Genomic DNA, 367,956 nt, shown 5'->3' with positions numbered 1-367,956 from the left:
AGCGCCGCATCGGATTCGCGGCGCCGCAGACTCGCACACGCCAGATGAATCGTCACCAACGACGACGAACACGCGGTATCCAACATGACGGCCGGACCGTGCACACCGAGGAAATACGACAACCGGCCGGCCGCGAAATTGGCGGCATTGCCGAAGGGAACGTAGGGATCGATCTCGGCAGGCTGGATATTGCCGATCATGTCGAGGGCGTAGTCGCTGGTGGTCATGCCGACGAAAATCCCGGTCTGGGTGCCGCGGATCGCCTCTTTGGTGATCCCGGCGTGCTCCAACGCCTCCCAGGCCACCTCCATCAACAACCGCTGCTGAGGATCCATCGCATCGGCCTCACGCGGCGAGATACCGAAAAACTCCGCATCGAACTCAGCGGGCTGCCACGACGACAAGAACCCACCCTCACGAGAACAAATCGTCCCCGCCACGGAATGATCCGAGGAATAAAACGCATCGGCATCCCAGCGATCCGCCGGAACCCGAACAATTCCCGAACCCTCGGCACACAACAACCGCCAATAACCGGCGGGGTCATCCACCCCACCGGGCAGCCGGCAACCTATGCCGACCACCGCGATCGGCTCGGTGTCACCGGCCTCGGCCACCGCCAACCGCGCCGTCAGATCATCGATCTTGCGCAGCGCCTCGGCAACAATCGCCCGGCGATCCGGCCCCCCAGCCGGTGCAGCGTTCATCTCGCTCAACTCAACCTCCCCGAAAGCCGCGCGAGCAGCTCGTCATCTGTCACACAGACCGAGCGGAAGTATCCAGTCGGTCGAATCCGTCCCGCTGGTAGATCTCCACGCAGCTGGAGCGGCGGATCTTGCCGCTGGTCGTGATCGGGATGGCGCCCTGCGGAACCAGAACCAGATCGCCGATCGCCAAGCCGTGCGCCTTCGACAGCGCGGCCGCGACCTTCCGCCTCACCTCGTTCAGCCTGTCGGCGACCTCCTCGTCCGATCCCCCCTTGTTCTTGAACTCGGCGATCGTAACAAGCTGCTCCGACCTACTGTTCGATATGGACACCGCCGCGACGCGTCCGCCGGTGATCTCCTGCACGGTGGCCTCGATGTCGTCCGGGTAGTGGTTCTTGCCGTCGACGATCAGCAGGTCCTTGATCCGGCCGACGATGTAGAGCTCGCCGCTGGAGATGACGCCGAGGTCCCCGGTCTTGAGCCACGGACCCTGCGGCGTGCCGGGCGACGGGTCGACCAGTTTGCCGCCGAAGGTGCCCTCGGTCGCCTGCTGGTTGTGCCAGTAGCCGGCCGCCAGGTTGGGGCCGTACGCCCAGATCTCGCCGACCTTGCCCTCCGGGTTCTCGGTCTGGGTGTCGGGATCCACGATGCGAACCGTGCAGGCCCGCGGCACACCGCAGCTGACCAGCTCCACGCCGCCCTCGGGCCCGCTCAGCTCGGCGATGCCGTCAGCCAGCTTGGTGTAGTCGAAGCGCGGGGTCGGCGGCGGGCTGCCCGGGGTGTTCGAGGTCAGGTAGACGGTGGCCTCGGCCAGCCCGTAACCGGGCCGCAGCGCCGCCGGGTTGAGGTTGAACTTGGCGAACCGGTCGACGAGCCGGCGCAGCGTCGCCGCGTGCACCCGCTCGGCGCCGAACGCGAAGGTGTGGACGCGGCCCAGGTCGAGGCCTGCCATGTCCTCATCGGAGGTACGCCGGACGGCCAACTCGTAGGCGAAGTTGGGTCCACCGGTGTAGGCGTTGGGGTAGCTGGCCACCAGCTGCATCCAGCGGGCCGGCTTGGCCAGGAACGCCATCGGGCTGAAGATCACCGCTTGGTGGCCGCCGACCAGCGGGAAGATGATGCCGCACATCAGGCCCAGGTCGTGGTAGAAGGGCAGCCATGCCACCAGGGTGGTGTCGGCCGGCACCGCCTTGCCGCGGTCCTCGAAGGTGTCGGCGATCATCTGCCGCATGTTCTCGATGGCGTTGTGGTGCCCGACCATGACGCCGGCGGGTGTCCGGGTCGAGCCGGAGGTGTACTGCAGGAACGCGGTCTTGGTGTGCGCGGTGGTGGTGGGCGCCACCGGCGGCTCGGAGTCGAGGTCCAGCGCGTCGACCTCGATCACCACCGGCGGTTTTCCACCCAGGTCACGGATCGAGTTGGCGATGTCGCCGACCGCGGCCGACGTGGTCAGGATCGCCGCCGGGGCGCAGTCCCGCAGCGCGGCCGAAACCCGCTCGTCATGCGCGCCGAACATCGGCACCGGTAGCGGCACGGCGATCATCCCCGCCTCCAGCGCGCCGTAGAAGCCGATGATGTATTCCATGCTCTGCGGGGCCAACAGCGCTACCCGGTCGCCCGGCGAAGCGCAGGTCGCCAGTTCCGCGGCCACCACCTGCGCCCGGTCACGCAGCTGCGACCAGGTCACCGTCTCGCGGTACCCCTCCGGGTCGACGTCGAAGTCGATGAAGGTGTACGCGGGCGCATCCGGCTTCGCCCGGGCCCGGTCGGCCAGCAGGCTCGGGATGTGCGATTGAGTAACCGGCATAACGATGCTTTTCTCCTTGTGCTGTCAGGTCCGCGGACCTCACCTGCTCAGTAGTTCGGCCCCGTCCAGAGTCGTCACGTGTGGCGTCCGAACTGACGGTTTCGCTGCGCGGCGATCCTGCACAGCGGAGGTATGCAATTGGATTAGCGACATTTGGGATGCTTCCCTGGGGATCGGCTCCGGTGGGCAACGCTGCCCGGCCCGCTCAGCTGAGCGCGTCAGCCTCACCTGGGGCCGGTTGCTCGCCGTGCCGGTCGAAGCTGGGGGCGGGTACGTCCGGTCGCCGAGATCGCGCGGCCCATGCGGCCGGAACGGGTGGTTCGACCATCGACACGGGTACCCCTTCTGGATGCTTGGAACCTACGCAAAAACTCCTTGGACCCCGACATCCCAGGCGTTTCCCTCCCGCGGAGGCTACCACGTAGGCACTGTTGACAAGGAATTTATCGGTCCCGTACAGCGCGAACGAAGCAGACCCGGCATGTTAGCGCAGAAATCGCTAACAGCACCAGCGGTCACACCGGTACCAACAGCAAACTCACAGACAAGCCGGGGTGCGGACGCCCCCGCCCGTCACCGTCGGCAGTAGGCCGCCAGCTTCGCCTCGATGTCGCCGACCAGTTCCGGCAGGTGGTCGTTGAGGTAGAAGTGGTGACCCGGCGCGGTGAACGTCCGGGCACTGAACTCCGCGGTGGTGCGCTCGGCCCACGGGGCCACCTTCTCGGCGGTCGCGACGTCGTCTTCGTCGCCGTGGAACGCGACTATGGGGCACGACACCCGGGCCTCCGGAGGGCAGTCGTAGTTGGCGATCGCCTTCAACCCGCGCAGCGTCGGGAGGATCTTCGCGGCGAACTCCTCGTTCTCCAGGAACTCCGGATTGACCCCGGTCATCTGGCTGACCGCCTCGAGCAGGCCGCGATCGGAGTCGCCGATGTTGTCGTAGCCCGCCCGCCCCGGCGCGCCCGCCGCTGAGACGAACAACGCCGCGATCGTGTTGCCGTTCGCTTCGAATCGGCGGGCCACCTCGAAGGCCAGCAGGGCACCCATGCTGTGACCGAAGAAGGCGCCGCACCCGTCGGCCGGCGGGGCCAGCTTCTCGCAGACGCGATCGGCGAGGTCCTCGATGCTGGTGAAGGCGCCGAGGTCATGGTTGCCGCCCTTGCCGGGGTACTGCACCCCGATGCGTTTGACGTCGGTGGTGAACGCTTTGGAGAAAGGAACGTAGTACTGCGGCGATCCGCCGGCGTGCGGGAAGATGTAGAGCTTCGGGGTAGCGTCGGTCACCCGGGACACCCTAACCGGCACAACTCGGCGCGGCGGATCCGGATGCAGGGCTATCCGATCGCGGCGTCCGCCTCGTCGAACGGCGCCCCGAGCAGCGGGACCGCATCGATCCCCCGCTCGCGGCCACGCGCTACGGCGCGGCGGATCAGCGCGGCCACCCCGACGAAGCCGGCATGGTCCAGCGCCACGAACGGGGTCAACAGCCGGTTGTGCACGAACCCGAACGCCAACCCGGTCGCCGGATCGGCCCAGCCCATCGAGCCGCCCAGCCCGACATGGCCGAAGCCGGGCATCACCTGGCCGAACGGAATCGCGTGATAGCCCAGGTGGAAGGCCAGCGGAACGCCGACCGTGCGGTCCAGTTCGATGATGCGCCGACCGGTCAGGCCGTCCACCAGCCGACGCGACAGGAAACGGGTCCCGTCGATCTCCCCACCGTTGGCCAGCGCACCGTAGAGGCGTGCCAATCCGCGAGCGGTGGCCACGCCGTTGAGCGACGCCGCCTCGGTGTCGAGGAACGGGACGTCGCCGCGCACGGTGCCCATCACCCCGGGGAAATAGAACGCGCCGAATCCCCCGTACGGCAGGATGGCGGCAGCCTTGGGCGCCACGAAGTCGACAACCGGGTTCCGCCGGCCGCGCTGCGGCATGATGATCTCCGCCGCGACGGTCGGGTCGACGGCCGGCGGCCGGCCCAGATGCAGCCCGTCGGTGTTCAGCGGCGCGGCCAGCTCGGTGCGGAACAGCTCACGCATACCGGTGCCGGTGACCGCCCGGGCCAGCCCGGACACCAGCCAGCCGTAAGTCAGCGCGTGATACGCGGGCTTCCCGAACTCACGCCCCGGCGCCGCGGCCGCCATCCGGGCTTCCATCGTCACGTGGTCGAGCATGTCCGCCCTGCTGGCGCCCTGCAGATGGGTCAGGCCGACCCGATGGCCCAGCAGCTGCCGGACGGTGATCCCGGCCTTGCCGTTGGCGCCGAACTCCGGCCAGTACTGCGCGACCGGCACGTCGTAGTCGATCAGGCCCCGATCGACCAGCCGGTGAATGACCGTCGACGCCGCACCCTTGGTCGCCGAGAAGACCATGGCGCCGGTGTCGGCCGACCACGGCACCCGGCCCGCGCGGTCCGACCATCCGGTCCACACGTCCACCACGGGCCGGCCGTCCAGGTACACCGCCAGGGCGCCGCCGCCGTAACGGCGACCGGGGAACATCGCGGCGAAAGCCCGTACGGCACAGGCGAAATTCGGGTCGGCCGCGCCGTGCACGTTCGCCGGAAGCGCCGTGCGACGAGCGTGGGGATGCTGCGTCATGGCTGGGAATCTACCTCGCAATCGATGCGCATAAGTGGTGTTACCGCGCGAGTCGGGGCCCGAGCCGGCTAATGCCAGATGGCCTCGATGATCCGCTGGGCCGCCAGTGCGGGGGTCAGATCGCCGCTGAGCACCTGCCGTTCGGCCTCGGTGCGCACCTCGCGCACCGCCGGATCCGACAGCGCTCGTTCCAGCACCGCGTCGGCCACCAGCTGCCGGGTCCAGTCCACCTGCTGGGCGCGGCGCCGGGCCTCGAACTCGCCGGCGTCGATCAACGTCTGCCGGTGTCGCTCGATGGTGTCCCAGAATTCCGCCAGCCCGCTACCCTCGACGGCGCTCATCGTCAGAACCGGCGGACGCCAGAGGGTTTCACGAGGGTAGATGAGCCGGATCGCGGCCGACAGCTCTCGGGCGGCCAGCCGCGCGTCGGCGAGGTGCTCGCCGTCGGCCTTGTTGACCACCACCAGGTCAGCCAGCTCCAGCACGCCCTTTTTGATGCCCTGCAGCTGATCACCGGTGCGGGCCAGCGTCAAGAACACGAAGGTGTCGACCATGCCCGCCACCGTCACCTCGGACTGGCCGACGCCGACGGTCTCGATCAGGATCACGTCGAAGCCGGCGGCCTCCAGCAGCACCACGGTCTCGCGGGTGGCCTTGGCGACTCCACCCAGGGTCCCCGACGTCGGCGACGGCCGGATGTAGGCGTCCGGATGTGCCGCCAGCCGCTGCATCCGGGTCTTGTCACCGAGGATGGAGCCGCCGGTGCGTGTCGACGACGGGTCGACGGCCAGCACCGCCACCCGCATGCCGCGCTCGATGAGGTGCATCCCGAGCGCCTCGATGGTGGTCGACTTGCCCACTCCGGGAACACCGGTGATCCCTACCCGCCGAGCCGTCGAGCGGGCGTCCGCCTGGTGCCCGGGCGACAGCGCCAGCAGCAATTCCTGGGCTTGCCCACGGTGATCGGCACGGGTGGACTCGACCAGCGTGATGGCCCGGGGCAGCACCGAGCGATCACCGGCGCGCACCGCCGCCGCCAGTTCGGCGACGCTGTCACCCACGTTGTCAGCCATCTAGTTCGGGTCTGCGGCCGGTCCGCCCGGTTCGCCGAGCTGGTAGCCACGCTGCGACGCGAGCGTCTGCAACAGGCCCGCGGCGGCGTCGGCGATCACCGTACCCGGCGGGAAGATCGCGGTCGCCCCGGCGGCATAGAGCTCGTCGAAGTCGCCGGGCGGAATCACCCCGCCCACCACGATCATGATGTCCGGCCGACCCGCCTCGGCCAGCGCGTCGCGCAGCGCCGGCACCAGCGTCAGGTGCCCGGCGGCCAGCGATGACACCCCGACCACGTGCACGTCGTTGTCGGCGGCCTGCCGCGCCACCTCATCGGGGGTGGAGAACAGTGCGCCGACGTCGACATCGAATCCGATGTCGGCGAACGCGGTGGCGATCACCTTCTGGCCCCGGTCATGCCCGTCTTGGCCCATCTTGGCGATCAGGATGCGGGGCCGACGGCCGTCGGCTTCGGCGAACTTCTCCACCAGGGCGGTTGCGCTAGCGATATCGCTGCCTTTCCCGACTTCGTCACGGTAGACGCCTGCGATGGTACGGATCTCGGCCTGATGGCGCCCGTAAACCTTCTCCAGCGCATCGGAGATCTCGCCGAGGGTGGCCTTGGCCCGGGCGGCGTCGATGGCCAGCGCCAGCAGGTTGTTGCCCAGCCCGTCCGCCCCGGCCGCGCCGTGCGCGCCGGCCGCTCGGGTCAACTCGTCCAGCGCCGCCTGGCAGGCGGCTTCGTCGCGCTCGGCGCGCAGCTGCTCCAGTTTGGCCAGCTGTTCGGCGCGCACCCGGCTGTTCTCGACCTTGAGCACCTCGATCTCGGTGTCCTCGGTGACCTGGTACTTGTTGACGCCGATCAGCGGCTGACGCCCGGAGTCGATGCGCGCCTGGGTACGGGCGGCGGCCTCCTCGATGCGCAGCTTCGGGATGCCGTCGCTGATGGCCTGCGCCATGCCACCGTGCGCCGCCACCTCCTCGATGTGGGCGCGGGCCCGCTGCGCCAACTGGTGGGTGAGCCACTCCACGTAGTAGGAGCCGCCCCACGGGTCGATCGGCCGGGTGGTGCCCGATTCCTGCTGCAGCAGCAACTGGGTGTTGCGGGCGATGCGAGCGGAGAAGTCGGTGGGCAGGGCCAGCGCCTCGTCGAGGGCATTGGTGTGCAGCGACTGGGTGTGGCCCTGGGTGGCGGCCATCGCCTCGATGCAGGTGCGGGCGACATTGTTGTAGACGTCCTGGGCGGTCAGCGACCACCCCGAGGTCTGCGAATGGGTGCGCAGCGACAGCGATTTCGGATTCTTAGGGTTGAACTGGGCGACCAGCTCGCTCCACAGCAGCCGGCCGGCGCGCAGCTTGGCGACCTCCATGAAGAAGTTCATCCCGATGCCCCAGAAGAACGACAGCCGGGGCGCGAACTTGTCGATGTCCAAGCCGGCGTCCAGGCCCGCCCTGATGTAGTCCACGCCATCGGCCAGTGTGTAGGCCAGCTCCAGATCCGCTGTGGCACCGGCCTCTTGGATGTGGTAACCCGAGATCGAGATCGAGTTGAACTTGGGCATCTTGGTGCTGGTGTAGGCGAAGATGTCGGAGATGATCCGCATCGACGGCTTCGGCGGGTAGATGTAGGTGTTGCGGACCATGAACTCTTTGAGGATGTCGTTCTGGATGGTGCCGGCCAGCTTCTCCGGCGGCACCCCCTGCTCCTCCGCGGCGACCACGTACAGCGCCAGGATCGGCAGCACCGCACCATTCATCGTCATCGACACGCTGACCGCGCTCAGGTCGATCCCGTCGAACAGTTGCCGCATGTCGAGAATGGAATCGATTGCGACACCGGCCATCCCGACGTCGCCCTGCACGCGGGGGTGGTCCGAGTCGTAGCCGCGGTGGGTGGCCAGGTCGAACGCGACCGACAGGCCCTTCTGCCCGGCCGCGAGATTGCGCCGGTAGAAGGCGTTGGAGTCCGCAGCGGTGGAGAACCCGGCGTACTGGCGGATCGTCCACGGCTGGTTGACGTACATCGTCGGGTAGGGCCCGCGCACATACGGCGCTTCGCCGGGAAAGCTGTCCAGCGGGTAGCCGTCGGCGAGCGCGGCGGCCCGGTCGGCGGCGGTGTAGACCGGCTTGACCGCGATGCCTTCCGGGGTGTGCCACTCCAGCTGCTCGGGGGTGTAACCGTGCGCGGCAGCGGCGGCCGCGACGTGCTCGGCCACCGCGTCCGCAGAGACTTCAGCCACCGGTGTGCTGTCCTGATCCCCGTGCAGCGCGATGTCGGCGAAGCTGCCGAGAGTGCTGTGTGAGGTGCTGGCGGTCATGGCTCTCAAGCCCCCAATCGGGTAAGCAGGTCCGACAACGCCTGCACCGCATCGATTTTCATGGTCAGGTAGTCATCCGGCTTCGGGTCGGTCTCCGCGTTGGCCGCCAGTGCCTTCGCCGGTCCTGCCAGGTAGACCCGGTCGATCCCCGCGCTGCGGGCCGCTGCGATGACCCCGGCGGCTTCGGTGCCGTACCGGGTGTCGCTGCCGCACACCACCGCCACGGGCGGCGACCCGGCCGGCAAGCCCGCGCGCTCCACGGCGGGTGCCACCCCGTCGGGGTCCACCGTGCCGGGATTGACCACCTCGATACCTCCGGAGGCCAGCAGGTTGGCGGCAAACGTCGTCCGGACGTTGTGCTCGGCCATCGGGCCCAGCGGCAACAGCAGCACCTGCGGCCGGGCTCCGGTGCGGGCCAGGTGGGCATCGGAGCGGTCGCGCAGCGCCTCGAACGGCGCGGCGTAGCGGCGCAATCCGGTCGGGGTGGCCCCGGTCGCGGTCGGCGGCAACGCCGGTTCAGCCAGGTTGGGATACTCGTTGACCCCGGTGATCGCGCTGCGCCGGTGCGCGATGTCCTCGGCCCGGGCCGCTGCGGCCTCGGCGATCCGCTCGGCGATGTGCTCCCGGGCGGCGTCGAAACCCCCGAGTGCTTCGATCTCCTGGAACTGCCGCCACGCCTGTTGCGCCAACTGCTCGGTGAGATCCTCGACGAACCACGAGCCGCCGGCCGGGTCGAGCACCTGGCCCAGGTGCGACTCCTCGAGCAGCAGCAACTGGGTGTTGCGTGCGATGCGCCGGGAGAAGCTGGCCGAGGCACCGGGCTGGCCGCCGTTGATGGCGCTGTCGAACGGCCACACCAGGACGGTGTCCGCCCCGCCCACGCCCGCCCCGAATGCGGCCAGCGTGGTGCGCAGCATGTTCACCCACGGGTCGCGTTGGGTCATCATCGCCAACGACGTCTCGGCGTGAACGACGGCGGCGCCCGACTCCGGCGCCCCGGCCACTTCGGCCACCCGCGCCCACAGCCGGCGCGCCGCCCGGACCTTGGCGATCGTCATGAACTGGTCGTCGTCGGCGGCGAGCCGGAAACCGATCTGCCCGGCGGCGTCGGCGATCGGCAGTCCGGCGTCGGTGAGCGCCCGCAGATAGGCGACGGCGGCCGCCAGGCCGGCGGCCAATTCGCCGGCCGCACTGGCGCCCAGGTTGTGCAGTGCCGGACCGTTGACGTCGATCGCGCGGACCCCGCGGTGGGCGGCGGTGCGCGCCGCCACGGCGACCACCTCGTCGATCGTCGGGGCCGGCACCCCGGTCAGAGCGGCGATCAGCGGGTCGGCGCCCAGATCCAGCGACAGGTTGGCACGGTTATCCGGGTCGAGACCGTCGACCAGCGCAAGCATCGCGTCCGCTGCGCCGGTGTAGTCGCCGGCTCCGGCTCCGTCCAGGAGCACCGGGACCAGTTCCAGGTAGACGTCGGCGAAGACCTGCCGCAGTTCATCGGCGGGCACGCCGTTCTCGCCGACCCGCACCGCCAGGGCGCTGACGCCCTCGGTCAGGGCGCCCAGCACCACGCCGTTGACGTCGGCCCCCGACGCCGGCCCGTTGCCGGGGAAGTACTCGACGACCTTCCAGCCGCTGTTGACGTCGCGCAGTGCGTCAGCACCCCGCACGTAGGGCCATTGGCCAGGCAGCGGCTGCTCGGGCAGCGCATCGAAGGCGGTGTAGAGCGCCCGGATCGCGAAGCCGCCCGGCCCGTCGACGGGGGTGTCCAACAGCCGCTCGGGCTCGCCGCCGGTCTCGGAGTCGATATCGGCCGGTTCGCGGCGCGAGCTCTTGGCCAGCACCGCGGCCACCGCGGCACGCCAGCGGTCCCGGGCCTGCTCCATGCCGGCGGGTTCTGCGGACACGTCGATTGACACCGGCGACTCCTGTTATTACTCGTGAGTAACTGATGGATCGCTACTCGACACGTGTTCACCAGGCTAAATGATCGCGCTCGGCGGGCGCGGCGGAGGTGCGCCGGACGCCAAAACCGCCTTGGTGCGCCGCAATTCGTTAACCATCGGCCCGTACCCTGATGGCCGTGAAGACCGCTGCGACCGGAATCCCGCAGGCGCTGCGCAACGCATGGCCGGCGGCGGTGGCCATCGCCCGTCAGGTGGCCGTGTGGCGATTGGCGTTGACCACGGCGGTGATCGTGACCCTGGTCGCGGTGGCACTGCTGGTCCCGGTGCCGACCGCGGTGCAGTTGCGGGACTGGGCGCAGACGCTCGGCCCGTGGTTTCCACTGGCGTTTCTGGCCGCACACACCGTGGTCACGGTGCTTCCGTTCCCCCGTACCGCGTTCACCCTCGCCGCCGGCCTGCTGTTCGGGCCCTGGCTGGGCATTGTCCTGGCGGTGTCGGCCAGCGCGCTGAGCGCCGTAACGGTGCTGGTCCTGATGCGGGTGTTCGGTTGGCAGCTGAGCCGGGTGGTGCGTCATCCGCGGATGCACTCGCTGGACGCCCGGCTGCGTGAGCGCGGCTGGCCGGCGGTGGTGTCGCTGCGGTTGATTCCGGCGATCCCGTTCTCGGTGATCAACTATGCCGCCGGCGCGTCGGCGGTGCGGTTGCTGCCTTATACGGTGGCCACCCTGGTCGGGCTACTGCCGGGCACCGCCGCGGTGGTGGTGCTGGGTGACGCGCTCACCGGCGATGTGAGCCCACAGCTGTTCGCGGTGTCGGCATGCACCGCCGCGGTCGGGGTGGCACTGCTGGTCTACGAGGTGCGCAGCCACCGCCGCCACCCGGGTACCGGGGATACCAGCGCCGCCGCCGGGGCCGCCGAGCCGGCGGTGACCTGCTGAGCATGTCCGTCCTCGCCGAAGCCGCCAGTCGACTGCTGCGGTCGAGGCGGCTGACGCGGGCTCCGATCTGGCTGTACCGGGCACGACTCGGCGGCCTGCTGGGAGGGCGCCTGCTGATGCTCGAGCACCTCGGACGCAACACCGGTGCCCGGCGCCACGTCGTGCTGGAGGTTCTCGAAGTCCGGGGCCACCCTGCCGACAGCTACGTCGTTGCCTCCGGTTTCGGGGATCGGGCCCAGTGGTTCCGCAACATCACCGCCGACCCGCGGGTCCGGGTCTACGCCGGCAGCCGGCCGCCCGCTGCGGCCACCGCGCGGGTACTGGATCAGGGCGAGGCGGACCGGGTGCTGGGTGACTACATCCGGCGCCACCCGCGCACCTGGGAGCGGTTCAGCGCGGTGCTCGAACGGACGTTGGGCACGCCGGTCACCGCGACCGACACCGCGCTGCCGATCGTCGAACTGCGGCTGGACCGATGACCCGGCGCACGATGCCCTGGCAAACGACACGAAGGCCTCCCCAATCCGGCAACAATTCGGTGTAAAACAGCCTGCGCAGATCGAGAAAATGCGTAAAGCCCCGTTAACGTTGATGTCAGTGCCGGCACGGCACGAATTCGAGCGGTGCTCGACGGATCGAAGGGACCGGATCAATGCCTGATCAGAACGCCGCGGTGCGCAAATATTTGACCGAAATGATCGGCACGTTTGTTTTCATGTTCGCGGTGATCGGCATCGTGTTGGGCGGATCCGAATGCGTCGTCGCCGCCACCGCGCTGGGCATCGGCGCTGTGCTGATGGTGATGGTGTACGCCAGCGGGCATATTTCGGGAGGCCACCTGAACCCGGCGGTGTCGATCGCCGCCTATTTGCGGGGGGCACTGCCCTTGGGCGATCTCGGGCCCTACATCGTCGCCCAGTTGGTCGGCGCGCTCGCCGCATTCGGAGTGGGTTTCGGACTGTGGCACGACAAATACTCCACCGGCACCCTGGATCTGAGCGGTGCCGTCTGGCCGGCATTCCTGGCCGAATTGGTATTCACATTCGCGCTCTGCTACGTAGTGTTGCACACGGCAACCAGCAAAGACAGTGCCGGCAACAGCTTCTACGGTCTGGCGATCGGGTTCATCGTCACCGTCGGTGTGGTGGCGGTCGGCGCCATCTCCGGTGCCGCGTTCAACCCGGCCATCACCTTCGGGCTGATGCTGTCGGGCGTCTTCGCCTGGAAGTTCCTCTGGGTCTACCTGCTGGCCCAGGTGCTCGGCGCGGTCGTGGCCGCCTACGCCTACAAGGCCACCAGCCTCGACGAACACACCGCCACCCGCCACGAACACAGCGGCGGCCGCCGGGGTTGACGGCTCGTCACGGCTCCAGGGCCCGTACGCCGCTTCCCGCGGTATGCGGGCCCTGCCCCGTCATGACGGCGAACACGGCCAGCAGCAGCACCGCCGGCACGATGTTGGCCGCGCGGTTGCGGACCCGCAGCTGGATGCCGAGCGCCCCGGCGAAATACGCGGTCAGCATTGCGGTGGTCGCCCGGGCGACACCCGGGAAGCGGAATACCGACCCCAGGCCCAGCGCGGCGGCGGCCTTGGCCACCGGGACCGCCCAGCGGACCCGGGGCGGGATCCGCATGGCGTCCATGTTCCTGGCCACGTAGGGCACCGGAATCGCCGACGCCACCGCGTCGGCGGCCAGAAACGCCGCCAGCGCCGCGTAGGTCGGCCGCCGGGTCAGCGCGCTCACGCCATGCCGGTGTCGAGCTGCGGCGGCAGGATCGCTCCCTCGACCGGCTTGCGCGCATCGGCCTCGGCCTTGGCGACCGCCTGTGCGATCGCCGGGTCGGTCTGGGTGGTGAACCAGTCGGCGACCTCGTCGCTGTCGTCCTCCGGCCGGGTCGGGGTGTCGTCGACCGGCGACGGCTGGTAACGGAAGACGCCGTCCTCGCCCGGTGCTCCCAGCAGCTTGGTGAAGCCCTGCAGCGCGCTGCCGAAGTCGCTGGGCACCACCCACACCTTGTTGGCCTCGCCGCGCGCCATCTCCGGCAGTACCTGCAGATACTGGTAGGCCAGCAGCTCGGGGGTGGGCCGGCCGGCCTTGATCGCCGCGAACGTCTTCTCGATGGCCTTGGCCTGGCCCTGCGCCTGCAGGTAGGCCGCAGCCCGCTCGCCCTGGGCCCGCAGCATCCGGGACTGACGCTCACCCTCGGCAGCCAGGATCGAGGCCTGTTTGGCGCCCTCGGCGGTGAGGATCTCGGCCTGCTTCTCCCCCTCGGCCTGCTTGATCGCGGCCTCGCGCTGGCCCTCGGCGGTGAGGATCATCGCCCGCTTCTCGCGGTCGGCCTTCATCTGCTTCTCCATCGACGCCTGGATCGACGGCGGCGGGTCGATGCTGCGCAGCTCCACCCGGGCCACCCGCAGCCCCCAGCGGCCGGTCGCCTCGTCGAGGACACCGCGCAGCTGGCTGTTGATCACCTCACGCGAGGTCAGCGTCTGTTCCAGCGTCATCCCGCCGACCACGTTGCGCAGCGTGGTGGTGGTCAGCTGCTCCACACCGACGATGTAGTTGCTGATCTCGTACACCGCGGCCTTGGGATTGGTGACCTGGAAGTAGACCACGGTGTCGATGTTCAGCGTCAGGTTGTCCTCGGTGATCACCGGCTGCGGGGGGAACGACACCACCCGTTCGCGCAGGTCGATGCGCGCGCGCACCCGGTCGATGAACGGCACCAGCAGGGTCAACTGGCCGCTGACCGTGCGGCTGTAGCGACCCAGCCGTTCGATCACCGCCGCCTCCGCCTGCGGGATCAGTGCCACCGATTTGGCGACCACGATCGCCGCGAACACCACCAGGACAGCCAGCAACACCAGGCCGGTCGTAGCGCCTTCCATGAGCACTCCCTTTCTCTACAAGACCTTGCTGACCACCGCGGTGGCCCCGTCGATGTGCATCACGGTGACCTGCTCTCCCGGCTCGAAGACGTCGTCGTCGGCCAGTGGGCGCGCCGTCCACACCTCGCCGCCGAGTTTCACCCGGCCGCCATGCTGCTCGACCCGGTCGAGCACCAGCGCGGTCTTGCCCTGCAGGGCCACCACACCGGTCTCAGCGCCGGCCCCCGACCACAGCCGCCGCCGCAGTGCCGGCCGCACCAGGATCAGCAGCAGCACCGACACCACCAGGAAAACCGCGCCGTCCGACCACAGCGGCCAGCCGGTCAGCCAACTCGCCCCCGCCGCCGACAGCGCACCGCCGGACAACATCAACAGGAACATGTCGCCCGTGAGCGCCTCGGCGCCGGCGAGCCCGAGAGCGAAGACCAACCAGATCAGGGCAGTCGACATGCCGCCAGGATAGCTTGAGAATCACCGAAACCCGTGCGGACCGGGACGGGCAGCGCGGACAACTACACTGCCTTGCATCATGTGGTGCCCCAGTGTCTCCTTATCGGTGTGGGCCAACGCCTGGCTTGCCGGCCAGGCGGCGCCCGACGATCTGTTGGACGCACTATCGGCTTGGGCGCCAGTGCAATCGGTGGCCGCTTATGACGCGATCAGCATCGGCGAGGCCGGGTGGGCCTGGTCGGGCGGGCACGACGGAGGGTCGGCCTCGTTGCTGCAGCTGGTGCGCGGTGCGGCCGCCCCGGCCGCCGGGCCGGCCGCCGGGTCGGCCATCCAGCCGGTGCTTCCGGTTCCCGGCGACGTACGCGGGCTGCCGGCCGGAACCGTGTTCGCCCGCGAGGCGGTGGCCGCCGGCGAGGCGGTGCTGATCGGGAGCGCGGATTCCTCGGGTGCGATCGGACTGGTGCCGCTCTACCTCGAGGATCCCGATTCCCCCGGCGAACCCGTCACCGAACTGTCCTGGACCGCCTACCCGCTGACCGGGATGCCGGTCGCCGAGCACCACGACCTCGGCGACGCCGAGTATGCGTTGCGCTCGGCGGTCCGAACGGCCGCCGAGGCATTGGGGTCGACCAGTTCACGCTGGGCCGACTACGGCGTCGAAGACCCCCGACTCCAGGTCGAACAGATGCTGGAAGCCGCGGCGCTGCACCGTGTTCCAGATCACGCGCCGCCGCGCGCGGTGCGGGTGCTGCAAAGCGCCGCCCACGTCGAGGCGATTGTCGCCGTCAGCGCCGATCTGCTCACCGCCACCGCGCACTCCTCGAGCGCGGTGCAGAGCGCGGTCGATGCCGTCCGCCCGCTGGCTGCGGTGGTGCGCTCGGCGCGCAACGCCGCGGTGACCGCGATCCTGCGCTCGGCCTGGCGGTAGATCTGCGGCGGTGACCCGTCAGCGCACCGCGGGCGCCACGGCCACCGCGCAGTGCGCTGCCCCGCATGGTGCCCCGTCGACACCGAACCCGCAGCCCAGCCCGGCCGGGCCGGCAAGCCGCTGGGGTGGGCCGCCGTTGCGCAGTTCGTCGATGAGCCCGCGCACCAGCCGCGCCAACCGCCGGTCCGCGTTCGGGGTGGCTGCGCGGGCGTAGGCGATTCCGGCCGCCTGCGCCTGCTCGGCCACCTCGGTGTCGAGATCCCAGAGCACCTCGATGTTGTCGCTGAGAAATCCGATGGGGCACACGATCACCGCGCGGATCCCCGATTCGGCGAGCCCAGCGACATGTGCCTCGACGTCGGGCTCCAGCCAGGGCACCTGCGGCGGCCCGGAGCGCGACTGCCACACCTGGTCATAGTGGGGGTATCCCGCCGCGGCCGCCACCAGGCGGGTCGCGTGCGCGACCTGGCGGCTGTAGAGCCGCCGCCCGTAGCGGTCGTCTGCGGCCACCGGTATCGAGTGCGCGGTGAACACCAGCCGGGCGCTGTCTCGCAGGTCGGCCGGCAGCGTGTCGGCGGCTGCGGCGATCGCCTCGGCGAACATCGCCACGAACAGCGGATGGTCGAAGTACTGGCGCAGTTTGATCAGTTCCGGGGCACCGCGACCGACGGCGGCCCGTGCCCGGGCGATGTCTTGCGAATACTGCTCGCAGCCCGAGTACCCGCCCCACGCCGAGGTGGCGAACACCGCCGCGCGGCGCACCCCGTCATCGGCCATCGCCGCGACCGTGTCCTCGACGAAGGGCTCCCAGTTTCGATTGCCGAAATAGACTGGCAGTTCCGGCAATTCGGCGCGCAGTGCGTCGGCCAGCGCTCGGTTGATCGCGTTGATCGGCGATACCCCGCCGAAATGCCGGTAGTGCTGCGCGACCGCGTCGAGCCGGGCCGGCGGCACGCCGCGTCCCCGGGTGACGTTCGCCAGGAACGGCCGGACCTGCTCGGGTCCCTCGGGCCCGCCGAAGGAGAGGAGTAAGACGGCGCCTATATCCACCCGGCGTCCTATTTAGAGCAACTGGGTGTGGGCGCCGCCGTCGGCGTAGATGACGGTGCCGGTGGTGGCGGGCAGCCAGTCCGACAACAGTGCGCAGACGGTCTTGGCCACCGGTGCGGGATCCTTCATGTCCCAGCCGACCGGGGCACGCTGATCCCAGCCCTCCTCCAGCAGCCGGATCTGCTCGCCGGCGCCCTCGCCGAGCGCACCGCCCACGATGGCGCTCATCGCCAGGGTGCGGATCGGCCCGGCCGCAACCAGATTCGACCGCACGCCGGCCGGGCCGGCCTCCCGCGCGACGAAGCGGTTCACCGACTCCAGCGCGCTCTTGGCCACCGTCATCCAGTTGTAGGCCGGCATCGCCCGGGTCGGGTCGAAGTCCATGCCCACGATCGACCCGCCGGGGTTCATGATCGGCAGCGTCGCCTTGGCCAGGGAGGCATAGGAATACGCCGAGATGTGAATGCCCTTGGCGACGTCCTCGTAGGGGGCGTCGAAGAACGGGTTGACGCCCATGCCGGTCTGCGGCATGAACCCGATCGAGTGCACCACGCCGTCGAGCTTGTTGCCCTCCCCGATCACCTCGGTGACCCGGTCGGCCAGCGTGTCCAGGTGCTCCTGGTTCTGCACGTCGAGTTCCAATAACGGCGCCGGCTCCGGAAGCCGATCGATGATGCGCTGGATCAGCCGCAGCCGGTCGAAGCCGGTGCACACCAGCTGCGCGCCGGCCTCCTGGGCTTCCTTGGCGATGTGGAACGCGATCGAGGAGTCGGTGATGATCCCGGTGACCAGGATCCGCTTGCCTTCGAGAATGCCTGCCATGTCAGTCCTTTTCGTTCGGGGGCGTCAGTGGCCCATGCCCATGCCGCCGTCGACGGGGATCACCGCGCCGGCGATGTAGCCGGCGTCCTCGGACGCCAGGAAGCTGACCGCCCCGGCGACCTCCTCGGCGGTTCCGACGCGCTTGGCGGGGATGAACTCCAGTGCACCGGCCTGAATCCGCTCGTCGAGCGCGCGGGTCATCTCGGTGTCGATGTAGCCGGGGGCGACGACGTTGGCGGTGACGCCCGCCTTGGACAGCTCCCGCGAGATCGAGCGGGCCATGCCGATCAGACCGGCCTTGGCCGCGGCGTAGTTGGCCTGGTTGCCGATGCCCCACATGCCCGACACCGAGCCGATGTAGATGATCCGGCCGAAACGCTTGCGCTGCATGCTGCGCGACGCCCGCTGGGTCACCCGGAAGGCGCCGGTGAGGTTGGCGTCGATGACCTCTTCGAATCGCTCCTCGGTCATCCGCATCAGGAACGCGTCCTTGGAGATGCCGGCGTTGGCCACCAGCACCTCCACCGGGCCCTGGTGCTCCTCGACCTCTTTGAACGCCCGGTCGACGGCCTCGTTGTCGGTGACATCGCAAACCACCCCGAACAGTCCTTCCGGCGCCCCGGAGCCGCGGTGGGTCACCGCCACCTGGTGGCCGTCGGCGGCCAGCCGCTGCGCGATCGCCAATCCGATACCCCGGTTACCGCCGGTGACCAGGACCGAACGGGAGACGAACGGGGGCTTTGCTGCGGACGTTTCGCTGTCAGTCACCGGCATAACCTATCGAATCAACCCGCTGACGCTGCGCTGAGGGCGCGCTGCCCTCGCACTTTCGCGCCCAGGGCGCAGCGTCAACGATGGACGGCTCAGGCGGGCAGCCGCCGGTTCAGCAGCAGCGCCGCCAGCCCGGCCAGCGCCAGGATGAACGAGCCCAGCCGCAGCCAGCCGGTGCTGGCATCGCCGCGGATGGTTTCGAAACCGATCTGGTCCTGCAGGGTCGCGTAGACCTCTTTGAGCTGGGCCAGGCTTGAGGCGGTGTAGGCGCTGCCGCCGGACAGGTCGGCGATCTTCTTCAGCGAGTCGTCGTCGACGGGCACCGGCTGACGCTGCTCGTTGATCTCGACATAGCCGTAAGCGGTGCCGAACGAGATGGTCGAGACCGGGACTCCCTGGTCCTTGGCGGTGCGCGCCGCGGTGAACGACCCCTTGGGGTTGTCCGGGTTGGACGGCACGGTCTCCTTGCCGTCGGACAGCAGCACGATGCGGGCCGGCGGCGGGGTGTCGCCGCCGCCGATGACCGCGCCCACGGTGGCGATCGCCTGCAGCGCCGTGAAGATGCCCTCCCCGGTCGCGGTCCGGTCGGCCAGCTGCAGCTTGTCGATCGCCGCCTTGGTGGCCTCCCGGTTGGTGGTGGGCGAGGTCAGCACGGTCGCCGTGCCTGCGTAGGCGATCAAGCCCAGGTTGATGCCGGCGGTGAGCTCGTCGGCGAACTGCTTGCCGGCCTCCTGCGCGGCGACCAGCCGGCTGGGTTCGACGTCGGTGGCACGCATCGACTGGGACACGTCGATCACCAGCATCACCACTGCGCGATTACGCGGGATCCGCACATCGTGGGTGGGGCCGGCCATCGCGATGGTGAACAGCAGCAGCGAGCTCACCAGCAGGACCGCCGACAGGTGCCGCCAACGGGTCGGCGACTTGGGGGCCACGCTCTCCAGCAACTCCATGTTGGCGAACCGCAGGATCCGCCGCTGCCGCGCGACCTGCATCAGGATGTAGAGCGCGACCAAGCCCATGACGACGAACAGGAACAGGAAGAACCACGGGTGAGCGAAGCCGGACAGGGTCATCGGCCCGAGTAGCGGCAATGTCATAGCAGACCTGTCTGTTGCATGCGGGTCGAGATCACGGCGCGCCCGCCAGCGCGCCGCGCCGGCGAGACTCGACGAATCGGACGATGTCGGCGATCCAGTCGCGGTCGGTGCGCAGGGACAACAACGGCGCACCACAGCTGCGCAACGCATGCGCGACGTCGGCGCGGTGGGCGGTGGCGGCCCGGGCGAAGTCATCGCGCAGCTTGGCGTCGATGGTGAACTCGCGGGTGACGCCCGATTCGGTGTCCTGCAGCACCACGTCGCCGACGTCGGGCAGTTCGACGTCACGCGGGTCGAGCACCTCGATACCGAGCACCTCGTGGCGGGCGGCGATCGCCCGCAGTGGCCGCATCCAGTTGATCGGGCCCAGGAAGTCGCTGATGATGACCGCCATGCCGCGCCGGCGTTCCGGCCGGCGCAACGCGTCGATGGCCGCGCCCAGATCACCGCGCACCCCGGCCGGTGCCCGCGGGACGGTGGCGATGGTGCGCAGCAGCGTCTGCTCGTGGTTGCGCCCGGAGCGCGCCGGCACCCGCAGTACCTGATCGCCGTTGGCCACCAAAGCTCCCAGCCGGTTGCCGCCGCCGCTGTTGAGGTAGACGATGGCCGCGGCCGCCGCCACCGCCAGGTCACGCTTCTCGCAGGTGGCGGTGCCGAAATCCATGCTGGCCGACATGTCGACCACCAGCCAGGTCTCCAGCTCCCGGTCGGCGATCATCTGGCGGACGTGCGGATGGGTGGTTCGCGCCGTGACCGACCAGTCCATCCGGCGCACGTCGTCGCCGGGCTGGTAGGGCCGCGATTCGCCCGGCTCGGAGCCCGGGCCGGGGATCAACCCGAGGTGGTCGCCGTGCAGCACTCCGTCGAGCTTGCGTTTGACGGTCAGCTCGAGCGTTCGCAGCGCGGCCGCCAACTTGGGGTCGCGGATCCCGCCGCGCAGCATCGACGGCGGTGCGGTGCTGGTTGCCGGGTCTGGCGTCTCCCGCCCGGTGTCCGGGTCGCTCACCGACCGCTGGCCACAGCCGCCGCGGTCGGGGCACCCGGCGAGGCCTGGTGCGGCTGCTGCGGAACGGCGTTCACCTGCGGCAGCGGCACCGTCTGCAGCACCCGGTTGATGACGATCTCCGAAGTGATCTCGTCGGCCAGCGCGTCGTAGGACAGCACCAACCGGTGACGCAGCACGTCGGGGATCACCTCGATGACGTCCTGCGGGATCACGTAGTCGCGGCCGCGCACCAGGGCCAGCGCCCGGGAGGCGGAGATGATGCCCAGCGAGGCGCGCGGCGAGGCACCGAAGGACAGCCAGTTCTTCACATCCGGCATGCCGAACTGCTCGGGCACCCGCGTCGCGGTGATCACACGCACCACGTAGTCGACCAGTGCGTGGTGCACGAAGTTGTTGGCCGCCAGGCCCTGCAACCGCAGCAGGTCGCCGGTGCCCAGGATCTGCTTGGGCTCGGGCGGGGTGACACCCATCCGGTAGATGATCTCGCGCTCCTCTTCCGGCGAGGGGTAGCCGACGTTGATCTTGAACAGGAAGCGGTCGCGCTGCGCCTCGGGCAGCGGGTAGACGCCCTCGTGCTCGATCGGGTTCTGGGTGGCCATCACCAGGAACGGGTTGGGCAGGGCGAAGGTCTTGCCGCCGATGGACACCTTGCGCTCCTGCATGACCTCCAGCAGCGCCGACTGCACCTTGGCCGGGGCCCGGTTGATCTCGTCGGCCAGCAGGAAGTTGACCATCACCGGCCCGAGCTCGGTGTCGAACTCCTCGCGGCCCTGCCGGTAGATGCGGGTGCCGATGATGTCGGTCGGCACCAGGTCCGGGGTGAACTGGATGCGGGCGAACGCCCCGCCGACCACTTTGGCGAAGGTCTCCACGGCCAGCGTCTTGGCGACGCCGGGAACGCCCTCGAGCAGTACGTGGCCTTTGGCCAGCAGTCCGACCAGGATCCGCTCGACGAGTTGGTCCTGCCCGACGATGACCCGCTTGACCTCGAAGATGGCGCGCTCCAGCGCGTGCACATCGGCGGCGAGCCCGCTACCGCCGACTGCGCCTCCCTCGGCACCAGCCGAACTCGGGAAACCGCTGGCGCCCGCGGGCGTCCCATCCGATGACGTCATCGAGAAATCCTCCACAAAGGTCGGTCAGACACAACTGCTGGCACGGCCCGCGGGCCGAGGGGCAGCGTCGTGCCCGCGTTTCACTATTCCAGGGATAGCAGCATCCGTCGACGTAAGGCCTTCAACGGGTGTGTCAGTACTCGATTATCCGGGTCAGGTACGGCGTCATCCCGGCGGTTCGCACCGGGCTGACGACGACCTTGCCGGCGCTGCCGGAGGCCTCCAGCATCTTCCCGCCGCCCAGGAAGATGGCGACGTGCTGACCACCACCGGGGCCCCAGAACATCAGGTCGCCGCGGCGGGCCTGGCTGGGTGAAATGTGCCGGCCGGCGCTGTACTGGTCGCCGGAGAACCGTGGGATCAGGACCCCGACACCGGCGAAGGCGTAGCGCATCAATCCGGAGCAGTCGAAGCCGACCGTTCCCGCCCCGGAGTCGATCCCCTTACTGGGCCCGGTCAACGAGCCGCCGCCCCAGGAGTACGGCACCCCCCGCTGGGAGCCGGCGCGGCGGATGACGTACTCGATGGCCTGCTGGCCCCGCACCCGCTGGCCGGGCGCGACGTTGCCGGCGGCCTCGTCTCCGACGTTGAAGCCGAGACCGGACAGGAACTTCTTGCCCAGGTCCATCGTCGTCTGGGTGGCCTGGGCGGTGGCCGCCAAGGACGCGTTGGCGATCGCCAGCGGGTCACCCGGCGCTCCGGCGCTGATCGTCGCCGGCAGGGTCGGGTCCCACCCCGGTTCGGCCTCGGCCGGCCCGGCCAGACTCAACATCACCGGGATCGCCATGAGCAGCGCCCCGGTGATGCGGGCTAGACGTGTTGCAATCTGTCGCATTCGCTCCGCCGTCAGTATTCGATGTATCGGACTACAAAGGGCGTCATGCCGCTTTTCCGTACCGGCGACACCTTCACGGGTTGACCCACGTCGGGGGCTTCCAACATCAGGCCGTTGCCGAGGTAGAGCGTCACGTGCTGGCTGCCGCCCGGGCCGTAGAAGATGACGTCGCCGCGGCGTGCCAGCGCCGTCGGGATCTGGCGGCCCATCTTGTACTGCGAGCCCGAGTAGTGCGGCAGCTTGATGCCGACCCCGGCGAACGCGTACAGGATCAGTCCGGAACAGTCGAATCCCACGGTGCCCGAACCGGATCCGATGCCGCGACTGGGCCCCGCGGCGTTGCCACCGCCCCAGGAGTAGGGCACCCCGCGCTGCGACATCGCGCGCCGGATCACATATTCCGAGGCCTGCCTGCCGTACACCCGCGGGATCTGGCCGTTGTTGATGCCGGAGGAATCGGGCTTGGCCAGCCCGATCGACTGCAGGAACTGGCGACCGAGGTTCGAGGTCACCTGCGCCGAAGTCTGGGAGATCCCGAGCACCTGGTTGATGACGGCGATCGGGTCGCCGGGGACGTTGGCGCTGGGAATCATCGGCAGCGTCGGGTCCCATGGGCCGTCCCACTGGTCGGCGCGCTTGGCGGCCGCGGGAGCACCGGGGCCGGCTGGGTTGCCCCACCGGTCACCGGCCGGCGCGCCGGTCGCCGGGGCGGCGTCGGACTGTTGCGGGCGGGCCGCGGCGAGCCGGGCCTGCGCCTGGTCGCGCGCTGCGGCCAGGCGGGTGATCTCACCCTGCTGCTCGCCGAACTTGCGGTGGGCGTCGGTGAGCGCGTTGACCGCGGCGTCCTGGCTGGATTGCGCGTCGGCAACGGCCTGGTCGGCCTTCTGCTTGGCCAGCCGGGCGGCCGACTCCTTGTTGAGTTGCTCGATGCGCGACCGCTTCAGGGTGTCCAGCGCCTGCTGGGAACTGAGCGCCAGGGTCTGGCCGGCGGCGGCGGTGGCGATCATCTCCGACGGGTCACGCGCGGTCAGGTAGCTCTCCGAGGGCCCGTTGACGTAGGTCGACGCGGCGAAGGTGTTGAACCGCTGCTGGGCGGCGACGATCGCGGCGTCGGCATCGGCGATAGCCTGCCGGCCGGCGTCGACCTCGTGTTGAGCGGAGGTTGCGTCCTCGCGCGCGGTCTGCAGGTCCACCAGCGCCTTGTTGACGCCTTCCTTCTGTTGCTGGATCTGGGCGCCCAGATCCTGCAACTGCTGGTTGGCGTCGGCGACCGCGGCGATCAACGCGGCGATGCCGTCCGGGTCTGATACCGGTTGAGCCGTCGCCAGACCCGGGGTGCCCAGCAGCATCGCGGCGCTCAGGGCCGACGCTGCAACAGTGCGGCTGAGCCGGGCGGCCGGCGCGAGGACAGAGCCAGCCGAGTCTGCAGCGCCACAGCGGATGCGTCTCATTCGGCTTGGATCTCCTCGGACTCTCAGCAGGCGGCGCCGCGCTTCGGCCGGTGGCAAAGCACTGTTACAACAGCTGCGCCTTTTGAACCATACGTCACATCAGTCACTGGAGAAACGTTCGTAACAAACTACGTTATTGTAATTAAGCCGGTTGTGACCGAATGGTGACCTAGCTATTTGCCGCAGATGCAATGAGGACCGGGCAATCGCCCGATATTCGCAGGCAAAGCTGCTATTCGGCGCCCTCGCCGCTCTGGAGGGCTCGTTTGCTGCGGCGCTGCAGAAAGCGGGTGCCGACGGCCGCGGCCGCCACCCCGATCAGCAATGCCACCGTCAGGCCCGTCCACGGCAGATCGGGGGTGGTCAATTCATGAAGAAAGTTCTGCGCGGAGGTCACCGGGTCGCCGGTTTTGGCGTGGTCCTCGGCGGCCTCCAATTTGGAGCGGTGAAACTGGCCGCTGTAGCTGCCGACATAGGTGGTACTGACCACCAGCACGGTGGCGTCCGGGTAGTCGTAGCCCACCACCGTGGCGACGTCGCGCAGCGCGGTGTCCATCCCTGGGTTGCGGGCGACTTCGACGATCTTGAGGTCGATGCCGTTGCCGGCCGCGTCGGCCACCACCTCACGCAGCGCCGGCACATCGGCGGCCGAGGCGCTGACCCCGTCGGCCGCAACGTCGATCTTGACCAGCTCCATGCACTCGTCCGGCGGGGTGGCCGGGTCCAGCCCGACGGTGATGCAGAGCTCACCGGGGATGTAGGCCGGCAGATGCGGGGTGGTCACGGGAGATGACGGTAGCAAGTGCGGGCCTACGAAGGCAGCTGCCCACACGTAAGCGAACCCGGGCCCAACACCGCGCCCACGCTATCGCCGCCGAGCGAGGCCAGCCAGCAGGCCACCGCCCGACTGAGTGCGGATTCACGCCCTCCAGGTGAGGCGAACCTTACTTTATACAGGACAATCGTACTGTTAGGGTTTATGACGCTCGTCGGCGCGGACCCGTCGGCGCAGGAGAATTCGATACTCGGGGAGTTGAAGTGACCAGCAAAGATTCGCTGAATTCGTTCGGAGCCCGCGACACCCTCTCGGTGGGTGATGAGGAGTATCAGATCTATCGCCTCGACGCCGTCGCCGGCACCGAGAAACTGCCCTACAGCCTCAAGGTGCTCGCGGAGAACCTGCTGCGCACCGAAGACGGCGCCAACATCACCAAAGACCACATCAACGCGATCGCCAACTGGGACCCCGAGGCCGAGCCCAGCGTCGAGATCCAGTTCACCCCGGCGCGGGTGGTCATGCAGGACTTCACCGGTGTGCCGTGCATCGTCGATCTGGCCACCATGCGCGAGGCCGTCGCCGCCCTGGGCGGTGACCCGGAGAAGGTCAACCCGCTGGCGCCGGCCGAGCTGGTGATCGACCACTCGGTGATCCTGGATGTCTTCGGCCGCGCCGACGCCTTCGAGCGCAACGTGGAGTTGGAGTACCAGCGCAACGGCGAGCGCTACCAATTCCTGCGCTGGGGTCAGGGCGCCTTCGACGACTTCAAGGTGGTGCCGCCGGGCACCGGCATCGTCCACCAGGTCAACATCGAGTACCTGGCCCGCACCGTGATGGTGCGCGACGGAATCGCCTATCCGGACACCTGTGTGGGCACCGACAGCCACACCACCATGGTCAACGGCCTCGGGGTGCTCGGCTGGGGCGTCGGCGGCATCGAGGCGGAGGCCGCCATGCTGGGCCAGCCGGTGTCGATGCTGATCCCCCGGGTGGTCGGGTTCAAGCTGACCGGTGAGATCAAGCCGGGGGTGACCGCCACCGACGTGGTGCTGACCGTCACCGACATGCTGCGCCGGCACGGTGTGGTGGGCAAGTTCGTCGAGTTCTACGGCAAGGGTGTCGCGGAGGTCCCGCTGGCCAACCGCGCCACCCTGGGCAACATGAGCCCCGAATTCGGTTCCACCGCAGCGATTTTCCCGATCGACGCCGAGACGATCAACTACCTGCGGCTGACCGGCCGCAGCGAGCAGCAACTGGCACTGGTGGAGGCCTACGCCAAAACGCAGGGCATGTGGCACGATCCGGCCCGCGAGCCGGCGTACTCGGAGTACATCGAGCTGGACCTGGGCACCGTCGTCCCGTCGATCGCCGGCCCGAAGCGTCCGCAGGACCGCATCGAACTCTCCGACGCGAAAACCGCGTTCCGCAAGGACATTCACAACTACGTGGGTGAGGACAGCGACGCCCCACACAGTCAGCTCGACGAGGCCGTGGCGCAAACCTTCCCCGCATCGGACCCCGCGGTGCTGTCGTTCGCCGAGGATGACGCCGAGGAGCCCTCGGCAGCCCACAACTGCGACGGCCGGCCCAGCAAGCCGGTCAAGGTGTCCTCGGCCGAGCGCGGCCGCTTCACCCTGGACCACGGCGCCGTCGTCGTCGCCGGCATCACCTCGTGCACCAACACCTCCAACCCGGAGGTCATGCTGGGTGCGGCGCTGCTGGCCAAGAAGGCGGTCGAGAAGGGCCTGACGTCCAAGCCGTGGGTCAAGACCAACATGGCGCCGGGCTCGCAGGTGGTGACCGACTACTACAACAAAGCCGGCCTGTGGCCGTACCTGGAGAAGCTGGGCTTCTACTTGGGCGGCTACGGCTGCACCACCTGCATCGGCAACACCGGGCCGCTGCCCGAGGAGATCTCGAAGGCCATCAACGACAACGACCTGTCGGTGACGGCGGTGCTGTCGGGTAACCGCAACTTCGAGGGCCGCATCCAGCCGGACGTGAAGATGAACTACCTGGCCTCGCCGCCGCTGGTGATCGCCTACGCCATCGCCGGCACCATGGACTTCGACTTCGCGACCCAGCCGCTGGGGCGCGACTCCGAGGGCAACGACGTCTTCTTGACGGACATCTGGCCTACCACCGCCGAGATCCAGGAGACCATCGCCTCCTCGATCGACCGCGACATGTTCACCAAGTCCTACGCCGATGTCTTCAAAGGCGACGAGCGCTGGCGCTCGCTGCCGACGCCGGAGGGCAACACCTTCGCCTGGGACGAGAAGTCGACCTACGTGCGCAAGGCGCCCTACTTCGATGGGATGCCCGCCGAGCCGGCACCGGTAGCCGACATCACCGGCGCCCGAGTGCTTGCGCTGCTGGGAGATTCGGTCACCACCGACCACATCAGCCCGGCCGGCGCGATCAAGAAGGGCACCCCGGCCGCGCAGTACCTCGAGGCCAACGGGGTCAGCCCGCGCGACTACAACTCGCTGGGTTCGCGCCGCGGCAACCACGAGGTAATGATCCGCGGCACGTTCGCCAACATCCGGCTGCGCAACCAGCTCCTTGACGATGTCTCCGGCGGTTACACCCGTGACTTCACCCAGTCCGATGAAAACGGGGAAAGCCCGCAGGCCTTCATCTTCGACGCCGCGCAGAACTATGCGGCGCAGAACATTCCACTGGTCGTGCTGGGCGGCAAGGAGTACGGCTCCGGGTCGTCGCGGGACTGGGCCGCCAAGGGCACCGTGCTGTTGGGGGTGCGCGCGGTGATCACCGAGTCGTTCGAGCGCATCCACCGGTCCAACCTGATCGGCATGGGCGTGATCCCGCTGCAGTTCCCCGCCGGCGAGTCCGCGGCGTCGCTGAAGCTGGATGGCACCGAGGTGTTCGACATCACCGGCATCGAGGAGCTCAACAAGGGCAAGACGCCGAAGACGGTGCACGTCAAGGCCACCAAAGCCGATGGCAGTGCCGTGGAGTTCGACGCGGTGGTGCGCATCGACACCCCCGGGGAGGCCGACTATTACCGCAACGGCGGCATCCTGCAGTACGTGCTGCGCAACATGTTGAAGTCGAAGTAGGCCAAGTAGTCCAAGTAGGCGGCGAACACCTGATGCCCAGGGTCAGCGAGGATCACCTGGCGGCCCGGCGCCGCCAGATCCTCGACGGCGCGCGGCGGTGCTTCGCCGCCTACGGCTACGACGGAGCCACGGTGCGCCGCCTGGAGCAGACGGTCGGGTTGTCGCGGGGAGCGATCTTTCATCACTTCCGCGACAAGGACACGCTGTTCTTCGAGCTGGCCCAAGAAGACGCTGAGCGAATGGCCGACGTCGCCTCACGGGAGGGCCTGATCGGCGTGATGCGGGACATGCTGGCCGCCCCCGAGCAGTACGACTGGCTGGCCACCCGACTCGAGATCGCGCGCAAACTGCGCCATGACCCGGAGTTCAGCCGCGGCTGGGCGGAGCGTTCGGCCGAGTTGTCTGCTGCCACAACGGATCGGCTGAATCGGCAGAAGCAGGCCGGCCGGCTGCGCGACGACGTGCCCAGCGACGTGCTGCACACGTATCTGGATCTGGTGCTCGACGGCCTGGTGGCACGGCTGGCCTCCGGCGAGGATCCGCAGCGGTTGTCGGCGGTCCTCGACCTGGTGGAGGCTTCGGTGCGGCAGCGCTGATTCGTGTCGCTAGCGCGATCGGGTGCGGTGATTGGGCCCACCGCGGCTGCGCATCGCGGCACCCGACTCCCGCAACATGCTGTGCACGGAGCCGTACGATCGCCCGGTGGACGCCGCCAGGGTGCGGATGCTGGCCCCGCCCTCGTAGGCGTTGCGCAACTCGACCAGCTGTCGGTCCCGCAGCTTGTCCGGCTTCGTCGTCGCCACGTCCCCTCACCATCCCCTCGCTGAGTCAACGGCTTCAGCGTAAGAAGGCGTCGGCGAAACCGGGCGGCTTTGGTGGGATTGCCGTCAGGCCAGCTCGATGAGATCTCGGTACTCCGCCGACCAGTGGTCCTCGGTGCCGTCGGGCAACAACACCACCCGCTGCGGGTCGAGCGCCTCGGCCGCTCCCGGGTCGTGGGTGACCAGCACGACGGCCCCGGCGTAGCTGCGCAATGCGTCGAGCACCTGTTCGCGGGAGGCGGGATCGAGGTTGTTGGTCGGTTCGTCGAGCAGCAGCACGTTGGCGGTGGAGGCCACCAGCCCGGCCAGCGCCAGTCGGGTCTTCTCACCGCCGGACAGCGTGCCGGCCGGCTGATCGAGCTGCGCGCCGGTGAACATGAACGCCCCCAGCAGGCCACGCAGGTCCTGCTCGGGGGTGTCCGGCGCCGCGTGGCGGATGTTCTCCCACACTGTCGCCGCGTTGTCGATGGTGTCGTGCTCCTGGGCGAAATAGCCGATCTTGCAGCCGTGTCCGGGCTCGAGTCGACCCGCGTCGAGGGTTTCCACGCCGGCCAGCACCCGCAGCAGGGTGGTCTTCCCGGCGCCGTTGAGGCCCAGCACGACCACCCGCGATCCCCGGTCGATCGCCAGGTCCACGCCGGAGAACACCTCCAGCGAGCCGTACATCTTGGTCAGCCCGTTGGCCATCAGCGGGGTTTTTCCGCATGCCGCCGGCGTCGGAAACTTGATCCGGGCCACCTTGTCGGCGACGCGTTCCTCGTCCAGTGCCGCCAGCATCCGGTCGGCTCGCCGCAGCATGTTCTGCGCCGCAACGGCTTTGGTGGCTTTGGCACCCAGTTTGGCAGCCTGGGTGCGCAGTGCGGCGACCTTACGTTCGGCGTTGGCCCGTTCCCTGCGGCGCCGCTGCTCATCGGTGGCCCGGGCGTCGAGGTACTTCTGCCAGCCCATGTTGTAGACGTCGGCCTCGCCGCGCACCGCGTCGAGGAACCACACCCGGTTGACCACGTCGGCCAGCAGATCCACGTCGTGACTGATCAGCACCAGTCCCCCGCTGTGGCCCTTCAAGAAGTCGCGCAGCCAGCCGATCGAATCGGCGTCGAGGTGGTTGGTCGGTTCGTCGAGCAGCAACGTGGTGTTATTCGACCCGCCCGCTCCGTCTTCTGAGGCGGCGAACAGGATGCGGGCCAACTCCACTCGGCGGCGCTGGCCGCCCGACAGCGTGCGCAGCGGCTGGGTCAGTACCCGCTCCGGCAGGCCCAGGCTGGTGCAGATCCGGCCCGCTTCGCTCTCGGCAGCGTAGCCGCCCAGCGCAGCGAATCGCTCCTCGAGTTGGCCGTAACGGCGGATGGCGCGGTCGCGCTCGGCGTCGTCGACGACTTCGGCCATCAACACCTGCTGCTTCTCCAGGTCGGCCAGCATGGTGTCGAGACCGCGGGCCGACAGCACGCGGTCGCGGGCCAGGACGTCGAGATTGCCTTCGCGCGGATCCTGCGGCAGGTACCCGACCTCGCCGGTGCGGGTGATGGTGCCCGCATAGGGCTCGCCTTCACCGGCGAGGATGCGCAGCGTGGTGGTCTTGCCGGCGCCGTTGCGGCCGACCAGCCCGATCCGGTCGCCGGGCTGCACCCGCAGCACCGAGTCCACCGAGTCGAGCAGCGTGCGCGCTCCGGCGCGGACCTCCAGGCCCGTTGCGGTGATCACGCGCGCGTACTCCTGTCGTGGTGCTACGTATCGTCGGTACCGACTATTTGTCGTCGGTGAAGGCCGGTGGGCGCTTCTCGGCGCGCGCAGCGACGGCTTCCTCGAAGTTGCTGGTCAGCAGGCGCACGTAGAGCTGTCCGAGCCCCTCGGCCTGCATGTGCCCCTCCAGACTACCGGCGTCGAGTCCGCTCCATAGCGTCCGCTTGGTCAGTTCGGTGCCCGGCCGGGAGAATCCGGCGATCCGTTCGGCCATGTCGTAGCAGGTGTCCAGCAGCGCCGACTGCTCCACCACCGCGGAGACCAAGCCGATTCGCTCCGCCTCGGCGGCATCGACGTCACGGCCGGTGAGCATGATCTCGAACGCCCGCGACGCCCCGATCGCCCGCGGCAGCAGGTAGCTCAGCCCCAGTTCGCTGGCCGTGAGGCCGTTGTTGATGCCGGCCGCCCGGAAGTAGGCGCCGGTCGCGGCGACCCTGATGTCGGCCGCCAGGGCCAAACAGAGCCCGCCGCCGATGGCCGCGCCGTTGACCGCCGCGATCACCGGCTGGTGCAGGCGCCGAAACCCCAGGATGATGTCGTCGAGCAGTTCCATCGACCGCAGCCCGAACGTCGGCCGGGTCAGGCCGGCCACGTGCGGCACCGAACCGGCGGACTTGTGGTCGGCGCCCGAGGAGAACCCCCGGCCCGCGCCGGTCAGCACCACCACCCGCACCGCGTTGTCGTAGCTGATCTGCTCCAGCACTTCGCGCAGCGGCACCATGACGTCGAACGCCATCGAGTTCATCCGCTCCGGGCGGTTCAGCGTGATCAGGGCGACCTGCGGGCGCGGGCGGTCGACCAGGACGAATTCCGAGCCGTTCTCAGCTGTAGCCACGGGTGCACGCTATCGCGTGCCGCGCCTCAGACCTGGTCGGGCTTGCCCTGCTCAGCCTGTGCGGCCAGCGCGGCCTCCACATCGAGATCCTTGACCTGCTGAACCAGGTGCTCGAGTGCCGCCGGGGGCAACGCGCCGGCCTGGTTGAACACCAGCGTGCCCTTCTTGAAGGCCATCAGGGTGGGGATGGACCGGATCTGGGCGGCCGCGGCCAGTTGCTGTTCGGCCTCGGTGTCGACCTTGGCGAACACCACGTCGGGGTGGTTCTCCGAGGCGGACTCGAACGTCGGCGCGAAGGCCTTACACGGCCCACACCACGAGGCCCAGAAATCGACCAGCACGATGTCGTTGTCGGCGATGGTTTCTTCGAATTTCGCTGCGGTCAAGTCTTGAGTTCCCATGATCGGGCCAACGCCCGGGCTCCGCGCGGTGTTCCCGGCACCGCCGGCAGATTTGGCACCGCTTACACAGCGGGCTCACAGCACAGAGCTAGCTGCACACTAGCTCGACCATTGACGGTGGTAGCACGTGTCCGACGGCACACCCGCCGTCGACGTCGACGATCGGAGAAACATTGATGCCCGCTCGCCCCAGCACTTCCGCACCGGCGCTTCGCACGCTCACCGGCGCCGCCGCGCTCTTCGCCGCCGCGCTGGTCCTCCCCTCCCCGGCCCACGCCCAGGGCGACCGCGTCATCGGCCCGGTCACTTCGGTGGCGGGTAACACCTTCGAGGTGGGTCAGCCGGCCGGCACCGCCAAGGTCACCTGGACAGACAACACCCGGGTCTTCGAGTCGGTGCCCGCGCAGCTCGGCGAGATCACCGCGGGCACCTGCATCAAGGCCGGCGCCGCACCCGACAGCAGCCCCGCCGACAGCGGTGCGATCACCGCGAAGTTCGTGTCGATCAGCACCGCGGTCGACGGCAAGTGCCCGCAGCGGCCCGCCGCGGCGGCCGACGCCCCGGCGCCCCCGAAGCCGCACCGTGGCGTCCGCGGTGCCGTCGAGTCCGTCGCGGGCAACACGCTGACGGTCGCCGGCCCGGAGGGTCCGGTCACGGTCACCGTCACCGACGACACCACCGTCCGGCGGAAGGTGGCGGTCAGCGCGCCGTCGATCAGCACCGGAAAGTGTGTCGCTGCTCGCGGCGACAAGGACGCCGAGGGCGTGCTGCAGGCGACCAAGGTCACCGTGTGGAACAGCAACGGTGGTGACTGCCCGCAGCCGGGAGCGTAACGGCCGACGCGGCGATCGCCGATCGCCCTGACGGTGAGCGGCGGCTCCGACCCGCCGCAGCAGGGGCGGGCTGCCCGGATTTTCTTCGGGCAGCCCGCCCCCAACCAATCTCTAACCACCTCGGGAGCAGTGCCGAAGGTCATCACCGGCACTATGGGGAGAACGTCAACCGGCTATTGAAGACGACATCCCCCGAGAGGTGAGGCAATGATGGTCCCGGGTGTAGCCACCGTCGTCGGTGGCATCACCGGTGGCGCGGTGCAGGTGCTGCGAGCCGGCGTGAACAGTGCCGCCGAAAGCACCTCCTGGTTACGCGACAGCGCCACCGACACCATGCAGACGATCCTCGGCCCGGTGGTCGAGACGGTCAGCCAGACCGCCGGGCGGTTCCTGGGCGACTCCGGCAACGGCACGGCGCTACCGGTGCGCTGGCGCAGCGGGCGCCGCGTGCACCTGGACCTGGAACGGCTGCTGCCGTTCTCGCGCTGGTATGAGCACGCCGACTCCGTCGAGCAGCCGGTCCGCAACATTCCCGGCGTGGCCAGCGCCCACATCGAGAGTGCCCTGGGCCGGTTGGTGGTCGACCTGGCGCCGGGCGCCGACAGCGACCGGGTGCTGCGCGCGGTCTGCGACACGGTGACCGCGATAACCAAGGAGCTGGGCCGCCCACGTCCGCAATCGGCACCGCGCACCGCGCCGTTCGCCGATCCGGGAAACCCGCTGGCGCTGCTGGTGCCGCTGACCGCAGCCGCGATGGACGTGGTGGCCATCGGCGCCGCGGTGACCGGCTGGGTGGGCAAACTACCGGTCGCACCGCTGGCGGCCCGCGGCGCCGCCGCCGTCGTCAGCAACCAGCCGCGCATCGTGTCGATGCTGGAATCACGGCTCGGTCGGGTCGGCACCGACCTCGCGCTGGCCGCCTCCACCGCGGTGACCAATGGGCTCACCCAGGCGGTAGGCACCCCGCTGGTGGACCTGGCCCAGCGCGGCCTGCAGATCTCCGAGGCCGCCGCACACCGCCGCCGCTGGGAAGATCGGGAACGGCAGCTGGCGTCACCGCGACGACCGCAGGCCGCGGTGGTTCCGATCATCTCCTCGGCCGGGGCCGGCTCGCACACCGCCCGGCACCACTCGGCGGCCACCGCGGCCGGGGAGGCCTCACACGTGGTGGTCGACGGCGCCATCGACTCGGCCATCGACACCGCCAAGGGATCGATGTCCGGGCCGGTGGAGGAGTACGCCGACCAGGCCGCCAACGCGTCGCTGATCGCCGCCGCGGGCGCGCTGCTGGCCGGCGGGGGCGCAAACGAAGCCGCCGGCGCGGTGCTGGCCGGGGTCCCCAAGGGGGCATACCTGGGCCGGCAGGCGTTCGGCGCGGTGCTCGGGCGTGGCCTGGCCGACGCCGGGCAGCTGGTGTTGGATCCGGGCGCGCTGCGCCGGCTGGACCGGGTGAAGGTGATCGTCATCGACGGGGCGGCACTGCGCGGGGACGCCCGCGCGGTGCTGCACGCCCGCGGCGACCTGCCCGGCTGGGACGAGGACCGCGTCTACGAGGTCGCCGACGCCCTGCTCCACGGCGAGCAGGCCCCCGACCCGGACCCCGACGAGCTGCCGGCCACCGGCGCCCGACTGCGCTGGGTCCGCGCGCAGCCGTCGGCGGCTCCGGTGCAGGGGCTGGAGCGTGCCGATCTGGTCGTCGACGGCGAGACCGTCGGCCGGGTCAAGGTCGGCTGGGAGGTCGACCCGTTCGCGGTGCCACTGTTGCAGACCGCGCACCGCACCGGGGCGCGGGTGGTACTGCGCCATGTGGCCGGCACCCAGGATCTGACCGGCAGCGTCGCAGCCAGTCATCCCCCCGGCACCCCGCTGTTGAAGCTGGTCCGTGAGCTGCGCGCCGACCGCGGGCCGGTCCTGCTGATCAGCGCGCTGCACCGCGACTTCGCCTCCACCGACACGCTGGCCGCGCTGGCCATCGCCGATGTCGGGGTGGCGCTCGACGACCCGCAGGCGGCCACCCCGTGGAGCGCCGACATCATCACCGGCACCGACCTGGCCGCCGCGGTGCGGATCCTGTCGGCGCTGCCGGTGGCCAAACGCGCCAGCGAATCGGCGGTGCGGCTCGCCCAGGGCGGCAGCACCCTGGCCGGGCTGCTGCTGGTCGCCGGCAACCCGCGCGGCGCAGCCGGTCCGTTGGCGCTGCGGCGCTGGCTCAACCCGGTCAACGCCGCCGGGGCGGCCGCTCTGGTCACCGGCACCCTGTCGGCACGCAAGGTGCTGCGCCAGCCCGACCCCACCCCGCAGCCGTTGACCGCCTGGCATGCGCTGGACCCCGAGATCGTCTACTCACGGCTGACCGGTTCGGCGCGGCCGCTGGCCGTCGAGATCGGTCCACCGACCTGGCGCCGCACCCTGGAAGACGTCGCCGATCACCCGGTGCTGGCACCGCTGCGCGGCCCGGCCAACCGGGTGGGCAAACTGCTGGCCGCCACTCGCGAAGAGCTCGCCGACCCGCTCACCCCGATCCTGGCGGTCGGCGCGGCGGCGTCGGCGATCTTCGGCAGCAACATCGATGCCCTACTGGTCGCCGGCGTGATGGCCGCCAACGCCCTGGTCGGCGGGGCGCAACGGCTACGCGCCGAAGCGGCGGTCGCCGAACTCTTCGCCGAACAGGACACGCTGGCCCGCCGCGTGGTGCTGCCGCCGGTCGCAACGACGCAGCGCCGCCTGGATGCGGCCCGCAATGGCCGGCGCACGGTCACACTGACCGCGAAATCACTTCGCCCGGGCGACGTCATCGACCTGGCCGCCCCCGATGTGGTGCCTGCTGATGCGCGGTTGCTGACCGCAGAGGACCTCGAGGTCGACGAGTCGCTGCTCACCGGTGAGTCGCTGCCGGTGGACAAGCAGGTCGATCCGGTCGCCGTCGGCGACCCCGAACGGGCCAGCATGCTGTTCGAAGGCTCCGCGATCGTCGCCGGGCACGCTCGGGCGATCGTGGTCGCCACCGGGGCGGGCACCGCTGCGCGCCGGGCGCTTTCGGCGATCGCCGACGTCGACACCGCGGCCGGGGTGCAGGCCCGGCTGCGCGAGCTGACCGCCAAGGTGCTGCCGCTGACGCTGGCCGGCGGCGCCGCGGTGACCGGCTTGGCGCTGCTGCACCGCGCGTCGCTGCGCCAGGCGTTCGCCGACGGGGTGGCGATCGCGGTGGCCGCCGTTCCGGAGGGCCTACCGCTGGTGGCGACCCTGGCCCAGCTGGCCGCCGCCCAGCGGCTGTCCAAACACGGGGTGCTGGTGCGCACCCCGCGCGCCGTGGAGGCGCTGGGCCGCATCGACACCGTGTGTTTCGACAAAACCGGCACACTGACCGAGAACCGCCTCAAGGTGGTGTGCTCCGTGCCGCCGACGACGGCCGGAGCCGACGACACCGGCAGCCTGGACACCCGGACGCTGCGGGCCGCAGCGCGGGCGTGCACCCAGCCGCGCGACGGCCAGGGCCACGCCCACGCCACCGACGAGGCCATCCTCACCGCGGCGGCTGCCGTAGCCGATGAGGCTGATTCGGCGTGGACGGTGCTGGCCGAGGTGCCGTTCGAGTCCAGCCGCGGCTACGCCGCCACCATCGGGCGAACCGATACCGCACCCCCGATCCTGCTGCTCAAGGGCGCGCCGGAGGTCGTCTTGCCGCGCTGTGAGTTCGCCGACCCCGACGGCGACTACGAACGGGCCGAGGAGCTGGTTTCCGGCCTGGCCGAGCAGGGATTGCGCGTGCTCGCGGTGGCTCAACAACGCTGGGAGCTGCCGACCGCCGAGGAGTCCGACACCGACGCCGACGCCGTCGACGCCGCCGCGCACGATTTGGAGCTGCTCGGCTTCGTCGGGCTGGCCGACACAGTGCGGCCCTCGGCGCGGCCGCTGATCGAGGCGCTGGTCGAGGCCAACCACAAGGTGGTGCTGATCACCGGTGACCATCCGGTCACCGCACGGGCGATTGCCCGGCAGCTGGGCCTGCCGCCGGACGCCCCCGAGGTCACCGGGGCCGAGTTGGCGGTGCTCGACGAGGAGGGGTTCACCAACCTGGCCGCCGGCGCGCAGGTCTTCGCCCGGGTCACCCCCGAGCAGAAGGTGCAGATCGTCGCCGCGCTGCAGCGCAGCGGGCAGGTCACGGCGATGGTCGGCGACGGCGCCAACGACGCCGCGGCGATCCGGATGGCCGACGTGGGGGTCGGCGTCAGCGGCCGCGGCTCGTCGGCGGCGCGGGGCGCGGCCGACATCGTGCTCACCGAAGACGATTTGGGGGTGCTGCTCGACGCCCTGGTCGAGGGCCGCGGCATGTGGACCGGGGTGCGCGATGCGGTCGGCGTCTTGGTCGGCGGCAACGTCGGCGAGGTGCTGTTCACGATCATCGGGACCGCGCTGGGATCCGGGCGAGCGCCGGTGGGCACCCGGCAGCTGCTGCTGGTCAACCTGCTCACCGACATGTTCCCCGCGCTGGCGGTGGCCGTCACCCCGCAGTACCCGCAACCCGACGACACCGATGCCGAATCCGACCGGGCGGAGGAGGAAGCCGAACGCGCCCACCAGCGGGCGATCCTGTCCGCGCCGGCGCCGTCGCTGGACACCTCGCTGATGCGCCACATCATCACCCGCGGCGTGATCACGGCCGCCGGCGCGACCGGCGCCTGGGCGATCGGGCGGTGGACGCCGGGCACCGAACGACGCACCGCGACAATGGGGTTGACCGCACTGGTGGGGACGCAGCTGGTGCAGACGCTGTTGACACGGCGGCACAGTCCGCTGGTGGTGGCGACCGCACTGGGCAGCGCGGTGGTGCTGGTCGGTATCGTCCAGACCCCGGTCGTCAGCCAGTTCTTCGGATGCACACCGCTGGGGCCGGTGGCCTGGGCCGGAGTGGGCGCCGCCACCGGCGCGGCCACCGCCCTTTCGGTGCTGGCGCCCTCGCTGGTGGCGAGCACGATCGGGGTCGCAGACGTCGATCCCGGTTAGCGCGGGTCATCCCGAGCGCCAGGCCGACGGATATGCCGAGGAGCGCGGCGTGCCCGTCAGCCCAGCACCTTGCCGTAGGTCTGCCGGCCCATCAGGTAGGTCGCCTCGACCGCCACGTCACGCAGCTCGGCCGGCGGGATGCCCCGGGGGTTCTGCGACAGCACCACCATGTCGGCGTACTTGCCTTGCTCCAGGCTGCCGATCTCGGTGTCCAGCCGCAGCTGCCAGGCGGCATTCAACGTCTGCGCGCGGATCGCCGCGTCGACACCGATGCGCTGCTCGGGGGCCAGCACCCGGCCGCTGCCCTTGGCGATCCGGTTCACCGCGGTGGCGATGTTGCCGATCGGGTCGGGCGGAGTGACGGTGCCGTCGTTGTGGAACGACAGCCGCAGGCCGGCGTCCAGCGCGGACCGGGCCGACATCCAGTGCGCGCCGTGATCGGGCCCGAACAGCTTGTCCACCAGCACATCTCCCCAGAAGTAGATGTGCTCGATGAACATGCTGGGGGTGACACCCAGCTGCGCGGCCCGGGCGAACTGATCCGGGCGCATCGCGCCGACGTGTTCGATGCGGGGACGCAGCGCCGGGGAGACCCGCGCCTGCTCGAAGGCGTCCAGCACGACGTCGATGGCGGCATCGCCCTGCACGTGGCAGGAGACCTGCCAGCGCTGATCGATGAAGGACGTCGCCAGTTGCTGGATCTGTTCCGGGGTGTAGTTCATGCCGCCGCGGTGGTCGCGGCCCAGACCCATCCCGGCCGTGGTGGCGTTGGTCAGGTATGGGAACGTGGTGAAGATGTTGCCCTGCCACGGTGATCCGTCGGCCCAGATCTTCATGCCGATCTTGTCGAACAGCACGTCGGCACCGGCCCGCTTGCCCCGCATGTTGTCCGCGTCGTCGGCAAGCTCGGGCGTGCCGATCTCGTAGGCGCGGACCCGGATCGCGCAGTCGGGCTGCTGGGCGAGCTTGCCGAACACCTCGGACTGGCTACGCGCATCGTAGGAGTGCTCGGTGGCGGTCGCGATGCCCGCGCGGGCCAGCTGCGCGTAAGCCCAGCGCAGGTTGTCGCCGGCGTTGGCCATGATCGCCCCGGAGAACGGCGCCGTCAGCGCCATCAGCGCCGCCGCCTCGCGCACCTCGCCGGTCAGCTGCCCGTCGGGTCCGCGCAGGTACTGGGCGCCTGGTGGGTTCGGGGTGGTCTTGGTGATGCCGGCGGCGGCGAACGCGGCGGTGTTGCCGTAGCCGGCGTGACCGCTGTTGGTGATGATCACCACGGGGTTCTGCGGTGCCAGTCGGTCCAGCTCGGTTCGGGTGAACGACTGCAGTCCGGTCTGCAGCAGCGGGTCGACACCGTTGAGCAGGATCGGCTGGCCCTTCGGTGTGTCCGCGACGGCCTCGGTGAGCTTCTGGAACACTCCGCCGGCGGTGGAGACCGTGAACGGGCGCACATCGATGGCCGGAGGAGCCAGCGTGGTGCCCATCTCGAACGGGTGGCCATGCGGTTCCACGAACGCCGGCAGCAACGCCCGCCCGCGCAGGTCGACGACGGTGGTCTCCGACCCCCGCAACCGCAGCACCTCTTCGGCAGAGCCGACCATGGTGATCCGGGCGCCGGTGACCGCGAGCGCTTCGGCCTCGGGGGCGCCCGGCGCCACCCGCACCACCGGGCCGCCGATGAAGATGGTGTCGGCCCCGGGGCCCCGCGATCCGCAGCCTGCCAGCCCGCCGACCGCCGTACCGGCCGCCGCGGCCGCCATGCCGACCATGAACCGTCGCCTGCTCGTCGTCACCCTGTCCGCTCTTCCCAGTCGCAGTCGACCGCCGCCAAAGGCCTTACGCGGTTCACGCGACGAGTATGGCAGCGACCGTCACAGTGCTGTCGTCCAGCCACCCGGGGCCACTCCGCCCCGATCACGTGAGAGCGTCGTGATCGCCGCGTACCCAGGCGGCATGTCGGTCGGCGGAGAACCTTATCGCGGCCGCGCCGTCGGCGTCGATGACGTTGTCCAACAGCCCGTATATCCGGTCGAACCGCAGTCCGGCCAGGGTGCCGGCCATCCGCTGCACGACCGCGGCCGACAGCGGGATCCGGTTGGGATAGCTTCGCAGGAAGGCCACGGTACGCCGGTCCGGGTTCGGGAAGACGGTGTCGCCGACCAGCAGCACGCCCCGCCCGTCGGCGCCGTTGTCCCAGCAGGCCACCGCGCTGCCGGGAAAGTGCCCGCCCACCTGCACCACCGTCAGCCCCGCCACCGGCTGCAGACGGTCCGACCAGTAGCGGATCACCGGGTCGGGCCGCATCACCCATTGCGCATCAGCGGCGTTGACGTACACCGGCACCCCACCGAGTCGGTGGCTCCACTGCACCTGCGCGCCGAACATGTGCGGGTGGCTCGCGACGATCCCGGCGACCGGGCCGCGCTCGGTCACCGCGGCCACCGCGGCATCGTCGAGGAAACCCGACGGATCCCACAGCACGTTCCCGCCCGCGGTGCACACCAGCTTGCCGAGTTGGCCGATGCCCAGCGGCGGGGTACTGCCGATCCCGATCAGGCCGGGTTCCAGGACGGCGACGGTGGATCGAACCCCCTCGCCGGCCAGTTCATCCAGCGTCGCCCACCGCTGACCGTCGGCCGGCACCCATTGCCGCTCGTCCGCGCAGATCGCGCAGACGTCCGGCGTGGCGTCGTGCTCGACGCCGCATGTCCTGCACAACCAGAACATGCAGCGGCTCCGCTCAGACCGTGAAGCCGACGGCGCGCATCATCTCGCGGCCCTCGTCGGTGATCTTGTCCGGACCCCAGGCCGGCTCCCAGACCCAGGACAGGTCCAGCTTCTTGACCAGGCCCGCGCCCACGGTCGCGTTCTCGACCTGCTCGGCGATCATGTCCTGCAGCGGGCAGGCCGGTGAGGTGAGCGTCATGGTCACGACGGCGGCGGCGCCCTCCTCGTCGTGGCGGATCGCCAGGTCGTAGACCAAGCCGAGGTCCATGACATTGATGCCGATCTCGGGGTCGATGACGTCGTGCATGGACTCCTCGACCTCGGCGAGCAACTCGTCCGGTCCGGTTTCGCTCATTACTTCATCTCCTGGGTTGTGAGACTGACTCATGCCAGCGTGTTTTCTTCCGTCTTGGCGAGTGCCTGCGCCAACGCGTCTTTGAAGGCCATCCAACCCAGCAGCGCGCATTTGACCCGCGCCGGGTACTTGGCCACCCCGGCGAACGCGATCCCGTCGCCGAGCACCTCTTCGTCCCCTTCGACGGTCCCCCGCGACGACACCATCTCGTGGAATGCGTCGAATGTGGCCAGGGCCTGCGCCACCGTCAATCCGATCACCTGGGTGGCCAGCACCGACGTCGCCGCCTGCGAGATCGAACATCCCTGCCCGTCGTAGGAGACGTCGGCAATCTGCTCACCGTCATCGGAAACCGCCACGCGCAAGGTCAATTCGTCGCCGCACGTCGGGTTGACGTGGTGGACCTGCGCTCCGTAGGGCTCCCGCAGCCCGCGATGCTGCGGATGCTTGTAGTGATCAAGGATCACTTCCTGGTAGAACTGCTCGAGGCGCATGTCTCACGCTCTCCCGAAGAACGTCACGGCGCGCTGAATCCCCGCCAGCAGACGCTCGACCTCGTCGTGGGTGTTGTACACGGCGAACGACGCACGGGCGGTGGCCGCCACATTGAACTTGCGGTGCAACGGCATCGCGCAGTGGTGGCCCACCCGCACCGCGACACCGTCGTCGTCGAGTACCTGGCCGACGTCGTGGGCGTGCACACCGTCGACCACGAAGGAGACCGGCGAACCGCGGTCGGTCATCGTCGTCGGCCCGACGATGCGCACCCCGTCGATACCGGCGAGGCCCTCGAGGGCGGCGGCCACCAACTCGCGCTCGTGGGCTTCCACGACGTCCATCCCGATGGCGTCCAGGTACCGCGCGGCGGCGGCCAGCCCGACCACCTGCGAGGTCATCGGCGTGCCGGCCTCGAAACGTTGCGGCGGCGGCGCATAGGTGCTCGACGACATGGTCACGGTCTCGATCATCGATCCGCCGGTGATAAACGGCGGCAGCGCCGCCAACAGCTCACGCCGGCCGTAGAGCACACCGATCCCGTTGGGGCCCAGCATCTTGTGTCCGGAGAAGGCGGCGAAATCGACGTCCAGCCCGTGCAGGTCGACCGGCTGGTGCGGCACCGACTGGCAGGCGTCCAACACGGTGAAGGCGCCCACCGCACGAGCTCGCGACACCAGTTCGGCGACCGGCGCCAGCGCGCCGGTCACGTTCGAGTGATGGGTGAAGGCAACGACTTTGACCCGCTCGTCGAGGTCCAGCGAATCCAGGTCGATGCGGCCGTCGCCGGTGACCTCATACCAGCGCAGCGTCGCCCCGGTGCGCCGCGCCAGTTCCTGCCACGGAATCAGGTTGGCGTGATGCTCCAGTTCGGTGGTGACAATGACGTCGCCCGGGCCGACCGCGGCTTCGAACCGGTCGTCGCCGAGCGCATAGGACACCAGGTTCAGCGACTCGGTGGCGTTCTTGGTGAGCACCAGCTCGTCCGGATCGGCGCCGACGAAGCGCGCGATGGCCGACCGGCCGTCCTCGTAGGCGTCGGTGGCCTCCTCCATGAGCTGGTGCGCCCCGCGGTGCACCGCGCCGTTGGAGTGCAGCAGAAACTCCCGCTCGGCATCGAGCACCTGCAGCGGGCGCTGCGAGGTCGCCCCGGAATCGAGGTAGGCCAGCCGGCTTCCGCCACGCATGACGCGGCTCAGGATCGGGAAATCCGCCCGAATCGCATCCAGGTCCGGCGCCGCCGGACGACTGGGCGACAACGTCGTGTCGGAAACCGTCATCAGGCCCCCGCCGCTCCCGCCGCTGCCGCATCGGAGAAGCGTTCGTAGCCCTTCTCCTCCAGCTCGTCGGCCAGCTCCGGACCGCCCGACTCCACGATGCGCCCACCCGAGAAGACGTGCACGAACTGGGGCTGGATGTAGCGCAGGATCCGGGTGTAGTGGGTGATCAGCAGAATGCCGCCGTTCTCGGTCTCCTGATAACGCTGCACCCCTTCGCTGACCACCCGCAGCGCGTCGACGTCGAGGCCGGAGTCGGTCTCGTCGAGGATCGCGATCTTGGGCTTGAGCAGGCTCAGCTGCAGGATCTCGTGACGCTTCTTCTCCCCGCCGGAGAAGCCCTCGTTGACGTTGCGCTCGGCGAAGCCGGAGTCGATACCCAATTCGGTGAAGGCCGCGCGCTGCTCCTTGATCCAGGCGCGCAACTTCGGGGCCTCGCCGCGTACCGCGGTCACCGCGGTGCGCAGGAAGTTCGACATCGACACCCCGGGCACCTCGACCGGATACTGCATGGCCAAGAAGAGACCCGCTCGCGCACGTTCATCGATGGCCATCTCCAGGACGTCCTGGCCGTCGAGGGTGATCGACCCGGATGTCACGGTGTACTTGGGGTGTCCGGCGATCGCGTACGACAGGGTCGACTTGCCCGAGCCGTTCGGGCCCATCAGGGCGTGTGTCTCACCGGAGTTCACCGTCAGGTCGACTCCGTGCAGGATCGGGATCGCCGCCGCACCGTCCTCGCCGGCGCCGCCCGGCGACACGCTCACGTGCAGGTCCTTGATCTCCAGTGTGCTCATTGCTGTTCGGTGTCCTTAAGTCTTGGTGGTCAGTTGTTCTCGGTGACGGCGAGTTCGCGCTCGACGGCCTCGGTGAGGCGTTCCTGGACGAACGGCACCGGGATCTTGGCGATGATCTCGCCGAAGAAACCGCGCACGATCAGGCGCCGGGCCTGATCCTCGGGGATGCCGCGTGCTTGCAGATAGAACAACTGCAGGTCGTCGAAGCGCCCGGTCGCGCTGGCGTGGCCGGCCTGCACGATCTCCCCGGTCTCGATCTCCAGGTTCGGAATCGAATCCGCCCGGGCGCCGTCGGCCAGCACCAGGTTCCGGTTCACCTCGAAGGTGTCGGTGTCGACGCCCGTCGCGCGAATCAGCACGTCGCCGACCCAGACGGTGTGGGCGTCGGGCAGGCCCGAACCGGGGTCGCCCTGCAGCGCGCCCTTGTAGAGCACGTTCGAGCGGCAGTTGGGCTGGCTGTGGTCGACCAGCAGGCGCGATTCGAGGTGCTGGCCGTCGTCGGCGAAGTACAGGCCGAGCAGCTCGGCGTCACCGCCCGGCCCGTCGAACCGCACTCGCCCGGTCAGGCGCACCAGCTCGCCGCCCAGCAGCACCGCGCTGTGGCGCAGCACCGCGTCCTTGCCCAGCGCCGCGTGATGCATGGCCACGTGGACCAGATCCGGGGCCGCCTCGGCGAGCCACACCACGGTCAGCTTCGCGGCGTCGCCGACAACGAACTCGACGTTGTCGGCGTAGGTTCCGCTGCCCCGTACGTCGATCACGACCGTCGCCTGCGACAGTTCCTCGGCGCGCAGTTGCAGATGGCCGTAAGCCGTGGTGCCCTCGCCGGGACCGGTGACGGTGATCGTGATCGGCTCCTCGACGACGGCCTCCTTGGGCACGGTGACCACCGTCGCCTGCTGGAATGACGAGAAGGCTTGGGCTGCAACACGATCAGCGGGAATGCCCGCGGCACCCAGCCGGTCATCGCCACGTGCGACGGTCTCGACCCGCACCGCCGCGTCCGCGGTGACGTCGATGACGGCCGACGCGTCGGCCACCGCCGAACCGTCGTGCAGGCCGCGCAGCCGGCGCAGCGGGGTGAACCGCCAGATCTCGTCGCGGCCGTGCGGCACCTCGAAGGCGTCGACGTCGAACGAGGTGAACTGCTCCCCCTTGTTGATGCCTTCGGCTGCCTCGGTCAGGTTGGTCGGCGAAGCGGACCCCAGATCAGTCGAAGCCACTAGCCCACCGAGCCTTCCATCTGCAGCTGAATCAGCTTGTTGAGTTCCAGCGCGTATTCCATCGGCAGTTCCTTGGCGATCGGCTCGACGAAGCCGCGCACCACCATCGCCATCGCCTCGTCCTCGCTCAGGCCGCGGCTCATCAGGTAGAACAACTGGTTCTCACTGACCTTCGACACGGTGGCCTCGTGGCCCACGGTGACGTCGTCCTCACGGATGTCGACGTAGGGGTAGGTGTCACTGCGGCTGACGTCGTCGACCAGCAGCGCGTCGCACTTCACGCTCGACTTCGCCCCCTGGGCGCCCTTGTGGATCTCCACCAGGCCCCGGTAGGAGGATCGGCCGCCGCCGCGCGCCACCGACTTCGACACGATGTTGGACGACGTGTTGGGTGCCAGGTGCAGCATCTTGGCGCCGGTGTCCTGGTGCTGGTCCTCACCGGCGAACGCCACCGAGAGCACCTCGCCCTTGGCGTGCTCACCGGTCATCCACACCGCCGGGTACTTCATGGTGACCTTGGAGCCGATGTTGCCGTCGACCCACTCCATGGTGGCGCCCTCTTCGGCCCGCGCCCGCTTGGTGACCAGGTTGTAGACGTTGACCGACCAGTTCTGGATGGTGGTGTAGCGGCAACGGCCGCGCGGCTTGACGATGATCTCCACCACCGCCGAGTGCAGCGAGTCGCTGGAGTACACCGGGGCGGTGCAGCCCTCGATGTAGTGCACGTAGGCGTCCTCGTCGACGATGATCAGGGTGCGCTCGAACTGGCCCATGTTCTCGGTGTTGATCCGGAAGTAGGCCTGCAGCGGAATGTCCACGTGCACACCCGGCGGCACATAGATGAACGAACCGCCGCTCCACACCGCGGTGTTCAGCGCCGAGAACTTGTTGTCACCGGCTGGGATCACGGTGGCGAAGTACTCCCGGAACAGCTCCTCGTGCTCCTTCAACGCGGTGTCGGTGTCGAGGAAGATCACACCCTGCTCTTCCAGGTCCTCGCGGATCTTGTGGTAGACCACCTCGGATTCGTACTGGGCGGCCACCCCGCCGATGTAGCGCTGCTTCTCGGCCTCCGGGATACCCAGGCGGTCGTAGGTGTTGCGGATGTCCTCGGGCAGGTCATCCCAGGTCTGGGCCTGCTTCTCGGTGGACCGGACGAAGTACTTGATGTTGTCGAAGTCGATCCCGGACAGATCCGAGCCCCAGTTGGGCATCGGCTTCTTCATGAACGTCCGGTAGGCCCGCAACCGGGCTTCGAGCATCCACTCCGGCTCGTTCTTCTTCGCCGAGATGTCGCGCACCACGTCCTCGGACAGGCCACGCTGGGCCGCGGCGCCCGCGGCATCGGTGTCGGCCCAACCGTATTCGTACCGGCCCAGCGACGCGATCGTCTCTTCCTGGGTGGGCTCCGCTGCTGCGGTGGCCTCCGGTGTGAGTGTCATGGTGACGCCCCTTCAGTGCTCGTGATGGCTTCGGCGCAGGCTGGGCGCCGAAGGTCGATCGGTGCTGCTATTGCTTTTTTGCCGCGGTACCGGACCGGCCGGCTTTGGTGGTCTTGCCGGCCCTGCCGGACGTGGTGCTCTTGATGGTCAGGGGTACGTGGGTGGTGCAGACGTACCCGCCGTCGGCGATGGTCGCCAACCGCTGGACGTGGGTGCCCAGCACCTCGGCCATCGCCTGCCGCTCGGCGCGGCACAGCTCCGGGAACTCTTTGGCGACATTGGCCACCGGGCAGTGATGCTGCAGGATCTGCACCCCCGGGACACCGCCGTCCACCCGCGCGGTGCTGGCGACGTAGCCGGCCTCGGTCAGCGCCGCGGCGATGCGTTCGGCGGTCGCCTCGAGATCCCCGTCGGTGTCGGGGTCGCCGACGGCGGCCACGGCGGCGACCTCGGACAGGATGCTGTCGATGCGCTGCCGGGCGAAGGCCACCACCGCGTCTTCGCCGCCGATCTCGCGCAGCTGGCGCATCGCCGCCACCGCGAGGTCGTCGTAGCGGTGCCCGAGCTTGCCCCGGCCGGCCTCGGTGAGCTGGTACCGCTTGGCCGGCCGGCCGCGCCCCACCTGCTGCCAGGACGCCGCCGCGTGCGCCTCGGCGTCGCCCATCTCGATCAGCGCGTCGAGGTGGCGACGCACCCCGGCGGCCGACAGGCCCAGCTGGGCGCCGATGTCACCGGCGGTGATCGAACCGGACTCCATCAGCAGGCGCACCACCGCCTGGCGGGTGCGACCCTCGGGTGAATCATGGCTGCCGGCGAGGTCGGCGGCCGGTTGAGGCGCAGCCGAAACCGCACCGCCGGGACGCTGCCCGGCGGTTTGGGGTGCGGCCTTGGCCTCAGCCTTGAATTTCACAACACCAGTGTGACGCAATTCGGGTGCGGGGTCCAGAAAGGGTTACCTCAGTTCGGCACGAATCGGCCGTAACGCTGGTCACAGTGCGCTCCTGCCGGTCGGCCGAGGATATCGGAGACGGGCCGTTACGCTGCTGGGATGGCAGCCCGCCGGCACTCGCTGAGCAGCTCGATCGCCCATCTGCACGGCGACGAGCGCACGATCAGCGCCCCCCTCAACGACGCCGAACTCGTCGCACTGCGGCGCACCCGGCTGTTCGGGGCCACCGGCACGGTGTTGATGGCCATCGGCGCCCTCGGGGCCGGCGCCCGACCGGTGGTCCAGGATCCGACTTTCGGGGTGCGACTGCTCAACCTGCCGTCTCGGCTGCAGACGGTGGCGCTGACCATGACCACCACCGGGGCAGTGATGATGGCCCTGGCCTGGCTGATGCTGGGCCGCTTCGCGCTGTCTTCGGGCGGACCGGGCCGCCGGATGTCACGCAGCCAGCTCGACCGCACGCTGCTGCTGTGGATGCTGCCGTTGCTGGTCGCCCCGCCGATGTACAGCAAGGACGTCTACTCCTACCTGGCGCAGAGCCAGATCTCCCGACTGGGGCTGGACCCCTACCGGGTGGGCCCGGCGCCGGCCCTGGGGCTGGACCACGTGTTCACCTTGTCGGTGCCCAGCCTGTGGCGAGAGACGCCGGCCCCCTACGGGCCGCTCTTCTTGTGGATCGGCCGCGGGATATCGGCGCTGACCGGGGAGAACATCGTCACCGCGGTGTTGTGTCATCGGGTGGTGGTGCTGGTCGGCGTGGGGATGATCGTGTGGGCCGTGCCGCGGCTGGCGGCACGGTGCGGGGTGGCCGAGGTCAGCGCCCTGTGGCTGGGTGCGGCCAACCCGCTGCTGTTGATGCACCTGGTCGCCGGTATCCACAACGAGGCGCTGATGCTCGGCCTGATGCTGACCGGCACGGAGTTCGCGCTGCGCGGGATCACCGCGGCCAAACCTCTGCTGCCGAGCCGGTGGCGCCGCCCGCAGGACTGGGCTCCACTGGCCGAACTGCTCACCGGAGCGGTCCTGATCGCGATGTCGTCGCAGGTCAAACTGCCGTCGCTGCTGGCGCTCGGATTCGTGGCGATGGCCCTGGGCTGGCGCTGGGGCGGCGACCTGCGGGCATTCCTGCTCGCCGGCCTCGGCACCAGCGTCCTGGCGGCGGCCGTGATGGGCCTGATCGGCTGGGCCAGCGGTCTGGGCTTCGGTTGGGTCTACACGCTGGGCACCGCCAACGTGGTCCGCAGCTGGATGTCGCCGCCGACGCTGATCGCCCTCGGCACCGGCCAGGTGGGAACCCTGCTGGGTTTGGGCGATCACACCACCGCCGTGCTGTCGCTGACCCGTGGCATCGGCGTGCTGATCATCGGGGTGATGGTCATCTGGCTGCTGCTGGTGGTCTTCCAGGGCCGGCTGCATCCGGTCGGTGGGCTCGGCGTCGCACTCGGCATCACGGTGCTGCTGTTCCCGGTGGTGCAGCCCTGGTATCTGCTGTGGGCGATCATCCCGCTGGCCGCCTGGGCGACCCGGCCGAGCTTCCGGATCGCGGTGATCGCGGTGACCCTGGTGGTCGGGATCTTCGGCCCGACCGCGAACGGTGACCGGTTCGCCCTGTTCCAGATCGTGGACGCCACGCTGGCCAGCGCCGTGGTGGTGCTGGCGTTGTTCTTGCTGACCTACCGGCACCTGCCATGGCGGGAATTACCCGCCGCGGCCGCCCAACCCGACCGTGAGGCGCAACCGGGAGCCACCCCGCGGCCCGCCCCCGTCGCCGACGCTTACGCTGATTCTCCGTGAGCTCAGCTGTGGCAGTGCGGTTGCGCGGGGTGCGTAAGCGTTACGGGGCCGGTCCGACGGCGACCGAGGCGGTCGCCGGCCTTGATCTGGAGGTCCACACCGCCGAAGTGTTCGCGCTGCTGGGCCCTAACGGCGCCGGCAAGACCACGACGGTCGAGATGTGCGAGGGCTTCGTGCGCCCGGATGCCGGCACCATCGAGGTGCTCGGGCTCGACCCGATCGCCGACAACGACCGGCTGCGGGAACGCATCGGGGTGATGCTGCAGGGCGGCGGCGGCTACCCCGCGGCGCGCGCCGGCGAGATGCTCAAGCTGGTGGCGTCGTACTCGGCGAACCCGCTGGACCCGCAGTGGCTGCTGGAGACCCTGGGCCTCACCGACGCGGCCCGGACCACCTACCGCAGGCTCTCGGGCGGACAGCAACAGCGGCTCGCGCTGGCCTGCGCCCTGGTCGGTCGCCCGGAGCTGGTGTTTCTCGACGAACCGACCGCCGGCATGGACGCCCACGCGCGGCTGCTGGTGTGGGAACTGATCGACGCGCTGCGCCGCGACGGCGTGACGGTGGTGCTGACCACGCACCACCTGCGGGAGGCCGAGGAACTGGCCGACCGGCTGCTGATCATCGACCACGGCAAGGTGGTCGCCGCCGGCACCCCTTCGGAACTGACCCGCAGCGGCGCCCAGGGGCAGGTGCGGTTCACCGCACCGCCCCGACTGGACTTGTCGTTGCTGCTCACCGCGTTGCCCGAAGGCTATCGGGCCAGCGAGCCGCAACCCGGCGAGTACCTCGTCGAAGGCGCCGTCGACCCGCAGGTACTTGCGACCGTGACCGCATGGTGCGCCCGCCTCGACGTGCTGGCCACCCAGCTGCGGGTGGAGCAGCGCAGCCTGGAGGACGTGTTCTTGGACCTGACCGGACGGGAGCTACGCCCATGAGTCACGCCGGCGACGATGCAGAGCGAAGAATGAGCGATGCTGAGGAGTGGCGCCAATGAGCACTGCGCAGGTCTTCGCGCCCGGCACCTTTACCCCCGACCCGCGCCCGGCCGGCGTGCCGGCGATGCTGGCCGCGCAGTACCGATTAGAGCTGACCCTGCTGCTGCGCAATGGCGAACAGCTGCTGTTGACGATGTTCATCCCGATCACGTTGCTGATCGGGCTGACGGTGCTGCCGCTGGGCCCGTTCGGCGAGGGTCATGCCGAGCGCGTCACCACCGTGCTGCCGGTGATCATGTCGCTGGCCGTGATCGCCACCGCCTTCACCGGCCAGGCGATCGCGGTGGCATTCGACCGCCGTTACGGCGCGCTGAAACGCCTGGGCGCCACCGCACTGCCGGTATGGGGAATCATCACCGGCAAGTCGCTGTCGGTGGCGACCGTGGTGCTGTTGCAGTCGGTGCTGCTCGGGTTGATCGGCATCGCCCTGGGCTGGCGGCCGACACCGCTCGGGCTGGCACTGGGCGCGGTCGTCATCGCACTGGGCACGGCGTGCTTCGCGGCGTTGGGGCTGCTGCTCGGCGGCAGCCTGCGAGCCGAGATCGTCCTGGCCGTGGCCAACCTGATGTGGTTCGTGTTCGGCGGGTTCGCGGCGCTGACGGTGGAAACCGAGCTGGTGCCCGGCGCGGTCCGCTGGCTGGCCCGGCTGACGCCTTCGGGGGCGCTCACCGAGGCGCTGGCGCAGGCCCTGGCGGTCTCCCTCGACTGGTTCGGCGTCGCGGTGGTGGCGGCGTGGGGGCTGCTGGCCGGCCTCGGCGCGGTGCGCTGGTTCCGGTTCAGCTGACCTACTACGGCATGTAGTTACCGATCCTCTACGATCAGCCCCGTGGGACGCTTCCTGATGCGCCTGGTGGATCTGCTGCCCGATCCCAGTCTGCGCACCCAGCGGTTGCTGGCCGCCGCCGTCGTCTTCACCCAGGGCTTCATCTCGGTCAGCGGAGCGATCGTCCGCGTCACCGCGTCCGGACTGGGCTGCCCCACCTGGCCGCAGTGCTTCCCGGGCAGCTACGTCCCGGTCGCGGTCTCGGAGGTGCCGCGAATCCATCAGGCCATCGAGTTCGGCAACCGGATGGTGACCTTCGCGGTGGTCATCACCTCAGCGCTGGCGGTGCTGGCGGTGATCCGGGCGCGGCGGCGCCGGGAGGTGCTGGTCTACGCCTGGCTGATGCCGGCCTCCACGGTGCTGCAGGCGCTCATCGGCGGCATCACGGTGCGCACCGGGCTGGCCTGGTGGACGGTGGCGGTGCACCTGCTGGTCTCGATGCTGATGGTCTGGCTGGCGGTGCTGCTGTACGTCAAGGTCGGTGAGCCCGACGGCCAGAACGTCGTGGTACGCCACCGGGTTCCCGTCCCGTTGCGGCGGCTGACCGCGCTGTGCGCCGTCATGCTGGCCGCCGTACTGGTCACCGGGACCCTGGTGACCGCCGCCGGACCGCACGCCGGCGACAAGAGCACCACCCGCACCGTCGCTCGGCTCAAGGTCGAGGTGGTAACGCTGGCCCACCTGCACGAGTCGCTGCTGATCGGCTTCCTCGGGCTACTGGTGGGGCTGGCATTCGGGCTGGCCGCGGTACAAGCGGCCAAACCGGTGACCAACCGGCTCGCCTGGTTGACCGCGCTGACCCTGGCGCAGGGGGTGATCGGGGTCGTCCAATACTTCACCGGGGTGCCCGCGGTGCTGGTCACCATCCACGTGGCGGGCGCCGTGCTGGTCACCGGAGCGACCGCGGCGCTATGGGCGTCGCTGCGCGAGCGGGCCCAACCCGAGCCGCTCTAGCGCCGAGGTGACCTCCCGCGCGAATCGTCGCTGCGCGCGATCACATTCGTCGGCGCCGAGTTCACCCCAGCCCAGGTCCGGCGCAACCAGATCCAGGCCGACCAGCCGCGCGTCGGCGCCCGCCCCGGTCACCTCGGCGCGCGCGTAAAGCAACTCCTCGATGCGGATACTCAAGCGTTCGGCGGCAGCGCGCAGCGCGGCGCGGCCGACGTCCCACAACTCGAAGTCCGGGTCGGTACCCGCGGCGCCGAACGCGTGCGAGCGGCCGGCGCCGAAGAACACCAGTGCCGTGCGCTCGGTGGCCGCTCCGGGCGCCGTCGGCACCCCGTCACACTGCAAGTCGGCCAGGTAGCGGGGATCGGCGTTCCAGGCCACCACCTCCGGGGGGTTCAACAGGTTGCGCACCCGCTTGGACCACGCCGTGAATTCGGCGCGCCGGTCCGGTTCCCCGCCCGCCGACCGCAGGATCACCAGGTCGGCCTCGAGGGTTTCCGGATCATCCCAGGGCAGTCGGCGGGCGTGCAGGCCGCGGTGGCGCAGCGCGCGCACCAGGCCGGCGTCATCACCGGCGCCAGAATCGTCGTCGTCGCGCCGCGAATCGCCCGCCAACACGATGCGCGGGTGGAAGATATCGGGCCGGGCCAGCTTCATGCAGACTCCACAGTCGGAGATGATAGTCACCATGCACGCTGTGGAAATCGCCGCGACCGGCGGCCCTGAGGTCTTGGAACTGGTCGACAGGCCGCAACCGTCCCCCGCCGCCGGGGAGGTGGTGATCCGGTCCGAGGCCATCGGGGTCAACTACATCGACACCTATTTCCGCTCCGGGATCTACCCGGCGGAGTTGCCGTTCGTGCTCGGCACCGAAGCCGCCGGCGTCGTGGCCGAGACCGGCGCGGGTGTGACGACGCTGAGCGCGGGTGACCGCGTGGTGACGGCGGCCGCGACCGGTGGCTACGCCCAGTACTGCACGGCGCCGGCAGCGTTGACCGCGCCCATCCCGGCCGGCGTCGACTCCGACGTGGCGGCGGCCGTGCTGCTCAAGGGCCTGACGGCGCATTACCTCATCAAATCGGTCTATCCGGTCCAGCCCGGCGACACCGTGTTGCTGCACGCCGGCGCCGGCGGAGTCGGGCTGATCCTGACCCGGTGGGCCACAGCGCTGGGCGCCCGGGTCATCACCACCGTGTCGACCCCGGCGAAAGCCGACTTGTCCCGAGCGGCCGGCGCCGCCGAGGTCCTCGACTACCCCGGCTCGGACGACACGGCCGCCGCCGCCTTCGGCGCCCGCATCCGGGAGTTGACCGATGGCGCCGGGGTCGCGGCGGTGTACGACGGCGTGGGTGCGACGACCTTCGACGCCAGCCTGGCCAGCCTCGCCGTCCGGGGCACGCTGGCACTGTTCGGCGCGGCCAGCGGACCGGTTGCACCGGTGGATCCGCAACGGCTCAACGCCGCCGGCTCGGTGTACCTGACCCGGCCGAACCTCGTCCACTTCACCCGCAGCGAGCAGGAATTCTCCTGGCGCGCAGGAGAATTGTTCGACGCGATCACGGGAGGAGCGATCGAGGCGGCGGTCAGCCGGCGCTACCCGCTGGCCGAGGCCGCCGACGCGCACCGGGATCTGCAGGGCCGCAAGACCACCGGTTCGATCGTGTTGATCCCCTAAAGACGAGCCGCCGGCCCACAGGCTCAGCCGGCCCGCCAACTCTCCGGCAGCAACGGCAGCCGCGGCCCGTCGGCGAATTCGGCGCCGCCCAACCGCGCCAGGCCCGCGGCACGGGCGGTGCCCTCGCGCACCGCGCCGGCGCGGCCCAGCTCACCGGCGCCGTGATCGGACGCCGCGTCCGACCCCCAGTCCGGCTCCACACCGACGGTCAGCGTCATCGCGGCGTCTTCGTGGCCCGCCCTGGTCTTGCGCCGGCGGCGCCGGGCCGACCGCCGGGAATCCGCGGCCGCCCCGGCTGCTGCGGCGTCGGGGGTGGGCGCCTTCTTCTTGGCGCCCGTCGCGGCCCCGGCCCGGGCGCCGAGCCCCGACCCGAAATCGATTCCCGGGCCGCCGCCGATCAGGTAGGGAAACGCAAACGAGCCGGCCGGCGCCGGAGCCGGCGGCGGCGGCGCCATGGCAGCCGGGGCAGCGCCGGCGGCGGCCGGGGCCGGCGGTGGTGGTGCGGACGGCGGCGGCGCGACCGGCATGGTCGGGCCGACCGCGGTCGCCTCGACGGTGAGCACCGGGGACACCGGCGGGGCGGGGACGCCGGCCGTCGGCGCCGCTGCGCCCAACCCGGCCAGGCCGGCCAGCCCGCCCAGGGATCCGGCCGGCGCCACCACCGCGCCGGCGGCGACCCCCACCAGCGCTGGGGACTGGCTGATCGCGGTGGCCAATTGGGCGATGTGGGTCGGCCAGTCGAACAGGACCAGCACCGCGAGATATTGCAGCGCCGGGATGATCCGGGTCGGGTCCTGCGCCATGTACGTGAAGTCCCCGTACAGTTCCAGGGTCCGCGCGAGGTACCAGATCGGTTGGGCGGCATTGGAATAGTAGTCGTAGGCATAACCGTTGAGGGTGCCGGCGGCCGGGTCCCAGTTGATCCCGAGGTTCTGCAGGAAATGGGAGACGGCGGTGCTGAAGGCGTTGGAGATCATCGGATCATGGGCGGCGACACCGTCTTGGATGCCCAGACTCTTCAGGATCGGCTCGAGGACGTCGAGCAGCCCCTGCAACGGGTTCTGCGACGCGGGCTCGGAGGTGGCAGCGGCTCGTTGAATCTGCGGCGCCATACCGGTGTGCGGCGCGGCGGCCACCGCCGCACCCGCCACCGCCTCATAGGTCGCCATCGTGCCGGCGGCCTGCACCCACATCCGGAGGTAGTCGGCTTCGTTGACCGCGATCGGAATGGTGTTGATGCCGAAGAAGTTGGTGGCCACCAGCACGGCGTGCGCCGCGTGATTGGCGGCCAGTTCCGGCAGTGTCGGCATCGCCGCCAACGCAGCGCTGTAGGCCGCCGCCGCGGTCTGGCACTGCGCGGCGGCCACCGCACTGTGCGCGGCCGCTTGGCTCAGCCAGGCCAGGTACGGCCCGTGGGCGCCTAGATAGGACTCCGCGCCGGTCCCCTGCCACACCCCGGCTTCGACGGTGGCCAGCACGGCGGTCAGCTCTTCGGCAACGGCCGTGTACTCGGCGCTCAAGGACGACCAGGCCCCCGCCGCCGCCAACAGCGGCCCCGCGCCCGGCCCGGCGCTCAGCAACGCCGAATGCACCTCCGGCGGTGACGCCATCCATACCCCTGGCACAACCATCGAGTTTACCCGATGGGAACTTTGTTTTTCGGGTACCCAAACTTTATCGGTCGGTGTCGGCTCCGCCCCAGCTATCGGGCAGCATCGGCTGCTGCGGCCCGCCGCCGAACGCATCGTTGAGCCGGGCCATCCCCGCGGCGGACCGGCCGTTGGCCGCATTGCCGGCGACACCGAGCGTTCCGGTGCCCCGGTCGGCGGCCGCCGGGTCGTCGTCGGGCAACTGCCACTCCGGGTCGACACCGACGCCCATGGTCATGAACTGATCGGCGTGGCGGCGTTTGGCGACGCGCCGTCGGCGCCGGGCTTGGGCGCTCCGGCGATCGGCCTCCCGTGCCGCCGCGGCCGCCGCGGCGCTGTCGGGTTCGGCGGCCTTGCGGGCGGCGCGGGCGGCGGTGGCCATTCCCGAGCCCGATCCGATGCCGGGTCCGCCGATCAGGTAGGGCGGAACTAATGTCGCGCCGGCCGCCGGCGGCGGCCCGGCCACTGCCGGCGCGGGGCCGGCGGGGCCGGCTGCCGGCGCCGGTGGGGCCGGGGCCGAGGCGGTGACGGTTCCGGGCACCCCCGGTGCGGGCGGGCCGGTCCCCATCGCGGGCAACGCATGACTGCCGGGGCCAGCCGGCAGCGCCGGGATCGGCGCCGCGGACTGCGGCAGGCCGGCCAATCCGGCCAGCCCGGCGAAACCACCCACGGCACCGACCGGGGCGACCACCACGGCGAGCGCCGCGGCGAACAACTGCGGCGACTGCCCCACCCAGGAGGCGATCTCGGCAAGGTGTGTCGGCCAGTCGAATTCGACGAGCTGGACCAGATACTGAAAGGCCAGCGCCGGATTCTGTTGGAAATTCACCCCGAGCTGCTGGAAATCCTCGAACAGCTCAAGCGCCCGGACCAACCAGAACAGCGGCTGGTTGGGATCGACGTACTGGTCGTAGGGGATTCCGTTGACCATGGCGTGGGCGGGGTCCCAGTTGAGCTGTCCGTTGCTGGCCGTCTGCAGCAGCTGGGCGATCAGCTGATCCAGTGGATCGTTGACGGTGGGGTCGGTGCCCTCCTCGTCGCCGTCGGCGTGGGCGTGGGCCTTGAGAATCGGGGGCGCCGGCGACGTGTGCGGAGTCGAGGCCACCGCCGCGCCGCTGACCGCCTGATAGACCGACATCGTCGTCGCGGCTTGCACCCACATCCGTACGTAGTCTGCCTCGTTGAGTGCAATCGGGATGGTGTTGAGCCCGAAGAAGTTCGTCGCCACCAGCACCCCGTGGGTGAGGTGATTGGCCGCCAGTTCCGGCAGCGTCGGCATGGCCGACAGCGCGCTGAGGTAGGCCCCGGCGGCGGTCTCGTAGTGGGCCGCGGTCGCCGCGCTGTCCGCCGCGGCCTGCCGGAGCCAGGACAGGTAGGGGGCATGGGCCAGCACGTAGGAGTCCGCGCCGGACCCCTGCCACGCCCCGGCCTGGGCCGCCCCGAGCAACCCCATGAGTTCCTCGGCGGCTTCGGCGTACTGGGCGCCCAACGCCGACCAGGCCGCGGCCGAAGCCAGCAGTGGGCCCAGTCCCGCTCCGGTACCCAACAGCGCCGAGTGCACCTCCGGCGGAGATGCCATCCAGACCCGCACCGGCGCGGTCACCGCCGGACGCCCACCGACTTATTGAATATGATTTTCATTAGCGATAATTGAATACCCGTTGCCGCCGCCGGCGCAAGGCACTCCACCCTCGCGTTACCTGGGGGCAAGCTGGGAGATCGGCGTGCCGGCCGGCGGCCGCCGACAACTCAGAACAGCGTGGGCAGGCCGATGGCCGAGTCCACCGCCAGGGCGCAGAACACCACCGCCAGGTAGTTGTTCGACTGCAGGAACAGCCGCAGCGGCTTGACCGGCTCGCCGCGACGCACCCCGGCGTAGAGCTGGTGGGCCATGGCCAGGAACCAGACCCCGGCCAGAAACGCGACCGAGGCGTACAGCCACCCGGCGGCCGGCACCAGCGCCAGCGTGGCGATGACGGTGGCCCAGGTGTAGACCACGATGCGGTGAGTGACGACACGCTCGCTGGCGACCACCGGCAGCATCGGCACCCCGGCCGCCGCATAGTCGTCCTTGTAGCGCATGGCCAGCGCCCAGGTGTGCGGCGGCGTCCAGAAGAAGATCACGGCGAACATCACCAGTGCCTGCCAGCCGACGGTGCCGGTCACCGCCGACCAGCCGATCACCACCGGCATGCAACCGGCCGCACCGCCCCACACCACGTTCTGGGAGGTGTGCCGCTTGAGCAGCATCGAATAGACCAGCACGTAGAAGGCGATGGTAGCCACTGCCAGCAGCCCCGACATCAGGTTGGTGAACCGCCACAGCCAGACGAAGGAGATGGCGCCGAGCACCAGGCCGAAGACCAGCGCGTTTCGGGTCGGCACCGCGTCACGGGCCAGCGGCCGGCGGGCGGTGCGCTTCATCACCTTGTCGATGTCGGCATCGACCACGCAGTTCAGTGCGTGGGCGCCCGCGGCGGCCAGCATCCCGCCGATGAGCGTGTTGAAGATCAGCAGCGGATTCACCGTGCCGCGGTCCGCCAGCAGCATCGCCGGGATGGTCGTGACCAGCAGCAATTCGATGATCCGCGGCTTGGTCAGCGACAGGTACGCCAGCAGGGTGCTACGCACGGCGCGTATTCGGCGCGGCGCAACGCGCTCCCGAATACTCACGTGATGACTCCTCAGATGGCAGCAGCGACGCCGGCGTCTACTACGGACGATGGTAGACCGCTCTGTCGGGTCGACCGAATCCCAGGGTCGATTCATGGGTAATCCACCCGCTGACGCCGACCTGCAACACTGCCCGTACCCGCATTAGGGTGAGAACCAACCAGGCTTGTCGACAATGAGGACGTTCGTGACCACTGCTGCAGAGATCTCCGCCCTGACCCGCCCGCACCACCCCGCCGACTGGGCCGAGATCGACTCGGTCGCGGTCGACACCGCCCGGGTGCTGGCCGCCGATGCGGTCCAGAAGTGCGGGAGCGGCCATCCCGGCACGGCGATGAGCCTGGCACCGCTGGCCTACACGCTGTTCCAGCGGGTGATGCGCCACGACCCCGCCGACACCCACTGGCTGGGCCGGGACCGGTTCGTGCTGTCCTGCGGGCACTCCAGCCTGACGCTGTACATCCAGCTCTACCTGGGCGGCTTCGGGCTGGAGCTGGCCGACCTCGAGGCGCTGCGCACCTGGGGCTCCAAGACGCCCGGGCACCCGGAGTTCCGCCACACCACCGGCGTGGAGATCACCACCGGGCCGCTGGGCCAGGGCCTGGCTTCGGCGGTCGGGATGGCGATGGCCGCCCGCTACGAGCGCGGCCTGTTCGACCCCGACGCCGCCCCGGGCGAGAGCCCGTTCGACCACTACGTCTACGTGATCGCCTCCGACGGCGACATCCAGGAAGGCGTCACCAGCGAGGCGTCCTCGCTGGCCGGCGTGCAGCAGCTGGGCAACCTGATCGTGTTCTACGACCACAACAAGATCTCCATCGAGGACGACACCGCGATCGCCATGTGCGAGGACACCACGGCCCGCTACCGGGCCTACGGCTGGCACGTGCAGGAGGTCGAGGGCGGCGAGAACGTCACCGGCATCGAGGAGGCGATCGCCAACGCGAAGGCCGTCACCGACCGGCCGTCGTTCATCTCGCTGCGCACGATCATCGGCTATCCGGCCCCGGACAAGATGAACACCGGCGCCGCCCACGGCGCAGCGCTGGGCGACGACGAGGTCGCGGCCACCAAGAAGTTGCTCGGGTTCGATCCGGACAAATCCTTCGACGTCCGCGAGGACGTGATCACCCACACCCGGGGGCTGGTGGCCCGCGGCAAGGCGGCGCACGCCGACTGGCAGGCCCAGTTCGAGGCATGGGCGGCCCGCGAGCCGGAACGCAAGGCGCTGCTGGACCGGTTGCTCGCCGACGAGCTGCCGGACGGCTGGGACGCCGACCTGCCCTACTGGGAGCCGGGATCCAAGGCGGTGGCCACCCGCGCCGCATCCGGCAAGGTGCTCTCCGCGGTGGGCCCGAAACTTCCCGAATTATGGGGCGGCTCAGCCGATCTGGCCGGCAGCAACAACACCACCATGGACGGCGTCAAGTCGTTCGGCCCGGCGTCGATCTCGACCAAGGACTTCACCGCGGACCCGTACGGACGCACCCTGCATTTCGGGATCCGCGAGCACGCGATGGGCTCGATCCTGTCGGGCATCGTGCTGCACGGCCCGACCCGCGCCTACGGCGGCACCTTCCTGCAGTTCTCCGACTACATGCGGCCCGCGGTGCGACTGGCGGCGCTGATGGACATCGATCCGATCTACGTGTGGACCCACGACTCGATCGGTCTCGGCGAGGACGGGCCCACCCACCAGCCGATCGAGCACCTGTCGGCACTGCGCGCCATCCCCCAGCTGTCGGTGGTGCGCCCGGCCGACGCCAATGAAACCGCCTACGCCTGGCGCACCGTGCTGGCCCGCGGCGCCGACAGCGGCCCGGTCGGGCTGATCCTGACCCGCCAGGGGGTGCCGATCCTGGAGGGCACCGACGCCGACGGCGTCGCACGCGGCGGATATGTGCTCGGCGGGGCCGGCGCCGAGCAACCCGACGTGCTACTGATCGCCACCGGTTCAGAGGTGCAACTCGCGGTGGAAGCACAGAAACTCTTGGCGGACAAGGACATCAATGCACGGGTGGTGTCGATGACCTGCCTGGAGTGGTTCGAGTCCCAACCGGCCGAGTATCGCGACGCGGTGCTGCCACCCGCGGTGTCGGCGCGGGTCGCTGTCGAGGCCGGCGTCGCGCAGTGCTGGCATAAGCTGGTGGGCGACACCGGGGAGATCGTCTCGCTCGAGCATTACGGCGAATCCGCGGACTACCAGACCTTGTTCCGCGAGTTCGGATTCACCGCAGAGGCCGTCGTCGCCGCCGCCGAACGCGCCTTGGAGAGATGACGCAAACTGTGGCCGCATGACGGCCGATGGAGAAGGAGCGCAACATGACTCAGAACGAACGGCTTGCCGCGCTGAGCGCCGCCGGCGTATCGGTGTGGCTCGATGACCTGTCCCGCGACCGGCTGACATCGGGCAACCTGGCCGAACTCGTCGCCACCCGCAGCGTCGTCGGGGTGACGACCAACCCGACCATCTTCCAGAAGGCGCTGGAGAAGGGCCACGCCTACGACAAGCAACTGGCGGAGCTGGCCGCTCGCGGCGCGGATGTGGACGCGGTGATCCGCACCGTCACCACCGACGACGTCCGCAACGCCTGCGATGTGTTGACCAAGGCGTGGAAGGCCTCCGACGGGGTCGACGGTCGGGTGTCGATCGAGGTCGACCCGCGGCTGGCCCACGACACCGACAAGACCATCGCCCAGGCCGTCGAACTGTGGAAGATCGTCGACCGGCCGAACCTGTTCATCAAGATTCCGGCAACCAAGGCCGGATTGCCGGCCATCACCGCGGTGCTGGCCGAAGGGATCTCGGTCAACGTCACGCTGATCTTCTCCGTCGAGCGGCACCGCGAGGTGATGGACGCCTACCTGGCCGGCCTGGAGGCGGCCAAGGCCGCCGGGCATGACCTGGCCAAGATCCACTCGGTGGCCTCCTTCTTCGTCTCCCGGGTCGACACCGAGATCGACGCCCGCCTGGAGAAGCTCGGCTCGGCCGAAGCGCTGGCGCTGCGCGGCAAGGCCGGCGTCGCCAACGCCCGATTGGCCTACGCCGCCTACGAAGAGGTCTTCGGCGGCGAGCGCTTCGCCGCGCTGGCCGACCACGGCGCCCGGGTACAGCGGCCGCTGTGGGCGTCGACCGGGGTCAAGAACCCCGACTACCCCGACACCCTCTATGTCACCGAGTTGGTGGCCCCGCACACCGTCAACACCATGCCCGAGCCGACCCTGGACGCGGTGGCCGACCACGCCGACATCACCGGCGACGCCATCGCCGGCACCGCGCCGGCGTCCCAACAGGTCTTCGATCACCTCGCAGCGGCGGGCATCGACCTCGCGGACGTGTTCGTGGTGCTGGAATCCGAAGGCGTGGACAAGTTCGAGGCGTCGTGGGGGGAATTGCTGGACGCCACTGCATCGCAGCTCGACGCCGCCAAGTGACCTGATGGTGAGCGCCGGGACAGCGCGACATACCTCGGGGGGCTGGCGAAATCCCCTGCGGGACAAGCGAGACAAGCGCTTGCCCCGCATCGCTGGCCCGTGCGGGGTGGTGATCTTCGGTGTCACCGGCGACCTGGCCCGCCGCAAGCTCATGCCGGCCATCTACGACCTGGCCAACCGGGGCCTGCTCCCGCCCACCTTCGCACTGGTCGGTTTCGCGCGCCGGGAATGGGCCGACGAGGATTTCGCCGACGTGGTCTACCAGGCCGTCAAGCAGCACGCCCGGACCCCGTTCCGGCAGGTGGTTTGGGACCGGCTGGCCGAGGGATTCCGGTTCGTGCAAGGCACTTTCGACGATGACGCGGCATTCGCCCAGCTGGCCGAGACGCTGGACAAGCTCGATGCCGAACGCGGCACCGGCGGCAATCACGCCTTCTACCTGTCGATCCCGCCCGATGCGTTCCCGGTGGTGTGCGAGAAACTGCACGCCACCGGGCTGGCACGTCCGCGAGACGGCCGCTGGAGCCGGGTGGTGATCGAGAAGCCGTTCGGTCACGACCTGGACAGCGCCCGCGAACTCAACAGCGTGGTCAACCGCGTCTTCCCGGAGGAGTCGGTGTTTCGCATCGACCACTATCTGGGCAAGGAGACGGTCCAGAACATTCTGGCGCTGCGGTTCGCCAACCAGCTTTTCGACCCGATCTGGAATGCGCACTACGTCGACCATGTGCAGATCACCATGGCCGAGGACATCGGCTTGGGCGGGCGGGCCGGCTACTACGACGGCATCGGCGCGGCCCGCGACGTCATCCAGAATCACCTGCTGCAGTTGCTGGCCCTGACCGCCATGGAGGAGCCGGTCAGCTTCTCCCCCGCCGAACTGCAAGCCGAGAAGATCAAGGTGCTCTCCGCCACCCGGCTGGCACAGCCATTGGACGAGACCACCTCTCGCGGCCAGTACGCCGCCGGGTGGCAGGGTGGCGAACACGTCGTCGGTCTGCTCGACGAGGAGGGCTTCGCCCACGACTCGCGGACCGAGACCTATGCGGCGATCACCCTGGAGGTCGATACCCGGCGCTGGGCCGGCGTGCCCTTCTACCTGCGCAGCGGAAAACGACTGGGGCGCCGCGTCACCGAGATCGCACTGGTGTTCAAACAGGCGCCGCACCTGCCCTTCGACGCCACCATGACCGATGAGCTGGGCAAGAACGCGCTGGTGATCCGGGTGCAGCCCGATGAGGGGATCACGCTGCGGTTCGGTTCCAAGGTGCCCGGCCATCTGATGGAGGTCCGCGACGTCAACATGGACTTCTCCTACGGCTCGGCGTTCTCCGAGGACTCGCCGGAAGCTTACGAACGCCTGATCCTGGACGTGCTGCTCGGTGAGCCGTCACTGTTCCCGGTCAACGCCGAAGTCGAATTGTCTTGGGAAATCCTCGATCCGGTGCTGGAGAACTGGGCGGAGCACGGCAAGCCCGAGCCCTACGCGGCCGGTACCTGGGGCCCGCGGTCGTCGTTCGAGATGCTGGCGCGCTCGGGCCGGGAATGGCGGCGGCCGTGATCGTCGAAATGCCCGAGACGTCCACCAACGCGATCAACAAGAAGCTCGACGAGCTGCGCGAGCAGGTCGGGGCGGCGACGACGGGCCGGGTGTTGAGCCTGATCATCGCCCTGGAAAGCCCCGCGAACGACATGCTGCTCGAAGACTCCATCGCCGCGGCCAACATCGCCAGCCAGGAACATCCCAGCCGGGTGATCGTGGTGTTGGCGGGTGAGCCCGACGACAGTCCGCCCCGCCTGGACGCCCAGCTGCGGATGTTCGGCGATGCCGGCGCCGGCGAGGTGGTCGTGCTGCGGTTGTCCGGCCCGCTCGCCGGGCACGCCGATGCGGTTGTGGTGCCGTTTCTGCTGCCCGACATTCCGGTGGTCGCGTGGTGGCCCGAGGTGGCGCCGGCGGCGCCGGCCGAGGATCCGCTGGGAGCGTTGGCATTACGCCGGATCACCGACGCCACCAACAGCCCCGACCCGCTGACGGCGATCAAGGGCCGGCGGCACGGCTACACCGCCGGTGACACCGACCTGTCGTGGAGTCGCATCACCTACTGGCGGGCGCTGTTGGCTTCCGCGCTGGATCAGCCGCCCTACGAGCCGGTCCGCTCGGCCCTGGTGTCCGGGCTGTCCACCGAGCCGGCCCTCGACATCCTGGCCGGCTGGTTGGCCAGCCGCATCGACGGCCCGGTGCGCCGCGCCGTCGGTGAGCTGAAGATCGAGTTGGTGCGCGACAGCGAGACCGTGGCGCTGAGCCGGCCGCAGCACGGCGTGATCGCCACCTTGAGCCGCACGGCCAGACCCGACGCGCTGGTTCCGCTGCCCCGCCGGGTGACGGCCGAGTGCCTGGCCGAAGACCTCCGCCGACTGGACTCCGACGCTGTGTATGGTGCCGCTCTGGCCGGCCTCGAAGAAGTGGAGTATCTGTGACCGTAGCGATCTACCCGAACGCCGACGAGCTCATCGCCGCGGCCGGTGACCGGCTTGCCGACGCCATCGAGGCGGCGCTCGCCGCTCGGGGCCGCGCTCTCATCGTGCTGACCGGTGGCGGCAGCGGCATCGCGCTGCTGCGGCGCCTCGGCGATCACGCCGGCCGGATCGACTGGGGAGGCGTGCACCTGTTCTTCGGCGACGACCGGTTCGTCCCGGCGGCCGACGCCGAACGCAACGACAAGCAGGCCCGCGAGGCGCTGTTGGGCCGCATCGACATTCCCGCCGCCAACATCCATGCCATGCCCGCCAGCGACGGGGATTGCGGCGATGACCTCGATGCCGCCGCGCTGGCGTACCAGGAGGTGTTGGCCGCCAACGCCGAGCCGGGCCAACCCGCCCCTGATTTCGACGTGCATCTGCTGGGGATGGGTGCCGAAGGGCACGTCAACTCGCTGTTTCCCGACACCCCCGCGGTACGCGAGACGAGCCGTCTGGTGGTCGGAGTGCCCGACTCGCCCAAGCCGCCGCCGCGGCGCATCACGCTGACGCTGCCCGCGGTGTGTCGCTCGCGCCAGGTGTGGCTGGTGGTGTCCGGGGCGGCCAAGGCCGAGGCGGTGGCGGCTGCGGTCGGCGGCGCCGAACCGGTCGCGATTCCGGCGGCCGGCGCGGTCGGTCGGGAAGAGACGGTCTGGCTACTGGACGCGGCAGCGGCCTCGCAGTTGCCCGGGCAATCCGGCTAGCCGCCCTCGGCCGTGCGCCGCGGCACGTCATAATTGGCGCCATGGCAGACAGAAGCTCGGGTACCGGTTCGGAACGCAAGCGGCTCAAGACGCTGGCGCAGGCGGCGCTGAACGCCGACGTGACGGTCGGGCAGCTCGAGGATGTGCTGGGCGGCCTGGGCAACACGATGAACGAGCTGAACAGCTCGCTGGAAGGCCTCAACGCCACGGTCGAACGCCTCGGCGACGGCCTGGACCATCTGGAGCAGACCATGTCCGGCCTCGACGACCTGTCCCGCCGGCTGGCGGCCCTCATCGAGCCGGTCGAGGCCATCGTCAGTCGGATCGACTACATCGTCGAGGTCGGCGAGACGGCGATGTCGCCGTTGGCCGCCACGGAGAACGTGGTGCGCGGCGTGTTCAACGCGCTGCGCAACCGGACGGTGCGCTGAGCGGCCGGCGTGATGTCGCCGGCCACGCTCAGGCGTACTTGATCAGCAGGCCCACTGCGATGATCGACACCAGCCAGATGGCGATGACGAAGTAGGTCAGCCGGTCCAGGTTCTTCTCGACCACCGTCGAGCCCGACAGGCTGGACTGCACCCCGCCACCGAACAGGGTGGACAGGCCGCCGCCCTTGGCGCGGTGCAGCAGCACCAGCAGCATCACCAGCAGACTGGTGATCACCAAGAGGATCTTAAGCGTCAAGATCATGGCGCTACCCTACCGTGCCGCCGAGGCGCGTTCCGGCGCGGCTAGACAAGGGGCCCGCCGGCCGCCAGCGCCGCCAGGGTGGCGAACTGCTCGCCGTCCAGCGACGCCCCGCCGACCAGGCCGCCGTCGACGTCGGGCTGGCCGATCAGCTCACCGACGTTCTTGGCGTTGACCGAGCCGCCGTAGAGCACCCGGACCGCCTCGGCGATCTTCGGCGAGGCGAGCTTGCCCAGTTCGGCACGGATCGCCGCGCACACCTCCTGCGCGTCGGCGGCACCGGCGACCCGGCCGGTGCCGATCGCCCACACCGGTTCGTAGGCGATGACGCTCGCACCGATCTGTTCGGCGCTCAGCCCGGCCAGCGAACCCCGCAACTGGTCCACGCAGTACTCGACGTGGTTGCCGGCTTCCCGGATCTCGAGGTGTTCGCCGACGCAGATGATCGGGGTGAGTCCGTGCTTGAGCGCGGCGGCCGCCTTGGCTGCCACCAGCGCGTCGTCCTCGCCGTGGTAGCTGCGCCGCTCGGAGTGGCCGACGACGACGTAGCTGCAGCCCAGCTTGGCCAGGAACGCCCCGCTGATCTCGCCGGTGTAGGCACCGGAGTCGTGCTGTGAGAGGTCTTGGGCGCCGAAGGTCAGCCGAAGCTTGTCCCCGTCGACCAGGGTCTGCACGCTACGCAGGTCGGTGAACGGCGGCAGCACCGTGACGTCGACCTTGTCGTAGTACTTGTCCGGCAGCGAGAACGCCACCTTCTGCACCAGTGCGATCGCCTCGAAGTGGTTGAGGTTCATCTTCCAGTTGCCGGCGATCAGCGGTTTGCGGCTCATTGCGCCCCTCCGGTTTCCAGGACCTGCAGGCCTGGCAGTGGTTTTCCCTCAAGGTATTCCAGCGACGCCCCACCTCCGGTGGAGATGTGCGAAAAACCGTCCTCGTTCAGGCCGAGCGTGCGCACCGCCGCGGCGGAGTCCCCGCCGCCGACCACGCTGAACGCGCCCTTGCCGGTGGCCGTCGCGATCGCCTCGGCCACGCCCTTGGTGCCTGCGGCGAACGCCGGGAACTCGAACACGCCCATCGGCCCGTTCCAGAAGATGGTCTTGGCGTTGGCCAGCAGGGCGGCGAAGCGCTGCACCGAGCCGGGGCCGACGTCCAGACCCATCTTGCCCTCCGGAATCGCATCGGCGGCAACGGTTTCCGGGGTGGCGTCAGCGTCGAACTTGTCGGCGACCACGATGTCAACGGGCAGTCGCAGCACATCGGCGTAGTCGTCGAGCAGTTGCCGGCAGGTGTCGACCATGTCGGCCTCCAGCAGCGAGGTCCCGACCTGGAGGCCTTGGGCGGCCAGGAAGGTGAAACACATCCCGCCGCCGATCACGATGGAATCGGCCTTGGTCGCCAGCGACTTGATGACACCGAGCTTGTCGGAGACCTTCGAGCCGCCCAGCACCACGGCGTAGGGGCGCTCGCTCGACTCGGTCAGTTGCTGCAACACCTGGATCTCCGCGGCGACCAGCGTCCCGGCATACGACGGCAGCAGGGTGGCGACGTCGTAGACCGAGGCCTGCTTGCGGTGCACCACACCGAAGCCGTCGGAGACGAACGCTCCCGGCGAGCCGTCCGGCGCGGCGACCAGTTCGGCGAGCGCCCGCGCCAGCGCCAGGCGTTCGCCGTCGTCCTTGCTGGTCTCGCGTGAGTCGAACCGGATGTTCTCCAGCAGCAGCACGTCACCGTCGGTGAGGCCTTCGGCGCGGGCCAGCGCGTCGGTGCCGATCACGTCACCGGCCAGTTGAACGTGCCGGCCCAACTGCTCGCCCAGCGCGGCGGCCACCGGGGCCAGCGACAGGTTGGGATCCGGCCCGTTCTTGGGCCGGCCCAGGTGCGCGGTCACCACGACCTTGGCTCCGGCGTCGACGAGGGCGCGCAGCGTGGGCACCGATGCGATGATCCGGCCCGGGTCGGTGATCTTGCCCTCATCGAGCGGGACGTTCAGGTCGGAGCGCACCAGCACGCCCCGCCCCGAAACCCCCTCGGCGATCAGTTCAGAAACTGCCTTGACCGAAGACACAGCCACGATCGCTCTTACAGCGACTTGCCGACGAGCGCGATCAGGTCCACCAGCCGGTTGGAGTAGCCCCACTCGTTGTCGTACCAGGACACCACCTTGGCCTGGTTGTCGATCACCTTGGTCAACCCGGCGTCGTACAGCGACGAGTGCGGGTCGGTGACGATGTCACTGGAGACGATCGGCGCGTCATAGTACTTCAGGATGCCCTTCATCGGGCCCTCCGCGGCGGCCTTCATCGCGGCGTTGATGTCCTCGATCGAGGCGGACTTGCCCAGCTCGGCGGTGAGGTCGGTGACCGAGCCGGTGGGGATCGGCACCCGCAGCGCGTACCCGTCCAGCTTGCCCTTCAGCTCGGGCAGCACCAGGCCGATCGCCTTGGCGGCGCCGGTGGAGGTGGGCACGATGTTGACCGCGGCCGCGCGAGCGCGACGCAGATCGCTGTGCGGGCCGTCCTGCAGGTTCTGGTCCTGGGTGTAGGCGTGGATGGTGGTCATCAGGCCCTTGACGATGCCGAACTCGTCGTTGAGGACCTTGGCCAGCGGGCCCAGGCAGTTCGTGGTGCACGACGCGTTGGAGATGATGTTCTGGCTGCCGTCGTACTTGTCGTCGTTGACGCCGAGCACGATGGTGATGTCCTCGTCGCTGGCCGGGGCGGAGATGATCACCTTCTTGGCGCCGGCGTCCAGGTGGCCCTGCGCCTTGTCGCGTTTGGTGAAGATGCCGGTGGACTCGACGACGACGTCGACACCCAGGTCACCCCAGGGCAGCGCCGCCGGGCCCTCCTTGACCTCCAGGGCCTTGATCTTGGTGTCGCCGACGACGATGGTGTCGTCGCCCTCGAGGCTGACGTCGTGGGGCAACCGGCCCAGAATGGAGTCGAATTTCAGCAGGTGGGCCAGGCTGGCATTGTCGGTCAGGTCGTTGACCGCGACGATCTCGATGTCGGTATTGGCGCCCTGGGCTTTCTGCGCGTCCAATGCCCTGAAGAAGTTGCGCCCGATGCGGCCGAAGCCGTTCACGCCTACCCGGACCGTCACTGGTCTCTCCTCGTGTCGCCTAGTTTGCTGGTGTATTCGCCGCCAGCCTAGTGCGTGACCGCACCTACAGGTCATCGGGTACGGCGACGACGGCGGTGAGCTTACTGCCCGGTGATGCGGACCGGGAACTCGTCGCCGGGCTCGGGCCAGGGTTGCCGGCTGAGCATGTCGGCCACCGCTACGTAGCCCGCTTCGATCAGCCCGGTCTTGGCGTCGACGATGCGGTAGGCCTGTTCTTTGCGGTGAATGGGTTGCCCTTCCAGCATGATCACCCTCAGGTCGCCTTCGGCGAAGTGGCAGCGGCGCTGCACCGCGGCCAGCAACTGCTCGTTGTGCAGGTGGCCTTCGCCGAAGTTCCACCCGATCAGCGGGCCGGCGATGATCTCGCCGTCCCGGATGCTGTAGTCGGCTTGGCTCGCCACTGCCCCCAGGGCCCGCGGCAGCAGGCCGTTGAGTGCCCGGCCGTGCAGATGCATGGCCCGAAAGGCCCCTGGAACCTTGTCGGCCACCAGTTCGGCGGTGGGGCGGTCGTAGAGCTTGGCGAGCTGATTGATGACCAGCGCCGAACTCTTGACCGTGCGCGCCTCGAGGGTGTCTTCGGCGCCGTCGCGGAAACACCACAGGCTCGAGGCCCAGTTTCCGGCGTAGTAGCGCATCCCGGGCAGGAACGAGATCTGTTGGGGAAACATGTTTCCCGCGATCGGCATGACCACCAGGCCGGCGACCAGAATGACCCCCAGCAGTGGTGAACTCAGGTCGTACACCCGAATTTCGGTGTGCTGGCCGAAGAGATAGAACAGCGAGAAGATAAAGAACACGTTCCATTCCAACGGAACTCCCATCGGGAGGTTGGAGATGATGTTGAGGTGGAAGATCACCATGAAAGCGATCAGGGCCCACCGCCAGGGCTGATCACCGGCGACCAGCACCAGCAGCGCCGGCACGATGAATTCGGCGGTGGTGCCGCCGACGTGCGCCATCAGTTGCGGTATCCGGGTGGGCCGCAGGTCGTTGAGGTGATCGCGGTAGAGCAGGTGTTTGAACCGGGTGAACATCGTCGGCCGCAACAGGGCGTTGTTGCTCATCATCACGGCCACCACGTACGGGAAGTGCTGGTTGAGCTTGGATGTCGCTGCGCCCCACCACAATCCGAGGAGGATGAGCTTGAACGCGGCCATCTGGTCGACGTAGGGAAAGAAGAACACCAGCAACGTCAGCCCGTAGTGCTCGGCGCGGGCCGCCAGGAAGATGGTCTTGTCCCGCAAGCCGAGCAGCACCAGTGCGGCGATGATCGGGACCACCCGGATGGGATCGATCAGGCCGATCTCGCCGGGGCCGCCGGTGCTGGTGTCCGGGACGCCCGGCGCGAGCAACACCCAGCAGCCGGAGACCAACACCGCGGCGTACAGCGCGACGTCGAGGAGGGTCCGGGTATCGCCGCCGGTGAGCGGGACCCGGCCCGGCCAGGGCGGCAGTCGAATCGTGTTAGGCCGCAGCCAGTATAGGAATCCGCCGATCGGCGGCCAGAATCGTCCGGTCAGCGGGCCGGAGCCGCAGCCCAGTCCCAGGATCTCGAACAGCAAGGTGAAGACGACGACCTTCTGGTAGACGATCGGCTGCGTCCACCACTGCGCCACGTCGCTCAGCCCGCCCAGGCCCGGAGTCAGCGCGACGACCGCCGCGGCGCCGCCGGCGTAGGCCGCGATCTTGAACAGATACAGCAGGTAGACCGCCGACGGGGTGCCGAACCCGTGCTCGGCCCAGTGCCGGCTGCAGATCTGCGCCCGGGTAGCCCACGGGGCGGTGCGCCAGCCCGCTGGGTCCACGTCGGGAACCGACGGTTTGATGAACCCCATCTTGGCCTCACTCCCCTGGCTTGTGCATGTTCAGTTATAGCGATACCCGTCATGCCGCGACGCGGTTTTGGGCTGGCGTGACCAGTTGGGGCTCCCATGTCCGGATACAGCCACAATCTTCCGGGCTATTAAGTGTGGGATCTGACTTCGTAATATTTTTCTAGCGGCGGGCCACAGTTCACCAAGCAGGTGGTTGCCGCTGCCTCATCGCTGCCCGCAGACGTCCCGGTCTTCGCCGGTTACTACACCGAAGCCGGCGCATTGACCATCCTCGGACCAGCCGCCGATCTTCGACATCCGGTTTACAGCGCGCATAACAACTACGCCCTGTGGGGCCCGCCGACCGGCCGCGTGGACACCGTGCTCTGCGTTGGCGACTTCCCGCGCCGTTACCTACTCGACTTCTGGTCCCAGGTCACACCATTGGCGCCTGTCGTCGCCGACGATGGCAAACACACCTGGGAAACCGATCGTACGATTTATCTGTGCCAGCAGCCGCGCGGCACCTGGGCGCAAATGTGGCCATCTCTTAGTCACTTCCACCGACAGCGACCGCCGAACCGTCCGAGGACGACGTCGGCTAGGCGTCTTCGAGCAACTCCGGGGTGACCGCGGACTCGGTGTCGGGGATACCGTCCTGCTTGGCCTTGCGGTCGGCCATCGACAACAACCGCCGAATCCGGCCGGCCACCGCATCTTTGGTCATCGGCGGGTCGGCGAGCCGGCCCAATTCCTCCAGCGAGGCCTGCCGGTGCTCGACGCGCAGCCTGCCGGCCGAGGCCAGGTGCTCGGGAACCGTGTCACCCAGAATGTCCAGAGCGCGTTCCACCCGGGCCGCGGCGGCCACCGCTGCGCGCGCCGAACGACGCAGGTTGGCGTCGTCGAAGTTGGCCAGCCGGTTGGCCGTCGCACGCACCTCACGGCGAATCCGGCGTTCCTCCCAGATCAGCCGGGTGTCCTGGGCGCCCATCCTGGTGAGCAATGCGCCGATAGCCTCGCCGTCGCGCACCACCACCCGGTCGGCACCGCGCACCTCGCGGGCCTTCGCGCTGACCCCGAGCCGCCGTGCCGCGCCGACCAGCGCCAGCGCCGCCTCCGGTCCGGGGCAACCGACCTCCAGCGCCGAGGATCGGCCCGGCTCGGTCAATGATCCGTGCGCCAAAAACGCTCCCCGCCAAGCTGCTTCGGCGTCGGCGACGGTGCCGCCGACGACCTGGGCGGGAAGACCGCGCACCGGGCGGCCACGCAGGTCCAACAATCCGGTCTGACGGGCCAGCGCCTCCCCGTCCTTGGTGACCCGCAGCACGTAGCGGGTGTTCTTGCGCATCCCACTGGCCGTCAGGACATGCACGATCGCACTGTAGCCGTACAGGTCGAAGATGTCCTTGCGCAACCGGCGCGCGATCACGCCGAGATCCACCTCGGCTTCGACCACGACCCGGCCGGCCACGATGTGCAGCCCACCGGCGAAGCGCAGCAACGCCGCGACCTCGGCGCGACGCGCTGTGACCGAACTAACCACGAGACGGCTCAGCTCGTCCTTGACCTCCGCCGTCATCGCCACGACTTGTCACCTCCCGGCCCGAGCCCGCTCGGTCCACTCACGCCGGATCGCCGGCCCCCGCCCTCGACGGGCGCTGTGGCCGGTGTCGGGATCCTCCGCGACGACGCGCCGGCCTCTCGAACCCCGTCCAGCGCTGCCGCCAGCTTTCCTGGGTCATGTAAAGGTGTACCAGGTCTGGCCACGTCGACGAACTGAACCTCGGCTTCGAACAAGGTCGCAGCGCGACGCAATTGTTCACGCTCGCGTTCGCTGGGCACCCGGCCGGCGTCGATGATGATGTGGTCGACGGTGAAACCCGGGGCGTGTTGGGCCAAGACGTGCAGGTGCCGCTCCACCGAGAATCCGGCGGTCTCCCCCGGTTCGGCGACCAGGTTGAGCACCAGCGCACGGCGGGCTTTGGTGCCCTGAAGCGCCGACGCCAGCCCGGGGACCAGTAGGTGCGGGATCACGCTGGTGAACCACGATCCCGGGCCCAGCACAACCAGGTCCGCCGACATGATGGCGTCGACGGCTTGCCGGGTCGCCGGCGGGTTGCCCGGCAGCAGCCGCACCCGGCGTACCTTGCCCGGGGTGGTCGCGATCGCCACCTGGCCGCGGATCAGCCGGGACAGCCGCGGGTCGGCGTCGAGGCCGGACACATCGGCTTCGATCTGCAGCGCGATCGGGCACATCGGCAGCACCCGTCCCTTGACGCCGAGCATCCGCCCGAGCTCATCGAGAGCCGCCACCGGGTCGGCCAGCACCTCATTGAGGCCGGCCAACAGCAGATTGCCGATCGGGTGGCCCGCCAGCGCACCGGTGCCACCGAACCGGTGCTGCAGGATGGTCGCCCACAACCGCCCGGCGGGGCTGTCGGATGCCAGCGCCGCCAGTGCCATTCGGAGATCTCCCGGCGGCACCACATCCAGTTCGCCGCGTAACCGCCCCGACGAGCCGCCGTCGTCGGCCACGGTGACCACCGCGGTGACGTGCGGGCTCAGCCGACGGGCGGCCGACAGCGTTGCGTAGAGGCCGTGCCCGCCGCCGAGCGCAACGATGCCCGGGTTGGCGCTGGCGGGCTCAATGCTCATCGGCGCCGCTCTCCCCCGCAAGCGGGAGGTGCCCCCACCTCATCGCTCCGCAAGCTCCGTCCCCCGCAAGCGGGTGGGGGTACCCCCAGCCGCCCCGCGGCGAGGGGGCGTGCCCCCACTGCATCGTCGCCGGCGCGGCTCATTCGCGACCCAGATCCCGGTGCAGCACGCGCACCGATAATTCGTCCTTGTCGGCTTCGGCATTCCGGGTGTCCAGCAGCAGCGCCAGCGCCTCGGCGATGGCCACACTGCGATGCTTGCCGCCGGTGCACCCGATGGCCACGGTCATGTATCGCTTTCCCTCTCGTCGGTAGCCGCCCACCACCAGTGACAGCAGCCGATGGTAGGCCTCGAGGAACTCGTCCGCACCCGGCTGGCTCAGCACGTAGTCACGCACCGCCGGGTGCTGTCCGGTGTGCGGGCGCAGTTCGTCGACCCAGTGCGGGTTAGGTAGAAACCGCACGTCCATCACCATGTCGGCGTCCATCGGCAGACCGTACTTGTAGCCGAAGGACTCGACCGTAACCGATGTCGGAGCACTGACGGCGTCCCCGCCGAACATCTCCTCGATGCTCTCCCGCAACTCGCGCACGCTGAGCACCGAGGTGTCGATCACCAGGTCGGCGACCGCGCGCACCGGCGCCAGCATGACCCGCTCGGCGGTGATGCCCTCGGTGAGCGTCTGCTGGCCCTGGAGCGGATGACTGCGGCGGTTGTGCTCGTAACGGCGGATCAACACGTCGTCGCCGGCCTCCATGAACAGCACCCGCGGGTTGATGCCGCGAGTCGCCAGCTCGGTGCGCACCGAGTCGAGGTCGCCGGTGAACCCGGCCGAACGCACGTCCATTACCACCGCCAGCTGGGTGATCCGGGAGCCCGCCGCCAATCCCAGGTCCACCATCCGGGCGATCAGCTCCGGCGGCAGGTTGTCGGCGACGTACCAGCCCAGGTCCTCGAGCACCTTGGCCGCGGTCCCGCGCCCCGCTCCGGACAGCCCGGTGACCAGCACCACGTCGATGCCGGCACCGTCTCCGGGGCCGCCGACGTCGCGCTCCCGCACGCCCTTCGGTAAATCCCTGTTCATCCCGACATCCGTTGCTGTTCATCGGCGCCCGTTGCACCGTCGGCCCCCAGTGCCTCGAGTACGGCCGCCGCGGTCGCCGCGCCGATTCCCGGGATCGAGGTGAGCTCCTCGACGGTAGCCCGTTTCAGCCGTGCCACCGAGCCGAAATGTGAGATCAGCACCTTGCGCCGATGCTCCCCGAGGCCGGGCACCGCGTCCAGCACCGACGCCGTCATCCGCTTGGAGCGTTTGCTGCGGTGGTAGGCGATGGCGAACCGGTGCGCTTCGTCGCGAATCCGCTGCAACAGATACAGGCCCTCGCTCTGCCTCGCCAAGATGACCGGGTCGGGCTCGGAGGGCACCCACACCTCCTCCAACCGCTTGGCCAGGCCGATCGTGGCGACGTCGGTGATGCCGAGCTCGGCGAGGACCGCGGCCGCGGCATTGACCTGTGCAGCGCCCCCGTCCACCACATACAGGTTCGGCGGGTAGGCGAATTTACGTGACTTGCCTTCCGGGGCAATAACTTCGGCATCCAGGTGGCGGCGGAACCGGCGGCGGGTCACCTCGGCGATCGACGCCACGTCGTCGGAGCGGCCTTCGCCGGCCGCCTCCCGGATAGCGAAGTGGCGGTAGTCCGACTTGCGGGGCAGGCCGTCCTCGAAGACCACCAGCGAGCCGACCACGTCGGTGCCCTGCACATGGCTGATGTCGACGCATTCGATCCGCAGCGGAGCGTCGGCGAGTCCCAATGCCTCCTGAATGTTCTGCAGTGCGGCGGATCTGGCGGTGAAGTCTCCGGCTCTCTTCAACTTGTGTTGCTGCAGTGCGTCTTTCGCGTTCCGCTCCACGGTCTCGGCCAGTGCGCGCTTGTCGCCGCGTAACGGCACCCGCAGCGACACCCGCGAACCCCGCAGCTCCGACAGCCAGCTGGTCAACTCGTCACCGTTGGCCGGCAGACAGGGCACCAGCACCTCGCGGGGCACCGGGTTGATCGGCTCGTCGGCCGAGCCCTCCAGGGCCGCCTGGTCGCCGTAGAACTGGGTGACGAACTGCTCGACGAGACGTTCCAGCGAGTTCTCGGAATCTCCGGGGTCGCCGGGCTTTTCGACGATCCAGCCGCGCTGGCCGCGAACCCGCCCGCCGCGCACGTGGAAGACCTGGACCGCCGCCTCCAGATCGTCGTCGGCGAACGCCACCACGTCGGCGTCGGTGCCGTCGCCGAGCACCACAGCCTGCTTCTCCAGCGCCCGTTTGAGCGCGGCGACATCGTCCCGCAACCGCGCGGCCCGCTCGAAGTCGAGCTCGTCGGAGGCCGCCAGCATCTGCTGCTCGAGGCTGCGGACCAGTCGGTCGGTCTTGCCTGCCAGGAAGTCGCAGAAGTCGTCCACGATCCGCCGGTGCTCATCGGCGCTGACCCGCCCGACACACGGGGCTGCGCACTTGCCGATGTAGCCCAGCAAGCAGGGCCGTCCGATCTGTTGGTGTCGCTTGAAAACCCCGGCCGAGCAGGTGCGCGCCGGAAACACCCGCAGCAACAGGTCCAGGGTTTCGCGGATCGCCCAGGCGTGCGAATAGGGCCCGAAGTAACGGACACCCTTGCGGCGCGGTCCGCGATAGACCATCAGCCGCGGGTATTCCTCGTTGAGGGTGACGGCCAACACCGGATAGGTCTTGTCGTCGCGGTAGCGGACATTGAACCGCGGGTCGAACTCCTTGATCCAATTGTACTCAAGTTGCAGCGCCTCGACCTCGGTGTTGACCACCGTCCACGCCACCTTCGCGGCGGTGGTCACCATCTGGCGGGTGCGCGGGTGCAGACCGGCGACGTCGGCGAAGTAGGACGTCAGCCGCGACCGCAGGCTTTTCGCCTTGCCCACGTAGATGACCCGGCCGTGCGGGTCGACAAACCGGTAGACACCGGGCTCGACGGGAATGGAGCCGGGCGCCGGGCGATAGGTCGCGGGGTCTGGCACGTAATCAGGCTAGCGTGCGACTTCCCCCGGCGAGCAGACGCAGAATCGCACGCGATGGGGCTCAAGAGTGCGACTCTATGTCTGCTCGCGGGAGGCCGGCCGGTAGCGCGCCACCAGCTCCCGCAGCGCGCGCATGGCCGCCACCGCGGCCTCCTTGTCGGCGGACTGGATGGCCACCAGCGGAATGTACTCGTCGTCGGGCAACTCCAGCCGGGCCCAGCGCTTGCCCGGCGGGAAAGACACGCCGAGCACTTGCGACCACGGGATCAACCGGTCGCCGAGCCCGTTGCGCACCGACACCCCGGATTCGCCCGCCCGCACCCGGGCCCGGGTCCACACCAGCAGCGAGCCGGCCACGATGATGCCCAGCACCACCACGGCCACCCGGTCGTAGGTGCGAAAGATGACGCCAGACGAGCGGACCGTCAGCAGAAAGCTCACCACCACGTGGATCGCGACGATCAGGATCGCCGCACTCCACAAGCCGATGCGCATCAGCCGCGGACGCACCTCCAGATCCCACTGCTGGGATCCCGACCGGGCCATCACGGCGCGGCGCGCAGGTCGCGCAGGGTCAGGGCCGTGCTCAGCGCGGCGGCGGCCGCCTGGGCCCCCTTGTCCTCGCTCGAATCGGGCAGCCCGGCGCGGTCCAGCGCCTGCTCCTCATCGTTGACCGTGAGCACGCCGTTGGCCACCGGTACCGCCGCATCCAGGGACACCCGGGTCAGCCCCTGGGTCACCGCGTCGCACACGTAGTCGAAATGCGGTGTCCCGCCGCGGATCACCACGCCCAGCGCGATGACCGCGTCGTGGTTGCGAGCCACCTCCTGAGCCACCACCGGGATCTCGATGGCCCCGAGCACCCGCACCACCGTCGGTTCGGCGATGCCGGCGTCGGCGGCCACCTTGCGGGCGCCGGCCAGCAGGGAGTCACAGATCCGGGCGTGCCAGGTGCTGGCCACGATCGCCAAGCGCACCCCCGAGGCGTCCAGTGCCGGCATGTCCGGCACACCCAGCCCGCTCATCGGCGCCGCTCTCCCCTGCCCGCGCGGCTCACAGCGCCCCGCCGAACTCGCCCGGCAGGTGCGCGGAATCGTCGAACTCCTCCAGCCCGGTCAGATCGTGGCCCATCCGGTCCCGCTTGGTCATCAGATAACGGATGTTCTCGGCGTTGGCCCGCACCGGCAGCGGCACCCGTTCGATGATGTGCAACCCGTAGCCGTCCAGCCCGACCCGCTTGGCCGGGTTGTTGGTGAGCAGCCGCATCGAGCGGACGCCGAGGTCCACCAGGATCTGCGCCCCGATGCCGTAGTCGCGCGCATCGGCCGGCAGCCCCAGTTTGAGGTTGGCGTCGACGGTGTCGTCGCCGGCGTCCTGCAACTGGTATGCCTGCAGCTTGTGCAGCAGCCCGATGCCGCGGCCCTCGTGCCCGCGCATGTAGAGCACCACCCCGCGGCCCTCGTGCGCCACCATCGCCAGCGCGGCGTCGAGCTGCGGGCCGCAATCGCAGCGCCGCGAACCGAACACGTCACCGGTCAGGCACTCCGAGTGCACCCGGACCAGCACGTCGTCGCCGTCGTTGTGCGCGCCGGCGATCTCGCCGCGAACCAGCGCAACATGCTCGACGTCCTCGTAGATGCTGGTGTAGCCGACTGCCCGGAACTCGCCGTGCCGGGTCGGGATGCGGGCCTCGGCGACGCGCTCGATGTGCTTCTCGTGCTTGCGCCGCCACTCGATCATGTCGGCGATGGAGATCAGCGCCAGACCGTGCTCGTCGGCGAAGATCCGCAGCTCGTCGGTCTGGGCCATTGCGCCCTCGTCTTTTTGGCTGACGATCTCGCAGATCGCACCCGCCGGCTGCAGGCCGGCCATCCGGGCCAGATCGACCGCGGCCTCAGTATGGCCCGGCCGGCGCAGCACGCCACCGTCCTTGGCCCGCAACGGCACCACGTGCCCGGGCCGGGTGAACTCGTCGGCGGCACTGTCGGGATCGGCCAGCAGCCGCATCGTCGTGGCCCGGTCGGAGGCCGAAATCCCGGTCCCGACATTGTTTTTCGCGTCAACAGTGACGGTGTAGGCGGTGCCGTGCTTGTCCTGGTTCACCGCGTACATCGGCAACAGGCCCAGCCGATCGCAGATGGCGCCGTCCAGCGGCACGCACAGATACCCGGAGGTGTAGCGCACCATGAAGGCGACCAATTCGGGGGTGGCCTTCTCGGCGGCGAAGATCAGGTCGCCTTCGTTCTCTCGGTCCTCGTCGTCGATGACGACGACGGCTTTACCTGCCGCGATGTCGGCAACCGCCCGCTCGACGGTGTCCAACTTCGTCATCTATGCCACCTTGCGTTCGCCGTCAGGGGCCGCCCGATCGGCGTGACCCGCCCATCCAGTATGAACCACTCCCGGGCCCGGGTTTGCCGCCTGACTCACCGAGCGGGATTTGTCACCAGCCGTTCGACATATTTGGCGATGACGTCTACCTCGAGATTGACCAGCGTGCCGACCGGCGCACGGCCGAGCGTGGTCAGTTGCAGTGTGGTCGGGATCAACGACACCTCGAAGAAGTCGTCCGGGTCACATCCGAGCCCGGCGACGGTCAGCGAGATGCCGTCGACGGTGATCGAGCCCTTCTCCACCACATAGCGCGCCAGCGGTCCCGGCAGCGCGATCCGCACCACTTCCCAGTGCTGTGCGGGTCTGCGATCCAGCACCCGTCCGGTGCCGTCGACGTGTCCCTGGACGATGTGCCCGCCCAGGCGGCTGCCGAGCGCGGCCGCGCGCTCCAGGTTCACCGGCCCGCCGACCTGCACAGATCCCAGACTGGACCGGTCCAGCGTCTCGCGCATCACATCGGCGGAGAACCGGCCGCCCGGTAGCACCTCCACCACCGTCAGGCACACCCCGTTGACGGCGATCGAATCACCGTGCCGGGCGTCGGAGACGACGGTCGGCCCGTGGATGACCAGGCGCGCGGCGTCGGTCAGCTCGTCACGGCTGACCAGCTCGCCCAGTTCCTCCACGATTCCGGTGAACATCACAACAGGCTATGCGCCCGCTGGACGGCCTCGGCTGAGCGGCCTCTATACGATGTCACCCATGCGCAGACTTGTGATCGCCCTGGCCACCGCCACCACCGCCGCCGCGCTGTTCGCCGGCTGCTCCAGTAAGGATGCCGGCGGTCCGCTGCCGGACGCGACGACCCTGGTCAAGGAGTCGGCCACCACCACCGCCGAGCTCAAGAGCGCCCACCTGGCCCTCTCGGTGACCGGCCAGATCAAGAACCTGCCGGTCAAGACGCTCGAGGGCGATCTGACCAACGAACCGACCACGGCGGCCAAGGGCAATGCGACGATCACGATGCTGGGATCGGACGTCGACGCCAAGTTCGTCGTAATCGACGGCGACCTGTATGCGGCGATCACCGGCGACGACTACGACAACTACGGCGCCGCCGACAAGATCTACGACGTGGCAGCGATCCTGAGCCCGGACAAGGGGCTGGCCAACATGCTGGCCAAGCTGAAGGACCCGAAGGCGCAGGGCCGCGACACCATCAACGGCCGGCAGGCGGTCCGGGTCACCGGCGATGCGCCCGCCGACGCCGTGAACTCCCTGGCTCCGCAGCTCAAGGCCACCGCTTCCACGCCGGCCACGGTCTGGATCTCCGAGGAGGGTGACCACCAGCTGGTCCAGGCCCAACTCGACCCCAGTGCTGGCAACTCGATCCAGATGACGCTGTCGAACTGGAACGACCCGGTCACGGTTGAGAAGCCGGCGGGAGCGTGATGCGGGTCAACCGCAGACTCGCAATCAGCGCAGGTAGCCTCGCGGTCCTGCTCGGTGCCCTCGACACCTATGTCGTGGTCACCATCATGCGCGACATCATGGCTCCGCAGCCTGCCGGTGTCGGGATCCCGATCAACAAGATCCAGCAGATCACCCCGATCATCACCTGCTACCTGCTGGGTTATATCGCCGCGATGCCACTGCTCGGCCGGGCCTCCGACCGGTTCGGCCGCAAGATGCTGCTGCAGGCCAGTCTGGCGGCATTCGCCGTCGGGTCCGTGATGACCGCACTCGCGATGGACCTGCAGATGCTGGTGATCGGTCGCACCGTGCAGGGCATCGCGGCCGGGGCGCTACTGCCGGTGACGTTCGCGCTCGGTGCCGACCTGTGGTCGGAACGCAGGCGGTCGGCGGTGCTGGGCTGGATCGCCGGCGCCCAGGAACTCGGCAGCGTGCTGGGTCCGCTCTACGGCATCTTCATCGTCTGGCTGCTGACGAGCTGGCGCGATGTGTTCTGGATCAACGTGCCGCTGACCCTGCTGTCGATGGCATTGATCCACTTCAGCCTGCCGTCGCAGTCCATGGACGGCCCCCGGGAGCGGGTTGATGTGGTCGGCGGGCTGCTGCTGGCGGTGATCCTGGGAATGCTGACGATCGGGCTGTACAACCCCGACCCCAACGGCAAGCAGGCCCTTCCCGACCACGGTGCGGTGTACCTGGGAGTCGCCGCGGCCGCGCTGGTGGCCTTCGTGGTCTGGGAGATCAAGTCGTCGACCAAACTGATCGACCCCGAAGGCGCCCGCTTCGGCCCGTTCTTGGCCGCCCTGGGCGCCTCGCTCTGCGCCGGCGCCGCCTTGATGGTCACCCTGGTCGACGTCGAACTGTTCGGCCAGGGCGTCCTCGGAAAGAGCCAGAACGAGGCGGCGATGCTGCTGCTGTGGTTCCTGATGGCGCTGCCCATCGGCGCCGTGGCCGGCGGTGCGATAGCAACCGTCGTGGGCGATCGTCTGGTGACGTTCGTCGGGCTGCTGATCGCCGCGGTGGGCTACCGGCTCATCTCGAAGTGGCCGGTGGACCTGATGGCCTACCACCACGAGGTGTTCGGGCTGAGCCTGCCGGCGGCCTACACCGATCAGCTGATCGCCGGGCTGGGGCTGGGCCTGGTGATCGGCCCACTGACCTCGGCGGTGATGCGGGTGGTACCGCCGCGGGAGCACGGCATCGCCGCGGCCGGTGTGGTGGTGGCCCGGATGACGGGGATGCTGATCGGCCTCGCCGCCCTGAGCGCTTGGGGACTGTACCGGTTCAACCAGATCCTCGCCGGCCTACCCCGGTCGACGGGCGGCAGCCTTGCCGAGAAATTGCAGGACACGGCGGAGAACTCGCGGCTGGCGTTCGCCGGGATGTACGGCGAGGTCTTCGGGATCACCGCCATCATCTGTGTGGTGGGCGCGGTGCTCGGTCTGTTCATCGGCAGCAACAAGAATTCTGTCGAGGACCCCGACGCGGACTCCTCCGCGAGTGTGCGCGTCCCCGAGCGCCACGCCGGCTAGCAGCACCGGGTCAGTGCGGGATCAGTGACAACAGCAGGTCCGGGCCGATCGGCTCGACGGTGTCGAATCGCCAACGCAACGCTCGGGCGATGCTGGACACCCCGACATCGTCGACGGCGGTGATCGGCCCGCCGAGCAGGATCGGCGCCACATAGGCCAGGATCCGGTCGATCGCTCCCGCGCGCAGGAATGCGCCGGCCACCGTGGGACCGCCCTCTAAGAGCACGTCGGTGCGATCCGACAGCGCCCGCAGCACTTCGGCGGGATCGTGGGTGCGGATCACCATGGTGCGCGAGTCGTCGTTGAGCACCTGGGCGTCCGCCGAGATCTCGCGCTCCCCCACCACCACGCGCAGCGGCTGCCGGTCGGCCAGGGTGCCGTCGGGCAGCCGGGCGGTCAGCGTCGGATCGTCGACGAGCACCGTCCCGGTGCCCACCACGATGGCGTCCGCGGCCGCGCGGCGGCGGTGCAGGTCGGCCCGCGCCGCCTCGCTGGTGATCCATTGACTCGAACCGTCGGCAGCCGCGCTGCGGCCGTCGATGCTGGTGGCGTATTTCCAGGTCACGTGCGGCAAGCCGGTGCGCTGCTTGTGCAACCACTCCCGCAGCGGCCCGGCGGTCACCGCAGCCGCCTGCACCCCGGAGAGCACCTCGACTCCGGCCGCCGCCAGCCGCTCCGGCCCGCCCGCCGCCTCGGGGTTGGGGTCCTCGACGGCATAGACCACCCGTGCCACACCGGCGGCCAGCACCGCCTCCGCACACGGCGGGGTCCGGCCGTGGTGGTTGCAGGGCGCCAGGGTGACCACCACGGTGCCGCCGGCGGCCAGTTCGCCGGCGCGGCGCAACGCCACCACCTCGGCGTGCGCCTCACCGGTCGGCCGGGTCCCGCCGACGCCGACCACCCGGCCGTCACGGTCGAGCACCACCGCACCCACCGGCGGATTGGGATAGGTGTTGCCCTTCACCTGCTGCGACTGCTCGATCGCGAGCAGCATGGCCGCATCGAGGCCGGCGGCGTCCGTCGCGGCCGGGGCTGCATTCATGCCTCGGCTCCTTGCTCGCTCGTCCCTCGCTCGCCGTCGCCTTCGGAGCTCATGCGCGCAGGTGCGGCGACACGGCGAGGGCCTGGCGGCGCAATGACTCGACCGCGGCGCCCGGGTCCTCGGCGCTGTAGACGGCCGAACCCGCCACGAAGCAGTCGACGCCGGCCTCGGCGGCCTGTTCGACGGTGTCGGCGTTGATGCCGCCGTCGATCTCCACCAGGATGCTCAGCTCTCCGGCGTCGACCAGTTTGCGTACCGCGCGCACCTTGCTCAACACCTCGGGGATGAAGGACTGCCCGCCGAATCCCGGTTCCACCGACATCACCAGCAGCGTGTCGAAGTCCCGCAGGATCTCCAGGTAGGGCTCCAGCGGCGTGCCCGGTTTGATGCTCAGGCCCGCTCGGGCGCCGGCGGCCCGGATGTCTCGCGCGACCGCGACCGGGTTGTCGGTGGCCTCGGCGTGGAACGTGACGTTGTAGGCCCCCGCTTCGGCGTACGGCGGCGCCCACCGGCCCGGGTCCTCGATCATCAGATGGCAGTCCATCGGGATGTCGGTGGCCGCCAACAGGCTTTCCACCACCGGCAGCCCGATCGTCAGATTGGGCACGAAGTGGGCGTCCATCACGTCGACGTGCAGCCAATCGGCGCCCTTGACGGCGTCGGCCTCCTCGGCGAGCCGGGCGAAGTCCGCCGACAGGATCGACGGCGCAATCATGGGTCGTGACACGACGATCAGCCTACTTGTAGCGCCGCGGCGAACATGGCGTCGGTGCCGTGCCGGTGCGGCCACAGTTGTACGTACGGACCGTCCCCGAGCTGGTCGGTCGACGCGAACAGCGGCCGGGTGTCCAGTGCCGTCACCGGGTGCCGCCGCAGCGCGTCGGCCACCACCCCGACCGTTTCGGCCAGGTGCGGCGAGCAGGTCGCATACAGCACCACGCCGCCGGGCCGGGTCAGCGCGATCGCCGCCGCCAGCAGTTCGCGCTGCAGTTTGGCCAGCATGGGGACGTCGGCGGGCTGGCGGCGCCAGCGTGCTTCGGGCCGGCGTCGCAAGGCGCCCAGACCGGTGCACGGCGCATCGACCAGTACCCGGTCGAAGCCGGGCGGCAGCCCGGAGTCGCGGCCGTCGGCGGTCAGCACCTGCACATCCAGGCCGCGGGTGTTCTCGGCGACCAGTGCGGCACGCGCCGGCGCCTGTTCCACCGCGATCACCTGCGCGCCCGTCGCGACTGCCAGCGCGGCCAGCAGCGCGGTCTTTCCGCCGGGTCCGGCACACAGGTCCAGCCACCGTCCGGTGTCGTCGTCCACCGGAGCCAACGTCAGCGCCCGCGCCACCAGCTGACTGCCTTCGTCTTGCACCAGGGCCGCACCGGCCTGCACCGGCTCGAGCCGGCCCGGGTCACCGCCGGGCAGGTAGACCGCATACGGCGAATACCGGCCGACGGTGCCGCCCACGGCGGCGGCCAGCTCGTCGGCGGTCAGGGTGCCAGGCCGGGCGGCCAGATGGACCTGGGGGCGCTCGTCGTCAGCGGCCAGTACCGCGTCGAGCTCGCCGGCCTCGGCACCGAGCGCGTCGGCGAAGGCCTGCGCGATCCAGCGCGGATGCGCGTGGACGAACGCCGCGTGTCCGATCGGATCGGCGGCCGCGTCCGGGGCCAGCTCCGCAGTCCAGGACTGCTCATCGCGGCCGCTGATGGTGCGCAACACGCCGTTGACGAAACCTGCACGCGCGGAATCGAATTCGATGGCCGCCTGTTCGACGGTGGTGGACACCGCGGCATGGGCGTCGACTCGGGTGCGCAGCAACTGGTAGCTGCCCAGCCGCAGCAGGTCCAGCAGCACCGGGTTGATCGCCTCCGGTGAGCGCTGCGCGGCCGCCCCGATGATCGTGTCGAGCAGCCCGCGCACCCGGCAGGTGCCATAAGTCAGCTCAGTGGCGAAAGCGGCGTCGCGGCCGGTGATCCCGCGTTCGCGCAGCAGCGCCGGCAGCATCAGGTTCGCGTAGGCGTCGCGCTCTGAGACCGCCCGCAACACGTCGAAGGCGGCGCGCCGCGCCGGATCCAGCGGTTTGCGCTCGCGTTTGCGCGGGCCGCCTTGCGGCCGCTGCGGGCGGCGGGGCGGGCGGGTCATGACGCCCGCACCCCGGAATCGAGCCGGGCGCCGCGCGCCCAGTCGGCGGCGTCCATGAATTTCTTTCCGGGCGGCTGGATCTGCCCCAATCGCACCGGTGTCGATCCGGTGCCGACCCAGACGCTTCGCCGGTCGACGTGAATGTCCCCGGGCGCCAGGGGCGTCGGCGCTTCTTCGGTGATGCTGATCGGTCCGAGCTTGATCCGCAGCTCGTCGATCGCCGTCCAGGCGCCCGGATTCGGCGTGACCGAGCGGATGCGACGGTCGATCACCGCGGCGGGCAACTCCCAGCGCACCCGGGCGTCCTCGACGCTGATCTTCGAGGCATAGCTCACCCCGTCGGATGACTGCGGGACCGCGGTCAGTGCACCGTCGGCGATGCCGTCGAGGGTGGCCGCCAGTAGTTCGGCGCCCGAGACCGCCAGTCGGCCCAGCAGGTCGCCGGCGGTGTCGCCCGCGCGGATCGTCTCGGTGGCGACACCGTAGACCGGGCCGGAGTCCAGGTCCGGTTCGATCCGGAAGGTGGTGGCACCGGTCACTTCGTCGCCGGCGGCGATGGCCGCCTGCACCGGGCTCGCACCCCGCCAGGCCGGAAGCAACGAGAAGTGCAGGTTGATCCAGCCGTGCACCGGTACCGCCAGCAGTCCGTCGCGCAGCAGCGCCCCGTAGGCGACCACCGGGCAGCATTCGGGTGCCAGTTCGCTCAACTCGGCAACGAACTCCGGTGCGTTCGGCTTGGCGGGCCGCAGCACCGGGATGTCGTGGTCGAGGGCCAGGCGCGCCACCGATGACGGCTGCGGGCGCCCCCGCCGCCCCGATACCGCGTCGGGCCGGGTCAGCACCGCGGCCACCTCGTGGCGCGGGGAGTCGATCAGCCGCTGCAACGACGGCAACGCGGTGTCCGGAGTGCCGGCGAAGACGATGCGCACCGGGACAGTTTAGGGAAGCGACGGGTCGCGGCGGCGGCTACCGCGCGGCGCTGTCCCCGTACGGCGGCTGGATCGCGGCCCGCCATTGCTCGTGGGCTTCGCGCACACACTGATCGAACGGCCTCGACGTGTCGACGCAGTGCGCGGTGTCCCACCCGAAGTCGTCGGCGCCCAGCGCCCCGGCGATCTGGGGTGTCGCATCGGAATTGCCTGCCGCCCTGGTCCTGACGCGCTCGGCTGCGACCTCGATCGGCACCACACACCGGATCTCGGCGACCGCCGCATGCGTGTCGGCGGCCAGCCGCTGCGCTTCGGCGCGGATCTCGGCGTCGCGCCAGGTGCCGTCGAGGACGACCGACACCCCCTCGCCCAGGTGGTGGCCCGCCCGCTGCAGTACCGCGTGGTAGACGGCTGCGACGTTGGCCGGCGTGTAGAGCCCGGCGCCGAGACTGCCGGCCTCGCCGCTGAGCTGCCCGGAGCTGCGCAGTTCCCGGCGCACGTCGTCGGTGGAGACCACTACCGCCCCGACCCGCTCCGCGAGCCCACCGGCCAGGGTCGACTTCCCGGTACCTGGGCCGCCGCCGACGAGCACCAGCCGCACGGCGCCGTCCTCCAGGTGCCGCAAGGCGATGTCCAAGTGGTCGGCGGCGGCCGCTGCGGATCCTTGTTTGCCCTGCGCCAGCCGCACACAGTCGACCTTGGCACGCACCACGGCGCGGTAGGCGATGTAGAAGTCCCGCAGCGACTGCGCCGCGGTATCGCCCGACCATGCGGCGTAGCGGTCCAGGAAGTAATCGCCGAGATCCTTGCGGCCGAGGAACTCCAGATCCATGGCCAGGAAGGCGGCGTCGTCGATGCGGTCGAGGTAGCGAAGTTCGTCGCTGAACTCCAGGCAGTCGAGCAGCACCGGCCGGCCGTCCACCCAGAAGATGTCGTCGGCGAGCAGGTCGGCGTGGCCGTCGACGATGCAGCCCTGCTCGACGCGCCCGGTGAGCAGATCCGCCCGGCCGGCAAGGTATTCGGCGCCGAGGCCCTGCACTCGCCGCACGATCTCGGATGGCACCGCGGTGCCGGCGTGCTGGTGCAGTGTCGGAAAGTTGTCGTGCCAGCGTTGCCGGACCGCGTCGGGCTCGCCCTGCCGGCTGATCTCGCGGCTGCGCTCGGCCCGGTCGTGGAAATCGGCCAGCAGGCCCGCGATGCGGTCAAGCACGTGTTCGACGGGCTCGGCGGCTTTGACCATCGAGGTCAGCCGTTCGTCGTCGTGATAGCGCCGCATCACGATGACCGGTTCGGCCGCTGCGCCGGCGGGCCCCTGAAAGTGGGCCACCCCGAGATAGCTGTCGGGCGCAAGGCGGCTGTTGAGCTGGACTTCTCGCCGACAGGCCTGCTCGCGCTGCGCCACGGTGCGGAAATCGAGGAAGTCGGTCTGTAGTGGCTTCTTGGCCTTGTACGCCCGATCGCCCACCAGCACGACCACGCCGGAATGCGTTTCGTGCGCCTGAACGTAGGGCGCCGCCGTCTCCCCGGGTATCGCAGACTCCATGGCTTCCAGTGTCCGCGATCAGTGCGCCCGAGGGCGGACGACGATCACCGGAATCCCCGCCGCCTGGGCCACCGTGGAACTGACCGACCCCAACAGTTGACTGGTGAACCCACCACGGCCGCGACTGCCGACCACCACCAGTTGAGCCTGCTCGGCCGCGTGGACCAACCAGCGTGCGGGCTGGTCATGGACCACCTCGCGGTGAACGGTCACATCCGGATACTGCTCCTGGTAGCCCGCAAGCCGTTCGGCGAGGATCTCGTGGGCCTGCTCTTCGTAGTCGCTGCGGTCGATGTTCAGCAGGGGCATGACCCCGACATCGCTCCAGGCGTGCAACGCCACCAGCGGCACTCCCCGGCGGGACGCTTCGTCGAACGCCAGCGCCGCCGCGGTCTCCGACGCCGGCGATCCGTCGATCCCGACCACCACGGGCGCGTCCTTGCCGACGGCACGATCGGTGCGGATGACCGCGACCGGTCCGTGGGCGTGGCGAATCAGGCTGGTGCTCACCGAGCCCAGCAGCAGGCGGCCGATCGCGCCCAGGCCCGTGCTGCCGACGACGGTCATCCAACTGCCCTTGGTGGCACCGATCAACGTGGCGATGACCTGGGAGTAGGCGGCCTCCGTGTGCACCGTGGGTGGCGCGGTCCCGCCGGATTCGACCACTTTGCGCGCCCGTTCGAGGACCCCGCGGGCGGCGTCGGCCTGCCAGTTGGGCATGCCGTCGGACCGTGGGTCCGGCGGCCAGCCGGTCTCCAGCGGGGTCACCACGTGCAGCAGGGTGAGCGGCAGGTTGCGCATGGCCGCCTCGTGCGTCGCCCAGGCGACCGCCGCGTCGGATTCGGCCGATCCGTCGACACCCACCACTATCCCGCGGGTCGTCTCCGCTTGTGACATCGTGCGGCCCTCCAGCCATCGTCGCCCGCCCCGACTCCGAAGTTACGGCAGGCCGGGCGGGTTCGCAGGAGTCGTAGGACCTCACCCCGGGGCCGTCGGCCTGCTATGCAGGTAGGACGGCGGCCCGCAGAGTACCTACGCCCCTTTCGCCGGAGTCCGGTTCGCGGGATCATGGGTGATCAGGTGGAGATCGGAGGACAAAGTGTCTGCCGTGTCGGTCGAGACCGAAACGATCCGGGATGCGGTGCGCACGGCATGCCGTGCCCCGTCGCAGCACAACATCCAGCCGTGGCGCTGGAGGTTCGACGGCGATGAACTCCGATTGTTCGTCGACCCGGGCCGGATCCTCCCGTCGGATCGATCCGGCCGCCAGGCGGTCATCGGGTGCGGTGCGGCGCTGGATCATCTTCGGGCCGCCATGGCCGCGCTCGGTCTGCGCACCCATGTCCAGCGGTTTCCCAATCCCAACAACCCCGATCATCTGGCGTCGATCCGCTTCGCCCGAATGGGTTACGTCACCGACGGACACCACCGCCGGGCAGACGCGATCCGGGTCCGGCGCAGCGATCGATTGGCGCTGGCCGCACCGTCGAACTGGGACCTGTTCGAACCTGTACTGCGCAACCACATCGGCCACATGCGGGTGCATCTCGATGTGCTGTCCGAGGACGCCCGGCCCCGGCTTGCGCAGGCGTCGCAGTTGGCCGAATCGTTGCGGCTCTACGACTCCGCTTACCATGCCGAACTGAGTCGCTGGACGGTGCCGTTCGAGGAGTCCGCCGGTATCCCCTACAGTTCGCTGGCCTCGCTCACCGAAGGTGACCGGGTGGGCATCGGGCGCGCGTTTCCGGCCGGCCACCGGCAGGAACGGCGAATTCACCTCCCCGAGGACCAGGCGACGGTCGTGGTGCTGTCCACCGACAGCGACACCCGCGACGACGCCCTGGCCACCGGCGAAGCGCTCTCGGCCATCCTGCTGGAGTGCACGATGGCCGGACTGGCCACCTGCCCGCTGACACACCTGACCGAGCTACACGTCTCCCGGGAGATCGTCGAGACGCTGGTGGGGGGCGACGCCATCCCTCAGGTGCTGATCCGAATCGGGCACGCTCCCGCCACCGAAGAATCACCTCCGCGCACCCGCCGGCGCCCGCTCGACGAGGTTCTGGAAGTGCACGGGGGATAACGCCTGTCACCGGCAGACCGGTGGCGCATCAGGGCCGGACCGTCGTCCGGGGGCGTCAGCCGATGTGCAGCGGGTCGATCTGCACGCGCACCGGACGGTGTGACCCGCGTGCGCTGAGCACACCGATGCCGTGGCGCAGTGCCGCGGCCACCGCCAGGCCGTGATCGCGGTCCACCCGGACCAGCATCCGGATCACCGCCGGCTCGTCACCGATGCCGGCCGGGCGCCGCACCCCGGGCGGCAGCGGTACCGGGCCCAGCAACTCGGCGCCGTCGGGTAACCGCGCCACTTCCAGCAGCGCCGTCACCGACTCCACATCACCGTCGACGGCGGCGATATGCACCGCGGGCGGCAGCCCGACCTCGGCACGGGCGCTCAGTTCGGCCTCGGCATGGCCGACCGGATCCCACCGGATCAGGGCCTGCACCGTCGGGATCGACGACTCGGCCACCACCGTCACCACCCCGCCGGCGTCACGCTCGCGCACCAGCGCCGCCGCGGCCATCCAGCGGCGCAGCGTGTCCTCGGCGGCGCGCAGATCCTGGCGGCCCAGCAGCGCCCAACTGTCCAGCAGCAGTCCCGCGCCGTAGCCGTTCGGGGTGCGCGGTTCGGCGCCGGGCGTGGCGATCACCAACGCCGGACCGTCATCGGTGCGGTCGACGATGGTGTCCCCGGCGGAGGTGACGACCGGGGTGCCCGGAAAGGCGCGGCCGAGTTCCTCGGCCGTCCGCCGCGCGCCGATCACCACCGCGCGCACGGAATCCGATCCGCAGCGCCCACACCGCAGCGCCGGATCCACCCGGCCGCACCACCGGCACACCGCCGCACCGCCGCGCTCCGACAGCGACAACGGCCCGGTGCAGTGCCGGCACCGGGCGATGGCGCGACAGCGTCCGCACGCCAGCGACGGCACGTACCCGCGCCTGGGTACCTGCACCAGTACCGGCGCGCCGGCGGCCAGGGCACTGCGCGCGCTCTGCAGGGCAACCGCGGGCAATCGGGCGGTGCGCGCCGCGGCGTCGCGCTCCTGCGCGTACCCGCTGTCGTCGAGGGCCACCACTCGCGGTGCGGCGGCCCGCACCACCGTCCGCGAGGCCACCACGTCGTGCGCCCAGCCGGTACGCACCAGTGCCTGGGCTTCGGCGGTGCGCGCATACCCGCCGATCAGTGCGGCACAGCCCGACAGGTGCGCCCGCAGCATCGCCACCTCGCGCGCGTGCGGATAGGGCGCCCGCGGCTCGGCCAGGCTGTCGTCGCCGTCATCCCAGACCAGGACCAGTCCCAGGTCGGCGATCGGGGCGAACACCGCGCTGCGGGTGCCGATCACCAACCGGGCGCCGCCGCGCAGCACCGAAAGCCAGCGCCGGTACCGGGTGGCCGGCCCCAGCCCCGCCGACAGGGCGGCGACCGCCGACTCGCCCATCCGGGCCGTCGCGGCGCTCCACAGTGCGTCGACGTCACGCTGATCGGGCACGATCGCCACGGCCGTGCGCCCGGCACGGATGGCGGCGACGGCGGCCTCGGCGAACCGATCGGTCCACGAGTCGCCGGGCAGCACCTGCCAGACCGCGCGGGCGGCCCGGCCCTCCTCGAGCGCCGCCAGGAACGCGCCGCCGGCCGGGTATCGCTGCCAGCCGGCCGGATTCACCGGTTCGAGCAGCGGCGCCACCGGTGGCCCCATCGGTTCGCGTTCCACCCGAGCATGGCGCGGCGGTATCGCCAGGCGCAGCACGTCGGCCCGGCTACCGGCGTAACGGGCGGCCACCGCTTCCACCAGCCGGCGAACCTCCGCTGTGAGCACCGGTTCGGCCGAGATCACCCGCTCCAGCCGGCCCAGCCGGCCGGTGTGGTCGGTGTCGGCGCGACGCTCCCAGACGAAGGCGTCGACCAGCCGGCCGTGGAAGCGCACCCGCACCCGGGTGCCGGGCAGCGCATGTTCGGCCTGCTCCGGTGTCACCAGGTAGTCGAACTCACGGTCCAGATGCGGCACCGTCAGCATCGGCAGCACCCGGGCGACCGGTTCGCCGGGTTCGCCGGGTTCGCTCTCGAGGCGCTCGACGCTCACCACGCAGGTGTAGCAGACGACGCCGACCCCGGCAGCCGCCGGATCACAGGCCACCCGCCCTGTGGATCGGCGGACGCCCGGCCGCCCGCACCGAATTACCTTGCTGCGGTATGGCCGAGCAGCGCGGCGCCCACGCCGAGACGGCGCAGGCCCGCGAGGTCTCACTCATGATCCGGCAGCAGATCGCCGCGCACACCGATGACGTGCTGTCCACCGCGGTGCGCGGCGCGGCCGATCACGCCCGGCGGGGTCGTCGGCGCCTCGACGCGATCGGCTCCGAGATCCGCGATGCGCTGGGCGATCAGCGGGCGCCGGGATGGGACACCCCGACCGGTGTCCGCCAGTTCCAGCTTTTCTTGGCCGCCAAGGTCCGAGACATCGGCCGGGTTGTCGCCGATGTGGTGGCCGACGATCGGGCGCGGACGGCGCTGCTGCGGTCCCTGGGGCCGGGCTACGACCTCCCGGCCCGAGTGCGCGACCGGTTGAACCGGCAGGTGCTCGCCGATGACATTCGCCGGGTGGAGCAGGCCACCGAGGCGATCAGCGCCGCGGAGATGATCCGCTACGACAATGCGCTGCGGGTCCGCGACGGGCTGCGGTCCAATTCCGGCTCCGGCGCCGGACCGGTGCTGTTGCTCAGTTATGACCCGGCGGCGTTCGCCGGCCGGGGCCGGGCCGCCATCGCAATCGGCGATCCCGACACCGCCGACAACACCACGGTGCTGGTGCCCGGGGCGCACAGCAGCGTCCGTGACGGCTATCTGTCGGCTCCCGACGGGCTGAACGTCTACTGCGAGGCCGCCCGCGCCGATCCGGCCCGATCGAACTCCGTCATCATCTGGATGGGCTATCGCGCCCCGGATAGCCTGTTGGATCCATCAGTGGCACAACCAGATTCGGCGCGATCGGGCGGCAGCCTGCTGGCCGCCGACATCGACGCCCTGCGAGCCGCCCACCGCGGCACCGGCCACCTCACCGTGGTCGGGCATTCGTACGGCTCGACCACGGTGGCCGACGCCGCAGCCGGCTTCGGGATGCGGGCCGACGACGTGGTGCTCGTCGGCTCGCCGGGAACCGACCTGGCACGCAGCGCCAAGGACTTTCATCTGCCGCCGGACGGGCACGTGTACGTGGGCGCGGCATCGGCGGATCCGATCACCGGATTCGCCGGTGAGCCACAACTGCCGATACCGGGAACGACGATCGGGCTCGGCCCCGACCCGGCCGACGACGGCTACGGCTCGACCCGGTTCAAAGCCGAGACCCCTTGGCCGTCCGCACCGATGGCCGGCCACAGCCGCTATTTCAAGCCGGGCACCGAGTCGCTGTTCAGCATCGGCGACATCGTGTCCGGTCACGGCGACGCGCTGGCCGGCGACCGCATGACCGCACCGCACCGCCGTCGGCTTCCCGCGTTCGACCCGGAACTACTGCGCCCCGGTAGCGGCGGGCACCGGCACTGACCGATCTGGCCCGTCGGCGGGTCTCAGTCGGCGGCGGGCTGCCCGCCGCCGGAGCGGCCGAAGAAGAAGCCGGCCGTGATGAGCAGTTGCGCAGCCGCATAAGTCCACCAGATCGGCACCGCCAGCATCTCGTTGCCCAGTACGAACTTGCCGGCCCCGATCATGGCGTCCGACACCGCGAAGAACAGCGCACCGAATGCGGTCCACCGGGTGGGCAGCTTCGCCAGCAGGGCCGCGCACACCATGGCGCCGAGCACCAAGACGTAGACCGTCACCGGGACGGTCATCCCCTCGCGGGACAGGCCGGGCCAGAACCACACCAACAGGGCCAGGCAACTGGCACCGACCAGACCCGCTCCGATCAGCCGGCCGGGAGAGACGACCGCCAGCGGAAGTAGTGCTCCCAGAAAGCACAAGTGCGCCAACAGGAATGCTGTCAGGCCGGCGACGAACGACGGCCCCCACCACGGGATCGCCAACAGCCAGTCACCGGCGGCCGACAGGATCAGCGCGGGAATCAGCCAGCGCGCCTCGCGCAGGATGGGGTGCGCGGCCGCGGCCACGGCCAGCAACACCGCCATCGCCGTCTTGAACGCCGGCTGACCGATCCAGTGCCCGGTCAGCGCGTCCCCCGGCGGTGATCGCAGGGCCAGCACGGTCAGAAAGATCCCGTAACTCACCGCGGCCCAACCGGCCGCGGCCCAGGCGGTGGGGACCACTCGTGTTGCGTACGGTGTTCCCATGCCGCTCGTCGACGATGACTCCGCTATCGACCCCATAGTGCTGAAGGTACTGGACGCCGTCCCCTACCGGTTGACCCTTTCCGAAGGCGTGGAGGCGGCGCGCCGCAACATGCGCGACCTGCCTCGCCGGCCGGTGTACCCGGAGTTGCCCGCCGAGGACCGGGTCATCGACGGTCCGGGCGGCGACCTGCCGGTGCGGATCTACCGGCCGTCGAGCACCGGCGCCGGCCCGGTGGTGGTGTTCTTCCACGGCGGCGGGTTCGTCGCCGGTGACCTCGACACCCACGACGGCACCGCCCGCCAGCATGCGGTCGACGCCGACGCGGTGGTGGTTTCTGTCGATTACCGGCTGGCGCCGGAGCACCCGTTCCCGGCCGCCGTCGAGGACGCGATGGCGGCCACCGAATGGGTGGCCGCGCATGCCGAAGAGCTGGGCGTAGACCCGGCCCGGCTGGCGGTGGCCGGCGATTCGGCCGGCGGAAACCTGGCCGCGGTGGTGTCGCAACTGGCCCGCGACGCGGACGGACCGCAGATCGCCTTTCAGCTGCTGTGGTATCCGGCGACCACCTACGACACCTCGTTGCCGTCATTCACCGAGAACGCCTCCGCGCCGATCATCGACCGCGATGCCCTGGCGGCGGTCACCCTGGCCTACGCCGCGGGGGTCGACCTGAGTGACCCGCCGCCGATGCTGGCGCCGGCCCGCGCCGCGGATCTGGCGGGTCTGCCGCCGGCATACATCGCGGTGGCCGGCCACGACCCGCTGCGCGACGACGGCATCCGCTACGGCGAACTGCTGGCGGCCGCCGGCGTGCCGGTGCAGGTGCACAATGCGAAGACGCAGGTGCACGGCTACCTGGGCTACGCCGGGGTGATCCCGTCGGCCACCGAGGCCACCGAGCTGGGGTTGGCGGCCCTGAAAGCCGCACTGCACGCGCCACGTTCCTGACCGGCGCGGCTGCGCGGCGCGCTACGGTCGAGCGATATCAGCGACGAGGAGCCACCGTGACCGAGAAACCCGACCATGAGGTCCTGATCGTCGGCGCCGGGTTCTCCGGCATCGGCGCGGCGATCGGCCTCGACCGCGCCGGCATGGCCGACTATCGCATCATCGAGGACGGCGACGGGGTCGGCGGAACCTGGCATTGGAACACCTATCCCGGTATCGCCGTGGATATCCCGTCGTTCTCGTATCAGTTCTCCTTCGAGCAGAGCACCGAGTGGTCGCGTACCTACGCCCCGGGCCGAGAGCTGAAGAACTATGCCGAGCACTGCGTCGACAAGTACGGGCTGCGTTCCCGGATCCAGTTCGGGACCAAGGTGCTCGCGGCGGAGTTCGACGACGAACGTGACGTGTGGCGGGTGCGACTGGAACGGCGCGGTGAGCCCGCCGGTTGGGTCACGGCGCGCTTTCTGATCAACGCCAGCGGCGTGTTGACCACACCGCAGCTGCCCGACATCGACGGTGTCGAGACGTTCGCCGGCGTGGCCATCCACACGGCGCGCTGGGATCATTCCCAAGACCTGACCGGCAAACGCGTCGCGGTGATCGGCACCGGGGCGTCGGCCGTGCAGGTGATCCCGGAGATCGCGCCGATCGCGTCGTCCCTCACCGTTTTTCAGCGCACCCCGATCTGGTGCTTCCCGAAGCTGGATCTGCCGCTGGCCGCCCCCGCCCGCTGGGCGATGCGACTTCCCGGCGGCATGGCGGCGCAACGGCTGGCCAGTCAGGCCTTCGTGGAGGCGACCTTCCCGATCGCGGCGCAGTACTTCACGGTTTTTCCGATGGCCAAACACATGGCGTCCGCGGGCCGGGCCTACTTGCGCCGGCAGGTGCACGACCCGGTGGTGCGCGAACAGCTCACGCCCCGCTACGCGGTCGGATGCAAGCGCCCCGGCTTCCACAACACCTACCTGTCGACGTTCAACCGCGACAACGTCCGGCTGGTTGTCGACCCCATCGAGCGGATCACTCCCACCGGGGTGGTCACCGCGGGCGCCGCGCCCCATGAGGTCGACGTGTTGATCCTGGCCACCGGGTTCAAGGTGATGGACAGCGACAACATCCCCACCTTCGCGGTCACCGGGGCCGGCGGCCAGTCGCTGAGCCGGTTCTGGGATGAACACCGGCTGCAGGCCTACGAGGGGGTCAGCATCCCCGGATTCCCCAATCTCTTCAGCGTTTTCGGTCCGTACGGCTACGTCGGGTCATCGTATTTCGCGCTCGTCGAGGCCCAGACCCATCACATCGTGCGGTGCCTGAAACGCGCCCGGCGCCGTGCCGCCACCCGGGTGGAGATCTCCGAGGCGGCCAACGCCCGCTACTTCGACGAAATGATGAGCAAACGCCACCGACAGGTGTTCTGGCAGGACAGCTGCCAGCAGGCCAACAGCTACTATTTCGACCGCAACGGCGACGTCCCGCTGCGGCCCACCACCACGGTGGAGGCCTACTGGCGCAGCCGGCGCTTCGATCTCGACGACTACCGGTTCAGCGCCTGACTTTTGTGCGCAGAGAAACCGGGCTAGATGGCGCGCTTGAGGTCGTCGACCTTGTCGAGCTGCTCCCACGGCAGTTCGATGTCGGTACGGCCGAAGTGGCCGTAGGCGGCGGTCGGCGCGTAGATCGGCCGCAGCAGGTCCAGGTCGCGCACGATCGCACCCGGGCGCAGGTCGAAGACCTCGGGCACGATCTTCTCGATCTTGACCGGATCGACGGTGGCGGTGCCGAAGGTCTCGATGAACAAACCGACCGGGGCGGCCTTACCGATGGCGTAGGCAACCTGAACTTCGACGCGCTGCGCCAGACCGGCGGCGACGATGTTCTTGGCCACCCAGCGCATCGCGTAGGCGGCCGAACGGTCGACCTTTGACGGGTCCTTGCCGGAGAAGGCGCCGCCGCCGTGGCGGGCCCAGCCGCCGTAGGTGTCGACGATGATCTTGCGGCCGGTCAGGCCGGCGTCACCCATCGGCCCGCCGACGACGAACTTGCCGGTCGGGTTGATCAGAATGCGGGTGGACGAGGAATCCAGGGTCTCGTGGGCGAGCTCGGCAAGCACGGTGGCGATGACGTGCTCACGGAGATCGGGGTCCAGCGTCTTGACCAGGTCGATCCCGTCGGCGTGCTGGGTGGAGATCACCACGGTGTCCAGCCGGGTCGGGACGTCGTCCTCGTACTCGATGGTGACCTGGGTCTTGCCGTCCGGGCGCAGGTAGTCCAGCGTGCCGTTCTTGCGGACCTCGGTCAGCCGCCGCGACAGCCGGTGGGCCAGCGCGATCGGGAGCGGCATCAACTCGGGGGTGTCGGCGATCGCGTAGCCGAACATCAGGCCCTGGTCGCCGGCGCCCTGGGAGTCCAGCGGGTCGGCCGCGCCTTCGACCCGCGCCTCGTGCGCGGTGTCGACGCCCTGGGCGATGTCGGGTGACTGCGCCCCGATGCCGATGTTGACACCGCAGCTGGCGCCGTCGAAGCCCTTGTCCGACGAGTCGTAGCCGATGTCGAGGACGCGCTCGCGCACGGTGTTGGTGATGTTGGCGAACGCCTCACGGGCGGCGGTCGTCACCTCACCGACGACGTGCACCTGACCGGTGGTGACCAGGGTCTCCACCGCGACCCGGGAGCGGGGATCATCGGCGAGCAGTGCGTCGAGCACCGAGTCGCTGATGGCGTCACAGATCTTGTCGGGATGTCCCTCGGTCACCGACTCACTGGTGAACAGCCGACCCTTTTCGCTCACAATGTCACCCTCCGGGTATCGATCCACAAGTTGGCTCGGGCAAATATAGCTATGCGCTCCTGGGGACGGCCTGACAGTCCGGTGCCCGCCCCCAGGTCGCGGGCCGGGTAGTGCCTGTGCTCCCCCGCGACCGGGAGATGCTCGACGACACGCCCCACGACGAGACACCTGAACGACTCGGCCCTGTGGCTGCCCACCTTACCGTCCTGGTTGCGGGCGGCGGCAGTCCGGGTGGCCTGCGAAGGTCACGGTCCCGGCGGCGGCGCAGTCTCGAGGCGCACCGCCCAGCCGACCAGCGACCGCAGATAGCGCAGCACCAACTCGTCCGGGTACGCATCGGGGTCGGTGAGGTGCAGCAGCGCCAGTTCCTCCAATGCGGACAACAACAGTCGCGCCGTCGGCCCGTCGGCGTCGACCGGGTGGCCGGTGAGCCCGGACAACCGCTCTGCCGCGATACCCCGGGCATAGCGGCGGCCCAGCTCGGTGCGGGCCTGCAATTGCGGCGGTGCTCCGGCGGGCGGGCTCAGGATGATGCGCCAGCTGGTCGGCGCCGCGTGGAGGTAAGCCAGAATGCCGCGGCCGACCGCATCCGAGCCGTCGTCGGGCGGGCCGTCCACGCTGCGCATGCCGGCGAAGGCGATCTCCGATTCGCGGTCGAGCAGCGCCGACATCAACCCGGCCAGGTCGCCGAAGTTCTGGTACACCACCGTGCGGGTGACCTCGGCGGCTCGGGCCACCCGTTCGATGGTCACCGCGGCGAAACCCTCGGCGGCGACGATGTCGCGGGCCCGGTCGAGCAACTGGGCCCGGCGGGCCTGCCCCGACATCCGCCGCCTCGGCGACACCGGCTGCGCATTCATCGATGTTCCGGCAGTTCGAGCAGCAACGCCACCGCGCGGGCCGCGCTTTGGGCAGCGCTTTCCATCGTCGCCGACCAATCGGTGCGGGTCCAGTCGCCGGCGAGCACCAGGCTCGGCACCGAGGTGCGCTGATCCGGGCGCAGCCCGGTGGTGCCCACGACCTGCGAGAAGGTGGCCTTCGGCATCTTGACCACCTGCGCGGCCACCACGTTCGCCTCGGCCGCGGCCGGATAGTAGCGGCGCAGCAGATCCAGCTGTTCGGCCACGATCTGGTCGCTGGAACGGTGGATCTGTTCGTAGGCGCCGCTGGTGGTCAGGCAGTACAGCCATGCGCCGTCCGGGACGCGGCCGTGCATCCGCTGCCGGTCGAACACCTCGTCGATGATGCCGGTGCCGCCGATCACCGCCTCCATCGCCGCTTCGGTGCCCAGCGGGCGGTCCAGGTAGAGGTTGGTGCTCACGATCGGCGTGTGATGCAACTTGTCGGCCGCGGCATAGATCTCGGCGTGCTCGGGCAGGTCGTCGAGCAGGCCGCCGATCTGGGAGTTGGGCACCGCGCACACCACCGCATCTGCTGGTATCTCGCTACCGTCGGCGAGCTCCACCGCGCGAACAGCGTTGTCTTGCATTACGATTCGCTTGGCAACCGTACGATAGCGCACGTCGACGCCGAGTCGGTCGAAGACCGCGAGCGCACCGGCGATGTAGAGCGTGTCGAGGTCGGTGGTCGGGTAGCCGATCGTCACCGGAGTGCGGTGCCGCACGCCCAGCCGGATTCCGGTGGCCAGCACGTCGGCGAAGACCTTGGCCGAGCCGCGTTCCACCGGCTCGGCGGCGATGCCCAGGGCAAGCCAGTCCCACACCGCCTGCCGCGCTGTGGCGGGCATCCCCACCCGCCGCAACCACTGGTCGGTGGAGAGATCGGGCAGATCGGCGGGCTGGCACAGCGCCTGCTGCGTCAGCCGTGCCGTCGCCACTGCCGTACGCACGCGATCGAGCAGGCTGGCCTCCGGGTGCACACCGAACAGCGTCCGCAGCGCACCGAGCCCGCGGGTCGGCATGCCGGTGGTGGCGCCGCCCGGCCAGCGCAGTGTGCCGCCGGTCGGGAACTCCACCATCGACCGGGTGCCGACGCTGGTCAGGTAGCGGAACAGGTTTTGGAAGCCGCTCGCGATGACGTGCTGGCCGTTGTCCGGAACATCGGCTATCCCGTCCACCTTCATCGCGTGGGTGCGCCCGCCGAGCTGCCCGCGCCGCTCCAGCAGGGTCACCTTCTTGCCCGCCTCGGCCAGCCAGACCGCCGAGGCCAGCCCCGCCAGGCCGCCTCCGATCACCACATACCGTCGATCGTCCATGTCCGGCCCCTTCCCGGTAACTTACGAACCGTAAGTTACCGGGGCGGCGAGCACCCGGTCAACGGCATCCCCGCCGACGGCGACGCTAGGCACGGCCGTCCAGGAACGCCACCACCGCATCCACGATCCGGCTGGCCATCAGGGTCTTGGATCCGGGATCCAGGGCGGACTCGGTCCCGTCGGCGGCCAGCAGCCAGCCGTCGTTGTGGTCTACCTCGAAGGCCCTGCCCTCCCCGACGGCGTTGACCACCAGCAGATCGCATCCCTTGCGCTGCAGCTTCGCCCGGGCGTGGAACAGCACGTCGCCGTTCTCATCTCCGGTTTCGGCGGCGAAGCCGACGATGGCCCGCATGTTGGGCAACTGCCCGTCGGCCCGGGCGCGAACCGCGCCGGCCAGCACGTCGTCGTTGCGGACCAGTTCGATGGTCGGGTCCCCCCGGTTGTCCGGGCCCTTCTTGATCTTCGCCTGCGCCGTCCGGGCGGGGCGGAAGTCGGCCACCGCGGCGGCCATCACCAGCACCTGCGCCTCGGGGGCGTGCTTGGTCACCGCGTCCTGCAGTTGCTGGGCGGAACTGACGCGCACCACATGCACCCCGGCCGGGTCGATCAGTCCGGCGGCGTGGGCGGCGATCAGGGTGACCTCGGCGCCACGCTGGGCGGCCACCCGGGCCACCGCGTAGCCCTGCTTGCCCGAACTGCGGTTGCCGATGAACCGGACCGGGTCGACCGGCTCGCGGGTACCTCCGGCGGTCACCAGCACCTTGCGCCCCGCCAGGTCGTAGGGCAGCGCGTCGGCCCGCTCCAACAACAGCGAGGCGATGGTGTTGATCTCCTCGGCCTCGGGCAGCCGCCCGGGTCCGGTGTCGGCGCCGGTCAGCCGGCCCGACGCGGGTTCGAGCACCACCGCGCCGCGTTCGCGCAGGGTGGCCACATTGGCCACGGTCGCCGGATGCTGCCACATCTCGGTGTGCATCGCCGGGGCGAACAGCACCGGGCAGCGGGCGGTGAGCAAGGTGGCGGTCAGCAGGTCGTCGGCGCGGCCGGCGACCGCGCGGGCCAACAGGTCCGCGGTGGCCGGCGCCACCACCACCAGGTCGGCCTGTTGGCCGATGGCAACGTGCGGAACCTGCGGAACGTCATCGAAGACGCCGGTGTACACCGGCCGGCCGCTCAGCGCCTCGAAGGTGGCGGCCCCGACGAACCGCAGTGCGGACTCGGTCGGTACGACCCGGACCGAGTGGCCGGCCTCGGCCAGCTGCCGGACCACCGTGCACGCCTTGTAGGCGGCGATCCCACCGGAGACACCGACGACGATTCGCTTGTGCTCCACGGCTACCGACCCGTCCCGTCTCGGCCTCTGTTACTCGCCTTCGGTGTATTCGAGCAGGTCGCCGTGGATCTCGCGCATCGCGATCGACAGCGGCTTCTCCTGCAGGCCGGGCTCGACCAGCGGCCCGACGTACTCGAGGATGCCCTCGCCGAGTTGGTTGTAGTAGTCGTTGATCTGCCGCGCGCGCTTGGCCGCGTAGATCACCAGGGCGTACTTGCTCGACGCCCGCTGCAGCAGTTCGTCGATGGGCGGGTTGGTGATGCCCAGCGGCGTGTCGTAGCCACCGATCAGCGCCGGGTCGAATTCGGCGTCGGTGGCCGCCGAAAGGGTGGCCGCGTCGGCCTGCGAGGTACTCACGTAAGACAATCTCCTGGCGATTTAGGGGCTTGGGGTGAAGCTGTTGGCGATATCCGGGCCGATCACACCGCGCCCGGTGCGGTATCCACCAGCAAGGATACCAATTCTGAGCAGGCGGTTTCCAATCGAGCGTTGACCACGACCGTGTCGAAGTCTGCTTGCGCGGCCAACTCGGTGCGCGCGGTGGCCAGCCGACGTTCCATGACCTCCGCGGATTCGGTACCGCGCCCGACCAGTCTGGACTGCAGCGTGTCCCAATCCGGCGGCGCCAGAAACACCGTGACGGCCTCCGGCAGGGCCTTCTTGATGGCTCGGGCCCCAGCCAGGTCGACTTCGATCAGCACCGGCCGGCCGGCTCGGGTCGCCTCGGCCACCGGAGCCGCCGGGGTTCCGGATCGCTGCAGGCCACCGTGGATATCGGCCCACTCCAGCAGCGCGTCGGTCTCGATCAGCCGCTCGAACTCCCCCGGCGTCACGAACCGGTAGTCGACCCCGTCGACCTCCCCGGGACGCGGCGCCCGGGTGGTAGCCGACACGCTGAAATACAGGTCCGGTACCCGTTCCCGCAGGCACCGGACCAAGCTCGACTTACCGACCGCCGATGGGCCGGACAGCACCACCACGCGTCCCGCGTGTCGGCTGTCCGGCCCTCCACCGGCATTCACCGACGGGTCAGGAGAAGTCGAACTTCTCCAGCAGCGCCTTGCGCTGCCGGTCGCCCAGGCCGCGCAGCCGGCGGGTGGGGGCGATCTCCAGCTCGGTCATGATCTCCTGCGCCTTGACCTTGCCGACCTTCGGCAACGCCTCCAGCAGCGCGGAAACCTTCATCTTGCCCAGGACCTCGTCGCTCTCGGCGTCCTTGAGCACCTGCTTGAGATTGGTGCCGCCACGCTTGAGCCGGTCCTTGAGCTCCGCTCGGGCCCGACGTGCGGCCGCCGCCTTCTCCAACGCGGCGGCGCGCTGCTCGTCGGTCAACTGGGGAAGGGCCACGATTCCTCCGTCTCGTCATCATCGACAACGTCGATGTTTTCCATGTCCCGGCCGGGTACTCCCGCCAGAGACGACGACCGTACCCACGCCGTCTGACGAAATCTAACCCCACCCCCCGTTTCCGGCCACAAATGCCCAGCTTGTGGGGCCACGACGTCGCGGTTGGGCCCTGCTCGGCCGGCCCTCCGCGGACCGGTCCCGGCCCTCGGCAGACCGGCCCGCTCCCGTCCGGAAAACCCACTGTGACCTGGTGTTATCGGCTGGTTCATCGGCTCGTTCCGGTGGTGCGGCCGGCTGCGGCGGTGCCGCTCGGGGGGCGACTGGAAGCCGGCGGTATTGAATTCGCACCTCACGGCGTGTCGGGCGTGTCGAAACCGCTCGCCGAGTCGGGGACGGCGCGTTTCCGGTACGACGTCATCCGCCGCTGCCGAGAGCCCGCCCCGGACCATTACCCGGCGCCCAGATAGCCGACGGCGTCGCGCATCCGTTCGGCTGCGGCCCGCAGCGCCGCGACCTCGGGACCGGCCCGCAGCACCTCGCGGGAGACCGCCGGTAGCAGCGTTCCCGGGGCGGCGCCGCCCAGCCCGGCCAGCTCGTCGGGGCGCCCACCTTGTGCCCCGATGCCCGGTATCAGCACCGGGCCGCCGAGGGCACTCAGGTCGGGCACCTCGCGCAGCGTGGCGCCGACGACCACCCCGATCGAGCCGAGCCGCGGTCCGGCCCCTCCGGCCCGATTCGCCTCAGCGGCCGCATCGACGATCGACTGCGCCACCGTGCGGTCGCCGGCCCGGGCGCGCTGCACCGCGGCCCCCTCCGGATTGGAGGTGGCGGCCAGCACGAACACGCCGCGCCGGTATGCGGTGGCGGTTTCCAGCAGCGGCTGCAGGGAGCCGAAACCCAGGTACGGCGAGGCGGTGACCGCGTCGGCGGCCAACGGTGACTCCCCGGCCCAGGCCGCGGCGTAGGCAGCCATCGTCGAACCGATGTCGCCCCGTTTGGCGTCGGCCAGTACCAGCACACCGGCCTCACGAAGGGCCGCGATGGTGCGCTCCAGCACGGCGTAACCGGCCGAGCCGTAGGCCTCGAAGAACGCCACCTGCGGCTTGACGACGGCGAACCCGGCGAACGCCGCGACGCAGGCCTCGCTGAATGCCGCCAGCCCGTCCGGCGTCGCCGGCAGACCCCAGGCGGTCAGCAGTTCGGGGTGCGGGTCGATACCCAGGCACAGCGGCCCGCGAGCCGCCGTGGCCTCGGCCAGCCGAGTGCCAAACGCCGCGGACCCCGGAACCACTAGTGCCCGCCGAGCGTGCTGTGCAACTCCTGCAGCGAGCGCACCCCGATGTCACCGCGGATCCCGGCCTCGATGCCCTGCACCGCCGCGGCGGCGCCCTGCACGGTGGTCACGCACGGGATGTTCACCCCCACCGCGGCCGCGCGGATCTCGTAGCCGTCCACGCGCGGACCGGAATTGCCGTAGGGGGTGTTGATCACCAGGTCGACCTCACCGGCCCGGATCGCGTCCACCGCCGTCAGAACCGGACGATCGGGGCTCGGCTCCTCGAAATTCTTGCGCACCACGTCGCACGGAATACCGTTGCGGCGCAGCATCTCCGCGGTGCCCTCGGTCGCCAGCACCCGGAAGCCCAGGTCGGCCAGCCGTTTGACCGGAAAGACCAGTGAACGCTTGTCGTGGTTGGCCACCGAGACGAAAACCGTGCCGTCGGCGGGCAGCGAACCGTAGGCGGCGGTCTGGCTCTTGGCGAACGCGGTGCCGAAGTCCCGGTCGATGCCCATCACCTCACCGGTGGACTTCATCTCGGGGCCCAGCAGCGAATCGATGCCCGAGCCGTCGGCGCGGCGGAAGCGGTGGAAGGGCAACACCGCCTCCTTGACCGCGATCGGGGCGTGCGGCCCGACGCTGGCACCGTCGCCGGAGGCCGCCAACAGCCCCTCGGTCCGCAGGCCGGCGATGGTGGCGCCCAGCATGACCCGCGCGCAGGCCTTCGCCAGCGGCACCGCGGTGGCCTTGGACACGAACGGCACCGTCCGACTGGCCCGTGGGTTGGCCTCCAGCACATAGAGCACATCGTCTTTGAGGGCGAACTGCACGTTGAGCAGTCCCACCACGCCGACGCCGTGGGCGATGGCCTCGGTGGCGCGGCGCACCTTCTCGATGTCGCTGCGGCCCAGCGTCACCGGTGGCAGCGCGCACGCCGAGTCGCCGGAGTGGATGCCCGCCTCCTCGATGTGCTCCATGATCCCGCCGATGTAGACCTCGGTGCCGTCGCACAGCGCGTCGACATCGATCTCGATGGCGTCCTCCAGGAAGCGGTCGACCAGCACCGGATGCTCCGGGGAGAGCAGCGCTGCCCGGGTGATGTAGCCGCGCAACGTCTCTTCGTCGTAGACGATCTCCATGCCGCGGCCGCCCAGCACGTAGGACGGCCGCACCAGCACCGGGTAGCCGATGTCGGCGGCGATCCGGCGGGCCTGGTCGAAGGTGGTCGCGGTGCCGTAGCGCGGGGCGGGCAGCCCGGCGGAGGTCAGCACGTCGCCGAAGGCGCCGCGGTCCTCGGCCAGGTCGATGGCCTCCGGGGTGGTTCCCACGATGGGCACGCCGGCGTCGGCGAGTCGCTGCGCCAGCCGCAACGGTGTCTGACCGCCCAGCTGAACGATGACACCCACCACACCGGGACCGCCCAGACCGGACTGCTGTTCGGCGTAGTAGACCTCGAGCACGTCCTCGAAGGTCAGCGGTTCGAAGTAGAGCCGGTCGGCGGTGTCGTAGTCGGTGGAGACGGTCTCGGGGTTGCAGTTGACCATCACGGTCTCGAATCCGGCCTGGCTCAGCGTGATCGCCGCGTGCACGCAGCTGTAGTCGAACTCGATGCCCTGACCGATCCGGTTCGGCCCGGAGCCTAAGATGAGCACCTTGGGTTTGGTGTCTTGGACGGCCACCTCGGTCTCGGCGGCCGGGTCGAGCTCGAAAGTGCTGTAGTGGTACGGCGTTTTGGATTCGAACTCCGCCGCGCAGGTGTCGACGGTCTTGAACACCGGGTGGATCCCCAACCGGGATCGCAGCAGCCGCACGCCGTCCTCGCCGGCCAGTTCCGGCCGCAACGCGGCGATCTGATGGTCCGACAGGCCGCTGTACTTGCAGCGGCGCAGCAGGTCGGCGTCGAGCACCGGGGTGTCGATCACCTCGGCGCGCAACTCCACCAGGCCGTTGATCTGCTCGACGAACCAGGGGTCCACCCCGGAGGCCTCGGCAACCTGCTCGACGCTCGCGCCCAGTCGCAACGCCAGCTCGATGTCGTAGAGCCGGCCCTCGGTGGGCACCCGCAACCGGTCGAGGGCGGCGCCGGCTGTGTCGTCCTGGGGATCCGGTTGGGTCCAGAACCCGGAACGATCGGTCTCCAGCGAGCGCATCACCTTGCCGAGAGATTCGATGAAGTTGCGGCCCAACGACATCGCCTCGCCCACCGACTTCATCGTGGTGGTCAGGCGGGGGTCGGCGCCGGGGAACTTCTCGAACGCGAACCGCGGCGCCTTGACCACGACGTAGTCCAGCGCCGGCTCGAAACAGGCCGGGGTCTCCTTGGTGATGTCGTTGACGATCTCGTCGAGGGTGTAGCCGATGGCCAACTTGGCGGCGATCTTGGCGATCGGGAAACCGGTGGCCTTCGACGCCAGCGCCGACGACCGCGATACCCGCGGGTTCATCTCGATCACGATGAGCCGGCCGTCTTGCGGGTTGACCGCGAACTGGATGTTGCAGCCGCCGGTGTCCACGCCGACCTCGCGCAGGATCGCGATGCCCAGGTCACGCATGGCCTGGTATTCCCGGTCGGTCAGGGTCATCGCCGGGGCGACGGTCACCGAGTCGCCGGTGTGCACCCCCATCGGGTCCACGTTCTCGATCGAGCACACCACGACGACGTTGTCGTTGCCGTCGCGCATCAGCTCGAGCTCGAATTCCTTCCAGCCGTAGATGGATTCCTCGATCAGCACGTTGGCCGTCGGCGAGGCGGCCAGGCCGTCGCCGGCCATCCGGGCGACCTCGTCGAGGCTTTCGGCCAGACCGGAGCCCAGGCCGCCCATGGTGAAGGAGGGCCGGACCACGACCGGCAGGCCGAGTTCGGCGACGGTCTCCTCCACCTCGGCCATGGTGTAGCAGACCCGGGAGCGGGCCGACTCGCCGCCGACCCGGGCGACGATGTCCTTGAACTGCTGACGGTCCTCACCGCGCTGGATGGCCTCGAAGTCGGCGCCGATCAACTCGACGCCGTAGCGTTCCAGCACCCCGTGCTCGTGCAGCGCCACGGCGGTGTTCAGCGCGGTCTGGCCGCCCAGCGTGGCCAACAGGGCGTCGATCTTGTTGCCGCGCTCGGCCTGCTGGGCGAGCACCTTCTCGACGAACTCCCAGGTGATGGGCTCGACGTAGGTGTGGTCGGCGTACTCGGGGTCGGTCATGATCGTGGCCGGGTTGGAGTTGACCAGGCTCACCTGCAGGCCCTCGGCCTTGAGCACCCGGCACGCCTGGGTGCCGGAGTAGTCGAACTCACAGGCCTGGCCGATCACGATCGGCCCGGATCCGATCACCAGCACGTGGTTGATGTCTTCCCGGCGCGGCATTACTTGGTCTCCATCAGGTCGACGAACTGGTCGAACAGGTCTCCCGCGTCGTGCGGTCCGGCCGCGGCCTCGGGATGGTATTGCACCGAGAAGGCCCGGCCGTCGGCGAGTTTCACACCCTCGACCACCCCGTCGTTGGCGCAGGTGTGGCTGACCACCGCCGGTCCGAAGTCGGTGTCGAAGACCGCCCCGGCTTCTCCCTCGAGGGCGAAGCCGTGATTCTGCGCGGTCACCGCGACCCGCCCGGTGGCGTGGTCGATCACCGGGATGTTGATGCCGCGGTGCCCGAACTTCATCTTGTAGGTGTTCAGGCCCAGGGCCCGGCCCAGGATCTGGTTACCGAAACAGATCCCGAACAGCGGGATTCCGGCGCCGATCACCTCGCGGGTCAGCGCCACCAACCGGTCCGCGGTCGCCGGGTCCCCGGGCCCGTTGGACAAGAACACTCCGTCGGGCTTGAGCTCGGCGAGCGCGGCGAAGTCCACCGACGACGGCAGCACATGGCAGCGGATGCCGCGCCGGGTGAAGTTGCGCGGTGTATTGATCTTGATGCCGAGATCCAGCGCGGCCACCGTGAACCGGTGCGCCCCGGCGGGCTCCACAACATACGCGGTATCGGTGCTGACCTGTCCGGCAAGGTCGGCGCCGAGCATCGAGGGCTGCTCACGGACCCGGCTCACCAACTCCTCGGGTGCGGCCAGGGCATCGCCGGAGAACACCCCGGCCTTCATCGCGCCGTGGTTGCGCAGATGCCGCACCACGGTGCGGGTGTCCACGCCGGCCACCCCGACGGTGCCCTGACTCACCAGTTCCTCGTCGAGGGTTCCGGAGGCCCGCCAGTTCGAGGCGCGCGGCGAGGGGTCGCGAACCACGTAGCCGGCCACCCAGATCTTCTCGTCGCGGCTCTCACTGTCCTCGCGATTCCAGCCGGTGTTGCCGATCTGCGGGGCGGTGGCCACCAGGATCTGCCGGTGGTAGCTGGGGTCGGTCAAGGTCTCCTGGTAGCCGGACATGGCGGTGGAGAACACCGCCTCGCCCAGGCTCTGCCCCACGGCCCCGAACGGCCGTCCGGTGAAGATCCGGCCGTCTTCCAAAACCAGCACCGCGCGCGGGTTCATGTGTTGTCGCCTTCCAGCCAGCGGGTGTGTTCGGAACGGTCATCAGCGCGGAAGCCGGTGTCGATCTCGGTGCCCGACGGCAGCCGCCAGCGAATCGCCAGCACCCCGTCGTGGGCTCGGGTCGGGATGGCGCGGCCGGCGATACCGCGTTCGGTGCGGACCGCCAGGATGGCATCCTGCGGAATCCAGATCGGCCGGGCGCCGCTGCGCTGCACCATGATTCCCTCCGGGTAGCGGGTCAGCACCGCCTTGGTGCGATAACCCAGGTCGCCGGTCACCACCCGGTCGTTCCACTTCGGCGCGAGCGTGCAGCCCAGGTAGTGACCGCGGGTGGCTGCCACGATCGGCGGGCCCACCATGTCGGGCACCGCCGGCAGCGTGCCGATCAGGGTCTCCTGCAGCTGCCCGCGCCGGCGCCAGCCGCGCATCATCAACCGGATCAACCATCCGATCACCAGCACCAGCACGACCGCGAAGATCAGCGACGCGACCATCGTGGGCGTGTTCATGCCGGGCTCTTCCCGTCCCGGGCGGTCACCCGGCCGCGCAGCAGCGTCGCGGTGACGGCGGCCGGCAGCGTCATGGCCTCATACGGGGTGTTGGCCGACCGGCTGGCCAGCCGGTCGCCGGCTACCACCCAGCTCGCTTCGGGGTCGACCACGGTCAGATTGGCCGGTTCGCCCACCTCCAGCGGCCGGCCCTGGTCGGGCAGCCCGACGATCTGCGCGGGCCGTTCGCTCATCACCCGGGCCACGTCGCGCCAGCTGAGCAGCCCGGGCGCCACCATGGTCGCCACCACCACCGACAGCGCTGTCTCCAGCCCGAGCATGCCGGGCCGGGCGACGGCGAACTCGCAGGCCTTCTCGTGTTCGGCGTGCGGAGCATGGTCGGTGGCCACACAGTCGATGACGCCGTCGGCCAGTGCCCGGCGCAGCGCGGCGGCATCGGCGGCCTCCCGTAGCGGCGGGTTGACCCGGTTCCTGCCGTCGTAGTCGGCCAGCCGGCTGTCATCGAGCATCAGGTGATGCGGGGTGACTTCGGCGGTCACCGAGATGCCTTGCGCCTTGGCCCATTTGAGCAGTTCCACGGTTCCGGCGGTGGAGGCGTGACAGATGTGCAGGCGGGCGCCGGCGTCGCGGGCCAGCAGGGCGTCCCGAGCGACGATCGACTCCTCGGCCACGCGCGGCCAACCGGCCAGTCCCAGCCGGGCGGCGTTGGGCCCCTCGTGGGCGACCGAGCCGACGGTCAGCCGGGGCTCCTCGGCGTGCTGGGCGATCAGCACCCCCAGGCCGGTGGCGTACTCCAGTGCGCGACGCATCACCAGCGGGTCGGCCACGCAGACCCCGTCGTCGGAGAACATCCGAACACCTGCGGTGCCCGCGGCCATCATGCCCATTTCGGTCAGTTGCGTCCCGCCCAATCCGACGGTGACCGCGCCGACCGGGTGCACGTCGACCAGGCCGACCTGCTGGCCGCGCTGCCAGACGTGGTCGGTGACCACCGGGGAGTCGGCGACCGGATCGGTGTTGGCCATCGCGAACACCGCGGTGTAGCCGCCGAGTGCCGCAGCGGCCGACCCGGTTTCGATGTCCTCGGTGTATTCGCGACCCGGTTCGCGTAGGTGGGTGTGCAGGTCCACGAAGCCGGGCAGCAGCACCTGACCGGGTGCGTCGAGGACGTCGCATCCGGCCGGGGCGCCGAGGCCCGCACCGATCTCGGCGATCTGGCCGTCTTGCACCAGCACGTCGACCCGGTCGCCCTCGCCGTAACACCGCACCCCGCGGATCAGCACGCTCACGGCGCTTCGTCCTCTCCGGCCGGCCCGGCGGCGGCGTTGCCCACCAGCAGGTGGAACAGCACCGCCATCCGCACGTGTACCCCGTTGGAAACCTGTTGCAGCACCGCCGATTGCGACGAGTCCGCGACCGATGAGGCGATCTCCATCCCGCGCAGCATCGGCCCGGGGTGCAACACCACCGCGTCCTCGGCCAGCACGGCCCGGCGCTTCTCGCTCAATCCGTAGCGCACCGAGTATTCGCGCGCCGATGGGAAGAACCCCCCGGTCATCCGCTCGGCCTGCACCCGCAGCATCAGCACCGCGTCGGCGGCCGGCAGCTCGGCGTCCAAGTCGTGGCTCACCGCCACCGGCCAGTCGGCCACCCCGACCGGCAACAACGTCGGCGGGGCCACCAGCACCACCTCGGCGCCCAGCGTCGCCAGCAGTCGCACGTTGGAGCGGGCCACCCGGCTGTGCACGACGTCGCCGACGATCACCACGCGGCGGCCCTCGATCGCCCCGAGCCGCTGCCGCAGCGTCAGCGCATCCAGCAACGCCTGGGTCGGGTGCTCATGGGTGCCGTCGCCGGCGTTGATCACCCGCGGACCGCCTCCCTCGTCGCCTGCGGTCCACTCGGCGAGCAACTGCGCAGCACCGGACGCCGGATGCCGGATGACCAGGGCGTCGGCACCGGCGGCACGCAAGGTCAGCGCGGTGTCGCGCAGCGACTCCCCTTTGCCCACCGACGATCCCGATGCGGACACGTTGACCACGTCGGCGCTCATCCACTTGCCGGCCACCTCGAACGAGACCCGGGTTCGGGTGGAGTTCTCGTAGAACATGGTGATCACGGTGCGTCCGCGCAGCGTGGGCAGCTTCTTGACCTCGCGGCCGACCAGAGCTTGGGCGAACCGGTCGGCGTCGTCGAGGATCGCGGTGGCCTCGTCGCGGCCCAGATCGCCGGCCGCCAGCAGGTGCCGGGCGGTCATCGAGTGATCACCACCGCGTCACGGCCGTCGTGTTCGGCCAGCAGCACGTGCACGCTCTCACCGCGGGAGGTCGGCACGTTCTTGCCGACGTAGTCGGCGCGCACCGGCAACTCGCGGTGGCCCCGGTCGACCAGCACCGCCAGTTGCACGACCCGGGGCCGGCCCACATCGCGCAGCGCATCGAGGGCGGCCCGCACCGACCGGCCGGCGTAGAGCACGTCGTCGACCAGGATCACGCAGGCATCGTCGATGCCGCCGGCCGGGATCGTGGTGGATTCCAGCGGACGCGGCGGCTGGCGCATCAGGTCGTCGCGGTACAGCGTGATGTCCAGGGCGCCGTGCCCGACCTCGACCCCGCAGAATTCGCTGATCTTGGCGGCCAGGCGATCGGCCAGGGTGACTCCGCGGGTCGGAATACCCAGCAGCACCACCCGGGGCGCATCGGGGTCATCGGCGCCACGGACCTCGTCCAAGGCGGTTTTCTCGATGATCTGATGCGCGATACGAGAGATCGTGCGACCCACATCCGCCGAGGACATCAATTCCCGGTCGGTGCTGGAATTACCGGCAGCGCCCATGCGAAACCGCTGGACCTCCTTCTCCGCCTCGCGGGACGGATCGTTAAAGGATGTCTGAACTGCCGGGTAGCCTAACACCCCGCCCGGCGTGGCCGTGCCGGCTGGGGCGGGCCGCCGCTCGCCGCTTAGCCTGGGCGGGTGAATCTGGACCTCAACCGGGCGCCGCTGGCCGAGGCCTGCGACACCGGCCTGCTGGCCGGCGCAGTGACGGTCGTCTGGCAGCGCGGCAAGTTGCTGCAGGTCAACGAGATCGGCTACCGCGACGTCGGGGCGCGGCTGCCGATGACCCGCGACACGGTGTTCCGGATCGCCTCGATGACCAAACCCGTCACCGTGGCCGCCGCCATGAGCCTGGTCGACGAGGGGCGGCTGCGGCTGAACGATCCGATCGCGCACTGGCTGCCGGAGTTCGCCGCGCCCAGCGTGCTGGTGGACCCCGCCGGGCCGTTGGATCGCACTGCCCCGGCCCGGCGGGCGCTCACCGTCGAAGACTTGATGACGCACCGCTGCGGCATCGGCTACGGATTCTCGACGCTCGGGCCGATCGCGCGGGAGTATCAGCGGTTGCCGTTCGGGCGCGGTCCGGATGCCTGGCTGACCGCGCTGGCCGCCTTACCGCTGGTGGATCAGCCCGGTGAGCGGATGACCTACGGCCACGGCACCGACGTGCTGGGCGTGCTGCTCGCCCGCGTCGAGGGCAGGCCGCTGCCGCAGCTGCTCGACGAACGGATTCTCGGGCCGCTGGGGATGGTCGACACCGGGTTCTGCATCTCCCCCGCGGTTCGCGCGCGCAGCGCCACCATGTATCGCATCGACGGCGACACGCTGCGCGACGACGCGATGGGGCCGATGCCGATCACCATGCCGGCCTTTCCCAACGCCGGCGGCGGGCTGATGTCGACTGCCGACGACTATCTGGCTTTCGCGCGAATGCTGCTGGCCGACGGCATGTCCGACGGCACCCGGGTGCTCTCGGCCGAATCGGTGCGGGCGATGCGCACCGACCGGCTGACCGACGCCCAGAAGCACCATCCGTTCCTGGGGGCCCCGTTCTGGGTCGGCCGCGGATTCGGCCTCAACCTGTCGGTGGTGACCGACCCGGCGCGCTCCCAGCCGATCTTCGGCCCCGGGGGCGCGGGCACGTTCAGCTGGCCGGGCGCCTACGGCACCTGGTGGCAGGCCGATCCGGCCGCGGATCTCATCCTGCTGTACCTCATCCAGAACGCGCCGACGCTGTCCACCGAGGCGGCCGCCGCCGTCGCCGGCAACACCGCGGTCGGCAAACTGCGGGTGGCCCAACCGAAGTTCGTCCGCCAGACCTATCGCGCCCTGGGGATATAGGTCGCGATCAGATCATCGCGATCGGGGAGATCTTCACCCCGGCCTCCAGCGCGCCGGACAGTTCACGCGCCACGTCGTAGTCGAAAACGACGTGCCCGCAGATGATGTCGACGTCGCGTTTGATCCGTTGCAGCGGGTTGTCCACGAAGTGCACGCTGGCGCCGGAGGCTTCGAGCAGATCGGCGATCACGGCGCGGGATTCGTGCACGATGTGGGCTGCCGCGGCGCGTGCTTCCGCCCGCGCGGCGCGGCCGATCCGTTCCCCGCTGCTGACCGCGGCTTGGATACCGGCCACCGTGTCGTCACGCAGCCCTCGCAGCGCGCGCAACCGTACCCGCGCGTCACCCAGGCGGATCTGTGCGGCGGGCTGGTTCTTCTGCGCCACACCGGAATAGGCCAACACCCGTTCGCCGAGGCGCTGGGCGTAGAGGTCGGCGACCCGTTCGGCCGAACCCAGCGCGGGCATCGCCGCCACCATCGCCAGCGCCGGCACCATCGGCCACCGGTATGCCGGGGCGTCGTGCAGCGCAGCACCCGGCGCGGTGCCCGAATAGATGTCGACGACCTTGACCAGCCGGTGCTGCGGCACCCAGACGTCGTTGACCACGACGTCGTTGGAACCGGTGGCCCGCATACCGGCGGTGTGCCAGACGTCCTCGACGCTGATGTCGGAGGCCGGTAGCAGCACCAGCGCCGGATAAGGCGCGTCGTCAGGGCCGCAGATAGCCCCGACCAGGATCCAGTCGGCGTCGGCCACCCCGGTCGCCCAGGACCATCGGCCGCGGAGCCGGATGCCGTCGCCGTCGGGAACCCCGCGACCGGTCGGGGCCAGCGGCGCCGGACACAGCACCGGCCCGGACGCGAACACCTCGTCCTGAGCCTGCTCACCGAAGAGCGCGAGCATCCAGTTGTGCAGGGTGTAGAACCCCAGTGTCCAGGCACTGGATGCGCAGCCGTGCGCCATGGCCCGGATCGGCTCGAGGATCTCCGGGAACTCCGCCTGCTGACCGCCGTAGCATGCCGGCAACAGCAGGCCGGCCAGTCCGGACTGGCGGTACTCCTCGACGGTGGCCGCCGGAAGTCGGCGCAGCTCTTCGGCTTCCGCCGCGCGGACGGCCAACCGATCGATGAATTCCGCGGTGACCGGCGGTGTCGTCATCCCGGGAACGTACCATACCTTTTGGTATGGACGCTCAGTGCCGCAGCATCACGTCCAGGAACTGTTCGCGCCGGCCTACCGCCCGCGGGCTCGGCCGCGAGCCGGCCAGGTGCAGGAATCCGATGCCCGCGGCGAATGTCGCATTGGCGCGCATGTCGGCCTCGTCGGGGCCGAAACCGTCGTCGAGAAACACCTGGCGGACCGCCTTGAGAACCCGCCGATCCGAGCTGCGCACCGCATCGGCGACGCTCTCCTCCGAGCGCGCCCACTCGCGCATCGCGCGTTCCAGCATCCAGTGCCGTGGCCCGACCAGCGCGGTCATCATGCGCGAGAGCCGTTCCCGCGGCGGCAACGCCGACAGCGCGTCGAAATCGCCGCGGTCCTCGTCACGCACGGCGGCCCAGGTGTCGACCAGGGCCTGCCGATAGCTCTTCATGTCGGCGAAGTGCCAGTAGAAGCTGCCCTTGGTGACCCCCAGCCGCCGGCAGAGCCGGTCGATGGTCAACGCTTTCAGCCCGTCCTCGGCCAGGATGCGGAAGCCGGCCTGCACCCAGTCCTGTACGGACAGGCGCGCGCTGGTAGAGGCTGTGGAGGCATTGGCCATGCCGAGTCAGGGTACTGATCCCGGCGCGCGCCGCATACCGTTTCCACCGTTGTCGACTACCTAGCCGCCCGGGTGCACCCCCGCTTGCTGCAATGCGCGACGCGCATAGGCGCGAACGTCGGCGTCGCTGTCCTTGACAGCGATACCCAACGCATCGCGGGCGGCGCCGTCCGAGGCGGCCCAGCGTGCCAATCCCAGCACCGCGGCCTTGCGCACGTCGAGGTGCGGGTCCTCGAGAGCGAACGTCAGCCGGGGCACCGCCTCGGCGGCCGAAGCGCCTGCCAGCGCCCGCGCCGCGCCGACCCGCACCTGCCACGCCGACTCGGCCAGGGCCGGTATCACCACAGCGATGTCCTCGTCGCCGCAACCGATCTCACCGAGCGCTGCCAAGGCGGCGGCGCGCACCAGCGGGTCGGGATCCCCGATCAGCGCTCGCACCGTCGCGGCCCCGGCGCGCAGCGTCGCGCAGGCCCCTGCGACCGCGATGCGCACCTCGCGGTTGGTGTCGGTGACGGCGGTGGCCACCGACGCCTCGTCGTCGACCGAGACCAGCGCGCGCACCGCCTCGATCCGCACCCGATGATCGGGGTCGGCCAGCGCGGCGCGGTAGTGCGCCGGGTCGCCGACGCGCCGACTGGACAGCACGTACACCGCGCAGGCGCGAACCACCGGATCCGGTGAGTCCAGTTGTGCCGCGGCCGCCGACGGCTCCCTCACCACCTCCACCAGTTCCCGCGCTCCGTCGGCGGCGGTCCGGCGCACCGCGGCGTCGTCGTCGGCCAGCGCCTCGAACAACGCGGATTCATACCCGTCGGGGATGTGCTCGGTCAGCGCGGCGACTGCGGTGCGCCGCACCGCCGGATCGGCGTCGCCAAGAAAACCGACGAGGTCCGACAGGGCCGGCTCGTCCAAGGTGACGACGGCCGCGATCCGCGGCGACGGCGAATGCGACGCGCCCGGCGGCGCGACCCGGGACTGTGCGGTCGCAGGCGCCTGTCCGCCCAGCAGCGGCGGCTGCGACACCGGGTACACCGACTGGTCGGCCGGCGGCAGGCCGTCGAGTTCGGGCACCGCGACGAAATACGGCGCGACGGGGCGTTTGAGGAATTCCATCTCCCCGTCGGAGCCCTTGCGCACGTTGAGGTGATACCCCCACCGGTTGTCGTCCCGGCCGGGCAGATCGGCACGCTCATGGTAGAGACCCCAGCGCGATTCGGTACGGGTCAGTGACGAGCGGGCCGCCAGTTCGGCACAGTCCCGGATGAAGGACACCTCGACCGCCCGCATCAACTCGTGCGGGCTGCGCGCGCCCATCTCGGCGATCTCACCGCGCATCCGCTCGAAGGTCTGCACCGCCAGCGACAGCTTGGCGGCCGTCTTGGGCGGTGCGACGTAGTCGTTGACGAACCGGCGCAGCTTGTATTCCACCTGCGGTTGCGGCGGGCCGTCGGGGTGGCGCAGCGGACGGTAGATCAGCTCGTGGGCAGCGGCGAGCTGGTCGGCCGGCAGCGCCTGCGGGGCCGCGACACCGGCCAGGGTGGACGCCGCGTGCGCGCCGGCCAGATCACCGAAGACGAAGGCGCCGATCATGTAGTTGTGCGGCACGCAGGCCAGGTCACCCGCCGCGTAGAGGCCCGCCACGGTGGTGCGGGCGTGCTCGTCGACCCACACCCCCGACGCCGAATGCCCGGAGCACAAGCCGATCTCGGAGATGTGCATCTCCACGTCGTGAGTGCGGTAGTCGTGGCCGCGGTTGGCGTGAAAGGTGCCCCGGGTGGGCCGTTCGGTGGTGTGCAGGATGTCCTCGAGCGCCGACAGCGTCTCGTCGGGCAGGTGCGACACCTTGAGGTAGATCGGCCCACGGGCGGAGTCGATCTCCGATTTGACCTCGGCCATCATCTGTCCGGACCAGTAGTCGGAGTCGACGAAGCGCTCCCCCAGCGCGTTCACCTGGTAGCCGCCGAACGGGTTGGCCACATAGGCGCAGGCCGGCCCGTTGTAGTCCTTGATCAACGGGTTGACCTGGAAGCATTCGATGCCGGACAGCTCGGCGCCGGCGTGATACGCCATGGAGTAGCCGTCACCGGCGTTGGTCGGGTTCTCGTAGGTGCCATACAGGTACCCCGAGGCGGGCAGCCCGAGGCGCCCGCACGGCCCGGTGGCCAAGATCACCGCCTTGGCGCCCACCGCGACGAATTCGCCGGTGCGGGTGTGCAATGCGGCCGCGCCGACCGCGCGGCCGTCCCGGGTGAGCACACGTACCGGCATCAGCCGGTTCTCGATGCGGATCTTCTCGCGCATGGAGCGTTGGCGCAGCACGCGGTAGAGCGCCTTCTTGACGTCCTTGCCCTCGGGCATCGGCAACACATAGGACCCGGAGCGGTGGACTCGGCGCACCGCATACTCGCCGTGCTCGTCTTTTTCGAACTTCACCCCGTAGCGCTCCAGCCGCTGCACCATCGCGAAGCCGCGGGTGGCGGTCTGATACACGGTGCGCTGGTTGATGATCCCGTCGTTGGCACGGGTGATCTCGGCGACGTAGTCCTCGGGTTCGGCCTTGCCGGGAATGACGGCGTTGTTGACCCCGTCCATGCCCATCGCCAAGGCGCCGGAGTGCCGCACGTGCGCCTTTTCCAGCAGCAGCACCCGGGCACCGTGCTCGGCGGCGGTGAGCGCGGCCATGGTGCCCGCGGTGCCGCCGCCGATCACCAGCACGTCGCAGTCCAACCGCAGCGGCTGGGAGGCATCCGGTATCTCGATCATGAATAGTCCAATGCGGAAAGGAGTTCGGCGCGCAGCGCGGGCTCGGGCCGTGCGCTGCGCGGCTCGGGGACATCGACCAGGGCCCGCAGTGGCTGCCCGGCGCGGCCCAAGACCGCCACCCGGTCGCCGAGCGCCAGCGCCTCGTCGACGTCGTGGGTGACGAACACGATCGTGGTCGGGTGGGTACGCCAGGTCTCGATCAGCAGCGCCTGCATCGCGGCGCGGGTCGCACTGTCCAGGGCGCCGAACGGCTCGTCCATCAACACCGCGCGGGGGGCTCCGGCCAGTCCCCGGGCCAACTGAACGCGTTGCCGCATCCCGCCGGAGAGGCTCTTGGGCAGGTAGTCGCCGAACCCGGTCAGGCCCAGCTCGGTGATCCACCGGTCGGCTTGTGCCCGGCGCCCACTGCGCGGCACACCGCGCAGCCGCAGCGCCAGCTCGATGTTGGACCGCACCGACCGCCACGGCAGCAGCGCGTTGTCCTGGAACACCATCGCCCTATCCCCCGAGGTGGTGGCCACCGCGGCGCCGTCGGCCAGCACTCGGCCGCGATCGGGTGTCAACAGCCCGGCCAGGCCGCGCAGCACCGTCGACTTGCCGCATCCGGACGGTCCGGTCAGCACCAGGACCTCGCCGGGACGCACCGCCAGGCTCAGCTCGTCGATCACCGGGGGGCCGGTGTAGGACAGCCGGATTCGCTCCAGAGTGAGGCTCATGCCGGCGGTCATCGCGCGTCCTCCTCGCTGCGCGGCAGCCAGCGGGTCAGCCGGCGCCCGAGCACCTCCACCGCCGCCGATGTGGCGAATCCCAGCACACCGATGGTGATGATTCCGACGAACACCTCGGGGTAGGCCAGCACCGTGTAGGCCTGCCAGGTGCGGTAGCCGATGCCGAGGCGCCCGGAGATCATCTCCGCGGAGATCACGCAGATCCACGACACGCCCATCCCGACCGACAGGCCACCGAAAACTCCGGGCAGGATCCCGGGAAACACCACCTGGCTCAATACATCCCACCGGCCGCCGCCCAGCGTGCGAACGGAGTCCTCCCACAGTGTCGGCAGCGCGCGCACCGCATGCCGGGTGCTGACCAGGATCGGGAAATAGGCGGCCAGGAATGTGATGAACACGATGCCCTGTTCGTCGGCCGGGAACAGCAGAATCGCCACTGGCACGACGGCTATCGCGGGGATGGGCCGGATCAGCTCGGTGATCGGCCCCAGCACGTCCGCGGCGACCCGAGAGCGGCCCAGCAGGATGCCGGTGGCCACCCCGGCGACGGCGGCCAGGCCGAACCCGGTCAGAATCCGGATCAGTGACTGGGCCAGGTCCAGCCAGTACGCCTCGGTGCCCAGCCGGCGCACCAGGGTGGCGAAGACCTCGTCGACGGTGGGCAGGGTGTCGAATCGCAGCCACCAGCGCACGTCGGCCGCGGTCAGCAGCTGCCACAGCCCGACCGCGGCAGCGACCGACGCCAGGCGCAGCAGCCAGGACCGACGCACCGAGCGGTGCCGGCGCGGCGCTGCATCGATCGCTGCCGACACCGCCGGTCCACCGGTGATGACCGCGGTCATGCCGCGGCCGCCAGCGCCTGCTGGTAGTCCACCACGGTGCTGCCCGGATGCGCGGCCACATAGCGCCGCGCGCCCGCGACGGTGTCGAAGGCCAGGTGGTGCCCGCCGTCACGGACCCACGCCGACTTGTCGGCGAACCACCGGGTGCCCAGTTCGGCGTCATGCACATACGCCGCACGGACACGATCGCCGCGCGCAGCCGCAGCCCGCACCGCCTGCAACAGCTGGTCGGCATCGGCCACACCCACCGTCGTCTCCGAACCCTGCAGCCAGAGTTCGCCACCGGCCGTCGCGGGCTTGTCCAGCACGGCGACCGCCTTGTCGTAGTCCAGCTTGCGCTCGGCGAACACCGCCCGCAGCGGCCCGTCGTCGACGAACCGGTCGATGTCGAAGCCGTCCAGGCCGGCGAAGTCACCGACCGACCTCAGGTAGGGCACATCGCTTTTCAGCGCCTCGACCAACGCCGGTTTGACGGTGGTATCGAACGATGTGCCACCCGGCCCGTTGTAGAGGTACACGACCTCCTGCGGCAGCCCGCTACTCTCGGCAACGATCCTGGCCGCCTCCAGCGGCTTGCGGTTCAGGAAGTCGGTGGCGTCCAGCTGCGCTTGCAGAAACGCGTCGAGCACCTCCGGATGCGATCGCGCGTAGCCGCGACGCACCACCACCCCGTGCAGGGTCGGGTGGTTGAGTTCGGCGCCGTCGTAGAGCAGTCTCGCCCGGTCCTGATAGACCAGCAGGCCGGGCCAGGCCACGAACTGCGACAGGCCCTGCACTTGCCCGGACTCCAGGGCCGAGGCACCGACCTGTGGCTGCTGGTTGAGCACCTCGACTTGCGCCCCGGTACCGGCCAGCGCGCGCAGCAGGGTGCCGTGGCCCGCCGAGCCGACACTGGCCGACACTCTGGCCCCGGCCAGGTCTGCGAGGGTGTCGGCGCGCGAATCGGGAGCCACCACCACCATGTTCAGCGCACCGGCCGGGTGGTAGCCGGTTACCGAGACGATCGCGGTGCGCGCCTGCTCGCTTTCCCGGGTTCGGACGCCGTTGACCAGCATCGGATAGTCGCCCATCGAGCCGATGTCGATCTTCTCGGCGAGCATCTGTGCGGTGATCGGCGCCCCGGTGTCGTAGTCCTGCCAGTCGACCCGGTAGCGGGTGCCGGTCCGGGCGGTGATGTCGCCGAGCCGGCGTTCCAGATAGCCACGGGCGCGCAGCAGCGTTCCGGCGGTAGCGGTGTTGATGGTCTTGGACTGGTAGCCCACGACCACGTCGACGGAATCACCCGCCGTCACGGAATCCAGCGAGCACCCGGCGAATACCAGGCTGCACGCCAGCAGGGTCAGGGTTGTCTTCATGAAACACCTTGGCGGTCACTAGGTTCAGCGAAGCAGATAGGGCATGTTGACGGTGACCGCACCGGTCGGGCAGCGCGCCGCACACGGCCCGCAATACCAGCACTCGTCGACGTGCATGAAGGCCTTACCGTTGTCCGGGTTGATCGCCAGCGAATCCAGCGGGCAGATGTCGACGCACAGCGTGCACCCGGTGATGCACAGCGATTCGTCGATGGTCACCGGGACGTCGGAACGGCTGTTGACCAGCGTCATGGATTGCTCCTTGTCAGACTTCCGCGCATGGTGACCCGGTCACCGCGCATCCGGATGTATTCGAGGTCGACCGGCCTGCCGTCCTCAAAGCTGGTGAGCCGCTCCAGCATCAGCAGGGCCGCACCGTCGGCCAGCTGCAGAATGGCCGCCGAGTGCGGATCCGCCGGAATGGCCTCAAGCGCCAGCGTGGCATCGCCGAGTCGCTGCCCGCTGATCTGCTCGATCAGCGGGAACAGGTCGCTGTCCTCCAGCGGATGGGCCAGCACGGCGTCGCCGATATCGGCTGGCAGATAAGTCTGATCCAGGCTCAGCGGCACGTCACCGAGGTATCGCAGCCGTTCAATGAACACCAGCGGTGCGCCGGCGTCGAGCAACAATCGTCGGGCGATCGACGGCGGGGCACCGACAACCGTCGCCACCCGCACGTCGTTGCGCACCCGGCCGTGGCCGTCGAAGGTCTCCTGCAGACCGAGCAGGAGGTCCAGCCGGTGGTCGTATTTGTGCTGCGCCACCCGGGTGCCGGTTCGCGGTCCCCGGCTGATCAGTCCCTCGGCCTTCAGTGCGCCCAGAGCCTCGCGAATGATGTTGCGGGAAACCACGAATTCGTCGGCCAGTTCCGTCTCGCCGGGCAGCCCGTCGGCGTAGCCGCCGGCGTGGATCTGGTGGCGCAGTACGTCGGCGACCTGTCGCGCCCGGTCCGCGCGGCGGATCGGTTGTAGCGCGATACGGGCTTCGGCCATGCAGACACGCTAAGGGTCCACCGGCGCCGGATGACAGCGCCGCGAACCTCTGCTGACCAGCGGTTTGGTCCATTGCGCCACCCGGCGGCGCCCGGCTGCCAGCGGAAACCGGTCGCAGGGGCGCCATTGCGCCGCAGCGGCACCGACGGCCCGGGAAACAATCGCGGTGAGGGAAACCGGCCGCTAACCTCATCGGTTGTGGAGTTGCTCATCGCCACCAACCCCGATCCGGATTCCCGACTGCCCTATCTGATCCGGCTGCCGCTGGGCGGCGGGCTGATATTCGCGACGTCGGATGTGTGGCCGCGCACCAAAGGGCTGTACTGCCACCGACTCGACATCGCCGATTGGCCCGATCACCCGGTGATCGTCGACCGGGTCGCACTGCGCAGTTGCAGCCGCCGCGGCGCCGCCATCGACGTGGTCGCCGACCGGTCCCGGGAGAACCGGTCACAACTTGTCCACACCATGGCCCGTGGCCGGCAGATGGTGTTCTGGCAGAGTCCCAAGACGCGTAAGCAGTCGCGTCCGGGAGTGCGTACCCCCGCCGCCCGCGCCGCCGGCATTGCGGACCTGGCGATCGTCGTCGACGCTCATGAGCGCTACCCCTACACGTTCGCCGACAAACCGGTGACCGCCACTCGCGGCGCTTTGGCGTGCGGCGACTACGGCATCTTCTCCGGACAGCGACTGGCTGCCGCGGTGGAACGGAAATCGCTGTCGGACTTGGCGTCCAGCCTTGTCAAGGGCTCACTGAAATACCAGCTCACCGAGCTCTCCGCCTTGCCGAGAGCGGCCGTCGTCATCGAGGACCGCTACTCGGAGATCTTCACACTCACCTTCGCCAGCCCGGCCAAGGTCGCCGATGCCCTGGCCGAACTACAGGTCGCCTTCCCCACCGTGCCGATGGTGTTCTGCCAGACGCGGAAATTGGCGCAGGAATACACCTACCGCTACCTGGCTGCCGCGCATGCCTGGCTCGGCGATGACGCTGATGCGGCGGCGGTGTTCGAGCCGCCCTCCCAGCCGGACAATGCCGAACTGCGTGCGTGGGCCAAGGAGAACGGCTTCCCGGTGTCGAGCCGGGGCCGGGTCGCCGGTGAGATCCTGCGCGCCTGGCACGAGGCGCACCGCCGGTAACCGGGTACCGAGCGTGCGCAGAAACGGATTTCAGGACGCTGTGTCGGCCGGGGATGCATTGCTCGCTCGCGGCGGATTTGCCATGCGCGCCAGGGCCTCCTGGGTGAACACCGCCAGCCCCAGGTCGGGGTTGTAGCCGTGGATCTCCTTGACGTCCAGTTCGGCCAGGAAGTACAGGATCTCCTTGGAGACCACCTGTCCGGGGACCAGCACCGGGAACCCCGGCGGATACGGCACGACAAACGTGGTCGACACCAGGGTCTTGCCGTCGGCGACCCGGCGGCCGGCGTCACCGAGCAGGACGTGCTCGCGATCGGACTCCTCGTAGCCGCCGTAGAACGCCGCCCTCATATCACCGAATCCGCTTGCACCGTCGGGCCGGAACGCGTGGTCGAACTCGCTGAAGTCCGGAAGCGGCGGCAGATCCTCGGTGACCTCCGCCACCTTGCGCTGTAGCAGCGCCCGGTCGTCGATGCTGGCTGCGTCCCAAGCGTGGTCCAGTTCGCCGGCGACCCGGCGTAACGCGTCGAGCAGGTAGTGCACGGACGACCAGGTGACCCCGATGGTGAAGATCAGCAGCACGGAGTTGATCGACGTCTTGTTGATCTGGATGCCGAAACGCTCCATCAAGATCTTCTCGCGGAAGTCGTAGCCGGTCATTCCGGTCTTGCCGATGTACAGCGTGACGCGGGTCGGGTCCAGCACGAACTCGTCGGATCGCCAGGCCTCGTTCCACTCCGCCAGCGCACCCTGGCGAACCTGGCGATAGGAGCTGACCGTCGATTCGCGGAACCGGGCGGGCACCAGGTCGTCTTCGTCGAGAATGCGGAACCACTTGCTGATCGACCGGTCCTTGCGGACCCGGTGGCGAAACACCAGCGCCATGTCGTAGACCCGCCGCACCATGTGGAAGCCTTCGATGTCGACCTGTCGGCGAGCCAGGTCCAACGATGCCAACAACTGCTGGTTCGGCGAGGTGGAGGTGTGGGTCAGAAACGCCTCGGTGAACGATTCGCGGGCTTGGGCGTTGAAGTCCTGGTCCCGGACGTGGATCATCGAGGCCTGCCGCAGCGCCGACAGCGACTTGTGGGTGGAGTGGGTTGCATAGACCCGTACCCGCACCGAAGGTGCCGGCAGCAGCCGATGCTCGCTCCACCGGGAGCGCTCGACTCCGGCCATCGAGGCACGCCACGCCTCGTATTCCTCGGCGTAGTCGGGTGAGCGGAGCATGGCCTCCAGGGATTCGGCGGCGACCATCGCGGTGCGCTGCCGGGCCCACGGTACGGCGGTGGCGAAGGCGTACCAGGCCTCGTCCCACAGAAAGCAGATATCCGGCTTGATCGCCAGGATCTCCTCCATCACGCGCTGCGGGTTGTAGACCACACCGTCGAAGGTGCAGTTGGTCAGTGAGATCATCCGAACCCGGTGGAGTTGCCCGGCGGCCTCCAGGTCCAGCAACGCGCGCTTGATGGTCTGCAGCGACACCGCACCGTAGATCGCGAACGGCGCCAGCGGATAGGCGTCCAGATACATCGGGTACGCACCGGCCAGCACCAGGCTGTAGTGATGCGACTTGTGGCAGTTGCGGTCGATCAGCACGATGTCGCCCGGCCGGGTCAGTGCCTGCCCGACGATCTTGTTGGCCGTCGAGGTCCCGTTGGTGACGAAATAGGTGTTGTCGGCGTTCCAGGTCTTTGCGGCCTTGTCCATCGCGATCCGGATGGTGCCGTGCGGGTCGAGCAGCGAATCCAGCCCGCCGGATGTCGATGAGGTCTCGGCCATGAAGATGTTGCGGCCGTAGAACTCTCCCATGTCCTGCAGCGAACGGGAGTTGAAGATACTGGCGCCGCGAGCCACCGGAAGCGCGTGGAACTGGCCGACCGGCTCGGCCGCATAGGCCCGCAGTGCATCGAAATACGGTGTGGAGTAGCGCTTCCGGATGCCGGCGAGCACGGTGCTGTGCAGGTCGGTGACATCGTTGAGCCGGTAGAAGGTCCGGTCGTAGATGTCCGGCTCCTCCTCGGTGTCAGCGGCGATCGACTCATCGGTGAGCAGGTACAGGTCGATGTGCGGCCGCAGCAGCCGCATCCATTCGCCGCATTCGACGGCGTCGCGGCCGGAGTCGACTACTCCGGCGTCGTCGCTGACGCCCAGCAGCGTGGTCATCAGCGGCACCCGGTCATGTGACCGCAGCGGCAGATCATGCCGCACGATCGCGGCCTGGATCTCGCCGTTGAGCGCGACCGCGGTGACGGCGTCCTCGACGCTGGAGACCACCAGCAGCTCGATCTGCACCTCGTCGTCGGCCTTTCGCAGCGCGCGGAGACTTTCAGCCAGACTCTCGGGAGCCTCCTGCGGCGAGTCGTCGGCCAGCAGCACGGTGTAGAACTGCTGCTGGCGGGCCTGAGCAACCAATTCCTGGTCGGAGAGCGGCGAGCCCAGATCGAACAACGCCGCGCGGTCGCCGTAGTCCGACAACAACCGCACCACCAGCGAGACCTGCTCGCTGAGCGACACCGTCGCCATCGCCTCGAGGTAACCGAGGAACGTCGCCAGCCGCGCCGCACCCGGAAACAGCCAGTACCGCTCGAACGCACCGAGGCGGTGCATCAAGCGCTTCGCATGCGCGACGTGGTGAGTGCTGTCCAGGCCGGCGCGGTCAACTGCGGCCAGTTCCCGACAGGCGTCGTCGAGCAGATTCCAGGTGTCCACTCGGGAATACGACGGGTTCGCCACCGCCGCCAGCGCCGAGACCCGTAACCGTCGATTTCCCCTGTCGCCGCGTGAGTTCATAGGGCCAGTGTGCCGGTTCGGCGCCCCTGCGGGGCGCTTTCGCCGCCTCCGGTGCGCGGCTCGCAAGGGTCGAAGGCCCTACGATCCGGAAGCCAAAGGCCATGTCAGAACGGCGCCGTGGTGAGTAGCGTCGGAATGGTGGGTGATATAGCCAACATCGACGCCTACACCGCCGCGCTGGCCGGTGCGCAGACCGCCGACGAAGCCTGCGAACGACTTTCGGCCGCGGGCTGCGTCGCCGCGACGCAGGGCGAGTCGGTCGTCATCGGTGACGGCGAGGCGACGGCCAGCCCGTTCGAGGGCGTCAACAAGATCGGCGATGCGTTCTTCCTGTGGTGCCTGCACGATCGCGACGGCGAGATCGTCCGGTGCGTAGCGCGCGGGCCACAGGGCAGTTGCCCGCCGCGGCACTGAGACCGCTCACTCCCCGGAGTCGGCCTCAGGCTCGGTGGCGGCAGGCGTGGGAGGCACAGCCGCTTCCCGGACGGCTTGCGACGCCGCCCGCAGCTGCGGTGTCACCAGCATCACCTGCCCCAACACGCCGTTGACGAAGCCGGGCGAGTCATCGGTGGACAGCTCCTTGGCCAGTTTCACCGCCTCGTCGACGGCCACCGGCTCCGGGACGTCCTCGGCGTGCAGCAACTCCCAGATCGCCACCCGCAGGATCGCCCGGTCGACGGCCGGCAGCCGCTCCAACTTCCAGCCCTGCAGGTGCGAGGTGATCAGGTCGTCGATATGCGCGCTGTGGGCCGACACGCCCTGCGCCACGGTGACCGTGTAGGGGTGCAGCGCTGCCACGTCGGGCTGCTCGCTGGCCAGCGCCGTCCGCAGCTCGGCGCCCTGCGCGGGAGTCAGCCCGCGGGCTTCGGACTCGAACAGTAGATCCACCGCGCGTTTGCGCGCCTGATGCCGTCCCTTGACGGACCTCGCAGGTCGCGGCGACTTGGCCTCCCCACCGGCGGGCATGGTCAGGAGTTGACCCGTCCCAGGTAGCTGCCGTCGCGGGTGTCGACCTTCAGCTTGTCTCCGGTGTTGATGAACAGCGGAACGTTGATCTGGGCGCCGGTCTCCATGGTGGCCGGCTTGGTCCCGGCACTGGAGCGGTCGCCCTGCAGACCCGGCTCGGTGTGGGTGACCTCCAACTCGACGCTGACCGGCAACTCCAGGTACAGCGGCACCCCGTTGTGGAAGGCGATCTGCACCGGCATGCTCTCCAGCAGGTAGTTCGCCGAGTCGCCGACCATCGCCTCGGGCAGCGGGTGCTGCTCGTAGTCGGCGCTGTCCATGAACACGAAGTCGGCGCCGTCGCGGTACAGGTAGGTGGCGTCGCGGCGGTCGACGGTGGCGGTCTCCACCTTCACCCCGGCGTTGTAGGTCTTGTCGACCACCTTGCCCGATACCACGTTCTTGAGCTTGGTGCGCACGAAGGCCGGCCCCTTGCCCGGCTTGACGTGCTGGAATTCGACGATCTGCCAGAGCTGGCCGTCGATCACCAGCACCAGTCCGTTCTTGAAGTCGGCGGTTGAGGCCACGTTTCCTACGTCTCCTAGAGGGTGGTCAGTTCCTTGGGGAACCGAGTCAGCAATTCCGGGTGCGTCCCCGCGGATGCGGGTGAGTCACCGCCGACCACGAGCGTGTCCTCGATGCGGACGCCGCCACGATCAGCCAGATAGACGCCGGGTTCCACGGTCACCACAGCACCGGCAAGCAGTGTACCGTCGGCCGTCGCGTTGATCCCCGGCGCTTCATGAATCCGCAGTCCGACCCCGTGGCCCAGGCCGTGCCCGAAGGTCTTGCCGTACCCGGCCTCGGCGATCACCGCACGCGCGGCCGCGTCGACGTCGCGCAGCGCCGCGCCCGGTCGCAGCGCCTCCCGGCCGGCCCGCTGGGCTTCGGCAACCACCTGGTAGATCTCCTGCTGCCAGTCGGCCGCCTGCCCCAGCACGAAGGTGCGGGTCATGTCGGAGTGGTAGCCGGCCACCAGCGCGCCGAAGTCGATCTTGACGAAATCCCCGGCGGCCAACACGGCATCGGTGGGGCGATGATGCGGGACCGCCGAGTTGGCCCCGGTGGCCACGATCGTCTCGAAGGACGCGGCGTCGGCGCCGTGGTCGAGCATCAGGGCTTCCAGTTGGCGTCGGACCTCGCGTTCGGTGCGTCCGGGCCGCAGGCCGCCCCGGTCCACCAGGTCACTCAACGCGGCGTCGGCGGCCTCGCAGGCCAGCCGCAGCAGCGCCACCTCGCCGGCGTCCTTGACCTCCCGCAGCGCCTCCACCGCGCCCGAGGCGCGGACCAGTTCAGCGCCTTCGCTCAGCGCCCCCGACAGCGTCTCGAACCCGTCCACGGTCACCACGTGTCCCTCGAAGCCGAGTCGGCGGGTGCCGCACGCCACGGCCTGCGCCACCAGGTAGCTCGCTCCGGCCCGCTCGATCGCCACCTGCAGGTCGGGAGCCTGGCGGGCGGCCTGGGATCGGTACCGGCCGTCGGTGGCCAACATCGGCGCTCGTTCATCCGCGTAGACCAGCAGTGCGCCGGCCGAACCGGTGAATCCGGACAGATACCGCACATTGACCAGGTCCGTGACCAGCATCGCGTCCAGTCCGGCCGCGCCGATTGCGGCGCTCAGTCGCGCCTGACGGGAGGAATGTGTCACGCGGTGTGACGGTACTCGCTACGCTGTGCCCCCATGAGCAAGTGGTTTCTTCGCGGGTTGGTCTTCGCAGCGCTGATGGTCGTCATCCGCATGATCCAGGGGGTGTTGATCAACGCCTTCGAATCGCAGGCCGGCCTGATCAGCCTGATCCTGATGATCTTGTTCGCGATCGCCGTGGCGGTGTGGGGCTATTCCGATGGCCGCGCGGACGCCCGCGCTAACCCAGACCCGGACCGGCGCGACGACCTCGCCATGACGTGGCTGGGTGCCGGGCTGGTCGCCGGGCTGGTGAGCGGCCTGGTGTCGTGGATCATCGGGCTGGTCGACAAGGCGCTCTACGTCAGCTCGCTCTTCAACGAGCTGACCAGTTTCGCGGCCTTCACCGCGCTGCTGGTGTTCGTCACGGCGGTGGCCGCCGTCACCCTGGGACGCCGTCGCGTCGACAAGGAGTACGAGAAGGCGCCCCACCGCCACCACGGCCTGGCCGCCGAGGGCGAGGCCGCCCCGACGGACGTGTTCGCCACCGTCGGTGCCCCCGCGGTGGCCGCCGAGCAGACCGGCGCCGTTCAGACCGAGGCCGCACCCCAGGCCGGCACCGCCGCATCGCAGGCCGACGACCCCGTCACCCAGACCGACGCTCCCGCCACCCAGGACGATGCCGGCGCGACGTTGGGCGGTCCCGCCGCGGGTTTCACCACCGAGGAGATCCCGGCCGACACCGAGGCGACCACCGAATTCCCGGCGGTCGACGAGCGCGGCCCGTCATCTCAGCCCGACGACTCGGCCAAATAGCGCAGCGCCAGCAGGTAGCCGCGCACACCGAATCCGACGATCACACCGCTGGCCACCGGACTCAAGTAGGAATGGCGCCGAAAGTCTTCGCGGGCATGCACATTGGAGATGTGCAGTTCGATCATCGGCGCCCGCAGTTCGGCACAGGCATCGCGTAGCGCCACCGAGGTGTGCGTCAGACCACCGGCGTTGAGGATCACCGGCTCGGCGGCGTCGGCGGCGGCGTGAATCCAGCCCAGCAATTCGGCTTCGCTGTCGCTCTGGCGCACCACGGCCTGCACACCCAGCGCGTCGGCCTCCCGCTCGATCAGCGCCTGCAGATCCTCATAGCTGGTGTCGCCGTAGACATCCGGCTCGCGCCGGCCCAGCCGCCCCAGGTTGGGACCGTTGATGACGTTGATCCGGTTCACTGTCGCTCCAATCGGAAACGCCGACCCACCTCGTCGTAGGCGGCGGCCAGCAACATCGGGTCGGGCCCTTCCAGCCGGCCCGGCTTGGCCAGGCCGTCGAGCACCACGAACCGCAACACGCCGGCCCGGTTCTTCTTGTCCCCCATCATGTATTCCAGCAGCGCCGGCAGGGCGCTCTCGTAGTAGCTGACCGGCAGGCCCAGTGACTGCAGGATCGAGCGGTGCCGATCGGCGGTCTCGTCGTCGAGGCGTCCGGTGACGCGGGCCAGCTCCGCGGCGAAGACCAGTCCCACCGACACCGCGTCGCCGTGGCGCCACTGGTAGTGCTCCAGCGCCTCGATCGCGTGCGCGAGGGTGTGGCCGTAGTTGAGGATCTCGCGCAGACCCGATTCCCGCTCGTCGGCGGCGACGACTTCGGCCTTGACGATGATCGCGCGGCGGATCAGCTCGCCCAGCACGTCCCCGGCCGGGTCCATCGCGGCCTTCGGATCGGCTTCGATGAGGTCCAGGATCACCGGATCGGCGATGAAACCGGCCTTGACGATCTCGGGCATGCCGGCGACGATCTCGCGCTGCGGCAGCGTCTCCAGGGTGGCCAGATCGACCACGACGGCCGCCGGCTGGTGGAATGCGCCGACGAGGTTCTTGCCGGCCTCGGTGTTGATGCCGGTCTTGCCGCCGACCGCGGCGTCCACCATCGCCAGCAGCGTGGTCGGCACATGCACGATCGAGACGCCGCGCAGCCAGCTGGCCGCCGCGAAGCCGGCCACGTCGGTGGCGGCGCCGCCGCCCAGACTCACCAGGGCGTCTCTGCGGTCGAGCCCGATCCGTCCCAGCACGTCCCAGATGAAGCCCAGCACCTGCAGCGACTTACCGTCCTCGGCGTCCGGGATCTCGATGCGATGCGCCTCAATACCCTTGTCGGACAGGTAAGTTCGGATTCCCTCCGCGGTCTGCTCCAACGTCGGCTGGTGCAGGATCGCAACCTTGTTGCGGCCGGCGAGCAGATCGGCGAGATCACCGAGCAGGCCTTTGCCGATCACCACCGGATACGGCGGGTCGGTGGCCACCGTCACGGTGATCGGCTCGGGAATCTGGGTCACTTACGTCCTCCGGTCTGTCGTGCGGCCAGCGTGGCCGGGGTGGGCGGTGAGCCGGCGGGCGCCGGCGGCGACTGTGCCCGGCCGGCCCGGTTGGCCGTGCGGTCCGGCTCGGTCGCCTCCAGCCGGGACACGATATAGCGCACCACCGCGCCCGGATTCCGCCGGTTGGTGTTGACCCGGATCGTCGCGACGCGCCGGTAGAGCGGCGCCCGCTGGGCCATCAACTCGCGGAACTTCTCCGCCCGGCCCGGCCCGGCCAGCAGCGGCCGTACCGTGCTGCCGCCGGTGCGCCGCACCCCCTCGGCGGCGCTGATCTCGAGGAACACCACGGTATGTCCGGCCAGCGCCTCGCGTACCCCGGGGCTGGTGACGGCTCCCCCGCCCAACGACAGCACCCCGTCGTGCTCGGCCAGCGCCGCACGCACGACGTCCTCCTCGATGCGGCGGAACTCCTGTTCGCCGTCGGTGGCGAAGATGTCGGCGATGCTCCGCCCGGCGCGGGCCTCGATGGCGGCGTCGGTGTCGAGCATCTCGACGCCGAGTGCCTTGGCCAGGCGCCGTCCGATGGTGGATTTGCCCGCACCGGGCAACCCCACCAGAACCGCTCTGGGCGTCATGGCTACCCCGATGCCCGGGCCTGGCCGCCCACCGGCCCGCGTTCGGTCACCGAACGCCGGTATGCCTCGATGTTGCGTCGGGTTTCGGTCAGCGAGTCCCCGCCGAATTTGGTCAGTGCCGCACGAGCCACCACCAGCGCCACCATCGCCTCGGCCACCACCCCCGCGGCCGGGACGGCGCACACGTCGGAGCGCTGATGGATCGCGACCGCCTCGTCGCCGGTGGCCAGGTCGACGGTGGCCAGTGCCCGCGGGACGGTGGAGATCGGCTTCATCGCCGCACGCACCCGCAGCGGCTGGCCGTTGGTCATGCCGCCCTCCAGCCCGCCGGCACGGTTGGTGGAGCGCACCACACCGTCGGGGCCCGGGTGCATCTCGTCGTGGGCGGCGCTGCCGCGCCGCCGGGCGGTGGTGAAACCGTCGCCGATCTCGACGCCCTTGATGGCTTGGATGCCCATGATCGCCGCGGCCAGTTGGCCGTCCAGGCGGTCGTCGCCACTGATGAAGGACCCCAGCCCGATCGGCAGGCCCGACACCACCACTTCCACCACGCCGCCCAGCGTGTCGCCGTCGGCCTTGGCCGCCTCGATCTCGGCGATCATGGAGTCCTGCGCCTGCTCGCCGTAGGCACGGACCGGGCTGGCGTCGATGGCGGCCAGGTCCTCGGGCTGCGGCACCGGTCCGTCGTAGGGATCCGAGGCGCCGATCGAGATCACATGGGAGACCACCTGCACGCCCAGCGCCTGGTCGAGAAAAGCACGGGCGAAGGCTCCCGCCGCGACCCGGGCGGCCGTCTCGCGCGCGCTGGCCCGCTCCAGCACCGGCCGGGCGTCGTCGAAACCGTACTTGAGCATGCCGGCGTAGTCGGCGTGGCCGGGTCGGGGGCGGGTCAGCGGCGCGTTGCGGGCTCCGCCCTCACTTTCGAGCACGGCGGCGTCCACCGGATCGGTGGACATCACCGTCTCCCACTTGGGCCACTCGGTGTTGCCGATCTCAACCGCGATCGGCCCGCCCAGGGTGACACCGTGCCGTACCCCGGACAGCACCGTGACCGCGTCGGCCTCGAACTTCATCCGAGCGCCACGGCCATAGCCGAGGCGGCGGCGGGCCAGCTGGGTCGAGATGTCAGCCGAGGTGACAGTCACTCCCGCGACCATGCCCTCGACCACGGCGACCAGCGCGCGACCGTGCGATTCCCCGGCGGTTATCCAACGCAACACGTGTCCCATCTTCCCATGCCGGTCCTGGGTGCCCGGGCTTGGCGGATTCTACGGTTCGACACACAGCCGGCTCAACGGCGCGACGGCCGGGACATCACCCGGCCGGTCACCCCGGAAGGAGGTCAGGAACCGTTCTTGAGGATCAGGTAGGTGACCGCGTCGGGCCCGTTGCTGGGCGAAGTCACCGCGTTGAGCTGGCTGCCCACGTTGCCCACCACACCGTCGAGGATCCGGTCGAAGTCCTCGGCGGAATTCTCCGGGTCGATCAGCACCAGCGGAGATTCGCCGGGCGCGACCGCCGAGCTCGGGTCCAGCAGATACCCGCCGAACGCGTCGGCGTTGGCGGCGGACGTCTGCGCGAACAGGTCCAGCCACTGCACGGTGGCGTCGGTTCCCTCGGCGCTGGACAGCGCGACAGCCGGAACCTGCACGTCAGGCAGGGATGGTGATGCCATATTGGTGGCCGCCACGGTGCCGCCGACAATGACCGCGGCAGCGGCCACGCCCCCGATTACAGCTCGCTTCACGGTCACCACCCCCTTGGTCAGAACAGATCAGCGTTAATCCCGGTCAGCAGAGTTCAGAACTCCGATATTACCTAATAGTGGGCTGAGGGGCAAACGTTTCCTGTCAAGGCTAACCACGGCGTTAATTTGTGTTCGCTCATTCCCGCGACGCCGGCCACCTCCGCAAATCACCCCGCCACCGCCTCCTCAGACCATTCCCAGACCCACCGCCACCGCGCTGGCCAGGCACATCGACGGCCCGTGCGGAACGGTCGGCCCCCGCCGCGCACACGCGGCGATCACCCCCCACAACCCGGTCAGCAACGGCGCGGACAACGCCGCCAGCAACCAGACCTCGGCACCGAAGCAACCGGTCAATGCGCCGAGTCCCGCGGCGAGTTTGACGTCGCCGGCGCCCAGCCCGGCCGGGGAGATCAGATGCACGGCCAGATAGACCACGGCCAGCGCCGACGCCCCGGCCAGCGCCGCGGATCCCCGCCCGGCCCCGGCCGCCACCGCCGGCACCAGCACCGCCGCCGGCAGCGTCAGCCAGTTCGGCAGCCGGCGCTGTGCGATGTCATAGCTGCTCAGCAGTGCCAGCCACACCAGCACCACCACCGCCGCCGCCTGCTCCACCCCTGCCATGGCGCCATGCTCAGCCCGGGTCGGCGATCACGCAAGTCATCGCCGCACGGGGTGCGGGCCGGCCGGTGAAGAGTTCGACCTGGGTGAACGCCTGGTGCAGCAACATCTGCAGGCCGCTGATCACCGTTCCGCCCGCCGCGGCGACCGCTGCCGCCAGCGGTGTCGGCCACGGGTCATAGATCGCGTCCAGCAGCACCGGCACCCCGGCCAACACCGGCGCGTAGCGGGCTGCGACCTCGGCCGGGAGGGTGCTGACCGTCACCGACGCGGCGGCGGCCGCCTCGGTGAGCCCGGCCTCGCCGAGTGCGCAATACCGTGCCGGCACACCGGCTTCGGTCGCCAGCGCCACCAGCCGTGCGGCGTTGTCGGGGTTGCGGGCGGCCACCGTGATACCGCTGACCCCGAGGTCGGTCAACGCCACCACCGCGGCCGGGGCGGTACCGCCCGACCCCAGCACGATCGCGTCCCCGGAAACCCGCCCGGCCGATCCCAGCGCCCCACTGACCCCGTCGACATCGGTGTTGTCGGCCAGCCAGCCGGTCGGGGTGCGAACCAGGGTGTTGGCCGAGCCGATCCGCTCGGCGCGCGGGGTGCGCTCGTCGGCGAAGGCCAGCGCGGCGAATTTGCCCGGCATGGTCACCGACACGCCGACCCACTCCGGCCCGAGTCCCGACACCAGCGCCGGCAACCGCTCGGCGTCGCACTCGATGCGGTCATAGGTCCATCCCCGCAGCCCCAGCGCCCGGTAGGCCGCCAGATGCAGTTGCGGTGAGCGGGAGTGCGCGATCGGCGACCCCAGCACGGCCGCCTTGCGTGGCCGCGGGTCAGCGGGAACTGTCGAGGACACCGTTGCCCAGAGCCATCTCGATGTTGTTCAAGTGCTGCTGATAGTTGTGGGTGAACACCGTGGTGCCGTCCTTGTCGATCGTGACGAAGTACAGCCAGTCGCCCGGTTCGGGGTGCTCGGCGGCTTGCAGGGCCTCCATTCCCGGTGAACAGATCGGGGTGGCCGGCAGTCCCTCGGAGGCGTAGGTGTTCCACGGCGTCGGCTTGGCTCGGTCGGCGTCGGTGGTGGCCACCTCCTGGCGATCCAGCGGATAGTTGACCGTCGAGTCGAACTCCAGGCGCTGGGGCTCGCTGAGGCGGTTGTCGATGACCCGGGCCACCTTGGCGAAGTCGTGCGGCAGGGCTTCGCGCTGCACCAGCGAGGCCACGATCAACAGTTCGTAGGGCGTCATACCCAGCTGCTCGGCAATGGCGGGCAGTCCGGTCTTGGTCAACTCCGCGGCGCTCTGGCCGATCACCTTCGACAACACCACCGGCGCCGGCGCGGTCGGGTCGACGTTCCAGGTGCCCGCAGTGATCAGCCCCTCGATGCGGCGGTGGTCGCGGCCCATCCTGGTGACCGGCCCGAAGGCCCAGTCCGGCACCGACAACGCCTCCGGCGTCTCCGTCGCCGCGGCCCGCCGCAGCTCCTGCGCCGTCAGACAGTGGCGATCGCCGTTGAGATCCAGGCAGCTGGCCTGGGCCATGAGCGTGAACACCCCCGGTGTCACGGCATTGGTCTTCATGTCGGTGGTGTCGTCGAGCTGGCGGCCTTCCGGGATCACCAGCTTGCCCACCCGGCTGGCCGGGTCGGTGAGCTGCTGTACCGCGGTGGCAGCCGGGATCTCGGCCCGCAACCGGTAGAAGCCCGGCTGGATCGCCGCGATGGCGGAGTTGCCCTGCGCGGCATCGAGGAACGTTGCGACGTTGGCGATCACACCGGCGCCCAGCATGGTTTCGGCGATAGCGGTGGTGAAGTCGCCCTCGTGCACCTCGATCAACACCTGCTGGCCGCCCTCGCCGGTGTAGTCGACGACGGGGCCACGCGAGTGCCACAGCTTGGATCCGAGGAACACCCCGGCGATGAGCAGCAGGGTGACCGCCGCGACGCCCATCGCGCCGACCAGCCGCCGGCGCCGGTTACGCCGCCGCCGCCGCCGGTCGTCGCGGGCCCGCTCGGTCCGGCTCATCCGGCGCCGCGGCGGTCCGACGGCCGCCGGTTCGGCTTTCGCGGCGGATCTGCCGTCAGCCGCCCCGGGTTGCTCACCCACCGTTGTCCTCCGTCGCCGGGGACACCATGCCCGAAGTCCGGCGCTGGTCGAGCCAGCTCTGCAGGATGGTCACCGCTGCGGCCTGATCGATCACCGAGCGCTGACGCTTGGACCGTACGCCGGCCGCCTGCAGGGCGCGGGCCGCGCTGACGGTGCTCAGGCGTTCGTCGGCCAGCCGCACCGGGACCCGCCGATCCCGCTTTGCCAGCACCCGGGCCAGTTCATCGGCGACCGCGATGGCGTCCGCGGCGGCCGATCCCGTCCGGTCGGCCAGGGTCCGGGGTAACCCGACGACCACTTCGACCACGTCGAATTCGTCGACCAGGCCGGCCAGCCGGCGCAGGTGCGACCCAGAGGTATGCCGGCGGACGGTCTCCACCGGGGTCGCCAGCAGGCCGTCGGGGTCACTGCACGACACCCCGATGCGCACGCTGCCCACATCCACCCCGAGCCGTCGTCCGCGGCCAGGGTCATCCGGCCCGCCGGGCCGGTCCGGGGTGCGATGGTGGGGGAAGGTCACGCCGGCGCGCTCCGGGCGACCGCCGAGCGGACCGCCACCAGGGCGGCGTCGATGCCGGCCGAGTCCTTGCCGGAGCCCTGCGCCAGGTCGGCTTTGCCGCCGCCGCGGCCGGCCACCGCGGCCGCCAGGTCCTTCACCAGATCATCGGCGCGCAACCCGAGTTCCTGCGCGGCGCTGTTGGTGGCGACCACATACGGCACGCCGGCCGACGAGTCCGGGGCCGGGTCGGCGATCAACACCACCACCGCGGGCTCCTCGCCGAGTTTGCCGCGGATGTCGCCGGCCAGCGAACGCAGATCGCCACCTCCGATGCCACCGGACATTCGCTGCGCCACCAGGCGCACGTTACCGACTCGCTCAGCACCGCTAGCGGCATTTGACGCAGCCGCGCGCGCACTGGCCAGCCGGGCGCGCTCGAGTTCCTTCTCGGCGGCCCGCAGCCGCTCCACCAGGTTTGCTACCCGGGCCGGTACCTCCTCGGACGGCACCTTGAGCGACGACGCCAGGCCGGCCATCAGCGCCCGCTCCTTGGCCAGGTGACGGAACGAGTCCAGCCCGACGTAGGCCTCCACCCGGCGCACCCCGGATCCGACCGACGATTCGCCGAGCAGGGTCACCGGGCCGATCTGCGCCGAGTTGTGCACGTGGGTGCCACCGCACAACTCCAGCGAGAACGGCCCGCCGATCTCGACGACGCGCACCCGGTCGGGGTACTTCTCGCCGAACATCGCCATGGCGCCCATCGCCTTGGCCTTCTCGAGGTCTTCGTTGAAGGTGTGCACCTCGAAATCGGCCTGCACCGCCTCGTTGGTCACCTCTTCGACCTCGCGGCGCTGCTCCTCGCTCAGCGGGCCCTGCCAGTTGAAGTCGAACCGCAGATAGCCCGGCCGGTTCAGCGAGCCGGCCTGAACGGCGTTGGGGCCCAGCACCTGCCGCAGCGCGGCATGCACCATGTGGGTGCCGGAGTGGCCCTGGGTGGCGCCCTTGCGCCAGGCCGGATCCACTGCGGCGGTGACGGTGTCACCTTCCACGAATTCGCCGGACTCCACATTGACCCGGTGCACGAACAGCGTTTGGGCGATCTTCTGCACGTCGGTGACGGCGGCTTTGGCCGCCCCGCCGCTGATCGTGCCGACATCGGCGATCTGCCCGCCGGACTCGGCGTACAGCGGCGTGCGGTCCAGCACCAACTCGACCCGGTCCGGCACCTCGTCGCGGCCACCGCGGGCAACCACCGGCACCCGCTTGCCATCCACGAAGATCCCGAGAATCGTTGCCTCCGAGCTCAACTCCTCGAAGCCGGTGAACTCGGTCGGTCCGGCGTCGACCAGCTCGCGATAGGCACTGAGGTCGGCGTGGGCGTGCTTGCGGGCCGCAGCGTCGGCCTTGGCGCGGGCCCGCTGCTGGGCCATCAGCTCCCGGAAACCGATCTCATCGACGGTCAGACCGGCCTCGGCCGCCATCTCCAGGGTCAGCTCTATCGGGAAACCGTAGGTGTCGTGCAGGGTGAAGGCGTCGGTGCCCGACAGCACGGTGGTCCCGGAGGTCTTGGTGGCCTGTGCGGCGTCGTCGAACAGCCGTGACCCCGACGCCAGGGTGCGGTTGAACGCGGTCTCCTCGGCGACGGCGATACGGCTGATCCGGTCGAAGTCGGTGACCAGCTCGGGGTAGGACGGTCCCATCGCGTCGCGAACGGTCACCATCAGATCCCCCACGATGGGGTCGTCGATACCGAGCAGCTTGGCGGCTCGCACCACCCGGCGCAGCAGCCGGCGCAGCACATAGCCGCGGCCGTCGTTGCCCGGGCTGACCCCGTCGCCGATCAGGATCGCCGCGGTGCGGGAGTGGTCGGCGATGACCCGGTAGCGCACGTCGTCTTCGGGTGTGCCGCCGCTTCCGTAGGGTCGGGGCGCCCGGGCCTCCACCGTGTCGATGACCGGGCGGACCAAGTCGGTCTCATAGACGTTGTGCACGCCCTGCAGCAGAAACGCGACCCGCTCGACGCCCATGCCGGTGTCGATGTTCTTGCGCGGCAACGGCCCCAAGATCTCGAAATCCTCCTTGCCGGTGCCCTCGCCGCGCTCGTTCTGCATGAACACGAGATTCCAGATCTCGATGTAGCGGTCCTCGTTGGCGATGGGGCCGCCGTCCACACCGAACTCGGGGCCACGGTCGAAGTAGATCTCCGATGACGGGCCGCACGGCCCGGGGATGCCCATCGACCAATAGTTGTCGGCCATCCCGCGGCGCTGGATGCGCTCGGCCGGCAACCCGGCGATCTCCTGCCACAGCGCCATGGCCTCGTCGTCGTCGAAGTACACGGTGGCCCAGATCCGTTCCGGGTCCAGGCCGTAGCCGCCCTGCTCGACACTGTTGGTCAGCAGCGTCCAGGCCAGTTCGATCGCGCCGCGCTTGAAATAGTCGCCGAACGAGAAGTTGCCGGCCATCTGAAAGAAGGTGTTGTGCCGGGTGGTGATGCCCACCTCGTCGATGTCCGGGGTGCGGATGCACTTCTGGATGCTGGTGGCCGTGGCATAGGGCGGGGTCCGCTGGCCCAGGAAGTACGGCACGAACTGCACCATGCCGGCGTTGATGAACAGCAGGTTGGGGTCATCGAGGATGACCGAAGCACTGGGCACCTCGGTGTGGCCCGCCTTCACGAAGTGATCGAGGAAGCGTTTCCTGATCTCGTGTGTCTGCACTCTAAAGTCGCTTTCCCGCCGTTGTCGCACCTATTGGACGGCCCTACAGTACCGGTCTGCCGATCACCGTCTCGACGCCCAAGAGGGTGCGGGTTCAGGCGCTGTTGAGGAAACTCAGCCGCACCGACCGTCGCGGGTTGTCCCGGTTGAGGTCGACCAGCACCACCGACTGCCAGACGCCGAGCAGTGGTTCGCCGGCGGCCACCGGCACCGTGATCGAGGGCGCGACGATCGCCGGCATGACGTGGTCGGCGCCGTGCCCCGGCGACCCGTGCGCGTGCCGGTAGCGGTCGTCGCGCGGCAGCAGGCGCTCCAGGGTGTCGACGAGGTCGGCGTCGGAGCCGGCCCCGGTCTCGATGATCGCCACTCCGGCCGTCGCGTGCGGCACGAACACGTTGCACAACCCGTCGCCGTGCCCGGCACAGAACGACCGCACCGCCTCGGTGAGGTCGACGGTGCGGCGCCGGGAGGTGTCGACGTCGAGCACTTCGGTGTTCATGGCCTCCAGCGTAGGAGCCCGCCGTGGTGCGGGCCGATCGTCAGCCGCCGTTGATCAACGCCACCCGGGCCAGGGTGTTGCGCGCCATCTTCACGTGCGCGGCGTCGACCAGCACCCCCTCGACCCCGACCGCACCCAGTCCCCTGGCCTCGGCCTCGCGGTAGGCGGCCAGGTTTCGTTCGGCCAACGCGATCTCGTCGGCGGTCGGCGCGAAAACGGCGTTGGCCACCGGAATCTGATCGGGGTGGATCGCCCACTTGCCGGTGTAGCCGTACAGCGAGGAGCGGCGGGCCTCGGTTTCGTAACCGGTCAGATCGGCGTAGTCGGGGTAGGGCGAGTCGATCGCGTCGATACCGGCGATACGCGCGGCGACCAGCACCTTGTTGCGGGCGTAGTGCCAGAAATCGCCGGGGTACGCACCGAGCGGGACGAAGTTGGTGTCCACCCGGGCGCCCTGGGACAGCGAGAAGTCGCCGACCCCGAAGATCAGCGCGTCGATCCGTGGGCTGGCCGTGGCGATCTCCTCGGCGTTGGCCAGCCCCTCCACCTCCTCGATGAGCACTTCGAGGCGAATCCTGCGCTCCAGGTGAAGTTTGGCCTCCAGCTGGGTGAGCAGCAGATCCACCCACCACACGTCGCGGGCGGTACAGGCTTTGGGCACGACGATGGTGTCGAGGTTGTGCCCGGCGGCGGTGACGACCTCGATGATGTCGTCGTGACACCACTGCGTGTCCAGCCCGTTGATCCGGATGGCGCGCGCGGTGCGTCCCCAGTCCAGTTCGTTGAGTGCGGTGATCACCTTGGCGCGGGCGGCCACTTTGTGGGCGGGTGCGGTGGCGTCCTCCAGGTCCAGGAACACCAGGTCGGCGTCGGAGGCGGCAGCTTTGGCGAACATGTTGTCGTTGGCGGCGGGCACGGCCAGCTCGGAACGGCGCAACAACATGGGGTTTCTCCTTCGGTCAGAGCACGCCGCGGGCGCGCAGATCGTCGATGTCGGACGGGGTCAGCTTCAGCAGGTCGCGGTACACCTCGGCGTTGTGCTCGCCCAATCGCGGGCCGAGATGCTCGACGCGGCCTTGGGCGTCGGAGAACCGCGGCACCGGGGCTTGGACGGTCATGGCGCCGAGTTCGTGGTCTCCGACCCGCACGAAGACCTCGCGGTGGGCCAGCTGTTCGTCGGCGACCAGGTCGGTGATGTCGTAAACCGCTGCGGCCGCGACCTGTTCGGCATCGAAGACGGCCATCGCCTCGTCCAGGGTCTTGGTCGCCACCCAGTCGGCTACCACCCGGTCTACTTCGGCGGCGCGGGCCAGCCGGCGCTGCGGGTCGGAGAAGTCGGCGTCGTCGACCAGATCGGCGCGCCCGATCGCCCGGAACACCCGCAGCGCCAGCGCCGGTGAGCTGCCCGACATGGCCAGCCAGCGGCCGTCGGCGGTGCGGTAGGTGTTGCGGGGCGCGGAGATGTCCCAGCGGTTGCCGGCCCTCGTGGGCACCAGCCCGAGCTGGTCGTAGCCGAGCAGGGTTTGCTCCAGCAGCCGGGTCAGCGGGTCGATGAGGTTGACGTCGATCAGCTGCCCCGGTGCGCCGTGCACGTCACGGTGATACAGCGCCATCATCACCGCGTAGGCGGCATTCAGTGAGGCGACTCCGTCGGCCAGCATGAACGGTGGCAGCGTGGGCGGCCCGTCGGCCTCGCCGGTGATGTTGGCGAACCCGCTCATCGCCTCCCCGAGGGTGCCGAAGCCGGGCCGGTCACGTTTCGGGCCGGACAGGCCGTAGCCGGTGATGTGCAGCATCACGATGCGGTCGTTGACCGTGCGCAGCGCCTCGTGGTCCAGTCCCCAGCCGTGCAGCGTGGCCGGCCGGGTGTTGACAATCACCACGTCGGCATGCGCCGTCAGCCTGCGGACCAACTCCTGGCCCTCGGGCACCCGCAGGTTTGCGGTGATCGACCGCTTGTTGCGCGACACCGACTTCCACATCAGTCCGACGCCGTCGCGCTGGTGGCCCCAGCCGCGGATCGGGTCGCCGGAGCCGGGTTGTTCGACTTTGATCACGTCGGCGCCGAACTCGCCGAGATAGGTTGCCACCAGCGGCGCCGCGGCCAGGGTGGCCAGGTCGAGCACCCGGATCCCGTGCAGCATCATGCCGCGGTCAGGCCCGGCCGGGCCAGACCCAGGTGCTCGCGCAGCGTGCGGCTGGAGTATTCGGTGCGGAACAGCCCGCGTCGCTGCAACTCCGGGACCACCATCCGGACCACGTCTTCATAGGCCCCCGGTGAATGTGTTGCCGCCAAGACGAATCCGTCGCAGGCGCCGCCGTGGAACCATTCCTCCATCTGGTCGGCGACCTGAGTTCCGGTGCCCACGAAGCGCGGCCCCTGCAGCAGGGTGGCGCGGTGGCCGGCCAGGTCACGCAGCGTGATGTCGTCGCCGAGGTGGGCGCGCAGGTTCTGCACCAGCCCGCGGATACCCGAGGCCGAGGCGATCAGGTCGTCGGTGATCGGATCGTCCAGGCTGTGCTGGGCGAAGTCGTAGTTCATCAGCTCGGAGAGCAGCGTCAGCGAGGCCATCGGGTCCACCAGCTCGTTGAGGAAGACCTGCTCGCGGTGCTTGGCGTGGTCCTCGGACTCGCCCACCACCGCGTAGGCCATCGGGCACAGCTTCACCGAGGCCGGGTCGCGTCCGGCGTCGGCGATGCGCTGCTTCTGATCGGCGTAGTGGCTGCGGGCCACCTCGATGCCCGGATCACCGGTGAAGATCAGATCCGCCCAGCGGGAGGCGAATTCGCGGCCCCTCCCGGACGAGCCGGCCTGGATGATGACGGGGCGGCCCTGCGGGGTGCGCGGCACGGTCAGCGGCCCGCGCACCGAGAAGTACTCGCCCTCGTGCCGCAGCTCATGGACCTTGTCCGGGTCGGCGTAGAAACCGCGGGCGCGGTCTGCCACGATCGCATCGTCCTCCCAGGTGTCCCACAGCCCGGCCACTACGTCGAGGAATTCGTCGGCGCGGTCGTAGCGCTCGTCGTGGCTGAGATGGCTTGTCAGGCCGTGGTTCTGCGCTTCGCCGTCGTTGACGGAGGTGACCACGTTCCAGGCCGCGCGCCCCGCCGACAGGTGATCGAGGGTGGCGAAGGTGCGTGCGACGTGAAACGGCGCGTAGTAGGTGGTGGAGTAGGTCGCGCCCAGTCCGATCCGCGAGGTGGCCTGCGCCAGCACGCCGAGCACAGTCGACAGATCCAGTTTCACCGGCCGCGCCCCGTAGCGCACCGCGTCGGCGACCGCTCCGCCATAGATGGCCGGCATGGCCAGTCGGTCGTCGAAGAACATCAGGTCGAAGCAGCCCTCCTCGAGCTGCCGGCCGATCTTGGCGTAGTAGGAGGCGTCGAGATAGCCGTGTTCGGTGGCGGGGTGGCGCCACGAGCCGGCGTACACCGAGGCGTTGCCGGCTTGCATGAAGGCGACGAGCGCCATCTGGTCGGTTCGGGAGGTCATGATTGATATCTACCATCTGATATATCAGATATCAACGTTTAGATTTTGTGATGTGTACCATTCCTGTCGTGACGGCCAACAACGTCGACATCGGCGGCACCGTGCGCGAGCGGGCCGCCCGTGAGCTGCGCAACCGCATCCTCACCGGCGAGCTGGCCCCCGGTACCCGGCTTGACCTCGACGCCATCACCGCGGAGTTCGCCACCAGCCGCACCCCGGTCCGCGAGGCACTGCTCGAGCTGTCCTACGAGGGACTGGTGCAGGTCGCTCCCCGCAGCGGCGTCACCGTGATCGGGATCCGCCCCGAGGACGTGCTGGACAGCTTCACCATCCTGGGCGTGTTGACCGGCCAGGCCGCCGCGTGGGCCGCCGAGCGGCTCACCCCCGACGACGTCGCGCAGCTGCGGACATTGGCCGCCGACGTCGAGGCGCTGCGCGGCTCGGACCGCATCGGCGACGCGAACTGGCAGTTCCACCAGGAGATTCACCGGGCCGCCCACTCGCCGCAACTGCTGATCCAGATCCGGCATGCCGCGCGGGTGGTGCCGACGAACTTCCTCACGGTGTTCCCCGAGCACGAGCACCATTCACTCGAGGATCACCAGAAGCTGGTCGCCGCACTGGCCGCGCGCGATGCCGAGGCGGCTCGCGCCATCGCCGAGCGGCACGTTCTGGACGCCGGGCGCTCGCTGGCCGACTGGCTCGGCCAGACCGGCGCCGCACGCTGACGCTGCACGTTTGCCGGCCATACTGCGTGGCGAGCTGGCATCCGTCGCCGCACCGACTCGGACTTTCACGACGCTTCGCCGGTGTGTCGCGTCGGGGGATTCCGGCTCAGCGCGGCGGGCTCAGCCCCGGCGGCGAATGATCGCCCGCAACTTCTGCAGCCGCCCGCCGATATCCCGTTCGGCACCCCGGCCGGTGGGCTGGTAGTAGTCGACGCCAACCAGATCGTCAGGCGGATACTGTTGTGGCACAACACCGTCCGGGTGGTCATGAGCGTAGCGGTAGCCGACCGCGTTGCCCAGCGCCTGCGCCCCCGAATAGTGACCGTCGCGCAGGTGCGCCGGGACCGCCCCGGCCTTACCGGCCCTGATGTCGGCCATCGCCGCACCCAGCGCGGTGGTCACCGCGTTGGACTTCGGTGCGGTCGCCAGGTGCACGCACGCATGCGCCAAGGTGAGCTGGGCCTCGGGCATGCCGATCAGCTGCACGGTCTGCGCGGCGGCCACCGCGGTAGGCAGCGCGGTCGGGTCGGCCATCCCGATGTCCTCGCTGGCGAGGATCATCAGCCGCCGGGCGATGAAACGCGGATCCTCCCCCGCGGTCAGCATCCGGGCCAGATAGTGCAGCGCGGCATCGACGTCGGAGCCACGCACGCTCTTGATGAACGCGCTGATCACGTCGTAGTGCTGGTCGCCGTCGCGGTCGTAGCGCACCGCGGCCTGGTCCAGGGAGGCCGCCACGGTTTCGACGGTGACCGCCTCGCCCGCCGACACCCCTTCAGCGGCGACCTCCAACGCGGTCAGGGCACGGCGGGCATCCCCGGCCGCCAACCGGACCAGCAGGTCGACGGCGTCGGGCGCCACCTCGACCCGCCCGACCAGCCCGCGCTCGTCGGCGATGGCACGGCCCACCACGGCGGCGATGTCCTCGGAGCCCAGTGGGCGCAGTTGCAGGATCAGCGACCGGCTCAGCAGTGGGGCGACCACCGAGAACGACGGGTTCTCGGTGGTGGCGGCCACCAGCAGCACCACCCGGTTCTCCACCGCGGCCAGCAGCGCGTCCTGCTGGGTCTTGGAGAACCGGTGCACCTCATCGATGAACAGCACGGTCTGCTCGCCGTAGGCCGCCGCGCGCCGGGCGGTGTCGATGACGGCGCGCACCTCTTTGACTCCGGCACTCAGCGCCGACAGCGCCTCGAAGCGGCGGCCCGTCGCGCCGGAGATCAGCGAGGCCAGCGTGGTCTTCCCGGTGCCGGGCGGGCCGTAGAGGATGACCGAGGCCGCCCCGGAGCCGTCGACCAACCGGCGCAGCGGGGAGCCGGGGCCCAGCAGGTGGTCCTGGCCGACCACCTCATCCAGCGATGCCGGGCGCATCCGTACCGCCAACGGCACCGGCGTGGTGGCGTCGGGTTCTGCTGACGCCGCGCCGGGTACGTCGAAGAGGCCGTCGGACACGCCTTCAGGCATACCATTTCCGGCCGACCGCCGTCGGGTCAGCGGTGCACGATCACCCCGCGGATGTTCTTGCCGTCGCGCAGATCCTGATAGCCCTGGTTGACCTGCTCCAGGGTGTAGCGGCGGGTGACCAGCTCGTCGAGCTTGAGCTTGCCGGCGTCGTAGAGCCGCAGCAGCCGCACGATGTCGTACTGCGGGTTGGCCCCGCCGAACAGGGTGCCCTTGATGGTCTTGCCGAACAGCGCCAGCTGCGAGCCCGAGACGTGCACGTCGAGGTCCTCCAGCTTGGCCAGCGCGGCGATCACCACGGTGCCGCCTTTGCCGATGGTGTTGAACGCCGCGGTCGTGACGGCTTCGTCCAGGTCGCCGACGGTGATCAGTGCCTGGTCGGCCATCTGCCCCCAGGTCAGCTCGGCGACCGTGACCATCGCCTCCTCGGCGGTGGCGAAGGCGTGGGTGGCCCCCAGCTTGAGCGCGGTCTCACGCTTGAACTCCACCGGGTCGACCGCGACGACGTATTTGGCGCCGGCGTGCGCGGCGCCCTGCACCGCGTTGATACCGACCCCGCCGACGCCGTAGACCACCACGGTGTCTCCGGCGCGCACCCCGCCGTCGTAATTGGCGCTCGCCCAGCCGGTGGGCACCCCGCAGCCGACCAGCACCGCGGTCTGAAGCGGCAGCCAGTCGTCGACCTTGACCACCGAGTGCTGCGAGACCGTCGCCCGCTCGGCGAAGGTTCCCAGCATGCAGAAGCCCCCGTAATCCGTTCCGCCCGAATGGAACCGGAAGCTGCCGTCGGGCATGCAGCCCTCCAGGATGGTCGCCCCCATGTCGCACAGGTTCTGCCGGCCGGTCGAGCAGTACCGGCAGGTGCCGCAACTGGGGATGAAGCAGCAGACCACGTGATCGCCGGGCGCGACCTTGGTGACCCCGGGCCCGACGTCCTCGATGATCCCGGAGCCCTCGTGCCCGCCGACGATCGGGAATCTGGCCGGCCAGTCGCCGTCGGCCAGGTGCAGATCCGAATGGCACAGCCCGGCGGCGGTGAACTTGATCAGCACCTCGCCGGGCCCCGGCCCGTCGAGATCGAGTTCCATGATCTCGAACGGCTGATGCGGTGCATGTGCGACGGCGGCAATCGTCTTCATGACGCCATCCAACCGGCTCAGTCGGCCGCGTTGGTCCGATTCAGGGGGATTGCGTCACGAAGTCGATCAGCTCTTCGACGCGGCCGATCAGCTCCGGCTCCAGGTCGGTCCAGTCCCGAACCCGGCCGCGGATCCGTTGCCAGGCCGCGGCGATGTCGGCCTGCCCGGCGTGCGGCCAGCCCAACGCGGCGCAGATGCCGCGTTTCCACTCGATGTTGCGCGGGATCGTCGGCCACGCCGACAAGCCGAGCCGTCCGGGTTTCACCGCCTGCCAGATGTCGACGTAGGGGTGCCCGACGATCAGGGTGTGCGCACCGGCCGGCCCGCGGCGTACCGCCTCAGCGATGCGGGTCTCCTTCGAGCCGGTCACCAGGTGGTCGACGAGCACCCCGAGCCGGCGACCCGGGCCGGGCTGGAACTCGGCCACGATGCCGGCCAGGTCGTCGATGCCGCCGAGGTATTCGACGACGACACCCTCGATGCGCAGATCGTCGCCCCAGACCTGTTCGACGAGTTCGGCGTCGTGGCGGCCCTCGACGTAGATCCGGCTGGCCAGTGCCACCTTGGCGCGGGCTCCGGGTACCGGCACCGAGCCCGATGCGGTGCGGGGGGCGGGCCTTTGGGCCGCGACCGGTCGCGGCTCGGTCAGGATGACCGGCTTGCCGTCGATCAGATAGCCCGGGCCGAGCGGGAACCCGCGGGTGCGGCCGTGCCGGTCCTCGAGCTCGATGCGCCCGTATTCGATGCGGACCACGGCGCCGACGTAACCGGTCTGGGCGTCTTCGACCACCATGCCGCGTTGCACCGGCACCTCGCTGGAACGGATCCTGCGGGCGCTGTGCGGGTTGTCGGCGAGGACGTCGCTTCCATAACGGTCGGCCACCCGAGGCAGCCTAGAGCCGCCGCGCCGCCGCGGGGGTGAACCGGTGGCGCGATTCCAGCGATTTTTTCGGCAGGGGTTCGCACCCGGCGCCGCACGGCGCCGGTAATCACTTCTGTCACTCTGACACCAATAGCCTCAGAAACAACATTAGCCGCTCAAACTATTCTTAATTTCTAAGAGATCTCTCGCAACATACGTATCAATAACAACACCGTTAACTCTGGACACTTTAATTGACTACTGCATCGACCAATAACAGCAATCCCATTTACATCTTTAGCTGTCCAAAATGTGCAATTTCATCATTTGTCGCGTTATGCTCGTAAACCTCACTGATAGACACCTATCACGGAGGTTGTGATATGCACCGGAACACGGCACGGCGTGTCGTGCAGTTCGGCGGGCGGCGCCTCGCGTGGGCCGCGTCCGGGCTGATCACCGGGGGGATCATGGGCGGACTGATGGCGTCGGCCGGGGTCGCCCGCGCCGACAGCAACATGCTGATGGGATGGGACGCCGTCGCCCAATGCGAATCGGGCGGCAACTGGGCCGCCGACACCGGCAACGGTTTCTACGGCGGGCTGCAGTTCAAACCGTCGACGTGGCGCGCATTCGGTGGTGTCGGGCTGCCGTCGAAGGCGTCGCGGGAAGAACAGATCGCCGTCGCCAACCGGGTCCTCAACGAACAGGGCCCCTACGCCTGGCCCAAATGCGGCCCCGGCAAGGTGTTCCCGTCGTCGGTGCAGGGCTGGGTGCCGCCGGCGGTGCGCCAGTTGCTCAAGCCGTTCTGGTGAGCCCGGCTACCTCGGCGCCAACACCGCCTGGGTCTGAGTGACCCGGGCGACCGGCTTCCCGTTGTCGTCGGTCAGGTCGGTCTGCACCACGATCGTGGTCCGTCCGACGTGCAGCGGAAGGCTGGTCGCGGTGACGATGCCCTCGCGAACCGCGCGAAAGAAATTGGTTTTCGATTCGATGGTCGACGTGCTGGCGCCCTGAGGCAGGTTGGCGACCGCGCACACCGCGCCGGCGGTGTCGGCGAACGCCATCAGCGCTCCCCCGTGCAGGATGCCCGCGGTGGTGCAGCGTTCCTCGGCCCACGCCATGGTGGCGGTCACCCGTTGCGGTGTCAGATCGGTGATGTCGATGTGGAGGGCCGACGCGAACGGCATGCTGGAGACCACCAGCCGGGCGAACTCAACCGAATCCATACCCGACAGCCTTGCCGACACCGTTACCGATGTCGACCTGCCTCAGCGCGGCTGGGGCGCCGCGTCCATCCCGGATTCCTTGCGCTGCGCCGCGGTGATCGGCGCCGGGGCGTCGGTCAGCGGGTCGATGCCGCCACCGGACTTCGGGAACGCGATCACCTCACGAATCGAGTCGACTCCGGCCAGCAACGCCACCACCCGGTCCCAGCCGAACGCCAGCCCGCCGTGCGGCGGCGCACCGAAACTGAAGGCGTCCAACAGAAATCCGAACTTCTCGGTGACCTCGGCTTCGCCCAGCCCCATCACCTTGAATACCTGCTGCTGAACGTCGCGGCGGTGGATACGGATCGAGCCGCCACCGATCTCGTTGCCGTTGCACACCACGTCGTAGGCGTCGGCCAGCACCGCCCCGGGATCGGATTCCACGCTGTCGGCGTGTTCGGGCTTGGGCGAGGTGAACGCATGGTGCACCGCGGTCCAGGCCCCCGAGCCCACCGCGACGTCGCCGGCCGCGGTGGCGTCGTCGGCGGGCTCGAACAGCGGCGGGTCCACCACCCAGGTGAACGCCCAGGCATCCGGGTCGATCAGCTCGAGCCGGCGCGCGATCTCGCCGCGGGCCGCTCCCAGCAGCGCGCGGGACGGTTTGGCAAGCCCTGCCGCGAAGAAGATGCAATCGCCCGGCGCGGCGCCGACGTGGCCGGCCAGTCCGGCGCGTTCGGTGTCGGTGAGATTCTTGGCCACCGGCCCGGACAGTTCGCCGTCCTCGCCGACCAACACATAGGCCAGCCCCTTGGCCCCGCGCTGCTTGGCCCACTCCTGCCAGCCGTCCAGCGTGCGCCGTGGCTGCGACGCCCCGCCCGGCATCACCACCGCACCCACATACGGTGCCTGGAACACCCGGAAGGTGGTGTCTTTGAAGAACTCGCCGCACTCCACCAACTCCAGACCGAACCGCAGGTCGGGCTTGTCGGAGCCGAACCGGCACATCGCGTCGGCGTAGGTCATCCGCGGCAGCGGGATCGGCAGGTCATAGCCGATCAACGCCCACAGCGCCTTGAGCACCTGTTCGGCGATGCCGATCACGTCCTCGGCGTCGACGAAGCTCATCTCCAGGTCCAGCTGGGTGAACTCCGGCTGCCGGTCGGCGCGGAAGTCCTCGTCGCGGTAGCAGCGGGCGATCTGGTAGTAACGCTCCATCCCGGCGACCATCAACAGCTGCTTGAACAACTGCGGGCTCTGCGGCAGCGCATAGAACGAGCCGGGCTGCAGCCGCGCCGGCACCAGGAAGTCACGCGCGCCCTCCGGGGTGGAACGGGTCAGCGTGGGAGTCTCGATCTCGACGAAGCCGTGGTCGGCCAACACCGTTCGAGCCGCAGCGTTGACCGCCGAACGCAGCCGCAGCGCCGCCCCGGGACCGTTCTCACGGCGCAGATCCAGGTAGCGGTGCCGCAGGCGTGCCTCTTCGCCGGCCGACTCGTCGAGCTGGAACGGCAGCGGCGCGGCCTCGTTGAGCACGGTCAGCGCCGTCGCATTGACCTCGATGGCCCCGGTGGGCAGATCCGGGTTCTCGTTGCCCTCGGGGCGGACCTCGACGATCCCGGTGACCGCGACACAGAACTCGGCGCGCAGGCGATGCGCCTGCTCCAGCGTCTCAGGATCACGGGGGTCACGGAACACCACCTGCGCCACCCCGGAGGCGTCACGCAGGTCGATGAAGATGACGCCGCCGTGGTCGCGTCGGCGTGCCACCCAGCCGGCAAGGGTGACACTGCGCCCGGCGTCGGTGGCCCGCAAAGAGCCGGCGTCGTGGCTGCGCAGCACTAAATACCCCCTGGATCGAGGACGGTCAGGTAACGGTTCGACGGTGGCCAAGTCTAGAGGCATCGCGGTGTCCTGCCCCGCGCCGCCCGGTGCTTTAAGCTGGCTCACTGTGACCAACGGGACCGATGACGTCGACTTCGACTACGACTACGAGGACGACGAGGAAGTCGCCACCCCCAAGCAGTCCAACAGCCTCAAATGGGGGTTGGCCGCCGTGGTGGTGCTGGCCGTGGTCGCCCTGGTGTTGGTCGCGGTGGTGCTGTTGGGCGGGGACCCGGGCAAGGGCTCGATGGCTGACGGCGGGAGCTCCAGCCGCAACGCGGCCGCCTCGGGCATCGCCAGCGCGGACGATACCGGGCCGGTGGCGATCATCATGAGCGACCCCAGCTGCACCGCGTGGGGGTCGATCAGCAGCAACCTGTCCAACACGCTGTCGCTGCTGGGACACGGCAAATGGAATGAGCGCGATCAGTCGATTCCGGCCACGGCGTGGAACGACGAACAGAAGAAGGAGTATCTGGCCGCCGGGCAGGTGGTGCGCAACGCCGCCGCGCAGACCGTCGGGCTGGTGAAGCTCACCCCGCACCGGGTGATGCGCGAGCTCTACGAGCAGTTCATCGCCTATGCCCGCGCGTTCGTCGAGCACATTCCCACCTACACCCAACGCGACGCTGCGCTGGCCGGTACCGCGCACAGCGCGGCCTCGGCACTGGCGGCGATCTGCGCGGCCGCCAACAACGGATCGGCTGCGACCCGCGCGCCGCTCGTCGAAGCGCAGTCCGCGCCCACCAAGACCGCCCCGCCGGGGAACCCCACCAACCCGCAGCGCTACCTGACCGGACCCAACCCGGTATGCGCCGATTGGAAAGCCGCACTGGACAAGTTCGGCGCCGACACCGCCGAATGGACGGAGATCGACCCGAGCGTCCCGGGGACCTACTGGAATCCCCAGCAGAAGGCGATCAACCTGGCGGTCGGCCCGGTGATGATCAGCCTGGCCAACAAGATGCAGCAGCTGGGGCGCCGCAGCAACAACCCCACCCTGCAGGATTTCGCGGAGCTGTCCGCGCAGTACCGTCGGGCGTTCGTGCTGGCGCTGCCGACTTACGACCCGTCGGACAACTACCTGGCCAACGCGGCGACGTTCATCTCCACCACCGTGCTGGGCGGCTGCGCATCGATATCGGTGGCCGGGCGGTAACCCGTCCCGGCCGCTGAACCGACCTCACTGACGGCCCTCAAACGCCAAGAACCGGTGCAGCCTGCAGGCTGCACCGGTTCTCGGTTGTGTGCTGGCTTGGGTCAGGCCCAGCTGGAGCCCACCGAGGCGTCGGTGTTGGCCATGTTGTTGCCGGCGGTCTGCACCTTCTGACCGTGGCTGTTGGCCTGCTCGTAGATCACCGCGAAGTTGCGGCCCAACTGCGCCACGAACTCCTGGCAGGCCACCGAACCCGAGCCACCCCAGAAGTCCCCGGCGGCCATCACGTCGTGCACGATCGCCTGGTGCTCGGCCTCCAACGAGGCGGCCTGGGCACGGATCAACGCGCCGTGGGCGTTCACATCGCCGAACTGGTAATTGATCGACATAGTTGCTCTCCTCGGTCCTTCTAGCTCGACAGGATCTGCTGGGAAGCAGCTTCTTGCTGCTCGTAGTGGTTGGCGTCGCGGATCAACCCGTCGCGCACCCCGTGCAGCATGTTCACGATGTTGCGAAACGCCGTCTGCATCTGACCCATGGTGTCCAGGGAGCGCATCGACGCCGCCCCACTCCAGCCCGCACCGGCGATGTTCTGCGACGACGCCCACATCCGGCGGGCCTCGTCCTCAACGGTCTGCGCGTGGACGTCGAAACGCCCCGCCATCGCCCGCATCGCATCCGGGTCGGTCATAAAACGTGTTGCCATGAAAATCTTCTCCTTCTTGCTCGGAATTCGTTGTGGTGCCGGGCGGCCGGCCCGGCGGACACGTGGTGTTCGAGGCCCCTTCCGTTACCCGCCGGCCGGCGAACGGGGCATAACTTTGGGGGCCTTGGCGGCGACTGCGCCGAGTCCGCGCCCGGCCATCGCGCCCATCATCGCGTGGCCGAGCGGCCCGCCGGGCAGGCCGGACGATCCCGCCATGGTCTGAATGGGAGCGCTGACCGTGGTGGACGGCAGCACCGGTGCGGCACGAACCATGCCGTCTGCGGCCATCGACCAGGCTTGCGGCACCTTCAGCGCGCCCATCGAGGCGGCCTGGCCGAGCTTGGCGGAGATGGCGTTGGTCGCCGTGCTGAAGTGGCCGGCCAGCACGCCGACCGCGCCCTGCAGCTTGTCGTTGACGAAGTCGCCGATCTGGGTCATCAGGGTGCCGGTGCCGGCCGCGCCGGCGGTCTGTCCGGCCAGTGCGCCCGTGCCGCCCATCGCGCCCATCCGGGCCATCTGCATCAGCAGCATGGGCAGGATCCTCGCCGCCATCATGGCGGGCATGCTCATCGTGTTGATGGGCGACATGATCGAGCTGATCTGGGTGGCCATCAGCGTCTCGTCGAGGCCCGTGGTCGGGATGCCCATCGAGTCCATGATCCCGCCGATCGTCGACAGGTTGTACCCCGGGTTGACGGGCGGGGTCCCGCCGTCACCGGGAATGGGCGCTCCGGTGGAGGTGTCCGCAGCCGAACCCGGCTGCGTGGCCTGGGCCGAGTTCGGCGGGGCCGACTGAACCTGCATCATGTTGTTGTTGGCCTGAGCCGACATGTTGTAGGTGTCCATCGCGACGCCGTCCTGCGCCCACATCGCTTCGTACTGGGCTTCGGTCGCCGCGATCGCCGGGGTGTTCTGCCCGAAGAAGTTGGTCGAGATCAACGCCATCAGCATGGCCCGGTTCGCCGCGATCACCGGCGGTGGCACCGAGGCGGACCTGGCCGCTTCGAACAGTGCGGCGGCCTGACTGGCCAAGGCCGCGTTCTGGGTGGCGTTGGCCGACGCCTGCTGCAGCCAGGCCACATACGGCGCAACCGACGACGACGCCGCGGCCGACCCCATGCCCGTCCAGGTCGAGGTCAGGTTGGCGACCACCGAATTCGTCGCCGTCGCAGACGTCGCCAGCTCGGCGGCCAGATTGGCCCAAGCCGTCGACGCCTCCAGCAGAGGCGCCGAACCCGGCCCGGTATATATCAAGCCGGAGTTGATCTCCGGCGGGAACACGCTGAAGCTCATTGACGCGCCTCGACTCAGCCGGCCGACGTGGCGTTGGCGGCCTCGGTGAGGGCGTAGGCGTTGGAGTTCCCGCTGAGGGTGGCCACGATCTGCTGGTGAACAGCGGCAGCCTGGGCGCTGACCTGCTGGAACAGCTGGGCGTGCGTGGCGAATTGGGCAGCAGTCATCGCCGAGACCATGTCGGCGGCAGGCGGCACCACACCGGTGGTGGGAGCGGCCGCGGCGGCCATGCCCGCGGTCATAGAGTCACCGATTCCCGACAGGCTGCCCGCAGCCGCCGTCAGAACCTCCGGCTGAGCGGTTACGAATGACATCTTTCCTCCTGGAACCTGAAGCGATGTGGTGTTACGCGATCGAAGTCTGGGTCAGTAGTTGACGCACGTCACTCTAGCCGACGTCGTCTAATAACGATCTGATAAAGCTGTGGCTGCCGATGCCAGCGAGAGCCCCGGCCATGTGCCATACCAGGGGGTAACAACACCAGCTGAAGCGTTCACCGGGCAGACGACCTCTCCATAGATCTGACGGCATAAAGCATGTGGCAGCCGTTGCGGGTGTGGTTCCCACCGCAGCCGGAAGCAGAACGTAACACCGGCACCACCACCCCGTACAGCACCGCGACAAACATTCAGTAAAGGTTTGGGAACTGGTCAGACAAGATCGGCTTTGGTTAACGAACCACCTGGATTCGCCACGGTAACCGGGCTCAAGCCGACCGCCCGCCTGTGCGGGTATGCAAAGCTAAGGAAGCTCACAAGGCGGCCGGCCGGTGACCAGGAAACCTACGGAAATTCCACGGAGCGTGCGATGACCTTCAACGAAGGTATGCAGATAGATACCAGCACCACCTCATCTGGCGGCGGCGGCCGTGGGATCGCCATCGGCGGTGGTGTCGCCGGGCTGGTGATCATGGTGGTGGCGCTGCTGCTCGGGGCGGATCCCGGCGACGTGCTCAGCCAGCAGCCGGTGGATCGCGGGCAGTACACCGCGCCGGGGTTCGACCTCAGCAAGTGCCGCACCGGTGAGGACGCCAACAGATACGTGCAGTGCCGGGTGGTGGCGACCGCCAACTCGGTCGACGCGGTGTGGTCGGAGCTGCTACCCGGTTACAGCCGTCCGCAGGTGCAGTTGTTCAGCGGCCAGACCACCACCGCCTGCGGATCGGCCACCAGCGCCGTCGGGCCGTTCTATTGCCCGGGCGACCAGACCGCCTACTTCGACACCGACTTCTTCCAGGTGCTCGTCGACCAGTTCGGCTCCAGCAGCGGGCCGCTGGCGCAGGAGTACGTGGTGGCCCACGAGTTCGGCCACCACGTGCAGAACCTGCGCGGAGTGCTCGGCCGGGCCCAGCATGGTGCGCAGGGCGCAACCGGCGCCGGGGTGCGCACCGAGCTGCAGGCCGACTGCTACGCCGGGGTGTGGGCGCACTACGCGGCGGTGACCAAACAGAAGAGCACCGGGGTTCCGTTCCTCAAGCCGCTGACCGACGACGACATCCGCGACGCGCTGTCCGCGGCGTCGTCGGTCGGTGACGACCGCATCCAGGAGGCCGCCACCGGCCGCGTCAACCCGGAGTCCTGGACGCACGGCGCCTCGGCGCAGCGACAGCACTGGTTCACCGTCGGTTACCAGACCGGCGACCCCAACCAGTGCGACACCTTCGCCGCAGCCGACCTGGGGTAGCGGTAAGCCGCCCCGGGTCAACCGAGCAGGCTGCGCAACTCGGCGCGGCCCGCCTCATCGAGGGGCAACAGCGGGCGCCGCGGCGCACCGGCGGGCACCCCGAGCAGTTCCAGCCCGGCCTTGACCGTGGTCGCCAGTCCCCCCGCCACGATGAAGGTCAGCAGCGGCTTCAGATCGTCGTAGAGCGCCTGCGCGGTGTCGAGGTCGCCCGCGGTGACCGCGCTATAGAGGTCCAGACACGGCTTCGCCCGCAGGTTGGGAGCCGCCGTGCACCAGCCGGCCGCTCCGGCGCGTAGGGCGTCGAGCACCAGCGGGTTGCTGCCGTTGAAGAACGGCAGCCGCTCGTCGGAGAGCTCGGCGATACGCAGCATCCGGGTCAGGTCGCCGGTGGACTCCTTGACCATGGTGACGTGCTCGATGTCCTCGAACATCCGCACCAGCAGCTCGGGGCTCATGTCCACTCCCGAGGTGGCCGGGTTGTTGTAGGCGACGATGTCGACGTCGACCGCGTCGGACACCGCCGCGTAGTGCGTGGTGATCTCCCGCTCGGAGAGCTTCCAGTAGGACACCGGCGCGACCATCACCGCGTCGGCACCGGCCTGCGCGGCGTAGCGGGCGCGGCGCACCGTCGTCGCGGTCGTCAGGTCCGAGACCCCGACCAGCACCGGCAACCGCCCGGCCACCGCCGCGACGGAGGCGTCGACGCATGCGTCGAACTCACCTTCGGTGAGGTAGGCGAGTTCACCGGTGCTGCCCAATGGAGCGATGGCATGCACACCGGCGTCGACGAGGCGTTCGATGACGGCAGTCAACACCGCGGTGTCGATACCGCCGTCGGTAAAGGGGGTGATCGGATAGCCGATGATGCCGTGCAACGGTGGCGCCACGAAGTGCTCCTTTGGTTATCGGGTGATCGCGTCAGGGTGGGCGGCCAGCGCCCGTCGGGCGTAGTAGGCGAAGTTGGCGGCGCTGCGGTTGGGCAGCAGGGTCCAGTCGTGGGCTTCGCGGGCCAGTTCCTCCGGCAGTTCTTTGATGGTGCCGGCGGCCATGGCGGCCAGCTGCAGTGCGGCGGCGCGTTCGATCAGCACCGCCAACGAGCACGCTTCCTCGACGCTGGCGCCGGCCACGATCTGACCGTGGTGCGCCAGCAGGATCGCCTTCTTGTCGCCCAGGGCTTGCGAGATGATCTCCCCCTCCTCGTTGCCGACCGGAACCCCGGGCCAGCTCGGCAGGAATGCGCAGTCGTCGTAGAGCGGGGTGGTGTCCATGTGTGAGACGACCAGCGGGGTCTCCAGCATTGACAGGGCGGCCACATGGAACGGGTGAGTGTGCACGATGCACTGCACATCGGGGCGCGCCCGGTAGATCCAGCTGTGGAATCGGTTGGCGGGGTTCGCCATTCCCTCGCCCTCGATGACGTTGAGATCTTCGTCGACGAGCAGCAGGTTGTCTTGCGTGATCTCGTCGAAGCCCAGGCCGAGCCGCTGGGTGTAGTAGGTGCCGGACGCCTCCGCACGGGCGGTGATCTGCCCGGCCAGCCCCGAGTCGTGGCCGCGGTCGGACAGCGCCCGGCAGGTCAGCGCCAGCTTCTGGCGGAGCGACCAGCTGTCCTGCTCGAAATTCTCCGCGAAGCGCCGTTCTGCCTGCTGAATCAGGTCGGACTTGGAGTCGTCGAACGTGCTGGCCATGACCGCTCCCCGGTAGACAACAGATGACACGACTGTAGTCGATAGGACACCTAGTGTCATACGTTGTGCCATCATGTCCGCATGACCGCACTGGTGCGCAATGTCCGCAGGCAGCAAGGGCTCACCCTCGAGGCGCTCGCCGAACGGACCGGGCTCACCAAGAGCTACCTGTCCAAGATCGAACGCAGCCGCAGTACGCCGTCGATCGCGACCGCCATCAAGGTGGCCCGGGCGCTGGATGTCGATGTGGCGCAACTGTTCGCCGAACGCGGCGACGAGGACCGGATCGCCGTCGACCGCGCAGCCGAGCGCAGCACCGATCGGCAACGCTATCGGGCGATGGCCTCACACATGCTGGGAAAAACGATGTCTCCGTTCGTGTTACGGCCCGCTGGACGCAGTGCCCGGCCCGCCCACCCGCTGCACTCGCACCATGGCGGCCAGGAGTTCGTGTTCGTCCACGCCGGGACCGTCGAACTGGTGTACGGCGATGAGAGCTGGACCCTGGCGGCAGGCGACAGCGCCTACTTCGACGCCTCGGTCAGTCACCGCATCCGCGCGGTGGGCGCCGAGCCCGCCGAGGTCATCGTCGTGGCCACCGACGGGGCCGGCGCCCGGTGAGCACCGAACTGCTGTTCTCCTACGGCACACTGCGGCTACCCGAGGTGCAGCGCAGCACTTTCGGGCGCGAACTCGACGGCCGGCCCGACGCCATCGTCGGCTACGACCTGGACTACGTGACGATCACCGACCCCGAGGTGGTGGCGCTCAGCGGCAGCGACCGCCACCCGATCCTGCGCCCGTCGACGGCGCCGGCGGCAGCTGTCAGCGGCACAGTATTCGCCATCAGCACCGACGAACTGGCCGCCGCCGACGACTACGAAGTCGACGCGTACCGACGGATCTCGATGCCGCTGCGCTCCGGCGCGCAGGCCTGGGTCTATGTGTTCGCCGGCTGAGCCGGCGGGATCTAACGACCAGGCCTCACCAGGGGCGAGTCGAGCAGGTCACGCCGCTGCCGCCCTGCTGGGAGACGACCACGTCGCCGTCGACGGCGATCTCGCAGCGGAACTCGGGGTTGATCCGCAATCCCCCGCTGGCGGTGACCAGCGCCCACTGGCCCGGGTCGGCCAGCGTGGCGGTGTAGACCAGCGGTTGACCTCCGCCGATCGGCACCCGGACGGTCTCCAGGTACTCCGATGAGTTGGCGTTGTAGGCCGCCATGCTCGGCGGGTCGGTCTTGATGTAGGAGATGTTGCCGGTCAGGTCGCTGGTGGCGGTGATGGTGTAGGTGACCTCGTGACCCCCCGTGGTGCTCTTCTTCGGGGTCTCGCCCGCCGGCTTCGGGGTGTCGTCCGCCGGCTTCGGGCTCTCCTCCGACGGTTCGGCCGCATTCTGCGTCGGGGCCGGCGATTCCGCCGAAGAATCCGTCGAGGGCGCCGGCTCCGCCAGTGACGTCGCCGGGCCGGCCAGCACTCCGGCCGACGCCGCGAGCAGCGTCGCACCGAGCACGGCTGTCACATTCCGCATGGTCGTCATACCGCGCCACGGTACCGGAGAGTCACCGCCGGCCCGTCGGTCGCGGATCGCGCGAGACCCGCCAGTTCGCCCTCACGCAGGCGTTTCGCCGGATTCTCCGGCGTTGCTGCGATCTCGCGACAGCCGACCCAGCACCTCGGCGACCACGTCGTCGAACGCCACCTCGAGCTGCTCCCCGGTGGCCAGATTCTTGACGCCGACCGTGCCGGCTTCCAGGTCGCGGTCGCCGGCCACCAGCGCCACGACGGCACCGGAACGATCCGCGGCGCGCATCGCGCCCTTGAGCCCGCGGTTGCCGTAGGCCAGATCCGCCCGCACCCCGGCGGCGCGCAGCCGGCCGGCCAGTACCGCCAGCCGAAGTTTGGCCGCCTCGGACAGTCCCACCCCGAACACATCGCATCGGCTGGTCGCGCCCACCGCCTTGCCTTCGGCGGCCAGCGCCAGCAGGGTGCGGTCCACCCCGAGCCCGAAACCGATCCCGGACAGATCCTGCCCGCCGAGTTGGCGCATCAGTCCGTCGTAGCGGCCGCCGCCGCCGATCCCCGATTGCGCGCCGAGCCCGCCGTGCACGAACTCGAAGGTGGTCTTGGTGTAATAGTCCAACCCGCGCACCATGCGTGGGTTGATCTCGTAGGCGACGCCGAGGGCGTTCAGGTGCGCCAGCACGGTGTCGAAATGCGCTCTGGCCCCGGCGGAGAGGTGGTCGAGCATCAGCGGGGCGTCCGCGGTCATCTCTTTGACCTCCGGGCGCTTGTCGTCGAGCACCCGCAGCGGGTTGATCTCGGCGCGCCGGCGGGTCTCTTCATCCAAGTCGAGGCCGAACAGGAACTGCTGCAACAACTCTCGGTAAGCCGGCCGGCAGGTGTCGTCGCCTAGCGAGGTGATCTCGAGCCGGAAACCGTCCAAGCCCAGCGAGCGGAAACCGGCGTCGGCGACCGCGATCACCTCGGCGTCCAGCGCGGGGTCGTCCACCCCGATGGCTTCCACCCCGACCTGCTGTAGCTGCCGGTACCGGCCGGCCTGTGGACGCTCGTAGCGGAAGAAGGGCCCCGAGTAGCACAGCTTGACCGGCAGTTGACCGCGGTCCAGGCCGTGCTCGATCACCGCGCGCACCACCCCGGCGGTGCCCTCGGGCCGCAGCGTCACCGAACGGTCGCCGCGATCGGCGAAGGTGTACATCTCCTTGGAGACCACATCGGTGGACTCCCCCACCCCACGGGCGAACAGCGCGGTGTCCTCGAAGATCGGCAACTCGATGTCGCCGTAGCCGGCACGGCGGGCCGCCGCCAACAGTCCGTCGCGCACCGCGACGAAGGAGGCCGAAGTCGGCGGTACACCGGGAACATAGTCGGGCACCCCTTTGGGTGCGGCGAACGTGCTCACGCACTCAGCCCTTTCAACGTGCTCACGCACTCAGCCCTTCTAGGAACGGGTTGAACCGGCGTTCGGCGCCGATGGTGGTCTTGGGTCCGTGGCCGGGCAGCACCACGGTGGAATCGTCGAGGCGCAACAGTTTGTCGACGATCGAGTTCATCAGGTCGCGACCGCTGCCACCGGGCAGGTCGGTGCGGCCGACCGAATTCTGGAACAGGGTGTCCCCGCTGAACACCACCTCGGCGGCGTCACCGTCGACCCGGAAGACCACCGAACCGCGGGTATGCCCGGGAGTGAAATCGACGGTGACCGTGGTGTCGCCCAGGCCGATCTTGTCCCCGTCGCGATCCAGCTCGACCAGCTGTTTGGGTTCGGAGAACATCACCTTGCTCAAGACGCCGAACAGTGCCTGGCCCGGCAGCGTGCCGAGAGACCGCAGTGGGTCGGTGAGCATGAAGCGGTCCTCGGGGTGGATGTAGGTCGGGCAGCCGTAGGTGTCGGAGACCTTCTGCGCCGACCAGATGTGGTCGATGTGGCCGTGGGTGAGCAGCACCGCCGACGGCGTCAGCCGATTCTCGTCGAGGATGTGGCGCAGCCGGGCCATCGCGCGCTGACCGGGGTCGACGACGATCGCATCGGCGCCCTGCCGCTGCGCCAGGACGTAGCAGTTGCATGCCAACATCCCGGCGGGGAATCCGGTGACCAACACGTGGACCAGTTTCCCATTGCGTGCCGTTGCGGCGCGGACGTGGGCGGTGCTGGCAGACTTTGGCAGACTGTAGAGCCGACTCACCAGCGAGCCAGGAGGTATTCCGGCGGTGTCCACGAACGAAGAACGACGCGCTCAAGCCAAGCGCAAGCTGGACGAACAGGTGCAGCAGCGCGCCGAGGCGGCAACCAAGCAGCGCCGGATACTGATGATCGCCGGCGGCGTGGTTGCCGTGGCGCTGCTGGCCGGCGTGGTGTTCGTGGTGCTGCGCGACGACGGCGACAGCGGCAACGTTAACGCCGCCCCGACGTCGGAGGTCTCGGACGCTCCGGCGCCCTCGCCCGGCGAGCCCGGTCAGCTGCCGAAGTTCACCGCATCACCCACCCTGGGCGCCGACTGCCAGTACCCCAAGGCGCGCCCGGCCAGCAAGCCGGTCGAGCCGCCGCGCTCCGGCAAGGTCCCGACCGAGCCGGCCGAGGTCAGCGTGTCGATGATGACCGACCAGGGCCCCATCGGGTTGATGCTCGACAACGCCCAATCCCCCTGCACGGTCAACAGCTTCATCAGCCTGGGCGCCAAGGACTTCTTCGCCGGCACCCAGTGCCACCGGTTGACCACCTCTCCGATGCTCAGTGTGCTGCAGTGCGGCGACCCGGCCGGCGACGGCACCGGAGGGCCCGGCTATGAGTTCGCCAACGAATACCCCACCGACCAGTACGCGCCGAACGACCCAGCAGCCCAGCAGCCGGTGACCTACCCGCGCGGCACCCTGGCGATGGCCAACGCCGGGCCCGGCACCAACGGCAGCCAGTTCTTCCTGGTCTACCAGGATTCGATGCTGCCGCCGCAGTACACGGTGTTCGGCAAGATCCAGGACGACGGGCTGGCCACTCTCGACAAGATCGCCGAGGCCGGTGTCGCGCCGGGCGGCCGCAGCACCGATGACGGCCCGCCGGCCACGAAGGTGACCATCAAGTCCGTGCGCGCCGACTAGGCCGCCGAGGTCACCCGGTAGACGTCGTAGACGCCCTCGACGTTGCGCACCACGTTGAGCAGGTACCCGAGATGCTTCGGGTCGCCCATCTCGAAGGTGAACCGGCTGATCGCCACCCGATCCCGCGACGTGGTGACCGAGGCCGACAAGATGTTGACCTTCTCATCAGCGAGCACCTTGGTCACATCCGACAACAACCGGTGCCGGTCGAGCGCCTCGACCTGGATGGCCACCAGGAACACCGACGACGGCGACGGCGCCCACTTGACCTCGATGATCCGCTCGGCCTGCTGGCGCAGCGCGTCGGCGTTGGTGCAGTCGGTGCGATGCACCGACACCCCGCCGCCGCGGGTCACGAAGCCCATGATCTCGTCGCCGGGCACCGGGGTGCAGCACTTGGCCAGCTTGGTCAGCACCCCGGTGGCGCCGGGAACCGCCACACCGACGTCGTCGGTGTGCCGCTCGCGGCGCGGGATCGTGAGCGGAGTGGAGCGCTCGGCCAAGTCCTCCTCCGCTTGGTCCACCCCACCGAGTTGGGCCACCAGCCGCTGCACCACGTGGTGCGCCGAGATGTGGTTCTCCCCGACCGCGGTGTACAGCGCGGACACGTCGCTGTAGTGCAGTTCGCGGGCCACCGCGACCATCGACTCACCGCTGATCAGCCGCTGCAGCGGCAGCCCCATCCGGCGCACCTCGCGGGCGATCGCGTCCTTGCCCGATTCCAGCGCCTCCTCGCGGCGCTCCTTGGCGAACCATTGCCGGATCTTGGCCTTGGCCCGCGGCGACACCACGAACTGCTGCCAGTCCCGCGACGGGCCGGCGTTCTGGGCCTTGGAGGTGAAAACCTCGACCACTTCGCCGTTCTCCAGCTTGCGCTCCAGCGCCACCAGCCGGCCGTTGACCCGGGCGCCGATGCAACGGTGGCCCACCTCGGTGTGCACGGCGTAGGCGAAGTCCACCGGGGTGGAGCCGTTGGGCAGCGTGATCACGTCGCCCTTGGGCGTGAAGACGAAGATCTCCTTGACGGCCAGGTCGTAGCGCAACGACTCGAGGAATTCGCCGGGGTCGGCGGCTTCCCGCTGCCAGTCCAGCAGCTGGCGCATCCAAGCCATGTCGTCGATCTCGGCGGCGGCGTTCGGATGCGGAACAACGTTGCGGCCCTTGGCCTCCTTGTAGCGCCAGTGCGCGGCGATGCCGTATTCGGCGGTGCGGTGCATCTCCCGGGTACGGATCTGGATCTCCAGCGGCTTGCCCTCCGGGCCGATCACCGTGGTGTGCAGCGACTGGTAGACCCCGTAGCGGGGCTGGGCGATGTAGTCCTTGAACCGCCCGGCCATCGGCTGCCACAGCGAGTGCACCACTCCGACCGCGGCGTAGCAGTCCCGGATCTCGTCGCACAGGATCCGCAGGCCCACCAGGTCGTAGATGTCGTCGAAGTCGCGGCCCCGCACGATCATCTTCTGATAGATCGACCAGTAGTGCTTGGGCCGGCCTTCGACGGTCGCGGTGATCTTCGACTTGGCCAGCGTGTTGATGATCTCGGTGCGCACCTTGGCCAGGTAGGTGTCGCGGGACGGCGCCCGGTCGGCCACCAGCCGGACGATCTCCTCGTACTTCTTCGGGTGCAGGATCGCAAACGACAGATCCTCGAGCTCCCATTTGACCGTGGCCATACCCAGCCGGTGTGCCAGTGGCGCAATGACTTCCAGTGTTTCACGGGCTTTGCGTGCCTGCTTCTCCGGCGGCAGGAAGCGGATGGTTCGCATGTTGTGCAGCCGATCGGCGACCTTGATCACCAGCACCCGCGGGTCGCGCGCCATCGCGATGATCATCTTGCGGATCGTCTCGGCTTCGGCGGCGGTGCCCAGCACCACCTTGTCGAGCTTGGTCACCCCGTCGACCAGGTGGGAGACCTCGTCGCCGAACTCCCCGGCAAGCGCAGTCAGCGTGTAGCCGGTGTCCTCGACGGTGTCGTGCAACAGCGCGGCCACCAGCGTGGTGGTGTCCATCCCCAGCTCCGCCAGGATGGTGGCCACGGCCAGCGGGTGGGTGATGTAGGGGTCTCCGGAGTGCCGCAACTGGGTGGCGTGCCGTTGTTCGGCGACCTCGTAGGCGCGTTGCAGCAACGCCAGGTTCGCCTTCGGGTAGAACTGCCGGTGCACTGCGACCAGTGGTTCCAGCACCTGGCTGAGCGCGCCGCGCTGGGCGGTGATCCGGCGGGCGATCCGGGCCCGGACCCGTCGGGAGGCGCTGGTGGGCACCTTGAGCAGATCGGTGCGTTCAGTGGGCGAGTCCTGGGCGGGCGCCTCCGAGACCACCACCGGCCGGGCGCCGCCGTCGCGCCGGTCCTGGGCCGCCCCTTCTTCGAAGCCCGCTGCCGAGCCTTGTTCCGAGCCCACTCCCTTCACCTCCGACCACGAGACTATCGGCTAAACCCGATACAGGCTGGTTAGCTGCAGCGGCGCCACCGCGGCGCGCCCGCCCATGTCGGCCAACTCCAGCACCACCGCGACCGCAACGACCTCGGCTCCGGCGCGGCGCAACAACCGCTGCGCGGCCGCCAGGGTACCGCCGGTGGCGAGAACATCGTCGACGATGACCACCCGGCGGCCGGTCAGATCGATCCCGTCGGCCGGAATCTCCAGCACGGCCTGGCCGTACTCGAGTTGATAGGCCTCCGACAGTACCGGCGGCGGCAGCTTGCCGCCCTTGCGCACCGCCAGCGCACCCACCTCGAGTCGGTCGGCGATGGCCCCGGCCAGCAGAAACCCCCGGGCGTCGATGCCGGCGACCAACTCTGCCCCGGCTGCGGTTCGCGCCAGCGCCTCGGTGACCGCGGCCAGCCCAGCGGCGTCGGCGAACACCGGGGTCAGGTCTTTGAACGCGATTCCGGGACTGGGGAAATCGCCCACCTCGCGGGTCAACGACGCGATGATCCCGGCGACATCATCGGCCGGCCGTTCGGCGGGGTTCACTGTTGCAGCGCCCAGCGGTCCATGTTCCAGCCCGCACCCCAACGGGTCGGGTTGGCGGCGACGCCATAGGTCTTCTTCGATGACAGCAGGGTGCGCTGCTGCCGGTAGAGCGGCAGCGTCGGCATGTCCGCCCACAGCACCGGTGCGCTCTCGGCCAGCAGCCGGACCAGGTCCGCCGGATCGGCGGTCACCGCCAGCGCGGAGATGATGCCGTCGATCTGGTCGTTGTGGTAGCCCGACAGGTTGTTGCCGTTGCCGCTGAACAGCTCGTAGGCATCCATCACCGACGATCCGGTCGAGCCGCTACCGGTGGACCCGCCGGTGCTGGCCAGCAGCACGTCGATCTGGCCTTCCCGCAGGGAGTGCGGCCCGATGCGGTCGGATGCCATCTCGGTGACCGTGATGCCGGCCGGTGCGCACGAGCCGCTGATGGCCCCGACCACCGCGGCCAGTCGGGTGTTCGGGCCGCGGTAGCCGATCCGCACGGTCAGCGGTTTGCCGCCCAGGGTGTCCCGGGCTGCATTGGCATCGGCCTGCGCGAACTGTTGGGCCTCGGGCACGTTCTCGGCCTGGTCGAACGCGTCGTCCATGGCCGTGTTCAGCCGCGAGTTGACCATCGGCACCCCGGCGTCGCGGGCGATGACGTCCCGCGGGGTGCACAGCGCCACCGCCCGGCGCGCCGGGATCTCCGACAGTGGGCCGGATGGAGCGAAGATCAGCTGCTCGATACCACCCGACGGGCTGTCGCTGCTCTGGTAGTCGTCGGGGGTGATCACCGACCCGGCGGACCCGGTCGCCACGTCGACGACCTCCACCACGCGTTTGTTGACGCGGTCGGCGATATCGGCGCCCTGCGGCCACACCGTGACCCGTCTGGTGACCGGCGTGGCACCCCACCAGAGGTCGTTGGCGACCAGCACGACGGCGCCGCCCTCGAGCACCGAGTCGATCCGGTAGGGCCCCGACGACGGGAAGTGCCGCAGATCGGCCTTGTCGTCGAGCTGCCAGGTGGTGTTCCAGGCCTGGGCGATCCTGGCCACGACCTCCTCGGCCGGCGGCTCATCACCCAGGAACGCCTCGGTGATGTTCAAGCCGAGCAGGTCGTTGAGGATGTGCGACGGCATCATCGACGTCGCGGTGAACAGTTCCTCGTAGTCGACGATGTTGCGGTCGCCGAAGAACGACACCCGGGCCTTCTTGGCCCCGGGCTGGCATTCGATGTGCTCGATATCGAGGTAGCCGGCGCGGCTGGCGGCGTCGAAGCCCGGGAACCGCCCGGATTGCGCTGCCCAGGCGAGGACCAGGTCATCGCAGGTGATCGGCTTGCCGTCGGAGTAGACCGCCGCCTCGGCGATCTGGTAATCCAGCACCAGCGGGGCGCGGCCCACCACCGAGATGCTGCCGAAGTCGTGGTCGGCGACGATCTGCCCGTCCGGGCCGTGGTAGCCGAAGCCGGTCAGGGTCCGGGAGAACGCCTGCGGCCCCGCCGAGGCGGCGCCGGCCACCGAGGTGGTGTTGTAGGTGATCAGCCCGCCGTCGACGGCGTAGTCGATCTGATCGACGGTGGCGCTGGTGCAGGCCGACACCGACCAGACGCCCAGCGCGGTGGCGGCCGCCACCACCCACGCCGCCGCGTGCCGCCAGCGGGCCGCCATCGGCGCTACCGTCCGGTGCCGGGCTTGCCGGTCGGACGCTGGGTGCGCCGGCTGGTGGGACGGACCGGCTTGGCGCCCGGCGCCGGGGCCGCCGGCGTCGCCGCGGTGCCGACGTCCGCGTTCTCGGCCGTCTCCCCCTCATCGAGATCGGCGGCGTCGTCGGCCGCGTCGTCGGCCGGCGCGGCTTTCGAACCCGATGTGGCCTTGCGCCGCCGCATCACCCGGCGGTTGTGGTTCTGCACCAGTTCGGTGCGTTCTCGCAGCGTGACCAGTAGCGGCGTGGCCAGGTAGATCGACGAATAGGTGCCGACGATGACGCCGACCAGCTGCACCAGCGCCAGGTCCTGGAGCGTTCCGACCCCCAGCAACCACACCGCGACCACCATCAGCGAGATGATCGGCAGCGCAGAGATCAGGCTGGTGTTGATCGACCGCATGAAGGTCTGGTTGACCGCCAGGTTGGCCTCTTCGGCGAAGGTGCGCCGGGTTTTGTGTTCGAAGCCGTGGGTGTTCTCCTCGACCTTGTCGAACACGATGACGGTGTCATAGATGGAGAACCCGAGGATGGTCAGCAGGCCGATCACGGTGGCTGGGGTGACCTCGAACCCGACCAGCGAATACACCCCGGCGGTGACGACGATGTCGAACACCATCGAGATCATCGCCGCCAGCGTCATGAACCACTCGTAGCGAACGGTGATGTAGAGCGACGCCAGCAGCAGGAACACCACCAGCGCGATCACGGCCTTCTGGGTGATCTGTCCGCCCCAGGTCTCCGACACCGCCGAGTCGCTGATCGCCAGTTTGCTCGGTTGCCCGTCGGGGCCGACGGGCTGGAACGCGTCAAACAGTGCGTCGCGCAGCTTGTCGGTCTCCTCGATGGTCAGCGTCTCGGCGCGGATCTGCACGGTCGCCGAGCTGCCGTTGCCGACCACGACCACCGATTCGGGACTGCTGCCGACGGTGTCGCGGAACACCTGCTCGACCTGGGTGATCGAGGTGTCGCCGCGGGGGAACGACACCTTGGTGCCGCCGGCGAAGTCGATGCCGAAGGTGAAGCCACGGATCAGGATGCTCAAGATGGCGATCGCGACCATCGCACCGCTGATCGCGTACCACATCCGCCGCTTACCGATGACCTCGAACGCGCCGGTGCCGGTGTAGAGCCGCGACAGGAAGCCGTGTTGCGGCGGCCGCGGCGCGCCGGTGGTCTTGCGCGCCGTCTCTTCCACGGCGGTGCCGGTCTCGGTGAGTTCGACCGCGCCTGACTCGTTCTTCTTCGCGGACTTCGTCGCGCGCTTCGCGCCGCTGCTGGTGCTCGGTTTGGCCATCTGGCTATCCCTGTCCCGTCGACTGGGCGGTCACCCGCGCGCCCGTTTTGGCTGCCGGCTTGCCACCCGATCTCGCCACCGCCCGCCGCTCACGTGCGACCTGCTGCACCGCGCCGAGACCGTTGTAGCTCGGTTTGGCCAGCGTCGGCGACTTGGACGCCAGATAGACCAGCGGCCAGGTCACCAGGAACACCACCACCAGGTCGAGGATGGTGGTCAGCCCCAGCGTGAACGCGAAGCCCTTCACCTGGCCGACCGCCAGGAAGTACAGCACCGCCGCGGCCAGGAAGGTCACCGCGTTACCGGACACGATCGTCTTGCGGGCCCGGGTCCATCCGCGCGGCACCGCGGAGCGGAAGGATCGGCCTTCCCGGATCTCGTCCTTGATGCGTTCGAAGAACACCACGAACGAGTCGGCGGTGGTGCCGATACCGATGATCAGACCCGCGATACCGGCCAGGTCGAGCGTGTAGTTGATGTATCTGCCCAACAGCACCAGGATCGCGTAGACCATGGCGCCGGCGACCACCAGCGACAGCGCGGTGAGCACCCCGAGCACCCGGTAATAGAGCAGTGAATACACCAGCACCAGCAGCAGGCCGATCGCGCCGGCGATCAGGCCGGCCCGCAGCGACGTCATTCCCAGTGTGGCCGAGACGGTTTCGGCTTCGGAGGACTCGAACGACAGCGGCAATGACCCGTACTTCAGCACGTTGGCCAACTGGCGCGCCTCGTCCTGGGTGAATCCCGGTGAGCCGCCGGTGATCTGGGTTCGGCCGCCGGGAATCGCCTCTTGGATCTGCGGCGCGCTGACCACCTGCGAGTCCAAGGTGAACGCGGTCTGGGTGCCGATGTGGGCCGCGGTGTAGTCGGCCCAGACGTCGGCTGCGCCGCTCTTGAACTGCACCTGCACGATGTTGGAGCCGCTGCGCTGGTCCATGCCCGAGCTGGCGTCGGCGATCTGGTCGCCGCTGATGATCGACGGCGCTAGCAGGTATGCCGTCTGATGGTCCTGTGAGCAGGTCACCAGCGGCAGATCCGGGTCGTCATTGCCGGCCAGGATGTCTTCCTTGTCGCACCGGCTGGCCTGGATCTGCAGAGCCAGCGCCTGGACCACCTTGTTGTCGCTCTGCCGCAACCGCTTCTCGGCGGCGATGCGGGCCGCCAGGCCCTGAGGCTGGCCGGCCTGGCCGGGCTGGCCCGGGATACCCGGCATGCCGGGCAGACCGGGCAGGCCCGGCAGTTGGGCGCCCGGGATCGGCGGCTCGGCCGGTGTGCCCGGTTCGGTGGGCTCCGGGGTCTCGGAGGCGCCCGGCGTGGTGGTCTCGGTGGCGTTCTCCGGTTCAGGGCTCTCCGAGGTGGTGCCCGGCGTGGGAGCCGGTTCCTGCGGGTAGGGCCGCGGCTGAGCCGGCGGGAACAGCGGCTGCTGCGGCAGCGAGCCGCCGTTGCCGCCCAGGGCACCGCCGCCTGCCCCGGCGTCGCCCGGCAAGCCCTGCCCGCCCGAGGGGAGCTGGCCACCGGTGGCCGGCATCCCGGGCAGGCCGGGGCTGCCGCCCGGGAGACCGGGCAGTCCGCCCGGCACACCGGGCACTCCGCCCGGAACACCGGGGACCCCGCCCGGGACACCGGGGAGTCCCGGCGGCAAACCGGGCTGCCGGGGTCCGCCGGGAAGTCCTGGCATCTGACCGCCGCCGGCCTGTTTGGCTTCCTCCACCGACACCCCGCTGATCACCGGTCTGATGTAGAGCCGGGCCGTCTGCCCGAGGGTGCGCGCTTCATTGCCGTCGCTGCCGGGCACGGTGATGACCAGGTTGCTGCCGTCGATGATGACCTCGGAACCGGACACGCCCAGACCGTTCACCCGCGCGCTGATGATCTGCTGCGCCTGGTTGAGCGCGTCACGGGTCGGGGCCGAGCCATCCGGGGTGCGGGCGGTGAGCGTCACGCGGGTGCCGCCCTGCAGGTCAATGCCGAGTTTCGGCTCGGCCAGCTTGTCTCCGGTCAGGAATACCAGCAGGTAGACACCGATGAGCATTGCCAGGAACACCGCCAGACTGCGGGCAGGGCGCACCGGCGCCGAAGGCGATGCCACGTTGCTTCAGTCTCCTTCGCTCATTGCACGATGCGCACTCGCGATCGTCGGGGCTGGTCCGCGCTCGGTCCATTGCCGACGGTCAGTTCGACTGCACCCGCAAAAGGGTACGTGCCCGGCTGTCGGGCTCGCTCGTTGGGCGGGCGTTGGGCGCGTCGGCCGCTGCCGCGACGGCGGCGACCCGCTGCGCCCGGCTCCGCCGCGCCTGCGATCGCCGTCAGGCGTCTTCGGTGGCCTGTTCGACCGCCGCTTCGGCGGCGAAGTCCTCCGGCTCGATCTTGTCGCGGATCGCCAGCTTCATCCAGGTGGTCACCACACCGGGCGCGATCTCCAGATCGACGTCGTCATCGGTGATACCGGTAATCGTGGCCGCCAGCCCGGAGGTGGTGTGGACCCGGTCTCCGACCCGCAATGACTCGTGCAGGTCGATGGTGGCCTGCATCGCGCGCTTCTGCCGCCGCGAGGCGAAGAACATAAACGCGCCCATGACGATGAGCAGCGGCAGGAAGGCAACCATGCTATTCATGACGACAACCGATCTTTCGAGTTGGGGTATTGGTCTTGCGCGCCGGTTCACGTGTGACGGGCCGCGGTGATGACAACAGTCTGCCATTGTGTCGGACGACTCCGAGTCGGTACCGCGGTCGGACCCTTAGGCTGTGTGAGCAATCGGGGGTCAGGATTCTCCAGAAAGGTCGGGCGATGAGGAATTTCGCGTGTGGTCTGGCTACCGCCGTGGCGCTGGCGGCAGCCCCCCTGGCGGTAGGTGCGATCGCGCTGCCCGCCGTCGGATCGGCGGCACCGCTGGACTGCCCGGGCGGTCAGTACTGGGAGCCGAGCACCAACACCTGCATGCCCCTCGGCCAGGGCCCCACGCCGCTCGACTGCACGGAAGGCCAGTACTGGGAACCGAGCACCAACACCTGCATGCCCCTCGGCCAGGGCCCCACGCCGCTGGACTGCCCGCCCGGCGAATGGTGGAACCCGTTCGGCAACGCCTGCCGGCCGCTGGGCCAAGTCTGACCTGTCGCAACCACCGCTGAGGAGACCGCTCATGTCTGTGTCGACACTGCAGCAGAGCCGTCACCTGGCCACTGAGATCCCCGGCCCCGGTTCGGTGCGGCTGGCAAGCCGCCGCGCGGCGGCCGTCGCCCGCGGCGTGGCCAGCACGCTGCCGGTGTACGCGGCCCGCGCCGGCGGGGGCATCGTGGAGGACGTCGACGGCAACCGGCTGATCGATCTGGGCTCGGGCATCGCGGTGACCACCGTCGGCAACGCCGCACCGCGCGTCGTCGACGGAGTGCGCGAGCAGGCCGGCGAGTTCACCCACACCTGCTTCATGGTCACGCCCTACGAGGGATATGTGGCCGTCGCCGAAGCGCTGAACCGGCTCACCCCGGGCACCTATGAGAAGCGTTCGCTGCTGCTCAACTCCGGCGCCGAAGCCCTGGAAAACGCCGTCAAGATCGCTCGCGCCTACACCCGCAAGTCGGCGGTGGTGGCGTTCGACCACGGCTACCACGGCCGCACCAATCTGACGATGGCGCTGACGGCCAAGTCGATGCCCTACAAGAGCGGGTTCGGGCCGTTCGCCCCCGACATCTACCGCGCACCGACGTCCTACCCCTACCGTGACGCCCTGCTCGACAAGGAGTTGGGCAGCGACGGCGGGCGGGCCGCGGAGCGCACCGTCGCTGTCCTGGAGAACCAGATCGGCGCCCACAACCTGGCCGCGCTGGTCATCGAACCGATCCAGGGCGAGGGCGGATTCATCGTTCCGGCACCGGGTTTCCTGCCCACGCTGCTGTCTTGGTGCCGCGACAACGACGTGGTGTTCATCGCCGACGAGGTGCAGACCGGATTCGCGCGCACCGGGGCGATGTTCGCCTGCGAACACGAACCCATCGAGCCCGACCTGATCTGCACCGCCAAGGGCATCGGCGGCGGATTGCCGCTGGCGGCGGTCACCGGTCGTGCCGAGATCATGGACGCTCCCCACGTCAGCGGCCTGGGCGGCACGTTCGGCGGGAACCCGCTGGCGTGCGCGGCGGCGCTGGGGGCGTTGGCCACCGTGGAGGCCGACGATCTGCTGGGGCGGGCCCGCCAGATCGAGCGGCTGATGTTCGAGCGACTGGGCCGGCTGCAGGCCGACGATGCTCGCATCGGCGATGTTCGCGGCCGCGGCGCCATGATCGCCGTCGAGTTGGTGCGACCCGAGGGCACCGAACCGGACGCCGCGTTGACCAAGGCGCTGGCGTCGGCGTGCCACCGGGCCGGCGTGATCGTGTTGACCTGCGGCACGTTCGGCAATGTGTTGCGGCTGCTACCGCCGCTGACCATCAGCGACGAACTGCTGGCCGAGGGGTTGGACGTGCTGGCCGGCGAGCTGGGCAAGCTGTAACCGGGCCGTTCAGTCGGTCTCGAACAGTCCCCGTTCCCCGTAACCGGGCGGTATCCCCAGCCCGGCGGCTCCGGCCGGCGGCACCATGCCCAGATGTGTCCAGGCTGCCGGCGTCGCGACGCGGCCCCGGGGCGTGCGCGCGACCATCCCGGCGCGCACCAGAAACGGTTCGCAGACCTCCTCCACGGTGGCCGCTTCCTCCCCCACCGCCACCGCCAGGGTGGAGACCCCGACCGGGCCGCCGCCGAAACTGCGGGTCAACGCCGACAGCACCGCCCGGTCGAGCCGGTCCAGGCCCAGCTCGTCGACGTCGTAGACGGCCAGCGCGGCCTTGGCCACGTCACGGGTGATCACCCCGTCGGCGCGCACCTCGGCGTAATCGCGGACCCGGCGCAGCAGCCGGTTGGCGATCCGCGGGGTGCCCCGGGAGCGCCGGGCGACCTCGGCCGCGGCATCGGACCCCAGTTCGATGCCCAGGATCGTCGCCGACCGGGCCAGCACCAGCTGCAGCTCGGCGGGCTCATAGAAATCCATGTGCGCGGTGAACCCGAACCGGTCGCGCAGCGGGCCGGTCAACGCACCGGAGCGGGTGGTCGCCCCGACCAGCGTGAACGGCGCGACTTCCAGCGGTATCGACGTCGCCCCGGGACCTTTGCCCACCACGACGTCGACCCGGAAGTCCTCCATGGCCAGATAGAGCATCTCCTCGGCGGGCCGGGCGATGCGGTGGATCTCGTCGATGAACAACACATCGTGCTCGACCAGATTCGACAGCATCGCGGCCAGGTCGCCGGCACGTTCCAGCGCGGGACCCGACGTCACCCGCAATGAGCTGCCCAGTTCACTGGCGATGATCATCGCCAGCGACGTCTTGCCCAGCCCGGGCGGACCCGACAGCAGGATGTGATCCGGTGTGCCACCGCGGTTCTTGGCGCCCTCGATCACCAGCTGCAACTGCTCGCGCACCCGGGGCTGGCCGATGAATTCCGCCAGGCTGCGCGGACGCAGGCCGGCCTCGACATCGCCCTCGCCGACCGTCAACGCCGGCGACACCTCGCGGTCATCGGCCGTGCCGGGTTCGCTCACTTGGTCTTCCCCAGCCGGCTCAGCGCGGTGCGCAGCGCATCCGACGTGCTGGCGTCCGGGGCCTCAGCCAGCACCTTGTCGATGGCCTCCTCGGCCTGCTTGGCCGCAAACCCCAGGCCGACAAGTGCTTCCACCACCGGTGCGCGCACCGCATGGCCGTTGAACACGGCCCCGTCGGGTGCTGCCACCGGTCCGATCTTGTCGCGCAGTTCCAGCACCAGGCGCTCGGCCCCACGTTTGCCGATCCCGGGTACCCGGGTCAGCGCGGTGACGTCGCCATCGGCCAGCACCCGGCGCAGCGCGGTTGCGTCGTAGACCGCCAGGGCGGCCAGTGCGATCTTGGGCCCGATCCCCGAAACCCCGATCAACGTCAGAAACAGGTCCCGCGCATCGGCGTCGGGGAACCCGTACAGCGTCATCGAGTCCTCGCGCACGATCATCGCGGTGATCAACCGGGATTCGCTGCCGCGGCGCAGCATCGACAGCGTCGCCGGGGTGGCCATCACCTTGTAGCCGACCCCGGCCGCCTCGATCACCACATGGTCGAGTGCGATGTCGATGACTTCACCGCGCACCGAGGCGATCATGCCCGGGCCGCCTTGAGCTTGGCGGCGTAGCGGCGTCGCTGCTCGGCGGCCAGCGCCTCGGCCGCCGCCATCCGCGCGATCATCGGGGCCCGCCAGCAGTGGCAGATCGCCAGCGCCAGCGCGTCCGCCGCGTCGGCGGGTGTGGGCTTCTGCTGCAAGCCGAGGATCCTGGTGACCATCGCCGTCACCTGCGCCTTGTCGGCCGAGCCGTTTCCGGTCACCGCGGCCTTGACCTCGCTGGGCGTGTGGAAATGCACGTCGATGCCACGGCGGGCGGCCGCCAGCGCGATCACCCCGCCGGCCTGGGCGGTGCCCATCACCGTGGAGACGTTCTGCTGGGAGAACACCCGCTCGACGGCGACGACATCGGGACAGTGGGTGTCCAGCCAGTGCTCGGCGGTGTCACTGATCGTCATCAGCCGCTGGGGCAGCGGCTGATCGGCCGGGGTGCGCACCACGTCGACGTCCAGAGCGACGACCTGGCGTCCGCTGCCGCCTTCGACCACCGACAATCCGCAGCGGGTCAACCCGGGGTCGACACCCATCACCCGCACCGCCAACTCCCTACCGTTGTGAACATCTGTTCGAACAGTAGCGGTTGGGGGCGACAGTCCCGGGCAGGACACGCGGGGGCGGCAGCGGATCCTGTTGCCGTCACACCACCCGCAAGCCCGCCGGGACGGCGGCCGGGTCGCGCCAGAACGCGTCGTTGACGAACCGGTTGAACAGGTCCGGGGGCAGGATGGTCTCGCGAGGCTGGGCCCTGACTTCACTGTGCACGGTGTGCAGCCCCGGCGTTCCGGCCCGTTCGTCGAAGTCGGTGACGTCGAAGTCGATGTGGTCGAAGCTGTGCTCGAACATCGGCTCACCGATGAAGTCGTAGATGGCTCGCATGGTGCGGGCGGGCTCGGAGGTCAGCGTCTCGTACTGCACCACCAGCAGCCGGTCGCGCTGTGCGCCGAAACAGGCCTGTTTGAGCATGTCGTAGGCCGCGCCGACCATGCCGTCTTGTCCCACCACGCCGTTGGCGCGGGTGTAGACGGTGCCGCCGGGGTTGAAGCCGAAGATCGACGACGGCGTGAACACGTTGCGCTGGATCAGCCGTTCGATGCTGTCGACCACCCACGGCAACTCCCGCACGCAGGCGATCACCTTGGCGTCTGGGAACAGCCGCGAGACCGCCGCCATCCAGCCGCACCACCCCCGGTTGGTATCGAAGACCACGTCGGCTGGGCAGTCGGCGTAGAAACTGTCGAACAGCCCGTGCAGGATCCGCTCCCGCTTGGCGTCGTCGATGAACACCGAGAACTCGTTGCGGGCGCTCATCTCGCCGAGCAGGGCGCCGAACAATCCGGCCAGCGGGCCCGACATCCCGGCCTCGAATCGCGGGTTCTGCCGCAGCAGCGCAGCCAGCAGCGTCGAGCCCGACCGGGGTAATCCCGAGATGAAATGAATCGCCGACACCGGCCGCTACTCGGACTCGAGGGCGGCCAGGACCTCGTCGGACAGCTCGACGTTGGTCCAGACGTTCTGTACGTCGTCACTGTCTTCGAGCGCCTCGACCAGCTTGAACACCTTGCGGGCGCCGTCGACGTCGACGGGGACGCTGACCGACGGCTGGAAACTGGCCTCGGCCGCGTCGTAGTCGATGCCGGCGTCGACCAGCGCGGTGCGCACCGCCACCAGATCGCCCGGCTCGGAGATCACCTCGAAGCTCTCCCCCAGGTCGTTGACATCCTCGGCGCCGGCATCCAGCACCGCCACCAGCACGTCGTCCTCGGTCAGGCCGTTCTTCTCCAGCGTGACGGTGCCCTTGCGGCTGAACAGGTAGGCGACCGAACCCGGGTCGGCCATCTGGCCGCCGTTGCGGGTCATCGCCACGCGCACCTCGCTGGCGGCGCGGTTGCGGTTGTCGGTCAGGCACTCGATGAGCACCGCCACCCCGTTGGGTCCGTAGCCCTCGTAGGTGATGGTCTGGTAGTCCGCGCCGCCGGCTTCCTCACCGGCGCCGCGCTTGCGCGCCCGCTCGATGTTGTCGTTGGGCACCGAGTTCTTCTTGGCCTTCTGGATGGCGTCATACAACGTGGGGTTGCCGGATGGGTCACCGCCACCGACTCGTGCCGCGACCTCGATGTTCTTGATCAACCGGGCGAAGTTCTTGCCGCGGCGGGCGTCGATGACGGCCTTCTTGTGCTTGGTGGTGGCCCACTTGGAATGGCCGCTCATAGCCGTCCTACCTAACTGTGGCTGGAGAAAAGTCAGCCCGACAAGTCTACGGCCACGGCGTCGGCGCTCGGCACGAGCACCTTGCCGGGCGGAGCCCGCGGATTATTATGAGCTGGGTCACAATACCGTGGAGGTCTCGATGTCCGATGCCCGCTCCACACGCCCAGGCCGGGTCTCCGGCATAGCAACGACGGTCGGGGTGCTGGTCGCCGCCGGGATGGCCACGCTGGCCGGTGCGCCCGATGCCGGCGCCGACGATTTCGACATCGGCGCCTGGTTCGACCCGGACGTGATGTCGACGGCGGCCGAGACGGCCTTCCGGCAACTGGTCGTCGACCCGATCCACGACGGGATCGAGGACTGGATCCACAGCGACCTCGGCCAGCAGATCGACACCGCCATCAACCAGCTCTCGGGGCTGTACCTGATCGGCGATGGTGCCCCGGGAACGGCGGAGAACCCCGACGGCGGCGTGGGCGGGCTGTGGTTCGGCGACGGCGGCGACGGCTGGGACGCCACCGGTGCCGGTCAGGCCGGCGGGGACGGCGGGGCGGCGTTGAGCCTCTTCGGCATCGGCGGCGACGGGGGCGACGCCGTCGACGGCGACACGCTCAGCGGCCTGCCCGCTCTCGGCGGGGCCGGCGGCAACGGCGGTCTGCTCGGCAGCCACGGCGCGGTCGGCGCGTTCGGCACTTTGGCGAGCGGTCCGCCGGTCGTGACCACCGGCGGACTCGACAGCATCGACACCTGGATCACCGACGGCGATGGCCGGGTGGTGGTGTTGCACGGCCTCGCCGAGGTGTACAAGGTCGCGCCGTTCGCGCCGTCGGCCATCGGCTTCGGCGACGACGACGCGCAGTTCCTGGCCGACAACGGCTTCAATGTGGTGCGGCTGGGCGTGATCTGGGCCGGTGTGGAACCGCAGCCGGGCGTGTTCGACCGGTCCTACCTGGACTCCATCGACGAGACCGTGCAGACGCTGGCGCGCCACGGCATCCATGTCGTCCTCGACATGCACCAGGACGGCTACAGCAGTGTGTTCGGCGGCGAGGGCGCACCGGAGTGGGCCACCCAGACCGGCGGGCTGCCCAACCCGAGCCTGGGCTTCCCGTACGACTACTTTTTCAATCCGGCGCAGTACCACGCCTGGGATGCGCTGTGGTCCAACACAGCAGCCCCCGACGGTATGGGGCTGGCCAACCATTACGCGCAGATGTGGGAGTACGTCGCCGATTACTTCCACGGCAATCCGAATGTGGCCGGCTACGAGATCATGAACGAACCCTGGGGCGGCAGCTTCGGGGTGGGCAGCTACTTCGGGACCGGGATCCTGACACCGTTCTACAACCAGGTCGACGCCGCGATCCGGGCGGTCGACCCGAGCACCCCGGTGTACTTCGAACCGGATCTGCTCACCACCAATGGGCTGCCGCTGACGCTGGGCACCGTCGACGACCCGAACAGCGTGCTGTCGTTCCACGACTACGCGGACAGCTTCCTGCCCGGCCTGGGCCTCGGCGCCCAGAGTGCGAGTAACGCGGTGACATATGGGACTTCGCACAACATCCCGGTGCTGCTGAGCGAATTCGGGGCGACCAACGACTACTCGAACATCAGCGACACGCTGCGCATCGCCGACCAGAACCGCATCGGCTGGACCGAGTGGGAGTACAGCGACAAGGGCGATATCACCACCACCGGCGGCGGCAACGGCTGGCTGGTCGCTGACCCCGCCCGGCCGCCGACCGGCGACAATCTCGACACCGAGAAACTAGCAGCGCTGGCCACGCCCTACCCGCAGGCGATCTCGGGCACCCCGAGCTCCTGGTCGTTCGACTCGGCCACCGGGACCTTCCAGTTGAGCTACTCCACCGAGCGGGCCGACGGTCTGGGCAGCTTCGGCGACGGGTCGCAGACCACCATCTCGACGCCCGCGGTCGAATATCCGAACGGCTATCAGGTGAGTGTCACCGGCGGGCAGGTGGTTTCGGCGCCCAAGGCCGCGGTGTTGACCATCGCATCAGACCCCGGCGCCGACACCGTCAGCGTCACGGTGCGCCCCGCCGGCTGAGGGCCGATCAGGTTCGCCCGGTGACGATGTCGACGAACAGCCGGTGGATTCGGCGGTCGCCGGTCACCTCCGGGTGAAACGAGGTGGCCAGCACGCCGCCCTGCCGCACCGCGACCGGATGCCCGGCGACTTCGGCCAGCACCTGCACCCCGGGCCCGACCCGCTCCACCCAGGGTGCCCGGATGAACACCGCATGCACCGGCTCGGCCAGTCCGGCGAAGGTCACGTCGCCCTCAAAGGAGTCGACCTGTCGCCCGAACGCGTTGCGCCGCACCGTCATATCGATTCCTGCCAACGGGATGGCGGCACGGCCCTCGGCGCCGGCGTCGACGATCTCACCCGCCAACAGGATCATTCCCGCGCAGGATCCGTAGGCCGGCATCCCGTCGGCCAGCCGGGCCCGCAGCACATCGACCAGTTCCAGCTCGCGCAGCAGATGACTCATGGTGGTCGACTCGCCGCCGGGAAGCAGCAGCGCGTCGACGGCATCGAGTTCCGCACGGCGGCGCACCGGCACCGGCTCGGCGCCGACGGCAGCCAGTGCGGCGAGGTGTTCGCGCACGTCGCCCTGTAGTGCGAGCACGCCGATGCGCGGCCCGCTCACTGACCGGCCGGCTGGTACCCGGCCGGGTATCGGGTCAGCCCCTCCTGCATGACGGCCGCCACCATGTCCCCGGCCTGGTTGTAGATCTTGCCCTGGGTCAGCGCCCGGCCGGCGCCCGCCGACGGGGACGACTGGTCATAGAGCAGCCATTCGTCGGCCCGGAAGGGGCGCATGAACCACATCGCGTGGTCCAGCGACGCCACCTGCAGGTGGTCGCGGTCGCCCGCGTGGATCGACCAGGCGGAGCCCAGCAGGGTCAGGTCGCTCATGTAGGCCAGCGCGCAGATATGCAGTACCTGATCGTCGGGCAGTCGATCGCGGTGGCGGAACCAGACCTGCTGTTCGGCGACCTTGCCCGGAATGTGCGGCAACAGCTCACGCGGCACCCGGCGCAGCTCCCACTCGGCGAACGCCTTGAAACCCTCGTCATCGAACGCCTTCATGGCGGCGATGTCGGGCAGATCCTGCGGCACCGGCGCGTCGGGCATGGCATCCTGGTGCTCGATGCCGCGTTGCTCGCCCTGAAACGACGCCGACATGTTGAAGATCGTCTCACCGTGCTGCACCGCATTGACCCGCCGCGTACAGAACGAACCGCCGTCACGCACGCGTTCGACCAGAAAAACCGTGGGCGCCTTGGCATCTCCGGGCCGCAGGAAATAGCCGTGCAGGGAATGGACCCGGAACTTCGGGTTCACGGTGCGCACCGCCGACACCAGCGCCTGCCCGGCAACATGCCCGCCGAAGGTGCGCTGGTTGTCGGCCGAGAACGGACTGAACACGCTTCCGCGGTAGATGTTGACCTCGAGTTGCTCGAGATCGAGGATCTCTTCGATCGCCACGGAGAATGTCTACCAGCCGCGTTCGGCAAGCCGGTGCGGTTGCGCGATGTCCTCCACGTTGATACCGACCATCGCCTCGCCCAGTCCCCGCGAAACCCGCGCCAGCACGCCCGGGTCGTCATGGAAGGTGGTGGCCTTGACGATGGCCGCCGCACGCGCCGCCGGGTCACCGGACTTGAAGATGCCGGAGCCGACGAACACTCCCTCCGCGCCGAGTTGCATCATCATCGCCGCATCGGCCGGGGTGGCGATGCCACCGGCGGTGAACAGCGTCACCGGCAGCTTGCCGGCCTTGGCGACTTCGGCGACCAGTTCGTAAGGCGCCTGCAGTTCCTTTGCCGCGACGAACAATTCGTCTTGCGCCAGCGACGTGAGCCGGCGGATCTCGCCGCCGATGGCACGCATGTGGGTGGTGGCGTTGGAGACATCCCCGGTTCCGGCCTCGCCCTTGGAGCGGATCATGGCCGCGCCCTCGGTGATCCGGCGCAGCGCCTCACCGAGGTTGGTCGCCCCGCACACGAACGGAACGGTGAACTGCCACTTGTCGATGTGGTGGCTGTAGTCGGCCGGGGTGAGTACCTCCGACTCGTCGATGTAGTCGACCCCGAGGCTTTGCAGGATCTGCGCTTCGACGAAGTGCCCGATACGCACCTTGGCCATCACCGGGATGGTGACCGCGGCGATGATGCTCTCGATCATGTCGGGGTCGCTCATTCGCGACACCCCGCCCTGAGCGCGGATGTCGGCAGGCACCCGCTCCAGCGCCATCACCGCGACGGCGCCGGCCCCCTCGGCGATCCGGGCTTGTTCGGCGGTGACGACGTCCATGATGACGCCGCCCTTGAGCATCTCGGCCATGCCGCGCTTGACCCGCGCAGTACCCGTCTGCCCGCCGGGTGCCGAACCGTTCTGCGCCGCGCTGTCCACTGAATGCTTCTCCTTGCTGGCCACTGATACCCGCTCAGTGTAGTGGGCCGACGCCACCGGTTTTCCCGCTCGTTACCCCGGCGCGGTAAACACCGGCCCGGCCGGGCACGGATCGGCGACCAGCGCGGGGAGCACGAACACCTGCACATACCGGCGGACCTGTGCGGCGTCGCCGGCGCCGGGAACGATGCCCAGCAGCAACCCGAGCGCGACCGACAACACGAAACGAGCGGCGTCGCCGGGGCGCAGGCCGGCACGCAGTTTGTCGCCGGCCTGCTGAAATCCCATCTCGAACTGCCCGGCCAGCACCTCGCTCAGGGTTGCCGACCGGGCGATCATCGCGGCGACGTTGCCCTCGTCGGTGTGCTCGGAGATCACCCGCAGCAGCGGGTCCTGGCCGACTTCGGTGGCCACGATCACCAGTGATTCGGTCACCAGCTCGCCGGGGTCGGTGGTGGTCTCCAGCCGGGCGGCGATGGCGGCCATTCTGCGTCCGGCGACCCGCACCACCAGCGCGTCCAACAGCTGGTCTCGGCTGCCGAAATGTCGATAGATCACCGCGCGGGTGTAGCCGGCGTCCCGCGCGATGACCTGCATCGTCGACGCGCGGTAGCCCCGGCGCGCGAACGACCGTTCCGCGGCGTCGAGCAGCAACTCCCGAGCGTGCTCGGGAGGGTTGCCACCACCGGGTGGCCTGCCTCGGCCGCGGATTGTCTTCGCCGACATATATGGACATCTCCATTCAAATGTCTATTATCGAAGCACCTGATGAAGGGATCGTCGCATGACCGCAACACTTACCGGTGTACCCGAACAGCGCGACTGGCCGGCAGTCTTCGGCTCGTGGCGGCTGTTGGCCAACCCGGGCAGGAACGGCGGCTCCGCCTTCGACTTGATCGTGGGCCTGGCGGCTCCGATCCTGGCGCGCAGCTACCACCAGCTGCGGGCACATCCCAATGGCCGGAAGCTGTTCGCCGAGAAGCCCGATCTGTTGGCGCTGCTGGGCGACGACGACTACCTGGCCTCGCTGCCGGCGGGATCGCTCGGCCACGCCTACCGGTCGTTTCTGCGCACCAACCGGCTCGATGCCGGCGTGTTCGACGTGGACACCGTGATCCGGCCGATCGCCGAGCGCCGCGGCTGGGATGACGATTTCTTCTACATGATGCGGCGCGGCACCGCCCTGCACGACATGTTCCACACCCTCGGTGGTTACGGTCCGGACATGGGCGGCGAGTTCGGCAATCTCGGCTTCCACTGCGGTCAGATGGAACCCTCCGGTGCGCTCAAAGCGCTCAGCCTCGGGCTGTTGGGCACCCTCATCCCCGCCTCCCCGCGCCGCAAGCTGCGCTACTTCCGCGAGGCGGTCCGCCGCGGGCAACGCGCCGACAACCTGATGGCCGCCCCCTACGAAGAGCTGCTGGACAAGCCGATCGCCGAGGTGCGCGAACTGCTGGGAATCGAGCCGACCGCCCGCGCGCATCGCGACGGGCACCTGTTCATCGGGTGGATGCCGCCGGGAATGACGCCGCCCACCCGCTGGGACTACGACGCGGGCCTCACGGCGTGAGCCGGCGCTGCGTCACATAGTCAACACCATCCGGTAGCGGGCGCGGCCCTGTTCCATAGCGGCGTATGCCTCCGCGGCCTGGGCCAGCGGCCGCTCCTCGATGCGGGCCCGCACCCCGGACAGCACCGCGAAGGCCATGGTCTCCTCGACGTCGCGGGCGGTGCCCGACGGGTGACCGGACACGCTGAGCCCCGGCCCGATCAACTGGAGCGGGGCGATCGGCAGCGGATCGGCGGAGACCCCGATGATGACCAGTTCCCCGCGAGACGCCAGGCCGCCCAGCGTATCGGCCATCGCCTGCGAATTGGCGGCGGTGGCCAGCACCACCGACACCCCGCCGAGGGCCTGCAACGCGGCCGCGACGTCGCCGGCGGTCGAGTCGATGTAGTGGTGGGCGCCCAGTGCGCGGGCATCCTCGCCCTTCCCGGCGCCGCGAGCGACCGCGATGGTCTCGAATCCCATCGCGGCGGCGAACTGCACGCCCAGGTGGCCCAGCCCGCCGACGCCGAGCACCGCGACGCGATCGCCCGGCAGCGCCCGGGTGGAGCGCAGCGCGTTGTAGGTGGTCACCCCCGCACATCCCATCGGCGCCGCCTCCACGAAGGACAGCGCGTCGGGGATCCGGGCCAGCGCGTTGGCCGGGACGGTCACCGATTCGCCGTAGCCGCCCGGGTAATGCAGGCTCGGCACCTGCCCGTTGTCGCAGTGGATGAAATCACCCCTGCGGCAGGGGATGCAGTGATTGCAGTGACCGCCGAACCATCCCACCGCCACCCGATCGCCGACGGCCCAGCCCGTCACGGCCGATCCGAGCTCGGCGATCCGGCCGGCGATCTCGTGCCCGGGGGTCAACGGCCAGCTGACGCCGGGAAACCCGCCACCGACGATGCCCTGGTCGGTGCCGCAGACACCGCAGGCGGCGACGTCGATCCTGACCTGATCGGCTCCCGGCGCGGCGGTGTCGACGTCGACCAGGCTCAGCGGTGCACCGGCGGACGGTACGTGAACAGCACGGTGGGTCGGCATTGGATGATCCTATTGCCGCTACCGGTGGCATTCCATGGCGCGAGCGGTCAGGAGATGCGGCGCAGTACCGGTTGGGCATCCGCCGAGTCGGCCAGCCGGGCCGCCTCGGTGAGCCGATCGCCGAGTTGGCGCGGGTAGACCTGCTCGCCGCCGGCGGTCAGCTCGGCGATGGCGGCCGCATCGCACCAGCGGTGACCGTGCAGGTAACGCTGTTCCAGTCCGGTGCGACCGGCGCCGGACGGTTCGAACCGGCCGGTGCGATAGGCGAAGAAGAACTCCTGGCTGTCGATCCGGTCGCCGTTGAACTGGAAGGCCGCGTCGCGGCGCCAGATCGGTCCGACCAGCTCGGCGGGATCGACCTTCAGTCCGGTCTCCTCGGCGAGTTCGCGCGCCGCCGCCTCGGCCAGCGGCTCATCGGGCAACACCTGGCCGCCGACGGTGAACCACCAGCGCGGCGCCGGATTGTCGGCGTCGTCGGGCAGGGCCGGGTCGCGGCCGCGCAACAGCAGCACCGAGCCCGCGTCGTCGAGCAGCACCACCCGCGCCGAGACCCGCGGGCCCAGTACGCCGTGCTCACCGTGGGCGACCATACTGGCCCGTTCGACGATCTCGAAATACGTTGGCATCGGCGCGGTTCCGCCCAGATGCAACGCCCGCACCAGCGGCCGCTCACGCAGCGCCACGGTGTCGCGGACCGCGTCGTTGTGGAACCGGCGAGCCAGCAGCACCCGAGCTTCGGCGTCGGCCAACTCGGCGATCATCGCCGGCGGCAACGACGCGGTGTCGATCATCGCCAATTCGGCCGACAACGCGTTCTCGGCCGTCTCACGGGCCTCGCGTGGCGCTCGCTCGGCGGCATCGGCCACGGCGGCCAGCCGCCGCCCGGTCAGCGCCTCGCCGTAGGCCTCGAACGCGACGGCCCGGGCCACCACGGCGCGGCGCGCCAGGGCCGCGTCGAGTGCCTGCCAGGACAGGTCGCAGCGCACGTGCAGCCGGTTGAGCCGGCTGGCGGTCTGGTAGGCCCAGCCCACCGTGGCGGCCAGCACCGCGACGGCGACCAGCACCAGCACGGCGACCAGGATCGTCGGGCCCATCAGTCGCCCACCGAGACCTTGCGGCCGACGCCGGCGACCGTCTCATAGACCCGGATGATCTGGTCGGCCACCACCGACCAGTCGAAGCGCCGTACCGCCTCGCTGCCCGCCGCCACATACGACGCCCGCAGCGCATCGTCGTCGAGTACCTCGATCAGGGCGGCGGCCAGCGCCGCGTGGTCATCGACCGGCACCAGCCGGCCCGCCTGTCCGTCGCGCAGCACCCGGCGGAAAGCGTCCAGGTCGCTGGCGACCACCGCCGCGCCGGCGGCCATCGCCTCGGCCAGCACGATGCCGAAGCTCTCCCCGCCGGTGTTCGGCGCGCAGTACACGTCGGCGCCGCGCAGCGCCGACGCCTTCTCGGCGTCGTCGACCTGCCCCAGGAACCGCAGATGTCCGGCCAATGCGCCTGCGTCGCTGCGCAGTTCGGCCTCGTCCCCGCGGCCGACGATCAGCAGCTCGACGTCGGGGAATTTCTCGACCAGCCCAGGCAGCGCCGCCAGTAACACCGCCATCCCCTTGCGGGGTTCGTCGTAGCGGCCGAGAAACAACACCGTACGGCCGGCGCGGGGATAGCCGGGCAATGGCTGCGCGGTGGCGAACGCGGCCACGTCGACGCCGTTCGGGATCTCGACCGCGTCGGATCCGAGCGCCTCCATCTGCCAGCGCCGGGCCAGGTCCGAGACCGCGATGCGGCCGATGATCTTCTCGTGCATCGGCCGCAGCAGGCCCTGGGCCACACTCAACGTCAGCGACTTGGTCGTGGAGGTGTGGAAGGTGGCCACGATCGGACCCTCGGCGACGTTCAACGCCAGCATCGACAGGCTGGGGGCATTCGGCTCGTGCAGGTGCAACACGTCGAAATCACCCCGCATCAGCCACTTCTTGACCTTGCGGTGGGCGGCCGGGCTGAACTGCAGCCGGGCCACCGAGCCGTTGTAGGGGATCCCGACGGCCTTGCCGGCGGAGACGACGTAATCGGGCAGCTGCATGTGCGGTGAGGCCGGCGCCAGCACACTGACCTCGTGCCCGCGGCCGCGCAGCACTTCGGCCAACTGCAGCACGTGGGCCTGTACCCCGCCCGGCACATCGAACGAGTAGGGACAGACCATGCCGATCCGCATCAGCTCTCCCCCAGATGCGCCCGTCGCGATTCGGGCAGATCCACCACCCACTGCGGCTGCATCATGTGCCAGTCCTGCGGGTACGCGGCGATGCCTTCGGCGAAGGTGTCGGCCAGCGCCTGGGTGATCACCCCGACATCATCGCTGCCGCACTCCAGCGGCGGATGAATCCGGATCCCCCAGCCCGCACCGTCGAACCTGCAGTGCGCCGGCAGCAGGGCCGCACCGGTGGCAAGTGCGAGTTTGGCCGGGCCGGCCGGCATCCGGGTGGTCTCACCGAAGAACTCGACCGCCACCCCGTTGCGGGTCAGGTCACGATCGGCCATCAGGCAGACCAGCCCGTTGGCACCCAGGCGCTCGGTCAGTACGTCGAACGGCGGACGTTCCCCGCCGGACAGTGGCAGCACCTCGAACCCCAGGCTCTCCCGGAAGTCGAGGAAGCGCCGGTAGAGCGACTCGGGTTTGAGGCGCTCGGCCACCGTGGTGAAACCGCCGTGGGTCTGGGCGAGCCAGACCCCGGCCATGTCCCAGTTGCCGCTGTGCGGCAACGCCAGCACCGCGCCGCGCCCGGCCCGCAATGCGGCCTCGAGGTGCTGCTCGCCCTGCACCGAATCATGCAGCCGGCGGGCCAGCTCGGCGTGGTCCATGGCGGGCAGCCGGAACGCCTCGCGCCAGTACCGGGCGTATGACGCCAGCGACGCCCGCATCAGCCCCGACGGCACCTCGGCCGGCGCCACCCCCAGCACCCGGGCCAGGTTCTTGCGCAGCTGCTCGGGTCCCCCGCCGCGGGCCGCAAACAAGGCGCCGACGTCGAATGCGTTGCGGGCGACGAATTCCGGCAATGCGCGCACCATCATCCAGCCGGCGGCGAACCCGGCATCGGTGGCCCAGGCGTCCAGTTGGCTCAGCCCGGGAACTCGCAGACCGCTCGGGATGAACGTCACGGTTCGGCGGTTCCCTGGCCGTCAGCTTCGGGCAGGGGCTCCACCGCCCCCGGTGAGGTGCGCACGGTGTGCAGTCGCTGCGCGCAGGTGATCAGACTGGCCACCGCCAGCAGCCACATCGCCACATGCAGCGCCCAGGGCAGCGGGTACACCGGCAGATCGGACAGCCCGGCGCCCACCAGCACGATGATCAGCCGTTCCGGGCGTTCGATGTAACCGCCGTCGCCGCGCAGGCCGCTGGCTTCGGCACGCGCCTTGATGTAGGAGATGACCTGCGAGGTCACCAGGCAGATCAATGTGGCGACCACCAACGGGGGGCTGTCGAGGCCGAAAGCCGCCCACCACAGCAGCCCGCAGAACACCGCACCGTCACTGATCCGGTCGCAGGTGGCGTCGAGGACCGCGCCGAACGCACTGCCGCCGCCGCGCAGCCGGGCCATCGCCCCGTCGATCATGTCGAAATGCACGAACAGCCAGACCACCAGCGTGCCGGCGAACAACTGCCCGGTCGGGAACAGTGTCAGCGCCGCCAGCACCGCACCGGCGGTTCCCATGATCGTGACGACGTCGGCGGTGAGCCCGGCCCGCAGGAAGGCCCGTGCCACCGGCGTGGTGATACCGGCGAACCTCGCCCGGGACAGGAACGGCAGCCTGCTCATGGCTGTTGGGCCCACTCGTCGGCGAGCAGCCGGCGAGTGTCACGCAGCAACTGCGGGATCACTTTGGAGCCACCGACGATGGTGATGAAGTTCGCGTCGCCGCCCCAGCGGGGCACCACGTGCACATGCAGATGCTCGGCCAGCGAGCCGCCGGCCGACTCGCCCAGGTTCAGGCCGACGTTGAACCCGTGCGGACGCGACACCGCCTTGATCACCCGGATGGCCTTCTGGATGAACGTCATCAACTCGGCGCCCTCGGGTTCGGTGAGGTCTTCGAACTCCGAGAACCGCCGGTAGGGCACCACCATCAGGTGGCCCGGGTTGTATGGGTAGAGGTTGAGCACCGCGTAGACGTTCTCGCCGCGCGCCACCACCAGCCCGTCCTCGTCGGACATCGTCGGGATGTCGGTGAACGGCCTGGTGGACCGCGCCGACCCGGCCCGGTCACGCTTGATCGGCGCCTCGGCCAGATAGGTCATCCGGTAGGGCGTCCACAGTCGCTCCAACCGGTCGGGATCACCGGCACCGGTGTCTACGATCCCCTGGTCGCCGGTCATGTCGCGTCGCCCGCCTTCAAGCCCGCCTTGACCGTCTCCGCGGTCGGCGCGGTGTTGTCCCGCGCGGCGATCCAGCCGGCGATCGCCGCGACCGCGTCATCGCGGGGCACGCCGTTGATCTGGGTGCGGTCGCCGAACCGGAAGCTGACCGCACCGGCGTCGACGTCGCGGTCGCCGGCCAGCAACATGAACGGCACGTGCGTGTTGGTGTGGTTGACGATCTTCTTGGGCATCCGGTCGTCGCTGGCGTCGACCTCGACCCGTATCCCGTGGCTGCGCAGCTGTGCGGCGATCTCATCCAGGTATTCCACGTGCTGGTCGGCCACCGGGATGCCGACCACCTGCACCGGCGCCAGCCAGGCCGGGAAGGCTCCGGCGTAGTGCTCGGTCAGCACACCGAAGAACCGCTCGATCGAGCCGAACAGGGCCCGGTGGATCAGCACCGGACGCTGCCGGGTGCCGTCGGCCGCGGTGTACTCCAACTCGAACCGGTCGGGCATGTTGAAGTCGAGCTGAATGGTCGACATCTGCCAGCTGCGGCCGAGGGCGTCTTTGACCTGCACCGAGATCTTCGGGCCGTAGAACGCCGCGCCGCCCGGGTCGGGCACCAGCGTCAGTCCGGACGCCTCGGCGACCTCGCGCAGCGTCTCGGTCGCACCCTCCCACACCTCGTCGGAGCCGACGTACTTCTCCGGGTCCTTGGTGGACAGCTCCAGGTAGTAGTCGTCCAGGCCGTAGTCGGCGAGCAGGTCCAGTACGAAGCGCAGCAGCGAGGCCAACTCCTCGCGCATGCTGTCCCGGGTGCAGTAGATGTGCGCGTCGTCCTGGGTCATGCCGCGCACCCGGGTCAGCCCGTGCACCACACCGGAACGTTCGTAGCGGTACACGCTGCCGAACTCGAAGAGCCGCAACGGAAGTTCCCGGTAGGAGCGCCCCCGTGACCGGAAGATCAGGTGGTGCATCGGGCAGTTCATCGGCTTGAGGTAGTAGTCCTGGCCGGGTTTGCGAACGGTGCCGTCCTCGGCGAACTCCGCGTCGATGTGCATCGGCGGGTACATGCCCTCGGAGTACCACTGCAGGTGACCGGAGGTTTCGTACAGCGCCGACTTGGTGATGTGCGGGGTGTTGACGAACTGGTAGCCGGCCTCGATGTGCTTGCGTCGCGAGTAGTCCTCCAGCTCGCGGCGGATGATCCCGCCCCTGGGATGGAAAACCGGTAGGCCCGAACCGATTTCGTCGGGAAAACTGAACAGGTCCAGCTCCACGCCGAGTTTGCGGTGATCGCGTCGCTGGGCCTCCTCGATCAACTCGAGGTGACGCTCCAATGCCTCCCGGGATTCCCACGCGGTGCCGTAGACGCGCTGCAGGCTGGCGTTGTTCTGGTCGCCGCGCCAGTAGGCGGCCGAGCAGCGGGTGAGTTTGAACGCGGGGATGAAGCGGGTGGTCGGGATGTGCGGGCCGCGGCACAGGTCGCCCCAAACCCGTTCGCGGGTGCGGGGGTTGAGGTTGTCGTAGGCGGTGAGCTCGTCGCCACCGATCTCCATGATTTCGGCCATGTTGTCGGTCGACACCGACTTGTCGTCCACCAATTCCAGTTTGTAGGGCTCGGCGGCCAGTTCGGCGCGGGCGGCCTCCTGGGACTCATAGACCCGCCGGGCGAACAACTGACCGTCCTTGATGATCGCCCGCATCCGCTTCTCGAGCTTCTCCAGGTCCTCGGGGGTGAAGGCCTCGGGCACGTCGAAGTCGTAGTAGAAGCCGTCGGTGATCGGCGGGCCGATGCCGAGCTTGGCAGCCGGGAACAAGTCCTGCACGGCCTGGGCCAGCACGTGCGCGCACGAGTGCCGGATGACGCTGCGGCCGTCTTCGGTGTCGGCCGCCACCGGGATCGCCTCGGCGTCGGTGTCGGGGATCCAGCTCAGGTCGCGCAGTTTGCCGTCGGCGTCGCGCACCACCACGATCGCATCCGGCGCCCCCCGGCTGGGCAGGCCCGCCGCCCGCACCGCGTCGGCGGCGGTGGTGCCGGCAGGAACCCGGATCGGGGCGGGCGCGCTCATGAGGCGGTCTCCAAGGGGATGCGAGGTGGTCGAAACGTCCGCGACCATGCTATCGGGGCTGTGGTGGCCGACCGCTCGGGAGTATGCCGCGCTCACGGCTGGCCGGGCTTGAGCACCACGAACAACGCTTCGCCGTCGGCCAGCACCGTATCGCCGTCGCGCAGCGCGGTCCCGACGAAGATCTTCCGGCCCTCCGTCCGGCTAATCCACGCCTCGACCTGCAACTCCTTGTCGATCGGGACGATGTTGCGGTAGTTGATGTGCAGATAGGCGGTGCGCTGGTAGGGCCCGCCGGTCAGCAGCCACGACGCGGTTCCCAGCACCGAGTCGAACAGCAGACCGATGGCGCCGCCGTGCGCGGCACCGTTGCGTCCCAGGTGGAAGCGGCCGAATCGGGCCCAGCCGCGCAGTCGGCCGTCCTCGGTCCTGCCGAGTTTCATCGGCACCGCCAGCAGGTTGCCGCGCATCGGCAGATCCAGCCGGCGCCCCGACGGCGACGACCATTCGTCGCTGTCGAACGGCGCCAACAGGTCGCAGACGTCCTGCAGCGCGTCCGCGGCCCGGCTGAACACCTCGTCGGGGGCGTCGGCGGCTCGGGCGTGGTCCTGCAGCGCACGCATCGTCTCGAGGAACCGGCCGTAGTCCGGCCCGCCCTTCTGGGTCGGTTCGGGCGGGTTGAAACCGCCGCCGGCATGTGTGGCTGTCACGCGTCTATTTAACGTTGACGCTGCGTCCAGGGCGCATCCCACTCGCACTTTTGCGCCCTGGACGCAGACTCAACCGCTAACGCTGACCGGCCGTGGCGCGGCCGCGAACTGGACGGTGGCGGCGTCAGGTCACACGGCGGACATGCACGGCCTGGGCCAGCCGTGCCAGTACCACCGCGGAGACCAGCAGACCGAAGTCCCGCAGCGCGACGTCGTAATAGCCGGACAAGGTGAGCAGGTCGACGATGATGCCGGCGAGCCACGCGGCCACCACCCAGGCGCCGATCCGCGGCGCGACCGCGACCAGGACACCGGCGACGATCTCGATGACGCCGATCAGATACATGGCTTGGTCGCCGTTGCCTGGCAGGATGTCATTGATCCAGCCGGCAAGGTACTTGTCCCAGTGGCTCGGGCCCGCGCCTCCGGGGACGTGCGTCAGCAGATTGAAGAACTTGTCCAGACCGAACAGGATCGGGGCCACCGTGAACAACGATCGCAGCAGAAAGTACGCCTCGAACAACGGATCCTTCAACCGCTCCGAAAGGGCAGGTGAGCCCAGATTGGTGGTACTCATGAACATCCTCCTCGCTTCTAAATATTAACATTTTGTACGTTAGAACTACTTGAATCTAACGTCAAGAATTTTCCCTGATAGAAATCTGCTGCCGATGGCCAACCTGGACCGCAACATGACCGGGATCGGTGCGCTCGCCGATCCGGTTCGTCGCGAGCTGTATCGATTCGTCGCCTCTCAAGCCGCCCCGGTCAGCCGTGACGAGGCTGCCGCTGCTACCGGGATTGCCCGCCATCAGGCAAAGTTCCATCTGGACCGGCTGGAAGCGGACGGCCTGCTGGTGAGCGACTACGCCCGGTTGACCGGTCGCTCAGGTCCCGGCGCCGGCCGCCCGTCGAAGCGCTACCGGCGCTCCCCGAGCGAGATCGCAGTGAGCCTGCCGCCGCGGGAATATGAACTGGCGGGCCGGTTGATGGCCGATGCGATCGCCGAATCCGCCCGTACCGGCACACCGGCAATCCAGGCGCTCGACCGACTGGCCCGCGATTACGGCCGTGAACTCGGTAAGGCTGCCACAGCGGAGCGGCCACCGACCGACGCCGCGGCCGCCCTCGAGTTGGCCACCGATGTGCTCACCGAACACGGCTACGAGCCGCGTGACGACGGCGGCGGCGAAGTGTATTTGGCCAACTGCCCGTTTCACGGACTGGCCCAGTCCCAGACAGAACTGGCCTGCACCATGAATCTCGCGTTGATCAGCGGCGTCACCGATGCGCTGATGCCGTACTGCCCGCGGGCCCGTCTGGCGCCCGATCCGTCTCGGTGCTGCGTGGTGCTGACCGCCGGTGGGCGTCCCGCCCCCGGTTAGCCCCAGCGGGCCAACAGGCGTTGCGCCCCGGCGCACAGCTCATCGACGACCACCGCCACCGGACGGCTCTCGCTGAGCAGTCCCACGCCCTGACCGGCGTCGACCGGAGCGATCCGCTGGTCTTCGGCGGCGATACCGGCCGCCAGTTCCGCGGCCGCACCCTCATCACCGGCCAGCGTTGCCTCCCGGCCCGCCCAGCGGCCGGTGAACGCGTTGCGCAGCACCCTGGACGGGAATTGCGCCGGCCAGTCCAACCGCTGGCCGACGTCGAACACCCGGGTGATCACGGTGTCGGTGCCGGCCGCCGCCATCAAGGCGCGCCGGGCCGCGTCGCCGGTCAGCGCCTCAGGACAGGCCGACAGGCAGGTTCCCAGCCAGGCCCCGGCGGCTCCGGCGGCCAGCACCGCGGCCAGGCTGCGCGGCGAGGCGATCCCCCCGGCCGCCAACACCGGTACCGTCACGGCGTCCAGGACGACGTCCAGCAGCGGCAGCGTGGCGAGCCTGATCTCCCCGTGTCCACCGCCCTCGGCGCCGCGGGCCACCAGGACGTCCAGCCCGGCATCTTGGGCGCGCCGGGCGGTCTCGGCGTCGTAGACCTGGGTGGCGGTGCGGATTCCGGCCGCGTGGGCGCGCTCAACCCAGCGCAGGTCGGTGCCGAAGCTGACCGAGAGCAGCGCGGGGCGGGCGGCCAGCGCGGCATCGAGCAGGTCCGGTTGGTCGCGGATCACCCAGTCCACCAAGCCGATCCCGAACCTCGCCGGCCCGGCCCGGGCCAGCTCGGTGGCCAGTGACGCCGCGGTGGCGGTGCTGCCCATCCCGATCATGCCCAGCCCGCCGGCGGCGCTGACCGCAGCGGCCAGCCGTCCGCCGGCCACCCCTCCCATCGGCGCGTTGACGATGGGCACCCGCAGCCCCGCCCCTAGCGACCAGGGTGTGCCGAGCGGCGGCGCGGACACGCTCAGTGCGAGGCGCTCTTGGCGACGGTCAGCAGCACCACCGAGTCCTCGGGCGCCTCCAGCGCGTGGCGGGTGCGGGGCAGCACCACGAACTCCCCGGCCGAGCCCTCCCAGGCGTCGTCACCGGCGGTCAGCCGCACCCGGCCGCGCAGCACCTGCAGGGTGGACTCCCCCGGGCTGTCGTGTTCGGCCAGCGCCTCACCGGCCCGCAGTGCCACCAGCGTCTGACGCAGGTGGTGCACCGAGCCGCCGTAGACGGTGTGAGCCGAGCGCCCGCTGTGGTGCTGCCGGGCTTCGGCCAGCTTCTCGTCGGCCAACGTGGTCAGCGAAGTCGATTCCATCGGTAATCCTTACTGCTAGGCGGGTGGACAGGTGTTCGGTTCAAACAGTTCAGCGGGCCAGCAACAGGATGCCGAGCGGCACCAGCGCGGCGACCTTGATCAACTCCAGGACGATGTAGGCGTAGTGCGCGCGGGAGCGGGGCGCATCCAGCCCGGCAAGCACCTGATCGGCGCGACGGCTCAGCCCCGGCCGCACCATCAGCAGCTGAGCGACCAGCATCGTCACCGCGACCGCGAACGTCACCACGACGGGACCGGTCGGCCGCTCGGAGACGAATGACGCCGCGATGGCGGCCGCCAGGATGAGCTCCACTGAATTGAGGGCCCGAAAGACCAAGCGGCCGATACCCAGACAGACCGGGATCGTCGCGTTGGGGGCCCGGAACTTCAGCGGCGCCTCCATGAACGAGATCGCCATCACCATGCCCAGCCAGAGAAATGTCGCGGCGATCGCAACGGCGGCGGCAATGCTCACCCGGTGGGCCCTTCCACTCGCACCGGAGCCGCGGGCGACGGCTCGACCAGGGCCCCGTTCGGGGCCGGCTCGCGCTCATCGAGTTCCATCGACTTCAAGTGCGCCACACACAGATCCGGCTGAGCGAACGAGTCGAGACGATCAACGGTCACCGGTGCGTCCCAGGCTTCCAGCGCGCCTTGCATCAGGCCCAGATGGATCGGACAGACCACGTCGGTGGAGGTCTCGGCGAGTTCCAGGAACGGGCAGTGCCGCAACCCGAGCTGCGTCTCACCGGCATCGTCGGGTTCGAGCTGCTCGGGCTGGAAACCCAACTCGTCGAGCATGTCGACGAGCTGGTCGGTCGACTCGTCGGCGCCGACGGGATCGGCCGGGCGGTTCAGCGGCCGCAACCGCTGTCCCCACGCCCGGCCGGCCGCCAGGGCTTTGCCGCTGGGGTCGGAGTCGGCGGCCAGGCCGATGGTGAGGATCTCTGCCAGCAGCCGGAATCGGCGGGTGCCACCACGGTCCATCTGCCGGATCGCCCGGAACATCAGCGCCGGACGGCCCCGGCCCTTGTGGTCGGGCTCGGTGTGCTCGACGCGGCCTTCCTCCACCAGGGTGTCCAGATGGAAACGCACGGTGTTGGGATGCACCCCCAACTCGTCGGCGATCTGGACGATGCTCAGCGGCTCGTCCGCGGCCTGCACCAGCCGAAGCACGTCGAGGCGACGTCCTCCAGGCGGCCCAGGCGGTTTGGCGATGTCGCTCACTCCCCCTGGGGAGGGAAGCTGGCCACTAGCGGGGTGTCGATGCCGAGCGGTCCGATCTTGGCGGCGCCACCGGGCGAGCCGAGCGCCTCGTCCCGGCCGGGCAGGGCCTCGGTGAAGAACTCCGCGTTGTCGGCCAGGTGCGGCTGCAACTCTTCCGGAAGGTCATCCTCGTAGTAGATGGCCTCGACCGGGCAAACCGGTTCGCAGGCACCACAATCCACGCATTCGTCAGGATGGATGTAGAGGGCTCGCCCGCCTTCGTAGATGCAGTCGACGGGGCACTCCTCCACGCAGGCCCGGTCCATCACGTCAACGCACGGCTTCCCGATCACATATGCCATGGGCGTAGAGTTTACACAAGGGATTTTGTAGAAACTAGAAGGGAGACCCAAATGTCGGAGGCCGAACTCGACGCCCGGGTGCTACCCAGATCCGAGAAGCACAAGACCATCTTCGCGACGTTCGCCGAGCTGCCGGCCGGCGAGTCGTTTGTGCTGCTCAACGACCACGAGCCGGAGCCCTTACGCCTCGAGTTCGAACGCGAACACCCCGGCAGCTACGGCTGGGAGTACCTGGAAAAAGGCGCCGAACGCGGCGCGCTGTGGCGGACCCGGATCTCCCGGCTCTCCTCGACCGCGGTGCCCTGGATCCTGACCGACACCACGACCACCGGCGACGGGGCCGAAGCCGACCCGGCCGGGGTGGTCTGGAAGCTGGAGGTGGCCAGCCGCGAGATCGACGCCGACGTCACCAGCCTGTCGGCCGGCCAGGACACCGGCATGCACGTCGGCCCGGAGATCGACGCCTTGATTCACGTGTTGTCCGGCAGCGGAGCGCTCACCACCGAGTTGGGCACGATCGAGCTGGCCGCCGGAGCCCTTCTGTGGATGCCCAAACGGTCCCGCCGCCGATTCGTCGCCGGCCCGGAAGGATTGCGCTACTTGACGATTCACCAGAAGCGGCAGTTCTTGAACCTGATGGCGGCAGGCTGAGCCGCCGTTGCTGGACCGCCGCGGTGCAGGTCGGGTAGAAACGACTGATGGCTGACAGGTACCGCGACTTCCCCACGCTTCGACTCGAGACCGGTGACAACGGTGTGCTGCAGCTGGTGCTGGACGCACCGGGGCTCAACTCGGTGGGCCCGCAGATGCACCAGGATCTGGCCGACGTGTGGCCGGTCATCGACCGCGACGACGCGGTGCGCGCGGTGCTGGTCCGCGGCGAGGGCAAAGCATTCTCCGCCGGCGGCAGCTTCGAGCTGATCGAGAAGACCATCGGCGACTACCCCGGGCGGATGCAGGTGCTGCGCGAGGCCCGCGACCTGGTGCTGAACATGGTCAACTTCTCCAAGCCGGTGATCTCGGCGATCAGCGGCCCCGCCGTCGGCGCCGGGCTGGTGGTGGCGCTGTTGTCGGACATCTCGGTGGCCGGGCGCACCGCCCGGCTGATCGACGGCCACACCAAGCTCGGGGTGGCCGCCGGCGATCACGCCGCGATCTGCTGGCCGCTGCTGGTCGGCATGGCCAAGGCCAAGTACTACCTGTTGACCTGCGAGACGCTGCACGGCGAGGAGGCCGAACGCATCGGGTTGGTCTCCAAGTGCGTCGACGACGACGAGGTGCTGGCCACCGCGACCCGCATCGCCGACGATCTGGCGCACGGCGCCCAGGACGCGCTGCGCTTCACCAAGCACAGCCTCAACTACTGGTACCGGCAGTTCGCGCCGGCCTTCGAGACCGCGCTGGGATTGGAGTTCCTCGGGTTCTCCGGCCCGGATGTGCACGAGGGGCTGGCCGCCATCCGGGAGAAGCGCAAGCCCCGGTTCAGCTAGGCAGGCGCCGCCCCGCCGGCCTGCGCCTTGGCCCAGCGGTAGTCGGCCTTGCCCGACGGCGAACGCTGCACCCGCTCGCAGAACACCACGTCCTTGGGCAGCTTGTAGCGCGCGATGTGGCGGGCCGCCTCGGCGACGATGTCGTCGACCTCGGCGTCGGCTCCCGCCGCCAGCTGCACCACGGCGACGACCTCGTGGCCCCACCGTTGACTGGGCCGCCCCACCACCACGACGTCGTAGACGGCGGGGTGCCGGGACACGGCGGCTTCGACCTCCTCGACGAAGATCTTCTCGCCACCGGAGTTGATCGTCACCGAGTCACGGCCGAGCAACTCGATGCCGCCGTCGGCATGCCAGCGTGCCCGGTCACCGGGGACCGACTGCCGGATGCCTTCGATGATCGGGAAGGTGCGCGCGCTCTTCTCCGGGTCGCCCAGATACCCCAGCGGCACATAGCCCTGCTGCGCCAGCCAGCCGATCTCGTCGTCGCCGGGCGTCAGAATGCGTGTCATGTCCTCGCTGACCACGACCGCGCCCGGGTTCGGGGTGAACCGGCCGGTGGAGGCCTGCCCGCGGCTGGTGGTCTGGCCCATCTGCGCGCCGGTCTCCGACGATCCGCCGGCATCCAGGATCGACAGCTGCGGCAGCAGCTCCAAGATCCGTTGCTTGATCGGAACGGTCAGCGGTGCGCCACCGCTGGCCAGCACCAACAGTCCGGACAGTGCGTCGGCCAGCTCGGGGCCACCGGCTTCCAGCGCGTCGGCAAGCGGCCGCGCGAAGGCATCACCGACGATCGACAGCGAGATGACCCGCTCTCTTGCGACCACCTCCCAGGTCGCCACCGGGTCGAACCGGTCGGTGGTCGCCGCCATGACGAACGGCCGGCCGCCGAGCAGCGTGATGAACGCCGCCCATTGGGCGGCGCCGTGCATCAGCGGCGCCACCGTCATCGAGCCGGGGCCTCCGGCCCGGGTGCGGTCGACGATCTCGGCCAGGCTGGTGGGCACGGTGCCGGTGCCGAACTCCCGGCCGCCCATCGCGTTGATGAAGATGTCGTGCTGTCGCCACAACACCCCCTTGGGCATGCCGGTGGTGCCACCGGTGTAGAGCAGGTAGAGGTCGTCCGGGGACAGCGCCAGGCCCAACGGCTCGGCGGAGGTGGCGGCCAGCAACTCCTCGTAGCGCACCGCGCCGGGCAGCGGCGCATTGCCGGAATCGTCGTCGACATGGATGAGCGTCAGCTGCGGCAGCCGGTCACGGGCCCGCGCCAGTGCGTCGGCCAGCGTCGGGGCGTACCGGGCGTGGTACATGACCGCCTCGGTGGCGGCGTCGGTCAGCACGTAGACCAGTTCGTCGGCCACGTAGCGGTAGTTGACGTTGAACGGCGCGACCCGGGCGTTGTAGGCCCCGAGCATGCCCTCCAGGTATTCGTTGCCGTTGGCCAGGTACAGCGCCAGATGACTCTGCCCGGATTCGTGGGCGGTCAGTTCGGGGCGCTCGCGGCGCACTCCCAGGCCGCGCTCGTGCAGTGCCCGTGCCAGCCGGCGCGCCCGGTCCTCGATCTGCGCGTAGGTCAGCCTCCGGTCGCCGAACACCACGCAGTCGCGATCCGGGACGGCCGCCGCCACCGCCGAGAAAACCTGGGCGAGATTGAATTCCACTGCCGCTCCTTGATCGACCACCGGCCTGCGCGGTGGATAACGCTACTAGGTGACTCATATTCGGCCGGTGACGGTCTCCGGCGGGCGCATCGCGACAACGTCAGGCATGCTTGCCGCATGTCGGTGGACGCCCTGCTGCAGTCGATCCCGCCCGTGCTGGTCTACCTGCTCGTCGGCGGGGTGATCGGCCTCGAGAGCCTGGGTATCCCGTTGCCGGGCGAAGTCATGTTGGTCGGCGCCGCGCTGCTGTCCTCACGCCCCGAGTTGGCGATCGACCCCGCCGGTGTCGCGGCGGCGGCGATAACCGGCGCGGTGATCGGCGACTCGATCGGATATTCGATCGGTCGGCGCTTCGGCATGCCACTCTTCGATCGACTGGGCCGGCGGTTTCCGAACCATTTCGGTCCCGGTCACATCGCCTACGCCGAACATCTGTTCGCCCGCTGGGGCACCAGCGCGGTGTTCTTCGGGCGGTTCGTCGCGCTGCTGCGCATCCTGGCCGGGCCACTGGCCGGGGCGTTGAAGATGCGCTATTCGCACTTCCTCGTCGCCAATGTGACCGGTGCTATCTGCTGGGCCGGCGGCACCACCGCCCTCGTCTACTACGCGGGGGTGGCCGCCGAACACTGGTTGTCCCGGTTCTCCTGGGTCGCGCTGCTGCTCGCGGTGCTCGCCGGTGTCATCGGCACTCTCGCGCTGCGGGGACGCATCGGCGCTCACATCGCCGAACTCGAAGCGCAGCATCGCCTCCAGTCCGGTCCCGTTCAAGAACGCGCCGAATAGGGGCCGGATAGGGGTTGTCCTCGCGCCGTCGCCGGAGCATGGTGGAAGGGACCGGCGGCGCTGCCGGGGCGTCGCCCCGATCCACTCGGAGGCCGATATGTTCGCGCGCGCAACCACCATCCACGCCCATCCGTCGTTCCTCGACGAGGGCATCACCCATGTCCGCGGTGTGGTGATGCCGACCCTGGCCGACATGGACGGCTGCGCGGGGATGTCGATGCTCGTCGACCGCGACGCCGGCCGGTGCATCGTGACCTCGTCATGGCTCGATGAGGACACCCTGCGGGGCAGCGAGGCCGGCGCCCAGCAGCTGTGCGACCGCGCCACCGAGATCTTCCACGCCACCGCCGAGATCACCCGCTGGGAGATCGCCGCGGTACGCCGGGATCACCGGTCCCGGCGCCACGCCGGTGTGCGGGTCACCTGGCTGCGGACCGACCCGGCCGGCTGCGAGCGGTTGATCGACACCTACAAGCTGGCGCTGATCCCGCAGCTGGCCGACCTCGGCGGGTTCTGCAGCACCACCCTGCTGGTGGACCGCTCGTCGGGACGGGCGGTGTCGTCGATCAGCTTCGAGGACCGCGCGGCGATGGTGGCCACCCGTGCCGGCGAACAGGCGATCTGGGCCCGGGCCGTCAACGATGTCGGCGCCGACGTGCTCGAGGTCGCCGAGTTCGACCTGGCGATCGCGCATCTGAACGCACCCGAGATGGTCTAGCCGCAATAGGCGAAGCCGCAGGTGGGGTGCGCTTCGGCGAGCACCAGGTGTTGCAACGGCTTACGCGAGGCGAGGCGGCAGGGGTGAGCGCGCGTTAACCTTTGGTCGCGGCGGCTTGCCGCCTTTGCCAGGAGGTAGCACCCATGCGCTGTATCAGCGTGGCCGTGGTTGTCACGGTTGCCGCCATGTTCGGTTGCGTGCCCGTGGCTGTGGCGGCCCCGAAGGATTACTGCGCCGAGCTCAAAGGCGGCAACACCGGCCGCACATGTGAGATCCAGCTCTCCGAGCCCGGGTACAGCGTCGACATCAGCATCCCGCTGAACTACCCGGACCAGAAACCGATTGCCGAGTACGTCGCCCAGACCCGCGACACGTTCCTCAACTCGGCCAAGTCCGGTGCGCCTCGCAGCGCACCGTACGAGTTGAGCATCAAGCCGACGGAATACACCTCGTCGATCCCCCCGCGCGGCACGCAAGCGGTGGTGTTGACAGTGAACCAAAACGTCGGCGGGGCGCAGCCACAGACGACGTACAAGGCGTTCAACTGGGACCAGACCTACCGCAAGGCGATCACCTATGCGGCTGCACCGGACGACAAAGAACATGCGCCGCTGTGGCAGGTGGACGATCCGCTGCGGACCGTCGCGCCGATCGTCGAGGCCGAACTGCAGCAGCAGCTGGCGCCGCCGCCCGCACCACCAGAACAGCCAACGACGACCACAACCAGCACGGCGCCAGCACCGTTACCGTTCGCGCAGACCGCGCTGTACGACCCCGCCAACTATCAGAATTTCGCGGTGATCAACGACGGGGTGATCTTCTTCTTCGACCAGGGCGTGTTGCTGCCCGCCTCGGCCGGGGCGTTGCACGTGCTGGTGCCCCGGTCTGCGATCGACCCGATGATCGCCTGACAACTCCCCGCCCCGCCGCTTGCGGGCGGTTTCGTGTGGTCCCGGCTGGGATCGAACCAGCGACCTTCCGCGTGTGAGGCGGACGCTCTCCCCCTGAGCTACGAGACCGGATGAACGAGGTCGAAGACTAGCACGCCGGGCGTCCACCGCCTCAACGCGCAGCCTGATCGGCGCCCGACTCGCCGATCTGACAGGGCAAGTTGTGTTGTCTCACATCGGTGGACTAATGTTCTGCTTCGCGACGGGCGACGATCTCGCTCGTGGCACGCGGATGTAGCGCAGTTGGTAGCGCATCACCTTGCCAAGGTGAGGGTCGCGGGTTCGAATCCCGTCATCCGCTCGAGGGTGTCAAGTGGCATCAACCCTTGCGGTGGAGTGGCCGAGTGGTGAGGCAACGGCCTGCAAAGCCGTGCACACGGGTTCGATTCCCGTCTCCACCTCCGTTCCTTGGCTCTAAGCGCGGTTAGCTCAGCGGGAGAGCGCTTCCCTGACACGGAAGAGGTCGCTGGTTCAATCCCAGTACCGCGCACCAGATTTCATGCAGGTCATTGCTCGCATCCGGTGCACCGATCCGGCCGGCCGTTGTCGGCGCCGCATGCAATGGTGGCCACATGATTCGCCTCATCACCGTTGTCGCTGCGGCAACCATCACGCTCTGCGTTGCGGCCCCGGGCGCCGCCGGTGCCGATCCCGGCCCGACCCCGGCACCGCCCGACCCCGGTGGCGGCTTCGCCTCCGGTTGGGCGCAATGCGGCGACCGGTTGGTGCCTGCGGATCCGCGGGTCGACATGTCAAACCCGTTGGGTGGGCTGATCTACCGGGAGATGCTGCGGCACGCGTGCGGGAACGATGGCGCCGCAAGCACCCCTTGACCGCACTTCCCGACCCGGCCGGCCCACATCGGGGCTGGTGCGGTGCCACCGTTGCGGAGAACCGACCCGAATCGTGGGCCGGTCCGCACCGATGAGCAGCTAGGCAGCAGAATCGATGGCAACGCATACGCCGGTGGAAAGGTAGCGAGAGAGAATGAGCCCCACGAATCGACCCGTCGTCGCCCTGTCGGCAGCCGCCCTGCTGTCTGCCGGGGTGCTGGCGGCATGTTCGGGTCCCGCCGAATCGGAGAGCGGGCCGATGTCGTCGAGCACCACCGCGACCGGGACGGCCGCAGCGAAACCGGGACGCACCGGCGACACCCTCACGCTGACGCGGGCCGACGGCAGCACCATCGCGGTCACCCTGGAACGCATCATCACCCCCGCGACCGTCGCCCCGGGCAAGGGCGATCCGGCGGTCACCTACATCGCGACCCAACTCAAGATCGCCAACCAGGGGTCGGCGACGATGAACGGCAACGCCAACACCAACGTCTGGGTGCTCGGTTCCGACGATCACAGCTACGAACCTGATCTGAACAACGTCAGCGAATGCGCGAACTTCGACTCCGGCATGTTCCATATCTCGCCCGGCGATTCGGCGACCGGTTGCGTGGTGTTCGCGCTGCCGCACGGCGTCAGTCCGGCGAAGGTGAAGTACGCGCCGTCCTCGGGGTTCGCCGACGACTTCGGGGAGTGGCTGGCCTCCTGAGCCACCCCTTGGCGTCAACCAATAGTTGACGGCCCGCCGTCGTCAACCTACAGTTGACGGCATGGTCGATCCGACTCGCATCGTTCCGTCAGCCCGCCTCGACGACCTCATCAACGCCATCACCGGGGTGCACGAAAACCCCCTGGAGCGGTTGACCGACGCCATGCTGGCAGCCGAGCATCTCGGCGAGGTCGCCGACCACCTGATCGGGCATTTCGTCGACCAGGCACGCCGCTCCGGCGCTTCGTGGACCGAGATCGGCAACTGTATGGGCGTCACCAAGCAGGCGGCGCAAAAGCGGTTCGTCCCCCGCGCCGACGTCACCGCCCTCGACGCCGAGCAGGGCTTCGCCCGCTTCACGCCGCGGGCACGCAACGCGGTGGTGGCCGCCCAGAACGCCGCCCACTACGCCCGCCACGCCGAGATCACCCCGGACCATCTGATCCTGGGCGTTCTGAACGATCCCGACGCGCTGGCCACCGCCTTGCTCACCGCACAGCACATCGACCCCGCTGCCGTCGCGGCCACCGTGGCCCTCCCCGCCGGCGACACCGAACCCCCCGCGTTGATCCCCTTCAGCGGCACCGCACGCAAAGCCCTGGAGCTCACCTTCCGCACCGCACTTCGCCTCGGCCACAACTACATCGGCACCGAACACCTGCTGCTGGCCCTGCTCGATATCGAAGACGGCGCCGGACCGCTGCATCGCGCCGGGGTGGACCCGGAACGGATCGAGACCGACCTGGCGCACGCCCTGGGCGCGATCACCGCAAACCCGGCGGCCGGCGATGGCGCCGCCCCGAACTGATCACTGCCTAGATCCGGCTGGCCAAGCTGCTGCACCCGCACCCGCGATATGCCATCATGCCCACAAGCAACCGAAGAAGGACATGATGCATCGCTGGATTCTGGCCGCCGTCACCTCCGTAGTCACCACGTTGGCCCTGCTGGTGCCGGCAGCCGGTAACGCGACGCCCACCATGACCCCGGAGGCGCCGATCGGCCGGCTCGGCGACACGCTGCGTATCCAGTACCAGGACGAGGCCTTCGGCAAGATCGTCGCGGATGTGACCCTGCACGACGTGGTGCCGAGCGAGATCCCGCCGGGCTGGGGCCAGAACGGGTCGCCGCGGTGGCGCGCCCAGGGCGGTCCGTGGCGGGCGAACCTCACGGTCCACCCGATCTCGGTGCCCAACCCCTACATCATGGCGGCCTCGGTCACCTTCAGCGGTGTCACCCCCGGCGGCGACGCCTACGTGTCCAAGCACACCGACGACCCCACCACCCTGGATGCGGTGCTGACCAACGCGCCGCAGGGCTCCACCGTCAACGGCGGGGTCTACTGGGATGTCTACCGCGGCTTGGTCACCCACGTGGTGATGCTGTCCCGCAACACCGGTCTGCGCCTGGCGCAGTGGAATCTGTGAGTCAGCCGGCGCTCAACGCCAGCAGCCGGGACGTGGCCCGCAGGTACTTCTTGCGGTAGCCCCCCGCCAGCATCTCGGCACTGAAGATGCCGTCCAGCTTCGCCCCGGAGGCCACCACCGGGATATCGGCGTCGTAGAGCCGGTCGGCCAGCGCCACCAGCCGCAGCGCCACGTTCTGATCCTCGATGGGATGCGCACCGGTGAGGAAAACACCTTTGACACCCTCGATCAGCGTCAGATACCGCGAGGGGTGCATGGTGGCCAGGTGCGCGCACAGCGCGTCGAAGTCGTCGAGGGTCGAACCCGGCAGCGCGGCGGCGCGCTGCGCGACCTGCTGCGCCGACGGCGGTTCGGGCGCCGGCGGCAGGTCCCGATGGCGGTAGTCCGGGCCGTCGACCCGCACCGAGGTGAAAATACTTGCCAATGCGCTGATCTCACGCAGAAAATCCTGAACGGCGAAGCGTCCCTCGCCGAGTTGCTCGGGCAGCGTGTTGGACGTGGCGGCAACCGACACCCCGCGCGCCACCAACTCCGACAGCAGCCGCGAGACCAAGGTGGTGTTGCCCGGGTCGTCCAGTTCGAACTCGTCGATGCAGACCATCGTGTAGCCGCCGAGCAACTCGATGCACTCGGTGAAACCGAACACACCGGCGAGTTGGGTGAGTTCCATGAACGTCGCGAACGCCGTTTGATGCGGCTGCGCCGCCTCGGTGCTCTCGGCGATCTGGCGGTAGACCGAGGCCAGCAGGTGGGTTTTGCCGACCCCGAATCCGCCGTCGAGGTACAGCCCCACACCCGGCAGCACCTCCCGCTTGCCGAGCAGCCTGCGCCGCCCGGCCCGTCGCTGCAGCGCCTGCGTGCAGAACGCACTGCAGGCCGCCACGGCCGCCGCCTGGGTCGGTTCGGCCGGATCGGGCCGGTAGCTGGCGAAGCTGGCCTCGGCGAACGTCGGCGGCGGCGTGAGCTGCGCGATCAACCGCTCCGGTGAGACGGCCGGATGCCGGTCCACCAGGCGATCGCTCGACGCGACGTCGGGATTGGGCACGCAGGAACTGTAGCCACATGATGCAATCGTGGCCATGTCCGACCTCAGCGCAGACCCCGGTTTCACCCGGCTGGACTCGACGCAACCCGTCGACGACGCCGAACTGGCCCGGCTGTACGCCTACCCCGAAACCGACGGCCCGCGGATCTGCCTGCGGGCCAATTTCATCGGCAGCATCGACGGTGGCGCAACGATGGACGGCAGGTCCGGCGGGCTGGGCAGCCCGGGCGATCGGGCCCTGTTCATGTTGCTGCGAGCGCTCGCCGACGTCGTGCTGGTCGGCGCCGGCACCGTCCGGGTCGAGAACTACGGCGGAGCCCGCCTCAACGTCACCGAGCGACTGCGCCGCCGCGACCGCGGGCAGTCCGAAGTGCCGGGCCTGGCGATCGTCAGCCGGTCCGGACAACTGGATCGGGACTCGCGGGTCTTCACCGACACCGAACTACCACCGCTGGTGCTGACCAGCGCGTCGGCGGCCGAGCCCACCCGGCGGCGGCTGGACGGCCGCGCGGAGGTGCTGAACTGCTCGGACGGCGACCCCGATCGCGTCGACGAGGCCGCGGTCCTGGCCGCGCTGGCCGCCCGCGGGCACTATCGGGTGCTCACCGAGGGCGGCCCGACCCTGCTGGGTTCGTTCGTCGAACGCGATCTGCTCGACGAGCTGTGTCTGACCGTCGCCCCGTATCTCGTCGGGGGTTTGGCCCGCCGGATCGCCATCGGCCCCGGCGAAGTGGCGACCCCGATGCGCTGTGCGCATCTGCTGGCCGACGAATCCGGCTACCTCTACGGCCGCTACGTCAAAAGCGCGCGCCTATAAGCTGGCCGGCATGCGTCGGCACTCCAGGATCGCGATCGCACTCGCGACGGCCACCCTGCTAACCGGTTGCGCACCCGGCCTGGCCGCCAACCCGCGCTTCGCCACCGACTCCGGCGCCGGCCCGCAGGGACAGCCCGAGCCCACCTCCGACAAGGCCGGACCACCTCCCATCGAGGTGCCCAAGAACGATCTGCCCTGGCATGACTGCACCGCGCGGCTGTTCAGTGACGCCGCGGTGCCCGCCACGCCCGGGGTGCGGTTGGAATGCGGCAGCTACGACGCCGACGTCGACCCGCTCGGCGGCAGCTCCTCGGCGATCAGCATCGGCGTGGTGCGGGCCCGGTCGGTGCAGACCCCGGCCGATGCGGGACCGGTCGTCTTCACCACCGGCTGGGACCTGCCGTCGTCGCTGCAGCTACCGGTCTGGCTGGCACGAGGCGGCGCCGACGTGCTCAACGGCCACCCGATCGTCGCGGTGGACCGGCGCGGCACCGGGATGTCGAGCCCGGTGGACTGCCGCGAGCGCAGCCAGCGAGAAGAGATGTGGAACTTGGCCCAGTTCACCCCCGGCGATGACCAGGTGGCCAATCTGGGCACCATCGCAACGGAGGCGACCACCGACTGCACCGATTCCATCTCGCCGGGCGAGTCCTCCTACGACAACACCCACGCCGCCACCGACCTGGAACGGCTGCGCAGCCTCTGGGACGTGCCGGCGCTGGCGCTGGTGGGTATCGGCAACGGCGCCCAGGTCGCTCTGGCTTACGCCGGCTCCCATCCCGGCAAGGTGGCCCGGCTGGCACTGGATTCGCCCATCCCGCTGGGTGTGGCCGCCGAGGCCGCGGCCGAGCAACGGGTCAAGGGACAGCAGGCGGCCTTCGACGCGTTCGCCACGCAGTGCGTCGCGGTCAACTGTGCCCTGGCCCCGGACCCGAAGGGCGCCGTGGACGCGATGCTGGATGCCGCCCGGTCCGGGCACGGCCCCGGCGACGCCTCGGTGGCGGCGGTGACCCACGCCATCGTCACCGCGCTGGGCTATCCCACCGGTGATCGCGTCAACACCACCAACGAGTTGGCCCGGGCGCTGGCGACGGCGCATGCCGGCGACGTCAACCTGCTGAACAACCTGATCAACCGGGCTCAGGGCACTGTCGGCGGCGACGGCCACTTCATCAACTCCTGCGCCGACGCGCTCAACCGGCCCACCCCGGACCGGGTCCGGGAGCTGGTGGTGGCCTGGGGCAAGGAGTACCCGCAGTTCGGCGCCGTCGGCGCCCTCGACATGGCGCAGTGCCTGAGCTGGCCCACCAGCACCACCCCCGAGCAGCCCAAGGAACTCAAGATCGATGTGCTGCTGCTGGGCGTGCAGAACGACCCGATCGTCGGCGAGGACGGCGTGGCGGCCACCGCCGCAGCCGTCATCAACGCCGGCGCGGCCAGCAAGCGGGTGATGTGGCAGGGCATCGGGCACGGGGCCACGGTGTATTCGTCGTGCACCGTGGCGCCGCTGATCGGCTACCTCGACACCGGCGAGCTGCCCGAGACCGACGTCTACTGTCCGGCCTGACCCCGCTTCGGTGTACGGTGCGCTGGTGACGGCAGCCGACTCCCTTACGAACCGGGCGCGCACCGCCCTGCTGGCAGCGTTTCGGCCACCCACCACGGCGCCGAGCACTGCGACGGTTCTGCGGTCGGTGCTGTGGCCGGTGGCCATCATGTCGCTCATTCACCGCGCGATAGTGCTGCCGCTCAATGGCAACATCACCGACGACTTCAAGCCGGTGTACCGGGCGGTGTTGAACTTTCGGCACGGCCTGGACATCTACAACGAGCACTTCGACTACGTCGACCCGCACTACCTCTACTCGCCCGGCGGCACGCTGCTGATGTCACCGTTCGGGTATCTGCCGGAGACCCTGTCGCGGTACACGTTCATCACCGCCAACACCGTCGCCATCCTGGTCGCCGCCTACCTGCTGCTGCGGATGTTCGGTTTCGGGCTGACCTCGGTGGCCGCGCCGGCCCTGCTGGCGGCGATGTTCCTCACCGAGAGTGTTTCCAGCACACTGGTGTTCACCAACATCAACGGCGTGATCCTGCTGGCCGAGGTGCTGTTCTTCCGCTGGCTGCTCGACGGCAGACCCAGCCGGCAGTGCTGGGCCGGTGTCGCGATCGGGCTGACCCTGGTGGTCAAGCCGGTGCTGGCGCCGTTGCTGCTGCTGCCGCTGCTGAGCAGGCAGTGGCGGCCGTTCATCGGCGCCGTCGCGGTGCCGGTGGCGTTCAACATGGTCGCGTTCCCGCTGTCCAGCGATCCCACCAGCTACTTCACCCAGACGGTGCCCTACATCATGGGCACCCGCGACTACTTCAACTCCTCGATCCTGGGCAACGGCGTGTTCTTCGGCCTGCCACCGGCGCTGATCCTGTTCATGCGCGTGTTGTTCACCGTGCTCGCAGCCGTCAGCCTGTGGCTGCTGTACCGCTACTACCGCAACCGCGACCCGCGGTTCTGGATGCTGACCTCGTCCGGTGTGCTGCTGACCGCGTCGTTCCTGGTGCTGTCCTTGGGTCAGGGCTACTACTCGATCGTGCTGTTCCCGTTCCTGATGACGGTGGTGCTGCCGAACTCGGTGCTGCGCAACTGGCCGGCGTGGCTGGGGGTCTACGGGTTCATGACGCTGGACAAGTGGCTGATTTTCCGATGGATGAACGTCGGGCGCCCGCTGGACTACCTCAAGATCACCTACGGCTGGTCGCTGCTGTTGATCGTGGTGTGCGCGGTGCTGTGCTACCGCTACCTCGACGCCCGCGAACAGGACCGCCTGGACGACGGGATCGATCCGGCATGGCTGGCGAACGGACACAAGCGGGCTAACGTGGAGGCATGAGTTCTCCCAAGGTGTCCCTCACCGACGACGAGTGGCGAGCCAAGCTGTCCCCCGAAGAGTTCGCGGTGCTGCGTCGCGCCGGCACCGAACCGCCGAACACCGGCGAATACACCGACACCACCGTCGAAGGTGTCTACGAGTGCCGGGCGTGCGGTGCCGAATTGTTCCGCAGCACAGAGAAATTCCACTCGCACTGCGGCTGGCCGTCGTTCTTCGACCCGGCCGACTCCGAGGCGGTGATCCTGCGCTCGGACGACTCACTGGGCATGCGTCGCACCGAGGTGTTGTGCGCGTCCTGCCACAGCCACCTGGGACATGTGTTCGAAGGAGAGGGCTACCCCACCCCGACCGACCAGCGGTACTGCATTAACAGCATCTGCCTCCGGCTGGTCCCGGGCCCCTGAGCGCCGAGGCTGTTGTTACCGCGAGGCCCTCTCGCACTTTTGCGCGCTAACGACAGGCCCGACGAGTGCTAAAGCTGGTCCACCCGGGTGGCGTGGACTTCCCAGAACGGGGCATGCACCAACTGTCCGTCCAGCAACGGTTCAATGACCGCGAGCCGCTGCGCGATCTGCCGGATCCGGGGCGGCGCAGCCGGATTCTGCTCGGCCTGAGCGGCGAACCGCGCCGCGCTGACATTGACCAGATAGCTGGTCGGCCCCAGGTAGCTGATCCGCCACCCCCCGGCCGGCAGCCCGGATCGCAGCTCGTCGACCGACATCGCCGGCGGCATGAAGAACCCGTTGATGTTGTAGTCGGCGGCCGCGATCAGGTAGAGCCGGGCCCCGGGTCTGGTCGCCCGGTGCAGCGCCCGCAGGTAGTCGTGCTGGGCCGGGCCGCCGAACGTGTTGTAGAAGGCGGTGTCGACCACGGTGTCGAAGCAGTCGGTGAAACCCTCGAGGGTCTTGGCGTCGCCGACCCGGAAGTCGACCGAGACGTCCGCCGCCCGGGCATTGGCGCGGGCCCGCTCGATCGCCGTCTCCGACACGTCGATTCCCGTCGCCGCGAAGCCGTGTTCGGCGAAGTGGATGGCATGGTGTCCCGGGCCGGTGCCCGGGTCGAGCACCGCACCGTTGATCGCGCCCAGCGCCACCAGTCGCCGCACCACCGGCTGGGCGCCACCGATGTCCCACGGGGTGGCGGCGGGCAATCCCGCTGCGGCGCGGTAGATCTCCTCGAAACGTTCGGCGTCGTCGGCTCCCGACGGGCCGGATGCGCCGGTCACGGCAGGGCGGCCACCAACTGCTCGACGTCGACCCGGGGACCGGTGAAGAACGGGGTCTCCTCGCGGGCGTGCAGCCGGGCCTCGGTGTTGCGCAGGTCGCGCATCAGGTCGACGATCAGGTCGAGTTCGGGCGCCTCGAACGCCAGGATCCACTCGTAGTCGCCGAGCGCGAAGGCCGGCACGGTGTTGGCGCGAACATCCTTGTAGGGCCGGGCGGCCATCCCGTGTTCTGCCAGCATCCGGCGGCGGTCCTCCTCGGGCAGCACATACCACTCGTGCGAACGCACGAACGGGTAGACGCAGATGTAGGCGCCGGCCGGCTCACCGGCGATGAACGCCGGGACATGGCTCTTGTTGAACTCGGCGGGCCGGTGCAGGCCCACGTTGCTCCACACCGGCGTGCAGGCCCGGCCCAGCGCGGTGCGCCGGAAGCCGGCGTAGGCGGCCTGCAGGTCCTCCACCCGCTCGGCGTGTGACCAGATCATGAAGTCGGCATCGGCGCGCAGGCCGGCCACGTCGTAGACACCGCGGATGACCACGCCGCGCTCTTCCTGCTGCTTCAAGAAGGTGGCGGCCTGATCGGCGACCTCGTCGCGGCTGACGGGGCCCTCGTCGAGGGCTCCGGAACGAACCGAGAACACCGAGAACATCACGTAGCGAAGGGTGGAGTTCAGCTTGTCGTAATCGAGGTGCGCCATGCTCCACATGCTGCCACGACACGCCGCCGCTAGGGGGCCGGGGTGGCGCTGATCACTGCCGCCACGGCGCGGTCGGCCGCCGCGATGCACGCCGGAACACCGATGCCGTCGAGATAGTTGCCCGCGACCGCCACCGTCGGCGGCAGCCCGGCGCGCAGTTCGCCGACCAGGGCGGCGTGCCCGGCCCGGTACTGCGGCATCGCCGCAGGCCAGCGCTGCACTCGGACCTCCACCGGATCTACCGCGGCCCCGAACAGGGTCTCCAGATCCTGCACGGCCCACTCCACCAGTTCAGCCTCGCCGGCATGGGTGCGGGCGTCGCCGAACCGGCCGAACGACAACCGCAGCAACTCGACCTTGCCGCCATAGCCCCAGTTCCCCCACTTGCGCGAGGTCAGCGTCAGCGCCTTCGAGTGCAGCGTCTCCCCGGTCGCGACCAGCACCCCGGAATTGTCCGGGAACGCCGCACCGGCGGGCACCGCCAGCGCCACCACCACCGACGACGCACTGACGATGCCGCTGGCCGCAGCCGCGGTGCGCGGCGCGAATCCGGTCGCCAGCCGGGCCAGCGCGTGGGCCGGCACCGCCATCACCACCCGGTCGGCACGGTGGAAACCGCCGGCGGCATCCCGCAACAGCCAGCCGCCGTCCGCCGGGTCGATCTGCGTCACCGCCGCCTGCACCCAGCGCAGCCCGCTGCGGCGCACCAGCGTGTCGATCAGCACCTGGTAGCCGCCGGCGATGGCGCCGAACACCGGCGTGCCGGTTGCCCTCGGCATCGCCCGTGCCACCGCCGCGGTCAGGCTGGGGGCCCCGGCGTCCAGCGCGGCGGCCAGGCCGGGCACCGCCGAGCGCAACCCGACCGTCGCCGCCGACCCGGCATACACCCCGCCGATCAGCGGATCCACCGAGGCAGCCACCACCTGCTCGCCGAACCGGTCGCCGACCAGGGCGCCCAGGGCCGGGTCGCTGCCGGGCTCGAAGGTCAGCGGCCGGTTGGGTTCGCCGGCGATGCGGGCGATGGTCTCCTCGTCGACCAGACCGGCCATCGACCCCGGCGACGACGGGATTCCGCTGAGCGTGCCCGGCGGCAGCGGATGCAACCGCCGGCGGTTGTAGAGCAGCGGCCGGACCCCGGTGGTGGTGCGCTCCCGGTCTGCCAGGCCCAGCTCGGACAGCAGCGCGGGCACCTCGGGCCGGCGAGCGATGAACGCTTCGGCGCCCACGTCCACGCCGATACCGCCCAGGGTCTCGGTGCGCAGCACCCCGCCGAGCCGATCGGACGGGTCGAAGACGGTGATGGTGGGTGCGCCACCGAGCGTCGCGCGCAGCCGGTAGGCGGCGGCCAGACCGGAGATCCCGCCTCCGACGACGCAGTACGACGACGTCACAACGAGTGGACCAGCGCCACCAGGTCGGTGAGCACGCCGGGATCCGACTCCGGCAGCACGCCGTGCCCGAGGTTGAACACGTGCCCGGACGCGCCGGCGGCCACCGCGGCACGACCGTCCGCGACGACGGCGCGGGCCGCGCGTTCGGTCGCCGGCCAGCCCGCCAGCACCACCGCCGGGTCCAGGTTGCCCTGCAGGGCGATGCCGGTGCCGACCCGGGTGGCGGCATCCGTGAGCCGGGTCCGCCAGTCGACTCCCACCACGGTGGCGCCGGCTTCGGCCATGGCGCCCAACAGCTCGGCGGTCTGCACCCCGAAGTGCGTCATCGGCACGCCAGCGTCGGCCAGCGCGGCGAACACCCGGGCGCTGTGCGGCAACACGAAGCTGCGGTAGTCGGCCAGGCTCAAGGTGCCCGCCCAGGAGTCGAACAGCTGAATGGCGTCCACGCCGTGGTCGAGCTGCACGGTCAGGAACGCGATGGTCAGATCGGTGAGCCGGGTCATCAGCTGATGCCAGGTGTCCGGTTCGGCCAGCATCATCGTCTTGGTCCGGGCGTGGGTCCGGCTGGGCCCGCCCTCGACCAGGTAGGACGCCAGCGTGAACGGCGCACCGGCGAAACCGATCAGTGGCACGTCGCCCAGCGCGTCCACCAGCAGCGACACCGCCTCGGCGACGGCCGTCACGCCCTGCGGTTCCAGCGGCCGCAGGGCAGCGACGTCAGCCGCGCTGCGCAGCGGCTCGGCGATCACCGGCCCTACGTCGGGCACGATGTCCAAGTCCACCCCCGCCCCGCGCAGCGGCACCACGATGTCGGAGAACAGGATCGCGGCGTCCACGCCGTGGCGGCGCACCGGCTGCAGCGTGATCTCGCAGACCAGCTCGGGGTCGAAGCAGGCCTCCAGCATGCGGTGCTGGGCGCGTAGCACTCGGTATTCGGGCAGCGACCGGCCGGCCTGCCGCATGAACCAGACCGGCACCCGGCCGGGTTGCCGGCCGGCAGCGGCGGCCAGGTAGGGCGAATCGGGCAGTTCTCGACGGGCACTCATCGGCCTCAATGCTGCCACGACCGGTTACGGCGCGAGAACGGCCCGTGAGTCATGCGGCGGTCCGGGCTTCCCCTCGCCTCGCCGAACCGGGGGTCGACTCCGTCGAGCCTCGCTGAACCGCGCGGTTCATACGGCGGTTCCAGCTTCGGCTCTCCTCCGTCGAGCCTCGCTGAACCGCGCGGTTCATACGGCGGTTCCAGCTTCGGCTCGACTCCGTCGAGCCTCGCTGAACCGCGCGGTTCGGCGCGCCTTTCTGCGCCGACCGGCGTCGGGGGTTAGCGTGAGATTCGGCGACCCGCGTCGCGGCGGTGCACAGCAGAGCACCCGGGGGCCGGCCGCTGGCGGCGCGAGGCACAGCGATCAGTTAAGGAGCGGCACCCGTGACATCAGCCGAGCCTGCCCCGTTCCGCGAAGCGGTGGCAACCATGCACGCCGCGACCGTCCGGTCCGAGATCGAGCTCGGCCCGATCCGGCCACCCCAGCGGCTGGCGCCCTACAGCTATGCGCTGGGCGCCGAGGTCAAACACGCCGAATCCGATTCCGTCCCGCAGGACTCCGACGGCGATGCGTTCGGCCGGCTGATCCTGCTCTACGACCCGGACGGCACCGACGCCTGGGACGGCACCATGCGACTGGTGGCCTTCATCCAGGCCGACCTGGACCCGCAGGAGGCGATCGACCCGCTGCTGCCCGAGGTCGCCTGGAGTTGGCTGGTCGAAGCGCTGGGCTCGCGCACCGAACACATGACCGCGCTGGGCGGGACCGTCACCGCCACCACATCGGTGCGCTACGGCGACATCTCCGGCCCGCCCCGCGGACACCAACTGGAGCTGCGAGCGTCCTGGACCGCCACCAGTCCCGAGCTGGGGGCGCACGTCCAGGCATTCTGCGAGGTCCTCGAACATGCTGCGGGCCTGCCGCCGGTCGGGATCACCGACCTGAGCTCGCGAACCCGCGTCTGAGATGACCGAACAGACAACCGAGCCGGCCACCGAAGAGCCCGAACCGACGCCGCTGCCCCATCCCGCCGACGGGGTACCGGAGGTGTCGGTCACCGCCCGGCAGATCGGGGCCGCCGCCGAGAAGCTGGCCCGCGGCCACGGCCCGTTCGCGGTGGACGCCGAGCGGGCGTCGGGCTTCCGTTACTCCAACCGCGCCTACCTGATCCAGATCCGGCGCGCCGGTGCCGGCACCGTGCTGATCGACCCGGTCGGGGCGGGCTCGGATCCGGCGGCCCTGGTGCGCCCGGTTGCCGAGGTGCTCGACGACGACGAGTGGATTCTGCACGCCGCCGACCAGGACCTGGCCTGCCTGGCCGAGGTCGGGATGTGGCCCAAGGCGCTCTATGACACCGAACTGGCCGGGCGGCTGGCCGGCTTCGACCGGGTCAACCTGGCGGCGATGGTGCAGCGACTGTTGGGGCTGGGCCTGGCCAAGGGCCACGGCGCCGCCGACTGGTCGAAGCGTCCGCTGCCCGCCGAGTGGCTCAACTACGCGGCGCTGGACGTCGAGGTCCTCATCGAATTACGCGGCGCCATCGCCGACGTGCTGTCCGGCCAGGGGAAAACCAATTGGGCCGCACAGGAATTCAATCATCTGCGGAGCACCGACTTCACCACCTCGACGCGCCGGGACCGCTGGCGGCGCACCTCGGGTATCCACAAGGTGCGCGACCGGCGCGGACTGGCCGCCGTTCGTGAACTGTGGACGGTGCGCGACCGGATCGCGGCGCGCCGCGACATCGCACCCGGCCGCATCCTGCCCGACGCGGCGATTATCGCCGCGGCCGTAGCCGATCCCGGCACCGTCGAGGAGTTGCTCGCGCTGCCGGTGTTCGGCGGACCCAAGCAGCGCCGCAGCGCGGCGACCTGGCTGGCCGCGCTGGCCGCCGCACGCGACAATCCGGAACCGGTGGACTCCGCCGAACCCCCGAGCGGACCACCGCCGCCCTCGCGCTGGTCGCGGCGTAAACCGGAGGCGGCCGCGCGCCTGGAGGCGGCCCGTGCCGCGCTCGGGCAACTGTCCGAGCAGGTGGTGGTGCCGACCGAGAACCTGCTCTCCCCCGACCTGCTGCGCCGGCTGTGCTGGGACTGGAATGCGGCGACACCGGATCCCGCGGCCGCGATCGAGGAGTTCCTCAACGCCGGCGACGCCCGGCCCTGGCAGCGGCAGTTGACGGTGCCGCTGCTCGCCCGAGCCCTCGGCGCTACGGTCGCCGGCGGCTAGCGCAGCCGGCCTGCTGCGCCCGCCGGCACGGCCGAGGTGTTGCTAGACTGCGGGATGCGGCAGCCGTATTCGTCGATCGGCCAGCGCTTCTCACGTCACGGCCACCATGGACGCGAACCTTCGAGGACTTCCCATGGTCGATTTTCCTTGGAGCACCTCGTGTCACCAGTTGTTCGCCGGGTCAGCTACGTCATCGGCTACGAGATCATCGCCATCGTGCTCACCGCCCTGGGTCTTGTCGTTCTGGGATTCGGCGGCGGCAGTTCCGGTGCCATGGCCGTGACGGCATCGACCGTCGCGGTGCTGTGGAACTACCTCTGGAACACCGTGTTCGAGGCGTGGGAGCGCCGGCAGCGCTCCCGGGCCCGCACGCTGCGGCGCCGGGTGGCACACGCCATCGGCTTCGAAGGCGGACTGATGGTGTTCTTGTTGCCGATAGTCGCCTGGATCCTGCACGTGTCGCTGCTGCAGGCGTTCGCTCTGGAGGCCGGCCTGCTGGTGTTCTTCCTGGTCTACACGTTCGTGTTCACGTGGGTGTTCGACAAGGCGTGGCCGCCCATCGGGGCGCGCCCTAATCCAGCCGCTCACTGACCTCTTCGACGCAGTTGGTGCTGCTCATCGCCGCCACCCAACCGGTGATCTGGCGGGCCACGTCCTGGGCGGTCAGGCCCACCTCGGCCAGCAGCTCACCGCGGGAGGCGTGGTCGTAGAAACGTTGCGGCAGGCCGACGTCGCGGCAGGGCACGTCGATCTCGGCGCGCCGCAGCGCCGCCGACACCGCCGAGCCGACACCACCGGCGACACCGTTGTCCTCGCAGGTGACCACCAGCTTGTGGGCGCCGGCCATCTCGGTGATCATCGCGGGTACCGGCAGCACCCAGCGGGGGTCGACCACCGTCACGCCGATGCCCTGGTTGTGCAGCCGGTCGGCCACCGCCAGCGCCATGGGCGCGAACGCGCCGACCGCGACCAACAGCACGTCGGCGGGCAGCCCGTCGGCCGGCAGTGCCAGCAGATCCACCCCGGACCGTCGCTCGATCGCCGGGATATCTTCGCCCACATCGCCTTTCGGAAACCGGACCGCGCTGGGCCCGTCGTGGATGTCCAGCGCCTCGCCGAGTTCCTCGCGCAGCCGGACTCCGTCGCGGGGTGCGGCCACCCGCATACCCGGAACGATGCCCAGGATCGACAGGTCCCACATGCCGTTGTGGCTGGCGCCGTCGGGACCGGTGATCCCGGCTCGGTCGAGCACCACGGTGACCGGCAGCTTGTGCAGCGCGACATCCATCATCAGCTGGTCGAAGCCGCGATTGAGGAAGGTCGAATAGACCGCCACCACCGGGTGCAGGCCCCCCATCGCCAGCCCGGCCGCCGAGGTGAGCGCGTGCTGTTCGGCGATCCCGACGTCGAACATCCGATCGGGAAAACGCTGCCCGAACGGCGCCAGCCCGGTGGGGCCGGGCATGGCGGCGGTGATCGCGACGACGTCGCGGCGTTTGGCGCCGTACTCGATGAGCGCGTCGGAGAACACCGCCGTCCAGCCGCGGCCGGCGGTCTCGGTCGCAGACCCGGTCAGCGGATCGATCACGCCGCAGGCGTGCATCTGCTCGGCCTCGTCGTCCTCGGCCGGCCGGTAGCCCTTGCCCTTGCGGGTCACCACGTGCACGATCACCGGCGCGCCGAAGCCGCGCGCGCGGCGCAGCGCGGACTCCACCGCGGCCTCGTCGTGGCCGTCGATCGGGCCCAGGTATTTCAGCCCCAGGTCGGTGAAGAGCGCCTGCGGGGCCAGCGCGTCCTTGAGGCCCGCCTTGAAGCTGTGGATCACCTGGTAGCCGATCTCGCCGACGACCGGCATCCCGCGCACCGCGGCGCGGCCGCGCTCGAGCAGCCGCTCGTAGGCGGGCTGCAGCCGCAACGCGGCCAGGTGCTCGGCGAAACCGCCGATCGTGGGCGCGTAGCTGCGGCCGTTGTCGTTGACCACGATCACCACCGGCCGGTTACCGGCGGCGATGTTGTTCAACGCCTCCCAGCACATGCCGCCGGTCAGGGCGCCGTCGCCGACGACGGCCACCACATGCCGGTTCCGGTGGCCGGTCAGCTCGAAGGCCTTGGCCAGTCCGTCGGCGTACGACAGCGCCGCACTGGCGTGGCTGGACTCCACCCAGTCGTGCTCGCTCTCGGCGCGCGACGGGTATCCCGACAGCCCGCCCTTGCGGCGCAGGCTGTGAAAGTCGGGGCCGCGACCGGTGAGCATCTTGTGCACGTAGGCCTGATGACCGGTGTCGAAGATGATCGGGTCGTGCGGGGAGTCGAAGACCCGGTGCAGCGCCAGCGTCAGCTCCACCACACCCAGATTGGGGCCCAGGTGTCCCCCGGTCGCGGCGACCTTGTGGATCAGGAACTCCCGGATCTCCGCCGCCAAAGCGGTCAACTGCGGCTGCGAAAGGTGCTGCAGATCGGCGGGGCCGCGGATCCCTTCAAGCATCCGGCTAGTCTACGCATGGCGACGGGCACCCACCGTATGGTCGTCCTATGCAGGCTGACGAGATCGCTGAGGAATTCCCGGTGGTGGCCATCGACTCCGACGCGCTGGACGCGGCCCGGTTACTGGCCGAGCACCGGTTGCCCGGCATCGTCGTCGTCGACGCGGCCGGCAAGCCGTACGCGGTGCTGCCGGCCTCCCAGGTGGTGCGTTTCATCGTGCCGGGCTACGTCCAGGACGACCCGTCGCTGGCCGGGGTGCTCAGCGCGAGCGTGGCCGATCGTGCCGCCGAGAAACTGCGCGGCAAGACGGTGCGCGACGTGCTGCCCGAGCACCTGCCCGAACTGCCGACCGCCGGTTCCGCGCACACCCTTATCGAAGTCGCCTCCACCATGGCCCGGCTGCGCAGCCCGCTGATCGCCGTCGTCAAGGACGGTAAACTGCTCGGCGTGATCACCGCCTCGCGACTGCTAGCGGCAGCGCTCAAAACCTGATCGGCGCGGCTGATAACGTATCCATTTTCATGCGGTGTGCCGGGAAGCCTGGTCGGCGTCAATGATTCCGTATCCGGGGGGTGCATTGTGGGGGTTGCGGCCGACTGCTTCGCATTCGGACCGGTCGCACGTCGCGAGCTGGTGATCGCCGCGAGGCTCCCCCGATGATCTACTTCGCGGTCGCCGTCTTCGTGATCGCCTACGGGTTCATCGCCGCCGACCGGATCAACAAGACCGTGGTGGCGCTGACCGGGGCGGCCGCGGTGGTCATCCTGCCCGTCATCTCCTCCGACGACATCTTCTACTCTCGCAAAACCGGTATCGACTGGGACGTCATCTTCCTGCTGCTGGGCATGATGATCATCGTCAGCGTGCTGCGCCAGACCGGCGTGTTCGAGTACGTCGCGATCTGGTCGGCCAAGCGGGCCAAGGGTTCCCCGCTGCGCATCATGATCCTGCTGGTGCTGGTGACCGCTGTTGCGTCAGCACTGCTGGACAACGTCACCACGGTGCTGCTGATCGCCCCGGTCACCCTGTTGGTCTGCGACCGGCTGGAGATCAACGCCGCGCCGTTTCTGATGGCCGAGGTGTTCGCGTCCAACATCGGCGGTGCCGCCACGCTGGTCGGCGATCCTCCCAACATCATCATCGCCAGCCGAGCGGGCTTGTCGTTCAACGCCTTTCTGGTGCACATGGCGCCGATCGTCGTCATCGTCCTGGTCGCGTTCATCGCGCTGCTGCCGAGGCTGTTTCCGGGATCGTTCGCTGTCGACCCCGACCGGGTCGACGACGTGATGGCGCTCGAGGAGCACGAGGCGATCCAAGACCGCCGCCTGCTGATCAAGTGCGGCCTGGTGCTGGCCGGGGTGTTCGCCGGGTTCATCGGACACTCCGCGCTGAACCTGGAGCCGTCCGTGGTGGCGCTGCTCGGCGCCGGGGTGCTGATCGTGATCTCGAAGATGGAGCGCTCGGACTACCTGTCCGGCGTCGAGTGGGAGACGCTGCTGTTCTTCGCCGGGTTGTTCGTGATGGTGGGCGCCCTGGTGGACACCGGGGCGATCGCTGCCCTGGCCAACGGCGCCACCGAACTCACCGGCGGCAACGCGTTGCTGACCACGATGGGAATCCTCGGGGTATCAGCACCGGTGTCCGGCATCATCGACAACATCCCGTACGTGGCCACCATGACACCGATCGTGGCCGAGCTGAGCACCACACTGCCCAACGACCTGCACCCCGACGCCCTGTGGTGGGCGCTGGCGCTCGGCGCCGACTTCGGCGGCAACCTGACCGCGGTCGGGGCCAGCGCCAATGTGGTGATGCTCGGAATCGCCCGTCGCGCCGGGCATCCCATCACGTTCTGGGAGTTCACCCGCAAGGGCATCGTGGTCACCGTGGTCTCGGTGGCGTTGGCGGCGCCGTATCTGTGGTTGCGCTACTTCGTGTTCGGCTGATTTTTTTGCGCGGGTCTAATTGTGCGTCAGCAGCGCCACGCACTCCACGTGGTGGGTGAGCGGGAACGCGTCGAACACCCGGATCTGCTCAACGGCATAGCCGTGCTCGCGGTACAAGCCGATATCGCGGGCGAACGCCGCCACCTCGCAACCGATGTGCACCAGCCGCGGCACCGCCGCGGCCGCCAGCGCCTCGATCACCTCGCGGCCGGCGCCGGCGCGCGGCGGGTCCAGCACCGCGACGTCAGCAGCCCGCGGCTGTGCGGCCAACACCCGGCGCACCGAGCCGGTGCGCACCGACACCTGCGGCAGATCGGCCAGGGCGGCCCGGGCGGCGGCCGTCGCGGCCCGTGAGGTGTCGACGCTGACCACCTCGCCGGAGGTCCCCACCCCCTCGGCCAGTGCCGCAGCGAAGACCCCGGCCCCGCCGTAGAGGTCCCAGGCGGTCATGCCCGCTTCCGGCGCCGCCCAGTCGCAGATCAGCGCACTGTAGAGCGCGGCCGCCCGCCGATGCGCCTGCCAGAACGCCGTCACCGGAATCCGCCAACGCCGGCGGCCGACCCACTGGGTGGCGTGATAGTCGCCCTCGAGGACGTGCGGGCGGTGGTTGCGGCCGGTGCTCACCACATGCCGGACGCCGTCGTCATCGGTCACCACGTGCAGCTGATCGCCCGGTTGCCAGGTCTGCTCGGCCAGCCCCTTGGTCATCCCGGCGGGCAATTGGCCGCACCGCAGATCGGTGACCAGCTCGTCGCTGTGATATCGGTGGAATCCGGCCCGCCCGTCGGCGCCGACCGCCAGCCGGACCCGGCTGCGCCAGCCGGTCGGGCCGTCCTCACCGAGCGGTTCGGCCTCGCCGTGCCAGTCATGCCCGCCGAGCCGGCCCAATTGGTTCGCGACCACCTCCCCTTTGAGCGCCCGCGCCGCGGCAGGCTCGGCGAACGCCAGGTCGCAGCAGCCGGCGCCGCCGACGCCGGCGATCGGACACAGCGAGGCGATCCGACCGTCCGCCGCGTCGAGCACCTCCACGCATTCGGCGTGCCAGTATGAGCCGCGCTCGGCGGTGATCTGGGCCCGCACCCGTTCGCCGGGCAACGCGTAGCGCACGAACACCACCCGACCGTCATGGCGGGCCACACAACTGCCCCCGTTGGCCGGTGGACCCACGTCCAAGATCAGTTCGGTCACTCCGTGAAGCCTCTCCGGGTGTCACCGGGGGCGTGATGCGGTGCCAGCTCCCTGCGCCGCTCCGAGGAGTTCAGCTGCCAGGGCACCGAGGTCACCATCACCTGCGGCATGAACAGCAGCCTGGTCTTGAGCCGCAACGCGCTCTGGTTGTGCAGCACCTGCTCCCACCAGTGGCCCACCACGTATTCCGGGATGTAGACCGTCACCACGGTGCGCGGCGACTCCTTGCTGAGCCGTCTGACGTACTCGAGCACCGGCCGGGTGACCTCCCGATACGGCGACGCGATCACTTTGAGCGGCACGGTGATATCACTGGCCTCCCATTCGCGGACCAGAGCCCGGGTCTCGGTGTCGTCGACGTTGACGGTGATCGCCTCCAGGGTGTCCGGGCGGGTGGCCCGCGCGTAGGCCAGCGCGCGGCGGGTCGGCAGGTGCAGCTTGGAGACCAGGACCAGGGCGTGGTTGCGACTGGGCAACACCGCCTGGTCTTCGAGGGCGGCGGACTGCGCGGCCAGCTCCTGGCTGACCGCGTCGTAGTGGCGGCGGATCAGTTTCATCATGGCGAACAACACCGACATCACGACGATCGCGATCCAGGCTCCGGCCAGGAACTTGGTGGCGACCACCACGAGCAGCACCGTCCCGGTCGCGACGAACCCGATGGTGTTGACCACCCGGGAACGCATCATCGTGGCGCGGGCCGCATGGTCGGTTTCGCTGCGCAGCAATCGGTTCCAGTGCCGGACCATGCCGATCTGACTCAAGGTGAAGGAGACGAACACCCCGACGATGTAGAGCTGGATCAGTGCGGTCACCTCGGCCCCGAACGCCACGATGAAGGCGATGGCCACCACCGCCAGGAACACGATGCCGTTGGAGAAGGCCAGCCGGTCGCCGCGGGTGTGCAGCTGACGCGGCAGGTACCGGTCCTGGGCCAGGATCGATCCGAGCACCGGGAAGCCGTTGAATGCGGTGTTGGCGGCCAGCGCCAGGATCAGCGCGGTCACGCCGGCGATGATCCACAGACCGGGGGGAAAGCCGCGGAAAACGGTCTCGGCCAACTGCGCCAGCAGCGTTTTCTGGTCGTAGTCCGCCGGCGCTCCGATCAGCTGTTCGTGCGGGCGCGCCGCGATTTTCACGCCGGTCTGGCGGGCCAGCACGATGATGCCCATCATCAGCGTCACCGCGATCACGCCCAGCATCAGCAAGGTGGTGGCCGCGTTGCGCGACTTCGGCTTGCGAAACGCCGGCACGCCGTTGCTGATCGCCTCCACCCCGGTCAGTGCCGCACACCCCGACGAGAACGACTTCGCGACCAGGAACACCAGGGCCAGCCCCACCAGCTCGCCCTGGGTGGAGTCGATCTTGAACGCGGCCGAGTCGGCCTGAAGCTGGTGGCCCAGCACGAAGATCTGGAACAGTCCCCAGCCCAGCATCGCGAAGATCCCGATCATGAACGCATAGGTGGGGAAAGCGAACGCGGTGCCCGATTCGCGGATGCCGCGCAGGTTGGCCGCGGCGACCACCACGACGGTCCCCACCGCGAACGCCACCTTGTGGTCGGCGATGTAAGGTATCGCCGAACCGATGTTGGCAACCCCCGACGAGATCGAAACCGCAACGGTCAGAACATAATCCACCATGAGCGCACTTGCGACGGTCAGGCCGGCCGTGCCGCCCAGGTTGGTGGTGACCACCTCGTAGTCGCCGCCGCCGGAGGGGTAGGCGTGCACGTTCTGCCGGTAGGAGGCCACCACGGTGATGAACACGAACGCCACCGCCAAGCCGACCCACGGCGTCATCCGGTAGGCCGCGATACCCGCCACCGACAACACCAGGAAGACCTCTTCGGGCCCGTAGGCCACCGAAGACAGCGCGTCGGAGGCGAACACCGGCAGCGCGACGCGCTTGGGCAACAGCGTGTGACTGAGCCGATCGCTGCGGAACGGCCGGCCCAGCAGAAGCCGGCGAGCAGCGGTGGAAATCTTCGACACGAGAGCCAAGGGTAAGCCAGGCCGGCGCTGGCGGTAGCGTTCACCGGATACGGGCACGACTGCAGTCGAGAACCAGTCGAAACCAGCCGAAAGGATCGTGCACGTGCGGGTAGTTGTGATGGGGTGCGGCCGGGTGGGCGCCTCGGTTGCCGACGGACTGTCCCGGATCGGCCATGAGGTCGCCATCATCGACCGCGACACCGCCGCATTCAACCGGCTCAGCCCGGAATTCAACGGCGAACGGGTGCTGGGCATGGGTTTCGACCGCGACGTGCTGCTGCGCGCCGGCATCGAGGAGGCCGGCGCGTTCGCCGCGGTCTCCTCGGGTGACAACTCCAACATCATCGCCGCCCGGCTGGCCCGCGAGACGTTCGGCGTGGCGCGGGTGGTCGCCCGGATCTACGACGCTAAGCGGGCCGCCGTCTACGAGCGTCTCGGGATTCCGACCATCGCCACCGTGCCCTGGACCACCGACCGGCTGCTCGACGCGCTGACCCGGGAGAGCGAGACGACCAAATGGCGTGACCCGACCGGCACCGTCGCGGTGGCCGAGGTGGTGCTGCACGAGGACTGGATCGGCCGCCCGGTCACCGACCTCGAGGCGGCCGTCAGCGCTCGGGTGGCGTTCCTGATCCGGTTCGGCACCGGCATCCTGCCCGAACCCAAGACCGTCATCCAGGCCAGCGACCAGGTGTACATCGTCGCGGTGTCGGGCCGTGTCGCCGAGGCGATGGCGATCGCCGCGCTGCCGCCGAGCGAGGACCTGGACCCGTGAAGGTCGCGGTGGCCGGAGCCGGTGCCGTCGGCCGGTCGATCGCCCGGGAACTGCTCGAAAGCGAGCACCAGGTGACGCTGATCGAGCGCAATCCCGAGCACATCGACGTCGACGAGATCGCCGAGGCGCAGTGGCATCTCGGTGACGCCTGCGAGTTGAGTCTGCTGGAATCGGTGCACCTGGAGGACTTCGACGTCGTCATCGCGGCCACCGGCGACGACAAGGTCAATGTGGTGCTGTCGCTGCTGGCCAAAACCGAATTCGCCGTGCCCCGGGTGGTGGCCCGGGTCAACGATCCCCGCAACGAATGGCTGTTCACCGACGCCTGGGGCGTGGACGTGGCGGTGTCGACGCCGCGGATGCTGGCCTCGCTGGTCGAAGAGGCCGTCGCGGTCGGTGATCTGGTGCGGCTCATGGAGTTCCGCAAGAGCGACAGCAACCTGCTGGAGATCACGCTGCCCGACGACACGCCGTGGGGCGGAAAACCGGTGCGCAAGCTGACGCTGCCCCGCGACGCCGCACTGGTGACGATCCTGCGCGGCACCCGGGTGATCGTGCCGCAGGACGACGAGCCGCTGGAGGGCGGCGACGAGTTGCTGTTCGTCGCGTCCACCGGCGTCGAGGACGCACTGCGCGGGCTGCTGCTACCGCCGCACTGACCGGGGTTCGCGGTCGTCAGCTGCGTCCGGGCCGGGCTGGTCGTCCAGTACCCGCTGCACGTATTTGACCGCCAGGTAGGTCATCACCGCCGCCAGCGCGGTCAGCGGCCAGCCCATGGCGATGCGGGCCACCCCCAGCCACCCGGTCTGGCCGGCGTCGTAGAGCAGCCGCTGCACCACGAACCGGGAACCGAACACCAGCACCCAGATCAGCGTCGCGACGTCGTAGGCGTAGACCGCCGCCCGCACCCCGCGCCAGGCCCGGCCCTGCCCGCTGGCCCAGCTCCAGATGTAACCGACCGCCGGGCGGCGGATCAGGATGGATCCGGCGAAGACCAGTGCCCATCCCAGCGACGTCCAGATGCCGAGCACGAAATACCCTTTGGAGTCGCCCATCAGGTAGGCGATCAGGGCGCAGACCGCCACCCCGAAGAACCCCGACACCGCCGGCTGGGTGGATTCCCGGCGGATGAGCCGCCAGGCCAGCACCGCCGCGGCCACCCCCAGCGCCGCCATCACGGCGGCGCGCAACCCGAAGACGCTGGAGGTCGGCACGAACACCACGATCGGCAGCGACGAGTAGATCAGTCCGGCCACGCCGCCGATCTGGTCCAGCAGCCGCTGCGGCCCCTGGGGGCCGAAGTCATCGGTCATCGTCACACCGGCCTGACGGTCTCCGGCCGTCACTGCTGGATTTCGTAGTGGGGGTTGTAAATTGCTTTGCAGCCGCTGTCGAGTTTTCCGAGCCGGCCGTGTACCCGCAGGGTGCGGCCCGAGTCGATTCCGGGAATGCGGCGCTGCCCCAGCCATACCAGCGTCACGGTGTCGGTGCCGTCGAACAGCTCGGCGCGGACCCCGCCCACGCAGCCCTTGGCGTTGGCTTCCACGCTGCGCAGCACCCCGACCATGGTGACCTCTTGACCGCGTTCGCAGTCGATGGCGCGCTGCGCGCCGGTGTTGAGCGCCTCGTCGGACAATTCCTCGACATCGCGCAGCTCGGGGTCTTCCGTCAGTCTCCGAGTCAGCCGGCGCAGGTAGCCTTTGGGCGCAGCCATTGCACTCTCCCTCAGTTGTGTGCGCACGCTAGGGTAGACCTGTTGATTACCTAATGCCACAACGACCGGCCTACGGGGTGGCGGGCAGCACCCGGCACCATCTAGGGGTGGCATTCGATTTGCGCGGCGTGACGGCAGTCCTGCTGCCGGGGACCGGATCCGACGACGACTACATTCACCGGGTGTTTTCGCGCGCGTTGCGGCAGGTGGGCGCCGAATTGGTGGCCCACCGGCCACAGCCCGACGGTCTCGTCGAGGGCTACCTGGCCGCATTGGACGCCGCGGCATCACGCGGTGTTCCGATCATCGCCGGCGGCGTGTCGATCGGCGCGGCGGTGGCGACCGCGTGGGCGCTGCGGCATCCTCGCCGGGCGCGCGGGGTGCTGGCCGCGCTGCCGGCGTGGACCGGCGCCCCCGATGACGCACCGGCCGCCCACGCCGCCCGCCTCAGCGCCGACGAGCTGCGCCGTGACGGCCTGCCGGCCGTGGTGGCCCGCATGCGGGCGTCCAGCCCCGGCTGGCTCGGCGACGAGCTGACCCGCTCCTGGACCGCCCAGTGGCCGCTGCTGCCCGACGCGCTGGAGCAGGCGGCGGCCTACACGGCACCGACCCTCGCCGAGCTGGCGACGCTGCCGGTGCCGTTGGGCGTGACCGCGGCCGTCGACGACCCGGTTCATCCGTTGCGGACGGCCACCGAGTGGGTCTCGGCCGCGCCACGGGCCGCGCTGCGCACGGTGACGCTGGCACAGATCGGTGCTGACCCGGCCGCCCTGGGCGACGCGTGCCTGACGGCACTGATCACCGCGGCGGGCTGACCTACAGCCAGCTAACCGCCGGTGATAGTGCGCAACTGCTGCATCGCGGACCCCTCCGCGCTGCGGCGAGCGGTCGGCGCGGGCGGCGGCACATCCCCGCCGGGGCCGGGCTGGACTCCCCCGGGCTGCTGACCACCACCGGGCGCCGCGCCCCTGGCGGCCGCGGCGGCACGCAACTGCTCGGCCATCGGCTCGGGCAGCTGCACCGGCAACGGGGTACGCACCGGCAGCGGAGTGTCGCCGCGCCGGACCACGGTGTCGGCCAGGGCATCTCGCGCCTGCTGGGAGAGCGCCTCCATCGACTCGTGTGGGCCGTTGACCACGCACCGCACCATCCAGCGGTAGCCGTCGACTCCGATGAACCGGACCGCACCGGTCGCCGATCCGACCACCTCCCGGCCGAACGGGCCGTCGATGACGCTGACGCTCGCGGAGTCCCGCCGCAGCGCCTCGGCAAGCTCGGCGGCGACCTCACGCCACAGCCCCGCCGACTTGGGCGCGGCGTAGGCGGCGATGTTGAACCGGCCGTTGGGCGTCACCAGCCAGACCGCGCTGGGCACACCCGCCTCACTGAGCTCGACCTGGACCTGAGCGCCCGCGGGCATCGGCACCAACACCGAACCCAGGTCGAGGCGGGCCGTCGCCGCGGCCGCCGGGTCGTCGAAATCCTCGATGTCGAACGGGCCCTCGAGCTCCTCGCCCGCGTCCCCGTCGAAGTCCGCCACGTCCCCGGGTGCCGGCTCGGCGCGCGTCGGCTCGTCGGCGCCCGCCTTGCTCTTGCCCCTACCGAATGCCATCACAGCCGCCCATCTTCATCACTTCTGCCGTCACGAGCCCGTCACAAGCCGTCACAAACTCGCGTGCCCGCCCGACGAGCCGTGGCCGTCGCCGCCCCGGGTGGTTCCGGCCAGGCCGGCCTCGTCGAACGAAGTCACCTCGACCAGTTCTGGCAACTCGACCCGCTGCACCACCAGCTGGGCGATCCGGTCCCCCCGGTGGATCTCGATCGGGGTCGCCGGGTCCAGGTTGATCAACGCCACCTTAACCTCACCGCGGTAACCCGCGTCGATCGTTCCCGGACTGTTGACGATCGAAAGACCCACCCTCGCAGCCAGACCCGAACGCGGATGCACCAGGCCGACCATGCCGAACGGAATCGCCACCGCGATACCGGTCGGCACCAGCGCACGCCGGCCCGGGGCCAACTCGACATCGACCGCGCTGTACAGGTCGACGCCGGCGTCACCGTCATGGGCACGGCTCGGCAACGGGAGATCAGGATCCAGGCGAACAACCGCGAGACTGGGCGACACGAGGCGCAAGACTACTCTTAACCGGATGTCGGGATCGCGTGTGAACCACCGGGCGTCACAAACCGTGCGGTACCGCGAGCAACTGTGGGTGCCCTGGTGGTGGTGGCCGCTGGGGTTCGTGGGCAACGGGCTGATGGCCTACGAGGTACGGCTGGGGCTGCGCAGCCTGCCGGGCTGGCTGCCGTTCGCGGTGTTCTTCGCGATCACCGTGGCCGCCCTGCTGTGGTTGGGCCGCATCCAGGTCCGCGTCATCGAAACCGGCGGCGAGGTCCAACTCTGGGTGGGCGAGGCGCACCTGCCGGCCGGCGTGATCGCCCGTTCCGCGGAGGTCCCGCAGTCGGCCAAGTCGGCGGCGCTAGGCCGCCAACTCGATCCGGCGGCCTACGTCGTGCATCGCGGCTGGGTGGGGCCGATGGTGCTGGTCGTGCTCGACGATCCGGACGACCCGACGCCGTACTGGCTGGTCAGTTGCCGTCATCCACAGCGGGTGCTGGCGGCCTTGCAGGGTTGAGGGTCGGTCCGGATCAGGCCGCGCAGTCGGTGCAGATCATCACACCGTTCTTCTCGCTGGCCAGCCGGCTGCGGTGCTGAACCAGAAAACAGCTTGAGCAGGTGAACTCGTCGGCCTGCTTGGGCACGACGCGCACCGACAACTCTTCGCCGGACAGGTCGGCTCCGGGCAGTTCGAAGGACTCGGCCGATTCCGATTCATCGACGTCGACCACGGCGGATTGCGCCTCGTTCCGCCGCGCTTTGAGCTCCTCGAGCGAGTCCTCAGAAACGTCGTCGGTCTCGGTGCGCCGCGGGGCGTCGTAGTCGGTAGCCATCGTCTTCTCCCCTCAGTCCCCTCGGTAACCCTGCGCGAGCTTTGTACCAGCGTCGAACGCATCCACCAAATGATTCGTGCCCGGATCACGCCAAGATCATGTGTGATTTACGTCACATCACCTTGCTGACCACGCTCATCTCGGTCGTCCGCGCCCTCTAGAGTGCGTACGTGGTCACGCAAATCACTTCCGGTACCGAGTTCGACAAGCATGGCCTGCCGTTCCGGCGACGCAACTACCGGCCCGCCGCCTACGCCCTGGCCGTCCTGGCACTGATGACCGCGGTGGCGTGGGCGGTGGCGCTGACCCGACCGGCCGACATCCACGAGGTCGCGGTGTGCAACGCACCGCCGGCGCCCACCGAACCCGACCAGCCGCGACTGGGCACCCAGGTGCCCCGCGCCGCGATGATCACCACCACCCCGGCCAAACTGGCCGACATCAAAGCCCGCGTCCTCAACGCCAGCGGCCGCGCCGGACAGGCCGCCGACGTCGCCGACGCGCTGCGCGACGACGGCTTCGCCCAGCCGACCGCCGCCAACGACCCGGTCTATGCCAACGGCCGGCTGGACTGCAACGGCCAGATCCGCTTCGGCGAGGCGGGACAGGCCGCCGCTGCGGCGCTGTGGCTGGTGGCGCCGTGCACCGAGTTATTCCGCGACGACCGCCTCGACGACTCCGTCGACCTGGCCGTGGGCAGCGATTTCGTGAGCCTGACCCACAGCGACGACATCGAGGCGGCGCTGGCCGGCCTGCGTCCCGACGCCACCGGGCTCCCCGACCCGGCCCTGCTGACCAAGATCCATTCCGGTACCTGCTGACGACCCGCCGAGGAGATCCATGACCGGCACAGACCCGACCGATTCCCCGCCCGCTGCCGCGACCGGCGACCGGCACCCGCAACGACGGGGCTTCGGCGTCGACGTCGGCGGCAGCGGCATCAAGGGCGGCGTCGTCGACCTCGACACCGGTGCGCTGATCGGCGAACGGTACAAACTGCCGACACCGAGCCCGGCGACCCCGGCCGCGGTCGCCGAGACCGTCGCCGAGGTGGTCCGGAAACTCGGCTGGACCGGTCCCCTGGGGGTCACCTACCCCGGTGTGGTGATCGACGGCGTGGTGCGCACCGCCGCCAATGTCGACAAGTCCTGGATCGGGGTGAACGCCCAGGCCGCGATCCAGGCCGCACTCAACGGCCAGCCGGTCGTCATCCTCAACGACGCCGACGCCGCCGGGCTGGCTGAAGAGCGGTTCGGGGCGGGCAAGGACAACACCGGCGTCGTCGTGTTGCTCACCTTCGGCACCGGGATCGGCTCGGCGGTCATCCACAACGGAAAGCTGCTGCCCAACACCGAACTCGGGCACATCGATGTCGACGGCAAGGAAGCCGAGCACCGGGCCGCCGCGTCGGTCAAGGAGCGCAAGAACTGGAGCATGCGGAAGTGGTCCAAACAGGTGACCAAGGTGTTGGTGGCGATCGAGGACGCGCTGTGCCCGGACCTGATCATCGCCGGCGGCGGCATCAGCCGCAAAGCCGACGAATGGGTGCCACTGCTGCGCAACCGGACTCCGGTGGTCGCCGCGACATTGCAGAACACCGCGGGGATCGTCGGGGCCGCGATGGCGTCCGCGGCCGACGTGACCCGCTGAATAGCGCCCGCTCAGCGATTGTTGCCGCGTGCTGTCGTTACAATGGTCCGCGGCGGCCGCCTAACCGATAGCGGCGACTATCCCAGTTGATCACCCAACTGATATAGAGCCGACATCTGATATACCCGACACTTTCGGTGGCGCACGGCCCTGCGACCCGAAAGTCAGTCCGACCGAAGGGGTGGACGTGGCAGCGAGCAAGGCAAAGCCGGCGACCGAGGAGCCCAAGAAGCGCAGTGCCACCAAGGCACCCGCCAAGGCCGCCGCCAAGTCGACTGCGAAGGCCCCCGCCAGGACCGCCGCCAAGCGGACCCCGGCGAAGGCCACCAAGGCCGCCCCGGCCAAGAAGGCCACCAAGAGCACGGCGCGGGCAGCGACCAAGAGTGCCGCCAAGACCGCCGACGACGGCGACACCAAGCCCAAGACCCGGTCGGCCCGGGGCCCGGCGAAGAAGGCTGCCGCCAGGGGCGCCAAGGGCGCAGCCAAGAACACCGAGGTCGACCTCGCGACCGAGGAACTGGACACCGATACCGAACTGGACACCGAGCCCGGTGACGAGGACATCGATGACACGGACCTGAGCCTGGAAGACCTGGACGAGGACGCCGAGGAGTCCGGCGACGGCGAAGCCGCGCCGGCTGCCGGCGCGGCGACCGCGGAGGCCGGCGAGGAGGCCGCCGCCGCCGACGACGACGACGAGATCGCCGAGCCCTCCGAGAAGGACAAGGCCTCAGGTGATTTCGTCTGGGACGAAGAGGAGTCCGAGGCACTGCGCCAGGCCCGCAAGGATGCCGAGCTCACCGCTTCGGCCGACTCGGTGCGCGCCTACCTCAAGCAGATCGGCAAGGTGGCGCTGCTCAACGCCGAAGAGGAGGTGGAGCTGGCCAAACGGATCGAGGCCGGCCTGTTCGCCACCCAGAAGATGGCCGAGCACGCCGAGAAGGGCGAGAAGCTGGCGGTCGCCTACCGGCGTGACATGGCGTGGATCTGCCGGGACGGCGACCGGGCCAAGAACCACCTGCTCGAGGCCAACCTGCGGTTGGTGGTCTCGCTGGCCAAGCGTTACACCGGCCGTGGGATGGCGTTTCTGGACCTGATCCAGGAGGGCAACCTCGGTCTGATCCGCGCCGTGGAGAAGTTCGACTACACCAAGGGCTACAAGTTCTCCACCTACGCCACCTGGTGGATCCGCCAGGCCATCACCCGCGCCATGGCCGACCAGGCGCGCACCATCCGCATCCCGGTCCACATGGTCGAGGTGATCAACAAGCTCGGCCGCATCCAGCGTGAGCTGCTGCAGGATCTGGGCCGCGAACCCACGCCCGAGGAACTCGCCCGGGAGATGGACATCACCCCGGAGAAGGTGCTGGAGATCCAGCAGTACGCCCGGGAACCGATCTCGCTGGACCAGACCATCGGCGACGAGGGCGACTCCCAACTCGGCGACTTCATCGAGGACTCCGAGGCTGTGGTGGCCGTGGATGCCGTCTCGTTCACCCTCCTGCAGGATCAGCTGCAGTCGGTGCTCGAGACGCTCTCGGAGCGTGAGGCCGGCGTGGTTCGGCTACGGTTCGGGCTGACCGACGGCCAGCCGCGCACCCTGGATGAGATCGGCCAGGTCTACGGCGTCACCCGCGAGCGGATCCGTCAGATCGAGTCGAAGACGATGTCGAAGCTGCGGCACCCGAGCCGCTCCCAGGTCCTGCGCGACTACCTCGACTAACCGGCTGTGGCAAAACCCCCACCGGCGGCACTGCTGGCCGCCCTCACCGCGTTGCGCAGCGGCCTGCAGCGACTGCGCCAGGCGACGGTGCCCGCCGGGGTCGCCGTCATGGAACTCGGCTTCGGGGCATGGCTGGCCCAGGCGATGCACGTCGCGGTGCGGCTGGGAATCCCCGATGTGCTCCGAACCGGCCCGCTGACCGCCGACGAGACCGCCCGGCGGGTCGGTACCGACCCCGCTGCCACCTACCGGCTGATGCGTGCGCTGGCCAGTCAGTCGGTGCTCAAACTGCGCCGGGACGGCCGCTTCGCGCTGACCCGCATCGGGCGCGCCCTGGTCTCCGATGATCCGGCCAGCGTGGCGCCGATGATCGCGTTCATCGGCGACCCCGCGCACCGGGAACACTGGTCGCACCTGGAGCACTCGGTGCGCACCGGCGAGACCGCGGTCGACAAGGTGCGCGGGATGTCGTTCTTCTCCTACCTGGACACCGACTCCGAACTGGCGCAGGTCTTCAATGACGCGATGACCGGGGCGTCCGCCGTGGCGATCGAAAGCGCGGTTCCGGCATATGATTTCAGCGCCAGCAAGCTGATCGTCGACGTGGGCGGCGGTCACGGTGCGCTATTGGCCGCGGTGCTGCGCGCCGCGCCCGGTGCCCGCGGCGTGCTGTTCGACCAGCCCGCGGTGGTGGCCGGCGCTGACGCCACCCTGGCGGCCGCAGGAGTGACGTCGCGCTGCGAGGTCTCCGGTGGATCGTTCTTCGAATCGGTGCCCGACGGCGGTGACACCTATCTGCTCAAGGCGATCATCCACGACTGGGACGACGAGCGTTCGTGCGCGATTCTGCGCAATGTCCGCAGCGCCATCGCCCCGGGCGGCACCCTGCTGCTGCTGGAGATGGTGTTGCCCGAGGGCGCGCCCGCCCATCTGGGCCTGCTGCTCGACCTGGAGATGCTGACGGCCGCAGGCGGTCGGGAACGCACCCGGCGCGAATACGCCGAGTTGCTGTCCCGGGCGGGATTCCGGTTGCAGCGGGTGGTTCCCACTGCCGCCCCGATGTCGATCATCGTGGCCGTCCCGGTTTGATGCCCGGTCGCCGATCCCGCCGGTAGTATCGCGGACCATGCCGACCGATGGCGACGCCCAGACCTTCGCCGCGCTGCTCAATCGCGCGGAGCGCCACGGTCACCGCGTTCCGGCCGAGGCCCGCTTGGATCCGGCGGTGATCTCCGCGCTGAACGCCGTGGCCGCCGCTTGGCCGCGGGTGCCCGCCGCGCTGATCAACAAGGCTCAAACCACGTTCGCCCGTAGCGAACTCACCCGGGCGTCGGCGGCCAAGCCCACCACCCCTTTCCAGCTCAACCCGCCGGCCCGAACGCACCGTCCGGGCCGGGCCGATACGCCCTGACACCGATCACCGCGTCGACGGGCAACGGCCCGTACAGGTGCGGGAACAACATCGCCTCGGGATCCCCGGGCACGCCCGGCTCCCAGCGCACCGGCGACGCCACCTTTGCCGGGTCCACCTGCAGCAACACCAGATCGGTGCGCCCCCGGTAGAGCCGGTTGGCGGGCAGGTGCACCTGCTGCGGGGTCGACAGGTGCACGAAGCCCACACCGTCCAGTGACTCCGGTCGCAGCGCACCGGCCGCCTGCGCCGCCGCCCAATCCCGGGCGCCGCACAGATGTACCAGAATGTCGGCGTGTTCCATCGCCCCCGATCCTGCCCCAATGCCCGCGCAGGGTGAGACACGACACAGCCGAAGCGGGGAACAACGCCGAACGCCCGAGCGTCTGACACACTTGACAGACCCGCGAGAACGGAGGAGCCCATGAACGCGACTCTGACCAGCCCCGAACTCACTCGGGCTGATCGATGCGACCGGTGCGGTGCCGCCGCCCGAGTGCGAGCCACGCTGCCCTCCGGAGCCGAGCTGCTGTTCTGCCAGCACCACGCCAACGAGCACGAGGCCAAGCTGGTCGAGTTGGCCGCCGTGCTGCAAGTCAGCGCCCCCGCCGAGGACTAACCGACGCAGCCCCGCATCCGCGCGCAACACGCCCGACGGAGGGAATTGGGCGGTAGCACCATTCGTCAGGAATGCTGGGCTGGTCATGGCTGACCAGATCCCCAAACCTTCCCGGCATCACCTGCTGCGCATCGCACGCCGCACCCTGGCGAAGAGCTGGGACGATTCGATCTTCGCCGAGTCGGCGCAGGCCGGTTTCTGGTCGGTGCTGTCGCTGCCACCGCTGCTGCTCGGCATGCTGGGCAGCCTGTCGTATGTGGCGCCGTGGTTCGGCCCGGACACGCTGGCGACCATCCAGGACCGGCTGATCGGGATGGCCAGCAGTTTCTTTTCGCAGAACGTGGTGGCCGAGATCATCGAACCCACGGTGCGCGACATCGTCACCAACGCGCGCGGTGAGGTGGTCTCGCTGGGTTTCGTGATTTCGTTGTGGGCCGGCTCCTCGGCGATCTCGGCCTTCGTCGACTCGGTGGTCGAGGCGCACGATCAGACCCCGCTACGGCATCCGGTGCGGCAGCGGTTCTTCGCGCTGGGCCTGTATGTGGCGATGCTGGTGATCGCGGTCGCCGGGGCGCCGTTCGCCGCGCTGGGCCCGCACGCGATCGCCGAGCACCTGCCCGCGCGGTGGACCGATCTGCTGCGGTTCGGCTACTACCCCATGCTGGTGCTGGGACTGCTGGTGGCGGTGACGGTGCTCTATCGGGTCTCGCTGCCCAAACCGCTGCCGTCACACCGCCTGGTGATCGGGGCGTTGCTGGCCACCACGGTGTTCGTCGTGGCCACCTTGGGATTGCGGGTCTACCTGCGCTACATCACCAGCACCGGCTACACCTACGGTGCGCTGGCGACGCCGATCGCGTTCCTGCTGTTCGCGTTTTTGCTCGGTTTCGCCATCATGCTGGGCGCCGAGCTGAACGCCGCCATTCAGGAGGAATGGCCGGCGGAGGCAACCCATCTGCGTCAACTGCGCATCTGGCTGGTGTCCCGGTCGGGCCGAGGCGACCCCGGCGACAAGCCGGTGAAGGAGCCGGTCAGGTCTTCTTGAGGGTGGCGTAGATCCGCTTGCAGTCCGGGCAGACCGGCGAGCCCGGCTTCGCCGACTTGGTCACCGGGAAAACCTCTCCGCACAGCGCCACCACGTGGGTGCCCATGACCGCGCTCTCGGCGATCTTGTCCTTCTTGACGTAGTGGAAGTGCTTGGGGGTGTCGTCACCGGTCCCGTCATCGACGCGTTCCTCGGCGTCGGTGCGCTCGAGCGTGTCGGTCTGTATGCCCATCGCCCCATTGTGCCCGGAACTCAACGGATGTGAAAACCCCTCGTGCTTTGAGGCGGGTGGGTGTGCGACAGTGGAGTGATGAAGCACGGCCCCGAGCTGGGTTTCGACGACGACGGTCGGCCGGTGCTCATCACCGCGGCCGCCCCGTCCTTCGAACAGCAGCACCGTGAGCGGGTACGCAAGTACCTGACGCTCATGGCGTTCCGGGTTCCGGCACTCATCCTGGCCGCGGTCGCCTACGGCATCTGGCACAACGGCTGGATCTCCCTGGCGATCCTGGTGGGCTCGATACCGCTGCCGTGGATGGCGGTGCTGATCGCCAACGACCGTCCGCCCCGCCGCGCCGATGAGCCGCGGCGCTACGACGCCGCCCCCACGCGCACGCCGCTGTTCCCCACCGCGCCGCACCGCGAGCTGGAACATCCGCGATCGCCGGGGGCCGGATCGGCCGGCCGCGAGCCGGGGTTCGAGGCGGGGCAGGCGGGCGACGACGCGGCCGGCGAACCGCCGCAAGGTACCGGTTCTTAGCACATTCTCAAAGTCATCGGCGTATTCCCGCACGTCAAGTGGTGTGGAAAAGCGATCGGGCGGGAACTCTGCACCCGTGTCGGACGTTGACACGTGTGACAGCTGAAGCCGATCAACGGGAGGCCGTAATGGCAAAGGCAGATGCCACCATCAGTCGGATCGACGGCGATCTGGATTCGCAGAGTCCAGCCGCAGATCTGGTGCGGGTGTACCTCAACGGTATCGGCAAGACCGCACTGCTCAACGCCGCCGACGAGGTGGAACTCGCCAAACGCATCGAGGCCGGGCTGTACGCGAAGCACCTGCTGGAGACCCGCAAGCGCTTCGGCGAGAAGCGCAAACGCGAGCTGGCCACCGTGGTCCGCGACGGCGAGGCCGCCCGTCGGCATCTGCTGGAGGCCAACCTGCGTCTGGTGGTCTCGCTGGCCAAGCGTTACACCGGACGTGGCATGCCGTTGCTGGACCTGATCCAGGAAGGCAACCTGGGGCTGATCCGCGCGATGGAGAAGTTCGACTACGCCAAGGGATTCAAGTTCTCCACCTACGCGACCTGGTGGATCCGCCAGGCCATCACCCGCGGTATGGCCGACCAGAGCCGCACCATCCGGCTTCCGGTGCACCTGGTCGAGCAGGTCAACAAGCTGGCCAGGATCAAGCGCGAGATGCACCAGCAGCTCGGCCGTGAGGCCACCGACGAGGAGCTCGCCGCCGAATCCGGCATCCCGGCGGAGAAGATCAACGACCTGCTGGAGCACAGCCGCGACCCGGTGAGCCTGGACATGCCGGTGGGCTCCGACGAGGAGGCGCCGCTGGGCGACTTCATCGAGGACTCCGAGGCGATGTCGGCGGAGAACGCGGTGATCTCCGAACTGCTGCACACCGACATCCGCAGTGTGCTGGCGACCCTGGACGAACGTGAGCACCAGGTGATCCGACTGCGGTTCGGCCTCGATGATGGACAGCCCCGCACCCTGGATCAGATCGGCAAGTTGTTCGGCCTGTCCCGCGAGCGGGTCCGCCAGATCGAGCGTGAGGTGATGACCAAGCTGCGGCACGGCGAACGCGCCGATCGATTGCGTTCATACGCCAGCTGACACCACCTCTGCGCCGGGCCACCGCACACCGTTGCGGTGGCCCGGCGCAGCCGCGTAGCCCTCGGGCCGGTCAGCTATCGATGGCGCTGACCAGGCGGCGGACCGCCAAGTAGACTCACGGCGACGGGAAGGTGCCACATGAATGAGTTGGTTGATACCACCGAGATGTACCTCAGGACGATCTATGACCTTGAGGAAGAGGGTGTCACCCCGCTGCGTGCTCGGATCGCCGAGCGGCTGGAGCAAAGTGGCCCGACCGTCAGCCAGACGGTGTCCCGGATGGAACGCGACGGCCTGCTGCGGGTGGCCGGTGACCGTCACCTCGAACTCACCGAGAAGGGCCGTGCCCTGGCGGTCTCGGTGATGCGCAAGCACCGGCTGGCCGAGCGACTGCTGGTCGACATCATCGGGCTGCCGCTGGAGGAGGTGCACGCCGAGGCCTGCCGTTGGGAGCACGTGATGAGCGAGGACGTCGAGCGCCGTCTGGTCAAGGTGCTCGAGAACCCGACGACCTCACCGTTCGGCAACCCGATCCCCGGTCTGCTGGACCTCGGTTTCGGCTCGGAGGGCGGGGCGCGGGAGACCGACCTGGTGCGGTTGACCGAGCTGCCGGCCGGCTCGCCGGTGGCCGTGGTGGTGCGCCAGCTCACCGAACATGTGCAGGGTGACATCGACTTGATCACCCGGCTGAAGGAAGCCGGTGTGGTGCCGAATGCCCGGGTGACCGTCGAGGCCGACGTGGAGGACGGCGTGACGATCGTCATGCCCGGTCACACCGATGTCAGCCTGCCGTATGCGATGGCGCACGCTGTCAAGGTCCAGAAGGTCTGACCGGGCGGGCTCATGCGGCGGTCCCAGCGTCGCTTCTCCTCCGTCGAACCTCGCTGAACCGCCGGGATCAGCCGGCCCGTCGACCGAAACCCTGCCGCTGCGGCAGCACCACCCCGAGCCGGCCGGCCAGCCGGTAACCGGTGTCGGCCAGCCCGCGGATCCGGTCCGGCCGCAAGCCCGACTGCAGCGCCGTGTCGAGCAGACCCGCCATCCGATGGTCCGGCGTGCAGCGCAATGCGGCCTCCAGCGATACCCCGGCCAGCGGTCCGTCACCGCGCGCATAGGCGCTGAACGCCAGCAGCACCAGCGCGTCGGCCCGCCACGGCTCGGGCAGCGTGCGGGCCAGTATCGACCACAGTGTCTCCGCGTCGGCGGCGTGCTCGCTGATCGCCAATGCGCACAGCGTGTCCCGGACCAGCACGTCGGTCAGCGAGCAACCCAGCCGGGCCAGCTCCGGTTCGCTCGGCTCTCGGCCGGCGGCCAGCGCGGCGACCGCCTCCAGCATCTGCTCGACGTCACGGCGGGCCCGGCCACGCCCGTCGGCTTGGTCCGCGGCCGCCCGGTCTGCCGCATCATCGTCGATCAGCACTGCCACCGCGGCACTGCGCTTCGCGTCGTCGGGGGTGATCACCGCCTGCAGATCCGCCCGACGCCGGTAGAGCCGCCGGCCCTCCAACACCGCGGCAGCGGCCAGCGGAGAGGCCGCCGGGTCATCGACCGGGCCGCCCGCGCCGCAGCCGTCGACGCAGTGCCAGCGCCCGCCGTGCGCCACCCGGTCCACGACGTGCGCGGCGAGCAGCGCGATGTCGTTGCGCGACAACTCCTGCGCCAGGGTGTCGACCAGTCGGCGGTGCTCGTCGTTGCAGATCGGGCAGCACGCGCCTGCCGCGTCGACGATCACCACGATGGCCCCGGCCGGGGCGGCGGCCGCCGCGACATCGGCGAGGTGGCCGACGGTGTCGCCGGTGTTCTCGGACAGGTCGACCCGCAGCACCGAGCCCAACTCGCCGCCGTCGACCGACACCAGGATCAAGGATTTCTCCGGCACGAAGCCGAGGATGGCCGGCAGCGCCGCGATCAGCGCTGCGGGACGATTCAGGGTGAATTCGGGTTGCTTGGTCGTCATGGCAGCAACGTTGACGACACCCACCGTCATCGGGGCGCGCCCACTCGGCGTCGACGGCCGCATTGTGGATGAACCGGCAACTGTGAGCCGACTGCCGCTGGGGGTGTGCGCAGCCGCCGAGGCGGGAATTCCTCGTTTAGCGAACTCCGATCCCGTCGGGGAATGGGGCCGGGGCGACGGTGCGTTTTCCATGACATCCGCGCATCGTTTTCCGGTGCGGCCCGACGTGGGGGAAAATGAACAGCGCGATCCGCATCGAGATCCGCACGACGAGGAGGCGAAGGCAATGGCCGAGCATCCGGACACCGGCTCCGACCGGGACCGGCACTACCAGGCCCAGCAGGGCGGCATGTACGAGTTGGAGGTTCCGGCACCGCAGCTGACCTCGCCGGACGGCGCGGGCCCGGTCCTGATCCACGCGTTGGAGGGTTTCTCCGACGCCGGCCATGCGATCCGGCTGGCAACCGGCCACCTCAAGACCGCCCTCGACAGTGAACTGGTGGCGTCGTTTGCCATCGACGACCTGCTCGACTACCGGTCCCGCCGGCCGGTGATGACGTTCAAGACCGACCACTTCACCCACTACGCCGAACCCGAGCTGAGCCTGTACGCGTTGCGTGACAGCGCGGGGACGCCGTTTCTGCTGCTGGCCGGCATGGAACCGGACCTCAAGTGGGAGCGGTTCATCACCGCGGTCCGGTTGCTGGCCGAGCGACTCGGCGTGCGGCGGACCATCGGGCTGGGCACCATCCCGATGGCGGTCCCGCACACCCGCCCGGTGACGCTGACGGCGCACTCCAACAAGCGTGAGCTGATCGCCGACTTCACTCCGTGGATCACCGAGGTGCAGGTCCCGGGCAGTGCGTCCAACCTGTTGGAGTACCGGATGTCCCAGCACGGCCACGAGGTGGTCGGGTTCACCGTGCACGTGCCGCACTATGTGTCACAGACCGACTACCCGGAGGCCGCCGAGGCACTGCTGAGGCAGGCGGCCCAGACCGGCTCGTTGCAGCTGCCGCTGTCCGAACTCAGTCGGTCCGCGGCCGACATCCGGGCCAAGATCGACGAGCAGGTCGAGGCGAGCACCGAGGTGGCACAAGTGGTGACCGCACTGGAACGCCAGTACGACGCCTTCATCGCCGCCCAGGAGAACCGCTCACTGCTGGCCCGCGACGAGGATCTGCCCAGCGCCGACGAACTCGGCGCCGAGTTCGAACGGTTCCTGGCCCAGGAGGCCAGGAAGGACCGCGGCGACGACGGCGCCCCCTGACAGGGGGCCTATCCCGTTCGCCGCAGTGCGGCGGTGAGATGGTTCTGCGCCGGCTGGCCGACAGCTCCCATGGCCAGGGTGTAGGACAATTCGTCGCCTGTGAGTCGGTAGTGGCGGCTCAGCGCCGTCACCTCCTTGGCGGTGGGAGCCAGCCCGATCGTCGGTGCCGTCATCTCGAGTTCGATCCCGTTCGCGCTCACGGTGTAGCTGCCAACTTCGATCTCGGTGATCCCGCTCGGGTGCGCCAGCACCCACTCGATCCGGCCCGGCTGCGGCACCCGGAGATAGCCGGTTTCAGCGTGCAGCGGCAGCCCGTCGACCGCTGACCTGGTCTTCTGACCGTAGACCAGAAACGGTTTGCCGACCTGGGAGAAGACCACCTCTTCGAGATAGTCGAACGAGGCGATGGTGGGATACACGCCGCGGCCCCGGCCGGACCAGGTGCCCAGCAGCGGTGCCAGCTCCACAAGGTTCGGGTGCAGCTCGGGTGCCATGTGGCCAGCGTAGTGCGCACTGCGGCGCCGCGAGCCTCAACCGGTGGTGGGCACCTCGCGGTGCTCGCGCAGCGCTTCGATCTCCCGCTCGAAGTCAGCCGCCGACGAAAACGAGCGGTACACCGAGGCGAAGCGCAGGTAGGCCACTTCATCGAGTTCGCGCAGCGGACCCAGAATCGCCAGTCCCACCTCGTGACTGGGGATCTCCGGCGAACCCGCCGCCCGCACCGCGTCCTCTACCTGCTGGGCCAGCAGATTCAGTGCGTCGTCGTCCACCTGGCGGCCCTGACATGCCCGGCGCACCCCGCTGATCACCTTCTCGCGACTGAACGGCTCGGTCACACCGCTGCGTTTGACCACGGCCAGCACCGCGGTCTCTACGGTGGAGAAGCGCCGCCCGCATTCCGGGCAGGACCGACGGCGGCGGATGGCCTGGCCTTCGTCGGTTTCGCGGGAATCCACCACCCGGGAGTCTGGATGGCGACAAAACGGGCAATGCATGGCCGCTCCTTCGCCGTGCCGAGAGCCGGGCACCTGCAAGCGTTGAGGCGACTCCGGCCACTGGGACAACTGTGAGCGTACCTGCGCGACTACCGGGCGGCGCGCCGTGCTGGCCGCCGGCCGCGACCGGGCAGACATCGACGGCCGCTCAGCCGATCGGCGCGATCAGCGTCTGGCCGGCATCCAGCGCCGCCGACTCGAGGCTGTTGAGCTCGCGGATCCGGTCGACGACCTGACTGGTCGGCGCGTCGGGCGCGACCCGGACCGCCAGGTGCTGCAGGGTCTCGCCGCTCTGCACCCGCACCACACCCAGCTCGCCGGGGACCGCGGACCCGCCTTCGGCCATCGTCGCGCCGAACTGGGCGATGAGGCCGAGCCACACCGTGATTCCCGCAGCGATCAGGGCGAGCACCACGGTCGTCGCAGGCGTGATCGGTTTGGTGGGCCGGGGACGGTGCGCTGCACGCGACATCAGCACACCGGTGCCGCTATGCGACAGCGGCGCGCCGTCCGGCCGCGACCGCACCACCCGCGCGGGGCGGGTGTGAACCGCGTGCGCCCGCCCTGACGTGACGGGGCGGCGCCGCGGCCCGACCGGTGCGCGCTCGGCCGGGTCGAACGTCGGAGCGAACGTGTCGATGAGCATCATGTGCGGTTCTCCCTCACTCGGCGTCGGCGACCCTGTTCGCTCGACTGTTCGAATCCTAATCGATTGTATGTTCGATATCCGAACATGTGATCGATTCGTTGTCGAAAACATTAGCGAAGCAGTCCGACAGGTGGCCGGCCGTTCGAACGTGCGCCCGACACACCTCGAACACATGTTTGATTAATGTCGGGAAGACGACTAGATTCGCCCCTATGAGCGACAGCAGCAAGACCGCGCCAGCGCCCGACTCAACGCTTACCGCCCGCCAGCGCACCATTCTGAACGTCATCCGCGCCTCGGTGAGCGAGCGGGGCTACCCGCCGAGCATCCGCGAGATCGGCGACGCCGTCGGCCTGACCTCGACGTCCTCGGTGGCCCACCAGTTGCGCACGCTCGAGCGCAAGGGCTATCTGCGCCGTGATCCCAATCGGCCCCGCGCCGTCGACATCCGCGGCCCCGAGGAGTCGGCCGGCTCCCACGCAGCGCCGCGGAGCGATGTCGCCGGGTCGGATGCGCTGCCCGAGCCCACGTTCGTTCCGGTGCTCGGCCGGATCGCGGCCGGTGGTCCGATCCTGGCCGAGGAGGCGGTCGAGGACGTCTTCCCGCTCCCCCGCGAGTTGGTGGGCGAAGGCGAGCTGTTCCTGCTCAAGGTGGTCGGTGAGTCGATGGTGGACGCCGCGATCTGCGACGGCGACTGGGTGGTGGTACGCCAGCAGAACGTCGCCGACAACGGCGACATCGTGGCCGCGATGATCGACGGCGAGGCCACCGTCAAGACCTTCAAACGCACCGGCGGTCAGGTCTGGCTGATGCCGCACAACCCGGTTTTCGACCCGATCCCCGGCAACGACGCAGTGGTGCTGGGCAAGGTCGTCACCGTCATCCGCAAGGTCTGACAGGGCGATTCGCCGGCTAGCGGGTGTCGCCGATGCCGGCCAGGGCGAAGAACTCCCGGCGCGAACATGCATCGGTTCGCAGCGCGCCCGACAGGGTCGAGGTGACGGTCGTGGACCCGCTGGCCCGCACACCGCGCAACGTCATGCAGGTGTGCTCGGCGCGGATCACCACCCCGACGGCACGCGGCTGCAGATGCTCGGTGAGCCAGTCGGCCACCTGCTTGGTGAGCCGTTCCTGCACCTGCGGCCGGCACGCGACGTAGTCGACCACCCGGGCCAGCTTGGACAGGCCCAGGATCCGGTCACCGGGCAGGTAGCCGACACAGGCGGTGCCGGTGAACGGCAACAGATGGTGCTCGCAGACCGACCGGAACGGGATGTCGCGGACCAGCACCAGCTCGTCGTAGCCCTCCTCGTTCGGGAAGGTGGTGGCTTCGAAGGGCGTCGGGGTGAACATCTCGGCGTAGGCCCGCGCCATCCGGCGTGGCGTGTCCCGAAGCGCGTCACCGGCGGTCGAGATGCCCAGCGCGTGCAGCAGTGCCGCGGCGGCCCGCTCGGCGGCCTCGAGGTCGGGCACCGGCCGATCGACGGCTCGCAGGTCGGCGTAGACGGCTACCGACATCTCGATCCCCCTATCGACAGTCATCGTTGCGTTCAGATTGGCGGCGTCCGACCCTATTTGTCAATTATTTTTGGTGTTACATTGGGTCGATGAGCTCCTCTCACCGCGGCGGCCCGGATCCGCTGACCGGGTTGAGCAGTCTGGACGACCCGGTACGGCAGCGCCTGTATCACTACGTCGCGTCGTGCGACGAACCGGTGGCCCGCGAGCAGGCCGCCACCGCCGCCGGGATCAGCCGCACCCTGGCCGCCTATCACCTCGACAAACTGGCCGAAGCGGGGATCCTGTCGGTGAGCTACGCGCGGCCCGCCGGCCGCTCCGGGCCCGGCGCCGGGCGCCCTGCCAAGCGCTACGCGCGCACCCGGGACGAGCTGTCGGTGAGCGTGCCGCCCCGCAACTACCGGCTGCTGGCCGACCTGCTGGTCACCGCCATGGCCGATGACCACGCCGGGACGGTGCGCCCGGCGATCTCGGCGGCGGCACGCCGGGCCGGCCGGGCCGGGGCGGCCGAACACGGCGTCTTCGAGGCCCTCCGGGAGTTCGGCTACGAGCCGGTGGTCAACGACGCCGACGACATCGAACTGCGCAACTGCCCGTTCGAACTACTGGCACGCCGCTACACCGAAGCGGTGTGCGGTCTGAACCTGCAACTGATCGAGGGCATGCTGGAAGGCGCCGGCGAACCGCCGCGGCGGGCCAAGCTGACCCCGTCCGAGCGGCGGTGCTGTGTCACCGTCCGAGCACCGGGGCGCGGGTACCGGTGAGCCTGCTGGAGGCGCTGGGACTGAGCGCCCCTGTCATGCAGGCCGGAATGGGCGGCGGGGTGGCAGGCGCGGAGCTGGCGGCCGCGGTGTCGGCGGCCGGCGGCCTGGGCACCGTCGGGCTGAGCGATCCGCGCAGCTTCGCTATCGAGCTGCGCCGCGCCGTGGAACTGGCCGGTGGGCGCCCGGTGGCCGCCAATCTGCTGGTGCCGTTCGTCCGCCGGGCCCACATCGACGCCTGCATCGCGGCCGGCGCCGCCCTGGTGGTGTTTCACGACGGCGCTCCCGCCCGCTGGATCGCCGCGCTGCGGACCGCGCGAATCCCGGTGCTGTGCACCGCCGGTGACGTCGCCCAGACCCGCCGGGCACTGGCTGCCGGCGCTGACGGTCTGGTGGCGCAGGGCGTCGAGGCCGGCGGCCACCTGGTGGCCGACCGACCGCTCACCGTGACGTTGGCCGAGGTGCTCGACGCCGCGGACGGCGCCCCGGTGCTGGCCGCCGGCGGGGTCGCCGACGCCGACGACGTCCGCGCCCTGCTGGCCGCCGGGGCCGCCGGGGCGGTGGCCGGAACCCGCTTTCTGCTCACCGAGGAGTCGCGCGCCCATACCGGCTACAAACAGAAGGTGCTGAACGCGCAGCGCACCATCCGCACGATGCTGTTCGGGCTGGGCTGGCCGCTGGCCCACCGGGTCGTTCCGAATGCCCTCACCGAACGCTGGTGTGCGCGAGACGAACTCGGCCCGCCCGCGGTGCGGGCATTCAACCGGATCGGAGCGCCACTGGGACGGCTGATCCCGGTGGGCGCGCTGGGGACGGTCCTGGCCGCGCAGCGGAGGGCCGTGCCGCTCTACACCCCGGGGTTGCCCTTGGCCGGCATGGACCCGGCCGTCGTCGACCGGTCCGCGCTCTACGCCGGCGAGACCAGCCGCCGAATCCATGACATCGTTCCGGCAGCCGAAGCACTGGCACGGCTGACGCCGTAGGGAATCACCAAGGGAGGTCGCCATGTTCGGCCCGTGTCCACCTTTCGATGCCGAGTCGGCGGTCCGTAAGGTCCAAGCCGCCGAAGACGCCTGGAACAGCCGGGACCCCGAACGGGTGACGCAGGCCTACACCGACGACTCGGTATGGCGTAACCGCGACGAGTTTCTCACCGGGCGTGCCGAGATCGTCGCGTTCCTACGGCGCAAGTGGGCCCGTGAACGCGACTACGCCCTGCGCAAGGAGCTGTGGTGCCACCACGGCAACCGGATCGCGGTGCGCTACCAGTACGAGAGCCGTGACGCGACCGGCCAGTGGTGGCGCAGTTACGGCAACGAACTGTGGGAGTTCGCCGACGACGGCCGGATGAGCCGCCGCGAGTCCAGCATCGACGACATCGCCATCAGCGAAGATCAACGACGGATCTTCGGGCCCCGCACCGACGGTGAACGGCACACACCACTGCCGCTGCGGTGATCAGCCGGCCTTGGTGAACCCGTTGAGCCGGGCCGCCTCCTCGGTGGCGAACCAGATCTCGGCGAGGGTGTCGTCATACAGCGCGTTCTGCGGCGTGTAGTAGAGCCCCGAGCCGATGTTCGCCTTGATCGGGTAGCCGTCCGGTTGCTGGTAGGGGTCGTCCAGCGGCAGGTGCATCACCGGGTGCGCCGACTCCCCGGCACCGAAGCTGCGCTGACCCGAGCCGAAGCCACGCGGTTGCGCCGCGGAGCCGAACGCGCCCGACTCCGTGCCCGACGCCGCGTGTCCCACCGCGTGCCGTCCGGTTCCCAGGTCGTCCTCGGTCACCACCCGGGTCGGCGCGGTGTCGGCGTCGTCATCGTCGTCGAGCTCGGCTTCGTCGTGCAGGCCGGCGTCGCCTTCGCTGTAGCGCAGCCAGGGCGCCTCCGGCAGCGGCTGACCGGGCACCTCGGCCTCGGGTGTCGCACCGAACGACGACGAGCTGCCGTAGCGGCTCGGCAGCCGGACGGTGCCCTCGTGGTCCGGCTGTTCGTGGTGCGCCCACTGCTCTTCATCGTCGTCGTAGTCGTCGCTGACCGGCGCGGGCACCGCGACCGGCGGCCGTGCGGGCGTCGGAGCCGGCCGGCGCCGCTGCCACCACATCGCCGCGCCCGCCAGCGCCCCCAGCACCGCCAGCACCGCGACCGGGATCAGCACCCACAACCAGTTCCAGTGCGTCTCCGTGCCGGTGCGGGGGGTGGCCACCGTGCTGCCGTCCGGCAGGTTCATCCCGGGGATCTGCAGGCCCGACAGCGCTGGCGCCAGATCGGCCGGTTCGGTGCTGAAGGCGTTGTTCGCCTGGTTCCACGACACGGTCCCGCCGGTGAACTTCTGCGAGACCAGGTCCCCGTCGACGGTCTGGTCGCCCACCGGGGCGCCGAGCTGTCCTGAGGCGCCGTCGAGCTTGTCCCAGGCGGCCTTCATCGCGCTGCGAACCACGAAGGCGCCGTTGTCGGGGCTGAAGAAGATCACCGGGTCGTCGTCGGCGGCGAACGATGCGAACTTGCTGCCGGCGATGGCACCGTCGGCCGTGCCGGTGATCGGGAAGCCCAGATCGCTGCCGGCCGGACCGCCCAGCGACTCGTATTTGGCCAGGACGTCGCCTTCCAGCGCGTCGGCCCCGGTGGCCGGCGAGAAGTAGATCTTGCCCCGATCGAAATCCTGGCCCGCGCCGTCGCTGCCGATCACGTACTGGTCGCCCTGCTTGGCCCCGAGCGAACCCGATGCGCCGCCGGCGGCGCGCCACGCGTGGTCGATGGCCGCGGTCGGGTCGAGCTGAACCTGCAGATCGGCCAGCTGGGCCGCCAACTCCGGGGGCACCGTGGTGAACGTTCTGGCCGCGCCGTCGAAGGACAGTGCGCCGGCGCTGAACCTCTGGGACACCACCGCGCCGTCGTAGTTCTCGTCGTCGACCGGCACCCCGAGCGCGCCGGTGGAGCTGCCCAGCTTGTCCCAGGCGGCGTTCATCGGGCCACGCACCACGTGGGCGCCGTGCTCGGCCGTCCAGTAGATGACCGGGTTGTCGGCGCCGGACAAGATGGCCACCCGGCTGTCGGGCACCAGGCCCGGCACCTCATCGCTGCTGGGGAAACCAAGGCCGCCGGTCGCCGCCCCACCCATCGACTCGTACTTCTCGAGGATCGCGCCATACAGCGCTTTGGCCCCGGTCTCCGGCGTGAAGAAGACCGTGCCCCCGGCGAAGTCCTGCGCGAACCCGGCACCGGCCGGGTGCACGTCACCCTTGGGCGGGCCCAGCGGCGAACCGTCACCCCCGGCCGCCTGCCATGCCGCCGTGATGGCGTCGTGAGCTTCGCTGTCGGGCGTTGCCGCCGCGGTCTGCATCGACAACAGCACGGTGACCGTCGCCGCGAGGCAGAGCGCCATGCGCACCGCCGTCTTGCCGAACCGATCTCTCCGACTAGTCACCAGCCCTCCCAGGCACCGCAATCGACGCAATTGTTTCCGGCATAAACCTTCCCGCAATCGACCCGTATTGCGAAGCAAAGTCATCGATATTGCGGAAACAGATACCCACCCGATGCCGAAAAGTTGCCAACCCGCACGGTGACGACGAGGCTCTGATCGCGACTGAACACGCAGGTCAGGGCCTCGCCAGCCGGAATCAAACGCCCAGACTCCGACCGATGATCTCCTTCATGATCTCGGTGGTGCCGCCGTAGATGGTCTGCACCCGCGCGTCCAGGTAGGCCCGGGCGATCGGGTATTCGCGCATGTAGCCGTAGCCGCCGTGCAGTTGCAGGCACCGGTCGATCAGGTGCACCTGCTTCTCGGTGCTGTACCACTTGGCCATCGCGGCCTGTTCCACCGTCAGCTCCTTGTCCAGGTGCAGGCGGATGAACTCGTCGACCATCATCCGCACCACGGTGGACTCGGTGGCCAGCTCGGCGAGCAGGAACCGGCTGTTCTGGAAGCTGCCGATCGGCTTACCGAACGCCTTGCGCTCCTTGGTGTAGGTGATCGTCTGCTCCAACGTGGCCTCCATCGCCGCGGCGGCCATGATCGCGATCGAGATCCGCTCCTGCGGCAGGTTCTGCATCAGGTAGATGAAGCCCATCCCCTCCTGACCCAGCAGGTTCTCCACCGGCACGTGCACGTCGGTGAACGACAGCTCGGCGGTGTCCTGGGCGTCCAGTCCGATCTTGTCCAGGTGGCGTCCGCGCTCGAAGCCCGCCATGCCGCGTTCCACCACCAATAAACTGAACCCTTGAGCCCCTTTTTCAGCGTCGGTCTGGGCGACCACGATCACCAGGTCGGAGTGGATGCCGTTGGTGATGAAGGTCTTGGAGCCGTTGAGCACGTAGTGGTCGCCCTGGCGGACCGCGCGGGTCTTGATGCCCTGCAGGTCACTGCCGGTGCCCGGCTCGGTCATCGCGATAGCGGTGATCAGTTCGCCGGTGCAGAACTTGGGCAGCCAGCGCTGCTTCTGCTCCTCGTTGCACAGCTCCAGCAGGTAGGGGGCGCAGACGTCGTTGTGCAGGCTGAAGCCGATGCCGCTGTACCGGCCGGCGGTGGTCTCCTCGGTGATGATGGTGTTGTAACGGAAGTCCGGGTTGCCGCCGCCGCCGTACTCCTCCGGCACCGCCATGCCCAGAAAGCCCTGCTTGCCGGCCTCGAGCCACACCGAGCGGTCGACGATCTTGGCCTTCTCCCACTCCTCGTGGTGCGGCGCGACGTGGCGGTCCAGAAACGCCCGGTAGGACTCCCGGAACAGCTCGTGCTCGGGCTCGAACAGGGTTCGCTGGTACTTGACTGCGGCGCTCATCGCCTGACCTCCGGGATCGACGGAAACTTTCCGACGACAATAGACCAACCGGATGGTTGGGCGAAGTCGTGGCCCGGTCCTTGCCGAAGGCCGCTACCTCGCCGCTCGCCGGGCGGTGCCCCGCTGCCGGCGCCGGGCGGCGGCCTGCGGAGCCTGCTGGTGGGCGGCGCCGTCGCTGCGACGGCGCCGCCGGGGAGCTCCCGGGCGGCCGGTCCGGGCAGCGGCGGCCTTGGCGCGAGCCGGCGGCGCGGTTGTCGGCGGCGGGAGCACCCGCAGCGGCGCGATCTCCCCCACCAGCGCGCGCACCGGCGCGGAGTCGGCCGCCACCTGTTGCGGGGCAACCGTGATACCGGCCCTGCGCAGTAACACCTGGGTCTCGCGGCGCTGCTCGGGCAGCACCACCGTGACGACGTCACCGGCGCTGCCGGCCCGCGCCGTGCGGCCGGAACGGTGCAGGTAGGCCTTGTGCTCGGCGGGCGGGTCGACATGCACCACCAGTTCGACCTCGTCGACGTGAACGCCGCGCGCGGCGATGTCAGTGGCCACCAGGACGCGGACATCGCCACCGGTGAAGGCGGCGAGATTGCGTTCGCGGGCCGGCTGGGACAGATTGCCGTGCAGGTCGACCGAGGGAACGCCGGACTCGGTCAGCTGCCGGGCCAGCTTGCGGGCCTGATGCTTGGTGCGCAAGAACAGGATTCGCCGCCCGGTGCCCGACGCCAGCAGCTGCACCAAGTCCTTCTTGTCCTGTGCTCCGGCGACATGGAAGACATGGTGGGTCATCGCCGGCGGCGGCGCGTCGAGTTCGTCGACCGAGTGCGAGACCGGATTGCGCAGGAAGCGCCGCACCAGCTTGTCCACGCCGTTGTCGAGCGTCGCCGAGAACAACAGTCGCTGACCGGTTTCGGCGGTGGCGGCCAGGATGCGGGTTACCCCGGGCAGAAAGCCCAGGTCCGCCATGTGGTCGGCCTCATCGAGCACGCTGATCCGCACCGCGTCCAGCGTGATCAGCCGCTGCGTCATCAGGTCCTCGAGCCGGCCCGGGCAGGCCACCACGATGTCGACACCCGCGTTGAGGGCGGCCACCTGCCGGTTCTGCGATACGCCGCCGAACACGGTGGTGACCTTCAGCCCGGCGGCGGCCGCCAGCGGTTCCAACGTCGCGGCGATCTGGGTGGCCAGTTCCCGGGTGGGCGCCAGCACCAGGCCGCTCGGCCGTGCGCGATGACGCTTCTCGCCGGTCAGCCTCGCCACCAGCGGCAGCGAGAACGCCAATGTCTTACCGCTGCCGGTCTTGCCGCGACCGAGCACGTCACGGCCGGCCAGGCTGTCGGGCAGGGTTGCGACCTGAATGGGGAACGGCTCGGTGATGCCGCGGTCGGCGAGCACCCCGGCAAGAGCGGTGGACACGCCGAGTTCGGCGAATGAATCGATGGTCATGACATGCCTTTCCGGCATCGGCCGTGACGCAGGGGCACCACGACGGCACCGATCTGTCTGCAACACGGGGGTTGGCGAGATTGCCCGTTGGCAATAGCGATCGCCGCGAGAAGAGCTTCGCACGCCAGCTGATTCGGCACTGTCGGCCGCGAAGGCGGTGAGTAGGCGTTCCACGACGCGTGGACAGCAGCCTATCGCACCGGTGACCCGATGCTAAATCGCGGCGAACTCGGCCAGGCTGGCCGCCAGCGCCGCCGGCACCCGCGCCCGGATGCGGGTGCCGCCCTCGCCGTGCTCGGCTTGGGTGACCCGGCCCTGTTCATGTACCCGAGCCACCAAATCGCCACGTTCGTAAGGGATGACCACATCCACCGCGGTGTCCACCGGCGCCACCAGCTGCCCCATCCGGCGGCGCAGCGCCTCGATACCGTCGCCGGTGTGCGCGGAGACGAACACCGCGTCCGGCAGCGCTCGACGCAACTGGGCCAGTGCCAGGTCCCCGGCGGCGTCGATCTTGTTGACCACCAACAGTTCCGGAGCCGGCTTGGCGTCCCGCTCGGCGACCACCTCGGAGATCACCTGACGCACCGCGCTGATCTGGGCCAGCGGCGCGGGATCGGCGCCGTCGACCACATGCAGCAACAGGTCGGCGTCGGCGACCTCCTCCAGCGTGGACCGGAACGCCTCCACCAACTGGGTGGGCAGATGCCGTACGAATCCGACGGTGTCGGTGAGCACGAACGGCCTGTCGTCCTCGAAATACCCACGGCGCGTAGTGGGTTCCAGCGTGGCGAACAGCGCGTCCTGCACCAGCACCCCGGCGCCGGTCAGCGCGTTGAGCAGACTGGACTTGCCGGCGTTGGTGTAGCCCACGATCGCAACGGAGGGAACGGCACTGTGCAGGCGCCTGCTGCGCTGGGTGTCGCGCACCTGCTTCATCGCCTTGATCTCGCGGCGTAACTTGGCCATTCGCTCCCGGATCCGTCGCCGGTCGGTCTCGATCTTGGTCTCACCGGGGCCGCGCAGCCCCACCCCGCCGCCGCTGCCGCCGGCCCGGCCGCCGGCCTGCCGCGACATCGACTCGCCCCAGCCGCGCAGCCGGGGCAGCATGTACTGCATCTGCGCCAGCGCCACCTGCGCTTTACCCTCGGCGCTGGTGGCGTGCTGGGCGAAGATGTCCAGGATCAGCGCGGTGCGGTCGATCACCTTGACCTTGACCGCTTTCTCCAGCGCGGTCAGCTGTGCCGGGGACAGCTCACCGTCACAGATGACGGTGTCGGCGCCGGTGGCCAACACCACCTCACGTAGCTCGACGGCCTTGCCGGAGCCGATGTAGGTCGACGGGTCGGGCCGGTCGCGGCGCTGGATCAGTGCCTCGAGCACCTGCGAGCCGGCGGTCTCGGCCAGCGCCGCCAACTCCACCATGCTGGCGTCGGCCTCGGCGGCACTGCCCTCGGTCCACACCCCGACCAGCACCACCCGTTCGAGGCGCAGTTGGCGGTATTCGACCTCGGAGACGTCGGCGAGTTCGGTGGACAGCCCCACGACCCGGCGCAGCGCCGAGCGGTCGTCGAGGGCAAGTTCACCGGTGCTGGGAAGCTCGGGATGACTCACTGCGCCGACCACCAGCCCGCCGCGATGTCGCCGCGGGCCACCAGCTCCGATGGGCCTCGCAGATAGCTGGTGGCCTCGGTGACGGTGACGCGGACCTGCCCGCCCGGGATGTCGACCCGCAGCGTGCCGGTCGACGCGCCGGCGTCGGCGAGCGCGGCCACCGCCGCGGCCACCGTGCCGGTGCCGCACGAGCGAGTCTCACCGACCCCACGCTCGTGCACGCGCATCGACACCGCGCCGTCACGCGCGGCGGTCAGCACTTCGACGTTCACCCCGTTCGGGAACTGCCCGCGGTCGAAACTGACCGGTGCGGCCACGTCCAGGGCGGCCAGCCCGGCGACCGACAGTGCCGGATCCACGCACGCCAGATGCGGATTGCCGACGTCGACGGCCAGCCCGGCGAATCGCCGGCCGCCGACCACCGCCTCGCCCGGGCCCAGCGTATTGGCCTTGCCCATGTCGACGGTGACCTCGGCGCGCACGTCGTCGGTGTGATGCACGGCGATCGGCCGCGGCCCGGCCAGCGAACCGACGACGAACTCGTCGCGGGTTTCCAGGCCGGCCGCCCGCAGGTAGTGGGCGAAGACCCGGACTCCGTTGCCGCACATCTCGGCCACCGAGCCGTCGGCGTTGCGGTAGTCCATGAACCAGTCGCCGGCCGACACCCCCTCGGGCAACTTGTCGAGCACGCCTGCGGCGGCCGCGGCCCCGGCCGTGGTCACGCGCAACACTCCGTCGGCGCCCAGGCCGCGGCGGCGGTCGCACAACGCGCTCACCGCGGCGGCCGTCAGGTCCAGTTCCACCCCCAGGTCCGGCAACACGACGAAGTCGTTCTGGGTGCCGTGGCCCTTGGCGAAAAGCATGTGCTCAGGATACGTGCCGCCACGCGGCCAGTGCCGCGTCGAGCAGTCCGCCGGCGGCGCTGTCCAACCATTCGATGCGGTGGTCGCGACGGAACCAGGACCGCTGCCGGCGCACGTAGCGGCGGGTGCCGATGAAGGTCGGCTCGCGGGCGCCGGAACCGTCGCCGCCCGCGTCGAGGTCCGCGATCACCTGGGCATAGCCCAGCGCCCGGGCGGCGGTGACCCCGTCGCGCAACCCGGCCCCCAGCAGCCCCACCACCTCCGCGACCAGGCCGCGGGCGAACATCGTCTCGGTCCGGGCGGCCAGCCGTTCGTCGAGAAGTGCGGTGTCGCAGTCCAATCCGATGATCGCGGTGTCCCAGCGGGGGGCGCCGATGGTGGGCGCGGAGGCGGCGAACGGCCGGCCGGTCAGCTCCACGACTTCCAGCGCCCGCACGATGCGCCTGCCGTCGGTGGGCAGGATCGCCGCTGCCGCCGCCGGGTCGGCGACGGCCAGCTCGGCATGCAGCACCGCCACGCCGAGGTCGGCCAGCCGCTGCTCGTAGCGGGCCCGCACCGCCGGATCGGTGGCCGGAAAGGACCAGTCGTCGAGCAGCGCCTGCAGGTAGAGCATCGATCCCCCGACGATGATCGGCACCGCGCCGCGGTTCATGATCGCCTCGACGTCCGCGGCGGCGTCCTGCTGGTAGCGGGCGACCGTCGCGGTCTCGGTGACGTCGAGGACGTCGAGCCGGTGGTGCGGGATGCCGCGTCGCTCCCCCGGCGACAGCTTGGCGGTGCCGATGTCCATGCCGCGGTAGAGCTGCATGGCGTCGGCGTTGACAACTTCAGCTGATCCCCCCGACTTTCCCAGGCCATCGGCCAAATCCAGCGCGAGCTGCGACTTGCCGGTACCGGTCGGCCCGACGACCGCGATCGGCCTCACGGCTCCCAGACCCCGACGAAGTAGCCCACCCCGTAGGGGGCGTCGCGATAGAGCTGGGTGGCGGTACGCGGCCGGCGCCCGACCAGGCCGGCCAGCGCCGCGAACGCCGCCCGACCCACGACCTGCGGTGGCAACGCCGTCAGGGCGGCGACGTCGCCGCCGGCCAGCGCGTCGTCGAGGGCACGCTGGATCTCGACGTCGGCGGGGTGATGTCCGCCCGGGGCCGCCGCGGTCAAGGTGTTGGCCCCGTCGGCCAGCACCAGCACCCCGATCGGCTCCGGTGACTGCTCGATCTCGGCACGCAGCCGTCGGCCGGCGGTCAGCGCGGTCGCGGGTTCGGCGACGGCGTGCACCACCACGTCGGCGTCCGGCCGCAGCTGCCCGCGCACCCAGCCGGCGACCAGGGCACATAACGGCAGGTCGGCCCGCCGCTCGGCGCCCGGCGACAGGCGCACGGTGACGTCGGCGCCGAATCCCGCGAAACCGCCGGCACTGTCGGGCCCGAATACTCCCTCGGCTCCGGCGCCCAGGGCCACCCAGCGCGGCGGCAGCACCTCGGCGGCGGCCAGCGCCGCGGCCCGCAGTTCGGTGGCCTCGGGGGCACTACCGGCCAGTTCGGGCACCGAAACCGGCGCCGACGGCATGATCGCGATCGGTCCCAGCACGAGACCCCGGCTAGCTCGTCGGTGACGCCACCGGTGATTCCCGGTCTGCGCCTCCGGCATCAGCGACGATGGTGGCGGCCTCGCCCCGGGCCAAGGCCGCCGTCGCGATGATGATCAGCACCACCCCGATGATCACCGCGGCGTCCTCGACCCCGCCGGCCTGAATGTGCTCGTTGAGCAGCAGCACGCCCAGCGCACTGGCCACCAGGGGTTTGGCCACGATCATCGTCGGCATCGATGCCGTCAAGGCGCCGGCCCGGAACGCCGATTGCTGGAAGATCATCCCGGCCAACGTCGCGGCCAGCCAGGGCACCACCACGGGCGACTCCAGCGCGTCTTCCAGACCCTCGGCTTTGATCAGCTCCACGAGCACTTTCGTCAGCAACGCGAACACCGCCAGCGAGGTACCGGCCACCACGGCCAGCAGCACCGCGGCGGCCGGCCGGCCCCGGAGTCGGCGGGCAGCCACCACGCAGGCCAGCAACAACGTGACCACCACCACCGACACCGTGATCCAGGTCCGCGCCGGCGCATGCTGCTTGCCCTCGGTCGGGTCGCCGACGATCACCACCACCGCCAGCGCCGCGGCCAGCAGCACCGCCCACATCCACTCCCAATTGGTGACCCGGCGATGGGTCAACCAGGCGTACATCGGTAATGCGAACAACAGCGCGGTCACCTGCAGACCGGTCACCAGGATCACCGAACCCACCGCCAACGCCAACGCCTGCAGCGCGTAGTTGGCCACCGCCGCGGCCCCGCCGCCCCACCAGCGCGCGTCGCGCAGCGACAACCAGAACAGCTGTAGGTGCCCGACCTGCTGGTCGGTGATCTCCTGGGCGGACCGCTGGCGGATCACATCGCCGATCGCGGACGCCAGCGCGGCGCACAGCGCGAGCAGCGCCGCGATGACATTTCCTGTCGACATGGCCCCTCCCTCAACCGCGCAAGAATACCCGCCGGCCGCGGATCCGCCCGGTCGCCGCCGAGTTGCCGGTACAGCACGGCGGTTAACTGCTTGAATACTCTTGGATACGTCTAGGTAGATCGAAGGCGCCGCGGTGCGCGGCAGACGCGCGGGTTGACCGCGAAGGGTTAGGTGACGACAGCGATGACCATCGACAGCGGTTCATCCGCCCCCATCCCCCGCCCGGGTCCGCGACCGGGGCCCCGACCCGGCCCGAAGCCCGGGGTCCGGCCCGCCCCGGCCGTCGCCGGGCCTCCCAGCGCTGATCCGCATCGCTTCGGGCGGGTCGACGACGACGGCACGGTGTGGCTGGTCACCGCGGCCGGCGAGCGACAGATCGGCTCGTGGCAGGCCGGTGACCCCGAGGCCGCGTTCGCGCACTTCGGCCGGCGCTTCGATGATCTGAGCACCGAGGTCACCCTGCTCGAGGAACGACTGGCCTCCGGGAGCGGCGACGCGCGCAAGATCAAGGCCTCGGCAGCGGCGCTGGCCGAGTCGTTGCCCACCGCGAATGTGCTCGGCGATGTCGATGCGCTGGCGGCCCGGGTCACCGCGGTCCGCGAGCGCGCCGATGCCGTCGCCGCGGCGAACCGGGCGCAGCGCGACGAGCAGCGGGCCGCGGCGACCGCCCGCAAAGAGGCACTTGCCGCCGAGGCCGAGGAGCTGGCCGCGAACTCCACGCAGTGGAAGGCCGCCGGCGACCGGCTGCGGACCATCCTCGAGGAGTGGCGCACGATCACCGGCCTGGACCGTAAGACCGATGACGCCCTGTGGAAGCGTTATGCCGCGGCCCGGGACGGCTTCAACCGGCGGCGCGGTTCGCACTTCGCCGACCTGGATCGCGGGCGGGCGGGGGCGCGCGAGGACAAGGAACGGTTGTGCAAGCGGGCCGAGGAGCTGGCCGGCTCGACCGACTGGGCGGCGACCAGTGCCACATTCCGGGAACTGCTCACCACCTGGAAGGCGGCCGGGCGGGCGTCCAAGGACGCCGACGAGGCGTTGTGGCAGCGGTTCAAGGCCGCCCAGGACACCTTCTTCAGCGCTCGCAACGCCGCCAACGCCGAACGCGACGCCGAACTGGTGGCCAATGCCACCGCGAAGGAGGCGCTGCTGGCCGACGCCGAGCGGATCGACCCGGCCAGCCAGAATGCGGCGCGCACCGCGCTGCGCTCGATCGTGAACAAGTGGGACGAGATCGGCAAGGTCCCCCGGGAGCGCTCCGCCGAACTGGAGCGGCGCCTGCGTGCCGTGGAGAAGAAGCTCCGCGACGCCGGCGCGGCCGCCGACGCCTCCGGCGTGGATCCGGAAGCGCAGGCCCGCGCCGCCCAGTTCCGTACCCGCGCTGAGCAATTCGAACGCCAAGCACAGAAGGCACAGGCGGCCGGCCGTGACAAGGACGCCGCGGAGGCCAGCGCCAACGCCGAACAGTGGCGGCAATGGGCCCAGGCCGCAGAGCAGGCGCTCACCCGGCGCTGACCGGGCGATGTTTGGCGGCCGGGCAGGCCGGGTTAACCCCTTTGGTGACAACGACCATCTCACCTGGGGGGAAGTATGGCCAGCAATATCACCGCCGCTCTCGACGTCAAGCGGCCGATCCGGACGGTTTACAACCAATGGACCCAGTTCGAGTCGTTCCCGCAGTTCATGGAGGGTGTCGAGCGCATCGAACAGCGCGACGACACCCACCTGCACTGGACGATCAAGGTGGGGCCCGCGACGCGTGAGTTCGACGCCACCATCACCGAGCAACACCCCGAGGAACGGGTGGCCTGGCGCTCCGACACCGGTCCCCGTCACGGCGGCGTGGTCACGTTCCACAAGATCGATGAGGACACCACCCGGGTGACCACCCAGATGGACATCGACCCCGACGGCGTCGTGGAGAACGTCGCCGACAAACTCAACATCCTCGACCACCGGGTCCACTCGGATCTGCAGCGGTTCAAGGACTTCATCGAGAACCAACCCGCGGAGACCGGCGCGTGGCGCGGAGACGTGCCGCGACGCTGACCGGCCCCGCCGCGCGGGTGTTCCGCTGGGGGGCCGCCGCGCGGCGCCGTCGGGTGTTCCATCCGTCCGGCGTCCTGGCGACCGGCTTCCTGGACCGCCTCGCACCGGCCGACGAGGGTCTGCCGCTGGCGTCCTCAGCCGTGGTCGCTCGCATCTCCAAGGCGGCGGGCACTCCGGGCACCGCACCCGACGCCGTCGGATTGGCCCTGCGGGTGCCCTCTCCGCAACACGGTCAGGACTGCTGGGACATCCTCTTGGTGTCGGCGGGTTCGGGGGTGTTGGGCCGCATGCTGGGGTTGCGCCCCGTGCTGTCATGGACGGCGGTGACCATGACCACGCTCATGCCGCTGGGCTATCGGGACGGCACGTGGTGGCTGCGCGCCCGATTGGTCACCCCGGTCCACGGCTACGGATTGGCGCTGCGCAGCATGCGACGCGAGATCGAGCGGGGCCGGGTCTGCTTCGAACTCGACCAGGCCCTCGGCACGGGGGGCTTTCGGCCACTGGCCGATCTGGTGCTCACCGCCCCGGGCCGGTGCCGCGGGGCGGCGGGCGCCGATGTGTCATTCGACCCGATCGTGAACACCGCGCCGGGGGTGGTGCTGCGGCCCCGGTGGCTGGCGGAACTACGCGCCCAGGCCTATCGGGGAAGCCGCGACGGCAGGGGGGCTCCGGCGGTCACTGCCCGGGCGGGCGGTCCTCCGGACGATTGATGTCGTCCAACACACTTCGGGGCGGGCGCTGCGCGGTGCGTCGGCGGCGCTCCTCCTCGGCGGCCAGTTGCACCGCGGTGCGCGCCCACACCAGTCGAGCCCAGTGAAACGTCAGCACGATCACCGTGACCCAGGACAGGATGAGCCCGAAGCCGGGACCCGGATGGCCCTGCATCACCGTCTGCCGCGACCATACGGCCAGCAGCCCGGCCACGCTGGCCACCGCCGAGCCAGCCAGCGCCACCCAGGCCACCGTCCAGCGCCGGGTCAGCAACGCCAGCATCGAGAACCCGGCCCCGAACACCAGCGCCAGCCACATGAACAGCTGCGACGGCAGCGTCACGAGCGCTTCGCCGGAACCGTTGGACGCGAACAACACATCCCAGCCCCGCACGGTTCCGGTGTGCGGCAGCAGAAACGACGCCAACAGCACGAACACCGCGATCGCGACGACCAGTCCCCTACCGCCGGGGTCGATTTCGCTGGCAACGCGCCGCTCGGCGGCCTCGATGTCGGCCCGGTAGGCCTCGAAGTCGTCCGGGCTCGGGCTGGGACCGCTCATCGCGCCGCCCCCGGCATCTTCGGCATGCCCAGACCGACACCGGGCGGGGGGCCGGCCGCGATGTCACCCGCTCGGGTGCGGCGGTGACTGTGCAGCGGAGCGTCAGCCAGCAAATGATGTGGCGCGGCGCCGGTCACCGTCGTGGTCACCACGTCACCGGGACGCACATCGGCTCCGCCCGGCACGAAGTGCACCAACCGGCCGTCGCGGGCCCGACCGCTCATCCGCGCCGTCTGGGCGTCCTTGCGGCCCTCCCCGACCGCGACCAGCACCTCCACGGTGCGCCCGACCTGTGCCCGGTTCTCGGCCAGTGAGATCTCCTCCTGGAGGTCCACCAAGCGGTCGTAGCGTTGCTGGACAACCTCTTTGGGCAGCTGCTCCGGTAGTTCCGCGGCCGGTGTCCCGGGACGCTTGGAGTATTGGAAGGTGAATGCGGCGGCGAATCGGGCGGCCCGTACCACCTCGAGGGTGTCGTCGAAATCCCGTTCGGTCTCGCCCGGGAACCCGACGATCAGGTCGGTGGTGATCGCCGCGTCCGGGATGGCGGCTCGCACCCGGTCGAGAATCCCCAGATAGCGCTCGGCGCGGTAGGAGCGGCGCATCGCCCGCAGCACCACATCGGAGCCGGATTGCAGCGGCATGTGCAGCGTGGGACACACGTTGCGGGTCTGCGCCATCGCCTCGATGACGTCGTCGGTGAACTCGGCCGGGTGCGGAGAGGTGAACCGGACCCGCTCCAGTCCGTCGATGTCCCCGCAGGCCCGCAGCAGCGATGCGAACGCCCCTCGGTCGCGCGGCAGTTCCGGGTCGGCGAACGAGACGCCGTAGGCGTTGACGTTCTGGCCCAGCAGCGTCACCTCGAGAACGCCCTGATCGGCAAGCGCCCGCACTTCGGCGAGGATGTCATCGGGGCTGCGGTCGACTTCGCGGCCCCGCAGCGACGGCACGATGCAGAACGTGCAGCTGTTGTTGCAGCCGACGGAGATGGAAACCCAGGCCGCGTAGGCCGATTCCCGCGCGGCCGGCAGCGACGACGGGAATTCCCGCAGCGACTCGACGATCTCGACCTGCGCCTGACGGTTGTGGCGGGCCCGTTCCAGCAGCACCGGCAGCGAGCCCAGGTTGTGGGTGCCGAACACCACGTCCACCCACGGCGCCCGGCTCAGCACGCCGTCCTTGTCCTTCTGGGCCAGGCAGCCGCCGACGGCGATCTGCATGTCGGGGTTGTTGCGCTTGTTCGGCGCCAGGTGGCTCAGGTTGCCGTAGAGCTTGTTGTCGGCGTTCTCCCGCACCGCGCAGGTGTTGAAGACCACCAGGTCGGCGTCGGTGCCGGCGGCGGCGCGGCGGTAACCGGCCTGTTCGAGCATGCCGGCGATGCGTTCGGAGTCGTGAACATTCATCTGGCAGCCGTAGGTGCGTACCTCATAGGTGCGTAGCTGTTCGGAAATCACCGGCGAACTCACCCGGACTATGCTACGGCTGTCGGCGTCGGCCGGACCGATCGGATCGACCCACGGCTGGGGATACAACCGCGAACACCGCATCGGTAGGGTCGGGTGCCATGACCAGCGGCGGGCCGGATCCCGTGCCGATGATCGCCATCCGGGACGTCAACAAGTACTTCGGCGACCTGCATGTGCTCTGCGACATCAACCTCGACGTCGCGCGCGGCGACGTGGTGGCGATCCTCGGTCCGTCGGGCTCGGGCAAGTCCACCCTGTGCCGCACCATCAACCGACTTGAGACCATCGACTCGGGCACCATCACCGTCGACGGCGAGCCGTTGCCGGCCGAGGGCGCGCCACTGGCCCGGCTGCGGGCGCAGGTCGGGATGGTGTTCCAGTCGTTCAACCTGTTTCCGCACAAGACCGTCCTCGACAACGTCACACTGGCACCGATGAAGGTGCACAAGACCCCGCGGGCGCAGGCGCAGCGGCGGGCGATGGCACTGCTGGAACGGGTCGGGGTGGCCGATCAGGCCCGCAAACACCCCGCTCAACTGTCCGGCGGGCAGCAGCAGCGGGTGGCGATCGCCCGTTCCCTGGCGATGGACCCGAAGGTGATGCTGTTCGACGAGCCGACCAGTGCGCTCGACCCGGAGATGATCAGCGAGGTGCTGGCGGTGATGAGTTCACTGGCCGACGACGGGATGACCATGGTGGTGGTGACCCACGAGATGGGCTTCGCTCGCCGCGCCGCCGATCGGGTGGTCTTCATGGCCGACGGGACGATCGTCGAGGACGCCCCGCCGGCGGAGTTCTTCGGCAAGCCGAAGTCCGCGCGCGCCAAAGACTTTCTCGCCCGGGTCCTCGACCACTGATGCGGGTTCGGCGGCTGTTGCACCGGCTGGCGCGGCTTTGTGCCGTGACGGCAGCGGGGTCCGCCGTGGCTGCGCTCGCCGCGGCGTGCACGCCCCACGACAGCGGCAAGATCACCATCGGTGTCAAGTTCGACCAGCCCGGGTTGAGTGTCAAAAGACCCGACGGCACACTCGGCGGGTTCGACGTCGACGTGGCCCGCTACGTCGCCGGGCGGTTGGGCTACCCGGCTGAGCGCATCGCCTGGCTCGAAGCGCCGTCCGGGCAACGCGAGATGCTGCTGCGCAACGGTCAGGTGGACTATGTGGTGGCCACCTATTCGATCACCGATTCGCGGCTGGAGAAGGTCGACTTCGCCGGGCCCTACCTGCTGGCCGGGCAGTCGCTGTTGGTGCGGGCCGACAACACCGACATCACCGGCACAGCGTCGCTGCAACGCCACAAGAAGCTGTGTTCGGTGTCGGGATCCACTCCCGCCCAACGCATCAAGGACCGCTATCCCGGGGTGCAGCTGCAGCGCTACGACACCTACTCGGCGTGCGTGGAAGCCCTGCGCAACGGCGCCATCGACGCGGTGACCACCGATGACGTGATCCTGGCCGGCTATGCCGCCCAGAGCCCCGGTGCTTTCAAGCTGGTCGGCGAACGATTCTCGCAGGAGGAGTACGGGATCGGGGTGCGCAAGGGCAACGACGGTCTGCGGCACCGCATCAACGACGCCATCGAACAGATGGAGCGCGACGGCTCGTGGCGGGCGGCGTTCGTCGACAACTTCGGCGCCGCCGGGTTCGCGGTGCCCGATCCCCCGCCGGTCGCGCGATGATGTTCGCCGAGTACCGGGGCCAGATCGTCGAGGCGTTCACCGTCACCGTCGAGTTGGCAGTGCTGTCGGGCGGGCTGGCGTTGCTGCTGGGCACCGGGCTGGCGGCGATGCGGCTGGCTCCGGTTCCGGCGCTGCGGTGGCTGGGTGCGGCCTATGTACACCTGGTGCGCAACACCCCGTTGACCCTGCTGTTGCTGCTGTGCTCGTTCGGCCTGGCCCAGACGCTGGGAGTGACGCTCACCGATGCGCATTCGCCGACGTCGATCGACGACAGCAATTTTCGGCTGGCGGTGCTCGGGTTGGGCGTGTACACGGCGTCGTTCGTGTGTGAGGCGTTACGTTCGGGCGTCAACACGGTCGGGATCGGCCAGGCCGAGGCCGCCCGGTCACTGGGGCTCAGCTTCGGCCAGAATCTACGGATCATCTTGTTGCCTCAGGCTTTTCGGGCGGTGATCATCCCGCTGGGATCGGTGTTGATCGCGTTGACGAAGAACACCACGCTGGCCTCGGCGATCGGGGTCGCCGAGGCGGCGCTGCTGATGAAGACGATGACCGAGAACACCGCGGCGCTGATGGCGGTGGGTGGGATCTTCGCGGCCGGTTTCGTCGTGCTCACCCTGCCGCTGGGGCTGCTGTTCGGGTATCTGGGCCGCCGTTGGGCGGTGTCGCGATGAGGTCGGCGGCGGGCGCAACCGTGCTGTTCGACGCACCCGGGCCGCGGGCCCGCGTCCGCCACCACGCCATATCGGTGGCGACCGTGCTGATCGTGGCATTGCTGGGCTGGCTGGTGTATTCGCGGCTGTCGGCCAAGGGCCAGTTGGCCGCGGAGAAGTGGACACCGTTTTTGACCGCCGACCTGTGGCGGACCTACGTGTTGCCCGGGGTGACCGGCACGCTGACCGCGGCCGCGTGGGCCATCGGGCTGGCCTTGGTGCTGGGTGTCGGCCTCGGTGTCGGCCGACTGTCGAGCATCCGGCCGGTCCGCTGGTGCTGCGGGGTGCTGGTGGAGTTCTTCCGGGCGATCCCGGTGCTGATCATGATGATCTTCGCTTACTTCATCTACGGCGTGCTCAATGCGTTTCCGCCGCAGCAGATCGCGCTGGCCGGGGTGGTGACCGGCCTGACGCTGTACAACGGCGCCGTCATCGCCGAGATCGTGCGGGCCGGGGTGCACGCCCTGCCCCGCGGGCAGTCCGAGGCGGCCGCCGCTTTGGGGCTGAGCTGGGGCCGCTCGATGCGGCTGGTGCTGCTGCCGCAGGCCGTCACCGCGATGCTGCCGGTGCTGGTCTCGCAGCTGGTGGTGGCGCTGAAGGACACCGCGATCGGCTACCAGATCACGTTCGTGGAGATGGTCCGCCAGGGCACGGTGGTCGGGTCCCAATACAGCAATTACCTGCCCGCCCTGCTGGTGATCGCGGCGTTGATGATCAGCGGAAACCTGGCGCTGTCGGCGGGTGCCACCGCGCTGGAGCGCCGGCTGCGCCGCTCCCGCCGGTCGCCGTTGGAGGCGGCCACGATCGAACCGGAGGGTACTCCCGGAGCCCAGGTCGTATAGCCCCTGCACCGGCCCGGTCCGGCGTCTAGAGTCAGTGCCAACAGCCAGCGACAGGAGACCCTCATGGCCATCACGCCCAAGGATGCGTTCAACGCTGCCCGCGACATCGCCGCCCACGCCGTGGAGAAGGCGTCCGACATCGTCGAGGACGCCGGCGACATCATCCGCGGCGACGTCTCCGGCGGTGTCAACGCGATCGTCCAGGACTCGATGGAAATCGCCACGCACGCCGTTGAGCGCACCAAGGAGGTCTTCACCGGCAGCGACGAGGTCGACGCCGAAGAGGTCTGAGCCTCAAATCCGGCGCCGCTCCCGTTCGGCGACCAGCTCGGTACTGACCACGTCATAGGCCATTGACGGGTTGTAGCCGCGCCTGGCCAGCATCGCCACCAGCCGGCGGGTGACCCGCAGATCATCCACGCCGAGGGTTTCCCGCCGCAGTTTGCCCTGCACCAGCTGTTCGGCCCGGTCCCGCTCGGCGCCGGCGTCGATGCCGGCCAGCGCTTCGGCGATGACGTCTTCGGCGACGCCCTTGGTGCGCAGCTCAGCGGCAAGCACCTTGCGTCCCTTGCCCGCGTGTTCGCGTCGGGATCGCACCCACTGTTCGGCGAAGTCGGTGTCGTCGATCAATCCGGCGGTGGCCAGCCGGTCGAGCACCCGGTCACTGACGTCGTCGGGGTAACCGCGTTTGGCCAGCTGGCCGGCGAGCTCGGCACGGGTTCGGGCCCGCGCGGTGAGCAGGCGAAGGCACAGTGACTTCGCCTGCTCCTCGCGCTTGGGTTCGGCAGGCTCAGAAGTCGACGGGAGCGGGCAGGACGTCATCAGCCAAACCATCGGTCAGCACGGCACCGATACCGAGCTTCTCTTTGATCTTCTTCTCGATCTCGTTGGCCACGTCGACGTTCTCCAGCAGGTAGTTACGGGCGTTCTCCTTACCCTGCCCGAGTTGTTCGCCGTCGTAGGTGAACCAGGAGCCGGACTTGCGGATGAAGCCCTGATCCACCCCCATGTCGATCAGTGAGCCCTCGCGGCTGATGCCCCGGCCGTACAGGATGTCGAACTCGGCCTGTTTGAACGGCGGGCTGACCTTGTTCTTGACTACCTTGACCCGGGTGCGGTTGCCGACCGCGTCGGTGCCGTCCTTGAGCGTCTCAATCCGCCGGACATCCAGGCGCACTGAGGCGTAGAATTTCAAAGCCTTTCCGCCCGTGGTCGTTTCGGGTGAATTGTGCACCATCACTCCGTCGACGAAGTAGTTGTGGTTGCCTTCCACCTCGATGTCGAAGCGGTGCATCGACCGAGTCGGCGGCTTGACATGGACATCGAGCACCCGAGCCGGCACCAAATGCTGGGTAGGTTCGGTGAACTGCGGAGTCACGGCGCCTTGATCGCGGAACCGCGGCAACAGCTTGTACTCCATCGACGGTGCCATGTAGGGCGCCACCAATTCCTGGAACTTGGCCGCGGCGGCTGTGGAGAACACCAACACTGCCTTGCCCGCCGATCCCGACAGCCGCAGCCGCACTTCCAGGCCGTGAGTGTCGCGCAGGTAGTCGCACAGCCGGGTCCGAGTGCCTTCCGACATCGCCTCCACACAGATTTCGATCCGCCCACTACCACCGGCGGTACGTTCCTGTAATCCCTTGGAACGCAGCGCGAAGGAGCCATCATCCATGTACCAGATGGCCAATGCCAACGGGGTGAGTGCCTTGAGGTAGTCCTCGGAGAAGAACTTCTTACCGTCTCCGAGATACACCGCGCGCTGCAGTTCGCCCAGTTCGGGAAGCGGAGTGAAATCGACGAAGTGCGAACCCGCAGCGTTCTCCCGCTTCGAGTGACCGATGTTGCCCATCAGCGCGGTTTTCCACTGCAGGTACTCCACCTGCTTGGCGCCGTGCCCCAACCGGAACCGGACGCCGTTGCGGTCACGCCGATTGGGTGAGAGGTTTCCGTCACCCATCAGTGAGCCGAGGACGACCTGGAATTGCTGGTCGCTGAGCAGGTGCGGTTCGGCGGCCAGGACCCGGTCGCCGGCGATCAGTTCGCCGGCCTCGGTCCAGCCGCCCGGGGTCCGAATCAGGTGGTTGGGCGTCGCGGCGAACTGCGATTTGCCGTTGCCACCGGACTTCTCGACGGTGAACTGCAGGAACTTCTCGGCAGGCCCGTTGTCGAACCAGTTCACGACCTTGCGCGGCACCAACTGGTCGGCGATGGGGTCGTAGGACAACACCTCGACGTCCATCTTGTTGTTGACGATCTTGCCGATCTTCTCGGTACTGCCGTCGGCAAGGGTCACCCGGGTGGCATAGTTCATGCACCCGAACATCACACCGATCTTCTCCCGCAACTGGTTGATGAAGATCGCGGTGGTTCCCGAATTGTTCAGCGCGCCGGTCATCTTCCGCAGCGCCTGGCTCATCAGCCGGGCTTGCAGGCCGACGTGGCTGTCCCCCATCTCGCCCTCGATCTCGGCGCGCGGGACCAGAGCGGCCACCGAGTCGATGACCAGGATGTCCAGCGCGCCGGAGCGGATCAGCGTGTCGGCGATCTCCAGCGCTTGCTCCCCGGTGTCGGGCTGGGACACCAGCAGTGAGTCGGTGTCCACACCGAGCTTCTTGGCGTAGTCGGGGTCCAGCGCGTGCTCGGCGTCGATGAACGCCGCGATCCCGCCGGCGGCCTGGGCGTTGGCGACCGCGTGCAGCGCCACGGTGGTCTTACCGGAGGACTCCGGGCCGTAGATCTCGACGACCCGGCCCCGGGGCAGGCCGCCGATGCCCAGCGCCACGTCCAGGGCGATCGATCCGGTCGGGATGACCGAGATCGGCTGACGCACCTCGTCGCCGAGGCGCATCACCGAGCCTTTGCCGTAATTCTTGTCGATCTGGGCCATCGCCAGTTCGAGTGCTTTTTCGCGGTCGGGGGCTTGCGCCATGATGCCTCTCCTGTGGTTCGGTGTTCGGTTGACCGGTGCTCGGTCGGTTGGCCGTGACGCTAGCGACAGGGTCCGACAACCCGGCGAACTCTCTCCACAGTAGGCGAACGGATGTTCGAATCAAGTGCGACACGCGGCGTGTCGGCGGGTCGGACTTTTCGACCGCAGCCAAGCCGCGTTCAGGCCACCCGCATCACGTGCGCCGAGGCCCCGATGGCGGTGTCCTCGTCGCCCATCATGGTGCGCAGGAACTCCTCCTGCTCACGGCGCCCGCGGGCCGCAGCGCGGTCCTGGCCGCCGGGCAGCGCCAACGCCGCAGCGCTGCGCAGCAGGTTCACCGGCATCCGCACCAGCGGATACCACGGCAGCACGAACGCCGGCAGGCCCAGCTTGCGCATCGTGCGCGGCCCCAGAAAGCTGCCGGTCACCGACAGGTGCGCCGACCGCGCGATGCGACGCCGCACGCCGGTCAGCGCGGAATAGTGCCACTCCAGCGGATCGTCGGCCATCGGCCCGGCCAGCTGCTTGGTCGACTCGTCGGGCTCAGACAGCGCACCCAGGGTCTGATAGAGGATGCGCACGCCGTCACGGAAGCTGGCCGGCAGCCAGTCCTCGCGGATTCCCATCAGCCAACCGACGTAGCGGGTCATATGCGCGATGTCCTCGAGCTCGCCCGGCGACAGCACGATTCCCAGCCCGATCCCGGCGGCGGGCGGCGCGATCAGCGCCCCCACCAGGGTGGCGGCCATGTCGGTCTGGTTGACCGGCAATCCCCATTCATCGCCGCGCCAGTCCGGCAGCGCGGCCACGTGCCGGCGCACGTACTCGTGGATGAGGCGGACCCGGATGGTGGCCTGATAACCGGCGCCGAGCGGCTCCAGTCCCCCTTCGCCGGTGACGTCCATCGCCCACTGCAGTGTCTCGGCGAACCGCTTGTTCGAACCCTTCTCCAGCACCCCGGTGCGCAACAGCGTCTTGTTGAACGAGGAGAACTGGTAGCCGCCCAGGAACGACACGTCACGTGCGATGTAAGTGCCGTCGGCCCCACCGCGCCGCATCGCCCGCTGACCCCGGCGCACCCGGTCCATGTCGACCCAGTCCGGGATCGGTTCGAACTCGCCGAAGAACTCGCGCAGCGGCGCCGGTGCGTCCGGCACGGCGGCCAGCCCGTGGCCGAGGATCCGCTCGAAGAGCGGCCGCGCCTCCTTGACACCGGCCATCCACTCCACCAGCCGCTGCATCGGCTCATCGCCGACGGTCAGATCCTCGCCGATCTGGCGCCACCGCTGCGGCGATGGCTTGGGGATCGCCAACACCCCGGCCAGCATCCGGATGGTGGCCGGAATCGCGCCGGGCGCGTCCGGATGGCGGGACGGGATGGCCAGTGCGGGCGAGTTCATTCGATGGGCCTCCTAACACCGCTTCTATTTTGGATAACAGCCGTGTTCCAAATCTAGGCCGCAGGTAGGGTGATGTCAATGAAACGCCCGGGAGTGGTGCGCGACTACGGCGGCATCAGCGCGGTCGACCGCCGCGCCGAACGCCGGGGCAAATTGCTGTCCGCCGGCCGCCGGATCTGGGGTGAATCGGGGCTCGGCGAGGTCACCGTCCGCGGTGTCTGCACGGCCGCGGGGCTGATCCCACGCTATTTCTACGAGCAGTTCGCCAACCGCGACGCGCTGCTGTTCGCCGTCTCCGATGACGTGCGCGACCAGCTGCTCGAGGCCATGGTCACCGCCGGTGTCGGCGACCCCGGGACGCTGACCGACAAACTGCGGTCGGCGCTGACCGCCTTCCTCGAGCTGATCGCCGTCGACCCCTACATCCACCGCATCGCCACCTGCGACCTGTCTGCCGTCCCCGGCCTCAGCGAGCACCGGGCGCGCATCCTCGACATGATCACCGACGCGGTCGTCGAGCGGGCCCCCGGTGTCATCGAGGGCGAGCTTCCGCCGCCCGCCGCCTTACGCCGCGGCGCCCTGTTCATCGTCGGCGGCGTCAACCAGATCATCGAAGCCTGGCTCGACGATCCCACCGAGTCCCCGGCCGAGCTGGCAACCACCTGCTCGGACCTCGCCGTCGCCCTGGTCCGCAGCATCGTGGATGCGTACGACCACTCTCACCACTGATCGCGCGGCACGTCGAAGTCCGCGCACAACGCGCGCCACACGTCGCGCGGTTCCACCCCGTCCTCGATGGCCTGGGCGGCGGTGCGCCCGCCCACCGCGGCCAGCACATGATCGGTCAGCACGGTGGCGCCGTAGGCCGCACCGAAGCGGTGCGTGACCCGCTCGTGGAATTCGGTCAGGCGCACGCGCTCCAACCTACTCAGCCACTAGACAGTGCCTCGTGACACACCCACACCGGGTCGGCCACCTCGGCGGCCCCGTCGGCGGCCCGTCGCGCGGCGGCACGGTAGCCCGGCGACGCCAGCACCGCACTCACCGCCTCGGTCAGCGCCGCCGGGCTCAGCGGACGGATCAGCCGTCCACTGCCCTGGCGCACAACCCGATTGGCGATCTCCCATTGGTCGCCACCGCCGGGAACCACCACCAGCGGCAGCCCGGCCAGCAGGGACTTGGCGACCATGCCGTGCCCGCCGCCGCAGATGACCAGGTCGGCGCGGGTCAGCAGTTCGTCCTGGCGTCCCAGGCCGGCGACGGCCCATTCCGGCAGCGTCAACTCGGGGCCGTTGAGCCGCGATACCGCCACCCGGGCACCCGCCGGCAACCCGACGCCGGGCACCAGGTGCTCCAGCGCAAGCTCGGCCAACCCGGCGGCCCCGGTCGACGCCGTGGACGGCGCCACCACCACCAACGGGCCGGCGCCCGGCGGCACGCCCAGCAGCTCGTCGGTGGGCTCGAAGTGCAGCGGCCCGACCACGACCGCCTCGGTGGGCCAGTCGGGCCTGGGCACCTCCAGGGCCGGCAGCGTGGCGATCAGGCGCCGCAGCGGCCCGGGGTCGCGCTCCGGAAGCCCGATGCCCGCCCGGGCCTCGGCGCGCTGCCGCAGCCCGGTTCGCACCGACCGCGCGGTCAGCGACCGCATCACCGTGTCGCGCAGCCGGCCCCGCAACCCGGTGCCGGGTGCCAGGCCGCTGCCGATCGGCGGCAGTCCCTTCGACGGCAGGTACAGCGGGTGCGGGCTCAGTTCGACCCACGGGATGCCGAGCAGTTCGGCGGCCATGCCGCCGCAGGCGGTGATGACGTCGGAGACCACCAGGTGCGGCGTCAGCTCCCGGAGCTGGTCGAGATTCTGCCGCGCCATGCGGGCCGCCCGCCGATGCAGTTTCTCGCCGTCGTCCGCGTCGTCGTCGACGACGGTGGCATCGAGGCCGATCAGCTCGGCGGCGTCCACCCCGGCGGCGCGCGCGGTGTCCAGCCACTGCACTCCGGTCAGCAGCGTCGGCGCATCCCCGGCCGCGACGAAGCGCCGGCACAACGCCATCGCCGGAAACGCATGACCGGGATCAGGCCCGGCGACCACCACGATGCGCATCGGCCTACCGTGCCACAGCCCCGCGGGCCTAGGCTGACAGGCATGACCGAACCGAGTGTTCACGACAGCGCCGTCGACAACATCCGAATCGTGGAGACGTTCCTCGACGCCCTCGCCGACGACGATCTCGACACGGCAGCCGACGCCCTGGCCGAGGACGTGGTGTACCACAACGTCGGGTTGCCGACCATCTACGGCCGCAGCGCCACCGTCGGGGTGTTCCGCCGGATGTCCGGTCGTGCGGGCTTCGACGTGAAGGTGCACCGCATCGCCGCCGACGGCTCGGCGGTGCTCACCGAGCGCACCGATGTGCTGACCTTCGGCCCGCTACGGCTGCAATTCTGGGTATGCGGGGTCTTCGAGGTGCACAACGGGCGTATCACGTTGTGGCGCGACTACTTTGACTTCCTGAATATGTTCAAGGCGACGTTGCGTGCGGTGGCGGCAACCGTCTTCCCGGCACTGCGACCGACGTTGTAGATCGCATTGGACACCCGCCGACGCCCCAATCCGATCCAATACCTCCGCTACTGCATCGGGCGGCCTCTGCCGCCGTCCATGCAGGACTGGGTGCGCAACGACCTGGCCGGGCCCGGGGCAACCGTTCGGATAATCATGCGCGCCGTCGTGCCGACGACGTTGATCCTGATCCCGTTCTGGTTTCTGCCGACCGACTTCATGACGCATCTGTCCATGACGTTTCCGATCTGGTTCATGGCGATCCTGTTCTCGCACGCGCTCAACAAGGTGTGGCGCAAGCACATGCTGCGGATGCACGGTCTCGACCCGGAGCTGGCCGACGCACAAAAGCGCCGGCGCGATGCCCACCTGCACCGGACCTACATCGAACGCTACGGACCTCGGCCCGAATCAGCCGATCAGCGAACCGACGACATCTAGGGCCGGGGCAGCTGGGCGAGCTCGTCGAACGCGGCCGCCCAACCCAACATCTTCTCGGTCGCCCCGGTCAGCTCCTCGCGGTAACGCTGCTGGGACATCGGTGAGTTCATCGGGTCGCCGGCGGACGTCGATGACCCGTCATTGGCTGCGGCCACCAGTTGTGCGGCAGCGGTGACCATTTCGTTGTACTGGCGGACCCCGGCACTCAACTGGGCGGTGAACGCGTTGATGGTCGGCACCAGGTACTGCCCCGACTGCGCATTGTGTTGCACGGTGCGCTCCATCGACACCACCTGGCCGGCGGTGGCGGCCATCGTCGACGCCGCACCGTTGACCGCGGCGGTCAGTTCGGCGATCTCCTCGGCGGGCAGCAACCGGCCGCGCTCCAGCACGCCCAGCAGCGACACCATGCCGCGCTCGGAGGCGCCCAGCGCGTACATCGCCGGTCGCGCCGCCGAACCGGGCGGCGGCAGGCGGCGCGCGGTGACGGTCCGCGCGGCCGGCAGCGGGACCGAACGCAACCAACGGAACCGCAGCAGCAGCAGCGTGGCCGGCGCGGCCGCTCCGGCGGCGACCAGCCCGGTGATCAGCAGCACCCACACCGGTGTGGCCCACGACGCCAGCACCGCGGTCACCAGCAACCAGAATCCGCATGCCGCGCCGAAGAACAGGCCCAGGCGCAGCGCCCACCGGCGCTTGCGCAGCAGTCTGGCCCGAGGGTCGGCGATCGCACCGAGCTTGTCGGCCAGTACGTCGGCGGCCTCGCTGGCGCGGTCGACGGCCCGCTGCAGCAGCGCGCGCCGGGAGCGACCTCCGACTGACATGGCCATCTACTATCGGCCCAGCGGATTCTCGGGGTTGGGATCGGCGCCCGATTGCGGCGCCGCCGGTGTGACCGGCGATGTGGCGCCACCGGCCGGCAGCGACTCGCCGCGCATCGAGGCGCGGATCTGCTCCAACCGGGAGTGGCCGGCCATCTGCACGCCGGCCTGTTCCACTTCGAGCATCCGGCCCTGCACCGACCCCTTCGCCAGTTCCGCTTCGCCGAGTGCGTTGGCGTAGCGCCGTTCGATCTTGTCGCGCACCTCGTCGAGGCTGGGAGTGGTTCCCGGAGCGGCGATCTCGCTCATCGACCGCAGCGAGGCACTGACCTGCTCCTGCATCTTGGCCTGTTCGAGCTGGCTGAGCAGCTTGGTGCGCTCGGCGATCTTCTGCTGCAGCATCATCGCGTTCTGCTCGACGGCCTTCTTGGCCTGACCGGCAGCGGTCAGCGCCTGATCGTGCAGCGCCTTGAGATCTTCCACGCTCTGCTCAGCAGTGACCAGCTGCGCCGCGAACGCCTCAGCGGCATTGTTGTACTCGGTGGCCTTGGCGCTGTCCCCGGCCGCGGTCGCCTGGTCGGCCAGGGTCAGCGCCTGGCGCACATTGACCTGGAGCTTCTCGATGTCGGCCAGCTGCCGGTTCAGCCGCATCTCCAGCTGACGTTGGTTGCCGATCACCTGCGCGGCCTGCTGGGTGAGAGCCTGATGCTGACGCTGCGCCTCTTCGATGGCCTGCTGGATCTGCACCTTCGGGTCGGCGTGTTCGTCGATCTTCGCGTTGAACAGCGCCATCACGTACTTCCACGCCTTGACGAACGGGTTGGCCATCAGTTCGCTCCGTCTGGTTGTTTTCGATGTTGTCACTCTGCCGCTTACCGCTGACAACTTATCGGTTCGCCGGTCGGCGGGTGCGGCTTCAGACTGCCTTTGGCCCGGTCGCGCCGGGCCGGCCCGTCATGCCGAGGCCATCGCCCGTGGCGGCGGGATCACGACCTTGGTCCCGGCGTCGATACGGGTGACCCCGAGGTTACGGACGGCCCGTTCGGCGTGCTCGTCCCGCTCGGCGCGCGCCAACCGGCTGCCGGCATCGAAGAGCACGTCCGACAGCGGGACCTCCAACGCCGCGCAGATCGCATTGAGCAACTCGCTGGACGCCTCCTTGCGGCCCCGCTCGACCTCCGAGAGATAGCCCAGGCTGACCCGCGCCGAGTCGGACACTTCACGCAGTGTGCGACCCTGCGTAGTCCGGGCCTGGCGCAACACCTCGCCGACCGATTCCCGCAGCAATGCCGTCATCGTGCACTCCCCCTTAGGGCCAACCTGGAAAAACCGACAGTCACCAAGGTCAACGCGCACGACGCCCGTCAGGGTTCCCGGTTGGCCGGATCAACTCCGGCGCGAAGGTCGGCGATCGCCGACCTCACATAATCCACGCCGGTCACCACCGTCAGTACCACGGCGGCGGCCATCACCGCCCAGGCCGTCACCAGCCAGGGACCCGTCAGCGGCAGGATGAGCAGCCCGATACCGATCGCCTGCACCAGGGTCTTGAGTTTCCCGCCGCGGCTGGCCGGGATCACGCCGCGATGCAGCACCGCGAAGCGCAGCACGGTGATTCCGATCTCTCGGACCAGCACCAGCACCGTCACCCACCACCACAGGTCGCCGAGCATCGACAGGCCGATCAACGCGGCGCCGATCAGGGCCTTGTCGGCGATGGGGTCGGCCAGGGTGCCGAAATCGGTCACCAGCCCGTAGTTGCGGGCCAGGGCACCGTCGAGCCGGTCGGTGATGATGGCCACCGCGAAGATGACGAACGCCGCGATGCGGGTCTTGGCATCGTGGCCGTCTGCGGCGAACAATGCCAGCAGAAAGACCGGCACCAACAGCAACCGCATGACGGTTACCGCGTTGGCGAGATTGACCACCGGGACGTGCGTCACCGCCGGGCCGGTTTGAGGTTGCCGCGACACGGCAGACAGAATATCCGTTACCCGGCCCAGAGTGAGAAACCGATACTGTGCATCTGTGCACTTCGCGGCTGATTCGCCGGCCCAACGGCCCCTGATCCGGCGTGCGCGGACCTCCGACGTCCCGGCGATCAAGCAGCTGGTGGACACTTACGCCGGCAAGATCCTGCTGGAGAAGAACCTGGTGACGCTGTACGAGGCGGTCCAGGAGTTCTGGGTCGCCGAGGACTCCGAACACCAGGTGGTGGGCTGCGGCGCCCTGCACGTGTTGTGGTCGGATCTCGGCGAGGTGCGCACCATCGCGGTCGACCCGGCGCTGACCGGCCGCGGTATCGGCCACGCTCTGGTCGACCGGCTGCTGGAGGTCGCCCGGGAGCTGCAGTTGCAGCGACTGTTCGTGCTGACCTTCGAGACCGCCTTCTTCGCCCGGCACGGCTTCGCCGAGATCGACGGAACACCGGTCACCGCAGAGGTTTTCGCGGAGATGCAACGGTCCTACGACGTCGGGGTGGCCGAGTTCCTGGACCTGAGCTACGTCAAGCCCAACACGCTGGGCAACACCCGGATGCTGCTGGTGCTTAATCCATCACCAGACCGGCGGTCCGGCGCGTCGAGCCGACCAGGAAGCTGAACTGGCCGTCGGATTCCATGCGGCCCTCACGCACGACGGCAAGGTCCGCGATCCCCTGTTTGCGGGCCTGCTCGCGGACGTGTTGCTCGGTGATCATCTCCTTGCGCATATTGCCGTGCAGGAGTTCGCCGTCGTGGATCACCAGCAACGGACCCGGTCGTAGCAACCGCGCGACGGTGGGCCAGCGGTGGGCCATCCAGTTCAGCAGGTAGGACCAGCCGATGATCACTCCGACCAGCAGGATCCCGTCGCTGATCGACCGGTAACCACCCGCCATCCCGTTCTGGGCGGCATCGGCGATCAACACCACGACGATCAGATCCGTGATGCCGTTGGTGCCCGCCTCGCGTTTCAACACCACCCGCAGCAACGCATAGATCGCGATATAGATGACGGTTCCGCGGACAATGATCTCCGAGGGCGGTGTGTCGAACGCAAATAGTCGTGCCCAGTCCACGAGGCGAGGTTACGCGCCCGCCCGGTTCCGGAAAACCGCCGGTGTCCGGTCCGTGTCCAGTCCGTGTCCAGTGCGTGTCCGGTGTGGGCGGGATGCCGAACCAGGGACTTCCGGCCCTGCCGCCGGCGAGGCGAACACGAGATAGTGGTACTGACAGTTGCAGATAACTGGAGGTAGTCGTGGCCGAACACCTGACCCCCCTGGATGCGAGTTTCCTGCACGTCGAGGACGCCGACCGGCACACCAACCTGGGCATGGGCGCCCTGGCGGTGCTCGACGGCCCGATGCCCGATCACCAGACGCTGCTGTCGGTGCTGGGCGAGCGGATCGCGGCCTGCCCGCGGTTCGCCCAGCGGCTGCGACGTCGCGTCTTCGACCTCGGCTCCCCCGATTGGGTCGAGGACCGCGACTTCAAGCTCGCCAACCACGTCTGCCGTATTGCGGTCCCCGGCACCGGTGGCGACGACGACCTGTTCTCGGTGGTGGCCGAAGTGATGGCCTGGCGGCTGGACCGGGACCGGCCGCTGTGGGAGATCTGGGTGATCGACGGCCTGTCCGATGGCCGCTGGGCGATGCTGGTCAAGGTTCACCCCTGTATCGCCGACGCCGTCGCCACCGTCCACATCCTCGCCGGGCTCTCCGATGAGGGGCCGGCCCACGGCAGCATGCCCCGCAGCGCCGACGATGCCGAGAGCGCCCAGCCGCACACCGGCCGGCCCGGTCCGCTGCAGGCTGCTGCCTCGTGGGCCGCCGATGCGGTGACCGGCATGGCGCACGCCGAGCGGGCGCTGCGCGGTGCTGCGGAATTCGCGACGGGCCTGCTACGGCCGGTGACACCGTTGAACGGGCCGCTGACCAGCCGGCGGCGTTACACCGCAGCTCAGGTCAGCGCCGCCGATGTCGACGAGATCTGCCAGGTCTTCGACGTCACGCCCGATGATGTCGCGCTGGCGGCACTGACCGAGAGCTACCGCAACATGATGGTTCGCCGCGGCGAGCAGCCGAAGCCGGACTCGCTGCGCACCCTGGTACCGCTTCGGCAGGCGGTGCTGCTGCCCCGGCTGCCGGTCGACCAGGACAATCCGGTGGTCCGGTTGCGGATGGTCCACCACCGGCTGGCCGAGGCCACGGCGGGCGCAGTGGGCGGCAACCCGCTGGCCACGGTGGCACGGACTGTCCCGGTCCCGGTCACCGCGTGGGCAACCAATCTGCTGTCCCGGCTGCCGCAGCGCCGCCTGGTCGCCCTGGCAGCCAATGTGCCCGGCCCCGGCCGGCCCCTGCAGATCATGGGAAGCAGGGTGTCGGCGGTACTGCCGATCCCGCCGCTGGCCCTGCAGCTGCGCACCGGTGCGGCGATACTGCGCTACGCCGACAGCGTGTTCTTCGGCATCCTGTCCGACTACGGCGCCGCCGGCGACGAACTCGCGCGCGGAGTCGAGGCGGCCGTGCACCGCTTGCTGGTCCGCAGCAGACGGCCCGGACGGCCGATCCGGGATCGGCGGGGGTTGGCGTTGGTGGTCAACAACTAAACGTCGTCGCCGTGCTCATCCGGGTCCCCGCCGCCGCGGATGGCCATCAGCGTCGCGGCCAGCTCGTCGGGCTTGACCAGCACTTGGCGGGCCTTGGAGCCCTCGGAGGGACCCACGATGCTGCGGGTCTCCATCAGGTCCATCAACCGGCCGGCCTTGGCGAAGCCGACCCGCAGCTTGCGCTGCAACATCGAGGTTGAGCCGAACTGGCTGGACACCACCAGTTCCACGGCCTGCAGGAAGACCTCCATGTCGTCGCCGATGTCGGGGTCGACGTCGGTGCGCTCGCCGGTCGGTTTGGCGGTGGTGACGCCGTCGGTGTAGTCCGGCTCGGCCTGGTCCTTGCAGGCGGTGACGACGGCGTGGATCTCCTCGTCGGTGATGAAGGCGCCCTGCAGCCGGACCGGCTTGTTGGCGCCCATCGGCAGGAACAGCCCGTCGCCCATCCCGATCAGCTTCTCGGCGCCGGCCTGGTCCAGGATCACCCGGGAGTCGGTCAGCGAGGAGGTGGCGAACGCCAACCGGGACGGCACGTTGGTCTTGATCAGGCCGGTGACGACGTCCACCGACGGCCGCTGGGTGGCCAGCACCAGGTGGATGCCGGCGGCGCGGGCCTTCTGGGTGATCCGCACGATGGCGTCCTCGACGTCGCGCGGCGCGGTCATCATCAGGTCGGCGAGCTCGTCGACGATCGCGAGGATGTAGGGGTAGGGCCGGTACACCCGTTCGCTGCCCAACGGTGTGGTGATCTCCCCGGAGCGGACCTTCTCGTTGAAGACGTCGATGTGGCGCACCCGGGAGGCCTGCATGTCCTGGTAGCGCTGCTCCATCTCCTCGACCAGCCAGGCCAGCGCGGCCGCCGCTTTCTTCGGTGAGGTGATGATCGGGGTGATCAGGTGCGGAATGCCCTCGTACGGCGTGAGTTCCACCATCTTCGGGTCGATCAGGATCATCCTGACCTCTTCGGGGGTGGCCCGTGCCAGCAGCGACACCAGCATCGAGTTGACGAAGCTGGACTTGCCCGAGCCGGTGGAGCCGGCCACCAGCAGGTGCGGCATCTTGGCCAGGTTGGCGCTGATGAAGTCGCCCTCGATGTCCTTGCCCAGGCCGATCACCAGCGGGTGATGATCGCGGCGGGTGCTCGGCGCGGTCAGCACGTCGGCCAGTCGCACCATCTCCCGGTCGGTGTTGGGCACCTCGATGCCGACCGCGGACTTGCCCGGGATCGGTGCGAGCATCCGCACGCTTTCGGTGGCCACCGCGTAGGCGATGTTGCGCTGCAGGGCGGTGATCTTCTCGACCTTGACGCCGGGGCCGAGCTCCACCTCGTAGCGGGTGACGGTGGGACCGCGGGTGCAGCCGGTGACCGCGGCGTCGACCTTGAACTGCTCGAGCACCGAGGTGATCGCGTCGGTCATCGCCTCGTTGGCGGCGGTGCGGGTCTTGGGGGGATCACCGGCGACCAGCAGGCTCAGCGGCGGCAGCGTGTAGGGGCCCTCCACCACCCGGTCCAACACGACGGTCGTGTCGGTGGGTTTCGCCGTCTTGGGAGCCTTGCGGCGAGCGGGCTTGGGCGCCGGCGGTGACTCGGCGGGCGGCTCGTCGAGCGGGTAGTTGTCCAGCGGCGTGCGCGACTGCCAATCCGGGGTGGCCTCGGCGCCGTCGAGCGGCGCGCCGTCCTCGAAGTCGCCGCCGTCCTCGTCGTAGTAGTCGTGCTCGCCGTCATAGTCGTCGTCATAGCCGTCGTCGTAGTAGTCCCGCGCGACGAACATGGTGCGGAGCGCTTCGGGCGCCTCGCGCAGCGTCGTCCCGGTCAGCAACAGCACCCCGAACAGCACCCCGATGCACAGCAGCGGCGCGGCGATCCAGGCGGTCAGTCCGTCGGCGAGCGGGCCGCCGATGGCGAACCCGACGAAACCGGCGCCGTGCAGGCGCCCCTCCGGGGTCGGCGGCGAGCCGGCCCACAGATGCCACAGGCCCAGGATCGGCAGCGCGACCATCGCCGAACCGAGGATGAGCCGGGGCCGGTTCTCCGGGACGGGTTCGGTGCGCATCAGCGCGACGGCGCCGACGCCGGCCAGCACCGGCAGCAGCACCACCGCGCCACCGATCACGGCGCGCAGCCCGGTGTCGATCCATGCTCCGACCGGCCGCGCTGCGTCCAGCCAGCAACTGGCGGCCGTCACGACGGCCAGCCCCAGCAGCGCCAGCGCGATACCGTCGCGGCGATGACCCGGGTCGATGTCGTGGGCACGGCCGACGGACCGCGCGGTGCCGCCGGCCGCCTTGGCGACCATCAGCCAGGCCGCCCGGGCGGCCCTGCCGCAGGCCATTCCCGCCCCGGCCAGCCCCGAATGCTGCCGGCGCGGCGCGGGTTTGCGGCGTGCCGCCGCTGCACGGGCCGGCCGGGCATTGGCTCGCGAACCGGACTTTGACCTGCTAGTTCGCGTTCCCGATCGCGCCTTGGTGCCACTAGCCGTCTTACTAGCCATAGCCGCAAGCCTAACCGCAATACCCTCAATAGCACCATCTGCCACACTGGCCACGGCCCGGGTTACCGGAGCTCACCCGCGTGGCACCGGTCACAGTGCGGCTGCGTACGGTGACAAGGCCTGACTTCCCCGCACCTAGCCTCATCAAGGAGACCTTCATGCCCGTGGTCGTCGTCGCCACCTTCGCCGTCAAGCCGGAATCAGTCGAAGCCGTCCGGGAGATCTGCGCCAAGTCGGCGGCACAGGTGCACCAGGAGCCGGGCTGCCAGCTCTACTCGGTGCACGAGACCGACGGCGCCTTCGTGTTCATCGAGCAGTGGGCCGACGCCGAGGCGCTCAAGGCGCACTCGACGGCCCCGGCGGTCGCCGAGATGTTCGGCAGCCTCAGCGAGCACCTGGACGGAGCGCCCGACATCAAGATGCTGCAGCCGCTGCCGGCCGGTGACCCGGCCAAAGGCCAACTGCGAGCCGTGTAGTGGGCGCGCTGGACGGCAAGGTCGCATTCATCACCGGTGCCGCGCGCGGCCAGGGCCGGGCACATGCGTTACGGCTGGCCGCCGAGGGCGCCGACATCATCGCGGTCGACCTGTGCCAACAGATCTCCAGCGTGCCGTATCCGCTGGCCACCGCCGACGATCTGGCGGAGACGGTCAAGCTGGTCGACGACACCGGTGTGCGCATCGTGGCCAGGGCGGCCGATGTCCGCGATCGCACCGCCCTGGGCGCCGCTTTGCAGGCCGGCCTCGACGAACTCGGGCGGCTCGATTTCGTGATCGCCAACGCCGGAATTGCTCCGATGGCGGGCGAGGACGCCTGGCAGGACGTGATCGACGTCAACCTCACCGGTATCTACCACACCGTCGATGTGGCGATGAAGCCGATGATCGCTCAAGGTGACGGCGGGTCGATCGTGCTGGTCAGCTCGGTGGCGGGGCTGGTCGGTCTGGCCGCTCCTGCGGCGGGATCGCTGGGTTACGCCGCCGCCAAGCACGGCATCGTCGGACTGATGCGGGTCTACGCCAACCTACTTGCGCCACACAACATTCGGGTCAACTCCTTGCATCCGGCCGGTGTGCAGACGCCCATGATCGACAACGAGTTCACCCGGAAGTGGCTGGAGGGTCTGGAAGGCACGGACACCCGGGGCGGACCCGACATGGGCAACGCGTTGCCGGTGCAGGTGCTGCAACCGGAGGACGTCGCCAACGCCGCATTCTGGCTGGTGTCCGATGCGGCCCGCTACATCACCGGTGTGACGCTGCCGGTGGACGCCGGCTACGTCAATAAGAGGTAGTTCAGATCTCGATGACGGTCGGCACGATCATCGGCTGGCGGCGGTAGCTCTCGCCGACCCATTTGCCGACCGCGCGGCGCACCGCCTGGGCGATCCGGGCCGGGTCGGTGACGCGTTCGGCGGCAAGGGATTCCAGTTCCGCCTCCACCTTTCGGGCCGCCGGTTCCAGCGCCTTGGGATCTTCGGAGAAGCCGCGCGAGTGCAGTTGCGGCGGCGCCACGGCCTTGCCGGTCCCGCGGCGCAGCACCACCGTGATCGCGACGAACCCCGAGGACAGGATCAGCCGCTCCCCCAGCGTGGCATCGCCGACGTCGCCGTCCACCAGCCCGTCGATGTAGACCTTGCCGACCGGGACGGCCCCGGCGATCCTGGCCTGACCGGCGACCAGGTCGACGCTGACACCGTTCTCGGCCAACAGGATCGCTTCGGGCGGCACCCCGGTGCGGGCGGCCAGGGCGGCGTTGGCGCGCAGCATCCGCCAGGTGCCGTGCACCGGCATCACGTTGCGCGGCCGGATCCCGTTGTAGAGGAACAGCAGCTCGCCGGCGTAGGCATGCCCGGAGACGTGCACCCGCGCCGCGGCGTTGGTCACCACCCGCGCCCCGATCTTGGCGAGCGCGTCCATCACGCCGTAGACGGCCTCTTCGTTGCCGGGGATCAGCGACGACGACAACACCACCAGATCGCCCGCGGTCAGCGTGATGGACCGGTGCTCGCCACGCGACATCCGCGACAGCGCCGACAGCGGCTCGCCCTGGGTTCCGGTGGTGACCAGCACCACCTGCTCCGGCGGCATCATCTCGGCAGCACCGATGTCGACCAGATCGGAGTCCGAAACCCGCAGGAAACCCAGTTCTTTGGCGATGCCCATGTTGCGGACCATCGACCGGCCGACGAACGAGACCCGGCGGCCCAGTGCGACCGCCGCGTCGACGATCTGCTGCACCCGGTCGACGTTCGAGGCGAAGCAGGCCACGATCACCCGTCCCTCGGCGCCGCGGATCAGCCGGTGCAGGGTGGGGCCGACCTCACTCTCGCTGGGCCCGACTCCGGGAATCTCGGCGTTGGTCGAGTCGCACAGGAACAGATCCACCCCCTTGTCGCCCAGCCGGGACATCCCGGGCAGGTCGGTGGGGCGCCCGTCCGGCGGCAACTGGTCGAGCTTGATGTCGCCGGTGTGCAGCGCGGTGCCCGCGCCGGTGTGCACCGCGATCGCCAGCGCGTCCGGGATGGAGTGGTTGACCGCGAAGTATTCGCATTCGAACACTCCGTGGGTGCTGCGCTGGCCTTCGGCGACTTGGACGAACACCGGTTTGATGCGGTGTTCGCGGCATTTGGCGGCGACCAGTGCCAGGGTGAACTTCGAACCGACCACCGGGATGTCGGGCCGCAGTTTGAGCAGGAACGGGATGGCGCCGATGTGGTCCTCGTGGGCGTGGGTCAGCACCAGCGCCTCGATGTCGTCGAGGCGGTCGGTGATGTGCCGGATGTCCGGCAGGATCAGGTCGACGCCGGGCTCGTCGTGGCCCGGGAACAGCACCCCGCAGTCGATGATCAGCAGCCGGCCGAGATGCTCGAAAACGGTCATGTTGCGGCCGATTTCGCTGATACCGCCGAGCGCGGTGACGCGTAGTCCGCCGGCGGTCAGCGGACCCGGCGGCTTGAGGTCCTCACTCACCCGCACTCACTCGAGAACCGACGCGGTGCGCATGTCGATGGCCAGTTCGTCGATCTCGGCCCCGGTGGCGGGCACCATCGGCAGCCGCGGGTCGCCGGCGTCGAAGCCCTGCAGTCGCAGGCCGGCCTTGACGAAAGTCACTCCGCCGGTGCGGGCCATGGCGTTGGACAGTGGTGCGATCGAGACGTTGATCTTGCGCGCGGTCTCGACGTCACCGGATTCATAAGCGGCCAGCATGTCGCGCAGCTGGCCCGCCGCGAAGTGCCCGATCACGCTGACGAACCCGGTGGCGCCCATCGCCAGCCACGGCAGGTTCAGCGCGTCATCGCCGGAGTAGTAGGCGACCCCGGTTTCGGCCATGATCTGCGCGCCGGCATGCAGGTCGCCCTTGGCGTCCTTGATCGCCACGATGTTCGGGTGCTCGGCGAGCTCGAAGATGGTGTCCGGGGCGATCGGCACCACCGAACGGGCCGGGATGTCGTACAGCATCACCGGTAGCGCGCTGGCATCGGCGACCGCGGTGAAGTGGGCCAGCAGCCCGGCCTGCGACGGCCGCGAGTAATAGGGGGTGACCACCAGCAGCCCGTGGGCGCCGACCCCGGCGCAGGCCTCGGCCAGCCGGACGCTGTGCTCGGTGTCGTTGCTGCCGGCGCCGGCGATGATGCGGGCGCGGTCGCCGACGGCCTCGACCACCGCACGCAGCAGCGTGAGTTTCTCGTAGTCCGCCGTCGTCGGCGACTCGCCGGTCGTCCCGGAGAGCACCAGGCCGTCACAGCCGGCGTCGACGAGACGGTTCGCCAGCCGTACGGCGGCGTCGGTGTCCACTGAGCCGTCCGCACCGAACGGGGTCACCATTGCGGTCAGAACGGTGCCCATCTGCGCCCTGGCGTCGAATACGGTGCTGCTCACGGCCCCAAGATTACCTGGCGGCGCGAAGTTGCTCAGACTTCGGTGGCGAGCGGACTGGTCGCGACCTCGGTGCCGTCGGCCAGGGCCGCGATCTCGAAGTCGCCGAACGCCGCGGGGGCGAGGTCGATGAGCTGCCGCAGGCACTCGATGGCCAGCCGTCGGATCTCGACGTCGGCGTGCTCGCTGGCCCGCATCGCGATGAAATGCCGCCAGGCCCGATAGTTGCCGGTCACCACGATGCGGGTCTCGGTGGCATTGGGCAGCACGGCACGAGCGGCTTGCCGGGCCTGCTTGCGGCGCAGCGCTCCCATCGTCTCGCCCGCCTGACCTGCGGCGAACTTGGCCTCCAGCCGGGCCAGCAACTCGGCGTAGGCGGCCCGACTGGCGTCGGCGGCCGCAGCGAGGAGCCTCTGCAACTCCGGGTCGTCCTCCATCGCGGGCGGCACCACGATCCGCGAGTCCGGTTCGGGCACGTAGCGCTGCGACAGCTGGGAGAACGAGAAGTGCCGGTGCCGGATCAGCTCATGGGCGGCCGACCGGGAGATTCCGGTGATGTAGAAGCTCACGCCGGCGTGCTCGAGCACCGAGAAGTGCCCGACGTCGATGATGTGTTCGAGGTAGGCGGCGTTGGTGGCGGTTTTCGGATTGGGTTTGGACCAGCTCTGGTAGCAGGCGCGCCCGGCGAACTCGACCAGCGCCGAGCCGCCGTCCGCGTCGGTGTTCCACGGCACGTCCGCGGGCGGGGTGAACTCGGTCTTGGCAATCAGTTGCACGCGCAGCGGCGCCGTCTCGGCCACGGCACTCACCTTAAGGCGTGTCGGCCCGGCGTCAGCCGTTCGGCACCTTCCCGGCGATCTGCCGGGCGATGACGACCGCGGAGTCCTTCGGGTCGACGCTGCAGGTGTTCACGTCGACCACGACGTTGTTGGCCACGGTCAGCGCCCGCCCGCAGGCCTGCCACGCCGATTGGCCGGCGTTCTGCTGGGTCGCGACGGTGCTCAACACGCCCTCGGCGCTCGATATGCGCCCGGCGGTCCATTCCGAACCACTCTGGGTGTGGGTGTACTCGTGGCATTCCGGCCATTGCTTGGCGGAAGCCTCGAAGAACGCCTCGGCTTGGTTGGCGGTCGGGAACAGCACTACCGCCTGATCGACGAAGTGGGCGTTGTCCTCGCCGTCGCTGACACTCTGCTCCCGCACCGCGCTGAAGCCGCTGCGCGCATACACCTGCTCCTGGGCGACGCCGTCGACGGCCAGGCACTCCCTCGGCTGCATCGTCGCGCTGTCGTCGGGCAGCACATCGTGGGGGGCGTGCGCCTTCATGTCGGTCACGCCCATGATCGGGTTGATCTCCGCGGGGGTGAGCAGCAGTGCCCGCAGGCCGTCCTCGCCGACCGGGGCGACGGTGACCGTCGTCGTGGTCGGCGTCGTCGCGACCGTGGTGGTGGTTCTCGCCGAGCCGCCGCTGCCGCCGCATCCGGCGACCACCAGGCAGCCCACCACGACGAAAAACCATGAAACCGAACCCCGCACGCGATCACACCCCGTGTTTCCGACCAGGCTTGTGGATCCGCACGCCAGTGGAAGGCGTCACCGATCAGGTATGCGCAACATTAGCGAAGTCCGGGCGGTACCGCCCGTTGTCGGCGCAGATCCATCCAACACCGTTGACGCCGAACCCTTTTGATCTGCGGGCGACCGAGCCTGCGCCTCCCGACGTTTACGTTGTAACCCGGGCGGGTATCCCGGCGTATCGGCGGCCACCCGGTCGCCTGCTGGGTGGACGGCCCCGCACCGCCGCGGACCGTCTGTCCGGTCTTGATCCGATCAAGAGAGGCACACCACATGAGTGACGACAAGGACAGTGGCCCCGAAGCCGGCATCAAAGGCGTCGTGGAAGGCGTCAAGGGCAAGGCCAAGGAGGCCGTCGGCACGGTGACCGGTGACGACTCGCTCAAGCGGGAAGGCCAGGCGCAGCAGGACAAGGCCGATGCGCAACGCGAGGTTGCGGCCAAAGAGGCGGAAGCCGAGAAGGCCCGGGCCAAGGCCGAGGCAGACGAGGCTCGCGAGCGTGCCGAACAGTAGTCCCACCGGCGGTGCGGTGCCGGCGAGTTCCGACTCGCCGGCACCCCGCATCATTCATCGAGCGCCGCCGGGTCCGCGTTGTGAGGGGGTCGCATGTTGATGCGCAGAATCGCACGTCCGCTGCTGGCGGCGGCATTCATCGGGCAAGGAGTGGAGGCGTTGCGCCGGCCGCAGCAGGCCGGCCAGACGGCCCGCCCGGCGTTCGACGGGCTGCAACACCTTCCGGACGAGATCACGGCGAAGGTGCCATCCGACGTCGAGACGTTCGCCAAAGCCAACGCGCTGGTCCAGATCGGCGGCGGCCTGTTGCTGGCCAGCGGCAGGCTGCCTCGGGTGGCCGCTGCGGCGCTGGCATGCACGGTCATTCCGGGCAGCGCGGGCGGCCACATGTTCTGGATGGAGCCCGACCTGCAGCGCCGGGCCCAACAGCGCCAAGCGTTCCTGACCGACGTCAGCCTGATCGGAGGGTTGATGATCGCGGCGGCCGACACCGAGGGAAAGCCCTCGCTGGGCTGGCGGGCCCGGCGAGCCGCCCGGCACGCCTATCAGCGCGCGGCCACCGCTGTGCCGGGCATGCACGCCACTTCCGGTGATGCGGTGCTCGAGACGGTCGGCGAGAAGCTGAGCGCGGGTCTGCAGGCCGGCGCCGAACACGGCCGCGACCTCGCCGAACTGGTGGGTGAGCGGGCCGGACCACTACTCGAGGCGGCCGGCGAACGCGGCGCGCAGTTCGCCGAGGTCGCCGCCGACCGCGGCACCGACCTGGCGCAGGCGGCCCGCGAGAGCGCGACCACCTTCGCCGAGAGCGCTCGCCGGCACCTTCACCGACCCGACACCCACCGCGGCCGGTGATGTCATCGGCGTAACCGCGGACGGCGCAGCTCGGCTACCAGATCGCCGCGCTCGCCGACGCTGACCCGGCTCAATCCCAGCCAGGACGCCATGGTCTCCAGCTCGGTCAGCAGCGCCTGCGCCACCCGCTGACGGGCATGGCCCGCTTCGGCGAACGCCCCAGCGACGTGCAGCGCCCCGGCTCGGCGGTCGGCCTTGAGGTCCACCCGGCCGACCAGCTGCCCATCCAGCAGGAACGGCCACACGTAGTAGCCGTATCGTCGCTGGACCGCCGGGGTGTAGATCTCGATCCGGTAGTGGAAATCGAACAGCCGCTCCACCCGGGGACGGAAGAAGATCAGCGGGTCGAACGGGCACAGCAGCGCGGTGCCCCGATCAGCCCGGGGAATCGGCTGGCCGGCCCGCAGGTAGGCCGGCGCGTCCCAGCCGGTCACCGTCACCGGCTCCAGGTCGCCGGCGGCCACCAGCGCCGCGATCGCCGGTTTGGCCTGGCCGGCCGACAGCCGGAAGTAGTCGCGCAGATCGGCCTCCGTGCCGACCCCCAGGGCGGTCGCCGCCCGCAGCACCAGTTCCCGCACCGCCTCGGAGTCGTCGACGTGGCGCGCCAGCACCTGGGCCGGCAGCACGTTCTCCACCAGGTCGTAGTGCCGGGCGAATCCCACCCGGGTGGCGGTGGTCAGCACCCCGGCGGCGAACAGCGCCTCGGCCACCCACTTGGTGTCGCTGCGGTTCCACCAGGTTCCCTTACCGCGCTGGTGCCCGGCCGCCAGATACGCCTCGATCTGCCCGGCGGTCGCCGGCCCGAGTTCGGCGACAGCGGCGACGATGTCGTCGGCCAGCTCCGGGTTGGGCGCTACGTTGCCCCACCGGCCGTGGGTGTATCGCCGCATCCGCCAGCGCAACAGCGGCCAGTCCTCGACGGCCATCAGCGCGGCCTCGTGCGCCCAGTATTCGACCAGCAGCCGCGGTGAGCGGTCGCTGTGGCTCCAGGCGGCGCGGTCCAGCACCGTACGGTCGTAGCAGCCCAGCCGGCTGAACACCGGGGCGTAGTGGGCGCGCACCGCCACCGACACCGAGTCCAGTTGCAACACCTGGATGCGGGAGATCAGCCGCCTCAGGTGCGCCCGGGTGATGGCGGCGCGTGGTTTGGCAGCAGCGAATCCCTGTGCGGCGACCGCGATCCGGCGCGCCTGCGCCGAGGTCAACGACGCCATCAGCGATGGTAGCTGCAGAACCGGTACCGCAGGCCGCGCGCGCTGGTGAGCCAGGGCCCCACGGTGCCCCGCCAGCTTTCGTCGAGCACCGGCGCGACCGCGTCCTCGTCGCGCCGGGGCAGGTCGATCTCCACCTCGGTCACCTCGCACCGGTCGGCCAGCGGCAGTGCCAGCGCGTAGATCTGCGACCCGCCGATCACCCAGGTCTCGGCATCGGTCAGTGCCGACTCGAGTGTCGGTACCACCTCGGCGCCCTCGGCGCGGTAGTCGCTGCGGCGGCTGACCACCACGTTGGCCCGGCCGGGCAGCGGCCGCACGCCGGCTGGCAGCGATTCCCAGGTCAACCGGCCCATCACCACCCGGTGCCCCAGGGTGAGCTCCTTGAAGCGCGCCTGGTCTTCGGGCAGCCGCCACGGGATGCCGCCGTCACGCCCGATCACCCCGGACGCCGACTGGGCCCAGATCAGACCCACCTTGGCCGAGGGGCTCATACCGCGACGGGCGCCTTGATCGCCGGGTGCGGGTCATAGCCCAGGATCTCGATGTCGTCGAAGCTGTAGCCGAAGATCGAATCCTTTTGTGCCAGCGACAGTTTCGGGTAGTCACGGGGCTGCCGGGACAGCTGTTCGCGCACCTGCTCGACATGGTTGTCGTAGATGTGGCAGTCCCCGCCCGTCCAGACGAACTCTCCGACGTCCAACCCGGCCTGCCCGGCCATCATGTGGGTGAGCAGCGCATAGCTGGCGATGTTGAACGGCACGCCGAGGAACAGGTCGGCGCTGCGCTGGTAGAGCTGGCAGGACAGTCGCCCGTCGGCCACATAGAACTGGAACAGTGCGTGGCACGGCGCCAGCGCCATCTTGTCCAGTTCGCCGACGTTCCACGCCGAGACGATGATGCGGCGCGAATCCGGGTCGGTGCGCAGCAACTCCACCGCGCGCGCGATCTGGTCGATGTGCTGCCCGCTCGGTGTCGGCCAGGAGCGCCATTGCACCCCGTACACCGGCCCGAGATCACCGGTGTCGGAAGCCCATTCGTCCCAGATGCTGACACCGTGTTCTTTGAGCCAAGCGATGTTGGAGTCCCCGCGCAGGAACCACAGCAGCTCGTAGACCACCGATTTGACGTGCACTTTCTTGGTGGTGATGAGCGGGAAGCCGGCGGCCAGGTCGTAGCGCAACTGGTGGCCGAACAGGCTGCGGGTGCCGGTGCCGGTTCGGTCGGCTTTGGGGGTGCCCTGCTGCAGCACCAGCCGCAGGAGGTCCTCATACGGTGTGGCGATCGGCACGCCGCCAGCTTACGGGAGTAGAAACGAGACCATGCCTAGCCACGCTGACGCCATCACCACGCCCGACGGCAGCTGCGACGTGCAGCTGTTCACCCCGGACGGTCCGGGGCCCTGGCCCGGCGTCGTCATGTACGTCGACGCCGGGGGCGTCCGCGACACCTTCGACAGCATGGCCGCCGAGCTGGCCGATTTCGGCTATGCCGTGTTGCTGCCGGACGTGTACTACCGCCATCCAGGCTGGGCGCCGTTCGACATGGCCACGGTCTTCGGCGACGCCAAGGAGCGAGCCCGGCTGTTCTCGATGATCGGCGGCGTGACCCCGGAGATGATGGCGGCCGACGCACGAGCGTTCTTCGACTACCTGGCCGCGCGTCCGGAGGTTCGCGGAGACCGGTTCGGGGTGTGCGGCTACTGCATGGGCGGGCGCACCGCGCTGGTGGTGGCCGGACGCGTTCCCGATCGGGTGGCCGCGGCGGCGTCCTTCCACGGCGGCGGTCTGGTCACCGACGCGGCCGACAGCCCGCACCTGCTGGCCGGGCAGATGCGCGCCAGGATCTACGTGGCCGGCGCCGAGAACGACGCCTCGTTCACCAAGAAGCAGGCCTCGACGTTGACGGATGCACTCGGCGCCGCCGGTGTCGAGCACACCGTCGAGTTCTACCCGGCCGCCCACGGCTTTGCGGTCCCCGACAACCCGCCGTACGACGCAGACGCCGCGGCCCGGCACTGGACGGCGATGCGGGAGGTGTTCGCCGGTGCGCTGAGCCGGTAGGCACGCCGGCCGGGCCTAGCCGGGATGCAGGGCGTCGGCGAGGTGGTCGGCGATGCAGACCTCACCCAGCTCGGTGTCGCGGGTCTCGCGCATCACCAGCACCGCCGCGAAAGACAGCGCGGCCGCGAGCGACAGGTAGATGCCGACCCAGCGCACGCCGAACCCGGTGGCCAGCCAGGTGGCGATGAACGGCGCCACCGCCGCCCCCAGGATGCTCGCCGCGTTGTAGGACACCCCCGAACCGGTGTAGCGGACATTGGTCGGGAACAGTTCGGGCAGCACCGCGCTCATCGGCCCGAATGCCAGGCCCATCAACGTCATTCCGATGATCAGGAAGACCAGTATCGCCGCGGGCGGTCGGTCCGGGCTCAAGAAGATACCGAAGGTGGTGCCGTACACCATGATTCCGGCGATGAAGACCAGCAGCACCGGGCGACGCCCGAATCGATCGGCCAGCATGCCGGACAGCGGCAACACGGCTATGAAGAACAGCACCCCGATCAGCTGCAGCCCGAGGAAATCCGCGTAGCTGTAACCCAGCCCGGTGCCCTGCGGTGGCCGTTTGGTGGTGGCGTGGCTCAGCGTCCACGTCGTCACGGTGTAGAACAGCGTGTAGGTCGCCACCATCACCAGCGTGCCGATGACGAGCTCGCGCCAGCTGTCCCGGAACACCTGGGCGATCGGCGCGGTGAGGCGTTCACCGCTGTCGATCGCCTGGGTGAACACCGGTGTCTCGGTGAGCCGCAGCCGGACGTAGAGTCCGACGCCGACCATCACAGCGCTCAGCAGGAACGGGATGCGCCAGCCCCAGCTCAGAAACGCCCCGGAGTCGTCGCCGCCGGCGGTGGCCGGCCCCAGCAGCTTCAGCAGCAGCAGGAACAGCGCGGTGGCGAAGAGAAATCCCAGCGGGGCGCCCAGTTGCGGCCAGATGCCCGCCGTTGCCCGCCGGCCCGGTTTGGCGGTCTCGGTGGCCAGCAGCGCCGCACCGCTCCATTCGCCGCCCAGCGCCAGGCCCTGGCTGAACCGCATGACGGCCAGCAGGACCGGTGCGGCCAGGCCGATGTGGTGATAGGTCGGCAGCAGCCCGATCAGGAACGTCGCGATACCCATGACCAGCAGTGAGGCGACGAGCGTTGCCTTGCGGCCCAACCGGTCGCCGAAGTGGCCGAACAGCACCGAGCCCAACGGCCGGGCCACGAACGCCAGGCCGAAGGTGGCCAACGACGCCAACAGTGCTGCGGTGGGGTTTCCCGGGGGGAAGAACAGGTGCGGAAAGACGGTGACCGCCGCGGCCGCGTAGACGTAGAAGTCATAGAACTCGATCGTGGTGCCGATCAGCGCCGCCACCGCTATTCGTCTGCGCGGAACCCCGTCGATGAGATCCGGTTCCAGGGTGCGGGTCACCGGCTCCCCTCAGATCCCCGCTTCATCGGCAACCTCGCGGGCCTTGCGCACGAGTGCGTCGATCCACCCGGTGATCGGGGTCCCGGCGGCCGCCTTGTTCTGCGGGTTGTCCAGCACCCGCCGCACGATCCCCTCGGCGATGATCGCGACCTTCCACAGCCCCAGAGCATGCCAGTACTGCAATGTCGCCGCGTCGCGCCCGGTCTGCTCGAGGTAAACCCGGGCCAGTTCGGCCCGGTCGGGGAAGCCGTCCAGCGTGCTGAGGACGAATTCTCCGGCGATGTCCTCCTCGCCGGGTTCCGGCCAGTACGCCAGCAGGCTGCCCATGTCGGCCAGCGGGTCGCCGAGGGTGGACAGCTCCCAGTCCAGCACGGCCACCACCTGCCCGCTCTGCGGTGAGGTGATCACGTTGCGCAGGTGAAAGTCACCGTGCACCAAGGTGAGTTCGTGTTGCGGCGGTGCCGCCGCGACCAGCCGCCGGGTCAGGTCATCGAGCGCGGGCAGTTCGCGGGTCTTGGACTTCTCCCATTGACCGGCCCAGCGTTTGAGCTGACGCTGGGCGTAGGGCTTGTGGCTGGCCAGATCGTCGAGGCCGACAGCTTTGATGTCGACGGCGTGAATCGTGGCCAGCGTCTTGGGCATCGACAGCCCGATCTGCCGGCGCCGCTGCGGTGCCAGCGACTCGGCGACCGACATCCGGTCGGCCACCACCCCGTCGACGTACTCCATCAACAGCAGCGGCGTGCCCTCCGAGTCGCGCGTCATCCCGTACACCCGCGGGGTGGGCACCGCGGTGTCCTCCAGGGCGGCAAGAATCCGTGCCTCCCGGGCGACGTCATGGGCCGACGCCAGCAGTTCGCCCAGCGGCGGCCGGCGCAGCACCCACCGGTGGTCGGCGGCATCGGAGACCAGGTAGGTCAGGTTCGACTGCCCGATCCCGATCCGCTCGAACTTCACCGGGCGGCTCACCGGAATACCCAGCTGCGCGATCCAGCGCGCGATCATCGGCGGGTGAACGCCGAGCACCTCAGCCACTGTGGCCTGCCCGGAAACCGGTTGCGTCACCGAGGATCTGGCCGCCGTCGATCACCAGCGTCTGCCCGGTGATCCAGCTCGCGGCATCGGAGACCAGGAATGCGACCGCATCGGCCACATCGACCGGTTCCCCGATGCGTCCCAGCGGCGTCGTCGTCGACAACGCCTGCTCGTGCTCCTGCCAGAGCACCTCGGCCAGCTTGGTGCGCACCACGCCGGGGCAGATGGCGTTGACCCGCACGCCCGGTGAGAGCTCCAGGGCCAGCTGCTTGGTGATGTGGATCAGCGCGGCCTTGGTGGCGTTGTACATGCCCATCAGCGGTGCGGAGCTCATCCCGCCGATCGAGGCGGTGTTCACCACCGCGCCGCCGTGCTCGGACATCCACGACTTGACCGCGCATGACGTCCACAACAGCGGTCCCCACAGGTTGACGTCGAAGATCTTGGCGAACCGGCCGTGGTCCTGGTCGATCAGCGGACCGAACGCCGGATTGGTGCCGGCGTTGTTGACCAGGATGTCGATGCTGCCGAACCGTTCCAGCGTGAGGTCGACACAGCGCTGGGCGGCGTCATCCTCGGCGACATGTGCGGCCACCCCCAGCGCGTTGCCGTCGACCTGGGCGGCCGCAGCGTCGGCGCTCTGCTGGTCGCGCGAGGTGAGCACCACATTGGCGCCGGCCTGGGCCAGTCGCTGTCCGATCGCCAGCCCGATGCCGCGGGAGGCGCCGGTGACGATCGCGGTGCGGCCGGTCAATTCCGCCGTCGTCACTGCGCGGCCTCCCGGTACTTCTTCAGCTCCTGCCGGGCGATGGCACGCTTGTGGACCTCGTCGGGACCATCGGCGAGCCGCAGCGTGCGCAGGTGCGCCCAGAACCCGGCCAGCGGGAAGTCCTCGGTGACGCCGCCGGCGCCGTGCACCTGGATGGCCCGGTCGACGATCTTCAGCGCGATCTCTGGTGCGGCGACCTTGATCGCCGCGATCTCGACCTGCGCGGCCTTGTTTCCGACGGTGTCCATCAGGTAGGCGGCTTTGAGGGTGAGCAGCCGGATCATCTCGATGTCGATGCGCGCCTCGGCGATCCAGTCGCGGATGTTGGCGTTGTCGGAGACCGGCTTGCCGAAGGTGACCCGGGATTGCGCGCGCCGGCACAGCAGTTCCAGCGCGCGTTCGGCCATGCCGATGCAGCGCATGCAGTGGTGGATGCGGCCCGGGCCGAGCCGGGCCTGGGCGATCGCGAAGCCCTCCCCCTCGCCTTTGAGCACGTCTTTGGCCGGCACCCGGACATCGTTGAAGTCGATCTCGGCGTGGCCCTCGCGGTCCTGGTAGCCGAAGACCGAGAGTCCGCGCATGACGGTGACGCCCGGGGCGTCCATGGGAACCACCATCATCGACTGCTGCCGGTGGGTGGCGGCGTCGGGATCGGTCTTGCCCATCACGATCATCACCTGGCAGTTTTGGTGTAATGCGTTGGAGGCAAACCATTTCCGTCCGTTGAGGACGTATTCACCGCCATCTTTGACCATCGACAGCTGCACGTTGGTGGCATCTGAGCTGGCCACCGCCGGTTCGGTCATCGCGAACGCCGAGCGGATCTTCCCGTCCAGCAGCGGCTTGAGGTATTTCTCCTTGTGCTCATCGCTGCCGAACAGCGCGAACACTTCCATGTTGCCGGTGTCGGGGGCGCTGCAGTTGGTCGCCTCCGGCGCCAGTTGCGGGCTGCGGCCCATGATCTCGGCGAGCGGCGCGTATTCGAGGTTGCTCAGGCCGGGGCCGACGTCGGGGTGGGGGTGAAACAGGTTCCACAGACCGCGGTTTCGCGCCTCGGACTTCAACTCCTCCAGGATCGGGGGCTGAAAATGTGGGTTGCCGGATTCGGCCATCTGCGTCTCGTAGACCGACTCCGCCGGATACACAAGGGCGTCCATGAACTCCAACAGGTCCGACCGGTACTTGGCCGCGCGCTCCGACATCTCGAACAGTGACATGCAGACTCCTCTTCTAGGACACTTCGGGATCAAGCAGGCCGCGCTGGTAGCGGCGCATGCCGCGCAACCAGCGGTCGTAATCGGCTCCCTTGAACCGGTACATCTCCAGCACCGCCGGATGCGGCAGGATCAGGAAGCGTTCGTCGTCGATGGCGGCGAGCACCTCGTCGGCGACGGCGGCCGGCTCGAGCACCTCGCCGGCCGCGGTGACCGCCCGGGTGGCGAGATCACCCTGCGGGTCGCCGGATTGTTCGCCGGCGTAGAGCAGCTTGGTGTTGACACCCATCGGGCACAGGCAGCTGACCCGCACGCCCTGATCGCCGTAGGTGATGTTGAGCCATTCGGCGAATCCGACGGCGGCGTGTTTGGTGACCGCGTAGGTGACGCCACCGAGTTGGGTGAGCAGGCCGGCCGCCGACGCGGTGGACACGAAGTACCCCTGGCCACGGCGCACCCAGTCGGGGACCAACAGTTTCGCGGCGCGGATGTGGGCCCGCAGGTTGACGTCGATCGCCTGGTCCCAGTCGCCGTCGTCGGCCTCCAGGCCGGGCGCGCCGGTGATGCCGGCGTTGGCGAAGTACATGTCGACCGGGCCGTAGTGGTGTTCGGCGAGCGCGATCAGCCCCCGGATCACCTCGGTATCGGAGACGTCGCCGCCGCTACCCACCGCCGCGCCCGGGTGCTCGCCGTTGATGCCGTCGGCCACTGCCGCGGCGGCCTGCGCATCGAGGTCGGCCACCACCACCGTCGCCCCGGCCCGGGCCAGCGCTGTAGCCAGTGCCCCGCCGATGCCACCGCCGCCCCCGGTGACGATGGCGACCCGCTCGGCAACCTTCATGGGCACCTTCCCTCACTGTCGATAGTTCGTCACGGTAATTGAGGCCGATTTCAGCTTCAACTATTGGCGGTCGGGGAAACGCAGGGCGTTGGCCCACAGTCGGGTCACCGTGTCCACCAGCGCCTCGAAGTCGATGTCGGCCGCCTCGTCGAGCACGAACGCGCCGTAGGCCAGCCGGCTGACCATGCCCGAGAGCGCCAGGGATGCCAGCAGGGGGTCGACGTCGGCGCCGGCGATCCCCCGCGCCTGCAGGTCGGCGATTCCGGCCGCATTGCGCTGGACGAACGCATCGGCCCGCTGGGAGCGGAAGGCACGGAAGGTGGGATCGATCTGGGCCACCTGTTCGAGCAGTCCCATCAGCTTCGCATTGCGCCGATATGCCTCCAGGTAAGCACGATTGCTCGCCTCGAGTACCGCATAGGGATCGTCGGCGCCGCCGACCCGGCCCATTCCCGGATGCATCATGTCCCGCTGTGCCTGTTCGAGGACGGCGGCGAAGATCTCCTCTTTGTTCGCAAAGTAGGTGTAGAACGACCCGGTGGCGCAACCGGCCGCCTTGGTGATGCCGGTCAGCTTCGCGTCGAGATAGCCGTCCCGCTCGAACACCTTGCGGGCGGCGGCGACCAGCGCGGCCCGGGTCCGCGCGCCGCGCACCGTCGCCGGCGGTTGGCGGGTCGGGGCGACCGGCACCTCTTCCATCCCGGCAGCTTAGCTGAATCCGACGTCAAGTTCATCCATGGCGGCGCCGTCGGCGAGTCCGCCCAGCATGGCGTCGGCCTCCGGTTCGGGCAGTGACTCCACCCCGCGCAGCTTGCGTTCGATGGCGCGGGTGCGAACGCCCGCGGTGTCGATGGTGTTGCGGGCGGTGTCGAGTTGCTTGCGGGTCTTCTCCAGCACCGCGGCGAACTTTCCGAACTCGGTTTTGACCGCGCCGAGCACCTGCCAGACCTCGCTGCTGCGCTGCTCGATCGCCAGTGTGCGAAAGCCCATCCGCAAGCTGTTGAGCAGCGCCGCCAGCGTGGTCGGGCCGGCGAGGGTGACCTTGTACTTGGCCTGGATCTGTTCGAACAGCCCCGGTTGGCGCAGCACCTCGGCGTAGAGGCTCTCCGTCGCCAGGAACAGGATCGCGAAATCGGTGGTGTGCGGCGGCGAGAGGTACTTGTCGCAGATGTCGCCGGCCTCTGCTTCGATCCGCCGGATCAACGCCTGCCGCGCGGCGGTCTCCCCCGCGGCGTCGGCGCTCTCCTGCGCGTCGAGCAGGCGCTCGAAGTCCTCCCGCGGAAACTTGGCGTCGATCGGCAGCAGCACTTCGCCGGCGCCGGATCCGCCGGGCAACCGGATCGCGAACTCCACCCGGGCAGCCGATCCCGGCACGGTGGCCACGTTGGTGACGTACTGCTCGGGCGTCAGCGTCTCGGCCAGCAGCGCCGCCAGTTGCGCCTCGCCGAAGATGCCACGAGTCTTGACGTTGGTCAGGACCCGCTTCAAGTCGCCCACCCCGGTGGCCAGCGTCTGCATCTCGCCCAGTCCCCGCTGCACGGCCTCCAGCCGCTCGGAGATCTGCGTGAAGGACTGGGCCAACCGGGTTTCCAGCGTCGCTTGCAGCTTCTCGTCGACCGTGGCGCGCATCTTCTCCAACTGCGCGGTGTTCTCGGTCTGCAGGCCCTTGAGTTGGCGATCCAGCGTCGCGCCCAGTTTGTCCTGGGTGCCCTGCAGGGTCGTCCCGAAGCGGTGCAGCGTCAGCTGCCATTGGTGAAACGCCTGCGCGAGTTCGGCACGCCCGGCGTGTTGCTCTTCGCGCAGCGTTCGCTCCACCCGCTCGCTGTCGCCGCGCAGCGCGGCGAGCTGTTCGGGTGAGATCGCTCCGCCGCCCGGCCGCAACAGCATCACGAGCTGGAGGAACACCGCCAGCAACGCAAGTGACGTAAGCAGGATCAGCAGGGCGGTGTCCATACCGGGCAAGGTAGCGCGAGCCACCGACAACTAGCCGGTCGACAGTCCCGCGATCCACCGTCGGGATTCCGCCGGGTCGATGACGTCGTCGAGTTCGAAGGTGGTCGCCGCGCTCAGCGCCCGCCCGCGCCGGTAGGCCGCCGCCACCAGTTGCTCGAACAGCTGTTGACGCTGATCGGCGTCGGCGGCCTCGGCGAGTTCCTTGCGGTACCCGAGCCGTACCGCCCCTTCCAGTCCCATCCCGCCGATCTCGCCGGTCGGCCAGGCCACGGTGAACTGCGAAGCGTGAAACGAACCGCCCGCCATCGCCATCGCGCCCAGGCCGTAGCCTTTGCGCAGCACGATCATTCCCATCGGCACCGTCAGACGGGCCCCGGCGATGAACATCCGGCTGAACCGGCGCACGGTGGCCTCCCGCTCGGCTTCCGGGCCGACCATGAATCCCGGGGTGTCGCACAGCGTCACGACCGGCAGCCGAAACGACTCGCACAGCGCGAGGAAGTCGGCGGTCTTATCGGCCGCCTCGGCGTCGATGGCACCGCCGAGGTGATGGCTGTTGTTGGCCAGCAGCCCGTACGCCACACCGCGCACGCGCACCAGGGCGGTCACGACGCCGATGCCGTGATCCGGCCGTAGTTCCAGTGCCGAATCGACGTCGACGATCGCCTCGATCGCCCGGCGCACGTCGTAGGCCCGTAACCGGTTCTGCGGCACCACATGCCGTGCCAGTCTCGGATCGGGTTCGTCCCAGTCGGTGACGGCGCCGCGGAAGTAGGACAGGTAGCGCCTCGCCAGCATCACCGCGTGTGCCTCGTCAGCGGCTGCCAGCGCCACCACCCCGTTGCGGCGCTGCACCTCGATCGGGCCGATCTCTTCGGGCCGGTAGACCCCCAGCCCGCCGCCTTCGATCATGGCCGGGCCGCCCATCCCGATATTGGCGTCGGGCGTCGCAATGATCACGTCGCACACGCCGGCCAGGGCGGCATTGCCGGCGAAACAGCGGCCGGACACGACAGCCACCAGCGGCACCCGGCCGTTTAGTGCCGCCAGCGCGCGAAACGTCATGAGATCAAGCCCCGCCACGCCTGCCACGTCGGTGTCGCCGGGCCGGCCGCCGCCGCCCTCGGCGAACAGCACCACCGGTATCCGCCGGCGGGCCGCCAACTCGAAGAGCCGATCGGTCTTGGCGTGGTTGCGCATGCCCTGAGTTCCGGCCAGCACGGTGTAGTCATAGGAGGCCACCGCCACCTGCGCCGAATCGATGGTCGCCAGTCCGGCGACCAGGCCGTCGGCCGGCGTGTTGGCGATCAGGTCCTCCTCGGAGCGCCGGCTGCGCTGCGCGGCCAGCGCCAGCGCCCCGTACTCGACGAAGCTGCCGGGATCGACCAGGTCGGCGATGTTCTCCCGGGCGGTGCGCCGTCCCTTCCGGTGCCGTTTGGCGACGGCCTCGGGTCGGCCGGCGTCGCGGGTGAGCCGGTGGCGGTCGGCGACCTCCTCGAAGTCGGCCCGCGGCGAATCCAGGTCCGGGCCGCCGTCGGCCGCCTGGCCGGTCTCATCGCCGGTGCCGGCGAACACCAGCAGCGGTTCGCCGGCGGCGACGACCTGCCCGACGGCGACCAGTGCACGCACCACTGCACCCGGAGCGGCGAGCACGTGTTGCATCTTCATCGCCTCCAGCACCACACCGCCGGGCTCCACTTCGACCACCGTGCCCGCCATCGGTGCGTACAGCACATGTTCGCCCGGCCCCAGAGCCGTTGTGGGCGCCCGATGCTCGGCCTTGCTCGGCGACGACGCCCCGACCAGGGCGGGCAGCCGCCGGCCCAGCCAGCCGGTGGTGACGGTCCCGGTCGCCGGCTCCGCCTCCGACAGCACCGCAGCCAGCAAGGCGGTGTTGGTGCCGACCCCGTCGACGATCAACTCCGACAACGCAGTACGGGCCTTGCGGAGCGCGGCGGCCGGGGAGGTGCCGGGCACGTGGGTGATCACCTTGGCCAGCAGCGAATCGTAGCGGGGGCTGATGGTCAGGCCGGGGCGGGCATAGGTGTCGACCCGGATTCCCGGGCCGCTCGGCGGCGTGAACGCCGTCAGGGTGCCGACGCAGGGTTGCACCGCACCGTCGGCGGCCACCGTCTCGGCGTTGACGCGGCATTCGACCGCGATCCCGTGAGCGCGCGCCGGCTCCCCGGTTTCCCGGCCGTCGGCGGCGACGACCCCGGCCGGCAGGGCCAGGTCATCGAGGGTGGCGCCCTCGGCGATCCGGAACTGCACCGCCACCAGATCCAGCCCGGTCACCGCCTCGGTGACCGGGTGCTCGACCTGAATGCGCGGGTTGACCTCCAGGAAGACGAAATCGTCTCCGGTGACCAGGAATTCCACCGTCGCCAGGCCCCGGTACCGGCCTGCTGCGCACAGTCGGGCCGCCGCCCGGTGCAGTTCGGTGCGCAGCTCGCCGGAGACCGCCGGGGCGGGCGCGATCTCGATCAGCTTCTGGTAGCGGCGCTGGATGCTGCAGTCGCGATCCCCCACCGCCAGGGCCCGCAGGCCGTCGGCGACGATCTGCACCTCGACGTGGCGGGCATCGGCGATCAACTCTTCGGCGAACACCGCCGCCGTGCCGAAGCCCAGCCTGGCCTCCTCGGCGCACCACCGGTAGGCGTCGTCGAGTTGACCGGCTTCGCGTACCGCGCGGATCCCCCGGCCGCCACCGCCGGCGAGCGCCTTGAGCATGATGCCGCCGGGATGGGCACGCAGGAAGTCGCGGATCTGATCCAGGCCGCCGGCGCGGTCGGTGGCGGCCGGCACCGGCAGGCCCGCGGCGATCGCGGCAGCGCGAGCCGCCGACTTGTCGCCGAAGGTGTCGAGCAGATCCGGATCCGGCCCGACGAAGATTCGCCCGGCGGCCGCGACCGCTCGGGCGAATGTCGGGTTCTCCGAGAGGAACCCGTAGCCGGGATGAATCAGCACCGCGCCGGATTCCTTCGCCGCCGCCAGGACGGCGTCCTGATCGAGGTAGCCGGCGGGGCCGGCGCCGGACAGCGCGATGGCGTCATCGGCGGCGCGCAGGTGCGGACTGTCCACGTCGTCGGTGGCATAGACCGCAACGGTGCGATAACCGGATTCGGCGGCGGTGCGGATGATCCGCAGGGCGATCTCGCCGCGGTTGGCGATCAACACCGCGTTCGGCGGGGCGTGGATGGCGCTCACCGCAGCGGGTCACCCCACTGCACCTGCTCACGCAGCCGCCCCTTGAGCAGCTTGCCGCTGGCGGTGCGTGGCAGTTCCTCGGCGACGACCGTGATGTATTGCGGCACTTTATAGTCCGCCAACTGACCGCGGCAGTGATCGAGCACCGCTGCCACGTCAACATCTGCCCCGAGCAGCACCGCGCCCACCTTCTCACCCATCACGTCGTCGGGAACCCCCAGCACACAGGCGTCGGCGACCCCGGGCGCCGACAGCAACGCGGCCTCCACCTCGACGCTGGAGACATTCTCGCCGCCGCGGATGATGATGTCTTTGAGCCGGTCGATGATGTGCACCCGGCCGGCATCGTCGACGCGGACCACGTCGCCGGTGTGCAGCCAGCCGTCGATGATGGTGGTGGCGGTGGCATCGGGCCGATTCCAGTAGCCGCCCATCACGTTCGCGCCCCGCACCACCAGCTCGCCGGTGGTCGGATCGCCGGCGTTGTGGTCCAGCGGTGCGACGCCGAGGTCTCCCGAGGGCACCGCGTAGCCGACCGAGTCGGCGTGGGCGACGGCGTCGGAATCCGGCAACACCGTCATCAGCGAGGCCGTCTCGGTCATACCGTAGCCGTTGAACACCGTTGCCGCACCGAATGCGTCGCGCAGCGACCGCACCAGGGCCGGGGCGATCGGCGCACCACCGTAGCCGACCCAGCGCACCCCGGCGACGTCCAGGCCGGCGAAGTCCGGGTGCCGAAGCAGCAGCGAATAGATCGCCGGAACCGTTACCATCGACGAAATCCGTTGCGCAGGAAGCGTGGCGATCAACTCCGGCAGGCTCAGCGCCGGCATGATCACCGCCGTTCCCCCGGTGTAAGCGGCCACCAGCAGTTGCGAATTGCACCCGGTCACGTGGAACAGCGGTACGGAGATCAAGGTGCGCAGTTCCTCGCCCACCTGTCGGGACTGCCCCATGGAACGCAACATGTTCTCGGCGTTGGTCAAGAATGCCTCGTGGGTGGTCGGCACACCTTTGGGGCGTCCGGTGGTCCCGGAGGTATAGAACAGCGCAGCAACATCGGCCGGCTCGAGACCGTCCACCACATACGGTTGGCCGTCGGGCAGCGCGGCGCCCGGCGCCAGGTCCACCCGCACGCCGGCATCGGTGAGCACGAAGTCGACCTCCGGTGCGGCAGAACGGGTGTTGACGGCCACCGGGATGCCACCGGCCATCAGGGTTCCCCAGAACGCCAGCACCCAGTTCAGTCCCGCCGGGTAGCGCAGTCCCACCCGGTCGCCGCGTCCCAGCCCGCCAGCGCGCAGTCCGCCGGCGACCCGCGCCGCGCGCTGCCACAACTGCCGGTAGGTCACCGCGCCGGCCCCCAGTTCCACAACGGCCTCGGCGTCCGGCCGGCGCTCGGCCTGCTCGGCCAGCACATCGAGCAGGGTGGCAGGCAACTGCTGGTAGTGCGCGACGCCGTTGCCGTCGCGGGTCACCCCGGTCGTCGGATAAGGGTTGTGCCGCCGCGAGATCTCGACGATGCCCGTCATGACCGGCGCCGCCGTGCACTGGCCAGGGCTCGCATCGTCCCGCGCAGCGCGTAGACCGCTGTCATCACGCATGCCAGCAGCAGCACGATGAACATCGGCAACCAGTTGCCGCGCTGATGGTCGACATGCCACCAGACATAGCTGAACAGCACCGAGCACACGAACAGCACCACGTCGCGCCAGTTGCCCTGATAGGAGATCGCCGCGGCCCGCAGCGCCCGGCTCCGATCGAACGCGGCGACCAGGTCATCGATGCGCTCGTCGATGGTGCGTTGCAGCTCGGCCCGCCGCTCGGCCTGTTCGGCCGGGATCCGGTCGAGCAGGTCGAGATCCTGCTTGATGAGGTTGCGCGGGTCCGGGCCCCTCAGCTGCCCGGCCGCCGCCGTCAGCAGGGCGCCACCGAAGACCGGCGCCGCGCCCAGCGCCATGCTCGACAGAGAGGGCATCGTCGTGGCGTTTCCTTTCCCGCTGTCTCCCCCGGGTCACCCTACGACGGCTGACCCAGTTGCACGGTGCCGTCCGGGCCGATTCGCCAGGCCGGGTTGTGGGCGATCTCCCAGATCAGTCCGTTGAGGTCCTGCACGTGGGCGTGGAACACCCCGCCGAACCGGCCGGGCTGCGGGTTTTTGAGGACTGTTCCGCCGACGCCGGCCATGGCGCCGGCCAGCGCGGTCACGTCGTCGGGGCTGTCGACGTTGTGGGCCAACGTGATCCCGGAGATCCGGGAATGGTCGCCGGGTGGCATCCAGATCTTTTGCGGCGACGGTGACGAAGTGCAACTGCTGTTCCATGCGTAGCACGCCTAGAAGGTCCGTCTCCACAACCCTCCGGCTGTGGCCGCAGTTATCCACAAGCAGCTACCCGACAAAAACTTGAGTCAGTGGAATCCGCTATACTCGAACACATGTTCGACTCGTCATTGTCGGGACCTGAGGCGCTGGCCGATGCCGATGACCGTGCGCTGATGGCGACGATCACCGGCTGGGCTCGGGTGGAGGCCGCCGCGGCCGCCCACCGGCTGGCCGCGATCGGAGAGCTGGTTGCCCGGCGTATCAGCGGTGACGGGTTCGACCGGTCGCGCTGGTCGTGCGACAACTGGGACGGCGCGGCCGCCGAGGTGGCCGCCGCCGAACAGATCAGTCACGGCATGGCGTCCTCGCAGATGTATCTGGCCAGCGCCCTGCGCGACCGGATTCCCCGGGTGGCGGCGCTGTTCCTGGCCGGCCGGATCAGCGCCCGGCTGGCCTCGGCGATCGCCTGGCACACCACGTTGATCACCGATCCGGGTGTGCTGCTGCTCGTCGACGCCGACCTGGCCGAGCTGGCCACTTCGCTCGGCCCGCTCTCGGTTGCCAAAACCGCAGCTGCCATCGACGCCTTGATCGAACGCCACGATCCGGCTGCGGTTCGCCGGATGCGCGACCAGGTGCGCGGGCGTGACGTCGTGATCGACACCGACCGGACCGAAGGCGGGATCACTGGCCTGTGGGGCCGGTTGTTCGCCGTGGACGCCGCCGCCCTGGATCAGCGTCTGATGCAGCTGGCTCACACCGTCTGCGACGACGACCCGCGCACGCTGGCCCAGCGCCGCGCCGACGCGCTCGGTGCCCTGGCCGCCGGCGCTGAGTTCTTGGCGTGCGCCTGCGGGCGATCCGACTGCCCCGGCGCCGGGAACGCCGATGCACGGGCAACCAATGTCGTGGTGCACGTCGTCGCCGAAGCCGCCGCCGTTGATGCCGCTGCGGACCCGCAGTTGTCCGGGGAGATCGAACTCGACGGGCCGGGCGCTCGCCCACAGCCGGCTGCCACCCGGCCTGGTGCGCCGTCGGGGCGCATCATCGGTGGCGGGAGCGTGCCACCGGGCCTACTGGCCGAGCTGATCGCCGGCGGGGCCGCCGTCAGGCCGCTCCGGCAGCCCGCCGAATCATCGGCCCAGCCCGGCTACCGGCCGTCTGCGGCGCTGGCGGCATTCGTCCGCGCTCGTGACATGACCTGCCGGTTTCCCGGGTGTGACCGCCCGGCGACGCGCTGCGACATCGATCATGCGGTTGCCTTCCCGTTCGGGCCGACGCATCCGGGCAACCTGCGTTGTCTTTGCCGAAAACATCACCTGCTCAAGACCTTCTGGACCGGCGCCAGTGGCTGGCATGATCACCAGCACCCCGACGGCACGATCGACTGGACATCGCCCACCGGCCACACCTACACCACCCGGCCGGGTAGTCGTCTGTTGTTCTCCGGTCTGTGTCTGCCCACCGCCGCGCCGGCGGCCGCCGCTCCCGCACCGCCGCCCGATTCGGGGCGGGAGGTCATGATGCCGATCCGCCGGCGCACCCGCGCCCGGGACCGGCTCAGCTGCATCCGGGCCGAACGCGCCCGTAACCTCGGCCAACTCGATAAACCGCCGCCCTAGTGACGGGCCGGAGATCCGTCAGCTCTTGAAGGGCAGGACCTTGTCGAGCTGGTCGAGTTGCTTGCGCAGGTCGTGGATCAGCGCGGTGCCCTTCGCCGTCTGCGCCACGGCATGGATGCCGTTGTGGTGCTTGGCCAGTTCCGCGATGTCGTCGTAGGCGGTGCGCACCGACTCCAGGGTGCGCGCAAGCAGGTCCGTCGTGGACGCGGTGTCGTTTGGTTGGGTCACGGCATCGCAGCTTATCGCCTGATCCTGGAGACTGCGTGCAAACCAGGACCGCAAACCCGGCAAACCCCGGCGTCATCCGGGCTAATCTCTCCGCAGCACGCCGGGCGGGAAGGAGACGACCGTGACGCGATACCTCACCGGGGGTCTGGCCGCCATGCTGGTGGCCGCCGGCCTGATGGCCGGGTCGGCGATCGGCTCGGCGCCGCAGGCCCATGCCGGTTGTCAGGACAATCCGCTGCTGTTCTTCTCCACCGCCCAGAAGTGCGACGGCCCGATTCAACCCGACGGCAGTTGGCAGCGGTGCGTGATCTACTACTACGAACCGCCGAAATCACCGCCGTCGCAACAGGACTGCCATCAGATGGGGCCGCTGGGCCGACAGTATCCGTTCCACTCGTTCTACCAACCGGAGAACCGCATCGGCCCGTAGCGGTGTTTCAGTCCATCAACATCGCGGCGACCGTCGCACCGAGCTCCCAGCACGCTTCCAGTTCGGCCTTCTCGGGTTTGCCGGAGACGACGACGTAGTCGCCGGCTTTGAGCCATCCCAGGCCCGTCGTGATGGAGTCGACGGCGCGTTCGGCTCCCTCGGTGCCTTCGTTGCCGTGCAGATACAGACCGAAGGGCCGGCCGCGGGTGGAATCCAGAATCGGGTAGTAACACACGTCGAAGGCGTGCTTGAGGGCGCCGCTGAGATAACCCAGGTTGGCCGGGCTGCCCAGCAGGTAGCCGTCGGCCTCAAGCATGTCGGTGGCCGTCACGCTCAGCGCCGCCCGCCGCACCACCTCCACGCCCTCGATCTCCGGATCGCTCGCACCCGACACGACGGCCTCGAACATCGCCTGACAGTAGGGCGACGGGGTGTGGTGGACGATCAGTAAGGTCTTGGTCATCGGCTCTCCTGCAACCCGACCGCGGTCTTCATCGCCTCCCGCGCTCGACGGCGGTCCCCGGCGAATTCGTAGGCCCGGGCCAGCCGGTACCAGCGTCGCCAGTCGTCGGGGTCGGCATCGAGTTCGTCGCGAACCGTCCGGTACAGCGCATCGGCGGCCTCGCGTTCGATGCGCCCGGACGGGCGTCGCGGCAGCGCCCCGGCGTCGAGTTCCATCCCGTCGGCGGCGATCAGCCGCGACAACCGCTGGTGGGCGAACCCGTCGCGCAGCGTGGCGATCATCGCCCACAGCCCGATGAACGGCATGATCAGCAGCGCCAGTCCCATCCCGATCGCCGGCACCGAGCCGGAGGCGATGAGCAGCACCGCGGTCCGGCCCAAGAACACCAGATACATCAGCAACGCCAGGCACATGAAGGCGATGAGCGCCTTCGCTCGCGCGGCCGCCGACACCTTGATCACCGCTAGTTCAGGTCGAGGAGGGGTTCGATGCCGATCGTCAGCCCAGGAAAGCCGGCGACGCGGCGCACCGCCAGCAGCACCCCGGGAACGAACGACGTCCTGTCGATGCTGTCGTGCCGGATGGTCAGCGTCTCCCCCATGGTGCCGAACAGCACCTCCTGATGGGCGACCAACCCGGCCAGCCGGACCGAATGCACCGGGATGCCGTCCACATCGGCGCCGCGGGCCCCCGCGAGGCCGGTGCTGGTGGCATCGGGGTTGGCGGGTAGGCCTTTTCGGGCTTCGGCGATCAACGCAGCGGTGCGGGTCGCGGTACCCGACGGTGCGTCGGCCTTGTGCGGGTGGTGCAGCTCGATGACCTCAACCGACTCGAAGAACTTGGCGGCCTGGACCGCGAAGTGCATCGACAGCACCGCGCCGATCGCGAAGTTGGGTGCGATCAGCACCGCCGCACCGGGTTTGGTCTCCACCCAGGACCGGACCTGCGCGATCCGTTCCGCGGTGAATCCGGTGGTGCCGACCACCGCATGAATGCCGTTGTCGATCAGGAATTTCAGGTTGTCCATCACGACGTCGGGGTGGGTGAAGTCGATCACCACCTCGGTGCCGCCGTCGGTCAGCAGGCTCAGCGAGTCACCGGCATCGACCTCGGCGGACAGGGTCAGATCATCGGCGTCACGCACCGCCGCAACCATGGTGGCGCCGACTTTGCCCTTGGCGCCCAGCACTGCTACCCGCATGACTGCCACCCTAGTGGCAGTGGGCCTCAGGACACCTCTCGGCGGGTCTGGCCGGGCCGGTCGGCATCCGCCAGGCGTTCGGCCACAAAGCGGCACATGAGGTCGAACGCCGCCCGGCTGTCCGGCAGGAACGGGAACAGCGCCGGGAAGGCGTGCAGTTGGCGCGCCCACAGCTCCAGTCGGCTGGACCGGCCCAGCTGCTGCAGCGCGGTGTGCAGCCGTTCGGCGTCGCAGCGCAGGATCTCCGACTCGGCCGCGATCAGCAGGGCCGGTGGCATCGTCTCCAGCCGGCCGTTGATCGGCGACAGTTCGTGGCGCAGCTTGGCCGAGGGGCACACCAGATCGATCAGGTCGGGCAGCACCGCCGGTATTCCGAATGCGTCGGCGCTCTGGTTCGTGTGAGTGTCGCGCGCCACGCCGTCCAGTTCCAGGAGCGCGGAGATCCCGATCACCCCGGCCGGGGCGGGCAGGCCACGCTGTTGACCGGTCAGCGCGGTCGCGAACGCCAGGAATCCGCCGGCGGAGTCCCCGGCGAGCACCGTCTTGGCCGGGTCGGCGCCCTGACTCAGCAGCCAGCGGTAGGCGCCGACGCAGTCGTCGACCGATCCGTCGACGGTGACCTGCGGGAATTGCCGATAGTCGGCGTGCACGACCGGCAACCGGGTGCGGCGGGCGAGTTTGGCCACCACGTGCAGGTGGGTGTCCAGGCCTCCGGTGATGAAGCCACCGCCGTGGAAGTACAGAATCGCGCCGTCGCCGAACGCCTGATCCAGCGGCCGGGAGCGCTCGACGCGGCGGACGACCTCGACCGGGACGTCTGTGCCGGCGCCGCGGGTGAAGCCGACGCCGAAGAACGGCCGCACCCGCTGCAGCCTGGCGATGGCGTTGGTCCGCCGGCCCATCTTCGTCATCCGGCCGGCGACCGTCCCGCTGCCGGCGCGCAGCACCAGCCGGCGCACCAGGCGCGGTGTGACGGCGTTCGCGACCGCATAAATGAGCTTGGCGGGCAGGCTTGCGGGATGGATCGGAAGGGCTCCGGACATCCGGGCAGTCTAGGGGCCGATCGACGGCGAGCGCCGTGGTTTGACCCAAACCGCCTGCGTAGCCGGGCCGCCGACGCTCAAGCGTCGATCACGATCCGCCCGCCGCGGGCCCGCGATACGCAGACCAGCATCTCGCCGGCCTCCTCGGCGGTGCGACCACGCCGGTCGACGTCACCGGAGACCACCTTGACCTTGCAGGTGCCGCAGAACCCCTGCCGACACGAGCACGGCGTCGTCGGGTCGGCGTCGAGCATCACGTCCAATGCCGACCGATCCGCGGGGATCAGCAGCAGCCGCCCGGACCGGGCCAGCTCCAGCTCGAAGGGCACCCCGTCGACCACCGGCGGGGGGCTGAACCGCTCGTAGTGCAGCGGCGCCGGAACGTCCGGGGTGTGCTCGTCTCGGGCGATCCGCACCGCTTCGAGCATCGCGGTCGGCCCGCACACATACACCGCGGTTCGCGGACCGGCGCCGGCGAGCAGTTCCTCGGTGCGGGCGAACCGGCCGTGCTCGTCGTCGGCCCACACCGTGACCCGCGCCGGGTCTACCGCCAGCACCTCGTCGAGCAACGGCATGTCGGCCCGGCTGCGTCCGGCATACACTGCGCGCCAGTCGATTCGGCGCTGGGCAGCCTCGCGCAGCATCGGCAGCATCGGGGTCACCCCGATCCCGCCGATGACGAACAGCACGTCGCTCTCATCGGTGCCGAGATAGAAGGCGTTGCGCGGCCCCTCGAATACCAGTGTGTCGCCCACCGCGTAGGCCTCGTGCATCTCGACCGACCCGCCACCGCCGTCGTCGAGTCGGCGCACCGCGATGCGGTACTCGGTTCGCCGGCCGGGCACCCCGCACAGCGAGTACTGCCGACGACGGCCAGACGGCAGTTGCACGTCGATGTGACCGCCCGGAGTCCAGGACGGCAACAGCCCGCCGTCGGGTTCGGCAAGGGTCAGCGCCACCACGTCCGGGGTCAGCATCTCCCGCTTGGTGACGACGGCCTCGATGGTCCGCGAGACGGGCACCACCCGCGACGGCTTCCACCGCGACAGCGCCGATACCCCGCCGAAGACCGTCACTGCTCCCCAGAGCACGTTGAATAACCGGTCGTGCTTACGCCGGCCGTACAGGTCGGTAGGCCGGGATCTCCAGATCTCCTGCGCCATATCAGCTTTGCCGCATGTTGCTGTCGGAGGCGTCCGCGCTGCCCGCGATGTTCTGCTCCACCCATTCGCCGGTGAGCCGGGCGATGGTCTCGGGGCGGTCGGTCACCACCCAGTGCCCGCCGTGGATGTCGAGCACCCGGTTCCGGGGCGGGATCGCGCCGGTGAACCGCTGTAGGGCGGGGCTGACGAAGAGGTCCAGTCGCGGCGCGAGCACCTGAACGGCGACGTCGGTGGCCGGCAGCGGGTCGGCCGGTTTGAACAGCGGCCTGGGCATGTTCGCGCGGTAGAGGTTGAGCCCGTTGAGGTAGTCGTTCTCTCCCCGCGGTGCTTCCCACGGGCCGGCACCGGAGCGGCCGATGCGCTCCAGGGCGGCGATGAGCTTGCCGCCGAAACCGGAGCGGAAGATCGCCTCCGGCAACCGGGGGGTCAAAAACAGCCAGATGTAAGCCGACTCCAGCACCTGCCGGACGACGTCGAAAAGCGTCCGGGGAGTGCGCGGCGATCGCAGGAACTTGCCCGCGTAATCGAGATGCGGACCCGAAATCGAGGTGTAGGAAGCCACTTTGGGCCCCACGACGGGGTCGGTCACCGCTGCCCAGCCCTGGATCGAACCCCAGTCGTGACCGAGCAGATGGACGTTGTCGACCCCGAGGTGCTCGATGACCGCGCCGATGTCGGCGATCAGCTGGGGCAGCCGATACCCGGATCGGTCCGCCGGTGGCGACGACGCACCTGCGCCGCGCACGTCGTAGGCGACGACGTTGTACCTGCCCGGGTGGTTCTGCACCAGCTCACGGGCCACCCCGTCCCAGACGTGGTGATTGTCCGGATAGCCGTGGATGGCCAGGATCGTGGGGCGCCGCGGGTCCAGGTCGTTGTAGGCGTGGACCGCCAGAGCCACCCCGTCGGTTGCCGTCACAGTGGTCGGAGAGTTCATCGACTGCAATCCTTTCCGGCTCGCGGCCGGTCAGTGCGTGGCGCGGGCGGCGGGCGATACGGCCAGGTAGTTGACCGCCTTCTCGATCCCGCCGAGTTGCGCCGGGTGGAACCCCGGCCGGTAGTAGGAGGCGATGGCGGGCACGAACTCGAACGGAGCGGGAACCAGCCCGCGGCGCGCCACCAGGAACCAGTCCCGCCAGCGCGGTTTGACTCCGGGCGGCAATTCCGGGTCCACCTTGTACATGTACCGCAGGCCGCGCACCCACATCCACAGCATCAGCGGCGTGACGATCAGCTGGGTGCGGACCTGCCGGAGGTATCCGGCGCGCAGGTGCTTCATCACGTCGAAGGCGACGGCCTTGTGCTCGACCTCTTCGGCACCGTGCCAGCGCAGCATGTCCAGCATCGCCGGGTGTGCTCCGCACTCATCCAGCGCCGGGCTGTCGAGAACCCACTCGCCCAGAATCGCCGTGTAATGCTCGACGGCGGCGATCAGCGACACCCGTTCCAGCAGCCAGCGCTGCTGGCGGCGCTTGCTCCAGTGCGGTCGGTCCCCGAGCAATTTCTCGAACAGCCACTTGATCTGGGCGGTGAACGGCGCCATGTCGACACCCCGGCCGGCGAGGTGCTCGACGACGCCGGCGTGCGTCTGGGAATGGATCGCCTCCTGCCCGATGAAGCCCTGGACGTCGAGGCGCAGTTGGTCGTCCTTGATCAGCGGCAGCGCCTGCTTGAACACCTCGACGAAGAACTCCTCGCCGGCGGGCAACAGCAGGTGCAGCACATTGCAGAAGTGGGTGGCAAAGGGCTCGCCGGGCAGGTAGTGCACCGGCAGGTCCGACCAGTCGAAGTGCACGTCACGGGCCTGCAGCACGATCCGCTCGTGGTCCTGCGCCCCCTCGCCGTGCGGGCCTGCGGCCCGGTCATCAACCGAAAGCATGGCAACTCCTTCACCGACGGATTTACAAAACCATATTCGATGTCTTTGTGATCGACAAGACCCCGGTAAACGTCTAGGAGCTTGCGATTCTCGCGGCCCGTTGCGGTGACCCGATCATAGCGGTACCGCCGGTACCGGTCAGCCCGCGAAGCGCCGCCGAAAGTGTCCGGCGTGTTAGCCCGAACCCGTGATATTGACAGCTCTGTAAATATCTCGCGGCAAACGTTACGAGGTTGTTAACCCGCTTGGCGTTGAACCGCACAGTCAGGAAACCTGTCGGATGTTGCCAGGAAACGTTGAGGCGCAATCTCTTCAACTCCGAGCTGCTCGTTGTTCTTGTCTGCCATTGTTTTAAGGAGAACTTTCTTGTCGTTCCTCACCGCAGATCCCGAAGCATTGCGGGCCGCAGCCGACTGCTTGTCGAGCACCGGGGTCGCACTCGCCTCCCAGAACACCGCGGCGCAAGCTCCCACCACCGGCGTGCTGCCCCCGGCCGCCGACGAGGTCTCGGCGATGCTGGCCGCCCGATTCACCACCCAGGCACAGCAGTACCACCAGGTCAGCGCCCAAGCCGCCGCCATTCACGAGATGTTCGTGTCGACCCTCAATGGCAGCGCGAGCACCTATGCCGCGGCCGAGGCCGCCAACGCTGTCGCGGCCGGATAGGACACGGATAGGACAGGAGTCGCCGCCAATGGATTTCGCAGCGCTACCGCCGGAGGTCAATTCCGGACGCATGTACGCCGGCCCCGGCTCAGGGTCGCTGCTGGCCGCCTCGGCGGCCTGGACCGAGCTGGCCGCCGAACTGCACACCGCCGCCGCCAGCTACCGAGCGATCGTCACCGAGCTCACCAGCGGCGCGTGGCTGGGAGTGTCGTCGACGAAGATGGCGGCGGCGGCCGCCCCGTATGCCACCTGGCTCACCGCCACCGCCGAGCAGGCCGAACTGACCGGCGCCCAGGCGATGGCCGCGGCCACCGCCCATTCGAGTGCGTTCGCCATGACCATTCCCCCGCCCGCGATCGCCGCCAACCGGGCGCAATTGGCCACCCTGGTCGCGACCAACTTCTTCGGTCAGAACGCCCCCGCCATCGCCGCCACCGAGGCACTCTACGGCGAGATGTGGGCTCAAGACGCGGCCGCGATGTACGGCTATGCCGCGGCCGCGCAGGTCGCATCGGAGATGGCCCCGTTCACCACGCCCCCGCAGACGGCGAACCCGGCCGGCGTGGCCACGCAAGGCACCGCGACCGCGCAGGCGTTGGGGCAGGGAGCCGCGCAAGCCACCGTCAACCAGGCAATGCAGGCGATGCCGCATGCGATGGCGGGGGCAGCGGACGCCACGTCACTGATGCTTCCCGATATTTTCAGCGATCTGGCCACGCTGGGCGCCGCTCCGGTATCGACCTTCATGCTCAGCGCCATCATCGCCGCCTTCATCCCCGAGTACATCCTCGGCGCCGCCGGGCTCCCGGCGCCCTTCGGCTTGGAGGCGTTGTCGGCCACCTCCTTTGCGGCGGGTCTGCCCCTGGGCCTGATACCGGTAGAGGGCGCCACCGCCACCCTGTCATCGGCCCCGATGTCGGCGGGGCTCGGCAATGCGGCCTCGGTCAGCGGTTTGTCGGTTCCCAAGGCCTGGGCCACAGCCGCCCCGGAGATGCGGCTGGCCGCAGCCGAGTTCTCGACGGCCAACGTCGTCGCGGGCGAACGCGCCGCCGGGATGTTCAGCGGCATGCCGCTATTCGGTGGTGCGCCGCTGATGGCGATGGACGGGCGCGGCGGTGCCGGTTCGCGAAACCACAAGGCATCCGAGGAGGACGCCAAGCGCAAGGCCGTCAGGGGACGACGGTCAACGATGTGGTGACCGGGTCACCCCGGCGCCAACGCGGCCACGATGTCGGCGGCCGGGCCTGAACGGGCGGAGCGATACGCGGTCCCTGCCCATAGGCTGGTGCCGTGCGGGTCGTCCATCGCCACCGCCGCCGCCCGGATGGGAGTGGTCATGTGGTTGATCTCGGGATATCCCACCGGCGCCACGTTGTCGAAGGTCCGGGTGAAGTCGTTCTCCAGGCCGCGCGCGTACCGGCCGGAGAACGCGCACGTCACCGTGGTGTTGCCGAATTCCGGATTGGTCAGCGCCGCCCGGTGCGTCGGGTTGGTGCCCGCCTCGTCGGCCAGCAACAGGGCGGTACCGACCTGCGCGGCGACCGCGCCACGCCGCAGCACCGCGGCCACATCGGCCGCGGTGCCCAGACCGCCCGCCGCCACCAGCGGGACATCGCGGTGGGCATGGCCGATCTCGGCCAGTAGATCCGCCAGGCTGTCGTGTCCCGGATGCATGTCGGGGGCGAACGTGCCGCGGTGGCCACCGGCGTCGGGGCCCTGCACCACCAGCACCTCGGCGCCGTGCGCCAGGGCGATGCCGGCCTCGTAGGCCGACGTCACCGTGACCATGGTCAGGATGCGCAGCGCACGCAGCCTCTCCAACTGGTCGGGCGAAGGAGTCCCGAACGTGAACGACACCGCGGTGGGCCGCAGGTCGGCGATCACCTCGAGCTTCTCCGGCCAGCAGTCGTCGTCGCCGAAGCGGGGACGGCCCAGCTCGACACCGTAATGCTCGGCCAGGGGGTCCAACAGATCGGCATAATCGTCGAGCAGCACCACATCGGCGCCGCTGGGTTGCGGCACAAAGAGATTGGCGCCGATCGGCCCGGTGGTGGCGTCGCGGGCGGCGGTGATCTCATCGGCCAACTGTTGCGGGGTGCGGTACCCCCCGGCGACGAATCCCAGACCACCCGCCTGAGACACCGCCGCCGCCAGCGCCGGAGTGCTGGGACCACCGGCCATGGGCGCACCGACCAACGGGACGGCGAGTTCGGAGAAGCTGAACACCATCCCTCTAGCCTGCCATCAACCGGCAAGCGCCCGTAGACGGGTTGGCAGCGCCCCTTTCGACCGGTACGGGCCGAGAACCGCGACACCGTAGGGCTTGAGCAACAGTCGCCGCGCCACCACGTTGACCTCCTCGACGGTGACCGCGGACAGTTCCCGCAGCGTGCGGGAGATGGACCGGTGCCGGCCGTAGTTCAGTTCGGTACGGCCCAACCGGTTCATCCGCGAGCCCGAGTCCTCCAGGCCCAGCACCAGCCCGCCGCGCAGCGAGCCCTTGGCGATCCGGCATTCGTCGGCGGTGATGCCGTCACGGGCGACCGAGTCGAGCACCTCGGCGGTCACGGCCGCCACCTGGGCGAACCGCTCCGGCTGGCAGGCGGTGTAGACCGACAGCGCACCCGCGTCGGCGAAGGTGTCCACCGACGAGTAGATCGAGTACGCCAGCCCGCGGGACTCCCGAACCTCTTGGAACAGCCGGGAACTGAGGCCTCCACCCAGCGCGGTGTTGAGCACGGCCAGCGCCTGGCGGTGCTGCCAGTAACGCCCCGGGACCCGCACGCCCAGCGACATGTGGGTCTGGTCGGCGTCGCGATTGATCAGGGTCAGTCCGGGAGCGCCGGGCACCCGGGCGGCGCCACGTCGCGGTGCTGCGGGCCGCTGGCCGCGAATCAGCCGGTGCGCGAAGTGTTCTCGCACCAGGGCCACCACCGTGTCGTGGTCGATGTTTCCCGCCACCGCCACCACCATGCGCTCGGGGGTGTAGCGGCGCTGGTGAAACGAGCGCAGCTGCTTGGCCGTCATCGCCGACACCGACTCGACATTGCCGATCACCGGCCGGCCGATCGGATGATCGCCGAACAGCGTCGAGGCGAACACATCACCGAGCGCGTCCTCGGGATCGTCGTCGCGCATCGCGAGTTCCTCGAGCACCACGTCGCGCTCGAGGTCGACGTCGGCGGCCGCGCAGGATCCGTTGAGCACCACGTCGCTCACCAGCGCGACCGCCATCTCCAGGTCGGTGTCGAGCACGTGGGCGTAGTAGCAGGTGTGCTCCTTGCCGGTGAAGGCATTGAGCTCTCCGCCGACGGCGTCCATCGCCTGGGCTATGCCGGCCGCCGTGCGGGACGGGGTGGCCTTGAACAGCAGGTGTTCGAGGAAGTGGGCCGCCCCGGCCACCGTGGCGCCCTCATCGCGCGAGCCCACTCCGACCCAGACGCCCACCGACGCCGAACGGACCGCCGGGAGGTACTCGGTGACCACCCGCAGTCCGCCCGCCACGGTGGTGCGTCGCAGTGTGGCGCGCCCGATGTCAGCTCTCGGTTGCCGCGGCATCGACAGGCTGAGCGGATCCCTGGCCTGAGTCGGCCGACTCAGCCGAATCTGCCGAATCCTCAACGGGCACCAGCGAGATCTTGCCGCGGTTGTCGATGTCGGCGATCTCCACCCGCAGCTTGTCGCCGACCTTGACGACGTCCTCGACCTTGGCGACCCGCTTGCCCTTGCCGAGCTTGGAGATGTGCACCAGCCCATCGCGGCCCGGCAGCAGCGACACGAACGCGCCGAAGTCGGTGGTCTTGACCACGGTGCCCAGGAACCGCTCGCCGATCTTCGGCAGCTGCGGGTTGGCGATCGCGTTGATCTTGTCGATCGCGGCCTGCGCCGACGGACCGTCGGTGGCGCCGACGAACACGGTGCCGTCGTCCTCGATGGAGATCTGGGCGCCGGTCTCCTCGGTGATCGAGTTGATCATCTTGCCCTTGGGCCCGATCACCTCGCCGATCTTGTCGACCGGGACCTTGATGGTGGTGACCCGCGGCGCGTACGGGCTCATCTCGTCGGGGGCGTCGATGGCCTCGGCCATCACCTCCAGGATGGTCAGCCGGGCATCTTTGGCCTGGGCGAGAGCACCTGCCAGAACCGTTGAGGGGATCCCGTCGAGCTTGGTGTCGAGCTGCAGCGCGGTGACGAAGTCCTTGGTGCCGGCGACCTTGAAGTCCATGTCGCCGAACGCGTCCTCGGCGCCCAGGATGTCGGTGAGCGCGACGAACCGGCGCTCGGTCTTACCGTCGACCTCGACGTCATCGGAGACCAGGCCCATGGCGATACCGGCGACCGGGGCCTTCAGCGGCACCCCGGCGTTGAGCAGCGCCAGCGTGGAGGCGCACACCGAACCCATCGAGGTGGATCCGTTGGAGCTCAGGGCCTCCGAGACCTGCCGGATGGCGTAGGGGAACTCCTCGATGCTGGGCAGCACCGGGACCAGCGCCCGCTCGGCCAGCGCGCCGTGGCCGATCTCGCGGCGCTTGGGCGAGCCGACCCGGCCGGTCTCACCGGTCGAGTAGGGCGGGAAGTTGTAGTGGTGCATGTACCGCTTGGAGGTCTCCGGGCCCAGCGAGTCGATCTGCTGCGCCATCTTCACCATGTCCAGCGTGGTCACGCCCATGATCTGGGTCTCGCCCCGCTCGAACAGCGCGCTGCCGTGCGCCCGCGGCACCACCGCGACCTCGGCGCTCAACGCCCGGATGTCGGTGATCCCGCGGCCGTCGATGCGGAAGTGGTCGGTCAGGATCCGCTGCCGCACCAGCTTCTTGGTCAGGCTGCGGTAGGCCGCGCTGACCTCTTTCTCGCGGCCCTCGTAGGTTTCGGCCAGTCGCTGGGCCACCTCGGCCTTGATCTCCTCGGTGCGCGCGTCGCGCTCGGCCTTGCCCGCGATGGTCAGGGCCTTGGCCAGCTCGTCGGTGGCGACGGAGGCCACCGAGTAGTAGACGTCGTCACCGTAGGGCGGGAACAGCGGGTACTCGGCGGTCGGCCGGGCCGCCGCATCGGCCAGCTCCTGCTGGGCCTTGCACAGTGCGGCGATGAACGGCTTGGCCGCCTCCAGCCCCTCGGCCACCACGGTCTCGGTCGGCGCCTGCGCACCGGCTTCGATGAGCTCGATGACGTTGTCGGTGGCCTCGGCCTCGACCATCATGATCGCGACGTCGGTGGCCCCGCCCGCGGACTCAACCGCACGTCCCGCCAACACCATGTCGAAGGTCGCGCGCTCCAGCTGCTCGATCGTGGGGAACGCCACCCAGGTGCCGTCGATGAGCGCCACCCGCGCCGCGCCGACCGGGCCGGAGAACGGCAGGCCGGCAAGCTGGGTGGAGGCCGACGCGGCGTTGATCGCCACCACGTCGTAGAGGTCCTTGGGGTCCAGGCTCAGTACGGTCACCACGACCTGGACCTCGTTGCGCAGGCCCTCGACGAACGATGGGCGCAGCGGGCGGTCGGTGAGCCGGCAGGTCAGGATGGCGTCGGTGGACGGCCGGCCCTCGCGGCGGAAGAACGAACCCGGGATCCGCCCTGCGGCATACATCCGCTCCTCGACGTCGACGGTGAGCGGGAAGAAGTCGAAGTGGTCTTTGGGAGCCTTGCTGGCGGTGGTCGCCGACAGCAGCATGGTCTCGTCGTCGAGGTAGGCGACGACGCTCCCGGCGGCCTGCTGGGCCAGCCGGCCGGTCTCGAAGCGAATGGTGCGGGTGCCGAAGCTCCCGTTGTCGAGGGTGGCGGTGGACTCGAAAACGCCTTCTTCAATTTCAATTGCAGACATGGATGCCCGTGCGGCCTTCCTGGTTCGTTCAGCTGTTTCGCGACGCCAGACATGGACCAGCGAAGAACCTGGATGCGGCTACGGTCGTCGATCGAAGCGGCCGGATCTTGCACGAACGTTCAGACCCGGCTGCCACTACCGAAGACCGCCCGACTCAGGTCTGGCTGATCGCGGGAACGTGTCCCGTCGTGACGTGCCGGAGCGACGCGCGCGGACTGCGCGGGCCACACCGATGCCCGGGCGGAACCCGGAACGGTCTCACTCTACACGGCGGCGTTGTCGCCGGCCGGAAGGTCAGCGACGCAGACCCAGGCGCTCGATGAGCGAGCGGTAACGGGCCACATCGACCTGGGCCAGGTACTTGAGCAGACGACGACGCCGGCCGACCAGCAGCAGCAGCCCACGACGGGAGTGGTGGTCGTGCTTGTGGGTCTTGAGGTGCTCGGTGAGATCGGTGATCCGCTTGGTCAGCAACGCGACCTGCGCCTCCGGCGATCCGGTGTCGGTCTCGTGCAGGCCGTAGCTGCCCAGGATCTCTTTTTTCTGCTCGGCGGTCAGCGCCACGAAAACATCTCCATCAATGTCGTCCCGCGAATGAAATGACGGCGGCCACCGCGGACTGCAGCTCGCCGACCCGGGAGTTTAGCAGCGGCGCGGCGGCTGAGCACAATCCGCGGCCCAATCCGTGTCCGGGCCGGGCGACCGGTCAGCCACCGGCGAGCAGGTCCCGGGTCTTCTCGACGTCGGTGCTCATCACGGCCACCAGATCCGCCACGGTGTCGAACTTCTCCTGCCCGCGGATCCGGCCGACGAAGTCGACGGCCACCCGCTGTCCGTACAGGTCGGCGGTTTGATCGAGCACGAATGCCTCAACGGTGCGCGCCCGCCCGGAAAAGGTCGGGTTGGTGCCCACCGACACCGCGGCCCGGCAACGCTGACCGGCGACGACGGTGCCCGGCACCGGGCCGTGACCCAGCACGGTGAACCAGGCGGCATACACCCCGTCGGCGGGAATGGCGGCGTACGCCGACGGCGCCACGTTGGCCGTCGGAAAGCCCAGGTCGCGCCCGCGCCCGTCACCGCGCACCACCAGTCCCTCGATGCGGTGCGGCCGGCCCAGCGCCTCGGTCGCCGCGACGACGTCGCCGGCATCCACGCACGACCGGATGTAGGTCGAGGAGAAGGTGACCGGCTGGGTCACATCCGAGTCGGCGCGCTCGGCCACCAGCGACACCGACTGCACCCCGAACCCGAACTGTTCCCCGGCGCGGCGCAGCGTCTCGACGTTGCCCGCCGCCTTGCGGCCGAAGGTGAAGTTCTCCCCGACCACCACCTCCACCACGTGCAGGTGCTCGACCAGCAGTTCGTGGATGTAGCGGTCCGGGGTGAGCTTCATGAAGTCGGGCGTGAACGGAATGACCAGGAACACGTCCACCCCGGCCTGCTCGACCAGCTCGGCGCGGCGCGCCAGGGTGGTGAGCTGAGCCGGGTGGTTGCCCGGATAGACCACCTCCATCGGGTGCGGATCGAAGGTCATCAGCACCGTCGGCACACCGCGGGCCTTGCCGGCCTTCACCGCGTGCGCGATCAGTTCGGCATGGCCACGGTGCACACCGTCGAACACGCCGATGGTGAGCACGCACCTGCCCCAGTCTGTGGGGATCTCGTCCTGCCCCCGCCACCGTTGCACATCCGCCAGCCTAAACTGTGTGCCGTGAGCCCTTGGGAGCAGTCGGACGGGCTGACTAGTGTCGCCCAGGACTATCTGAAGGTCATCTGGACCGCGCAGGAATGGTCACCCGACAAGGTCAGCACCAAGATGCTGGCGGAGAAGATCGGTGTCTCGCCCAGCACCGCCTCGGAGTCGATCCGCAAACTCGCCGACGCCGGCCTGGTGGATCACGAGAAGTACGGCGCGGTGAGCCTCACCGATGACGGTCGCCGGGCGGCGCTGGCCATGGTGCGCCGGCACCGCTTGATCGAGACGTTTCTGGTGCGCGAACTGGGCTACAGCTGGGACGAGGTGCACGACGAGGCCGAGGTGCTCGAGCACGCGGTCTCCGATGAGCTGGTGAACCGCATCGACGCCAAGTTGGGGTTCCCGCAGCGCGACCCGCACGGCGATCCGATCCCGGCGGCCGACGGGCGGGTGCCCACTCCCCCGGCCCGCCAGCTGTGGGAATGCGCCGACGGCGACTCCGGTACGGTCGCCCGGATCTCTGACAGCGACCCGGAGATGCTGCGTTACTTCGACGGAGTGGGCATCAGCCTCGATGCCCGGGTGCAGGTGCTCACCCGCCGGGACTTCGCCGGGATCATCTCGGTGACCATCGAGTCCCCCGCCGGTGAGCAGGCGACGATTGATCTGGGAAGCCCTGCCGCGCAGGCGATCTGGGTGGTTTAGCGGGCAGCGGTCAGACCAGTTGGCGCGGGATGTCGCAACTCCAGCTCTCGGCGTAGACCCGGCGGCGACCATGCGGCTCATCGAACTCATAGGCGTCGAGCTGCGCGGTGACGATGAAGTCTTCGGCGGTTGCGGTCACCACCGTGGAGGTGGTGATCTCGACGTTCCAGTCGTCGCGCCGGAGACCGCGCACGGTGCGAGTCTTGCCGCAGGCCGATGACAAGTCGTTGCCGCAGAAGCTGAACCACTCGGTGGTGTCCCGGCGGATGGCGGTACCGGTCTCGTCGATGAGCTGTTCGCCCTGATCGTTGTCGATCTCGACGGTGGTCAGCGCGGTAGCCAGATCGCGGCTGGTTCGCCAGTGGTGCTCGCCCAGTTCACAGTCGGTGACGGCCAGCGGCGGCGCCGATTCGGGCGGGCCGAATTCGGCGAGTGCGGCGTCGGCGTCGTCGCGGCGGGGGCGTACCGGTACGACGAGGCTGCTGGCACCGGTGAACACCGTCAGGGTGACCGGCTCCGGGGAGGGCCACACCAGGGGGAAGTACGAGCTGGACAGCGACAGCCGCAGCCGATGCCCCGCCGGGAACACCTGCGCGATGCCGTTGAGCTTGACCCGCACCCGGTACCGCCGGCCCGGCGTCAGCGGCTGCGGGTCGGCACTGCCGTCGCGGTGGGTCAGATTCAGCAGGCCGTAGGTCACCCGCGTCGCCTCACCATTGGGTGCGACATCGGACAGTCGCACCGCGACCATCGCCACCGGCCGGTCCACCGCGACCTCCAGGTCGGCCTTGGGCAGTCCGAGTAGCTCGACCGGTTCGTCGAGCGGTTCGGATTCGAACACCAGGGCGCCGCCGTCCTCGTCACGCTGATCGGTCGGCAGGTCCGGCGTCGCCGCGTAGGAAGCCCACTTGCCGGCCGAAAGCCCCACACTCAGCGGTGAGTTGATGGTCAGCGCCTGGACCGCTACGTCCTCGGGGTCCACGGTCTCGTCGAGCAGGAACCGGGTCAGGGTGTAGCGCACCGGCTCGATGTGCGGGCTCGGCCAGCACGGCTCTCCCACCCAACGGCCCGGCCGCTCATCGTAGGCGGGGTTGGGGGCGATGCTCTCCTGCATCCAGGCCCGCAGCATCGGTTCGGCCATGACGCCGGTGTCGATCCCCTTGAGCCAGTGATCGAACCAGCGCACCACTTCCTGCAGGAAGCCGATCGCCGGGCCCGGCACACCCAGGTGCGGATACCGGTGGCCCCACGGCCCGATCAGCCCCTTGCGGGGCACGTCGAGGTTCTCCAGCAACCGGAAGATCGCGTTCGTGTAGCCGTCGGCCCAGCCGCCGACCGCGAACACCGGGCACTGCACCGCCGCGTAGTCCTCGTTGACCGAGGCGCGTTTCCAGTAGTCGTCGCGGTGCTGGTGCTCCAGCCACTTCTGCACCCACAGGCCGCTGCCGCGCAACCGCTGCAACCACATGTCGCGCCACCGGTCCCCGACGATCGCCGGGTCCGGCGGCAAGCTGTTGTAGGCGAACATCACCGTGGCCTCCGACAGGTTGTCCGACAGCAGGCAACCGCCCATGTAGTGCATGTTGTCCACATAGAGGTCGTCGGTGGCCGAGGCGCTGACGATCGCCTTGAGCGCGGGCGGCCGCCGCGCGGCGACATGCAGGCTGTTAAACCCTCCCCAGGAGATGCCCATCATCCCGACATTGCCGTCGCACCACGGCTGTTCGGCCAGCCAGGCGATGATCTCGCAGGCATCGTCCTGCTCGGCCGGCAGATACTCGTCTTCGAGCACACCGTCGGAGTCACCACTACCGCGGATATCCACTCGCACACTCGCATACCCGTGTCCGGCGAGGTATGGGTGGTTGAGGGCGTCGCGACGGCGGGTGTCGTCGCGCTTGCGGTAGGGCAGGTATTCCAGTAGCGCGGGCACCGGTGTCTCCTCGGCCCCGACCGGCAACCAGATGCGGGCGGCCAGCCGGGTTCCGTCGCTCATGGTGATGAAGGTGTTCTCGATCGTCCGCACCGCGTGCGGGAAGTCGGTGACCGCGCGCAACGACGCTCCCTCCTGCTCAGCTGATTTCGAACGGCAACATGGACTGGGCGCTCTCGAAGTTCTCGGCCAGCGCGGCGGTGTCGTCGGCGCCCATGTACAGCGTGGCCAACTGGTAGCGGTACGGATTCTGATTGGGCAGCTCCGAAAGCCGGTCACCGACCGCGACCTCGATCTCGACCAGGGTGTCGGGGAACCGCTCACGGACGGCGGCGATGTCGGCGTCATCCGGGATGGCTTTGATGACACCGTCGTCGGGCTGCCCCACTTGACATTTGGCGGCGACCGCGAATTTTCCGTTACGTGCGTGCGGTCGCGGGCGACGGCCGAGTGCGACGTCGATGGCGAACTCATGGTTCGACATCCCGTCGACCTTCGCGAACAAGTCGCTGTGGGACTGCGAGATCCGGGTGTTGATCTCGATCAGCCACAACTTGTCCGCGTCGGCATCCCACATGAACTCGGCGTTGAAGCAACCGTTGTCGAACCCGACGTGCCGGATATAGCGTTCGGTGACGTCGATCATGCGCTGCTGCAACTCCGAACTGATCGACGCGGCCGGATAGTCGAGTCGGTCGAAGCTGTGCCCGTCGGCGGCTCGGTGCATGTCGAACATGCCGTGCACCAGGAACTCCCCGCGATACATCGAACCCTCGGGTGCTGCCTGGACGCCGGTGATGATCTGTTCGGCGATGCATCCGGTGCCGGTCACGCCCTCGACGTCGTCGGGCAGTTCGACCAGCCGCAATGCCTCATCGAAGGCATCGCCGTAACGACCGATCTCATCCCGTATCTGGGTCAGCGCCTCGCGGAACTGTTCGGGACGCTGGATCTCGAAGCCCAGCTGCGACGAGTGCGACTTGATCGGTTTGATCCAGAACGGGAACGGCACGTCGATGGTGTCGAGCGCGTCGTCGTCGAAGGGATCGAACGCCGCGAAGTCGGGCACGCATTCGGGAACGGACTCGCGCTGCGCCAGCCGCGACCAGTACTTGTGTTCGCATGCCAAGATGCTGAGCAGGCTCGGAGCCGCGATATCGCGCTCGGCCGCCAGCACCGGCCCCAGCACGCTGGTGGGAAAGTCCCAGTGCGAGATGATCGCATCGACGCTGGCAAAGCGGTCGAGCTGGGCACGCGCCCGGTCGAGCAGCGAGCCGAGCTCGAAGTGTTCGGCGCCCACCAGCTCGTCGTAGTCGAGCAGGCCGTGAAAGCGTAGTTCGTCGGCGCCGCGTACGGTGCCGAGCTCACCGCGCTGTTGATCACTGAGTCCTAACACGAACACGTTTTTGGGCATATGCGCTGGGATGCCCGTTGTAGCCGGAAGCAAACCGGGTAACCGGTTCTCATGGCCTCGCTACGCTCCCATCTGATCACGATGTCGTTACGCGCGATGCGCAGCAGACGCTTCTACGCCGACGCGGCGGTGATGCGCGCCCGGCTGCCCAAACACCAGGACCCGCGCAAGACCCGCCCGATCCACGCGGTGCGCCGCCGGGTCCGGGTGCGCGAAACCCACGTCGGGCAGACCCGCTGCTACGTGCTGGAGCCGCAATCCGGCCCGGGGAGTCGCCGGGTGCTGCACCTGCACGGCGGCGGCTTCGTCGAAGAACCCGAACCGCACCACTGGCGTTTCCTACGCTGGCTGGTCGAACACGTCGATGCGACCGTGGTGTTCCCGATCTATCCGCTGTGCCCATCGGCCGGCCATCGCCAGATTCGGGACTGTGTGCACGCCGTCTACGACCGGTTCCTGACCGACGTCGACGGCCCCCGATACGTCTCCGGCGACTCGGCCGGCGGCGCGCTGACCCTTGATCTGGTGGGGGCGCTGCGCGACCAACGGGAGCGGTTGCCGACGGGTCTGGGGTTGATCTCACCGTGGCTGGACATGGCGTTGGCCGACCCCCGCTCAGCGCAGATCTCCCCGCACGACCCGGAATTGGGCATCGCCGGGCTGCGCCAGGCCGGCCGCTGGTACGCCGACGGGGAGGACGTCGATGATCCCGGCATCAGTCCGGTGCACGCCGACTTCACCGGCTTCCCGCCGATGGCCGTGTTCACCGGCACCCGCGACATTCTCAATCCGGACGCCCGCCGGGTACGCGATGCGGCGACCGCCCGCGGCGTACCGGTCGACTTCCACGAGTACGACGCGATGTTCCACAACTGGCTGATGCAACCCATTCCGGAGGGCTCCCGCGCCCGGGCACAGCTGGGCCGGTTCGTGCAGCGCGTCGCCGAGGTGGTCTGAGACCAGTTCACAGCGTCGCCGGCCGGATGACCACCACCGACTTGGTCCGCTTGCCGGAATCCTCCAGCAGCGCGATCACCCGGCCGTCGGGCGCCGTCGCCGCGTACACGCCGGTGATACCCGCCGGGGTCAACGGTCGCCCGTGACTGGCGTCGACCGCTTCGTCGGCGGTCAGATCCCGGCGCGGGAAGGTCTGCAGGCAGGCCTCATTCAGGCTGTAGCTCAGCCGTGGGTTCTCGCCCAGCTCATCGAGCGTGCGGGCCTGATCCAGGCCGAAGCTGCCCGCGCGGGTGCGGCGCAGCGCCGTCAGGTGCCCGCCCACCCCCAGTTCGTCGCCGAGGTCGCGGGCCAGCGCGCGGATGTAGGTGCCCGCCGAGCAGTCCACCTCGACGCCCAGGTCGATGAAGTCCCCCACCCGGCTGACCTCGCGTAGCTCGAAGCGATCGATACGCACCGGCCGGGCGGGCAGTTCGACCGCGCGTCCCTCCCGGGCCAGCTGGTAGGACCGCTGGCCGGCGACTTTGATGGCACTGACCGCCGAAGGCACCTGCAGGATGTCGCCGCGCAGGCCGGAGATCGCCTCGACGATCAGCGAGTCGGTGAGGTGCTCGGCTGAAACCGTCTGCAGCACCTCGCCTTCGGCGTCCTCGGTGGACGTGGTCTGACCCAGCCGGATGGTGGCGGCATAGCCCTTCGCCGACGTGGTGAGCAGACCCAGGATCTTGGTGGCCCGTTCGATGCCGATCACCAGCACCCCGGTCGCCATCGGATCCAGCGTGCCGGCGTGGCCGACCTTGCGGGTGCCGAAGAGTCTGCGGCACCGGGAAACCACGTCGTGGCTGGTGATTCCGGCCGGTTTGTCGACGACCACCAGCCCGGGCGGCACGCTCACAGCACGATCGCGGTCAGCACCAGCCCGTCGCTGACCGACCACCGCCCGCGCAGCTCGGTCAGCGGCGGTCCGGACAGCGCCGCGGGGTCGATGAGGATGCGGGAGACGAACGCACCGGACGTCTGGCCGGTCAGCGAGAAGGTGATGTGGGCGTCCTCGAAGCCCAGCCAGCGCCTGGTCAGCGGAAACCACACCTTGTAGGTGGCCTCCTTGGCGCAGAACAGGATCCGGTCCCAGTGCTGACCGGCAGGCAGGGCGGCCAGCTCGGCACGTTCGGCGGGCAGACTGACCGCCGGCAGCACCCCGTCGGGCAGCACATCGTGCGGTTCGGCGTCGATGCCCACCGACCGCACATCGGCGTCGCGGCCCACCACCGCGCCGCGGAAGCCCGCACAGTGCGTCAGGCTGCCGACCACCCCGTCGGGCCAGCACGGCTCGCCCTTCTCCCCCTTGAGGATCGGCACCGGCGGCTGGCCGAGTTCTTCGAGCGCCAGCCGGGCGCAGTAGCGAACCGTGACGAACTCATTGCGGCGCTTGGCAACCGAACGCGCCACCAGCGGCTCTTCCTCGGGCAACGGGGCCAGGCCGGGCGGGTCGTCGTAGCGTTCGGCCCAGGCCAGCGACTGTGTGGGTTCGAGCACCGTGTCCAACAGTCTGCTCATCGGGCCTGCCGCTGCCGAATCCGTTCGGCGAACTTCGCGCTCGCCGCGCGCATCTCGTCGGTGATGACGAAGTGGCCACCGAACTCGTTGAGGTATCCGGGCGGATAGTGCGGATCGGGCAGCACCTGGCGCAGCCAGCGATGCGGCCTGCGTCGCTTCCACTCCCGCGGGTAGCCCACCGACACCTCTTCGAAGCGCACCCCGTCGTAGAAGGTCGTGCGCGGGATGTGCAGGTGGCCGTAGACCGAACAGCTCGCGTTGTAGCGGGTGTGCCAGTCGGCGGTCTCGACCGTGCCGCACCACAACGAGAACTCCGGATAGAACAGCGCATCGCAGGGCTGGCGCACCATCGGGAAGTGGTTGACCTGCACGGTCGGTGTCATCCAGTCCAGGTCCTCGAGCCGCTTGCGGGTCGCCGCCACCCGGTCGCGGCACCAGGCGTCCCGGGTGCCATACGGCTCGGGGGACAACAGGAACTCGTCGGTGGCCACCACGTTGTTCTCCCGCGCGACAGCCAGACCTTCGGCCTTGGTGGTCGCGCCCGCCGGCAGGAACGTGTAGTCGTACAGCAGGAACATCGGCACGATGGTGGCCGGGCCGCCCTCCTCGGTCCAGAGCGGGAACGGGTGCTCGGGGGTGATGACCCCCATCTGGTCGCACATGTCGACCAGGTAGTCATAGCGCGACCGGCCGAACACCTGCATCGGGTCCTTGGTGGTGGTCCACAACTCGTGGTTGCCGGGCACCCAGATCACCTTGGCGAACCGTTTCCGCAACAGGTCCAGCGACCAACGGATCTCGTCGGTGCGTTCTGCGACGTCGCCGGCAACGATCAGCCAATCGTCGGGGGTCGCCGGGTGCAGCGACTCGGTGACCGGCTTGTTTCCCACATGGCCGGTGTGCAGGTCGGAGATCGCCCACAGGGTCGGTCCGTGCGAGGCCCGCGGCTCGGGGGTGGTCACGATCGTCCAGCCTAGCGATCCCCTCCGGCCGGGCCGCGGAGGGCGAATTGGAACGTGTTCTCGCTTTTGCTGCAGTAGCCCGAGCCGCAACTTGTACACTCCCGGGGAAAGTCCGGCGGAAGCGAGGAGTGGCATGCTCACCAAACTGCGCCTTGCCACGGCGTTCAGCGCGCTGGCGATGGCCATCGTGATGGTCTGGCAGCAGACGCCACCCGGCGACCGGGCAGACGCAGCCGGGGCGCACGGGGTGCAGTTGCGCTCCACGGCCGTGCCGCTGGCGCCGCCGCCCACCTCCAGCAAGCCGGTCAACCTCACCAATCCCCGCCCGTTCGACGCGTGCGAGGACATCCCGTTCGACGTGATCGCCCAGCTGGGGCTCGCCTTCACTCCGCCCAAGCCGGTGGAGGGTGTGCGCTGCGAGTTCGACGCCGGCAACTACCAGATGGCCGTCGAGACGTTCGTGTGGCGCAGCTACGACGAGTCGATCCCGGCCGACGCGATCGAGATGGACATCAACGGCCACCGCGCGGCGCAGTACTGGGTGATGAAGCCCACCGAGTGGAACAACCGCTGGTGGTTCTCCTGCATGGTGGCGTTCAAGACCAGCTACGGATTGATCCAGCAGTCGCTGTACTACTCGCCGGTGTACTCCAACCCCGACACCGACTGCCAGACCGAGAACCTGATGCGCGCCCACCAACTGGCGCCGCACTACAAATACTGATCCGGGTGACGACGGACCGCCGCCGCACCGGCCCACGCCTCACCGATGTTGTCCTGAACAGGGCGCTGCGGCGACTGCCCGCGCCCACCACCGGCTACACCGTGCACCGGGAGGCGATCCCGATGCGCGACGGCGTGGTGCTGCGCGCCGAGCGCTATCAGCCGGCCGGCGACGCGGTCGGCACCCTGCTGGTGCGCTGCCCCTACGGTCGCGGGTTCCCGTTCTCGCTGGTGTTCGCCCGGATGTATGCCGGCCGCGGCTATCGGGTGATCCTGCAGAGTGTCCGCGGCACCTTCGGCTCGGGCGGGAACTTCGAGCCGATGGTCAACGAAGCCGCCGACGGCGCCGACACCGTGGCCTGGCTGCGCACCCAGCCATGGTTCACCGGCACGTTCGGCACCATCGGGCTGTCGTATCTCGGCTTCACCCAATGGGCGCTGCTGAGCGATCCACCGCCGGAGTTGGCTGCTGCCGTCATCACGGTCGGCCCGCATGATCTGTACCAATCAACGTGGGGCGCAGGGTCATTCGCACTCAATGACTTCTTGGGCTGGAGCCATATGATGGCCCACCAGGAGGACCGGCCGCGGATCCGGGCCGGAATCAATCAGCTCACCGCCCAGCGCAAAGTCCGGCGCGCCGCGGGCCGACTGCCGTTGGGCGTCGCGGGCCGGGCGCTGCTGGGCACCGGGTCACCCTGGTACGAATCCTGGGTCGAACACCCCGAGCGCGAGGACCCGTTCTGGGATCGGCTGCGCCATCCGGCGGCGCTGGAGAACTCGCGGGTCCCGGTGCTGCTGCTCAGCGGCTGGCAGGACCTGTTCCTGGATCAGACCCTGGCCCAGTATCGGGCGTTGCGCGACCGGAACGTCGATGTGGCGATGACGATCGGCCCGTGGACGCACACCCAGATGCTGACCTCCGGCCTGAGCCGGGTCACCGCCGAGTCGTTGCAGTGGCTGGACACTCACCTGCGCCGCTCGACCGCGTCACCGCGGCCGAGCCGGGTGCGGATCTTTCGAGCCGGCAAGGGCTGGGAGGACCGCCCGGACTGGGCGCCTGCCGAGGCCACCCACGCCTGGTACCTGCAGCCCGGCGGCCGGCTCGCCCCCGGCGCACCCGCCCCGGCGGTTCAGCGAGGCTCGACGGAGGAGAGGCGAAGCTGGGACCGCCGCATGAGCCCGGCGGCCCCGGCGGCCTCGTTCCGGTTCGACCCCACCGACCCTCCGCCCACGATCGGGGGCCGCCTGCTGTCGCCGGCCGGCGGCTACCGCAACGACACCCGGCTGCACCGTCGCGACGACGTGCTCGGCTTCACCAGCGCGGCATTGGCCGACGACCTCGACGTGTCCGGGACCCCGGTACTTGAGTTGGACCACAGCTCCGACGTGCCGGACGTCGACCTGTTCGTCCGGGTCAGTGAAGTCGACCGCAAAGGCCGGTCGGTCAACGTCAGCGACGGCTACCGCCGGTTGCACCACCACACCGGCCGCGTGCGTATCGAGTTGGACGCCATCGCACACCGGTTCGCCGCCGGGTCCCGGATCCGGGTGCTGATCGCCGGCGGCAGCCATCCGCGCTACGCGGCGAACCTCGGCAGCGGGGAAGCGCCGATCAGCGGCACCCGGGTGCAGACGGCGACGCACACCGTGCGGTTCGGCGACTCACGGTTGTTGCTGCCCGCGGACGTCGGCCGCGGCCTTGACCAATAGATCCGGCATCATCGGGACCGCTGGTCGATCCTGCTGCTCAGCCGACCGTTTCCCGGACCCGGTCGGTGATCGCCGCCAGCTCTTGGACGCCGCACACCGGGGCATCCAGCTCGGCGGCAGTGATCGGCAGCTGCACCCAGCTGGAGCAGCCCGCATAGTCGGGGGTTCGCGGCAACCGAACCGGCCGGGTCAGCGGGATCGCCTGGACGACCAGCGCCGTCAAGCGGTGTCTGGGCCGAAAGTCCAGCCGGTCGGCGCGCACCGATTCGGCGGTCCAGATGTGCAGGTCGGCGATCTCCTCCAGCGCGTCGGGCCGCTCGACCGGCAGCGCCGCAACGACTTTCGCCGCAGCGCGCACCACCACCTGCTCAGCGGTGGAGTCAGCGATCGCCGCGGCGATCAGGTCACGGTGCTCGGCACGGACCCGCTCGGCGTGGCTGTGCGCCACCGTCGGAAACAACAGGAACTCGTCAGCGGTGACGTCGAACCGCTTCTCGTGAATGCCGCCCTTGCGCAGCAGGATTCGTTGCCGGCCGGCCAGCAGTGCCGCGACGACGGCACTCCACTCCTTCAATGCCGTACCGCGCATGCCGCTCAGCGTAGTCGGGGCTACGGTGAACCGGTGAGCGACGACATCCTGCTGGTCCAGACGCAAGACCGCATCCGCACCCTGACCCTCAACCGTCCGCAGGCCCGCAATGCGCTGTCACGAGCGTTGCGTGACGCCGTCTTCGGCGCGCTGGCCGAGGCCGACGCCGACGACGGCGTCGATGTGATGATCCTGACCGGCGCGGACCCGGTGTTCTGCGCCGGCTTGGACCTCAAGGAGTTCAGTGCTGCTGATTCTCCTGCTTCTCCTGCGCTGCCCGATATCTCACCGCAGTGGCCAGTACTGACCAAGCCGGTGATCGGCGCGATCAACGGGGCGGCGGTCACCGGTGGACTGGAGCTGGCGCTGTACTGCGACATCATGATCGCGTCGGAACAGGCGCGCTTCGCCGACACCCACGCCCGGGTCGGTCTGATGCCCAGCTGGGGACTGAGTGTGCGGCTGCCGCAACGCGTCGGGGTGGGCCTGGCCCGCCGGATGAGTCTGACCGGCGATTACCTCAACGCCGCCGATGCGCTTCGGGCCGGCTTGGTCACGCAGGTGGTGCCGCACGCCGAGCTGCTGCCGACGGCGCGCCGGGTGGCAGCGTCCATCGTCGGCAACAACCAGGCCGCCGTACGCGCGCTGCTCGCCTCCTATCACCGCATCGACGAGTCGCAGACCGCCACCGGACTGTGGATCGAGGCGATGGCGGCCAGACAGTGGATGTCCACGGTGTCGAGCGCCGATGTCGCCGCCAACCGGGCGGCCGTGCTGGAACGCGGGCGCGCCCAGCTGCAGTGACAACAACACGGCACTCGGGTCCAGCAGCACCGAGCCGTCGACGCCGCCGAACGTCGACGGCCTAGCTGATCGCGCGGATGACCCGGCAGGGATTCCCGGCAGCGAACACACCCGCCGGGATGTCGCGGGTCACCACGCTGCCTGCGCCGATGACGGAATCGGCCCCGATCGTCACCCCCGGGCAGACGATGACACCGGCCGCCAGCCAGACGTTGTCGCCGATGGTGATCGGCGCCGCCGACTCCCAGCCGTCGCGCCGGGCGGCGACGTCGCCGATCGGGTGCAGCGCCGTGACCAGTTGGGCGCGCGGACCGATCGACACGTGGTCGCCGATGGTGATGAGCGCGCAGTCGAGCAGGATCGCGTCGTAGTTGATGAAGCAGTTGACCCCGATGTGGATGTGTCCGCCGTAGTCGCAACAGAATTGCGGCATGATGACCGACGCCTCCCCGAACGAGCCGAGCAGTTCGCGCAGTAGTTCCCGGCGGCGGTCTTCCTCGTCCGCGCCGGTGTCGTTGAACGCGGCCACCAAGCGCTGACATGCCTGCCGGTCGGCGAACAGACCGGGGTCGTCCGGGCGGTACGGCGCGCCGCTGAGCATCCGATCCCGTTCACCGCTCATGCCCGCCGATCCTACGGCCGGCCGGCTCGCATCCATCGTCCGGAAAGCGCCCGCCACCCGACGAATACCAGTCGCAGCACGATGAACGTGGACAGCCCGGACCAGATCCCGGCCAGTCCCCAGTCCAGCATCAGTGACAGCCAGGTCAGCGGCAGGAAGCCGGCCAGCGCGCTGATCACGGTGGCCGTGCGCATGAACGCGGCGTCGCCGGCCCCCAACAACACCCCGTCGAGGGCGAAAACGACTCCGGCGATGGGCAACTGGGCCACCAGGAACCACCAAGGCACCGCGACCGACGCCAGCACCGCGGCGTCGTCGGTGAACACTCCCGGTAGCACCGTGGCCCCGGCGGCGAGCAGCGCGGCCAGCACCGCGGCGGCGACCGCCGAGAACACCGTCACCCGGGCGGCCACCGACCTGGCCTGCCCGGCCGCGCCGGCGCCCAGGGCCGCGCCCACCAGGGCCTGCGCAGCGATGGCCAGCGAATCGAGCACCAACGCCAGAAACGTCCACAGCTGCAGCACGATCTGGTGGGCGGCCAGCGCCGCGGCGCCGAATCGCGCCGCGACCGCGGCCGCCGAGACGAAACAGGCCTGGAAGGCAAGCGAGCGCACGATGAGGTCCCGGCCCATCAACACCTGCGCGCGCAGCACCGCGCCGTCGATCCGCAGTGGGATCCGCTCGGAACGCAGTGCGCGCAGGAACAGCAGCGCGGCCAGCCACTGGCCGGCACAGTTGGCCACCGCCGACCCGGGCAGCCCCCAGCGCGGCAGACCGAGGCCGCCGTACACCAGCAGCGGGCACAGCAACGCTGAAAGCGCAAAGCCCACAACGACATAGCGTGGCGGTCGCACGGTGTCCTGCACTCCGCGCATCCAGCCGTTGCCGGCCAGCGACACCAGGATCGCCGGAGCGCCCAGGATCGCAATCCGCAGCCACTCGCAGGCGGCCCGGGCGATGTCATCCCGGCCGGCGATGGCCGATACCAGCGGCACCGCGGTGGCCTGCACCACGACCACGATCAGTGCGCCCAGGCCCAGCGCCAGCCAGGTCGCCTGTGCCCCCTCGGCGACCGCTGCGGCACGGTCGCCGGCACCGAAGTGCCGAGCCGAGCGCGCCGTGGTTCCGTAGGACAAGAAGGTGGCCTGCGAGGCCACCAGCCCCAGAATCAGCCCGCCGATGGCCAGCCCGGCCAGGCCCAGCGCACCCAGCCGGCCCACCACCGCGGTGTCGAACAGCAGATACAGCGGCTCGGCGGCCAGCACCACCAGCGCCGGCAGCGCCAGCGCCGTAATCTGGCGGGCGCCCGCCGGCCCACCGTTGTCAGTCACGGGCACATTCTTCGGCGAGCGTGCGCGGAAACGGTTCTCGGCGCGGCATGTCGACCGGGGACACGCACGCTCGCGCCGGGAGGAGGGACAGCCATCAGTCGAGCGCGGTGACCAGGGCGGCGACCACGTCCTGCGCTGCACCGGTGGCCGTGTACCCGGCGGCCAGTCGATGTCCGCCGCCGCCGAAGGAAACGGCCACCGCGCTCAGGTCGACCGCCGACTTGGCACGCATCGACACCGCCCAGCAGCCCGGCTCGACCTCCTTGAACACCGCCGCCACCTCGGCCTGCTGGGTGGTCCGCACGATGTCGACGATGCTCTCCACCTCCTCGGGCCGCGCCGCGGCCCACTCGGCGTTGTCGACCACGGCATAGACCAGCCCGCGTCCGCGCACCGCGTCGGGCAGCAGCCGGGCCTCGGCCAGCACCCGCGACAGCAACGTCAACCAGTCGAACGGGTGAGTGTCCATGACGGTGCGGGTGATCGCCGCGTTGTCCACCCCGGTGCCCACCAGCCGTGCCGCCAGCCGGTAGGCGCGGGCAGTGGCCCACCGAAACGAGCCGGTGTCGGTGGCCAGCCCGGCATACAGGCAATGGGCCACGTCGGCGTCGATCGGCTCACCCCAGGCGTCGATCAGGTCAGCCACCAGCATCGTCGTCGAATCCGCTGACGGGTCAACGAAATTGGCGGTGCCGAAAAACCGGTTGGAGGCATGGTGATCGATCACCAGTACCTCCGGCCCGGCCGTGGTCAGCTGCTCCCCCAGGTCGCCGAGCCGGTCGGCGCTGGAGGCGTCGACCGTCACCACCAGATCCACATCGCGGCGCATCGCCTCCGGGCTGACCAGCAGGTCACCGCCGGGCAACGACCGCAGCGACTGCGGAAGGGTTGCCGGGCGGGCGAAACCCACTTCGACCGCCTTGCCGCGCCGTCGGAGGACCATCGCGAGCGCCAGTCCGGCTCCGATCGTGTCGGCGTCGGGATGCACATGGCAGATCACCGCCAGCGTGTCTGCGCCCGCCAGTAGCTCCACGGCCCCGGCGGCGTCGACACGGCGACCCACAGCCGGCGGATCAGTCGCCGGATCGCTCACCGTGACCGCTGTCTTCGGCGCCCGGTTGTCCGGGGGCCTCCCGGTAGGGATTGGCGTCCCCGACCGGCTGCTTGCCTTCCCGTATCCGGGCCAGGTCCGCGTCGGCGGCGGCCGCGGCGGCCAGCAACTCCGACATCCGGTGCGCGTCGTCGGGCACGGTGTCCCGGACGAACGTCAGGGTCGGGGTGAACCGCACCCCGGTTCCGGCGCCGACTTTGGAGCGCAGCACGCCCTTGGCGCCCTCCAGCGCGGCAGCCGCCCCGCCGTAGTCGGGGTCCTCCTCCAGGGACCGGCCCATCACGGTGTAGTAGAGGGTGGCGTCGTGCAGGTCGGCGGTCACCTTGGCATCGGTGATCGTCACCCCGGCCAGCCGCGGATCCTTGATCTCGTACTCGATCGCCGAGGCGACGATCGTCGAGATCCGCTTGGCCAGCCGGCGCGCCCGGGCCGGATCAGCCATGATGACCGCTCCTAGGCACGTGCCTTCTCCACCAGCTCATAGGTCTCGACGACGTCGCCTTCCTTGATGTCGCTGTAGGTCAGCGTCAGACCACATTCGTAGCCGTCGCGGACCTCGGTGACATCGTCCTTCTCCCGGCGCAGCGAAGAGACCGTGAGGTTCTCGGCGACCACCACCGAATCGCGCAGCAGCCGCGCCTTGGCGTTGCGGCGCATGATGCCGGAGGTGACCAGGCAACCCGCGATGTTGCCGACCTTCGAGGAACGGAAGATCGCGCGGATCTCGGCGCGCCCCAGCTCCTTCTCCTCGAAGACGGGCTTGAGCATGCCCTTGAGCGCACTCTCGATCTCCTCGATCGCCTGGTAGATGATCGAGTAGTAGCGGATCTCCACGCCGTCGCGGTTGGCCAGCTCGGTGGCCTTGCCCTCGGCGCGCACGTTGAACCCGATGATGATGGCGTCCGACGCCGATGCCAGGTTGACGTTGGTCTCGGTGATGCCACCGACACCGCGGTCGATGACCCGCAACTGCACCTCGTCGTCGATCTGGATGCCCATCAGGGCCTCTTCCAGCGCTTCCACGGTACCGGCGTTGTCGCCCTTGAGGATCAGGTTCAGCTGGCTGGTTTCCTTCAGCGCCGAGTCCAGGTCCTCCAGCGAGATCCGCTTGCGCGACCGCGCCGCCAGGGCGTTGCGCTTGCGGGCATTGCGCTTGTCGGCGATCTGGCGGGCGATCCGGTCCTCGTCGACCACCAGCAGGTTGTCACCGGCCCCGGGCACCGAGGTGAAGCCGACGACCTGAACGGGCCGCGACGGGAGCGCCTCGTCGACATCGTCGCCGTGCTCGTCGACCATCCGCCGGACCCGGCCGTAGGCGTCGCCGGCGACGATCGAGTCGCCGACCCGCAGCGTGCCACGCTGGATCAGCACCGTGGCCACCGGACCGCGACCGCGGTCCAAGTGCGCCTCGATCGCCACACCCTGGGCCTCCATGTCGGGGTTGGCCCGCAGGTCCAGCGCTGCGTCGGCGGTCAGCAGCACCGCCTCCTCCAGCGCCTCGATGTTGGTGCCCTGCTTGGCGGAGATGTCGACGAACAGCGTCTCACCGCCGAATTCCTCCGGCACCAAACCGTATTCGGTGAGCTGGCCGCGGATCTTGGACGGGTCGGCGCCCTCCTTGTCGATCTTGTTGACCGCCACCACGATCGGCACATCGGCGGCCTGGGCGTGGTTGATCGCCTCCACCGTCTGCGGCATCACACCGTCGTCGGCGGCCACCACCAGGATGGCGATGTCGGTGGCCTTGGCGCCGCGGGCACGCATGGCGGTGAACGCCTCGTGACCCGGGGTGTCGATGAAGGTGATCAGCCGCTCGGAGCCGTCGAAGTCAACGCCCACCTGGTAGGCGCCGATGTGCTGGGTGATGCCGCCGGCCTCGGCCTCGCGCACGTTGGCCTTGCGGATGGTGTCCAGCAGTCGGGTCTTGCCGTGGTCGACGTGACCCATCACGGTCACCACCGGCGGGCGGCTCTGCAGATCGCCCTCGTCGCCCGAGTCTTCCCCGTAGGAGAGGTCGAACGACTCCAGCAGCTCGCGATCCTCGTCCTCGGGCGAGACGACCTGCACCACGAAGTTCATCTCGCTGCCGAGCAGCTCGAGGGTCTCGTCGCCGACCGACTGGGTGGCGGTGACCATCTCACCGAGGTTGAACAGCGCCTGCACCAGCGCGGCCGGGTTGGCGTCGATCTTCTCGGCGAAGTCGCTCAGCGACGCACCGCGGGCCAGCCGGATGGTCTCGCCGTTGCCGTGCGGCAACCGCACGCCACCGACGACCGGCGCCTGCATGTTCTCGTATTCGGCGCGTTTCGCCCGCTTCGACTTACGTCCCCGCTTCGGTGCTCCGCCCGGACGCCCGAACGCGCCGGCCGCGCCACCGCGCTGGCCGGGACGGCCACCGCCGCCGGGACGGCCCCGAAAACCGCCGCCCGCGGGCGCTCCGGGGGCACCCCCGCCGCCGGGTCCGCCGCGGTAGTTACCGCCGGGACCGCCGCCGGGACCTCCCGGACGGCCACCGGGGCCACCGGGGCGGCCACCGCCGCCGGGTCGCGGCGGGCCACCGGGGCGCGCCGGGCGGCCCTGCGCGCCGAAGTTACTGCGTCCGGGCATGTTGCCCGGTGTTGCGCCGCCACCGGGACGCGGCATGCCGGGCCGGGGCGCACCCGGCCGCGGCGCCTGCGGGTGCGGACGCGGGATGGCGCGTTCGGCCGGCTGCGCCGACGAGAACGGGTTGTTGCCGACGCGCGGGGTCCGGGCGCCGGGCTTGGGCCCGGGGGTTGCGGGCCGCGGGCCGGGCGCCGGCGACGGGCCGGGTTGCGGCGGGGTCGCCGGCGGCGCCGCGGGCGCGGAGGCCTCGGCGGCGGGCGCGGGCGGAGCCGACGGCTTCGCCGCGGGGGCTGCCGGAGTCGGGGCCTTGACGGCCTCGACAGTCACGCCGGCCACGCCGTCCGAGGCCGCCGGTGCGGCCTTCGGCGGGGCCGGGGCGGCGGACTTGGCGGGCGCCTTGGCCGGCTCTTCGCTCTTCGCGGCGGCCTTGCCACCGCCGAACGACTCGCGCAGCCGCCGCGCGACGGGGGCTTCCACGGTCGAAGAGGCCGACTTGACGAATTCGCCCTGCTCGCTCAGGCGAGCGAGGACTTCCTTGCTGGTGACACCGAGTTCCTTGGCCAACTCGTGTACGCGGGCCTTTGCCACTACATCTCCTGTCTATGAGGCGACAGCGGTGGTGGGCCGCGCCTCGGGTTTAGCTATGACGCATGGTCATCGGGACTTCACGGTGTGCTCATGTTCTTCGCTACCTGTTCTGTTGGCCGGGGCGGTGAGCCCGATCTGCTGATCGAAGTACTCCTCCACCCCGGACACATCCGGGGAACCGCTGATCCGCAGCGCGCGCGCGAACGCTCGTCGCCGGATCGCCGCTTGCATGCACTCCGGTGCGGGATGCAACCATGCTCCCCGTCCCGGCTGGTTGCCCGCCCGGTCAACGGTCACGGCCTCGTTGCCGTTCCCTGACACAGCGACCACCCGAAGCAACTCGACGGCCAACTCGCGTTTCCGGCATCCGACACACGTGCGCACCGGTCCCTTCGGGGAGCGGTGCGTCCGCGAGGCGGTTGCCGAAGTCTCGCGCTGGATCACGGCTCAGTCTACCCATACACCAGCGATCGCCCGAACCACCCGATTCAAGCCCGGGCGCCGCCCCTAATGTTCCTGGGCCACGCCTCGGCCGACCTCCTGCTCGGCACCGTTGGCGCCGGGCTCGGGGGTGTCGCTGCGGATGTCGATTCGCCACCCGGTGAGCCGGGCCGCCAGCCGGGCGTTCTGGCCCTCCTTGCCGATGGCCAGCGACAACTGGAAGTCGGGAACGACCACCCGGGCGGCACGGGCCGTCTGGTCGATCACCGTCACCGACATCACCTTGGCCGGCGACAACGCGTTGCCGACGAAACGGGCCGGATCCTCGTCGTAGTCGATGATGTCGATCTTCTCGCCGGCCAGCTCGCTCATCACGTTGCGGACCCGCTGGCCCATCGGGCCGATGCAGGCGCCCTTGGCGTTGAGCCCGGGGACTCCCGAAGCCACCGCGATCTTGGACCGGTGCCCGGGCTCCCGGGCGACCGCGACGATCTCCACCGACCCGTCGGCGATCTCGGGCACTTCCAGGGCGAACAGCTTGCGTACCAGGTTCGGGTGGGTGCGCGACAGTTCGATGCGCGGTTCGCGCAGCCCGCGGGTCACGCCGATCACATAGCAGCGCAGCCGGTCACCGTGCTCGTAGGCTTCGCCGGGCGCCTGCTCGGAGGGCCTGATGACACCGTCGAAACCTTTGGCCTCGGTGCCCAGTCGCACCACGACGACGCCGCGGGCGTTCTCCCGGGCGTCGCGCTGGACGACGCCGGCGACGATGTCGCCCTCCCGCGCCGAGAACTCGCCGTAGGCCTTCTCGTTCTCGGCGTCGCGCAGCCGCTGCAGGATCACCTGACGGGCGGTGGTCGCCGCGATACGACCGAAGCCCTCGGGCGTGTCGTCGTATTCGCTGATGACGTTGCCGTCGGCGTCGGTCTCGCGGGCCAGCACGCGAACCATGCCGGACTTGCGGTCGACGTCGATGACCGCGTCGGCCTGGTGCCCTTCGGTATGCCGGTAGGCGGTGAGCAGCGCCGACTTGATGGTCTCCACCACCACCTCGACCGGGATGCCCTTGTCGGCCTCGATCGCGTGCAGCGCCGCCATATCGATATTCATCGGTCGGCCTCCGTTCCCGCATCGGGGGCCTGCCGGCCCGTCAACTCCAACTCACGTGCACTCGGCGCGGCGAACTCGACCTGTACCACCGCGCGCTTGATGTCGCTGAGCGGCATCCGGCGGCGCTCCCAGTCCCGCCCGCCCCGCACCACCAGGGTCACAACGTCGTCGTCGACGTCGGCCACCCGGCCGGTCACGGCGGTCTCATCTGACAAGGTCACCTCGATCTTGCGCCCGTGCGCACGCCGGAAATGCTTGGGGGCGGTCAGCGGCCGCTGCACGCCGGGTGAGCTGACCTCGAGCACGTATCGGCCGTCGAAGGACAGGCCGTCGAGCAAATCCGACGCCGAACGCGACAACGCCGCGGCAGTGTCAAGGTCCAGTGGGGTGTCGCCATCGGCGACCACGGTGATGCGCGGCAGCGGGGCACGGTCGTCGACCACGACGTCTTCGATCTCGTATCCGGCACGGCTGAACTCAGCGTCGAGCAGCTCGATCACCTGTGTTTGCGATGGTAGCCCGGTGGCCACGGCGAGCTCCTCGTCTTGAGTTGTCCGGTCGTCGCGTTCCCCCGCGCCAGGCGCACCGGGAACCAGCCACCAACGATACGCCGTGGTGTGCGCACCCACAGCAAACCGGCGAAAGCACCGGCCGTGCCCTATCGCCCCGCCACCGGCGACGTCGCGTCCGTCCGGCGGCACCGGGGTGGCAGGATGTCTCAGGTGTCCGGCCCACTGACCGCCATCGACCGGCGGCGCCTGCTGAGCGGAGCCGGGGTGGTCGCCCTGATCGCCCTGGCGGCGCCGGCCTGCGGCTCGGCACCGGCCCCACCGGCTGTCGACGATCTGGAAGCGCAACGGCAACTGGCGCAGCACGACAGTGAGCTGGCCGCCGCGGCGGGGGCGGCACTGACGCGAGCAGCCGACCCCGATGCGCAGACGCTGGCCGCGGCGCTGGACCAGGTGTCGCTCGAGCGGGCCGAACACGCCCGTGCGCTGGCCGCCGAGATCGCCCGGGCGGCGCGGCGGCCGGCACCGGAAGCCGCCGCGACCACCACACCGGCCGAGGTGCCGGACGGGCGGGATCCGACGGTATCCGAGGTGGTCAGCGCACTGCGTGCGGCGGCCGACAGCGCCGGCCGCTTGGCCGCCACGGCCACGGGATACCGAGCCGGGCTGCTTGCCTCGGTGGCGGCGGCCTGCACGGCCTCCTACGCCGTCGCATTGGTGGTGCAGTCATGACCTCAGCCGAGCCCAGTCCGCTCAGCGCGCCCGACGCCGCCCTGTGCGATGCGCTGGCCACCGAGTACGGCGTCGTCTACGGCTACGGGCTGGTGTCGGCGTACTCCCTGCCGGAGCTCAACGACCTGGTGGTTCCCACGATCCGTCAGCACCGCGAGCGCCGGGATCGCACCATCGCCATGCTGGCCGCTCGCTCCGTTCCGGTCCCGCAACCCGCCGCCGGCTATCAGTTGCCCATGCCGCTGACCACGTCTGACGACGCGCTGCGGCTGGCAGTCCGGATGGAGAACGACACCGCGACCGCCTGGCGCGCGGTCGTCGAGCAGGCCCGCGAACCCGCGGATCGCGAGTTCGCCGCGACCGCGCTCGGCCAAAGTGCGGTATTGGCCGCGCACTGGAACCGGGCGTTGGGGAACTGGCCGATCACCCGGGCGTTCCCCGGCGGCCAGGACTGAGCGCGACCTTTCCGATGGCGACCGCCGGGTCAGCCGGCTTCCCCGCGGACGGCCGCGCGGACCTGCCCGGCCAGGTCGGCGCCGATCGACAGCTCGCGGGTCTGCCCGGAGCAGCGGTCCCGCAGTTCGACGACCCCGTCGGCCCAGCCGCGTCCGAGCACGACGATCCACGGCACGCCGAGCAGCTCGGCGTCTTTGAACTTCACCCCCGGCGATGCCTGCCGGTCGTCGAACAACACCTCCAGGCCGAGCCGGTCGAGCTCGGCGGCCAGTTGTGTGGCGCCGGCGCGGGCGGCGTCGTCCTTGTTGGCGACCACCAAGTGCACGTCGAACGGCGCCACCTGCGCCGGCCAGCGCAGACCCAGTTCGTCGTGCTGTTGTTCGGCGATGACCGCGACCAGCCGCGACACCCCGACCCCGTAGGAGCCCATCGTCAGCCGCACCGGCCGGCCGTCCTCGCCGAGCACGTCGGCGGCGAACGCGTCGGTGTATTTGCGACCGAGGGAGAAGATGTGGGCGATCTCGATGCCGCGGGCACTGACCAGCGTGCCCGCTCCGTCCGGAGACGGGTCACCGTCGCGGACCTCGGCGGCTTCGATGGTGCCGTCGGCGGTGAAGTCACGCCCGGCCACCAGCCCGACGACGTGCTTCCCGGGGGCGTCGGCACCGGTGATCCAGCTGGTGCCGTCCACCACGCGGGGGTCGACCAGGTAACGGACACCGTTGTCCTGCAGTGCTTTCGGGCCGATGTAGCCCTTGACCAGGAACGGGTGCTCGGCGAAATCGTCATCGGACAGCAGTGCGTACTCGGCCGGCTCGAGCGCCGCACCCAGCCGCTTCTCGTCGACCTCCCTGTCGCCGGGCAGCCCGATACCCAGCAGCTGCCATTCCCCGCCCGGTAAGCGCACTTTGAGCAGCACGTTCTTCAGGGTGTCGGCGGCGGTGACGCTGCGGCCCAGGTCGGCGCCGTTGGCCCAGTCCACCAAGGTGGCGATGGTCGGGGTGTTGCCGGTGTCGTGCACCTGCGGCTCCGGCAGGCCCTCGATCGGCTGCGGCTGCGGGCGGGCGGTGATCACCGCCTCGACGTTGGCGGCGTAGCCGGACTCCGGGCAGCGCACGAAGGTGTCTTCGCCGACCTCGCTCTCGGCGAGGAATTCCTCGGAGGCCGATCCGCCCATCGCCCCGGAGACCGCCGAGACGATCACGTAGCGCACGCCCAGCCGGTCGAAGATCCGCTGATAGGCCACCCGGTGCGCGTCGTAGGCGGCGGCCAGGCCGGTGTCGTCGACGTCGAAGGAGTAGGAGTCCTTCATCACGAACTCGCGGCCGCGCAGGATGCCGGCGCGCGGCCGCGCCTCATCGCGATACTTGGTCTGGATCTGGTAGAGCGTCAGCGGAAAGTCCTTGTAGGAGCTGTACTCCCCCTTGACCGTCAGGGTGAACAGTTCCTCGTGGGTGGGGCCGAGCAGGTAGTCGTTGTCGCGGCGGTCCTTCAGCCGGAACAGGCCCTCGCCGTACTCCGTCCAACGGTTGGTGGTCTCGTACGGCGCACGCGGCAGCAGCGCGGGGAACAGGATCTCCTGTCCGCCGATGGCGTTCATCTCCTCGCGCACCACCTTCTCGATGTTGCGCAGCACCCGCAGCCCCAGCGGCAGCCAGCTGTAGAGGCCGGGTGCGATCGGCCGGATGTAGCCGGCCCGGATCAGCAGCTTGTGGCTGGGGACTTCGGCATCGGCGGGGTCGTCGCGCAGCGTGCGCAGGAACAGTTCGGACATCCGGGTGATCACAGGCCGAGAGCCTAACTTCTCCATCGCGGGCGCTCCGCGAAGCACCCTTGTCGCGGTGGACCCGCGGGCAGTTACAGGTTGCCGGCGCCGAACGCGTCCTGGGCCTCCTGGGCATGCGCGACCTGTTTGGCCGAGTAGCCGATCAGCAGCGAGATGGCGCCGACCAGCACCGCCACCCCGGCCACCCACAGCAGGCCGTAGGTGTAGCCGGCGTCCAGCGCGGCGATCTGGGTGGGGTTCATGGTTTTGACCGGCATGTTGGTGCCGCCCAGATACAGCGTGCGCGAGGTGATGACGGCCTGGATGACCGCCAGCACGATCGGGCCGCCGAGGTTCTGCAGCATCAGCGCGATCGCCGAGGTCGGTCCGATCTGGTCGAAGCCCACGCCGGCGATCGCCGACAGGGTCAACGGCACCACGATCACGCCCATGCCAAGGCCGCCGAGCACGATCAGCGTCACGAAGTTCGGGAAGTAGGCGATGTCGCGGTCGACGGTCGAGCCGTAGACCATCGCCCCCAGCACCACTACGCCGCCGGCGATCACCAGAAGCCGCGGCGGGAACAACCGGACCAGCTGCGACGACACCCCGAGACCGACGCCCAGCCCGATGACGAACGGGATGAAGCCGACGCCGGCGCGCAACGCCGAGTAGCCCATCAGATCCTGAACGTACAGCCCGATGGTCACGGTCACGGTGAACAGCACACCACCGGCCAGGAAGATGGCCGCGAACGTGGCCACCCGGTTGCGGTCCCGGAACAGGCTGAACGGCACCACCGGGTTCTCGGCGGTGCGTTCCACCAGCGCGAAGGCCAGCAGCGCAACCACGGCCAGCACCCCGGAGCCGATGGTGATCACCGAGATCCAGCCCTTCTCGGGACCGATCGTGAACGCGAACACCGCGGCGGTGCAGCCCAGGGTCGCCAGCAGCGCGCCGCCCGCATCCAGCTTCATCCGCTCGCGCTGGGTCTCGGTCAGCGCGGTGCGGGCCAGGTAGATCATCAGCAGGCCGATCGGCACGTTGATGCCGAACGCCAGCCGCCACGACACCTCGGTCAGCGCGCCGCCGGCCACCAGACCCATCACCGAACCGATGGCGGTCATGGCGCCGAACACCGCGGTGGCCGCGTTGCGGGCCGGCCCCTTCGGGAACGTGGTGGCGATCAGCGCCAGCGCGGTCGGCGAGGCGATGGCCGACCCGACACCCTGCAGCAGCCGGGCGATCACCAGCGTGGGGGCGTCCCAGGCCGCCGCGCACAGCACCGAGGCGATGGTGAACAGCGCGACGCCGCTGATGAAGGTGCGTTTGCGGCCGATGGTGTCGCCGAGCCGACCGCCGAGCAGCATCAAGCCGCCGAAGGTCAGCACGTAGGCGCTGATCACCCAGCCGCGGCCGGCGTCGGACAGGCCGAGGTCGTTCTGGATCTTGGGAAGCGCGACGATCGCGATGGTGCTGTCCATCGTGGCCAGCAGTTGCATGCCCCCGATGGCGATGACGGCGTAGATGAATCGGCGAGAGGGCAGCATGGATGAGATATACCTGCTCGTGCGGCTAACGATGTCCGAGCCCTGACGAGTCGGGGAAGCCGACCCGGCAGCGTCTGCCGGCCACTGCGCGCTCGCCCGTCCTGCATCATCGAGAGCAGTCATAACCGGCTACCCTACAGTAATATTAAGAGATGTTTAAACCCCGAAGCCCGCGACCGCCCCGATAACGACGATCGCAGGAGGTCGGATGCCCTCCGCGCGGATCTTCTCGGGCGCGTCGGCCAGCGTGGCTCGGAGCGTGTGCTGCGCGGGCGTGGTCCCGTGCTGAACCACCAACACCGGTGTATCCGCAGGTCGGCCGCCTTTTTGCAGTACCGCGCTGAATTGCTCGATACGTTCGACGGCCATCAGCAGCACGATGGTGCCGCGCATCGCGGCCAGTGCATCCCAATTCACTAACGATTCCGGGTCGTCGGGCGCAAGATGGCCGCTGACCACCACGAATTCGTGGTTCACCGCACGGTGCGTGACCGGAACCCCGGCCTGCGCCGGCACCGCTATGGCACTGGTCACACCCGGCACCACCGTCACCGGAATCCCGGCGTCGGCGCAGGCCAGGACTTCTTCGTACCCGCGCGCGAACACGAACGGGTCGCCGCCTTTGAGCCGCACCACGAACTTGCCGGCCGCGGCGCGTTCGATCATCAGCGCGTTGATGGCGTCCTGGGCCATCGCCCGGCCGTAGGGGATCTTGGCGGCGTCGATGACTTCGACGTGCGGCGGCAGTTCGGCGAGCAGTTCGGGCGGGGCGAGCCGGTCGGCCACCACGACGTCGGCGTGCAACAGCATGCGCCGCCCGCGCACCGTGATCAGCTCCGGGTCGCCGGGGCCGCCGCCCACCAGGGCCACGCCGCCGCGGACCACGTCGGAGGTCGCCTCGATGTCCATGGCGATCAGACCGGACTGCAGCGCCTCCCGGATCGCCGACCGGATCGCCGCCGACCGGTTGTGCTCGCCGCCGGCCAGCACCCCCACCGACAGGCCGGCGTAGCTGAAGGTCGCCGGGGTGACCGCTGATCCCTCCACGGCGAGATCAGCACGCACACAGAAGATTTGTCGACGGTCGGCCTCGGCGACCACGGCGGCGTTGACGTCCGGGTCATCGGTGGCCGCAACCGCGTACCAGGCATCGGCCAGATCGCCGTCCCGGTACGCCCGCGACACCAACGTGATGCCGGGCTTGCGCTCCCCCAACGCCTCGACCGCCGGCGTTGCGCTGGGGGCGATCACCACCACCTGGGCGCCGCTGTCCACCAACAACGGCAGCCGCCGCTGTGCGACGCCTCCCGCGCCCACCACGACGACCTTGCGTCCGGCCAGCCGCAGCCCGACCAGATATGGGTTCTCGATCACCCGACAACTCTAAGGCTGGCCGCCGGATGCCGGACGCAGCTCGAGCTGTCGGGTCCCCCACTCCCGCACCTGCTCGAACAGGGCGGGCTCCTCGCCGAGCCGCACACCCAGCGACGGCACCATCTCCGTCAACGTCGGCAGCCAGCCCGCGAACCGGCTCGGGAAGCAGCGCGCCAGCACCTCGAGCGTGGCCGACACCGCGGTCGACGCTCCCGGCGAGGCGCCCAGCAGGCCCGCGATGGCGCCGTCGGCGGCATGCACGATCGTGGTGTCGAATTCCAGACGGCCACGCCGGATCACCTGCACCCGCTGGCCGGCCCGGATCGGTGACCAGTGCTCGCCGAGCGCATCGGGGACGAACTCGCGCAGCGCGGCCAGCCGCGCGACGGGACGTCGCCGCAGCTGGCCGAGGAGGTAGCCGACCAGTTTCCGCTCCCGGACCCCGGCCCCCAGCAGTGACGCCGCGTTGCCCACCCGCAGCGATCGGGGCAGATCCGTGGCCCGGCCGTGCTTGAGGAATCTCGGCGACCAGCCCGCGAACGGCCCGAACAGCAGCCACGCCGCGCCCTCGACCACCCTGGCGTCCAGGTGCGGGGCCGTCGTCGCGGGCGCACCCGGCGCCGGGAAGCCGTACACCTTGGCGCGGTGGGCGGCGGTCAGTTCCGGAACCCCGCTGCGCAGGAACACCCCGCCGATCGGGAATCCGCCGAAGCCCCGGATCTCGGGGATACCGGAGCGCTGAAGCAGTCCCAGAGTGGCACCCCCCGCCCCGACGAATACGAATTTGGCTTTGAGCCTTCGCCTTTCGCCGGTGCGGCGATCGACGAGGCCCAGCATCCAGCCACCGTCGGGCTCCCGGCGGATCGCGCGCACCTCGTGACCGAACAGCATCTCGGTGCCGTGGCGCACGCAAAAGCCGATCAGTTGCCCGGCCAGCGCGCCGAAGTCGACGTCGGTGCCGTCGGGCGACCAGTCCAGCGCCACCGGTTCGCCGGGATTGCGGCCGGCCGCCATCAGTGGCAGTCGCGCCGCGAACTCATCGAAGTCGGTGATGAACTCGGCTCCGGCGAACAGCGGGTTCCCGGCCAGCTCGCGGTGCCGGCGACGCAGCCGATCGACGCCGTCGGCGCCGTGGGCGAAGCTGACGTGCGGAACCGGGTGCACGAAGTCACGTGGCCGGCCCAGCAGCCCGTGCTGCACCGCGTAGGCCCAGAACTGGCGGGTCACCTGGAATTGCTCGTTGACGCGGATCGCCTTCTCCGGCGGGTAGAACAGCTCGCACAGGCCGGCATGGCCGGTGCCGGCGTTGTTCCAGGGGGCGCTGCTCTCGCCAGCGGCGGTGTCCAATCGCTCGATCACGGTGATCGAGGCCGCCGGCTCCAGCCGGCGCAGTATCGCCCCCAGCGTGGCACTCATGATGCCCGCACCGATCAGCGCCATATCCGTCTGAAGCGGTTTGGACACGTTAGGCAGCCTAGCCACGATGGCGGTAACCCGCGGCGCCCGGTTCCGGCGCACATGCGGCCGGCTCGGCTCGCCCACCGTTTAGGCTGACGCCATGGAGAGCTACGATCTGGCGATCATCGGAACCGGTTCGGGCAACAGCATTCTCGACGAGCGTTACGCGGACAAGCGAGTGGCCATCTGCGAGCAGGGCACCTTCGGCGGCACCTGCCTGAACGTGGGGTGCATCCCGACGAAGATGTTCGTCTACGCCGCCGAGGTGGCCAAGACGGTCAACGAGGCGACCCGCTACGGGGTGGACGCCCGCATCGACAAGGTCCGCTGGAACGACATCGTGTCGCGGGTCTTCAGCCGCATCGACCCGATCGCCGCCGGCGGCGAGGAGTATCGGCGCAGCCTGCCCAACGTCGACGTCTACGCCGAGCACACCCGGTTCGCGCCGGTCGGCTCCGACGGGAGATACGTGCTGCGCACCGCCGGCGGCGAGCAGTTCAGCGCCGAGCAGGTGGTGATCGCCGCCGGAGCGCGGTCGTGGATTCCGCCGGTGATCGCCGAGTCCGGGGTGCACTACTACACCAGCGATGACGTGATGCGGATCGCCGAATTGCCCGAGCACCTGGTCATCATCGGTGGCGGTTTCATCGCCGCCGAGTTCGCCCACGTCTTCTCCGCCTTGGGCGTCCGGGTCACGGTGGTGATCCGTGGCACGACGTTGCTGCGGCACTGCGACGAAACCGTCGCGGAGCGCTACACCCGGATCGGCGCGGACAAGTGGGAGCTGCGCTCGCAGCGCAACGTAGTCGCCGCCCGCCCGGAGGCACCCGCCCACAACGGCGTCATCCTGGAACTCGACGACGGGTCGACACTGCGGGCCGATGCGTTGCTGGTGGCCACCGGCCGGGTTCCCAACGGCGACCAGTTGGAGGCCGGGCAGGCCGGCATCGACATCGCCGGCGGCCGGGTTGTGGTCGACAAGTACCAGCGGACCACGGCGCGCGGTGTTTTCGCGCTCGGCGATGTGTCCTCCCCGTATGAGCTCAAACACGTCGCCAACCACGAGGCCCGGGTGGTACAGCACAACCTGCTCTGCGATTGGGACGATGTCGATGCGATGCGGATCACCGATCACCGTTACGTGCCGTTCGCGGTGTTCACCGACCCGCAGATCGCCGCGGTCGGATTGACCGAGAACCAGGCGCGGGCAAAGGGACTCGATATCTCGGTCAAGATCCAGGACTACGGCGACGTCGCCTACGGCTGGGCCATGGAGGACACCACCGGGTTCGTCAAACTCATCGCCGAACGCGGCACCGGGCGGCTGCTCGGTGCGCACATCATGGGCCATCAGGCGTCGTCGATCGTCCAGCCGCTGATCCAGGCGATGAGCTTCGGACTGACCGCGCGCGATATGGCCCGCGGTCAATACTGGATCCACCCGGCGCTGCCGGAGGCCGTCGAGAATGCGTTGCTGGGCCTGGAATGAGGCCGGGCCGCCGATAGGAGAGAGCGATGAAGTCCACCCTGCTGTCCCGCCGCGACCTGGATTTTCTGCTCTTCGACTGGCTGCGCATCGATGAGCTGACCCGCCGCGCCCGGTTCGCCGAGCACTCCCGGGACACCTTCGCCGGCGCACTGCAGCTGTGCGAACAGCTCGCGACCCGCTATTTCGCCCCGCACAACAAGAAGAGCGATACCAACGAGCCCACCTTCGACGGGGTGAAGGTCACCGTCATCGGTGAGGTCAAGGAGGCGTTGGCGGCGTGCGCCGACGCCGAGCTGGTCGGCATGGCGATGGACTATCGGCTGGGCGGGGCGCAACTGCCGGCGACGGTGGCCCAGGCCGGCTTCGCCTGGCTGATGGCCGCCAATGTCGCCACCGCCGGCTATCCGATGCTGACGATGGCCAACGCCAACCTGCTCGCCGAATTCGGCAGCGACCAGCAGATCGACGCCTTCGTCAAGCCCATGATCGCCGGCCGGTTCCTGGGGACGATGTGCCTCTCGGAGACCCAGGCCGGATCATCGCTGGCCGATATCACCACCCGCGCCGAACCGCGGCCCGACGGCACCTTCCGGTTGTTCGGGTCGAAGATGTGGATCTCCGGAGGTGACCACGAACTCAGTGACAACATCGTCCATCTGGTGCTGGCCAAGATCCCCGGCGGCCCGGCCGGCACCAAGGGGATCTCGCTGTTCATCGTCCCGAAGTATCTGGTGGGCCCCGACGGCGCCCCGGGTGAACGCAACGACGTCGTGCTGGCCGGGCTCAACCACAAGATGGGCTACCGCGGCATCACCAACACCGTGCTCAACTTCGGGGAGGGCGGCTATCGGCCCGGGGGCGAACCGGGCGCGGTCGGTTACCTGGTCGGTGAGCAGCACCGCGGGTTGAGCTACATGTTCCGGATGATGAACGAAGCCCGGCTGGGGGTGGGCATGGGCGCGATCGCGCTCGGCTACACCGGCTACCTGAAGTCGCTCGACTACGCCCGTGACCGCCCGCAGGGCCGACCGGTGACAGCGAAAGACCCGGCCGCACCCCAGATTCCGATCATCGAGCACGCAGACGTCAAACGAATGCTGCTGGCGCAGAAATCCTATGTCGAGGGAGCGTTGGCGTTGGCGCTGTACTGCGCGCGACTCGTCGACATCGCGCGCGCCGCCGAATCCGACGAGGAACTCGAGCACGCCACCGCGTTGCTGGACATCCTCACCCCGGTCGCCAAGAGCTGGCCGTCGCAGTGGTGTCTGGCCGCCAACGACCTGGCCATCCAGGTGCACGGCGGCTACGGCTACACCCGCGAGTACGACGTCGAACAGCACTACCGGGACAACCGGCTCAACCCGATTCACGAGGGAACCCACGGTATCCAGAGCCTGGACCTGTTGGGACGCAAGGTGGTTCAACGCGACGGAGCCAGTCTGGCCGCCCTGCACCGGGCGATGACCGACAGCGTCACCGCCGCGCGCCGGGCCGGTGGTGAATCGGCCGAACTCGCAGACCGACTCGACGCCGTGGTCCAGCGATTGGTCGCGGTCACCGCGGGCATGTTCGCCGCCGGTGACATCGATGCCGCATTGGCCAACAGCGCCGTCTATCTGGAGGCGTTCGGCCACGTGGTGATCGCCTGGATGTGGCTGGAACAACTGCTGGCCGTCGCCGATCGCACCGGGGACTTCTACGACGGCAAGCGGCAGGCCGCCCGATACTTCTTCCGCTACGAGCTGCCGAAGACCGGCCCGCAGCTCGACCTGCTGGAAAGCCTGGACCGCACCACGATCCAGATGCGCCCGCAGTGGTTCTGACGGGCGCGCCGCCGGTTGCTACAGCGGAGTGACGTAGGCCGAGCTGATTCCGCCGTCGACCAGAAACGTCGAGCCGGTGATGAAGGAGGCGTCGTCGCTGGCCAGAAACGCCACTGCGGCGGCGATCTCCTCGGGCTCGGCGAACCGGCCCACCGGCACGTGCACCAGCCGGCGCGCCGCACGCTCCGGGTCGGCGGCGAAGAGTTCTTGCAGCAGTGGGGTATTCACCGGTCCCGGGCACAGTGCGTTGACCCGGATACCCTGCCGGGCGTACTGCACTCCGAGTTCCCGCGACATGGCCAGCACGCCGCCCTTGGAGGCGGTGTAGGAGATCTGCGATGTCGCCGAGCCCATCACCGCCACGAACGACGCGGTGTTGATGATCGAGCCGCGGCCCGCCGGCGTCATGTGCCGCAGCGCCGCCCGGCAGCACAGGTAGACCGACTTCAGGTTGACGTCTTGAACGCGTTGCCAGGCCGGCAGTTCGGTGGTTTCGATCAGATCGTCATCCGGCGGAGAGATGCCGGCGTTGTTGAAGGCGATGTCGACCGCGCCGAAGGTCTGCGCCGCGGTGTCGAACAGCGCGTCGACCTGCTCCTGCTCGGAGACGTCGACCGGTATGAACAGCCCGTCCAGTTCTTCGGCGACCGCAGCACCCGCCGACGGATCGAGGTCACCGACCACGACGCGCGCGCCCTCGGAGCGCATCCGCCGGGCGGCCGCGAGGCCGATTCCGCCACCGGCGCCGGTCACCACGGCGACGCGCCCGGCCAGGCGTTGGGTCAGATCGGTCACTCACATCTCCTTCACTGCGATGAACACGTTCTTGGTGTCGGTGAAGGCCAGCGGGGCGTCTGCGCCCAGCTCCCGGCCCAACCCCGATTGTTTGAAGCCCCCGAACGGGGTGTTGAAACGCACCGATGCGTGCGAATTCACCGACAGATTGCCGGCTTCCACCGCGCGCGACATCCGCAGCGCCCTCGACAGGTCGTCGGTCCAGATCGAACCCGACAGTCCGTAGACGGTGTTGTTGGCCAGCGCTACCGCGTCGGCCTCATCCTCGAACGGCAGCACCGTCACCACCGGGCCGAAGATCTCCTCGGTGACGCTGCGGTCATCACGCGTGGGGGTCAGCACCGTCGGGGGGAACCAGAAACCCGGGCCGTCCGGCGCCCGGCCGCGGAAGGCCACCGGCGCGTCGTCGGGAACATAGGAGGCCACCTTGTCCCAGTGTGGTCGTGAGACCAGCGGGCCCATCTCGGTGTCTCGCGAGGCCGGATCGCCCACCACGACCCCGGCGACCGCGGGCTCGAGCAGTTCCATGAATCGGTCGTACACACTCGCTTGCACCAGGATCCGGCTGCGTGCGCAGCAGTCCTGCCCGGCGTTGTCGAACACCCCGTAGGGCGCCGTCGCCGCCGCCTGCTCCAGGTCGCAGTCGGCGAACACGATGTTGGCGCTCTTGCCACCCAGCTCCAGCGTGACCCGTTTGACGCCGGGTGCCGCGGCCGCCAGCACCCGGGTCCCGGTGACGGTGGATCCGGTGAATACGATCTTGGCCACCCTCGGGTGGGTGACCAGTCGCTCCCCCACCTCGGCGCCGGGGCCGGGCAGCACCTGCAGCAGATCAGGGTCCAAGCCGGCGTGTGCGGCCAACTCCACCAGCCTGATCGTGGTCAGCGGCGTCCACTCGGCGGGCTTGACCAGCACCGCGTTGCCGGCGGCCAGTGCGGGGGCGAACCCCCACGCGGCGATCGGCATCGGGAAGTTCCACGGGGTGATGATGCCGACCACACCGAGCGGCTCGTGGAAGGTGACATCCAGCCCGCCGGCCACCGGTATCTGGCGACCGGACAACCGTTCCGGGCTGGCCGAGTAGAACTGCAGCACGTCGCGGACGTGCCCGGCCTCCCATTCGGCGGCCGACACCGGATGACCGGCGTTTCGCACCTCGAGCGCGGCCAGCTCGTCGACGTGGGCGTCGACGGCCGCGGCGAAGTCCCGCAACGCCGCAGCGCGCTCGGCCGGCGCCGACCGCGCCCACCGCTGCTGCGCCACCTGCGCACGACCCACCGCGTCGTCGACCGCAGCGGCGTCGACGTGCTCGACGGTGCCGAACGCCGCCCCGGTGGCCGGGTTGATGAGGTCGTGTGTCGTCATCGGCTCACCTGCGCCGCCGCGTAGCTTCGCGCCGCGTCCACGATCGCGGTGAACAATCGCAGATCGGCCAGTGACGCTTCCGGATGCCACTGGACCGCCAGCACGAAGTCCTGCCCGGGAAGCTCGATCGCCTCGATGACACCGTCGTCATCGCGCGCGCTGACCACCAGCTCGTCACCGAGCTCGGCGATCGCCTGGTGGTGGTAGCACTGCACCTGACAGGTCTCGCCCAGCAGGCCGGCCAGCCGGGTGCCCGCCACGATGCGCGCGGGCATCGGGGTGAACACCCCGTCGCCGGCCCGGTGGCCGCAGCTGCCGAGCACGTCGGGCAGATGCTGGTGCAGCGTCCCGCCGAGCGCGACATTGAGCACCTGGGCGCCGCGGCAGATGCCCAGCACCGGCACGCCACGGCGAAGCGCCTCGGCCAGCAGCGCGAACTCCCAGGCGTCCCGCGTGGTGTCGGGCTGGTCGGTCTCGGCGTGCGCCGGCTGGCCGTAGCCGGCGGGATCGAGGTCTCTGCCGCCGGTGATCACCAGGCCGGACACTCCGTCGAGCACCCGCGCGGCGATCTCGGGTGTCGCCGGCTGCGGCGGCAGCAGCACCGCGATACCGCCGGCGGCGGTGACGCCCTCGAGGTAGGTGGCGGGCAGCAGACCCGCCGGCACATCCCACACCCCGAACTGCGCCCGGTCCAGGTAGCTGGTCAGTCCGACCACCGGGCCGGCCGGTTCACGGAGTTCAGAACCTCTCAAAGCCCCGAACCCTCTCCCAGTCGGTCACCGCGGTGTTGAAGGCGTCCAACTCCACCCGGGCGCCGTGCAGGTAATGCTCGACCACGTCGTCGCCGAACGCCTTGCGCGCCACCGTGGATTCGGCGAACGCCGCGGCCGCCTCGGCGAGCGTGGTGGGCAGTTGCGGCAGCCCGGCGCGGTAGGCGTCACCGTCGACCGGATCCGGCAGTTCCAGATCGTTGTCGACGCCGTGCAGGCCGGCCGCGATCAGCGCCGCCACCGCCAGGTAGGGGTTCACGTCACCGCCGGGCACCCGGCACTCCATTCGCAGCGAGTCGCCGCCGCCGATGACCCGCAAGGCGCAGGTGCGATTATCCAGGCCCCACCCGATCACTGTCGGCGCGAAGCTGCCGCCGACGAACCGTTTGTAGGAATTGATGTTCGGCGCGTAACACAGCGTCAGCTCAGCCAGGGTGGCCAGCTGGCCGGCCAGGAAGCTGCGGAACAACACCGACATGCCGTGCGGCGCCGCCGGATCGGCGAACACCGCTTCGCCTTCGGCGCTGCGCAGCGACAGGTGCACGTGGCAGCTGTTGCCTTCGCGTTCGTCGAATTTGGCCATGAACGTCAGGCTCTTGCCGTGTTGGTCGGCGATCTCCTTGGCGCCGCTCTTATAGACGCTGTGGTTGTCGCAGGCGATCAGCGCCTCGTCGTAACGGAAGGTGATCTCCTGCTGACCGGTGTGGCACTCCCCCTTGACGCCCTCACAGCGCATTCCGGCACCGGCCATGCCCAACCGGATGTCACGCAGCAGCGGTTCCAGCCGGGCACCGGCGACCAGGCCGTAGTCGGCGTTGTAGTCCGTCGCCGCTGTCAGGCCGCGATAGCCGCCGGCCCACGCCTGCCGGTAGCTGTCGTCGAAGACCAGGAACTCGAGTTCGGTTGCGGCGTAAGCGACCAGCCCGCGTTCGGTCAACCGTGCGAGCTGAGCGGCCAGGATCTGGCGGGGCGACACCGCGACCTGGGCGCCGTCGGGCCAGTGGGCGTCGGCGAGCACGTGGGCGGTGCCGGGCAGCCACGGGATGCGCCGCAGTGTGGCGAAGTCGGGTCGCAGCACCAGATCGCCGTAGCCGGTGCCCCAGTCGGCGATCGGGTAGCCGGGAACGGTGTTCATCTCGACGTCGACGGCGAGCAGGTAGCTGCAGCATTCCACGCCGTGGCCGGCGACCTCGTCGAGAAAATGCTGCGCCGCGACGCGCTTACCGACCAGCCGGCCCTGCATGTCAGTGAACGCCACCACCACGGTGTCGATCTCGCCGGAGGCGACCAGTTGCTGCAGTTCGATCTGGGACAGCATCGCGGGCCGGGTCATAGTGCTCCTTCGCCGACGACGGTCCCCCTGACAGTTGAGTGCTGCCAGGCTACCCGCCCGCGGTCAGCCGATGGTCTCCAGCCGACGGAATTGCTGAGACCGGTAGCAGTCGGCGCAGGTCGATCGGCGGATCTTGCCGCTGGTGGTGATCGGCAACGAGCCGGGGGCGACCAGCACCAGGTCGGCCACCCGCACGCCGTGGCAACGCGAAACCGCCGCCGCCACTTCCCGTTTCAGGGTCTGCACCCGCTCGGCTTGCTCGTCCGGATTGCCCCGGTTCTTGACTTCGGCGATGATGACCAGCTGCTCACGGCCCTCACCGCTGACCGGGACCGCCGCGACGCGTCCCCCGGTGAGCTCCTGCACCGTGGCCTCGATGTCATCGGGGTAGTGGTTTCGGCCGTCGACGATCAGCAGGTCTTTGATACGGCCGACGACCAGCAGTTCGCCCTCGTGGATGACCCCGAGATCCCCGGTGCGCAACCACGGTCCCGCCGGTGTGCCCGGGCTCGGGGCGTCGAGGCGTCCGCCGAAGGTGCGTTCGGTGGCCTCCGCGTTGTGCCAGTAGCCGCTGGCGACGTTGGCTCCGTGTATCCAGATCTCCCCGACCGTGCCGGCGGGGTTCTCGGTGCGGGTGTCGGGGTCGACGATCCGCACCGTGCAGGCGCGCGGGGCGCCGATGCTGACCAGGTCGGCTCCGGCGGGGCTGACCTCGGCGGTGCCGGCCACCAGTTTCTCGTAGTCGAGCCGGACGGTCACCGGCCGATGCGCACGCGGCGCCGATGCCACGTAGACCATCGCCTCGGCCAGCCCGTAGGACGGTGCCAGGGCGTTGGCGGGCAGGTTGAAGCGGGCGAATCGCTCGGTGAAGCGCCGGATCGTCGCCGCGTGGATGCGCTCGCTGCCGGACAGGATGGTGTGCACCCCGCCGAGGTCGAGTCCGGCCATGTCGTCGTCGGTGGTGCGTCGCGAGGCCAGTTCGAACGCGAAGTTCGGCCCGGCAGTGAACGAACAGGGGTTGCCGGCCAGCTGCTGCATCCACCGGGCCGGCTTCTGCAGGAAGGCGATCGGGCTCATGATCACCGAGGGGCGGCCCAGCGTGACGGCGCCCATGACGCCGAGCAACAGCCCCATGTCGTGATAGAACGGCAGCCACGACACCAGGGTGGTGTCGTCCGGTGCCGCTCCCCCTTCGTCACCGAAATAGTCCTTCAGCACCTGCTCGATGTTGGCGAACACGTTCCGGTGCGAGACCACGACGCCCCGCGGCGAACCGGTCGACCCGGAGGTGTACTGCAGCAACGCGGTCTTGGTGGTCAGCGCGCCGGAGCCGTTCCAGCCGGAGGGCGAGTCGAGGTCGAGCAGGTCCACCTCGATGATCGCCGGCGGGTTGCCCCCGACGGCGCTCACGCAGGTGTGGATGTCACCGGCTACGGCCGATGTGGTGAGCACCGCGGCCGGGGCGCAGTCCTTCAGCGCCGCGGTGACGCGTTCGTCGCGGCTGCCGAACGCCGGCACCGGTAGCGGGACCACGATGCAGCCGGCCTCCATCGCGCCGAAGAAGGCGGCGATGTATTCGAGGCCCTGCGGCGCCAGCAACGCGACCCGGTCGCCCGGCGAGGCCACCGCGGCCACCTCGGCGGCCACCGACTCGGTGCGCCGCAGGATCTGCGGCCACGTCAGGGTCTCGGCGTAGCCCGCTTGGTCGACCTCGTAGTCGATGAAGGTGAACGCCGACCGGTCCGGCCATTGCTGAGCCCGTTCGCGCAGCAGTCCCGGTATCGAATGCCCCCACGACAACACTTTGTACCCCCGGTTGTTGTATTCGATTTTTTGGAAAGCGGCGGCCCCCTATGCCGCGCGGCGATGCTGAACTTACGATTCTCGCCAGCCCCTACCAGGTGCTGGCCCGCAACACGATCTCCATCGCGAGTTGCGCGGTGAACTCACTCGCGCTGCGGCGTCCGGGAAGCATCACCAGCCGGTGTTCGCCGTAGACGAACCGCTGGCTGGCATCGGCCACCGAAGCGGAGGCGCGGGAACTGACCAGCACGGTGGTGTTGATCTCCACCGGCGGGCAGCGTTCGTCGCGGATCCCGCCGCCCAGGTCCGGTGCCCGCGGATGTCCCCGGTCGAGTACCACCAGGCCGGTGAACCGGTCCGGGCGGGTGGCCGCGAGCTCCCAGGCGTTGTCACCGCCGCTGCGGTCGCCCACCAGCACTCCGCATTGGACTCCCAGCGAATCCAGGATGCCCACCACGGACTTGGGTGTCAGCCGCGGGTCGGCGCCGATCACGATGGTTCGCAACGACGCGGTATGCAGCCGTTGGCAGACCGCCTCGTAGGCGGTCAACGGGTGTTGGGCCGCTGCGAGCACGACCACGACCGGCCCGTTGTGCGGACCGGCGACATCGACCGGGATCGGAAACCCGTCGATGGTCATCATCGTGCCCGGCATTTTCGCAACGCTACAGCCAGTGGGGCCGCACGGGGCGGTTTTGATGGGCCCTCAGCAGCTCAACAGAAACGGCGGGGACGTCACGGAAGTGTCAGGATCTCGGCCCCGTCGTCGGTGACCACCAAGGTGTGCTCGAACTGCGCGGTCCACCGCCCGTCGCTGGTGACGACCGTCCAGTCGTCATCCCAGATCTCGTAGTCCAATGCCCCGAGATTGATCATCGGCTCGATGGTGAACGTCATTCCCGGCTCGATGACGGTGTCCACCTCGGGTTGGTCGTAATGCAGCACCACCAACCCGTTGTGGAAGGTGGTGCCGATCCCGTGACCGGTGAAGTCGCGCACCACGTTGTAGCCGAACCGATTCGCGTACGCCTCGATGACCCGGCCGATCACCGACAGCGCCCGCCCCGGTTTGACCGCCTTGATGGCGCGCATCGTGGCCTCCCGGGTGCGCTCGACCAGCAGTCGGTGCTCCTCGGACACCTCCCCGGCCAGAAAGGTGGCGTTGGTGTCGCCGTGCACGCCGTCGATGTAGGCGGTGACGTCGATGTTGACGATGTCCCCGTCGGCGATCACCGTCGAGTCCGGGATGCCGTGGCAGATGACCTCGTTGAGCGAGGTGCAGCAGGACTTGGGAAAGCCCTTGTAGCCCAGCGTGGAGGGGTAGGCGCCGTGGTCGACCATGTAGTCGTGGGCGATGCGGTCCAGCGCGTCAGTGGTCACCCCGGGGGCCACCGCGCTGCCCGCCGCCGCCAGCGCGCCTGCGGCGATCCGGCCCGCCACCCGCATCTTCTCGATCACCTCGGGGCTCTGCACCCACGGCTCGCTGCCTTCGGCGGCGGTGGATCTGCCGACGTATTCCGGCCGCGGGATCGACTTGGGCACCGGCAGCGTCGGAGACACCACACCGGGGGAAAGCGGGGTACGCACGGCCATCACGCCAGTTTAACGACTCGCCGCCGCCGTGGATCCGGGTCATGGCCGCCGGGTCGGGCCGCGCCGGCGGGGTCCGGGTTGTCAGCGGCGCAGCCGCTGTCGGCTGAGCCAGGGCCGCCGGGGGCCCTTGATGTCCACCGAGCCGCACACCACGCGCCCGGCCAGCACCACATGCGGGGTGCCCTCGGCGGGGGCGTCTTTGCGATGGTCCTTGGCGCTGCCGACGTAGACCTCGACGTCGTCGATGGAGGCGCTCGCGCCGTCGGGCAGCCGGATATCGACCGAACCGAGCCGCATGTCCAGTTCGATGACGACCACCGGCCCGGCGAACCGCGCCTTGGTGAGGTCGAGTTCCACCGATCCCAGGCGTCGCACCAGGGCCAGCCGGGTCGGCACGACCCATTCCCCGTGCCGCTTGAGCGAGCCGGCCCAACCGCGCAGTTCGACCCGGTCGGCCGCCGAGGTGACGATCGCCCGCGGCCCCGGCAGATCCCCGATCAGGGTGTCGAGTTCTGAGCGCATCCTGGCCTGCGACACCTGGGCGGCGCGCTCCTCGAATTCGCCGATGTCGATCAGCCCCAGGGAGACGGCGTTGTGCAGGCGACGCAGCGTGCCATTGCGGTCCGCATCGGAGATACGCAAGGCCACGTCATCGAGACCGGTCATGGCTTCTCAATTTACCGTCGCCGGCCCGTGCGCGCTTCAGGCGCGGTCACAGCAGGAAGTTGTCCGGCAGCGAGTCGAACATCACCTTGGTCATCCGCACCGCGTACTCCGAGCTCCCGCCGCCGACGATCAGCGCCGCGAAAGCCATGTCGCCCCGGTAGCCGGCGAACCAGGAATGCGAGCCGCCGGCGAACTCGGCCTCGCCGGTCTTGCCGAACACCGGCCCGCAGCCGGCGACGGCGCGCGCGGTGCCGTCGGTGACCACCAGGCGCATCATCTGGCGCAGGCCGTCGAGCATCTCGTTGCTCACCGGCGGGCCCACCGGGCCGTTGACCGTGGTCGGCCGGCCCTCGATCAGCCGGGGCACCGGGGTCTTCCCGGCCGCCACCGTGGCCGCGGCCAGCGCGACGCCGAACGGGCTGGCCAGCACCTTGCCCTGGCCGAATCCGTCCTCGGTCAGTTCGGCCAGGTCCACCGTCGGCGGCACCGAACCGGTGACGGTCGTGATGCCGTCCACCAGGTAGTCCACCCCGATCCCGTAGCGGCTGGCTGCCTGGGACAGCGCCCGCGGCGGCATCCGGCTGGCCAGTTCGGCGAAGGTGGTGTTGCACGAGTTGGCGAAGGCCCGCGACATCGACACCATGCCCAGGTCGAATCCGCCGTAGTTCGGGATGGTGCGGTGGCCGATGTCGAGTTCGCCGGGACAGCCCACCAGCGAATTCGGTGAGACCATGTCACGTTCGATCGCCGCACCGGCGGTGACCATCTTGAACGTCGAACCGGGCGGGTACAGACCGGTGGTCGCGACCAGTCCGTCGGCGTCGGCGGCGGTGTTCTGCGCGACCGCGAGCAGCTCACCGGTCGAGGGTTTGATCACCACCATCATCGCCTTGTTGCCGCGGGTGTTGACCGCGTTCTGGGCGGCCCGCTGAACCGATCGGTCCAGGCTGATGGTCAGCGACGGCGCCGGTGACGGGTCGACTTCGTGCAGCACCGCGACGTCGACACCGTTCTGGTTGACGCTGACGACGCGCCAGCCCGCCTCGCCGTCGAGTCGGTCCGCGACGGCCTTCTTCACCTCGCCGACGAGCACCGGCGCGAACCGGTCGTCGGTGGGCAGCAGTTCCGGGCGCGGGGTGATCACCACCCCCGGCAGCGCGCCGATCGCCGCCTCGACGCGGTCGTGGTCGTTTTTGCGCAGGGTGATCAGATCCAGCGGAGTGACAGAGGAGCTGGCCTGCTCGGCGAGCCGTTGCGGGTCGCCCAGGGTGCCGTCGAACGGCCGCAGCGCCTCGATGACCGCGCCCGCGGTGCGCATCAGGTTCCGCCCGGCCCGGCCGGCGTCCAGTTCGTAGTGGTAGACGTAGCCGGGCACCAACACGTCGGTACCGCCGGCCTCGTTGACCGAGGCGCGGCGCGGCGGGTCGGCCCGCAGCGCGAAGGTCTGATGCTCGCCCAGCTTGGGGTGCAGGCCGGTCGCCGTCCAGCGGACCGCCCAGTTCCCTTCGTTGCGCACCATCTTGAGCTGGCCGTCGTAGGACCAGGCGCGGTTTTTCGGCAGCTGCCAGGTGTAGCGGTAGGACACCGTGCCGGTGTCGTCGTTGTAGCGGGCGCCGAGGATCTGGGCGTCGAGGTGCTCGGCCTGCAGTCCGGCCCAGGCCGCGTTGAGGGCGGTGCGGGCGGTGGCGGGGTCGTCGCTGAGTTCGGCGGCGGTGGCGGTGTCGCCGGTGGCCAGCGCGGCGAAGAACCGCTCCGCGGTGGGCGCCGGGCCGTCCGGGCGGGGCGTACAGGCCGCCAGGCCGGCCGCGGTGACCACCACCGCCAACAGTCCCGTGACGCGTGTGACGAATGAGCTTGCAGTTGTCATTGAGGCAGATGTTACGAAATGGGAACGGTCGCAGGGCGGAGGCGCACCGAGACGGGGGGCACCTCCCGCTTGCGGGGGAAAGTTGGCGTGTCCGCTACTCGAACTTTTCCGCGCTAAGTCCGGCTTCGACGCGAACGAAGAACTCAGTCCAACAAAACCGTCGCGAAGGTGCCGGTCTGGGTGAACCCGACCCGCTCGTAGGTGGCCCGGGCCACCTCGTTGAAATCGTTGACGTACAAGCTGGCGACGCGGCCGGTGCCGACGATCACCGCGGCCAGCATCGCGGTGCCCCCGGAGCCCAGCCCGCGCCCGCGTCGTTCCGGGTGCACCCACACGCCCTGGATCTGCCCCACCGTCGGCGACTGCGAACCCACCTCCGCCTTGAACACCACCTCGCCGCGCTCGAAGCGCGCCCAAGCCCGGCCCGCCGCGATCAGGTTGGCCACCCGGCGCCGGTAGGCGCGCCCGCCGTCACCGAGCCGCGGGTCCACCCCGACCTCCCCGATGAACATGTCGACGGCCGCCACCAGGTAGGCGTCGAGTTCATCCGGGCGGACCTGACGCACCTCCGTGTCCATCGGGCAGTCGGGCATGGCGTGCAACGCCATCAGCGGTTGGCTCTCGCGCACATCCCGGGCCGGGCCCCAGACATCTGCCAGGCGCTGCCACATCGGCAACACGAATTCGGCACGGCCGACCAGCGATGAACACCGGCGGATGGCGCTGACCGCCTTGTCGGCGAAGGCGGTCAGGTCGGCCGGCGCGCCGCGCAGCGGGACCAGGTTCCCCCCGGCGTAGCACAGCGATTCGTCCGCGCTGCCGCGCGTCCACAGTTCGCCACCGATCGACCGGGGATCGACACCGTAGTCGGCGACCCGGGCCGCGACCATGCAGGAGCCGACCGGATCCGCGTCGAGCACCCGCCACACCGCGGCGGCGTCGCGCGCGACGGACACCCGTCGCTGATCGAGGCGGAAATCCGGCGGAGCCGACATAGTGACTCTTTCTTGCGAACTGACTTGCCGCGCGCGGTCGGCGGATCGGCTCAGTTCAGCTTACGGCGACGGTGGGCGAACCGCCGGGAGATCCGTCCCCCATCTCTGCCGCGAGCCGCAATGCCTCCTCGATCAGGGTCTCGACAATCTGCGCCTCGGGAACGGTCTTGATCACCTGGCCTTTGACGAAGATCTGGCCCTTGCCGTTGCCGGAAGCCACACCCAGATCCGCCTCACGGGCCTCACCGGGCCCGTTGACCACACATCCCATCACCGCGACCCGCAGTGGGATGTCGAGTCCCTCCAGCCCCGCGGTGACCTCGTTGGCCAGCTTGTAGACGTCGACCTGTGCGCGACCGCAGGACGGACACGAGACGATCTCCAGGCCCCGCGGGCGCAGGTTGAGCGATTCCAGGATCTGGTTGCCGACCTTGACCTCTTCGACCGGCGGGGCGGACAGCGACACCCGGATGGTGTCGCCGATACCGCGGGACAGCAGCGCGCCGAACGCCACGGCGGACTTGATGGTGCCCTGGAACGCCGGTCCGGCCTCGGTGACTCCCAGATGCAGCGGGTAGTCGCACTGCTCGGCCAGTTGCTCGTAGGCGGCCACCATCACGACCGGGTCGTTGTGCTTGACGCTGATCTTGACGTCGCCGAAGCCGTGCTCCTCGAACAGCGACGCCTCCCACAGCGCCGACTCGACCAGCGCCTCGGGGGTGGCCTTGCCGTACTTGGTCAGGAACCGCTTGTCCAGTGAGCCGGCGTTGACGCCGATCCGGATCGGCACACCGGCCGCGCCGGCGGCCTTGGCGACGTCGGCCACCCGACCGTCGAACTCCTTGATGTTGCCCGGGTTCACCCGCACCGCGGCACAGCCGGCGTCGATCGCGGCGAAGATGTACTTCGGCTGGAAGTGGATGTCGGCGATCACCGGCAGCTTGCTCTTGCGGGCGATGGTCGCCAGCGCGTCGGCGTCCTCCTGGCGCGGGCAGGCCACTCGCACGATGTCGCAGCCGGCGGTGGTCAGCGCCGCGATCTGCTGCAGCGTCGCGTCGACGTCGTGGGTCTTGGTGGTGCACATCGACTGCACCGAAATCGGGTGGTCGCTGCCCACCCCGACGCCACCGACCATCAACTGGCGGGTCTTACGGCGCGGCGCCAGTGTGGGCGCGGGCAGCGCCGGCATACCTAGGCCGACGGACATGCGGGGGCTCCTATCAAAACAGCCTGATCGGGTTGACCAAGTCGGCGGTCACGGTGAGCAGCATGTAACCGACCACCACGACCAAGACTACGTAAGTGGCCGGCATCAGCTTGAGATAGTTCACCGGGGCGGCGGCGACCTTCCCGCGTGCCGAGCGAACCATGTTGCGGAGTTTTTCGTACAGCGCGATCGCGATGTGCCCGCCGTCGAACGGCAGCAGCGGCACCAGGTTGAGCACACCCAGGATGAAGTTCAGCTGCGCCAGGAAGAACCAGAACGCCACCCACAATCCGTGGTCGACGGTGTCACCGCCGATGATCGAGGCGCCCACCACGCTGATCGGGGTCTCCGGGTCGCGCTCCCCGTTCGGGTGGCCGATGGCGTGCATCAGCGCGCCGACCTTGGACGGGATGTTGGCCAGCGACTTGCCCAGCAGCACCGCCAGGTCGCCGCTGAAGGTGAACGTGGCCGGCACCGCGGTGATCGGGTTGTACTGGGCGGGCCCGAACTGGGCGGCCCCCACCCCGATGGCGCCCACCGTGCTGGGAACCGCCTCGCTGTCCCGCCCGTCGGCGATCCAGCGCTGGGTGGGCGTCACATCGACGTACTTGGTCAACTCCGCGCCGTCGCGTTCGACGACGATCGGGGTGGTGCCGTGCTGTTTGCGCACCGCGGCGGCCATCTCCTCGAAGGTCGACACCGGCGTGTCACCGACTTTGACCACCACGTCGCCGGCCCGCATGCCCGCCAGCGCCGCCGGACCGGGACCCGAGCAGGTACCCAGTTCACCCTTGACGACTTCCGGTGCCACACAAGCTGTTTCGCCGATCACCGCGGTGGTGGGCGCGTGCAGGTTGGGCAGGCCCCAGATCACCCCGATGGCGTAGACCAGCGCCAGGCCGATGATGAAGTTCATGCCGGGCCCGGCGAACAGCACCGCGACCCGCTTCCAGGTCTGCTGCTTGTACATGGCGCGGTCGACCTCGTCGGGCGCCAGCTCCTCCACCGCCGTCATGCCGGCGATGTCGCAGAAGCCGCCGGCCGGGATCGCCTTGAGGCCGTATTCGGTGTCGCCACGGCGCGTCGACCACAGCGTGGTGCCGAAGCCGACGAAGTAGCGCCGCACCTTCATCCCGGTGGCTCGGGCCACCCACATGTGGCCACATTCGTGTAGTGCCACCGATACCAGGATGGCCAGCGCGAACAGCGCGATGCCGACCGCGAACATCATCGGGTGCTTCCGACCTTTCTCATAGCTACCGCCTCGACGGCGCGAGCCGCCCGTTGGCGAGCCCAGCGTTGCGCATCGAGTACGTCATCCACGGTAGCGGGTTGTGCGGCCCACTGGTCGGCGGAGCCCAGCACCTCGGCGATGATCTCGACGATCGTGGGGAAACCGATCCGGCCTTGCAGGAACGCCTCTGCTGACTCCTCATTGGCGGCGTTGTAGACAGCGGTCAGGCAGCCGCCGGTCTGACCGGCCTGGCGGGCCAGGGCCACCGCCGGGAAAACCGTGTCGTCCAGCGGCTCGAACTCCCAGCTGGAGGCGCTGGTGAAGTCGCAGGCCGCGGCCGCGCCGGGCACCCGGGCAGGCCAGCCCAGGGCCAGGGCGATCGGCAGCCGCATGTCCGGCGGGCTGGCCTGGGCGATCGTCGAGCCGTCGGTGAAGGTGACCATGGAGTGCACGATCGATTGGGGGTGGACGACGACGTCGATGTGCTCGTAGGGCACGCCGAACAACAGGTGGGTCTCGATCAGCTCGAGCCCCTTGTTCACCAGCGACGCCGAGTTCAGCGTGTTCATCGGACCCATCGACCAGGTCGGGTGCGCGCCGGCCTGCTCGGGTGTGACGTGCTCCAACTCGGCGGCGCTGTAGCCGCGGAAGGGCCCGCCCGAGGCGGTGAGCACGATCTTGGCGACCTCCTCGGCGGCGCCGGAGCGCAGGCACTGAGCGATCGCCGAATGCTCGGAATCCACCGGCACGATCTGGCCCGGCCCGGCGGCGGCCAGCACCAGCGGCCCACCGGCGATCAGTGATTCCTTGTTGGCCAGCGCGAGCCGGGCCCCGGTTGCCAGCGCGGCCAGCGTGGGCCGCAGCCCCAGGGCGCCGACCAGGGCGTTGAGCACCACATCGGCTTCGGTGTCCTCGACCAGCCGGGTGGCGCCCTCGGGCCCGCGGTAGGTGGCGTCCAGCGCCTCACCGACGTGCGGGTCGGCGACGGCGATGTTGGTGACGCCGGTCTCGGCGCGCTGGGCGGCCAGCAGTTGCGGGTTGCCGCCGCCGGCCGCCAGCCCGACCACCTCGAAGCGATCCGGGTTGGCGGCGATGACCTGCAGCGCCTGGGTCCCGATCGAGCCGGTCGAGCCCAGCAGCAGAACTTTGATCCGGCCCGCCCCAGACGATGTCACCCGTCTATTGTGCTCCCGCGTAATCGCCGAAGCTCCACAGGTTGCCTTCCGGGTCACGGACGACGAACTCGCGGGCTCCGTAGTCGGTGTCGGCCAGCGGGCGGATCACGTCGGCCTTGCGTTCCAGCACCCGCTGGTAGAGGCCGTCGGCGTCGCTGGTGACGACGTAGGCGCCGCCGGTCCCGGGCTCGCGGCACCACGGGTTTCCGGGTTTGTGGCTGCCGAGCATGATGGCGCCGACCCCCTCGGGCCAGCGCAGTTCGGCATGGGCGACGGTAGCGCCGGTGTCGCCGTGGCGTGCGGTGACCACCAAGCCGAAGGTGTCGACGTAGTAGTCGATCAGGGCCGGGGCGTCATGGGCTTGCAGGCACAACCAGACGGTCGGGTTCGAATGAGTCATGGCCCCACTGTGAACGCTGAACGTGACCGCCGTCTTGGATGTTTTGGAACTCCGCGCCCAGCCAGGCCCGCGGTGATGTCCCGGCGAATCGGACGAAGTCGCGGGTCAGGTGCGCCTGATCGCAATAGCCGGCCGCCGCGGCGATCCCGGCCAGGTCGACGCGGCCGTGGCGGCGGGCCGCATCGGCGATCCGGCCGGAGGCGTGCTCGAACCGCATCAGCATGGCCACCGCCTTCGGGGTGCGGCCCATCTCCCGGCGGAACAGCGTGTTCAGATGCCGCTGGCTGCACCCCACCCGCTCGGCGATGCGCTCGATCGGCGCCGTCCCCCGGCTGCGATCCAGCAGCTGCCAGGCGTAGGCCACTTCGGGGCGCACCGTGGTGTGGCGGCGACAGTTGCCTGCCACCAGGTAGTCGGCCACCAGCGCAAACGCATCCGGCCACCGCCGGGCGCCGGCGATCCGCTCGTGCAGGCGCTGCGAGCTGGGGCCCAGTATCGGTATCGCATCGAAGTCGGTCACGCTCAGCTCGGCCGCGGGGATCCCGAACACCGCCCGTGCGGCCAGCGGATGCAGGGCAACCTGCACACCGGCCTGGCCGCGCCGTTGCCGCACATGGCTGGCCTGCACGTGCAGGCCGCCGAGCAGGATCGGGTTCGGCGGCGCCGCCGGCAGTGCCTCGGCGGTGTCGGCCGCCTGCACCCCGTCGTCGAGGCTGACGATGAAGGTCAAGGTCGCTGACGGCATCCCCCGGTGCACCGCGTCGGGGACGTCAAGCGCCCGGTAACCGACCATCGACGTCACCCCCGGCGCGGTGCGCGGCGGGGCCACGACGAAATCCCAGACCGGCTGGTCAGCCATGACGTCCACGGTAATGCGGCCGGCCGACCCGTGACGGGGTATCGCCGGCGCGCCCCGCGGGCGGACGATCGAGGTCGGCGCCTGGATCCCGGTATGCCAGAATGTTGCGCAGTTGACCTAACTGAAGGAGTCGAAGTGGCCAGTACCGAGGTGGAGCGCCGAAGTGTCGACACCGCCGAGGTGCCGTCGGCGGCGTGGGGTTGGAGCGCGATCAACTACCGCACCTGGCACATCTTCGGCCTGGTGATCGTCGGGTTCCTGCTGCTGATGCTGCACGGCAACCACATCGGCCACGTCGAGGACTACTTCCTGTTGGGGTTCGCCGCGCTGTCGCTGTTCGTCGTACTGCGCGACATGATCGGCCGCAAGCGCGGCGGGCTGCGCTAGGCGCCAGATCCGTCCGGGGCGGTTTCCCGAGATTGCATCCACGCAGCTGAATCGGTGATTTTCCCTGCTTCAGCGCAATCTCGCGCGGGGAGCTTACTGGTTTTCGGCCGCCAATTGACCGCAGGCGGCGGCGATCTCCCGCCCGCGGGTGTCGCGCACCGTGCATTCCACGCCCTGGGCCCGGACCCGGCGGACGAACTCCCGCTCCACCGGCTTCGGGCTGGCATCCCAGTCGCTGCCCGGCGTCGGGTTGAGCGGGATCACGTTGACGTGCACCAACTGTCCCAATGCCCGGTGCAGCTTCTTGCCCAGCAGATCGGCCCGCCACGGCTGGTCGTTGACGTCGCGGATCAACGCGTACTCCACCGATACCCGCCGGCCGGTGACGTCGGCGTAGTAGCGGGCGGCATCGAGGACCTCGGCCACCTTCCAGCGGTTGTTGACCGGGACCAGGGTGTCGCGCAGCTCGTCGTCGGGGGTGTGCAGCGACACCGCCAATGTCACGCCCAGCCGCTCATCGGCGAGCTTGCGGATCGCCGGGGCCAGCCCGACCGTCGACACCGTCACCGATCGCGCCGAGATGCCGAACCCGTTCGGCGGCGGCTCGGTGATCCGCCGGACGGCCGCCACCACCCGCGCGTAGTTGGCCAGCGGCTCGCCCATGCCCATGAACACGATGTTGGACAGCCGCACCCCAGAAGATCGGGCACCGTCGCGATCTCGTAATGTCACCGCCGCCGCCCGCACCTGCTCGAGGATCTCGGCGGTGGACAGGTTGCGGGTGAGCCCGGCCTGCCCGGTCGCGCAGAACGGGCAGGCCATACCGCAGCCGGCCTGCGAGGAGATGCACACCGTGTTGCGCCGGGGGTAGCGCATCAGCACCGACTCGAACTTGGTGTTGTCGTGGGCCCGCCAGAGCGTTTTGCGGGTCTCGCCGGCGTCGCATTCGATCTCGCCGGCGGCGGTCAGCAGGGCGGGGAACAGTGCCTCGGCCACCGAGTCGCGCACCGTGGCCGGCAGGTCGGTCATCTGCTGCGGATCGGCGACCAGCCTGCCGTAGTACTGGTGGGCGAGCTGGTTGGCCCGGAATGCGGGCAACCCCAGTTCAGCGACGGCGGCGGCGCGACCGGCGGCGTCGAGATCGGCCAAATGCCGCGGCGGCAGGGCCCGTCGCGGTGCGCTGAACACCAACTGTTGCGTCACGATCGATTCCAGTATGCCTGCGGCTCACGGCAGAACGGTCAACACGATCCAGGTCATCACGGCCGCCGGCAACAGCGCGTCGAGCCGGTCCATGATCCCGCCGTGGCCGGGCAGCAGCCGGCCCATGTCCTTGATCCCCAGATCGCGTTTGACCTGAGACTCGATGAGGTCGCCGAAAACCCCGGTGAACACCAGCAGCAGCCCCAGCGGCAGCCCCACCCACCACGGCCGGTCGAGGAACACCGTCACCGCGAACACCGCCGCGCCGATACCGAGCACCAGCGACCCGGCGAACCCCTCCCAGGACTTCTTCGGGCTGATCGCCGGCGCCATCGGGTGCTTGCCGAACAGCACCCCGACGGCGTACCCGCCGATGTCGGAGAAGACCACCGGGAACAGCAGACACAGCACCCGGCCGGGGCCGTCGTCGCGGAACACCAGCAGTGCCGCGAAGCTCATGCACAGCGGCACCCAGACCGCGATCATCACCATCGCGGACATGTCCCGCAGGTAGTTGACCGGGGCGGTGTGCAGGCCGCGGTGCACCAGCCGCCACATCATGGAGATGACCACGGTGGCGCCGAACGCGCCCAGCACTCCCCTGGCCCCGAACGGCAGCGAGAGCCAGAGCATCGCCTGGCCGCCGAGGGCCAGCGGGATGAACGGGACGTCGTAGCCGACCTCACGCAACCGCCGGGTGATCTCATGGGTGGCGATCGGGGTGGCCACCGCCAGAATCAGCACCCAGAACCGCGGGGCGAACAGCAACGTGTAGACCAGCATCCCGGCGAGGATCGCCCCCACCACGATCGCGGCGGGCAGATTGCGTCCCGCCCGCGACCGCTTCTTACCGGTGTCCGTACCGGTCTCGTTGTCTGCCACGGGGATCGGTTGCACGAAGTCGCCTAGACCTCGAGCAACTCGCCTTCTTTGTGTTTGACCAGCTCGTCGATCTGGCTCACATACTGCTGGGTGGAGCGGTCCAGGTCCTTCTCGGCGCGGCCGACCTCGTCCTCGCCGGCCTCACCGTCCTTGCGGATACGGTGCAGCTCCTCCATCGCCTTGCGACGGATGTTGCGCACCGAGACCTTGGCGTCCTCGCCCTTGGCCTTGGCCTGCTTGACCAGGTCCTTACGCCGCTCTTCGGTGAGCTGCGGCACCGCCACCCGGATCAGCGACCCGTCGTTGCTGGGGTTCAGCCCCAGGTCCGAATTACGGATCGCGGTCTCGATGGCGCCGAGCTGGGAGGCTTCGTAGGGCTTGATGACCACCAGCCGTGCCTCGGGCACGTTGATGCTGCACAGCTGGGTGATCGGGGTGGGCGACCCGTAGTAGTCGATGACGATCCGGGAGAACATGCCCGGGTTGGCCCGGCCGGTGCGAATGGTCGCCAGATCCTCGCGGGCCACCGCCACGGCCTTCTCCATTTTCTCTTCGGCATCGAAGAGAGCCTCGTCGATCATCTTTGCCGTTCCTCTCCCCCGCAAGGCGGGTGGTGCCCCACCGAACTCTCAGGTGGTGACCAGTGTTCCGATCTTCTCACCTGCGACCGCCCGCGCGATGTTTCCGTCCACCAGCAGGTTGAACACCAGGATCGGCATGCCATTGTCCATGCACAGGCTGAACGCGGTGGCGTCGGCCACCCGCAGCCCGCGGTCGATGACTTCGCGGTGACTTATCGCGGGCAGCAGTTCGGCGTCGGGGTTCACCCGTGGGTCCTCGGTGAACACCCCATCGACGCCCTTGGCCATCAGCACCACCTCGGCACCGATCTCCAGCGCACGCTGCGCGGCGGTGGTGTCGGTGGAGAAATACGGCAGTCCCATGCCGGCGCCGAAGATCACCACCCGGCCCTTCTCCAGGTGCCGCTGGGCGCGCAGTGGGATGTACGGCTCGGCGACCTGCCCCATGGTGATCGCGGTCTGAACTCGGGTATCGATGCCTTCCTTTTCCAGGAAGTCTTGGAGCGCAAGGCTGTTCATCACGGTGCCGAGCATGCCCATGTAGTCCGAACGCATCCGCTCCATGCCGCGCTGTTGCAGTTGCGCGCCACGGAAGAAGTTGCCGCCGCCGATCACGACGGCGACCTGCACGCCGTCCCGGACCACTTCGGCGATCTGGCGGGCGACCTGGGCGACGACGTCGGGGTCGAGCCCGACCTGCCCGCCGCCGAACATCTCTCCGCCGAGTTTGAGCAACACCCGGGTGTAATGGGGGCGGCCGGTCGGTGAGACGCGATCGGTACTCGTCGGCTCCGTCATCAGGCTCCTCGGGGCTGGCGCGCATGACAGCGCCATCGCGAAGACTCGTCCGCGACGGCAGTTGCCATCCTGCCTTACCGGGCCGGTCAGACGGTGCCCGGGGGTGCGGACCCCGGAGACCGAACGTCACAACACATGAAAATATTTTCAATTGATGATTTCGCTGCTATGGTCGGGCCCGTGCCGAACTCACTGCACCAGGTGAAGGCCGACTTCTTCAAGACGCTCGGACACCCGGCCCGGATCCGGGTACTGGAACTGTTGGCCGAACGCGACCGAACCGTCGGCGAACTGCTGCCCGAGATCGGACTGGAGGCATCCAACCTCTCCCAGCAGCTGGGGGTACTTCGGCGCGCCGGAGTCGTGACCGCGACCAAGGAGGGCAACACGGTGGTCTACTCGATCGCGTCACCGGTGATCACCGAACTGCTCACCGTGGCACGCAAGGCCCTGACCGGACTGCTCAGCGATCAGGTCGCGATCCTCGACGATCTGCGAGCCGGCCGATGAGCTGGCTCCGCAGGATCCTTACGCTCGGCCGCATCACCGAACCGGCCGGCCCCCGCCCACCGCAGACCGCCGATCAGCCCAGCGGTCTGGCCGGCTCGGTGCAGGTCCGCCATGTCGACGCCGGATCCTGCAACGGCTGCGAGATCGAGATCGGCGCCGCCTTCGGTCCGGTGTACGACGCCGAACGATTCGGCGCCCGGCTCGTCGCCTCACCTCGGCACGCCGACGCCCTGCTGGTCACCGGGGTGGTCACCCGCAACATGGCCGAACCACTGCGCAACACCGTGGCGGCCACCCCGCAGCCGCGGCGGGTCATCGCCTGCGGCGACTGCGCACTCAATCGCGGGGTCTTCGCGGAAGCCTACGGAACTGTGGGCGCGGTGGGCGAGGTCGTGCCGGTCGACGTCGAGATCCCCGGTTGCCCGCCCACCCCGGACCAGATCATCACCGCGTTACGGTCGGTGACCCGAAAGTGAACACCCCTCGCCCGGCTGTCTTGCTCCGCAACGCCTCCGGGCCGCTGATCAGCGGCGTGACGACGATCGGTGTGGGCGCCGCGGGAGTCGCTGCCGGATTGGCCGGAGTGTTCGGCGCACTGCCCGCCGTCCGGATCGGCTGGCTGCTGCCGCTGCTGGGCGTGCAGCTGCGGGTGGAGCCGGTCGGCGGCTTCTTCATGGTGTTGACCGGCGCGGTGGCGGTCGCCGCCGGCCTGTACTGGATCGGCTACAGCCGACACGAGGGATTCGGCGCCGTCCCGCTGACGGCGCTGCCGGTGTTCGTCGTGACGCTGCTGGCCGTTCCGGCGGCCGGGTCGGTGACCACCTTCCTGTTCGCCTGGGAGCTGATGGCGCTGGCCTCCCTGGTGCTGGTGCTCACCGAACAGCAGCGCGGCGAAGTGCGCTCTGCCGCCCTGATCTACGCGGTGATGACGCAGCTGGGCTTCCTGACGCTGTTACTGGGGATGGTGCTGTTGGCCGCCGCCTCCGGTGACGACTTCGCCGCGATCGGCGCGGTGCCCGACGGCGTGCGCAACACCGTCTTCGTGTTGACGCTCATCGGTTTCGGCTCCAAGGCCGGGCTGCTGCCGTTGCACGCGTGGCTGCCCCGGGCGCATCCGGAGGCGCCGAGCCCGGTCTCGGCGCTGCTCAGCGCGGCCATGGTCAATCTGGGCGTGTACGGCATCATCCGCATCGATTTACAACTGTTGGGTCCCGGCCCGCGATGGTGGGCGTTGACACTGTTGGCCGTCGGCGCCGTGTCAGCGGTGTACGGGGTGTTGCAGGCCTCGGTGGCGACCGATCTCAAACGGCTGCTTGCCTATTCAACGACCGAGAACATCGGCCTGATCACCCTGGGGCTGGGCGCCGCGACGTTGTTGTCGGGCGCCGGATCGCAGCCGGCCGCGGCGATAGCCCTCACCGCGGCGCTGCTGCACCTGGTCGCTCACAGCGCGTTCAAGAGCCTCGGATTCTTCGCGGCCGGATCGGTGCTGGCCGCGACCGGCGTGCGCGATCTGGACCGGCTCGGCGGTCTGGCCCACCGAATGCCGCTGACCACAGCACTGTTCGGGGTGGCCGCACTCGGCGCCGCCGGGCTGCCGCTGGGCGCGGGCTTCGTCAGCGAGTGGCTGCTGATCCAGTCGCTGATCAACGCCCATCCCGGGCACGACGCCACGATCGCACTGGTGACGCCACTGGCGGTGGGCGCGGTGGCGCTGACCGCCGGGCTCGGGGTGGCCGCGATGGTCAAGGCGTTCGGGATCGGCTTCCTGGCCCGCCCCCGCTCGGATGCCGCTGCGGCGGCGCGGGAATCGCCCCACACCATGATCGCCGCGATGGCGCTGCCCGCGGCGGCCTGCCTGGTGCTGGCCGTCGCCCCCGGCGCGGTGGCCCCGATGCTGCACCGCGTGATCGCCGCGGTGCGGGTCTTCGGCGACGCCCCGGCGCTCGGGGTCTTCGTGCGCCTGCCTGGTCTGCCCGCATCCATGGCCCCGGGCCTGCTGGCCGCCGCGCTGGCCGTCGCCGTCCTGCTGGTGCTGATCGGCTCCCGGTGGCGTTCGCGGCAGCGTCCCGCCCCGGCCACGGTGCCGCTGTGGGCCTGCGGCGCCGACGACCTGACCCCGCGCATGCAGTACACCGCGACATCGTTCGCCCAACCGCTGCAGCACGTCTTCGACGATGTGCTGCGGTTCGACACCGGTGTCGAGGTGAGCGGGCAAGCCCCGTCGACCTATGTGGTCGACCGGATCGCTTACCGGGCGCGCATCGCCGACGTCATCGAGGAGCGTTGGTACACGCCGGTGACCCGGGCTGTCGGCGCCGCCGCGCAGCTCGTGCGGCGCGCCCACACCGGCAGTGTGCACCTGTATCTGGCCTACGGCGCAATCGGTGTGCTGATCGCCCTGCTGGTGGCGCGATGAACGCGATGACCGTTCTGGCCGGTTTCCTACAGGTCACCGGTGTCATCGCCGGGGCTCCGCTGGTCATCGGCCTGATGCGCCAGGTCCGGGCGCGGGCGGAGGGCCGCACCGGCGCGGGGATCGGGCAGCCCTGGCGGGACATGCGCAAGCTGCTGGGCAAACAGCTGCTCAACCCGCGGGGGACCACCTGGGTGTTCGCCGCGGCCCCGGCAGCGCTGGCCGCCACCACGCTGGTCATCGTCGCCGCCGCACCGCTGGTGGCGACGGGTTCGCCGCTGGACCCGGTCGCCGACCTGATCACCGTGGTGGGACTGTTGTTCCTGGGCACCGTGGCCCTCGCGCTGGCCGGCATCGACACCGCGACCGCGTTCGGCGGTATGGGCGCAAGCCGGGAGATCACCATCGCGGCGCTGGTCGAACCGACCATCCTGCTGGCGGTCTTCGCGCTGTCCATCCCGGCGGGGTCGGCCAATCTGAGCGCCATCGTCGGTAACACCGTCGAGCACCCGGGTCAGGTGGTCTCGTTGGCCAGCGCACTGGCTTTCGTCGCGCTGGTGATCGTCATCGTCGCCGAGACCGG

The 367,956-nt window shown here is 69.5% G+C and carries 361 protein-coding genes, 4 tRNA genes and 3 pseudogenes (1 of these 368 running past the window's edge); 117 read left to right on the top strand and 251 right to left on the bottom strand.

The window, feature by feature from the left end:
- The 7 genes from AWC24_RS17520 to mutA form a co-directional block, all read right to left on the bottom strand.
- A partial coding sequence (locus AWC24_RS17520) for a beta-ketoacyl [acyl carrier protein] synthase domain-containing protein (RefSeq protein WP_133055733.1) occupies positions 1 to 707 on the bottom strand: 707 nt, incomplete at its 3' end.
- Positions 708 to 756: 49 nt separating this feature from the next.
- Positions 757 to 2,514, bottom strand: coding sequence for an AMP-binding protein (locus tag AWC24_RS17515; RefSeq protein WP_085087046.1), 1,758 nt, complete (start codon positions 2,512 to 2,514; stop codon positions 757 to 759).
- Positions 2,515 to 3,087: 573 nt separating this feature from the next.
- Positions 3,088 to 3,798: a thioesterase II family protein gene (locus AWC24_RS17510; protein WP_085087045.1), complete on the bottom strand. Its 711-nt coding sequence runs from the start codon at positions 3,796 to 3,798 to the stop codon at positions 3,088 to 3,090.
- Between the two features lie 50 nt (positions 3,799 to 3,848).
- Positions 3,849 to 5,114, bottom strand: coding sequence for an esterase/beta-lactamase LipL (gene lipL, locus AWC24_RS17505; protein ID WP_085087043.1), 1,266 nt, complete (start codon positions 5,112 to 5,114; stop codon positions 3,849 to 3,851).
- A gap of 68 nt (positions 5,115 to 5,182) precedes the next feature.
- Entirely contained in the window at positions 5,183 to 6,187 is a 1,005-nt protein-coding gene (gene meaB, locus AWC24_RS17500; RefSeq protein ID WP_085087041.1) for a methylmalonyl Co-A mutase-associated GTPase MeaB, read from the bottom strand.
- Positions 6,188 to 8,485 (bottom strand): methylmalonyl-CoA mutase, encoded by a 2,298-nt coding sequence (gene scpA / locus AWC24_RS17495; RefSeq protein ID WP_085087039.1) that lies wholly within the window; start codon positions 8,483 to 8,485, stop codon positions 6,188 to 6,190.
- Between the two features lie 5 nt (positions 8,486 to 8,490).
- Complete coding sequence (gene mutA / locus AWC24_RS17490) at positions 8,491 to 10,401, bottom strand: methylmalonyl-CoA mutase small subunit (protein WP_085087037.1); 1,911 nt, start codon at positions 10,399 to 10,401, stop codon at positions 8,491 to 8,493.
- A gap of 164 nt (positions 10,402 to 10,565) precedes the next feature.
- Between mutA and AWC24_RS17485 the strand changes: the two genes are divergently transcribed.
- From AWC24_RS17485 to AWC24_RS17475, 3 genes are all read left to right on the top strand, one after another.
- Positions 10,566 to 11,327 carry a TVP38/TMEM64 family protein gene (locus tag AWC24_RS17485; RefSeq protein ID WP_109560540.1) on the top strand — a complete coding sequence of 254 codons (762 nt, stop codon included), beginning with the start codon at positions 10,566 to 10,568 and terminating at the stop codon, positions 11,325 to 11,327.
- 2 nt (positions 11,328 to 11,329) lie between these two features.
- On the top strand, positions 11,330 to 11,806 hold the full coding sequence (locus AWC24_RS17480; RefSeq protein ID WP_085087033.1) for a nitroreductase family deazaflavin-dependent oxidoreductase: 477 nt from the start codon (positions 11,330 to 11,332) through the stop codon (positions 11,804 to 11,806).
- A gap of 173 nt (positions 11,807 to 11,979) precedes the next feature.
- Entirely contained in the window at positions 11,980 to 12,681 is a 702-nt protein-coding gene (locus AWC24_RS17475; protein ID WP_085087031.1) for an aquaporin, read from the top strand.
- A 7-nt stretch (positions 12,682 to 12,688) separates the two neighbouring features.
- Here the strand turns inward: AWC24_RS17475 and AWC24_RS17470 are convergent, their stop codons facing one another.
- From AWC24_RS17470 to AWC24_RS17460, 3 genes are read right to left on the bottom strand one after another with little or no spacing between them, the layout of a single operon-like run.
- On the bottom strand, positions 12,689 to 13,072 hold the full coding sequence (locus AWC24_RS17470; protein WP_085087029.1) for a DoxX family protein: 384 nt from the start codon (positions 13,070 to 13,072) through the stop codon (positions 12,689 to 12,691).
- Complete coding sequence (locus tag AWC24_RS17465; protein WP_085087027.1) at positions 13,069 to 14,217, bottom strand: SPFH domain-containing protein; 1,149 nt, start codon at positions 14,215 to 14,217, stop codon at positions 13,069 to 13,071. The genes AWC24_RS17470 and AWC24_RS17465 overlap by 4 nt, the downstream gene beginning before the upstream one ends.
- Before the next feature lie 15 nt (positions 14,218 to 14,232).
- On the bottom strand, positions 14,233 to 14,667 hold the full coding sequence (locus tag AWC24_RS17460) for an NfeD family protein (RefSeq protein WP_085087025.1): 435 nt from the start codon (positions 14,665 to 14,667) through the stop codon (positions 14,233 to 14,235).
- Between the two features lie 79 nt (positions 14,668 to 14,746).
- Between AWC24_RS17460 and AWC24_RS17455 the strand changes: the two genes are divergently transcribed.
- Entirely contained in the window at positions 14,747 to 15,595 is an 849-nt protein-coding gene (locus AWC24_RS17455) for an Rv1486c family protein (RefSeq protein ID WP_085087023.1), read from the top strand.
- Positions 15,596 to 15,613: 18 nt separating this feature from the next.
- Here the strand turns inward: AWC24_RS17455 and AWC24_RS17450 are convergent, their stop codons facing one another.
- From AWC24_RS17450 to AWC24_RS17410, 9 genes are all read right to left on the bottom strand, one after another.
- Positions 15,614 to 16,645 carry a ferrochelatase gene (locus AWC24_RS17450; RefSeq protein ID WP_085087021.1) on the bottom strand — a complete coding sequence of 344 codons (1,032 nt, stop codon included), beginning with the start codon at positions 16,643 to 16,645 and terminating at the stop codon, positions 15,614 to 15,616.
- 12 nt (positions 16,646 to 16,657) lie between these two features.
- Positions 16,658 to 17,467 carry an NADH-dependent enoyl-ACP reductase InhA gene (gene inhA / locus AWC24_RS17445; RefSeq protein ID WP_085087019.1) on the bottom strand — a complete coding sequence of 270 codons (810 nt, stop codon included), beginning with the start codon at positions 17,465 to 17,467 and terminating at the stop codon, positions 16,658 to 16,660.
- Positions 17,468 to 17,491: 24 nt separating this feature from the next.
- Positions 17,492 to 18,241 (bottom strand): 3-oxoacyl-ACP reductase FabG1, encoded by a 750-nt coding sequence (fabG1, locus tag AWC24_RS17440; RefSeq protein ID WP_085087017.1) that lies wholly within the window; start codon positions 18,239 to 18,241, stop codon positions 17,492 to 17,494.
- A gap of 89 nt (positions 18,242 to 18,330) precedes the next feature.
- On the bottom strand, positions 18,331 to 19,338 hold the full coding sequence (locus AWC24_RS17435) for a VWA domain-containing protein (RefSeq protein ID WP_085087015.1): 1,008 nt from the start codon (positions 19,336 to 19,338) through the stop codon (positions 18,331 to 18,333).
- A gap of 31 nt (positions 19,339 to 19,369) precedes the next feature.
- Positions 19,370 to 20,281, bottom strand: a complete 912-nt coding sequence (locus AWC24_RS17430; protein WP_085087198.1) for a DUF58 domain-containing protein — start codon at positions 20,279 to 20,281, stop codon at positions 19,370 to 19,372.
- Positions 20,282 to 20,340: 59 nt separating this feature from the next.
- Complete coding sequence (gene moxR1, locus AWC24_RS17425) at positions 20,341 to 21,459, bottom strand: chaperone MoxR1 (RefSeq protein ID WP_085087196.1); 1,119 nt, start codon at positions 21,457 to 21,459, stop codon at positions 20,341 to 20,343.
- A gap of 133 nt (positions 21,460 to 21,592) precedes the next feature.
- Positions 21,593 to 22,246 (bottom strand): NlpC/P60 family peptidoglycan endopeptidase RipB, encoded by a 654-nt coding sequence (gene ripB / locus AWC24_RS17420; RefSeq protein ID WP_085087194.1) that lies wholly within the window; start codon positions 22,244 to 22,246, stop codon positions 21,593 to 21,595.
- A gap of 59 nt (positions 22,247 to 22,305) precedes the next feature.
- Positions 22,306 to 23,745 (bottom strand): NlpC/P60 family peptidoglycan endopeptidase RipA, encoded by a 1,440-nt coding sequence (ripA, locus tag AWC24_RS17415; protein ID WP_085087013.1) that lies wholly within the window; start codon positions 23,743 to 23,745, stop codon positions 22,306 to 22,308.
- 232 nt (positions 23,746 to 23,977) lie between these two features.
- Entirely contained in the window at positions 23,978 to 24,529 is a 552-nt protein-coding gene (locus tag AWC24_RS17410) for an Rv1476 family membrane protein (protein WP_085087011.1), read from the bottom strand.
- Positions 24,530 to 24,801: 272 nt separating this feature from the next.
- Between AWC24_RS17410 and acnA the strand changes: the two genes are divergently transcribed.
- The gene (gene acnA, locus AWC24_RS17405) at positions 24,802 to 27,606 is read left to right on the top strand and encodes an aconitate hydratase AcnA (protein ID WP_085087192.1); all 2,805 of its coding nucleotides are present in this window, start codon (positions 24,802 to 24,804) and stop codon (positions 27,604 to 27,606) included.
- A 32-nt stretch (positions 27,607 to 27,638) separates the two neighbouring features.
- Positions 27,639 to 28,202 carry a TetR/AcrR family transcriptional regulator gene (locus tag AWC24_RS17400; RefSeq protein ID WP_013829172.1) on the top strand — a complete coding sequence of 188 codons (564 nt, stop codon included), beginning with the start codon at positions 27,639 to 27,641 and terminating at the stop codon, positions 28,200 to 28,202.
- A 9-nt stretch (positions 28,203 to 28,211) separates the two neighbouring features.
- On the opposite strand, the gene AWC24_RS17395 is transcribed toward AWC24_RS17400, so the two are convergent.
- The 4 genes from AWC24_RS17395 to trxA form a co-directional block, all read right to left on the bottom strand.
- A complete protein-coding gene (locus AWC24_RS17395) occupies positions 28,212 to 28,409 on the bottom strand; it encodes a helix-turn-helix domain-containing protein (RefSeq protein WP_085087009.1) in 198 nt (65 codons plus the stop codon).
- An 84-nt stretch (positions 28,410 to 28,493) separates the two neighbouring features.
- On the bottom strand, positions 28,494 to 30,128 hold the full coding sequence (locus AWC24_RS17390; protein ID WP_085087007.1) for an ABC-F family ATP-binding cassette domain-containing protein: 1,635 nt from the start codon (positions 30,126 to 30,128) through the stop codon (positions 28,494 to 28,496).
- Positions 30,129 to 30,171: 43 nt separating this feature from the next.
- Complete coding sequence (locus AWC24_RS17385; protein WP_085087005.1) at positions 30,172 to 31,002, bottom strand: enoyl-CoA hydratase; 831 nt, start codon at positions 31,000 to 31,002, stop codon at positions 30,172 to 30,174.
- A gap of 26 nt (positions 31,003 to 31,028) precedes the next feature.
- A complete protein-coding gene (gene trxA / locus AWC24_RS17380; protein ID WP_085087003.1) occupies positions 31,029 to 31,403 on the bottom strand; it encodes a thioredoxin in 375 nt (124 codons plus the stop codon).
- Positions 31,404 to 31,579: 176 nt separating this feature from the next.
- On the opposite strand from trxA, the gene AWC24_RS17375 reads away from it, so the two are divergent.
- On the top strand, positions 31,580 to 32,236 hold the full coding sequence (locus tag AWC24_RS17375) for a DUF5666 domain-containing protein (protein ID WP_085087001.1): 657 nt from the start codon (positions 31,580 to 31,582) through the stop codon (positions 32,234 to 32,236).
- Positions 32,237 to 32,443: 207 nt separating this feature from the next.
- Positions 32,444 to 37,240 carry a cation-translocating P-type ATPase gene (locus tag AWC24_RS17370; protein WP_085086999.1) on the top strand — a complete coding sequence of 1,599 codons (4,797 nt, stop codon included), beginning with the start codon at positions 32,444 to 32,446 and terminating at the stop codon, positions 37,238 to 37,240.
- 56 nt (positions 37,241 to 37,296) lie between these two features.
- On the opposite strand, the gene AWC24_RS17365 is transcribed toward AWC24_RS17370, so the two are convergent.
- From AWC24_RS17365 to AWC24_RS17325, 9 genes are all read right to left on the bottom strand, one after another.
- The gene (locus AWC24_RS17365) at positions 37,297 to 39,030 is read right to left on the bottom strand and encodes an amidohydrolase (RefSeq protein WP_407663418.1); all 1,734 of its coding nucleotides are present in this window, start codon (positions 39,028 to 39,030) and stop codon (positions 37,297 to 37,299) included.
- Between the two features lie 121 nt (positions 39,031 to 39,151).
- Complete coding sequence (locus tag AWC24_RS17360; protein WP_085086995.1) at positions 39,152 to 39,964, bottom strand: MBL fold metallo-hydrolase; 813 nt, start codon at positions 39,962 to 39,964, stop codon at positions 39,152 to 39,154.
- A 13-nt stretch (positions 39,965 to 39,977) separates the two neighbouring features.
- A complete protein-coding gene (locus AWC24_RS17355; protein ID WP_013829181.1) occupies positions 39,978 to 40,319 on the bottom strand; it encodes a metal-sulfur cluster assembly factor in 342 nt (113 codons plus the stop codon).
- 29 nt (positions 40,320 to 40,348) lie between these two features.
- Positions 40,349 to 40,813 (bottom strand): Fe-S cluster assembly sulfur transfer protein SufU, encoded by a 465-nt coding sequence (gene sufU / locus AWC24_RS17350; RefSeq protein ID WP_085086993.1) that lies wholly within the window; start codon positions 40,811 to 40,813, stop codon positions 40,349 to 40,351.
- 3 nt (positions 40,814 to 40,816) lie between these two features.
- On the bottom strand, positions 40,817 to 42,094 hold the full coding sequence (locus tag AWC24_RS17345) for a cysteine desulfurase (RefSeq protein WP_085086991.1): 1,278 nt from the start codon (positions 42,092 to 42,094) through the stop codon (positions 40,817 to 40,819).
- Positions 42,094 to 42,888 (bottom strand): Fe-S cluster assembly ATPase SufC, encoded by a 795-nt coding sequence (gene sufC, locus AWC24_RS17340; protein WP_085086989.1) that lies wholly within the window; start codon positions 42,886 to 42,888, stop codon positions 42,094 to 42,096. Before sufC ends, AWC24_RS17345 begins: the two co-directional genes overlap by 1 nt.
- A 29-nt stretch (positions 42,889 to 42,917) precedes the next feature.
- Positions 42,918 to 44,111 (bottom strand): Fe-S cluster assembly protein SufD, encoded by a 1,194-nt coding sequence (gene sufD / locus AWC24_RS17335; protein WP_174813607.1) that lies wholly within the window; start codon positions 44,109 to 44,111, stop codon positions 42,918 to 42,920.
- Positions 44,111 to 45,553 (bottom strand): Fe-S cluster assembly protein SufB, encoded by a 1,443-nt coding sequence (gene sufB, locus AWC24_RS17330; RefSeq protein WP_085086987.1) that lies wholly within the window; start codon positions 45,551 to 45,553, stop codon positions 44,111 to 44,113. The genes sufD and sufB overlap by 1 nt, the downstream gene beginning before the upstream one ends.
- A gap of 67 nt (positions 45,554 to 45,620) precedes the next feature.
- Complete coding sequence (locus tag AWC24_RS17325; RefSeq protein ID WP_085086985.1) at positions 45,621 to 46,463, bottom strand: helix-turn-helix transcriptional regulator; 843 nt, start codon at positions 46,461 to 46,463, stop codon at positions 45,621 to 45,623.
- Between the two features lie 72 nt (positions 46,464 to 46,535).
- On the opposite strand from AWC24_RS17325, the pseudogene mptB reads away from it, so the two are divergent.
- The 4 genes and pseudogenes from mptB to AWC24_RS17305 all read left to right on the top strand — a co-directional run.
- A pseudogene (gene mptB / locus AWC24_RS17320) lies at positions 46,536 to 48,296 on the top strand (polyprenol phosphomannose-dependent alpha 1,6 mannosyltransferase MptB); the annotation flags it as partial.
- Positions 48,293 to 49,231: an ABC transporter ATP-binding protein gene (locus AWC24_RS17315; protein WP_109560520.1), complete on the top strand. Its 939-nt coding sequence runs from the start codon at positions 48,293 to 48,295 to the stop codon at positions 49,229 to 49,231. The pseudogene mptB and the gene AWC24_RS17315, both read left to right, overlap by 4 nt.
- A gap of 55 nt (positions 49,232 to 49,286) precedes the next feature.
- Positions 49,287 to 50,075 carry an ABC transporter permease gene (locus AWC24_RS17310; protein ID WP_085086981.1) on the top strand — a complete coding sequence of 263 codons (789 nt, stop codon included), beginning with the start codon at positions 49,287 to 49,289 and terminating at the stop codon, positions 50,073 to 50,075.
- Positions 50,076 to 50,132: 57 nt separating this feature from the next.
- Positions 50,133 to 51,068 carry a COX15/CtaA family protein gene (locus AWC24_RS17305; RefSeq protein ID WP_085087187.1) on the top strand — a complete coding sequence of 312 codons (936 nt, stop codon included), beginning with the start codon at positions 50,133 to 50,135 and terminating at the stop codon, positions 51,066 to 51,068.
- Here AWC24_RS17305 and AWC24_RS17300 read toward each other — a convergent pair.
- Entirely contained in the window at positions 51,024 to 51,719 is a 696-nt protein-coding gene (locus AWC24_RS17300; RefSeq protein ID WP_085086979.1) for a DcsG N-terminal domain-containing protein, read from the bottom strand. The genes AWC24_RS17305 and AWC24_RS17300 overlap by 45 nt on opposite strands.
- A gap of 31 nt (positions 51,720 to 51,750) precedes the next feature.
- Between AWC24_RS17300 and AWC24_RS17295 the strand changes: the two genes are divergently transcribed.
- On the top strand, positions 51,751 to 52,737 hold the full coding sequence (locus AWC24_RS17295; RefSeq protein ID WP_085087185.1) for a quinone oxidoreductase family protein: 987 nt from the start codon (positions 51,751 to 51,753) through the stop codon (positions 52,735 to 52,737).
- A gap of 23 nt (positions 52,738 to 52,760) precedes the next feature.
- Here the strand turns inward: AWC24_RS17295 and AWC24_RS17290 are convergent, their stop codons facing one another.
- The 3 genes from AWC24_RS17290 to AWC24_RS17280 all read right to left on the bottom strand — a co-directional run bounded on the left by AWC24_RS17290 (position 52,761) and on the right by AWC24_RS17280 (position 57,059).
- On the bottom strand, positions 52,761 to 54,368 hold the full coding sequence (locus tag AWC24_RS17290; protein WP_085086977.1) for a PPE family protein: 1,608 nt from the start codon (positions 54,366 to 54,368) through the stop codon (positions 52,761 to 52,763).
- A 43-nt stretch (positions 54,369 to 54,411) separates the two neighbouring features.
- On the bottom strand, positions 54,412 to 55,989 hold the full coding sequence (locus AWC24_RS17285) for a PPE family protein (RefSeq protein ID WP_085086974.1): 1,578 nt from the start codon (positions 55,987 to 55,989) through the stop codon (positions 54,412 to 54,414).
- 146 nt (positions 55,990 to 56,135) lie between these two features.
- Entirely contained in the window at positions 56,136 to 57,059 is a 924-nt protein-coding gene (locus tag AWC24_RS17280; RefSeq protein WP_085086972.1) for a heme o synthase, read from the bottom strand.
- Between the two features lie 187 nt (positions 57,060 to 57,246).
- On the opposite strand from AWC24_RS17280, the gene tkt reads away from it, so the two are divergent.
- Genes tkt through AWC24_RS17250 form a run of 6 tightly spaced genes read left to right on the top strand, consistent with a single transcriptional unit; the run spans position 57,247 to position 64,146 of the window.
- Positions 57,247 to 59,337 (top strand): transketolase, encoded by a 2,091-nt coding sequence (gene tkt / locus AWC24_RS17275; protein ID WP_085086970.1) that lies wholly within the window; start codon positions 57,247 to 57,249, stop codon positions 59,335 to 59,337.
- 44 nt (positions 59,338 to 59,381) lie between these two features.
- Positions 59,382 to 60,494, top strand: a complete 1,113-nt coding sequence (gene tal / locus AWC24_RS17270) for a transaldolase (RefSeq protein WP_085087183.1) — start codon at positions 59,382 to 59,384, stop codon at positions 60,492 to 60,494.
- Positions 60,495 to 60,498: 4 nt separating this feature from the next.
- Entirely contained in the window at positions 60,499 to 62,055 is a 1,557-nt protein-coding gene (gene zwf / locus AWC24_RS17265) for a glucose-6-phosphate dehydrogenase (RefSeq protein ID WP_085086968.1), read from the top strand.
- Positions 62,052 to 62,972, top strand: a complete 921-nt coding sequence (gene opcA, locus AWC24_RS17260) for a glucose-6-phosphate dehydrogenase assembly protein OpcA (protein ID WP_085087181.1) — start codon at positions 62,052 to 62,054, stop codon at positions 62,970 to 62,972. The genes zwf and opcA overlap by 4 nt, the downstream gene beginning before the upstream one ends.
- The gene (pgl, locus tag AWC24_RS17255; RefSeq protein WP_085086966.1) at positions 62,969 to 63,715 is read left to right on the top strand and encodes a 6-phosphogluconolactonase; all 747 of its coding nucleotides are present in this window, start codon (positions 62,969 to 62,971) and stop codon (positions 63,713 to 63,715) included. Before opcA ends, pgl begins: the two co-directional genes overlap by 4 nt.
- 41 nt (positions 63,716 to 63,756) lie before the next feature.
- Positions 63,757 to 64,146: an ATPase gene (locus AWC24_RS17250; protein ID WP_085086964.1), complete on the top strand. Its 390-nt coding sequence runs from the start codon at positions 63,757 to 63,759 to the stop codon at positions 64,144 to 64,146.
- Positions 64,147 to 64,174: 28 nt separating this feature from the next.
- On the opposite strand, the gene secG is transcribed toward AWC24_RS17250, so the two are convergent.
- The 13 genes from secG to AWC24_RS17185 all read right to left on the bottom strand — a co-directional run bounded on the left by secG (position 64,175) and on the right by AWC24_RS17185 (position 78,071).
- Positions 64,175 to 64,408, bottom strand: a complete 234-nt coding sequence (gene secG / locus AWC24_RS17245) for a preprotein translocase subunit SecG (RefSeq protein WP_085086962.1) — start codon at positions 64,406 to 64,408, stop codon at positions 64,175 to 64,177.
- 41 nt (positions 64,409 to 64,449) lie between these two features.
- Positions 64,450 to 65,235, bottom strand: coding sequence for a triose-phosphate isomerase (gene tpiA, locus AWC24_RS17240; RefSeq protein ID WP_085086960.1), 786 nt, complete (start codon positions 65,233 to 65,235; stop codon positions 64,450 to 64,452).
- Positions 65,232 to 66,470: a phosphoglycerate kinase gene (locus AWC24_RS17235; protein ID WP_085086958.1), complete on the bottom strand. Its 1,239-nt coding sequence runs from the start codon at positions 66,468 to 66,470 to the stop codon at positions 65,232 to 65,234. Before AWC24_RS17235 ends, tpiA begins: the two co-directional genes overlap by 4 nt.
- Before the next feature lie 14 nt (positions 66,471 to 66,484).
- The gene (gap, locus tag AWC24_RS17230; protein WP_085086956.1) at positions 66,485 to 67,507 is read right to left on the bottom strand and encodes a type I glyceraldehyde-3-phosphate dehydrogenase; all 1,023 of its coding nucleotides are present in this window, start codon (positions 67,505 to 67,507) and stop codon (positions 66,485 to 66,487) included.
- Between the two features lie 101 nt (positions 67,508 to 67,608).
- A complete protein-coding gene (locus AWC24_RS17225) occupies positions 67,609 to 69,363 on the bottom strand; it encodes a DUF3556 domain-containing protein (RefSeq protein ID WP_085086954.1) in 1,755 nt (584 codons plus the stop codon).
- Between the two features lie 580 nt (positions 69,364 to 69,943).
- Positions 69,944 to 70,927 carry a DNA-binding protein WhiA gene (gene whiA / locus AWC24_RS17220; RefSeq protein ID WP_085086952.1) on the bottom strand — a complete coding sequence of 328 codons (984 nt, stop codon included), beginning with the start codon at positions 70,925 to 70,927 and terminating at the stop codon, positions 69,944 to 69,946.
- Entirely contained in the window at positions 70,918 to 71,997 is a 1,080-nt protein-coding gene (yvcK, locus tag AWC24_RS17215) for a uridine diphosphate-N-acetylglucosamine-binding protein YvcK (RefSeq protein WP_085086950.1), read from the bottom strand. The genes whiA and yvcK overlap by 10 nt, the downstream gene beginning before the upstream one ends.
- Before the next feature lie 139 nt (positions 71,998 to 72,136).
- On the bottom strand, positions 72,137 to 73,081 hold the full coding sequence (gene rapZ, locus AWC24_RS17210) for an RNase adapter RapZ (RefSeq protein WP_085086948.1): 945 nt from the start codon (positions 73,079 to 73,081) through the stop codon (positions 72,137 to 72,139).
- Positions 73,078 to 75,036: an excinuclease ABC subunit UvrC gene (gene uvrC, locus AWC24_RS17205; protein ID WP_085086946.1), complete on the bottom strand. Its 1,959-nt coding sequence runs from the start codon at positions 75,034 to 75,036 to the stop codon at positions 73,078 to 73,080. The genes rapZ and uvrC overlap by 4 nt, the downstream gene beginning before the upstream one ends.
- Positions 75,037 to 75,111: 75 nt before the next feature.
- A complete protein-coding gene (locus AWC24_RS17200) occupies positions 75,112 to 75,582 on the bottom strand; it encodes a PH domain-containing protein (protein WP_085086944.1) in 471 nt (156 codons plus the stop codon).
- A complete protein-coding gene (gene ribH / locus AWC24_RS17195; RefSeq protein WP_085086942.1) occupies positions 75,582 to 76,061 on the bottom strand; it encodes a 6,7-dimethyl-8-ribityllumazine synthase in 480 nt (159 codons plus the stop codon). Before ribH ends, AWC24_RS17200 begins: the two co-directional genes overlap by 1 nt.
- Before the next feature lie 28 nt (positions 76,062 to 76,089).
- Positions 76,090 to 77,367, bottom strand: coding sequence for a bifunctional 3,4-dihydroxy-2-butanone-4-phosphate synthase/GTP cyclohydrolase II (locus AWC24_RS17190; RefSeq protein ID WP_085086940.1), 1,278 nt, complete (start codon positions 77,365 to 77,367; stop codon positions 76,090 to 76,092).
- 95 nt (positions 77,368 to 77,462) lie between these two features.
- Positions 77,463 to 78,071 carry a riboflavin synthase gene (locus tag AWC24_RS17185; RefSeq protein WP_085086938.1) on the bottom strand — a complete coding sequence of 203 codons (609 nt, stop codon included), beginning with the start codon at positions 78,069 to 78,071 and terminating at the stop codon, positions 77,463 to 77,465.
- A gap of 52 nt (positions 78,072 to 78,123) precedes the next feature.
- On the opposite strand from AWC24_RS17185, the gene AWC24_RS17180 reads away from it, so the two are divergent.
- Together AWC24_RS17180 and AWC24_RS17175 are read left to right on the top strand one after the other, a co-directional pair.
- Positions 78,124 to 78,822, top strand: a complete 699-nt coding sequence (locus AWC24_RS17180) for an LppX_LprAFG lipoprotein (RefSeq protein ID WP_085086936.1) — start codon at positions 78,124 to 78,126, stop codon at positions 78,820 to 78,822.
- Positions 78,822 to 80,375: an MFS transporter gene (locus AWC24_RS17175; protein WP_085086934.1), complete on the top strand. Its 1,554-nt coding sequence runs from the start codon at positions 78,822 to 78,824 to the stop codon at positions 80,373 to 80,375. Before AWC24_RS17180 ends, AWC24_RS17175 begins: the two co-directional genes overlap by 1 nt.
- Before the next feature lie 10 nt (positions 80,376 to 80,385).
- Here AWC24_RS17175 and ribD read toward each other — a convergent pair whose 3' ends face one another.
- The 6 genes from ribD to AWC24_RS17145 are packed head-to-tail and all read right to left on the bottom strand — an operon-like array spanning position 80,386 to position 86,916.
- On the bottom strand, positions 80,386 to 81,417 hold the full coding sequence (gene ribD / locus AWC24_RS17170; RefSeq protein WP_085086932.1) for a bifunctional diaminohydroxyphosphoribosylaminopyrimidine deaminase/5-amino-6-(5-phosphoribosylamino)uracil reductase RibD: 1,032 nt from the start codon (positions 81,415 to 81,417) through the stop codon (positions 80,386 to 80,388).
- A 49-nt stretch (positions 81,418 to 81,466) separates the two neighbouring features.
- On the bottom strand, positions 81,467 to 82,132 hold the full coding sequence (gene rpe, locus AWC24_RS17165; RefSeq protein ID WP_085086930.1) for a ribulose-phosphate 3-epimerase: 666 nt from the start codon (positions 82,130 to 82,132) through the stop codon (positions 81,467 to 81,469).
- Positions 82,133 to 82,149: 17 nt separating this feature from the next.
- Positions 82,150 to 83,547, bottom strand: coding sequence for an RsmB/NOP family class I SAM-dependent RNA methyltransferase (locus AWC24_RS17160; protein WP_085086928.1), 1,398 nt, complete (start codon positions 83,545 to 83,547; stop codon positions 82,150 to 82,152).
- Positions 83,544 to 84,476, bottom strand: a complete 933-nt coding sequence (fmt, locus tag AWC24_RS17155) for a methionyl-tRNA formyltransferase (protein WP_085086925.1) — start codon at positions 84,474 to 84,476, stop codon at positions 83,544 to 83,546. The genes AWC24_RS17160 and fmt overlap by 4 nt, the downstream gene beginning before the upstream one ends.
- A 37-nt stretch (positions 84,477 to 84,513) precedes the next feature.
- On the bottom strand, positions 84,514 to 86,019 hold the full coding sequence (locus AWC24_RS17150) for a bifunctional aminoglycoside phosphotransferase/ATP-binding protein (protein ID WP_085086923.1): 1,506 nt from the start codon (positions 86,017 to 86,019) through the stop codon (positions 84,514 to 84,516).
- Between the two features lie 18 nt (positions 86,020 to 86,037).
- Entirely contained in the window at positions 86,038 to 86,916 is an 879-nt protein-coding gene (locus AWC24_RS17145) for a universal stress protein (protein WP_085086921.1), read from the bottom strand.
- Between the two features lie 202 nt (positions 86,917 to 87,118).
- Between AWC24_RS17145 and AWC24_RS17140 the strand changes: the two genes are divergently transcribed.
- Positions 87,119 to 88,102 (top strand): Acg family FMN-binding oxidoreductase, encoded by a 984-nt coding sequence (locus tag AWC24_RS17140; protein WP_085086919.1) that lies wholly within the window; start codon positions 87,119 to 87,121, stop codon positions 88,100 to 88,102.
- Between the two features lie 55 nt (positions 88,103 to 88,157).
- On the opposite strand, the gene AWC24_RS17135 is transcribed toward AWC24_RS17140, so the two are convergent.
- Entirely contained in the window at positions 88,158 to 90,101 is a 1,944-nt protein-coding gene (locus AWC24_RS17135; protein WP_085087179.1) for a primosomal protein N', read from the bottom strand.
- A gap of 176 nt (positions 90,102 to 90,277) precedes the next feature.
- Here AWC24_RS17135 and AWC24_RS17130 point away from each other — a divergent pair, with 176 nt between their 5' ends.
- Positions 90,278 to 91,630, top strand: coding sequence for a DUF4226 domain-containing protein (locus AWC24_RS17130; protein ID WP_085086917.1), 1,353 nt, complete (start codon positions 90,278 to 90,280; stop codon positions 91,628 to 91,630).
- Between the two features lie 23 nt (positions 91,631 to 91,653).
- Here AWC24_RS17130 and AWC24_RS17125 read toward each other — a convergent pair whose 3' ends face one another.
- Positions 91,654 to 92,373 (bottom strand): lysoplasmalogenase, encoded by a 720-nt coding sequence (locus AWC24_RS17125; RefSeq protein WP_174813605.1) that lies wholly within the window; start codon positions 92,371 to 92,373, stop codon positions 91,654 to 91,656.
- Between AWC24_RS17125 and AWC24_RS17120 the strand changes: the two genes are divergently transcribed.
- Positions 92,372 to 93,322, top strand: coding sequence for an alpha/beta hydrolase (locus tag AWC24_RS17120; RefSeq protein WP_085086911.1), 951 nt, complete (start codon positions 92,372 to 92,374; stop codon positions 93,320 to 93,322). The two genes, AWC24_RS17125 and AWC24_RS17120, sit on opposite strands and share 2 nt — an antisense overlap.
- 56 nt (positions 93,323 to 93,378) lie before the next feature.
- On the top strand, positions 93,379 to 94,875 hold the full coding sequence (locus AWC24_RS17115; RefSeq protein WP_085086909.1) for a flavin-containing monooxygenase: 1,497 nt from the start codon (positions 93,379 to 93,381) through the stop codon (positions 94,873 to 94,875).
- Positions 94,876 to 94,898: 23 nt separating this feature from the next.
- On the opposite strand, the gene metK is transcribed toward AWC24_RS17115, so the two are convergent.
- From metK to pyrR, 14 genes are all read right to left on the bottom strand, one after another.
- Positions 94,899 to 96,110: a methionine adenosyltransferase gene (gene metK / locus AWC24_RS17110; RefSeq protein ID WP_085086907.1), complete on the bottom strand. Its 1,212-nt coding sequence runs from the start codon at positions 96,108 to 96,110 to the stop codon at positions 94,899 to 94,901.
- 245 nt (positions 96,111 to 96,355) lie between these two features.
- Complete coding sequence (locus tag AWC24_RS17105) at positions 96,356 to 96,970, bottom strand: TetR/AcrR family transcriptional regulator (RefSeq protein ID WP_085086905.1); 615 nt, start codon at positions 96,968 to 96,970, stop codon at positions 96,356 to 96,358.
- Positions 96,967 to 98,325 (bottom strand): hydroxysqualene dehydroxylase, encoded by a 1,359-nt coding sequence (locus tag AWC24_RS17100; protein WP_085086903.1) that lies wholly within the window; start codon positions 98,323 to 98,325, stop codon positions 96,967 to 96,969. Before AWC24_RS17100 ends, AWC24_RS17105 begins: the two co-directional genes overlap by 4 nt.
- Before the next feature lie 85 nt (positions 98,326 to 98,410).
- Entirely contained in the window at positions 98,411 to 99,655 is a 1,245-nt protein-coding gene (gene coaBC, locus AWC24_RS17095) for a bifunctional phosphopantothenoylcysteine decarboxylase/phosphopantothenate--cysteine ligase CoaBC (RefSeq protein ID WP_085086901.1), read from the bottom strand.
- 30 nt (positions 99,656 to 99,685) lie between these two features.
- A complete protein-coding gene (gene rpoZ, locus AWC24_RS17090; protein ID WP_085086899.1) occupies positions 99,686 to 100,012 on the bottom strand; it encodes a DNA-directed RNA polymerase subunit omega in 327 nt (108 codons plus the stop codon).
- A gap of 62 nt (positions 100,013 to 100,074) precedes the next feature.
- Positions 100,075 to 100,677 (bottom strand): guanylate kinase, encoded by a 603-nt coding sequence (gene gmk / locus AWC24_RS17085; protein WP_085086897.1) that lies wholly within the window; start codon positions 100,675 to 100,677, stop codon positions 100,075 to 100,077.
- 7 nt (positions 100,678 to 100,684) lie between these two features.
- The gene (gene mihF / locus AWC24_RS17080) at positions 100,685 to 101,002 is read right to left on the bottom strand and encodes an integration host factor, actinobacterial type (RefSeq protein ID WP_085086895.1); all 318 of its coding nucleotides are present in this window, start codon (positions 101,000 to 101,002) and stop codon (positions 100,685 to 100,687) included.
- A gap of 448 nt (positions 101,003 to 101,450) precedes the next feature.
- A complete protein-coding gene (pyrF, locus tag AWC24_RS17075) occupies positions 101,451 to 102,293 on the bottom strand; it encodes an orotidine-5'-phosphate decarboxylase (RefSeq protein WP_085086893.1) in 843 nt (280 codons plus the stop codon).
- Entirely contained in the window at positions 102,293 to 105,637 is a 3,345-nt protein-coding gene (gene carB, locus AWC24_RS17070; RefSeq protein ID WP_085086891.1) for a carbamoyl-phosphate synthase large subunit, read from the bottom strand. The genes pyrF and carB overlap by 1 nt, the downstream gene beginning before the upstream one ends.
- Positions 105,637 to 106,755 carry a glutamine-hydrolyzing carbamoyl-phosphate synthase small subunit gene (carA, locus tag AWC24_RS17065; RefSeq protein ID WP_085086889.1) on the bottom strand — a complete coding sequence of 373 codons (1,119 nt, stop codon included), beginning with the start codon at positions 106,753 to 106,755 and terminating at the stop codon, positions 105,637 to 105,639. The genes carB and carA overlap by 1 nt, the downstream gene beginning before the upstream one ends.
- Entirely contained in the window at positions 106,752 to 107,264 is a 513-nt protein-coding gene (locus AWC24_RS17060; protein WP_085086887.1) for a PH-like domain-containing protein, read from the bottom strand. Before AWC24_RS17060 ends, carA begins: the two co-directional genes overlap by 4 nt.
- Complete coding sequence (locus AWC24_RS17055) at positions 107,261 to 108,553, bottom strand: dihydroorotase (protein ID WP_085086885.1); 1,293 nt, start codon at positions 108,551 to 108,553, stop codon at positions 107,261 to 107,263. Before AWC24_RS17055 ends, AWC24_RS17060 begins: the two co-directional genes overlap by 4 nt.
- On the bottom strand, positions 108,550 to 109,521 hold the full coding sequence (locus AWC24_RS17050) for an aspartate carbamoyltransferase catalytic subunit (protein ID WP_085086883.1): 972 nt from the start codon (positions 109,519 to 109,521) through the stop codon (positions 108,550 to 108,552). The genes AWC24_RS17055 and AWC24_RS17050 overlap by 4 nt, the downstream gene beginning before the upstream one ends.
- Positions 109,518 to 110,099: a bifunctional pyr operon transcriptional regulator/uracil phosphoribosyltransferase PyrR gene (pyrR, locus tag AWC24_RS17045; protein ID WP_085086881.1), complete on the bottom strand. Its 582-nt coding sequence runs from the start codon at positions 110,097 to 110,099 to the stop codon at positions 109,518 to 109,520. Before pyrR ends, AWC24_RS17050 begins: the two co-directional genes overlap by 4 nt.
- 138 nt (positions 110,100 to 110,237) lie before the next feature.
- On the opposite strand from pyrR, the gene AWC24_RS17040 reads away from it, so the two are divergent.
- Entirely contained in the window at positions 110,238 to 111,440 is a 1,203-nt protein-coding gene (locus tag AWC24_RS17040; RefSeq protein WP_085086879.1) for a serine hydrolase domain-containing protein, read from the top strand.
- 7 nt (positions 111,441 to 111,447) lie between these two features.
- On the opposite strand, the gene AWC24_RS17035 is transcribed toward AWC24_RS17040, so the two are convergent.
- The 8 genes from AWC24_RS17035 to AWC24_RS17000 are packed head-to-tail and all read right to left on the bottom strand — an operon-like array spanning position 111,448 to position 119,886.
- On the bottom strand, positions 111,448 to 112,599 hold the full coding sequence (locus AWC24_RS17035; RefSeq protein WP_085086877.1) for an acyl-CoA dehydrogenase family protein: 1,152 nt from the start codon (positions 112,597 to 112,599) through the stop codon (positions 111,448 to 111,450).
- 34 nt (positions 112,600 to 112,633) lie between these two features.
- Complete coding sequence (locus AWC24_RS17030; protein ID WP_085086875.1) at positions 112,634 to 113,203, bottom strand: TetR/AcrR family transcriptional regulator; 570 nt, start codon at positions 113,201 to 113,203, stop codon at positions 112,634 to 112,636.
- A gap of 60 nt (positions 113,204 to 113,263) precedes the next feature.
- Entirely contained in the window at positions 113,264 to 115,966 is a 2,703-nt protein-coding gene (locus tag AWC24_RS17025) for a fumarate reductase/succinate dehydrogenase flavoprotein subunit (protein ID WP_085086873.1), read from the bottom strand.
- Positions 115,963 to 116,694 carry an ABC transporter ATP-binding protein gene (locus AWC24_RS17020; protein ID WP_085086871.1) on the bottom strand — a complete coding sequence of 244 codons (732 nt, stop codon included), beginning with the start codon at positions 116,692 to 116,694 and terminating at the stop codon, positions 115,963 to 115,965. The genes AWC24_RS17025 and AWC24_RS17020 overlap by 4 nt, the downstream gene beginning before the upstream one ends.
- A complete protein-coding gene (locus AWC24_RS17015; protein WP_085086869.1) occupies positions 116,691 to 117,539 on the bottom strand; it encodes an ABC transporter permease in 849 nt (282 codons plus the stop codon). The genes AWC24_RS17020 and AWC24_RS17015 overlap by 4 nt, the downstream gene beginning before the upstream one ends.
- A complete protein-coding gene (locus AWC24_RS17010; protein WP_085086867.1) occupies positions 117,536 to 118,894 on the bottom strand; it encodes an ABC transporter substrate-binding protein in 1,359 nt (452 codons plus the stop codon). Before AWC24_RS17010 ends, AWC24_RS17015 begins: the two co-directional genes overlap by 4 nt.
- A gap of 24 nt (positions 118,895 to 118,918) precedes the next feature.
- A complete protein-coding gene (locus tag AWC24_RS17005; RefSeq protein ID WP_013829255.1) occupies positions 118,919 to 119,146 on the bottom strand; it encodes a 4Fe-4S dicluster domain-containing protein in 228 nt (75 codons plus the stop codon).
- Positions 119,143 to 119,886, bottom strand: coding sequence for a GntR family transcriptional regulator (locus AWC24_RS17000; RefSeq protein ID WP_085086865.1), 744 nt, complete (start codon positions 119,884 to 119,886; stop codon positions 119,143 to 119,145). The genes AWC24_RS17005 and AWC24_RS17000 overlap by 4 nt, the downstream gene beginning before the upstream one ends.
- Positions 119,887 to 120,084: 198 nt before the next feature.
- On the opposite strand from AWC24_RS17000, the gene AWC24_RS16995 reads away from it, so the two are divergent.
- Entirely contained in the window at positions 120,085 to 121,026 is a 942-nt protein-coding gene (locus AWC24_RS16995; RefSeq protein WP_085086863.1) for an ERCC4 domain-containing protein, read from the top strand.
- Between the two features lie 30 nt (positions 121,027 to 121,056).
- Here AWC24_RS16995 and AWC24_RS16990 read toward each other — a convergent pair whose 3' ends face one another.
- The gene (locus AWC24_RS16990; RefSeq protein WP_085086861.1) at positions 121,057 to 123,819 is read right to left on the bottom strand and encodes an aminotransferase class I/II-fold pyridoxal phosphate-dependent enzyme; all 2,763 of its coding nucleotides are present in this window, start codon (positions 123,817 to 123,819) and stop codon (positions 121,057 to 121,059) included.
- 138 nt (positions 123,820 to 123,957) lie between these two features.
- Between AWC24_RS16990 and AWC24_RS16985 the strand changes: the two genes are divergently transcribed.
- A complete protein-coding gene (locus AWC24_RS16985; RefSeq protein ID WP_085087177.1) occupies positions 123,958 to 124,233 on the top strand; it encodes a hypothetical protein in 276 nt (91 codons plus the stop codon).
- A gap of 6 nt (positions 124,234 to 124,239) precedes the next feature.
- Here AWC24_RS16985 and nusB read toward each other — a convergent pair whose 3' ends face one another.
- Genes nusB through AWC24_RS16970 form a run of 3 tightly spaced genes read right to left on the bottom strand, consistent with a single transcriptional unit; the run spans position 124,240 to position 126,472 of the window.
- On the bottom strand, positions 124,240 to 124,785 hold the full coding sequence (gene nusB / locus AWC24_RS16980) for a transcription antitermination factor NusB (RefSeq protein ID WP_085086859.1): 546 nt from the start codon (positions 124,783 to 124,785) through the stop codon (positions 124,240 to 124,242).
- A gap of 2 nt (positions 124,786 to 124,787) precedes the next feature.
- On the bottom strand, positions 124,788 to 125,351 hold the full coding sequence (efp, locus tag AWC24_RS16975) for an elongation factor P (protein WP_085086857.1): 564 nt from the start codon (positions 125,349 to 125,351) through the stop codon (positions 124,788 to 124,790).
- 14 nt (positions 125,352 to 125,365) lie between these two features.
- Entirely contained in the window at positions 125,366 to 126,472 is a 1,107-nt protein-coding gene (locus AWC24_RS16970) for a M24 family metallopeptidase (RefSeq protein ID WP_085086855.1), read from the bottom strand.
- A 33-nt stretch (positions 126,473 to 126,505) separates the two neighbouring features.
- Here AWC24_RS16970 and AWC24_RS16965 point away from each other — a divergent pair, with 33 nt between their 5' ends.
- Entirely contained in the window at positions 126,506 to 127,264 is a 759-nt protein-coding gene (locus tag AWC24_RS16965) for a B-4DMT family transporter (protein WP_085086853.1), read from the top strand.
- Here AWC24_RS16965 and aroQ read toward each other — a convergent pair.
- The 14 genes and pseudogenes from aroQ to AWC24_RS16895 form a co-directional block, all read right to left on the bottom strand.
- Positions 127,240 to 127,674, bottom strand: a complete 435-nt coding sequence (gene aroQ / locus AWC24_RS16960) for a type II 3-dehydroquinate dehydratase (protein ID WP_085086851.1) — start codon at positions 127,672 to 127,674, stop codon at positions 127,240 to 127,242. The two genes, AWC24_RS16965 and aroQ, sit on opposite strands and share 25 nt — an antisense overlap.
- Positions 127,671 to 128,768 carry a 3-dehydroquinate synthase gene (gene aroB / locus AWC24_RS16955; protein WP_085087175.1) on the bottom strand — a complete coding sequence of 366 codons (1,098 nt, stop codon included), beginning with the start codon at positions 128,766 to 128,768 and terminating at the stop codon, positions 127,671 to 127,673. Before aroB ends, aroQ begins: the two co-directional genes overlap by 4 nt.
- Positions 128,769 to 128,869: 101 nt before the next feature.
- A pseudogene (locus AWC24_RS16950) lies at positions 128,870 to 129,394 on the bottom strand (shikimate kinase); the annotation flags it as partial.
- Positions 129,395 to 129,396: 2 nt separating this feature from the next.
- Positions 129,397 to 130,614: a chorismate synthase gene (gene aroC / locus AWC24_RS16945; RefSeq protein ID WP_085086848.1), complete on the bottom strand. Its 1,218-nt coding sequence runs from the start codon at positions 130,612 to 130,614 to the stop codon at positions 129,397 to 129,399.
- A 122-nt stretch (positions 130,615 to 130,736) separates the two neighbouring features.
- Complete coding sequence (locus tag AWC24_RS16940) at positions 130,737 to 131,141, bottom strand: hypothetical protein (RefSeq protein ID WP_234807398.1); 405 nt, start codon at positions 131,139 to 131,141, stop codon at positions 130,737 to 130,739.
- Between the two features lie 186 nt (positions 131,142 to 131,327).
- Complete coding sequence (locus tag AWC24_RS16935) at positions 131,328 to 131,765, bottom strand: prepilin peptidase (protein ID WP_085086844.1); 438 nt, start codon at positions 131,763 to 131,765, stop codon at positions 131,328 to 131,330.
- Positions 131,766 to 131,775: 10 nt separating this feature from the next.
- Positions 131,776 to 132,612, bottom strand: a complete 837-nt coding sequence (locus tag AWC24_RS16930; RefSeq protein WP_085086842.1) for a shikimate dehydrogenase — start codon at positions 132,610 to 132,612, stop codon at positions 131,776 to 131,778.
- The gene (locus AWC24_RS16925) at positions 132,590 to 133,780 is read right to left on the bottom strand and encodes an endolytic transglycosylase MltG (RefSeq protein ID WP_234807412.1); all 1,191 of its coding nucleotides are present in this window, start codon (positions 133,778 to 133,780) and stop codon (positions 132,590 to 132,592) included. The genes AWC24_RS16930 and AWC24_RS16925 overlap by 23 nt, the downstream gene beginning before the upstream one ends.
- Positions 133,781 to 133,853: 73 nt before the next feature.
- Positions 133,854 to 134,381 carry a Holliday junction resolvase RuvX gene (gene ruvX / locus AWC24_RS16920; RefSeq protein WP_085086838.1) on the bottom strand — a complete coding sequence of 176 codons (528 nt, stop codon included), beginning with the start codon at positions 134,379 to 134,381 and terminating at the stop codon, positions 133,854 to 133,856.
- The gene (gene alaS / locus AWC24_RS16915) at positions 134,378 to 137,083 is read right to left on the bottom strand and encodes an alanine--tRNA ligase (protein ID WP_085086836.1); all 2,706 of its coding nucleotides are present in this window, start codon (positions 137,081 to 137,083) and stop codon (positions 134,378 to 134,380) included. Before alaS ends, ruvX begins: the two co-directional genes overlap by 4 nt.
- Positions 137,084 to 137,177: 94 nt before the next feature.
- On the bottom strand, positions 137,178 to 137,582 hold the full coding sequence (locus tag AWC24_RS16910; RefSeq protein WP_085086834.1) for a YjbQ family protein: 405 nt from the start codon (positions 137,580 to 137,582) through the stop codon (positions 137,178 to 137,180).
- A 40-nt stretch (positions 137,583 to 137,622) separates the two neighbouring features.
- Positions 137,623 to 138,525: an HpcH/HpaI aldolase/citrate lyase family protein gene (locus AWC24_RS16905; protein ID WP_085086832.1), complete on the bottom strand. Its 903-nt coding sequence runs from the start codon at positions 138,523 to 138,525 to the stop codon at positions 137,623 to 137,625.
- 16 nt (positions 138,526 to 138,541) lie between these two features.
- The gene (locus tag AWC24_RS16900) at positions 138,542 to 139,726 is read right to left on the bottom strand and encodes a CaiB/BaiF CoA transferase family protein (RefSeq protein ID WP_085087172.1); all 1,185 of its coding nucleotides are present in this window, start codon (positions 139,724 to 139,726) and stop codon (positions 138,542 to 138,544) included.
- The gene (locus tag AWC24_RS16895) at positions 139,726 to 141,075 is read right to left on the bottom strand and encodes an LLM class flavin-dependent oxidoreductase (RefSeq protein ID WP_085086830.1); all 1,350 of its coding nucleotides are present in this window, start codon (positions 141,073 to 141,075) and stop codon (positions 139,726 to 139,728) included. Before AWC24_RS16895 ends, AWC24_RS16900 begins: the two co-directional genes overlap by 1 nt.
- Positions 141,076 to 141,143: 68 nt before the next feature.
- Here AWC24_RS16895 and AWC24_RS16890 point away from each other — a divergent pair, with 68 nt between their 5' ends.
- Positions 141,144 to 141,803, top strand: coding sequence for a GntR family transcriptional regulator (locus AWC24_RS16890; RefSeq protein ID WP_407663417.1), 660 nt, complete (start codon positions 141,144 to 141,146; stop codon positions 141,801 to 141,803).
- Positions 141,804 to 141,923: 120 nt separating this feature from the next.
- Here AWC24_RS16890 and AWC24_RS16885 read toward each other — a convergent pair whose 3' ends face one another.
- The 3 genes from AWC24_RS16885 to AWC24_RS16875 are packed head-to-tail and all read right to left on the bottom strand — an operon-like array spanning position 141,924 to position 145,286.
- Positions 141,924 to 143,267: a replication-associated recombination protein A gene (locus tag AWC24_RS16885; protein ID WP_109560514.1), complete on the bottom strand. Its 1,344-nt coding sequence runs from the start codon at positions 143,265 to 143,267 to the stop codon at positions 141,924 to 141,926.
- Positions 143,268 to 143,293: 26 nt separating this feature from the next.
- A complete protein-coding gene (locus AWC24_RS16880) occupies positions 143,294 to 144,403 on the bottom strand; it encodes an NDMA-dependent alcohol dehydrogenase (protein WP_085086824.1) in 1,110 nt (369 codons plus the stop codon).
- Between the two features lie 40 nt (positions 144,404 to 144,443).
- Positions 144,444 to 145,286, bottom strand: coding sequence for a DUF3097 domain-containing protein (locus AWC24_RS16875; RefSeq protein ID WP_085086822.1), 843 nt, complete (start codon positions 145,284 to 145,286; stop codon positions 144,444 to 144,446).
- A gap of 449 nt (positions 145,287 to 145,735) precedes the next feature.
- Between AWC24_RS16875 and AWC24_RS16870 the strand changes: the two genes are divergently transcribed.
- Positions 145,736 to 146,080, top strand: a complete 345-nt coding sequence (locus AWC24_RS16870; protein ID WP_085087170.1) for a transglycosylase family protein — start codon at positions 145,736 to 145,738, stop codon at positions 146,078 to 146,080.
- A 6-nt stretch (positions 146,081 to 146,086) separates the two neighbouring features.
- On the opposite strand, the gene AWC24_RS16865 is transcribed toward AWC24_RS16870, so the two are convergent.
- Both AWC24_RS16865 and aspS read right to left on the bottom strand, forming a co-directional pair.
- On the bottom strand, positions 146,087 to 146,494 hold the full coding sequence (locus AWC24_RS16865; RefSeq protein ID WP_085086820.1) for a PaaI family thioesterase: 408 nt from the start codon (positions 146,492 to 146,494) through the stop codon (positions 146,087 to 146,089).
- A 42-nt stretch (positions 146,495 to 146,536) separates the two neighbouring features.
- The gene (aspS, locus tag AWC24_RS16860; RefSeq protein ID WP_085086818.1) at positions 146,537 to 148,315 is read right to left on the bottom strand and encodes an aspartate--tRNA ligase; all 1,779 of its coding nucleotides are present in this window, start codon (positions 148,313 to 148,315) and stop codon (positions 146,537 to 146,539) included.
- Positions 148,316 to 148,424: 109 nt separating this feature from the next.
- Here aspS and AWC24_RS16855 point away from each other — a divergent pair, with 109 nt between their 5' ends.
- Positions 148,425 to 149,516: an ESX-1 system-associated protein gene (locus AWC24_RS16855; protein WP_085086816.1), complete on the top strand. Its 1,092-nt coding sequence runs from the start codon at positions 148,425 to 148,427 to the stop codon at positions 149,514 to 149,516.
- Between the two features lie 101 nt (positions 149,517 to 149,617).
- Here AWC24_RS16855 and AWC24_RS16850 read toward each other — a convergent pair whose 3' ends face one another.
- The 4 genes from AWC24_RS16850 to AWC24_RS16835 form a co-directional block, all read right to left on the bottom strand.
- The gene (locus tag AWC24_RS16850; RefSeq protein ID WP_085086815.1) at positions 149,618 to 149,902 is read right to left on the bottom strand and encodes a WXG100 family type VII secretion target; all 285 of its coding nucleotides are present in this window, start codon (positions 149,900 to 149,902) and stop codon (positions 149,618 to 149,620) included.
- Between the two features lie 20 nt (positions 149,903 to 149,922).
- A complete protein-coding gene (locus AWC24_RS16845) occupies positions 149,923 to 150,219 on the bottom strand; it encodes a WXG100 family type VII secretion target (protein ID WP_013829288.1) in 297 nt (98 codons plus the stop codon).
- 84 nt (positions 150,220 to 150,303) lie between these two features.
- Positions 150,304 to 151,512, bottom strand: coding sequence for a PPE family protein (locus AWC24_RS16840; RefSeq protein ID WP_085086813.1), 1,209 nt, complete (start codon positions 151,510 to 151,512; stop codon positions 150,304 to 150,306).
- A gap of 14 nt (positions 151,513 to 151,526) precedes the next feature.
- On the bottom strand, positions 151,527 to 151,826 hold the full coding sequence (locus AWC24_RS16835) for a PE family protein (RefSeq protein ID WP_085086811.1): 300 nt from the start codon (positions 151,824 to 151,826) through the stop codon (positions 151,527 to 151,529).
- Positions 151,827 to 152,319: 493 nt separating this feature from the next.
- Here AWC24_RS16835 and ypfJ point away from each other — a divergent pair, with 493 nt between their 5' ends.
- On the top strand, positions 152,320 to 153,195 hold the full coding sequence (gene ypfJ / locus AWC24_RS16830) for a KPN_02809 family neutral zinc metallopeptidase (RefSeq protein ID WP_085086809.1): 876 nt from the start codon (positions 152,320 to 152,322) through the stop codon (positions 153,193 to 153,195).
- Positions 153,196 to 153,212: 17 nt separating this feature from the next.
- On the opposite strand, the gene AWC24_RS16825 is transcribed toward ypfJ, so the two are convergent.
- Together AWC24_RS16825 and AWC24_RS16820 are read right to left on the bottom strand one after the other, a co-directional pair.
- Positions 153,213 to 154,082 carry a dihydrodipicolinate synthase family protein gene (locus AWC24_RS16825; RefSeq protein WP_085086808.1) on the bottom strand — a complete coding sequence of 290 codons (870 nt, stop codon included), beginning with the start codon at positions 154,080 to 154,082 and terminating at the stop codon, positions 153,213 to 153,215.
- Between the two features lie 15 nt (positions 154,083 to 154,097).
- Positions 154,098 to 154,883: an aldolase gene (locus tag AWC24_RS16820; protein WP_085086806.1), complete on the bottom strand. Its 786-nt coding sequence runs from the start codon at positions 154,881 to 154,883 to the stop codon at positions 154,098 to 154,100.
- An 81-nt stretch (positions 154,884 to 154,964) separates the two neighbouring features.
- Here AWC24_RS16820 and AWC24_RS16815 point away from each other — a divergent pair, with 81 nt between their 5' ends.
- Both AWC24_RS16815 and AWC24_RS16810 read left to right on the top strand, forming a co-directional pair.
- The gene (locus tag AWC24_RS16815) at positions 154,965 to 155,504 is read left to right on the top strand and encodes a helix-turn-helix domain-containing protein (RefSeq protein ID WP_085086804.1); all 540 of its coding nucleotides are present in this window, start codon (positions 154,965 to 154,967) and stop codon (positions 155,502 to 155,504) included.
- Positions 155,501 to 155,842: a gamma-glutamylcyclotransferase family protein gene (locus AWC24_RS16810; protein ID WP_085086802.1), complete on the top strand. Its 342-nt coding sequence runs from the start codon at positions 155,501 to 155,503 to the stop codon at positions 155,840 to 155,842. The genes AWC24_RS16815 and AWC24_RS16810 overlap by 4 nt, the downstream gene beginning before the upstream one ends.
- Positions 155,843 to 155,867: 25 nt before the next feature.
- Here AWC24_RS16810 and AWC24_RS16805 read toward each other — a convergent pair whose 3' ends face one another.
- The 3 genes from AWC24_RS16805 to AWC24_RS16795 all read right to left on the bottom strand — a co-directional run bounded on the left by AWC24_RS16805 (position 155,868) and on the right by AWC24_RS16795 (position 158,505).
- Positions 155,868 to 156,422, bottom strand: a complete 555-nt coding sequence (locus AWC24_RS16805) for an Rv2576c family protein (protein ID WP_234807397.1) — start codon at positions 156,420 to 156,422, stop codon at positions 155,868 to 155,870.
- Between the two features lie 72 nt (positions 156,423 to 156,494).
- Positions 156,495 to 157,805 (bottom strand): histidine--tRNA ligase, encoded by a 1,311-nt coding sequence (gene hisS / locus AWC24_RS16800; protein WP_085086800.1) that lies wholly within the window; start codon positions 157,803 to 157,805, stop codon positions 156,495 to 156,497.
- A gap of 22 nt (positions 157,806 to 157,827) precedes the next feature.
- Positions 157,828 to 158,505, bottom strand: a complete 678-nt coding sequence (locus AWC24_RS16795) for an MBL fold metallo-hydrolase (RefSeq protein WP_085086798.1) — start codon at positions 158,503 to 158,505, stop codon at positions 157,828 to 157,830.
- Between the two features lie 109 nt (positions 158,506 to 158,614).
- On the opposite strand from AWC24_RS16795, the gene AWC24_RS16790 reads away from it, so the two are divergent.
- Positions 158,615 to 159,499, top strand: coding sequence for a peptidylprolyl isomerase (locus AWC24_RS16790; RefSeq protein ID WP_085086796.1), 885 nt, complete (start codon positions 158,615 to 158,617; stop codon positions 159,497 to 159,499).
- Here the strand turns inward: AWC24_RS16790 and AWC24_RS16785 are convergent.
- The 6 genes from AWC24_RS16785 to yajC all read right to left on the bottom strand — a co-directional run bounded on the left by AWC24_RS16785 (position 159,496) and on the right by yajC (position 168,078).
- Positions 159,496 to 161,820, bottom strand: a complete 2,325-nt coding sequence (locus AWC24_RS16785; protein ID WP_085087167.1) for a RelA/SpoT family protein — start codon at positions 161,818 to 161,820, stop codon at positions 159,496 to 159,498. The genes AWC24_RS16790 and AWC24_RS16785 overlap by 4 nt on opposite strands.
- Before the next feature lie 108 nt (positions 161,821 to 161,928).
- Positions 161,929 to 162,474 (bottom strand): adenine phosphoribosyltransferase, encoded by a 546-nt coding sequence (locus AWC24_RS16780; protein WP_085086794.1) that lies wholly within the window; start codon positions 162,472 to 162,474, stop codon positions 161,929 to 161,931.
- Positions 162,471 to 164,129, bottom strand: coding sequence for an ABC transporter substrate-binding protein (locus tag AWC24_RS16775; protein WP_085086792.1), 1,659 nt, complete (start codon positions 164,127 to 164,129; stop codon positions 162,471 to 162,473). The genes AWC24_RS16780 and AWC24_RS16775 overlap by 4 nt, the downstream gene beginning before the upstream one ends.
- A gap of 5 nt (positions 164,130 to 164,134) precedes the next feature.
- Complete coding sequence (secF, locus tag AWC24_RS16770) at positions 164,135 to 165,460, bottom strand: protein translocase subunit SecF (protein WP_085086790.1); 1,326 nt, start codon at positions 165,458 to 165,460, stop codon at positions 164,135 to 164,137.
- 4 nt (positions 165,461 to 165,464) lie between these two features.
- Positions 165,465 to 167,552 (bottom strand): protein translocase subunit SecD, encoded by a 2,088-nt coding sequence (gene secD / locus AWC24_RS16765; protein WP_085086789.1) that lies wholly within the window; start codon positions 167,550 to 167,552, stop codon positions 165,465 to 165,467.
- 217 nt (positions 167,553 to 167,769) lie between these two features.
- A complete protein-coding gene (yajC, locus tag AWC24_RS16760; protein WP_085086788.1) occupies positions 167,770 to 168,078 on the bottom strand; it encodes a preprotein translocase subunit YajC in 309 nt (102 codons plus the stop codon).
- Between the two features lie 176 nt (positions 168,079 to 168,254).
- Between yajC and AWC24_RS16755 the strand changes: the two genes are divergently transcribed.
- Both AWC24_RS16755 and gabT read left to right on the top strand, forming a co-directional pair.
- On the top strand, positions 168,255 to 168,575 hold the full coding sequence (locus AWC24_RS16755; RefSeq protein WP_109560513.1) for a hypothetical protein: 321 nt from the start codon (positions 168,255 to 168,257) through the stop codon (positions 168,573 to 168,575).
- 37 nt (positions 168,576 to 168,612) lie between these two features.
- Positions 168,613 to 169,953, top strand: a complete 1,341-nt coding sequence (gene gabT / locus AWC24_RS16750) for a 4-aminobutyrate--2-oxoglutarate transaminase (RefSeq protein ID WP_085086787.1) — start codon at positions 168,613 to 168,615, stop codon at positions 169,951 to 169,953.
- A gap of 9 nt (positions 169,954 to 169,962) precedes the next feature.
- Here gabT and ruvB read toward each other — a convergent pair whose 3' ends face one another.
- The 5 genes from ruvB to AWC24_RS16725 form a co-directional block, all read right to left on the bottom strand.
- The gene (gene ruvB, locus AWC24_RS16745) at positions 169,963 to 171,039 is read right to left on the bottom strand and encodes a Holliday junction branch migration DNA helicase RuvB (protein ID WP_085086786.1); all 1,077 of its coding nucleotides are present in this window, start codon (positions 171,037 to 171,039) and stop codon (positions 169,963 to 169,965) included.
- Positions 171,036 to 171,626, bottom strand: a complete 591-nt coding sequence (gene ruvA, locus AWC24_RS16740; protein WP_085086785.1) for a Holliday junction branch migration protein RuvA — start codon at positions 171,624 to 171,626, stop codon at positions 171,036 to 171,038. Before ruvA ends, ruvB begins: the two co-directional genes overlap by 4 nt.
- Positions 171,623 to 172,180 carry a crossover junction endodeoxyribonuclease RuvC gene (gene ruvC, locus AWC24_RS16735; protein WP_085087163.1) on the bottom strand — a complete coding sequence of 186 codons (558 nt, stop codon included), beginning with the start codon at positions 172,178 to 172,180 and terminating at the stop codon, positions 171,623 to 171,625. Before ruvC ends, ruvA begins: the two co-directional genes overlap by 4 nt.
- 100 nt (positions 172,181 to 172,280) lie before the next feature.
- Positions 172,281 to 173,090 carry a sulfotransferase family protein gene (locus AWC24_RS16730; protein ID WP_085086783.1) on the bottom strand — a complete coding sequence of 270 codons (810 nt, stop codon included), beginning with the start codon at positions 173,088 to 173,090 and terminating at the stop codon, positions 172,281 to 172,283.
- A 6-nt stretch (positions 173,091 to 173,096) separates the two neighbouring features.
- On the bottom strand, positions 173,097 to 173,852 hold the full coding sequence (locus tag AWC24_RS16725) for a YebC/PmpR family DNA-binding transcriptional regulator (protein WP_085086782.1): 756 nt from the start codon (positions 173,850 to 173,852) through the stop codon (positions 173,097 to 173,099).
- 139 nt (positions 173,853 to 173,991) lie between these two features.
- Between AWC24_RS16725 and AWC24_RS16720 the strand changes: the two genes are divergently transcribed.
- Entirely contained in the window at positions 173,992 to 175,923 is a 1,932-nt protein-coding gene (locus AWC24_RS16720) for a cellulase family glycosylhydrolase (RefSeq protein ID WP_085087161.1), read from the top strand.
- Between the two features lie 7 nt (positions 175,924 to 175,930).
- On the opposite strand, the gene pdxT is transcribed toward AWC24_RS16720, so the two are convergent.
- The 4 genes from pdxT to AWC24_RS16700 all read right to left on the bottom strand — a co-directional run bounded on the left by pdxT (position 175,931) and on the right by AWC24_RS16700 (position 179,022).
- Complete coding sequence (pdxT, locus tag AWC24_RS16715; RefSeq protein ID WP_085086780.1) at positions 175,931 to 176,527, bottom strand: pyridoxal 5'-phosphate synthase glutaminase subunit PdxT; 597 nt, start codon at positions 176,525 to 176,527, stop codon at positions 175,931 to 175,933.
- The gene (gene tesB, locus AWC24_RS16710; protein WP_085086778.1) at positions 176,524 to 177,369 is read right to left on the bottom strand and encodes an acyl-CoA thioesterase II; all 846 of its coding nucleotides are present in this window, start codon (positions 177,367 to 177,369) and stop codon (positions 176,524 to 176,526) included. Before tesB ends, pdxT begins: the two co-directional genes overlap by 4 nt.
- A gap of 9 nt (positions 177,370 to 177,378) precedes the next feature.
- Positions 177,379 to 178,296, bottom strand: a complete 918-nt coding sequence (gene pdxS, locus AWC24_RS16705; RefSeq protein ID WP_085087159.1) for a pyridoxal 5'-phosphate synthase lyase subunit PdxS — start codon at positions 178,294 to 178,296, stop codon at positions 177,379 to 177,381.
- 72 nt (positions 178,297 to 178,368) lie between these two features.
- Positions 178,369 to 179,022, bottom strand: coding sequence for a TetR/AcrR family transcriptional regulator (locus AWC24_RS16700; protein ID WP_085086776.1), 654 nt, complete (start codon positions 179,020 to 179,022; stop codon positions 178,369 to 178,371).
- 58 nt (positions 179,023 to 179,080) lie between these two features.
- Between AWC24_RS16700 and AWC24_RS16695 the strand changes: the two genes are divergently transcribed.
- Positions 179,081 to 179,866 (top strand): Coq4 family protein, encoded by a 786-nt coding sequence (locus AWC24_RS16695; protein ID WP_085086774.1) that lies wholly within the window; start codon positions 179,081 to 179,083, stop codon positions 179,864 to 179,866.
- Positions 179,867 to 179,878: 12 nt separating this feature from the next.
- Here AWC24_RS16695 and AWC24_RS16690 read toward each other — a convergent pair whose 3' ends face one another.
- From AWC24_RS16690 to AWC24_RS16650, 9 genes are all read right to left on the bottom strand, one after another.
- On the bottom strand, positions 179,879 to 180,892 hold the full coding sequence (locus tag AWC24_RS16690) for an alcohol dehydrogenase catalytic domain-containing protein (protein WP_085086772.1): 1,014 nt from the start codon (positions 180,890 to 180,892) through the stop codon (positions 179,879 to 179,881).
- 47 nt (positions 180,893 to 180,939) lie between these two features.
- Positions 180,940 to 181,986 carry an NUDIX hydrolase gene (locus AWC24_RS16685; RefSeq protein WP_085086770.1) on the bottom strand — a complete coding sequence of 349 codons (1,047 nt, stop codon included), beginning with the start codon at positions 181,984 to 181,986 and terminating at the stop codon, positions 180,940 to 180,942.
- Complete coding sequence (locus tag AWC24_RS16680) at positions 181,986 to 183,110, bottom strand: glycosyltransferase family 4 protein (RefSeq protein WP_085086768.1); 1,125 nt, start codon at positions 183,108 to 183,110, stop codon at positions 181,986 to 181,988. Before AWC24_RS16680 ends, AWC24_RS16685 begins: the two co-directional genes overlap by 1 nt.
- Positions 183,110 to 184,033, bottom strand: a complete 924-nt coding sequence (locus AWC24_RS16675; RefSeq protein WP_234807411.1) for a phosphatidylinositol mannoside acyltransferase — start codon at positions 184,031 to 184,033, stop codon at positions 183,110 to 183,112. The genes AWC24_RS16680 and AWC24_RS16675 overlap by 1 nt, the downstream gene beginning before the upstream one ends.
- A 17-nt stretch (positions 184,034 to 184,050) precedes the next feature.
- Positions 184,051 to 184,713 (bottom strand): phosphatidylinositol phosphate synthase, encoded by a 663-nt coding sequence (gene pgsA, locus AWC24_RS16670; RefSeq protein WP_085086764.1) that lies wholly within the window; start codon positions 184,711 to 184,713, stop codon positions 184,051 to 184,053.
- On the bottom strand, positions 184,710 to 185,270 hold the full coding sequence (locus AWC24_RS16665; RefSeq protein WP_085086762.1) for an ATP adenylyltransferase: 561 nt from the start codon (positions 185,268 to 185,270) through the stop codon (positions 184,710 to 184,712). The genes pgsA (AWC24_RS16670) and AWC24_RS16665 overlap by 4 nt, the downstream gene beginning before the upstream one ends.
- Positions 185,267 to 187,327: a threonine--tRNA ligase gene (gene thrS, locus AWC24_RS16660; protein WP_085086760.1), complete on the bottom strand. Its 2,061-nt coding sequence runs from the start codon at positions 187,325 to 187,327 to the stop codon at positions 185,267 to 185,269. Before thrS ends, AWC24_RS16665 begins: the two co-directional genes overlap by 4 nt.
- 92 nt (positions 187,328 to 187,419) lie before the next feature.
- A complete protein-coding gene (locus AWC24_RS16655; protein ID WP_085086759.1) occupies positions 187,420 to 188,034 on the bottom strand; it encodes a PaaI family thioesterase in 615 nt (204 codons plus the stop codon).
- A 124-nt stretch (positions 188,035 to 188,158) separates the two neighbouring features.
- Complete coding sequence (locus AWC24_RS16650) at positions 188,159 to 188,611, bottom strand: Rv2617c family stress response/phage resistance protein (protein ID WP_085087157.1); 453 nt, start codon at positions 188,609 to 188,611, stop codon at positions 188,159 to 188,161.
- 94 nt (positions 188,612 to 188,705) lie between these two features.
- Between AWC24_RS16650 and AWC24_RS16645 the strand changes: the two genes are divergently transcribed.
- Complete coding sequence (locus AWC24_RS16645) at positions 188,706 to 189,419, top strand: helix-turn-helix transcriptional regulator (RefSeq protein ID WP_085086757.1); 714 nt, start codon at positions 188,706 to 188,708, stop codon at positions 189,417 to 189,419.
- Here the strand turns inward: AWC24_RS16645 and AWC24_RS16640 are convergent.
- The 5 genes from AWC24_RS16640 to fdxA all read right to left on the bottom strand — a co-directional run bounded on the left by AWC24_RS16640 (position 189,416) and on the right by fdxA (position 192,284).
- Positions 189,416 to 190,303, bottom strand: a complete 888-nt coding sequence (locus AWC24_RS16640) for an NAD(P)H-dependent flavin oxidoreductase (protein WP_085087155.1) — start codon at positions 190,301 to 190,303, stop codon at positions 189,416 to 189,418. The two genes, AWC24_RS16645 and AWC24_RS16640, sit on opposite strands and share 4 nt — an antisense overlap.
- 74 nt (positions 190,304 to 190,377) lie before the next feature.
- Entirely contained in the window at positions 190,378 to 190,716 is a 339-nt protein-coding gene (locus AWC24_RS16635) for a cupin domain-containing protein (protein WP_083037441.1), read from the bottom strand.
- Positions 190,717 to 190,765: 49 nt separating this feature from the next.
- Positions 190,766 to 191,191, bottom strand: coding sequence for a hypothetical protein (locus AWC24_RS16630; protein WP_085086755.1), 426 nt, complete (start codon positions 191,189 to 191,191; stop codon positions 190,766 to 190,768).
- A complete protein-coding gene (locus AWC24_RS16625; protein ID WP_083037443.1) occupies positions 191,188 to 191,943 on the bottom strand; it encodes a helix-turn-helix transcriptional regulator in 756 nt (251 codons plus the stop codon). Before AWC24_RS16625 ends, AWC24_RS16630 begins: the two co-directional genes overlap by 4 nt.
- Positions 191,940 to 192,284, bottom strand: a complete 345-nt coding sequence (gene fdxA / locus AWC24_RS16620; RefSeq protein WP_041318112.1) for a ferredoxin — start codon at positions 192,282 to 192,284, stop codon at positions 191,940 to 191,942. The genes AWC24_RS16625 and fdxA overlap by 4 nt, the downstream gene beginning before the upstream one ends.
- Before the next feature lie 51 nt (positions 192,285 to 192,335).
- Between fdxA and AWC24_RS16615 the strand changes: the two genes are divergently transcribed.
- A complete protein-coding gene (locus AWC24_RS16615) occupies positions 192,336 to 192,935 on the top strand; it encodes a DUF2249 domain-containing protein (RefSeq protein ID WP_085086753.1) in 600 nt (199 codons plus the stop codon).
- A gap of 47 nt (positions 192,936 to 192,982) precedes the next feature.
- On the top strand, positions 192,983 to 193,774 hold the full coding sequence (locus AWC24_RS16610; RefSeq protein WP_085086751.1) for an enoyl-CoA hydratase/isomerase family protein: 792 nt from the start codon (positions 192,983 to 192,985) through the stop codon (positions 193,772 to 193,774).
- On the opposite strand, the gene AWC24_RS16605 is transcribed toward AWC24_RS16610, so the two are convergent.
- Positions 193,771 to 195,435: an acyl-CoA synthetase gene (locus AWC24_RS16605; protein WP_085086749.1), complete on the bottom strand. Its 1,665-nt coding sequence runs from the start codon at positions 195,433 to 195,435 to the stop codon at positions 193,771 to 193,773. The genes AWC24_RS16610 and AWC24_RS16605 overlap by 4 nt on opposite strands.
- Before the next feature lie 117 nt (positions 195,436 to 195,552).
- Here AWC24_RS16605 and AWC24_RS16600 point away from each other — a divergent pair, with 117 nt between their 5' ends.
- From AWC24_RS16600 to AWC24_RS16590, 3 genes are all read left to right on the top strand, one after another.
- A complete protein-coding gene (locus AWC24_RS16600; RefSeq protein ID WP_085086747.1) occupies positions 195,553 to 196,218 on the top strand; it encodes a DedA family protein in 666 nt (221 codons plus the stop codon).
- A 97-nt stretch (positions 196,219 to 196,315) separates the two neighbouring features.
- The gene (locus tag AWC24_RS16595; RefSeq protein WP_085086745.1) at positions 196,316 to 196,936 is read left to right on the top strand and encodes a hypothetical protein; all 621 of its coding nucleotides are present in this window, start codon (positions 196,316 to 196,318) and stop codon (positions 196,934 to 196,936) included.
- 143 nt (positions 196,937 to 197,079) lie between these two features.
- Positions 197,080 to 197,847 carry an esterase gene (locus tag AWC24_RS16590; protein ID WP_085086743.1) on the top strand — a complete coding sequence of 256 codons (768 nt, stop codon included), beginning with the start codon at positions 197,080 to 197,082 and terminating at the stop codon, positions 197,845 to 197,847.
- 36 nt (positions 197,848 to 197,883) lie between these two features.
- Here AWC24_RS16590 and AWC24_RS16585 read toward each other — a convergent pair.
- Positions 197,884 to 197,955 (bottom strand) — tRNA-Val (locus tag AWC24_RS16585).
- A 159-nt stretch (positions 197,956 to 198,114) separates the two neighbouring features.
- Between AWC24_RS16585 and AWC24_RS16580 the strand changes: the two genes are divergently transcribed.
- The 7 genes from AWC24_RS16580 to AWC24_RS16550 all read left to right on the top strand — a co-directional run bounded on the left by AWC24_RS16580 (position 198,115) and on the right by AWC24_RS16550 (position 200,858).
- Positions 198,115 to 198,187: transfer RNA gene (locus AWC24_RS16580), tRNA-Gly, on the top strand.
- A gap of 29 nt (positions 198,188 to 198,216) precedes the next feature.
- Positions 198,217 to 198,287 (top strand) — tRNA-Cys (locus AWC24_RS16575).
- Between the two features lie 17 nt (positions 198,288 to 198,304).
- Positions 198,305 to 198,379 (top strand) — tRNA-Val (locus AWC24_RS16570).
- Between the two features lie 79 nt (positions 198,380 to 198,458).
- Positions 198,459 to 198,719, top strand: a complete 261-nt coding sequence (locus tag AWC24_RS16565; RefSeq protein WP_085086742.1) for a hypothetical protein — start codon at positions 198,459 to 198,461, stop codon at positions 198,717 to 198,719.
- 154 nt (positions 198,720 to 198,873) lie between these two features.
- A complete protein-coding gene (locus tag AWC24_RS16560) occupies positions 198,874 to 199,431 on the top strand; it encodes a DUF4352 domain-containing protein (protein WP_234807396.1) in 558 nt (185 codons plus the stop codon).
- 61 nt (positions 199,432 to 199,492) lie between these two features.
- Entirely contained in the window at positions 199,493 to 200,239 is a 747-nt protein-coding gene (locus AWC24_RS16555; RefSeq protein ID WP_085086740.1) for a Clp protease N-terminal domain-containing protein, read from the top strand.
- Between the two features lie 85 nt (positions 200,240 to 200,324).
- Positions 200,325 to 200,858: a hypothetical protein gene (locus AWC24_RS16550; RefSeq protein ID WP_085087151.1), complete on the top strand. Its 534-nt coding sequence runs from the start codon at positions 200,325 to 200,327 to the stop codon at positions 200,856 to 200,858.
- Between the two features lies 1 nt (position 200,859).
- Here AWC24_RS16550 and zapE read toward each other — a convergent pair whose 3' ends face one another.
- A complete protein-coding gene (gene zapE, locus AWC24_RS16545) occupies positions 200,860 to 201,939 on the bottom strand; it encodes a cell division protein ZapE (protein ID WP_085086738.1) in 1,080 nt (359 codons plus the stop codon).
- On the opposite strand from zapE, the gene AWC24_RS16540 reads away from it, so the two are divergent.
- From AWC24_RS16540 to msrB, 4 genes are read left to right on the top strand one after another with little or no spacing between them, the layout of a single operon-like run.
- Positions 201,938 to 202,720: a pyrimidine reductase family protein gene (locus tag AWC24_RS16540; protein WP_085087149.1), complete on the top strand. Its 783-nt coding sequence runs from the start codon at positions 201,938 to 201,940 to the stop codon at positions 202,718 to 202,720. The genes zapE and AWC24_RS16540 overlap by 2 nt on opposite strands.
- Positions 202,721 to 202,730: 10 nt before the next feature.
- The gene (locus AWC24_RS16535; protein ID WP_109560511.1) at positions 202,731 to 204,287 is read left to right on the top strand and encodes an alpha/beta hydrolase; all 1,557 of its coding nucleotides are present in this window, start codon (positions 202,731 to 202,733) and stop codon (positions 204,285 to 204,287) included.
- 10 nt (positions 204,288 to 204,297) lie between these two features.
- Positions 204,298 to 205,608, top strand: coding sequence for an arabinofuranan 3-O-arabinosyltransferase (gene aftC, locus AWC24_RS16530; RefSeq protein WP_085086736.1), 1,311 nt, complete (start codon positions 204,298 to 204,300; stop codon positions 205,606 to 205,608).
- Positions 205,605 to 206,012 carry a peptide-methionine (R)-S-oxide reductase MsrB gene (gene msrB / locus AWC24_RS16525; protein ID WP_085086734.1) on the top strand — a complete coding sequence of 136 codons (408 nt, stop codon included), beginning with the start codon at positions 205,605 to 205,607 and terminating at the stop codon, positions 206,010 to 206,012. The genes aftC and msrB overlap by 4 nt, the downstream gene beginning before the upstream one ends.
- Positions 206,013 to 206,080: 68 nt before the next feature.
- Here the strand turns inward: msrB and AWC24_RS16520 are convergent, their stop codons facing one another.
- Genes AWC24_RS16520 through hemE form a run of 4 tightly spaced genes read right to left on the bottom strand, consistent with a single transcriptional unit; the run spans position 206,081 to position 209,968 of the window.
- A complete protein-coding gene (locus AWC24_RS16520) occupies positions 206,081 to 206,833 on the bottom strand; it encodes a class I SAM-dependent methyltransferase (protein ID WP_085086733.1) in 753 nt (250 codons plus the stop codon).
- The gene (gene hemQ / locus AWC24_RS16515; RefSeq protein WP_085086731.1) at positions 206,830 to 207,531 is read right to left on the bottom strand and encodes a hydrogen peroxide-dependent heme synthase; all 702 of its coding nucleotides are present in this window, start codon (positions 207,529 to 207,531) and stop codon (positions 206,830 to 206,832) included. Before hemQ ends, AWC24_RS16520 begins: the two co-directional genes overlap by 4 nt.
- 29 nt (positions 207,532 to 207,560) lie before the next feature.
- Positions 207,561 to 208,922 (bottom strand): protoporphyrinogen oxidase, encoded by a 1,362-nt coding sequence (locus AWC24_RS16510; RefSeq protein WP_085086729.1) that lies wholly within the window; start codon positions 208,920 to 208,922, stop codon positions 207,561 to 207,563.
- A complete protein-coding gene (hemE, locus tag AWC24_RS16505; RefSeq protein WP_085086727.1) occupies positions 208,919 to 209,968 on the bottom strand; it encodes a uroporphyrinogen decarboxylase in 1,050 nt (349 codons plus the stop codon). Before hemE ends, AWC24_RS16510 begins: the two co-directional genes overlap by 4 nt.
- A 380-nt stretch (positions 209,969 to 210,348) precedes the next feature.
- On the opposite strand from hemE, the gene AWC24_RS16500 reads away from it, so the two are divergent.
- The 3 genes from AWC24_RS16500 to AWC24_RS16490 all read left to right on the top strand — a co-directional run bounded on the left by AWC24_RS16500 (position 210,349) and on the right by AWC24_RS16490 (position 212,785).
- Entirely contained in the window at positions 210,349 to 210,930 is a 582-nt protein-coding gene (locus tag AWC24_RS16500) for a DUF3000 domain-containing protein (RefSeq protein WP_085086725.1), read from the top strand.
- Between the two features lies 1 nt (position 210,931).
- Complete coding sequence (locus AWC24_RS16495; protein ID WP_085086723.1) at positions 210,932 to 212,194, top strand: ribonuclease D; 1,263 nt, start codon at positions 210,932 to 210,934, stop codon at positions 212,192 to 212,194.
- 159 nt (positions 212,195 to 212,353) lie between these two features.
- Complete coding sequence (locus AWC24_RS16490) at positions 212,354 to 212,785, top strand: PACE efflux transporter (RefSeq protein ID WP_085086721.1); 432 nt, start codon at positions 212,354 to 212,356, stop codon at positions 212,783 to 212,785.
- Here AWC24_RS16490 and dxs read toward each other — a convergent pair.
- Positions 212,766 to 214,679, bottom strand: coding sequence for a 1-deoxy-D-xylulose-5-phosphate synthase (gene dxs / locus AWC24_RS16485; RefSeq protein ID WP_085086719.1), 1,914 nt, complete (start codon positions 214,677 to 214,679; stop codon positions 212,766 to 212,768). The genes AWC24_RS16490 and dxs overlap by 20 nt on opposite strands.
- Positions 214,680 to 214,726: 47 nt before the next feature.
- On the opposite strand from dxs, the gene AWC24_RS16480 reads away from it, so the two are divergent.
- Positions 214,727 to 215,170, top strand: a complete 444-nt coding sequence (locus tag AWC24_RS16480) for a CBS domain-containing protein (protein WP_085086717.1) — start codon at positions 214,727 to 214,729, stop codon at positions 215,168 to 215,170.
- 164 nt (positions 215,171 to 215,334) lie between these two features.
- Positions 215,335 to 216,624, top strand: a complete 1,290-nt coding sequence (locus AWC24_RS16475; protein WP_085086715.1) for an ArsB/NhaD family transporter — start codon at positions 215,335 to 215,337, stop codon at positions 216,622 to 216,624.
- 15 nt (positions 216,625 to 216,639) lie between these two features.
- Here the strand turns inward: AWC24_RS16475 and AWC24_RS16470 are convergent, their stop codons facing one another.
- Positions 216,640 to 217,812, bottom strand: a complete 1,173-nt coding sequence (locus AWC24_RS16470) for a class I SAM-dependent RNA methyltransferase (protein WP_085086713.1) — start codon at positions 217,810 to 217,812, stop codon at positions 216,640 to 216,642.
- Positions 217,809 to 219,806: an APC family permease gene (locus tag AWC24_RS16465; protein WP_085086711.1), complete on the bottom strand. Its 1,998-nt coding sequence runs from the start codon at positions 219,804 to 219,806 to the stop codon at positions 217,809 to 217,811. The genes AWC24_RS16470 and AWC24_RS16465 overlap by 4 nt, the downstream gene beginning before the upstream one ends.
- A gap of 103 nt (positions 219,807 to 219,909) precedes the next feature.
- Here AWC24_RS16465 and AWC24_RS16460 point away from each other — a divergent pair, with 103 nt between their 5' ends.
- Positions 219,910 to 220,581, top strand: a complete 672-nt coding sequence (locus AWC24_RS16460; protein ID WP_085087145.1) for a potassium channel family protein — start codon at positions 219,910 to 219,912, stop codon at positions 220,579 to 220,581.
- The gene (locus AWC24_RS16455; protein ID WP_085086709.1) at positions 220,578 to 221,240 is read left to right on the top strand and encodes a potassium channel family protein; all 663 of its coding nucleotides are present in this window, start codon (positions 220,578 to 220,580) and stop codon (positions 221,238 to 221,240) included. Before AWC24_RS16460 ends, AWC24_RS16455 begins: the two co-directional genes overlap by 4 nt.
- On the opposite strand, the gene AWC24_RS16450 is transcribed toward AWC24_RS16455, so the two are convergent.
- Both AWC24_RS16450 and AWC24_RS16445 read right to left on the bottom strand, forming a co-directional pair.
- On the bottom strand, positions 221,226 to 221,894 hold the full coding sequence (locus AWC24_RS16450) for a DUF3159 domain-containing protein (RefSeq protein WP_085086707.1): 669 nt from the start codon (positions 221,892 to 221,894) through the stop codon (positions 221,226 to 221,228). The genes AWC24_RS16455 and AWC24_RS16450 overlap by 15 nt on opposite strands.
- Before the next feature lie 29 nt (positions 221,895 to 221,923).
- Positions 221,924 to 222,295 (bottom strand): OB-fold nucleic acid binding domain-containing protein, encoded by a 372-nt coding sequence (locus AWC24_RS16445; RefSeq protein ID WP_085086705.1) that lies wholly within the window; start codon positions 222,293 to 222,295, stop codon positions 221,924 to 221,926.
- A 107-nt stretch (positions 222,296 to 222,402) separates the two neighbouring features.
- Here AWC24_RS16445 and AWC24_RS16440 point away from each other — a divergent pair, with 107 nt between their 5' ends.
- Entirely contained in the window at positions 222,403 to 223,110 is a 708-nt protein-coding gene (locus AWC24_RS16440) for an alpha/beta fold hydrolase domain-containing protein (RefSeq protein WP_085087143.1), read from the top strand.
- Positions 223,111 to 223,121: 11 nt separating this feature from the next.
- Here the strand turns inward: AWC24_RS16440 and AWC24_RS16435 are convergent, their stop codons facing one another.
- Together AWC24_RS16435 and dut are read right to left on the bottom strand one after the other, a co-directional pair.
- Positions 223,122 to 223,907: a DUF3710 domain-containing protein gene (locus AWC24_RS16435; RefSeq protein WP_085086703.1), complete on the bottom strand. Its 786-nt coding sequence runs from the start codon at positions 223,905 to 223,907 to the stop codon at positions 223,122 to 223,124.
- A gap of 51 nt (positions 223,908 to 223,958) precedes the next feature.
- Positions 223,959 to 224,423: a dUTP diphosphatase gene (dut, locus tag AWC24_RS16430; RefSeq protein WP_085086701.1), complete on the bottom strand. Its 465-nt coding sequence runs from the start codon at positions 224,421 to 224,423 to the stop codon at positions 223,959 to 223,961.
- A 25-nt stretch (positions 224,424 to 224,448) separates the two neighbouring features.
- On the opposite strand from dut, the gene AWC24_RS16425 reads away from it, so the two are divergent.
- A complete protein-coding gene (locus AWC24_RS16425; protein WP_085086699.1) occupies positions 224,449 to 224,934 on the top strand; it encodes a DUF3093 domain-containing protein in 486 nt (161 codons plus the stop codon).
- A 13-nt stretch (positions 224,935 to 224,947) separates the two neighbouring features.
- Here AWC24_RS16425 and AWC24_RS16420 read toward each other — a convergent pair whose 3' ends face one another.
- Positions 224,948 to 225,250: a DUF4193 domain-containing protein gene (locus AWC24_RS16420; RefSeq protein ID WP_013829371.1), complete on the bottom strand. Its 303-nt coding sequence runs from the start codon at positions 225,248 to 225,250 to the stop codon at positions 224,948 to 224,950.
- Between the two features lie 170 nt (positions 225,251 to 225,420).
- Here AWC24_RS16420 and cei point away from each other — a divergent pair, with 170 nt between their 5' ends.
- The 5 genes from cei (at position 225,421) to AWC24_RS16395 (ending at position 230,034) form a co-directional block, all read left to right on the top strand.
- Complete coding sequence (cei, locus tag AWC24_RS16415; protein ID WP_085086697.1) at positions 225,421 to 226,071, top strand: envelope integrity protein Cei; 651 nt, start codon at positions 225,421 to 225,423, stop codon at positions 226,069 to 226,071.
- A 19-nt stretch (positions 226,072 to 226,090) separates the two neighbouring features.
- The gene (gene ppgK / locus AWC24_RS16410) at positions 226,091 to 226,900 is read left to right on the top strand and encodes a polyphosphate--glucose phosphotransferase (protein ID WP_085086696.1); all 810 of its coding nucleotides are present in this window, start codon (positions 226,091 to 226,093) and stop codon (positions 226,898 to 226,900) included.
- A gap of 187 nt (positions 226,901 to 227,087) precedes the next feature.
- Positions 227,088 to 228,623, top strand: a complete 1,536-nt coding sequence (locus AWC24_RS16405) for an RNA polymerase sigma factor (RefSeq protein WP_085087141.1) — start codon at positions 227,088 to 227,090, stop codon at positions 228,621 to 228,623.
- A gap of 6 nt (positions 228,624 to 228,629) precedes the next feature.
- A complete protein-coding gene (locus tag AWC24_RS16400) occupies positions 228,630 to 229,712 on the top strand; it encodes a methyltransferase (protein ID WP_085086694.1) in 1,083 nt (360 codons plus the stop codon).
- 37 nt (positions 229,713 to 229,749) lie between these two features.
- The gene (locus AWC24_RS16395; RefSeq protein WP_085086692.1) at positions 229,750 to 230,034 is read left to right on the top strand and encodes a hypothetical protein; all 285 of its coding nucleotides are present in this window, start codon (positions 229,750 to 229,752) and stop codon (positions 230,032 to 230,034) included.
- Here the strand turns inward: AWC24_RS16395 and AWC24_RS16390 are convergent.
- Positions 229,985 to 230,338, bottom strand: a complete 354-nt coding sequence (locus tag AWC24_RS16390) for a DUF952 domain-containing protein (protein ID WP_085086690.1) — start codon at positions 230,336 to 230,338, stop codon at positions 229,985 to 229,987. The two genes, AWC24_RS16395 and AWC24_RS16390, sit on opposite strands and share 50 nt — an antisense overlap.
- A gap of 120 nt (positions 230,339 to 230,458) precedes the next feature.
- Here AWC24_RS16390 and AWC24_RS16385 point away from each other — a divergent pair, with 120 nt between their 5' ends.
- A complete protein-coding gene (locus AWC24_RS16385; RefSeq protein WP_085086688.1) occupies positions 230,459 to 230,653 on the top strand; it encodes a DUF7455 domain-containing protein in 195 nt (64 codons plus the stop codon).
- An 85-nt stretch (positions 230,654 to 230,738) separates the two neighbouring features.
- Complete coding sequence (locus tag AWC24_RS16380; protein ID WP_085086686.1) at positions 230,739 to 231,698, top strand: YihY/virulence factor BrkB family protein; 960 nt, start codon at positions 230,739 to 230,741, stop codon at positions 231,696 to 231,698.
- Here AWC24_RS16380 and AWC24_RS16375 read toward each other — a convergent pair.
- Positions 231,685 to 231,924 carry a DUF3039 domain-containing protein gene (locus tag AWC24_RS16375; RefSeq protein ID WP_085087139.1) on the bottom strand — a complete coding sequence of 80 codons (240 nt, stop codon included), beginning with the start codon at positions 231,922 to 231,924 and terminating at the stop codon, positions 231,685 to 231,687. The two genes, AWC24_RS16380 and AWC24_RS16375, sit on opposite strands and share 14 nt — an antisense overlap.
- Before the next feature lie 66 nt (positions 231,925 to 231,990).
- Here AWC24_RS16375 and AWC24_RS16370 point away from each other — a divergent pair, with 66 nt between their 5' ends.
- The 3 genes from AWC24_RS16370 (at position 231,991) to AWC24_RS16360 (ending at position 234,383) form a co-directional block, all read left to right on the top strand.
- Positions 231,991 to 232,458 carry a DUF3099 domain-containing protein gene (locus tag AWC24_RS16370; RefSeq protein WP_085086684.1) on the top strand — a complete coding sequence of 156 codons (468 nt, stop codon included), beginning with the start codon at positions 231,991 to 231,993 and terminating at the stop codon, positions 232,456 to 232,458.
- Between the two features lie 128 nt (positions 232,459 to 232,586).
- A complete protein-coding gene (locus tag AWC24_RS16365; RefSeq protein ID WP_085086682.1) occupies positions 232,587 to 233,552 on the top strand; it encodes a sigma-70 family RNA polymerase sigma factor in 966 nt (321 codons plus the stop codon).
- Between the two features lie 138 nt (positions 233,553 to 233,690).
- Complete coding sequence (locus tag AWC24_RS16360) at positions 233,691 to 234,383, top strand: iron-dependent transcriptional repressor DtxR (RefSeq protein WP_085086680.1); 693 nt, start codon at positions 233,691 to 233,693, stop codon at positions 234,381 to 234,383.
- 67 nt (positions 234,384 to 234,450) lie between these two features.
- Here the strand turns inward: AWC24_RS16360 and AWC24_RS16355 are convergent, their stop codons facing one another.
- On the bottom strand, positions 234,451 to 235,509 hold the full coding sequence (locus AWC24_RS16355) for a DUF4192 domain-containing protein (protein WP_085087137.1): 1,059 nt from the start codon (positions 235,507 to 235,509) through the stop codon (positions 234,451 to 234,453).
- 286 nt (positions 235,510 to 235,795) lie between these two features.
- Here AWC24_RS16355 and AWC24_RS16350 point away from each other — a divergent pair, with 286 nt between their 5' ends.
- A complete protein-coding gene (locus AWC24_RS16350; protein ID WP_085087135.1) occupies positions 235,796 to 236,779 on the top strand; it encodes a proteasome assembly chaperone family protein in 984 nt (327 codons plus the stop codon).
- 8 nt (positions 236,780 to 236,787) lie between these two features.
- Here the strand turns inward: AWC24_RS16350 and AWC24_RS16345 are convergent, their stop codons facing one another.
- The 3 genes from AWC24_RS16345 to AWC24_RS16335 all read right to left on the bottom strand — a co-directional run bounded on the left by AWC24_RS16345 (position 236,788) and on the right by AWC24_RS16335 (position 238,423).
- A complete protein-coding gene (locus AWC24_RS16345) occupies positions 236,788 to 237,273 on the bottom strand; it encodes a peroxynitrite isomerase (protein WP_085086678.1) in 486 nt (161 codons plus the stop codon).
- A gap of 36 nt (positions 237,274 to 237,309) precedes the next feature.
- Complete coding sequence (gene nrdR / locus AWC24_RS16340) at positions 237,310 to 237,774, bottom strand: transcriptional regulator NrdR (protein ID WP_085086676.1); 465 nt, start codon at positions 237,772 to 237,774, stop codon at positions 237,310 to 237,312.
- Between the two features lie 148 nt (positions 237,775 to 237,922).
- A complete protein-coding gene (locus tag AWC24_RS16335) occupies positions 237,923 to 238,423 on the bottom strand; it encodes a LysM peptidoglycan-binding domain-containing protein (RefSeq protein WP_085086675.1) in 501 nt (166 codons plus the stop codon).
- Between the two features lie 212 nt (positions 238,424 to 238,635).
- Here AWC24_RS16335 and lexA point away from each other — a divergent pair, with 212 nt between their 5' ends.
- Entirely contained in the window at positions 238,636 to 239,319 is a 684-nt protein-coding gene (gene lexA / locus AWC24_RS16330) for a transcriptional repressor LexA (RefSeq protein ID WP_085086672.1), read from the top strand.
- A gap of 16 nt (positions 239,320 to 239,335) precedes the next feature.
- Here the strand turns inward: lexA and folE are convergent, their stop codons facing one another.
- Positions 239,336 to 239,941 carry a GTP cyclohydrolase I FolE gene (gene folE / locus AWC24_RS16325; RefSeq protein ID WP_085086670.1) on the bottom strand — a complete coding sequence of 202 codons (606 nt, stop codon included), beginning with the start codon at positions 239,939 to 239,941 and terminating at the stop codon, positions 239,336 to 239,338.
- Between the two features lie 89 nt (positions 239,942 to 240,030).
- Between folE and AWC24_RS16320 the strand changes: the two genes are divergently transcribed.
- From AWC24_RS16320 to AWC24_RS16310, 3 genes are read left to right on the top strand one after another with little or no spacing between them, the layout of a single operon-like run.
- The gene (locus AWC24_RS16320) at positions 240,031 to 240,705 is read left to right on the top strand and encodes a helix-turn-helix transcriptional regulator (RefSeq protein WP_085086668.1); all 675 of its coding nucleotides are present in this window, start codon (positions 240,031 to 240,033) and stop codon (positions 240,703 to 240,705) included.
- Positions 240,702 to 241,685 carry an NAD(P)H-dependent flavin oxidoreductase gene (locus AWC24_RS16315; protein WP_085086665.1) on the top strand — a complete coding sequence of 328 codons (984 nt, stop codon included), beginning with the start codon at positions 240,702 to 240,704 and terminating at the stop codon, positions 241,683 to 241,685. The genes AWC24_RS16320 and AWC24_RS16315 overlap by 4 nt, the downstream gene beginning before the upstream one ends.
- 22 nt (positions 241,686 to 241,707) lie before the next feature.
- Complete coding sequence (locus tag AWC24_RS16310; RefSeq protein ID WP_085086663.1) at positions 241,708 to 242,160, top strand: nuclear transport factor 2 family protein; 453 nt, start codon at positions 241,708 to 241,710, stop codon at positions 242,158 to 242,160.
- Here the strand turns inward: AWC24_RS16310 and AWC24_RS16305 are convergent, their stop codons facing one another.
- From AWC24_RS16305 to AWC24_RS16275, 8 genes are all read right to left on the bottom strand, one after another.
- Complete coding sequence (locus AWC24_RS16305; RefSeq protein ID WP_407663416.1) at positions 242,161 to 244,125, bottom strand: LGFP repeat-containing protein; 1,965 nt, start codon at positions 244,123 to 244,125, stop codon at positions 242,161 to 242,163. It lies immediately after the preceding gene.
- 196 nt (positions 244,126 to 244,321) lie between these two features.
- Positions 244,322 to 245,482, bottom strand: coding sequence for an acyl-CoA dehydrogenase family protein (locus AWC24_RS16300; RefSeq protein ID WP_085086658.1), 1,161 nt, complete (start codon positions 245,480 to 245,482; stop codon positions 244,322 to 244,324).
- Positions 245,483 to 245,575: 93 nt separating this feature from the next.
- Positions 245,576 to 246,922, bottom strand: coding sequence for a DEAD/DEAH box helicase (locus tag AWC24_RS16295; RefSeq protein WP_085086655.1), 1,347 nt, complete (start codon positions 246,920 to 246,922; stop codon positions 245,576 to 245,578).
- A gap of 213 nt (positions 246,923 to 247,135) precedes the next feature.
- Positions 247,136 to 248,536, bottom strand: coding sequence for a GTPase HflX (hflX, locus tag AWC24_RS16290; RefSeq protein WP_085087133.1), 1,401 nt, complete (start codon positions 248,534 to 248,536; stop codon positions 247,136 to 247,138).
- Positions 248,533 to 249,399, bottom strand: a complete 867-nt coding sequence (gene dapF / locus AWC24_RS16285; RefSeq protein WP_085086653.1) for a diaminopimelate epimerase — start codon at positions 249,397 to 249,399, stop codon at positions 248,533 to 248,535. Before dapF ends, hflX begins: the two co-directional genes overlap by 4 nt.
- Before the next feature lie 4 nt (positions 249,400 to 249,403).
- The gene (gene miaA / locus AWC24_RS16280) at positions 249,404 to 250,324 is read right to left on the bottom strand and encodes a tRNA (adenosine(37)-N6)-dimethylallyltransferase MiaA (protein WP_085086651.1); all 921 of its coding nucleotides are present in this window, start codon (positions 250,322 to 250,324) and stop codon (positions 249,404 to 249,406) included.
- Positions 250,321 to 250,989 carry a class III extradiol ring-cleavage dioxygenase family protein gene (locus tag AWC24_RS21885; RefSeq protein ID WP_109560509.1) on the bottom strand — a complete coding sequence of 223 codons (669 nt, stop codon included), beginning with the start codon at positions 250,987 to 250,989 and terminating at the stop codon, positions 250,321 to 250,323. Before AWC24_RS21885 ends, miaA begins: the two co-directional genes overlap by 4 nt.
- A gap of 10 nt (positions 250,990 to 250,999) precedes the next feature.
- The gene (locus tag AWC24_RS16275; RefSeq protein WP_109560508.1) at positions 251,000 to 251,917 is read right to left on the bottom strand and encodes a DMT family transporter; all 918 of its coding nucleotides are present in this window, start codon (positions 251,915 to 251,917) and stop codon (positions 251,000 to 251,002) included.
- A 183-nt stretch (positions 251,918 to 252,100) separates the two neighbouring features.
- Between AWC24_RS16275 and AWC24_RS16270 the strand changes: the two genes are divergently transcribed.
- The 3 genes from AWC24_RS16270 to AWC24_RS16260 all read left to right on the top strand — a co-directional run bounded on the left by AWC24_RS16270 (position 252,101) and on the right by AWC24_RS16260 (position 254,679).
- Positions 252,101 to 253,432 carry a DUF349 domain-containing protein gene (locus AWC24_RS16270; protein ID WP_085086649.1) on the top strand — a complete coding sequence of 444 codons (1,332 nt, stop codon included), beginning with the start codon at positions 252,101 to 252,103 and terminating at the stop codon, positions 253,430 to 253,432.
- Between the two features lie 75 nt (positions 253,433 to 253,507).
- Complete coding sequence (locus tag AWC24_RS16265) at positions 253,508 to 253,966, top strand: SRPBCC family protein (RefSeq protein WP_085086648.1); 459 nt, start codon at positions 253,508 to 253,510, stop codon at positions 253,964 to 253,966.
- Positions 253,939 to 254,679 carry a phosphodiesterase gene (locus tag AWC24_RS16260; RefSeq protein ID WP_085086646.1) on the top strand — a complete coding sequence of 247 codons (741 nt, stop codon included), beginning with the start codon at positions 253,939 to 253,941 and terminating at the stop codon, positions 254,677 to 254,679. Before AWC24_RS16265 ends, AWC24_RS16260 begins: the two co-directional genes overlap by 28 nt.
- On the opposite strand, the gene AWC24_RS16255 is transcribed toward AWC24_RS16260, so the two are convergent.
- Entirely contained in the window at positions 254,645 to 255,241 is a 597-nt protein-coding gene (locus tag AWC24_RS16255; protein WP_085086644.1) for an Rv2732c family membrane protein, read from the bottom strand. The two genes, AWC24_RS16260 and AWC24_RS16255, sit on opposite strands and share 35 nt — an antisense overlap.
- Positions 255,238 to 256,704 carry a tRNA (N6-isopentenyl adenosine(37)-C2)-methylthiotransferase MiaB gene (miaB, locus tag AWC24_RS16250; RefSeq protein WP_163705316.1) on the bottom strand — a complete coding sequence of 489 codons (1,467 nt, stop codon included), beginning with the start codon at positions 256,702 to 256,704 and terminating at the stop codon, positions 255,238 to 255,240. Before miaB ends, AWC24_RS16255 begins: the two co-directional genes overlap by 4 nt.
- Before the next feature lie 98 nt (positions 256,705 to 256,802).
- Between miaB and AWC24_RS16245 the strand changes: the two genes are divergently transcribed.
- The 5 genes from AWC24_RS16245 to AWC24_RS16225 all read left to right on the top strand — a co-directional run bounded on the left by AWC24_RS16245 (position 256,803) and on the right by AWC24_RS16225 (position 260,228).
- Positions 256,803 to 257,561: an amino acid ABC transporter ATP-binding protein gene (locus tag AWC24_RS16245; RefSeq protein WP_085086642.1), complete on the top strand. Its 759-nt coding sequence runs from the start codon at positions 256,803 to 256,805 to the stop codon at positions 257,559 to 257,561.
- A complete protein-coding gene (locus AWC24_RS16240; protein WP_109560507.1) occupies positions 257,561 to 258,382 on the top strand; it encodes a glutamate ABC transporter substrate-binding protein in 822 nt (273 codons plus the stop codon). The genes AWC24_RS16245 and AWC24_RS16240 overlap by 1 nt, the downstream gene beginning before the upstream one ends.
- Entirely contained in the window at positions 258,379 to 259,056 is a 678-nt protein-coding gene (locus tag AWC24_RS16235) for an amino acid ABC transporter permease (RefSeq protein ID WP_085086640.1), read from the top strand. The genes AWC24_RS16240 and AWC24_RS16235 overlap by 4 nt, the downstream gene beginning before the upstream one ends.
- Positions 259,053 to 259,937, top strand: coding sequence for an amino acid ABC transporter permease (locus AWC24_RS16230; protein WP_085086638.1), 885 nt, complete (start codon positions 259,053 to 259,055; stop codon positions 259,935 to 259,937). Before AWC24_RS16235 ends, AWC24_RS16230 begins: the two co-directional genes overlap by 4 nt.
- A 63-nt stretch (positions 259,938 to 260,000) precedes the next feature.
- Positions 260,001 to 260,228 carry an Rv1893 family protein gene (locus AWC24_RS16225; protein WP_085086636.1) on the top strand — a complete coding sequence of 76 codons (228 nt, stop codon included), beginning with the start codon at positions 260,001 to 260,003 and terminating at the stop codon, positions 260,226 to 260,228.
- Between the two features lie 3 nt (positions 260,229 to 260,231).
- Here AWC24_RS16225 and recX read toward each other — a convergent pair whose 3' ends face one another.
- From recX to AWC24_RS16210, 3 genes are all read right to left on the bottom strand, one after another.
- The gene (recX, locus tag AWC24_RS16220) at positions 260,232 to 260,762 is read right to left on the bottom strand and encodes a recombination regulator RecX (RefSeq protein ID WP_109560536.1); all 531 of its coding nucleotides are present in this window, start codon (positions 260,760 to 260,762) and stop codon (positions 260,232 to 260,234) included.
- Positions 260,728 to 262,869, bottom strand: coding sequence for an intein-containing recombinase RecA (recA, locus tag AWC24_RS16215; RefSeq protein WP_085086632.1), 2,142 nt, complete (start codon positions 262,867 to 262,869; stop codon positions 260,728 to 260,730). Before recA ends, recX begins: the two co-directional genes overlap by 35 nt.
- 179 nt (positions 262,870 to 263,048) lie before the next feature.
- Positions 263,049 to 264,269, bottom strand: coding sequence for an oxygenase MpaB family protein (locus AWC24_RS16210; protein WP_085086630.1), 1,221 nt, complete (start codon positions 264,267 to 264,269; stop codon positions 263,049 to 263,051).
- Positions 264,270 to 264,347: 78 nt separating this feature from the next.
- On the opposite strand from AWC24_RS16210, the gene AWC24_RS16205 reads away from it, so the two are divergent.
- Positions 264,348 to 264,998, top strand: a complete 651-nt coding sequence (locus AWC24_RS16205) for a TetR/AcrR family transcriptional regulator (protein WP_085086628.1) — start codon at positions 264,348 to 264,350, stop codon at positions 264,996 to 264,998.
- On the opposite strand, the gene AWC24_RS16200 is transcribed toward AWC24_RS16205, so the two are convergent.
- Positions 264,989 to 265,183: a DUF3046 domain-containing protein gene (locus AWC24_RS16200; protein WP_085086626.1), complete on the bottom strand. Its 195-nt coding sequence runs from the start codon at positions 265,181 to 265,183 to the stop codon at positions 264,989 to 264,991. The genes AWC24_RS16205 and AWC24_RS16200 overlap by 10 nt on opposite strands.
- A 14-nt stretch (positions 265,184 to 265,197) precedes the next feature.
- Complete coding sequence (locus AWC24_RS16195; protein ID WP_085086624.1) at positions 265,198 to 266,367, bottom strand: glycosyltransferase; 1,170 nt, start codon at positions 266,365 to 266,367, stop codon at positions 265,198 to 265,200.
- A gap of 42 nt (positions 266,368 to 266,409) precedes the next feature.
- On the opposite strand from AWC24_RS16195, the gene AWC24_RS16190 reads away from it, so the two are divergent.
- Both AWC24_RS16190 and AWC24_RS16185 read left to right on the top strand, forming a co-directional pair.
- Complete coding sequence (locus AWC24_RS16190; RefSeq protein WP_085086622.1) at positions 266,410 to 266,847, top strand: limonene-1,2-epoxide hydrolase family protein; 438 nt, start codon at positions 266,410 to 266,412, stop codon at positions 266,845 to 266,847.
- A gap of 6 nt (positions 266,848 to 266,853) precedes the next feature.
- Complete coding sequence (locus tag AWC24_RS16185; protein ID WP_407663415.1) at positions 266,854 to 267,267, top strand: DUF5313 domain-containing protein; 414 nt, start codon at positions 266,854 to 266,856, stop codon at positions 267,265 to 267,267.
- Here the strand turns inward: AWC24_RS16185 and pspM are convergent.
- The 4 genes from pspM to pgsA (AWC24_RS16165) all read right to left on the bottom strand — a co-directional run bounded on the left by pspM (position 267,264) and on the right by pgsA (AWC24_RS16165) (position 270,061).
- A complete protein-coding gene (pspM, locus tag AWC24_RS16180) occupies positions 267,264 to 268,097 on the bottom strand; it encodes a phage shock envelope stress response protein PspM (protein WP_085086618.1) in 834 nt (277 codons plus the stop codon). The two genes, AWC24_RS16185 and pspM, sit on opposite strands and share 4 nt — an antisense overlap.
- Before the next feature lie 3 nt (positions 268,098 to 268,100).
- Complete coding sequence (gene pspA, locus AWC24_RS16175; RefSeq protein WP_085086616.1) at positions 268,101 to 268,916, bottom strand: phage shock protein PspA; 816 nt, start codon at positions 268,914 to 268,916, stop codon at positions 268,101 to 268,103.
- Positions 268,917 to 269,042: 126 nt separating this feature from the next.
- A complete protein-coding gene (gene clgR / locus AWC24_RS16170; RefSeq protein ID WP_085086614.1) occupies positions 269,043 to 269,384 on the bottom strand; it encodes a transcriptional regulator ClgR in 342 nt (113 codons plus the stop codon).
- 68 nt (positions 269,385 to 269,452) lie between these two features.
- Positions 269,453 to 270,061: a CDP-diacylglycerol--glycerol-3-phosphate 3-phosphatidyltransferase gene (pgsA, locus tag AWC24_RS16165; RefSeq protein WP_234807395.1), complete on the bottom strand. Its 609-nt coding sequence runs from the start codon at positions 270,059 to 270,061 to the stop codon at positions 269,453 to 269,455.
- A gap of 55 nt (positions 270,062 to 270,116) precedes the next feature.
- Between pgsA (AWC24_RS16165) and AWC24_RS16160 the strand changes: the two genes are divergently transcribed.
- Positions 270,117 to 270,689 (top strand): amino-acid N-acetyltransferase, encoded by a 573-nt coding sequence (locus AWC24_RS16160; protein WP_109560505.1) that lies wholly within the window; start codon positions 270,117 to 270,119, stop codon positions 270,687 to 270,689.
- Here the strand turns inward: AWC24_RS16160 and AWC24_RS16155 are convergent.
- Complete coding sequence (locus tag AWC24_RS16155; RefSeq protein WP_085086610.1) at positions 270,637 to 271,146, bottom strand: DUF421 domain-containing protein; 510 nt, start codon at positions 271,144 to 271,146, stop codon at positions 270,637 to 270,639. The two genes, AWC24_RS16160 and AWC24_RS16155, sit on opposite strands and share 53 nt — an antisense overlap.
- A 179-nt stretch (positions 271,147 to 271,325) precedes the next feature.
- Between AWC24_RS16155 and AWC24_RS16150 the strand changes: the two genes are divergently transcribed.
- A complete protein-coding gene (locus tag AWC24_RS16150; protein ID WP_085086608.1) occupies positions 271,326 to 272,675 on the top strand; it encodes a wax ester/triacylglycerol synthase domain-containing protein in 1,350 nt (449 codons plus the stop codon).
- Here the strand turns inward: AWC24_RS16150 and AWC24_RS16145 are convergent.
- Positions 272,672 to 275,167 carry an FtsK/SpoIIIE family DNA translocase gene (locus AWC24_RS16145; RefSeq protein ID WP_085086606.1) on the bottom strand — a complete coding sequence of 832 codons (2,496 nt, stop codon included), beginning with the start codon at positions 275,165 to 275,167 and terminating at the stop codon, positions 272,672 to 272,674. The two genes, AWC24_RS16150 and AWC24_RS16145, sit on opposite strands and share 4 nt — an antisense overlap.
- A gap of 158 nt (positions 275,168 to 275,325) precedes the next feature.
- On the opposite strand from AWC24_RS16145, the gene AWC24_RS16140 reads away from it, so the two are divergent.
- Both AWC24_RS16140 and AWC24_RS16135 read left to right on the top strand, forming a co-directional pair.
- The gene (locus AWC24_RS16140) at positions 275,326 to 275,643 is read left to right on the top strand and encodes a putative quinol monooxygenase (RefSeq protein WP_085086604.1); all 318 of its coding nucleotides are present in this window, start codon (positions 275,326 to 275,328) and stop codon (positions 275,641 to 275,643) included.
- The gene (locus AWC24_RS16135) at positions 275,643 to 276,461 is read left to right on the top strand and encodes a mycofactocin-coupled SDR family oxidoreductase (RefSeq protein WP_085086602.1); all 819 of its coding nucleotides are present in this window, start codon (positions 275,643 to 275,645) and stop codon (positions 276,459 to 276,461) included. The genes AWC24_RS16140 and AWC24_RS16135 overlap by 1 nt, the downstream gene beginning before the upstream one ends.
- A 1-nt stretch (position 276,462) precedes the next feature.
- Here the strand turns inward: AWC24_RS16135 and AWC24_RS16130 are convergent, their stop codons facing one another.
- From AWC24_RS16130 to AWC24_RS16115, 4 genes are all read right to left on the bottom strand, one after another.
- Entirely contained in the window at positions 276,463 to 278,139 is a 1,677-nt protein-coding gene (locus AWC24_RS16130) for a ribonuclease J (RefSeq protein WP_085087125.1), read from the bottom strand.
- Between the two features lie 6 nt (positions 278,140 to 278,145).
- Positions 278,146 to 279,015 (bottom strand): 4-hydroxy-tetrahydrodipicolinate synthase, encoded by an 870-nt coding sequence (gene dapA / locus AWC24_RS16125; RefSeq protein WP_407663443.1) that lies wholly within the window; start codon positions 279,013 to 279,015, stop codon positions 278,146 to 278,148.
- Between the two features lie 65 nt (positions 279,016 to 279,080).
- A complete protein-coding gene (thyX, locus tag AWC24_RS16120) occupies positions 279,081 to 279,845 on the bottom strand; it encodes an FAD-dependent thymidylate synthase (RefSeq protein ID WP_085086598.1) in 765 nt (254 codons plus the stop codon).
- A gap of 31 nt (positions 279,846 to 279,876) precedes the next feature.
- Complete coding sequence (locus tag AWC24_RS16115; RefSeq protein ID WP_085086596.1) at positions 279,877 to 280,581, bottom strand: sensor domain-containing protein; 705 nt, start codon at positions 280,579 to 280,581, stop codon at positions 279,877 to 279,879.
- A gap of 312 nt (positions 280,582 to 280,893) precedes the next feature.
- Between AWC24_RS16115 and mbp1 the strand changes: the two genes are divergently transcribed.
- On the top strand, positions 280,894 to 281,133 hold the full coding sequence (gene mbp1 / locus AWC24_RS16110; RefSeq protein WP_013829436.1) for a microaggregate-binding protein 1: 240 nt from the start codon (positions 280,894 to 280,896) through the stop codon (positions 281,131 to 281,133).
- Positions 281,134 to 281,226: 93 nt separating this feature from the next.
- Complete coding sequence (locus tag AWC24_RS16105) at positions 281,227 to 281,985, top strand: DoxX family protein (protein ID WP_085086594.1); 759 nt, start codon at positions 281,227 to 281,229, stop codon at positions 281,983 to 281,985.
- A gap of 2 nt (positions 281,986 to 281,987) precedes the next feature.
- Here the strand turns inward: AWC24_RS16105 and AWC24_RS16100 are convergent, their stop codons facing one another.
- From AWC24_RS16100 to AWC24_RS16090, 3 genes are read right to left on the bottom strand one after another with little or no spacing between them, the layout of a single operon-like run.
- Positions 281,988 to 283,199 carry a winged helix-turn-helix domain-containing protein gene (locus tag AWC24_RS16100; RefSeq protein ID WP_085086593.1) on the bottom strand — a complete coding sequence of 404 codons (1,212 nt, stop codon included), beginning with the start codon at positions 283,197 to 283,199 and terminating at the stop codon, positions 281,988 to 281,990.
- Positions 283,199 to 283,690, bottom strand: a complete 492-nt coding sequence (locus AWC24_RS16095; RefSeq protein ID WP_085086591.1) for a dihydrofolate reductase — start codon at positions 283,688 to 283,690, stop codon at positions 283,199 to 283,201. Before AWC24_RS16095 ends, AWC24_RS16100 begins: the two co-directional genes overlap by 1 nt.
- Positions 283,687 to 284,487: a thymidylate synthase gene (locus AWC24_RS16090; protein ID WP_085086589.1), complete on the bottom strand. Its 801-nt coding sequence runs from the start codon at positions 284,485 to 284,487 to the stop codon at positions 283,687 to 283,689. Before AWC24_RS16090 ends, AWC24_RS16095 begins: the two co-directional genes overlap by 4 nt.
- 31 nt (positions 284,488 to 284,518) lie before the next feature.
- Here AWC24_RS16090 and AWC24_RS16085 point away from each other — a divergent pair, with 31 nt between their 5' ends.
- The gene (locus AWC24_RS16085) at positions 284,519 to 285,259 is read left to right on the top strand and encodes a dienelactone hydrolase family protein (protein ID WP_085086587.1); all 741 of its coding nucleotides are present in this window, start codon (positions 284,519 to 284,521) and stop codon (positions 285,257 to 285,259) included.
- Between the two features lie 15 nt (positions 285,260 to 285,274).
- On the opposite strand, the gene AWC24_RS16080 is transcribed toward AWC24_RS16085, so the two are convergent.
- The 11 genes and pseudogenes from AWC24_RS16080 to AWC24_RS16030 form a co-directional block, all read right to left on the bottom strand.
- The gene (locus AWC24_RS16080) at positions 285,275 to 286,663 is read right to left on the bottom strand and encodes an MFS transporter (protein WP_085086585.1); all 1,389 of its coding nucleotides are present in this window, start codon (positions 286,661 to 286,663) and stop codon (positions 285,275 to 285,277) included.
- Positions 286,664 to 286,672: 9 nt separating this feature from the next.
- The gene (locus AWC24_RS16075) at positions 286,673 to 287,668 is read right to left on the bottom strand and encodes a phosphotransferase family protein (RefSeq protein ID WP_085087123.1); all 996 of its coding nucleotides are present in this window, start codon (positions 287,666 to 287,668) and stop codon (positions 286,673 to 286,675) included.
- A gap of 22 nt (positions 287,669 to 287,690) precedes the next feature.
- The gene (locus AWC24_RS16070) at positions 287,691 to 288,467 is read right to left on the bottom strand and encodes an SDR family oxidoreductase (RefSeq protein WP_085086583.1); all 777 of its coding nucleotides are present in this window, start codon (positions 288,465 to 288,467) and stop codon (positions 287,691 to 287,693) included.
- The gene (locus AWC24_RS16065) at positions 288,464 to 289,684 is read right to left on the bottom strand and encodes an acyl-CoA dehydrogenase family protein (RefSeq protein WP_085086581.1); all 1,221 of its coding nucleotides are present in this window, start codon (positions 289,682 to 289,684) and stop codon (positions 288,464 to 288,466) included. The genes AWC24_RS16070 and AWC24_RS16065 overlap by 4 nt, the downstream gene beginning before the upstream one ends.
- Positions 289,685 to 289,697: 13 nt before the next feature.
- The gene (locus AWC24_RS16060) at positions 289,698 to 290,522 is read right to left on the bottom strand and encodes an SDR family oxidoreductase (protein ID WP_085086579.1); all 825 of its coding nucleotides are present in this window, start codon (positions 290,520 to 290,522) and stop codon (positions 289,698 to 289,700) included.
- Positions 290,523 to 290,582: 60 nt separating this feature from the next.
- Positions 290,583 to 291,221: a TetR/AcrR family transcriptional regulator gene (locus tag AWC24_RS16055; protein ID WP_085086577.1), complete on the bottom strand. Its 639-nt coding sequence runs from the start codon at positions 291,219 to 291,221 to the stop codon at positions 290,583 to 290,585.
- A gap of 9 nt (positions 291,222 to 291,230) precedes the next feature.
- Entirely contained in the window at positions 291,231 to 292,475 is a 1,245-nt protein-coding gene (locus AWC24_RS16050) for a DNA recombination protein RmuC (RefSeq protein WP_085086575.1), read from the bottom strand.
- A gap of 30 nt (positions 292,476 to 292,505) precedes the next feature.
- The gene (locus AWC24_RS16045; RefSeq protein WP_085086573.1) at positions 292,506 to 295,682 is read right to left on the bottom strand and encodes an acetyl-CoA carboxylase family protein; all 3,177 of its coding nucleotides are present in this window, start codon (positions 295,680 to 295,682) and stop codon (positions 292,506 to 292,508) included.
- Positions 295,679 to 297,214, bottom strand: coding sequence for a class I adenylate-forming enzyme family protein (locus AWC24_RS16040; RefSeq protein WP_174813602.1), 1,536 nt, complete (start codon positions 297,212 to 297,214; stop codon positions 295,679 to 295,681). The genes AWC24_RS16045 and AWC24_RS16040 overlap by 4 nt, the downstream gene beginning before the upstream one ends.
- The gene (locus AWC24_RS16035; RefSeq protein ID WP_085086571.1) at positions 297,211 to 297,660 is read right to left on the bottom strand and encodes a hypothetical protein; all 450 of its coding nucleotides are present in this window, start codon (positions 297,658 to 297,660) and stop codon (positions 297,211 to 297,213) included. The genes AWC24_RS16040 and AWC24_RS16035 overlap by 4 nt, the downstream gene beginning before the upstream one ends.
- Positions 297,661 to 297,701: 41 nt before the next feature.
- Positions 297,702 to 297,953 (bottom strand): annotated as a pseudogene (locus tag AWC24_RS16030) (VOC family protein); the annotation flags it as partial.
- Positions 297,954 to 298,118: 165 nt separating this feature from the next.
- On the opposite strand from AWC24_RS16030, the gene AWC24_RS16025 reads away from it, so the two are divergent.
- Positions 298,119 to 299,627 carry an HNH endonuclease signature motif containing protein gene (locus tag AWC24_RS16025; protein ID WP_085086569.1) on the top strand — a complete coding sequence of 503 codons (1,509 nt, stop codon included), beginning with the start codon at positions 298,119 to 298,121 and terminating at the stop codon, positions 299,625 to 299,627.
- Between the two features lie 18 nt (positions 299,628 to 299,645).
- Here the strand turns inward: AWC24_RS16025 and AWC24_RS16020 are convergent, their stop codons facing one another.
- Entirely contained in the window at positions 299,646 to 299,855 is a 210-nt protein-coding gene (locus AWC24_RS16020) for a hypothetical protein (RefSeq protein WP_085086567.1), read from the bottom strand.
- Between the two features lie 121 nt (positions 299,856 to 299,976).
- Between AWC24_RS16020 and AWC24_RS16015 the strand changes: the two genes are divergently transcribed.
- Positions 299,977 to 300,285, top strand: coding sequence for a CDGP domain-containing protein (locus AWC24_RS16015; RefSeq protein WP_085086565.1), 309 nt, complete (start codon positions 299,977 to 299,979; stop codon positions 300,283 to 300,285).
- A gap of 7 nt (positions 300,286 to 300,292) precedes the next feature.
- Here AWC24_RS16015 and AWC24_RS16010 read toward each other — a convergent pair whose 3' ends face one another.
- The 7 genes from AWC24_RS16010 to AWC24_RS15980 all read right to left on the bottom strand — a co-directional run bounded on the left by AWC24_RS16010 (position 300,293) and on the right by AWC24_RS15980 (position 306,034).
- Positions 300,293 to 300,748, bottom strand: coding sequence for a flavodoxin family protein (locus AWC24_RS16010; RefSeq protein ID WP_085086563.1), 456 nt, complete (start codon positions 300,746 to 300,748; stop codon positions 300,293 to 300,295).
- Positions 300,745 to 301,161: a hypothetical protein gene (locus AWC24_RS16005; protein WP_407663442.1), complete on the bottom strand. Its 417-nt coding sequence runs from the start codon at positions 301,159 to 301,161 to the stop codon at positions 300,745 to 300,747. The genes AWC24_RS16010 and AWC24_RS16005 overlap by 4 nt, the downstream gene beginning before the upstream one ends.
- A 50-nt stretch (positions 301,162 to 301,211) precedes the next feature.
- The gene (dapB, locus tag AWC24_RS16000; protein ID WP_085086561.1) at positions 301,212 to 301,949 is read right to left on the bottom strand and encodes a 4-hydroxy-tetrahydrodipicolinate reductase; all 738 of its coding nucleotides are present in this window, start codon (positions 301,947 to 301,949) and stop codon (positions 301,212 to 301,214) included.
- Positions 301,950 to 301,975: 26 nt separating this feature from the next.
- On the bottom strand, positions 301,976 to 302,992 hold the full coding sequence (locus AWC24_RS15995; RefSeq protein WP_085086559.1) for an alpha/beta hydrolase: 1,017 nt from the start codon (positions 302,990 to 302,992) through the stop codon (positions 301,976 to 301,978).
- 77 nt (positions 302,993 to 303,069) lie between these two features.
- Positions 303,070 to 304,155, bottom strand: coding sequence for a PDR/VanB family oxidoreductase (locus tag AWC24_RS15990; RefSeq protein WP_085086557.1), 1,086 nt, complete (start codon positions 304,153 to 304,155; stop codon positions 303,070 to 303,072).
- 1 nt (position 304,156) lies between these two features.
- A complete protein-coding gene (locus AWC24_RS15985) occupies positions 304,157 to 305,092 on the bottom strand; it encodes an alpha/beta fold hydrolase (protein WP_174813601.1) in 936 nt (311 codons plus the stop codon).
- A gap of 30 nt (positions 305,093 to 305,122) precedes the next feature.
- Positions 305,123 to 306,034, bottom strand: coding sequence for a metal-dependent hydrolase (locus tag AWC24_RS15980; protein WP_085086553.1), 912 nt, complete (start codon positions 306,032 to 306,034; stop codon positions 305,123 to 305,125).
- A 366-nt stretch (positions 306,035 to 306,400) separates the two neighbouring features.
- Between AWC24_RS15980 and AWC24_RS15975 the strand changes: the two genes are divergently transcribed.
- Positions 306,401 to 306,700, top strand: a complete 300-nt coding sequence (locus AWC24_RS15975; protein ID WP_085086551.1) for a PE family protein — start codon at positions 306,401 to 306,403, stop codon at positions 306,698 to 306,700.
- Between the two features lie 28 nt (positions 306,701 to 306,728).
- On the top strand, positions 306,729 to 307,898 hold the full coding sequence (locus tag AWC24_RS23375) for a PPE family protein (protein ID WP_109560504.1): 1,170 nt from the start codon (positions 306,729 to 306,731) through the stop codon (positions 307,896 to 307,898).
- 5 nt (positions 307,899 to 307,903) lie between these two features.
- Here the strand turns inward: AWC24_RS23375 and AWC24_RS15965 are convergent, their stop codons facing one another.
- The 5 genes from AWC24_RS15965 to AWC24_RS15945 form a co-directional block, all read right to left on the bottom strand.
- Positions 307,904 to 308,929, bottom strand: a complete 1,026-nt coding sequence (locus tag AWC24_RS15965; RefSeq protein WP_085086547.1) for a nitronate monooxygenase — start codon at positions 308,927 to 308,929, stop codon at positions 307,904 to 307,906.
- Positions 308,930 to 308,944: 15 nt separating this feature from the next.
- On the bottom strand, positions 308,945 to 310,258 hold the full coding sequence (locus tag AWC24_RS15960; protein ID WP_085086545.1) for a M16 family metallopeptidase: 1,314 nt from the start codon (positions 310,256 to 310,258) through the stop codon (positions 308,945 to 308,947).
- Entirely contained in the window at positions 310,236 to 312,518 is a 2,283-nt protein-coding gene (locus AWC24_RS15955; RefSeq protein WP_085086543.1) for a polyribonucleotide nucleotidyltransferase, read from the bottom strand. The genes AWC24_RS15960 and AWC24_RS15955 overlap by 23 nt, the downstream gene beginning before the upstream one ends.
- 294 nt (positions 312,519 to 312,812) lie before the next feature.
- The gene (gene rpsO, locus AWC24_RS15950; protein ID WP_013829467.1) at positions 312,813 to 313,082 is read right to left on the bottom strand and encodes a 30S ribosomal protein S15; all 270 of its coding nucleotides are present in this window, start codon (positions 313,080 to 313,082) and stop codon (positions 312,813 to 312,815) included.
- 142 nt (positions 313,083 to 313,224) lie between these two features.
- A complete protein-coding gene (locus AWC24_RS15945) occupies positions 313,225 to 314,208 on the bottom strand; it encodes a bifunctional riboflavin kinase/FAD synthetase (protein WP_085086541.1) in 984 nt (327 codons plus the stop codon).
- 24 nt (positions 314,209 to 314,232) lie between these two features.
- Here AWC24_RS15945 and mntR point away from each other — a divergent pair, with 24 nt between their 5' ends.
- Positions 314,233 to 314,922 carry a manganese-binding transcriptional regulator MntR gene (gene mntR, locus AWC24_RS15940; RefSeq protein ID WP_085086539.1) on the top strand — a complete coding sequence of 230 codons (690 nt, stop codon included), beginning with the start codon at positions 314,233 to 314,235 and terminating at the stop codon, positions 314,920 to 314,922.
- Positions 314,923 to 314,932: 10 nt separating this feature from the next.
- On the opposite strand, the gene AWC24_RS15935 is transcribed toward mntR, so the two are convergent.
- Both AWC24_RS15935 and AWC24_RS15930 read right to left on the bottom strand, forming a co-directional pair.
- A complete protein-coding gene (locus AWC24_RS15935) occupies positions 314,933 to 316,978 on the bottom strand; it encodes a CocE/NonD family hydrolase (protein WP_085086537.1) in 2,046 nt (681 codons plus the stop codon).
- Positions 316,979 to 316,994: 16 nt separating this feature from the next.
- Positions 316,995 to 318,257, bottom strand: coding sequence for an ATP-grasp domain-containing protein (locus tag AWC24_RS15930; RefSeq protein ID WP_234807394.1), 1,263 nt, complete (start codon positions 318,255 to 318,257; stop codon positions 316,995 to 316,997).
- Positions 318,258 to 318,320: 63 nt separating this feature from the next.
- Here AWC24_RS15930 and AWC24_RS15925 point away from each other — a divergent pair, with 63 nt between their 5' ends.
- Positions 318,321 to 319,226, top strand: a complete 906-nt coding sequence (locus AWC24_RS15925) for an alpha/beta hydrolase (RefSeq protein WP_085086533.1) — start codon at positions 318,321 to 318,323, stop codon at positions 319,224 to 319,226.
- A gap of 7 nt (positions 319,227 to 319,233) precedes the next feature.
- Here AWC24_RS15925 and truB read toward each other — a convergent pair whose 3' ends face one another.
- Genes truB through pptH form a run of 3 tightly spaced genes read right to left on the bottom strand, consistent with a single transcriptional unit; the run spans position 319,234 to position 321,742 of the window.
- Positions 319,234 to 320,118: a tRNA pseudouridine(55) synthase TruB gene (truB, locus tag AWC24_RS15920; protein WP_085086531.1), complete on the bottom strand. Its 885-nt coding sequence runs from the start codon at positions 320,116 to 320,118 to the stop codon at positions 319,234 to 319,236.
- Complete coding sequence (pptT, locus tag AWC24_RS15915) at positions 320,115 to 320,780, bottom strand: 4'-phosphopantetheinyl transferase PptT (RefSeq protein ID WP_085086529.1); 666 nt, start codon at positions 320,778 to 320,780, stop codon at positions 320,115 to 320,117. Before pptT ends, truB begins: the two co-directional genes overlap by 4 nt.
- A complete protein-coding gene (gene pptH / locus AWC24_RS15910) occupies positions 320,777 to 321,742 on the bottom strand; it encodes an ACP phosphodiesterase PptH (RefSeq protein WP_085086527.1) in 966 nt (321 codons plus the stop codon). The genes pptT and pptH overlap by 4 nt, the downstream gene beginning before the upstream one ends.
- A gap of 133 nt (positions 321,743 to 321,875) precedes the next feature.
- Between pptH and AWC24_RS15905 the strand changes: the two genes are divergently transcribed.
- Positions 321,876 to 322,466 (top strand): DUF3558 domain-containing protein, encoded by a 591-nt coding sequence (locus AWC24_RS15905; RefSeq protein WP_085086525.1) that lies wholly within the window; start codon positions 321,876 to 321,878, stop codon positions 322,464 to 322,466.
- Positions 322,467 to 322,471: 5 nt separating this feature from the next.
- The gene (locus AWC24_RS15900) at positions 322,472 to 324,178 is read left to right on the top strand and encodes a CocE/NonD family hydrolase (protein ID WP_085086523.1); all 1,707 of its coding nucleotides are present in this window, start codon (positions 322,472 to 322,474) and stop codon (positions 324,176 to 324,178) included.
- Between the two features lie 37 nt (positions 324,179 to 324,215).
- Here the strand turns inward: AWC24_RS15900 and AWC24_RS15895 are convergent, their stop codons facing one another.
- Complete coding sequence (locus AWC24_RS15895; protein WP_085086521.1) at positions 324,216 to 324,767, bottom strand: DUF1802 family protein; 552 nt, start codon at positions 324,765 to 324,767, stop codon at positions 324,216 to 324,218.
- Between the two features lie 33 nt (positions 324,768 to 324,800).
- On the opposite strand from AWC24_RS15895, the gene AWC24_RS15890 reads away from it, so the two are divergent.
- The gene (locus AWC24_RS15890) at positions 324,801 to 325,571 is read left to right on the top strand and encodes an enoyl-CoA hydratase (protein WP_085086519.1); all 771 of its coding nucleotides are present in this window, start codon (positions 324,801 to 324,803) and stop codon (positions 325,569 to 325,571) included.
- A 61-nt stretch (positions 325,572 to 325,632) separates the two neighbouring features.
- Here the strand turns inward: AWC24_RS15890 and AWC24_RS15885 are convergent, their stop codons facing one another.
- The 8 genes from AWC24_RS15885 to rimP form a co-directional block, all read right to left on the bottom strand.
- The gene (locus tag AWC24_RS15885; RefSeq protein ID WP_085086517.1) at positions 325,633 to 326,193 is read right to left on the bottom strand and encodes a sugar O-acetyltransferase; all 561 of its coding nucleotides are present in this window, start codon (positions 326,191 to 326,193) and stop codon (positions 325,633 to 325,635) included.
- Between the two features lie 11 nt (positions 326,194 to 326,204).
- Positions 326,205 to 327,524 carry an MATE family efflux transporter gene (locus AWC24_RS15880; RefSeq protein ID WP_085086515.1) on the bottom strand — a complete coding sequence of 440 codons (1,320 nt, stop codon included), beginning with the start codon at positions 327,522 to 327,524 and terminating at the stop codon, positions 326,205 to 326,207.
- A 94-nt stretch (positions 327,525 to 327,618) separates the two neighbouring features.
- Positions 327,619 to 328,587 carry a DHH family phosphoesterase gene (locus tag AWC24_RS15875; RefSeq protein ID WP_085087117.1) on the bottom strand — a complete coding sequence of 323 codons (969 nt, stop codon included), beginning with the start codon at positions 328,585 to 328,587 and terminating at the stop codon, positions 327,619 to 327,621.
- 10 nt (positions 328,588 to 328,597) lie between these two features.
- Positions 328,598 to 329,077 carry a 30S ribosome-binding factor RbfA gene (rbfA, locus tag AWC24_RS15870; RefSeq protein WP_085086513.1) on the bottom strand — a complete coding sequence of 160 codons (480 nt, stop codon included), beginning with the start codon at positions 329,075 to 329,077 and terminating at the stop codon, positions 328,598 to 328,600.
- Between the two features lie 11 nt (positions 329,078 to 329,088).
- Entirely contained in the window at positions 329,089 to 331,827 is a 2,739-nt protein-coding gene (infB, locus tag AWC24_RS15865; RefSeq protein WP_085086511.1) for a translation initiation factor IF-2, read from the bottom strand.
- A 66-nt stretch (positions 331,828 to 331,893) separates the two neighbouring features.
- Positions 331,894 to 332,148: a DUF448 domain-containing protein gene (locus AWC24_RS15860; RefSeq protein ID WP_407663441.1), complete on the bottom strand. Its 255-nt coding sequence runs from the start codon at positions 332,146 to 332,148 to the stop codon at positions 331,894 to 331,896.
- A gap of 186 nt (positions 332,149 to 332,334) precedes the next feature.
- Positions 332,335 to 333,378: a transcription termination factor NusA gene (nusA, locus tag AWC24_RS15855; RefSeq protein WP_085086506.1), complete on the bottom strand. Its 1,044-nt coding sequence runs from the start codon at positions 333,376 to 333,378 to the stop codon at positions 332,335 to 332,337.
- Positions 333,375 to 333,908, bottom strand: a complete 534-nt coding sequence (gene rimP, locus AWC24_RS15850) for a ribosome maturation factor RimP (RefSeq protein ID WP_085087115.1) — start codon at positions 333,906 to 333,908, stop codon at positions 333,375 to 333,377. Before rimP ends, nusA begins: the two co-directional genes overlap by 4 nt.
- Positions 333,909 to 334,091: 183 nt before the next feature.
- Here rimP and AWC24_RS15845 point away from each other — a divergent pair, with 183 nt between their 5' ends.
- Together AWC24_RS15845 and AWC24_RS15840 are read left to right on the top strand one after the other, a co-directional pair.
- Positions 334,092 to 334,619 carry a hypothetical protein gene (locus AWC24_RS15845; protein WP_085087113.1) on the top strand — a complete coding sequence of 176 codons (528 nt, stop codon included), beginning with the start codon at positions 334,092 to 334,094 and terminating at the stop codon, positions 334,617 to 334,619.
- The gene (locus AWC24_RS15840; protein WP_085086504.1) at positions 334,616 to 335,074 is read left to right on the top strand and encodes a ferritin-like domain-containing protein; all 459 of its coding nucleotides are present in this window, start codon (positions 334,616 to 334,618) and stop codon (positions 335,072 to 335,074) included. Before AWC24_RS15845 ends, AWC24_RS15840 begins: the two co-directional genes overlap by 4 nt.
- Before the next feature lie 29 nt (positions 335,075 to 335,103).
- Here AWC24_RS15840 and AWC24_RS15835 read toward each other — a convergent pair whose 3' ends face one another.
- The 4 genes from AWC24_RS15835 to mqo form a co-directional block, all read right to left on the bottom strand.
- Positions 335,104 to 336,861 (bottom strand): proline--tRNA ligase, encoded by a 1,758-nt coding sequence (locus tag AWC24_RS15835; protein ID WP_085086502.1) that lies wholly within the window; start codon positions 336,859 to 336,861, stop codon positions 335,104 to 335,106.
- Between the two features lie 71 nt (positions 336,862 to 336,932).
- The gene (locus AWC24_RS15830; protein ID WP_085086500.1) at positions 336,933 to 338,513 is read right to left on the bottom strand and encodes an MFS transporter; all 1,581 of its coding nucleotides are present in this window, start codon (positions 338,511 to 338,513) and stop codon (positions 336,933 to 336,935) included.
- 33 nt (positions 338,514 to 338,546) lie between these two features.
- Positions 338,547 to 339,764, bottom strand: a complete 1,218-nt coding sequence (gene cobA, locus AWC24_RS15825; RefSeq protein WP_085086498.1) for a uroporphyrinogen-III C-methyltransferase — start codon at positions 339,762 to 339,764, stop codon at positions 338,547 to 338,549.
- Positions 339,765 to 339,773: 9 nt separating this feature from the next.
- Positions 339,774 to 341,228, bottom strand: a complete 1,455-nt coding sequence (gene mqo / locus AWC24_RS15820; RefSeq protein WP_085086495.1) for a malate dehydrogenase (quinone) — start codon at positions 341,226 to 341,228, stop codon at positions 339,774 to 339,776.
- 94 nt (positions 341,229 to 341,322) lie between these two features.
- On the opposite strand from mqo, the gene mtr reads away from it, so the two are divergent.
- Both mtr and AWC24_RS15810 read left to right on the top strand, forming a co-directional pair.
- Positions 341,323 to 342,711: a mycothione reductase gene (gene mtr / locus AWC24_RS15815; RefSeq protein ID WP_085086493.1), complete on the top strand. Its 1,389-nt coding sequence runs from the start codon at positions 341,323 to 341,325 to the stop codon at positions 342,709 to 342,711.
- A 26-nt stretch (positions 342,712 to 342,737) separates the two neighbouring features.
- Positions 342,738 to 344,534, top strand: coding sequence for an acyl-CoA dehydrogenase (locus AWC24_RS15810; protein ID WP_085086491.1), 1,797 nt, complete (start codon positions 342,738 to 342,740; stop codon positions 344,532 to 344,534).
- An 18-nt stretch (positions 344,535 to 344,552) separates the two neighbouring features.
- Here the strand turns inward: AWC24_RS15810 and AWC24_RS15805 are convergent, their stop codons facing one another.
- The 15 genes from AWC24_RS15805 to AWC24_RS15735 form a co-directional block, all read right to left on the bottom strand.
- On the bottom strand, positions 344,553 to 345,329 hold the full coding sequence (locus tag AWC24_RS15805) for a 3-oxoacyl-ACP reductase (RefSeq protein WP_085086489.1): 777 nt from the start codon (positions 345,327 to 345,329) through the stop codon (positions 344,553 to 344,555).
- Positions 345,330 to 346,694, bottom strand: coding sequence for an aldehyde dehydrogenase family protein (locus tag AWC24_RS15800; protein ID WP_085086487.1), 1,365 nt, complete (start codon positions 346,692 to 346,694; stop codon positions 345,330 to 345,332).
- On the bottom strand, positions 346,691 to 347,410 hold the full coding sequence (locus tag AWC24_RS15795; RefSeq protein ID WP_085086485.1) for a gamma-glutamyl-gamma-aminobutyrate hydrolase family protein: 720 nt from the start codon (positions 347,408 to 347,410) through the stop codon (positions 346,691 to 346,693). The genes AWC24_RS15800 and AWC24_RS15795 overlap by 4 nt, the downstream gene beginning before the upstream one ends.
- Positions 347,411 to 347,432: 22 nt before the next feature.
- On the bottom strand, positions 347,433 to 348,797 hold the full coding sequence (locus AWC24_RS15790; protein ID WP_085086483.1) for a glutamine synthetase family protein: 1,365 nt from the start codon (positions 348,795 to 348,797) through the stop codon (positions 347,433 to 347,435).
- 63 nt (positions 348,798 to 348,860) lie between these two features.
- Positions 348,861 to 350,600, bottom strand: coding sequence for an AMP-binding protein (locus tag AWC24_RS15785; RefSeq protein ID WP_085086481.1), 1,740 nt, complete (start codon positions 350,598 to 350,600; stop codon positions 348,861 to 348,863).
- 91 nt (positions 350,601 to 350,691) lie between these two features.
- Entirely contained in the window at positions 350,692 to 351,255 is a 564-nt protein-coding gene (locus AWC24_RS15780) for an alpha/beta fold hydrolase (RefSeq protein WP_165757748.1), read from the bottom strand.
- Positions 351,256 to 351,335: 80 nt separating this feature from the next.
- Positions 351,336 to 352,193, bottom strand: a complete 858-nt coding sequence (map, locus tag AWC24_RS15775) for a type I methionyl aminopeptidase (RefSeq protein ID WP_085086479.1) — start codon at positions 352,191 to 352,193, stop codon at positions 351,336 to 351,338.
- Positions 352,194 to 352,274: 81 nt separating this feature from the next.
- Positions 352,275 to 352,859 carry a DUF1707 SHOCT-like domain-containing protein gene (locus AWC24_RS15770; RefSeq protein WP_085086477.1) on the bottom strand — a complete coding sequence of 195 codons (585 nt, stop codon included), beginning with the start codon at positions 352,857 to 352,859 and terminating at the stop codon, positions 352,275 to 352,277.
- A gap of 46 nt (positions 352,860 to 352,905) precedes the next feature.
- Positions 352,906 to 354,726: a penicillin-binding transpeptidase domain-containing protein gene (locus tag AWC24_RS15765; protein WP_085086475.1), complete on the bottom strand. Its 1,821-nt coding sequence runs from the start codon at positions 354,724 to 354,726 to the stop codon at positions 352,906 to 352,908.
- 143 nt (positions 354,727 to 354,869) lie between these two features.
- Positions 354,870 to 355,721 (bottom strand): GNAT family N-acetyltransferase, encoded by an 852-nt coding sequence (locus tag AWC24_RS15760; protein WP_085086473.1) that lies wholly within the window; start codon positions 355,719 to 355,721, stop codon positions 354,870 to 354,872.
- A 55-nt stretch (positions 355,722 to 355,776) separates the two neighbouring features.
- Positions 355,777 to 356,928 (bottom strand): flavodoxin-dependent (E)-4-hydroxy-3-methylbut-2-enyl-diphosphate synthase, encoded by a 1,152-nt coding sequence (gene ispG / locus AWC24_RS15755; RefSeq protein ID WP_085086471.1) that lies wholly within the window; start codon positions 356,926 to 356,928, stop codon positions 355,777 to 355,779.
- Positions 356,929 to 356,941: 13 nt separating this feature from the next.
- Positions 356,942 to 358,159, bottom strand: coding sequence for a M50 family metallopeptidase (locus AWC24_RS15750; RefSeq protein WP_085086469.1), 1,218 nt, complete (start codon positions 358,157 to 358,159; stop codon positions 356,942 to 356,944).
- The gene (gene dxr, locus AWC24_RS15745; RefSeq protein WP_085086467.1) at positions 358,156 to 359,337 is read right to left on the bottom strand and encodes a 1-deoxy-D-xylulose-5-phosphate reductoisomerase; all 1,182 of its coding nucleotides are present in this window, start codon (positions 359,335 to 359,337) and stop codon (positions 358,156 to 358,158) included. Before dxr ends, AWC24_RS15750 begins: the two co-directional genes overlap by 4 nt.
- Positions 359,338 to 359,341: 4 nt before the next feature.
- Entirely contained in the window at positions 359,342 to 359,737 is a 396-nt protein-coding gene (locus AWC24_RS15740) for a VOC family protein (protein WP_085086465.1), read from the bottom strand.
- Complete coding sequence (locus AWC24_RS15735; protein ID WP_085087109.1) at positions 359,691 to 360,530, bottom strand: AraC family transcriptional regulator; 840 nt, start codon at positions 360,528 to 360,530, stop codon at positions 359,691 to 359,693. Before AWC24_RS15735 ends, AWC24_RS15740 begins: the two co-directional genes overlap by 47 nt.
- Before the next feature lie 201 nt (positions 360,531 to 360,731).
- Here AWC24_RS15735 and AWC24_RS15730 point away from each other — a divergent pair, with 201 nt between their 5' ends.
- Positions 360,732 to 360,983, top strand: coding sequence for a DUF2631 domain-containing protein (locus AWC24_RS15730; RefSeq protein WP_085086463.1), 252 nt, complete (start codon positions 360,732 to 360,734; stop codon positions 360,981 to 360,983).
- A gap of 93 nt (positions 360,984 to 361,076) precedes the next feature.
- Here AWC24_RS15730 and rlmN read toward each other — a convergent pair whose 3' ends face one another.
- The 4 genes from rlmN to pyrH are packed head-to-tail and all read right to left on the bottom strand — an operon-like array spanning position 361,077 to position 364,447.
- Positions 361,077 to 362,186 (bottom strand): dual-specificity RNA methyltransferase RlmN, encoded by a 1,110-nt coding sequence (gene rlmN / locus AWC24_RS15725; RefSeq protein ID WP_085086461.1) that lies wholly within the window; start codon positions 362,184 to 362,186, stop codon positions 361,077 to 361,079.
- A gap of 24 nt (positions 362,187 to 362,210) precedes the next feature.
- Positions 362,211 to 363,083, bottom strand: coding sequence for a phosphatidate cytidylyltransferase (locus AWC24_RS15720; RefSeq protein ID WP_085086459.1), 873 nt, complete (start codon positions 363,081 to 363,083; stop codon positions 362,211 to 362,213).
- A gap of 8 nt (positions 363,084 to 363,091) precedes the next feature.
- On the bottom strand, positions 363,092 to 363,649 hold the full coding sequence (frr, locus tag AWC24_RS15715; RefSeq protein WP_085086457.1) for a ribosome recycling factor: 558 nt from the start codon (positions 363,647 to 363,649) through the stop codon (positions 363,092 to 363,094).
- A gap of 48 nt (positions 363,650 to 363,697) precedes the next feature.
- A complete protein-coding gene (pyrH, locus tag AWC24_RS15710; RefSeq protein ID WP_085086455.1) occupies positions 363,698 to 364,447 on the bottom strand; it encodes a UMP kinase in 750 nt (249 codons plus the stop codon).
- A gap of 180 nt (positions 364,448 to 364,627) precedes the next feature.
- Here pyrH and AWC24_RS15705 point away from each other — a divergent pair, with 180 nt between their 5' ends.
- The 4 genes in view from AWC24_RS15705 to AWC24_RS15690 are tightly spaced (at most 5 nt apart) and all read left to right on the top strand, a layout consistent with a single transcriptional unit that may run on beyond the window.
- Entirely contained in the window at positions 364,628 to 364,957 is a 330-nt protein-coding gene (locus AWC24_RS15705; RefSeq protein ID WP_109560534.1) for an ArsR/SmtB family transcription factor, read from the top strand.
- Entirely contained in the window at positions 364,954 to 365,433 is a 480-nt protein-coding gene (locus AWC24_RS15700; protein WP_085086450.1) for an NADH-quinone oxidoreductase subunit B family protein, read from the top strand. Before AWC24_RS15705 ends, AWC24_RS15700 begins: the two co-directional genes overlap by 4 nt.
- Positions 365,430 to 367,376 (top strand): proton-conducting transporter transmembrane domain-containing protein, encoded by a 1,947-nt coding sequence (locus AWC24_RS15695; RefSeq protein WP_085086448.1) that lies wholly within the window; start codon positions 365,430 to 365,432, stop codon positions 367,374 to 367,376. Before AWC24_RS15700 ends, AWC24_RS15695 begins: the two co-directional genes overlap by 4 nt.
- Before the next feature lie 5 nt (positions 367,377 to 367,381).
- On the top strand, positions 367,382 to 367,956 hold the 5' portion of the coding sequence (locus AWC24_RS15690) for a respiratory chain complex I subunit 1 family protein (protein ID WP_109560533.1). It continues 379 nt past the right edge of the window; only the first 575 of its 954 coding nucleotides appear in the window; the start codon lies at positions 367,382 to 367,384; its stop codon lies off the right edge, out of view.

Source organism: Mycolicibacter senuensis, assembly GCF_002101885.1.
GTDB lineage: Bacteria > Actinomycetota > Actinomycetes > Mycobacteriales > Mycobacteriaceae > Mycobacterium > Mycobacterium senuense.
This window is presented reverse-complemented; position numbering and strand designations above follow the sequence as displayed.

Coding starts and splice junctions, on each gene's coding strand:
- AWC24_RS17515 (WP_085087046.1), bottom strand. CDS start 2,514: ATGCCGGTTACTCAATCGCACATCCCGAGCCTGCTGGCCGACCGGGCC.
- lipL (WP_085087043.1), bottom strand. CDS start 5,114: ATGACGCAGCATCCCCACGCTCGTCGCACGGCGCTTCCGGCGAACGTG.
- meaB (WP_085087041.1), bottom strand. CDS start 6,187: ATGGCTGACAACGTGGGTGACAGCGTCGCCGAACTGGCGGCGGCGGTG.
- scpA (WP_085087039.1), bottom strand. CDS start 8,485: ATGACCGCCAGCACCTCACACAGCACTCTCGGCAGCTTCGCCGACATC.
- AWC24_RS17480 (WP_085087033.1), top strand. CDS start 11,330: ATGTCCGTCCTCGCCGAAGCCGCCAGTCGACTGCTGCGGTCGAGGCGG.
- AWC24_RS17475 (WP_085087031.1), top strand. CDS start 11,980: ATGCCTGATCAGAACGCCGCGGTGCGCAAATATTTGACCGAAATGATC.
- AWC24_RS17465 (WP_085087027.1), bottom strand. CDS start 14,217: ATGGAAGGCGCTACGACCGGCCTGGTGTTGCTGGCTGTCCTGGTGGTG.
- AWC24_RS17460 (WP_085087025.1), bottom strand. CDS start 14,667: ATGTCGACTGCCCTGATCTGGTTGGTCTTCGCTCTCGGGCTCGCCGGC.
- AWC24_RS17455 (WP_085087023.1), top strand. CDS start 14,747: ATGTGGTGCCCCAGTGTCTCCTTATCGGTGTGGGCCAACGCCTGGCTT.
- inhA (WP_085087019.1), bottom strand. CDS start 17,467: ATGGCAGGCATTCTCGAAGGCAAGCGGATCCTGGTCACCGGGATCATC.
- fabG1 (WP_085087017.1), bottom strand. CDS start 18,241: ATGCCGGTGACTGACAGCGAAACGTCCGCAGCAAAGCCCCCGTTCGTC.
- AWC24_RS17435 (WP_085087015.1), bottom strand. CDS start 19,338: ATGACATTGCCGCTACTCGGGCCGATGACCCTGTCCGGCTTCGCTCAC.
- AWC24_RS17430 (WP_085087198.1), bottom strand. CDS start 20,281: ATGCTGCGCGGCGGGATCCGCGACCCCAAGTTGGCGGCCGCGCTGCGA.
- moxR1 (WP_085087196.1), bottom strand. CDS start 21,459: ATGACGTCATCGGATGGGACGCCCGCGGGCGCCAGCGGTTTCCCGAGT.
- ripB (WP_085087194.1), bottom strand. CDS start 22,246: ATGGCGATCCCGGTGATGTTGAGTCTGGCCGGGCCGGCCGAGGCCGAA.
- ripA (WP_085087013.1), bottom strand. CDS start 23,745: ATGAGACGCATCCGCTGTGGCGCTGCAGACTCGGCTGGCTCTGTCCTC.
- AWC24_RS17400 (WP_013829172.1), top strand. CDS start 27,639: ATGCCCAGGGTCAGCGAGGATCACCTGGCGGCCCGGCGCCGCCAGATC.
- trxA (WP_085087003.1), bottom strand. CDS start 31,403: ATGGGAACTCAAGACTTGACCGCAGCGAAATTCGAAGAAACCATCGCC.
- AWC24_RS17375 (WP_085087001.1), top strand. CDS start 31,580: ATGCCCGCTCGCCCCAGCACTTCCGCACCGGCGCTTCGCACGCTCACC.
- AWC24_RS17370 (WP_085086999.1), top strand. CDS start 32,444: ATGATGGTCCCGGGTGTAGCCACCGTCGTCGGTGGCATCACCGGTGGC.
- AWC24_RS17360 (WP_085086995.1), bottom strand. CDS start 39,964: ATGTTCTGGTTGTGCAGGACATGCGGCGTCGAGCACGACGCCACGCCG.
- AWC24_RS17355 (WP_013829181.1), bottom strand. CDS start 40,319: ATGAGCGAAACCGGACCGGACGAGTTGCTCGCCGAGGTCGAGGAGTCC.
- sufU (WP_085086993.1), bottom strand. CDS start 40,813: ATGCGCCTCGAGCAGTTCTACCAGGAAGTGATCCTTGATCACTACAAG.
- AWC24_RS17345 (WP_085086991.1), bottom strand. CDS start 42,094: ATGACGGTTTCCGACACGACGTTGTCGCCCAGTCGTCCGGCGGCGCCG.
- sufC (WP_085086989.1), bottom strand. CDS start 42,888: ATGAGCACACTGGAGATCAAGGACCTGCACGTGAGCGTGTCGCCGGGC.
- sufB (WP_085086987.1), bottom strand. CDS start 45,553: ATGACACTCACACCGGAGGCCACCGCAGCAGCGGAGCCCACCCAGGAA.
- AWC24_RS17310 (WP_085086981.1), top strand. CDS start 49,287: ATGAGCACTGCGCAGGTCTTCGCGCCCGGCACCTTTACCCCCGACCCG.
- AWC24_RS17305 (WP_085087187.1), top strand. CDS start 50,133: ATGCGCCTGGTGGATCTGCTGCCCGATCCCAGTCTGCGCACCCAGCGG.
- AWC24_RS17300 (WP_085086979.1), bottom strand. CDS start 51,719: ATGAAGCTGGCCCGGCCCGATATCTTCCACCCGCGCATCGTGTTGGCG.
- AWC24_RS17295 (WP_085087185.1), top strand. CDS start 51,751: ATGCACGCTGTGGAAATCGCCGCGACCGGCGGCCCTGAGGTCTTGGAA.
- AWC24_RS17290 (WP_085086977.1), bottom strand. CDS start 54,368: ATGGTTGTGCCAGGGGTATGGATGGCGTCACCGCCGGAGGTGCATTCG.
- tal (WP_085087183.1), top strand. CDS start 59,382: ATGACTCAGAACGAACGGCTTGCCGCGCTGAGCGCCGCCGGCGTATCG.
- zwf (WP_085086968.1), top strand. CDS start 60,499: ATGGTGAGCGCCGGGACAGCGCGACATACCTCGGGGGGCTGGCGAAAT.
- AWC24_RS17250 (WP_085086964.1), top strand. CDS start 63,757: ATGGCAGACAGAAGCTCGGGTACCGGTTCGGAACGCAAGCGGCTCAAG.
- secG (WP_085086962.1), bottom strand. CDS start 64,408: ATGATCTTGACGCTTAAGATCCTCTTGGTGATCACCAGTCTGCTGGTG.
- tpiA (WP_085086960.1), bottom strand. CDS start 65,235: ATGAGCCGCAAACCGCTGATCGCCGGCAACTGGAAGATGAACCTCAAC.
- AWC24_RS17225 (WP_085086954.1), bottom strand. CDS start 69,363: ATGGGGTTCATCAAACCGTCGGTTCCCGACGTGGACCCAGCGGGCTGG.
- yvcK (WP_085086950.1), bottom strand. CDS start 71,997: ATGAGCATTGAGCCCGCCAGCGCCAACCCGGGCATCGTTGCGCTCGGC.
- rapZ (WP_085086948.1), bottom strand. CDS start 73,081: ATGAACAGGGATTTACCGAAGGGCGTGCGGGAGCGCGACGTCGGCGGC.
- AWC24_RS17200 (WP_085086944.1), bottom strand. CDS start 75,582: ATGGCCCGGTCGGGATCCCAGCAGTGGGATCTGGAGGTGCGTCCGCGG.
- ribH (WP_085086942.1), bottom strand. CDS start 76,061: ATGAGCGGGCTGGGTGTGCCGGACATGCCGGCACTGGACGCCTCGGGG.
- AWC24_RS17190 (WP_085086940.1), bottom strand. CDS start 77,367: ATGACGAAGTTGGACACCGTCGAGCGGGCGGTTGCCGACATCGCGGCA.
- AWC24_RS17185 (WP_085086938.1), bottom strand. CDS start 78,071: ATGTTCACCGGAATCGTGGAGGAACTGGGCGAGCTGGTCAGCCGTGAC.
- AWC24_RS17180 (WP_085086936.1), top strand. CDS start 78,124: ATGTCACCCATGCGCAGACTTGTGATCGCCCTGGCCACCGCCACCACC.
- AWC24_RS17175 (WP_085086934.1), top strand. CDS start 78,822: ATGCGGGTCAACCGCAGACTCGCAATCAGCGCAGGTAGCCTCGCGGTC.
- ribD (WP_085086932.1), bottom strand. CDS start 81,417: ATGAATGCAGCCCCGGCCGCGACGGACGCCGCCGGCCTCGATGCGGCC.
- rpe (WP_085086930.1), bottom strand. CDS start 82,132: ATGATTGCGCCGTCGATCCTGTCGGCGGACTTCGCCCGGCTCGCCGAG.
- AWC24_RS17160 (WP_085086928.1), bottom strand. CDS start 83,547: ATGACCCGCCCGCCCCGCCGCCCGCAGCGGCCGCAAGGCGGCCCGCGC.
- AWC24_RS17150 (WP_085086923.1), bottom strand. CDS start 86,019: ATGGAGTCTGCGATACCCGGGGAGACGGCGGCGCCCTACGTTCAGGCG.
- AWC24_RS17145 (WP_085086921.1), bottom strand. CDS start 86,916: ATGTCACAAGCGGAGACGACCCGCGGGATAGTGGTGGGTGTCGACGGA.
- AWC24_RS17135 (WP_085087179.1), bottom strand. CDS start 90,101: ATGCTGACGGTGCCGCATCTGGACCGTGAGTTCGACTACCTGGTGACA.
- AWC24_RS17130 (WP_085086917.1), top strand. CDS start 90,278: ATGGCCGAGCAGCGCGGCGCCCACGCCGAGACGGCGCAGGCCCGCGAG.
- AWC24_RS17120 (WP_085086911.1), top strand. CDS start 92,372: ATGCCGCTCGTCGACGATGACTCCGCTATCGACCCCATAGTGCTGAAG.
- AWC24_RS17125 (WP_174813605.1), bottom strand. CDS start 92,373: ATGGGAACACCGTACGCAACACGAGTGGTCCCCACCGCCTGGGCCGCG.
- AWC24_RS17105 (WP_085086905.1), bottom strand. CDS start 96,970: ATGAATGCGCAGCCGGTGTCGCCGAGGCGGCGGATGTCGGGGCAGGCC.
- AWC24_RS17100 (WP_085086903.1), bottom strand. CDS start 98,325: ATGGACGATCGACGGTATGTGGTGATCGGAGGCGGCCTGGCGGGGCTG.
- carB (WP_085086891.1), bottom strand. CDS start 105,637: ATGCCGCGCCGGGAAGACATCAACCACGTGCTGGTGATCGGATCCGGG.
- carA (WP_085086889.1), bottom strand. CDS start 106,755: ATGAACCCGCGCGCGGTGCTGGTTTTGGAAGACGGCCGGATCTTCACC.
- AWC24_RS17060 (WP_085086887.1), bottom strand. CDS start 107,264: ATGAACACGCCCACGATGGTCGCGTCGCTGATCTTCGCGGTCGTGCTG.
- AWC24_RS17050 (WP_085086883.1), bottom strand. CDS start 109,521: ATGACCGCCCGGCACCTGCTGGCGGCCGGCGATCTGGGCCGCGACGAG.
- pyrR (WP_085086881.1), bottom strand. CDS start 110,099: ATGGGCGCTGCCGGTAATTCCAGCACCGACCGGGAATTGATGTCCTCG.
- AWC24_RS17035 (WP_085086877.1), bottom strand. CDS start 112,599: ATGACGACACCGCCGGTCACCGCGGAATTCATCGATCGGTTGGCCGTC.
- AWC24_RS17030 (WP_085086875.1), bottom strand. CDS start 113,203: ATGGCCAATGCCTCCACAGCCTCTACCAGCGCGCGCCTGTCCGTACAG.
- AWC24_RS17025 (WP_085086873.1), bottom strand. CDS start 115,966: ATGATCGAGATACCGGATGCCTCCCAGCCGCTGCGGTTGGACTGCGAC.
- AWC24_RS17020 (WP_085086871.1), bottom strand. CDS start 116,694: ATGACCGCCGGCATGAGCCTCACTCTGGAGCGAATCCGGCTGTCCTAC.
- AWC24_RS17015 (WP_085086869.1), bottom strand. CDS start 117,539: ATGACCGCGGTCATCACCGGTGGACCGGCGGTGTCGGCAGCGATCGAT.
- AWC24_RS17010 (WP_085086867.1), bottom strand. CDS start 118,894: ATGAAGACAACCCTGACCCTGCTGGCGTGCAGCCTGGTATTCGCCGGG.
- AWC24_RS17005 (WP_013829255.1), bottom strand. CDS start 119,146: ATGACGCTGGTCAACAGCCGTTCCGACGTCCCGGTGACCATCGACGAA.
- AWC24_RS17000 (WP_085086865.1), bottom strand. CDS start 119,886: ATGGCCGAAGCCCGTATCGCGCTACAACCGATCCGCCGCGCGGACCGG.
- AWC24_RS16990 (WP_085086861.1), bottom strand. CDS start 123,819: ATGAACTCACGCGGCGACAGGGGAAATCGACGGTTACGGGTCTCGGCG.
- nusB (WP_085086859.1), bottom strand. CDS start 124,785: ATGCCCGCCGGTGGGGAGGCCAAGTCGCCGCGACCTGCGAGGTCCGTC.
- AWC24_RS16965 (WP_085086853.1), top strand. CDS start 126,506: ATGAGCAAGTGGTTTCTTCGCGGGTTGGTCTTCGCAGCGCTGATGGTC.
- AWC24_RS16935 (WP_085086844.1), bottom strand. CDS start 131,765: ATGGCAGGGGTGGAGCAGGCGGCGGCGGTGGTGGTGCTGGTGTGGCTG.
- AWC24_RS16925 (WP_234807412.1), bottom strand. CDS start 133,780: ATGAGCCGGACCGAGCGGGCCCGCGACGACCGGCGGCGGCGGCGGCGT.
- AWC24_RS16910 (WP_085086834.1), bottom strand. CDS start 137,582: ATGAACACCGAAGTGCTCGACGTCGACACCTCCCGGCGCCGCACCGTC.
- AWC24_RS16905 (WP_085086832.1), bottom strand. CDS start 138,525: ATGTTGTTGCGCCGTTCCGAGCTGGCCGTGCCCGCCGCCAACGACAAC.
- AWC24_RS16900 (WP_085087172.1), bottom strand. CDS start 139,726: ATGCTGCACGGGATCCGGGTGCTCGACCTGGCCACCCTGGCCGCGGCG.
- AWC24_RS16895 (WP_085086830.1), bottom strand. CDS start 141,075: ATGACCTCCCGAACCGACCAGATGGCGCTCGTCGCCTTCATGCAAGCC.
- AWC24_RS16885 (WP_109560514.1), bottom strand. CDS start 143,267: ATGCCTGAAGGCGTGTCCGACGGCCTCTTCGACGTACCCGGCGCGGCG.
- AWC24_RS16880 (WP_085086824.1), bottom strand. CDS start 144,403: ATGAAGACGATTGCCGCCGTCGCACATGCACCGCATCAGCCGTTCGAG.
- AWC24_RS16870 (WP_085087170.1), top strand. CDS start 145,736: ATGGGCGGACTGATGGCGTCGGCCGGGGTCGCCCGCGCCGACAGCAAC.
- AWC24_RS16865 (WP_085086820.1), bottom strand. CDS start 146,494: ATGGATTCGGTTGAGTTCGCCCGGCTGGTGGTCTCCAGCATGCCGTTC.
- AWC24_RS16850 (WP_085086815.1), bottom strand. CDS start 149,902: ATGTCGATCAATTACCAGTTCGGCGATGTGAACGCCCACGGCGCGTTG.
- AWC24_RS16845 (WP_013829288.1), bottom strand. CDS start 150,219: ATGGCAACACGTTTTATGACCGACCCGGATGCGATGCGGGCGATGGCG.
- AWC24_RS16840 (WP_085086813.1), bottom strand. CDS start 151,512: ATGAGCTTCAGCGTGTTCCCGCCGGAGATCAACTCCGGCTTGATATAT.
- AWC24_RS16835 (WP_085086811.1), bottom strand. CDS start 151,826: ATGTCATTCGTAACCGCTCAGCCGGAGGTTCTGACGGCGGCTGCGGGC.
- ypfJ (WP_085086809.1), top strand. CDS start 152,320: ATGACCTTCAACGAAGGTATGCAGATAGATACCAGCACCACCTCATCT.
- AWC24_RS16820 (WP_085086806.1), bottom strand. CDS start 154,883: ATGGCCAGCACGTTCGACGACTCCAAGTCCGACCTGATTCAGCAGGCA.
- AWC24_RS16815 (WP_085086804.1), top strand. CDS start 154,965: ATGACCGCACTGGTGCGCAATGTCCGCAGGCAGCAAGGGCTCACCCTC.
- AWC24_RS16805 (WP_234807397.1), bottom strand. CDS start 156,422: ATGACGACCATGCGGAATGTGACAGCCGTGCTCGGTGCGACGCTGCTC.
- AWC24_RS16775 (WP_085086792.1), bottom strand. CDS start 164,129: ATGGCGGCCCGCTGGCGGCACGCGGCGGCGTGGGTGGTGGCGGCCGCC.
- secF (WP_085086790.1), bottom strand. CDS start 165,460: ATGGCCAAACCGAGCACCAGCAGCGGCGCGAAGCGCGCGACGAAGTCC.
- yajC (WP_085086788.1), bottom strand. CDS start 168,078: ATGAATAGCATGGTTGCCTTCCTGCCGCTGCTCATCGTCATGGGCGCG.
- AWC24_RS16755 (WP_109560513.1), top strand. CDS start 168,255: ATGAGGAATTTCGCGTGTGGTCTGGCTACCGCCGTGGCGCTGGCGGCA.
- ruvA (WP_085086785.1), bottom strand. CDS start 171,626: ATGATCGCCTCGGTGCGCGGTGAAGTCATCGACATCGCACTCGACCAT.
- AWC24_RS16725 (WP_085086782.1), bottom strand. CDS start 173,852: ATGAGCGGCCATTCCAAGTGGGCCACCACCAAGCACAAGAAGGCCGTC.
- AWC24_RS16720 (WP_085087161.1), top strand. CDS start 173,992: ATGTCCGATGCCCGCTCCACACGCCCAGGCCGGGTCTCCGGCATAGCA.
- AWC24_RS16700 (WP_085086776.1), bottom strand. CDS start 179,022: ATGTCGGCGAAGACAATCCGCGGCCGAGGCAGGCCACCCGGTGGTGGC.
- AWC24_RS16695 (WP_085086774.1), top strand. CDS start 179,081: ATGACCGCAACACTTACCGGTGTACCCGAACAGCGCGACTGGCCGGCA.
- AWC24_RS16690 (WP_085086772.1), bottom strand. CDS start 180,892: ATGCCGACCCACCGTGCTGTTCACGTACCGTCCGCCGGTGCACCGCTG.
- AWC24_RS16685 (WP_085086770.1), bottom strand. CDS start 181,986: ATGGGCCCGACGATCCTGGTCGCCGTGCTGGTGCTGGTCGCCGTCGCG.
- AWC24_RS16680 (WP_085086768.1), bottom strand. CDS start 183,110: ATGCGGATCGGCATGGTCTGTCCCTACTCGTTCGATGTGCCGGGCGGG.
- pgsA (WP_085086764.1), bottom strand. CDS start 184,713: ATGAGCAGGCTGCCGTTCCTGTCCCGGGCGAGGTTCGCCGGTATCACC.
- AWC24_RS16665 (WP_085086762.1), bottom strand. CDS start 185,270: ATGACCGGCGACCAGGGGATCGTAGACACCGGTGCCGGTGATCCCGAC.
- thrS (WP_085086760.1), bottom strand. CDS start 187,327: ATGAGCGCGCCCGCCCCGATCCGGGTTCCTGCCGGCACCACCGCCGCC.
- AWC24_RS16650 (WP_085087157.1), bottom strand. CDS start 188,611: ATGAGTACCACCAATCTGGGCTCACCTGCCCTTTCGGAGCGGTTGAAG.
- AWC24_RS16645 (WP_085086757.1), top strand. CDS start 188,706: ATGGCCAACCTGGACCGCAACATGACCGGGATCGGTGCGCTCGCCGAT.
- AWC24_RS16640 (WP_085087155.1), bottom strand. CDS start 190,303: ATGGGAGGGGTGGCCGGCGGACGGCTGGCCGCTGCGGTCAGCGCCGCC.
- AWC24_RS16635 (WP_083037441.1), bottom strand. CDS start 190,716: ATGGAATCGACTTCGCTGACCACGTTGGCCGACGAGAAGCTGGCCGAA.
- fdxA (WP_041318112.1), bottom strand. CDS start 192,284: ATGGCATATGTGATCGGGAAGCCGTGCGTTGACGTGATGGACCGGGCC.
- AWC24_RS16615 (WP_085086753.1), top strand. CDS start 192,336: ATGTCGGAGGCCGAACTCGACGCCCGGGTGCTACCCAGATCCGAGAAG.
- AWC24_RS16610 (WP_085086751.1), top strand. CDS start 192,983: ATGGCTGACAGGTACCGCGACTTCCCCACGCTTCGACTCGAGACCGGT.
- AWC24_RS16600 (WP_085086747.1), top strand. CDS start 195,553: ATGTCGGTGGACGCCCTGCTGCAGTCGATCCCGCCCGTGCTGGTCTAC.
- AWC24_RS16595 (WP_085086745.1), top strand. CDS start 196,316: ATGTTCGCGCGCGCAACCACCATCCACGCCCATCCGTCGTTCCTCGAC.
- AWC24_RS16590 (WP_085086743.1), top strand. CDS start 197,080: ATGCGCTGTATCAGCGTGGCCGTGGTTGTCACGGTTGCCGCCATGTTC.
- AWC24_RS16565 (WP_085086742.1), top strand. CDS start 198,459: ATGATTCGCCTCATCACCGTTGTCGCTGCGGCAACCATCACGCTCTGC.
- AWC24_RS16560 (WP_234807396.1), top strand. CDS start 198,874: ATGAGCCCCACGAATCGACCCGTCGTCGCCCTGTCGGCAGCCGCCCTG.
- AWC24_RS16555 (WP_085086740.1), top strand. CDS start 199,493: ATGGTCGATCCGACTCGCATCGTTCCGTCAGCCCGCCTCGACGACCTC.
- AWC24_RS16550 (WP_085087151.1), top strand. CDS start 200,325: ATGCATCGCTGGATTCTGGCCGCCGTCACCTCCGTAGTCACCACGTTG.
- AWC24_RS16540 (WP_085087149.1), top strand. CDS start 201,938: ATGTCCGACCTCAGCGCAGACCCCGGTTTCACCCGGCTGGACTCGACG.
- zapE (WP_085086738.1), bottom strand. CDS start 201,939: ATGGCCACGATTGCATCATGTGGCTACAGTTCCTGCGTGCCCAATCCC.
- AWC24_RS16535 (WP_109560511.1), top strand. CDS start 202,731: ATGCGTCGGCACTCCAGGATCGCGATCGCACTCGCGACGGCCACCCTG.
- msrB (WP_085086734.1), top strand. CDS start 205,605: ATGAGTTCTCCCAAGGTGTCCCTCACCGACGACGAGTGGCGAGCCAAG.
- hemQ (WP_085086731.1), bottom strand. CDS start 207,531: ATGGCGCACCTCGATTACGACAAGCTGAACTCCACCCTTCGCTACGTG.
- hemE (WP_085086727.1), bottom strand. CDS start 209,968: ATGAGTGCCCGTCGAGAACTGCCCGATTCGCCCTACCTGGCCGCCGCT.
- AWC24_RS16495 (WP_085086723.1), top strand. CDS start 210,932: ATGACCGAACAGACAACCGAGCCGGCCACCGAAGAGCCCGAACCGACG.
- dxs (WP_085086719.1), bottom strand. CDS start 214,679: ATGCTTGAAGGGATCCGCGGCCCCGCCGATCTGCAGCACCTTTCGCAG.
- AWC24_RS16480 (WP_085086717.1), top strand. CDS start 214,727: ATGCAGGCTGACGAGATCGCTGAGGAATTCCCGGTGGTGGCCATCGAC.
- AWC24_RS16475 (WP_085086715.1), top strand. CDS start 215,335: ATGATCTACTTCGCGGTCGCCGTCTTCGTGATCGCCTACGGGTTCATC.
- AWC24_RS16450 (WP_085086707.1), bottom strand. CDS start 221,894: ATGACCGATGACTTCGGCCCCCAGGGGCCGCAGCGGCTGCTGGACCAG.
- AWC24_RS16445 (WP_085086705.1), bottom strand. CDS start 222,295: ATGGCTGCGCCCAAAGGCTACCTGCGCCGGCTGACTCGGAGACTGACG.
- AWC24_RS16435 (WP_085086703.1), bottom strand. CDS start 223,907: ATGGCATTCGGTAGGGGCAAGAGCAAGGCGGGCGCCGACGAGCCGACG.
- AWC24_RS16425 (WP_085086699.1), top strand. CDS start 224,449: ATGTCGGGATCGCGTGTGAACCACCGGGCGTCACAAACCGTGCGGTAC.
- AWC24_RS16420 (WP_013829371.1), bottom strand. CDS start 225,250: ATGGCTACCGACTACGACGCCCCGCGGCGCACCGAGACCGACGACGTT.
- ppgK (WP_085086696.1), top strand. CDS start 226,091: ATGACCGGCACAGACCCGACCGATTCCCCGCCCGCTGCCGCGACCGGC.
- AWC24_RS16395 (WP_085086692.1), top strand. CDS start 229,750: ATGCCGACCGATGGCGACGCCCAGACCTTCGCCGCGCTGCTCAATCGC.
- AWC24_RS16390 (WP_085086690.1), bottom strand. CDS start 230,338: ATGGAACACGCCGACATTCTGGTACATCTGTGCGGCGCCCGGGATTGG.
- AWC24_RS16385 (WP_085086688.1), top strand. CDS start 230,459: ATGAACGCGACTCTGACCAGCCCCGAACTCACTCGGGCTGATCGATGC.
- AWC24_RS16380 (WP_085086686.1), top strand. CDS start 230,739: ATGGCTGACCAGATCCCCAAACCTTCCCGGCATCACCTGCTGCGCATC.
- AWC24_RS16365 (WP_085086682.1), top strand. CDS start 232,587: ATGGCAAAGGCAGATGCCACCATCAGTCGGATCGACGGCGATCTGGAT.
- AWC24_RS16360 (WP_085086680.1), top strand. CDS start 233,691: ATGAATGAGTTGGTTGATACCACCGAGATGTACCTCAGGACGATCTAT.
- AWC24_RS16355 (WP_085087137.1), bottom strand. CDS start 235,509: ATGACGACCAAGCAACCCGAATTCACCCTGAATCGTCCCGCAGCGCTG.
- AWC24_RS16350 (WP_085087135.1), top strand. CDS start 235,796: ATGGCCGAGCATCCGGACACCGGCTCCGACCGGGACCGGCACTACCAG.
- AWC24_RS16345 (WP_085086678.1), bottom strand. CDS start 237,273: ATGGCACCCGAGCTGCACCCGAACCTTGTGGAGCTGGCACCGCTGCTG.
- nrdR (WP_085086676.1), bottom strand. CDS start 237,774: ATGCATTGCCCGTTTTGTCGCCATCCAGACTCCCGGGTGGTGGATTCC.
- AWC24_RS16335 (WP_085086675.1), bottom strand. CDS start 238,423: ATGATGCTCATCGACACGTTCGCTCCGACGTTCGACCCGGCCGAGCGC.
- lexA (WP_085086672.1), top strand. CDS start 238,636: ATGAGCGACAGCAGCAAGACCGCGCCAGCGCCCGACTCAACGCTTACC.
- folE (WP_085086670.1), bottom strand. CDS start 239,941: ATGTCGGTAGCCGTCTACGCCGACCTGCGAGCCGTCGATCGGCCGGTG.
- AWC24_RS16320 (WP_085086668.1), top strand. CDS start 240,031: ATGAGCTCCTCTCACCGCGGCGGCCCGGATCCGCTGACCGGGTTGAGC.
- AWC24_RS16310 (WP_085086663.1), top strand. CDS start 241,708: ATGTTCGGCCCGTGTCCACCTTTCGATGCCGAGTCGGCGGTCCGTAAG.
- AWC24_RS16300 (WP_085086658.1), bottom strand. CDS start 245,482: ATGAGCGCCGCAGTCAAGTACCAGCGAACCCTGTTCGAGCCCGAGCAC.
- AWC24_RS16295 (WP_085086655.1), bottom strand. CDS start 246,922: ATGACCATCGATTCATTCGCCGAACTCGGCGTGTCCACCGCTCTTGCC.
- dapF (WP_085086653.1), bottom strand. CDS start 249,399: ATGCTTTTCGCCAAGGGCCACGGCACCCAGAACGACTTCGTCGTGTTG.
- AWC24_RS16275 (WP_109560508.1), bottom strand. CDS start 251,917: ATGTCGACAGGAAATGTCATCGCGGCGCTGCTCGCGCTGTGCGCCGCG.
- AWC24_RS16270 (WP_085086649.1), top strand. CDS start 252,101: ATGACCATCGACAGCGGTTCATCCGCCCCCATCCCCCGCCCGGGTCCG.
- AWC24_RS16265 (WP_085086648.1), top strand. CDS start 253,508: ATGGCCAGCAATATCACCGCCGCTCTCGACGTCAAGCGGCCGATCCGG.
- AWC24_RS16255 (WP_085086644.1), bottom strand. CDS start 255,241: ATGAGCGGTCCCAGCCCGAGCCCGGACGACTTCGAGGCCTACCGGGCC.
- AWC24_RS16245 (WP_085086642.1), top strand. CDS start 256,803: ATGACCAGCGGCGGGCCGGATCCCGTGCCGATGATCGCCATCCGGGAC.
- AWC24_RS16240 (WP_109560507.1), top strand. CDS start 257,561: ATGCGGGTTCGGCGGCTGTTGCACCGGCTGGCGCGGCTTTGTGCCGTG.
- AWC24_RS16235 (WP_085086640.1), top strand. CDS start 258,379: ATGATGTTCGCCGAGTACCGGGGCCAGATCGTCGAGGCGTTCACCGTC.
- AWC24_RS16230 (WP_085086638.1), top strand. CDS start 259,053: ATGAGGTCGGCGGCGGGCGCAACCGTGCTGTTCGACGCACCCGGGCCG.
- AWC24_RS16225 (WP_085086636.1), top strand. CDS start 260,001: ATGGCCATCACGCCCAAGGATGCGTTCAACGCTGCCCGCGACATCGCC.
- recA (WP_085086632.1), bottom strand. CDS start 262,869: ATGGCGCAAGCCCCCGACCGCGAAAAAGCACTCGAACTGGCGATGGCC.
- AWC24_RS16210 (WP_085086630.1), bottom strand. CDS start 264,269: ATGAACTCGCCCGCACTGGCCATCCCGTCCCGCCATCCGGACGCGCCC.
- AWC24_RS16205 (WP_085086628.1), top strand. CDS start 264,348: ATGAAACGCCCGGGAGTGGTGCGCGACTACGGCGGCATCAGCGCGGTC.
- AWC24_RS16195 (WP_085086624.1), bottom strand. CDS start 266,367: ATGCGCATCGTGGTGGTCGCCGGGCCTGATCCCGGTCATGCGTTTCCG.
- AWC24_RS16190 (WP_085086622.1), top strand. CDS start 266,410: ATGACCGAACCGAGTGTTCACGACAGCGCCGTCGACAACATCCGAATC.
- pspM (WP_085086618.1), bottom strand. CDS start 268,097: ATGGCCATGTCAGTCGGAGGTCGCTCCCGGCGCGCGCTGCTGCAGCGG.
- pspA (WP_085086616.1), bottom strand. CDS start 268,916: ATGGCCAACCCGTTCGTCAAGGCGTGGAAGTACGTGATGGCGCTGTTC.
- clgR (WP_085086614.1), bottom strand. CDS start 269,384: ATGACGGCATTGCTGCGGGAATCGGTCGGCGAGGTGTTGCGCCAGGCC.
- AWC24_RS16145 (WP_085086606.1), bottom strand. CDS start 275,167: ATGGCTAGTAAGACGGCTAGTGGCACCAAGGCGCGATCGGGAACGCGA.
- AWC24_RS16140 (WP_085086604.1), top strand. CDS start 275,326: ATGCCCGTGGTCGTCGTCGCCACCTTCGCCGTCAAGCCGGAATCAGTC.
- dapA (WP_407663443.1), bottom strand. CDS start 279,015: ATGGGCACCGTTCTGACCGCAATGGTGACCCCGTTCGGTGCGGACGGC.
- mbp1 (WP_013829436.1), top strand. CDS start 280,894: ATGAGTGACGACAAGGACAGTGGCCCCGAAGCCGGCATCAAAGGCGTC.
- AWC24_RS16105 (WP_085086594.1), top strand. CDS start 281,227: ATGTTGATGCGCAGAATCGCACGTCCGCTGCTGGCGGCGGCATTCATC.
- AWC24_RS16100 (WP_085086593.1), bottom strand. CDS start 283,199: ATGGCGTCGTTGACCTCGGCGCAGGCGCGCCGGATCGCGGTCGCCGCA.
- AWC24_RS16095 (WP_085086591.1), bottom strand. CDS start 283,690: ATGAGCCCCTCGGCCAAGGTGGGTCTGATCTGGGCCCAGTCGGCGTCC.
- AWC24_RS16085 (WP_085086587.1), top strand. CDS start 284,519: ATGCCTAGCCACGCTGACGCCATCACCACGCCCGACGGCAGCTGCGAC.
- AWC24_RS16075 (WP_085087123.1), bottom strand. CDS start 287,668: ATGATCGCGCGCTGGATCGCGCAGCTGGGTATTCCGGTGAGCCGCCCG.
- AWC24_RS16065 (WP_085086581.1), bottom strand. CDS start 289,684: ATGTCACTGTTCGAGATGTCGGAGCGCGCGGCCAAGTACCGGTCGGAC.
- AWC24_RS16060 (WP_085086579.1), bottom strand. CDS start 290,522: ATGAAGGTTGCCGAGCGGGTCGCCATCGTCACCGGGGGCGGCGGTGGC.
- AWC24_RS16055 (WP_085086577.1), bottom strand. CDS start 291,221: ATGGAAGAGGTGCCGGTCGCCCCGACCCGCCAACCGCCGGCGACGGTG.
- AWC24_RS16050 (WP_085086575.1), bottom strand. CDS start 292,475: ATGGACACCGCCCTGCTGATCCTGCTTACGTCACTTGCGTTGCTGGCG.
- AWC24_RS16040 (WP_174813602.1), bottom strand. CDS start 297,214: ATGACGGGCATCGTCGAGATCTCGCGGCGGCACAACCCTTATCCGACG.
- AWC24_RS16035 (WP_085086571.1), bottom strand. CDS start 297,660: ATGCCCTCTCTGTCGAGCATGGCGCTGGGCGCGGCGCCGGTCTTCGGT.
- AWC24_RS16025 (WP_085086569.1), top strand. CDS start 298,119: ATGTTCGACTCGTCATTGTCGGGACCTGAGGCGCTGGCCGATGCCGAT.
- AWC24_RS16010 (WP_085086563.1), bottom strand. CDS start 300,748: ATGACCAAGACCTTACTGATCGTCCACCACACCCCGTCGCCCTACTGT.
- AWC24_RS16005 (WP_407663442.1), bottom strand. CDS start 301,161: ATGTGCCTGGCGTTGCTGATGTATCTGGTGTTCTTGGGCCGGACCGCG.
- dapB (WP_085086561.1), bottom strand. CDS start 301,949: ATGCGGGTAGCAGTGCTGGGCGCCAAGGGCAAAGTCGGCGCCACCATG.
- AWC24_RS15995 (WP_085086559.1), bottom strand. CDS start 302,992: ATGTCCGGAGCCCTTCCGATCCATCCCGCAAGCCTGCCCGCCAAGCTC.
- AWC24_RS15990 (WP_085086557.1), bottom strand. CDS start 304,155: ATGGCGCAGGAGATCTGGAGATCCCGGCCTACCGACCTGTACGGCCGG.
- AWC24_RS15985 (WP_174813601.1), bottom strand. CDS start 305,092: ATGAACTCTCCGACCACTGTGACGGCAACCGACGGGGTGGCTCTGGCG.
- AWC24_RS15980 (WP_085086553.1), bottom strand. CDS start 306,034: ATGCTTTCGGTTGATGACCGGGCCGCAGGCCCGCACGGCGAGGGGGCG.
- AWC24_RS23375 (WP_109560504.1), top strand. CDS start 306,729: ATGGATTTCGCAGCGCTACCGCCGGAGGTCAATTCCGGACGCATGTAC.
- AWC24_RS15965 (WP_085086547.1), bottom strand. CDS start 308,929: ATGGTGTTCAGCTTCTCCGAACTCGCCGTCCCGTTGGTCGGTGCGCCC.
- AWC24_RS15960 (WP_085086545.1), bottom strand. CDS start 310,258: ATGCCGCGGCAACCGAGAGCTGACATCGGGCGCGCCACACTGCGACGC.
- AWC24_RS15955 (WP_085086543.1), bottom strand. CDS start 312,518: ATGTCTGCAATTGAAATTGAAGAAGGCGTTTTCGAGTCCACCGCCACC.
- AWC24_RS15925 (WP_085086533.1), top strand. CDS start 318,321: ATGGCCTCGCTACGCTCCCATCTGATCACGATGTCGTTACGCGCGATG.
- pptT (WP_085086529.1), bottom strand. CDS start 320,780: ATGAGCAGACTGTTGGACACGGTGCTCGAACCCACACAGTCGCTGGCC.
- AWC24_RS15905 (WP_085086525.1), top strand. CDS start 321,876: ATGCTCACCAAACTGCGCCTTGCCACGGCGTTCAGCGCGCTGGCGATG.
- AWC24_RS15895 (WP_085086521.1), bottom strand. CDS start 324,767: ATGCGCGGTACGGCATTGAAGGAGTGGAGTGCCGTCGTCGCGGCACTG.
- AWC24_RS15885 (WP_085086517.1), bottom strand. CDS start 326,193: ATGAGCGGTGAACGGGATCGGATGCTCAGCGGCGCGCCGTACCGCCCG.
- rbfA (WP_085086513.1), bottom strand. CDS start 329,077: ATGGCTGATCCGGCCCGGGCGCGCCGGCTGGCCAAGCGGATCTCGACG.
- nusA (WP_085086506.1), bottom strand. CDS start 333,378: ATGAATATCGATATGGCGGCGCTGCACGCGATCGAGGCCGACAAGGGC.
- AWC24_RS15845 (WP_085087113.1), top strand. CDS start 334,092: ATGTCTCAGGTGTCCGGCCCACTGACCGCCATCGACCGGCGGCGCCTG.
- AWC24_RS15840 (WP_085086504.1), top strand. CDS start 334,616: ATGACCTCAGCCGAGCCCAGTCCGCTCAGCGCGCCCGACGCCGCCCTG.
- AWC24_RS15830 (WP_085086500.1), bottom strand. CDS start 338,513: ATGACTGCTCTCGATGATGCAGGACGGGCGAGCGCGCAGTGGCCGGCA.
- mtr (WP_085086493.1), top strand. CDS start 341,323: ATGGAGAGCTACGATCTGGCGATCATCGGAACCGGTTCGGGCAACAGC.
- AWC24_RS15810 (WP_085086491.1), top strand. CDS start 342,738: ATGAAGTCCACCCTGCTGTCCCGCCGCGACCTGGATTTTCTGCTCTTC.
- AWC24_RS15800 (WP_085086487.1), bottom strand. CDS start 346,694: ATGACGACACACGACCTCATCAACCCGGCCACCGGGGCGGCGTTCGGC.
- AWC24_RS15790 (WP_085086483.1), bottom strand. CDS start 348,797: ATGACCCGGCCCGCGATGCTGTCCCAGATCGAACTGCAGCAACTGGTC.
- AWC24_RS15780 (WP_165757748.1), bottom strand. CDS start 351,255: ATGCCGGGCACGATGATGACCATCGACGGGTTTCCGATCCCGGTCGAT.
- map (WP_085086479.1), bottom strand. CDS start 352,193: ATGGCCGTGCGTACCCCGCTTTCCCCCGGTGTGGTGTCTCCGACGCTG.
- AWC24_RS15770 (WP_085086477.1), bottom strand. CDS start 352,859: ATGACCGGTCTCGATGACGTGGCCTTGCGTATCTCCGATGCGGACCGC.
- AWC24_RS15765 (WP_085086475.1), bottom strand. CDS start 354,726: ATGACAACTGCAAGCTCATTCGTCACACGCGTCACGGGACTGTTGGCG.
- AWC24_RS15760 (WP_085086473.1), bottom strand. CDS start 355,721: ATGTCGGCTCCGCCGGATTTCCGCCTCGATCAGCGACGGGTGTCCGTC.
- ispG (WP_085086471.1), bottom strand. CDS start 356,928: ATGTCCGTCGGCCTAGGTATGCCGGCGCTGCCCGCGCCCACACTGGCG.
- AWC24_RS15750 (WP_085086469.1), bottom strand. CDS start 358,159: ATGATGTTCGCGGTCGGCATCGCGCTGTTCGCGCTGGCCATCCTGGTA.
- AWC24_RS15740 (WP_085086465.1), bottom strand. CDS start 359,737: ATGACTCATTCGAACCCGACCGTCTGGTTGTGCCTGCAAGCCCATGAC.
- AWC24_RS15735 (WP_085087109.1), bottom strand. CDS start 360,530: ATGGTCGGTTACCGGGCGCTTGACGTCCCCGACGCGGTGCACCGGGGG.
- frr (WP_085086457.1), bottom strand. CDS start 363,649: ATGATCGACGAGGCTCTCTTCGATGCCGAAGAGAAAATGGAGAAGGCC.
- pyrH (WP_085086455.1), bottom strand. CDS start 364,447: ATGACGGAGCCGACGAGTACCGATCGCGTCTCACCGACCGGCCGCCCC.
- AWC24_RS15700 (WP_085086450.1), top strand. CDS start 364,954: ATGAGCTGGCTCCGCAGGATCCTTACGCTCGGCCGCATCACCGAACCG.